Here is a 461,373-nt window from a genome sequence, read left to right as displayed (position 1 = left end):
CAGATATACTGAAACTATTGTTAATCGGTCAAGCCGATTGTTTAATTACATTATCTTATTCCATTTTGTAGATGGTTAACTTGCTGGTTAATTTCTAGAGACTGGCTTGTAATCGCTCCAGTGTTCCTGAAATATCCTCTAGAGAGCTATCTGAAATCATTAAATAAAGGTCTAGCAAGAGAGTTATGCGATTATCTGTGTTACATTCTTCCAACGCCATTCTTATAAGTTCCTGATGTCTAATCAAATCATTTAATGTGTCCATTGCCCTTAGTAACTCAGAAACTCTTTGCTCTCGTTTTTTGGATGGTGCTGAAACAATATTCTCAACGTTTTCCCTTAAGATATCAGTGGATAACATAATACAAATCCATCCTGTAGTTTTTTTTGAACTGGTTGAACTTACCTCTGAACCGCTGAACCAATGAACTGATAATAGTTTTGGGTAAAAAACTCTCGGTTCATACGGTTCAGCTTTCTCTAAATTGTCTAGAAAATGTCTATTTTTGATGTATTAACCTCCTGAACCGGACTAAATCATGGTCAAAGCATTGTGGTGTAATCGGTTCAGCGTTTATTTCTCGGTTCAGGATTCTTGCCTCCATAAAAATGAAATTTCCTGAAATGAAATAAGGTCTTTTCTGAAACGCTGAAACGGTATAGATAGAAAGACTTGTAGCCTCTAAAAATTGTTCATTTCGCCATTTCAAATGTTTCAAAACCACTCATTTCGGAACTAAATTTAGTGCGAAATGTGAAACGACTAAAAATAGTCAAAGCTGTGTGGTGCAATGTTTTCAGGCTTTAAGTTTATTTCGATACGTTTCCCTCCTAAGTAATTTGTCAATTGTCAATTGTCAATTGTCAGTTGTTTTAAAACCCCATCCCTCTCGCTGGTTTTGATGGGTGGCAGTGCCATCGCTGTGATTGCTCCGTAGTTACTGGTGTGTCCTGCAAGGTGGCAGGAGGGAGCGCGTCAACATTGCTACTTTTGGTAACTTGTGACATTATTATCATATAGAGGATATTGCAATATGTCAATATTCTCTATATGATATTGTATAGAACTATTTGGTATCGTATAGAGGAAAGTAATGAAGGTGATAAATGAAAAAAGCCAAGCACAGAGAGAACGGGGAACTCAAAAAGAGTGTGGGTATCGTCCTGACAGAGACTGCGTTGGCGGGGTTAGACTCTCTAGCAGCAACAGCGAATGTCAGCCGATCACATCTAATAGAGATGATCGGACGGGGGGAACTTCCGGTGGCGATGCTATCACCGCAATCACTGGGGGAATCCTAGAGCAACTGATTCTAGAGTCAAAGGAAGAACTGACTAACTCTGAAGCTAGAGTTAACCAGTTGCACGACCGAATTAAATTACTTGAGTCCTTGAAAGCTTCCTTGGATATATAACCATCGTCATTAATTTGGCGGTGGGTTTTTATTTGGGAAAAGATATATCCAAAATATATTTTCCCTACGACTGTAAAAGATAGGCTCAACCCACCATCATCCACCATAACCTTACACAGCAAGGGTTTCATCTACCATACAATCCACCATACAATCCACCATGCAATCCACCATCACTCACCACCTTTGATATCTATGTCTAAAATTCAAACCTTTTTTGGCATCCCTTGTTAGCTCCAAACACACCACTCAACTCAGGTAAAGGTATAATATGACTACACGCAAAAAAAATGGGGAAGCGACAACTTCACCCACAACAAAAAATATAAAATCTACTACTATTGTAGCAGAAAAAGATGCGAAAAGCCTTACTGACAGCCAAATAGACACTTCCAAAACTGTCAATTTACAGAACAAATTTACCAGTTTTGAAGAATTTAAATCATTTGCCAAGGATTTATTTATTAACGGTAGTGGCATAGACCCAGAACTATTTGCTGATATTGAGTTTCATGAATCCATTGAGTGGACAGACGGCATGGACGCTGAAGCTCCCATTCATGACGAATTGGGATGGTACTTCACCCGGTTCGGATACCAAGTTAAAGAACCTATCTATGCTGCATTCCTCAGAAATGAGGATGGTAGTTTGTGGCAGGTAATGGTTAGCCTTTGGGATGAAGACCGTCAACGCCCCTACAGATATTTAGCCCCAAAGGGAAATGGCGATCGCGCATTCACGCCACCTGTCCCCGAACCAATTAGAAAGAAAGTTGCTTCTAGATCCGGTATGAATGTGCCGATGGAAGGTAGTTTTTGGGACTGGGTGAGAGAAGCTAAAATCCCTAGAATCATTACAGAAGGTGGCAAGAAGGCACTAGCCGCACTTTCTCAGGGTTACGTTACCATCGGACTCTATGGTTGTCGGTGCGGTGCGGGTAAATCCAAAGATGAAGATGGAATTAACTTAGAGCCAAGCCTTACCCCTGACTTAGAACGGTTGGCAGTAGAAAACTCAATTTGGCTACTGGCCATGGACAGAGACGACTCGCACAAAGCCAAAATATCAGTCACCAAGGGTAAGAAACGTTTGACCCTAGCATTGAAAGCTGCTAACCCATCTTATGTAGAGGATATTTTCTGGAGAACTGAACAAGGTAAAGGAATTGATGACTTAATAGTAAATTCAGGAACAGGAGCATTTGACCGGGCTTACTCTGATGCCATTGCCCGACTGGAGAAAACCTTTAAATCAGGAACACCTCAAAACGACGAACCAGAGAAGCATAAGAATCCACCACCGGATCAAATGGCCAAAGAAATCGCTGAAGATTATCGCCACATGATCGCCTTCAACGATGAAACTAAATCATGGATGAGATATGAAGCTGATGCCAATGGTGTATGGTCCCCAGAATCTAATGAGTATATGGAGGCTGTAATTTACAAAATCTTGGGAGAGAAAGGTGCGTACAATTTTGGGGCTGATTATGTTAGCAACATTTTAAAATTACTTCGCCATGAATTAATTGAACGTCGGTGGAATGAAGTTGATTCCCGTGAATTTTTACCATTTGAGAATGGGGTACTCGAAATCGCCAATGGGAAGTTACATAAACACGCCCCAGGGTTTAGACTTACTTGGAGTTTACCAAGGTCTTATTCTGAGATTGCTGGTAGTTGGAATAATATTAATAATTTCCTGGAACACCTATCAGACGGTAATCGTGATGTCAAAGAATTATTAATTTGTTACTGCAATGCCGTCATCAAAGGTCGTTATGATTTACAGAAATTCATGCACTTGATTGGACTTGGTGGAACAGGTAAAGGAACATTTACCCGACTTGTAACTGAATTAATCGGTGAACAAAATACCCTGGTAACTAATTTGCCAATTTGGTGTACAAACCAGTTTGAAGGTGCTAACGCCTTCGGTAAACGTTTGGTGATCTTCCCAGAAGAAGATCCGTTTAAAGGTTCAATTGGTAGATTTTTAAGTCTGACAGGTGGTGACAAAGTTAGGGCTGAAGAAAAACGTAAAAAATCTTTCAACTTTGACTACAAGGGCATGACCTTGGTTTGCTCCAACTTCCCAATTTTTAGCGGTGGCAGTAGCAGCCGTGCCAAACGTCGGACAATTACAGTTCCCTGTAACAAACGAGTTGTAGAAACCCAACGCCGTGAATTATCTAAGGTATTTGAACCTGAGCTATCAGCATTCACTAATTACCTGCTCTCTATCCCAGATACTCATGTAACCGCAGTTCTCAGAGGTGATAAAGAGATTGTCACCTGTACCTTGGAGTTCTGGGATAACCAGATGAAAGGCGATTCAGTCAGCAGTTGGATTAACGACTGCATCATCTATGACCCTACAGCCTTAACTCCAATAGGTAATGACAGAAACGAAGGTAACAACGGCACACCATACACTTTGTTTGGTTCTTACATTCGTCATTGTCAGAACTCCGGTGGTTCACCAAAATCTAGTAGAACCTTCTCCCCCGATCTAATTGAAACTTGTCAGACAATTTTAAACTGGCCTGTTCAGAAAGAAATAAATATGAGAGGTAGTTTTATCAGGGGTTTGCGGCTTCGTGTCGTCGGAGTTGACCAGGACATTCCGACCTATGATCACTGGCTCAATCAGAGAATATCAGCAGGTGATATTCAAGATGATATTCAAGTGGTGGTAGATAATGGTGGATTGCATGGTGGGTTGCATGGTGGGTTGCATGGTGGGTCAAAACCCTTGCCAGACAAGGAAGATGGTGGAAGTGGTGGGTCAACCCTATCCTTTACGGCTGGGGAAAAAGATATTTTAGATATATATGTCGAACCACCAGTCGTACCAATATCAGAAATACCAGCAAGTAGTACAGAAGTAGTACCCCACGCTAATCTCCCAATTGATCAACAATTCCCCCTTGGTGCTTGGGTGGGAGCGATGGATGTAGCTGGGGTTGTCGTTGACCACGTTGAACCGGACTCTGTGGAATTGGCTGATCGTGCCGGCAACATCATCGGGCTTTACCATCGCTCAGTCTGTGAGATGAGGAAGCCAGTAATAGATTCCATCCCGAAACCAGTAATAGAAATAGTTGCTGGATGCCCACACTTTCAAGAAGGCGGGGTTTACTACAGTGCCAAGGTTGGGGAAAAATTCAAAATCAAAAAAATCCTGACGACCAAAGATGAGTTGGTTGGTATTCTGCCTGGTGTTGACAAACGAGAAATATCGATCGAAATGCTTCATGTAGTTTGCTTGAAAGAATCACCAAAGACGACTTTTAATGTTGGCGATACCGTTGAAATCCTAAATTCTAAGACAAAAAGTACTGGAGTCGTAGAGAGAATTGACGGGTACGTGTGGGTGAGGCAACCTAAAAAGAATGTTGCTTGTAGCCACTATTCTCACCGCTTAAGAAAGGTGGGTTAGTGAGCAGTAAAACTTACTTCTGGGCATCAGATTAGAAAGATATGATCAGCCCAACACCTCAATCACCTGCTTTCTAGCCAGTGCCTGTTTCAACAACTCAACCTCAGCCCTTAACCGCGCATTCTCTTCCCTCAAAGCATCAATATCATCTTGCCTATCAACAGCCATGCCGATAACTTTCTTCCGATTCTCCAAACTAAACCACTTCTGATAAACTTCAGTGTGAATTTCTACCGAATGCCCCAAATTATCAGCAGCCGCTTTGATAGGAACTCCCATAATATGCGCTCTAATTGCCCAAGCATGGCGTAAATCGTAGGGAGTAAAGGGAATATTTACCCGTCTAAACCATGAGGAACAATTAACTCTAATAGTATTGATGTCAATAAAACTGGTTTTACCATCTACCTGGCTGTTTAAGAGTTTCAAAAACTCAGGATTCTTTAAATCAAATAGTTGAACCCAATCAGGATGCAGGGGTAAAGCTTCCCTGTATCCCGTCTTTGTATCTGGATGTACCTTCCAGGTGTTGTCTTTGTTTTCAGGACTTAGCCACCAATCAATATTTGGGCTTACAAACAATTCTCTTGGTCGTAAACCATAGGTAGCAAGCATTCCATAAACCCACTGCCACATCTTCCAACTTTCTAGGCAACTTCGCTTGATGGTTCCCTTCCTAGAAACTGAATAGTTATAAAAATGCTGAAAAAACTTAACCACATCCTCATCACTGGGAATATCCCTAGATTGAGGCTGTGGTTTTTTAATTTTGATATTATCTAAACTAAATGTAGTTAAATTTAGAGTATTTTTCAGAACCTTCAAAGTTTTAATAGCATTCTGTTTGGCATATTCATTCTGCAAATTCGCTATTACTAAATCTACAGAATCCTGGTTTAGCAGAAGCTCTAGCCCTACATAACGCTTCAAATACCCCAGGTAATAAGAGAAAGTATGTTGACTCTTTTCTGTTGACTTATGAGTTTTAAAATATTCAGTTTCAAAAGTCTCCAGAACTTCTCCAACAGTTTTTACCCCATCTTTAACTCTGGTTAATTTCCCTAAATATTTATCAGTCCATTCAAATTGTTTTCGAGCAATTAACTTACCTAATTCCTGTGCCTCCTCCTCAGCCGTCTTGACCCCATCCAAACTAGCGGGGATACCAAGAGAAATTTTGTACTGTTTGTAACCCGTTCCGTTACGGTCAATATCTCCGGGCTTGGTTGGAAGGGATGCTTGCAGTTGGATAGAGTCCTTTGCGACTACCAAACCCACCTTCACCTTCCCTGCCTTGAGTCGAGCCTTAGCATCCGCTAGAGCCTTCTGAAATTTCTTATCTAAATGTTGTTGAGTTGCTGCCATCTGCCTTTGGATACCTAAATAACTACCATCGGTAGATGCAGGTGGCGTAAAACCATCAAAAATACCCTGATCAGAGATTTCCATCGTGTCTTAAATTTGGCTTAAAATTTAATCCATTTTCCGTTCTCTGAGAACACTGTTCAAGTTGAGCAAAGTTCGGAGGGGACTAAATCGTGGGTTACGCCTTATTTATCTCATATTTTAGACAGGGTATACCATAAGCTTCTTCCATGTGACGGCTGATGTAGTTCATCGAGCGGTAACAGTGGATGAGGTTCATCTTCACGTTGGGGGTCATCAACATTTCGTTGATTGTACCATCACCAGACCATTGAGCAACAACGCGCAAACCGATTTCTTCTAATAAGATGCGGCTCGCCCAAGCATCACCACCGATGTTGTAGTCACCAATGACGGCTACATCATAAGGAGTGCCTTCAAACTTCAATGTACCGTCTTTCTTACCTTGATCTGCTCTGGGGAATACCCAGTCACGAATCATGTCGTTAGCAATGTGGTGTCCTAAAGACTGAGACACACCACGGAAACCTTCGCAACGTACAGGAATAACTGGCTTACCGATAGTTTTGGATGTCTTCTTAGCTACTGCTTCGATGTCATCCCCAATTAGACCGATAGGACATTCAGATTGAATAGAAACACCACGGTTAAGTGGGAATAATACGTCTAATTCTTCAATTAACTTGGTGAGTTTCTTGTCTCCACCGAACACGATGTCGCGTTCTTGGAAGTCAGAGGTGAAGTGCATGGTACCAAAGGTGTCAATACCTGTTGTACCAATGTAGTAGTTACGACGACCAGACCAAGACCAGTAACCGCAACCTACGGGACCGTGGCTGATGTGGATCATGTCCTTAATAGGACCCCAAACCACACCTTTAGAACCTGCGTAAGCACAACCACGAGCAGTCATTACACCAGGAAGGGATTTGATGTTAGATTTAACACCACAATCAGCCTTACCTTCTTCAAATACGTTTAAGTGCTTTTCGCGCTTTTTAGCAGCTTTTTCGGGGTAAGCTTTCAGAACTTCTTTAACTAGTTCTTTTCTTTGTTCAACGATCTTCTTGTCATCTGGAGGAGTCATATTCTGTCTCTCTTGCTCCTAAGGAACGGGGGATAGGGTTGGGGACTTAATGTCCCCGGTGGGGAATGGAGGGAAAGGAAGGTAAAAAGGAAATTATGTAGTGTTTTCCTTTTTCCTGTTCCTAAATTATCAATTACTACTTGGTAGCACCTGCGGGCTTACCAATGATTTCAGCGTGCTTGGTGTCATCATCAAGAATACCGAATTCAATCAACAATGCTTCCAATTCATCCATTTCAATTGGTGTGGGGATGGTGAGGTTCTTGTTGTTGATGATCTTCTTAGCCAATGCACGGTATTCATTACCCTGATCGCTATCAGGTGCGTACTCGTTAACAGTCATCCGACGCAATTCTGCGTGTTGAACGATGTTGTCGCGGGGTACGAAGTGAATCATTTGAGTGTTCAAACGTTCAGCCAAGGTTTCGATCAATTCGATTTCACGGTCAACCTTACGGCTGTTACAGATCAAACCACCTAAACGTACACCACCGGAGTGAGCATATTTAAGAACACCACGAGCGATGTTGTTTGCAGCGTACATCGCCATCATTTCACCTGATGTAACGATGTAGATTTCTTGTGCTTTACCTTCACGGGGAAGAGTAATAATATAATGTCAAAAGCCGGAAAATGTTTATTTTCTACAATGTTTGCCGTAATCATTGTTTTGAGTAAACAGTTTTTTTATTAGGGTAAATCTAGGGTATGGACAGAACACAGGAAGCATTTGCCGATTTTCACCAAACAGCTATTACCGATGGGGGATATTTAGGCAGAATGCAAGCAGTAGAAAATCAAGAAAATCATCTAACGGCAAAACTGACAACAGAATTAAAAGCAATTAATGCTAGACTAAGAGCCGCAAGGGTGAGTGTTTCTGTCAGAAAATCTGGTAATTCATTACAGTTGAGAACTACCTTACCTATTAAACCAGGTGATATTGATAAAAACGGTATCGGCACAAAGCAATATGATATTTCTTTGGGGATACCATTTAGTTTTGATGGGTTAAATACTGCGGAAGAGGAAGCGAATGAGTTAGGAAAATTGATTGCCAGAAAACAATTTATCTGGACTGACAAATATTTAGGTAAAACTAGATTTAAAGCTAAATTCATCACAATTGGAGAGTTGATTTCTGAGTTTGAACAAAACTATTTCCAAACTAGAAAACGCACTCTTAAAAGTAACAATACATTTAATAGTTATTTCTATATTGCTAAAACACATTTGCCAAAAGATAAATTAGCCATCAATGCCAATTTTATTGATGCTGTAAAATTTTGTTCATCATCGGATAGTGTGAAAAATGAATTAATTAAGGTGATTAGGGTTTTGTGTAAATGTTCTGGTTTGGAAGTTCCAGAATTGAGTAATTTAAAAATCAAGGCTATTTCTCAACGCAAACGTGATATACCGACTGATGCAGAGATAGAACAAGAATATCTGAAGTTTGAAAATTATGCTATTAATCGTTCTAGTAAGTTGATAACGAGAGAAGATAGAAATAATTGGAAACTTTGGCGTTGGGTATATGGGATGTTGGCAACTTATGGATTAAGACCAATTGAAATTTTTGTCAATCCTGATTTAAATTGGTGGTTATCATCAGAAAATGTGATGAATACATGGCGGGTAAATGAAGAGTGTAAAACTGGACAAAGGGAAGCTTTACCCTTGTATCCGCGTTGGGTAGAAACTTTTAATTTAACAACAGATACAGAAGCAATTGAATTATTAAAGGCAAAAATTAAAGATAAAGTTACGAGTAGAGAAATTAACTCTGCGCGACATGGTACAGATAGATGGTTTAGATTTGTGGGGATTCCTTTTCAACCCTATGATTTACGTCATGGTTGGGCAATTAGAGCGCATTTAATGGGGATTCCTATTAAAGCTGCTGCTGATAATTTAGGTCATTCTGTGAATATGCACACATCTATTTATCAAAAGTGGTTTAGTTTAGAAAATCGCAAGGTTGCAATTGAGGAAGCGATTAAGAAAAAATCGAAGGTGGAAGATTTACAGGATATGGTGATTAGATTAGAACAGGAAAATGAGAGGTTGAGAATTGAGAATGAAAGATTGAGGTTACAGATAGGAAATCAAGAATTAATGAGAATGATTAATTAAATAACTGTTGTAGTTGTTGAAAAACTAATTCACCTTCAACTACTTCTCCTTGACGAAGTTGCTCTGTTCCTTCAGCAATTTTTCGCCTTAATTCAATTAGTTGCTTTTCTTTCTCTTCATGTTGCTCTAAAAGTTGAAAAGCCACAGATAATAACTCATGAATGCTTTTATATTTACCTTCTTGTAGTTTTTTAAGAAGGTATTTTTCTTGATCTGGCTTGACTGGAATTTGCATCTTTATCTCCTTATCTTTGAATTGATAAAAATTCTCGAAATTATCTCCTCAACGTTAATTTTAGCATTAAATCACCTACTTTGACCCACTAAATACAATCGCACTAACAACCCACAACATCGGAAATGCGATCAGATCGCTTTATTATTTATTTTCTTCTTGGATGTACCTCAAAAGCTAAATCTGCACGATAAAAACACACATCAAACTCTGCAAAAAAATGTCATGTGTCCAAGTATTACGGGTGCTTCTCTAGATTCTGTCCAAGCAAATGCAAGCAAAACAGGCGAAAATTCAGCAATGGTAGCTGATAAAATTAATCCCCGTGCGTGGAAATGAGCTAAATTCCCGGCTAACTGAATTGGAACTTTTTGCTGTTCCCAAATTGCTCCCAATTGCAGACCTATTTCATAGGGTAATACATTAACGCTTGCACCTGTATCTAGCAAAGCCATAACTTCAATAGAACGGTTTTTGTGAGTCAATGTTAATGGTAAATAAGGCATATTGCTAGAAACACCAGAAGTATTACTTCGCTCAATAAAGGGAAATTTTCTACTCTCAAGCATAGCCTTCTTCCTTTGCTGCTGTTAGCATATCAGATAATGTTTGAGCCGCTTCATGGGCATCATAAGGAGACCAGACAACGGCTTCAGTAGATGCTAATTGTTCCAGCAGCAAGTTTTCTTGTTCTTGATTATCAGTTGATTCTAAATTACATCCTTCTTCTTTTGCTACGGCTAATAATAGAAAATGAATGAGACGCAATTTGTCTTGGTGAGATAGCTGACTAACAGTGGGTAGTAATTCATTTAGAGGCATATCGCAAGTTATGGCAAAATTGGATAATAATCCTAAGATAACAGCATTCTCATCCCTCCCCATAACCTACAATACCGGAAATGCGATTCCTACGGAGCGCTTGCGCTATCGCATCCCCACAACGCACATATCCCAAATGCGATTCCTACGGAGCGCTTCGCTATCGCAAACCTCACCGCAGGTATCACACCTCCACAAACTACAACACCAAAAGAATAACGATTAAATGAACCGCGAAGACGCGAAGGACGCGAAGAAAGAAGATTAGTATTCTTTGACTGGGAAGGGAGTATCAATGACATAGCCAAAATGCGATCGCTCTCATAACCCACAACATCGGAAATGCGATCGCTCTTAATAACCCACATGGAAATCTGGATCTCACTCTGTGAAAAAATTTATACTTTAAATTAAAGGTTCTATTTTTACAACCTGAACCAAATATTCTAATGGGTTATTAAATATTAATATATGTTCCAAATCTTCTGCCGATATTGAAATTTTGTGCTTTGCTTTTCCTTCGATATCGTCATAAATAATATGAATATCTTTTATTAAAAATAAATATTTCTCTAGCGCCTTTCAAAACAGATAAACGACGCATTATTTCAATCGTAGCTTTCAACAACTCATCACGTGTGAGTTTTAATTGATTATTCCCATATTGACAAATAATCCATTCATTCTCTACCTTTGTGCTATGGTGTTGAGCGAAGTTTCTCCATTGATTGAGTTTAAGTTCCCAGGGTTGAGGAACAATAAGATTATGCGTACCGATTTCTTTTTCAATATTCAAGATCACATTTCCCAAAGTCATCTTCCTAACATCTCTTAATGCTTTCTGTCCTTTTATATTTTGTAAAATACATAAAAACTCTCTAAGAAAAGGCTGTATTGTTGCTTCAATTAATGAGCCTATATTTCTAAAGCATTCAAATTGAAATTCATCAAGGTTAAGGTCTTGTGGCTCTTGCGTCTCTTTTATGGAGAATTAATACTAAAGTGCCAGTTTAATAAACTACGTAATCTGAAATTGCTAAAGTTACGAAATCCATATCCAAGTCTTTTGATTAATTTGAGTTTATTATTAATTCCTTCTACAGTACCACTAGTAGTTCTGCCGTCAAAATAACCTACAACTTCACCAAACCACCTAATCATTGTTCCTATACTTTTGGGAAAATAAGAAAGTCCATCGTGCATCCAATCTAATAAATTCATTATGCTTTCGCCCCAAGACTTAGTGGATTCAAATATGTCTCGAAATTCTTCTTTTAGGGCGTGCATTTTTGCCAGAATAGGGGAAACTTTTTGAACATTATTTAATCTTTCTTTTTGTTGTTCATTTAAAGAATCTTCATTTTTATTAAGCTATATTTGCTTTTATTTAATCCTGCTAATATTCGGTCTCGCTCTGATTTATTATCTAAAGACATGGCGGCTCTCTTTTCAGATTTACGCATAGCATCTAATTCATCATTTACTTGTTTCATTACATGAAATCTATCAGCAGTTATATTCGCATTTGGCATTAATTCTTCTACTAAACTTTTATAAGGAGACCAAAGATCCATACTCACTTCAACTATTTGTTCAAGTACCTGAGATCCCCATTTGACAATAACTTCACGTATTTCTTCTATTCTTCTTGACTTCACCAACTCAATGGGTTTACGAGTATCTAAATCTACTAATACTGCTAAATAACTTCCTTGACCTTTCACCAAAGCAATCTCATCTATGCCTAACCTTTTCACCTGATTTAAATTAATGTTTAATATTTGTGATACTTGTGCCTTTAACATTGATTCAACTTCTTCATCGCTTAAGTCATTTCTTTCGGCAACACTATGAATATTACTGTCTAATACTTGTGCAACTATATCTATGGCTAGTCTTTTAGTATATCCTTTACTTTTATCTACAAAATTTAGCTTTTCACTGAAGACCTTTTTGCACTTGTTACATTTGAATTGACGGCGATTTATTCTTAACAATACTGGTTTTTCACTCCAAGATAAATCGTGAATTAGCCGCCAATGATTTTGATGTATACTATAGGTGGTTTTTTCACAGTCTGGACAAGTAGAATAGTTGACAGCTTTCTCTATTGTTATAATTATTCCTGCCCCAACAAGTTCTTGAAAATCTAACACTTTCATCTCTGGGAGATTGAGGATTTGATCTACGCTAAATTTCATAACTATCCCTAAAACTTTTGTATTTGATAATTATGATTGTAATCCTATGCTTATTCCCATATATCAAAAAGTTTGCAAACCTTTACAGGGATAGAGTTTTCAACTTTAATAATTTAAATTTATCGGCATTAAATTTTAATACTTTTAGTTTTCTCCATAAAAGAGATGCAAGAGCCGGTCTTGTTTACCAACCTCAAGTTTAACTTGATTTGAGTAATTAGATTGTCCTACTGTTATATCATAATTCCAGTAAGCAATAACTGCAAATGTATTATGCTTATCAATCTCTCTGGCTTTGTTATAACTAGCTAAGACAAAATTAAAAATATCTTTCCATTCAGATTGGGAAGAAATTATATTAATATTGATAGCTTCAAGTGCTAACGCAGTCATAGCATATTGCTCTAGTTTTTCCCTGCTTTCAATATAAGGAGATAATAAATTAATTATTGACTTCTTTATTTGCTCAGAGCTATATCCCATTGCATATAACTTTTTGTAAATATCGAATTGACTTGTCTGAGCAATATATTTCTTCCTCATAGTTTTTCAGTATGCTATTAGTATCCTAATCATCATTTATACTGTATTAAAGCATTTACATTGGTTGTCAGCCCTAATACAGAAGATGAATACATTATATCATTTCAAATTTGGTGACATAAATAACCATTATATTCTAAATTTTGGATAATCACTTCAAAAAGTTAAGCAAAATCACAATTATCAATTAATTATAAACCATCAATCAGTAACCCATTTATCAAAAATCATGTATCTCTCTTGACAGCAGGTACAAAATAGGGTAAACAAAAGAATAAACCCTAACAAAAACCCCATTTATCTAAAATTTCCCAGGGCAAAAATAGGGCATAAAAAATCAAAATTCTCAAACAATAGTATTAACAAAAACCCTAGATAAAACAGCTTACTCTTCACGGATAGGCATAGCAAAACCACCACATACAACGTCACCTAATACGTCGTAAGATACGAAATCTAAGTCTGTGTAAGCACCGTTTTCTTCTAGGAAGTTAATAGCGGTGATAATACCACGACCAGCACAACCTACACCGGGTTCTGGACCACCAGATTCAACGCACTTAACACCACGGAAACCGGTCAACATGACTTCGTGGAGTTCTAAATCTTCAACTGCACCTCTTTCAGCAGCCAAGGAAAGAACGGTGGTTTGAGCCTTGGAGTGAAGCATCAAACGGGTAGAGTCAGCTTTAGGGTCGCAACCTACGATCATGATGCGTTGACCCATTTCAGCCATTGCTGCGAGGGTGTTTTGAGAGGTGGTAGATTTACCGATACCGCCCTTGCCGTAGAAAGCTATTTGTCTAATATTTGCGTCGGTACTCATTGTTCGTTTTTTCCTAGAATTTGTTGGTTGATTGGGGTGTTTGTCTTTCGTCTTTTGGTTCTCACGCCTATTTATCTACGGCAGTGAGCGTGTGTAGAACGTCGCTATGGTGGCGATCGCTCTACAGAAAATTTGGTTGTGTACATGGTGTTTATTGGGTTGTAAGAATTACTGGTTTTTTCATGGGCGCGGAGAACCTGCCCCTACACTGCTTCGACTATGATTTCTTTGTTGATGCGATCGCGTAATCTCGCTTCAATCGCAACTTTCAAAGTGGCTGTGCTGCTGGAACATGAACCGCAAGCACCTTTGAGAATAACTTGTACTTTATTGCCTTCTATATCGTAGAGTTCTACATCTCCACCGTCGGCAATTAATACGGGTCTGACTTCTTCATCTAATACTTTTTGAATCAGGGCAATTCTTTGAACATTAGTTAATGGTCTTTGTTGCCCCTCATTAAACATTGAACTAGCAATTTCTGTAGTAGCTTTCACGCCGTTGGTGTTGAGAGTTTGTTTGGCGGTTTCCTGCTTTACTTCTCTTATTATATCATCAATTTTCGTTAAACAGGAACCGCATCCGCCACCAGCTTTTACATAATTTGTTACTTGCTCTGCACTGAGGAGATTATTTTGTGCAATAGCCTTTCTAATCTTAGTATCAGTGATACCAAAACAGCTACAAATTAGTACTCCTTCGTCATCATCATCATGGGCAGCTAAAGGAATGCCTCGATAATTATAGATAGCAGCTTCTAGAGCTTCTTGTCCCATAACTGAGCAGTGCATTTTCGCTTCTGGTAAACCGCCCAGGTAATCGGCTATATCTTTATTAGATACCTTTAGGGCTTCATCTAATGTCAAACCCTTTACCATTTCGGTTAAAGCACTGGAAGATGCGATCGCACTGGTACAACCAAAGGTTTGAAACCGAGCATCGAGAATCTTATCAGATGCAACTTCAACTTTTAAATGCAATCTCAAAGCATCACCGCAAGCAATACTACCTATCTCTCCAGTTGCAACTTTAACTCCAGCTTCACCTGTTTCTTCAATTGCACCCTGGTTTTTAGGATCGTAAAACAATTCTAATACTTTATCTGTGTAGTCCCACATAGTTGATTTTGGATTTTGGATTTTAGATTTTGGATTATAAGAAATAATTGAGCGTTGGGTAGGGGTTTAGCAATGCTAAACCCTGACAAGATTTAGGAGACTTTTACACTAATGTACGGGCGAAGCATTCGGGCGATCAATTATCCGTTTTTCCGAAAGGCTATTTTCCGAATGCTTCGCCCCTACGGATTGTTGTTGTAACCAACCCGCATTATCATTTTTGAAGGGAGATAAAGCGCGGAGACGTTCAACAATTTCTGGCATGACTGCGATAACTTGATCAATTTCAGCTTCGGTAGTGTAGCGGCAAAGACTGAAACGAATCGAACCATGTAAAGTGGTGTAGGGTAAACCCATCGCTCTTAAAACATGGGAAGGTTCTAGAGAACCAGAAGTACAAGCAGAACCAGAAGAAGCACAAATACCGTATTTATTTAAGGAGAGCAAAATTGCTTCACCTTCAATATATTTGAAACCAATATTTGTGGTGTTTGGTAATCTATGACTAGGATCACCGTTGACTTCACAGTCGGGAATTTTAGCAAGGAGGGCTTTTTCCAATCTATCGCGCAATCGGCTTTCTCTCTTGGTTGCCTCTTCTAAATTTAGCATTTCCAGTTCCGCAGCTTTGCCCAGAGCAATAATTCCGGGAACGTTCTCTGTCCCTGCTCTGCGTCCCCGTTCTTGGTGTCCACCAAGGAGAAAAGGACGGAACCGAACTCCACGACGCACATATAGAACACCGATGCCTTTGGGTGCGTGGATTTTGTGACCAGATATAGTTAACATATCTATGGTGCTGGTCTTCATGTTCAAGGGTATTTTACCTACCGCTTGAACTGCATCGACATGGAAGATAGCGCCGTATTCCTTAACTCTAGCACCAATCTCTTCAATTGGAAAGATAGTGCCGGTTTCATTATTGGCATACATCACGCTCACCAAAGCGGTGTTACCTGTCAGGGAAGCTTCCAGTTCATCTAAATCTAACTGTCCCTTCGCATTTACTGACAAATAGGTAACAGTATAACCTTGGGTTTCTAACTGTTTGCAGACATTCAAAACTGCGGGATGTTCTACCTGAGTTGTGATAATGTGGCGTTTTTCTGGTTGAGCTAATAATGCACCACGAATAGCAGCATTATCTCCCTCAGTTCCACAACTGGTAAAGATGATTTCTGATTCTTCTGCTCCTAATAAAGCTGCAATTTGTTCTCTGGCTATTTTGACACCTTTACCAAGTTGTCCACCAAAACTGTGCATACTAGAAGGATTGCCGTAATAATCCGTCAGATAAGGCAGCATCGCCTCTAAAACTGCTGGATCTACTTTGGTGGTAGCATTGTTATCGAGATAGATGCAATTCTTTTGCATTTTAGTCATTAAGTTATTAGTTATTACTTATTGGGAATAGGTAATGGGTAATTGGTAATTGGTAAAAACTTACTTCTTTTCTGTCACCCTTCGGGTTCGCCAGTCGCTCATGGGGGAAACCCCCAAGACTGCGCTGGCTCACCTGTCACCTATTACCCGTCACCTAAACCACTACTTGATGCTTTTGCAACTGTTCGGAGAACTTTTGGGAATAAGTATTCCGCCAACGTTCCCAGTAATCTTGTTTATTTGTCAACTTTGCTAAAACGCGATTGTAATTAGCAAACCAACCTTCCCAATAATCGCTTGGTTGTTTAACGCAACCATGAGCAGTGGGACAACCAGCTTTACATTGAGGTACGGTGTAAATACTGTCAATACAGTTTGTGCAAAGTTCAGAGTCAATCCAGTGAATACCGTCAACTACTTTAATTGCACCGGTGGGACAAACAGACAAACAAAGCTTGCAGGAAATACACTGGCTAGTAATTTTGTAAGCCATAATTATTTGCCTTTGTGTGAATTGGTGATTAGTGATTGGGTACTGGGTACTGGGTATTGGGAAAAGTTTCTTTCCTAGTCCCCAGTCCCTAGTCCCCAGTCCCTATTCCCCAGTCGCTACATATTGCTCGTAAAACTCTAGAGCAACTTTTTCAATTACGTCGTAAGCTTCAACAGTTTGTATCCCGGCTGCTTCTAGTTTTTCTTTAGGACAGTTGCCGATTTTGGATACCAAGACCGCTTTACAATCTGCGATCGCTTTCATTATATTGTCTGCGGTAGCTTCTTCGCTGTATCCACCTTGACAATATTGGTCAATCTTGCGATGACTGACAAAGCGCACTTCGTTACCATCAACTTCATACACTTGAAATTCTTTAGCGTGTCCGAAGTGTTGGTTAACTAATCCACCACCTTTTGTTGCTACTGCAACTAAGATTTTGGGTTTGTTTTGTAGAGATTTGCCATTGTTACTCTCTACAGCAGTTGCTTTTGCTTTATCTTTAGCTGCTTTAATTTCTTCTCTAAATTTCTCAATACCTTCGTGAACTTCTTGGCGTGTTTCCAAGTTATATTCTGGGGCCATTTCCAAGAATTTATCTTTGGTGAATTCTTGGCTGCGGTCTTCTCCTAATAATCCTACCGCATCTGCTCGGCACTGACGACAGTGACGCATCATTTTCATGTTACCAGAACAGTTGTCTTGGACTTCCTTCAGTTCTTTACCTGTGGGTCCCCGTTGACCTGTTAAACCAAAGTGTGTACCATGTTCCGGTGCAGAAATCAGCGGCATGATGTTGTGTAAGAATGCACCTCTCTCACGAATAGCTTTGTTAACTTCTACTAAATGTTTGTCATTAACTCCAGGAATCATCACGGAATTAACTTTGCACAAGATATCAGCTTCTTTGAGAGCTTGCAAACCTTCCAACTGCTTTTCTAGGAGAATTTTTGCTCCTTCCACGCCTCTATAACGCTTACGTTTGTAATGAACCCAAGAATAGATTTGTGCGCCTATTTCTGGGTCGATAGTGTTAAGGGTGATAGTAACGTGATCTATATTTAATTGTTTGATGCGATCAACATATTCTGTTAACATCAAACCGTTCGTAGATAAGCACAGTTTAATATCTGGTGCTTTATCTGCAATTAATTCAAAAGTACGGAAAGTTTTTTCTGGATTAGCCAAAGGATCACCAGGCCCCGCAACTCCCAAAACTGTCATTTGGGGAATTTTACCCGCAATTACCAACACTTTATGTGCGGCTTCTTCAGGTGTGAGCAACTCACTTACCACTCCAGGGCGACTTTCGTTAGCACAGTCATACTTGCGGTTACAATAGTTGCATTGAATATTACAAGCTGGTGCAACTGCAACGTGCATCCGGGCATAGTGATGATGAGCTTCTTCACTATAGCAAGGATGTTTGGCTATGCGTTCTATAAGTTTTTCGTCCATTTCTGGAGTTGTGGTGCTGTCGCAACCGCAACCAGCAGATTTAGCTGGGGTGATAATGGATTCCTGATTGGAGGAGGTGAGAATGTTTGTAGCAGGTAGTGTCATTGAATTTCGCAAGTTCGGTGGACTAGAGAGCCACTGTGGGAGATGCTTTTACTACTGCCAATGCCTATGAACCGAAGTCGCGTCTTACTCACTTGCCCACAGGTGTTAACCTGGTATTGATACCAATTTTAGATAAGTAGGATGATTTATATTTCTGGAAATAGCCTATTAATCAAGGCTTTTTATCCAAAATCGTTCGACTGAGCGCAGTCGAAGTCCAAATTCCTAATCTAAAATTGATACAAGGGTGGGCAGACAATGCTTGGGGTTCGGCTGGTGTGTGTCAACGTTTGGGTCTGGGGTAGACTTTGTGTGTACAGCCGCGACTTCCATTCACTCTAGGCATGGTGCTATCTCATCCCTCCACTCACTTTTGGCTTCTAACTTTGTTAAGGAGCGTTAAGTGATTGGCGATAAATGATTTATAGCAGCCGTTTCTAGATAGGTGCTGGGGCTGTCTAGGATAGGATTTATTGGATATATTATGTTTGTACTCAGATCTAGAAACCCCAATCTTTGCTAGGGTTACAAAAATTAAATAAAATTTTTTCGGGTACAGGTTCTAGTGTTTTTCAGTTGGGGTACGAGTATTTTTCGAGTGGGGTTCAGGATTTCTTTGTACTCAGTCAAAACCCAATACCTGCAAGGGATTGAGTAATAATTTAGTTTAATTTGGGCTACATTACCCATGTACTCAAACTATCCTCAAATCCTGCTAAAAGCGTTAGTTTGCAAGGGATTTGAAGTGTAAATCTGGAGTAGAAACCGTTGTCATAGTCCAGATATTTGCCAATCTATATTCTGTATCCAACATATCATTTTTTTGGAGATAAAAATGCAGTTCATATTCTTTTAATTTTTCAATGATCAATGATGTTAATTGCACTTCTAACCTATGTTGAATGAGCATTTTAGCTTCAATACAATAATAACTCTTAATGCAGATTATTTGCAATAAATTTAGTTTTTTAAGCCAGTTTTCCTTGGTTTCACGTTCTTAAAGCTATTCGGGAATGATAAATAATCTCAAATCAAAGAATAGGGAATAGGAAAAAAATTAATCGTTCTGAACTTTTGGCATCGCTACACTATATATATGGCGAACAAGTCAAACAGGGGGAAATGTCATGAAAGCTGTTGTTATCCGTCGCTATGGTTCTGCTGAAGTGTTGCAGTATGAAGAGGTGGAACAGCCGAAAATAAAACCTGAGCAGTTACTGGTAAAGGTTCATGCTAGTAGTGTTAATCCCATTGATTGGAAAATCCGCCAGGGAATGTTGAGTTTATTGACGGGAAACAATTTCCCAATGATTCTGGGGTTTGATGTGGCTGGGGAAGTGGTAGAAGTTGGTTCACAAGTGACGCGCTTCCAAGTAGGAGATGCTATTTATGGCAGTACTAGTTTTCCTGGAGGTGCTTATGCAGAATTTGCAGCTATCCCGGAAAATTTTGCGGCTCCCAAACCCACAAATATGAGTTATGAGGAAGCAGCTACTGTACCTTTAGCGGCGCTAACGGCTCTACAAGCCCTGCAAGACTTGGGAAATATCAAATTAGGTCAAACGGTATTGATTAATGGGGCTTCGGGCGGTGTGGGCATTTTTGCGGTGCAAATTGCTAAGACGTTGGGGGCTGAGGTGACAGGTGTTTGCAGTACCAGAAATTTGGATTTGGTGAAATCTTTGAATGCAGATTTAGTGATTGACTATACGCAACAGGATTTTACAGAAGGTAATGTGCAGTACGATATTATTTTTGATGCAGTTGCCAAACGAGCATTTTCTAATTGCAGAAAAGTTTTAAAGCCAAATGGGGTTTTTATTTCCACGTTACCTAACCCGGAAATGATTTTGCAGAGTTTTTTAACAATGTTTATGCCGGGACAAAAGGTAAAATTTGTGTTGGAAAGACCGAATAGCAAGGATTTGGTTTATTTAAAAGATTTGATTGAAGGGGGTAAAATGCGGACTTTGATTGATAGCACCTATCCTTTACAAGATTTAGCAAAAGCTCATCGGTATAGTGAAGGAGGGCGTGCGGTGGGAAAAATTGCGATTCTTACGGAGCGCATTGCGATCGCAACGCTTACTTGAGGCATCGGTGTGAGAACTTCCACATCAACACCAGATCATGTTTAAATCTGTGACAAAATAATCTCATTGTCCTAGAAGCAATACTATTTACCACTTTCAATTATTTTGAAAGTTTTTTTTGCAATGTAAGGAATCAAAACTGAAGACAACATCTTGTATATCTAAAGCTGTGATTAGCTCTTGCACAACGAGTATTTCACTTTTATGCTGATTTTCAAATTTTTCCATTCCGACAATTAGCCCTTTTTTGCCAGCAAATACTTGTTGCGGCTTGCAAACATAGCAATAAAGTATGAATTTACCAGCAATTTTATTTACTACGTCAAAGTTAGGGAATTACCTTATGTACATTTTTAAGCTGAAACAGCAAGAAGCCTTCCCCGTCATTCTCTTTGTTTGGAAAAAGTATTGATAATGTTCTAATAATTTTTACTTTTTGTTCTCTTAACCAAACTGAGTAAGCCTACTAGATAGGATACTCACCAATTATTTTGATGTGATTTCTTAAAATCGCAGGGAAAATTTGAATTATGGCACTTACAGCAGGAAATATCGCTTTTGTTGGGTTTAACGCGGATGGTAATGACAATATTGCTTTTGTGGCGTTAGTTGATATTAATCCTAACGAAGTAATTATTTTTGAGGATAACGAGTGGAACGGTACTGCTTGGGTTGATACAAACGAAGGTGCTTTTAGCTGGACATCTAACGTTTTAATCCCCGCAGGAACAATCGTCCGCATTGATAACATTGGTTCTGGAGATATCGCTGCCAGCACAGGAACAGTTACCCAACCCGTAGCAGAACGAGGCACTAATAGAGGACTCAGCGCCAGTAGCGAAGTGCTTTATGCCTATCAGGGAGATGCAGCTTCACCCACATTTATGACTGCGATTGCCAATAGCGGATTTAGTACTACAAATGGTCTACTAACGAATACAGGCTTAACAGCCGGGGTAAATGCTTTAGATTTATCATCACTAGCTGCTGGTGGCGCGGATGTTGCAGTTTTCAATGGCGCTCGCACAAACCAAGCTAACTTCGCAGCTTATTTACCGATTATCAATAATCCTAGCAATTGGATTGCTCAAGATGGTGCCGGTGATCAGAGCATTGATACCATTGCCCCAGATGTACCTTTTAGTGATACAGCATTTACATTAGGTGCTGCATCAATTGTAGGGATTACGCTTTCCCAATCTGGTGGCACGACCAATGTCACAGAAGGTGGCGCAACTGACAGCTATACGATTGTCTTAAATAGCCAACCAACAGCAGATGTGATCATCACCCTGAATGGTGATTCACAAGTGACAACTAGCTCCAATTCCCTCACTTTTACGACTGCTAATTGGAATGTCGGGCAGACAGTGACAGTTTCGGCAGTTGATGATGCAATTCTAGAAGATTCTCATCTGGGGACAATCTCCCATAGCGTGACGAGTGTCGATGCTAACTACAATGGATTAGCGATCGCTAACGTTACTGCCAACATCACCGATAATGACTCAACTGGTGCTTCAGGTATCACCATTCAAATCACCGAGTATCTTTACTCTGGGGGCAATGGTGAATTTGTTGAATTGACAAATCTGAGCGACAGTCCCGTAGATTTAACAGGTTGGAGTTACTCTGACAGCAATCGTACCCCTGGTACATTCTCTCTCAGTGGCTTCGGTACGGTAGAAGCTGGTGAATCAGTCATCTTTACTGAAACTGCTGACACTGCTGCATTCCGCACAGCCTGGGGTTTAGATGCAACAGTTAAAGTGATTGGAGATTCTTCACCAGGACTAGGACGCGGTGATGAAATCAATATCTATGACAATAATAACCAACTTGTAGATCGCCTCACCTATGACGATCAAGCGATTGGAGGGGTGCGAACCCAAAACGTGAGCGGCTGGACAGAAATAGATAATCTAGGTATCAATGACGCAACAAAATGGAAACTCTCCACCATTGCTGATGCTCAAAGTTCCGTGTTATCCACTGCTAATGATATTGGTAATCCTGGGCGTTATGTAATTGGAGTTGTACCGACTGTCATCCTCACTCAAACTGGAAGCAACACATCTGTAGCAGAAAACGGTGTAACTGATACTTATACTCTCGCTTTAACTACTACTCCCACAGCCGCAGTCAATATCAATATTACCGTCTCCGATCAACAGACTCTGCTCAGTACAGATGGGATTAACTTCTTTTCTACCCTTGTCCTTAACCTGACTGATACTACACCCCAGACAATTACCGTCCAGGCAGTAGATGATGGCATTTTTGAAACTAAACCCCATAATGGTGCGATCGCTCATAGTATTTCCAGTGCTGATCCTATTTACAACAGTCTGACGATTCCCTCCCTCGCAGTCAGCATCACCGACAACGATACTGCACCAAATTCACCTGCAATCAGAATTACAGAATATCAAGACGGTGGGAATGGCAGTGAATTTTTTGAAATTACCAACATTGGCGATACTGCTATTGATCTAAATGGTTGGAGTTACGACGATGATTCCCGCATTGCTGGTACAGTTTCTTTAAGTGCTTTTGGCATGGTTGGTGCTGGTGAATCGGTAATTGTCACTGAAAATAATGCTGACAATTTCCGCAATGATTGGGGTCTATCGTCATCTGTAAAAGTGATTGGAGAACTCACGGTTAACTTAGGCCGGGAAGATGAAATCAATATTTTTGATAACACCAACCAACTGATTGATAGCCTTTCCTATGGAGATAGTACCAAATTTCCAGGAACATCACGAGCTAATGGTGTCAGTGCTTGGACTGCGGCGGCTAATCTCGGTACAAATGATATCACCACATGGACACTTTCAACGGTGGGAGATAATTTAAATTCCTTTAATTCTCTAAGTGGTGGTATTGGCAACCCTGGAAGTTATAGCAGTGCCGCAGTTCCAAGTCCCGCAGTTTTGCTGAGTCAGTCTGGTGGTAGCACGGCGGTAACAGAAGGAGGAGCAACTGATACTTATACAGTCGTATTGAGAAGTCAGCCAACAGCGGATGTAGCGATCGCAATTAATGCAGATTCACAACTGCTGGTGAGTAGCAGTACTCTGACTTTCACCTCTGCGAATTGGAATATTGCCCAAACCGTTACCGTTACGGCGGTTGATGATGCGTTATTTGAAGGCAGTCACACAGGAGCAATTTCCCATACTGCGATTAGTGCAGATATTAATTACAACGGCATTACAGTTCCCAGTATCGCCACAGTCAATATTACTGATAACGATACGGCGGTAGGTGCAGTCCCAACAATTACAGAAAATACTGCTTCACCTTTTATTAATCTCGCCGCTACAGGATCAGGATTTTTGAGTGGTGCAATTAACGATCCTACCGATCCAGCCAGGATACTGGGTATTGACTTAGCGATCGCTGATGCTGATACACCAGTGGAAAATCTCACAGTCACCGTTAGCAGCAGCAACCAATCAGTTGTAGCGAATGCCAATTTAAACTTGACAGGCAGCGGCGGCACACGCAATTTGAAAATTAATCCGACTGACGTTGGATTTGCAGACATCACCATATCAGTGACGGATGGCAACAATCTTGTTGAATACATCATCAACTATGCCGCTTCTGCTGCCTCAGTTGTCCCTACCAGCACCCGCTTTCACTATGGTACAAGTGACGCTTCCACAGCGATCGCTATTGATGCTCAATATATGCTGGTGGCTGACGATGAAGACCAAGTAATTCGCTTATATGATCGCACTCAATCAGGATCACCAATCACCAGTTTTGACTTCTCCAGTTCCCCTGGCCTTGGTTCGGAAGTAGACCTAGAAGGTTCAGTACAGATTGGTAATACCATTTACTGGATTGGTTCTCATGGTAACAACTCTAGCAACAATGACGCTCCTAATCGCGAACGGATTTTTGCCACTACAGTTGCTGGAACAGGTATTAATACAACTCTCGATTTTGCCGGATCTTACAGATTTCTCGAAGATGATTTAATTGCTTGGGACAATGCTAATGGTCATGGACTCGGTGCGGGTTTCCTGGGTTTAGAGGCAAGTGCAGCAGGAGGTGTTTCTGTCAGTTCTAGCAATGGTTTTAATATTGAAGGTTTAACCGCTAGTCCTGATGGGAACAGTGTTTATATTGCTTTCCGCACACCACTAGAACCCACCAGCGATCGCACCCAAGCCTTAATTGTACCAGTTACTAATTTCTCCTCAATTCTTGATAATACAGGCGGTACAGCAGGTTCAGCCACCTTTGGCGCACCCATACAACTAGATTTAGGTGGTCGTGGTATTCGCAGCATCGAACGCAACACTACAGGGGAGTATGTGATTATCGCCGGAGCGGTGGGAGCAGCAACCGACAGCGCCCCCAATGATTTCCGTCTCTATACATGGACTGGCAATGTTGCAGATGCACCAGTATTGAGAACAGCAGATTTAACTTCTCTGAATACCAATGGTAGCTTTGAAGGAATTGTCACTGTTCCTGACAACCTCACAGGCAGTACCAAGATTCAACTTCTAGTAGATAATGGTGATACTTTCTGGTACAACAACAGTGTTGCATCTAAAGACTTAGATCAAGACAATTTCCAGAAGTTCCGCACTGAAGAAGTTACCCTTGATGCCATCAAAATTCATACTATTCAAGGAGCAGGTCATATATCGTCTTTGGTTGGGCAAGTTGTCACAGATATACCGGGTATTGTTACCGCAGTTGACTCCAATGGGTTCTATCTCCAAGATCCCAATCCTGATAACGATATTGCCACTTCGGAAGGTATTTTCGTCTTTACTGGTAGCACTCCTACAGTCAGCGTTGGCGATGCCATCACTGTTACAGGTACAGTCAGCGAATTTACCCCCGGTGGAGCTAGTACGGGCAATCTTTCCACTACCCAAATTGGTGGCAACCCCACAATCACCATCCTATCTAGTGATAATGTTCTGCCTAGTGCCGTGATCATTGGTGCGGGCGGACGAGTGCCTCCATCTCAAGTTATTGACGACGATGGACTCACATCTTTTGACCCTATCACTGATGGTATTGATTTTTACGAGTCTCTCGAAGGAATGCGGGTAACAGCCAAAAATCTACTTGCTGTTAGTCCTACCAACAGTTTTGGGGAAATCTACACTGTTGTTGATAATGGCACAGGTGCAACTGGTTTGAGTCAGCGTGGCACAATCAACATTGCACCTAATGACTTTAACCCCGAACGCATCCAGATTGATGAAGATAATGGTGTGTTTGACTTTGCCTTCCCGAATGTCAATGTCGGCGATAGGTTGGGTGATGTTACTGGTGTTGTCGGTTATAACTTTGGCAACTTTGAGGTAATTCCCACGGAAGATTTTGTTAGTAATATTCAATTTGCTAATCTGCAACCTGAAGTTACCACTCTTAATCAGGGTAGTGATACCCTAGCGATCGCTACCTACAATGTTCTCAATCTCGATCCCAATGATGCTGATGGTGATCTGGATATTGCTGATGGTCGCTTTAATGCGATCGCTAGTCAAATTGTCAATAATCTCAAAAGTCCTGACATCATTGGTTTACAAGAGATTCAAGATAATAGTGGCAGTACCAATGATGGTGTAACTAGTGCCAGCCTCACCTTACAAACTTTAATTGATGCGATCGCTGCCGCAGGTGGTCCCACTTACAAATTCATTGACAACACCTTCATTACCAATAATAACAGTGGTGGACAGCCCGGTGCAAACATCCGTAACGCTTTCCTCTACAATGACAGCCGCGTTGATTTAGTAGATGGTTCTGTTCAAACTGTTCCCTCTTCTTCCTTTGCTGCTTTCACTGACACTCGACTGCCTCTAATTGCCAACTTCGCTTTTAATGGTGAAGAGATAACCGTTATTAACAATCACTTTTCATCTAAAGGTGGTAGCAGTCCACTTTTTGGTAGGAATCAGCCCTCCGTTGGTGGTGAATCTGGTGGAAATGGACAAGAAAATAACGCCATTAATGGTTCTTTAGACCAGCGTCGCGCCCAAGCTGAAGCGGTAAATAATTTTGTAGATGGGATTTTGGCAACTAATCCTAATTCTAATGTTGTTGTGGTCGGTGATTTGAACGAATTTGAGTTTATCTCACCTTTGAATATTCTCGCAGGTGGGAATAGCTCTGTCCTTACCAACCTCACCAATACTTTGCCAGAAAATGAACGGTATACCTACAACTTTGATGGTAATTCTCAATCTCTTGACCATATTTTGGTGAGTAATAATTTGGGTGCAACTGCCCAAGTTGACATTGTTCATGTTAATAGTGAGTTTGTGGACAATGCTCAACGGGCAAGTGACCATGATCCAATTTTAGTAACGCTAACAATAACTCAGAACATTTCCACATTACCTGCCGTTGGTACACCTGGTAATGATGATATCTTCCCGGTTCAAAGTAGCAGCTTTGATGGTGTACAAGATATTCTATTTACCGGAGCAGGAAATGATACCGTAGACCTCCAACTTGGCACGTTAGCTAATGCAGGAAATAACCGCATTAATCTAGGCAGTGCCGATGATATTATCTACGTCAATCGCCAAGATAGAGCTTTCGGTAGCGATGGTAATGATGAATTTGATGCTACTGATGCTAAAGGTGGAAATCGGATGTCTGGTGGTGAGGGAAATGATATTTTCTATCTGGGTAGCAATGACCGCGCTTTAGGTGGTAACGGTGATGATAGCTTCTTTGTTCAAGAAGGTGGTGGTAACTTGCTTTCTGGTGGCGCTGGTGCTGACCAATTCTGGATTGTTAATGCTCAACTACCACAAGTTGCTAATACCATTGTTGACTTCCAAGTTGGTGTTGATGTTATTGGTATTGGTGGTGCTGTTAGCTTAGGTATTACTACATCGACACTTCAGTTAAATCAAGTAAATGCTGACACCCACATTAACTTTAACAATCAAACTCTCGCTGTTCTCACTGGCATTCAATCTGTGAGCTTGAATTTGACTGACTCTAACCAGTTCGTATTGGTGTAAGGCGTTAAAAATTGTCGTTATGACAAGGCAAGAGGGAAGATGTTTTTGGACAACGGTACTTTTCTTTGCATAATGCAAGTTTTTTTACGCCTTTCTGCTTAATTCAAGAGTTACTGGAAATAATTGGTAGTTTCGTTTCTGGAACTATCAATTATCCATAATTCCTGAAACGAATTATCAACAACTAGTCTAAACTCCAGTTAGTATAACAGAATAGATAAATTGTTCCCCCAAACAGGCAAAAATATGCATTTATTCTCATATTTGGAGAGTTATGGTAATTGATATTTTTGTGCTATACGATATATCATTTTTGAATATCGGCTCAATAAGTAGGGGCAAGAGAAGTAAGGATAAAAATAAGATTGAACGAATTGATAAATTACGGTATTTTGGCTTAAGTGACGAGCAAATTGCAGAGGTGTTAGAGTTACCTTTGGAGATTGTTAAAAAAGTGGAATCGGACGTTATTTAATAAATCATCGTTGCTGAGTCATTGCCATCACGGTTGCAACAGTCAATTCTGAGATATTGCCAAGGGTGGGGAGTGTATCATTATTGGCATAAACGAGTGGTAACTCTTTATTTTCCCAAACCCAGATTTGCTTTCGCTGAATATCAATGAGCCAAGCAATCTGTGTCCCGTTACTCAAGCAGTGCAGGATTTTGTGTTGTATATCTAAGGTGCTTTGGTCGGGGGAGCGAATTTCAATTAACCAGTCCGGTGAACCTTGTAGCGGTCCATCTTCATCAGAAAAACGATTGCTCTTAACAACCGCAATATCAGGTACGGGAGACATGGGAGGTACGATACACCGGAGTTCTTGGATAGCTTCATAGGCTGTAGTTTGGCTGTTGATGGCGTTAACAAGGTTACGTTGGAGGCGGGAATGAAACAGTGTTGGCATGGGTTTTTGCTGGGCTTGTCCCTGTATAAACTCCCAGGCAGGAGAGGCTTCAATATTGGGTTGCCCAAGAAAATTGTCTAATGGGTTGATGAGGGTAGGAGATTGCATAGTTGCCTCAGCATTACGAAAAAAGACGTTATCTATAAATACCTTCGACTGTTTTTAGCATAAGTCTTGTGGTCTTAACCATTTTTTCAATTATACCTGTATTTGGATTATTGATACCCTGGAGTGGTTTAACTCTACCCCTGTTAAGGTGTACTTTCAGTTGCATGGTTAGCAGTACCAGGACTTACGTAAAACAAAACGGGAGTAGGGGTAATTCATGAATTACCCTTACGCAAGAATTAGGTTTTGAGTTCAATCTTGCGTAAGTCCTAAGCACGTCATTGATATGGTTGGGATAATAACCGATATCTTCCCACTTATAATTCAGAAATATAACTCTTTTCTATGAAATCTATGTCAAATCCAACCGTGAGATGGAAATTTTGGTGGCGTTGGGTATTAGCTACCACTATTGGCATTTTTCTTGGCTTTTTATTAGGCTTTTTTTCTAGCTTGCTGGGGATAAACTCTCCTTTATCTGGAATTTCAGGTTTTTGGGGTGGTGCATTGGGTGGTTTGTGTGTGGGTATTGCCCAAAAGTTAGTTTTACGCAAGAAAGTTTCTGCTAAATGGATATTAGCTACAATGTTCGGTTTCAGCATGGGCTGTGGGATAGGAGGGTTAATACTTGTGACTACTTCTAATGCCATTATGAGTCCAATTTTGGGTATAGTCAGTGGCATTATTTCCCTTAGTTTTGCCCAAGCGCTAGTTATGAAATGGCCGAGAGAAAAGACTCTTAACTGGCTTATTGCCACTACTATAGGTGTCATAGTAGGCGCAGTTATAGGTGCATTGGCCTGTATTCTGGCGGCTGTTACTGCTGAGAAGATATTTAAAGGCGGTTTAGAGACACTGATTCCAATTTTATTTTCGGCTACAGTGGCAGGTAGCATGGTGAGTGGATTCATCTACGGTGGCATTAGTGGTTTATTTTTGATTAAATTATTACCAAATCCTCAAACATGAAAACAGCTAAAATGATGATTACCACCGTTGAGCGTCGTTATAGTTTAGATGAATATCGCGCTATTGAAGAAAAAGCAGAAGGACGTAGCGAATATGGTGATGGAAAAATTGTACCCATGCCAGGAGGAACACTCAATTTGAGCTAATTAACAGCGATTTGCGGTTATGAATTCCTGAACATAAACGAGGGGTATATCCTGATGTGATGGTTTTTAATGGTGAACCGCAACTAAATGATAATCGTAAGGATGAGGTTTTAAATCCTATCTTAATAGTAGAAGTATTATCTCCTTCCACAGCAGATTATGACCGCCAAAATAAATTTAGGATGTATCGTTCAATTCCTAGTTTTTGTGAATATTTATTAGTAGAGCAAGATGAAGTTTTTATAGAGAAATATAGTAAGCAAGATCAAGGTTGGTTGTTGAGTGATTTTAATGATTTGGAAAAATCTATTTTTTTAGAGTCTGTGGGTGTGGAATTACCAATCAAGGAAATTTATCGCGGTGTTAGTTTTGGGTAAACAGTTTTGGAAAAATGGGTAGAACTTATGTTAATTTTAAAAAAAGTTTAATCAAGATAGCGCAGTAAATTTACTGTACATATAAATCTAGTGGTGTTAAAATCTAGATTTTCTAAGTTCACGATGATGAAATCAAAAATTTATATTGAAACCAGTATTCCTAGCTTCTACCATGAGATTCGCACTGAACCCGATATGATAGCGCGTCGAGAATGGACTCGTTTTTGGTGGAATAACGTAAGGCAACAATATGATGTTTTTACAAGTATTGCAGTTTTAGATGAACTGAATAAAGGCAATTTTCCTAATAAAGAAGAAGTCATTGAACTTATAAATGATATTCCTTTGATAGATATTGAACCAGAAATTGCTGAAATTGTGCAAACCTACATTCAAAATCAGGTTATGCCTAGTGATCCTTTAGGCGATGCCCTCCATCTTGCCATAGCATCCTATCATAAATGTGATTTTCTGTTAACTTGGAATTGTCGTCACTTAGCTAATGCTAACAAATTTGGGCATATTAGACGAGTTAATGTTATGCTAGGCTTATATGTTCCTGCACTAGTAACACCTTTAGAATTAATGAATCATGATTACTCTTGATGATTCGGTACTTCAAAAAATTCGAGAAATTCGTCATCAAATATCTCAAAATAATCAGCATGACCCACAGAAATTAATTAAGTATTATCTAGAATTACAAGAACAATATAAACAAAAAAAAGAGAATTTAACCAGTCAATAAATTAGTGATTGTTTAATAATCATCGATGCAGGATTACGTTCCCGATACCAGCGATAGGTTTGCGAAGTCTGGTTTTCAGCAATTGGATTAATCTCAACTTGAAATGTCCTATTTCTGTTGCATTTCTTGGATAAAATCCGCAATAGGACGAGTTTGACCACTGTTGAGTTCTTCAAAACCCTGCTGAATACCAGCAATAGTTTCTAAATGCTCAATTAATTGGCGTATCTTGGTAGGATCGATTTTACCGGAATCGAGAAAAGTGATGAGAACCTGGGTGCTATTGTTCACATCTTTGGGGGGTTCAGTAAATTCAATTTGCCCGTTTCGATAAATACCTTCGACTGTTTTTAGCATAAGTCTTGTGGTGTTAATCATTTTTTCAATTATATCACTGTATATTTAGGGAATAGGATGTCTGAGTTCTGCTTCTTGGAAATGAGTGAGATAAATAATTCAGAATTATTTAAAATTGAGTATCTCATCTATCAAATATTCAGCATATAAAGATGAGGAAATTATTTTTCAGCAAGCATTTTAAGAGTATCCAATTTCTATCATGTGGAAAAATTCCCACACTACTTCATCAGCAATGAACATTAAATAATTACTTGTTAAAATTTTTGGAAATAGCCAGTAATTCTTTTCCTTGCACTTCTATCGTAGAAGAACCTTTTCTGATAAATGCTCTATTTCCAACAAAAGATACTTCATTTTGTCTAGGAACGGTAATCCTAACAACAGAATACTGTTTTTTATATAATACTATATCGAAGTTTGCTAAGACTTGAGTTTTAAGTGGTTCTGTAAGTTCTGAATTCAAGACTGCATTTGTTAATACTTTTACATAATCCTCTAGAGATTGATTGAATATTCTAGCCTCTCTATCAATCCCTACAATATATCATTCTATTAAGTTCAATAGCTTTTATGTTATCTAAATTCTCAATTCTATTAACATCACTTTCTTTGTCAGCTACACCTATAAAAATATACCCTTCTGAGTCAGAACCTAAATTAGCAATTCCACAAATTGTGTCAATCAATCTCTGAAGTAAGTCCTTGTTTAATTTCCTATTTTCTGATAAGTCCAATAATCCTTGTTTACATTCATATTTTGTTGTTTCAATGTAAGAACGTCGTATAGAATTTTCTAACTCTACTGTTAGTTCAACACCATGTCCAAGAGTTGACCTATCTGGTTTAACAAAATAGTCTCTAATTCTACCTTTTGTGCTATCTATATTAGTTTTTCTATCTCTTGTTGTTGCATAGCGTTTACTCAAATTTAGATTTCTTTGAAGATTCATCAGAGATTTTATAATTGATGTTGTATCACTAGGTAAAAGTTCTTGATTTATTGTTAAATCAAAAAAAGCCATAAATATAGTATAAAATGCTTGAGGGATTGGATTATTGCTACCAGGATTAACAATATTTAATAAACATTTAGTTTCTGAACTATACGATTCAATCGTTTCTCTGATAATAGAAAAGTTTTTGATGATATTGTCTTGTAATTTTTCGGCTGTATAGAGTGCTAACGAATTTTCTATAGTTTCAAAATATCTACTTTCTCTATCATAAAGATTATCTAAATTTTCACGACTTCTTGCTAGAGGTTCACTTAATAAAATAGATGCAGCAATATCCGCAATCATATCTTCATCTTCACTATCCCGCAATTTAGATATTGTTAGGATGCCTTGCTTACACCATAAAGTATCTTCAGCTTTAATTCCATAACCTTGATATGATGGACGAGAATCAATACTAATTTCTGGCATTTCATAGAGATTAAGTATTTTTTGTGAATCATCCCCTCTTAATTTCATAGCGATTGTACGAACTACTTCTGCAAATGCTGTAGTAATACCCGCTTGTCGCTTTTCTTGATTACTTAAATGTTTTCCGTTGGAGTTAATTCTCCCAAAAACTTCTGTAATATCTTCTTCTTCCATTGCGGTATAAATAGTAACTGCGAGTTGATAATCTAAAATATTGGAACACTCTCTTGGGGAAAGAAGGTTATTATTATCATTTACTGTTTCAAAACTAGAATGATCAGCTAATTGCTTTGCAAAAGAAAATTCTTTTACATCAAAATATTTTTCTTCAAAACTAAATGAATTCTCAATAAAACTACATATTGCATTAAGCCTTTGTATTCCATCTATAACTTCATATTTACCACTTCCATGTATTTTGGGTCTTTCCGCAAGTAAAATGAGAGGAATAGGATATCCTTTAAGAATGCTTCCTATTAATCTACTCTTCTCTTCAACTGTCCAAACTAACTTTCGTTGATATTTACGATTTACTAATAAATTGCCTGAGCGATAAGAACGATAAGCTTCAGTTATGCTCATTCCACGTGGTACGATACTCAAGTTAATCTCCTCTCAAAAATTTATACAGCTTAATTGTAACCAGGATTAATACTCTGCGCGAACAGTAAACTGATCGCTTCCAAAGCTATTATCATACAGCAAATAACTACGATAATATAGACTTGTTTGTGTATTAATTTAATTAGCTTACATTAGATTTATTCTGTAGGGTTGCTATAGTTTTTCCGTATATTTAAGAGATGTTAAGAAAATGCTCCTACATAGTACATAGTAATCTCAGCAATTTTTTACTAGGCAAAAATTAATATCGCTGTTTTGGAAATAAGAGGAGAGCTATCACTCTTTGCCTGTTACTATGTATGAAATAAAAAAGGGGTAATTCCAGAAAATCCAGAATTACCCCAATTTAAAATCTTAAATTCCCACTACTAGCTATTAAGCAAAAGCAGCAGTTCTAACATCGTTATTTGTCAGAATTTCTTGCAATTCATCAGCGTCTACGGTTTCTTTATCAACCAGCATTTGCGCGATTTGATCTAAAATGTGGCGATTATTCACCAACACTTCTTTAGCGCGAATATAAGCTGTATCGACTAATTTGCGGACTTCTTCATCAATTGCGGCTGCGGTTTCTTCTGAGAAGTCACGTTCAGACATGATATCTCGACCGAGGAACATATTGCCTTGTTGACGACCTAAAGCAACAGGACCCAAGCGATCGCTCATCCCAAATCGAGTTATCATCTGTTTAGCAACTCTGGCTACCTGTTGCAAGTCGTTGGAAGCACCTGTGGTAACTTCATCTTCACCAAAGATAATCTCTTCAGCTAAACGACCACCTAAAGCCACAGCCATCTGATTTTCCAGATAAGCACGGCTATATAAACCTGTATCCATGCGGTCTTCGCTAGGAGTAAACCAAGTCAAACCACCAGCACGACCACGGGGAATGATGCTAATCTTCTGTACAGGGTCATAGTCAGGCATCAACGCACCAACTAAAGCATGACCAGCTTCGTGATATGCAACCAAGGTTTTACGCTTTTCGCTCATTACCCGGTCTTTCTTCTCTGGCCCAGCTAATACGCGGTCGATGGCATCATTGATTTCATCCATCGAAATTTCGGTTAAGTTGCGACGTGCTGCTAAAATTGCGGCTTCGTTCAACAAGTTAGATAAATCTGCACCAGTGAAACCAGGGGTACGACGAGCGATTTTATCCAAGTCCACATCTTTAGATAAGGTTTTACCCCGTGCGTGAACCTTGAGAATTTCGCTGCGTCCAGCGTAGTCAGGACGGTCTACGACCACTTGACGGTCAAAACGACCGGGACGCAATAAAGCTGCATCTAGTACGTCAGGACGGTTGGTAGCAGCAATGATGATGATGCCTGTGTTACCTTCAAAACCATCCATTTCAGTGAGCAACTGGTTCAGGGTTTGTTCCCGTTCGTCGTTACCACCACCTAAACCAGCACCCCGTTGACGACCTACTGCGTCAATTTCATCAATGAAGACGATACAGGGAGCGTTGGTTTTAGCTTGTTCAAATAAATCGCGGACGCGGGAAGCACCCACACCAACGAACATTTCCACAAATTCGGAACCGGAGATTGAGAAGAAGGGTACACCAGCTTCCCCAGCTACAGCACGAGCGAGGAGGGTTTTACCTGTACCAGGAGGGCCAACTAAAAGTACACCTTTAGGAATTTTTGCACCAACTGCGGTAAAGCGATCGGCATTTTTCAAAAAGTCTACAACTTCGTTTAATTCCAACTTGGCTTGGTCAATACCCGCTACATCACCAAATGTAACTTGGGTTTGGGGTTCCATTTGCACTCTGGCTTTAGATTTACCAAAGTTCATTGCTTGGCTACCTGGTCCACTTTGAGCGCGACGGAGTAAGAAAAATAAACCAACCAGAAGTAATACAGGGAAAAATAAGCTGCTTAGTGCTTTAAACCAAAATCCTTCGTCGGTTTGAGGTAATACAGCAATATCAACGCCTTTAGCTGTCAGAGTATTAATTAAATCTGGGTCGTTAACTAAAGTGACGCGCTTTTTATTAAGGTCGTATTTAGGTGTAACCATTGCTGTAGAACGGTCTGAACTGAGACTGACCTTTTCTACTCTGCCTTTGTCAACTTCTTGAATAAATTCACTGTAGCGCCATGTTTCTACTTGAGGGGGTTGGTTGTCAAAAAACGCAGTCCCTAAAGCAATTACAACAATAAAAAGCAGTGCATACAGCCCCGCATTTCTCCATCTTTTATTCACAGAGGTCTATTCTCCTGTATATTTTGTCTGTTTCGTTTTTAGCAGGCGTTCTGCGCGATAGCATCACGGCCCTAAAATCAGAGAGAGCTTTATTAGAATTATGTTAACTTATCTTAACGTATACCAAAAAGGTGTTCGTGTCATGATACAAATAATCCTTTAAGTTCCAAGAAGCATTTATGGTGGGGATTATATTGTAGCGAGCCTGTAGACTGTTGTACGGTATGGATGGGAATTATCTCAACAACGCTATTAGTGTAAGCGATCGCTTCTAATTTTTTGACTAGCTCCGGTGTCCAAGGTGTTTGCTGGACGGTGATTTGGCGATTTTTTAGCTGAGTGATGATGTGCGATCGCTCTATTCCTGACAAAATTCCCACTTCTAAAGGCGGTGTCCACCAACAGCCATCACACCACCCCCAAAGATTGCCAGTACTGGTTTCTAGCCAATTTCCCAAAGCATCTGTTAAAATCGCTTCTTCGGCTTGTAAAGATTGCACACTATTTTTTGCTAACCAAGCACTCAAATAATTTCCGGTTTTATGCTTGGGGAGAGAACGAGCAAATTCCGGTTCAGCAAGAGCAGATAATATACCATTATTTTGCTTTTCTGTCAACTCAGGTGGTAATAATCTACCAATTATCCATTCTCTTCCATCAGGAAAGATAGTAATTCTAAGAACAGGAAAATCTTTCAAGAGGATTTCTGCACCTTGACGCACAAAATTCCAATCAGGTTCTTTCCAACCAAAACTGTGTAAACTCAATCTCAGTCGGGAACAATGTGCTTCCCAGTTAGTTAAACTATGATCAAGGGAATTATCATACACTCGCAAAGTTGTAAAAACCGTCGCCCCATAAAGTAACCCCGGATCATTAATATCCAATTCCAGCGTTTGCGATTCGATTAATTTACCACAATACCAATACATAAAGAGGGAATAGGAAGCAGGAAGCAGGAAGCAGGGGAAGAAGACTTTACTACTTATCACCAGTTCCCAATTAAGAATTACGAATTACAAATTATTTTAATCTTTAGCAGGGAGAGTAACAGCAGGTACTCCATCATCATTAATTGTTACCTTGCCTCCCAATTTTTCTATTTCTTGAATTGCTCTATTGCGAGTTTTTTCATCAACATTATTTTGTAAAACCATTGTCCATGTAGCAATTCTAGCAAACTTACTGTCAGGATTATTTTGGAGAAATTCAGCAGTTTTTCCCGAAATAAAAGCTGCATTTTTACTTTCATCATCAGTAAAATTACTAGCCCAACTAGCAGCTTTTGAAAAAGATTCTTTTGCAGCTTGAGAGTCACCTAAAAATAATAACTCATCAGTTCCTTTATAGCGCCAGACATAATAAGATTTCTGAGGTATTTGAGGAGATAGAGATTTTAAACCTTTCTCCATTAAGGTAATAGACCTTTCTGGCATACCAGCATATAAAGAAGTACTGACAGAAAGACCTAGATAAGCGGCTAAAAATCTTGGGTCACGTTTGAGAATAACTTCAAAATATTCTGGACTTAAACTATAACCAATTTTATCTCTAGCTTCATTGTCTCCAAAGTATTGCAAAAAATCTATATATGCCCAATCAGCAATAACGTTGTCGTAACTAAAGCTGGGCATTTGTTTGAGTAAATTCAGACGCAGATTTTCTTTTTGCTGGTCTTTTTCTAGGGTTTCTATAGATGCAGTTTGTTTACTAATTAAGAGTTTTTGGAGTCTAGGAAATTGACTCAAGCTAATTCCTAAAATACACAAACAGGCTACCAAAGGCGTAGTAATAGCTTCACGAGATAAAAGCATATTCAGACATTTAAAATCACAATTGTTATTTTTGCAGTATTTGCCAACATTGTTGAGCGATCGCCCAATTTTCTTGAGTGTGTATCACTAATACTCGTACAGTTGAATCAGAAGCAGCAATATCTATATCAATTGGCTGTTGTTGGTTTTTTTCAAGATCTATTTTCAGTCCCAAAAATTCCCAAGCATCACAAGCTGCTTGACGAATTTCCGAAGAGTTTTCACCAACTCCAGCGGTAAACACCAAAGCATCTAATCCCCCTAGACTAGCCAGCATAGCACCGATACCAGCCCGCAAATGATGTATATAGATATCCCATGCTAATTGAGCGCGATCATTACCTTGAGCGATCGCTTCCATGACTTGAGGTAAATCACTGGAAACACCCGAAATCCCCCTTAAACCAGAAGCTTTATTTAAAACATAATCTAATCTTTCTACTGAGTAATCAGATTGCCGTAGCAGATAAATCAAAATCCCTGGATCAATTGAACCACAACGGCTACCCATCATCAAGCCATCAAGAGGCGTAAACCCCATAGTTGTATCAATACTACGCCCGTTTTTAATTGCGGCCAAAGAGCAACCATTACCTAAATGGCAGGTAATTAACCGCAGTGACGTTAAATCTCGTCCCAGAATTTGCGCTGCACGACTAGCACAATACTGATGACTAATACCATGAAAACCATAGCGACGGATACCTTGTTCCACCCATTCATAGGGGCCAGGATAAATTGCAGCAGCATCAGGTAAAGTGCTATGGAATCCAGTATCAAATACTGCCACTTGGGTAACATTTCCCAAACTCTCCTCAATGGCTTCTATACCATCCAAAGCGGCTGGATTATGTGCTGGAGCAAGGGTATAAAGACAACCTATCTCTTTTTTGACATCTTCAGTAATTACCACACTATCACGGTAACTCTGTCCACCATGAACCACCCGATGTCCTACCACATCAATTTCCGACAAATTACCAACTACCTTAGTAGCACCGTGACTGAGAGTATACAACATATAAGCAACGTGCGCCTGTCGTGAGTCTCCATAAATAGATTCACGCAATACCTCACCCGTCCCTGTTTTCACCTCAATTTCTGCCACTCCCTGGTCTTCAGTCCAGTTCACTTTTCCTTCCCACAGGGGTTGGAGTGCTTGGTTAGGTAGAGTTTCATCGGGGATATCATACACATAACCTTTTTGGCTGCTAGAACCGGCATTGAGTACTAGTATTTTCATAGAGTAATAAGAAACTTCACCTAGTCTAATGATTTCATGATCCTACAATCACTAATAAAAGTTTTCCACTGGGTAGGAAAAATTTATCTTCAAAAACTTTACATTACCATGATAATTTATAAAAATTAGCCCCCTTTTACTGAGTTAAGGGGGTTGATAGGTGAAATTCTAAATCTCCAACTTCACACCCTGAATTGAATAATCTAACAACTCCATTGGGTGCATTACCGAAATTTTCTGATCTGGTAAATATTTACTAATTTGCAATGTACAACCAGGATTTGCAGAAGCAATTAACTCAGCACCTGTATTTAATAAATTTTGTACTTTTTGCTTACCTAGTTCTTCAGCAACTTCCGGTTGCAGCATATTATAAACCCCGGCACTACCACAACATAAAGCCGCGTCTATTGGTTCTCTTAAAGTCACACCCGGAATTTTTCTTAATAACTGACGGGGTTGAACACTAATCTTTTGTCCATGTAATAAATGACAAGCATCTTGATAAACCAAAGTTAAATTCTTATCAGTTAGAGGTGAAAGTTTAGCAGTTAAACCCACATTAATTAAAAATTCTTGTGCATCTTTAACTTTTGCTGCAAATGCTTTTGCTTTTTCTGCATACTCTGGATCATCAGCTAAAATGTGACCATATTCTTTTAAAGTATGACCACAACCAGCAGCATTGATAATGATAAAATCCACATGAGTATCAGCAAAACTATCAATCATTTGTCTTGCTAAAACCTTCGCTTGTTCAGTTTGTCCTTGGTGTTCAGGAAGCGCAGCACAACAACCTTGAGATTTAGGAATAATTACTTCACAACCATTTGCAGTTAAAACCCTCACCGTTGCTTCATTGACAGGAGAGAAAAACAGACGTTGCACACATCCCAAAATTACCCCAACGCGATATCTTTTTTCACCTTGAGCCGGAATCACATCCGGTAAATTATCCTGAAAAGATTTGAGACTAATTTGTGGTAAAATAGATTCCATTGCTGCTAACCGAGGAGATATAGCTTTAATTAACCCAGTAGCTTGCAATAACTTAGAAATTCCCAACTTTTGATAAACCAATAAGGGAAAAAGTAAAATTCTTAAAAGATCAGGATTGGGAAACAGAGAAAAAATCAATTGACGCACTAACTTATCAGGTAAACTGCGGTTATAATTCCTCTCAACCTGATGCCGAGTTGCCGAAATCAACTTATCATACTGCACACCAGAGGGACAAGTTGACACACAAGCCAGACAACCCAAACAAGAATCAAAATGTTCCACAGTTGCGGTATTTAAAGCAATTTCACCTTCATTAATAGCATCCATTAAATAAATGCGTCCCCTTGGTGAATCCATCTCCTTACCTAAAATCCGATAACTAGGACAAGTAGAGAGACAAAACCCACAATGAACACAACTATCAATCAACTTTGGATCAGGAGGATGAATTTCATCAAACCCCTTTAAATTCTTAATACTAGCAACATTATTAACAGCACCATCTGAAACTTGCATTTCTTTTTCCCCTCTTAACTTCGCGTTCTTCGCGTCTTCGTGGTTCATTCTCTTAAATCTTAAATCCCACCAACAAACCTACCAGGACTTAAAATATAATTACCATCAAACTGTTCCTTAATACCTCGCATCAATTGTAAAGCATTCCCAGTGTAACCCCACACATCTAACCTTTCTTTTATTGCCACAGGTGCAGCTAAAACACTTGAAAAGCCATAATTAGATTGACATAACTGACGCAATGACAAAACTTGATTTTGACTTTCCAACCTTACCAAACCCAAACCACTACTAAGGTGAATCAAACCTATTTCTATTTGATTAACAACCTCAACTGCTTTAGTTGGTAATATTCCTATTTTGCAACTAATTAGAGAATTTGTAACATCAGCATGGATTTGTTCTGGTAATCGTTGCCATAGATCAGCTTCATTTTCTGTTGAATAAATTGATCCATCTAAACCCAATTTTTGCCCGATTGCTAAAAGTCGATTTGACTGTTCTTTCACACTTTCGCTAATACTTTGAAAACGGGTAATTAACCCTAATCCTGTACCTAAACCTAAATTAGAAACTAACTTATTTGATAGTAAGTCTGCTTGAGTTGGTGTTAACTCAGAACCTTGCAGAATTGTCGCAGCTTGGGATATAGCTTCAGCTTTACCAGTTAATATCACTGTTGCCGATGTTTCCGGTAGTGGATAAACTCGAAAAGTGACTTGGCTGATAATTCCTAAAGTACCGTAAGCACCGGTGAACAATTTCATCAAGTCGTAACCGGCAACATTTTTTACTACCCTTCCCCCAGCTTTGGCAATTTGTCCATCTGCACGGATAAAAGTTATACCTAAGAGTTGGTCACGCACACCTCCATAACGTTGACGCAGAGAACCTGTATCAGCAGTTGCGACGATACCGCCAATGGTAGCTGATGTGGGTGTGGCAGGGTCTAGGGCTAAGGTTTGGCGAGATTTTGCTAAAATTTCCTGAAGATGGGCAAATTTCATCCCTGCTTCGACGGTGACAGTTAAATCACCAACAGCGTGTTCTATAAGTTGGTTTATGTGTTTCGTACTAACGACAATATCAATATTTTTAGCCAAACCACCCCAGTTGATTTTACTCGCACTACCACAGGGAAGAACACGCCATTTATTACGGTTAGCAGTGGCTATGACAGCGGCTAATTCTGCTTGGGTGTGGGGATAAACGATACAACTGGGATGGCTTTTAGAGTCTATCGCTTGCTGGATGCGTTGTTGCTGAATGGGTTCGAGATTTTCCCAAGGTAAGACAGCGTTTTCTGTGTTGATAATAGATGCTAGGGTAGATGCGTAGACACTTTGTGTCTTTTCGTTAGACATCGCATTCATCAGTTTATTTTTTATATCCTTACTTATTAATGTAATGGTTATAGCGGTTCTCGGTTGAGTGAGATACAAGAACCCCACCCCCAACCCCCTCCCCGCAAGCGATGAGGGGGCTATGATGTATTGCATTCAAATGCATACCGCTATATTTTGACTCAAAATGCACAAGCTGACTTTTCTCATTTCTCATTTCCTCGTTCCTAGTCTCTGACTAGGAATGCTATCATAGAGGCTCCGCCTCATCCCTCACAAATCAACTCAATCTGCAATAAACTGGGTAATTCCATATAATTTCGATAAGAGAACTCCACAAAAAAGATGATCCAATCTTGTGGGATGGGCATCTTGCCCGTCCTTGTATTATTAGCGGGCTTTTCGGCCCGCACCACAAGAAATTTTGGGATATTTTTTTAATTGGAGAACTCTAACTAGAATAACGGCAATGAGATGGTTCATCTTTCTTTAGATAAGTTTGCAGCATCAGCGATAAGATGAAGATGATTCTCTACGAAGATTTTGATTTATATTGGTATTTAGGTGGAGGCAGAGCCTCTAAATTGCATTCCCAGTCAGAGACTGGGAACGAGAGGATGGGAGGGGTGCATCTAATCTAAATCTGGTTCTACACCAAGCGATCGCAGTTGGGCTATTAATCTTTCTGTTTTTTGTCTTTCTTGTTCTAATTTTTGTCTTTCTTCTTCTGCCTTTAGCCTTTCTTGTTCTGCTGGAGTTAACACCCAATTACCATCTTTATCATACCAACGTAACCAAGGCATATTTACATTTTTATAACTGCCTTGCCAGACTCCTAAACCTAATTCTATTTCGGGAATCCAAAAACGGAAATCTGATAAATTTACTTCAGCATAACGAGCGCCGGTTAACTGAAACATTCTAAATTCAGATTGATAACGGTCAAAGATGGCGTAATAGGGTACTCTTAAAATTTGTTCGTAAACTTCCCATTTACCAGGAGGTTTTTCTACATCTCGCAATGTTTGACCTAAATCTTCTTTTTCTGTTCCTGGTGAGAGTAATTCAACTACAATATAAGGATTAACTGCTTCTTGCCAAACTACATAACTTAACCGCAAATCTCTGTTGTCATAAAGAGAGGGAACACCTAAAACGGCAAACCAATCAGGGCGTTTATACCAAAGTGGGTGACGAGAATCATAATAAAGATTCATATCACTGACTGTAAATATTTGGTCGCTAGGATAGTTAGGCGGACGGAATGTTTCTGCTAATAATTGTGGTTGCAATAAATGAAATTGATCTGGCAAACCAGGTTCCTCCGGGTCTTCGCTAGGAAGATCATACATTGTCGGTAATGTTTCTTTAGGGGAAAGTGGCGGATCTGTTTGATACATTCTTGACAATCCTAAAGATATAATTTCTATTTCTATTATGTAGTAATATGATTCGGTTTAGAAAATGGTAGCAACTGTCTTGAATATTCGGTTTTGTGGGGAGGAAGATTTGTTTATTGAAAATTTACAAGAATCAAATCTTCCTAATCGTGAATTGACCCATCAGGCATTGTAGCTCCTTTGAGATTGGCTCCTCTGAGGATAGCTCTTGTAAGGATGGCTCCTCTGAGGATGGCTCCTCTGAGGATGACTTCTTCGAGGATGGCTTCTTCGAGGATGGCTTTTATAAGGTAAGCTCTTGTAAGGTTTGCTCCTGTGAGGTCGGCTTCTGTGAGGTCGGCTCTTGTAAGGTTAGTTCCTGTGAGGTTGGCTCCTGTGAGGTCGGCTCTTATTAGGTAAGCTTTTTCAAAGTTGGCTCCAGTGAGGATGGCTTCTGAGAGGATTGCTCCTGTGAAGTTGGCTCCTGTGAAGTTGGCTTTTGCTTTTGTGAGGTCGGCTCCTGCAAGTATGGCTTCTTCAAAGTTAGCTCCTATGAGGATGGCTTCTGTGAGAATTGCTCTTGTGAAGTTGGCTTCTGCGAGATCGGCTCTTGTGAAGATGGCTCCTTCAAAGTTAGCTCCTATAAGGATGGCTCTTTTGAGGTTGGCTTCTGCAAGTATGGCTCTTTTGAAGTTAGCCTCTGTAAGGTTAGCTTTGCTGATATTAATATTACTTAAATCAAGTCTCTTATTTTCTGGATCTTTGTGTTCGCGTCGTCCAATTACAGTAAGGCATTCTTGAATATCAAGACAAAGTTTTGGTAATTTTTCTATGTCTTCTTGATCCTGTAACTGATCTTCTTTTTTAACAGGTGCATTCTCACGTATAAAAGCTGTAAGAACTTCCATTACTGTCCGATGGTCTTTTTCTGAATCTTTAGCAATTCTTTCTAATGTATAAATCCCTCCTAAACGAACTTCAATTTTTTCGCTTGCAAGCTGTTCTATAGCTTTAGAAAAACGTTCTGTAATTTGCTTATCTTCTGCTATTTTTAAGTTTTTAAGTGCAATTTCAGCATTTTTATTGGCAGCTTTAGCACTTTCATTAGCAGCTTTAGCACTTTCTTCCATAGCATACGCTCGCTTGGCTGCAAAGAAAATATTGATAAGTCCTACAATGCCACCAAAAATTAATCCAGCAGTTGTTAAGACTTTAATCACATATTCATATTTTTTTTCTAATAACTGTGTCCATTCCCCAGTAGTTAAAATAATGGATATTACATAAATGACAATTGCAATAAATATAAACCCAATAAATAAAGCCCAAAATATGATTCGATTGTTTTGAATGTTTATATCATCGTTAGACATAGTATTAATTTTATTCCCTAAATACACAATTTCTCGTTCCCAGTCTCCGACTGGGAATGCTATGATGAGGCTCTGCCTCAATATCTCACAAATCAATCAAATCCACTTCTAATAAACTCGGTAATCCCATATAATTCCGATAACTAGAATAACGCCAATGAGCCGGATCATCAACATAACCACGTCGCACCGGATTATTGTGCATATACTCTAATTTTTGCCTCAACATTTCCTCATCTAAAATCGCTTGGGGATGAAAACCTTCTTGCCACAGTTGATACTCTTGTTTGATCTTATGTTTTATTTTATAAAACTCCAGTTGACCAAGTATATATTCAGCTTTATTTTTATGAAGTAAATCAATAATAGAACGAGCTGTAAATGATTTAAAATTACCTATTTCTTTAGATAAATTTGTAGCCGCAGCGATAAGATGAAGATGATTTTCCATGATGACGTAACCATACAATGTCATACGCTGCTGTCGTTGCAGAAATTTGAGGGAATCTATGATAATTTGCACAAGTTCAGTTTGTCCAAATAATGGCATCCAATTGACTATTGTGCTGGTTATGAAATGTGGTTGAGTTCCTAATACATGATAGCGGCTGCGTCCCATTAGATGATTTGGTTTGGTAGATGTGGTGTTTTGATTTTAATATGGGAGGCAGACGTTATACATCGTATCATCAACGATAATTAGTAAATATGAGATACATGAATTGATTTCGAGTTTTTGAGAGGCAGAGCCTCTTGATGGCATTCCCAGTCTCCGACTGGGAACGAGGGATAACTAAACACTTAGGGGTTGTCTAGTTTTGACAGGTTGATAATTTCCATTACTGTCAATTGCGACAGATGAAATATTTTCTTTTCCTGTAATCAATCTCGCGCCACGATTGCGGGTAAAATAATTCCAAATCCATTGAATCATGACTACTAATTTGTTATCAAATTCAATCAGGAAGTAGATATGAACGAATAACCAGAAAAACCACGCGAAGAAACCTTTAAGTTTGATGAAACCTAAGTCAACAACTGCGGCGTGTTGCCCAATCATTGCTAAACTTCCTCTATCCACATAGTTAAATTGTGGTAATGTTTCACCTTTAAGGCGTTTCTGAATTAGTTTAGCTACATATTCGCCTTCTTGCATGGCGACTGGTGCAACACCAGGTAAGGGTTTATTATTTTGATGGGCAAAATTCGCTAAGTCACCAACTACGAAGATGTTGGGATGTCCTTTAATACTCAGGTCTGGTTCAACGATAACACGCCCGGCGCGATCGCTCTCCGCCCCAGTTCGTTCTGTCAAAACTTTCCCCATAGCCGAGGCTTTCACACCCGCAGCCCATAATACTGTTTTTGCAGCTATCTCTTTAACATCTTCACCTTGTTTGATAGTCACAATATCATCAGCAATATTTGTCACCAGGGTTTTTGTCTGGACATTTACACCTAATTGTGTTAAGGAAGTTTCCGCTTCTTGGGATAATTCTGGGGCAAAAGGTGGGAGAATGCGATCCATACCTTCTAAAAGAAGGATTCGCGCTTCTGAAGTGTCAATGTTGCGGAAATCTTCTTTCAGAGTTTTGGTTGCCAATTCTGCGATCGCACCAGCTAATTCTACACCGGTTGGGCCACCACCTACAATCACAAAAGTCAACCAGGCCTGACGCTGTACCGGATCACTTTCCTTTTCTGCGGCTTCAAACGCCATAAAAATCCTGTGACGCATTGCAATAGCATCTTCCACCGTTTTCAAACCGGGTGCAAATTCTTCCCAGTCATCTTTCCCAAAATAAGAATGCTTCGCACCTGTAGCCACAATTAAAGTATCATAGCGTACTGCTTCACCACTAACAATTACCTGTTTTGCATCAGGATTAATATCATCAACTTCACCCAACAGCACTTTTGTATTTTTACTCTTGCTGAGAACAGAACGTAACGGTGAAGAAATATCTGCGGGAGACAAAGCACCTGTAGCGACTTGATACAGAAGTGGTTGAAATAGATGAAAATTGCGTTTATCAATCAGCGTCACGTTGACATTTGCTTTTTTCAGTGATTTGGCGGCATAAAGTCCACCAAAACCACCACCAACGATAACTACCTCATGTGGTGGGTTATTTTCATGTGCATCAACCATAAGAAATGTTTCCTTGCGTTAAAACAGGTGCTGTAACTATTTTTAACAAAAATGTAACAAATTTGTCACATTTTTTTCTGTTTATCTTGAACTTATTAAAAAAAAATAAAAGTATTCATGATTTCCACATAAAAGTGGTTTTTTATAATTATTACTGTACCTAAAGATAAGTTGAATTAATACAAGCTCACTTAGAGTAAGATGTCATAAAATATACGTATTATATCTCTTGGACAAGATTCTCGCCGGGAGTATTTATTTTGGTAACACAATTTGGGGTAAAATCAAAAGTCTGCCTATTTTATAACTATGCTTGCGGACAGGAGATGCTTCTATGGCGCGGATGTACTATGATGAAGATGCCAATTTAGACCTTTTGGCTGGAAAAACGATTGCTATTATTGGTTATGGTTCACAAGGTCATGCCCACGCCCTTAATTTAAAAGATAGTGGTGTAAATGTAATTGTAGGATTATATCCCGGTAGTAAGTCAACAGCAAAAGCTGAAGCTGCTGGTTTGACTGTAAAAAATGTGGCTGATGCTGCTAAAGCTGCCGATTTCATCATGATTTTATTACCTGATGAAGTGCAGAAAACAATTTACAAAAACGAGATTGAACCAAATTTAGAAGCAGGAAATGTTTTAGCCTTTGCACATGGCTTTAATATTCACTTTGCACAAGTTGTTCCCCCTGCTGATGTTGATGTAGTCATGGTTGCGCCTAAAGGGCCAGGACACTTAGTGCGTCGGACTTACGAACAAGGACAAGGTGTACCCGCTTTATTTGCAGTATATCAAGATGCTACAGGCAAAGCACGCGATCGCGCAATGGCTTATGCTAGAGGTATTGGTGGTACACGCGCCGGTATCCTAGAAACCACATTCCGCGAAGAAACCGAAACCGATTTGTTTGGTGAACAAGCAGTATTGTGTGGCGGTTTAAGCGCTTTAATCAAAGCCGGTTTTGAAACCCTAGTTGAAGCAGGTTATCAACCAGAACTAGCATATTTTGAATGTCTGCACGAAGTCAAATTAATCGTTGACTTAGTTGTAGAAGGTGGTTTAGCCACCATGCGCGATAGTATTTCTAATACCGCTGAGTATGGCGATTATACCCGTGGGCCAAGAGTCGTTACTGCTGACACCAAAGCAGAAATGAAGAAAATCTTGAGCGAAATTCAATCTGGACAATTTGCGCGGGAATTCGTATTAGAAAACCAAGCAGGTAAACCAGGTTTCACAGCTATGCGTCGTCAAGAAGCAGAACATCCCATTGAGGAAGTTGGTAGAGATTTGCGTGCCATGTTTAGCTGGTTAAAGAAAGCGTAGTCCAATTTTGGATTTTGGATTTGAGAGACGGAAATTTCGTGTCTCTCAAATTTGATTTTTGCAAAAATTAAAATATTGTATCTATAACAGGGAATGCCTACCTTATTGTATTTTTTAAACTGACAAAATCACATCTTCAATAATTATGTAGAAGTTTTTTCGGTTCTTGTATTTGGTTTTTTATATCTGTATAATCAAATTAAGGTCGAAAACGGAAACTAGGAAAAACAAGAATTTTGCACTACTTGAAGAAATTAGTCAAATTTTGTATGGAGGGAATATTATATGTTAACAACCATTGAAGGAATTTATAAAAACGGTAAAATTGAACTGGCTGAAACACCAGATGGAATTAGTGAAAGTCCAGTATTTGTGACTTTCTTAGCTACAAAACCCACCACTTGGCCAGAAATAATTCTGCAATATCAAGGGACAGAAGAAAGTATCATTTTTGAGTCATATCGAGACGAGCTATTACTACCAAAGGAAGTAGAATTTTAATCATGGGATATCTACTTGATACTTGTGTAGTTAGTGATTTTGTTAAGGGAGAAGAAAGCACCCTCAAGAAATTAAAATCTATCTCTCCTGTGGATATTTTCATTTCATCTTTAACAGTTATGGAATTGAAATATGGATTAGCAATTAATCCACAACGCGCCGTTAAAATCCAACCGTTAATTGAAACATTCTTAAATTCAATTACAATTTTAACTTTTGGCTCCAAAGAAGCGGAGCAATCTGCCGAAATCAGAAGTATTTTGAAAATATCAGGCTCGCCTATAGGTGCTTATGATGTACTTATCGCAGCAACAGCAATAACTCATAATCACATTGTCGTTACATCTAATGTGAGAGAATTTCAAAGAGTACCCAATTTGCAAATTGAGAATTGGCGTTCCGTTTCTTGAATTGCAATTATCTTTCCTGGCTCGTTGCTTCTATTCATCATCACCAAAATCAGGTTCAATGCCAAGAGTGCGTAATTGTGCTGCTAATCTTTCTGCGCGTCTTCTTTCTCGCTCTACTTGTTTTCTTTCCCGTTCTTCCGGTGTAAGAACCCAATTACCCGAAGCATCATACCAGCGTAACCATTGTCGTTCAATGCCTTCATAGACACCTGGCCACAGTCCTAAACCTAATTCAATATCATTTAGCCACACACGAAATTGATTTATTTCCAATTCAGAATAACTACTTCCCTGTAATTGAAATGCTCTTAACTGGTCATTGTAGCGATCAAAAACTATATAATAAGGTACTCTTAAAACTCGTTCGTAGACTTCCCACTTAGTTGGAGGTTGACTAGCATCTCGTAACGTTTTCCCTAAATCTTCTTTTTCAGTTCCTGGTGAAATGAATTCTACCACCACAAAGGGATTAACGCCTTCTTGCCAAACCACATAACTCAGACGCAGTTCTTTTTGTGCATACAACCTTGGTACATCAACGACAGCGAACCAGTCAGGACGTTTATACCATAATGGATGATGGACATCGTAGTAAAGATTTAAGTCTGTGGCGATAAATACCTGATTTTCGGGGAAGTTAGGCGGACAAAAAGTTTCCCGTAATAACTGAGGTTGCAAAAGGTGAAATTCATCTGGCAAACCGGGTTCCTCTGGGTTTTCACTAGGTAAATCATACATTGTCGGGAGGAATTCCTTGGCAGAACGCGGCGGGTCTGTTTGATACATAACTATGGCGTAGGTGACAGGGAATAGAGAATAATTATTAGTATTTTATCAAAATTGCCATCAATAAATTCTTACCTGACCAAATATTTGCTTACAAAGATGGAGTTAAACATATTGATTTACTGTTTTTTGATCAAACCGTTTAATTTAGCAGCCGTTTCCTCTGGTTTTCCAGACGCAGGAAAAACTAAAACACTCTTAACTTCTGGGTTATCTAATAATGCTTGTAAACGATGAAATTGTGGCTCACTAATAGCAATACCATGATAATTTTTGACATAATTTAATTCTTCTTGGAAATTAGCATCGTTATAAACCTGAATAAAGACTCTATCCACATTCCATTTTTCCCAATCAGCCGCAAAATATCGTTTAGCCCAATAAGGGTTATGATGACAAATATCAAAACTAACAGACGAATTAGCTTTTTTCATGCCCGTAATCATTTGCTGCACAAAAGTAGTTAACTTAGCAGTACGATCTACTTTCCCTGGCAATTCCGCATGATAACCTAAATAATCATCCCATTGTACAGCATCAATTTTTGGATACCGCTGCACAAATTCTACTAAGATATTTTTAAAGAAATTCGCAACTTCAGGAATTTCTACATCTAACACATAATGTTCTATAGCAGGATAGGTTTTATCTACACCAGGAACAACCCATTTTTTCTCAATTGCTAAATCAAAAATAGGGCTATTTTTATCTATTTTGATACCTTTCTCAAAATAAGCGTGAACTTGCATTCCTTGTTTATGTGCTTCATCAATTAACCAATCTAACCATTGATCTTGAAACAGATTTGGACAACTTTTATAACCAAGATTTTGCTGCATCACCTTACTGTTGTACATCGTACAACCATTACCCCAAACACCATGAATAATCGTATTAAATCCTTGAGAGCGATAGTTACGCACTCTTTCACGAATTGTTTTTTCATCAGCATTATTAGTAATTTGGTAGCGACTTAAATAAATGCCTCTAATTGCTTTTTTCTCCCAAGAGTTTGCAGGTAATGGTGTTGTTTTGGGGATGGTTGTTTTAATAGGAGTTGGTTGATTATTAGGAGTAATTTTAGCAATGCTTGGTACAGCAGGAGAAGGAATTTTTGTAGAATTTGCTTTAGGTATTGGTGCAATAATTGGTGTCGAAGTTGCTGTAATGGTTGGTGTAGAATTGAAGATAGAAGTCGTAATTTGTTGCCCTTGAGAAACAAATTTACTCACATCTATATTGTTTCTTTGAGTAAATAACCAATAACAACCTCCCAAAAAAATTACTATCACAGAAATGGGAATATTGGCACATCCACAGCCACTTGGTTCTTGTTTATTTTTCGACATAATATGATTATTACCTGAGAATCTTAATCTATAGACAATTTTGAATCTATGAGAATAAGATACAACTTGGATTTTGTACTTTACGGTTAATGGTTGCAAAATCTTCACTCAACTTTACATAAAAAGCAACCAATTTATAGCAATTTCCAAGCTCATGAAATACACCCCACCTGCGCTGTCGCGCACCCTCCCCTTGGTAAGGGGAAGGTTGGGGAGGGGTAATTTTGTATCTAACTAGAGTGGGAAAGGCTATATATTATCTACCACCATATTTTCCAAATCAGGTTTATATTTTTTTCTTTCCTCTCTATCAACTCAGAAATCAACATTCAGAAATTGGCGTATTCTCATAACTACATATTGAACACTTCGTTGATCTGTATATTGTGGATTAATCGGAATTTCTTTACCATCTTTGAAAACAATCACAGCCTGATAAATCCTAGAATATTTAACTTGCTTATCTTGAATATAAAACCGGATAATCTCTTCTAGCGGATATTCAGTAGTTGTATTACCACGCAAGCCTTTACGTTCTATGAAAACCTTATTGATACTTTTATAAAAAGTGCAGATGCTTAAAGATGATGTTGCTAAAAAACCACCGATTCCTGTGATTAGCAAAGCAAATAAACTTATATAAAAGAGATATATACGTCGATTTTGTGTGACTATAAAAAAACTTTCCCCAGAGTTGATAAAACTATTAAGTTTAAAAATAAACTCCTCATTGTCTTGATAACTAATATTAGGTAGTAGAGAAAATTCTCCAAACCTACTCACAACAATAGTTTGATAGCTTTTACTTCCCTTGCTACCAAGTATTGTCTTGACGTATGCTTGTTGAGGATCAAATAGCTTGATTATTTTCCTACTTCCCAGCAAAGTAAACCGTTCCAATTCGCAGTTAATTTCTGGAGGTGCGGAACGAGTACAGGAAAGACGGAGGGAAGTAAAATCGAAAAATATCAAATAAATCCAAAAACTCAAACCACCTATAAAAAATAAGCCTCCTAATAACCAGTTGGTAACAGGTCGGTGTTTGATAACTAATCTAGTGTGGGTTTCCTCTACAACTTTCATCAGTGCTTGTGTATAGAATACATAACCTATAAGTAGAGTATTCCCTTTATTCTCCTATCTATACCAGTCCTAAATGATTTGTAAAAAATTAATTTTCCCTCAGCGTAACCCACCATTATTCTTTAAGTTGATAGTGCGTTACAGACTTTAGCCCTAATACACCCTAAAAATTGAAGATTTTTTATTTGTAAGTCCCTTCTTTGAGGTAGCTCAAAGACAGTATGATAAAATTCTGGCAGATTGGGGATAGAACAACTTCAGAGGTCAGACAAATGACCAAGACTATCCTTAATTTCTCAACTGCTTCAGGACACCAAGTTTTAGCAGCAGCAGGTAAAAAATATCTGCGTCCCGGTGGACGTATAGCCACAGAAAAATTATGCCAATGGGCTAATTTTCAGCCAGGTGAGACAGTTTTAGAATTAGCTTCTAGCTTTGGTTATAGTGCTATTTCTCTGGTTCAACGCTACCATGTAAAGGTAGTAGGAATAGAAAAAAACCCCGAAAGTGTAGCTAGTGCGCGTGCTAATATCCGTGCTGCTGGCTTAGAAAATGAAATTGAAATTATTGAAGGTGATATTTTCCACCTGGATAAAATACCAGGAAAGTTTAATTACGTTTTCGCGGAAGCAATTCTAACAATGCAGTCCCCACCGGGGAAAGCCAAGCTGTTAACAGAAATTCACAACAAACTAAAACCGGGAGGTAAATTTCTCTCCCATGAATTATTAGCTAATGACAAAGAAGCAGAAATTCATGCAGAATTAGCGCAGGTAATTAAAGTTAATTCTACACCTCTTTCAACAACTAACTGGATTCAGGTTTTTACTCAAGCAGGGTTACAAGTACGGAAACATGAAATCGGTGCTATGAGTTTACTGAATTTGTGGCAAATGTTGCAAGATGAAGGCATTTTCAAAACTATGCAGATTTTTTGGAATATTTTAACGAAGCCAAATATCAGAAAACGGGTTTTAGAAATGCGCCATGTTTTCCAGAAATATCAGCAAGAACTAGGCTACATAATTCTCTGTGCTGTTGCTGAATAATATTTAGACACTTTGGAAGTTTGGACTTTTTATGATTACTACTGTTACCCAATTACAAGAACAGATTGAATATCCCAGTTCGGGAGTTTTAAGCAAGGTGTTAGTCAAAGATACAGCTTGTCAATATACCCTCTTTTGTTTAGCGGCTAACACTGAAATTTCTGAACATACCTCTACACGCAATGCTACTGTCAATGTTTTGGAAGGTAGAGGGTTACTAACTTTATCAGGGGAAGAAATTAAATTAGAACCCGGAGTTTTTGTTTTTATGCCTGCTAATGCACCTCATGCTTTACAGGCTGCATCTAATCTATCATTTCTGCTGACACTTTCTGAAAAAGCAGCAGATATTAATTAATTATTTTTGGAGATTCGCAAAATGTCATCACTAATTTCAACCTTCACCCAAAATTTAGCTTTTTCTGAACCGGAAATAGAAGTAATACTTTCGACACCGTTAAATGCGGTGCTAAATTCACCGGAATTAAAACAAGAATTAGACAGTTTAGATGTTAACTTGCTTAGAGAAACTTTACCCACCGCAGGACAGGTATTAGCTGAAAATTTACCGCCTTTTTATAATTGGCTAAAAAATGAGTTAGGAGTTAAGCGTGTTCCTGATAGCCCAGATCATACGACAAAATGGGTAATTAACTTTCTCCATAATCAAGAAAGTATCAATCACCTTGTTGAGTTACATCGTCCAGTTCCACACGCTGCTTTAGAACAGGCTGTTCCTCATTTGGTTGGTTTATTTGATGGTGTGGAAGATGTTGAAGTACGTAAGGAATGGGAAAAAGCTGTTGCTGCGCTTTGTTTGGTTTTAGTTGTTGATGCCCGTGAACAAGAAAAACTTGCGAAGGTGTGTTGATTGTTGTGGTGGAAAATGTCCACCCAGCCCTTTTAAGGTGACTCGAAAAATCTTTTTTTTCCTCTCTACGCGATTTGTATCTCTGTGGTTGAAAAGTCATTTATCTAACCGCAGAGGCGCAGAGAACGCAGAGGTATGAGGTGAAAGAGGGATTTTTTCTAACATTTTTAACTACTTTGAAAGGGCTATTAATGCCCATTTTACTCGATGTTTCCATCTGCAATATCGTCTAATTTGTGAATATCAATTATTGTAATTTCTCCACCTCGATGATAGGATATTATGGAGTTGATACTTTTGATTAATCGCACACATTCTTCATAGGTGATGCCAATACTCCGCGCCATGCGATAATAAGATAATTTTTCTTTTAATTTTTCACCTTTTGGTGTTGTTTGGGTTCCTGATGTAGTTGCAAAATATTGAATTAATCTGGCTAGTCGAATAATTGCCCTTTCGGAAACTAAGCCGTGAACTGTTTCATGTAATTGCTGAATGCGATTATTGAAAACGACTAACATTCGCAAAGCAATATCAGGCTTTTGTTGAATTGCTGTTAATAAAGCATTTCGTTCGACGGTGAGAATTTCACAATCAGTTTCAGCGGTTACAGTGGCTGGAGAAATGCCATTACCTAATAATGCTGGTGCGGCGAAAATTTCCCCAGTTCCTAAGTTGCGAAGTATTGTTTCTTTACCTGTGGTTGCTGTTTTGCTAACTTTAATTACTCCACTGGCAACAGCATATAATTTAGTGGGTAAAGAATCGCCTTCATGAAAAATTATCTCGCTTTTTCCATAACTTTGCACCAAGGTATAAGGTTGCAGACTGATTCTATCTGCTATTTCTAAGTCTGCAAGTACTTTAATTTGGGCAATTTGTGCTAAGGAAGCTGGCATTATAGGGCAAATACGGGACGATACTGAATCCAAGGGTTAGCTGTTTCTAATTGCGCTGCGAGACTAATTAGAGTAGATTCAGCGGCAGGTTTACCGATTAATTGTACACTTATGGGTAAGTTATTGCTATCAAAACCGACAGGAATTGCGATCGCAGGTAATCCAGTGGCATTGGCTACAGGACAAGGTGCAACCCAGTTAACAATATTTTCAAATGTCTGTTCTGGGTTCAAATTTGCCCATTCACCTACACGAATCGGTGAGTGCAGATAAACTGGTAAAACCAATATATCTACAGTATCAAAAAACGCGACTATTTGCCGTGAAACTACTTGCATGACGGCAAGTGATTGTAAATATTCACCCACAGAACCGCTTCTAGCTAATAACCAACGATTTACGGGTTGTAAAGCTTCTGCGGGAATTCCTGAAGCCGCTATTCCAGATTGCCAGACTATTTGAAATGGTTGTACTAAACCGCTGAAATCTGGACATTTTTCTTCTATTTGATGTCCAAATTGTTCTAGTAATTGAACTGTTTTCAAAACCCCTTGTTTACAGTTATCATCAGCTTCTCCAAAGGGACGAAGACTGGCACTAAAAGCAATTTTTAAAGTACTGGTTTTTGTTTGAGTTGCAGCGAGAAATGAGGGTTCTGGATCTGGCAACCAATAAGGATCACCGATAAAATAGCCAGATATTACATCTAGCATAGCGGCTGCATCGGCTACTGTGCGGGCTATAGGGCCATTTACGGCTATTCCTCCCAAGCGATCGCCTACAGGTGCTTGTGTCACTCTTCCCCGTGCTGGTTTGATGCCTACTACACCACAACAAGCCGCAGGGCCACGAATTGAACCACCACCATCAGAACCTTGTGCGATCGCACTTAATCCCGCTGCGACTGAAGAAGCTGCACCACCACTAGAACCACCAGGGGTATACTCCAAATTCCAAGGGTTTCTAGCTGCGGGAAATCCCGTAGGTTCACTGTAAGGAAAAGAACCTAATTCTGAGGTTGCAGTTTTACCAAGAATCGTAAACCCAGCTTGTTTAATTTTGATCACTACGCCATCATCGTGGTTAGCGATCTTATTCTTTAAAGCCGGATTTCCGTAACTACAGGGAACACCAACTACAGCATTGAGGTCTTTAATAGAAATCGGTACACCGAAAAATGGCGGTAGTTCTGAGGTGGTTGTGAGTAATTCTGTTTTCGCTTTAGCATCAGCAATAGCTAAATCTGCCGTTACCGTAAAATAACTTCCCAATTGGGGATTTAAGCGAGAAATCCGTTCTAAATATATTTCTACCAACTCCAGGGGTGAAACTTCCCGATGACGGATTAATTGCGCTAAATCTAAAGCCGGTGTAAACGCTAAATCAATTTCATTCATTGTTGTTTTTTAAACTGTAATTTTCATACATCTATCAAAATTTATACATTCTGGCTATTTCAAAATTAGGCATTGCTGAACTGAAGTATGAAATTGAAAAATCAATGATTTCAAACTCTTACTCTCTGCGACTCTGCGCCTCTGCGTGAAACAAAATCATACTCTTAATCAGCAACGCCCAAAATTATAAACATTAAAATTTTAATCGTACTTCTACTTTTTAGCAAGTTATCATTTAGAGATGCTTGTATCTAGAGACACAAACTTGATCCAATATTTATTGAAAATAAAATAAAAATGCGATCGCTACACTAATCATAGGTATCGCATTTTCCATTAATTCAAATTGCCAACATTAAACCAGTGATCTATCTGTCAAAATCTCATAACCACTATCTGTAACTAACACCGTATGCTCAAATTGAGCAGATAGCGCATTATCAACAGTTACAGCCGTCCATCTATCAGATAAAATCCGGGTAAATCTAGAACCAGCATTCAAAATTGGTTCAATAGCCAAAGTCATCCCTGATCGCAATTTCACATTAGGAATATCACGAGTTCTGTAATTAAATACCGCAGGTTCTTCATGTAAATTTCGACCTACACCATGTCCAGTAAACTCTTCCACTACACAAAAGCCATTAGCTTTTACATGGTCTTCAATAGCACCTGCAATTTCAGTTAGATGTACACCAGCTTTTACCTGTTCAATACCTTTAAATAAAGCTTCTTCCGCGACGAGAATTAGTTTAGCAGCGGCTGGAGTCACTTCACCTACAGCAATTGTAATACAGGAATCCCCGTGAAACCCCTGGTAATAAGCACCTGTATCTACTTTTAATACATCTCCAGTGCGAATCACTTTTTTATGACTGGGAATGCCATGCACAACCTCATTGTTAATACTAGAGCAAATTGAAGCCGGAAAGCCGTGATAACCTTTAAAACTAGGAGTTGCACCCATTTCCCGGATGCGTTTTTCCGCATGAGCATCCAAATCAGCCGTAGTCATTCCTGGCTGGACTAGCTCAGAAATTTCTTTGAGTACAGTTGCCACAATTTTAGCTGATTGCCGCATAATTTCAACTTCACGCGGCGATTTAATTTCAATACCTCGGCGTTGTTTTTTTTCGGGTTTTGGCAGGGTTGGTTGAGAAAGCAAGTTACTGAAAATGTTCATGGGAAAATTAATAATTGCTGGTGCTTGACTACCTAAGTGTTAATTAGTTGTCTAGCTTAGTTGAGAAAAATATCTATACCTAACTTAACTTATTTTGCGTCTCTGGATAAGTAGGCGTGATTGAGGATTGAGAAGAAGTTAAAGGTTAATCAACAGATATTGTTTTCATTCCTAGTGAGTTGGATATCACACAGTTGGATTACTCCAAACCAATAAGTTTTTTAAATATGGATTTTATGAAAATTGTGCAGTATGAGTTTTTTGGCAATAACTTACCTGTATTCTCAATATTATTGACAACAATATCAATAATTTGACGAATTTAGGTTTTTTCAGCAATTGATATTGACCTATACATTTTTTCTGGTATTATACCTGTATACTCAAAAAGCATTCCTGTAATAAATTTTTTCAGAAAGGCTGTTTGTCTGCTCAATTCAGAATCAATATTTACAGGATAAACAGGATTTGTAAATCCTAGAAAATCCTGATTTAGACAGTTATTAATTAACCACAATTTCTCCAATCATCCCTGCTTCGGTGTGTCCAGCAATGGTACAGCGTAAACCATATTTTCCCGGTTTGAGAGGAACAAATACCCATTCTGCTTTTGCATCAGGTTTTAGTTCTAATTCGTGGATAGCACCTTTAATTTCTACATTACCAGCTTCGACTTTTTGTGTCCAAATCGCATCAGCAAAGTCTTTACTCGTAAAATAATGCTTCTCAGGGCTAGGATTATTCAAGTAGAGGTTGTAGCGGTTACCAGCCTGTAATTCTAGATGATTTGGCTCAAACTTGAGTTCACCAGCGGCATTACCCAAACTGACTCTAATTTCTGTAGCTGGTTGTTTGAGTATATCACCAGATAAATTTGCTGCTCTTGCTGGAGTTACACCTATGAAGCTAAGACAAACTAGGAATGTCAATAAACAAAAGACTGGATATAGATGTTTGGAAATTTTTGTCAGTAAACTACTCATTTCTCACCTTGTCTATCAGTAACACCTATTACCATTATCCATTATCTGAGCATATTTCTTATCACCAGTCCCCAATCATATCAAGTTCGGAAATTAGTTGTAATAAAACTAGTTTATTTGATAATTGCTTTTCCCAATTACCCATTACCAGTTCAAACAGATATGACAAGTATTCAAATGAACATTATCTATATTTTGCCATTATTGCCGGGCCAGCTGTGACAACGACAATGTTATCAGGATTGAGTAACTCACGCGCTGCTTGATTAACTTCAGTAAGATTGACTTTCTGGATTTTTTGGACAAAAGAACGCAATTCTATCTCATCTAGTCCATAAACCTCATTCATCAAAATTCTATCTGTTAATTCCTCTGGTTTTGCTAGGGAAATATTATAGTTACTAATCAGGGTGCGTTGGGCAGTTTCTACTTCTAGTTTGGTTACACCTTGCTGATGCAGTTGTTTTAATAGTTGACGGGTTCTTGCGATCGCTTTATAAGTATATTCTGGACTGGTTTGCATTTCAATCAAAAACGTACCAATGTTCCTTCCCGCTTGGAAGTTGCTATAAATCCCGTAAGTTAAACCCAAGCGATCGCGCACTTCTGCTCCCAGTCTACTAGATAATGTATCCCCTCCCAAAATTTGGTTTAACACTAAAGCTTGATAAAAGCGAGGATCTTGGCGTTTAATACCTGTATAACCCATATAAGTCACAGCTTGGGATTTACCAGGCAGAACAGAATTAAGATTTACCCCCTTATCTGTCATCACTACTGTAGGATATTTTAATATTGGTGGTTTTCCTTTAACTTGCCAATCACCCATTTGAGTTTCTAAAAGCGATCGCACTTTCTCAAAATCAAAATCACCCACCAATGTTAATACTGTAGTATCTGGACGATAATGTTTTTGCTTAAAAGCAATCACATCACCTCTATTAATATTTTGTATACTTTCTTGTGTCGGAAAATTATGCAAAGGATGATTATACGGATAAATAGATTGAATTAATTTCCTATTAGCAACCTCGTCAGCATCATTCAAATCTGCATTTAAACCATTTAAAGCTTGTTGACGACTTAGCTCTAACTCGTTGACAGGAAAAGTACTATTTTTGACAACATCCGTCATCGTCTCCAGCAAAACAGGCAAATCTTCCCTTAAACTCTTACCCTGAATCCGCACACCCTCACGCTGCGCTGTAAAATTCAAACTCGCACCCCGTACCTCTAAAGTTTTAGCAATAGTCAGTGTATCCTTGGTTGTAGTCCCATTCATCAAATTATCTGCCACCAAAGAAGCTAATCCCGCTTTATCATCTGCATCAAATTCCTTACCAGCTTTGATATAACCACTCAAACTCACTGTTGGACTACTTTGATCAGGTAAGAGTAACACCCGCAAACCATTGGTCAATGTCACCTTTTGTGGTAAATTTCGGTTTGAATTATTAGTAACAGCGATCGTACTTGGTAGATATTTCATCACCTCAGATGCAGCTACAGAAACCCCCGCAGAAAAATTTTCTGAAGTTGCTGTTGAGGATGATTGAGTATCCCTATTCACATCTTTTTGGCTCGGTTCAAAAAAACCAACTACCTGCGCTTCTGGTTTGAGATATTTATTGATTACAGATATAATATCATTCGGCTTTACCTGGCGGACATTTTCTAAATACCGTTCTGTATAGCAATAATCACCACCAACTAGCTGATCATTAGCAAACTGCATAGCTTGGCTATTGATATCACGACCATTCAAAATCACAGAAGCTACTAATTGAGTTTTTGCCCGTTCAACCTGCTCTGATGTTACGCCAGTTTTTACCAGTTTCTCTAGCGAACTCTTTAAAATCGCATTAATTTTTTGTAAATCCTGATTTGGTGCCGCAGTCACTACCAAATCATACCATCCCGACTGCCGCAAACTAGCAACATGAGCCGAAACATCAATAGCTAAACCTGATTTAACTAAAACTTCATATAAATAAGAATTTTTTCCCGATGTTAAAACATAATCCATTACCCCTAAAACTGGCACATCTGGGTGATTTAAATCTGGAAGTGGATAAATTACTTGTAAAAGCTTCTCAACACCTGGTTCTTTTAACCAAATTGGAGAGGCAGAAATTTGGGGAGTCGGAGATTTGGTGATTTGGGGAGATTTTTGACTTTGGGGAATTTTGCCAAAAATACTTTTTACTACTTCTAGGGTTGGTGCAGTTGGGAAATCTCCGACTATTACCAGTATAGCAGTATCAGGATTATAAAATTGCTGATAGTATTCTCGCAGTTGCTCAACCGTTAATTTTTCTACATCAGCTTTAGTCCCACCCGTAGCTAAACCATAAGCATGATTAGGAAACACCGACTTCATGACAGCACGCTTGAGACGGTATTTTGGACTATTTTCATAACCTTGCAACTCAGAAATTACTACCCGCTTTTCACTAATTAGTTGCTGGTTATCAATAAGCAAATTTTGCATCCTGTCTGCTTCCAGTTCTAGCAGCGCTTGGAGTTTATCACTTTCGGCTGTATTGTAATATGCAGTTTGTTCGTAACTGGTAAAAGCATTGGAATCACTACCCAAAGCGCTAAACAACTGTCCAAATTGCAGAGGACGGGTTTTTGTGCCTTTAAACATCATATGCTCTAACTGGTGAGCAATACCATTCATTCCCGGTGCATCATTAACTGAGCCAACTTTATACCACATCTGCACAGTTACAACTGGTGCATTATGTACTTCTTTAGTCAATACCGTTAAACCATTTTCTAGCACAGTCTGCATGACATTTTTTGTCAATGTCAGATTATTTGTTTTTGTGTCTACGAATATTTGCTGAGAATGTTCCCAGGTGGCACTCACTAATTTTTGGCTATCTGAAACAGTATGTTTCAAAGAAAATGTGGCAATTAGCGATAAAATGAACAGTATTAAGGGAATACGATAACGATAAAATCCAGAAATCACAAACATATATTTATTTAGCCATAAGTAAATAAGACTACATTCTTTTTACCTATACATCTTTCGTTTAATCTTTCTGGAAAATTTTCAGAACAAAGATTATGGCGATAGCTTGCGTGACGACATAGGAGTCATAGGACAAGCTGCGCTATCAGGAGTAAGGAAAAATATTCCCATTACCTGTTATCCATTACCAGTTACCCATTACCAGACTAACCAAGTTTGTCCAAAAACCGAATAAACTCTAAAGGTAAGCCATCAGCATCAGCGATGAAAGCGACTTCTAAAATGCGATCGCCTATTTGCTGTTGAGTTGGTTCTAACAGGATTTGCAGGGGTTGCAACTCACTTACCATAGCTATTCGTAATTTTAAACTTTCCAACCAACTGTGTAAATCTGGTGCAATCTCAGTTAGATCAAAGGAAAGATGATAATAGCCCACATAATGCTCATCTGCAAAAGCATCAGGGGCTGGTTTAGGCTGGGGAATTTGGATTAATTCAATACGGCTATCCAATCCTTCCAGCCAACAAGCTAGAGTATAACCTGTAGTGAAGCGATCGCCAACTGTAAATCCTAACTGCTCATAAAAAGCGATCGCTAAATGAATATTCGCAGTCCGAATAGAAGCATGATGCATAATCAGTAATGAGTGCTGAGTAACGAGTAACGAGTAATAGAAATTACTTTATTAGAGTTCTGAACCAAGTAATACTCCTCGTAAACAAGTACATGAAGACCTATGACTAAGAGTAACTAACTACTAATTATTATCATTCAGAACTTCACACTCGGTACTTGGTACTCAGTACTCGGTACTCCACGCTCGATACGCCCTACTCAAACAGTCTAAAATAAGGATAACGCACAGGCACACCAGGCTCCTTATCTAAATCAAAATTAATCACTTCCCAGCAAGGTTCCTTAGCAGGATCGGGGCCAAACTCTACTGGTAAGCCATACAAACGAGCCGGAGTAGCTTCTGGTTGTCCAGAACGCCAAGGACTACTGCGTTCCAAATATCCACTCATTAGCTCCTGATAGCGTTGGGCAATAATCACCCTTGTAGCTCTATATCCTTGAGTATATAGCTTATCTAACGCTTCGTGAATTTCAAAGCGAATCCCATCAGGATGAGTGTGTTGTCGATACCATTCACCATCCCACCTACGCCAATGACGACCAGATTGGAGATGAACCAACTCGCCTGTTTTTGGATTCGCTTCGAACGCACCATGACGCGTACACAGATAGGTATCAGTTAGCGTCAGCGCGGGAATAGACTGGCGACAGTGAGGACACTGTATTTCAGGGCCAAATATCGGGTACTGCAAGCCTGGATTCATCATGAAGTGCATACAATCATAATTTTGTCTTCACCAGCACCAGTGGGTTTGATTTTACAGCTTGGTTCACCACTTTGAGTTACTTGCTCGTCACTGCACACCAAAAGGGTTGCAACCAGAGCATTTCTCAGTAGTAGAACGCCGCAGAAACAAAGCTAAAACTCTCAGTCAAGGATATGAGCTTTTTGATTTTTAACTTTTGATTTCAGCGCCATACTACTAGTGCCTTCCTTCGCGTACAAAGCAAACGGCTGTGATATCCTGGTTGTGCAACCAGCCTCAAAGGTTGGAGTTTTTCCAGTCTTCCTGGGTACCATATCAATATTCTATCGTGTCTACTGTTTCCTACTGGACATCTCCCGATTTTTCTCAAGCTGCCTTTATCGCAACCAACGCCGTTGTTGTCGGCTCAGTCAACATCGCAGCAGGGGTAAGCATTTGGTATGGAGCAGTGGTTAGGGGGGATGTAGAACGCATTGAAATTGGCGAATGCACAAACATTCAGGATGGAGCCATCCTACATGGTGATCCTGGTTGTCCGACAATCTTAGAAGATCATGTTACCGTAGGACATCGTGCTGTGGTACATTCTGCCCACATTGAACGTGGGAGCTTAATTGGCATTGGTGCAATAATTTTAGGTGGAGTCAGAGTTGGTACAGGTAGCATCATTGGTGCTGGTGCAGTAGTCACCAAAGATATACCTCCCTTTTCTCTAGTAGTAGGCATTCCAGCTAAAGTAGCGCGTCAACTCACAGAAACCGAAGCCGCAGACCTCATCGAACACGCCGAAAAATACCACAAATTAGCCCTAGTACACGCCGGTAAAGGCACAGATATTGGTTTTAGATAGGTGAGAGAGAAGGCAGGGAGCAGAGAGCAGGGAGAGAAAATTCTTACTCAGGACTCTGTACTCGGTACTCGGTACTCAGCAACTTAATGATTCTTTACAATTAAGCTTGGAAAAATACCCCACTTCGGCTAAAAATAAAAATTGAGAGCTGTTGATAAAACTTTAATTTCTACTTAACAGAAGGATTCTAGATATGGACATGGATATGCGTGTAGTAATCGTTTTAGCACCAATCGCTATTGCTGCTGGTTGGGCAGTGTTTAACATCGGTGCAGCAGCTTTAAGACAAGTACAAAACTTCTTGAACAAAGAAGCATAATTAGGTAATGGGTAAGGGGTAATGGTTAATGGGTGATAGTTCTTTGCTCATCTCCCAGTTCCCAGTCCCCAATTCCCAATCCCCAGTCCCCGTGAATATAGATTTCTTACTCCAACCCTTTCAACACTTTGGTGTCAATCTGGGACTTTCGCGCATTGTCAAGTTATTAGACAATCTCGGTAATCCTCATCACCAAGTCCCTATAATTCATATTGCTGGCACTAATGGTAAAGGTTCTGTTTGTGCCTATCTTTCCTCTGTACTTACTGAAGCTGGTTATCGGACAGGACGCTACACTTCACCCCATTTAGTAGATTGGACTGAACGCATTTGTATAAATGAACAGCCAATTGATACAGATGATTTTTGTCAATTAATTCTAGAAGTCAAAGCTGCTATTGACTCTGAAGAAGAATCACCAACTCATTTTGAAGTAATTACCGCAGCCGCTTGGTTATATTTTGCACGACAAAAAGTTGATATAGCTGTGATAGAAGTGGGACTAGGAGGGCGTTTGGATGCAACTAACGTCTGTTCTCAGCCTTTGGTGACAATAATTACTTCTATCAGTAGGGAACACTGGCAGCAATTAGGCCCCACTGTTGCTGATATTGCCAGAGAAAAAGCAGGTATCATTAAACCTGGATGTCCTGTAGTGGTTGCTCCATTGCCACCAGATGCTGAAAAAGTGGTGCGAACGCTCGCCATAGAGTTACAATGCCCTGTAATCACGCCTCAACCTGGATTTCCCCTAGCTACAGATTGGGCAGAATATCAAAAAATTCAAACTCCAGAACTAATAAAATATCCCTTACCCCTAAAAGGACAAATTCAATTAACTAATTCAGCTTTGGCTTTAGCCGCTTTGGAAATTTTGCAACAAAAAGGGTGGCAAATTTCGGAAACAGCCATAGTCAACGGAATGGGAAAAACTAAATGGCCAGGCCGAATGCAATGGATAACCTGGAAAAACGATCATCAAAATTATCAACTATTAATTGATGGCGCACATAACCCAGCCGCAGCAGAGGTTTTACGCAATTATGTAGATACTTTTGATGTCAAAAACATAACCTGGGTTATGGGAATGTTAGCGACTAAAGATCATGCTGATATTTTCCAAGAACTACTCAAAAGAGGAGATAAATTATATTTAGTGCCAGTCCCAGATAGTAATTCAGCAAATCTTGACAACTTAACAAATTTAGCTCATGAAATTTGCCCAGAATTAAGTTATTGCAGCACCTATCCAGATGTATTCTCGGCGCTAGATGCTGCTTTTACCTCTACAGATAACTTAGTAGTTCTATGCGGTTCCCTCTATCTCATCGGTCATTTTCTAGGTAATTCATAATTACGAATTACGAATTACCGATTATCCCACTGTTGCGCCGCATCTTCTACAGCTTGATCCACTGTTTTTTCCCCTAACATCGCCGCTTGTAAATTTTCGTAAATAGTTTTTTGCAAAAATTTAAAATCTTTTATTTTCGGAGTTAACACCTCAGCTTTTGCCATCTGTTGAGCGCTGAGAAAACGCCCCTTTTCTACAGTTGAAGCATTAGCAGGAGCATCCTTAAAATAACTGTCACCCAGTGCTTTAACCGTTGATGGTAAGACATTAGCAGCTTTAGCAAATTCTAGTTGATTTTCATCATTAGTCACAAACAAGGCAAATTTAACCGCTGCATCTGGATTTTTTGTAGCGCGGGGAATAACTATATTCATAACAGCTACATTTTTTTTGCCTGTATCTCCTGTAATTTGTGGTGCGATCGCAGAAGCTTGAGCAATTTTTGGTGCATTATTAGATATCGTCTTCAGAAACTCAGGTCCAGAAGCTAACAGTGCTGTTTCTCCAGATTGGTATAAATCAACAGCATGACGATGTCCTTGTGTCAATGACTCTTTAGGTAGTAATCCTTTTTTATATAAATCTACCCAATATTGAAAAGCAGCTTTTCCTTGTGGGGTATTAAAACCTGCTTTACCCTCAGCATTTACTAAAGTGACTCCCATTTGGACAAATGATTCCAACACTTCACCAGAATCTTGGGGTACAAAAGTTGCAAAAAATGCGTATTTACCCGTTTTATCTTTAATTTGTTGCGCCGCTTGCCCTAATTCTGCATAAGTTGCCGGAGCTTTGTTGATACCTGCTTGTTTTAATAAATCAGTGTTATAAATAGTTAACCTTGTGGTGAGATACCAAGGAATCCCAAAACTCTTGCCATTGAGGGTACTAGCTTGCCAAATATTAGGCAAATAGGAGGAACGAACTTCACTTGACACTTTGGCATCCAAATCTAACCAGGCATTTCGTCCTGCAAGTTGGGAAGCAAAATCTGGATTAAGGTTGACAACATCAGGTGGCGTTTTTGCGGAGACAGCTGTTAAAATCTTGTTCTCCATCGCCGACCAAGGTACATCCACCCATTTTACTTTGATACTAGGGTTTTGCGATTCAAAGCTCGAAATTAGGTTTTGAAAGTAGTCTGTAAATTGTGGTTGGAGTTGCATCGTCCAAAACTCAATGGTTGCTGCTTCTGAAGCAACTGGTTTTGTACTTGAGCTAAAGTTACCTGTGCTGCAACTTACAACCCAACTGGTAAGTAAGCCCAGCAGCGCCCAAACAGTCAGTTGTTTGAATTTTCGTGATTGAATCATCGTGGTAATATTTTTACGTTTGAAAGGTGTGCAAAACTTATGCAGAAATGTCGAGATTATAGGCTATATAGATTACTTGGTACTAAGTTTGCTTGGAACCAGATTTAAATTTTTCATTTAGTAGTCTAGTGGGTAAAACTGTGGTGAACGTTTTCAGTAAACTCAGTAATCTCCTTGGTAAATCTAATAAAGGAATTGGCATTGAGCTTGCACCAGAACGAATGAACATAGTTCAGTTACGTAAGCAGCGCCAAGGCTTAAAACTAGAATCCTTGACAACGATACCAGTACCAGAGGGGTTAATTAGCGACGGACAAATTAACGATTCGCCAAGGATGGCAGAACTAATCCAGCAGGCATTGGCTGAAAGCAAAATTAAAGCTTCCCGCGTTGCCACTTGTATCCCAGGAAGAGACGCTATTGTGCGTGTCATTCCCGTGCCGGCAGAGTTGGATGATAAAGAATTGCGGGAAATGGTGCTCAACCATGAAGCCGCATTGTATCTGCCCTATCCACGAGAGGAAGCTGATGTAGATTATCAGAAACTGGGGTACTTTGTAGATGAGGATGGAATTGAAAAAGTACAGGTACTTTTGGTAGCAACTCGCAAGGAAGTGACAAATACCTATATTAATACTTTTGCTGAAGCAGGATTAAAGATTGATGTTTTAGAAATTAACAGCTTTGCTCTCATTCGGACTATTCGTGATCAGTTGAGGCTATTCGGTCCCCAAGAAGCAGCAGTATTAGTTGATATTGAGTTTGATAGCACTGAAATTGCCATCATTATCAATGGCGTACCGCAATTTTCGCGTACCGTACCTATAGGTACATATCAATTGCAAGCGGCTTTATCAAGGGCAATGAATTTACCCACATCACGAGATATGGATATGTTGATGGGTATGACTATTCCCGCTAATCCTATGGATTTGGGCAGAACTGGGACTACAGGTATTAATCCTGGTATGGGTCCGATGTTGAAAGTATTGGGAGAATTATCGGATGAATTGCGCCGATCTATAGATTTTTATATCAATCAGAGTGAAGGTTTAGAAGTAGCGCAAATTCTCCTAGCGGGTACAGGAGGAGGACTCCAACAGCTAGATGAGTTTTTTACTCAACGATTAGGTTTTCCAACTACCCAAATAGATCCAATCAGAGATTTGTCTTTGGAAGTAGAAGCCGAAAAATATCCATTGGTACAACGCCCTGGTTTAGGGATAGTACTTGGTTTAGGAATGCGGGAGGCATAACAACGTGTACAGTTTAGATATTAACTTTCTTAAAGACCGATCGCCTGTTGAAATCAATACGGAAAAACCCGTCAGACAGCCAATTAATTTGGGCGATTTAATGCCCGTATATTTGGGAGTCGGTGTGGGTTTATGTTTCCCAGCTTTGGTATTTGGTGGTTTGTTGTTTTTACAAGCCAAAACAGATGAATTAACCCAGGCAATCCAAAAACTAGATCAGGAAAATAAGGAGTTAGACGGTAGAATAGCCAACATTAAGAAAGTCCAGGATGAAACTACAAATATTAAAGTGCAAACACAAGCTTTAGTGACTGTGTTTGATCAAATTCGTCCTTGGTCTGCCATGTTGCAAGATTTGCGCGATCGCATTCCCGCGAATGTGCAGATTGAAAATATCAAGCAAACTCCCGGTATTATCCAAGCACAGGATAAAACACCTAGCAATCCCGCTGGAAGCCTAGAAATTACCGGTTTTGCTCGCTCTTTTAATGATGTCAACGATTTTGTATTGAGTCTCGGACAATCTAAGTTCTTAGATGCCTCAAACAGCAAAATTAGTACAGCAGAGTTAATTAATGCACCTTCACAAACAGGTGCGATTCAACCTGAAGGTCAAGGTCAGGAGAAAATTAAACCAATTCAAGTGGTGAAGTACACCATTAAAGCTGGTCTAAGTAATGTACCAGCATCTGAATTAATTCGTGAATTAGAGCAAAAAGGCACAGTCGGACTAGTGACTAGGCTTCGTAGCATCCAAAAAACAGGAGCCATTACCAAATGACACTGAGTGATGATTTAAGTTTTTCACAACACGCTAACAATTATGATGATGCCCCATCATCCTATCCCGTTGCTTTTGGTATTACTTTCACACCACCAATTATTGGTGGAGTAGTCGGAGTCATGGGGGTTCTCGCTGCTGGTTATATGATACTGAACATGGTTATGCCTGCATGGGACACCTATCAGCAGAAACAAGCAGAAAGTAACACACTCCAAGGACAAGTTGACCAAAAGAGACTTCAAGCCAAACAAATTGACAATGTATTAGCAGATTTAGCCCAAGCCAAGGAGCAACAAATCCAAGTCTTAGCGTTATTTGCTAATGAAAAAAGTTTAGACACATTGTTGATGGATACCAATCGCTTGGTCGAGTCTAGCAATGGTCAAGGCGCTGGAAATAACGTCAGAGCCAAACTTAAAAAGTTTGTACCATCTGAAGAAAAAGCACAAATAATTACTGATAGCAGTCTTGGAGAAAAAGTCAACAATAAACTCAAAAGCAGCATTATCAAAGTTGATATTGAAGGCACTTTTGAGCAAACGCAATCAATTATGCGTAATATTGAACGTTTACAGCCTTTATTGCTAGTCAAAAACTATAACTCTAAATTAGTGCCACCAGAAGCAGAAACTGTAGATGGAAAACAGAAAATAGTTCAAACTGGCCCAGCTAAACTGGGTACTTCTTTTGAATTGGAGGCATTAATGCCATTAACAGCAGAAGAAGCCGCAGAAGCAACAGCAGAAGCAACAGCAAAAGCGGCCCCACCTAAACCCTAACCATCCAAATTACTGAGTGCTGATTTGTAGAAATGCAAATTTAATGCACGAAAGGTTACTTCCAAATGGTTAGTTAACAAGTAGACATACAGACTGGTTTTTATTTAATGTGAGGAATGAACTGTGAAACAGGTTCATAGTAATGCTTTAATTTCAAGTGTGACTGCTTGTGTAGTCTTAGCAGCGCAGCCAGTTTTGGCTCAGACAACTCAAATTACTGAAGTGCAACTAAATCCTGCTGATGGAGGAATTAGTGTTATTTTAAAGACTTCCTCTGGTGATAAGCCTCAGGTTTTTACCACCAAGAGGGATAAAGCCCTAGTCGCAGATATTATTAATACGCAATTGCGTTTACCTCAAGGTAAAAGTTTCCGACAAGAAAATCCAGCACCGGGAATCGCATCGGTTGAGGTTAATCAGTTAGATGCTAATAGTGTGCGGGTGACAGTAACTGGTAGTAATAATGCCCCCACTGGTAAGCCCTTAGTCCGACAAAATAACGGTTTGACTCTTGGCTTTACACCCAGCACAGACGCAACTGCATCAGCACCCACAACACCAAATACAGAAATATCATCATCAGCGACTCCATCTGAACCTGGTAAAAAGATAGAGGTGCTAGTACCTAACCCAGAAGTATCTATTGACGGACAACCTGCAAAAGCAGCCGGTCCTAATCAACCTTATAACCAAGCTCCTCCTTTCTTACCTAGAGCAGTTGCCCCACCAGTTGGAGATATTACTCAATCTAACACTGATACTTCTCCAACCGTGATTGATTTAGGCACTCAAGAACGAGTTCCGCGTCTAGTGTTGCGAGATGCACCAGTTAGAGAAGTTTTGTCACTTCTGGCTCGTGCGGCTGGTCTTAACCTAGCTTTTGTTGGTAGTGAAGGTGCAGGATCCGCAGGTACTACAGCAAGTAGTAGCCAATCTATTTCCCTAGATATAGAAAATGAACCTGTGCAAGATGTCTTTAACTACGTTCTACGCTTGAGTGGTTTAGAAGCAAACCGCAGTGGCAGAACAATTTTTGTCGGTACTAAACTGCCTAATTCCACCCGTGATATTGTGATGCGGAGTTTGCGACTAAATCAGGTAACTGTAGGAGTCGCGTTGAACTTTTTAGTGAGTATGGGTGCAGAAAGTGCTGTCAGCCGTGAAAGACAAGTTACTAATGTGAGTGCTGTGCCTGTAGGTACTGGAGTAGCACCCATTACCCAAACTCAGACGACTACAGAAACTAAAGTAGAAACTCAACGCATTAATTATACAGACTCAACGCCTTTATTGAGGGGGTTACAAGCACTAGGAGACGAGCGCACAAATGCTGTTACTTTGATTGGTTCTCCTAAACTAGTGGAGATGGCAACAACTCAATTAACTCAACTTGATATCCGCCGTCGTCAAGCAGTGGTTAATGTCAAGATTATTGATGTTAACTTATCAGGCGCTCAAGACTACAACACTAGCTTCTCTTTTGGGATTGGCAATAACTATTTTTCAATTGATGGTGGTGCAGCCAGTTTCAATTTTGGCGGTTCTAGACCAGCTACTAGTACTGAAGTTGCAAACAGTGTGACTAGTACACCAACCATCACTAATCCAATTACAGGAACGCCTTTTTTAAGCCCCACTGAGTCTACAGAAATAACTAGTGTTACACAAAACACAACCATAATTAACCAATCTGCACAAACACGAATTATACAAGGACAAACAGTTCCTCCAGGTGGCATTATCACCTTAGCTGGATCTGGTTTAACAACACCTCAGGCTATTTCGCCGGCATCGTCAAACGCATTATCAACAGGTATAACAGATATTACCCAACCGACGGATAACATTATCACTATAAACGCAGATGGAACTACAAGTGTATCTCAAGGTACTACGGGTACGGTAACAAATGCGCTCACTTCTCTATACCAGTTCCCCAAGAGACTTCTTGCTAGTTTGCAAGCTCAAGTAACAAGCGGCAATGCCAAGATTTTGACTGATCCAAGCCTGATTGTGCAAGAAGGTTCAACGGCTAACGTTAAACTAACGCAGGAAGTGGTAGGTAATATCACGAACACAACAACTAGTGGTAATAACATATCTACCCAAACGGTGACAGCAGAGAAAACAGACGTAGGTTTAACCCTTGCTGTCAAGATTGATAGAATTGATGACAATGGTTTTGTTTCTCTATCAGTAGCTCCTGTTGTTAAAGCACCTCAATCTTCTGCTGTGATCAATGTTGGGGGTAATAGCCAGACAATCTTCTTGGTATCTGAGCGATCTCTCAATTCTGGCACAATTCGTCTGCGAGATGGTCAAACGCTGATTCTTTCTGGTATTATTCAAGATCAAGACCGGACAAGTATCACCAAGGTTCCTATCTTAGGTGATATTCCCTTCATTGGTTCGCTGTTTAGACAAACAAACAGAACCAATGAACGCAGAGAGGTCATTGTTTTGCTGACACCACAGGTGATGGATGACTCTGAGCGTTCTGCTTATGGTTATAACTACACTCCTAGTCCACAGGTACGTCAAGTTCTGGAACGTCGTGGTTTGCAGGTTCCTGGTAGACCGTAGGCTGTGCAGATACCCGATTTCTTGGGTGAAGTCGGGTATCGCTCTCTAACTAGACCCAATTTTCTAAAGAGAATTCTCTTACCTGACGCATACGCTCAAAATCACTATCACAGGACACAATAATCAGTGAATGACGCAATGCTATAGCAGCTATCCATAAATCATTCTCACTAATACCAATTTCTGTTAGTTTAGTAGTCTGACGTTTACGCTTGTCTTGAGATCCAAATTGTTTAATAATTTCTGACTTGAAATCTCCATAAATTTCAGCCGTTTGGTTATCAATAGAATAGACATCTATAAAGATGATCCAATTTCACCAAATCAAAGCGACTTTTCTTCCCCCTGCTCCCTGTCCCCCTGCCGTCACAACGACGGGATATTTTTTTAGTTGGAAGTCTCTTAACATTTTAAGACCAGGAAAAAATAACTTTTATTCAGAATAGTATAATACGATAACTGTTTACATTCGTATATACAAATGTCATTTTTTTGTTATAATGGAAAGTGTAAATAGCTTTGATTGGGATGAAGGTAACTCGGCAAAATGCTGGAATCGCGTTTCTCAAGAAGAAATTGAGTATTTATTTCATCAAAACGATATTCTGATTACACCAGATATCAGGCATTCTGAAGATGAAGATAGATATCTTGCTATAGGAGTTTCCTGTAAAGGAAGGCACATTTTTGTAGCCTTTACCTTTCGCAATCAGCAAGAACAAAGACTGATTAGACCAATCAGTGCTAGATATATGCACGAAAAAGAGGTACGTTCCTATGAAGAAAACTTTCCCAAGAGTCAAAACGGATGAAGAAATAGAAGCACTCTTAGAAGACGATTTATCAGAGTACCTTCATTCTGGAAATTTTCAGCCTGTAACTTTTGAATTTCAGCCTAAAAACAAAAGTGTCAATGTCAGAATTTCCGAAGAAATGCTAGAAGCGGTTAAGAAGATTTCAAAAAAAGAGGGTATCCCCTATCAACGCTACATTAGACGAGCAATAGAAAGATCATTGGGTGCTGAATAATATTTGCTAATCCCCAGTACCCAGTTCCCACTAAGTATATATTCCTAAAAATGATGTGTTTCCAGGGCAACAATGAGGCAAAAAACACAAAAAATCCTGAAATCTATATAAATTAATGCTTTCATCTGTTCACTTCGGGCTACAACGGCTTAGAATGATTCATTGAAAAGTCGAGCCAATCTGATTTACAGCGGTTTTGAGTGTAAATACTCTTAAGGGACGATTTTTGTAATTCTGCAAACAGAGATTACTGTAAAGATGCGACAAATTACATCTTCCAAAAATCTCAGTAAACATTAAGGAGTTTGATATGAACAAGGGCGAATTAGTTGATGCAGTGGCTGAAAAGGCAAGTGTTACCAAAAAACAAGCGGATGCTGTCTTAAGCGCCGCTTTGGAAACAATTATTGAGGCTGTTTCCTCCGGTGATAAGGTAACTTTAGTAGGATTTGGTTCTTTTGAATCACGGGAACGCAAAGCTCGTGAAGGTCGTAACCCCAAAACCAATGAGAAAATGGAAATTCCTGCTACCAAGGTTCCTGCTTTCTCTGCTGGGAAGATGTTTAGAGAAAGAGTAGCACCCCCAAAAGAGTAGGTTCTGTTCTAGGAAATCTTTTTTTGATGCCACAACAAGCACACGGGGGGAATTTAGCTTGGGCAGCAGCACTGGCTGGCTGTCCCCCTGATGCTATTGTGGATTTTTCTGCCAGTATTAGCCCGTTGGGACCACCAGACAGCGTTATTGCTGCGATTGTGTCCCAACTTGGTAATCTGAGGCATTATCCAGACCCAGAATATAGTGAATTGAGACTAGCTCTGGGTCATTTCCATCAAGTTCCTTCTGAGTGGATTCTGCCTGGTAACGGTTCTGCGGAATTACTTACGTTAATAGGTAGGGAACTAGCGCAATTGGCGGCAACGATGTTAATTACTCCAGCATTTGGCGATTATTACCGCACTCTGACGGCTTATAACGCTAAAGTGCTGGAGTTTCCTGTTGATTTGAAAATAGGGAACAGGAGGGAAAAGGTAGAATCAAGAATGTTATTCTCCCCATCTCCCAATTGCGGTTTATTGCTGAATAACCCCCATAATCCAACAGGAAAGCTATTTTCACGGGCTTCTATTTTGCCTTACCTGGAAGAGTTTGCTTTGGTGGTGGTGGATGAGGCATTTATGGATTTTCTGCCTCCTGATGAAGAACAAAGCCTGATTGGGTTGGTGCAGGAATATGAAAATTTGGTGATTTTACGATCGCTCACAAAATTTTATAGTTTGCCTGGACTCAGGTTAGGATATGCGATCGCTCACCCCCACCGTCTTGCTAAATGGCAATCATGGCGAGATCCCTGGCCTGTCAATACTTTAGCCGCATCTGCTGCGATCGCCGCACTCCAAGATACGGAATTTCAACAACACACCTGGAAATGGCTACCACAGGCACGAAATCAACTCTTTCAAGGTCTAGCCTCAATGACCGGATTACAACCCTTAGAAGGTGCTGTTAACTACTTATTGGTGGAGTCTCAACAATCTACCTCCCAGTTACAAAAAAAATTACTCCAGCAGTACCAGATTTTAATTCGTGATTGTCTTAGTTTTAAAGAATTAGGCGATCGCTATTTCCGCATATCCATCCGTTCTGAAGCTGATAACCAACGCTTACTAACAGCCCTTGAATCAGTAATTCGTAATTCGTAATTCGTAATTCGTAATTAAAAATCAGGGCTTTTCCTATTTCCTATTCCCTATTCCCTATTCCCTATTCCCTATTCCCTATGAATATTGATTATGATCTCGTAATTATTGGCGGTACTATTGCCGGATACAAAGCTGCTTTAGCTGCAACTCAACTACACGCTAAAGTTGCCTTGATACAGCCTCAAATCAACTATGAGTTAAATTATCATTACGCACTGAGCGAATTGGGTAAAGCGGCGAATCTTAGCATTCTTGATTCACAGGTGAATACAACACCAGATATTTACTCAGACGGCACTAACGGTACTGCAGTACTAGCCAGAAAATTACAGCTAGGAATGCCTCAGGCCAACCACACACAAGCTTATAAAGAAACAATATTATATGCCCATGCGATCGCAGCAAACCTGACACAAATTAATTCTCTGACCAATTTAGCCGCCCAAGGAGTTGATGTCATCCTTGGTAATGGTCAATTTCAATCTTCTCCCCAACTAAGTTTTGCGATTAATGAGCGACTATTACGCGCTCGTACCTATTTACTCGCTTGTGGCTCACATCCCAAAATTCCCAACATTGAAGGATTACAAACCACAGGTTATTTAACCTTAGCTAATATTTGGCAATCATTAGAAAAACCAAACCCACCAAAAAATTGGGTAATTCTTGGTGGTTTACCCCAAAGCATTGAAATTGCCCAAACTTTAAAAAGGTTAGGTTGCCGCACGACACTGATACTAAATCATCCCTATATTTTTTCTCTTCTCGACCCTGAAATAGCCCAATTATTGATAGCAAAATTAGAAAGTGATGGAGTACGCGTCCTCACCGAAACAGTAGTAACTCAAATTCGGCAAATTGAAGATAAAAAATGGATTCAAGCAGGAGATAAAGCCATTGAAACTGATGAAATTTTAGTCGCAACTGGACAACAGCCAAATTTAGAATTTCTTAATTTAGCAGCAGTAGGTGTGAAATGGAATCAACATCGTTTAATAGTCAGTCAAAAACTACAAACTACAAACCCACGCATTTTCGCTTGTGGTGATGTTATCGGTGGTTATGATATTGCCAATATTGCCAATTATGAAGCTAATATTGCTCTGAAGAATGCTCTATTTTTTCCTAGAAACTCAGTTAATTATCGTTGTATTCCTTGGGTAATATCTTCGCAACCAATGGTGGCACAAATAGGTTTAACACAAGTGCAAGCTCAACGCCAATATGGTCAAAATCAGGTTTTAGTTTTCAAGCAATATTTTAAAACATTAACAGCCGCCCAATTCAGGGGAGAAATTACAGGTATTTGTAAATTAATTGTCCGCGAAAATGGGGAAATTTTAGGTGCTTCTATATTGGGAGAAGAAGCAGGAGAATTAATTAATTTAATTGCTTTGGCAATGTCACAAAATATCAAAGTTAAGCATTTGGCAAATTTAGCTCCTTTTTATCCCAGTTTCTCAGAAATTTTGATAGAAACGGCACAGCAATGGAGTAAGCAACGGTTAAATAAAAACCATGCTTTAGAAGAATTTTTGCAAAGTTTCTTTCATTTTCGTCGTGATTGGAATTTTTAACGTGTAAATTCAAAATAATTTGTAAACAGTGCGAGAAGCAGCAGAAAGTTACCAGAAATTAAATATGCGTTATCCAGAAACTTTGTAGAGACATTACATGGGTAGGCATTATCATCTCTACATTCTTTTTTAGAGATGTCTAATGAGTGAATTTCAAATCATGTCTTGATTCTTGGGAAGTCACCAACCCAACATTACCGGGAGGAGGGACAAGCCCTTTCTTAATGGCTTTTAGTTAAATAATTTACTATATCAAACCTAAACATCTGCTAGTTCTGCGAAGTTCGCTTGGAAGATTTTGCTTTTGGAATAAAGTAAAACCATGACGTATATAAAATCTGAATGATTCAGGAGTAGGAAATACATAAATTGGTCTAACTCCTCTGCGTGCAAGGTTTTGCACTAAACAAGACCCCAACCCAAGGCGGCGATAATCCGGCTTAACATATAAAGAAATCAACAACGAATAACTACCTTTGTTAGACTGTATAGCATAAGCTACTAAACGATTACTATGTTCTATTAGCAAAATTATTGAGCTATCTTGTCTATTAAAAATACTTGCTATTTGTAAAAAGGAAATTATTAATACTGAACCGCTTACTATAAGTGGTATTAATACTAGGGTTATCCAAAAGTCTTGAAAACTAATAGAACAATTTCCGATAATAATACACATAGCAGAAAAAATTAAAAAAATACCTGTTGTCATAAATAGAGTAAAAATAATTAGAATTTTAAAATCATTAAACCTCAAGAGAATAATTTGATATATTGCAGTAAGGTCGATATTACGGGCTTGGCGAATAGTATAATCTGGTGGTAAGAATGAAGCTCTAGTCATTTTTATAGTCTCTACTTGTCATTATGCCAACCTCTGAGCTAATTTCAATACGTTGCATAGTTTACACCTGCATCACACCCTATACAAGCCCCGCTGCTACTAAAGGCACGCTCAAGTTATCAGTACCACTAGGAGAAATTCCTTCTACTAAAGTGGCACAAGCACCACTAAGAACAGACGCTAAAATTGCCTTATTTATACTCACCAGAGTTGCTAAAGGGCTAAATAATGAACCAGGAAGTAGCCACAGCACCAAAAATATTACAGTTGTACTCACCAAAAACATGACTGCTGAACCTTCCCAAGAACGGATAGAATTTCCTACTTGGTACTGATGTTTTCCAAAACGCCTACCAATTAACGCTGCTAGTGCATCTCCCCAAGTCATAGACATCGCCCCAACTACAGCAATGGGAACGTTATCAATGAGGCCATTTGGTCGCCATAGTAAGGTAATAGAAATGGCAAAATATACAGTACCTGGTGAACTATCTTCTCTATCCATTGCACTAATGAATCGGTAACGGTACAAAAGATAATTGATACCAATAAAGGTAGCAAAGGGAATTATTCCTATTTGCCAGTTTTTGAATAAAAGTAAAATAGCAAAAACCCACATTCCTCCACCCACATGAATGATTTTGCGGGTGATATTCTGTTTGATACTAAAAAATCTATGTAATCCTTCACCAAAGAGAAGCAGACTAATGGCGTAGATATAGGAAGTAAATAATCCTATTAAGTCTTGGTTTGTGATAAATTCAAAGTTCATTATTAGAATTTTGAGTTGTTATTTTGTTTTTCACTATTGCGCTTTATACCTTTTTCTGTTAAGGAAACGCTACCCACACCTTGGAGAATACCACGTCCAATCAAACCTAAACCACGACCAACTATTTTGGTGAGTACAAAAACAATACCACTACCTGCAAAGCTGACTAGAGATTGTATTCGAGGTGTGATCGCATCACGAAATTCTAGCAACAATGTCATGACTAAGGGAATACCAGAAAGCTTTTCTAATTCTTGGTTACGAGGTGCATAAGTTGATATTTTAGCAATGCCACGAGGTGCAAATATAAATAGTTCATAACGACTTTCAAATATTGCTTGCGGCTCATTTACATAATTATTTAATCTGTATTTCCAAGATAAATTGTTTCTAAAGCGTTCAATTTCTCTTGTAGAAATCAATTGACGATCATAAAAATTTTGTTTAATTGTTTCTACATCAGCTAAAAAATTTAGCAATGGTTGGACTACACCATTAGCAATCTGAATTAACAAATTCTCTAAAATGATAGATGCTTGGGAATTTGCTGGTTCACTACCTGCTGTATAAGATGTGTTATCGACATACAAATCAGTTTGCCATAGTAGATAAGAAAACAACTCTTCAACCAAGGGAATTTTATTAAGAATTTCAGTTTCTACACCTGCTGCATTATTCAATAAAAAACTAACTATCTCTATATTTGTATCGCCTACACGTATTTGTGAATATTTACCATAAAAATCGGTAACTGCTGATTGCCATAAATTATTTAATATCTTATTTTTTAAATCAGGGAATTGCTTAATTTTGATTTGCGAATTATTTAGCTCATCTAACTGTTGCGACACTTTTTGTAAGATAAGATAAAGTAATTCTCTTTTTTTATCTTCCCGAAAAATATCAATTTCTAAAGGTGTATCTGTGATATTTTGTAAAGAAAACTGAAGTTTATGAATACAAGATGCAAATAATGTAGATTGTAGTGCTTTTGAACTCAGCAAAGGTGGTACAAAAGTTTGCATTTGTTGTGATTCTGGTTTACTAATAGCACTGCTCAGAAATGGAATCGGTGAGGGTTGAGGTGCTTGTATTGGTTGCCTTTCTTGCGGTGCAGATAATAAGTTATTAACCAGCCAGCGAGCAGCTAAAAGTTCTCGGCGATGTCCAGCGAGAATAGCTTGATCTAATATTGGTAGTCCGGGTATTTTTAGTTGTGCTGTGACTGCGGTAAGAGTTGTGTTAATGTGGCTAATCCCTGATAAACGGACATTATTCCGCAGCCTAGCAAAAGGTAAATGAGGTGATGAGGAATTTATTATTTTTGTTTTTTCTAACCAATAGTAACCATCATTTACTATTTCTTGGATGATGGGAACTAATTCAGAAATGGATATACCTTTGTGGCAATAGCCGTTTATACCTGTATTTTTTGCGGCTAACAGCAGTTCTGATGTAGAAATAGAACTCAGCAGCAAAATAGGTATATGGGGATATAAAGCTTTGAGTTGTCTACAGAATTGTAAGCCTATCTGCTGAGATTTGGGAGAAATTCCATTTCCTAACTCTAGGACTATGAAGTTTACTAGGCTGGCATCGGTCGCAGTAATTTCTGCTAAAACCTGCAAGGCTGCGGTATCTGTGGAAACATCAGCTACTATTTGGAGGTGGGAAATTGTTTCTAGAGCTACCCTTAATCCTAGACGAAATATGGGATCTGGGTCAATTAACAACAATCTTAAAGGGCGATCGCTCATAATCGAGTCAAATACACATAGACTTTCCAGCCATTATTTGTCAGTTGCAAAGGCAGGAGGCAGAAGACAAGAATTTTTGCTGTTAGCGTAGCGTGACTTAAGCCATACTCCTTTGATCATTAATCATTTAATTTTCAATTTATTTCTCCCCTTCTTATCTATCATTTATCATCCATCACCTGTGTTTCTTCTGGGTTGCGGTGGCCAAAAAAATTAATAGTGTAGCTAGTAATCTTCACTCCTGTTCGTAGCTCAACTTGGTTGATCAACTCTGCTGGTAGTTCTATATACACATCGAGAATTTGATTTGTATCTATACAGTTGACGTGACTGTGGACATCACTAATATTACCGTATAAACGCCCGTCGCAATGTTCAATACACTCGATAATACCCTGACTGGATAACGCTTCTAAATTTTGATAAACAGAAGTGTGTCCGATCTCTTTACCTTGTTGGTTCAAGCGATCGTAAATCTCTCTAGCAGAAAGATGTTCATTAGCTTGCCATAAAAGCTCTAGGATAAAACGTCGCTGACGGCTGACACGCATACCTAGCAATTGACACCGATCTATAGCATCTTCTAATGAACGAATTGGTTGTGTAGAAATAGCTTGTTTTTGCATATTTCAGTTTTAACTATCGGGATAGTTTTCCTTTTCAATAACGATTGTTGATTTTTTCTGCCAGGATAGGAAACACAACATTGTTTGCTTATGCCTGTGTTTTTGCTGTTAAGAGCCTAAGTAAACATAGGTTTAAGCAAGTTTTAGCTGTTAATTGACAGTTGCTATGTCAAATCCTAAGTCTAAAACAAAGTCATTACAACTTTAGCTTACAAATGCCGTAAATGTCCAGGTGAGGGCAGGTGTATTTTTTGTACTGGTAAATCAAATGATCAATTGTTTATGAGTAACAATTAGTAGATCAAAAAGTTATGATGGTGCAAGAATATCTTTGACGGCAACTTTAGTTGCGGCCGACTTATCCGCATATCTAAAACTAGGGAGCTTGCGTCTCTTTTTCCGGTCAAGTGCTAAAAACTGGTACAGTGGATTCTCGATTCCACTGTTGAACAATAAAGTAAGCAGCAATCAGTCAATGACAATCACAATCGCCCTTAATAACGACTTCATTAATAATCTGGATTTGTCACCTGCATTAACGGTAATTGAACCACTGCTGCAAGAGGAGTCCATTACATCTCACGAACAGCAGTTATGTTTTGAGATTAACTATACACGGGATGCCAATGATCCAAGGGAGCTTTCAGAAATACCAGAGGTACGGTTGTGGTTTGTGCGTCTTGATGCCAAGTATCCGTGGCTGCCATTTTTACTGGACTGGAAAGCGGGAGAATTTGTCCGTTACACTGCCATGCTAGTACCCCATCAGTTTAGTTCTAAAGAAGGGATACAGTATAATCCTGAAGCCTTAGAAATCTTTTTGATGCACAAGATCTTTATTTTGAGTGATTGGCTAAAACAGCAAAGTATCCCCACTCAATTCCGGCTCAAGTCTTTAGCGCAAATCCTGGGTTATGAATTAGAAGATACTTTTTTTGACATGATTGAAAAAAGCAGGTTGTAATAGTCCGAAATTTTCTGTAGGAACAATTCATGAATTGTCCCTACGCTTTTTCAACCACCCCAGATTTTTTCTAAAACGATCGCAGGTGGTATATCCCCTGTTTTGCCAGTGGGGGATTTAATCGCTAGGAACTTATCACTTTTTGGTAACAACTTCCCTGGATCTGTTGAGCCAAGTAGGGTGATAGTATAGGTTTGGACAGCTACACTTAGTTGTAGTGGCGCACTTTCAATAGAAAGCATTAAACTTGCACCGCCAATTATGGCAGTTAATTTGCCAATATCATCAGGGGACGTTATTTTGATATCTGGACAAGATTCTTGAAGTGAGCGCACAAATTGCTCATCATTAGCCTCTTTAATCACCATCACTGGTAAATGAGGCTGTTTATTTTGACAATCTTGAATAATTTGTTGCCAACTGGCTACAGGATAACTTGTATCTGAACAATTGCCAGAACCACCGGATATCAGGATGTAACCTGTTTCGTGTACCCCTAAGCGTTTTTGTTCTTGTTGCGCCCATTCCAGATCTGATTTGGGTACATTTACTGCTAAATCTGGGCAAGGTGTGTTGATACCCAAAGGTTGCAATAGGTTATGATACATTGCAGCTACATATTGAGATGTGTTTACAGGTACAGAATTAGTGAGAAAACCTGCACCTTTGCCTTTGTAGCCAATGCGTGTGGGAATTCCCGTCAACCAAAGTAACAAACCCACAAACCAGCTTGGTTCAACAGTAATGGCGATATCATATTCGCGATCGCGCATCATACCTACCAAGTTACCCCAATCTGCTAGACTGTTGCGATCTTTGTAATCAAAGCTTAATACCTCGTGAACTGATTTGCTCACTCGGTAGGCAGCCTTTGACCGGGGTTCGACAATGACATCTATTTGAGCGTGGGGATAGTTACGCTTTAGATCATCTAAGGTGGCAAAAAAGAGAATTTGATCGCCAATTCCACCAGGTACAAGGGCTACTACACGCATAATATTTATTGACGCTTACTCGCTCCTTATTTTAGGCGAATATAGGTAATGGGTAATTGGTAATTCGTAATTCATAATTTGTACTTGTAATTAAATTTTCCCCAATGCCCAATACCTAAGTTAAACATCGAGGAATATTGTGTATTTATTAATTCCTGCCGCAGGTAGTGGCAAAAGAATGGGTGCTGACCAGAATAAACTTTTTCTACAGGTGCGATCGCAATCAATTATTGCCTGGACTTTGCTGGCCGCACAAGCAGCAAGTTCTATTAGTTGGATCGGAATTATTTCCCAACCTCATGACTGGGAAGACTTCAAAGCAATTATGGCTGATTTAAAGTTAACTAAACCAATAGAATTAATTGCTGGTGGCTCGACCCGGCAAGAGTCAGTTTACAATGGCTTGCAGGCATTACCAGCAGATGCTCAACAAGTATTAATTCATGATGGTGCTAGGTGTTTAGCTACACCTGATTTACTGAATGCCTGCGCTGAAGCTATTCGCCATTATCGCGGGTTAATTGCCGCTGTACCTGTGAAAGACACAATTAAAATTGTTGATGAAAGTGGCATAATTCAAAGTACACCAGACCGAAGCCAACTCTGGGCGGCTCAAACTCCCCAAGGTTTTGATGTGGAGTTGTTAAAACAATGTCATGCTGAGGGTGTCCGTCAAGGGTGGGAAGTCACGGATGATGCGGCTTTATTTGAAAAATGTGGTATTGAAGTACATATAGTTCTAGGAGAGGAGACAAATTTAAAAATTACCACTCCCCAAGATTTAGCGATCGCAGAATTTATCCTCACTAATAGGTGATTGATGATTGGAAAGATAGCGGAGAGTATTGTTCTTCCTTCTGACTCCTGAACTCCTGCCTCCTGCCTCCTGCCTCCGAACTCCGAACTCCTGCCTCATAATGTCCAAAAAAAATATACCTATAGCGATCAAAATAGAAGCAATTCTTTATTTAAAGGGTAAACCCTTGTCTTTGAGTGAGATTGCCGAGTATGCCGGGTGCGATCGCGCTACAGCCGAAGAAGGGATAATTGAACTCATGGATGATTATGCCCGTCGAGATAGCGCCTTAGAAGTCGTAGAAAACCCAAATGGTTACAGTTTACAAGTCCGGTCAGATTTTCATGATTTAGTACAAACTTTGATACCTGTAGAATTAGGTGTAGGAGCTTTAAGGACTTTAGCTGCGATCGCTCTCAACAGTCCCATTCTCCAAAGCGACTTGATTGAACTCCGAGGTTCAGGAGTATATCAACACGTTCCTGAACTAGTGGAATTAGGTTTTGTTCGCAAACGCCGAGACAGCGATTCTCGTTCGTATTCATTACAAATCACACCGAAATTTCACCAATATTTTCAAATCGATCAACTCCCCCAAATCTTCCCCACAACCGCAAAAGAACAACAACTAGAACTAGAGTTAGAAGTACTGAATAACGAGTGACGAGTACCGAGTACCGAGTACCGAGTTTCGCTAACTTGATAACTCAATAGGTTTTTCAGCAAACCATAATTGACATACTCCCCTGACTCCGAACTCCGAACTCCTGACTCCTAATCCCTGCGAAAAATGCGTTAGGCTTGTACTATGGTTTAAAGTAGAATTAGCAACTAAGCTAAAAGAAATTGCCAATGGTGTTTGATCCTGACTTTTTGAATGACAACTCTGAGCAACACCCTAATCAGCTTTTGAACGATCACTTCGGGGAAAACCCTAATCAGTTACTCAAGTATTTACAGCATCAATCTCCCGAAGTCTTAGCCCGTGTAGCCCAGTCTGTAAGCCCGGAAATTAAACAAATCATTTCCCAAAACGTCCAAGGACTAGTGGGAATGCTCCCAGCAGAAAGTTTTAATGTCCAAATTACTACAGACCGGGATAACTTAGCGGGGCTGTTAGCATCAGCAATGATGACGGGGTATTTTTTGCGTCAGATGGAACAAAGGATGCAATTAGAGCATTTGTCTAACCAATAGTCAATGGTACAGACGTTATAAAACGCGTTTGTACTACTTACTATTTTTGAGGATAAGTTCCTGATATGACTTTAAAAGTTTGAGTTTTGCCCTTGCGGTTGACTTCAATTTCGAGAACGTCACCGACTGTACTAGAATCAACTATCTTCTGGACTTGGGCTGCAATTTTCACTGGTTTACCGTTGATTCTTTGAATCACATCTCCGGGGAGTAGTCCTCCTTGCTGTGCTGGTGAATTTTCCAGAACTTTCTTAATCGCAATCCCAACATCTGGTTGAATGTTAAGTTTATCTTCCTTATTTAACTGCTGTTTTTTGGTAGGGGAAAGGTCTACCATTTCAATGCCTAAAAAAGGGTGATCTGCTCGTCCTTTGGTAAATAGCTCTTTAGCAATACGAGCAGCAGTTTCAATGGGTATAGCAAAACCGAGTCCTTGGGCATCAGCGCGAATAGCCGTATTAACGCCGATTACCTCACCCTGAGCATTTAAGAGGGGTCCACCGGAATTACCAGGGTTAATGGCTGCATCAGTTTGGATAAAGCTAACGCGTTTATCAGGAACACCAACTTGAGCGCTGGTGCGATCTGTGGCGCTGATAATGCCAATAGTGACAGTATTATCTAAACCTAAAGGATTGCCAATAGCGATCGCCCATTGACCAGGAATTAAGTTTTGTGAATTACCTAACTTAACTATAGGCAACTTATCAGCCGGAATTTTGACCACGGCTACATCTGTCACAGCATCAACTCCCACCACCTTACCCTCAAAAGTCCGACCGTCTTTAAGGGTAACTAGTACTGTATCTGTATCTGCTACTACGTGAGCATTAGTCAATAATTCTCCATTTTCGCTCAAAATAAAACCTGAACCTGTACCACGTTCAATTCGTTCTTGGGGAATTGGTTCTTCATCCTCCCCGAAAAAACGACGAAACAGAGGATTTTTCAAAGCTTCAGAAATCGGATTTGCCACTTTGCGAGTCGCATTAATTCGTACAACCGCAGGCCCTACTTTCTGTACAGCAGCAGCAATAAAATTTACATTATCACCTCCAGCAGAATTCTCTAAGCCTTGAATAGGATAAGGAGTAATAGATTCTGGAGGTGAAGCCACAGTGATATTTTTTAACTCTCGAAAAGAGTGATTGTATCGTAGGAAATATCGACTACCCAAAACACCTGCACCACCGCTAATCACCACCAAACTCAGATAAACGGCCAGTTGCTTCACAGATAACTTCATATTAATTAATTAAGAATAATTAAGCTGACAGAAAAACAGTTACTAATTTCTAAGTGTAGTCAAGCAATTGATAACTGAGAAGATGAATTTAGATCATTTTGACTACACAATTGGGGATCATCTCCAGTCAAGCAAAAAAATTACCCCATCTTTACAATTACCCAACTAAAATCTAGAATTAGCGATCTCTGGATTTGTTGACATGAGTTTTCCCTTTCGTTCCATGTTTCTCTGTAGCTTAGTTAGCACTTTCGGACTAATCTCCACATTCCTACAACCGGAAAGTGCCAATGCAGCCAGTTGTCAAACTCCTGCCCTATCTCGTATCCAACGCCATCAAGTTACTCGTGGCGAAACTGTGGAGAGCATAGCACAGGGTTACAAGCTGATGCCAGCAACAATCATCAATATGAATCCATCAATAAACAACGGTACAGTCACAGCTGGTACTCAACTTCAAATTCCGCCCTTCAATGGAACTGTCGTAGAAGTACCTCGTGAGCAAACTTGGCGACAAGTCGCCGCTAGGTACAAAGTCCGTCCAGATACATTGTTTGAGATTAATGGTTGCCAACAAAACCCTAGAGTTGTTTTTGTGCCAGTTGTTCCTGGAGTAATAGCATCACCTAATCGTATTATTGCTGCTTCTCCTACACAAACTGCACCATCTGCAACAATAGCAGGTTATCCCTTACCGAATGGGACAACTGTAGCCTTAGCTTATGGTTGGCAAATAGAACCGATTTCAGGTAAAGTTTTTTTTCATAGTGGTGTCGATTTAGTAGCACCAGTGGGTACGACCGTGGAAGCGATCGCACCAGGCATTGTAGTATTTGCTAAAGATCAAGGTAGTTATGGCAAGTTAGTAATAATTAACCACATTGGCGGCTATCAAAGCCGTTACGCCCAACTTGAGACAATAAACGTTACTTTGGGTCAAATGATTAAAGCAGGTGAAACAATTGGAACTGTAGGCACTACAGGAACACCAACTTCTAGAGAACCTCATCTACATTTTGAAATTCGTTTTAATGGTTCCCTGGGTTGGGAAGCAAAAGATCCCAAAGCTTATTTCACAAAATGAGGGTAATTCGTAATTCGCAATTCGTAAGAATTTATTACCAATTACCAATTACCAATTGTTCCGTTGATTTAATAATGTGCATTCCCGCTTCAGCAAATCTGGCAAATGTTGCATTAGCTGATTCTGTATAGTCAACTATTCCCGGAACCACAACAGGAGAAGTGCAATCTTCAAGTAGATAAATTTTATTTGTTAGGGTGCTATCTACCCCTTTAATTTCTGTTAATAGATCATCAATTGTCCAAGCAACACAATGACTTTTAGCTTGTCCACCGATAATCACCGCATCAAATTCTAAAAGTTGTTTGATTAAATTTGTATTTTTTTTAGCAATTGGCTTTTCGTCAAAACCTACTAAAACTTCTGGACGTAAAATAGAATAATTTTCAGTTAAAGGATTTTCACCTTTTAACTCAAATTGGGTTTGGCTTTGACGGGCGATACTATGAAAAAATATCGCTTCTTCCACCGATGAAACCAAAGCATGACCAATTCCCCCTAACATGGAATGATAAGGCCAAACTGTTAATGGGTATTTCCCGTTTTGGCTAAGTTGTTTTACATAATGAAAAGCCTGTTTTTTTAATAGTTCATAATCCCCATTAGTGACACTATTAGCAACTGCTGGGTTAACTTGCCAAATTCCTTTTTCTATATCTGCGGGTGTAATGTTAGTTGATGCTGGTGTTGGGTGTTCCCCATCTGCATTTATCCAAAAAATAGGATGAAATATTTGCATCGCTGAGTGAGTATCCAGGGTAGGAACAATTTTTGTAATTACCCCTAAATTGCGATACATAAATTCACACAATCTTTTATTATCATCAACTGCACCAGTTCCAGTTTGTCCACCTACATATAATTCAAAATCAGGAATACAAAATGTATTTTGGACATCTATTAATAATAGACAAATGCGAGTTTTATCTGTAGATGCTGGTGAGATATTTTGTTGTTTTGCAAATGTTTCCGCTTCAGCAGCACGTTGTTGGTAAGGTACACGCCATACTTCGCCGACTTTTGCAGGGTTGAAGTGTGCGGGAATAGGGAGTTGGATTCGGGTAGTCATAAGTGTATTAAAACTTGGTAACAGATAGGTTTTGGTAGTGGAAAACCGCAATAGCCAATGTTAAGAAAAGTAACCTGATACTTGATAATTTTAATTCTGTCAGGTATTCTGATGAGACCTTAGTAAGTATAGTTTAATGCTTTTGCTGTGTTAACGCTACTAATTGACAAGTATGAAAAAGAACTTCAAATTTTAGAAGAATCTACCAAAGTATCACCTAAAGAAATTTTACAAGTTTTTTTGGTGCGCGATCGCATCCAGAAACTATTAAATGACAAAACAGATGTTCCAGCAGACATTCTGTTGAAATTATTTGAATTGGATGAACACTTAAAAAAACAAGCAGATAAAATTAGTCAAACTGCACAATTAGATACATGGCGTAATAGTCTAGAAATACCTATTCATCATTGGTGGTGGTTTTTAAAATCGGAAATTCATCGTTTTGATAAACTTGATTGGTTATGTAATTCGTTAACAGTTACTTGTTTGACTGTTTCCATGAGTTTAGTAGTTGATATTTCCACACGATTTTTAGGTGGAGGAATAGCGGTTGGTAGTGTGTTTGCCACAATTTTTCCTAGTATTTTAACTCTATTAACTGCGGGTGGAGTTTTAACAGAAACAGGAAAAATAGCGATTGAAAAACTGTTGTTAAAAGTGAAAATTAAACCCTATTTTTGGGCAGAAACAAAACTAGGAATTTCAGGAATACTTTTATTTGGATTAATTGGGTTTAAATTTTATCTACCTATAATAGCGGAAGAACATAATAAAAAAGGTTTGGAAAGCTATAGAAATCATAACTGGGATAACGCAGTTTCTCACTATGAGAAAGCTATTAGTCTTGATTCAGAGAATGCTCAAGCTCACAGAAATTTGGGACTTATTTATGAACAACTACAAGATAAAGAAAAAGCCAAGAGCGAATATAAATTAGCAATCCAGGGTAACTTACCAATGGCATATAGTAGCCTCGCAAGATTATATCTTTTGGAGAAAAAACCCACTGAAGCAGTTTCATTACTTTATATATTTTGGAATTTGCAGCCAAAAGTTAATGGAAACCCTCAAAAAGATGATGATATTTTACGCTACAATCTACATAAAAATTTTGGTTGGGCTAGATTTCAGCAAAACCGATATGAGGAGGCAAAAACATTACTAGAAAAGGCTATTTCTTATCATGAAAAAATTCCTGATGATGATGACAGAAAGGATGGTGCAGCGGATTGCTTAATGGCTCAGGTTTTAGAAAAATTAAAAGAGATGGAAACATCCAAAAAATATTGGGATTCATGTCTAGATGCTAATAATCGTCTACCAGAGGTAGATGGATGGAAAGTGATCGCTCGTGAACGCACAACAAACAAAGGAGAAAACTAATGGCTAAAATTACTGTAATCAATAACACTGTAGAGTTTAAAAATAAAAATAGTAACACTTGGATAAAAATAGCAAAAGGCAGTTCTCAACAAATTGTAAGAGGAGATAGCATTAGAAAAACAACAGCATCTGGTAGTATTTCTGTTGTTTGTAATAATGGAGTATCAGGGCAAGATTTGTTTACAGTTAATCAATCATTTAGATTATCAGATATATGTCCAATTAATCCTCCACAGTCAACACCAAATAATGCTATCCCTGTGATTATTACCCCCCGTAGTACTTTCCTAATCTCTAATCAACCAATTATACGCTGGAATAATGCTATTGGTGCTACCAGCTACACTATTCAATTAATTGACCAAGACGCAAATGAAATATGGAAAAAAGATGTCAATAGTAGTGATGTTTGTCAAGGGGGTATTTGTGAAACTCACTATTCAGGCAATTCTTTAGAAACAAATCAAATTTACAAGTTAATCATTAATACTAATACGGGACGATCTACTCAGGAAATCGCTGTTCCAAATATGGGTTTTCAAGTCATAGATGCTGCTAGAGTATCAGAAATTAATCAGAAAATTGAGGACACTAAAAGTCTAGGATTATCAAATACAGAACAGGCATTAAAAATATCTGAAATCTATGAACAAGATAACTTAATTGCCGAAGCAATTTTAATTTTAGAAAACTTAAGCGACACTGACAAAACTTCTGATATTTACTGTAAATTAGGTCAATTTTATTATTACTACCTTGACTTAACAAGCGAGGGTGAAGAACTATTACAAACTGCGATAGATAAAGCATCAGACGAAAAACAATTAGCTGTAGCACAGTTAGAACTAGCAGAGGTTAAAATTATTTTTGGTCAAAAAGCTGAAGCTAAAACTTTATTAGAACAGTCTTTGAATAACTATACACTATTGGCAGAACAAGATGATATTGATTACGTGAATCAAAAAATTCAACAATTATCGCCATAGATTGATAGGATAATAAAAAATAAAATGCTTCATCTTGCGGATAAATTTCTATAAATTAACAAATTGACGCAAGATGGAGTTTGATAAATCAAAATCTAGTAAATTAAATAAATTAAAGTTTATGGCTAATAAAAACAAAATAAATAATCATATACAACAAGCAAAATATCTAATAGAATTAGCAGAAAAATCAGCATCCCAATCTCAAATATCGACAGCAATTAATTATTATAAACAAGCTATTGATATTGTCGAATCAATAAATTTTATCTTTCAAAAAATAGAAGATGTAGAAACTTTTTATCAAACCTGGGCTATTTATTATGAAAAATTAATCATATTACTTTGGTATAAAAAATGTTACAGAGAAGCATTTAATTTTATTGAAAGAAGAAAAGCTAGAATTTTAATTGATAGACTTGCTAATAATCTTGAAAAAATACAATTTAGTGACCATGTGAGTAGTGATGTTTTCAATCAAGAAGAAGAGTTAAAAAATAAAATATTGGAATTCCGGAAAATTAATAGGAGTGAAGATAAATTTTCTCAATTAGAACAGGAATGTAAAAAACTATTAAATGAACTAGAAAAAAAAGATATAGAAATAGCTTCTTTGTTTCAAGTTAGAACTTTACGCACGATTTGTATTCAACAATATTTAGATCACAATACTACTTTACTAGAATATTTTGTCACTAAAAATTTTACTTTAGCTTTTGTAATCACCCGTTATAAATTTCGAGTATTTAAGTTGAGTATTACTAAAAAAGAAATTGCTAAAAAAATAACCGCTTTTAGAGAGTTTTTAAATACAAATATTCATCATCCTCAAGAACTACAAGAACTTTATAAATGCTTAATTCAACCTATAAAAGACCAACTAGCAACAACTAAACTAATTATTGTTCCCCATAATATTCTCCATCATTTACCATTTGCAGCCTTGACTAATGGTGATGAATATTTAGTTGAAAAATACACTTTAGTCAATCTTCCTAGTGCTAATGTTTTGCGATTTTTACCAAGTAAGCGTGTTCCCAGAGATAAACCTACACTTTTTGCATTAGGAAATCCTAAAAATACCTTATCAAGTAACAATAAAAATTTACCATCTGCAAAGGATGAGGTGGAAAAAATTTCTACATTTTATAAAGAAAGTACCTATTATGTTGAAGAAAATGCTACTGAAAGTAAATTTTGGGAGGAAGCTCCTAAAAAATCAATTTTACACATTTCTGCTCATGGAGAATTTCAACCAAATAAACCTTTAGAAAGTTGTATTTATTTAGCTAAAGATGAAGAATATTCTGAAATTTATAAAGATGGTAAATTACAAGTTTATGAAGTCTATAAATTAGATTTAAGTCATACAGATTTAGTAGTTTTGAGTGCTTGTCAAACTTATATTGGTAATACCTATGAAGTGGGAAATGGAGACGAAGTAATTGGGCTAAATTGGGCGTTTATTTATGCAGGTAGTCCTACAGTCGTTGCAAGTTTATGGAATGTACCTAGTATCAAAACTTCCAAATTAATGGTGACTTTTCATGAAAATTTACATCAAGGAATGACTAAGGCAGAAGCATTCCAGAAAGCTCAAATACAAGTACTGAAGAGCCAAGACCCCAAAAAAAAGTTACACCCTTATTATTGGGCGGGTTTCATTTTAACAGGAGACGGATAAATAAAAACCTTTTTGGAGTGCGATCGCACTCCGAAAAGGTTTAGCTGAGAATTACAATCTTGCTTTATAATTTATATCTCAGTACTGAATTGCGTTATTTAATTAAATTAATACATTATCTAAAATAATATTTATGAAAATACACCATATCCTGTCATTATTGCTTAGTGCTGTAATACTGACAACTTACTCCCTGCCTTCAACTTTAGCTCAAACCCCCAGATCCGATTGTCCCACCTTGGAAGAGTCCACTTTACCATCTCGCCAAGACCAGAAGGTTCGTTCCAAAATTAACAAAAAATTTAATGCCCAAGGGCAGGCAGGAGCTTATAATCTCGTCGTAATTGGTCGCTACGGTATGGCCGCTTGGTTTAATAAATCCAAAAGTACAGCAACACCAATGGCTGTCTTAATTGATGGTAATCAAGTGCAAGCCTATATCCTTAACCCCTATTCAATCAATCGGTTACTGGCATTAGGATATCCTCGCCGAACAGCAGAATGTCTGCAACAGTTATCAGGTGAAGCAGGAATTTGACACTCACCGTAGACGTTGCTAGTTTCCTAATTTTTTCACCAATCCATCACCCAAAACAGCCCCAACTGTGGCAATCTGAGAAGCAGAACCCCTTGCAATCTGATATTTTAGCTACAGAAAATCTACCTGTCTAGATTATGCAAACTCTGCCAACTCTCGAAACTATCAATACTACATCCACTGAACCAGCCTTTGATACAACCATCAAACGCCGCAAAACTCGTCCTGTAAAAGTGGGAGATGTCACCATTGGGGGAGGCTACCCCGTCGTGGTGCAATCCATGATTAATGAAGACACCCTAGATATTGACGGTTCCGTTGCTGGTATTCGTCGTCTCCATGAAATAGGCTGCGAAATTGTCCGCGTCACAGTACCCAGCCTCGGACACGCGAAAGCATTGGCGGAAATTAAACAGAAATTAATTAAAACCTACCGTGATGTACCAATTGTTGCCGATGTGCATCACAACGGTATGAAAATAGCCTTGGAAGTCGCCAAACATATTGAAAAAGTGCGAATTAATCCAGGTTTATATGTATTTGAAAAACCAAATACCAGCCGCACCGAATATACTAAAGCGGAATTTGACGAAATTGGCGAAAAAATCAGTGAAACCTTAGCACCTCTCGTAGTTTCCTTACGAGATCAAGGTAAATCAATGCGAATTGGTGTAAATCACGGTTCTCTAGCTGAAAGAATGCTATTTACCTACGGTGACACCCCCGAAGGCATGGTGGAATCAGCCATAGAATTTATTCGCATTTGTGAATCTTTGGACTTTCACAACTTGGTAATTTCCATGAAAGCCTCACGAGTTCCTGTGATGGTAGCAGCCTATCGGTTAATGGCCAAGCGCATGGATGATTTAGGGATGGATTATCCTTTACACCTGGGCGTAACAGAAGCAGGTGATGGAGAATATGGCAGAATTAAATCTACCGCCGGAATTGCCACCTTATTAGCTGATGGTATCGGTGATACAATTCGCGTCTCCTTAACAGAAGCACCAGAAAAAGAGATTCCCGTTTGTTATAGCATTCTGCAAGCTTTAGGTTTGCGGAAAACAATGGTTGAGTACGTCGCTTGTCCTTCCTGTGGACGGACTTTGTTTAACCTAGAAGAAGTGCTACACACAGTCAGAGAAGCCACCAAACACCTAACAGGCTTAGATATTGCCGTAATGGGTTGTATTGTTAATGGCCCTGGAGAAATGGCAGATGCTGACTATGGCTATGTCGGCAAAACTCCCGGTTACATTTCTTTATATCGCGGCAGAGAAGAAATTAAAAAAGTTCCAGAAGCCCAAGGTGTAGAAGAGTTAATCAACCTCATTAAAGCTGATGGACGTTGGGTAGAACCGTAGTTTGTATAATTTTTACTCCTTTCCCTGTGTTGAATTATTTGATTTTTTTCTAACCGCAAAGTACACAAAGGAAGAAAGTTAGTAATTTTGTGGGGGGAAGGGGTAAATGGATATTTTGCAGGGAAGGTGTCACCAGGTAAACCAGTTTTTTGAATTGCTTGTTTTCTGCTTTTGAAATAGACTGAATCTAAACAGTCAAGAAAAGTAGATAAAGTGTTTTAGACCAAAAAGGAATAAAATTAGTAATCTTTTAGTGGAGATGTCTAATCAGCACTTTTGCAAGAGGTCTGGTGATTTGAGACGATATCCTAGACCGTGCATGGTTTCAATAAAATCTTCTGGTGCGCCGACTGCTTTGAGTTTTTGGCGTACACTTCTAAGATGAACTTTAACGGTATGTTCGTCGGGGGATGTTTCGCTTGTCCACAGATTTTCAATAATCACACTGCGACTGAGAACTCGCCGACCATTTCTTAATAGTAATTCTACAAGACTGTATTCTTTTGGTGTTAAGTGTAGCAAGTTATTTCTATAACTCACTTCGTAGGTGCTAGGGTTAAGTTGTAAATCTCCCCATTGCAATATAGGCGTGGAGTTTGTGTTACCTCGACGTAATAAAGCCCGAATCCGCGCAAATAATTCACCTAAGTCAACAGGTTTAATGATGTAGTCATCTGCTCCAGCATCTAAGCCATTAATCTTATTGCTGATAGTATCACAGGCTGTAATCATCAGAATCGGCATTTGATAACCGTGCGATCGCCACCGATGACACAGAGTAATACCATCTATTTCCGGTAACATCAGATCCAACAGCAGTAAATCATAGTTTAAGGCTTTGGTGCAATCCCAAGCGGCTTCTCCATCTGTGGCAATGTCAACAACATAAAGCTGGTCTGTTAGTGCCTCTGCCAGAGTTTCCGCTAAACGAATATCGTCTTCAACTAAAAGAATTTTCATCAGAGAAGTAGATGAGTAGAAAGCAAATCTTAGTCATAACTTTACAGGAAAAGGTCTGGGTTTATTAACGGGTAAATTGGGGTATTTTAGCTACAAAAGCGGCAAAAAGCTGAATTTTTGCGATAAGAAATACAAAATACTTCTTCTAAATTTGCAATACTTCTTTACACATTCAATTGCGAATTGTAACGATTTTAGTTTTTCTACTAATCTTTCCGATTTATTTACAATTTCCTTACCTATTTATTTACACCAGACCCCTTAATCTTCAATCAAGGTGGGTAAAGGAAATGTCTACTTTCCAAAACCTAAAAATTTAGGAGAAATTGAAGATGCTTGATGCTTTTTCTAGAGTAGTTGAACAAAGCGATCGCCAAGGGGCATATTTGAGCGACGATCAAATTAATGCTCTCTCTGCGATCGTTGCAGATGGCAACAAACGCTTAGATGTTGTTAACCGTTTGACCAGCAACGCTTCCGCAATTACAGCTAATGCTTATCGGGCATTAGTAGCTGAACAACCCAACGTATTTGGTCCTGGCGGCGCTTGTTTCCACCACCGTAACCAAGCAGCTTGTATTCGTGACTTAGGCTTCATTTTACGTTATGTTACCTATTCCATAGCTACTGGAGATTCCAGCATTATGGATGATCGTTGTTTGAACGGTTTGCGAGAAACCTATCAAGCATTGGGAACACCTGGTGCTACCGTTGCTTCTGGCATTGGCAAAATGAAAGATGCAGCGATCGCTATTGCTAACAATAACGATGGTATTACCCGTGGTGATTGCAGCAACTTAATGTCTGAAGTAGCTAGTTACTTTGATCGTGCAGCGGCAGCAGTTGTTTAATTTTGAATTGAATTTTCATTTGATTACTTAATACATTTCCGGGAGAAATTTAACTATGAAGACCCCTCTAACCGAGGCTATTGCTGCTGCTGACTCTCGTGGCGCATACTTAGGCAACACCGAAATGCAAGCTATTTTTGGTCGTATGAGCCGCGCTCAAGCTGGATTGAATGCTGCCAAAGCTTTTAACCAAAACGGTCAAAAATGGTCTGAAGCTGCTGCTAACCACGTTTACCAAAAATTTCCCTACACCACCCAAATGAAGGGTTCTCAATACGCTTCCACCCCAGAAGGTAAATCAAAGTGTGTTCGTGACATCAGCCACTACCTCCGCACCATCAGCTATTGCTGTGTGGTTGGTGGCACAGGACCATTAGATGAGTATGTCGTAGCAGGCGTAAAAGAATTTAATGCTGCTTTGGGCTTATCCCCCAGTTGGTATGTAGCTGCATTAGAATTTGTCCGCGACAACAACGGCTTATCTGGTGACGTAGCTGGAGAAGCAAATATTTACCTCAACTATGCTATCAACGCATTGAGCTAAAAACTTACAAGTTAAACGAGTAAGGGGAAAGGGAAAAAATACTTTCTTTTCCCCTTATTTGATCATAAGGAGTTAAAACCATGACCCTTTCAATGGAACAGAGGTTAGGCATCAGTGCGGTTTTAGACACAAAAATCGAACTGCGTCCTAACTACAGCGAAGACGAATTACAGCAAGTTCTCAAATCTGCTTACGAACATATATTTGGACGCGAACGAGTTTATATTGGTGGAACTTTTGCTAGTGCAGAAGCATTGCTGAGAAATGGACAAATTAGTGTGCGCCAATTTGTGCGGACATTAGCAAAATCCGAATTTTACAAAGAGCGCTTCTTTTATAGCAATTCCCAAATTCGTTTCATTGAACTGAATTATAAGCATTTGTTAGGACGCGCTCCCTACGATCAGTCAGAAATTGCTTATCATGTGGATATCTATGCTGCTGAAGGTTATGATGCAGAAATAGATTCTTATATTGATAGCCAAGAGTATAATAATACCTTTGGTGATTCCACAGTTCCCTACTTCCGGGGATTCAAGTCAATTCCTGGCATGAAACAAGTAGGATTCAACCGCCTATTTACACTGTATCGGGGTGATGGTAACAGCGACAATGCTGGAACAAAAAGCCCCCGCTTACGGCAACAATTGGCAATGAATTTGCCTAATGTCATTGTTCCTCCCAGCACATCTATCAGATTTATATCTGATATTGGTTTTGGACAATTAAAGAGTTCTCCCACACGCGGAGACAACCGGATGTATGTGATGGAAGTTATCGCTGGTGGAGTTGGTACTAAAGTAGCTGTTCGTCGTAGCCGACAGTTGTACAACGTACCTTTTGATCAACTTTCCCAGAAGTATCAACAAATTCACAAACAAGGCGGCAAAATTATCAGCGTCAGACCTGTATAAAAGTAGTTGGTGATTAATTGAATTACCAATTATAAATCTGATACAAAAGAATGTAGAGACGTTCCATGGAACGTCTCTACAAATATTCTGAATAACCCATATTAAAATTTGGAAGTTGTGTATTAGATCAACAGGACAAATCAATCATCTTCACATTCATCCTGTTCATCCTTTAATCCTATAAATCCTGTTCGCATAGCGTGGCGTTAGCCATATCTGACATGATTACTACTTCTCCAACTGAACCAATTCTCTCTCCTGACACTGCGATTTCTTCCCTAGACGCAGAGGATAATCAAATTAGATATTATGCTGCTTGGTGGTTAGGAAAACATCAAATTCAATCAGCTTGTGCAGCCCTTTGTCAACAACTCCAAGATGTGCGTTATCGGACAGTCCAAGGTGGCTATCCCTTACGTCGTCAAGTTGCTCGCGCTTTAGGACAACTCAAAAATATTGAAGCAGTACCAGCCCTCATCAATGCCCTAAACTGTGATGAAGATGAGCAATTTCGGGAAGTTGTCATTGAGGCATTGGGAAAAATTGGTGATACTAGAGCCAATTCTCCCCTCTTACAACTTTTACAATCTGGCACATCTCAATCCTACGAAGCCTTAATAGAAGCCCTGGGAGAATTGCGAGTAATAGAAGCACATCCACTTGTTGAGCCATTTTTAAAACATTCCTCCGAAAGAGTCCAATGTGCTGCGGCACGTTATCTTTATCTCATTACCCAAAAAACAGAATATCTCGAACGAATTATTCAAAATCTTAATCACAAAAATTCCTATTTACGTTGGGCTGCGGCCTTTGATTTAGGAGCAATTGGTCATATAGAAGCAGCAGAAGCAATTGTGCAAGCAAAAATTGGTAATAGCCTCAAACTATTAAACCTAAAACGGATTTTAGAAACAGTATTAGAAAGCGATATATCAGAAATAAAAAAACAACAATCAACGCAAACCCTATTTCAAATCATCGATCAACTATTAATCCAACTTTAATAACTCTTCTTCCTCTCTCTGCGACTCTGCGCCTCTGCGTGAGAAAAAAATTAATTTACCTAAAATCATCAATTATGAACACAAAAGTAGAATCTCTAATTACGGATTATCAAACTTGCACAGACCAGAATGAACAAGCAAAAATTATCAGCATTCTCGCTAATATTGGCGATGATCTCGCTTTAGATTTATTAGTAGATGTAGTAGGTGTAGAAGTTGCCAATCATTGCCAAGGAAATGTACGGCGAGTGGCGGCTAGGGGCTTGGAAAAGATGGTGATTTCCACCACGGATTCTGAAAAAAGACAAAGAGGAATTGATAAGCTGTCCTGGGCTTTATTAAATGCTGAAGATTGGGCGTTGCGTTATGCGGCTGCGGTTTCTTTGGGAGCAGTTGGGACAGTGGAAATAAATACGATCCTTCATCAAGCCATGACACAAGAATCAGACCGAGTTGTTAAGGAACGGATTCGGATGATTTTGAATAATTGTCTGATAGCGTAGCATGGCGTAAGCCATATCAGGATATCCAGAATTAAAGGATTTACAGGATGAAAACAGGAATTTCATCACGAATTATCAATTTTCTACAAATGTTCATTATTATTTACTAAAAAATCTCACCATGACTATTCCTTTAAAAAGCTACGCCCTCTCCAGTCAAAACCAACGAGTTAAAGGATTTGAAATCCCAGGAGACGAACAACCCAAACTTTACACTACTGAAGGAACTCCTTCCACGGTAGAAATGAATGAGTTAATTTGGGCTGCTTATCGTCAGATTTTTAACGAACAACAAATTCTGGTTAGTAACCGTTTATTGACTCTAGAATCTCAGTTAAAACACAAAAGTATTACCGTTAGAGATTTTATTCGCGGATTGGTAATGTCTGAAACATTCCGTTTACGCAACTATGACACAAACAACAATTACCGATTTGTAGAAATGTGTGTACAGCGTCTTCTGGGGCGGAAAGTTTACAATCAACAAGAAACAATTGCTTGGTCTATAATCTTAGGTACTAAAGGGTTACAGGGTTTCATTGATGCGCTGCTCAATAGTGAAGAGTATCAAATCAGTTTTGGTGATAACACTGTTCCCTATCAACGTCGGCGGATTATTTCTCAGCGTCATCTAGGAGATTTACCTTTTAGCCAATTTCCTCGCTATGATCAATACCATCGTCAGCAATTAGAGAAACTGGGCTATTTCAAAGCTAAAGCTCCTTTAGTATATTGGTGGAAATGGCAACGAGATCCCTATCCCAAGGTTTACCAAGCGATTTCATCAGCTACTTGGTTCGCAGGAATTACCCTGATAGCACTTGGGACTGTTGTAGTAATTCTGTCCTATTACGGTCTAATTTCTTTGTAATATCAAGTTAATTTAAGATCAATTCTATTAACAGCCTGAGAATGAATTTTCAGGCTAAATTTATTTTTTATCAAGAAGATCACGCAATAAGATTACATCTTAGTAAATAGTGAAATTCATTAAAGTATTTTACGAGATTTGCGAACTGACAAGTCAGCGCTTGCGCTATCGCACTAAATAGGCTTTACTCATATCTTGCACCTTAAAATAGTAATGTCAATTCCATGACTAAGTGCTAAGGGTCGAAGTCGTTCAATGTCAAGTAATAACAAAGACAGGACTAAATGAGGAAGAAAAGTAGAGAGTGCAAGAAAAGCAGCTTTACCCCAGTCCAAAGAATCAGATAAGGAAGATGAAATATATGCCCAATATGCTAATAAATAGGCAGTCATAGACAAGATTAACCAACGATAAACCCCTAAAAGAGTGCCTTGTCCAAACTTGTCTAAACCAAAGCGATGTTTAGCAGTTTTGAACCAACCTCAAGAAAGCCAACGGCGTTTACCCCACCAAGAAATAGTGCTAGCTTTAATGGGTTTTGTAGAGATAACATATCTTTTGACAAACTGACCATTCTCGCGTTTAAAATAATACCAAGAAAGGGTAACAGGAAAATCTAATCCAACGAGTTGAACTTGTCTTCCTCGACGATGTAAAAGTTTAACAGGAGTGCCATTAATTAATTTACGATTACAACCAATACCAAGGACAGCATGATATTTAAGTTTACGAATACCGTTGATAAAATCTTTAGTGCCAAAGGCTGTATCAGCTAGAATTTTCACCTCGAATTTTTGGTAAAATCTTTTGGTAAATTACGTACCATTCGTAGTGCCATCTGAGCAGGACTGGGTACCTTTACCTCTCCAGACGCGAAAATTCCAGGGTATACGCCATTTTCCAACTACCAAATATAAGATTACTATATGGAAACCTCGCCTACCATTGTAGACACTTATTAAGTTATTTAAACCTTTGAATTTACCACATTTTTCTAAAGTTGTGAGGTCAATAATCACTTGTAAAAATGCTTTTCGCCCTAATGGACAGTGACTATTAATTTGTTCAAGCGCCTGCTGGCGGAGATGATAAATGAGTTTACGAGTAGACCAATTACTAATATTCAAAAATCGACTTAATGCACTTTCGGATTTGGCTTTACTGTAATGTGGTAAAGGTTTTCCATCTGCGGCTAGAAATAATCCTAGCATTGCTTCCAAATTATCTCTTTGATAACGAGTAGGCATCAATGCTAGAATGGTGTACATTAGGTTATGGGCGTGGGCAAGAATGATTTCCATATTTCTTGCTGATTAATGTTTTCTACGCCCTTTTCTCTCATTTTTCATAAAAAATACAAGTGTTTCTGTGCAGATGACATTATTTCTCTTTTCATATATGTCATTTGTAAATATACTGGGAGTAAATGTAGTTTATTATTTCAGTATATAAATTGTAGGTATGATTTTTAGATGTTTCTTTTGTTCTCTTATTTTCGGTTAATACTGAGGTTTTCGGTCAGGTGCAAGATGTGAGTTTAGCTTTATACCATACCATTTAGATTTCCATCCACCTAACTCAATATTTATATAACCGATATCAAAATCCTTCCCTTTTTTTGGCAAATACTCTCGTTTTTTTAGCCATGAAATAGTTTCATCTAGAGATTTTGATGACTCCAGCTTTCTCATTAGATGACCAGATTTAATAATAGGAACTTCTGAGTTTTGTACATCAAAGTGACCAATCCAGTTTTTTGAGACAACGATAGTCATTAATTCATAATCAGGTTCAATATGTAGGACTTGTTCAATGAGTTTTTTATTACAGCTTTTGTAATCATTTGCTATCTTTATGGCTTGCTCAATACCTTTTGAAAGTTCTTTTGATCGATTATCGCATTCTCTAATTTCGGCTGGCTCAATAAACCATTTCAATTCCATAACAAGGCATAGCCTTTTTTGTCTATCAATTATCGCTAAATCAACATCTGTTGTTTCTATTACTCCGTATTTACAATCAAAGCCCAAAGATATAGCGAGCTTAATAAACTCATCTCTAAGAATTGATTCTTTGTTTTTAACAAGCTTTGAGTAGGTTTTCTGCTCTGATTCTATTTGGTTTAAGAGAACGCATAAGTTTCTCTCTGCATCTATGTTTAGCCAAATAAATGGTGAGATGGCGTAATGACCGTTATGCAAGTCTATAAGAGGTTGTGTAGCAATATCGGGATCACGAATTCCTGCATTACCAAAAGTAATTTTATCATAAATATTTTGAACAGTAATTTTAGGCTGTTTGCTATATTTAGTAATATGACTAATTAACTCTTGTTTTCGGACAACCCAAACTGAAGAGCTATAGCCTAAGCTTTGTATCCCTTTGTCAACAGCCATTTCTCTAGCAAGATACCAAGCTAATGAAAGAGCCTGTGTAGTTATAAATATCGACTTGAATTGTGAAATTGTAAAATCTGAAAATTGCCATTCTTCAGGCAGATTATATCTGCTTAAAGTTACTTCTTTCAATAGATACATTAAATCTGAAACTAGCTTGGAACTAAAGTTTACGGTGAATGTTTTAGTATTGAATTTCGTATTGTAAATTATTTCCTGAATGACTTTGTTTAGATCAATCCTCTTGTTTGAATCATTCCCAGTCTTTATCACTAATCTATTGTATGCTTCATACTCCGGTTCTAGGGTAGTCAAATCAGTTGTAAATAATTCACTTCCAATTACATTAATTTGAATCTTTTTCCTGTGTAATAGTGGAAAGATTAAACAAAAATTCCAATATTCTTTAGATTTTTTTATCCACTCTTGAGCAAGATCATAATCTTCATTGATGAGTTGTCTATTTAATTTTGCAGAATTATTACTAGCTTCCCTAAGACAAACTTGTAGAGGGTATGACAACCAGTTAATTAGATTATCAACATAAGCATATAATTGCTCATCAGGAAGTGGTTGTATTTTTCTTATCTTTAAATGATGATCCTCAACTACCGATAGTAAAGTCCATACGGCTTGTGTGTAGCCAATTTCTTTGAGTTTATTAGAGCCAAAGTCAGAATCTATTTCTTGCTCAATTTTTTTTATTAGCTCGTCACGTTCATTCATTTGATTATGTTGGTAGGTAACTATATAATTTTAAAACATCCCCTAACAATTCTCCAGCCAAGTTATCCTATTCCTAAAACCATTCCCCATGTTCAATCCATTAGGTGTTGCAATTGGATTATTTATCATCACCCTGTTCACAACTTACTACCTCCTACAACGACAAATAACTCAACGACAACGAGCAGAAAAGATTATCCGACAACAAACTGATAGAGAACGTTTAGTTAGTCAAATAGCTCATCAGATTCGCAAATCCCTGAATTTAGACGAAGTGCTAGTCACCACAGTAGCAGAGGTAAAACAGTTTCTCCAAACTGACAGAGTATTGATTTATCGAATTTGGGAAGATGGTACTGGTTGTGCAATAACGGAAACTGTATCAGAAAATTATCCTTGCATTCTTGGAGAAACATTTCCAGAGGAAGTATTTCCCAGGGAGTATCATCATGCTTATACTCAAGGAAAAACTCGCGCTGTTACCAATATAGATCAAAGTGATGTAGAATCTTGTTTAGCAGATTTTGTAAAACAGTTTGGTGTAAAAGCTAAATTAGTAGTACCAATATTACAAGAATTGCGAGATATTCCCACTAACTCTCAACCTTATCTTTGGGGTTTGTTGATTGCTCATCAATGTAGTGATATTCGTGAATGGCAACCTTGGGAAATTGAATTAATGGTACAATTAGCCAATCAAGTTGCGATCGCAATTCAACAGTCAGAATTTTATGAACAATTACAAGAACTGAATATTGAACTAGAAAACCGAGTCCAACAACGCACAGAAGAACTAGCTCAAACTAACATTTCCTTACGAGCAGAAATTATTGAACGTCAACGCACTGAAGCCGCACTTCGTCACACAAATCAAACTCTTGAATCTTTGATTGCTGCTTCACCCCGTGCTATTTTTACCGTAGATTTAGATAACAATATTAAAATTTGGAATCCTGCGGCCGCAAGAATGTTTGGTTGGACAGAAACAGAAATTTTAGATCAACCTAACCCAATCATTTCCATAGAATTAGAAGAATATCAAAAAATTAGAGAAAGCATCATTCAAGGTATCACTCTTCCTCGTTTAGAAGTCCGTCAACCCAAAAAAGACGGTACATTGATAGATATTGTTTTTTCTGCTGCTCCTCTCCGCAACAGTAATGGAGTAATTAATGGTATAGTCGCAGTAGTTGCAGATATCACAGAACAAAAACGTCAAGCTGAACAAGTGCGGTTACTTCAATCTGTGGTTGTTAATACTAATGACGCTGTTTTGATTACAGAATTTCAACCCATAGATGAACCTGGACCACGCATTTTATATATCAATCAAGCTTTTACACGCATGACTGGTTATAGTTCCGAAGATGTGTTAGGTAAAACTCCTCGTATCCTCCAAGGTCCAAAAACAGATCGGGTTGCTTTAGATCAAGTGAAAAACGCTCTTTCTCGTTGGGAAACTGTTACAGTTGAAGTCATTAACTATCGCAAAGATGGTTCTGAATTTTGGGTAGAATTTAGTGTAGTTCCTGTGGCAGATAAAACAGGATACTATACTCATTGGATAGCAGTACAAAGAGATATTACAGAACGCAAAAGAATTGAACAAGCATTACAGCGTAGTGAAGAAAGATTCCGTTCATTGATTGAAAATGCTTTAGATGTTATCACTATTTTAGATACAGAAGGGACGATTCAATATATTAGTCCATCTGTAGAAAAAGTTTTAGGCTATCAATCTGCTAATTTGATTGGTCAGAATTTTTTTGCCCTTATTAATCCTGATGATTTTGTCACTACTTGTCATCACATTACCAATGCAATTAAAAATCCTGATGTTGCTTTACCAGTTGAATTTCGCTATTGTCATCAGGATGGATCTTGGCGAACTTTAGAAGCTATTAGTCAGAGATTTGTTGATAATTCAGAACTAACACAAATCTTTGTTAATTGTCGTGATATTACCGAAAGAAAAAGATTAGAAGAGGTGAGAGTAGCATTGGAAAAAGAAAAAGAATTAAGCACTATGAAAACTCGTTTTTTCTCAATGGCCTCCCATGAATTTCGGACACCATTAAGTGTTGCTTTAGCTGCTGCTCAATTATTAGAAAATTCTCCTTATGCTTGGCAAGATGACCAAAAAAGAGTTCGCAATTTACGCCGCATTCAAGATTCTGTCAAAAATATGGTGCAGCTTCTTGATGATATCTTAACCATCAATCGAGCCGAAACTGGTAACTTAGAATTTAATCCCAAATATCTGGATTTAGAACAATTTTGTCGTCAGTTTGTTGAAGAAATACGTCTGAGTGATGCCTCTAGACATATACTAACTTTTATTTGTGAAGGAAGTTCGGAAAAAGCATATTTAGATGAAAAGTTATTGCGTTCAATATTAGGAAATCTCTTGTCAAATGCTATTAAATACTCACCAGAAAATACTCAAGTTGATTCTTATCTCATCTTTGAGGAAAGGGAGGTAATAATTAAAATTTGTGATCAAGGAATTGGCATTCCCACAAATGACCAAAATGAATTATTTGAACCATTTCATCGAGGTAAGAATGTTCGTAATATTCCCGGTACAGGCTTAGGTTTGATGGTCGTAAAAAAATGTATTGATTTACATCAAGGCAGTTTAAGTATTATTAGTGCATCTGGTCATGGTACAACCGTCACCGTTATATTGCCCTTAGTAACGTAAGTTGCTAGTAATTGAAGAGAACAGGGATTGGGGAAGCAGGGGAAGAATTACTAATCGTCAATCCCCAATTCCCAATCCCTGTGTTAGATTGGGCATACTGACTATAAATTTTCCCTCTGACACAGCTGTCATTATGGTGATTACAAAGAGTAGGCTTGTTTTAGGTGCTACGGCAGTGACGCTTTCTACAATTGCGGTTACTGGTCTTGGTATTCATTCTCGTGGTCAGGCTTTATTTAAAGCAAGTCCCAAGGAATTGATAGATGAAGTTTGGCAGATTGTTCATCGCCAATATGTAGATGGCACTTTTAATCAGGTAGATTGGCAGGCTGTTCGTAAGGAATATTTAAGCAAGTCCTACACTAATCAAGAGGAAGCTTATAAGTCCATCCGGGAAATGCTTCAAAAGCTAGAAGACCCTTACACCCGGTTTATGAACCCAGAAGAGTTCAAGAGTATGCAAGTTGATACTTCTGGAGAACTCACAGGTATTGGTATTACTATCAGCCAAGATGAAAAAACTAAGCAATTGGTTGTGATTGCCCCAATTGAAGATACACCTGCTTTCAAAGCAGGAATTCTGGCTAAAGATTTGATTCTGGAAATTGATGGCAAAAGTACTAAAGGAATGGACACTAACCAGGCTGTATCCTTGATTCGTGGTGAACCAGGAAAGCCCGTTAGGCTAACAATTCAGCGTAAGGGCCAGAAAAAACAGTTTAATATCACACGAGCGCGAATTGAAATCCATCCAGTTAAGTTTTCTGAGAAGCAAACACCAGCAGGTAATCTTGGCTACATTCGCCTAAATCAATTTAGTGCCAATGCTGGTAAAGAAATGAGAGAAGCAATTACTAAGTTAGAAGCTAAAAAAGTGTCTGGCTATGTTTTGGATCTGCGTGGAAACCCAGGTGGTTTATTATTCTCCAGTGTAGACATTGCCCGGATGTGGTTAGACAGGGGAATCATTGTTTCTACAATTGACCGTCAAGGTGAGCAAGAACGGGAAATAGCTAGGGGTCGTGCTTTGACAACTAAACCATTGGTGGTTTTAGTGGATAAGGGTTCAGCTAGTGCTAGTGAAATTCTCTCCGGTGCTTTGCAGGATAATAAACGTGCTGTAGTTGTGGGTACGCAAACCTTTGGTAAGGGTTTGGTGCAGTCTGTGCGGCCTTTAGAAGATGGTTCAGGATTAGCGGTAACAATTGCTAAATATCACACCCCTAGCGGTAAAGATATTAACAAGCATGGTATTGATCCAGATGTGGTCATAGATTTAACCGATGCCCAAAAAGAAAATTTATGGTTACGAGAACGGGATAAATTAGCTACTTTAGAAGATCCTCAATTTGCCAAAGCGGTAGAAATTTTGGGTAAAAAAGCTGCTCAAAATCCTACGACAATGAATAATAATTAAATCCAAAATCTAAATTCAGATATAAATTAAACGGGTTGGCATTTTCCAACCCTAATTAATTTTACACCCCTAACCAGAGCTTACCCTTCTGAACTAAAACTCCCCCAATTTTTGATAATTTCTAGGTTATTTTCCTCAAATTGCTGACCGGAGATTATTTTTCATTTTTCAGATTTGTGCTTGACAGTATAGCGGTTATCGGTGAGGTACAAAAACCCCACCCCCAACCCCCTCTCCGCAAGCGATGCTACGGTGTACACACAAGTCTTAAAATTTATACTAGTACTTGGTTTTGTCATCTAGCTTGAGGTGGTGCGATCGCTCTGGATGCCTGTTATTGCGATCTCGTTAGCGTCTCGTAGAGAGGAGGAACGACGAAGCAATCGCAAAAACCACGGGATGATGTGATTACTTCGCTCCGCTCGTAATGACAATTCAAGGTGTCTATAACGCCTAAAACCCTCGCAGATAGTACTTGTGTGTACACCGTAGGCAAGCGATGAGGGGGCTATGATGTAGCTCATGTGATGAGGAAACGCTATATACCAAGTTTGTGTATTTTGTTCAGTCATCTGAAAATTTTGATTTGTAGTTGACTTACTATAAATGCAAGATAATAATGCAATTATTACATTAATCAATTGAATTGGTTACATAAATAACAGATGATAGGAAAGACATTGTTTGTTACTGCTATCACCCACTACAGAACACACAAAGTAGTGGGTTTTATCTTTTCTTCAGGATTTTAATTGATGTCAGACTCCATTCATTCACAACGAATGTCATGTCAGAGTATTTGTAAAGACTGTGCTTTTTTTATGCAGATGGAATGTACTCACCCTGATGAATTTGAGATTAATTGTGTTGCTGTGGTTTTCTGTAATTCCTTTACTCCATCTGTAGAAATTGACAGTCCTTGCGTGACTTTCGGTAATGACGATTAATATTCATTAGGTTTTGCACTCTAAACGCAAAAATCTAAAAAGATTTTACGGTTTTGTTGTTCCTGAATCTGGCTGGATTAAAATAGGCATTCCTCCTTTTTCCGAACCAAGAACTACAATTTTAGAATTATTAGACTGAGCAAGTTTTTCTGTGGCTTCAATTGCGCGTAATTGCAACACTTGATTAGTAAGTCCACCAGAAATAATTTTTTGAGAATCAGCTACACCTTTGGCTTCAATTCGCTTCCTTTCAGCTTCTTGACGCTCTTTTTCTAAGACAAATTTCATTTGCTCATTTTCTTGTTCTGCTTTGAGTTTTTCTTGAATTGCTGTTTGCAAAGTATCCGGCATTTTGATATTTCTCAAAAGTGCTTGGTCAACAATAAAACCTAAAGATGTTATCTGGGGGGTAAGTTTTTGGTCAATTTTTTGAACTATTTCTTGGCGTTGTGTTGAGTAAATTGCACTAGCTGGATAGTTTGCTGTAATAGCACGGACGGTAGAACGAAATCTGGAAATTATTAATTCTTTTTCGTCAATTCCAATTGTTTTATATACTAGCGCTGCTTTCTGGGGGTCAAGTCTGTATTGAAGACTAACATCAAGATTTAAACTCAAACCTTCTTGAGATGTTGTGTCTATGTTTTCCTTGATATCTTTAAGGCGAGTGGAAAAATTCAGGACTTTGGCAAAGGGGTTAACTAAGTGGACACCGGAATCAAGGGTGTTATCAGAAACTTTACCAAAGAAGTTGACAATACCGACATTACCCGGTGGAACAATCACCAAAAGTCTAGAAATTGAAGCTAGTAAGGCAATACTACCAATCAATATGGTAATTCCACGGACTGCAATCTGAGTCTTGGTGCTGGTGATTTTGCTGCTTTGGAGATATATGAGACTTGCTATGAGACTGGTGAGGAGGGAGAATATAAAGCCCATAAGATTATCCTGTGTTGTTAAGATGTTGTATATACTTAACATACAAGTATAATCTTGGGTTTAAGGTTTGGTCATGAATAGGTGATTAATTTAAATTCGGGTTATTTTTGTATTGGTCAACTGGAAAACGGGTTCGTTAAATTATAGATGGGAATTCAAGACTGAGTTTTATGTCTATAATAGTGTATTGTATAAAAAAATAAATAGTAATATAATAATGTACGATCAACTACTTGTATGTTTGGGTGATGGAGATAACATAGGGGATACTATTTTATTAATTTATTTTCCGATACGCGGCAAATAAAGATGAAAGTTTAAATCAAGATTATTTACCAAAACAACATTGATCTTTCTTTGCGTCTTTGCGCCTTTGCGTGAGATAAAAAACGGAAGGTAGAACCTTCCTGATAGCATTCCCAGTCAGAGACTGGGAACGAGGTTGAACTATTTCCGCTATTATTACCATTAGTGAGAATGCGTTGAGCCAGTTTTTCTGGGACTTCTTGGAGATGATCTTCTAATGGAAAGAACCAACGCCTAAAGTGAGCGATCGCAATTCTACAATAAAATTCTGCATTTCCGCTTGGGGTAAATATGCAGCCACATTATCCCAACCCGGACAATCATGTCTACCTTCATAGCTCAAAGTCTTTCCCCGTCTACCACTTAGCAATTGCAACACCTTAGAGGTAAACTCATTGGAAGTAGTCACAATATTTTTTATCTAGTAAATGTAAGGATTTAGGATACAAAATGTTTGATACGGGAGGAACTCTTAACAGTCAGGGGGAGAATTTTTCTTCTTCCTTCTTGGTTCCGTCTGACTCCCGACTCCCAACTTCCTACTAGTAAATTTATGACATTACCATTAAAACAATATCCTTTCATTGGAATTGTCACTTTGCTGGTACTAAATGTAAATATTAGTCCAGTTATTTCAACTTCTCCCTCTGTCAACTCAACTCAATTGAATATAAAACCTCTCTCCTACAAGAATAGAGGCTTTAACCCGGATTTCCCTGCTTGGGGGGTTAGGTCTTTTTTAGCTCAAACTACTCGTCAAGCGGCGTTAGATTGGTTAAATCAAGGCTTACAGGCGATTCAAGGGGGAAATATGCAAGATGCGATTACCGCTTTTCGTCAAGCAATTCAATCAGATTCGACGTTAGCACCAGCGCATTATAATTTGGGTTTAGCGCTGCGACAAGCGGGACAACTGCAACCAGCAGCAGATGCATTTTATCAAGCGACTCAAGCAGATCCTCAATTTGCTCCGGCTTTTGCTAATTTAGGAGGTGCGTTGTTAGAAGGGAATAATTTACAGTTAGCGGCTGATTATTTACAAAGATCGCTACAGATAGACCCGCAACTGGGCTTTGCCCATTATAACTTGGGATTGGTGAAAGAATTGCAAAAAGACTGGGAGAGTGCGATCGCATCTTTTAAAAAAGCTATGACATATAGTCAAAATTCCCCAGAACCAGCCTATCATTTAGGGATGTCTTATTTGCAACAAGGTAAAGTTCAATTAGCAAAGGAAGCCTTTAGCAAAGCAATAGCCATAAATCCCCGATATGCAGAGGCTCATTACAATCTTGGCTCAATTTGGTTTAATCAGGGCAAATTTAACGAAGCATTAGCTGCTTTTAGAAAATCAGCAGAAGTTAACGCCAATTATGCTGATGCTTATTATGGTGCAGGATTAGTTTTTATACAATTAAAGCAATATTCAGAAGCTGTAAAAGTATTCCAATATGCCAGAGATTTATATAAAACTCAGAATAATTCCCAATGGGCAATAAATGCCGAAAAATTGTTAATCCAGACACAAAACTTAAATAACAAACCACGCTGAGGCGTAAACCATTAATTTTACGTAAAAATAAGATAATTGGGTTAACTGGCTGGTGTGGTCTGAATCCCAATAGGAATGAAAATGTATACGCAGAAACGCTTCAAGAGTCGATTTTTATTTTTTGACCGCTGGTTAGATCGTCATGCAATTGTTCGTAACATGGAGGCCTTCCAAGACTTAATTGTCATTTTCCTTTGTTTATCCTTGTTTGCAGTCATGTTAGTGCAATTGTGGGGAATATTTATTTCTCTAGGCCAGTCACTAGACTACAAACAAGTAACCGCTAAAATGTTATTTGTGTTGATTTTAGTTGAGTTATTTCGACTACTCATGGTTTACTTACAAGAGCATAGTATTGCTGTTGGTGTAGCAGTCGAAGTAACAATTGTTTCTGTTCTCCGAGAAGTAGTTGTTCACGGTGCGCTAGAAATTTCTGGAATACAGACAGCAGCAATTTGTGGCTTATTGTTGATTTTGGGTGGACTATTATTAGTGTGTGCGAAAACACCACACATGGATTGCATGAGTGCTAACACAAAATTTTGTCCGATTGTGCATCAAGGACGGAGAGAACAAGAAAATGAACTAGAATTTTCATATTCACGAACCTGTGACGGCAATCAACCTTCTGCATAAATAAGCCGACAGACATCATTCTTTGGCTAGATAAACCAAGCCATAAAAGTAGCAAGTGGGAATTATAAATGCTTGAGGCTGCACTAGCAGCCTTGATACTTTTCCCTCAGCTTTTGGGTAGATGAATGACTCCTTTAAAGTGGGTATAAATTAATCATAAAGTTTAAAAAGGGTAAATCTATGACTACTGGTAACGGGCAATCTCAACTACCAATTAGTAATTTAGAGTACGATTTTATTACCGTACTTCACAATAAGGCTGAAGCGGTACAAGCTTACGAACGTTATATCCAAGATGCACAAGAAGCTAATTCTCAGCCTTGTGTAGAACTGTTTCAAAAATTGCGTCAGTCAGAAATTGAAGAAGCAAAAGAAATTCGTCATCATCTACAACAAGTGATGACACAAGGAAAAATGTAAAATTGAAATTTGTATGGTGCGTTATGCTGTCGCTAATGCACCATTAGCATTTTTGAATATATCTTTTAAGCTAATTGTTCATTCTCTTCTAGAAAACAGGGATTTAGATGGGTATAAATCCTGTATTAGTCTTTGTAAAACCTGTTTCAAAACCATCGCAGTCCAATCAATATCTGCTGCTGTTGTCTGTTTTCCTAAAGTTAATCTAATTCCTCCCAAAGCTGCTGTTTGAGAATAACCCATTGCTAATAAAATCGGACTGGGACTTAATTTTCCACTATGACAAGCAGAACCTGCACTAATCCCAATTCCTGCTAAATTTAACTGACGTACCAATGTTTTACCGCTGAGTTTTTCACCGTCTGCATATTCTAGAGAAAAACTGACATGATGGGGTAAACGGTTAATTTTGTCACCTGTGGGAATTAAACCGGGAACATCTGCTAAATTAGTGAACAAGCGATCGCGCAATTCTATCAATCTTACCCTTTCTGTCTCTAACTCTTTTGCCGCTAATTCCGCAGCCACTCCAAACCCTGCAATAGCTGGTGTTGCTTGTGTCCCTGAACGCAGTCCGTTTTCCTGGCCACCACCACCCACCACAGGTCTGATATTCACACCTGGACGCACATATAAAGCACCTGCACCCAAAGGGCCATATAATTTATGACTAGATAAACTCAATAAATCAACAGGTAAAGTTTCCACATCTAAAGGTAAACGTCCTGCAACTTGCACCGCGTCTGTATGGAACAAAGCACCATGTGTTTTGGCAATTTTCCCCAATTCCTCAATAGGTTGAACAGTTCCCACTTCGCTTTGTCCATAAATCACAGATACCAAAACGGTGTTTCGTCGCAAAGCTGCTTTTAAATCTTCGGGGTTAACTCTTCCTGTGCTATCTACCCCCAAGTGGGTAACTTTCCAACCCCACATTTTTAACATTTGCACCGTTTCCGCAACAGCCGAATGTTCCACGCTAGAAATAATTATATGTTGGGGAACCGCATAATTCCGCACAATACCCATAATTGCTAAGTTGTCTGCTTCTGTTCCCCCAGAAGTGAAAATAATTGATTCGGGGACAGCGTTAATTAAACCTGCAACTTGCATTCTTGCGGTTTCCACAACCAAAGCTGCACGGTTGCCCCATTCGTGTAAACTAGAAGGATTACCCCATTCTTGAGTTAAGACTGCTTGCATTTTAGCGATCGCTTCTGGACGAGTAGGGGTAGTAGCACTGTAATCTAAATATACTTGCATAAAATCAATAGTTGAGTAAGATAACACACTGGTAAAATATTGCCGAAATCGTCAAGTGTGAGTATTTTTATGTATATAGGGAATTTTTGGCTTTTTTGGTGCATTCATGTTTCTACACACAGCAGATTGTAGATCAATCAGTTACAAAATCTCTATTCAAAACCAGACATCAATCCCGACTTCTGAAGTCTTACCTTCGACATACACCTTTTGGGGAATAATAAATACATTAACCCTAAATCTACTTTTAGCAGATTACCGTGTCTATTTTCCCTCACCAAAGATATTTATCTTATATCTTTTTATTACTATTTACCCTCATTGGTTGTCAAAAAGTCCAGTCTTCAAATCAGCTTTTAGCACCATTACCCCAAGATCCCTTAATTCAAGTTTACTTCAACCATTCTCAATCGTCCCAATATCGAGAAACCTATCGACAACAAACCCGCTTAGGTGATGATTTAGAAAAACAGATTGTAGATGTTATATCCCAAGCAAAATCTACAATAGATGTAGCAGTACAAGAATTGCGTTTACCTAAAATTGCCCAAGCACTAGCAGAAAAACAAAAAACTGGGGTGAAAGTGAGGATAATTTTAGAAAATAACTATTCTCGTCCTTGGAGTAGTTTAACCGCAAATGAAATCCAGACACTAGATAAAAGGGAAAAAGAACGATATCACGAATTTCGTAAATTTGTTGATATCAACCAAGATAATCAAATCACATCAGCAGAAATTAATCAACGTGATGCCTTAGCAATTATCCAAAATGCCCAAATTCCTTGGATAGATGATACCGCTGATGGTTCTAAAGGCAGCAGTTTGATGCATCATAAATTTGTAATTGTAGATAATCGCTTTGTTGTGATTACTTCAGCTAATTTTACTTTTAGTGATACTTCTGGGGATTTAACAAATTTTACTAGTTTAGGTAATAATAATAATTTATTAAAAATTGATAGTCCTGAATTAGCAACCTTATTTACCCAAGAGTTTAACATCATGTGGGGTGATGGCGCAGGAGGAAAACCAGATAGTAAATTTGGAGTTAAAAAGCTTGTCCGTTTACCCAAAGAAATCACTTTAACTAATACTAAAATTACCGTACATTTTTCCCCTACATCCTCAAGAGAAATTTGGAGTAACACTAGCAATGGGTTAATTGCTAAAACATTAGATACAGCCACAAAATCTGTTGACATGGCATTATTTGTATTTTCTGATCAAAAACTTGCCAATATATTAGAAAATCGCCATGCAGAAAATGTAGAAATTCGTGCTTTAATTGAACCCCAATTTGCCTATCGTCCCTATAGTGAAGCTTTAGATATGATGGGTTTATCTTTAAGTGATAACTGCAAATATGAACTTGATAACCGTCCTTGGAGAAATTCTATTTCTACAGTTGGAGTGCCAATTTTAGCCAAAGGCGACTTACTACATCATAAATTCTCACTAATAGATAAAAAAACCGTAATCACAGGTTCACATAATTGGTCAGAGGCTGCTAATAGCGGTAATGATGAAACTTTAGTAGTAATTGAAAATCCCACGGTTGCAGAGCATTATCAACGCGAATTTGACCGTCTTTACACCAAAATGAAACCTGGTTTACCACCCAATATTCAAGCCAAAATTGATGCACAAGTAAAAAATTGCCCTCAAATTCAAACTCCTTCATCTCTTGAAAAATTAGGCACTACAACAGTCAATCTCAACACGGCAAACCAGGAAGAATTAGAAACCCTGCCAGGAGTGGGTAAAAAATTAGCCCAAAGGATAATTATTGCCCGTCAAAAACAAAAATTTACATCTTTACAAGATATAGAAAAAATACCCGGCGTTAGTGCTAAAACCTCAGAAAAATGGCAAGGACGTGTAACCTGGTAATCTAAGAGAATGTTTAAAAAGTAGCCATTTTTCGGCACTTTCGGTAATGCTAAATTTGAAACCTTTATTTAACAACTGCTTTAGCGATTTATTAAAATTACACAATGTTCAAATCTTTATCACATAAGAATTTGACAATTAGAAAATTATTTTTGTGATTCCCAGAATGATGGAAGAGGGGTAGAGGGGCTAAATTTCTCAAAGTCCCCCTTAACAAGGGGGATTTAGAGGAATCGGATAACGTTTAGATCATGTCTAGAGATGTGTGTACACCGTAGGCAAGCGATGAGGGGGCTATGATGTATTTCATTCACAATGCATACCGCTATATCTACTTCTAGAATGAGGCAAAATAATCACTAAATTACTAACATAAACCAAACTTAGAAAATTGGAGTTAGGTTTATGCCTTATAGCAAAATAGATGAATTACCTCAAGACATTCAATCACGACTACCAGAACACGCACAACAGATTTTTGTAGCTGCTTTCAATGCTTCTCAAAGTAATGGCATGAGTGAAGACGGTGCTTTAGAAGTAGCTTGGAATAGTGTTAATAATGAATATGAACCAGACAGAGAGGGTAACTGGCATAGAAAACCAGAAGACCCCGCTATACATCATAAAGCTGTTATGTCTGGTGGTAATTAGGGTTACTGATAGCGTAAGCCATAAAAGTCTTCTCGTCGAGGCAGGCAAAAGGCAAGAGTTTGGACTATCAGTATGACACTTTTAACCCGTTTTTAGTATAACTGCTCCCCATCAAAACGCAGAGGTACGTGGAGGTTTCCTTCAGCTATCTATTATAGCCTTTCCCATTCTAGTAAGATACAAAATTACCCCTCCCCAACCCTCCCCTTGGTAAGGGGAGGGTGCGCGACAGCGCGGGTGGGGTGTATTTCATGAGATTGGGAATTGCTATATGTTTGTGTTATTTATTCAGATCAAGGGCTGCTTTCATTGATTCACTCAGAGATGTACTAGGACGGCCTATCAACTGGCTTAGGGTTCGGCTGGCATCAAATAATCCTCCTTTTGCCGCTCCTGTCTCAGATTCTGCTAACATTACAGCAATAGGCTCAGGTAAACCCGCATTTTTTAAGACATAAATATACTGATCTTCAGAGATATTCTGATAAATGATTTGCTTGCCAGACTGCTGACTGAGTTCGGCGGCAAATTCGCTCAAGGTATACGCTACATCACCAGCGAATTCGTAGACTTTACTTGCTTGATCATTGGCTAATAAAACAGTGGCTGCGGCTACGGCATAATCAGCGCGAGTTGCGGAGGCTATTTTGCCTTCTCCAGCACAGCCGATGACTGCACCATATTGTAAAGCGATCGCAATACTATCCGTATAATTTTCGGTATACCAACCGTTGCGTAATATTAGATAAGGCACACCAGATTCTTTCAGGGCAGCTTCGGTCTGTTGATGTTCTGCTGCTAGAGGTAAAGGGCTACTATCTGCGTGTAAAAGACTGGTATAAGCCAGTAATTTAACTCCGGCTTTTTTACAGGCGTTGATGACGTTTGTGTGCTGAGGTACGCGACTACCAATTTCACTGGAGGAGATGAGCAACACTTTTTCTGCGCCAGCGAAAGCCATATCCAAGGTCTGAGGTTGGGTATAATCAATCTGTCGCACCTGCACGCCCAAACTAGCAAAATCTGACACTTTTTCTGGGTTCCGAACCGCAGCGACTAATTCATGGGCAGGAACTGATTTTAATAGTTCTTGCAATACTAATCTGCCTAATTGACCCGATGCCGCAGTGATGACAATCATATTTTTTACCTCGTTAATTTTTTGATGTCGGTAAACCTAATATAATTTCATTACTAACTTTTGGTAAGTACTAACAAAAAAGTAAGTATATGAGTAATAGCAATAATGATTTAAATACTTTGACACAACGCTTTGAAAGGGGGGATCTTTTCGCCCAGCCATGTCCTTCACGAGAAATTTTGAAACACGTTTGCAGTAGATGGGGCGTACTGATTCTGATTGCGCTACGCCAAGGAACCCACAGATTTAGCGAATTGAGACGAAAAATAGGGGGAGTCAGTGAGAAAATGCTGGCTCAAAGTCTACAATCACTGACAGAAGATGGTTTTGTGTTGCGTGTATCCCACAATGTGGTTCCACCTTTTGTTGAGTACAGCCTGACTCCGACAGGAGAAGAAGTTGCTCATCACGTCGCCGCTTTAGCAGACTGGATTGAACTCAATACACTACGGGTGTTGGATGCAAGAAAGTAGAGTTATTCCCTAGTTGACAATTTTCTAGGCAAAACTATACACATATAGGCAGATATGTACAAGATTTTAAAGTGATATTTCCTCATACAGCAGGAGTCAGGAGTAAAACTGGCTTGGTGTCTAGGTTTCAATTTTGATTCTGTATCTCATTAATCTGCAATCTGCTGTATTTTAGTTTAGATAAACATGGATATTGTCGATAAAATTGAAGTAGTTGCTGAATTTAGACCAACATCAAAATAGTTAAAACTTAGGTTAGATTAACTACAAGGTATGCTAATTATCAAAGACGAAATTAAACTTCGTCCCATGGAAGATCAGAAACAAGACTATTTGTTAATGGAAAAATGGCGTTCCGATGAGGAAGTATTGAAATTTTATGGTGGGAGAGATGATTTTTATGATTTCAAAAAAGTTGTACAAACATATAAACCTAGAATTTTGGGAAAAGAACCTTTATTTCCCTGTATTTTTTCTTATCAAAATATAGAAATTGGTTATTTACAATATTATGCTCTCAATCAATTACCATTACATATTAAAGAAATGTATTCTCTAGAAAAAACAGAAGATGTGTATGGAATTGATTTATTTATTGGTGAAACTCAATATTGGAATCAGGGAATTGGGACAAAAGTGCTTTCAGCCGTGATAAATTATATTTTTACTGAACTGCAAGCTGTAAAAATTGTTATTGATGCCAATATCAATAATCTCCGTGCTATTCGCTGCTATGAAAAATGTGGATTTGTGAAAATTAAGCTGTTACCATATCATGAACTTTATGAGGGCAAATATCAGGATTGCTGGCTGATGGCAATAGACTGCAATAAATCATTACACTAATATTATAATGCCTTGCTGAGATTTAGCTTCTTATAAAAACCATGACTGAACCAACTACAAGAATTTGTATACTAGGTGGTGGCTTTGGTGGACTGTACACCGCCCTCCGTTTAAGCCAGTTACCGTGGGAATCTACACCCAAACCTGAGATTATCTTAGTCGATCAGAGCGATCGCTTTCTCTTCTCTCCCTTCCTTTACGAACTCCTCACCGGCGAACTACAAACCTGGGAAATTGCCCCACCATACCAAGAACTACTACAAAACACAGGTGTACGTTTTCACCAAGCAACTGTTTCCGAAATTGACATCGACAAACAAAGGATACAGTTACAAGATAGCCCAGGAATTTCCTATGACCGCTTAGTCCTAGCATTAGGTGGCGAAACCCCCCTAGATCTAGTTCCAGGTGCAGCAACCCACGCTTACCCCTTCCGTACCATCACAGATGCTTATCGCCTAGAAGAACACCTCAGAGTTTTAAAAGAATTAGATACCGACAAAATTCGTGTCGCCATAGTCGGTGCAGGTTACAGTGGCGTAGAATTAGCTTGTAAACTTGCAGATAGAATTGGCGAAAAAGGACGTTTTCGCCTCATTGAAATCAGCGATCAAATTTTGCGAACTTCACCAGAATTTAACCGCGAAGCCGCAAAAAAAGCTCTAGATGCCAGAAGCGTCTTTATAGATTTAGAAACCAAAGTAGTATCAATTGGAGAAAAAACCATCTCCCTAGAATATAAAAATCAAGTAGACGAAATTCCTGTAGATTTGGTAATTTGGACAGTAGGTACAAGAGTAGCCCCAGTGGTAAAAACCCTGCACCTCAAGCAAAACCAGCGTGGACAAATCACCACCACCCCAACCCTACAAGTTCTAGAACATCCAGAAATTTTCGCCTTAGGAGATTTAGCAGACTGTATTGATGCCGAAGGAAAGCAAGTACCGGCTACAGCACAAGTCGCCTTTCAACAAGCTGATTATACCGCTTGGAATATCTGGGCATCTTTAACAAATCGCCCTTTACTTCCCTTCCGCTATCAACAGTTAGGAGAAATGATGGCATTAGGAATAGACAACGCCACCCTCACCGGTTTAGGCATCAAACTAGATGGTTCTCTCGCATACGTAGCCCGTCGTCTAGCTTATCTATATCGTTTACCAACTTTAGATCATCAACTCAAAGTCGGCTTCAACTGGCTAGTACGTCCAATTATCGAAACCCTTTCTCAGTAAAATAGGTGACAGATGACAGATAGACTGAGATTTTGTTATCTGTTTCCTATTCCTCATGCCAAAAATCATCAAAATTCTGGAATCAAATTACCTGACAATGGCAAACTAAAAATAATAACAAATCTGTTTTGAACAAAAATCACACCTCCTCAAAGGTAAAATTCCTGTATGACGCTGGTGTAGGGGAAAAGAGCATTCTTGAATTATGAAAAAACCGAAAGTTATTTTTTTAGATGCTGTAGGTACACTCTTTGGTGTCAAAGGCAGTGTAGGCATAATTTATAGTCAAATAGCCCAAGACTTTGGCGTTGTGGTTTCCCCCGAAACCTTGAATAAACAATTTTTTAAAAGCTTCAAAGCCTCACCACCACCCATATTTCTCGATACAGATATTAAAGATATTCCCCAACGAGAATTTGATTGGTGGCGGGTAATTGCCCTCAATACCTTTGAAGGCGCAGGTGTTCTCCAAGAATTTACCGATTTTTCAGCTTTTTTTAGCGAACTCTATATCCACTTTGGTACTGCTGAACCTTGGTTTGTTTATCCAGATGTGCCTCTAGCTTTGGTAAATTGGCGACGGTTAGGAGTTGAATTGGGTGTGTTGTCTAATTTCGATTCCCGTCTGTACTCTGTATTGCAAAGCTTGGGACTAAAAGACTATTTCCAATCTATTACCATTTCCACCCAAGTCCGTACAGCTAAACCAGACCCGCAAATTTTTGATATCGCCTTGCAAAATCATGACTGTTCACCAGAGGAGGCATGGCACATTGGCGATAGTATTATAGACGACTATCATGGTGCTAGAAGCGCTGGTATGAGGGGTATTTGGATTAACCGCCAGTAGGAGATAAAACAACCTTAAATTCTGGAATCTTTGTCAGATACGAGAAAGTAGGGGTGTATTGCAATAAGCCCCTACTTTTTCCAAACTAAGTTGAAAATTCAAGCTGCAAAATCCCAAATAATACTCTTAAGTTCGGATAATTACTGCTAATCAACAAAGGACGGGCAGGAGGCCCATTCCACAAGATTGGATAATTTATTTTCTGGTGTTCTCTTACCAGCCCAAATAGACATAATTAAGTATAACAAATAAATATCATACTAGTGTATATACTAATATCGTACTATGATCATATATAGTTGGTGTGAATTTTCTTTACTAGATAGGCACAAATTAAAAGTTATAAATGTTACGCTAGGCTCTAAATGATTTAGTAATTGGATAAGCCTAATCAAATGAAAAAACACTTATCACAAATTTGGCATCAGTTTCAGCAATCTTTTTCTGTAGAAAAAAATCTCAATACAACAATAGAAACTGGTCAAGCAGTTATAGAAGCAACAGCAGGGATTCAAAAGCAAGGTGTTAGTTTAGAAACTTTAAAATCTGTACTGCAAAATTCATCTTCATTATTAGATGTTTTTTGTTTACCTTTAGCACAAATTATAGATTCGGAATTTTCTTTCCTGTCTTTGGGTATTGCTTTACTGAAGTTTTACGGTGACATATCTCCAGGAAATCTGACTTTAGAAGACTGTGTATCTATAATCAGTCAAGCAGCTTATTTAGAAAGTACCAAAGAAATTTTATCTTTATATCCGGCAATAACTGAGGATACTAATGCTGATAATTTGCCAGAAGTTAGCAAAAAACTTATAAATATTCATCGTCTTGAATTAGATGATCAAAGTGCTACAGATACAATTTTCTGTTTTCATGAATCCCAATTAGCAACAGCATTCAATCAAATATTATCAGCACGATTAATAGCACCAGATGTTACCAAATACCTAGCTAATCTTTTGACAAAGAGAATTGCTGCTAATACTCAGCGGTACATGATTCAAGCTTTTATTAATTTAGGTGCTGTAATTGAAAATATAATTCACATAGATTTGATATATTGGCAGCAAGCACAAGCAAATATTCACAGTATTGATGAATACTTGGATAAATATATTACTTCTCCAGCTTTAGAAACAGTTTTTCAACAAGGCTACTCTATTCAAGATATTTATATTCCTCTCCAGGCTAAATCTCAAAATCTAAATTCTGACATTTTGGATTTAGAAACATGGACTAAAGGAATGCTTCTCAATCCTAATAAATTATCGCAATTAATTTTAATTCAAGGACAAACAGGAAGAGGCAAAAGCACATTTGCTCGAATATTTGCCAATTGGGTAAAAACACATCTTTATCCTCTTTGGACACCAATCTTGATTGATTTAAAAAATCTTAATACCATTTCCATGGAATTAGAGGATACCTTGAAATCAGCTTTGCCATTTAATTTTAGTCAAGCTGATAATTGGTTACAAAATACAAATTATCGCTTTTTCTTTATTCTAGATGGCTTAGATGAATTAAATTCTGATATAGTCACTCAACTAAATTTATCACAATTCATGCAACAACTTGGCACATTTCAGCAGAAATGTAAAAGTAATGCTTTAATGGGTCATCGGGTGTTAATCACTAGTCATAACAATGCTTTAAAAACTATTTCTAATCTACCGGAAAATTTAGAGCAGGTAGAAATAATTGCTCTGAATGAAACCCTACAAGAAAAATGGTTACAAAAATGGGCAGCATTACCAGTAAATCAAGGTAAAAATACAGATTTTCAGCAATTTTTACAACCCAAAAAACTCCCATCTTCATTACAAATATTAGCCCATGAACCGCTTTTACTGCATTTATTAGCAGCGATGTATAGAGATAGTCAGTTAACTGTTGATCAATTAGAGCGAGCAAAACAAAAAACAGCTAAAACTTTTATTTATCATAAAGCTATTAATTGGTTGATTACTCCATATTTACATCATAATGACTTAAATTCACAAAAAGTAATAGCTTTTAAAGCTATTCTCACAGCAGCGGCAAATTGTGTTGTGCAGTCGGGAGGTAATTTTACCTCAATGTTAATGTTAGAAACATATTTACAAGAGGATCAAAAAACTCAAGATATAATTGCACAACAGGATAGTCAATTCCTAAAAACAAGTTTAGTTGCTTGTGGTGTTTTTGCAAATGATAGTCGGTTTGAATTTTTTCATGGAAGTTTTAGAGATTTTCTGTTTGCGGAAAGGTTCAAAGAGATACTGATAGCTTGGACTCAGAAAATAGAAGATACTCAAGAACCAGTTGTTAGTGAGACCGATATGAATTGGCAAATTTATGATTTGCTGGGTTTTGGTAAAATCACAAGTGAAATTATTGAATTTTTGGTGCAATTGCTGATAGAAGTTCCCAATTTTGATTGGGTGATGCTGTTTCAACGTTTAGAGAATTTTTACAATAACTGGTGTCAAAAACAATTCATCAATGATTCAGAAAATAACTTACCTCAAATCAAACTACAACAATTACAAAAGTATGGAATTCATCACTTAGACCAAACTCAGGTAGATGTCTATACTGGTTTGAATTTGATGATTTTTTTGTTGGAGTTACACCGCTATGCTCAAGGGCATGATGTACTCAAGGAAAATATTATCTTTTATCCATCTGGTCAACCGCAGAGTGATGTTGATACTACCCAATTACGGGATATTATTAACTACAGTAATTGCTTGTCAGGAGAGAATTTTAATCAAATAGTTGGGTCATTTCTGAGTGGTACTAATTTGAGGGGTGCTGACCTTTCTGAGGTTGATTTCGGTGGTGCTAATCTTTCTCATGCAGACCTCAGTCGTGCTAACCTCAATTGTGCTAATTTTAGCCGGACTAACTGTAGTGGTGCATACATGATTAGTGCTAATTTCAGCGAAGCATTGTTTAACCATGCAAATTTGCATGAAGCAAACTTTATTCGTGCTAATTTAACTGGTGCTGACTTGAGTAGTGCTGACCTCAATTACGCAGACTTGAGCCTTGCAGATCTGAGTGGTGCTAATCTCAGCGGTGCTAATCTAGAAGATGCTAATTTCAGTGGTGCTAAGTTGAGCAATGGCTTATTAGGTGATATTTGTTGGGATGAAAAGACAAGTTGGAAAAATGTGGAAGGTTTAGAAATAGCGAAAAATCTGCCAGTAGAGTTAAAGCAGCAATTGAAGATATTTTAGTGCTGATTCCTGATTAATTACTAATTACGAATGGTTCGTAAGCGATCGCATCCTTCCATTTTAGCTTGATAAAGTGCCTGATCTGCTTCTGCAATTATAGCCGCAGGGGAAGATATCTGATCAGGAATGATACAGGCAACGCCCATGCTGAGAGTGATGTAATCGCTGTCAGCAAACTTTGTGTGGGTAATTTTTAATGCTTTTACTTCGGTGCGAATGCGTTCTACTATTTGCACAGCCCCTTGTGCAGAGGTGTTTGGTAGTACAATTACAAATTCTTCACCGCCATAACCAGCGACTACGTCCCGAAGGAGTTTGTCAAATTTAACTTCACTTGTAAATAAACGAATGTTAGTTTATTATAGGAACTATGAGGCACAAAGACGATAAAAAAAATCAAGCCATCTGTGATGCGGCAATCGAACTGATTACTGCCAACGGTTTTGCCGACACTTCGATGTCAAAAATTGCCAAAACCGCGAATGTTTCGCCAGCGACAATATATGTCTATTTTGAAAACAAAGAAAACCTTCTCAATAGAATATATTTGTTGGTGAAGCAGGAAATGAGTGCAGAAATGTTGAAAGGTGTCAACCAAAACCTATCGGTGGAGAAAGCCTTTAAAATGATCTGGAATAATTACTATCAATACGCGATTAAAAATCCGGTCAGATTTGCTTTTACGGAGCAGTTTGCTAATTCCCCGATGGTTGATCGCATTTGCAAAGATGAAGGTTTGAGCTATTTTAAGCCACTGATAGATTTGTTCAATCGCGGTAAAGAGGAAAAAGTTTTTAAGGATATTTCTCTGGAAATTTTTACCGCTTTTACCTTTGTGCCTCTAACTGGATTGATAAAAGAGCATTTTAGTGGTGCTTTGATTTTGGACGAAAAAATGTTGGAAACCATCTATAAGATTGGGTGGGATGCAATAACAAATTAATTCTTTTTTTGAGACTTAATTAAACGAATATTCGATTAATCAAGAGGAAATAAAATGAAAACTGAACAATGGAACGCAGAAAATATTCCGAGCCAAAAAGGAAGAGTAGCAATTGTCACTGGTTCGAGCAGCGGTATCGGTTATGAAACAGCGAGGGTCTTAGCTAATAAACAAGCGTCTGTAATTATTGCGGTTCGCAATTTGGACAAAGGCAACAAAGCACTAGCAAAAATTATTCAACAGAATAAAGATGCCGACGTAAAGGTGATGGAACTTGATTTGGCGAATTTAGCATCAGTTAAAAATTTCGCTGAAAACTTTCAGAAAAATTATTGGCATCTGGATTTACTGATTAATAATGCGGGTGTGATGATTCCCCCGTATTCAAAAACGACGGACGGTTTTGAATTGCAGTTCGGCACTAATCATCTCGGACATTTTGCTTTAACGGGACAGCTTCTAGAACTTTTGATTAGCACCGAAGGCTCACGAATCGTTAATGTTTCGAGTGGCGCACATAGTATGGGCAAGATAGATTTCGATGATTTGAATTGGGAGCAGAGAAGTTATGCTAAATGGAAAGCCTACGGCGACAGCAAACTTGCCAATCTCTATTTTACCTACGAACTCGACCGAAAACTCAAAGATAAAGGTATTGACACACTTGTAACCGCCTCGCATCCGGGCTGGACAGCAACCGAATTGCAAAGAACTGCGGGTGGCATTGTGCAATATCTTAACGGTATCCTTGCTCAAGACATCACGATGGGCGCATTACCAACTTTGCGGGCGACAACCGAAGCAGGCTTAAAAGGCGCGGAATATTTCGGTCCCAATGGGTTTATGGAAATGCGCGGCTACCCAATAAAAGTCGAATCAAACGAGTTATCCAAAGACCAAGCGATCGCTAAAATACTATGGGAAGTATCGGAAAAACTAACCGATGTGAAATTTGAATTTAATAAAAAGGTGCAAAGCGCGGGCAAATAAGAAAACCCTGCTAGTAGTGAGCTAGGGTTTTTCTGTATACTGTCTGGAATGTCGCTGGACGGAAAATCCTAGTAGTCTGTCAAGCTAAAAATTGTAAGTTTGAGGGAAATATAGAGAGCTTATTAACTATAAACCTCATCCACAAATAGAAATTTGACAGACCACCAGTAATGAAGGTAGCGTTTGCGAAGCTCTCCGCAGGAATTGCCCTGAATTGATTGTGCTACTACCTCACCACTACCATCTTCGTGAAATTGGTAGATTTTTACACGGTTTATCCTGAGAAATGTGCGAATTTCCGCTGCTGTGGTTGCTAGTATTTCTGGCAACTCTAGAGATTGAGAAATGCGATCGGTGATGTAACTGAGCAGGTTGCCTTGATACACTTGTCGGAAAAAATTATGTCAGAAATTAAAAATACAGCTAAAGCAGCACTGGAAGAAACGGAACGAAGAACAGAGATCGCAGCTTTGGTGCAACTTCTAGAGACATCCCAGGATAATGACACCCTTATGCAGGCGGCTCAAAGCTTAGGGGAGATAGGTATTAGCAATGAAAAAGCGATCGCAGCTTTGGTGCAACTCCTCAAGACATCCCAGGATAATGATACCCGTATGGAGGCAGCTCAAAGCATAGGGAATATAGACCCTGGCAATGAAAAAGCGATCTCCGCTTTGGTGCAACTTCTAGAGACATCCCAGGATAATGATACCCGTATGCAGGTGGCTGAAAGCTTAGGGCATATAGGCGGCACTGGCAATGAAAAAGCGATCTCCGCTTTGGTGCAACTCCTCAAGACATCCCAGAATGAGTACACCCATAGGCGGGCGGCTCAAAGCTTAGGGGAGATAGGTATTGGCAATGAAAAAGCGATCGCAGCTTTGGTGCAACTTCTAGAGACATCCCAGGATAATGACACCCTTATGGAGGCGGCTGATAGCTTAGGGGAGATAGGCACTGGTAATGAAATAGCGATCACAGCTTTGGTGGAATTCCTAAAGACATCCCAGGATAATGACACCCGTTGCCTGGCGGCTCAAAGCTTAGGGAATATAGACCCTGGCAATGAAAAAGCGATCACAGCTTTGGTGGAATTCCTAAAGACATCCCAGGATAATGATACCCGTAGGCAGGCGGCTCAAAGCTTAGAGAAGATAGGCACTGGCAATGAAAAAGCGATCACAGCTTTGGTGGAATTCCTAAAGACAACTCAGGATGAGGGTACCCATTGGCTGGCGGCTCGAAGCTTAGGGGAGATAGGTATTGGCAATGAAAAAGCGATCTTCGCTTTGGTGCAACTCCTAGAGACATCCCAGGATAATGACACCCGTTGCCTGGCGGCTCAAAGCTTAGGGAATATAGACCCTGGCAATGAAAAAGCGATCGCAGTTTTGGTGCAACTTCTAGAGACATCCCAGGATGATGACACCCTTATGGAGGCGGCTTATAGATTAGGGAATATAGGCGCTGGCAATGAAAAAGCGATCACAGCTTTGGTGCAACTCCTCAAGACCGCCCAGGATGAGTACATCCATAGGCGGGCGGCTCAAAGCATAGGGATTATAGACCCTGGCAATGAAAAAGCGATCGCAGTTTTGGTGCAACTTCTAGAGACATCCCAGGATAATGACACCTGTTGCCTGGTGACTGAAAGCTTAGGGCATATAGGCGGCACTGGCAATGAAAAAGCGATCTCCGCTTTGGTGCAACTCCTAGAGACATCCCAGGATAATGTACATCCTTAGCCAGGCGGCTGAAAGCTTAGAGAAGATAGGCACTGGCAATGAAAAAGCGATCTCCGCTTTGGTGCAACTCCTAGAGACATCTCAGGATGAGAGTACCCGTAGGCACGCGGCTCAAAGCATAGGGAATATAGGCACTGGTAATGAAAAAGCGATCTCCGCTTTGGTGGAATTCCTCAAGACATCCCAGGATGTTTGCAACCGTAGGCACGCGGCTGATTGCTTAGGGAATATAAGCACTGGCAATGAAAAAGCGATTGCAGCTTTGGTGGAATTCCTCAAGACAACCCAGGATGAGGGTACCCATTGGCTGGCGGCTCGAAGCTTAGGGAGATAGGTATTGGCAATGAAAAAGCGATCTCCGCTTTGGTGCAACTCCTAGAGACATCCCAGGATAAGGGTACCCGTAGGCAGGCGGCTCGAAGCTTAGGGAATATAGGCACTGGTAATGAAAAAGCGATCTCCGCTTTGGTGCAACTTCTAGAGACATCCCAGGATAATGACACCCGTAGGCAGGCGGCTGAAAGCTTAGGGGAGATAGGTATTGGCAACGAAAAAGCGATCTCCGCTTTGGTGCAACTTCTAGAGACATCCCAGGATAATGACACCCGTAGGCAGGCGGCTGAAAGCTTAGGGAAGATAGGTATTGGCAATGAAAAAGCGATCTCCGCTTTGGTGCAACTCCTAGAGACATTCCCGGATAATGACACCCGTAGGCAGGCGGCTGAAAGCTTAGGGGAGATAGGTATTGGCAATGAAAAAGCGATCTCCGCTTTGGTGCAACTCCTCAAGACATCCCAGGATGATGACACCCTTAGGCAGGCGGCTGAAAGCTTAGGGAAGATAGGTATTGGCAATGAAAATGCTTTGAAACGCTCCACACATTGACCTGAGTACAGGTACAGTGTGTCGCAGTAATGGTTATATAATCCCTCACCATAAGGGAAAAAAACGAGCGCGGAGGGATTTGAACCCCCGACCCACAGGACCGGAACCTGTTGCTCTATCCACTGAGCCACGCGCCCTCATACAATTTCTAGTATAACACATTTTTTGAATTACAAGTAATTTGCTGGGTCAACTGGTGAACCATTGCGGCGAACTTCAAAATGTAAATGAGGCCCTGTCGATAAACCTGTGGAACCAACAGAAGCGATCGCTTGTCCTTGTTGCACAGATTGCCCTTCTGTCACATATAACTCGCTGCTATGTCCGTAAAGTGTGGTGAGACTTTTACCATGATCGATAATCACAGCTTTGCCATATCCACCATACCAACCTGCAAAAATCACTATTCCTGAATCTGCGGCTCTAATGGTACTACCGTAACTAGCAGCAAAATCCAAACCTGCATGAAAGCGTCGATAACCAAGCACCGGGTGAATTCTCCAACCAAAGGCACTGCTAGTGGGTGCGTCACTAGGAAATGCAAAGATACCTGTACCACGAATCCAACTTTTACTATTGGTTTTTGCTTGTGCTGCTTCCCTGGCTATTTGTTCAGCGATCTTTTGTTGAATTAAAACTGTCAAATTTTGGGAATCTTGTTCTAGCTGATTTTGCGCTGCTGCCAAAGCCAAGCGATCGCTATTTAAGCGTTGAATTAATTCCGTTTGTGATTGTGCCTGAGTTTGATAATCGGCTTTTTGACCTAATAATTGTTCTCTAATCAAAGCAATCTGGTTTTTTTGCCCTTCTACTTCGGTTCTTTGGGTAATTAACAGCTTTGCTTGTGCTGCCAGTTTAGCCAAAATTCGCTGATCTGCTCGATAAACTAGTTTCAACTGATAACGACGACTGATAAAATCGGTGATATTTGTACTTTGCAGTAAAACAGCTAATCCTTGAGAAGCTGAAGAACGCTGAAGATACCGCAATCTTGCCACTGTTGCTACTTGTCGTTCTTGATAAACAAGTTCTGCTGTCAGTAAATCAGCTTCTAACTGTTGTAAGAGTTCCGTTGCCGATTTTAACCTGGCTTCGCTCTCTTGAATATAGCTATTAGTAGTTTGCAGATTTTGATTTAAACCAGTTAGGTGTTTTTGCGCTTCGGTTTGCAGATTGGTTAAGCGATCGCTCTCCTTCACTACATTCTCACGTTCCTGCTGAATTTGCTGCTGCTGTTGTTTCAAATTATCAATAGAAGATGTCCCATATACTGGTAGCAATACTAAAAAGCTGAACAAAATACAGCACAATGTCCCAAACCACCACCCAAATCCGATTTTTCCCAAAAATGCCGTGTTCATGCCGTTATATTCAGCCAAAGAGGTGCAAGCACAACAGTATTATGCCCAAATTTTGCGAAAATTTAACACCCATCGGCTCAGATGCTGACTACCAATAAAGTTTTATAGTTTTATGAAGACACGACAAGGAATTCTCTTGCTAACTTTGCTTATACCAGGCTTTCTAGTATTAGCAATATCACTGTATTATTTTGGTACAGATTATGCTGCACTAATCAAAGCTGAAACTTATGTGACACAATTGGCAGAAGCCGAAAATACAAATCAAAGAAAGTTAGATCATGCCTATCATCGAGCTTTAGCTCATCGTATTAACGTTTTTGCAGATGCTACCTGGGGATTATTAGGATGTTTGATTGCATCTGTAGGTATTCATGGTTTAGTCACATTGAAGGAGAAAGATTGAAGAAGGAGTCAGGAGTCAGGAGTCAGAATTAATTAGGGCTTGCTGAACGCGAAGAGCGTGCCGTTAGGCATATAAACCAAAAACCTAGATATATCAACATTTTCAGGCTGATAAAGTTGGATAAGGTGCAATAAATAAGCGATGAAAGCATCAAAAACCGTTCATTTACCCAGATTTGAGAATATTCTGATCTCCTTCTAATTCTTCCTCCTTGCCCTGAGCGAAGCCGAAGGGCTGACTCCTGACTCCTGAATTCTCACATTTAAACGGCTAAATTTTCGGTTTTCCAACTGGCTAAATCTGCCAAAGAGCGATCGCGATAACGTCCATATTTTTCCGGTTTACTCTTGATTCTCACACCCAAATCAGGCACAATGCCAAAATTAGGAGCCATCGGTTGAAAATGCTTAGGTGCAGCGGATCTAATAAACTCAAATAAAGCTCCCATCATCGTTGTGACAGGCAAAATTAAAGGTTCTTTTCCTAAAGCCAACCGTGCCGCATTTGTTCCCGCTAACCAACCTCCCGCAGACGCAGCAGTATAACCTTCTGTACCTATTAATTGTCCCGCTGCTAATAAAGTTGGACGTTCTTTAAATTGCAAACTTGCAGACATCAACTGTGGTGCATTTAAAAAAGTATTACGGTGCATAACTCCTAATCTGACAAACTCGGCTTTTTCCAAACCAGGAATCATTTGAAAAACTCGTTTTTGTTCACCCCAACGCAGATTAGTTTGAAAACCCACCATATTCCAAAGTTGACCGGCTTTATCTTCTTGTCGCAGTTGAATTACCGCATAGTTACGTTCTCCCGTGCGAGGATCTGATAAACCTACAGGTTTTAGGGGGCCATAACGCATGGTATCTTCCCCTCTTCGTGCCATTTCTTCAATTGGTAAACAAGCTTCAAAAAATTTTGCTGTTTCCTTTTCAAAGTCTTTTAATTCAGTTTGTTCCGCTTGACGTAATTCTTCCCAAAAATGTAAATACTGCTCTTTATTCATAGGACAATTCAGATATGCTGCCTCACCTTTGTCATAGCGAGAAGCCATAAAAGCAATATCTTTATTAATAGAATCTCCTAAAATAATCGGACTGGCAGCATCAAAGAAGTTGAGATATTCCATCCCGGTAAACCGCTGTAAATCTGCGGATAAATCAGGACTGGTTAAAGGGCCACTAGCTAAAACTACAATACCTTCGGGAATTGCTGTCACTTCTCCCCGGCGAAAATCAATTAAAGGATGATTTGCTAAGGTTTGGGTCAAATCTTCCCCAAATTGTCCTCTGTCTACTGCTAAAGCCCCACCAGCGGGGACTGCGTGTTCATCTGCCTTGGCAATGACAATAGAACCAAGTTGACGTAATTCTTCGTGTAATAATCCTGCCGCGCGATCGCTTGCCATAGCGCCAAAGGAGTTACTACAGACCAATTCTGCCAAATTTTCCGTATGATGGGCAGGGCTGAACCGTTTAGGGCGCATCTCATGAAGAATCACAGGAACGCCGGCTTGGGCTATTTGCCATGCTGCTTCTGTTCCCGCCAGTCCACCGCCAATTACTTGTATTGGTTGTTTTGTCATAGTGATTTTTTTAATTATTGCTTTGGATATAATAACAATTAATAATAGGTTACAATGATCGATGCTGAATCCTCAAGTTGTGAAATTCATCAATTGTGGTATTTGTGACTATGAATATTAGCCTTTAACCAGAACAGGAACAGTTAATTCAAGCCAAATTGCAAAGTGGTAAATATGAAAATGCCTATCAAGTCATTGTAGCTGCTTTGCAGTTGTTAGACGAAAGAGATAAAAATTATGAACAATGGTTAGAAGAAACCCATCAAAAAGTAGCTGTGGGTATTGAACAAGCTAATAGGGGACAATTGACTGATGGTGAAGTTGCTTTTGCAAGATTGCGAGAAAAACTCGCCCAAAAAGGTGAATCTTTACAATGAGTAATTACAGTTTAACAGATGAAGCAATTCAAGATATCAATGAAATTTGTGATGATTTATCAAATTTCAACTTAGGTTCTGCAACTGAATTTTTAAATTCAATAGAAAATAAATGTCAAACTTTAGCACAATTTCCTAACATAGGTCGTAGTTATGCTGAACTATCACCAGAATTGCGAGGAATATCTGTAAATCCTTATATTATTTTCTATCGGTTGATACAAAGATGATGTAGAAATTATTCGAGTAGTTAATGGATATCGTAATCTTGAATCTTTGTTTTCTTAATCCGGGATTTAATGATTTGGTAAACTATATCCTCGCCAACGAAGTAAAACAGCGGCTTGAGCTTTACGCAACATAAAAAGATCAGCTTCGTGTCTGAGAGATATTAAATTTAATCTTTCTATTTCTGTCAATGTACCACTAGAATTTTTCTCTAGTAATAAAATATTATATTCTTCCATATCTCTTGCTGTTTTCTGACTATGGAAAATTTGACAGAGAGTATTATCATCTAACTTATCTAAAGCCGCCAGTTCGACTTGAAACTCTTCTGGTACATCATCCCATGCTGGTGGACTACCGACTTGTAAAGCATGAAGCATAACTTCCTCTAAAGGACGCTGAGTAGCATGGGCGGTATTGACTAACCGTTGATAGATAATTTCGGGTATTTGCAGTGTAACCGTTTCATCAGCCATACTTAGGGCTTTGCGTCCAGTTTGACACTAATGCTGCCATCCTACTGAAGCTATTCACTTATTTAATTTTTGGTTGAAATACTGAGAAACATACAGCGGCTACTATGTTTGATGCCATGAGTTCACCGTATATTTCTTAACTACTTATCATAAATTGGTTTAGTAGCAAATGTCAATAGCCTTTTTTGAAAATAGCACAATTAACTTAGTTAGCAGCTTCCTTAGAGAAATCGGGGATTTTGTTATTCACGAATTTTTAGTAAGTGTATAAGGATATACACGGTGTGCGAAAAGTTTGATGCCATGAGTTCACCGTGTATTCTTAAAAACTTAAAGTTTTTCCATACTTATCTATGCTAAATACTTTACCAAATCCCGAAAGCCTTGCTATATAAGGATTTTAGGTAAATTCATTGGTTGATTTAACATTATTGGGCATCATAAATAATGAAACCCTCTATTTATAAGGGTTGTGGGATAAATAAACCCATATTTGGCATAACAGGTACTGAAGAACCGAACTTAAGTTTTAAGTGACATGTATACAGTCGGAATAATAGTCAGCAAATTGTAATCAACGATGCCACAGATGGAAATCATCAAAACTAGTGATACACTTCGTTCTGCGATTTACCTTTGTGACGGGTTGGATCGAAAAATGCTGTATGGTTCCCCTTTCAGGTTTCCAATCCGTTTTAAGCCTTATACCATTTTTATATGAAGCTGCACAGAATAATTCTTGCATTGACAAGGTTTTCAGACTCCTAATTATATGGAACTTCATATTATATTGGTATTACTTGTCTCTACAAGTTGGCTTGATATACATACTTTATATACTAAATAGTTAGGTAGCAAATGTCAATACCTGTTTTTTATAATGAAAAAGTTCAGATCCTCAAGTTCTTAGAGAAGTCGGGAATCTGGTTGAATTTGCTAAATCAATTTTTCTAATCCAGCAGCCATAATCTCACCTAAATTATCAGCAAGAATAGATAAACCCGGTTTAAGTTGCCAATCTCTAACTTTTTTAGCTGAAAGAAACCCATGTGCAGAGGCATTTCTGAAAATTCTAGCAAGTTGTACCGCTTCTTCCCAAGAAGAAATAGAATTAGATTGAACAATCCAATGTTTAATGAGTTGTTTATCCTTGGGACTTATTACTCCCAGGAATTCAGCAATTGCATCTTCATCTTTTGCAAGCCATTTATCAAGATTCTCTTTTTTCTTAGGATTTGGTGAAATCAGTGGATTATAGTTTGGGAGATTAGACTGTTTTATAAATGTCATAATAATGTTTGATTTCAACACTCCCTCAAAACTATTCATCAATGCTTTAGTAGTAATTTCAAATCCAATATAAGCGATTACAAGTCGCCATTGGACTCCCCGTAATTTATCATATACTGTAAGTTTTTCACCTCCAATAGAAGGTTCATTCCAATTAATCGCTTCTTCTGTAAGACGTACTCCTCTAATTACACATTTAAGAACTTTATCAATATGCTCTGGAGTATCAGGATGATTAGGGTTAAAATGTAATAATTTTTGATGTATCTCACTACATTTAGGATTATATTTCCAAGAATTGTCAGGTTTTAAAACGTTATCCCATAGAATTTTTGAGATATTTGTCAAATTATCTTGATTATGTGTAGATGTGTCTGTCATTTTTGTTAATTGGCTTGCCAAAGAGAGACTATCTAAATCAAATAAAGATGGAGTTTTAATAAACCAAATTTATATATTGAATACAGGTATTAATAGCTAACAAATAAATCATTCTTCAATATCCCAAACTCTTCGATCACAATCAAATAAATTTTCTCTAACCAAAACTTCTCCTTCCCATTTTCCAGCAGTTTTCTCAAAAAAATCAGCAGCATATCCTAATTCTTCTGGTGTCGGTATTTTTTCTTCAGAAACATCACTAATAATAATTACTAATTCTTGATTAGCTAAATATTGAGGAAGTTGTAACAATAATTTGCCATCTGCATCAACTTTTGATTTGATTTTTAATTTCATAAAATCATCTCCTAAATATCTCTAATCATTATACTCTTATTTTAAATAAGAATCAATTTCACTCTAACAACCAAGCAAACAACTCTCCAACAGTTAATTGTAAATCACTAGCAAAAGATGGCACAAGAATTAACATATCTAATTCATCAAATACTTCTATTTGTTGATTTGGACGATAAACAAAAATAGTCCTTTCACTTGGGTCAATTAACCAACCCATTTGAGTACCATATTTTAAACAATGCAAAATATTTTTAGTTACCTTTGTCTGATTTTGATCAGGTGATAAAATTTCAATTGTCCAATCTGGAGAAATTGCAAATGTGTTAGAAACTTCTCCATTTTCATCACGGGGAATTCTATTCCACACAAACACTGCAATATCAGGTACTATGGAACGTCCACCAAAGGTACAAGGCAATTCAGGAAATGCACGAGCGATTTTTTGAGGTTTTACGACAAAATTAATTGCAGGTACAAGTTCACCTTGAACTATACTATGTTTTCCCTGTGGCATCGGTTTTTGAATAATTTGACCATCAATGTACTCACTAGCAGGTTTAGTTTCTGGTAGTTGCAGAAACTCATCTAATGTGAGAGTTTTTTTTTATTGCTTGTACCATTTTTACTTTTTTCTATAATTGGAAATCTGAGCAAAAAATTGTAATCTTTCTATTTAAATAAATGACCCACAATACAACTAAATCCAGGCAATAAAGGCGATATTAACTCATCATTAGCAAACAGAGTTTCTACTAATACTAAAATTGCCCTTTCTCTTCGATAAACTTCTATTTGTTGTAACTTCCAATTCATTATCCAATATTCCTGCACACCTCTAGAAGCATAAAGCTTTAATTTCACTTCTTTATCTCGGCGTTCATTTTCCACACCAAAAGAAAGAACTTCAATTACTAATTCTGGCGCACCTGTTAAATGTCCATTATCATCTAATAAAGTCGCTAATCTTTCATTACTTGCCCAAACTACATCAGGAATGACATTATCAGCATCAGTAAAAATAATACCTGGAGCAGTTACAGCTTCTCCTAAACCTGTCGATAATGACCAACTATCGAGTAAGTTAGCAATTCTAGTACAAGCTTTCTGATGTTTCCAATGTGGCGCTCTTGTCACAAATAATTCTCCATTAATTATCTCATAACGGTTGCCGTTATCTGGCAAGAGTTCAAGGTCTGAGCTTGTCCAGCGTACTCCCTCATATATCTGGGTCATACGGACTCCTGTAGTGGTGATAATTATATTATAGAATTTGTAGCAATATTGTTGTTATTCCAAGTTGAAAAATTTTAGATATTAAAAATTGCTTTGTTATGGGTAGGTAAAATACCTACCCTACAAATTAAATCTCTAAGCGCAAAGAGCTAAAATCTTCTCAACAACTTGCGGGTTAACATCTTTATTTTCCCCCAAAGCTGTCATTCCATGCTTTTCTAAATTCTCGATCACTGCGGGAATGGTTTCTACTCCCACACCATAGTCAGATAAATGAGTGTGAACACCAACTGATTCAAAGAAATCACGAGTTTTAGTAATTGCTGCATCTATCCGTTCATCTTCTGAACCACCGACAATTTCCCAAACTCTATCTGCATATTGTAAAAGTTTTTGTGATTTGCGATCGCGTCTAATAGTCAACGTACTAGGTAACACAACCGCCAAAGTTTGAGCATGATCCATACCATGCAACGCTGTCAACTCATGACCAATCATGTGAGTTGTCCAATCTTGAGGTACACCAGCAGCAATTAATCCGTTTAACGCCATTGTCGCAGACCAGACTAAATTTGCTCGTGCATCATAATCTGTAGGATTTGCTAAGGTTTTTGGCCCCTCCTTAATCAGGGTTTTTAAGATTGACTCAGCCATGCGGTCTTGTAATGGTGCATTCACCGGATAGGTTAAATACTGTTCCATCACATGAGTAAAAGCATCAACAATACCATTGCTAATTTGCCGAGGAGGGAGAGAAAAAGTTGTTTCTGGGTCAAGAACCGAAAATTTAGGAAACACTAGGGGACTGCTGAAAAATAACTTTTCTTGAGTTTCCCACTTGGTAACAACAGAACTTGTATTCATCTCTGAACCAGTTGCGGGTAAAGTCAAAACTACCCCCATAGGTAAAGCCGCAGTTATCGGTGCGCCTTTTGCTAAAATATCCCAAGGTTCGCCCACAAAAGGAACAGCAGCAGCTATAAATTTAGTCCCGTCAGCAACTGAACCACCACCCACGGCTAACAAAAAATCAATACCTTCTTTGCGTATTAATTCCACTGCTTTCATCAAAGTTTCCAGATGAGGGTTGGGTTCAATACCACCAAACTCAAATACATTCCTTCCAGCTAATGCCGATTTTACTTGGTCATAAACGCCATTGGCTTTAATGCTACCACCGCCATAGGTGATGAGAATTTTAGCATCTGCGGGAATTTCTGAAGCGATATTAGCAATTTGGCCTTTCCCAAATAGGATTTTAACTGGATTGTAAAAAACGAAATTTTCCATGATTAGTCACACAAGGTAATTAAATTTCACCTTGAGTATTCTAATCAGATTAGTAATTTTTCGCCTGTACCTAAAGAATACTATTTCAAAAAACAGATATCCGATTTATTGACTAATAGGGGGATGCGTAGATGGCGTTTTTTATAAATCTAAATAAATAGGGTTTGCTGATAGCGTAGTGTGGCGTAAGTCAGATACCCATTTCTCAATTCAATTGTGAGCATCAATTTGATTCCAAAAAATGGGTACTTTACTCCTGACTCCTGACTTCTGACCCCTGATTCCTGCTATAATTTACCTAACCAACACACTTAGTTGTGTTCAATTCCATCGCATCAGAAATAAAACAAGTCCCACCAAATTTATTTAAAATCTTTTTAATTTGTACCTCCACCAGCGGCAATTTTTCAGGAGCAAAGAAAGCAATAATATAAATGTTATCTAGCAAGGTCATTGCTAAATCATCACTGTCTGTTCCTCCTCTACCTTTACCGGCAACATTCTTAATAACCGTATGTTCAGGAACACCAGCTTTTTCTAAAGCTTCCAAAATCTTGCTGACTTCAACGTAATTAGCAAAAATTTCTAGCCGTTTAACTAACTCCATAATCTCAACTCCAAAAGATATTAATTGCGTATAAATAAAAGGGTATGCCAATGATGATGTTAAAAGGAAATGTCACAGCTAAAGCAGTAGAAACGTATAGACTAGGATTAGCTTCTGGAACGGTTAGCCGCATAGCTGCTGGAACTGCAATGTAAGAAGCACTAGCACACAACACGGAAAATAAGAGAGCATCTCCTTGGGGCATACCGATTAGTTTAGCAATAATTAAACCAATTCCAGCATTAACGATTGGTATGAGTATGGCAAATAAAATTAAGAAAACGCCTGTTTTTTGCAAATCTTTGATTCTTTTTGCCGCTAGAAGTCCCATATCTAATAAGAAAAAGGTGAGGACTCCGTAAAACATATCTTGTGTAAACGGTTTTAATGTCGTCCAACCATGTTCCCCTGTGAGTAAACCCATAATTAGGCTACCAACAAGGAGAAATACGGAACTATTTAGAAATGCTTCTTGCAATACTTCCGACCAATTAAACTCTCTGTCACTTTGATCAGCAGTAAATAATTTTACTAATATCAAACCAACGACTATAGCCGGAGATTCCATCAAAGCCAGGGCTGCAACCATATAACCATCAAAGCTGATACCCAGTTGAGTCAGAAAAGAACTAGCCGTGATAAAGGTTACGGCACTAATTGAACCATAGGTAGCTGCGATCGCAGCAGCGTTGTAAGAGTCCAGTTTTATCTTGAGAATAAAAAAAGTATAAATTGGAACAAGGCAAGCCATTAGAATCGCTGCCAGCATAGTGAAAATCACTTCCTGGCTAATGCCGCTTTTTACCAGTTCCACACCACCCTTAAACCCAATCGCAAATAGCAAATACAGGGAAAACAGCTTAGGAATAGGTGCTGGAATTTCCAAATCTGACTTTAGGAAAACTGCCAACATCCCCATAAAAAAAGCTAACACAGGTGGATTCAAGATGTTGGATACAATCAAGCTCACATCCATTCCCACCACTCCTATAATTTTGTCATTAAGATTCCTTTATAAGTTTGACACGAGAGTGGCAACTAAGTAGGTTGGCGTTAAAAATTATCGTTGGGATCAGGCCGGGGGCAGGGATAAAAAGGGTTTTAGACTTGTTTACTTTTCTTTACACAGTTTGGTTTTATTCTGCTCACCTATTTATAACAGCGTATAAAAAACCAATTTGATTTATAAGCAGTTCGCTTTTAAGCGCAAACCAATTTACCTACAGGCTGCCATAGTACAAGATGTCAACTAAGAAAGTTCATTAACAAATGAAGATATAGTTGCCACAAATGCAGCAGTTGATTCATATGGTAAAACATTGCGTCCGCTAATTTTCATGCCTCGACCTTGAGGTAGACAAGCCAGATAATCTGCCAAACGTTCATCAGGCGTTTCCTTTTTACCTTCCTTACTAATAGCTGATGCTGTATCTCCTAAAACAACTAATGTCGGTTGTCGAAGAGAGGCAATATCACCACTATAATCCCGTTGCCAAAACCTAGCTAAAAAAGAAAATACAGCATAGCGACCACCCATATTTTTAGCATCTGCTATTAAAGTATCTAACCATTCTTCGTCTACAGCTTCGCTAGATGCAAACAATTTCTCAGTTGAGAAAGAAACTAAAAATTTGCGTGTACGTGCATAGCGGAAAAAAGCATTCCCTAGAGGTGAATTAAAGATAATCCAAAGCAGATTTTGTTGCCATTTGGGTGCATTTTTAGTAGTTACACTCCAAGCTGTTGGACCAGAAAGTATAAGTCCTTTAATTAGATTTGGCTCTAATTTAATTAATTCAATAGCTACTGTTGATAAAGCACCTTGTGCTATTATAATCACAGGTTTTTGTACTACTGTATGTAAAAAATGTTGTAATTGTTTTGCCCAATCAATTGGTTTATAAGCCAGAGGAGGCATATCACTTTCACCACATCCCAATAAATCAGGATTATAAATGATATTTTGATGATTGGTTTGATACCATTCATGGCAAAATCGCTGCCAAAATTGCCTTGATAATCCTACCCCAATAGGATGAATTAAAAGTAAAGGAGTACCGTCAGCAGATGAATCTATGGGTTGATGTACTTCATAAGCACAGCGATAATTCTGCCAATCATAAAACTTGGGAGGAGATGCTGTAATCCCCGATGTATTGGCTATGGTAAAAGGTTGCATAATCCTAAATTCAGTATTTCTGGCTAAAAAGTTATTTGAGGATGAATTAACTTGTATCCCGCGTCTTTTATCTTTTGATTAGACACCCACGTATTATAGGGGCGGTTACTCTTGTTTGTTGCATCCCATATTACATTAGGTAAATTATGTTTTGTTAGCACATTATCAATTAGTTCTCGACTGGTGAGATGTGAATCATCTACTAGATTATAAATACCTTGTAAACGCTGGTTACGTGCAAATTCTATAGCACCAACAATATCGTCTCGGTGAATCCAATTTGTGATTTCTTCACCATTACCGGAACGATTTGTACCAGCTACTCGGCCAAATATTTTCACCAATTCTCTACCAGGCCCATAAATCCCTCCCAAACGTAAGATACAAACACGGAGGTTTTCATTCTCTGCTGATAGTAAAACATCTTCGGTTTTGCGAAGAATTTGAGCATTTAGATTAGGTGGTGCTGGTGGTGTTTCTTCATCTACCCAAACACCATTTCTATCTCCGTATACTGAATAACTTCCTGTATATATCAACTGGCGAATATTGGGAGAATGCCGTAGTACAGAAACTAAGGTTTTGGCTGTTTGCAGATAAGTTTCTTCATAGGTATTTCCACTTTTTGCACCTAGACTTAATATGACGATATCTTGATTTTTTAATACTGAGTTTAGAGATTCTAAATCATTCCCTTGGGTGACTATAACTTTTTGGGCTACAGCCTTTAAATCAGATACACGCTCAGGAGTAGTTGTGGTTGCAGTGATGATAAAATTTTTATTTTCCTGCCAATATTGAGAAACTGCATAACCAACATAACCACAACCAATTATTGCTATATTCATGACGATCTAAACAAAAAAATAAATTACTTTCCAGATTACATTTGCAAAAAGCGATATTACAAGAGTTTATAACTAAATGATTGTCGCTATTTTCCAGTTTAAATTTAAAAATTCAAACTTAAGTAGTCTGTTTGGAAAATTTTAGACACCCATAAATTAGCTTCTCTCAGAATATTTTCATATTTCTGTTACGTAGGATACCTTTTTTGGGAAATTTCTGTTCTCAGGAATATTACGAAGTTTCCCATATTGCAGGTACATAAACTTAGTTATTTATGTTCTTGATACAGCAGTTTGTGTAGTTAGGAGGTACAACATCTAAATTCAAACCTATACACAAAGCCAGTTTTACTCCTGACTCCTGACTCCTGACTCCTGAATTCTGCTGTAACTAGGATTGAGATCAAGCATGAATTACGCCATCTGGCATAATAGCCCCAGCTAAGTTAGCACCAATTAGTTTTACCAGTAGACGCTCACCTGAGCGAATTCTAGCACCTGTCAAGTCTGCACCCCGCAAGTCTGCACCGCTGAGATCCGCACCAATCAAATTAGCCGAGCGTAAATTTGCTTCTCTCATATCTGCTAACAACAAGTTAGCTCTAAACAAATTAGCCTCCGATAAATCCGCACCCCTAAGATTAACTTTGTGCATAAAAGTATCACTGAGATTAGAACCGCTTAAATTTGCATAGCTTAGGTTTCTACCAGATAAATCTCTGTTACTTAAATTAGCGCGACTAAAATCTTTTCCACTCAAGTCTGGATTTTGATTGGGTTGTTGATAGTTTGTTTGTGGTTGTTGATAGTAAGTAGAGGATGGTTTTTTTTGTTGGGTTGGTCTAGAATTTGCAGTTTGAGACTTATCGTTTAAAGAACGTAATTTTTCACGAGCTTCATTAAAGGCTTTGAGTTTGTCTTGAGCTTTTTGTTGTAACCGGTGGTTGTCTTTAGGGAGGCGATCAGGATGCCAAACAAACACTAAATCTTTGTAAGCCTGGTTGATCTCTTCTAGTGTTGCTCCAGGTTCTAATTCTAAGATTCTGTAGTATCGCTCCAGTTCGCTCATATGATGTGTTGATGGAAAATCAAATAATAATTAAATTAATTATGAGTGATGTCGCTATATGTTGAGTATAACGATTCATTGAGTTGGCTTCTGCTATACTTTTACTCAAGTAGACAAAGAGCAGATGGTAACATGAAATCCTTGCATTTTTAGCCGATGAAGTGTCAAATGGCAATGACTACGGCTACCAAATGTATCACAATATAGATATGAAAATTTACCTTGTTGCACTATTTCTCAAACGATTGATGGCTCGAAAATATGCCCCAATCGGAATCTGGTAAACTTCAATAAAAATCCAAACTATAATTGATAAATGTAACAAAAATGTGAGTAATGTCCAGATATATGGTAGCCACGAGAGAGGTACATCAGGATTTGGAGGAAAATAATAAGCTGCTAGGCCAATTAAGGTAGTTGGTAAAATGACAAAAGCCATTGCTGCTAACACGTAACCCCAACCTAATTCAACACCTTCTAGTTGGGCTTCTGTCCACTTAAAGCCATTCCAATGCCAAACTAGCGGAGGTTGTCTAGAAGGCATCTTGATTTGCTGTATTTCCAAGTTGACTGTAAAAATTTCTTGGCAAAAGTTACAAGACATTGCTTCCATTAATGGCATGGGAGAAATTCTACCGACTCTACAAACAGGACATGGGTAATCTTCTTGAAAATTTAAAGATGTGGATAAAGTTTTAGAACTAGGCATGATTAAATTACTACTTCTAACAAAATTGATTTTATTCATCATAAATCAACTAAAAATCATAAATTGTCAGATTTTTCACTATTCTTTTGATTGAGTTTTTTATGGAAAACTTCTCGGTGAACTTCAATTACTAGCATTAGGGAATTTAGATACAAGATAAAGAGCTTTCTGTCAGGGTTTTACAAGGTATTTCAATCCAAAATTCTGCACCTTTTCCTTCTTGGGATATATATTTCAATATTCCACCATGTTTATCAACTACAATTTGATAACTAATAGATAATCCCAGACCTTGCCCTCTCCCTACAGGCTTAGTTGTAAAAAATGGATCAAATATTTGTTTACTAATAGATTCAGGTATACCTATTCCATTATCTGCAATTCTGATGATAGCAAAACCTGGTTCAACATACTTGGTCTGAATGTTAATTTTGAGTTCATTCTTTTTTTCAGGTTGCATAACAAATGCCTCCTCTAGAGAATCAATAGCATTACTAAGTAAATGCATAAAAACTTGGTTTAGGTGTGCTGGATAGCATTCTACTAATGGAAGTTCACCGTATTCTTTAATAACTTCTATTTTCGGAAAATGTCCCTTTGCTTCCACTCTATGCTGTAAAAATAATAATGTGCTATCAATACCCGTGGTTATATTTACTGATTTTTTTTCAGATTCGTCTATCCGACAAAAGTTCCGCAGCGACAGCACAATTTCACGAATGCGCTGAGTACCAACTTTCATAGAGTTAAGGATTTTAAATAAATCTTCATTCAAAAAACCAAAATCAATAGCATCGGTTTTATGCTGAATTTGAGAACTGGGATGGGGATAATTTTCTTGATACAGACTTAATAAATCTAATAAATCTCGGACGTTATCATCTACGTGTTTGAGATTGCCATAAATAAAGTTAGCAGGGTTATTAATTTCATGGGCAATACCTGTAATTAAGGGAACTAAACTAGACATTTTTTCAGCATGAATCAGTTGCATTTGAGTTTTTCTTAACTTATTTACAGTACTAGAAAGCTCTTGATTACTGATGCGTAGTTCATCTTCAATTATTTGACGCTGGACAATATTTTTTTCTAACTGCATTAAATTGATTCTCAGTTCCATTTGTGTGAGAACTTGACGACCTAATCTTTTTAGTGCTGCAATTTGTTCTGGACTCAGAATGTGCGGTTTTTGGTCAATAGCGCACAAAGTTCCCAAAGCCAAACCATCAGATGTTACTAGAGGTGTACCTGCATAAAACCGAATATTAGGGTCTTCTGTCACTAATGGATTATCATAAAACCGCCCATCTTCTAGGGCATTTGGTACTATTAATATTTCCTCTGGTTGGAGAATAGCATGGGCGCAAAATGATATATTTTTAGGAGTTTCTGTTACTTCTAAACCAATCTTTGATTTAAACCATTGTCGATGCTCATCTATTAAGCTGATCAAGGCAATGGGAGTTTTACAAATATATGCGGCTAAAGCAGTTAAATCATCAAAGCCTTGTTCTTCAGCGGTATCAAGAATTTGGTATTTTTCTAGTGCTTTTAGCCTCTCTGGTTCATTGGATGGTAATGGAGCTACTTTCATTGAGTGAATATAATAATCTTGGTTCTTACAGCAGAATTCAGGTGTCAGGTGTCAGGTGTCAGGAGTAAAACTGATGTAATTACACAATGCTGAGTTAAACTTGCAAGCAAGTTAATGCAAAATATTAATTGGCGGATCTTCGGTTTGGGCATTACTCACAATGGAACACTGGCAATTTCTGATACAGAAACAGGGCGATCGCGCTTGGCAACCCCTAGAATCGCCTACTTTGCAAATTTTAGCAGGTAAATACAGAGTTTTGGCTCGTTCACATCTTTTCAATAAAGATGTAGAAGTGCGGGTAACTCACTCCTCAATCCAGGAAGTTCCACCTAAACGGCGAATTTTTAAACGCTTACGTCGCACTAATGCAGATGGACTGATGGCTGTAATTCCCTTTACTGAACTGAAACCGGGAATTTGGGAGTTACGATGTTCAGCCGACTTAATGACAGATATGCTTGGTAAATCCTGGCAATATAGTCTGTTGATCAAAGTCTCTCCACAAGAAGACAGTAACCAAGCAAATCTAGATAGTGGTGATGAGTTTGACAATGAACTTGAGGTATTACTCACTCAAGAAGATCAAACCGAAGAAGATATAATTATTAATCAGCCTGTCAGCCCAGTTTGGTTCAAAGGTGAGACAGCAGAACAACTTTTACAAAGTTTAATAGATTTAGCTTTACCCAACTCGGAATCCTTGGAGGAAGACCAAACATCTGAGGATTGGCGGCCAATATCCCCACCATCACCACTAAAATTATCTCTGGAAAGGGACACTTATATTACTGCTTGGGGAAAAACTCTGACAGTGAATGGGGATGTGGAACTGGCTCAAACGGGTGATCTGGAAGATGAAATATTATCAATAACTAGTCTTAATCAGCTACAGTTATTGATCGAATTGCGATCGCCCTCAGAATCACAAGTCTTAACTCAAGTCAGACAACCCTTAACAAATAAAATTCTGCCTTTTACATTCAGCACCATCATTAATATTCCCACTGAGTGTGAATCAAAGTTGATTTTGGCAGATATTAGTTTATACGGCGCAGTTACAGATGGTGGAGAAGTCATATTCTTAGCCAACCACGCTTTCACAATTACAGCAGATGTCACAGAATTACTGACAATTTCTTTACCAAAATCAAGTCCACCAGACTTGCCATCTGCAAGCACCGAAATACAAACTCAAGCTGAAACAAAGCCAGAACCACCGGTTAGCGTTGGCTTGGAACTTTTCAATCTCGTCAAAACTCCCAAGTTAGCTCAGTTTCATAGTTTAAAATCATCTGCTAACAAACAGCTGCCACCCAGAATTAAACCAGTAATTGTGTTAGGTGGTTTGTCGCCAGAATTACCGAATTTGCCTCGAATTCACAAAAATTTAATGGCAGAATCCCTCGAATCTGAAGGTACTATCAAGACACCGCCTCAAATATCCCCAATTAATCTGGAAAAGTTGGTGATTAAACAGGTTAAAACTACTTTGCCTTTTTTGAAAAGGTTAAAACCAACTCCAGTTCAGGAAGAAGAACCTCAAGTCCATTCGTCAGATATCTCAGAAACTCAATTATCTGAAGTTGAAAATACACCAGAATTTCGGCTCAATAATGCAGAATATGAGGATGAATCTGCTGAATTTAGAGAAAATACTCTTGCTTTTTCTAGTGAGGAATTAATCACAGCGAACACTCCAGAAACATCTCCCCTGATTCAAAAATGGATGCATAGCCAAGGGTATTTAGCTGAAAGTATCAATTTGGAAGCCGCAGAAGATGATACTAATGAGTTGAATGAGCAGCCACTTTTAATTCTGAATATAGATGCACAGGAAGATGATATTGAGGAAAATCTGGCTATAAATACTAGTGAACCAGAAGAAATAGTGCAGCCAATACAGATTCTGCCTGCTGTGTTGTCCCAAGAAATAGTTTTAGATGATACATATATTAGTTTGAGCCATGAGGATAACAGTCAGTTATCTGCCCAACCAGATCCACCACTAGTAGATTTATCGAGTTCTCTTCCAGAATCTTTACCAACACCCCAACTGTTTTTACCAAATGGTGAATTGCTGGCGGGAACGTCAATCAAAGTGCGTTTAGAATTGTCTGCGGTGTCGTCTGCTGTGGTGGTTAAGTTGTGGGTTGAAGATTATCAAACTCGCGGTTTACTAGACGGGCCTCATCTGCTCAAAGATTTGCGACCTACCCCTTGGGGAAATTGGGAAGCGATAACTCAATTAATTGTGCCTTTCGGCTGTGTAGAAATCCGTGTAGGAGCGATCGCACTCGATCTGAATACTCAACAGGAAAGTGGTAAAGTCACCGTCGTTAAAACAGTTATTCCCCCCGATTTGCCAAATATAGAACTAGATGACTTACTGGGACTGTAAATGGCTGTGTTAAAAATCTTGATAATTTGCAGAAACAGGAGGAATTTTGCAGTAAGCTCCTAAGTGAATTGTAGTGTGACTTCAGAGGACTTTTTACTATGTCAAGTTCATTTTTGCCCTCTATCCTGGCCTATTCTTCATTCTTGCCTTCTATTTTCGTACCTCTGACTGGTCTAGTTTTACCAGCAGTAGTCTTCGCATTTTTCTTTTCATATATTGAAAGTGAAGATATCTCCTAATTAGGAACTGGGGATTGGGGACTGGGGAAATAGGGAAGTCATTTTTCCAATTACCCATTACCAATTACCCATTACTAATTTATACTTGAAAAACCGCCTATCTCAATGAGAAGGGCGGTTTTTTGATGTCGGTTTTTAACCAAAAATTCGGTTAAGGTTCACATTAGAGTGAAGAACCGATTCCGGCGTAGGCTCCATAAAAGAAAATACCTACAACAGTAATGACACCTAAACCTGCGATCGTAGCGACGACCCACAGGGGAATTCTTCCACTTCCTGACACAGTTTTCTCCTCCCTTACAAAAGTCAACAGAATTTAGCAGCCACAGATCCAGTTAGTTAAAGAAGTAACTGGAAAACAGAATTCCTAGAACGAAAATCAATAGCAGTCCTAGATACAGAGAGGTACGGTTTAATTCAACCGGTTGTTGATTAGGATTAGGGGATCTTTCCATAAGTTGCTCCTAGCGTTGAATAAACTGCATTGCGGCGATCGCTCCCAAGAAGAAGACAGTTGGCACACCTAGGGTGTGAACTGCAAGCCATCTGACCGTAAAAATTGGATAGGTAACTGGTTGATTGATGTTATTGCCGCTAGTCATGATTTCAAATTACTTTCCGATAAATGTTTCTACTTGCTTTTTAGCTTCATAACGGTCGCTAACGATTGGCACTTCTTGCCGTACCTGTGTGAAATAATCGTTGGGACGGGGTGTGCCAAACACATCATAAGCCAGTCCAGTGCTGACAAATAACCAACCAGCAACGAATAAAGCTGGAATGGTGATGCTGTGGATTACCCAGTAACGAATGCTGGTGATAATATCCGAAAACGGACGTTCTCCGGTGGTACCTGACATTTAGATCACTACCTTCTCAAAAACTACTATTGAGTTTATTATCCTACAAAGTTTAAAAAGAGTTACAACTTGCAACGTTCTTCTCAGAAATCTCTTCGGACTGAGTGCTGAGTACCGAGTACCGAGTGCTGAGGAATCTGAGAATATTGCCTTTTTTACTCATTACTCGCTACTCAATACTATTTAAGCTGCATTGGGGTTGTATTTGAGCAAAACACCGTGATCACCGATCACAAAGCCTTGTTCAGGATTGAAAAACACAATCTTATACAAGTTACCTGCAACTCCTTCTACTTCGCGGTCTTTTTCCCAGGTTTTGCCACTATCGGTACTGCGTAGTAGATTACCGCTACCACCACCAATCCAAATTTCAGTGGGTGTGCGATATGCCAAATCTAGTAAACCCCAGCTAGTGGTTAACTCTGGATATTGTACATCTAGCCATTCATCTGGTTTAGTCAAATCACTAAATTGAACTTGACCACCTCGTGCTAATAACCATAATTGGCCATTATCAGCAAAGCCCATATTTTCTACTCGTCTAGAACTGAGACGGTTATGGGGTTCCCAAGCTGCTTGTCCTGGTTCCCAGACTGAGTAAAAACTGCCTTTAGCCGAAACAGCAATATACTTACCATCAGGCGATCGCTCTAAGTTACGCACCACACCAACGGCTGCTTCAACTTGAGCTTTCCAGTTTTTACCACCATCTGTAGTTTGATAGATAGCACCGACATCAGTAGCCATTTCTGCTGTATTTTCAGCCAAGGCTGCGATCGTGATTGGGCTACCTGGTAACTTTTCGGTTAAAGGAATACGTGACCAAGACTTGCCTTCATCCGTAGTATGTAGCAACAGCGAAGGCTCTCCGGCAATCCAGCCTTCATTACCACTAAAACTGACTGAGTTAAAGCGATACCTTTCATCATCCAGTTCCAGTTTGAGCGGCTGCCAAGTATCTCCACCATTATTAGTTTCCAATAAAGTGGCACTACTACCGACTAAATAACCATGCTGGGGATTACCAGTAAAGCCAATATCCAACAGTTTCGCTTCTGTTGGCACATTAATAACTTGCCAGGGATTATTGCTGATTGAGGGAACTTTGCTACATCCTATACAGGCGAGGACTACCATGAATGCGGCAAATATTCGTTGCCAACTTCTCACAATTGAATGCATCAGTATTTCTTAGTGTTTTCTAAATTTTTGTAGGATGTCTATAAAAACCGGGTCTTATTGTAAGCCGTAAAGACTAATAAAAAACAAGAATCCAAGCGCCAAAGCACCGAAAATCAAAATGTTCTTTTGGGTTGGTGTCAGTGTATTAACGCCTAAACCGTAACCTAAATTTTCTTTGAAACCAGATGCTGTACCCGCAGGCCCAATGTTAGCGAAAGCTACCTTTTTGGCATTACAAACTGGACAGCGCCAATTTGTAGGTAGTTCTGCAAACAGTATGCCAGCGGTAATATCATTTTTGTCGTCTCCTTTTTCCGGTTCATAAACGTAACCGCAAGAGCGACACTCGTATCTATCTAACACTGGAGTTTCAATAGCTTCTTCAGCTTGTTCGCTCATGGCTATAGCCTCCCAGAGGGAAATCTTAAATATACGTTACAAATTATGACATATTTGTTAGGCTTTTCTCTCGCCTACTAATTTGATATGTCTACTCTCATTCACGATCGCGTTGAAGCAGCACCTAAAGCGATAACAAACAAGATAAAATCACCTTGATCTTCAATGATGAACTGGGGTGGGATGATGGAATTGTTGCGATCGCTCACTATTTCCGATTTAGAACCGTTTATAGCTGAACCGACACAGCTTAATGGTCAATCTATTGCCTTACAACTAGCAGTGGCCAGTTATTCCCCAACCCCACGCCCCTTGCTAGAAGTCTTAGTTAATAGTCCCCATGCGATCGTTTCCGAAGCCGCACAATTGCACATCAACTGGGCAGGAGAAATCAGTGAAGATGGGCAGAATGCCGTTGAGGAAGTCTTAGAATCGCGCTATTTGGGGCAAAATGACAAATTAGCAGTCGAACTACTCAAAATCGCCCCTGTTCCCCCCTGCTTCCTCAGCGAGTGGGTTCCTAACCGATATCTCATTCAAGCCCTCAGCAACCCTTATTTACCGCCACGATATCACTTCAAGTTGCTGGAACGGTTAGCAAAAGAACCTAGCCTAGAACCACGTTTACAAGTCGCAGAAGATCCTCAAACCCCGTTGACGTTATTAGAATCCTTAGCGGGAGATTTGGAGTTAGCTATTCGTCTCTCTGTGTCATATAATCCCAGTTGTCCGCCGGAGTTAGTGCGCTTAGTACAAGAACAGCATGAGATAGCGAGTGATTTCGATACTGATGCAGAACAGTTAGCAAATTTAGCACAAAGTCGTTGGGATTGCATACGTTTAGCGGTAGCAAAAAATCCCTCAACTTCTCAAGAAACCCTGTTGACTTTGGCAGCGGATAAAGTCTTGAAAATTCGGTTGGCTGTGGCGAAAAATTCCGTTACTTCAGCCAAGATTTTGGCAGTATTAGCAGCATCTGATCAGGAGATTCAATCTGTGGTGGCGGCACATGAAAATGTTACTGAAGAGATTTTACATTGTTTGTTTACGACACAACAGGGAATTATTAAAAATCGTGCTAATTTACCAGTAAGTATTTTAGAGCGGGTTTTTAATCAAGTAGAAACAAGCAAGAATCATCGTGATTTATTTTTCCGGCAACCGAATACACCCACTTGGATTTTAGAACGATTTGCAGATGTAGATGTGGAAGCTATGAGACAAGAAAAAGCTGCACGTCGTCCTCATAAACCAGAATTAATAGAGACATGGACGGCAGAGGCTTTAGACTTTCTGGTAGATATTGCGAAGCATCCCCAAGTTTCTGAAGAGATTTTAGAAAAGTTCGCACAGTATCCTAATGAAAATGTGCGGTTGGCTGTGGCTCAAAATACTAAAGCAACTGAAAAACGGAGATTGCAATTATTATTAGTAGATTTAGTTATTAATTCAAGCCGTCGTATTAAAGTTAAGATTGCAGAAGATGCTAACACTCCGATCGCAATTTTGGAACAATTAGCAGCAGGAGTATTATTTTCGTTCCGCCAAAAAATTTTAGAAATCAGTCAACCCATTCCCAATTTTTCTCTTCCTCTTCTTGATACGTTTCTTGATAAATTTATTGAATTTTGCAACCGCTATTACTCGCCAGAGCAAATTCTATATTGGCTCAGAGACGAGGAAGGGAGACGAGTTCCGATCTTACGAGATTGGGATGAATTAATCAATACTCTTGATGAACAACAAAAGCAGCAAGTTACAGCAATTGGTGGCGCAATACTACCTGCAATTGGTTTAAATGGCGATGTTCATTTTCTAGATCGTATATGGCTTAAAGGTAGTCCTTTTGATACAGAAGCAAAAATTTCGCCTAATTATCTGCTTTATGGTTTGCTATTAACCATAGGAATATCAGATAGTAGTGATTGGTCAGAAGCAGTTGTTGTTGCTTTGCTTGGTAATCCTTCTGTACCTAATGATTTGCGCGATCGCATCTGGCAAAAATACAGAAAAGAACCGGATCGTTACAATCGCCATTCTGATGATGCTTCACTGCGATTAGCGCTTGGTTATAATTCAGCGATTTCTGAACTAAAGCGACATGAATACATACAGCAAGCATTTTATTCTGAGCAGGGATACGGGGGAGCTATTGCTAAACATCCCGATACACCAGCAGTGATTTTAGAACAGATTGCTCAAAAAGGAGTCGGCGGATTACAGGAAATTGTTAAAAATCCCAATGCACCTGTTCATCTTCTTGAGCAAGCTGTTGAGAAAATCGAAAATTCTTATGGACTGTCTCACACCTTAATTGATGTTGCTCAAAATCCAAATACACCTATTGTTTTGTTAAAACAACTGGCTTTAACTAAAGGTAACAATGGAGTCGCTGAAGCTGTTCTAAAAAATCTTCATCTTGATCAATTAACTAAATATCAAATTCAACTAGAACTACAAAAAAGAGAAGAAACTTCACAAGCAAACCAACTTCTTGCCAATCGTCCTCACAGTTCCTATGCTTTAGCCCAAGTTCTTGAAACCGGAGATCAAAAAGCTAAAATTATCGCAGCCGGTAGCAAGAAGACTCCAATTACTATCCTTGAACAACTAGCAAAAGATAGTGATGCTACCATTCGTCAAGTTGTCTGTCAAAATCCTAACTTACCGCTTCCTATTCTCTTGAATCTCACTCAAGATGAGAATTTGAATGTGCGCTTGATTTTGGTGCGTAATCGTTCCAGTCAAATAGAAATTTTAAAACGATTAGCTCACGATGAATCAGAATTAGTTAGAGCAGAAATTGCAGGAAATAAAAACACTCCCGTAGAAATATTAACTCAACTCGCTCAAGATTCGAGCAGAAGAGTGTGGGAGAAACTAACTGGAAATCAGAATACACCTGTAGAAGTTCTCGAATTTTTAGGAGTAGAAAAGAAACTTGCTAATGCTTACAATCGTAAAACTCCAGGAAATGCCTTAGCAGCAGTAGTAGAGGACACTTTAAAAAGAGATAGTCGTACACAAGGGAAAGTGTTCGAGTATTTGCTCAGAAATCTGGAAGGCTCTCAAATGCCCGCCAGTACCCTCGAAAAATTATCAACAAACACAACTTCATGGATTAGATCGAACGTTGCCCATCATCGTAATACTCCATTGTCTGCATTAGAAAAAATGATAGATGATACTTATGAACCTGTTCTTTGGGGTATAGCCAGAAATCCTAATAGCTCACCACAATTGCTAGAGAAGTTGCTAAATAAACATGATGAAGAAGTTACTGGTGCAATGGTAGAAAGAAATGAGATCCCTGTTAATTTAATGGCAAGGTTGTTAGAAAATAAGTCCCAATATGTTCGTGAAGTTATAGCATTAAGTCACAATCTCCCTCCAGAATTGATGGCAAAAATAATTGCTACAGAACCAGAAGAACCTGTCTTAATTTCTCTTGCTCGTAACCCAAATCTAACATTAGAACTATTAACTCAATTTATCCAGCATTCTAATGCAAATGTGCGTATTGCTTTAGTCCGCCATCCCAACTTAACCGCAGCACATTGGCAACAATTAGCCCAAGATAGAGCATTACCAATCCGTGAAGCGGTTGCTGCTAGTGGGAATGTGCCGGCTCAGGTTTTAGAGCTTTTATCAACTGATGAAAAAGTAGAAGTGCGGCTGAAAGTAGCAAGAAATTCTCGGACTCCAGAAAGTGCATTAGTAGCTTTAACGCGAGATGAAGATTTAACCGTTCGTACTGCGGTGGCGACTAATCCTAACTTACCATCGCCTCAACTCGAACAACTTGCCCGTGATGAAAAAGTAGAAGTGCGTCGTGCTGTAGCTAAAAATCCTCACACCCCGGCTGCGCTGCGTGCTTCTTTGGAAGATTTAGTCAGTAACCCAACTGTACGCCAAACCCCAACCATTCCCACACTACGCGGTTTGAGCCGCATCTATAACCCCCAAACGGATGATTTAGAGACAGTATTATCGGAGTATGTAGAGTCCGATGTTCCTTTTGTGCGTTTGGTGGCATTGTTGCACCCTTTAACTGCTGCTGAAGTTTTGCAAAAGGGAGCGCAGTCAGTTTCTTGGCTGGAACGTTACGCAGTGGCTGATAATCCCGCGACACCAACAGAAATTAAACAACAGCTTACCGAAGATAGCAATCAAATTGTCAGAGCAGTGGCTAGAGCAAGTTTAAATTAATGATAAAAGGAGAAATAAATGAAACCTGAAACTGAGCAACGACTAGGGACGCTGGAAGTCCTTTTGGAAGAAGAAATACGCTATTCTCTTCCATGTCATGAAGATAGTGCAACTTTACAACCCTATGCTTGGGATGCAACTATAAAAGGTCAATTCACGCCCTTAAATCTAATCAAATCTGAAGGTTGGATCATAGAAACTGACCCAGAAGTTGCTTGTGAAAATTGGTTGTGGACAGAACAGAATGGTTTAGCATCGAGTCTTATTTATGTTTACCATAAAGATCCAGAAAAATTCCTACTAGATGAACCTAGTAAAAATAAAAGATATCAACAATATTTTAAGTTACTACGTTTATTAGCAGAGAGAATTAAGGATTTACAGGCTTTTTCTTTCAGCTATAACTCTCATTATTCCCTATCCGTTGTTGTGGGGAGAGTTCCTGATAGTAAACGCTGGATTTGTCTTTCTTCCACTGTTCCCCAAGAAACACCTAAATTTATTAATGAACTTATTCACTGTTCGCCATACAAAGAAGAAAAACAATTTAATTTAGAATTAGAAAAATTGTCAAAGATTGAGAGGAAAATTAATAACATTATTAAAGAGTTAGGCAATATCAGAATATATGGCTACTATGATGGTGGATATCATCATATTCATCATCATAGTATAGTTTTGGCATCAGGAGATAGTCAAGAAGAAGCAATTAAGAATGCTTTGTTAAAAGCTGGCTTAGTTGAAATTTATAAAGTTAAAAAATTTATGATTCAAGGAAATAGAGGTTGGGGCTTTTCTGTTCATGATAGAGATTTTGATAAAGATAATGTTAACAACTTAATCAAATTCCTACATACTATGTTTCCTAAATTGTTACTTTATCGCTTTTGTTTTTGGGATTACGAACATCTTTATATTTTAGGAGAAACAGACAATTCCCAACAGGATACTTCCGCTTCCTGCGTCGGAGTTGCTATTCACAGTCAGTTTACCTACAATCCTTAACTCTACCTTCTACAAGCAATTTTGATATAAGAGGAAGAATATAAAATGAACCCTGAAACAGAACAGACAATTGGAACTTTAGAGCTTTTAGTAGAACAACTACCCTATATTCGTTTACCAGGACATGAAGATGGCAATTATATTTATCCTTTTGTATGGGAGAGAAATACCCAAGGAGATTTTAATGTCTTGAATCTTTGTTTGTTTAAAAATTGGTTCAAATTGACTGATGCTGATGTGATCATAACAAGGTTGAAAGAGCTAAAGTATGCCAAGTGTTTTAATGATTTTTCTTTGAATCAAGAGCAAATTAAAGCTTGGGAAAATAAGATAGAGTTATTATGGCAAGTTATTTCTAATAATTTAGATAATCTAGAATCTTATCTTTTTACTGTAAGTTATTGGGATGAAGTTGACGTTCCTGTTCCTGGGATTATAGTTGGACAAACAAAAGATAAAAATTGGGTGGCGATCGCACCAACAGTTTATGTAGAAACAAATATTCCCCAAGAGGTGATTTCTCGCTCTTCTATTGATAAAACCTCAGTACCGGAGTTTTCAGAATTTGATAGTTCTAATCTAGAAACACAACTTAAAAAATGTGTTGAAGATTTAGGTTACATTTCTATGAGTGGTGATTTTGGTGGCGGTTACGGTTATTCATATACACATCAAATTGTTTATTCTCTAGCTACAAGTAAGGAGTTAGCGATGGAGCAGATTTTGCAAAAAGCAAGAATGCTAGAGATTGGTAAATTCAACGGTTTTTATAAAGATCGCGGATACTTTAATGAAAGGTTTCACAATTATGATCTTAATGAAGTTCACCAAAAATATAATCAAGTAAATCAAATGAATCAATTTTTTGAACAGAAGTTTGATCAATCTTTTATGTATCGCATTAGTTCTTGGACAGAAGAAAATATTTATATTGTTGGTGAGAGTAATGATGGAGACTATGTAGGACTTTATATCAAGAGTTCCTTTGTGTATAATCCTTGATTACTTCAGGGTATTTTATATTTTAGGAGAGACAGATGATTCCCAATAGGATAGTTCCCATTCACAGTTAATTTACTAGAACAAGCCCTTTCCAAGTGACTAACGGAAATACGTCATTTCATTACTATCATCTTGAATCTGCCGCTCATATTTTGGGTTTTTTGAAGATTGAAACAACCAATCTTCGTTCCAAATTTCAACACCCTAGCCAATATCTGATTCAAGCCCTCAGCAACCCCTATTTACTATTATGGACGGATCATTGCATCAACTAGGTGACGCAATCATTGATGCTACAAAGCAGCCTCCTTGTAATCGTTATCGCATTATTAATATATTGGGTGAAGGAAATAGCGGTATCACCTATGCAGCAGAAGACATAACGCAGCCTGGTGTGATCGTAGCAATAAAAGTTATCTCTTTTCAGCAAACACAAGACTGGAAAGTGTTGGAGTTATTTGAGCGCGAGGCTAAGGTACTAGAAAAACTCCAGCATCGAGGAATACCACGTTATCTCAATTATTTTCAGATCGATACTCAAAGCGATCGCCGATTTTACATTGTGCAAGAATTGGCGAAAGGGCAATCTTTCGCTGCATGGATAGAGCAGGGATGGCGTACTAATGAAATAGGCATCAAGCAAATTGCTCGGCAAATATTAGCGATTCTGGTTTATCTGCAACGGTTAGATCCGCAAGTGATTCATCGTGATATTAAACCGCAAAATATCATTCGTCATGAAGATGGCTCACTGTATTTAGTAGACTTTGGTGCAGTGCGAGATACTTACTACAGTACCTTCATGCGAGGTAGTACAGTTGTTGGGACTTATGGTTACATGGCTCCTGAACAGTTTCTTGGACAAGCAGTAACAGCAACAGACTTGTACGGATTGGGAGCAACACTACTATTTTTATTGACTCATCGATCGCCAGCAGAATTACCCCAGGACGGGTTATCTATAAATTTCCGCGATCATGTTCAAGTTTCCGATGCTTTTGCCGATTGGTTAGAGAAACTTTTAGAACCTGATGCTAAGGATCGCTTTCCTTCAGCTGAAGCAGCTTTATTAGCCTTAAGACAGCCAGCAAAAGTAGTTCAAGAAACAAGCCAACTCTCGTCCCAGACGGCTGTAATCGCCTTAATTATCGGCACATTTGCGGCAATTGGGCTAGGTAATGCTTTTAAATGGAAAGTCTGGAGTAGTTTTGGTCTAGCACCGCGCGATATTTGTGAAAATATCGGTATTGTCCAAAACTATCTTCAGCAAGGCGGAAACCCTAATCTTCGCATCAAGTATCGCCGCCAAGTGTTGAGTTGGCGTGGGGGTAGTCAATGGCCTTTATTATTTTGTGTCTATCCCCTTGCAAGTGCAGAACTACTGCTTCAGTATGGAGCTGATCCCAATACTGTAGAGTCAGGTGAACCAATTTTATATAAAGCAGCATTTGAGAACAACATTGATTTCATGAAATTGCTATTGAAATACGGTGCAAATCCCAATGGCAAACTTTATACAAAAAACACTAATGGACACTTGTACAAGGAAGAACCGATACTGAATCAAGTCATTTTGAACGGTCAACAGGAAGTTGCCGAATTTTTGATTAACAATGGTGCTGATATCAACGCCAAAGACAGCAATGGCAATACAGCATTAGATATAGCAACCATGCGTTATGAAGTCAAAATTGCTCTCATGCTCTTAGAAAAAGGTGCGATCGCTAACCGTGAGTCTGATTCTGAGCGCCTTCGTGATTGGCAGCAAGAACTCAACAACCGAAATAATAAATAGGGAGCAAGTATGAACACGTTACACAATTGCGGTGATGTGATTGCAGGACGCTATCAGATTCGCCATGTTTTAGGACATGGTGGGATGGGTATTACTTATGCGGCTTTTGATTTGCAAACTAATCAACTTGTGGCGATCAAAGTGCTTTCCCTACATCGCATCAAAGATTGGAAAGTGCTGGAATTATTTGAACGAGAAGCGAAAATTCTTGCTAATCTCAACCATCCGGGAATTCCACAATATTTGAATTACTTTGAAATAGAAACAGATGGCGATCGCGCTTTCTATCTGGTGCAAGAACTAGCCGTAGGACAATCTCTGTTTGAGCTAGTTAATCAAGACTGGAAACCAAGCGTTGATCAAGTCCAGGCGATCGCTGCTCAAGTGCTAGAAATTCTCGTGTATTTGCAGCAGTTAACTCCACCCGTAATTCATCGTGATATTAAACCACAAAATCTTATCCGTCAGGAGAATGGGCAGATTTTTCTGGTAGATTTTGGGGCAGTTCAAGATACCTATCACAATACTGTAACTGGTGGCAGTACAGTAGTGGGAACCTTTGGCTATATGGCTCCCGAACAATTTCGCGGACAGGCAGTGTTATCTACTGATTTGTATGGACTGGGAACAACGTTGTTATTTTTGCTCACAGGTAAATCAAGCGCAGATTTACCACACCATCAACTTACCATTGACTTTCATAGTGTTGTCCAATTGCCCAAACGCTTTGCTGCTTGGTTAGAGCGAATGATTGAACCAATCAGTACAGTAAGATTCCCTTCAGCTTCAGAGGCATTAGTTGTTTTGCAAGGAAAGCAACCACTCCCGCCGCGTGCAACTACCTACAAAAAACCCAAACAAAGCAAAATTCAATTAATCACCACAACTGACAAAATGATCGTTGATATTCCTTCCTCACTCCTCAATAGTCCTCAGAGTTTGTGGTTAGGTTTATCACCGATGTTTGGATGTGTCTTTATCTTTTGGATTGTTAATGCTTTTATTGTTGAGGTGCTAGAAACCCAAATATGATTTTTACTTTGGAGGGGAGCTAATATTCCGCCTTGTTGTTTTGATCGGCTTTGTCCCCTTAGCTTTAGGTATTTACCTTAATGCGGCTCAAAGTTTGCTATTTAGCAGTGCCTTTCGTACTCGGATTGAGATTCAGCCTTGCTGGAGGATTCAAAAGATATACTCTTTAGGATTTTTTACTTTGCAACTACTACCAATTAGAAGAAATGCAAAACTCCAGGCCAGCTTGATTCCTATGCAGCACCAGTTTTTTATAGTGAAAAACCTCAACTCGTTTTTTACTTTAGCGATCGCCTCAACAAATATCAAGCTTGGACTGTTTTTGAGTGATCACGAGAAAGCATGGTTAGTGAATGAAATTAACGCTTTTGCAGAGCGCCATAATTATAATTGACAATGACAGTATCAGAGGATGGGGCTAATTATCCCTCTTCTATTAATTTCCAAAAATATTTGTAATTTCTAAATTCCAGAGCTTTTTACTGCGTCGGAATTGCTATTCAAAGTCAATGTACCTACAATCCTTAATACTGATTTCGACTTGCTTCCCATCCCAGAATCATCGTTTTACGTTCTAATCCCCACCGATAACCGCCCATTTCACCAGATTCTCGAATTACCCGATGACAGGGAATTAAGTAAGCAACTGGATTACTCCCTAGTGCGTTACCTACGGCTCTAGCAGCACTTGGACGACCCATTGATGCGGCTAAACCTTGATAGGTGGTAATCCCTCCCCAGGGAAGTCTCAGTAGCGATCGCCAAACTTGAATCTGGAAGTTAGTCCCTTTCACGTTCAGAACTAAAGGAATACTATTTTCTGCAACTGGCTGGAAAATGCGATCGCTAGTTTCTCTTGTTACTTGCTGATCATGAATGATTTCCGCATTTTTCCATTCTGTACGCAGGTTATTTTCAGCAGTTTCTTCATCCCCTGCATTGAGGAAATGAAGATTGCAGATGCCACGCGCTGTTGTAGCAATGAGACAATCACCAAAAGGGGTTTCATGAATTCCATAGCAAATCTTCAACCCAGCACCCCCAGACTTAAATTCACCAGGTGACATGGCTTCTAGCGTCACAAATAGGTCGTGTAAACGTCCTGGACTTGATAACCCCACATCCATCGTCAGATTTAAAAGGCTCTTAGTCTCAGTAATTTTTGATTTTGCGTACTCAACCGTGAGATATTGCCAGAAACGCTTGGGACTGATTCCTGCCCATTTTGTAAATAATCGCTGAAAGTGATACTCGCTCAGATGTACGTGTTGGGCGACAGTTTCCAAGTCAGGCTGGTGCAGATAATTTTTTTGCATAAATGCGATCGCTCTCGCAATGCATTCATAGGTTTCTCTATTGTAACTATTAGTAGCTTCTATCAAGGAATTCATATTGTTAATATATTCTACCCATTCCTCAATTTAGGGACTTACGGCGCTTCAATACCACCCATTTCTTGCTATTCATAGAAACTGTATGAGCATTTTTAGACAAATTGCCAATTACAGCAGATTGCAGATCAATGGGTACAGAATCTAAATTGAAACCTAAGCACCAAGCCAGTTTTACTCCTGACTCCTGACTCCTGACTCCTGAATTCTGCTGTAAATCAACACCCTACCCTCAGTGTGTCTAATTCCACGATTTCAGAAAGCCTGGAAAGATATAATAATGTAAGAGAAAATCATCCATTTCAATTGCACCATCAGCGGTAGATATCCATTGTGTTTGTCCTTAGCGGTTACGAATACCTTCTAGGCTTCTTCCTCCTTTGTAGCCTAGTACCAGCCCTGGCGCTCTCAGCGTCCAAGCTTCTCAGACCTAGTAGTTTCAGCCCAGAACGGCGCACCACTTATGAATCCGGCATGGAACCCATTGGCGGAGCCTGGATTCAATTCAACATTCGCTACTATATGTTTGCGCTGGTTTTTGTAGTTTTTGACGTGGAAACTGTATTTTTGTATCCTTGGGCAGTTGCTTTCCACCGTTTAGGTTTATTGGCGTTTATTGAAGCGTTAGTTTTTATCGCGATTCTCGTAATCGCCTTAGTTTACGCATGGCGTAAAGGAGCTTTGGAATGGTCTTAGATTCTAACATAATCACCCAGGACAAAGAGCGCATCATCAACCCGGTTGAGCGTCCTACAGTTACTCAAGAACTGTCAGAAAACGTGATTTTAACCACGGTTGATGACCTCTACAATTGGGCGCGACTTTCTAGTTTGTGGCCTTTGCTGTTTGGTACAGCTTGCTGCTTCATTGAATTTGCAGCTTTAATTGGCTCTCGATTTGACTTTGACCGTTTTGGTCTAATTCCCCGTTCTAGCCCCCGGCAAGCTGATTTAATTATCACTGCTGGTACAATTACCATGAAGATGGCTCCTCAATTGGTGCGTCTTTATGAACAAATGCCCGAACCCAAGTATGTAATTGCTATGGGTGCTTGTACAATTACTGGCGGAATGTTCAGCGTTGACTCTCCTAGTGCTGTGCGCGGAGTTGATAAGCTGATTCCGGTGGATGTGTATTTACCTGGTTGTCCTCCCCGTCCTGAAGCGATTATTGATGCAATTATTAAGTTGCGGAAAAAAATTGCTAATGATTCCATGCAAGAACGGGGTCAAATTAAACAAACTCACCGTTACTACAGCACGACTCATAACTTGAAACCAGTACCAGAAATTTTAACTGGTAAGTATATGCAGTCAGATACCCGCTTTACTCCACCGAAGGAATTGACGGAAGCAATGGGTATGCCCATACCACCTGCGCTACTGACAACAAAAACAAAGGAGGCGGAAAAGCGTGGCTGAAGAAGAATCTAAATTAGTTCCTGCGGCTGAAGAAGCTATAGTTCCAGCAGGTGAGGTTTCCCAGTGGTTGACAGAAAATGGTTTTGACCATGAATCTTTAGCCCCAGATGTGAATGGGGTGGAGATTATTAAGGTAGCACCTGATTTTTTGCTTCCTACCGCTACAGCTTTGTACGCCTACGGGTTTAATTATCTCCAGTTTCAAGGAGGTATTGACTTGGGGCCAGGACAAGATTTAGTCAGTGTCTATCATTTGGTAAAAGTAAGTGATAATGCTGATAAGCCTACTGAAGTCCGAGTGAAAGTGTTCTTACCTAGAGAAAATCCCTCTGTGCCTTCGGTGTACTGGATTTGGAAGACTGCGGACTGGCAAGAGCGTGAGTCTTACGATATGCTTGGCATTATCTATGAAGGTCATCCTAATTTGAAGCGGATTTTGATGCCGGAAGATTGGGTAGGTTGGCCTTTGCGTAAGGATTACATCTCGCCTGATTTCTATGAGTTGCAAGATGCTTATTAGCTAGTGCTGAGTTTTAATCTGTGATTTACCCCTTTCCGGTGGCGGAGAGGGGTATTGTTTTTAACGCAGAGGAACGCGGAGGTAAGCGCAGAGGTTCGCGGAGGAGTAAATACTGCTTTTGTGGTGAGAGAATCGAAATATTGATCATTAACTTGAGAGACTTTATAAACTATGGCTGAATTACCCAAAACCCTAGAAGATGCGATCGCACAATCCCGTGAAGCTGTAAAATCGGCTTTAGCTGATGGTATGACTCGCATTCAAGTTGATTTTCTGTTTCCCGAACTCAAATTTATGCCCATTGCAGAACAGTTTATACCTCTGTTCGCTGAATATGAATCCCGGCTGAAAATCTTTTTTGCAGATGCTGGTGCAGCTGCTTTAGCCCGTCGAGATTGGGCAGATTCACCATTTAAAGTTGAAGATATCGGTACAGGTAGAACTGCATCTTTAGAAACTAAAATTCAGCCAGAAGATGAAATTTTTCTCTTTATCGCTCCCACTTCTGTAGAAGTGCCACAATTAGAAAAACTCTGTGAAATCATAGGCACACGTCCATTTATTTTATTAAACCCCCGGTTAGAAGATTCCGGTGTGGTAGGTATCGGTTATGCGGCTAGAGAAACTCGCAGACGTTTTATTAGCACCATTGAATCTTGTTATTATTTGCGTCCCGTTGATGATGAATCTGCCCTTTTTCGCTGCTACCCTGGAGATTGGGAAGTATGGCTAGAAACCAACGACGAATATCAAAAAATTGCTGAATTACCTAAACGTCCCTCTGGTGATGAAATAGATGTAATTCTCATGAAAGGACAAACGCAAACTACCACCGACGGAACACCCGCAAAAAAACCCAGTGTATTCAAGAGTTTGCAACGGTTTATTAAGGCGTTGAGTAGTTAAATTCAGTGGAAATAGTAGAGATGTTTCATAAAACGTCTCTACTGCAAAAGGTGTATTTAATGTTATGGGATTTATACTATAAACAGGAGAAATAGGCAGTATGTCTGGCAATGGGTTCTTGTCAATTATTATGCTATTTAATACAAAAATTCAAGACGAAAAACCCAGTTAATGGACAAAACACCAATTACTCTTTATAGACAAGGTAATTCTAATTCCCCCAGAATGGATAATGTTCGCCCTGATAAGGATATTGCTTGCTATGATCAAGATGGTCAAGTGTGGATTAGGACTACTTTAGCAGATGGTAAATCACCAGGAGGAATATCAACATTTGCTAATCCAGGCTATGGTAAAAATTGGTGGCAGTTAGAAGCAGGAACAGAAATACCAGAACAAATAGAATTAGTTAATGACTATGATCATCATTGGCTGTGGAAACCCATTAAGAATATGCCATTGGAGGATTATAAAGCAGCATTGCAAAAGATAGGCACATACTTCTCTAAAGTTAATGAGTAATAGTTACAGTCATCACTGGAAGGAATTACCTATGAATTTATCTTTCAAAGACATGAAATTTATGATCGAAGCTGTTGATAATTTGATTGAAAAATACCAACAAAGAATCAATGAAATTGAAGACTTAGATGAATATGAAGATGAAGTTTCTGATTTAGGAAATGATATCATGTTTTTATCATCACTTCGCAAAAAAATAGATGAAAGTTTAAACAATAGTCTTACTCCGCAAGCAAATACTTCCAGTTTCAGAGAATTGTTCAACAGTAGTTTAAAAAATACAAAAGTCAAAGTAATAACCATTACTTCCACTTTGACAAATTTTTTAGCAGCAGGAGAAAAAAATCCATAAAAATCACCGGAATATCCACCCCAAAAACCCCAGAACCAACAACAAAGGCATCAACCAATCACCCCAACGCACATATAAAGTCTGCGTCTGACGACGATAAATAGTTTCTGCGTGGGTTTCGTAAGTGTTATATCCCGATTTCCACAAAGTTCTGCCATGAGGATCAACAAAAGCCGAATATCCTGTATTTGTTGCCCTGACAGCCCATCTATCGGTTTCTATTGCCCGCATGATATCCTGGGCATGATGTTGGTCTGACATAGCAGACGTGTAATGGGCATCATTAGAAGAACTGAGGATAAATTGCCCACCATTAAAAGCTTGACGACGAAAAATTTCTGGAAAGGCTGATTCATAACAAATCCCTACAATTGCCCTGCCAAAGGGAGTATCAAAAACTTGATTTGGTAAACCATGAACTTGATGTTCATCTAATGGTGATAAACGTTGCACAAGCGCCCCTAAAATTTGTTCAAAAGGAATATATTCTCCCAAAGGAACTAATTTAGATTTATCGTAACGGCTGGTAACTTCTCCATTCCCAACAACGGTAAATAAACTATTTGTATAGCTTTTACCTCGTTTTCCAAAAGCACCTATCCAAGCAACCACACCTTTTTCTCGTATTGCTGCAACCAAAGGTGTATTACTGAAATTGCTTTCATATGTAGGTAACGCACCTTCTGGGGTGAGAACTCCGTCAACACCCTGATTTGCTAATTCTAAATATCCCTCAGTATAACCTGTAATCGCACGATTAAATCCCTCAGGAAGTAATTTAATTTTATTAGGAATATTACCTTGAATAACACCGATTTTTAAATTTGTATCTACAGTTTGAGTGAGAGGTTGAGTATAAAAAATAAAGCCGATCATATGAGAAATTATAAATATTGTAATCGCCAAGATTAAGTAAAAATTAACTCTTCTTTCTTCCTCTGCGCCTCTGCGTGACGGACACTTTGCACAAGTCGGGAGACCCGCCCATGCAAGTGTCCTCCTCTGCGTGCAAAAATAAATCCAAGCTTCCGCAACCAACCCATTAACAGCCACAATCACAGCCGTGACAGTGCTAGTACCAGACAATTGACCCAAATGTAAAATTAGCAGATTGTGTGGTGACTGAGTATAAGCCAGAGAACTCCACCACAAAGGACTTGCACTCCAAAGACTTTCTAAGGCGCACCATAAAGCCGTACCAACCAATACACGCAACCACGGTTTTTGTAGTTCTAACCGCACCATCAAAGCTGCCCAAAGAGAGACTAATATTCCTCCCCAGAGGCTAATAAATGACCAACAAAAAAAAGTGATTGCTAAACCTGGTAAGGGGGGAACACCCAACCAATCCATAGGATAGATGCCGGTGATCCAGGATAGGGCAAATCCATGATATGCGATCGCCCAAATAAAGGCAGGGGGCAGGGGGCAGGGGGCAGGAGGACTTGTGTTTTTAGTATATTTAACAACTATTACCCAGAGGGGTGCAAGGGCAACCCAGGCGAAAACCCAAGCACCGACGGGGGCGACTGTCACCCCCATCAACAGCCCGCTGATCAAGGATAAAGTGTAAAGGTGGAAGGATGAAAACAGCTTTTTTTCCAAGGACTTCATACTTTATCTTTTATCGTTATTCAGCTGCTTCTAACTCATCATTTTCGCCATTTTCGGCAGTTTCGCCAGTTTCGCCAATTTCAGCAGTTTCACCCGTATCTGCTGGAACAATCGCTACTCCGGTAATAGCATCATCTTCGTCTAAGCGCTGCACTCTCACCCCAGTAGCTGAACGTGATTGTACGGAAATGGCATTCACAGCTTGACGAATAATGATGCCGCGATTTGTTACCATCATGATTTCTTCGTCGTTGTTGACAATATGCAAAGTTGCTAATTTGTCTTTGGTTTTGCGGTTTTTGAATTTGGTGGCCATTAAACCTTGACCGGCACGATTTTGGAGTCGGAATTGTCCAACTGGGACGCGCTTTCCATATCCTCCCATCGTAATTACTAACACCCAAGGGCCAGTACTGTTGTTGGGTACTTCTGCGGTTTCTTCGGTTTCAATGATTTCTTCGGTTTCGGTAATTATTTCTTCGGTTTCGATGATTTCCTCGATTTCCGCTTCTGTTTCTGTATTCAAAGTTTCGAGAACTGCGGCCGGAAGAATATCCATTCCCACTAATTCATCGCCTTTTTTGAGTTTCATGGATTTTACGCCACGAGTCGCCCTACCGAGGGGACGCAGTTGTTCTTGGGTGCAGCGGAAGTGAATAGCCATGCCGTTACGGGAACCAATAATGACGCTATCTTCTACTTTTGCCCTCCGTACCCAGCGTAGTTGGTCGCCTTCTTCTAAGGATATGGCAATTAAACCGTTGGCGCGAATGTGACTAAATGCGGCCAATGAGGTTTTTTTGATGTTACCGCCTTTGGTGAGCATGACTAAATATTCATCGTCTCTAAATTCGTCTACAGGAACGATAGAGGTGATTTTTTCTTCTTTGGGGATGGGTAACATCTGGACGATGGGTGTACCGCGACTGGTACGAGAACCAAGGGGGATTTGATAGGTTCTCATTGAGTAGACGACACCGCGATCGCTAAAAAATAGTACGCTATCGTGGTCGCAGCAAGTGAAAAAATGCTCAATGGTGTCATCTTCTTTGACTTTAGCCCCGGCTTTGCCTCTGGTAGCACGGCTTTGGGCTTCAAAGGTACTCACGGGCATCCGTTTGATGTAGCCTTGTTTGGTGATCAGAATCAGGACTTTTTCATTAGCGATGAGGTCAAGATCATCTAGATCACCTTCACCGTGGGTAATGAGTGTGCGTCGGGGTGTAGCGAAGCTAGTTTTGATTTGACTAATTTCGGTTTCAATAATTTCTAACACCCGTTCCCTTCTGTCCAAAATATCCTGCAAGTCGGCAATGACGTTTTGTAATTCTTCGTGTTCCAGACGAATTTTATCGGCTTCTAAGGCTGTTAATCGTCGCAATTGCATTTGCAAAATTGCATCTGCTTGTACTTCTGAAAGTCCATAGGTTGTGATTAACTCCCCTTTGGCTGTGGGTGCATCTGGTGCATGGCGAATTAAGATAATAATTGCATCTAAATGTGATAAGGCAATTAATAAACCTTGTAAAAGATGATCTCGTTCTTCCGCTTTTCGTAGTTGGTAACGAGTACGTCTGTTAATGGTTTCAATGCGGAAATCGAGGAAGACTGTTAAGAAGTCTTTGATGGTGAGGATTTGGGGTTCACCATTCACCAATGCCAACATATTCGCGCCAAAGTTGGCTTGCAGTGGGGTTTGTTTGTAAAGGTTATTTAAAACAACACGGGGATAAGCATCGCGTTTTAATTCTATGACGATTCGCATCCCATCGCGATCGCTCTCATCCCGAATATCAGAAATTCCATCAATGCGCTTATCGTTCACCAACTCGGCAATTTTTTCAATCAATGCCGCTTTGTTGGTTTGGTAAGGCAATTCTGTGATGATAATTGCTTCTTTCTCTGGCCTACCCCGTTGTTCAATAGTTTCAATATTGGCAACGCCGCGCATGGTAATAGAACCGCGCCCAGTGGTGTAAGCTTCTTTAATTGCTGCTGTTCCTAAAACCAGCGCCCCGGTTGGGAAGTCCGGCCCGTGGATGTACTGCATCAACTGAACTGGGGTGATTTCTGGATTGTGAATTAGTGCCACTAATCCATCAATCACTTCTCCTAAGTTGTGAGGAGGAATGTTTGTGGCCATTCCCACCGCAATCCCAGAAGAACCATTGAGTAGTAGTTGGGGGATACGTGAGGGTAAAACTGTCGGTTCTTGTTGGGAACCGTCAAAGTTATCGGCAAAATCTACTGTTTCCGATTCAATATCTTGCAATAATGCCGCGCTGGTTAGACCTTGCAAACGACATTCTGTGTACCGCATTGCCGCCGGCGGGTCATTATCTACCGAACCAAAGTTACCATGTCCGTTGATTAAAGGCGATCGCATCGAAAAATCCTGCGCCATCCGCACCAACGCATCATACACAGCCGTGTCACCGTGGGGGTGAAATTTACCTAAAACTTCCCCCACCACACGGGCGCTTTTCCGAAAAGGGCGATCTGGTAGCAAACCCAACTCGTGCATGGCGTAGAGAATGCGTCGATGCACAGGTTTTAGACCATCCCTAGCATCTGGCAGCGCCCGACCTACAATTACGCTCATGGCGTATTCCAGATAGGATCGCGACATTTCATTTCGCAAATCCGTCGGGATAATCCTCTCCTGTGAGGTTGTCATAAACTACAAAACTCCAAAAAATGCAGGTTTTAGCCTTTGTACTTGACAAAATACAAAATTATGTCAAATTAGTCTTGAATAATTGTCATATCTTGCTATAATTTTAACATATATCTATCCTGCTTTGTGGACAAAGTAGCTCTACAAAAATCTAATCCAATAGAAACTTAAAATTAAAATCTTCTATCAGATGTTCAAGGCAAATTGAGAAGTTAGAATACAAGAGTTTAAATTAATACTTTGATATTTTTTATTGATACATTAACTCGGATTTATTTATTCTGAAAGCTAATATTATTAGCCAAAAATAACCGCCGGAAATTAATAATATTAGGATTTACAGCGCATTGCAGATCAATGAAGTAAAGAATCTAAATTCAAAGCCAGACACCAAGCCAGTTTTACTCCGAACTCCGAACACTGAACTCCTGAATTTTGTGCTAATTTTTACCTATCTAGTAAATGACTATAGGTTCCTGCTTGCGATCGTAATTCTTCATGACTGCCCCGTTGTACCACCTTTCCTCTATCTAACACAATAATTTCATCACAGTCCCTAATCGTGCTAAGACGATGGGCAACAATAATACAAGATACACCGCGACGACGAATATTGCGATCGATAATTAGTTCCGTTTCCGCATCCAAAGAACTTGTAGCTTCATCCATCACCAAAATTACCGGATTCCTGACTAAAGCCCTAGCAATTTCTAAACGTTGGCGTTGTCCTCCACTAATATTCAAACCACCCTCACTTAATTGAGCATTGTATCCCCCTGGTAAAGACATAATCAAACTATGAATTTCCGCATCCTGACAAGCTTTTATAACATCAACATCTGATATAGTTTCATCCCAAAGAGTCAAATTATCTCTAACTGTTCCCTCAAACAAAAAGATATCCTGTTCCACCATTGCCAATGAATTTGCTAATACCAAACGTGGAATTTGTTGACGAGGAATACCATCAAACAAAATTTCCCCCGACCAAGGAACATAAAGCCCTGTAAGCAGTTTGCTAATTGTAGACTTACCAGAACCACTCCCACCCACCAATGCCACTCTTTGTCCTGACTTGACAATCAAGCTAAAATTTTCAACTAAAGGCGCTTCTAAATGATTGTAGCCAAAAGTAAGGTTACGTAACTCAACCTGTCCCTCTAATAAAGAAATATCATCATTTTTAATCACTAACTCTCTAGTAACTTCAGGATCAATAGCATTACTAAAAACATCATCCAGACGTTCCAAATCAGCCTCTAAAAGTTGCAAATTAGCACCAAAATTAACCAGGTTATTAACCGGTTGTAGAAAACTAGTTACCAAACTTTGATAAGCAATTAACATTCCCATACTCATGCTACCTTCCATCACTCGCACACCTCCTACTACTAAAATGATAGTAGTTGCAACATAGCTGAAAATTGTTGGTAACAGATTTAAATATAAACTTTGTAAATCTAGTTTTTGTTGGGCATTATGAAATTTAGTATAATATCCGGCAAACTTAGCAAATAAACTTGATTCTAAGCCAGATGATTTCACCGTTTCTATATTTTGAATCCCACTAGTAGCAAAACCATAAAGTTGATCTCGTTCTTGACTTACCTTTAAGTTTGCATCTACCCGAAATCTTTTCACTATCTGTAAAGTTAAAAGATTAAGTACAGCAAAGCTGATAGTCATAATCGTTAACACTTGATCATAAATGAGCATCATCGCCGCATAAAATACTAACATCAATGTATCAATGATTGTCGTGCTGATATTATTTAAACCATTGACTACATTTTTATTCAAATTCACACGATAACTAATATCACCAGTGAATCGTTGAGCATAAAAATTGATAGGTAAACGCAGAATATGCCAGATAAACTTACCTGTCATCACCATTGATAACTTAATAGTTAATCGCCGCAAATATAGTAATTGCAACTGCCTTATTAATATTTGGAGTATGGCGGTAATTACTATAGCCAACAATAAAGGTTTTAGCCATTCTTCTCGCCCTTGAATGAGAATTTCATCTGTAAAAAATTGTGCAATTGCAGGTAATGCTAACCGAGTTAACGTCAGCATAATTCCCGCTAAAATGGATAACAGTAAAGCATCATAGGAACTTTTTAGCCGGGAGTATAAAGCCAAAAAAGTATTGCGCTTTTCTCCAGCTTTTTTAAAATCTTCTCCTGGTTCTATTACTAGTACAATACCCGTATAAGCTTCATTAAATTCCTGCTTAGATACCTGGCATCTACCACTAGCTGGATCATTAAGATAAACCCAATTGAGGCTAAATCCTTCTACTACTAAAAAATGGTTAAAATTCCAAAATACAATATAAGGAAATTGAACTTTTTCTAAAGATTCTAGACCTTTTTTATAACCTTTTGCTTGCATTCCATAACGTCGGGCAGCTTTGAGGATATTTGCAGCTTTACTACCATCTCTAGATACCCCACATTCTTGACGTAGTTCTGCCAAAGGGACAATGCGCTGATAATAAGCAAGAATAATACCCAGTGCGGCTGCACCACATTCAGTTGCTTCCATTTGCAGCACTGTTGGCGTTTTTACTCTCTTTCTCGAATATTTAATGAGTTGCCGTAAACTCTGTAAGGGATTAATTAATGCCACTCCATTCCCTCAAAAATGGTAAAATAAATGTGATAGGTTGTCTTTGTTCTAAAATAATATTGACTTTAGTAGTTGTTCCCGAAGATAACTTTAAGTTTGTTGGCCCAGTTGAAGAAGACCATTCATAATTGCTAAAATTAGTAAAGTTTGGTTTTAACTCAGCCCAGACTTCTATTTGTGGTTCTTGAGATTTCGTAACTATACTTTCTACTAATTCAGTATTACCAAGAACATTCACCGCACCTTGTTTAGTCACTGGAAAAGGTGAAACAGAGATAACTTTACCAACAATACCCCCAAATTGTTCTCGCTTCACACTAGTAGGGGTAATTTGAATTTCCATTCCAGGTTTAATTTTTTTACCATCTCCCACAGAAAAATATGTGACTCCTACTAATTTTTCAGACGCTGCTGCTTTTATTTCTAGAGAACCAATGCTAGTTCCAGTATTAACTACTTGTCCATTAGTGGTAGTGAGTTCAAGAATACATCCAGTATGAGGACTTTTAATAGTGCTGTTGTTTTTGATTTTTTGTGTCAGGGTGTCAATTTCTTGTTTGTTTTGTAAAATTTGATTTTTTCTGTTAATTACGTCGGTGAGATTTTGTTGTTTTAGAGTTTTTTCTTTTGTGGTTATTTCTTGTAACTTAACTTGTATTTCAGATAGATTATTAACATTATCAATATATTGTTTTTCCGTTGCCGTTATGTCTACATCTAATTGCTTTAACTGTGCTTTAATATTAGATATATTTTGTAGATTTTGTCGATATTGTTGATCAGATTCTAATACTCCATCTTTGGAAATTGCCCCCTTTGTAAATAGTTCTTTCCTTTTCTCTAGTCTCTCCCGAAATACCGGAACTAAAGCTTCTGTATCCTGGAGATTTTGCTGCAAACTTACTTGTCGCTGTTGAATAGCACTATTAGTTTGATTTTTGAGAATAGGACTTATGATTTGATTATCTCGCAGCCGTTGTTGTAAACTTTCCCTTTGTTGTTGTAATGCTAATTTTTCTAGCTGATTTTTTTGCAATTCGAGATTAGTAGCTTCAATATCTTGTTGTTGTAATATCTCTAATTTAGTTTTTTCCTGTTGTAGCTGTTGTTTAAGATCAATCGGGTTAATGAAGGCTATTATTTCTTCTGGTTGTTCAATTTCATTGCTATTATTCTTCTTTAAACAATCACCAACTTTTACATTTAACTGTTTTATTTGTCCAGAAATGGGGGATTGTATGTCTACTATTTGACGAGGATAAATTAATACTCCTTTGCCACTAACTGAGATAGGAATTCTACCTAAAAACATCCAGATAATAATTAGTGAAAATAATGTACATAATACAGATAAATGTAGCCAATCTTGAGGTTTGATAATATGAATTAGTAGATCTAATTGCTCAGGAGAAGATAAATGATCTAGTGCTTGTTTTCGGAATAGATTTTTATCATTAGTCATTTTTTTAGCTATGCAGTTATCATAGATGAGCGTTTATCAGCCAGATTATAAACTGTTATCCTAATAACTATTTCTGACTTGTTTTAATAGCCAATTAAATCTGGTTGCAGCTAATGCTGTATTTTCCAAAGTATCTAAATTTAGTTCATCTTCATCTTCCATATTTTCAGAAACAGCTTGACTTTGAATATATGCTACCTTACGATAACCTCTGCTAATCATTCTTTCCCTTAATCTATCTGTGATCACTACTGTAATTGCCCGATAAAAACGGGAAGCAAATCCCATATCATTATCTAGTTTGCTTCTCAATTTCTGCTGAGGAATTGTCCATAAGAGTGATATTGCTGATGCTTTTACTGTGGCAGAAGCTTTCCCTGTCTCAACAAAAGACATTTCTCCTACTATTTCTCCTTGTGGTAATTGAGCTACTTCTTTAATAATTTTTACTTCATTTTCGATGATCTCTAAAAACACTGATAATTTGCCTTCCAGAAGGATATAAAGTGACTCTACTGTTTCTCCTTGTTGAAGTAATACTGTCCCTGGTGAATATTGCAACAATTTTCCTGTAGCAATTATCCAATCAATATCAATATCATCTAAGATTCCAAATACAAATAAGACTTTTCTCAGAGGAGGATTAGATAATACTTTGCGGCTAACTAAAAGGAATGTAATTTTCCGCATTCTTTCAGCAAGCAAAATGCAAAGACTTTGATAAAAACGGGATGCAAAACCTAAATCATAATTTAGTTTAGATGATAATTGTTGCCAAGATAAAGATAAAACCACTGAATTTTCAAATGACTTGACTGTAGCTGATGTTGGTAGTTTATCTAAAAAAGAAATTTCCCCGACTATCTCTCCTGTTGTTATCCTAGCAATTTCCTGATCAGGATTTTCCCTATCTGCCTCAGACTGCTGGGAGACAAAGACTGACAAAGTTCCATCTAAAATAATAAACAGATTATGGATATAACTTCCTTCTTCAATTAAGATATCACCAATAGCTAGTTCCCTTTTTATGCCTTGATCTAAAATCCATTGAATATCTTGCTCTTGCAAAACACCAAAAGGAGAAAGTTTTGGTTTCATAAGTTGAAATTTTATGGTTGAGAACTAAAGAATGAATAGTATTTAAAATTATCAATAATCTTCAAATTCTAGCATGGTGCCAGAATTGTTTTGATATCAGGATTGAGAACAAGAAATTGCAGGAAGTATAGGACTAATAGACAGAGTATTCACTGCCTTCGCAACCAGATGAACTTGACCCTGATCATCAATCACCCATCCTTGTGCTTCCAAAATCTCTTTTTGAGGAATGATACTAACATCAACAGGTTGAATATCTCTATTATTGCTCTGACTGGGTACTAAATCTACTAAGTCAACTAGTGCTGTTGTACCTGTAAATAAATCGCTGGGACTAGTTGGAAATCCGCCCTTGCCAGTAATAGTAAATTGATTCTTTTGAAGTGCAAATTTTCTACTAGTTACACATCTCTGATCAACCTGATTGGCGGTGTCAAGCACATTAGTAGATAATGTAACTAGTCCTTGGGAGGGATCAATATTTAGGGTATTGATGGTTACTTGACCATTCAAGCCAAACTGAGAACTAGCTGTAATATCGCTAAACTCGGTGTTTTGGAGATTAAAATCTATGCCAAAAATCCCTTGTGTTGTGATGTTAATGTTACCGCCATTGCCTTTGTCAGCGTTGGCAATGATATCACTATTTTCTGAAGATAACGCTACAACAAATCCATCTTTAGCATCAATGGTAATATTCCCACCGTTAGCTAAACCAGAAGCTTGTGCAGAAATTAGACTTTGATTCCGCATCAGCAATAAATTTTGCAGAGATAGGGTAATATTCGCACCTTCTCCACTTTTACTAGCGCTGGTATTGGCTGTTAATTTACCTTGATTCAGAAACAATTTATCTGCTGTTACTGTTAAGTTACCTGCCTGTCCAAAAAGATTACTGACTGTGATAGTTGCTCCATCTATGACGCTTAATTCCTTTGTATTTACATCCAAGTTACCACCAATACCAGGATTATTTTCAGCTACGCTGTTAGCAAACAAGCCAGTAATTTTATTATCACCGATCAGTTCAATTGATTCCTTTGCGGTGATAGATAAATCACCAGCTTTACCTGATGTGCTTGTGTATGTTGTGATTGCTCCTCCTCCTTGAATTATTAATCGTTTTGTATTAATGGTCAAATTTCCACCAATTCCATTCCCGGCACTGGCATTTGAAAAGATACCTGCACCATTTCTGGGATCTGGGTTAGAACCAATCACTTCTATAGACTCTGATGTATTGATAGTTATATCTCCTGCCCTACCATTCCCTGTGGTGGTAGTAGATATTACCCCACCATCTTGAATAATTAGTCTTTGGGTTTCTAGGATGATGTTGCCCGCATTATTGGCAGATACAGTCTGATTGTATAAGCCACTACCTAAATTATTACTGGCTCTAACTCCAATTAGTTTGATGGAGTCAGATGTTTTGACAAATAAATTAGGTGTATTTAGGGGGTTAACATTACGGGCAGAAATAAAAGAACCATCACTAATGGTTAAATTCCTACCCTGAATGACAGCAACATTAACAGTTTGACCGTTAGAAGTTGAGTTCTGATTATACCTAGCCCGGATAGCACTGCCTTGAGTTAAATGAATGTCTTTAAAGTTTTGTACTTCTTGATAACCTAATTCCCAACCTAAAGTCAGTGGGTTAAGACTGACGAAGCTGTTATGACTGACACTTCCTAACTCAATTCTGCCTTCAATATTTGCGGCACTACCTTCAAAGGTGATATCACCACCAACTAAAGCAAATGTATTTCCTGAATTGATTGTAAGACCAGGCTTACTCAGATTGGTGATGCTGCCAGAACTGGTGCCAAATTGTAAGCCTTGAGGAACATTAACACTCAATAAAGGCTTGGCATCAGGATGAGTGGCATTAAACTGGATACCATGATCAAAGTTGATACTATTAGCCGTGCTGCCGACAAAAGAGCCTTTGATATCTAATCTGGCATTTTGACCAAAGATGATGCCGTTGGGATTAATCATAAACAAGTCAGCATTACCTAATACGCCTAAAGTTCCCAAAATTTGAGATGAGTTAGAACCTGTAACTCTTGTGATAATCCTGGCAATACCAGCGGGTTGAGAGAAGTAAACACCTCTTTCTTGCTCAACATTGAATTCTTGGAAACTATGAAAAAGGTTAGTACCACGAGCTGCACCGCCATCAATGCGGTCAATATTCATCCCATTAATATGTAGAGTTGGGGTGATGACTGAGTTTTCAGTCGCCAAGCTGGTGTCAGGGGTAAGTTGTGCTGAAGTTTTTTGTGTTGATAAGCAAGTCAAAGTTAAAAAACATAAAACAGCCGGAACTATCCAACCCTTTTTATTATAAGGTAGGGGGGACTTAGAAGTCAGAATTTTGATAAATTCAAACATCAATAGATTCGCTGTTGTTAACAAAGTTATTACAGGTAATAGATAAAAAATTTATTTTACCAGGGTGTAGTCAGGATTTTTTCTGCTACACCCCAAGGTCAAAAAATCAATGATTGGTGAAAGTTTGTTAGATTTGCCAATAAATATCAGTGAATTAATTAGATTTAATTCATTATTAGGCGATATTTAATTCAATTAGAGACGTTATTTGGGATGATGGGATCGTCCCATTCCCATTGACCACCGGCAATTTTTTCTAACTGCTCATCACTTAATTCCAAGTCTTCTTGCTCTTGTTCTATATCTGTTGCTTCAGATGGTTGAGATATTTCTAAATTAGACTTTGGCTCAATTGTGTTAGACATGATTATTTGCTCTCCCAGTTAATTTTATTGATTTATATTTGTCAACTCTATCTCTAGGTTCATATTTTGCCAGATTATCTCTCTGTCATGAGACACAGTATTTTTGCTTAAGAGCAAAATTTTTATATGTCTGTGTATAGATAGCATACTATGAGGGAATCAGAATTCTCACCCATAAACATAAACCTTCATCATATCTTTAAATACCGGAGCTTTGTAGAATACGTTTATGAGTAGACTAGTCCAACAGCATTAAAACCAGCTTGATCATGCTTTTTTTGAATTTATTACAACCTGCAAGTGGCTGTATATTTAATTAATTGTTCTGGTTTAGTCTAGTTGTCGGGCAACGAGTTTAGTAAATAGTCCTGGTTGTTGCATCAGTTCTGTAAATGAACCAACCTGGACAATTTGACCGGCTTCCATAACGTAGATGCGGTCTGCATGACGAATAGTGCTGAGACGATGGGCAATGACTATTCTGGTGACATTCAATTGATTTAAATTTTTGGTGACGATCGCTTGAGTATGATTATCTAAAAAACTGGTAGCTTCGTCCATGAGGACGATTTTCGGTTGAAAGACGAGAGATCGCGCAATCATTAACCTCTGCAATTGCCCACCGGAAATATTACTACCACCTTCGCTAATTAAAGTATGTATTCCCATCGGCATGGCTTCGATATCTGCGGTTAAACCTGCCATCCTCACTGCTGTCCAAGCTTGTTCCATAGTCACAAATGATCCGGTGGTGATATTGTCAAATATCGACCCTTGCATGACTTTGCTATTTTGCAGCACTACCCCCAATTGTCGCCGGACTGCGGAGAGGTTTAACAGGGCTAAATCTTGATCATCATAGGATATCGTTCCCTTAAAGGGGGTTTCAAATCCTAAAAGTAAGCGCAATAGTGTTGATTTGCCACTTCCTGAAGGGCCAACGATGGCAATAAATTCTCCTGGTTCAGCATTAATAGTGACATCATTCAATATCAACTGTCCATCCTGACGGTAGCGGAAACTCACATTTTTTAATGTTACACGTCCCTGTAAAGGTTCTGGTTCGACTTGATCAGATGCAGATTCTAATTCCCCTTGTAAAATTGATGCTGCCCGTTGCCACAAAGGTATAATGTGGACTATACCCACTAAGGTATTGCTGAGAGAAGTTACCCCGGTGAAAAATGTTCCAAATGCAGCGTTAAAACCTAAAAATGTGCCTAATGTCAAATTCCCTTCACCTATTAAACTGCTTTGCATGGTTGTAAACCCAAACCAATAAAGTAGCAGGTAACTAACTGGTAAAAGTAGGTCATTAAATATGGAAACTATGTGATTGATGCGGATAATTTCATTGCTAAACTGGATCTGCTGATTGTAACTTTTTGCCCAAATAGTAAATGCTCTTGTTTCTGCGGCTGCAACTCGTATTTTAGCAACTCCGTTTAGCATTTGTACCACTAGACCCTGAATGCGACCAATCAATGCTTCTTGTTGGCGTTCTTGGGCTAATAATATTAAGCTAGAGAAGATTGTAAAACTGATACCTACTAGGGCAACTATAACTCCGACTAAAGCTAGTTGGGGGCTATAAATAAACATTAGTCCCAGGTTTAATAGGGCAAATACTCCATTTAAAAGAGTGCGTTGAATTGCACCGCTAATCATGCTGTAGATTTGGCTGACGGACATGATTCGCAATAGCATATCGCCACTACTAAACTGACGAATAAATAAGGGTTTCAATCTCAGTAATCTATCCCAAACTGCTGTTTGTATTTGACTACCAGTTCCTTCTGCTATTCTTTGGGAGATTAAACCTTGGGATAGGTTTAATATAGTTCTACCAAAGCTGACAGCTAATAATCCTACAGTTAGTTGGATGAGGAGAAAGCGATCGCTGTTGGGAATGGCTGTATCAATCAGAATGGCTGTAGCCTGGGGCGTAATCATGCTCAATAATGTCCCCACTATCCCCACGGCTATAAGTACAAAAACGTCTTTTTCAAATCCTTTGATGCCAAATTTCAGCACATCTGTTATTTTTGTGACTACCGATGGTAAAGGTCGGTAAAACATATAAGCCTCTGGTGCTAAAGTTGTGGCTATATGTTCAGAAACCAAGGTGTGAGTATGTAGTTCTGGATCAAATAAGAAGTAGCGATCGCCTTGACTTTTGTCAATTAGCACTGCTACTGGACGATTTTCGGCTTGGGTAAACGCCAATAACGGCCCATTGTCTTTTCGCCACCAGTCTCCTGCTAATATGACTTTACGGGTGCGAATTTGGGTAGCTTGTGCGATCGCTTCTACTATATCTTTGTTTTGACGCTGACTTTTCTCTGATAATTTGGGGGAAACAATCATAATTCCCATCGCTTTACCAACAGCCCCAGCCGCAACTAATAATGGTGTTGCTTTTTTTTCAAATCTATGTCGTGGCTGTGTCAAATTAGAGGCTAAATTAGAAAGTGCTGCCTGAATATTTTCATGATTAAGTTGTTGCTGATTTTGTAAATTCTGCACTTTTAATTCTATCTCTCTCAACGAGACTTGATAAAAATAGTTATGAAGATAATTATAAAAATCAGTTAGCCCAGTCAGTAATTGTTCATAATTTAAATTCCCAGTAATTTTAATTTTAACCTCAATTTGTGTAATGGGTTTTAACCAAGTTCCAGAAGTAATTGGAAACCATTTTTTCTCACCTAAAGAGAAATCTTTTCTACCCATCCATAAAGCATCACCCTCACAAATCTGCACCCAAATCACTGATTGATGTGCAGCTTGTAAAAATTCTCCAGGTGATAAAGAAAGTTGTTTTAAATCTTTTTTGACCGCAACTTTCACATTGGGTTTTGATTCTCCTATCACCAGTTGATTTAAATTACTGAGCCAGTTTTCTATTAACTTCATAAATAGCGGAGTTTCTGCTGTATTCTCCTCTATCCCTGCAATCATATTGCTCAATTCTAATAATTCAAGTTCTGTATCTTCCAAAGCTATGGCTATAATACCGCGTTGAGTATTAGTTTCTGGTTCATACCATAATCTAGATCCAAATACAGCTTCTCCCTGGCTAACACAGAAAAGGTAACGGCGATTTCCTATAGGTTTTTCTGCCTCAACCTTAGTACTAAAAAGTGCCAAAGAACCTGATTTTACTAACCATACTTTTTCAATGGTATCTAGGAGAAGTGCTTTGTTTCCTTTAATTTGATGTATTTTAATCATAAATATTCAACTAAGTCAAAAATTATTTTATGTTACTAAGTCTTTTAGCTGATGAATTTTTAGATCACAATTAAGCCTATAGATAGGTAAATTTAACAATCAGATTGTTTAGGCTAGGTTGGTAAAGTTGTAAAAAAATTCATGAATCAAGAAACAGTTCCCAATCAAGCCGAAAAGCTGAAACCTGAAGAAGAAGTATCACAATTAAGTCCAGAGTTACTGGACAAAATTAAACATCCACCAAAAATGGATGATGTTATCCGAGAACAATCAGCAACCGAAAAACGCGGAAATCCAGCTTTAGTTCCTGATATGGTAGATGAACCCGACAATGACATGACCGGTTTGAGTAAAGATTAGTCAGGTTAGAATTAGATTCAGTGTTTTGACTTTTCTAGTCCATGCTACCAGTCATATATTCTGATGAATTTCTAGAACACCAAACCGGACGCTATCATCCCGAAAAACCGGAACGATTAATAGCTATTGTTAACGCTTTGAAAAGTGCCAGCTTCGCAGAAAAAATAGAATGGCTATCTCCTACCCTCAAATTAGGGTTGATGTCTTGGATAGAAACTGCCCATACTGCAACATACATTAGCAAACTACAAGCGATTGCTTCCAGTGGTGGTGGTTATTTAGATGGAGACACCCCCATTTCTCCCCGTAGCTATGATGTGGCTTTATTAGCGGTTAGCGCTTGGTTAGAAGGGGTAGATGTGGTTTTAGCAAAAGAAAATCCCGCTTTTGTATTAGCGCGTCCACCGGGACATCATGCCGAAAGTGATGCAGGAATGGGATTTTGCTTATTTTCTAATGCGGCTATTGCTGCTTTATATGCTTTACAACAACCTGGAGTTAACCGCGTCGCTATCTTAGACTGGGATGTACATCATGGGAATGGTACTCAAGCAATCGTGGAGACTCACTCACAAATTGCATATTGTTCTCTACATCAATACCCAGCTTATCCCGGTACTGGGAAAGCTTCCGAAAAAGGTTTACATCAAAATGTTCTCAATTTACCTTTACCCCCTGGTAGTGATATTAATGTCTATCAACCCCTGTGGAAAAGTTTGATTTTACCTTTTTTGAATAAGTTTCAGCCAGATTTACTGATTATTAGTGCTGGTTATGATGCCTTGGCAGATGATCCTTTAGCAAGTGTCAATTTGCAACCTGAAGATTTTGGTTTATTCACAGAATATTGTTTAGGTGTAACTCGCAAAATCTTATTTGGGTTGGAAGGTGGCTATGATTTATCATCATTATCAAAATCAGTGGTTGCCACTATTGAACGCTGTTTAGGCTAGTGCTGTATTTTTAGTATAAATATACTTGAGAAGGTAATAAGTTGCGTTTTTACATCTATGATATGCCCTTTAAGCAAAAGCTCAAATTGTGGTCTTGCGAAGTATATCTGCTGATTTGTGGATTCTATACTCAAGTATATTTAAGATTCTGCCACTCAAATTAATATGCTTGTATTTTAGATAAATTTGCCCTCCTAGCTTTTCTACAATCCTGCGGCTGGAAGCATTTTCACTATCTACAGGATATCTCAGATACTTGTAATCTAAGTTATCATCAGCCCATTGTTTCAAGGATCTAATTGCTTCTGTAGCATAGCCTTGATTATGTGCTGATTTTTTTAACCAAATTCCAGTTTGGGGCGATTTACTATTAATTTTATGTATGCCACTACAACCTAAAAATTCTTGAGAATCTTTCTTTAAAATCACAACTATTAAATCCTCTCCTTTTTGCATTTCTAGTAAAGATTCATTAATGAAAAATTCAGTATCTTCAATTTCTCTAGGTGGGGCAGCATATAAATAAGTTGTAATTTCAGGAGTGAATTCTCGAAAAATATCTTCTTTATATTTGAGTGATATCGGCTGTAATAATAGGCGATTGGTGGATATTGCCAAATGTAAATATTCCATGATCTTCCTCTCGGTAGATGTAATCAATGACACGGAATTATAAAAGTGTTTACGGTTCTTAGGAGTGACGCTATTTTTACTTATAGTATTTTTCTGTATTGTCTCTCACCAAATCAGGGCTAAATTTATCAAATCTTTAGCGATAAAAATTTGTCATGATCTCCTGAAAGAGCTAAAGTTTTGTTAAGATGCTATAGCTGGGGATTAATCAGCAAGATCAATCCATCTGGATGCTGAGACATTAATAGTACTAGCGACCGCTTAAAGTTCTGAAGGTGAACAAATGACCACCTATATGTTTTTTGACGATGCCCTCCGAATGTTGGCCAATGCCTATTTGATCTCAGCAATTCTTTTAATTGCAGCTTCGAGTATAGGTTTGGCAGTGATTGAGACGATTGAAAAAACAGGAGAACACTAAGTTCACTTTCTAGGTGTGTTTCAGCGACCAAAAAATTCTCTGTGCGTGTTCCCTTCGTGTTAATCATGGGAACAGCAAGCCCTACAAGTCTCACAGCGTTGCAGGTTTACCTGGAAGTGGTCAACCGCGCAGGTAACTGTACCGCTATCGGGACGGTTATTGATAAGCTGTTAAGCACCTAAATTTGATAATCCTAAAATGTTTAAATCTTGTGGGGTGGGCATCTTGCCCGCCAGACTTATACAAATTAAATGCACAACAGCTTAGTAGGGGGAAGAAAAAACAAGCTTGATTTTTTCTTTATTGATGACGAATCAGGGGTATGACTCTACACAGGAAATTGGCTGACTAAACGCCATTGATGAAGAGCAGGAAAAATATTTTTTACAGTACATAATTACTATTATTCGGAAATATATTTTTTTAATAAAGAAGACCGCTGTATCTTTTCTGTGTTTTCTCGGATAAATATTCCTTAATGAAGTTTTGTAACTGCGATCGCATCCAGACATTTAGGAATGTGTGCTGGTTGGGCTGATAAAACTGTAATTGAAGACAAAAACAATATCTGTTTTGGGTCTCGTAGAGACAGTATCGCCTATTGTTAGGAAGCAGAGAGGTGCGATCGCTATAATAAAAACATAAATCTCAGCGATTAACTGTAATGACTATCAAAGAATTGCTCTTACAAGAAATTGACAACACCCCCAACGAAATCCTAGAAGATCTACTGAGTTTCTTGCAATCACTGAAAACCCCCCCAAAACAGACCCCAAGCACATATCGAGAACTCTTAGAGCGAATTGATTACCTAGAAACAATAGTAGGTATTCGTAAAGGACTGGATGAATTTGAGCAGGGTGAAGGAATTCCTGCCAATCAAGCCTTGGCAACCCTACAACACAAATTTAACATTCCACCTCGCTCATGAATTACCAAGTTATTATTCAACCTACTGCTTTTCAAGAAATCGAAACAGCCTATCGTTGGATGTGTGATAACCTCAGTCCTGAAATAGCAAACAATTGGTATTATGAACTTCAAGATACTATAGAATCACTACAAAAATTTCCTAATCGCTGTACCATAGCACCAGAGGCAAAAGTAATTGGTAGTGAAATTCGACAACTCTGGATTGGAAAACAAAGAAAATATCGAGTTTTGTTTGTAGTCGAAGAAGACGTTGTAGCAATTCTTCATGTGCGTCATAGTCACCAATCTTATTTAGGTAAAGAGTCTGAATAATTTTTGTCAGCGATTTTTGAGGATTAAGGTTTATTTCTTGTATTTTTTACACCTGGAATTACCCTGAAGCTATTGATTTATCAAGCTTTTATGTTTATATGGCTGACTCCACGCTATCAGCAAGTCCTAATTATGAATTACTAATTACTAATTGACCATAAGGATTGTAGGATTTGGTAAGAGACTTCCAAATAAAAAATATCCCAAAATTTCTTGTGGTGCAGGCAAGATGTCTGCTAAATAATACAAGGACGGGCAGGATGCCCATCCCACAAGATTGGATAGCGAAGCGCTGCTGCAAGCAGTTCATCTTTTTTGTGGAGTTCTCTAATTAACTTTTATTGATGATTGAGTATGTCTGTATCGGCCACTTTATCCCAACTGGTTGAAGTTCTTTTAGCAAATCCTGTTAACGTATCTGTATCTGCTTTAGCTCAATTGGGCATTGGTATGCAAACAGATACCAGAATTTTGCAACCTGGTGAAGTATTTATGGCTTTACGAGGGGAAAAATTTGATGGACATGATTTTGTGGAGATTGCGATCGCTAAAGGTGCGATCGCAGCTATTGTAGATTACGACTATAAAAATCCTGGATTCCCGGTTTTGCAGGTGAAAGACACCCTCAAGGCATATCAGCAAATTGCTAGATGGTGGCGTGATTCCTTTGCTATACCGGTGATTGGGGTAACAGGTTCGGTGGGTAAAACCACAACCAAGGAAATAATCGCCGCAGTTTTAGCCACTCAGGGAAGAGTTCACAAAACCTATGGGAATTTCAATAACGAAATTGGTGTCCCAAAAACCTTGTTAGAACTCGGTGCAGAAGATGATTTTGCTGTGATAGAAATGGCAATGCGGGGAAGGGGACAAATTGCCGAACTAACGCAAATCGCTAAACCAACTATTGGAGTAATTACCAATGTGGGAACGGCACATATTGAGTTACTCGGTTCAGAATTAGCCATAGCTGAGGCGAAATGTGAATTATTAGCAGAAATGCCTGGTGATAGTGTGGCGATTCTCAATCATGATAGTCCCTTATTAATGGAGACAGCGGCGAGATTTTGGCAGGGGAAGGTGATTAGTTATGGCTTTTCTGGTGGGGATATTCAAGGGAAGTTAATTGATAACGAAGTGGTAGAAGTGGCAGGAATGCGTTTACCTTTACCGTTGCCTGGTCGTCATAATGCTATTAATTTTTTAGCAGCTTTAGCAGTAGCTAAGGTATTAGAAATAGATTGGAAATCTCTACAAAATGGCGTAGTTGTGAATATGCCTGATGGGCGATCGCAACGATTTACCTTACCTAATGATATTTTGATTTTAGATGAAACCTATAATGCTGCCCCAGAAGCCATGTTAGCGGCGTTGCAGTTATTGGCAGATACCCCTGGAAAGCGGAAAATAGCTGTTTTGGGGGCAATGAAGGAATTAGGGGCAAGATCCCCACAACTGCATCAACAAGTTGGCGAAATGGTGCAGAATTTGCAGTTAGATGGTTTGCTAGTTTTGGTTGATGGAGAAGATGCGGAAAACATCGCTAAAAGTGCTGTTGGTATACCTTCTGAGTGTTTTCTCACCCATACCGATTTGGTAGCGAGATTAAAGAATTATATGCAGGAGGGCGATCGCTTATTATTTAAAGCAGCCCATTCCGTCGGATTAGATCGGGTTGTCAATGAGTTACGGGTAGAATTACTTACTTGAAACGAATTTATGCGCCTTTCAGAATACCAAGTATTTACGCAAAAATGTTTAGCTATTTTAGAATACGATTGCAGAAGGCAAAAGGAGTAAATCATGCATGGGATTCAACCCTTCCTGATTTGAAGCCGCTGAAACTCTTTTTTAGTGGGGGTCTTAAACCCTTGCTCCGTAATGGTTCGCAGCTGCTGACGTTAAGGGTCTGTTTCCCCCTGCCCCCCGTTCCTTCCCCTAACGAAGGGTCGGGCATTTAAATTTGATAAATTGCCTTTCTTTCTTTCTATTTTATTTACTTTGTTGGTGTTTCTTGTTCTTTAAATATATTGCTTTAGTTTTTCAATTGGCACACCGCCACTGGAAATCTAAAATTATCTGCTGTGGCGGTTTTGAATAGGACTCTAAAAATATTTCCACTCTTCTGTTTTTCTATGGATTTTTCTGGGCAATATTCGAGACAATTTAATGCATTTTTTCCGGCTAGAACTGGTGTTTCCTTTCCTGAACTAATTATTTTCCCTAGTTCCAGGACAAACATTGAATCGTGGACTAGTTCATCAAGGATGGCAAAACTATTATTTGTGCTTGGTATATAGCAATTCTCAAGCTCATGAAATACACCCCACCCGCCCTTACCAAGGGGAGGGTTGGGGAGGGGTAATTTTGTATCTAACTAGAGTAGGAAAGGCTATAACAATCCGCTTGTCATTTTAAATCCTCAAGTAAAACTCACCATGAATCTGACTAAAAATATTTACGATTCGCCCTCATTCCTTTCTACAAACTCTAGTAAACCTTCACGTAGCCTGTTAGCTAAGGTAATTGTAGGTGGTACTACTTTATTTGTAGTTTTAGGCGCTTATTTCAGCTATCAGACCGTGCGAAGTATCATGTTAGCCAATCTCAAGAATCAAGTGCTGTCAGAAGTGACGCAGAGCCGAGATGAGATTGATCACTGGTTGGCAATTCTCAAAGTTAAAGTGGAGATGTTGGCAAACACAGATATCGTGCGCTCAGTGGATTGGTCGGTCGCCAGTAAATATTTAATAGCAGAAGACCAGCGAATTGAAGATTTTTCACTCTTTGGTTTAACCACACCAGATGGATGGCGAGAGAGTACAGTCCCCAACAGTAAGCGAGCAAATGTTACAGATCGTCGCTGGTTCCAAAGGTCAATAGCAGGGTATGTCCATGTCGGTGATCCGATGGTTGCTAGAGCAAATGGCATGTCATCAGTACCAATTTCAGTTCCTATCCGCAGAGATGGAAATCCATCAAGTTCGCCCATCGGTGTAGTGCATGGTAGCGTTTCCGTTAATCGCATCAAGTATGTCACAGAGACACTCAAATACGGCAACAATAGCTATGCTTTTACACTCAACTCCGCCGGTCAAGCGATCGTTCATCCCAACCCCGACTTCATGACCACAATTGAAAAGCCGGGGCTGAAATTGGTTGAGTCCGCAGATCGAGGTTTAGCTGCGATCGCTCGAAAGATGGTAAATAAGCAACAGGGGATCGAATTAGTCAACATTGACAAAACCATCAAATATGTGGCCTTTATCCCCCTCAAAGAAGCTAACTGGTCAGTAGCACTGGTCATTCCCCGTGAAAATATTGAATCTCAACTCAAACTCCTAGATATCATCGCTTTAGCAATCTTAGCTTTGGCGGGAACACTAATTGGAGTGTTGGTCTATTTCCAATCTGCGGAACAAACCCAACTCAAAAAATCAAAAGCCTTAGCAGATGCAGCCAAGGAAATTGCTGATAGCGCCAACAATGCCAAGAGTGAATTTCTCGCCAACATGAGTCACGAACTTCGCACACCGTTGAATGGGATTCTCGGCTATGCCCAAATTCTGGGACGATCCAAAGTCTTGCCCGACAAAGAACTTCAGGGAGTCCACATCATCCACCAATGTGGCTATCATCTGCTCACACTGATCAATGATATTTTGGATCTCTCCAAAATCGAAGCCCGTAAACTGGAACTTGTCTCTCAAGCTTTCCACTTGCCGTCTTTCCTGCAAAGCGTTGTGGAAATTTGCCATATTCGGGCGCAGCACAAAGGCATTGAGTTTCACTATGAACCTGAGGACGATTTACCGAACGGTGTCAACGCCGATGAAAAACGGCTGCGCCAAGTATTGATTAACCTTCTCGGTAACGCCATTAAGTTTACCGATCGCGGTAGTGTTACCTTTCGTGTTCAACGAACTGGGTTGGAGTCCAATGGCACTGTGCAACTGTGCATTACCATTGTCGATACTGGTGTAGGGATTGCGCCAGCAGATATCAACAAACTCTTCCAAACATTTGAACAAGTAGGGGAGCAGAAGCGCAAAGTGGAAGGGACAGGGCTAGGATTAGCCATTAGCCAACAGCTTGTACAGTTAATGGGTGGCAAAATTCAGGTCAAAAGTCAGTTTGGAGTGGGTAGCGAATTCTCCTTTGAGATTATCCTGCCCTTAGCAAATGACTGGAGTCAACAGCAGACCGCATCTGTGGGTAATATTATTGGCTACGAAGGCTCACAACGTCATATTTTGATCGTAGATGATCGCTGGGAAAATCGCGCTGTCTTACTGAATCTGCTAGAGCCTCTAGGGTTCATGATCACCGAAGCCGAACATGGACAAGCTGGTTTAGACCAAATCCAGCAACATCTCCCGGATCTAGTGATTACTGACTTAGTTATGCCTGTTATGGATGGGTTTGAGATGCTGCGCCGAATTCGGGAACAGGAAGAACTGCAATCACTCAAAGTGCTTGTATCTTCTGCCTCCGTTGCTCAAATCGATCAACAAATGAGTATTGATGCGGGTGGTGATGATTTCCTTGCTAAACCAGTGCAAGTAAATGATTTATTCGGACTGTTGGAAAAACATCTCCAACTGACTTGGAAAACTGAAGTCATCCCCGATCAATCCCTAGATCAGCCGCAACCACAAGAACTAATTCCACCACCCCTCGCCGACCTCCAGGCTTGGTTAGAACTCGCGCAAGAGGGGCGATTGAAGAAGCTGATCGCCGCAGCAGAACAGCTGGCGCAAGAGAGCGATCGCTACCAACCTTTCACTCAGAAGATTATCCAACTGGCAAAACAATTCCAAAGCCAACAACTAGAAAAATTCATTCAGGAGTATCTCTCCTGACCGAAAAATTGATTAACCATCTGCTGCTGCAATTTTATTCATGTTCACATTTATAAAATGATGTATACACCGCCAATATCTACCATTACAGGTTTAGTTTTAATTGTTGATGATACGCCTAGCAATCTAGAGGTAATTTCGGATACCCTGAGCGATGCAGGCTTTGATGTGGCTATAGCCATTAGTGGCGATCGCGCACTACAACAGGTCGAACGCTACCTCCCCGACTTGATTTTATTAGATGTCATGATGCCTGGCATTGATGGATTTGAAACTTGCCGAAGGTTGAAAGCTAATGACCGTAGCTGCCATATTCCCATCATTTTTATGACTGCCCTTTCTGATAGTGAAAGCAAAGTTAAGGCATTGGAACTAGGCGCGGTAGATTATATAGTCAAACCCTTCTATGAAAAAGAAGTTCTGGCACGAGTTAGTACCCATTTACAACTGTCTCACCTCACCCGAACCCTCTCCGCCCAAGTTGCCCAAAAAGCAGCAGAACTAGAAGCCTCCCAACTGCAACTGATTCAAAAAGAAAAAATGTCAGCCCTCGGTAATCTAGTCGCTGGGGTTGCCCATGAAATCAATAATCCCATCGGTGCAATTGTTGGCAATGTCGATGCGGTGCAGGATTATATTCATGACTTGTTAGGTATTATCGATCTCTACAATCGGAAATTCCCTCAACCCGATGCAGAAATAGAAGATGAACTAAAAGCCGTTGACCTAGATTACATTCGAGAAGATTTACCAAAACTAATTCGTGCCATGAAAGATGGAGGCGATCGCATCATCTCTATCAGCCAAAGTCTGCGGATTTTTTCTCGTGCTGACAATAATACCAAACAATCTTTCAATCTGCATGATGGTATTGATAGTACCGTATTAATTTTACGCCATCGTCTCAAAGCTAATGAACACCGTCCCGCCATCGAAGTCGTCACCGACTATGGCCAAATTCCAGAAATTGTTTGTTTCCCCGGACAGATCAATCAGGTATTTATGAATATTCTAGCAAATGCTATTGATGCCCTAGAGGAGTCCAATTCTGGATGCAGTTTTGCCGAAATTCAAGCTCGTCCCAATCGGATTAATATTGACACGAAAGTAGAGGGAAATTGGGTAAAAATTGCGATCATTGACAATGGACTCGGTATGTCTGAAGGAGTGAAAACATCTATATTCGACCATTTATATACTACCAAAGCCGTTGGTAAAGGTACAGGATTGGGGTTGGCGATTGCTAAACAAATTATTGAACAAACTCACGCTGGCAAGTTGAGTTGCTATTCTGTTGTCGATAAAGGTACTGAGTTTGTGATTCATCTGCCACTATATACAGACAAATTTTGATTTTTAAAATGTTCAGCAAGTGTACTTTTACCAAAGCCAGCCATACCAACAATAGTTAATACTTCTATTTTTTTGCCATACTCTTTTTTGTTAAGAAGAAATTTGGATAAATTTCATGATAAAATTACAATAACTCTTCCTTTACTAAAGTTGCTAATTTAATTGCAGCACCACCTTCACCTCTCACATTGCGTAATTTATCTCGCATAGCCTGCAATTTTTCGGGATTTTCTAAAAAGTCTAAAACCATTTTTCCAACTTCTTGCGGTTTAAGTTTTCCCAAAAGTTCTGGTACTATTTCTTCCTGCGCCCAAATATTTGGCCAGGATAATAAACCTATGCGTTTGAGAAAAAACCAATTAATCAATTTAGCAAAATTTGTACCCACCCCTGGTAAATTAGCCAACAACCCCGGTAAACCATCCCAAGAACGCATAGAATCCATTTGTTGAGTTGGTAATAAAACAATCATTGGCACGCCTAAAGCACCAAGTTCAGCCGTGTTTGCACCAACTGTGGTTAAGCAAATAGAACATTGAGATAATAAATCATAAGCTGGGTTTTCCTGCCACAATTCGACAATTAAACCTGTCTCTGTGTTTAATATTGGCTGACCTTGTTCGGGAATAATTAAAGTTGTACTATTAGTACCAAAAATTTCCATAAAAGGGTTTTTCTGAGGGTTTGCAAAACTAGCTAAAGTTTGTAAATCCAAAGTTGGCGCAACAGGAATCACAAACTTAGTTTCAGGTCTTTTGGTATGAATATATTCAGCAATAGCTAAAGTTAAAGGTACACCTTGGGTTAATTTTGCAGCTTTTGAACCTGGTAAAATCCCAATCATTTCAATTTTAGATTCTTGATTTTGGATTTTGGATTTGAGGTGATCTTGTGCCGCTGCTTCTAACATCAAATCACCGACAACGGTAAATTTATGAGCATATTTGGGGGAAACCTTTTCTGCAACTTTTGCTGTCATTACCCCAAAATGGTCAATTAAATTGTGCCAACGGGCTTCCCATTCAGCGTAAACTACTGTTTTATAACCCAGTTTTTTACCAATGATTATGGGGAAAATTTGATCACCACCGAGAAATACCACTACACCCTTACTTCTCCAGTCCCAATTTTCTGCGGTTTTTCCCCAAAGTAGAAATTGCCAAAAATGTGATGCGGCTTGGACTCTATCAACTTCTGGGTAAGAAAGTGCGATCGCTCTCTCTTTTCCACTAGCATGGGGACAAGGTGATAAAATTACAGAAATTCTGACAACATCACGATCATCACCTAGTTGTTCTCTTAACGCTTTCACTACCGGACGCACCCAGGTTGTTACTTCTCCTGGGCCATTGGAGAGAATAAGTATGTCTATTGGTATGTTCATCTTGATGATAATTATGACCTTTGTGTTGGCTATATAATTGGTTCTTATGTTTATAATAATGCAGGGGTAGAAATTCACCAAACAAGCAAAGGTATGATTGGTGGTGCTACTTATTTATGATTAGTAATTTGTTAGGAGTGAATTAACAACAGAAATGGAATCTGAAAATTTCTAAATATAAGGAGATAGTATGACTAAACAAAAAATCCTTCAAGAAGGACAATCTTACACTTTTCGCTCATATTTTTAACTGCCTTATGACCCAGAAGAAATATTAGCAGAATTAGGTTATTTATTTGCTAAACAATCTCTAAATTTACCTCATACACCCAACCCTTTAGAAAAAATTAGCGCACTCAAACATAAAATTACATCCTTTTTACCATTGGTAAGTTTAAACAATGAAACTGCTAGAAGGGAAACCTTAGTTTCACCTTTATTGTTAGAAGTAATCACTCATTGTCAATGTCAGTTAAAAATTGAATATGCAGTTAATGTAAATAATTGGTTAAAAGGGAATTTAGATTATTTATTGCGTTCTCACCAAAGCTTACTAGTAATTGTAGCCAAGAATGATGATTTAACGAGAGGATTTACTCAACTTGCAGTGGAATTAATTGCTTTATCGGAAATTGAAGAAAATAAAGCTGTATTTTATGGTTCGGTTACTACCGGAGAAATTTGGCGGTTTGGTAAACTAGATCGTCAACAAAAACAAATTACCCAAGATATGACCCTTTTTAGAATACCTAATGATATAGAAGAAATAGATCATATATTAATTGGAATTTTGGAAACTGAATAATTATCAATTTAGTAATTCAAAAGGTTCAAAGTTGGGGTAAAAAATTGGGAGAGAGTAGTAGATACTTTTCAATCATTTTGGAATCTATTAAAGATGTATGAACACATTATCAGGATATCCAGATTAATAACGTTCATGAATTGATTTGCATTCCCAAAACATTCCAGGACCAACGGTCAAAATTTGTTCATTAGGCATCAACAATTCCCAATAAGCAAGCCCAGAATCATCCTCTAAATCCGGTTTTAAAACCAGTTGGTAATTACCTTCAAAGGATAAAATTAGTTTAAAATTCTTATTAGTATCAATTACAAAATCAGTTAGTTTTTTGTTTTCCAATAGAAGACGCAACCTTCTTTTTGTAACAACACCTATAGGATGTTTGAAATATGAATTAAAGAGCATGGGATGTACTTTTCTTAAATAAACAGGTGTTGCTCTGGTGCTAAGTTGCCAAGTTCCTTTGCGTAAATGTCTTAATTTAGGATGATTATAGGGAATCATTTCACCAAAATGTAACCGTAGTTCATCACCATAACTAAATGTAATTTGATGGCAAGTTTCACCAATAATTGGTTGAATAATTTGATTCAGATTTGCTATTGAATTAGCAAGAGATGTCTTAGGAGTCATAATTAATATCCTCTAAAAATTCTTTAGCTTTTTGACGGAGTTCGGGATAAGTAAAATCACCTCTATCGTTTAAAGTTCCACCATAACCATTTCTTTTTTCTTCCTCTATAAATTCACCAAAATCATATCTTAATTCGTCTGACATCCGAAATTCTCTAGCAATTGCATCAACCTGTTTAAGATCATCTTTTTTACCCATAAATATAGAGAAACCCTGATTTTATATTTTAACATCAAAATATCATAATTTGTCAGAATCAGGATTTCTAGGATTTAATGATTTTCAGAATGGGAATATTATATATAGGATATTTATTATTTTTAATCTTCATTCCATTCAGGATCTTGATCATCACAGTTCAAATTATCTTGCTTTGCCTTAATACGGTCGTATATAGAAATAACCGTAGTTTCCGATACTTCTTTTCCAAATAAATCTATAGCTATCCTTTGGGCTATCTCTAGAGTATCATTTACATAAACAGAAGCCTCTACAATATCTGACGGTACATTATCAGAGTGTAAACTTAAAAAATCATCAAATTTATTAGACATTTTATGACTGTTACTGATTTTTTTGACTGAAAATATTGTGAATTTGTCAACAGTTATTTGTTAACTGTTGACAATATATATTACTCAGCACCCTCAATAGGTGCAAAACCTTGACGCTGAATGTTTTCTGTCACCGTTTTTGGTTCTAGGAATTGCAAAAGATAATCAGGCCCTCCAGCTTTAGAACCTACACCAGAAAGCTTAAACCCACCAAAAGGTTGACGGGCGACAATTGCCCCGGTAATATTCCTGTTAATGTATAAATTCCCAACTTCAAAATCTGCTTGCGCTTGTTCAATGTGGGAAGGTGTACGAGAATAAAGTCCACCAGTTAAAGCGTAATTTGTTCCGTTAGCAACTTCCAAAGCTTCTGCAAAATCTTTAACTCGAATTACCGCTAACACAGGGCCGAAGATTTCCTGTTGTGCGATTATCCCATTTGCAGGTACTTCCGAAAAAATCACGGGACCGATAAAATAACCTTGAGTTGGTACGGGTAACTCCAAAGCGACTTTTGCTTCTTCTTTTCCTTTTTGAATGTACTCCAAAATGCGATCGCGTGAATTAGCATCAATCACAGGGCCAACTTGGGTACTTGGTAATTCCGTTTCCCCGATATTCAAAGATTTCGTCGCTTCTACCAACCTTTCGACAAAAGCATCATAAATCGGTTCGAGAACAATTACCCGTGAACAAGCAGAACATTTTTGACCACTATAACCAAAAGCCGATTGCACAACTCCGACAACAGCCTGGTCTAAATCAGCACTTTCATCCACAATAATTGCGTTTTTCCCACCCATCTCCGCAATTACCTTTTTCATGTGCTTTTGACCAGGTTTGAGAATTGCAGCTTCTGCGTAAATTCTACACCCTACTTCTTGAGAACCAGTAAAAGCAATTACATGGGTGTCAGGATGATTGACCAAATAAGCACCGACTTGAGAACCCTTACCGGGGACGTATTGAAAAACACCTTTTGGTATTCCGGCTTCAATTAAAATTTCTGTAAATTTAGCAGTAATTACAGAAGAAGTTTCCGCAGGTTTGAGCAAAGTGCAGTTTCCTGAAACCAAAGCAGCAACAGTCATCCCGCAAGCAATAGCCAAAGGGAAATTCCAGGGAGAAATCACAACAGCTATGCCTTTAGGCTGGTAAATATAACGATTATTTTCTCCCGAAACGTCATAAATTACACCTTTATCAAGCTGTTCCATTTCATCAGCGTAATAAAGACAAAAATCAATCGCTTCCGAAACTTCCGCGTCTGCTTCCTTAACAGGTTTTCCTACTTCTAAAACTATCCAAGCAGAAAGTTCAGCGCGTCTTTCCTCCATTAACTCCCCAGCTTTCCGCAAAATATCAGCACGTTGTTTAACTGGGGTTTTCTTCCAAGCAGGAAAAGCAGCTTTAGCAAATTTCATTGCTTCCTCAGCTTGTTCAACGCTGAGAAGTCCGATTTTTCCCACAACTTGACTGAAATTAGAAGGATTAAGAGAATCAACAAAGGTGGTTGTATTTACATATTCCCCATTAATCAAAGGTAAATAAGTTTTACCAAGTTGCTGACGGACATTTTTAAAAGCTTGATTTGACTTTCTTCTTTTTTCCTCTTCAGCAAAATCCGTATCTGCTACACCGAAGAACCCCTCCTCAGTCCCCCCCGCAAGCGAGGGTGAAGCTGGAATTGGTGCAGCTAGTAGTTCTTCAACGGGACGATTTTCTAAGTTTTGGCGTAAAAAGGAGCTATTTGCGGTATTTTCCAATAATCGCCGGATTAAATAAGCCATTCCGGGGAGAAGTTCACCATAGGGACAATAAACCCGCACACGATAACCTTTATCTACCAAAGCTTTGGCTATTTTATCACCCATGCCGTAAAGCACTTGCATTTCAAACCGACGACGAGGGACTTGGAGAGTTTCTGCTATGGCTATGGCGCGAGATTGCGATCGCACATTATGACTTCCTATGGCAGAATACACATACTCATGATTTTCTAGCAATATCTGCGTAATTGTCTCAAAATTCGCATCTGTAGCCGCTTTATCATTATAAACAGGTTGCGGCCAATGCTTTTGAGCAGCTTTGATAGTTTCCTGATCCCAATAAGCACCTTTAACCAAACGAACAGTTAGAGGATAACCCCGTTGTTTTAACCAAGCAATAATATCTCTAGCATCTTGTTCACTATCGCGCAGATATGCCTGAATAGTCATGCCAATATCAGTACGTTGGCGAAATTCCTCTTCTAGCAAAAGTTTTTTGAGAATATTGAAAGTAATATCCTTATACGCATACTGTTCCATATCAAAATGGACGGCTGCACCCAACTCTTTTGCCCGACGTAGTAAAATACGAATGCGATCGCTCACCCGTTCCTCACTACCTTGAGCATCCAAAGGATCAAACTGAGAATAAAACGCCGTTAACTTCACAGAAACCTGAACTTTCGGAATATTCTCACCCTCAGCTTCATCAATAGCCGGAATTTTCGTCCATTTTTGCGAAGCCTCCACCAATTGCTGCATCAACTCCAAGTATCTTTCTAAATAAGACTGCGCTTCTGTTTCCGTAATTACCGCTTCACCAAGTAAATCAATAGTGAAAGCCATCTTTTCCTTTCGCAGTCTCTCAACAGTTTTAATGACTTGTTTAATATTTTCCCCAGAAATATACTTATGTGCCAGAGTTTCCACAGCAGTTCCCACAGTTGTCGCTGCTACCTGTCCCGGCATAGAATCAGGATTAGCAAAATTGAGCATCCCTTTCAAAGCTGCGGGTAATTCTACAGACTCATCTCCCAAATATTCTTGTAAATGAGACGCAATTTCTGATTTACTATGTAAAGCGGGTAAAGTATCAATAAAGCGAAAAAGCTGCACCCGTAACCCAGGATTACTCATAGCCCAGTCGAGTAATTTATCATCCCAACGCATTTGATCCCGTAAAGCAGCCAAAAAAGAGCGATTTTCTTGGGTAGCTGCAAGAACTTGTTTAGCAATTTCTTGGGTTTTTGCTTCGTAAGTGCTGTTTTGTATTTGTAATACCACTGAAATTGAACTCCTTAATTTAAGATTATCTATGGAAGCCTGTGATAGGGAACAGGGTGCAGGGGGCAAGGGGCAGGGTGCAGGGTGCAGAAGAAAAATATATACTTTCCCAATCACCAATTACCAATCACCAATCACCAATCACCAATCACCAATTACCCATTCCCTATTGTGACGTTTTCATCATTTAGTAGCCACAAAGGTCACATTTTTGTGGAGAATCTCTAATCATCGTGTAAAAATGTATTACAGTGCTGCCCCTAAAGTAGCCAACCCCAGTTTACAAACCTTCTTGAAGTAGTAGTTTTAGATGTGGTTGTATTGAATGTCTGGAAAAACTTGGCCTTAGCATCTTTAGGGATAGCTACAATCTGCTTGGTAGGTTGCACAAAAAAGCCGACAGATCAACAATTGGAAGTATGGCGTAAAGAAGCAGTTACGCGCAATAGGCAAATTCTGGCAGATAACGACAAAAACAATCAGCAGCGTCAGTGGAATTTAGTTATTCAGGGTGAAACAACGACTGGTAAACCTGTAACCCTAAATTGGCAGCAGATACAAGATTTAGCTCAAGCCAATGTCAATACAGTTGATGCAAATAACATCGTTAACCCAAGTCAGGTATTTAATTTTCGTGGCATAGCTATAAACACACTGTTACAAAAGTTTGGTATTCAACCAGGAGTAACTGAAGTAACTTTTGTCTCTTACGACGCTTATCAAGTCACAATCAAAATAGAAGACTTGCTGACTTACCCAATCATTTTAGCACTTACCAGAAATAATCAACAAATTCAGCGTAGTCAAGGAGGCCCGATTTATTTAGTCTTTCCTTATACCCAGCATCAGGAACTCAAACAAAAATATGATGAAGGTATGTGGGCATTTTACGTCACCGATATCATAGTTGGTACAGAAAAAGCCCTAGTGCGAGTGGGTCAGCGTGAATTTAATTTAGCAGATCTTGACAAATTACCTCAAGTTACCCTGACACAAAAAGTTGGTTATCGAGTCTGGTGGCCAAGTAACAAGGTTCAAATACAGGGTGTCAGAGTGCGCGATGTTTTGTCCTTAGCTGGTGTTAACTTAACCCCAAAGGGATCTGTGGTTATAAGTGGTAAACCAGCAGTTTACCGTAAAACAACAGAAGCAATAAATTTAACCGCTGAAGAAGTCCGCAACTGTGATATTCTCTTAGCTACCAGATGGGATAACGACAAAAAACCAATTTCATCGAAAATGGGTGGCCCAGTGACTCTAGCTTTCGGTAATAACTGTCAAGCAGAAACCAAGCAACTCAAATGGGTGACTTTTGTAGAAGAGTTGACTGTAAAGCCATGAAATTTTTCGCCTTACGTTCTTCAATTCGTACCCAGATCATGGCTTCTACCACCCTCCTGATTCTGGCTTTGATTGGTGCGATCGTTACGGTTTGGGCAAAAAGTGAAAGTACTCTTTACCACCAAGAAAAATTAAATGATGCTAAAATTCTATCTAAGGTATTAAGTTCTACCTATGCCAACGAGGTATCGGAGGAAAACTGGAGTCAAATTCGTTTAAATATAGATTTGCTGTTGAGAGAAAATGAAGATTTTCTCTATGCCTTAGTATCTGATTCCAATCAAAAAAATCAGATTGCTGCGTCTTCTCCTGACGAATTTCAAAACAATTATATCCCTGATATTGTATCCCTCAGTGTCACCAATGCTGCCATAAATTCCTCCGAAAAAACTCACGTTGTTGAAACATTTATTCTCCGAGATATTTATTTTGCTGATAAATTACGGGCTAAACGTGGTGAAAAAGTGATGGAGGTATCATCAGATATTCAAACACTATCTGGTAGAAAACTTGGCAAATTAAGAATAGGTATATCCTTACGAAAAGTCAATCTTGCTGTTACCAATGCAGTCAATCAGGCTTTGGTAGTAGGTTTTGCTGGACTAAACATAGGCTGGATATGTGCGTATTTCTTAGCACAGCATTTAAGTGATCCGGTACGCCGTTTACAAATTAGTGTTGCTAAAATCGCAGGTGGAGATTTACAACATCGCGCAGATATTCATTCTCGTGCAGATGAAATTGGCGCTTTGGCAACTTCAGTAAATGAAATGTCTGCTGCATTGCAGATATCATTTAACAAGTTGAAAAAAACTTTAGATTCTTTTGAGAGATTTGTTCCCAATAAGTTTATCTCAGTTATTGCTCCCCAAGGCATAGAAAACATTGAAGTAGGTGCAGCTTCAACAAGGAGAATGACGATTTTATTCTGTGATATTCGCGGTTATACCTCAATGTCTGAAGCAATGGAACCTATAGAAATCTTTAGGTTTTTGAATGACTATTTGGCTTGTATGGGAAAAGCCATAGATGAAGCAGGGGGATTTATTGATAAATATATTGGTGATGCTATTATGGCGCTATTTGACGATGGAAATACAGACTGCGCTTTACACGCCGCAATTTTAATGCAACAAGCTTTAGATAAGTTTAATGATGAGCGAAGTATGCAAACAGGAAAAACTGGTTTACCAAGAATTAGTGTTGGCATTGGTATTCATCGTGGTACAGTAGTTATGGGTACAGTAGGCTTTACTTCCCGCATAGATTCTACTGTTATCGGTGATGCAGTTAATGTTGCCTCCCGAATTGAGGGGCTAACTAAGCAATATGGATGTAATATTCTCATCACCGAGTCAGTAGTGAGAAACTTATCTTGTCCTGAATCTTTTTCTCTGAGACTAATAGATAAATCAGTGAAAGTCAAAGGCAAAGATGAAGCAATATCTATTTATGAAGTAAAAGCATAATTTGGTAAAAATTCGGGAGTCAGGAGTATCATTATTTACATAATTTTAAATTCGTAATTAAACGCACAAGAAACTAAAATTTTATGGATAGTACAAAACTAGCAAAATATCTAGAAGCCACAGGGGGCATTTCTAAACCTTGGTTATTGGTTCAATTAAGGCTACAAAAACTAAAAGAACGGCGAGATACAATATCAACACAGGTTTATGAGCAAGAATTAGCCGATATTCTCCAAGATTTGATGAATTTGGGCGAATGGTGGCTCGGAATTGAAGATCAGGTATTTTAGGGAATAGGTGACAGGTGACAGGTGACAGGGTAAATGATGGAGATGAGGAAGTGAATAACCCAATTACCAATTACCAATAACTCTTAGTCCAAATCGAAAAAAGTCTTGATCTGTAGGTTGAGTTGTTCGCGTCAGCGTTGCGGAGCAATGGGACGTATCCCTGCGGGACACTGCGTGAACACGTAGTGTGCCGGAGGTATAACCCAACAAATGCGTCGGGTTGCGCTGTCGCTTAACCCAACCTACAAAAAATGGACAAGGTATTGAGTAATACTTCCTTTTTTTCTAGTTTCTTATTGCTTTTTCTCCTGAACTCCTGAACTCCTGAACTCCTTCTTCTATTAGTGCCTAAATTGTGTCATGATGATAGTCTATGTGTGTCGCAGATTGAGAACGGTGTAATTAGGCATGGATTATCGGGATGCAGGCGTTGATGTTGAAGCGGGTAGAGCTTTTGTAGATCAAATTCGTAATTTGGTTCATAGCACCTTTAGACCGGAAGTAATTGGGGGATTAGGTGGCTTTGGTGGCTGTTTTCAACTCCCTACAGGTTACAAGGAACCCGTTTTGGTGTCTGGGACAGATGGTGTCGGTACAAAGCTAAAAATAGCCCAAATTCTCAACCGCCATGATACCGTAGGGATTGATTTGGTGGGGATGTGTGTGAATGATGTGCTGACATCGGGAGCCGAACCACTGTTTTTTTTAGATTATGTAGCAACGGGTAAGCTAGACAAAGAGCAGTTAACTCAGGTGGTAGCGGGGATAGCTACTGGTTGTAAATTGGCGGGTTCTGCTTTGTTGGGCGGCGAAACAGCCGAAATGCCAGGTTTTTACCAAGTTGGTGAATATGACTTGGCTGGTTTCTGTGTGGGAATTGTAGAAAAAAGCCGGATGCTAGATGGTTCTCAAGTGCAAGTTGGGGATGTGGCTATAGGTTTAGCTAGTACTGGGGTTCATAGTAATGGTTTGAGTTTGGTCAGAAAAATTGTCAGCAATGGGGGCTTTTCTTGGAATGACAACCCAGATTTATTCAATGGGGAAACTATCGGTGGGACTTTCCTCACACCTACCCGAATTTATGTTAAACCTGTTTTAGCGGCGTTGAAAGCTGGGTTAGAAGTTCACGCTATGGCTCACATCACTGGTGGGGGTTTGCCGGAAAATTTACCTAGATGTCTGGGAACAGGACAAGCAATCAAAATTAATCCCAATAGTTGGACTATTCCCTCTATGTTTCAGTGGTTAGCTGAGGCTGGCTCTGTAAGCGATGAAGCTATGTATAATACATTTAATATGGGGATTGGATTTGTGGTGATACTACCACCTCACCAAGTGGAACAAGCAATTAACCATTTTCAATCGCAGGATATTCCCGCTTATGCAATTGGTGAAGTTGTGACTGGTACAGGGGAATTGGTAATGGGTGATTGGTAATGGGTGATTGGTCATTACCAGCCTAAACAGATATAACAGGTATCTAAAACGAATAGAATATCAGTATTTATCAAAACTTACGCAAATTTTTAGACTGTCTTTATAGAAGTAATCAAAAATACTCATGACCATGAGCGTTGAGATTTGCTAACGTAGTCTTAACAAATCTCAAAAATTAATTACTGTAGCAGATAAAGTAGCTGCCGACACTAGTGTATATTGATTTTTCATTTATTCAGTGTGGCGTGTTGGTTTCTTAAAAAATTGCATATTGTTGTTCAGAGGGGGTTATGGTTGTAAATTTTGTCCAGACTACTGCTTCCACAGAACTTTTAAGACAAGTATTCCAGAGCATTGATGCCGAAAGTTGTCCTAGTTTATTTAATTTTCATATGCACACGGTCAACTCGGATGGCAGATTGCAGCCAAGTGGATTGATGGAGCAAGCGATCGCAATTGGGCTAAAAGGATTAGCGATTACTGACCATCATACTATTGCTGGCTATCAAGCCGCACAGGCTTGGTTAGAAGATTGGAAGTGGGGTCATCCCGATGCACATACTCCTCATCTGTGGAGTGGTGTAGAAATCAATGCCAATTTGTTGGATATAGAAGTTCACATTTTGGCTTATGCTTTTGATCCAGAAAGCTCTAGTCTCAATCCTTATTTGCAAAAAAAAGCAACTACAGGTAAACAATATCAAGCAGCTAATGTGATATCTGCTATTCATGATGCTGGTGGACTAGCTGTACTTGCTCATCCAGCCAGGTACAAGCGATCGCACTTTGACTTGATTCCCGCTGCTGTGGAAGATGGAATTGACGGTGTTGAAGCTTTCTATGCTTACAACAATCCCACTCCTTGGAAACCCAGTCCTGTTGTATCAGAAGAAGTGCAACTTTTAGCTGAAGAATTTGGGTTATTTAATACCTGTGGTACTGATACTCATGGTTTAAATTTGCTGCAACGTTTGTAAAGCTGAACTAATGTTTTTTATACTCCTGGTTAATTTAGCCAGGGGGTAATTACTACCCATGATTGTGCTAACGCTGATGAAATTCAACTTGTTTTTCTAAGATTTTGACATCATATTTCCCAAAAAAATCATGTCCCAGCAGCCCAATCATCGCTTTGGGTGCGATCGCAACTCTGGCATTATTAACAACAGCACCACTAACAGCAATTGTTGAGATATTACCAGTTTTGAACTCAACTATACTACCATCGGCAATACTCGCTTTTACAGTTCCTGAAGGTTGAATTTTCAGGGCTGTAGCCATTCCTTGAGTAATCAAAATACCACTCGCACCAGTATCAACAACCATTTCAAAGACTTGATTACCGTTAAAATTAACATCTATAATTGGAGTCTGTCCGCTACGACGCTTAATTGGAACTCGAAAAACCTTGGGAGTTGATGGTGGTGATGTCATCCCGCAGAGTTGTCCAAGACTAACAGTTTTACCCGATGATGTCACCATAAAACAACCACCAGGATCATTGGCTTTGGCTACAGATGTTACTGTTAAAAACATCATCCCAGATACAGCAGCAATCCCTATCCTTTGCACAGCTTTCATTATTTGTAGTTGCCCTAAATTGCTCGAAAATCCTCTAAATCTAGAATAATCGAAAATATTGATTATACATACAGCAAAATCTCTTAATTTTAGTAAAAATTCAGAAAATCACCGAGCTATGATTAAGCGTGGCACTGGAATTTTCTCTTAATTCTCAGTCATTAGCATTTTTGCTAACTTCTACAGCTTGCTCTAAAATTTCCGCAGGATCTAAACTGCCTTTAGGTAAGTACACTAATTCTCGTAAAGGTGTCACCATTGGGTCATCTTATTGGCCCTTGGCGTTCCCGAAGGGTAGACCACTAAATCGTAGATTTAGTGGGGGGTTTTAAACCCGGTTATTCATCCGCAGTACGCAATAGTTTTATCCTGATTATCTTGGTGGTTTTATTTGTGGCTGCAATTTACTATGGAATTATTAATCCATAGGAGATTTATGGGGTTTAGATAAACTAGATAGTGAATATTTTTCCGGAAAAATCTCCACAATGGGTTGAATTTAGTTTTTTTTCATTTATCTGAAAATAGCTGTATTTTTCAGATAAATGAAACAATCTGTATCTCAAAATTAAACCGGGTGTATTGAAAAGAATAAGTTTCTTTAACTTTAATTTCATTCCTAAGCGCGATATACAAAATTACCCCTCCCCAATCCTCTTCTTACCAAAGGGAGGATGCGCGATAGCGCGGGTGGGTTATATTTCATGAGCTTGGGAATTGCTATATTAGGAATTCCTCTGACATTTTTGTAATTTTCCTCCTCTAATCACAAGGGAATAGAGGTTTTTTTGCAGGAAAATCATATTTTTTATTTCTTCTTGCTTTGGTAATTTCTGAATTTATTTTTTATGAAGCTGGGGATATATTTATTTATCTTCCTGGGTAGAGGTGGAAATCACAGTCAGTATTTATAATTAGAAACTAATACGGAATCCAAAATTAAGGATTAAGAACCCAATACTCAAGATTATTATTACAGGTTTTGGTTAAATCTGGAAACCAACCATTAATTTTGGAGGTGACTTGTTGATTTTTTTTGGCAACTCACTAGTCCTATTTGTAATACATTGAATTAAAATTTATGCCCAGTGAAAAAGCTCAACGTAAAAAGAACGGTGCTAGTCGTATTGCGTCTTCAAAGCTGAGTGAAACCAAGCAATCTGAGCTAGGTGTATCATCATTGAATTTATCCTCATTAAATAAACATCGTCACACAACAGAAACTATCACAGATACGGCGGATATAGTCTGTTTATCTCACTTGCGATGGCATTTCGTTTATCAAAGACCGCAACATCTTCTCAGTCGCTGTGTTAAGGGAAAGCGGGTATTTTTTATTGAAGAACCAATTTTTAATCAGGAAAATTTGCGGCAATTGGAAATTAGCCAAGATGCCAGCGGAGTTGTGGTTGTTGTTCCCCATTTACCAGAAGGTTTAAGTGAAGAATCTGTCAACGCAAATTTGCAAATTCTAATTGATGGTTTTTTGGCAGAACATAACATCCACAAGTATATTTGTTGGTATTATACACCAATGGCGATCGCATTTACACGGCACTGGCAACCCCAGGCTGTAGTATATGATTGCATGGATGAATTATCTGGATTCCAAGGAGCGCCACCAACTTTAAAAAATTACGAAGCTGAATTATTTCGTCGTGCAGACTTAGTTTTTACGGGGGGACAAAGCCTTTACGAAAATAAAGTTAACCAGCATCCAAATGTCTATGCTTTTCCTAGTAGTGTAGATATAACCCATTTTGGAGAAGCCAGAAACCTGGAGACAGAACCAGCAGATCAAGCGCATATTCCCCATCCCCGTCTGGGCTTCTTTGGTGTAATTGATGAACGGATGGATATTGAACTGCTTCAAGGTATTGCTGATGCGCGTCCTGACTGGCATTTAGTCATGGTTGGCCCGGTTGTAAAAATTGATCCAGCAATGCTGCCACAATCCGAGAATATCCATTATCTCGGTGTTAAAACCTATCAACAGCTACCTGAATATTTAGCAGGATGGGATTTAGCAATGTTGCCATTTGCCCGCAATGAAGCAACACGCTTTATTAGTCCCACTAAAACTCCTGAATATCTTGCAGCCGGCAAACCTGTGGTATCTACCAGTATTCGGGACGTGGTGCGTCCCTATGGAGAATCAAAACTGGTACGCATTGCAGACACAGTTTCTGATTTCATCACCGCTGCTGAAAAAGCAATGCAGGAAGATACTCCAAAATCGGGGTGGTTGAGTCGAGTAGATGCCTTTTTAGAGCAGATTTCTTGGGATCGGACTTGGGCATCAATGATAAAATTGATCGATTCGGCGATCGCTACCAGCACTCCGCGAAGCGCAATCGCTACCCGTGATGCAGAGGAGAAAAATAATCTTGGTGCGATCGCTAAAAAACAAGCACCGAATATCATTACTAGAGACTTTGTTTTTGATTACCTGATTGTTGGTGCAGGCTTTTCTGGTAGCGTCATTGCTGAACGTTTGGCAACTCAGTTAGGAAAGAAAGTGCTGGTTGTCGATAAGCGTAATCACATTGGGGGAAATGCCTACGATCATTACAATGATCATGGTATTCTCGTCCATAAATACGGCCCCCACATTTTTCACACCAATTCCCGCGAAATCTTTGAATACCTCTCACGCTTTACTCAGTGGCGTTCTTATGAACATCGTGTCCTGGCTAGTGTAGATGGTCAATTAGTTCCCATACCTATTAACCTTGACACCATCAACACGCTCTATGGTATGGATCTTAATTCTTTTGAGGTCGAAGATTTTTTCAAAGCACTGGCTGAACCAAAAGAATATATTTACACATCAGAAGATGTAGTGGTCAGCAAAGTCGGACGAGTATTATATGAAAAATTCTTTCGCGGTTACACGCGCAAGCAATGGGGACTTGATCCCTCAGAACTTGATAAATCAGTAATTGCTCGTATTCCCACACGCAACAACCGCGACAATCGTTATTTTACTGATACTTACCAATCGATGCCATTGCATGGCTTTACCCGGTTGTTTGAGAATATGTTAAATCACCCAAATATTAAGGTGATGCTCAATACTGATTACCAGGAAATTGAAAAAGCCATTCCTTGTCGGGAAATGGTTTACACAGGCCCTGTGGACGATTTCTTTGATTACCGCTATGGAAAGTTACCTTATCGTTCTCTTGATTTTCAGCACGAAACCCATAACATCCCAGTATTTCAGCCTGTACCAGTGATCAACTATCCCAATGAACACCTTTATACTCGTGTTACAGAGTTTAAATATCTGACTGGTCAGGAACACGCTAAAACTAGCATCGTTTACGAATTTCCCAAAGCTGAGGGCGACCCTTATTACCCTGTACCACGTCCTGAGAATCAAGAGATTTACAAGAAATACAAGGCGTTAGCAGATGCCACACCGGAGGTATATTTTGTGGGACGGTTGGCAACCTACAAGTATTACAACATGGATCAATGTGTAGGGCAAGCGCTGTCTGTCTACAAGCAAATCGCCGTCAAGGTTTGAGTTGTGAATGACATAATATGACACCAATATATAACGTCTCTGCATTCTCGCGTTTGCCTGTTGTTTCGACAGAAAACATCGTTTTAAGTGGCAAATTATGACTTCTATTTTCAACTCGAAACTCAAAACCCAATTTCCTTTAGAAATTTGGGCTGGTGTGGAGTGTACAGTCAATCGTGTGGGTGAGGAGTATTTTGACCAATTAGAGCGCAACGGTCATGCAGGGCGTTTGGATGATCTAGAGTTATTTGCCCAACTGAGTATCAGGAGAATACGCTACCCCGTGCTGTGGGAAAAAGTAGCACCCAATGGATTAGAAAATGCTGATTGGTCATGGACAGATGAGCGGTTGAGGAGATTACGGGAACTTGGTATTAGTCCGATTGTGGGATTAGTACATCATGGCAGTGGACCGCGTAACACTAGTTTGGTAGATCCAGAATTTCCCCAGAAATTAGCTGAGTTTGCCCGTGCGGTAGCAGAGCGCTATCCTTGGGTAACGCATTACACTCCTATAAATGAACCTTTGACGACTGCACGATTTAGTGGAATGTATGGTCATTGGTATCCTCACGGACGGGATAATTTAACTTTTGCTCGTGCTTTGTTGGGGGAATGTTGTGCGATCGCTCTTTCCATGAAGGCAATTCGAGAAGTTAACCCCAATGCACAACTGGTGCAAACAGAAGATTTGGGTAAAACTTACAGTACAGCAAAGCTAGTATATCAATCAGGACTGGAAAACGAACGTCGGTGGTTGAGCTTTGATTTATTGTGTGGTTACGTTACTCCAACTCATCCCATGTGGGGTTACTTATGCTACTGTGGCATCAGCGCGGCGGAACTGGAAGAAGCTTGCCAAAATACTTGTTGTCCACCTGACATTATCGGCATTAACCATTACCTTACGAGCGATCGCTTTTTGGATGAGCATACAGAAAATTATCCAGCTTGGACACATGGTGGAAATGGTCGGGATAAATATGCAGATGTTGAAGCTGTGAGAGTTTGTGCTGAAGGTGTGACAGATCCATACACACTGCTTAAAGAAACATGGGAACGTTATCGACTGCCTCTTGCTGTGACGGAAGTTCACCTTAGTTGCACCCGTGAGGAGCAATTGCGGTGGTTTTATGAGGTGTGGAATGCTGCACAGAAATTACAAAATGAAAGTGTAGATATTCGTGCTGTCACGGCTTGGGCGCTTTTAGGTAGCTACGATTGGAATAGTTTAGTAACTCGCTCAGTCGGCTACTATGAATCAGGTGTATTTGATTTGCGTTCTCCTCAACCAAGAGAAACTGCGATCGCTAAATTAATTCGTGATTTAGCTACTGGTAATCAACCCAATCATCCATTACTTGATACACCAGGATGGTGGCATCGACCAGAGCGTTTGGTCTACCCAACCGTTAGTTGTGAGCATAGCAGAGGGGCAGAGGGGCGGAGGAGAATTTGATTCTAACGTCTCCCCTGCTTCTCCTCGCCCTCTAGTCATAGTCGGAGCTAGAGGAACATTAGGCAAAGCTTTTGCTCGGTTGTGTGAAGTGCGGGGTATCATATACCGCCTACTGACCCGACAAGAAATGGATATTACCAATTCGGACTCAGTCCATGCTGTGCTGTCCGAGTTGCAGCCCTGGGCAGTTGTTAACGCTGCTGGATATGTGCGAGTAGACGATGCGGAGCGAGAACCCCAGATTTGCCTAAAAATCAACGCTGAAGGGGCAGAGATATTAGCTACTGCTTGCGCTCAACATCAGGCAGCCTTGTTAATGTTTTCTTCTGATTTAGTCTTCAATGGTGCTGTAAATAACCCTTATGTAGAAACTGATACCGTTGCTCCGCTCAATGTCTATGGTTGCAGCAAAGTTTTGGCAGAAAAGCTGGTCTTGACGGCTTATCCGGCATCGCTAGTGATTCGCACCAGTGCATTCTTCGGCCCGTGGGATGACTACAACTTTGTTACGATTGCCTTACGTCAACTCAGTGCTGGAAATACTTTTATTGCTGCTGAGGATACCATAGTTTCACCTACATACATACCCGATCTTGTCCATACTAGTCTCGATTTATTAATTGATGGCGAAAGTGGTTTGTGGCACTTAACTAACAAAAGTGCGTCCGCAGGCATCACCTGGGCTGACTTAGCAAGGGTAGCGGCAAAACAAGCTGGTGTCAGCGTCAGCAATTTGATTACTCTGCCTATGCAAGAAATTGGTTTAGCTGCTCCCCGTCCGACTTATAGCGTTCTTGGTAGCGATCGCGGTGAATTAATGCCTTGTCTTGATAGCGCCATTTCGCGCTATATGGATAATAGAGGCTAGTAAATTCATCTTCATACTCTCTAAATCCCCAGTCCCTAATTATGTCAACAATTTTAGTCACAGGGGGAGCAGGATATATTGGCTCCCATGCAGTATTAGCTCTTAAAAACGCAGGTTATGACGTTATTATTCTAGATAATCTGTCAAATGGGCATCGAGAAATTGTAGAACAGGCTTTGCAAGTAAAACTAATTGTTGGTGATATGAGCGATCGCTCTCTTCTCGACAGCATCTTTTCTACACATAACATAGCGGCAGTAATGCACTTTGCTGCTTACATTGCTGTAGGTGAATCTGTTACTGACCCAGCCAAATATTACCGTAATAATGTTGTCGGTACTTTGACGCTGCTAGAAGCAATGTTGGCTGCATCCATTAATAAATTTATCTTTTCTTCTACCTGCGCTCTTTATGGTGTCCCTCAGTTTATTCCTCTGACCGAAGACCATCCTCAAAACCCCATTAGTCCCTATGCAACTAGCAAGTGGATGGTAGAAAGAATTTTGTCAGATTTTGATACCGCCTATAATCTCAAATCTGTAAGCTTCCGCTATTTTAACGCCGCAGGTGCTGACCCCAATGGATTGCTGGGTGAAGACCACATCCCCGAAACTCACCTCATCCCACTAGTATTACTGACTGCTTTAGGCAAGAGGGAATCCATATTTATTTTCGGCACAGATTATCCTACTCCAGATGGTACTTGTATCCGAGATTATATTCATATCAATGACTTGGCACAAGCTCATATTTTGGGTTTGCAATATTTACTAGATGAGGGAGAAAGTGAGGTATTTAATCTAGGAAATGGCCATGGTTTTTCAGTCAGAGAAGTGATAGAAACTGCCAAGCAAGTAACAGGTAAAGAAATCAAAATTATAGAGCGCGAACGCCGACCAGGCGACCCACCAATTTTAGTTGGTAGTAGTGATAAAGTACGTACAAAATTGGGTTGGCATCCTCAACACCCAAAATTGAATGAAATTATTACCCACGCTTGGCAATGGCATCAACAGCGACATCAGTAAATAGGTAGGCGTTAAAAAATGTCGTTGGTACTACGGTTGTTTCAGTACCAAGATTATTCGCTAGTAATAGTCTGCGTTGTCCAGGTAGGGCCTTGGCAACGTGGCCCTTCTGGTGTCCAGATCAGTTTATCTAAACAAATTTGTCGTTTATCCATATTATTCGTCCAAGCATGGTAGACAATATATTCAGTGTTACTGTCTGGAGCCAGAACTATAGAGTTATGTCCCGGCCCTCTGACAAAATCAGGAACAGACTTTAGCACCCGTGGCCCGGTTTCGTTACCAGCATCAGAATAAAGCCCCATGACATTGTCAGCAACTCCATAATCTACACCATAGTTTTCAGTTTCCCAGCGTCCACCACTATAAAAACAGTAGTATTTACCTTCATGCTTACGAACACAGGGGCCTTCTAACGTATGCCAATCATAGAATTCACCATACATCAACCGATTGGTTAAAAACCGTTGCCAAGGCGATCGCGCACGCAAGACAATTTTCTCAACACCAGCCAGCTTTGTCATGTTTTCGAGTCGGTCTACAGCGATAGCAGTTCCAGCCTGCACACCTCCCTCTGTATCTAGAAAATCGCGGGCATAAAACAAATACCACTGTCCATCCTCATCGCGGAACGGATGAGGATCAATCGCAAAAGAGCAGGTATTCAGATCTGTAAGTGGTTCATCAACATCCTCATAAAGACCCATTGGACTATCACTTTGGGCAACCCGCAATTGATGATTTTTGTCCTCATGTCCCACCGAATAATAGAGGTAAAACTTACCATCACAGTAAGCAACTTCTGGAGCCCAAAAATTATTTCCCAAAGCAGGATCTGGACGCGGTAGTGCGTTACCAACATAATCCCAATTCACAAAATCGGAGGATCGTAACAGAGGAAAAATTCGCTGTTGGTTAGTAGATTCAGATATTCCATCTACTATTCCTGCTGCCTCTGCTGCACCAGTTCCAATTGCATAGTATACCCCCAGGTGTTGCCAAACAAAAGGGTCAGCAAAATAGCCTTTGTAGACTGGATTGATATAAGTTAGCATTTTGATCAAACTCGTAAGTTAAGAGAAATGATTTTTGAAAAATTTTAAGTAATGTAGGTTGGGTTGACGCAAGGAAACCCAACATTATCAATTTTTCTTAGGTTAACTCAGCCTACTTTTTTAACTGAACCTTATTGATTTAAAAACCCTTGAATCTTTAATTGTGTAATCAACTTTTTTGTTGGGTTGCGCTATCGCTTAACCCAACCTACTTTTTTAACTGAACTTTATTGATTTAAAAACCCTTGTTTTCCGTTTTCTTAGTATTTGAAATTTATGTAAGTTTCAACTTTTTCTGTTGGTAGTTGTTCCACGACTTCACACCGCAACATTTGTTGTAACTCTTCCGGTAGGCTTTCATAATAGTCTCGTTGCAGAGTCAAATCTACCTTTGGGGTGTGTACCCAGTGCATAGCATAGCCCATCACTACCATAGGTCTTGGCTCGTTTGTCTGATTTGGTGAACCTCGGTGTAGTGCTAAAGGCGATCGCACAATTACATCACCAGGCTGCATATAGAAAGATTCCATCGGAATTTCACCTGTGGCAATCTTTTTTAGTCCCACCTCACGTGGTAAAACATGAGTGCCACGCGCCATTTGAAATGGTCCATTCTCTGATGTTACTTCCACAAGTGGGAAGTTAACTGCTAGAGCATAGAGTGGGGTTACTATCTCGTCACAGAACAGAGGACGAAAATCTCTATGTATTTCCTGATAATCTGAACCCTGAAACGGCACATCAACACCTAACTGAACCATCACGTATTCTTGGAAAAATACCCGCTTCAGGATACCCATAATCACCGGGTTGGCGAAAACATTTGGATTAGCAAATGGCCTAACCCAAGGCAATGTAAGATAGTAGCGGGAAATTTCACGGGGAGCTAACCCACCTGGTTGATTTTGACGTTCTGCAAATAAATTTTTAAAAGCTTCTGCCCACTCCTTAATCAATTTTTTATCAAAAAGACCGCGAATCATACAAATTCCGTCTCTATTCAATTCTTCTGCCAATTTATCTACATCATTAGCAGTATGGTGAGTTGCTGCGTCTATATTTTGAAGCATATGTTTTGTTTTCTCCAATTACTGATGATTAGAGTTAGATTTATCTCATCTGCCAACAATATATTTTTATCACTGTTAATCGATGCCGATAATATCGCACTATCCCTAAAAATTGCCTGTTAATTTTTGTTTGGCGGCAGTTATCAAATTTTGAATGGTGAATCGGTATGGTGTGAAAGTGAAAATTTAACTCATTTTTTTATAGCTTAAATGGTAAAGATAAAAAAAGTTTTATTATAGCAATTCCCAAGCTCATGAAATACACCCCACCCGCGCTGTCGCGCACCCTCCCCTTACCAAGGGGAGGGGTAATTTTGTATCTTACTAGAGTGGGAAAGGCTATAATGGTATTCATCCCTCAACCGCGTGGCGTTAGCCATCGTATCCCCATCCTGCAAGATTGGATAATATATTTTCTAGCGTTCCTTAATACTTGTTATTTCATCTATCGCTACTACATTATACTTAGTGATAAAAATATTGCATTAACCTAGCCTAAAAGCTAAGTAGAATAGTATTTTACATCCTTATTAATAAAACCTTAATAGCCGGATTTGTGAACACATAATTAATGTTTTCAGGTTAAAAAAGGAGAATCAAATCATTTTTGGCTACTTTACTCAAAATTCCCAGTTGGCAATAACTGTTGCATTAGTTTTTGAGAAAGTTTAATATAATACAATTTTGAAATAAAGGCATATCTAATGACACTTAGTTTTTCGATATACTCTATAGTTAGTAGCCAAAATTCCAACTAAAATTTTCACGGGATTGGATAAATATTTAGTTTATTTGTGCCATAATGTCACGAACCAGGATGTCAATAAATAAAATATTCTCAGACCGCCGACACTAAGAGTGATGGAGGCCATTTCAAATTGCCAGTTAAGGTTAATCTCATGGGAGTAAATAATACTGTATTGAGGCTAGAAAGGATAATTCAGTTCATAATTCCTGTAATTTCTGTAAATAGACTCAATACAGAACATAGAAATAACTACACGATTAGAAACCGACAAACAGTAGATTAGATGAATATTAAGGCCTGCTGACTCCTGCCTTATGCTTTCTAAATTTTAAAACTAGGTTGTTTTCAACCAAAAATAGGAAAATACTTTGTTATTTTGCAGTTAGGGAAGAGATTTTAGATGAAAGCATTAACTATCGGAAATCCTGAAGTTAAATTAACCTCTCAGGTTGATAATAAGCAAATTTTTAGTTTCAGAGAAACAACTCATCCGCGGCCGCAATTACAGCGATGCTCCACAGGCGTAGATACGCTAACTCACTGTCAAAGTCTGGACGGGCAATGGAAGTTCGCATTTGATGATGAAGGAAAATGCGCCCAACCCGGCGACCTTAAGCAATGGACTCATGATATAGAAGTTCCCTTTGCTCCTGAATCTATCAAAAGTGGGATTGGTGATACTGGATTTCATGCCAACTGTTGGTATGAGAGAGAATTTGAGACACCACCGGGAGAAGGAAGATTACTACTGCATTTTGGGGCTGTAGATTATCGGGCGCGGGTTTGGGTAAACGACCAATATCTGGCTGAACATGAAGGCGGACATACCCCTTTCAACATTGATATTACTCACGTTTTGAATGAAAGCGGCACAACCAAGGTAACAGTATGGGCGCAAGATGATCCTCACGACTTAGCAAAACCCCGTGGTAAGCAAGATTGGCAGTTAGAACCCCACAGTATTTGGTATCCACGCACTACTGGTATTTGGCAGACTGTGTGGGTTGAGCGTGTAGGGACAACATATATAGATCACATTTGCTGGACTCCTGACTTTGATCGGTGGGAAATTGGCTGTTTTGCGGCGCTGGCAGGGGATGTACCTGTTTCCGGTATTCAAATGAAGGTGAAATTGAGCGTTGGCGATAGGGTACTTGCAAATGATACCTATGAAGTGTTCGATGGGGAAGTTCGCCGTCGGATTACCCTCGCTGACCCTGGTATTGATGACTACCGCAATGAGTTACTCTGGAGTCCAGAAAGACCAACTTTGATTGATGCAGAAATTCAGTTGGTGTATAACAACCAGGTGTTAGATGCGGTTAAATCCTATACTGCATTGCGGACTGTGAGTATTCAGCGCGATCGCTTTATGCTCAATGGTCGTCCCTATTATTTACGGCTGGTTCTTGACCAAGGTTACTGGCCGGAGTCCCTGATGACCGCCCCCGATGAGGATGCATTACGGCGTGATGTGGAACTAGCTAAAGCTATGGGTTTCAATGGAGTTCGCAAACACCAAAAAATTGAAGATCCACGATTTTTATATTGGGCAGATGTTTTAGGCTTGTTAGTATGGGAAGAGATGCCCAGTGCCTATCGCTTTACCCAAAAAGCCGTAGAACGTATGACCCATGAGTGGACTGAGGTAATCAATCGTGATATTAACCATCCGTGTATTGTGGCATGGGTTCCCTTTAATGAGTCCTGGGGAGTCCCGAATTTAGTTGAAACTGCTGCCCATAGAAACTATGTTTTGGCAATGTATTATCTGACCAAAACCCTTGATCCTTCTCGTCCGGTGATTGGTAACGATGGCTGGGAAAGCATAAATACAGATATTCTGGCTATTCATGACTACGACACTCAACCCCAGCAGTTGATTCATCGCTATGGGCCGGAAGTTAAATTAACAGATTTGTTTGAGCGTAAGCGTCCTGGTGGACGGATTCTCACCCTGGACAACTATCCACACCAAGGACAACCGATCATGCTGACAGAGTTTGGTGGTATTGCTTATGCACCTGCTACCCAGCCTGAAGCAGATAAAGCCTGGGGATATGAGCGTTGCTGGAATATCTCCGAGCTAGAGATGAAGTATGCTGCTCTGCTCGAAACTGTGAATAATATCGAGATATTCAGTGGCCTCTGTTACACCCAATTCACAGATACATTCCAAGAAGCTAACGGTTTATTGTACGGCGATCGCACTCCGAAATTTCCCATTGCAGCGATCCGTGCTGCTACTCTTTCAGGACAAGGACTATGTACTCCCACAGCTTGTTAAAGCCCGATGGACGGCAGATGACTTTGTATAGTCGTTGCCCAATTTCTGAAAAGATTACAGCCACTAGCCCCAGTGATGAGCCAGTGCGGGCAAATCCCCACCTGCGTTGGCATCCCCTCCGGGGTGAATGGGTAGCTTATGCTAGTCATCGTCAAGGGCGGACTTTTTTACCACCACCAGAATATAACCCCCTTGCCCCTAGCCGCAACCCTAATTTCCCCACTGAAATACCTGTTGGTAAGTATGATGTGGCAGTATTTGAGAACCGTTTTCCCTCGATGGTAACGACGGCCAAAAATCCGCCTGATTGCATTGTGGAAACCTTACCTGCAAATGGGGCTTGTGAGGTGGTGGTGTTTACCCAAGATGCCCGTGCTTCCCTGTCGTCCTTGACACTGGAACACTTGGATTTAATTTTGCAAGTTTGGGGCGATCGCACTGAGGTTTTGGGTAAAAATCCCCAAATTCAATATGTACTACCGTTTGAAAATAAAGGTGTGGAAGTTGGTGTGACTTTACACCATCCACATGGACAAATTTACGCTTATCCGTTTATTCCACCTGTGCCAGCACAGATGTTAGAACAACAGCAACGGTATTATCTGGAACATCAACGTGGGTTGTTAGCAGATTTGATTGAGAAAGAAATTGCTGATCATCAACGGATAATTTATGAAGATGAAGATGCGATCGCATTCGTTCCGGTCTGTGCGCGTTACCCTTATGAGGTTTGGGTAGCACCAAAACAACCAGTGGCTACTTTCTCAGATTTAAGCTTAGAACAACGTTGGGGAATTGCTAAAGCCTTAAAAACAGTCACTCTCAAATATGACGGCTTGTGGAATCGTCCTTTCCCTTATTTAATGTCTTGGTTTCAAGCCCCAACGGATGGTTTACCGCATCCTGAAGCACATTTACACGCTCAGTTTTATCCACCATACCGCACGAGCGATCGCTTGAAGTATTTGGCAGGAACCGAACTGGCAGCCGGGATGTTTGCCAACGACGCTTTACCAGAGGAGAAAGCGAAGGAATTGCAAGCAGTGAATGTAAATCTAAGAATGCCAATTTCGGCATAAGAGGAAAATGCAATAGACATCGACCGAAATTAAATATGGGTTTTCCAGAACCCTTGTAGAGACGTTCCATGGAACTTCTCTACAATCCTTAACTGTTGAATTCAATATAGTCCTAACCCCAAGCCTATTAATCAGGAATTTTCATGCGATCGCAAAAACCTAAAAATAAGCTGATTTTTCCCCTTCTCTTGCTAGTCAACAAATAACCAATGGCAGAATACAGAATGTGTCGCCAGCTAGATGGATAATCATGACTTTCAATACACACTAAAAAAAAGCAGGTTAACTCAAAATAAATTCCTGAATTGATAAATTAGCTCCATAAAAAAATTTATCTTGCAATGTTGGATAAGGTTGACAAACTTTGCATAACTGTAATGAAACCCAATCAAAACTTAGAGTCAGGAGATAGATTTGTGATTGTCAACGCGACACAAAATGGTTGGAAAATAATTTATCACCGCGCTCATGCTTTACTAGCGGCTCAACTAGCAGGACAATGGCGACGAAAAGATGTTCCAGTCCGGTTTTATGAAACCCTGGCTGCAATTTCCCATCACGATGACCTAGAAAAAGAGTGGGAAGAGGAAAATCTGACTGAAGCAGGTGCGCCACGGGATTTCACCCTTCATTCAAATGATGATGCAGAGAGCGGTCTCCAGAAAGTAGCTGATCTGGCAAAGAACGCCCTCTATCGGGGAAGGTGGGTAGCTCTATTAATTTCCATGCACATCAGCCGTTTACATGAGCCACGAAGAGGTAAGTCTGCAAAAATAGACAGATTTCTGGATGAGCAACTTCAAAATCAGCAACGTTGGCGAGAGGAACTGGGTATTGAAAAATCGGAAGTTGATGCAGCTTATGCATTTATGCAATGGTGCGATCGCCTTTCTCTCATCCTCTGTCAACAAGAACTACCTGCCGATGAGCGGTTTTTGGAAATTAGCAAGGGTCCTTCAGGTCAGCGATATGACATCATGCAACGCCGTGATCAGTTAGTTACTGTCAAACCTTGGCCCTTTGAAGAAGAACAATTTACAGTCAACATCGAAGCTTGTGAAATATTCCAGGCAAAGTTTGAAACCAATGCCGAACTGAGTCAAGCACTTCAGGAAGCTCCTATCAATATACTGGAGTGGACATTTGTTAAGAGCTAGATGCAAGCAGCTTTATTGCCAGTTCAAAGGGAACTCTTAACAGAAAAACTCATGTTTAAAAACATGACACTGTTTTTTGACTGAGATTTAAACTCAGAACTAAAGTTTCTTATTTGTTCCCTGTTCCCTTTTTTGTAAGAAACACTGGTATTTATGCTGAAGAAAAAAACTTTTTCTATAGTGTTAAATATCTACAGGTATAGTATCAGAAAACCTCAGTTCACAACCTCAGATAGACGCATACAGACATAGAGAAACTTGATAATTATCTCTATCTATCTGTATCTTTTATATGAATGAAGAAGTCTCTGCCAAGCTGGAACTAATGAGGCAAACCCTAGCTGAAACTGGGGTACAGGCTATACGTTTACGTGGTACAGATTGGTTCGCTTGGGCAACTGCGGGCGCTTCTCACACTGTTTTACTAACTGCGGAAACTGGCGTAGCAGAAGTATTAGTAACTTCTGAAGGTGCGTGGATATTAACTGATGAAATTGAAGCGCAACGCCTGAAAGATGAAGAATTACCACCAAATTTTCAAGTATACATCAGTTCTTGGGCTGAGGCTGCTAATCGTGAAACTTTTGTCTGTGAGGTTACAAATGGGGGAAAAGTTCTCAGTGATAAACCTATTCCAGTTATAGAGCAGCCATTACCAGCATCTTTACAAAACCGGAAACGGGTACTGATGCCAAGGGAGTTAGAGCGATATCGCCAAATAGGACTAAAAGCCAGCCAAGCGATGACAGAGGTACTCACAGCCGCAGAACCTACTTGGACAGAATATCAGTTAGCTGGTGCAGGTGCAGAAGCATTATGGGCAAGGGGACTGCATCCAGCAGTAACACTGGTAGCAGGAGAAAGACGTTTACCCTTATACCGTCATGCCACACCCACAGGAGAAGAAATTGGACGGCAAGCAATGCTGGTATTTTGCGCTAGAGGTTATGGTTTGTATGCCAATTTGACGAGATTTGTGAGTTTTGGCAACCTTTCAAATGAGAATGCCGAATTGCATCGTCATGTGCGGGAAATTGAAGCTTTTATTTTAAACTTATCTCAACCCGGAACTGCCCTCGACGCAATTTATCGCTCCCTAGATCAAGCTTATGGAAAACATGGATTTCCCCATGCTATCCGTGAACATCATCAGGGAGGAATTACAGGATATTTAGCTAGAGAAATTGTTGCCACTCCAACTACTACCGATACTTTAGCCGCAGGAATGGCTGTCGCTTGGAACCCAAGTTTAGCCGGGGCAAAGGTGGAAGATACTTTTGTAATTCTTGAGGATGGGAAATTAGAAAATTTGACTTTTGACTCGAATTTTCCCAGTGTAGAAGTAGGAGGGCGATCGCGTCCTGTGCCTTTAGTTAAATAAACATAACCGGGAATTCCCGCAAATTTCAGGTATACACTTAATTCTTCCTTTGCCCCTTTGCGACTTTGCGCGAAACAAAAAGATTATGAATTTTGAAGAAATATTCAATACAATACCCGAAACAGAAGCAAGTGCGCCAGGCAGGGTAAATCTACTTGGTGAACATACCGATTATAACGATGGTTTTGTGCTGCCAACTGCTATTCCTCAAAGCACAACAGTATTACTGGGTATGAGTAGAGATAATGCACACCATTTTTATTCAGAAAATTTAAATGAGCAAGTCACTATATTAGATACGCACCATTCGCCATCTGGATTTGCCAGCTATATTTATGGCTGTATTGAAGTATTAAAAACCGCAGGGTACACAATACCATCTCTGTTAGTATATGTAAAATCATCTGTGCCTATAGGTTCGGGTTTATCTAGCAGTGCGGCTTTAGAAGTGGCAACATTGAGAGCAATACGTCAACTTTTTGATCTTCCTCTCAATGATGTGGAAATTGCTCAACTCGCTCAACAAGCAGAAATTCACTATGCTGGTGTGCAATGCGGCATTATGGATCAAATGGCTGCTAGTTTGGCGGATAGCAAACATATTTTATTTTTAGATACTCGTACCCTAGAACGCTATCTCGTGCCTTTTCCACCTGGAGCAGAGATTATAGTTATAGATAGCGGTGTGCCGCGTACACTTGCCACTAGTGGTTATAATCAGCGTCGTGCGGAATGTGAAGAGGCAGCGCATTTGTTAGGAGTGAAAGCCCTGCGAGATATTACTGACACCAAGACTATAGAAACATTATCTAAACCGTTATGCGATCGCGCCCGTCATGTAGTAACAGAAAATAATCGCGTTTTAGAAGCTTTACAGGCAGTTACACCTGAGCGATTTGGAGAGTTGATGAATGCTTCCCATGCCAGTTTACGGGATGATTACGAAGTTTCTGTACCTGCGCTGGATACTTTGGTAGAAATTTTGCAGAACACAGTAGGAGTATTTGGTGCAAGGCTAACAGGAGCAGGTTTTGGCGGAGCTTGCGTGGCTTTAGTTTCATCAGGTAAAGGAAGAGATATTGCCACAAAAGTAGTTGAAAAATACAAATATACAGGTTACAACGGCAAAATTTTAGTACCTATAATGTTCATGTAGCGATTATATCTGGTTATCCCTGCTGAGGCTGAAATCGACGATGTTTAAACTGAAATTGTTAAAATCTAATTCAGAATGTGCCTGATATCTTAGATGGATGGTACAAAATATGGTACAAGAGATAGACTTGTAAAATTAAGCACTGTGATATTCTCAAATCATGAAAGCATCTGCCCAGTTCGACTTTGAAGACGAAAAATTTAACGCCCCTCCTTCCCAAGTGCTTCCCTGGGGTTTGATGATCAATCCTCGCTATGGTACGGATGGTTTACAAAGCTATGGTTTAGCAATTAGCCGGGATAATGCCCAATCTGTTGGTTTTCAACCTGATGAAAATTGGCAACAGGTAGAGCATGAATTTAGTTCGGGAATGGAAACTGTTTTTATTAGCACTACTCCTAGATTAGTAATTGTGCGTCGCGGGCCATTATCTGTTAAAGACAGAGAAACTGGCATGAAATTGGGTACTTTTAAAGATAATTATGATGCTTTTTTAGCTGATAAAGTTAAATTTAAAACTTTTACTCGCCATCTCATTTTTTTAGTGGGTGAAGATAAAAAGTTTCTACACGAATCACCTCTGCAATTAACTCTTAGTGGTTCAGCAGGAGCTAGTTTTGGTAAAAGTTATTCTGAATATCAACAAGGTAGACCAATCGGTGGTTTTGTCGCAGAATTAGAAAAGGCTTATGCCGCCTTCCAGAAGAAACCTGTAACTCCAAAGGGTCCTTTATTCCATGCCCATGGAATTTTTTGCCCAATTATTGAATGTGAAGAAAGAGGGATTGAGCCAAATACGGCTTTGGTGGCTTCAACTGTGGATTACAAACATCCCACGGTTTCAACTTTAACAGATTATATGATTGCCTCAGATTCTCCTGAGTCGGCAATTATTTGTAAGGCTTTTGAAGAACACAAGGATTTTGGTAAGGAAGTTATTAAACCAGAAGTTTCTAAGGTGGAAATGGCTGGTGTTACCAATTCTTATGTGTATGCAGATGATGATGAATTTGGTTATCCACCATATTAGGGACTCTTAAGAGGAAAAGGAGCGGGGTGCAGGGTGCAGGGGGAATAATATTTATAGTGGTTCTCGATTGGGTGAGATACAAGAACCCCACCCCCAACCCCCTCATCGCTTGCGGGGAGGGGGCTATGATGTATTTCATTCAAATGCATACCGCTATATCTTTTTCCTGACTCCTGACTCCTGACTCCTGAACTCCTACTTCTTATTATTTAAGTAGTAAATAATACAGTGAACCGTTGCCGCCTGTAATGCCGGCGCGATCGCCTGCTAGTTGACCAGTTCCCATGAAATAATCTACTCTTCCTGGCCCTTTAATCGCACTGCCTGTATCTTGATCTAAGACAAAACGACTAACTCTCCGAGGCTGCAATCTTCCTCCACCAGCAGGATAAGGAAATGAGTTGTTAATCAATGCCAGTGCGCCAGGTGGCATGAGAGACTTATCTGTGGCTATGGAACGCTCTGCTGTTACAGGTACACTAATGCTGCCTGTAGCTGCTGCACCGTTAGTTTCTTGAAAGAAAACAAATCTTTCCCAGCGTGGTAAATAATTATTTAACTCCCTGGGATTTTGACGGAAATAACTCAGTAACTTGGGCATGGTTAAGCCGCTAAGTGGCAATTTACCATCTTTAGCTAGTTCTCCCCCGATACTAGTCCAAGGATAATCTGTTCCTCCGGCAAAGCCTACAGAGGTTCTTCTACCATTGGTTAATTTAATTTGGGCAGAACCTTGGATATGGATCATGTATGCATCCATGCGATCGCGGAACCAAAGCATCTCTAAGCCACGTAATTTGCTTTTATTCCCCAATAAACCATCTTTACCTTCCAAATCAACTCGTTTTGGATGAGGTTTAGCCCATTCTTTAAAGTTTGCCGGTGCTTTATACAAGGGATATTTATATGTTGAAGTTCTCACCCGGCTGGCGGTATACTCCGGCTCGTAATAAGCTGTAAATTTAACAGTACCTTTGCCATCGTTGCCTACAGACTGATAGAAAACAAACTCCCGTCGGACAGCGGCTTGTAGTTCGGCTGCTGACTTGGAACTAACAACAAGTTGCCGGAAGCGTAACAAACTCCGACGGACACGATCTAGGGTAATCTCTTTAATTGGATAATTTTGATAAGTAGCGATCGCTTTACTCGTTCCCAAGTAACGCAAACTATGATCAATGGAAGTTAACAGTGCTTGCCTATCTCCTTGTTGACCCCAAAGTTGCTCATCCCAACCCAAGCAACCTTGGGTGTTACAAGCGTTTTCCACGTTCACAGGTTGGAGTGCTGGTAAGACTTCTGGAGTAGTCGGTATTGGTATCGGCAGTGTAGTCGGAACTTGAGCAACAACTGACCAAAGTGGATTTACAAGGGCAATTCCCAGACTCAAAGACAGCAAAGCAAAGGTTTTTCTCATCATCTTTCAATACTAGAGCTAAAAATCGGTTCTACCCGAATGCCAACAATGCGGGATGGACGCACCACCATATATTCGCCTTGAATATTTTTAATCGGTACGCTAATAAAATCATTAGAAGCTGACTTTGGCACAAGCTCCCCACTATACCACTTCTGAAACTCTTGAATCGTAGGAAAACGCACTTCTTCCCGATGTCCGCTATCCAAAAGAAGGAAAACGGCATATTCGTTTGGAGTTCTAGGCATAAATTCACATCATTTTAAATACATCCAACCTATTGTTAACCACGTCGGCCCCCTATGAAAAGGGTAAGCACACGGGAAAAGTATCAGATGTACCAAAATCATCAGAGTTCAGAACTTTTACTTTCGCCTCACGACGCTTACTTCCCCGGAAGTGGTTCCCAAAAAGTTGGAGATTGGGGAAAGGGGGCAGGGGGGCAGAGGAGCAGAGGAGCAGGGGAAAGATAAATAAATACTCTCCCCATTATTTAGTCTCTAAAATAATTTAAACCGTGCTAACTGGGTTTCAATGGCTCCTGTGAGGATTTTATTTAGTTCGGGACTGTCTTGAAATTGTAAAATTTGCTGCACGGGTAAATCAAAGGGAAATTGCCCTTCTAATTCTGGGCGTTGCATTTGTGCTAATAAAATTTGTTCAGCCCGCTTAGTTGCGATCGCATAACCAATTTCTACGCAGACATTGGGACTAGGAATTAGTTGATGAGTTTCTTTGCTATCAATGCTTGTTATGGCTGTGGTGTCGGCAATAAATAATAAACTCTTACGAATTTTCCGCATCATGGTGCGGTTCAGCCGCAGAGGTGCATTGCTAGGACGGGATGATTCTATTAATGTTAAGGGCAAACGCGAGCGCAAGTTTAAAGTTTTCAAGCTTTCTTGCAGTTCTTCTCTAAGCAAATCACTCGCTGCGGCATACTCCGTTTGATAGCAGAAAAAAATCGTTGGTTCTAACTGAGCTAACAACGCTTGTTTTGTAAAATATATTTCATGGCTAATCAAATCAATGTTAGCTACACAATAACCACCGCTACCCTCAATATAAAATTCAGTGTTTTCACCTTCCAAATAGCGCCTAAACCAAGTTGAAGCTTTAACTTCATCACTCTCTTCCAAAAAATCCGCACGTAGTCCAGTTTTGAGTAAGCTTTTTTTACTCAAGCGAATGTCTGGGGGACGTTTTTCCAATTCTGTAATTGGCTCATAATCTTGTAGATACCACGCTCTGAGCGCAATAATTGACATAAGGCGCTATTTTTAAGTGTCTGTTGCTATTCAATTGTAGTACAAACTTACGCCTAACGCTGGGGACTGATACTGTTTCACTTTAAAGTTAATACACATAGGGAGCAGGGGAGCAGGGGAGCAGGGGAGCAGGGGAGTAGGGGAGCAGTGGGGAAAGAATTAAACACCAATGATTTGTATCAGGCTTTTCGTGAAATGGTGTGAGAAGATAGGATTGAAGCTCTCTGGGCTAAAGCCACTTTTTTCTTGCCTATTCTCTGTTACACACAACAACACCCAACATCTATTAACTTGGTGTTTCCCTCTTCTTATTGTTTGATTCTATCTTGGGATGTAGTAAGTTTCATCACTTTAATAAACAATGAAAAGCACATACATTGCCCACTGATTTTAATCTTTTGAGGGAATATCAGCGTTCGCGTTGGGTGTTGTGTTGTTTTGACGAGACAGATAGGAATTTAACAGCGGTTTTGACCTCTTTTTACTTTTCAACTCTAGCTGTTTGATCTGCCAGGGAAGCTAGTTCCTTTTGCTTCTATATTTAGAGTAGCACCTGTAGATAGAGGTGCTAATTTTCTTCATTAAACTTTACTTTTTTAGCAAATATATTATTGATTAAATTAAGATGAACTACCATCTTCTTTCTCCTGACTCCTGACTCCTGACTCCTGACTCCTGACTCCTGACTCCGAACTCCGAACTCCGAATTCCTTGCCCTAATTAACTATTTTTTTCTCTTGTTAATTTCAGGGGAATTTCAATCCAGAATTCTGTACCTTTTCCTGGTGCTGAGATACATTCCATTAGTCCACCATGTTTTTCAACAACAATTTGGTAACTAATTGCTAATCCTAGTCCTGTACCCTTGCCTACAGGCTTTGTTGTAAAAAATGGATCAAATATCCGCTTTTTAACTTCTTCACTCATGCCTGGGCCATTATCTGCAATGCTAATTAACAGATAGGAATTTTGTGCTGAGACTCTGGTAGAAATCCGAATAGCGGGTAAAAGTTTAATATCGGCGGATTTTGAACTTTCCTCTATTTGATCAGTTAAGACATCAATAGCATTGTTAATAACATTCATAAATACCTGATTCATTTGTCCGGCATAGCATTCTACCTTTGGTAAGTCACCATAATCTTTCATGACTTCAATACCAGGAAAATGACTATGTGGTTTGAGCCGATGTTGCAAAATTAGTAAGGTGTTATCAATGCCTTCGTGTAAGTCAACTCGCTTGTTTTCAGCTTCATCAAGACGGGAAAAGTTGCGTAATGATAGGACTATTGAACGGATGCGATCTGAACCTAGTTTCATTGATGACATGATTTTTGGTAGGTCTTGAATCACAAAGTTAAAGTCTATGGTTTGCATAGTTTCACAAATCTCAGCTATAGGGTCAGGATAGTGGGATTGGTAGAGTTGTAAAAGTTTGAGTATGTCTTCTGTGTAATTACTGGCATGACAAAGGTTGCCGTAGATAAAGTTGACAGGGTTGTTGATTTCGTGGGCTATACCTGCAACTAACTGTCCTAAACCGGACATTTTTTCTGTTTGAATTAGTTTAGATTGGGTTTCTTGGAGTTGATGCAATGTATGCTCTAGTTGTGCAGCTTTAGCGATCGCTTCGGCTTCGGCGCTACAGCTTTGTTGGTAGAGTTGGGCTTGCTGAATTGCGATCGCAGCTTGGTCTGCTAACTGTTGTAACAAATCAATTTCTGCATCTTGCCAATTTCGTGGTGATTCACAATGATGGGCAACTAATAAACCCCAAAGTTGGGTTTCCATTTTGATAGGTACAATTAAATTGGCTTGGATTTGCATACTTTCCAAGAATTCTCGATGGCAAGTGCTTAATACATCTGTAAATATATTGTCAATTGCTCTCACTCTGCCCCGTAAGTAAAGACGGGCATACTCTTCAGGAAAGCATTCTGATGGTAGCTTCATGCCCAAAACCGATGGCCAATTACCATTAACTTCTTCGACTATTACCTCACCATTACCTTCATTCAGTAATTGATAAATCAATACTCGGTCAGAATTGAGTAGAGGACGAACTTCTTGGACGATGGTTTGTAGGATTTTATTCAAGTCCAAAGTTCTACGAATTTGGTCTGTAACTTGCTTGAGAGCTTTAGTCAGCAGCAGAGTTTTTTCTATTTCAGCTGTTTGTTCCTGTACTCTCACTTCTAGGTTAGTATTCAGCAACTGTATTTGTTGGTATGTTTGTTGCTGCTGAATTGCCATGGCAAAGTTATGAGACAAAGCTTTTCCCAGGGCTATTTCTTCCGGTTTCCATGCAGGTGCTTGACCTTTTTTTTCTTCTCGCCAAAGTTCAAAGGAAAGACGTGGTAATTCTTGATGCTTATTAGGATCTAATCTTCCTGCCCAGAGAACTTCACTATCTAATTCTGGGCGAAAAATGCTTAATACACCAATGAAATTTTCGCGGTAGTGGAGGGGAATGATCATTAGTCCCCGAATCCGAGTGGACTTAAAGGCTAGAGCTAAAATTCTGAAATCAGGTTGTTTATAAAGGTCAGAAATTGGCCAAATTTGACCGGGTTTGTACTCAGATATCCAGTTTTGCCAAACAGGATGTTGTTCAATGGCAATATTTTCTAGTTCATAAGTTAGTTGTGGTTGTTCACCATAGGTATATATTTCTTGACTCTGTTGAATATAAAGCCTGCCACCAATACCATTAAAGGATGTAATTGTTGCTTCTAGTGCTTCTTGTAGTTGGATTGTGGGTAGTTGATGTAATAGGGTTGTGACTTGATTAATGATGGCTTCTTGCTTCTGCTTGGCTCTAGCTTCGCTGAGGAGGTTACTTTGGGAAATAGCGATCGCAACTTGATCGGCAACTTGGGTGACTACTTTGAGTTCTTGTTTTAAAATCGTTCGCGTTTGACTGTCGTGGGATACTAGCAATCCCCACAGTTTTGGTTGTGTCGATTGTCCTGTGGGGTCGTATTCTAAAATTGGGACTGCAAAGGAAGATTTTACACCCATGGTCTTTAAATATTGAAGATGACATGGGTCTGCTTGTCGATAGTGAATATTTTCTGTAGGTAATGGTTTACCGTTTTTTGCTGACTTTAGCGGTGATAACCCAATTGTTCCCGCAGTTACATCTACTATTGAGCGTTGTCTTGTTAACAAGAACATCTCTTTGGCTGATGCTGGAATGTCATTGGCAGGAAAATGAAGTCCTAATAATGATGGTAGGCAATTGTTATGAATAGATTCAGCAATGACTTCACCGCTACCATCAGTATCAAACCGATATATCTTGACTCGATCTGTTCGCAAGAATAAACGCACTTCTGTAACAGTTGAAGTTAAAATTTCTTGGAGATCCAGCGATCGCCGAATCTGCTTAATCATTTTGTGCAATAAATTTTCTTGCTGTAAACCATCTGGCTGATCTTCACTAAAAGTCATTACTAATATTTGCCTTCTCAAAAATATTTTTTTTAATTTTCCCCTGATGTCAAGTTATGGCTTTATCTAACAGAATTCAGGAGTCAGAAGTCAGAATGAATTTTGTCCGACTGGCAGATGAATAATCGGGTTTAAGACCCCCACTAAATTGAAAATTTGGTGGTTTACCCTTCGGGAACGCCAAGGGCAAACAATCAGTGGAGGATTTAGACTCGCCACTGGTTGCATTCTGACGGATGTATTCTTCTTCGACTTAATCTATATAGTATAACTAAGAAATTTCAAATCTAAATTTTCCGGAAATTTTCCGTAATATCACTTAAATTATTCAGGCTTTTGAAGTAATTGTTGTAATAAGCTTATAAATATTTAAACAGCAAGGTTAATGCTATTGCTATAAACTGCAACCCCATGACAATTGTAAATCTTTTTACTTATAAATTGGTGATCACTGGCAAAGACAATAATTGACGGATTTCTTCACGTACACTCATGAGAATTATCCCTAGATGATTTTGACCAGTTTTATTTGCACCACAGCCCCAAAAATAATCTGTGGGTGAATTTTCGACCAAAATTTCATCACCTGTTACCAAAAGAACTTTGCGAATTTCTGGATGAGTTGTAAACTTTTTTCGTACAGCTGATCGCATCACCTCAATTTTGACTATTTCCCAGTCTGGACGAAGTTTGCGAGTGCTGCAACGCCCCAAGGCAGCCGCTTCTTCAGGGGTAGCAGATGCATGGATTAATGGTATAATAACCTCATCTGTACTGCCAACAAACTTTTGTGCTTGATAGTAATGCTCAACTGTTGGCCAGTGACTACCCTGCACTTCGATAGGGTGAGGAGAGAAGTTAGAAAAACAGCCGTATGGCTGCCAAACCTTGTAAAAGTAAATGGTCATATTAAAAGCAACCTTAGCAACTGGGAAGCGTCCCAATAGCGATCATCGCACAACTACTGCTATTGCTGATCTATCTATCAGGGTATGAAAGGTTGCTGTTAAATGCCAGAAACGGGTAGATCAGCCCATTCCTAATATATTACTGGTAAATTTGCGTAGCTTTGAGCATATGATAAGTAATAATTAACTGTGTAAGTGCGAGGGGATAACTTTGCAAAGTTTCCCCTGTTGTGCCGGCGATTTTTCCTAGTTCTGGATTAATTTCGCGATCGCATATATTTTTTAAGTAAGGCATATCCGAACACATAATATGCTCTATCTTGGTCACCTGTTCCAAAGTAGCGTGACCATCAACTTCTAATACATCTACCGGTTTACCCATATCTCTGTCTAGTCCCAGACGCACCGCTGATTGAGAATTACCATTACCAGCATCAAGAATCTGGGTAAAATCGGGATGGGGAATAGATGGACGTAGTACCAACCGTACATTTAAATGACCATTGCTTCCATCTTCATTTTCGTTAGCAGGATAAAAACTCACCACAATATCCGACCATTGACGCTGAGGACGGATAAATGCTTCTGAATCGGGTTCCCGTTTTTCTAGTTCTGCTAATACCTGTTCTGCGGTATAACCGCGCTTTTGTGTATCTCGCTTAACTTTCCAATCAGCACGGAGTGATTCAGGCGGAGCAAGGTAAACTTTTACATCATAAGCATCACGAGCAGCACGGGTAGAATAACCCAATAAGCCCTCAATAATTACGAATTTATTCGGTTTGATATATTGTGGTGCTTCAAATGTCCCTGTTTTGTGACTGTAAACTGGTTTGAGAATGGGCTGTCCTGTGCGTAGCAACGATAGATGCTGCTGCATAATATCTAAATAGTTGCAGTCAGGATGGATAGCAGTTATTCCAATTTCTGCCCGTTGTTGGCGATCGTAACGATGGTAGTCATCTGTACAGATGAGGGTAACATTCTCTGGGCCAAGTACCTGAGCAATTCCTCTAGTTAGTGTCGTTTTACCTGCTGCGCTGTCACCAACAATACCAAGAATAATCGGACGGCTCATTATATTCCCCTCTCACAACAGCTAGTTTAGTAATTGAATTTCCACAGATTAGATTTTATTTTAGAAGGGAAGTTGACAATTAATTCATGCTGGGACTATGGCTGAAACATCTCTACACAATCGTAAGGAGTCAGGAGTCAGAATGCTTATGAAATCAAAAATAGAGAAAAGTGATATTTTATCAAAATCATCAAATTTGACTAAAAAAGCCTTTATTCTCATGACTTGAACTATTCTTTATCCTGAATACTTACACACAATCAAAGAAGTATGGTTTATTATGATGTTCGTATACTTAATCTTATTTATTGGGTCTGGTAATTGGTAAGAGTAAAGATCAATTAGAATACTGAAGCGGTTTGAGTTTTCACAGCAGAATTAATCAAGCAGATAAATTATGGTAAAACAAACAATTGGCTTAGGACAACATTTGTATGATTATTTACTATCAGTCTCCGTGCGAGAACCGGAAGTTTTAACTCAACTGCGTCAAGAAACTGCCCAATTGCCAATGGCTATCATGCAGATTTCGCCGGAACAGGGACAGTTGATGGCGTTGTTGGTGAAGATTTTAGGAGCTAAAAAGACTTTAGATATAGGTGTATTTACGGGCTATAGTTCTTTGGTGGTGGCTTTAGCTTTGCCAACAGATGGTAAAATTGTCGCCTGTGATGTGAGTGAAGAATATACAAGCATTGGTCGGCGTTATTGGCAACAAGCAGGAATTGCAGATAAAATTGATTTGCGGATTGCTCCAGCTTTGGAAACTTTAGATCAATTGCTTGCAGCAGGGGAGGGGGAAACCTTCGATTTTGCCTTTATTGATGCTGATAAGGGTAACTATGAGAACTATTATGAGCGATCGCTCCAATTAATTCGACCAGGTGGACTAATTGCTGTTGATAATGTCCTGTGGTCTGGCAAGGTTGCAGATCCCGAAGTGCAGGATAATCAAACTAAGAAGATTCGCGCTTTTAATCAAAAGTTACATCAAGATTCGCGGGTTGATCTTAGTTTAGTACCTATCGCTGATGGTTTGACTTTGGCTAGGAAGATTTAAAATAATTCGTAATTCGTAATTCGTAATTCGTAATTCGTAATTCGTAATTCGTAATTCGTAATTCGTAATTCGTAATTCGTAATTCGTAATTGGGTTATTTTCTCAAGTCACCAATCACTTTCCCAACCTATAGTGTTTCCATTTTTGTTGTTGTCGTCTTCTTTTTTCGTCGGTCATGTTATCAAAACAGTAGGGGCAAGAAATACCTTGTTCGTATTTTGGTGAGGTTTTATCGTCTTCCGCAATGGGATGACCACAACAGAAGCATAATTCATAAGTTCCTTCTTCTAAGCCTTGACGGATTGCAATTCTGTCATCAAAAAGGAAGCATTCTCCTTCCCATAAACTTTGTTCGCTGGGGATTTCTTCTAAATATTTGAGAATGCCGCCTTTAAGGTGATAGACTTCTGCAAAGCCTTGGGAAAGTAAATAAGATGAGGCTTTTTCGCAGCGAATGCCACCAGTACAAAATAAGGCAACTTTTTTGTGTTTGTTGGGGTCAAGTTGTTTACTTACATATTCTGGAAATTCTCGGAATATTTGCGTTTGCGGATTTTCTGCTCTTTTAAATGTACCGATTTTCACTTCATAATCATTGCGGGTATCAATTACTGTTACTTCTGGGTCAGAAATCAAATCATTCCACTGCTGAGGACTGATGTAAGTTCCAACTTTTTCATTGGGGTCAACTTCTGGTAATCCTAAAGTTACAATTTCTCTTTTTAACCGCACTTTCATTTTTTCAAAAGGTGGGGTGTCGGTGTAAGATTCTTTATGTTCTAAATCTTCTAAACGCGGGTCTGTACGGAGAAACGCCAAAACGGCATCAATTGCTTGACGTGAACCAGCAATAGTACCATTAATGCCTTCCTGGGCAAGTAAAATTGTTCCCTTAATGCCTTGTTCCTGACAAAAAGACAGTACAGATGCTTGCATTTCGACAACATCAGGTAAACTCACAAATTTATACAGTGCGGCAACAACTAAAATATTTTTTTCTATCATCCCTTTCGTAAAAAATAATTTTAGGATAATTATGTCAAAAGTTAAAATTTTCTACTTTTTGTATTTTAACAAATTGAAAACCCCTCTCCAAACCTCTCTCTGTTCACGAGGAGAGGCTTTGAAACCCTAATTTTTCTGTGGAAACTAAGTGTATTTCTACCTCTCTCCGTGTCAGACAGACGTTGGTATGAGGTTTATCGAACTGACGTTAAGTTTATAAATCTCTATTTGTGAATTAGAAATTAAAGATCGCATTGACAGTAGACTCAATTTACGAATTACGAATTACGAATTACAAATTACGAATTACGGCGAAAAACTAGTGACAGGTTATTTGCTGGCATTTGGTAAGTTTTGTGCAAGGTCAAATTTTGGGCATTAGCGGCTGCAACAACATCCTCTAAGTTACGCACTCCCCATTCTGGGTTTTGTGCTTGTAATGACTCATCAAAAGCCTCGTTACTAGGTGCTGTATGTTTGCCGTTTTGTTTGTATGGGCCATACAAGTAAAGGATACCACCTGATGGCAGAATCCGCCCAGCACCAGCCATGAGTCCTAAACCGGCTGACCAGGGGGAAATATGAATCATGTTAATGTTGACAATGGCGACAATTGGAGAATTTGGTAATTTTTCTTTTTCCACTGGCCAAATTGGTTGACTAGCATCAAGTTCCAAAGGTGGGTAAAGATTATCACTTTTGAATTCTTCTGCCCAAGCCTTAATACTGTCGCGTAATATGGGGTTAGGGTCAGAAGGTAGCCATTGACGGGGTTTGAGGCTAGGGGCAAAAAAAACAGCGTGTTCTCCTGTGCCACTGGCGATTTCCAAAATAGTGCCACTTGCAGGTAATACTTGTAAAAGCACCTCTAAGATGGCCTCGCGGTTGCGTTGGGTTGCTGGTGCAAATTGTTTTTGGTCTGGTGATGTGTTCATCTAAATTCCTGAAAGGTGTCAAAATCAAGTAAAGTCCTATTCGTCGCCACATCTGCGGGAGAAAAAATTGCCTAAATCAATTCATTCCACCCAACCACCACTCAAATTCATTTCCCCACGTTTTAACCCCTTGATACTCAAGATTACTTCTTGGGTTCTTCCGTTCATTCTCCAGGTGAGAACTAGACCTTGGCTACCAGCTGGTATTGTGAAGATTGAAGCCAAAAATGCTGAAGTATTAGCCAAATTATACCAAGAATTTCAAGCAGGGAAAATTCGTTTTATCATCGCATTTCGTCACCCTGAAGTAGAAGATCCTCTCTCTATGTTTTATCTACTATCACGCATAGTTCCCAAGGTAGGGCGTGAAAAAGGGATTTCTCTACAATACCCAGTACACAGTCATTTTATGTATGAACGGGGAATGACGCTATGGGCAGGAAAATGGTTAGGTTGGTTGTTTTCTGGGCTTGGTGGTGTACCTGTTCGCAGAGGGAGACGAGTAGACAGAAATTCTATTCAAATAGCGCGGGATTTATTGGCTAATGCTAAATTTCCGATTGCGATCGCACCAGAAGGAGGTACAAATGGTCATAGTAGCATTGTTAGCCCTCTAGAACCAGGTGCAGCACAGTTGGGTTTTTGGTGTGTGGAAGATTTACAAAAAGCTAATCGGGAAGAAAAGGTTTTTATTATCCCCATTGGTATTAAATATAGTTACGTTAATCCACCTTGGCAAAAAATAGATTGGCTGTTATCTAAATTAGAAATTGATAGCGGTTTACCAATTCCAGAAATTAATTACACTGGAAATCAACTAGAAGAATTATTATATCAACGTCTTTGTCGTTTGGCTGCATATCTAATCGCGGAAATGGAAGAATTTTATCGCCGTTTCTATCATCGAGATTTACCAGAAATTATACCAGAAGAAACAGCGACTAGCAATGAAATCTTAATTACTAGATTACACCGTTTAATGGATACAGCTTTACAAATTACAGAACAATATTTTAATGTTCAAGCCCAGGGTAACTTATATTGATAGATGTCGTCGTCTAGAAGAAGCGGGTTGGAATTACATTTATCGGGATGATATTGCCGATATTGGAAGTTTACCACCTCTCAAACGTGGTTTAGCTGACTGGGTAGCAGAAGAAGCAGATTTGAGAATGCAACACATGAGAATTGCAGAGAGTTTTGTCGCGGTGACTGCTAATTATATTCTAGAAAAACCGACTGCGGAAAGGTTTGCAGAAACGGCATTATTAATGTTTGATATGTTGTCTCGTATTCAAGAATCTACTTTACCAGGAAGACCACGTTTAGGTTTGAAACAGGCAATGATTATTGTTGGTGAACCAATTTCTATAAGTGAACGGTGGGAGAGTTGCCAGGGAAATAAACAAGCGTTGCGAACAGGTGTTAGTGATTTAACCAAAGATTTACAAATTGAGTTGGAGGAATTAATTAAGGATTGAAAAGTATATCATAGCCCCCTCCACGAAATAGCGGGGTGGGGTTCTTATATCTCACTCATCTGCAAAAAATAACTTATTCCCTGAATTCAAATTAGCACTCTCAGCCTACAAGTGCTAATTTATGAATAAATTTTAAAACCTGTATTTGAGGTTGTAATTCTACATTTTTATAGTTATAGTTGAATGTAGTAGAGCAATATTACCGAAGTAATTTCTTCCTTAAACTCAGATTTCTGTGCCATTAAACAACACGTTTGGAGGTCTGGAATGACATATTCTTTTGACATTGTAGGGGTATCTCCAGTTTTGTACTTTTTCAATCATCAACAGCAGAGTTGGGAAAAAAACCAACCGGAAGGTGTTGAATATTTGGGAACCCAGACTTGTACGCTAGATGCATTTCTAGAGTCTGTGGAATCGGTTCCACCCATTGGGAGTTGGAATTTAGATCAAGTACTAGACACGGTAATTCAATTTTGGGTGAACAATGCAGAAAGTATTCAATATTGGCAAGCAAGGTTAAAAGATGCGGGAAGAGATAATTTACTAGTAGCTAGAGTTGCAGATATCAAAGCTTTACAAGCTGAATTTGAATCTCTGCTAGGTAGAAATTGGTGAATTTATTCCATTTTGGATTTTAGATTTTAGCTGGGGAATTTCTCTGTGTGTCTGAGTTCTGTTGCCATTATTTTTTAAATTGGTGAACTTAGTCATTTTCCAAAGCTTTGAGAACTTTTAAATATACGTCTTCTACTTTTTTGGCTTGTGTTGCACCACTGGCAGCATAATGAGATAATCCAGGAGAGCCATTTACTTCAAGCAGTGTGTAATCTACTATTGGCTGTGTGATGTCGCTAGTAATTATATCCACACCTGCTAATCTTAGTCCCATGTCTTTGGTAATATTGATTGATAATTTTTGAAATTCAGCATGGATAGTTTCAGTATAATCTACTGATTCACCACCACTCGATAAATTAGCATTATCTAAGAGATATACAATAGTATTTTTGGGGATAATACTTTCCAAACTTAAATTCTGTTTTTGTAATTTTTGATGAATTCGGAAATCATTAAAATCAATAATTTTTTTTCTCCCATGCTGGATAAATTTTTCTTGCTTGTGGCGCATAAGTTGGAGAATATTAGATTTACCATTACCTGTGATAGATAAAGGAATTCTTTGATAAGCTGCCATGATTTCATTATCTAATACCACTATTCTATAGTCATTACCGCTATAAAATCTTTCTACAATTAATCCTGAGTTATTTGCAAGAATCTTCTCTGCTACTTCGTAGTATTCTGCTTGATTATCAACTTTGGTTACTAATATTCCTTGACTGAGATTCAGAGGCTTGACAATTAATGGAAATCCCAGTTTATTAGCATAATTAAAACCATCATCAATATTTCTAGGGTTAGATAATTTATTGCATATTTGAGCATTAAAAAATGTTTGTCCCTCTGGAACTCGATATCCAAATTGCCTGAGAAAAAAGTTAGAGTATGCTTTATCTTTAGCTAAATGTGCTGAACCAAAGCCGTTAATATTTAATTTGTTAGAACTAAAACATGATTTTTTTCCATTTTTAAATGTAATATGTCCAACTAATTCATATTCTGGTTCTACTAAGATTACTGCTTCTATTTGAGATGCTACTTTTTGCAGTATTGATGTTAGTAATGCCATTTTCGTTTACCAAATTTATGGGTACGTAGTTATTTTACCCAATTCAGTCTTATTTGCATAAGTCTTGGTAGATAAAATACAAAATTATGGTGACTTATACTGAATAAACTAGGAAGGTATATTTTTTTTAGTTCTAAAAGTTACAAATTTAAATTGATAAAAGCTACTGGTATATTACTGATTTTTTTCTAATCTGCTCTACAAATAATACCAATACTGAGATTTTTTTCACATTTTAATTCAGATTGCCAGAGTCTGTAATCTTTGTTAGTGGAGTTAACTTAGTTTGTGTATCGTGACAACTCTATAAGCTTCATTCCTCTCAGTTTTGTTGCTTAATATGAGTCATGTTGTTGCACTAAGTATTGACAATCCAAGAATTATGTAATAACAAGGTGGCATCATCAATTAAAGGCGCTAGTATTATCCCCCCTAAGAGACACACTAACGCCAGTCACTAAATTTCATACGGATAATATAATCATGCCACAAAACACAGATTACAAAGATACCAAATCAGAAAATCAGGCAATTACTTACAGAAATCGGCTGAATGGTTGGGCTATAGCTCGTATGGTAGCAGATCAGCAACGGGTGATTGTGGCGAGATTCCGTAGCCGTTCAGATGCAGATGGTTATATTCGGCACTTGCGCGAGCTGACACCTACTGCTTCTTTTGAGATTGTTTTTGATTCTCAACGTGACGAAGTTGTAATTTAGACTTTTAGTTATGGATACTGTTGACGAATTCAAAAATGGTTGATGTTTAGAACCTGAAGTCGGATAATAAGGCTTCTAGACTTTTTTGAGATTCGTCAACGGTGTTTCATTAGTAGTAATTTCACTGTGTTAGTAAACGGGAAGCGACTTTCTCCAATACTTTGAGTCCTTGTAAGGAACCGCTAATCAATCGAGTAGCTGCTAAGGGTTGACGGATGAATGCCCAGGTTAGGGGTAACGGTTGGAGAGAACCATCGGCTGCGATCGCTGATGTGAGGTTAGGTATATCATGGAGAGAATCGTCGCTGACGACTCGCAGCATGGCTACTGATACCCCAAGGGGCTGGAAAAACTCTAGTACGGCTAATCCTTCCATATCGACAACATCAACACCAAATTTTTGATGTAAATTACGTTTTTCTTCAGCAGACGAAATCATGCGATCGCTTGTTAGTCCCTTCACAAAATATACTTTACCCTCAATTTGGCGATGTATCTCTCTGGAGTAGGTAAAATCGCACTTTTGTATATTTTCTTGATCAACACAATCTCGATAAAAAACAACATCACCAACTCTGTGACGCTGATTTAAACTCCCACATAAACCCATCAGTAGCACTCGCTGATTTAAATGTTGGCAATTTAAAGCTAAAAATTGACGTAGTGGTTGCACACCCATCGGAATTGCTATCACCTGGGGTTGAGAAGCCTTAACACGACTCAAACCGCGACAAACGGCTTGGTATTCTGCTCCTTGAGGTACTAAAATTGTGTGAATCAGGTGCATATTTTCAATTATCGGGAACAAGGTAAATCTATATCCGATGCTATTTAATTTTTTAAAACCCCCTAAATCTGTTATTTCAGGTGTGGAAATAAAGCCTAGTTGGTGTGTAGGATGGGGCAGGTTAGGAAGTTTAACAGAAGATGTAATTTGGCAAGATGAGCAATTTGCAGTTATTTCTGCACCAGCACACTTGGCAATTAGTCCGACAAAAAGATTTGTGGTAGTTGGGGATGTGTGGCTAAGTAACCGGGGTGAATTACTGCGAAAATTGGGAATAGAGATTAATGATCATTGCACTAATCAACAACTGGTGGCACAACTGTGGGAAAAATACGGTTCTCAGTGCTTAACCCTATTAGTGGGGATGTTTGGGCTAGTAATTTGGGATTGTGAACAACAGATATTGTGGTTAGGGCGCGATCGCATCGGTAGCCAAACACTATATTACACCACCACTGGTTTAACTCGCTGGATAGCCCCAAAATTAATAACTCTAAACCCTTTTCACTCTAATGATTTAGATTTAGTAGCATTGCGAGATTACCTTTGTTGCGCTTTCGTCCCCGGAGAAAGAACACTTTGGCAAAACGTCAGAGAAATGCGTCCCGGAACCTTAATGCAAATGCCAACAGAGCGAATTTATCATTATTGGCAACTACAAGAACAGATTACAGATAGCAATCAACCTTTAGAATGGTATAGTACAAAACTGCGTTCTTTACTTGAGCAAGTTGTACAAGAATATTTACCACAAAATGAACCTATAGGAATATTCTTATCCGGTGGTTTAGATTCAAGTAGCATTACAGCATTAGCCGCAAAACTTCATACTGCACCAGTTCATACTTATTCAATTTATTTTGGTACAGAAACTGCAAATGAATTAGAATTTTCTAATTTAGTTGCTCAACATTGCCAAACTCAACACCACATTTTAGAAATCACCTTCCGGGATATGTGGGAACGTCTACCAGAAACAATGGCTTACTTAGACGATCCTATCGGTGATCCTTTAACAGTCCCAAACCTATTATTAGGAAGAATGGCAAGGGAAAATGTACAAATTACCCTCAATGGAGAAGGTGGAGATCCTTGCTTTGGTGGCCCTAAAAATCAGCCCATGTTAATTAATAGTTTATATGGTTCTGTTAATAAGCAAGATTCTTTGCAAGCATATTTATTTTCTTTCCAAAAATGTGCATTAGATTTATCACAACTTTTAAAACCAAAAATTTGGCAAAGTCTTAAAAATGAACCATCTATATTTTCTGCTGACTTAAATTCCAATGCCAATTATTTGAATAGATTAATGGCATTAAATATTAAATTTAAAGGTGCAGATCAGATTTTAACAAAAGTCAATAACTTAACTCAAGCCGCAGATTTACAAGGATTTTCACCATTATTTGATCAGCGAATAGTAGAATTAAGTATGCAAATTCCCCCTGAATACAAACTTTCAGGAGTAGAAGAAAAAGCCGTACTCAAAAAAGCAGTTAGCGATATTTTACCAGATACCATTATTCATCGTCCTAAAAGTGGCATGATGGTTCCCGTACAACTAGGATTTAAAAAATATTGGCAACGGGAAGCTAGGACATTGTTGTTAAATAGAAATAGTGCGATTTCACCTTATATTAATCGTGATATTTTGAGTAACTGGTTAGATTTCAAAGGAGACGTTTGGGGAAGATATGGTGTTAAACTATGGTTATTGGTAAGTTTAGAAATTTGGTTACAGGTAAATAAATCCGTATTCAAAAAATAGGCAACCATATCACCAGTTTCTTTTCATTAAAGTCATATTTTATAAAATCATCAAAAAAGAAGTAGGGGATCTTAACTACAAGATAAACCAGACCCCTGACTTCTATTAATTAAGTCCTAATTAAAGGTTTACTCTAGCTAAACAAGAAATTAGCACCAAACAAATTGACATTGACATCACTAGCTGTAAAACCAGTAGTAGAATACAAAGTCATTAATAATTGACCTGTAGCAGTACCAGAAATACCATCACTAACACGCATTTCTGTATTAGAACCGATAGTGATCACATCAATATTAGTAATGCCAGTAAATTGTAAGCGATCACCACCCACATCTAAACCACCACGCACAAACTGATAGACTTTATCAACCCCATCACCGAAGCCATAATTAACAATATCTGTAACTCCATCATTTAAACCCAGATTGAGGGTGTCATTACCTTTACCTCCGGTGAATTGGTCTGCACCTGTTAATCCTGTCAACGTATCATTACCTAAATCACCAATGAGAATATTGTCCCCACTATTACCTGTAATGGTATTGTTGAGAGCATTTCCAGTACCATTGATAGCAGTCGTACCCTGTAATGTGAGTTTTTCGACATTACTAACTAAGGTATAGCTGACAGTGCTATAAACAGTATCTGTACCCTCATTCAGTAACTCAGTAACAATATCCCCAGAATCATCAACATAGTAGATATCATTACCTACACCACCAATCAATGCATCTGCACCTGTTCCACCGTTCAAGGTATCGTTTCCAACTCCATCAATGAGAGTATTATCAACACTATTACCTGTAATAGTATTGTTCAGTTCATTTCCGGTTCCATTGATAGCAGTTGTACCCTGTAAGATGAGTTTTTCCACATTACCAGTTAATGTGTAGCTGATAGTGCTGTAAACCGTATCAGTACCTTCATTTAGTAATTCAGTAACAGTATCCCCTGCATTATCAACATAATAGACATCATTACCTAAGCCACCAATCAATGTATCTGCACCTGTTCCACCACTGAGAATATTAGCTGCAATATTACCTATTATGCTATTGTTGAGCGCATTTCCAGTGCCATTAATAGCAGTTGTACCTTGCAAGATGAGGTTTTCGAGATTAGCACCTAATGTATATTTGATAGTGCTATAAACCGTATCTGTTCCCTCATTTACTAATTCAGTAACGATATCTCCGACATTATCAACATAATAGACATCATTACCTAAACTACCAATTGATGTATCTGCACCTGCACCACCGTTAAAGGTATCATTTCCAGATCCACCTTTAATATAATTATTGAGGCTATTTCCGGTAAAATTCACACTACCGACAAAACTATTGAAATCAAAAACTTCAAAGTTTAATACGGTAGTCCCAGTTATATTTAACAATTGATTTGTGAAATTATTTAAATCAATTGTTAGACCATCAGTTACAGATCCTCCACTAACAATTAAGGTATCTGTGCCAGCATTACCATTGATTGTGTCATTTTGTTGTAAGTTATCAAAGGTACTATTAATACTATCATTGCCTCCAACTGCATCAATGATATCTTTTTCATCTGTAGTGTTAAAGCTTTCATTAGCAGATGTACCGTTAATAACGGTATCAAGGTTATTAATAGTAATAGAAAAGCCTTGATCAAAAAATAATCCTTGTGAGTCAGTGGTACGAATGATGAGGTTATAACTGGGTGTGTTTTCGTAGTTCAAAGCACCATTGACTAATAACTGATTCCCGACAATTTGAAACTGGCTGTAAGTAGTTTCTAAGGAGTTATCAGGTAAGACAAATTGATAGGTGTGAGCATCACCTAAATCAGCATCACTAGTACTCAGATTACCAATTAATGTTCCCACTGCTGAATTTTCATCAACATTGCTATTACTAATAGTCAGATTAGTTGGTGCATCGTTAACATTAGTAATACCAATGGTTAATTGTTTTTCTGAGAATAATCCACCTTGATCTGTGGTACGTACCCGAATACTATAACTATTCTGACTTTCATAATCAAAAATAGCATTAGATTTGAGTTGATTACCACTAATAGTAAAGAGAGCATTATCTGTTGATCCTGTACCAGCGACCAAACTGTAAGTAAAGGTATTACTTGCATCGGGATCAGTAGTATTTAAAGCCCCGATAACTGTACCAGTTGCCTGATTTTCCGCAACGTTGCTATTACTAATAGTCAGGTTTGTAGGGGTTTCATTAACATTGCTAATGTTAATTATTAACTGTTTTTCGTAGAATAAACCACCTTGATCCGTGGTACGTACTCGAATACGATAACTATTCTGTCCTTCGTAATTAAAGCCGGCATTAGATTTAAGTTGATTACCACTGATACTAAAAAGCCCGTTATCTACTGAACCTGAACCGCTAACCAAGCTATAGGTAAAAGTATTACCAATATCGGGGTCAGTAGTGGTAAAATAACTGATAATTGTACCAACAGCTTGATTTTCAGCAATTATGCTATAGCTGAGATTAAGGCTGATAGGTGTTTGATTGGTAGTAGAGCTACTACCGCCAAAATAGCGCACTAGGGCAATATCGTCATTAGCACCATTCGAGGTATAGCCCCCAACGACAATATTACCATCTGCCTGTAATGCTAAAGTTTTGCCGTAGTCGAATCCGTTACCATTGATATTAGTAGTAACAATGCCATCGCCGTCAAAGCTCGTATCAATAGTACCATCAATGTTATATCGGATTGCTAGTAGGTCACTGTTAGCAGCAGCGATATTGTAGACAGTACCCGCTAGGATAATCTTGCCACTTGATTGTATTGCTAGGTTAAGTGAAGAGTAAGTATTACTGTAAGCGTAGTTGATATTGGGTTGTGTAGTAACAATCCCATCACCACCACCAAAGCTAGTGTCTAAAGTACCATTAGAATTGTAGCGGACTAGGGCAATTTGCAGACCACTAAAATCTGTCCAACCAGCGACTAAAATTTTTCCATCTGCCTGAACGGCAACACTTCTAGGATTCTCAAAACCACCTAGATTAGTAATGACTTCTCCAAAATTGCCAAAACTATTATCGATAGTGCCATCTTGCTTGATTCGTTTCAGAACAATGTCATTGCTATAGCTGCGACTGACAACCAAAATCTTATTGTCGCTTTGCAGGGCAATATAATTACTGATTTCGGTACTGGGCAAATTAGTGAAGACTCTGCCAGTGCCACCGCCAAAAGTATTATCAATTACTCCAGTGGCAAGATAGCGAGTTAACAACACCTGACCGTTGCTCTCACCTGCTACCAAAATCTTGCCATCTGTTTGTACAATCAAGTTTCTGGCATATTCATTACCGCCAAAATCAAACACTGCTTTGCCAAAATTACCAAAGCTAGAGTCGATACTACCATTGGAGTTGTAGCGTTCCAAACGTATATCTTGGTTGCTACCGTTGCCATTACCGCTCAAGACCAGGATTTTGCCATCAGACTGAACTGTTACTGCACTAACGACGAAGCCGCCTCCAATATAGGGAACTGAGCCATTTCCACCAAAGCTAGTATCAACAGTACCATCAAGATTGTAGCGAATTAAGGTATTACCACTAGAGGTACTTGCCAAGACTACTAACTTACCATCAGATTGTACTGCTAGACTCTCAGCGCGTTCATAAAAGCCAAAATCAGTTGTTACCTTGCCATCGCCACTAAAACTAGAATCTAGTTGTCCAGGTGCGCCACCAGTACTACCACCAGCACCCAAGTAACGCACTATGGCAATATGATCACCAGTACCATTGTTGTTATTAGTGCTGCCAGCTACCACAATATTGTTATCTGCTTGCACTAATAGACTGGTAGCTCTTTCATAAGTGTTATTACCTAAGTTACTAAGAACGATGCCATTACTATTAAAACTGTTATCCAGGCTACCATCTGAGTTATACCGCACTAAGGCAAAATCGGTATTGTTCCCATTGTATGCAGTAGTCCCGATCAGAATTTTGCCACCCGATTGAAATGCCAAACTGACATTGTTGGGGCCAGAAGTCCCGTAGTAGTTATTGAGATTAAGTGGGGTAAGAACGATGCCGTCACCACCACCAAAGGTAGTGTCCAATGCACCATTGGCGTTGTAACGGACTACGCCAATTTGCTGTTGTCCACCGCTGTCAGTCAAAGTGGCGACGACAATTTTGCCATCGGCTTGCACAGCTACGTTGGCTTTGTTATGAAATCCACCGAGATTAGTGTTGACTTTTCCGTAGTTACCAAAATTGGTATCAAGACTACCATCTGCGTTGAGGCGACTGAGAGAAATATCGTAGCTATAAGTGTAACTATTGTAACCGTTACTAACTACGACAATTTTGCCATCGGTTTGCATGGCAATATAATTTGTAACATCACCGTTAGATAGAATACTTGTAACTTTACCAAAGTTACCAAAGGTAGTGTCAATTACTCCACTGCTGAGATAGCGAGTAATTATGACTTGACTGTTACTATCTCCAGCTACAAGAATTTTGCCATCTGACTGTATGATTAAGGTCTTGGCATTTTCGTAACTACCAAAATCTATGCTTGCTTTACCGTAGCTACCAAAATTATTGTCGTAGCTGCCATCAGCGTTGTACCGCGTCAGCACCATATCATAGTTGCTACCGTTGTCATTATTGCTCAAGACGAGAATTTTACCGTCTGACTGTAGCTTCACACTGACGGCATTGCCTAAGCCTGTTCCTGTGTAAACTCTGCCTGTTCCAAAACCAAAGCTATTGTCAATAGTGCCATCTGTATTATAACGGATTAAACTATCACCATAGGTAGATATATGTGCTAATACAACTAGCTTGCCGTCTGACTGCATGGTGATGCTTCTGGCTTCTTCATATCCACCAAAATCTGTAGTAACGATACCATCGCTACTAAAGCTAGTATCTAGCTGTCCGCCGCCATTGATACTACCTGATAAATAACGCACAACAGCAATATTGTCGCCGTTGTAGCTAGAGGTACTACCAACTACGACAATATTACCGTCTGCTTGCAATGCCAAAGCTGTTGCTCTGTCGTAACTATTGTTATTTAAGTCATTGTTAGCAATACCATCGCCATCAAAGCTAGTGTCAAGTGTGCCATCGGGTTTGTAGCGAACTACGACGATATTATCGTTACTGTTGGTATATGTGTTTGTAGCAACTACAATCCTACCGCTTGTATCTACTGCCAAGCTCAGATTGTTCATGCCATAACTGTAAGAATTTATTGGGGTGGTAACTATACCATCACCACCACCGAAAGATGTGTCTAATGTGCCATTTATGTTGTAGCGAACTACCCCAATTTGTGTTTGACCACCCATGTCAGTCAAAGCCGCGACGACAATTTTGCCATCTGCTTGTATAGCTACGTTGACCTTACTTTCATAACCACCCAAATTGGTAATAACTGGTGCGTAGTTGCCAAAGCTATAATCTACAGTGCCATCTGAGTTGAAGCGTGTTAGATAAATATCATTGTTTCCGCTGGAACTATTGTAGCTGTTGCTGACTGCGACGATTTTGCCATCGGCTTGTAGGGCAATATAATTTGTAACTTCACCATTGGGGAAATAAGTATTAAGTTTACCAGCGTTACCGAAGCTAGTGTCAATTACTCCACTGCTGAGATAGCGAGTGATGACGACTTGACCGTTACTATCTCCAGCGACAAGAATTTTGCCATCTGGTTGTACGATTAAGGTCTTAGCATTTTCATAACCACCAAAATCTATAGTTACTTTACCAAAGTTACCAAAGGGGTTTGGGCTACCATCAGTGTTGTAGCGCGTCACCACCATATCTTGGTTGCCACCGTTGTAATTATTGCTCAAGACGAGAATTTTACCGTCTGGCTGTAGCTTCACACTGACGGCATTGCCTAAGCCTGTTACTGTATAAACTTTACCCGTTCCGAAACCAAAAGTATTGTCTATTGTGCCATCTGGGTTGTAGCGGATTAAAATATCTCCTCCAGATGTCTGTGCTAGTACCAATAGCTTACCATCTGACTGAACTGTTACGCTTCTAGCTTGTTCGTAACCGCCAAAATCTGTAGTAACGATGCCATCGCCGCCACCAAAGCTGGGGTCTAGTTGTCCATCTGCTAGTACACCTTGATAATTTGCCATTACCTCTGGCTCAAAAGCTAACTGAATCGCCATTGGTTCAGTGGTTTTTTCTAGTTTCCAGTTTCCTCCTAGTGCTGCATTTCCAGTGCGAGTAGTAGATGCAGCGATTTTTGCGCCTGTGGTTTGGTGTAGTTTGGTGATAAATTCTTCACCAGCATCTCCAGCAGCTACATTACAGCCATAAATGAGGATAGATACTGGTTTCCAAGTTTGCAGTTTTGCAGCGTAGTTATTGAAGTTATCTAAATTGAGTTGACTATTACCTAAATATAAACATCCTGGAGAACCGTGGGAAACAATATGAAGTGTGGTGATTCTCTGGAACTGTTCTAAAATTTCTGTGATTTGCTGAATTCCGTCTTTTTCTGGGTTAAGAGCGATTGCTGTTATTTCCTCTTTAACGCCTGATAACAAAACCGCAGAGTCTTGTAGACCAGAATCAATTATAACTAGAGATTGGCTGTCATCGTTAGCATTGATCAAGGCGATCGCTTGGGAATCAAGTAGATGAGACGGCATCATGGAAGTTCTGTATAGGAAATGACTTTTAATCAGAATTATCTTGCTTATACACAGATAACAACATCAGTACATTTGCTAGTACATACTTGTATGTCCTCCTAAAAGCCTTAGTATTAATACTGAAAATCAAGAAAAGAACACTGATAAAATAGCCTGGATTGTATATAGCAATATATTTTATTCAACCAAAACTTTCCACCATATAAATATCATTTCCTGAATCACCAATTAAAATCATACTACTATCATCACTTTCTAAATTGAGACTTCCAGAAATACCACTTCGCAGCACTTTAATCAACATTTGCGGAGTGAAAGATTCCAACTCTACAAAATTACCGGCATCTAACCAAGCTAACTCTTCTTTAGATAAACTTTGACGAACCTCCAAAGGTAATTCTGTCGATTTTTTAGCTAAATTCTGCACAAACATTCCCCGCTTATTAGCAAGAATCTGACGTGGTAATAATCCCACATCAATAATTTTCACATCGCTGTTCAGAAACCAACTCTCACTAGTGCGGAGACGATGCACTAAACTCACACCTTTAGGACTACAATCATGGAGAGCAAAAACTTGTAAATCAGGGTTACGTCTTAGCATTTCCATTGTCGTGTTAAAAATGCTTTGAGGATAACCATTAATGCTGAGAATGGCACAATTATTTTCAAAGTGGAAGTTATTAGCGATTAATAATTGAGCAATAGTAGCACTATCACAAACAATTAACCTATCAAAACTGTAAACTGTAACATCTGGGTTAATAGCTACAGGTGTAATTTTCTCTTGTGGTACAGGTAAAACTTTATCAAGTGTACCATTAATTTGTTGCCATCTTTCTAACCAACTATCTAAATATGATTGAGTAATTAAAAATTCTTGTGGTAAATTTCCTACTTTCCCTAATTGTCTAGTTCCTAAGAATATTGACAACATTCCTAAAATTACAACAATAAAAAAGACAATAAAAGAATTAAATATAAACAAACTAGACGATATTCCTGCTACTAAAATTAGTATACCTATGAATTGTAATGATCTAGAACTTGCGTTACGACTAGCACTAGTTAATTTACTAGACTTAGTGTTATTAAATAAATAAAAAATTGTACCTGTTTGATAAAGTAAGTTAGCAGCTAGAAAAGAATTTGGTAAAAAAGCACTCGTCATTCCTCCAACAAAGCCAGTTATCCAAATATTTGAAAACAAATACATGGGGATAAATGAACTTGTTTTAAATCCTTTTTTACGGATACGATTATCTAAAAAATATAAAAATTGTTTGGGTGTAAAATATAAAGTGTTATTAGCAGAAATATCAGCTAATATTTTCGCAAACATAGGATCTGTAATTTTCACAGTTCCCATGCTTGTTGGTTCAAAAGCAAAAGGATGATTACATTGTTTACATCTTCCTTGCTTTGCTGTTCTGTCTTTGAGGTTATTATCAGTTCCGCAGTTAATACATTTCATGGTTTTGGTTATGGGGTAATAATTTGATTAGTCAGTAAAATGCTGTAATCTTCCCGCTTTCTAATTAAGCGATGTGTACTATTTTCTAATAAAACCTCCGCAGGTTTAGGACGATGTAAAAAATGTGAAGACATAGCATAACCATAAGCACCGACATCTAAAATAGCGATCATATCTCCAATTTCTAAAGCGGGAAGTTGACAATTTTTTCCTAAATAATCTCGTGAATAAGTTGTATTTCCACAAACATCAGTTATGTAAATTTCGGAAGTTGAATTTTCCCAAGTAACAATTTCCCGATAACCACCATGTACAGAAGGTACAGAAAGATTAGCAATAGTAGAATCAACACCAATAATTTGTTTTTCCCCTTGCCATTTCACAGATACAACCTTAGCTAACATAGTGGCACAACCAGCTATAGCAGCGCGTCCAGGTTCAATAATCAAATTAATATTTTCATCTAAATTGCCAATTCTCCTACTTAACTCATCTCCAAAAATTTCCCAATTAAAAGCCGCACCTTGACGATGATATGGATAACCAAAACCACCACCAAAATCTAAATATTGCCAATCTGGTAATTTTTTCGCAGTTTCTAAAATATTATCAATAACAACCGTAAAAGCATCTGTTGCATTAGTTCCCGTTCCCCGATAAAAATGTAAACCCGAAACTTTTAAACCTGCTGCATTAGTAATAGCAACAGCTTGGGAAAATTCCTCAGTACGCACACCAATACGACTATCTTCCAAAACATTCAAACGTAAACCAATCAGTAACTCCTCTTTCTCTCCGCGTCTCTGCGTCTCTGCGTGAGACAAAAAAACCTCACACAACAAACGTAACTGAGAAATACTATCTAAATTGAGAGTAGTCACACCCCAATCTAAAACCTGGGACATTTCCTCACGGTTTAAATTACTGCCACTATAAACAATATCACGAGGATGAAAACCCGCATTTAAACCCAAATAAATATCTCCTGGGGTATTAGCATGAAGTCCCCAACCAGCATTTTTAAATATCTTCAATAATGCAATATTGCCATTGGTTACACTGGCGAAATGAAACCTAGTGTGGGGATAATTAATAGCTTTAGTAATATGTAAAATAGTTTGACGTAAAATATCGCCATTATAAACATACAAAGGAGAACCGTAAATTTCCAATAACTCCTGAGCAAGGTTGAGTTCTAAATTTGGAATTGCTTGTAATTTTTCCATAACCAGCTAGGTAAGATAAATGGATGATTCCAAGACTTTGTACCTAATTTTTCACCAAAAACGTGATCACGCCAAAGTTGCCACATTACTAGTAACCAAAGACTCTCACCTACACGTCGTCCTTGAATTGCTCCTCCTAATTGTCCTGTAACAATTTGTGATGCAATGTCAGGGTAAAAAATATTTTCTGCCTTTAGTATACCTGGATTTAGCCAATTACCGATGTCATGCCAAAAATCATTTACACACCAGGAAGTTAAGGGAACACCCATACCCCGCTTTTGTCTCCAAACGATTTCCGGTGGTAGCCAATTTTCTACTGCACGTTTCAGGATATATTTTTCACAAGCACCGTGTAAACAGAGTTCACCGGATAGCTGAAAAGTCCATTCTGCTAAAATTAAATCACAAAAGAGCGATCGCACTCCCAACCCATGAGCAAACCCCAACGCAGTCGCACGAGGATGGATATTCTGCGCTCCTTTTAACATCAAACTGGCACGACGGAGGCGATGCAGTAAAGAAGGGCAAAAATGACTATCCAGAGCATCCAAAAGCCATTCCTGAGCATCTAAACCCTGAATCTGTGCATATACATCTGGCTGATAAACCTTCCCTTCATACCCCCAAAAACGGTGAAAAGTGCGGAGATATTGTTGAATAAAACCTTCTGTTTTATTGGGATGTTCCCCTTGATAAATACCCGCAGCAATCAGAGGCTTATTAGTCCAACCAGCAAATAATTGATCACCACCCTCACCATTAAAAATTACCTGAGTTTCCTGACTAGCAACTTGATTGAGGAGATATAAAGGAACAGTCACCCCATCACCAAAAGGTAAATCTAAAGCTTTAATAGTAGGAACAAGAGCATTTTTAATATTCTTGGGACTTGCCTCTACCTTAACTAAAGGAATATTGAGAAATTCTGCAACTTTTTCCGCATAAGGATATTCAGAAATACCAAACTTCCCAAAATCTAAAGTGTAAGCGCGAACCTTCACCCCAGCCTGTACCAACAAAGCCGCGACAACCGCAGAATCTAAACCCCCAGAAAGAAAAACCCCCACAGGTTCATCTGGTAAATCAGCAACTTGCTTTTCTGCCGAACTTTTCAATAAAACTTGTAATTGAGAAACTGCGGTATTTTCATCCTGAATATCCTCCTGTGATTCACACCATTGATAAATATTGCGAAATTGAGGAGAACCCACATCTTCCCAAACTACCTCAGTACCCGCAGCTACAGAAAACACCTCATTAACAGGAGTCAGAGGATTAGGAACATAAGAAAAACAACCATAACCATATAAACCCGAAATACTAACTTCCGGTTTTTCAATAACTTCTAAAAGTAATTGTAACTGAGAAGCAAACCAAATCACCCCACCTTGCCGAGTCCAAAATAAAGAAACCTTTCCAAAAGGTTCCCTACCCAAAATTAACCTATCTTCTTCTAACCTTACCCAAACATCAAGATGATCAAAAACCCCAGCCGCAGAAATACCCGCAATAGCATCTTCCAATAACGAAGCTACAGACTCACACCCAACATAAACAACATCCCAAACAAACTTTCCCTCCTCACCTTCTTTCTTTGCGCCTTTGCGCCTTTGCGTGAGCCTTTCTTGCCCATAACCCCAATACCCAATAAAATGATAGGAAAACATAACTATTGAACCGCAAATGTTTCATCGCTAATCTTCCTACCTTCGAGAAACATTTCCACCTTCCAGTCACCAACAGGTGCAGCAGAATTAATAGTATAACGACAGTAAGTATCCCAAGGAGAAGTTTTAACCTCACGGGTTTGATATTTATTTTGCTTAACAATTAGACCACTGGGGTCAATCCAATTACAAGCAAGAGATAGCTTTTTACCTATAGGTGCATCTTTCAAAGCCACACGATAAAAAACTTCTGGATTAGTTTGCCGAGAGATAGTTTGAAGATTAGCATTATCAGCTAAAGTAATACGGTCTTGTTGTGCAGAAACATTAGTTAATAAAGAAGTTTGCTGTTGATTAAAAAATATTGTTGATGCGATAATTGCTATAACAACCGCAACCACCCCAGAAATAATCAACTTATTTCGACGTTGCTGCACCTCTAAAGCTTGACGACGACGTAATTGAATCAAAGCTTCATCTAATAACTCTGGTGCTAAATTCAAATCTTGTAAAATTTCCCTAACTTGCTGTTGGTCAAGTTCTGCTTCTCGACGTAATTGCAGTCCTTGAACTTCAGCAATGATTTTATTTAATTGTTCTTGAGTAAGTCGCTGGTTCATGGGTGATATCACATTGAAATAAATTACCTATACTAACCCTAGTATGTTTGATAATTGCTCTTACCAATTACCAATTACCATTCAAAAGGTCTAGTTTTCACTTAACATCACACCTGGTCAACAGAAAACCTGCAAACCTGTTGTCATATTAATGTAAAAACCAGACCCAGTAGGAGATGTCACGTAATTAGACTATGAATCTTAGCGTCTACCACGATAAGGAACTGCATTCATGTAATCAATGTCAAATGCAGACAGTTTTTGTGCGTAGTTACCCTTAGCAGATACTGACGCAGCCAAATCTGCAAATTTGCGAGGATCGCCTTCTGCCATGCGCTTTTCTTTCGCCTTGCGGGTGTAGTATTTCTCCACAGTAAAGCGCCAGTCGGTTCTGACTGTACCTGCTGTTTCTTGGAAGTCTACACCATAGCGAGGAGTCACCAAGTTGTAGGGGCGACCTACTCCGCGCTTACGTTGGTAAGGTACAGTATTATCACCAAAGCTGTTGCTGTACTCTTCACTGTCTAGCAAAGCATCAACAAAGCCGCTAAATCCCTTAGTCCCAATCACAATAGACCAAGCAATTTCTTCTTCTTTGTTGTAAGCACAACGACCCAATAAGCGCTTGAGGGTGATGTCTACTAAACGGTAGTTGTTGTTAACAGAAACAACTAAACGATAGAAAGCCTCAGATTGGGCTAAACCCCGAATGAAGTCCCGGACTGAGAGAGAGCCATTTTTCAGTTGAGATTCTAGAGTTCCTTGACGGTTAAACTTGAGAATTTCATGTTCGCTGAAAACTTGGCGATAACTTGCCCAAATGATGCTTTGAATGTCAGTGTAAGAACTAACATCTTCTAAGCGATAGATATATGGAGTATCTTCATTTGTGTCAGCAACGCCGAAGCTGCTAACCCGGTGGTTTTGACTGCTGGGTTTGTATTGAAGTAATGGCAGTGCCATGCTGCGTCTTTCCTCTTGTTAATAAATTCGACTTTGAAAACGGAAACAGGATTGATTACTCAACTTCCTCATTCACGCTTTAACTATTTTCCCGCATTAGGTAACACACCTATTTACCAGATTTAGCGCAGAGGGAAACTGGCACTAGGACTGATAGAAACAGGAATACCTTGGGGTACTGTTTCCCTAGTGGTATCGGGAATTTTAATGTTAGCTGTGCTAACGGGTGTATAGGTAACAGTTCTGATACTAACGGAAGAAGCCATTTTCATGAAGTCACTAATACTACCGGGCTTATACCGTGCCTCTTCCAGTTTGTCACGCCAGTAGTTAGCGTAGCGTGGTGTTACCAAATTAAATGGTCTATCTTTATAACGTCGGCGTTGGTAGGGAACTATATTTTCACCAAAGCTGCTTTGATACTCTTCAGAATCTAGCAAAGCATCAACAAAACCATTACCAACCGACGGTAGCAATTTTGATTGACCAAGCGATTTCTTCATCTTTGTTGTAAGGCGCACGACCTAACAACCGCTTTAGTCCCAGTTCTACTAAGCGATAGTTGGAGTTAGTCTGAATTACCAAACTTTGGAAAGCTTCAGATTTAGCCAAACCTCGGATAAAGTCGCGCACGGTGATAGCTTTGTTCTTCACCTGCGATTCTAAATTAATCTGGCGGTAGAATTTCAGAATCACGTGTTCGCTGAACAACTGCCGATAAGCGGCCCAAATTAATTCTTCGACTTCACCACCCGCAGCAGAGTCTTCTATGCGGTAAATTTTGGGGGTGTCTTCGTTGGGAACTTCGTAACCAGAAACTCGCTGGTTCTGAGAACTGGGTTTATATTCTAGTAAAGGTATTGCCATATTTCAGGATTTTTGTGATTTGTGAGTTGTCAGTTCTAATTCATCTGGTTGCCAGGTATGTAGCGATAAGGCAAGGCAACTGCAACTGGTTTAATAGTTGGTTGTTCTGTACCTATTTCGCGGGTGGTGTTGGGAATCTCCATTGTGGTGATTTGAGAACTAACTGAGGCCATTATGCGCTGATAGTTACGTTCTGTGGTGATAATTTTCCCTGCCATGGCAAAGAAGTTAGCAGGAATTGCCTTCCGAATATCTTCTGTGGTTAGAGTTCCTGATGTACGGGTGCTGTAGAAGGAACGACCAGCCATTCCCCGGATGTTTTGGGTATCACGCCAATATTCATTGTATCGCGGATTAACCAGGTTAAAAGGTCTAGAACCGTAACGGCGACGTTGGAAAGGTACGATGTCATCACCAAAATTTTCCAAGTATTCGCTAGAGTCTAACAAGGCATCAATGAAACCATGTAAACCTTTGGTAGCAATAACAATAGACCAAGCAATTTCTTCGTCTTTGTTGTAAGCAGCCCTTCCTAAAAACCGCTTTAAGGTGATGTCAACTAAGCGATAGTTGGAGTTTGTGTCTGCTACTTGGGTGCGATACACATCTGATTTACCCAAACCCCGGATAAAATCGCGGACGTTAATTGCCCGATTCCGTAGTTGCGATTCTAAAAAGCTTTGACGATAGCTTTCTAAAATTAGGTGTTCGCTAAAAATCTGCCGATATCCTGCCCAGATAATGGCATCAATGTCTGCATCTGAGGTAGCAGTATTTAAGCGATAAATGGTTGGTGTATCTTCGTTGGGTACTTCGTAGCCATCTACCCGCTGATTTTGGGAGGAGGGTGAATATTCTAACAGTGGTATTGACATCTTTACTTTTACCTTTTTTTATGCTATAAAAAGCAACTTATTGACTATAAGCCAACTGAACGCGGGCGCGAACTGCCTTTTCAACATCAGTAGCCAGCATTTCTTGGAGTCTAGTCATGATTGACTGTCGTACTTCGGCAATTTTTGCTAAAGCTTGTAAACCGACAACGGCAGCATAACGAATTGACCAGTCTGTATCTTGGGAAATGAATAGCAGTGTATCTAAGGCGCGGTTGATAGCGGTGAGATTTTCGGGAAAATCTAACTTATGCCAGTGTAAGTTGCCGAGTCCCTTAGCGGCCGCACGGCGCACACTGGGGGAAAAGTCAGTGGCTGCAACTGTGATTAATACGTCTATTGCACGGGGATCTGCGATCGCTGCTAATGTGCGAATCGAATAAGCCCGTGCGCCATAGTTATAATCATCTATTTGATCGAGTAATTGGGGTACTGCTATTTCTCCCAATTCGGTTAATCCATCTGCTGCTACTACTGCGGCTGTTGGGTTGTTGTAACCGAAAACGGCAATTAAGGTGGAAATTGCGGCTGGATCTTTAGCTGCTGCCAAATTTTTAACTGCTGTCACCATTTGGGCTGGTGTTTCTGCCAAAGTGACAGCACGAATTAGTTCCTCAGTCATTGCTCAACCATCAATGATTAATAGTCAATAGTCATTGGTTGTTAATCATTTAAATAATGACTAATAACTAATGACTAATGACTATAAGAGTGAATCCATCAGGTTCATTACCCGGACTGCCTCATTAGAAACAGTCAAAGAATCTAACTTTTCTAGAAGTTGATGCTCTAACAATCCTTTGAGGGCTATGAGTTTGAAGCTATTTTCTGCTTTAGCCTGGGCGATCGCTTCTGCTGCTGCTAAATACCCAATTGCCCCTAAGTCACCCAAAACAACGCGACGCAACTTTAAATCACCTTCGTCCAACATTTTCACCAATAGCTCACCATAACTAGTGTCTTGTGTGAGTTGATACATGGCTCTAGCTGCGGAGCATTGTACTCGTGGGACTGAATGCTTTAAAAAAGGCTTAATTAGGTCGATAGCTTCAATTGCACAAAGCTCTCCCAAGGCTTCTAACACCGCTTCATAAGGCTGGGTGAGATGAGGACGACCAGGTACTTGCACGGCTTGGGCAACACCCCCATCTAGTAATTCAATCAGTGTTGGTATTGCTGTTGTGTCGCGCAACATTTCCAGAGATTGGGCTGCTGCTTCACGCACATAAAAATCAGAGCATTCCAAGCATTTAATTAGTGCTGGTACGGCTTTGGAGTTACCCAATTTACCGAGCGCCCTGGCTGCATTGCGTCGTAAGGGATAACCTCCAAGTTCTGTTTTGTCGGCTTCATCCTCTAACGCTGCTATTAGTGCGTCTACAGCTTCTGGCTGACTGACTCGAAACTTACCCAGCCACCAAGCAGCATAATAGCGGAGACTTAAATCTGATGATTGCAGATTAGCGATTGCTAGCTCTGGTGTTAGCTGTGGCCCGTGTTCGGCAGAATATTTTTCTGCACTGGGTTCTATCATTGCCAGGGCGTTTAGTTTTCCTCTGCTGAAGTTAGCGGCTCAATCTTGACGATTCTGCCACCTAGACGGGTAATCCGCTGCATTTCTTCGTTCATGCGTCCGTAGGGTACGGTAATAAATACGCTACCACTACTACGGATGTTAAATTGATTCTTGTCGGTTTCTTGATTTTGTCGCAAGCCTATAACTTCGTAACGAAATACCCGGCTTGCAGATGAAGAAACGCTACCAGCGCCAAGTGTGGTTTGACCGAACATGACTTCTAAATCTCCTCTTGATGAGTTTTGCTGATCAACAGCAATTTACCTTACGTTGATATGACGCTGACGATTTTGCCACCTAGACGGTGAATTTGCTGCATTTTGTCTAGCAGTCTTTCGTAAGGTACAATATATACTGTGCTGCTTCGTCGCACGCTGGGGTAGCCTAGACCGCGAATGCCTGCTACTTCAACTCGGTAAGTGCGATCTGATTGCCCTACTGCATTACCTAAATTTTGCTTAGGAGCATTATCCGCAGATGCACGGAAACTCCAGTTATTGTTGCTGCCAGAAGGACCAACAACTGAGGAAGAGGTATTACTAGCCAATTCCCGCGCTAACCGAGATTTAGAGCCTTCAACTTGAGCAGTATCGCTGTTGGCATAACCACGGTATAAACGGAACATCCGGGTAAAACCAGCAGCACTTTGTCCAGCTTGAAAATCAAACCCGCGATAGTAGGGAACTACATTCTCGCCGAAGCTATTTTGATACTCCTGAGAATCAATGTAGGAGTCAATTTCAGCGTCGTAACCTTGGTTAATATATAAGTCTAGGTGATAAGTCACTTCTGACTCATTGTATGGTGCGCGACCCAACAAATGTTTGTAGTTGAGTTCGATCAACCGGGTTTGAAAACTGTTATAGAAAAATTTTGCTTTGTAGAGTTCTGATTTGGCAACGCTCCGCACGAACTCACGCACTGTAAAATTGCGATCGCGCAATAGTGACTCTGCGCTGACCAGGCGATCTGATGCCAAGATATAGTCGTTTCCTAAGACTTGCCGATAAACAGCTTGGATCACCAATTCGACTTCTTCTCGGCTGGCGTTGGGGCGCAGTTCAACTCGACGTGCCTCGCTAAAAGGCTCTGTTCCCAGCCTAGATGCTGCTGTTGTAATTGCCATTTTTTTTCCCCTATTTATTTACACTACGGTTTTTATCACCGAGTGCTGTCTGAATAAAGCTTGTTATTTATACCTACATAAAACTATGCCCGGGGCGAGATCCAACTGCTAGGTGATCCAGTGCGGTCTTGGGTACTTGCCCACGAACCACTGGCTAACCCCGTAGGGTTGATTCCATCCAGCATTTGCATCCCTCTCCGGGCATGACGCTATCTAGCTTAGAGCGTTGATTGCGTAGTCAATGTAGGTGTTAGCTTCGTTAGCAGCTTGACCGCTCAAGCCATGATTGCCCTTGATGTACTTCAGAGCTTCTACGTACCAGCTGGGAGACAAATCAAACGCGCTGTTGATTTCAGACAAGCCAGCAATCAAGAATTCATCCAAAGGACCTGTACCACCAGCAACTAGGCTATAGGTAATGATGCGTAGGTAGTGACCAACGTCACGAGCGCACTTGGACTTACCACGGCTATCAGATGCAAATTGAGAGCCTGGTGTAGAGGTGGTGTAAGGGAATTTTTGGTATACAGCACTGGTTGCGCCATCAACCAATTTTTGAGCGTTAGCTGTCAAACCACGAGCAGCTTCCATACTAGCAACGGCACGTACAAAACGACCGTTAACAGCTTGTAATTCGGTGTTGCTCAGGAAACGTCCTTGGGTATCAGCAGCTGCGATCGCTTCGGTAATTGGTGTTTTCATGTTTTCTTATCTCCTTAATTGTTTCTTAGCTTTTTTTTACTTGGAGAAAATCTCCAACTTTTAGCCGTATCGGCTATTTGAAGTTATTACGCAACAGCCGCAGCAGCGCGATCAAAATAGCTAGCCAATTCAGAAACTAAAGAGCTGCAATCACCCTTGGTGATACCGTTAGGATCGTTAACGATGGAGATTGCTGCATCTTTCATTTTGCCAACACCCTTAGCTACTGAAGCACCGGGAGTACCCAAAGCTTGGTAGGTTTCGCGCAAACCGTTCAAGCAACGATCATCTAAAACACTAGCGTCACCAGCCAATGCTGCATAGGTAACATAGCGTAAGATGATTTCCATGTCGCGCAAGCAAGCAGCCATGCGACGGTTGGTGTAAGCGTTACCACCAGGAGCGATCAAGTTAGGTTCGTCTTCAAACAAAGAACGAGCTGCGTTGGTAACAATATCTTTAGCGTTGCTGGTGATGCGGTTAACTGTATCCAAACGCTTGCTGCCTGCGTTAACAACTGCGGTTAAAGCATCTAGTTGTTCGGTGCTGAGGAATTCGCCTCTAGCATCAGCTTGAGAAACAACCTTGGAAAATACATCTAATGTCATGGACTCTAAATCTCCTAATTACTTAGTTGAGAGATGTTTTGATTAAAACTGCGGATGTTTTATCAATTTAGAAACGGCTGACAACGAACTGCAATTAAACTGTCTCTCAACTTGGGTTCTCATTTCCTTGGCAATGATGATGAGCCATAAATATGAGAATCAGAGTGAATTTTATGAGAAACACGCAAATCTAATGAACTAGTTGCATCGTTTAACTTTGGTCTGTTGTTTAACCCCTTCAGCTTATGTTTATACAATGCTATAGATCCATTATTTGTTACAAATTATGAATAAATAAGTTGAGGGAATAAGAAAAGCCCCAACTCCTTCACATACAAGGAGTCTGACTGAGAAAAGTCTAATATTTTCGTTACAAAACTTCATAAAACCCGTTAATAATAGAAAATTTTCAGGGGTTAAGAATGTTTTAATAATTCCAAAAATCCATAGCAGAACTAACTTTGACGGATTTTTACAGTTTTCCCGCTTTTAGTAGTTTTTGTTACAGAACGTAAAATTTACATTTCTAAATTTTTTCAAAATTATTTATGAGTCTCTTTAAACTTCCCCCCTGGGGGGATTTAGGAGTTAGGAGTTAGGAGTTCGGAGTTCGGAGTCAGGAGTCAGGAGTCAGGAGTCAGGAGTCAGGAGTCAGGAGTAAATTTAATTGTTTCTCCTGAACTCAATACTCGGTACTCAGTTTCCTAATCCCTAGTCATCTACGGCGCAAAACCTGGAGCAAAGTTGTAAATGTATGGGGAAGATCTGCGGTTACTTGAATGGCAACTCCAGAAATGGGATGTTGTAACTTGAGTTGCCAAGCGTGTAATGCTTGACCGGGCAAATTTACCCCTATGGAACGACCAGAACCATAAACTGAGTCACCGACAATAGGATGACCAAGCTTGGCGCTATGGACACGAATTTGATGAGTACGTCCTGTTTCTAGTTGGAAGTGGATTAACGTGTAGTTGCCGAGGCGTTCTCGGACTTGCCAATGGGTGATTGCTGATCTTCCCCCTTCTTCAATGGGAATAATTGCCATTTTTTTACGGTCTTGGGGATTGCGACCAATGGGTAGGTCAATAATCCCATTTTCCGTTTTTGGGACACCGTAAATCACGCCCAAATACTCTCTCTTGGCAGTTTTTGCTTGCAGTTGTGCCTGTAGGCTTTGATAAGCAATATCTGTTTTAGCGATCGCGATCGCACCCGTAGTATCCTTATCCAGTCTGTGAACAATTCCCGGTCGTTGTACACCACCAATTCCCGGTAAATTGGGACAATGTGCTAATAAAGCATTGACTAAAGTTCCATCAGGATGACCAGGTGCGGGATGAACTACCAAACCTGCGGGTTTATTGAGAATTAGTAACTGGTCGTCTTCGTAGAGAATGTCTAAGGGGATATCTTCTGCTACCAATTTCAAAGGTTGCGCTGCGGGAATTTCTAAGGAAATGCGATCGCCTGCATTGAGATGAATCTTTTTGGAAGTGCAAATCTTGTTATTAACCTGCACATGACCTTGTTCAATTAACTGTTGCACACGAGAACGTGATACATCTGGCAATTCTTCAGACAAATAGCGATCCAGGCGTTCACTTTTTTCTTCGACTAGGAAATTAATGGCGGTCATCCGATTTTGGATTTTGGATTTTGGATTGACCCACGGTTAAATCCGGGGGTTTGTAGCATCAAGAAATTATTGATCACAATTGGTTCATTTTAAACAGTTAGGTGTGAAAATTTAGGAGACAGCAGGCAAAAGATAAATACTCCTCATGCTGCCCCTGGCTGAATTGTGTAATTATTGCATTACCCATAAACATCCTGATAGTTAATTATCAAAGCTGAAAAGAATAAAACAAACACGGGATTAGACCGGAATCGGTTGGTGAGAAAATAGTACGTACTATTTTTACGATACTTTGTACTGTAGTAATTATAGCGTTTCCTAGTCTAATGAGGTACAAATTATCTGCGTTTATCTGTGTTTAATTCTTACTTCTTGCACCTCACTTGAAGGGGAATTGCTATATCTGTGATAGCGTGTAATTCCATTTTGATTTTTGGATTGTGAAATATTTACTTGTCATAAATTTGAGTTTGATAGTTGTCACCATTGTTTTTTAAAATTGGTGTAATCACGAGTAACTTTAATCAGAAACAATCTGATGATGTAAAAAATACTTGGTAACATATATTCATCGGGAAAAAATTATTTTTACTATTGACTTCAATTTTTTATAATTGGTTTAAAATACTTTTTTATTTTTCTGACAAATCTATAGTAACCTGAATTTAGTAAGTAATTATTGAGCATCTACGATTTATCTAAAAATGGCTATTTTTTAGATATTTACCGTCCTCCTCAAACCTAACTGCAAAATAGCCCTAAACCGTAACTCCATAACAATGAAGATAGTTTGTGTCTATGTAACTGTAGCAGTTATTGATGTTGTAGAAAATTTTCTCCCCTAGATCAGCAAGAAAAGCTGTGTGATTTTAAACAACTGCGAGAAAGTAAGAGATTTAAAATCTTAGATGAGCCGGGTTAGCGAAAATACAGAAAGTCAGCCTGATTTTTGGCATACTCTTTTCTGGGTTTTTCAGCCTTTGACATTTAGGAGTGGGGTGTGGGGTGTTGGGTATTGTGTATCTAGAGTAGAGGCTTGCTATACTCACCACAATGTAAACCGCTATCTTGATCTGGCAGTACGTCCAAAAAGACCGGTGTGAATCCCCAACGGGTGATTCACAAATTCTAATTTGCAAATTTTTATTTGATGTTAAAGCCGTGCTAATGAAAACGCTTCCTATAAGTAGATACAGATTTTTCCAAAAGCTTCAGCCCCTATCCCTCTTAAAAAAAATCACCAGTAAGTCTGTTACTGGCTGTCTACAAGTATTTAGCACTTCCGGGGCTTGGTCAATATATGTACAAGAGGGTAAGCTGATTTATGCCTGCTACTCAGAGCAAATGTTTGAGCCGCTATATAGAAACTTACAGAGGTTAAGTCAAAACAATTCCACTCTTCCTAGAGAGATTAACGAGCAGTTGCAGACAATATTTGAAAAGGGTGTTGAAAATCAAACAATACCGAATCCAGATTATTTAGCTATTTGCTGGCTAGTTAATGAGAAATATCTTAGCCCCTTACAAGCGGCAATGCTGATTGAGCAATTGTCTTTAGAGTTTCTAGATTCATTTTTGAAAATAGAAGAAGGAAGTTATGAGTTTATCCCTGAAAGTTTTCTGGATGATTTACCCAAGTTTTGCCATTTGAATTTACGCTTATTAGTCGAAAAGTGTGAAGCAGGTGTAAAAGTATCTCCAGAGCAGTTTTGGCAGTATAATCAGCCAAAAACAAGTTCAACGATTGAAGTACAATTACCTCCAATCGGTAACAGACTAGTAACTGCGGACAGACATAAGCCAAGTTATGCACGACCTACTGGCAAAAAGAATTACACTATTTTTTGTGTAGATGATAACCCTGTAGTTCTAAATACTATTAGAGGTTTTTTAGATGAACAAATATTTTCTGTAATGGGTGTTACAGATTCTTTAAAAGCTTTAGTAGAAATTTTCCGCGTCAAACCAGATATGATTTTGTTGGATGCGTCTATGCCGAATTTAGATGGATATGAAATATGTGGGTTATTGCGGAAACAGGCATCTTTTAGAAATACACCTGTGATTATGGTGACAGAAAAACCTAGCTTAGTAGATAGAGCTAAAGCCAAGCTAGTGAGAGCTTCTGGTTGTATGACTAAGCCTGTTAATCAAGGCGATTTACTGAGAATCATTTTTCAGCACATGGTTTAATATTTGCTCGATTGAGACTACTGTGGACGACACCCAGACAGTATACTGTGCATCTTCACGACCGATCCAATTACTGCTATCGCTGGGGCGCTAAATCCAGTCTCTTCTACTTGCTTGACGATTGTACCTAACTGACCAATTAATTCTTCTTGTTCTGGACGAGTACCCCATCGTACCAAACCAATTGGTGTCTCTCCACTTAATCCAGCCATGCTCAACTGTTCCACGATATAAGGTAGATTGTGGATACCCATATAAATCACGATTGTTTCTGAGCCTTGCGCGATCGCTTGCCAGTTGACTTTCGGTCGATATTTACCCGCAGACTCGTGACCCGTTACAAATGTCACTGATGAACTATACAGACGATGAGTAAGCGGAATACCAGCATAAGCCGCCGCCGCAATTCCGGCTGTGATCCCTGGCACAACCTCCACATCAATTCCCGCTTCTAGCAATTCTGCCATTTCTTCGCCACCACGCCCAAATATAAAGGGATCTCCACCTTTCAAGCGCACGACGATGGCATGATCCTGAGCTTTTTCAATTAATAAATGATTGGTTTCTTCCTGCAATAGTGAATGTCTCCCCATCCGCTTACCTGCGTTAATTTGCTCGGCTTGGGGATTAATCATGGCCAAAACTGCCGGACTGACTAAGGCATCATATATAACTACATCTGCACATTCCAACAGACCTTTGCCTTTGAGGGTCATGAGTCCGGGATCTCCGGGGCCTGCACCTATTAAATAAACTTTACCCAAAAACTTTTTCCCCTTCTGTTGCTAAATCCCAAATTAAATCAGCTAGTTCTGTACTTACTCCTAGAGGCTGTGCCAATTTGAATGCTACTCTAGGGAATTGTAATTTTAACTCTTCTACTGCCAGTGCGATCGCATCTGTTATGCCACCAGTGAATAAAAAGTATGGCAAAATTGCAATTTGCTTATGACCAGCAGCAACTAATTCTTTTACCCTTAATTCTAAACTAGGAGCTACAGCCCAATAAGCAGCTACTGCTCCCAAATTCATGGCTATAGTTTCTACTGGCTGTTGAGAACCAGAACGACGGCTACCATGAGCTAACAAAATCGCTGCTTCTACTTTTATAGTAGCCATTGTTTGAGTGAACAATTTTTCTAAATCCGGGTGATTACCTAAATATGGTTTCAGGTCAATGATGATATCTTGACCAAGTGCTTTTTGAGCCAGTGCCACTTCTGCGGGAATATCTGTCATCACATGAACTCCCGGTACTAGAAACAAGGGGACAATTTTTAGGCATTTACACCCCAAAGCCAAAGCCGTTTTAGCAAAATCTTGAATTTGCTGATGTAACGGTTGGATATTTAACTCCAAAGTCGCTATACCTACCAAATTTTCACCATTTGCTAACTTCTGACTAATCAGCTTTGCCAGTTGCCGCATAGCAATCTCTGGACGTGGGTCACGACTACCGTGAGACAATAAAAGATAGGCAGAAGGCATAGGCTAAGGTACAAACTCAGTATTGTATATTAAGTAAATAACACTTAAGCATCATTTTTTCCAATTCCTCCAAGTAGAGATGCGATCGCTCCTTCAATTCGTTGCCATCCGCTTGGTGAACTGAAATCAATTCCTAAAAATGTGTCGTTAACTTTGCTTCGTAAAACTAAATAAACAATTCCCGCAATCAAAACTGCACTGATAGCAGGGATATCTTGATCTGGGGGGAAGGAATACTTCTGCTTCAGAAATTTTAAACTCTCAATCGCTACCTGATCTCGCACTGTTGCTAACTCATGGGTTAACTCATTACCTTCAAGCAATTCCCAGCGGATAATTTCTTGGGTGATAGGTCGTTCTTGCAAGTCATATAGAAAGCGCGTCAGCAACAAAACCATCGCATCAGCCAGTGATTTATCATCAAAAACAGTTTCATCTGCAATTAATTCTGCAACTGTAATCCAGTAGTTGCCTTCCTTGCCAAAGGTTTGTAGCAGCGAGGGAAGATTTTCAAAATATCTATAAATCAAAACCTTATCAACCCCGGCTTCACGAGCGATCGCATTTACCCCTAGTTGCTCAAAGCCTGATTCTGCCAAAAGTTTACCAACCGCAGCCAGAATTCGTGCTTTCGTCTCTTCTTTATCTCGCGCCATAAATCCTTCTCATTTACTTGTCACCAATTGGTGACTATGATAATATGTCACTGATCGGTGACTTAAAAAACTGAAAATGCAAAAAATTGTCTTTGAGTTAGAGGTGTATTCTTTCCACATTGATTTTATTGGTCATGTTAACAACATTGTTTATATTCAGTGGATGGAAATTGGACGGACAAAACTACTCGAAGCCGTTGAGATGCCAACACAGAAAATCTTTCAGCAAGGGTTTGCTCCGGTTTTAGTTCAAACCAACATCACCTACAAATTACCGCTCTATTTGGGCGAACGTGTACAAGTAGAAATGTGGATTTCTGAACTGAAAAATGCTTCTGCTATTATGCAGTTTTGTTTTTATAACGAACAGAAAATATTAGCCGCAGAGGGATGGCAAAAAGGATTATTTGTGGATAGACAAACAATGCGTCCAAGGCGATTAAGTCCAAACGAACGGTCTTTGTTTTTACCTTATGTGCATTTCCCGGTAGGCGATAATTTAATAGTTGAAATGTTGTAAAAAGATAATTATTATTTCTTTTACTCACTCAAATTCAGCCAACTTAAGCATCATAAAGTTGGTGTGCAGTTAAACCTATTCAATTTAAGAAAACCTGATTATGAATCTTGAACTCAAACATCAGAATTTATTGAAAATTCTGCTAATTGCCAGCGTTATTTCTACAGCTATTCATTTCACTGATAATTATCTATTCATCAAGCAATATCCTCAACCAGCCTGGATTACAGCCTCTTCAATTTATCAATCTTGGCTTATTCTCACAGCCATAGGAATTACTGGGTATTGGTTGTACAAATATCGCAAGTATTGGCTCTCTTATGCTTGTCTGTTGGTCTACTCATTCACAGGTCTAGCAAGCCCAGGACATTATCTTTATGGGACTATGTCGCAATTCTCAGCCAAGATGCATCTGTTTATTTGGACTGATGGGTTGACTAGTTTAGCGATATTAGGATTTATTTTCTGGTCAGCATTAATCCTCAAAAAGTGGCAGCAAGAACCTAGCCCCACTGATAATATCTAATTTTAATACCAATTACCCATTACCTAACAGCTTTGTAGCCAAAGTATTCATATGTTTCCACAATTGAGTACCACCAACCCAATTATGTGAAGGTAAACGTCCTTTAGGTGCTGACGACATAAAAAATAAGTTATGAGTAGGAGAGTTAGATTTCATCAAATTCCAACCCACAGCACTGCAAAACTGGCTGTAATCTCTGCCACAATTTTCATAAATTTGGATCTGCACAGTGAAACCAAAATGACCTTGACTATATTTTGTCCATAATTGGTCAATTATCCGTAAGTCTTCATCAGGTAAGTTTTCTAAATCACTTTTAAATAAATAGCTGTTCACGGGCTTAGATAAAGATTTACACATTACCACCCAAGTCTCTTCATCTGCTTGTTGCCATTGTTTGGCCATTAGTAAGTCACGTAAACGCTTATAATCAACTCCTGTGGCTGAATTTAGGGTATTAACTGGCTGTTGTTTCACTGGTTTTACTTCTACGTTGATTGCAGCTAAAACTTCTGTAGCCGAGTGATAACGTTGGGAAAGGGCATTTTGGAGGAGTTTATCAAGAATTGCGCTCAAACGGTCGGAAATACGATCGCCATTTGGTAGATAATTTTGCCATATCCAGCGATCGCTTGTCACGTCAAACAACTCAAAGGGAGAAACACCAGTTAACAAGTAAATGCAACTCACACCCAAACTGTAAAGATCACTAGCAGGTAAAGCTTTACCCCGCATTTGTTCAGGAGCCATATATTCGGCACTACCCACTGTAGTACCAGTATTTACCAAAGCTGTAGCAGTAATTTGTTTAGCAACTCCAAAGTCAATTAACACTATATTTCCAGGTACAGAGTTGTCGGTGCGATTTGCTGCCTTGATATTACTAGCTGGTAAGATTTTCCTTGGCTGTTGTGGAAGAGACAGAGATTCCAGTCCACCAATAGTCATGGTAGAACCTTTATTTAATAATGCAGCGTTAGTAATTGGTTGAGGATCTTCAAATTCATTCCCAGCTATCGGAATATATCTCCGCATGATATTAGCTGGTTTAATATCCCGATGAATCACCCGTCGAGCATGAATAAATTGCAGTACAGGTAATAAATCTTTAAGCAATTGCCAAATATCAACTTCACCAAATACACCTTGTTCTTGCAATTCCTGCGCTAAAGTCCGCCCCACAATTAATTCCTGCACCAAATACAACTGGCTGTCTTGTTCAAAATGTGCCAATAATCGGGGAATTTGGGGATGTTGCAATTCATCTAAACGCACCGCTTCCTGATGAAATAATTGCACAACCTTTGTAAAAATAGCCCGATTGGGATCTGAAAAATAAAGTTGTTTGATTACACACCTGGGTTTTGAAGGCAAATGATCATCTACAGCCAAAAACGTTCTGCCAAATCCACCACTGCCAATAGGATAAAGCGCACGATAACGTTCTTTGAGTAATAATGGCTTACCACATTTGAGACAAAATCGACTAGTATCTAGATTTTGCGGATACAGACAAGCAGTACAAAAACTCATTACAAGTCATTAGTCATTGGTCATTGGTCATTGGTCATTAGTTACTTTCTTATCTGTCACCTGTCACCTGTCACCTCATTGCTGTTCAGCCTTATAAGTATAAAAGTTGTCCAACGCTCCTACAGTTTCAAATTTATAGTTAGGTAATAAATTATCAAGCTTAAGTTCAGTACTGTAAACACTAAAAACAATATAATTTTGCCTTTTTGTTGTACTGGCAATAATATCTCGCATTTGTGGGTTAACTGACTCAATTAATTTATCGCAATTAAATTGTATGAGATTTTGCAAGAAATTCGGTGTTTTTTTGCAAACATCCGTTTTTAAGTAGGTTGTCAGCCGTTGCACCGCATACTCTTCATACTCAGCCTGTTGAGGATTTGTCTTGGCCATCGTCACTCCCAAGACGGCGATTCCTGCCGCTCCTACAGATGTAATAATAGTCCAGACTTTCATATACTCTCGATTGTGATGTGGTCTTTATACTATTAAAGATTACAAAGAAATCAACTCAATTTCTGGCAAAAAATATTGACCACTTTTGCGAATGCGTGCTATACTCAATTAGTGGATGGCGAGCGTAGCCAAGTGGTTAAGGCAGTGGTTTGTGGTACCACCATTCCGCGGGTTCAAGTCCCGTCGTTCGCCCTTAAATATCTAAAATGCTATACAGCAAATAGATTTATTACTTAAAAATGGAAGCTGATGCACTTAATTAATCAGCTTCCATTTTTGCTGTTATTGAACGCACATTAAGCCTTAGAAAATTCCTAAAAGAAAGATGAAACTTAGCCCACAGAAGATAAGAAACGTGATGATCATCATGTTGCCTATACTGTGGTCAGGAGATGTTAAATTTTGTGTATTGTCAGCCATAAGTTATAGCAATTCCCAAACTCATGAAATACACCCCACCCGCGCTGTCGCGCACCCTCCCCTTACCAAGGGGAGGGGTAATTTTGTATCTAAGAGAACTCCACAAAAAAGATGATCCAATCTTGTGGGATGGGCATCTTGCCCGTCCTTGTATTATTAGCGGGCAAGATGCCCGCACCACAAGAAATTTTGGGGTATTTTTTTAATTGGAGAACTCTAACTAGAGTGGGAAAGGCTATATCGACCAGATATTAATGACTTAATGCTGAAATTATAACCAAGAGAAATTAAAAATTTAGTAGAAAATATCAAAAATTAATTTTAATTTATTTAAGTTAAAAATAGCTATTAGGGAACACCAAAAAATAAATTACCCAAACAAAAACCGTAGGGTGGGTTAGCGACAGCGTAACCCACCATTATCGTTGAATTTATGGTGGGTCAGAAGCTATAAATCATAAGAGGTAGAACTCTGAGTTATATTGTTGAAAATCGCTACCAGACCTCTATCAAAAGTTAGAAAAAAGGTACTTCTGCTATTAGATACCAAAATAGTGTGATATAGATAATTTAGTTCAATTAGGACTTACGCACAATACAACGAAAGTAGTGGTATTTCATGAATTACCGCTACGGAATAATCAGTTTTTCGGTTACATCTTGCGTAAGTTCTGTCAATATCAACACGTTCTATTTATTTACTAAACCTTCAATACTCAGAAAATATCTTGAGACGTGTTGGTCTACTTTGCAAAAAAATATTATTTTGTGTTTGTCATGTCTGAATTACTCCAAACATTACTAGACAATGAAGAAAAAGTTGATTTACGTTCATTCATTAGTGACTTACGCCAGCAAGATAAGAAATACTGGCTCAGGAATGATATAATTAATGTCTATGGTGATTACTGTTCCAAATACTCTAAATCTGAGCAGTTCTGCACTGCCTCAAATTTAGGAAACCTAATTTACTATACACAGGAGATTATTCAAGAAGAATCAAGCTTCTGTTTTATAATTCGGCCGAAGATTGCGAGTCAGGAAGTTTATCGGCTGACGGAAGAATTGGATGTGATCCCAATGACGGTACAGGAATTGTTAGATCTGCGCGATCGCTTCGTCAACCAATTTCATCCCCAAGATGGTGATCTGTTAGAACTTGATTTTGGCCCGTTTTATGACTATTCCCCAGTCATTCGCGACCCAAAGAATATTGGTAAAGGGGTACAATTTCTCAACCGTTATCTATCCAGTAAACTGTTTCAAGACCCGAAACAATGGCTAGAAACCCTATTTAATTTTTTGCGCTTGCACCATTACAACGGTGTGCAGTTATTAATCAACGATCGCATTCAATCACAGCAACAACTTTCTGTACAAATCAAGAAAGCCATAGCTTTAGTGAGGGATCGCCCTAAAAATGAACCCTACGAACAATTCCGGTTTCAATTGCAGATGATTGGTTTTGAACCTGGTTGGGGGAACACAGCCGAACGTGTACATGATACCCTAGATATTCTCGATGAACTAATTGACTCTCCTGATCCTCAAACTCTCGAAGGTTTCATCTCTCGTCTGCCGATTATTTTTAAAATAGTTTTAGTTTCTGCTCATGGTTGGTTTGGACAAGAGGGAGTTTTAGGTCGTCCCGATACTGGAGGACAGGTAGTTTATGTCCTTGATCAAGCTAAAAGTCTAGAAAAGCAGCTGCAAGAAGATGCAATGTTAGCTGGTTTAGAAGGCTTAAATGTCCAACCAAAAGTAATTATTCTCACCCGCTTAATTCCTAATAGCGATGGTACTCTGTGTAACCAAAGGCTAGAAAAAGTACATGGCTCAGAAAATGCCTGGATTTTGCGTGTACCCTTGCGGGAATTTAACCCCAACATGACTCAAAACTGGATTTCCCGATTTGAGTTTTGGCCTTATTTAGAAACCTTTGCTATTGACTCAGAAAGAGAACTATTAGCAGAATTACAAGGTAGACCTGATTTAATTGTTGGTAACTATTCTGATGGTAACTTAGTGGCGTTTTTATTAGCCCGACGGATGAAAGTTACCCAGTGTAATATTGCCCATGCGTTGGAAAAATCTAAATATCTGTTTAGTAACCTATACTGGCAAGATTTGGATGATAAATATCATTTTTCCTTACAATTTACTGCTGACTTAATCGCTATGAACGCGGCTAACTTTGTTGTCAGCAGCACCTATCAAGAAATTGTTGGTACAACGGATAGCATCGGACAGTATGAGTCTTACAAATGTTTCACTATGCCAGATTTATATCATGTTGTTAATGGCATAGAATTATTTAGCCCGAAATTTAATGTTGTACCACCGGGGGTAAATGAGAATTACTATTTCCCCTATACCAGGAATCATGACAGAGTAGAAAGTGATAGGTTAAGGCTAGAAGAAATTCTCTTTATTCTAGAAGATCCGTCCCAAATCTTTGGTAAACTCGACGATCCTAACAAGCGTCCCCTATTTTCAATGGCACGTCTTGACCGAATCAAAAATTTAACTGGTTTAGCAGAATGTTTTGGTAGAAGTCCAGAATTACAAGAGCATTGCAACTTAATTTTAGTCGCAGGTAAATTGCGTGTAGAAGAATCGGGGGATAATGAAGAACGAGACGAAATTATCAGGCTTTATCACATAATTGACGAATATAACCTCCACGGCAAAATACGCTGGCTAGGTGTGCGCTTAACCAAAAGCGATTCTGGGGAAATTTACCGCGTTATTGCTGAACACCAAGGAATATTTGTGCAACCTGCTTTATTTGAAGCATTTGGGTTGACAATTTTGGAAGCAATGATTTCGGGATTACCAACTTTTGCTACCCAATTTGGTGGACCACAGGAAATTATTCAGGATCAGGTGAATGGGTTTTACATTAACCCCACAAATTTAGAAGAAACAGCCGCTAAAATTCTGGAGTTTGTGAGTAAGTGTGATCATAATCCTAATTATTGGTCGGAAATTTCTCAGCACGCAATAGAGCGAGTTTATAGTACCTATACTTGGAAGATTCACACTACCAAGCTGCTATCATTGGCACGGATTTATGGCTTCTGGAATTTTAGCTCCAAGGAGAATCGTGAAGATTTATTGCGCTATCTAGAGGCTTTATTCTATCTAATTTATAAACCCAGGGCGCAGAACTTATTAGAACAGCATAAATATCGCTAAGTTCTTCTGGGACAGGTATCTTGCCCGTCCCAACCCTTAAATTGACAACTCCCACCAAGTTCTTTGACCGACTATACCATCTACTAATAAACTGCGCTGATTCTGAAAGGCTTTGATAGCTGCCTCTGTCAGAGGCCCAAATATGCCATCAATTCGGATACCATAGCCGTTGGATACTAACAACCGCTGCATAATTCTTACAGATATACCTGAGCTACCAAAACGTAAAGTTGGCATAGGTTGCCTATTATATCCTTGATATCGTGCTAATATCTGCTCTTTGGTAGGGAGATCCTGGGCATCGGCTAAGTTTAAAGATATTGATGACAGGTGCTTTTGTCGGATTTGCTTTAATATTTTGTCTCGCTTGATGGCGATCGCGGAAATTTTAGATTTCTCTCTTCCATCTGTTTCTATAAATTCAGGTGGAGTGATTTGAGAAGTTGAAACTAACGGAGATAATTGACTAATGCTTGACTTCTGCACGCCATTTTCGATCCGAAATGGTCGTTGCTCCGGCAAATGGGGCAAATTTGGTTGAGTTGTGCTTAAAACGCCCGTCATTAGCAGGCCAATTTCAGTCATCGTAGTTCATCTCATATCTTGCACCTATAAGGATAAACCAGGAGTAGACAAACAATAAGGTAAAACTATGACTATCAATAAATAAATTCGTAAGAATTCAGGAGTCAGGAGTCAGGAGTCAGAATGCTTATGAAATGAAGATATAGAGAGAAGCAAGATTTTATCAAAATCATTAAATTTGACTCGAAAAGTCTTTATTCTCCTGACTTGGAGTATTCTCTATCCTAAATACTTACAGAAATTCTTTTACGTAAAAATCTGCCTTAAATAAATTACGAGTTATTTTAAGTTTGTTTGTGTCCAAAGCAATAGCAGGCATCGCTCTGGACACTGGATTGATCTAACCCATAGTGTCAACAACCGGATGGAAATAGAAAGCAAAACCCAAAACCGTATAGGCAGCTAAGAGTAAAGTTCCTTCCAACCAATTAGACTTACCATCAGAACTAATGCTGTTAGCAATTAATACCGATACTGCCACTGCCACCAATTCAAAGGGATTGAAATCTAAATCCATCGGCTGACCTAATAACCGCCCAGCAATTACTAAAACAGGGGCTACAAATAGGGCAATCTGCATACTAGATCCTACAGCTACAGATAGAGAAAGATCCATCTTATCTTTCATTGCTACGGTGACGGCTGTAGCGTGTTCTGCGGCATTACCGACAATAGGCAATAAAATCACCCCTGTAAATAGTGATGTTAAACCTAACTTGGATGTGGCTACTTCTAAAGTATCAACTAGCAATTCTGACTCTAGGGCTACTAGCAGGGTACATACTAGTAATACACCAGTCCAAAGCCAAAGATTTGGTTTTTCTTCAACGATTTCCTCTATTGTTGCATCTGTATCTGCTGCTTCTATCTCTATCTCTGCTACACCCACGTCATATAAATAGGCATGGGTTTTCATAGAAAATAGCAGTGTTAAGCCATAAACCAGAATTAAGACGACAGCAACGGCAAGGGAAAGATTCTGCACTGTTCTTTCGTTAATGCCAACAGAAGTATAGTTCATCGCTGTTGGTAATAAAATGGCAATCACTGCCAAATTCATTGATGAAGCATTCACCCGTGCTACAACTGATTGAAATGTTTGCTCTTTGTAGCGTAGTCCACCCAAAAGCATGGAAAAACCCATGACTAAGAGTAAATTACTAATAATCGAGCCTGTGATGCTGGCTTTAACAACATCTATTAGCCCGGCATTGAGGGCAACTAAAGCAATAATCAGTTCTGTAGCGTTACCAAAGGTGGCGTTTAATAACCCTCCTAATGATGGCCCCACAACTACGGCAATTTCTTCTGTGGCTGTACCCATCCAAGCTGCTAAGGGGAGAATTGCTAGTCCAGCGGTAATGAAAACTATTAAGTCTCCCCATTCCAGAAAGTGAGCGGTTAAAGAGATTGGTATAAACAGTAACAAAATTGCAAAAATGATGTTTTTAGCTGACATTTTTGATCTCGAATTTTGGGTATCAGATGCCTATGATACTCTCAACTGTCCGTGAAGCTATTCAGAAATTTCACTGTTTGTCACATGGCAGCAGAGATATAAAATAAGATGGCGATTTAATTAGTAGTTGCAATCTTTTGTTGTAAAACTATGACTTCACGCCAGGATTTCATCACTAAGCATAGGTTTTAATGGATTAAAAGAGTATTAGTTTTCTTGGCTGATTGGCGTTGCTAGTGATAAAATTCACAGTATGTATCTTGATTCTATAATTGATGCTCTTTTGCATTTGGGGACATGACTGCGCGATAATGCAGATTTCCCGTCAGATTAAGACTATTTTGCCGAAATTTCGATTCACCTTGATTTCAATGATGTTGTTTATACCGGATTTTGTGAAAAAATAACCGTAAAAATGTTCCTATAACTATACTTTCGCTACAAATACAATTTTACTTGGGATACAAATATCATGACTTCTGCTGCTGAAACGCCAGTTAGCTCCGGCTCAAAATTGCAATCAAACCAAGATTTTCAACATACCCTAAATAACGATCCCCTGACACAATCTCAGGGTGTATATGTAACTGTACATGGTCATTTTTACCAGCCACCAAGAGAAAATCCTTATTTAGATGCAATCGAACGCCAACCCAGTGCTGCACCTTTTCATGATTGGAATGAACGCATTCATTGGGAATGCTATCGCCCCAATGCCTTTGCCAGAGTGTTAAATGACCGCAACGAATTGGTGGGGATCGTCAATAATTATGAATACATGAGCTTTAATATCGGGCCAACGCTGATGTCGTGGTTGGAACGTTACGATATGGAAGTTTATGAGCGAATTTTGGAGGCTGATGCGAAGAGTAGTCAAAGATTGCATGGTCATGGAAATGCGATCGCTCAAGTATACAATCACATCATCATGCCTCTGGCCAATGAACGAGATAAACATACCCAAATTCGCTGGGGTAAAGAAGATTTCAAATCCAGATTTGGCCGTGATCCCGAAGGTATCTGGTTGGCTGAAACTGCTGTAGATTATGCCACTCTACAAGCTTTAGTAGACGAGGATATTCGCTTTATTGTCCTCGCACCATCCCAAGCCCAACGCTGTCGCCCCCTAGGAACACAAGACGATTCCCAACCTCAATGGCATGAAGTAGGTGGTAGTCAAATTGATCCCACCCGTCCCTATCGTTGTTATTTAAAACCTTCCCTGAGTATTGCCTCTTCTCCTCTGAGTTCAACTAATGTGACTAACTCAGATAAAACAGAAGGTTTACCTTATATTGATATCTTCTTCTACGATGGCCCGATTTCGCGGGATATGGGTTTTAGTGATGTGGTTTATAATTCCCATCACTTTGCAGGTAGGGTTGGTGCAGCAGTACGCGGGGATCATCGTCCAGCCCAGTTAATCTCTGTAGCGACTGATGGAGAAACCTTTGGACATCACAAAAAAGGAACTGAGAAAACCTTAGCTTATGCCTTTATTGACGAGTTTCCTCGTCACGGTTGGACGGTAACAAACTTTGCTCACTATTTGAGTTTAAATCCTCCTAGTTGGGAAGTGGAATTAAAGTCAATTACAGCTTGGAGTTGCGCCCACGGTGTAGACAGATGGCAGGATGATTGTGGTTGTGGTGGAGAAGGGGGTGTATGGCATCAACAATGGCGAAGACCGTTGCGGAATGCTTTAAACTGGCTACGGGATCAGTTAATTGAAGTCTATGAGGAATGTGGCAGCAAATTATTTCGTGATCCCTGGTTAGCGAGGGATGAATATATTCAAGTTTTGCGCGATCGCTCTCCGGCCAATGTTACTCGTTTTCTCTCCCAACATCAAACCCACAAACTGACAGCCACAGAACAAATAGATGCTTTGCGTTTATTGGAAATGCAGCGTCATGCTTTGTTCATGTTCACCAGTTGCGGCTGGTTTTTTGAAGAAATATCCCGCCCTGAAGGAACGCAAATTCTCCGTTATGCCTCCCGTGCTTTAGAATTAGCCGGAGATGTCGCTGGTATACAGTTAGAAAAAGGTTTCCTCAAACATTTGGGTTTAGCCCCTAGTAATGTTGAACAGTTTAAGCATGGTGCAGAAATTTATCGTCAGTTGGTGCTAACTGCCCAAATCGGGTTTAAACAAGTTGCGTCCCATTACGCCATTACTTCCCTATTTAATAATCACAACAATGCACCTGCGGTACAGAATGGGGATGAACACCTCAAAGCTTACCAAAAGCGCGTTTATTGCTATACCGCCCATGAACTAGATTATCAAATGCAGCGTATGGGCGCGTTAAGTATGGCAGTAGGACAATTAAAACTAGTGTCAGAAATTACTTGGGAAAGTGAAAATTTAGTATTTGCGGTTCTGCATTTAGGCGGTTGGGATTTTCATTGCTGCATTCAACCATTTACAGGCAGACGTGATTACACACACTTGAAAGAAAAGTTATTTGCATCTTTACAACGAGCAAGCGCGGCTCACGCTATTTTAGTGATGACGCAACTTTTAGGGGATGAAGCCTTTAGTTTACAAAATTTATTTGCCGAAGAACGCCACCGGATTATGCGGCTGTTAAGTCAGGAAACACTGACAAGACTCGACCAATTGTATACCCAAGCATACCGTGAAAATTACGGTGTGATTATGGCGTTTCATCGGGATGAGTTAGAAGTTCCCCAAGAATTGCAGGTAGCAGCGGAGATTGCTTTAAGTTATCGCTGTATGATGACCTTGAAATCTCTGGATCAAGATATTGCTGAACCGCAATTAAGTTGGAATCACATATTAGAATTAGAAGCGATCGCCACCGAAGCTAAAAATCTGCGTTGTCAGCTAAATATACCGGAAGGTAAGCAGATATTAGAACAGTTAATTGTGCGTTCTCTGGGACAACTTCTGCACGATGCGAATGGTTCTTTTGGTACAGATATCCAGCGTTTAGAAAAACTCATTGATGTAGGATATCAGCTAAATCTAGGGATTTCTTTAGAAAAATCCCAAGAACTCTACTTTAGCTGTTTGCATCATCACATAATCCCCCTGTGTCTTAGCAACTTTAACAATCCAGCAGAAGCTAATCAGTGTAGTCAATTGTTAAAATTAGGGCAAAAATTAGCAGTAGATGTCAGCATGATTTTGAAAAAGTTGGCTTAGGACGTAAAGAGTCACTGAGATGGGAATGATATCAAAACATAAATTCTTCCCATCTCTTTTAACCGTAATTAAATCGACAACAACTAAAATCTCTATCCATTGCACAACCACACGTACAAATGTGCGTCCTTGTTGATAGAGATTTTTTGGCAATTTCACCACAAATATAGCGTTATTGGCTTGTATACTAAAAACGGTTGGGAACTTTACTTTTAAACGCAGAGGTTCGCTGAGGTAAACGCAGAGTTTTTATTGAAGTTTTTCCTTTGAATTTTGTTATCTATAAAGTCGAGATATTAGCCGTTTTTAGTATAAGTTCAGGTTTCACCTGTTTGCAGTATATATTGAAATTAACCGCCTCAGTGGCTTTTTTGAAACTTTTCCCAAGTATTCAAGCCAAACACAAAAATAAATCCCCTTGCACCCTTACCTCTTTCTCAAACTTCCCAGTATTGTTTGTAATTTTTGCAACTACACTCTATTTAGCTGAGACTTACTCAAGTGTCACAATCAATGCAAGATTTCAGGGTGCGTCAAACTTCATAATTTGGTAACAATCAACGGATTTTTGGCATCTGAGACACCCTATTAGTATACTAGTTGCGTAAGTTTTGTAACTGATACAGCACTTTGCAGGTAAGGGTTGAATATTGCCATTTTTTTCTAATTAGGATTTAAATACTTAAGGATAAATACTGTGGCGTTTTTAACCACACAAGAATAAACTGTATTATTTATTGTTACCCGTTTCAGTGAAGAGTTTCTTCCCCTAACTGAATAATTTATTCTGCACAACTACTTATTTATGTTTTCCTTGTTTAAACCTTTACAATCAATTGATCTGAGACTAAAAGTTTTAACATTAATAAGTATTTTAACTATTGTGATAACTTTATTATTTATCAATGCCAGTTTTAATCAAGATTATTCAAAAATTAGTAGTAATAATATAGCCAAAACGACAAATATTAATCAGGTAGATTCTAGAGGAAAATTTAAAGTTGTTTATACTGCTTTACAGCGAAAGCATTCTATAGACAGACAACAGAGATTGCAAAAATATCAGTCATTTGAAAAATTAGCTAAAAAATTGAATGCAGTTTTAATCATTCCTAATGATGTCAAAATTATTTTGGGTGATTGTGGTGCTGTGAATGCCTATTATAAACCTTCTGAACATAGTATTACTATTTGTTATGAATTAATAGACAGGTTCACAGATGTATTTATGAACCACTATCAGTCAAAGAGACTAAATATCAATCTATCCGAAGTAGTTAATAAAGTTAATCGTCGGGTTGCAGGTACGACTATTTTTACTTTTTTTCATGAATTAGGACATACCTTGATCGATGAATTAGATTTACCTGTAACTGGCAAAGAAGAAGATACCGTTGATGAATTTTCTACAATTTTTTTGTCAGAATGGGGACAAGAATATGCAGCTTTGGCATCTGCTATCCAGTTTGGATTATCTGGAAATCGGGAAATAGAAATTGTTAGTAAAGATTTATCTTTTTGGGATGAGCATTCTTTAAATTACCAAAGATTTTATAATATTATCTGTTTGGTATATGGTAAAAATCCACAAGTATATGATGTTTTAGTAAAAAAAATAGGTATCCCTGCTCAAAGACAAACTACGTGCCGAATAGATTACAATAGGAAACTGAAAGCTTGGCGGACTTTACTAAGCCCTCATTTAAGAGCAGGTATGAATTTATTGTAAATTTAATTTAGAGCAGAAAACAGGGTTGAGAATCTCTTGATACAGTGGATTGCAGATCAATGAGGTACAGAATCTAAATTCAAAGCCAGTTGTACTCCTAACTCCTGACTCCTGACTCCTGACTCCTGACTCCGAACTCCGAACTCCGAACTCCGAACTCCGAACTCCGAACTCCTAACTCCTGACTCCTGACTCCGAACTCCGAACTCCGAACTCCGAACTCCTGAATTTTAGAATTACTTCTAATTCGTAATTAATGAGTTAATTACGAATTAGAAATTAATCAAAAATCTAAACTTGTCCAGTCTGGTTGACGATAATAGTGTGTCATGTTGTCAAATTTCCGCAATTCAACTCTATTGATTGAAATTTCTGGGAAATTTAACAACCATTGTTGATTTAACTCAGACAACATAGTACTGAGTTTTGTGCGGTCTAATTCTGTGGGAATTTCCCCAAAATAGCCTAATGTAATATGGGCTGTAAAGTTATAATGCTGCTCAATTCCCAAGCCCATTAATTTACGATTTTGATAAATTAGTCGGCGGAGTTGAATAATCTCCTCATAGCTGCGCTCATCTTTGGGTATTAGACAAACACCGACAGCCCTTGGCATCAGGATCAGTCCCAGCAGTTGCCAAGAAATGGGATTATTTGCCTTTGTCATGGATTCTTGATACTGTTGAAACAAGTCACCTAGACAAGAGTTCAGTTCTTCGGCAAATTGGGGATTTTTTTCAGTGGCATGAATGAAGGCATGATCCCAGATGAGGTCAGCTATGGTCACGTGAAAGCTGGCCGGAGGCACAGGTACAATCAAATCGCAGTTGAGTGGTAATTCTAAAAGCGATCGCTGATAAGACTCTATTTGGCTGTAAAAAGCAGCATTTTCTGTATCTTCTGCCGCAGGTGGAGCAATCAGCGTATAGCCAGGAAAAGGTGCTGGTTCTCTAATTCCAGAATTTAGCTGAAATTTAGAAGATTCCTGGATATGCTGAACTTGCGATTTGTAAGCTTCTGGTAGCGTCATGCGGGCTACCCGATTTAAATAGGTTTGGTAGTTGTCGTCCAATCTTCATTGCCTCGCGATCTCTTGATAGATTGTAGGGAAAATTAGACCATTTTGGGTTTTTGATTTTGGTCGTGTTCGGGGGGGGTTTATTTATGCCTATCTATGTTTACTGGGGTGAGGATGATTTTGCGATGGAAAAAGCGGTGGCTGTTTTGCGCGATCGCATTCTTGATCCCCTCTGGACTAGTTTTAATTATACCGCCTTCCCCCCAGATCAACCCGATGCCATCATTCAGGCTTTAAATCAAGTCATGACACCCACTTTTGGCGCAGGTGGGCGCTTAGTTTGGTTAATCAATACCACTCTGTGTCAACAGTGTCCAGAGAATGTGCTAGGGGAATTACAACGCACTTTAGCCGTAATTCCTGAAGATTCGTTTTTATTGCTTACCAGCCGAAACAAGCCTGATGAACGCCTCAAAGCTACAAAATTTTTGAAACAATTCGCTAAGGAGTTTCGGGAATTTCCCCTCATTCCCCCTTGGAAAACGGAATTATTGGTACAAGCTGTCAATCAAGCGGCTCAAACTGTGGGTGTGAAACTCACTTCCCAAACTGCGGAACTGTTAGCGGAATCTATAGGTAATGATACAAGGCTTCTCTACACAGAAATGGAGAAATTGCGGCTTTTCACTGAAGGTAGCAACAAACCTTTAGACGTAAAAACAGTAACTCAGCTAGTCAGAAATACCACTCAAAATACCTTACAATTAGCAGCAGCGATTAGAATCGGAGATACAGCTAAAGCTTTAGGGATTGTTGCTGATTTGATGAATGCCTCTGAACCTGGGTTGCGGATAGTTGCAACTTTAATTGGTCAGTTTCGTACTTGGCTATGGGTAAAGATTATGATGGAAGGTGGAGAGCGAAATCCTCAAGCGATCGCAAAAGCTGCCGAAATTGCTAACCCAAAACGCATCTATTTTTTACAACAAGAAGTTAATTCTCTTTCTGTACAGCAATTAATCTCATCTTTGCCCCTACTACTGGAATTAGAAGTTAGCCTTAAACAAGGAGCCTCAGAAACCTCAATACTCCAAACTAAAGTTATCGAACTTTGTCAAGTATGTCAGAGAAGGTAATTCATAATTCTCTTCCTCCTCCGGTCAAAATCTAGCTAATTTCGAGTTTACTGGAACTTCTTCTTCCTAAAATAATTCAAATCCACTATCATACCTCTAACATATACTCTGTGTCATCTATCGTATGCAGGAAAATTACTTTGTCCTTTTCCGAACAAAAATCAGGCAAGTACTGTCTCAGTCCTTGGTATTTGCAACTCTGACTACTGCTGGTGTAATAATTAGCACTTTTGGCTTAGATGCCAAAGCTGATGCTCAAGCCTTGACAGTTAACAATACAGAAGTCACCAAGTATGCCGAATCTGTATTAGCAATGGAACCAAAACGGCAGCAAGCCTTTGAGGAGATTAAAAAACTAATTGGTGGAAAAGAAATTCCCACAATTGTTTGCAACGAACCCAACAGTATGAACTCCCTACCCAACAAGGCCAAGGATATAGCAGTTAATTATTGCAACGATTCTCAAAAAATTGTTGAAGAAAATGGCTTAAAGATTGACCGCTTCAATAAAATTACTGTAGAACTCCAAACTAACAGTGCTTTAAAACAACAGGTATATAATACTCTACTACGTTTACAGAAGGTTTCTAATCCTAAGTCGGGTGCTTCTGCTCCTTAAAGCAGCATAAATATCCCGATACCATTTATTTATGAGGATGCGCTTTATTCACCGATGTAGAGACGTTATATAGCGTTTACCACTAAGCGTGATATACAAAATTACCCCTCCCCAACCCTCCCCTTACCAAGGGGAAGGTGCGCGATCTCGCGGGTGGGGTGTATTTTATGAGCTTGGGAATTGCCATATAGAACGTCTCTACTGTATTGATTTGGCGCTATCAGAACAAGTCAAACTCAGAACAGAAAGAAGGCAATATCGCTATCGTTAACTACCCTATCTGTTTGGGTCTTTCTTTTCCTTTTTGTCCTTGGCATCTTTTTTAGGCTTTTTAGTTTCTTTATTACTTTTATGTTCTTTTGACATCAGTTTTATCCAATGAGGTTAACTTAAGTATGTGGGTGCAAAAAACATAACTATATTAAGAAGCTAAAAGGTAAGGAGAAAAGAGAAAAACCTTTACTCTTTAACCTTTTCCCTACAAAACTTAAAATAGTTCCGTTTAATGCCACCGATTTACTTAATTGAAGCATAAACAAACTATCATGAAAAATGATTTTGAATGCTCTAAAACCGTTGACCTATGCCAATATGCACTCGGCTATCTCCTTGGTCATTAATTCCATAATCTGCCCGAATTAAGCCCAAAGGTGAGTCAACCCGCACCCCTGCACCATAACCAAAACCATTTCCAGGCTTATTCCGCACACCGGCAGGATCTCCTATAACGGTGTCACCAGAACCTAAATCTGAAGCAAAATCTGCAAAAAGTACACCCCCAGCAATGGGGAAGATGGGAAAGCGATATTCGGCAGAAGCTAACACATAACTGCGCCCACTAGCCACTTTACCAGCATCATAACCACGCACCGAATTAGAACCACCCAAATTGAAGGTTTCATAAGGTGGTAAATCACCGATTACAGTTCCAGCTTGCAGATTTAAAGCAAATACTTGTGGCTTGTTGCTGTTAAACAAGTTAACTGGCATAAACTGGCTGTAATTGCCCCGGAGACGATTCATAGAAATCTGACCTTGACCAACAGGAACAGATTGTTCGGTGGTGAAACTGAGGAGAGAACCTTGAGTTGGCTTATTAGGGTTATCGCGTTCGTCTTTGGTGGCTGTGAAAGATACGGTAGTTAAGTCGTCAATTCCATTACCACTAAAAGATAGTTGGTTGTTATTGGCATCTTTTGGGGTAATATTACCTTCTCGGTCGCGGATAGAAACACGAGTATAATTAAGACCTAAAGAAGCATCCCAACCATCAACTTCTTGCTGAATACTCACTCCACCACCAATCCTGCCTTCCCTTACTTTGTCACCATTTTCTAGCTTGATAGTATCGTCGAAAGTATCGGAAAGTTCCCTTCTACGGAATGTTTTGATGTTGTAGCCAAAGCGATCAGGAGTAGTTGCCCGATAGGGACTGTTAAAATTAGTATTAAACAGTACATCCTGTCTATTAACTTCAATATTTGCGGCTAATGTATCATTGACACCGCCAACATTTTGATCTTTATAGCTAACAATGACTGATATTCCATCATCAGCATTGTAACCACCACCCAAGTTAACCGATCGCGCCCCCACTTCTTGGAGTTCGTAGATTAAATCAGCTTTGCTTGCATCCCCTTCAAAAGCAACATTGACGGTTTTAAATAAGCCCAATTTATATAAACTTTGTACATCTTGCTGGGCTAATTTGTCTTGAAAGACTTGACCTGGTTGCAACTTGAGTTGCTGTCTGAGAAACTCAGTTTGAGTACGTCCCTTGACTGGATTGCCTTTACTATCAACCTTTTCTCCCTCTTCAGTCAAAAAGCGAAATTTAACATCAGCTACCAAACCTTCAGCCACATTAACTGTGAGAACACCTTGGGGGCTGGGTTTAATTGATAGTACTCTACCTAAGGTATAACCATTTTCTGTATACCACTGATTAATTTTTTGGACTATTTGCTGGAGTTGGGCTGGACTAATATCTTTACCAATCTGACTTTGAAAACTTTCTAAGGCTACTTTATAATTAAGAACCTTTGCACCAGATAGTTGTAAGGCTTGTACGACTACTGGCTTGACTTGATACACTACATTCAAGCCAGCGGATGTACTGCTACTGTTGACATTGGCACTTGCAAATAAACCAGTATCTAAAATTGCTGTTACATCTTTTTGGAGTTGGGTTTGACTGGTATTCCCACCTGTTTGGGTTTTAATAACTTTGCGAATTATTTGCTCTAATTCTGGATTAGCACCAACTATCTGGACATTGGTGGCAATAACTACTAAATTGTTATCTGTAGTAAAGTTGTTATTGATATTGTTCGGTACAACCACAGGCTGAGAGCTAAATTCTATGGCATAAGTAGTTTCTGGAGATGCTACCGTTTCTACCTGTGCTGTTTGAGTTTCCACAAATGGGACAACGATAACATCACTTGTTGCGTTTGCTTCCTCCTGATTTGTGGTTTGAGCCGGTACAGCATTTGCTTTTTGTGTGATATTACTAGCAACTAAAGTAGCTAAGGTAAAAATTGCCGCAGAAGAAACTCGCATAATTAATATTGATTAATTTAATTAACTGGTAGTTAGTTGCAGTCAGGGCAAGTACTGGGGATAACGCTAATTTCCAGCTTTTAGCCGATTTGTATCCCTATGCCAGTAAATCAAGAGACTGTTAATTGTAATTTTTTGTTTCTTGTCAATTATTTCTAATACCCAAAACAAATTTAATGAGTATTTATATCTAGACAATCTAGAGATTTTTTTACCAGATGATATTTAGGTTGATTTAGTGCGATCGACAATACTTATTATCAGATTTTATGATCACAAATTGCAATACTCTGCAAATATTACTAATCTAAGGGACTTCCAAATAAAAAAATGTACAAAAATTTCTTGTGGTGCGGGACGAAAAGCCCGCAAATTATCAAGGATGCCCGTTCCACAAGATTGGATAATTTATTTTCTGGTGTTCCCTTAAAATCCAAAATCTAAAATTCTATGAGTGATTTATCCCAATTACCTTTAGTTGCGAATTCGTCAGATACTGCTTCTCGGTTGCAGTTACTAGTTTTAAGCAATGGTCACGGTGAAGATATTATTGCTGTTCGTATTTTACAAGAATTGCAACGGCTATCTTCACCACCAGACATCTTTGCTTTACCGATAGTTGGTGAAGGACGTGCTTACCAACAGTTGAATGTGCCTTGTATTGGTTCAGTGCAGAGTATGCCTTCTGGTGGTTTTATTTACATGGATAGCCGGCAATTGATGCGTGATGTCCGTGGTGGGTTGGTGCAACTGACTTGGACTCAAATACAAGCTATTCGTCGTTGGGTAAGTTCTCAAACTAAATTAGGTCATAAAAAGGCTATTTTAGCGGTGGGAGATATTGTCCCGCTGTTGTTTGCTGCTGTCAGTGGTGCTAATTATGCTTTTGTGGGGACGGCAAAATCTGAATATTATGTGCGGGATGAGGTGGGTTTATTACCCAGGAAGTCTAAGTCGGCTCGTTGGGAAAATTTTTCTGGTTCCATTTACCATCCTTGGGAAAGGTTTTTGATGAGTCGTCGTCGTTGTTGTGCGGTGTTTCCTAGAGATTCGCTGACGACGCAAATATTAAAAAAGTGGTCAATTCCAGCTTTTGATTTGGGAAATCCGATGATGGATAGTTTGGAATCGACTTTGAGAACTCCAAGATTTTATGGTGCTGATGTTGAACAACAAGAAATTATTCGTCCTTTGATGGTGACTTTGCTGCCTGGTTCTCGTGCGACTGAGGCTTATGCTAACTGGGAGATAATCATGATTGCTGTATCTGCTATAATAGCTGGTTGGCAGGAGCGAGATTTGGTATTTTTAGGTGCGATCGCTCCTGGTCTAGATAGCAATATTTTATCTCAAACTTTGCAAATCCACGGCTGGCAAAGATCTACAGTCTCTCCTGTGCAGCTTTCTGACCCTGATTTTATAACCTTTAAACAAAAAAATGCTTATTTAATTCTCACTCAAGCCGCTTATAATGACTGTTTACATTTAGGAGATTTAGCGATCGCCATGGCAGGAACAGCAACAGAACAATTTATTGGTTTAGGTAAACCTGCGATCGCTATTCCGGGTCAAGGCCCTCAATATAACCCTGCTTTTGCTGAAGCGCAGAGTCGTCTTTTAGGAGTATCTTTGACTGTGGTCAAACAACCAGCAGCAGTTCTCCAAGTAGTGCAATCCCTATTCAAAAATCCCGACCTGATCCAAGCAATTGCCGAAAATGGAGTTCAACGCATGGGACAACCTGGTGCAGCGAAACGGATTGCCGAGTGTTTACAAGACCGATTAGGATAAATAATTTTAACCAACCAACCCAGAACGCAAAGCCCGAACAGCAGCTTGGGTACGGTCATCCGCACACAGTTTATTCAAAATATTGCGAACGTGAGTTTTGACTGTTCCCACTGTGATGTAAAGCTTTTCCGCAATTTGCCCATTACTACAACCAGCCACAATCAACTCTAAAATTTCTAATTCCCGTTGAGTTAAAGGGTAGGTTTCCAACACCTGTTCATATTCTGTCGCCAACGCCTCGATTTTTACAGTCTTTGGTTTATCAGAGGCAAGACTCTCTCCAGGTATGCCCAAACGCATCTTCTTGAGTACCACATTAGCGATCGCTGGATCAATCCAAGAATTACCAGCATGAGTCGCTTGTATAGCCTCAGTCAATTTATTAATACTTGTTTCCTTCATATAATAAGAATCTGCCCCTGCTGCAAAAGCCGCTAGAACCGCATCTTCTGTATGATCCATTGTCAAAATCAAAATTTTTGTATTCGTTTGTCCAGTTTCGGCTTGATAACGCTTAAACTTGCGGGTTAGTTCAATCCCGTCCATATCCGGTAAACCAATATCTACCACCGCTACATCTGGTTTAGTCGTTTCCAAAAGTTTTAGACCTTGCGTAGCATTTGCTGCTTCCCCAATAACTCTTAATCCGCTGTGTGACTGCAATGCAGCCCTTAGTCCCATGCGGGTTAAATCATGATCCTCGATTAAAAGAATGCTAATTTCACTCATCTTTACACCTAACTAGAATATCTGACTGCTTATTTAAAGTTAAAACTTTTTGTAAGTATTTGATCTTATTTCTCCAAACCAAACATAGATGATATCTAGTTTCACTTGCATCCCTCAATAGAAATAATAAAGTTGATTTATTTTATGTTGGGTGGAAGTAAAAATCTAGCTACGGATATATAGCTATTATTTTTTAAAACATGAAATATGGAAACTAATGTAAAATTATCTAGCCTTTTTGTCATGACTAAACCATAAATTATCAATTTTTAAGTTCATAATCAAATAATGCAACAACTGATTGAGGGTAACTTAATCTCGCTAAAAACTAGCATAGCACACTAAAGCATAATTATATTTTCTTAAGAAAATCTCAGATTACGCTGCTAGTAGCAAACCATAGTCAAAAAGGAATCAAAGTTATTTAAATAAACTAGGTAAAACTCAAGATGAACATAGAGCTTACTTTTGAGCCAACTTTAAATTTTAGAACTCCGACTCTCAAAATATGCACTGAAAACTAGTTAATATTCAGAGGGAACTCTTAACAGAAAAAACTCATGTTTAAAAACATGACCTTGAAATAATGACACTGTTTTTTTCGCTGCTCGTCATCTTGTAAAAACATCTTTTTTTTGATTGAGCTTTAAACTCAGAACCAAAGTTTCTTATCTGTTCCCTGTTACCTTTTTTGTAAATGAGTCAAACAATTTTGGATTTGAGACTTTGTTGAGACACTTCCCTACGGAAAGCTACGCGAAATGATTTTAGATTTTGAGTTGACACCATAGATAAATCTGGACGCTTTTACCATCAATGAATCATTGGGCAACACTCACTAATCAATACAGAGAAATTTTTTAGTGGGTAAAACTGCTCAAGCTTCTGGTACACAATGTTTATATGCAACTCTCACTAATGGCTGAGGTCGGTGAATCATCTACTCATTTACAATTGTGTTGAGATGGATAAAGTATTTTATTTTACTTTATATCGACCTTGCCTAATTTAGAAGAGAACTATTTTCATCTAGATAATGGAAAAATGGAGGACGATAAATTGAGTTTCATGAACATCAATTAGATAATGTGTAAAATCCCTGAATTACTCTATATCTATATCTGATGATACACAAAAATTTTGAATTCTGTAGTTACATAGTTCTCACATGGAAATGCTGTACATCAATATTCTTGAACAGCGAAAATAAAAACTGATGGAAGAGACGCTGAAAATTTTGGTTGTAGATGATGATGAAGTAGATCGCATGGCAGTTCGGTTAGCCCTGACAAAAGCAGGTGTTTACATGAAATTGTGTGAGGTCAGTGATAGTAATAACGCACTCTCTGCCCTCAAAAATACTAACTTCGACTGCGTGTTTCTAGATGATCGCCTACCAGACCAAGATAGTTTAATTTTAATTAACAAACTACGCTCTTCAGAAATCAAAGTTCCTTTAGTCATCCTCACTGCTCCAGAAGATGAAAAAATTGCTATTGAATTAATGGCAGCAGGTGCTACAGACTATATTCTTAAATCCAAACTATCTTCGGTAAATTTGGCACAGATTTTACGGAGTGCGATCCGATTATACAACGCACAAATCAAAGCAGATTTGGCATATCAGAAGTTAAAAGAAAGTCATGAACAACTAATTAATCAAAACCAAGAATTAGAGAAACAACGACAACAAATTCAGGCACAAAATTTAAAACTTTTAGAAGCATCCCGGCTAAAATCACAATTTTTAGCAACCATATCCCATGAATTACGAACGCCAATGAATGCTATCATTGGTTTTTCCCAAATCCTGTTACGTCCCAAATTTGGTCAACTTACTCATCAGCAAGCGGATATGGTGGAACGTATTCTCAATAATGGTAAGCATTTGTTAATGCTGCTCAATGAAGTATTAGATTTTTCTAAACTGGAATCTGGCAGATTAGAGCTAAAACCCGAAATATTTGACTTCTCAAAAATAGTTAATAATACCGTATTGGAAATACGTTCTTTAGCTGAAGCTAAAAAGTTATCTTTGCTCGTAGAAATACACTTAGAAAATACTTTAGTGTTTAATGATCCAATCCGAGTACATCAGATTTTAATTAACCTACTTTCCAATGCAGTTAAATTTACCGAATATGGAGGTATTTGGATAGAAATCAGAGAAATTAAGGAGAAAAATCAGATCACAATTACTATCCGAGATACAGGAATTGGCATTTCTCCTCAAGATTTTCAACATATTTTTGAAGCATTTCGGCAAATAGATCAAGGTATTAGTCGTAAATATCCTGGTACAGGTTTGGGTCTAGCAATTATTAACTCATTAGTACAAATGATGGGAGGGAAAATATTTCTAGAAAGTCAATTAGGAGTAGGTTCAATATTTAAAATTGAATTACCTCGTCAAATAACATCAACACCTAGTTATCACCCAGGAGATAATTATAGTTTAAGTTTAAGTAGTGGTGATGGTTTTTTTTATTCTGCTCAAAATCCACCCGAATTTCCACCATCTCAATCTAGCAAAGCTGTGATGGGTTATCCTCACTTAACAATGTAGATTAATTGAGATTTGTTTCAAAAAAGTTGATAAATTATGTCTGTTGTCAAGAGTGATAAAGTTAACCGTATCCTCGCCGTTGATGATACTAGAGATAACCTAATTTTAGTGCAAACAATTTTAGAAAGCGAAGGCTATGAAATTGACTTAGTATCAGATGGTGCAACTGCTTTACAAAAAATATTACAATCTCCACCTGATCTGATTCTGCTAGATGTCATGATGCCAGGGATGGATGGTTATGAAGTCACACGTAGAATCCGTCATCATGCCGATCTCAGCTATATTCCCATATTGTTGATTACAGCATTTCACGAATCTAGCGTAGTGGAAGGATTAGATGCTGGTGCTGATGACTTTATTCGTAAACCATTTGATACAGATGAACTACTAGCCAGAGTGCGATCGCTCTTGCGACTTAAACACAGCATTGACGAACAACAAAAAATGACACGTCAGCGAGAAGATTTTGTCTCTCGTCTGACTCATGATTTACGTACACCTCTAGTAGCAGCTGATCGAATGCTGGACTTGTTTCAACAGGAAACTTTTTGTAAGATATCTCCAGAAATGAAACAAGCCATTTCTGTCATGATTCGCAGTAACCAAAATTTAATGCAAATGGTCAACACCTTACTAGAAGTTTATCGCTTTGAGGCAGGTAAAAAAACCTTAAATTTGGAAAAATGCAACTTACAGGAAATAGCTGAAGAAGTAATCAGTGAACTAACTCCCCTTGCTAATGAAAAAAAATTGACTCTCAAATTAGATACTCATCAATTAAACCAGCTAGGTAATTATGCTGGAATTATTATTGGTGATAGACTAGAACTACGACGAGTGTTGAATAACTTAATCGCTAATGCCATCAAGTTTACAGATACAGGTGGTGTCGAAATCCGCATTTTGGAAACCTTATCCACCAAGACCAAGCAAAGTGGAATCTTAATTGAAGTTGCAGACACAGGTTATGGAATTTCCCCTGAAGATCAAGCAACAGTTTTTGAAAGATTTCGTCAAGGTAGAAACAAAAGATCCGGTAGTGGCTTAGGACTGCATCTATCACAACGAATTGTAGAAGCTCACGGTGGCAAAATAGAACTTTCCTCAGAATTAAGTAAAGGTAGTATATTCACAGTGAGACTACCTAAAGAAAATTGATTGCATTATACCTAATTTTCCTGACATACTTCAAACTCCAAATAAGGCTCGATTTTGTCATCCAGCAAACGACAAATGATCGCCTCTAAATCCTCAAGCAGATAGGGTTTGCTAATATAATCATTAAAACCTGCTCTGAGGATACGCTCTTGGTGTTCCCGACCAGCTAAAGCTGTAACTGCAACTACTGGAATATTGCAAGTTAGAGGCTCGCGTTTTAGATATCGAGCAACATCTAGGCCGTTAAGACTAGGTAACAAAATATCTAACAAAATCAAGTCTGGCTGATACTCTTTTGCTACTAATAGTGTAGTAGAACTGTCAGATTGACAAATAAATCTGCATCCCAGTAACTCTAGAGCATAACTAAGTAAAAGTAGACTATCATCATGATCCTCGACGACCAAAATCAAAGGTGGCTGAGAGCTTTGCTTCTTTTCATCACTCATGAATGAATGTGTCAGATACATCTCTTCTCCAGAAAATTAAATTGGGATTTATCATCTTTCTAATAAAAACAATAATCCCGCGAGCCATAAGAGACTAGCTTATTCAGGATTAGCTAGTGTATTGCTGGCGCTCAGTTGATAATATTTCCCTGCATAAAAAAGGAAAAAAACTCAATCTGAATAGCTTTAGCAGACACACCTTGATTATATGCAAGATTGCAGAATATTTTCCTAATAGTTTTACAATAACTTTATATATATAAATTAGATAGTTATTTATATTAGTATTACTAATAACTACTTGGTAAGTAATATTTCAAAAATAACAACTTGTTTTACAGTATACAAATCAGTATGAAAATACACTACCAAATAGATATATCAGAAATTTTACTAGCCTTTTCACAGCAGCCTACAATATCCATTAATATATCTTGATGACTGCAATAAAGCTGTTTACCAATTTTTCCTAAATTTAAAGAAATTGATTAATAAATAGTCCCTTATTAAGGTTTTTAGGTCAGTGAAATACAGTTTTTCATTATCAATTATGTAGGAGTTGTCTCTCTTCACCCCTCATCGTATTGCATCCAACAGCAAACCGCTATAGCAATGAATATACATTAATCAGTTGGTAAAAAATTTAGCTAATCCTCACTGAAACGTAAATATTTTTAGCATAATACTTGACATAGTAGTGTATATGTATTGTATGTAGTATCTAAATGGGTGCTACGCTAATTATTTAACTCTTTTCCTAGTTAATTTGGGTAATTTCCCATCTTAATAGCTTTTAAGTTATGTAAACTTATGTAATATTATTTTTATTTTCCAAAATTGAGAAAAATTATTTAACCTTAGCACTTGTGTCCCCTAACAGTTACAGGTACTAAAAACTTGGAGATTAGCTTAAAAGTAAAATACGTGTAATAATTTACCAGTAGAGTTTATTGGCAGTAATACCAATTTTATATAAAGTTGCGCCAAACAAATCCTGTAGATACGATAAAACTTTTCCATCATCTCCTGCATAATTACCAAATAACTCAACCATCACTAAATTGCATCAAATATGGATTTTGATTATTTCAGAAGTAATGACGACAGTAATTCCAAGAATAACAATCGGCAAAACTTACTCTCTAATGGTTGGCGGCCATTTCAACGTGACTTTGATTGGGGGTATTTCCAGCAAATTATATTTCAGGATACCCATGAATTAACCCAAAAAACTATTAATCTAGCAAGTTATTATGCAGATGCATTAGCAAGAAAAGATTATGCTTGGTGGGCAAATATATTAAATTTAGCTTCAGACTATACTCGTGGTGAATTGCAAAAATATTGGAATTTTATTACACCTGATGCAATAACGCCTGACCATCGCTACAAGGATGTTTTAACTACAGAAACACCCATTGTCCAATTTGTGAGTCGTAATAGTATCCCCATTGATTATGTTTTGAATCTCTTGCAAGAAATTACCGTTTTGAGGGTTTTACGTTTATTAGAAAGTCCTGATATTATTACCCAATATTACTCGGAGAGAGATTTCTATTTTCCCACAGAAAAATTTGTTAATTGGGAACGACTAGATGTAATCAATACTGTTTATGCTTACTGGTCTAAATACGATGTTTGGTTACAGATTGATCCTTATGATCGTGGACGAAGACAATATACTTTAATGTCCCAAAATCTAGCACCTTTAATTAATAAGGCGACTTATGATTTAGCGGTGATGTTGAGTGGATATCAAAGTCGTGTTGGGAAAGTTCATAATCAATTTCCCATTCGTACATTTCCCCAAAAAATTCAAGACTTTAGTGACTCAGTTCAACAAGCAATTATCAATCAGAACCAATTAGCCGTTGTAGTACATGGAGAACCAGGAACAGGCAAAACAGCATGGACACAATCAGTAGCCAAGGAAATTTTAGTACCTTTAGGCTATGTAATTTTTATTTTGGATCATGATGCCATTACTAATTTTGTTCCTCCAAGTTACTTAGAAAGGATTTGTATAATCATCAACGAAGCTGATAATTTAGCTCAAGATAGAGCTTCAGAAGTAGCACAGTATAATAACAAAACTGAGCATATTTTGGCATTGTTAGATGGCACTTTATACCAAAGTGTAATTGATGAATCTGGTGTACAAATTAAGCAGCGGTTGGTTGTATTAATGACTTGTAACACCACAGAAAGATTAGATCCAGCCATGTTGCGTAAAGGACGAGTAGATTTAATGTATGAGTTTACACAGCGGTTTGTTTAAAAGAAATCAATTGAAAAAGAGAGGAAACAAATTCGATCAGTTACCGTCACATTGTTTAGTCAGAATGTAAGTAATGCTACATAAGTTAATGTACATATTCCCAGGAGTTAAAACTGAATGTTGTTAAATCGTATTTCTGTGATGACACTGTTGATGTTGACTTTAGGTAGTTCTGCGGTATTTGCCCAGCCTAATCCCACTCCTACATCAACTCCTATTCCCACACCTACTAAAAAGCCTGCTCCCAATTTGGAGTATCCAGGGGGATTACCCAAAGACTTGAATTTAACGCCTAAGCAACTGGAGCAAGTTAGAGAAATTCGCAGAAACAATCCGGTTAGAGAACGTATACAAAAAAAGAGAGAAGAACTGCGTCAAGCACAACAGGAATTTTTGAAACTCATGGCGGGTAATGCTAGTAAGCAGGATGTAAATACTAAATATCGTCAAATCAATAATCTCAGAGAGCAAATAGCTAATGCAGAGTATCAAGATGATCTAGAGATTAGGGAAATTTTAAACTCAACACAACGTCAGAAATGGGTTGAACATATACAAAAACGTTTTCCTGCTCCTCCAAATCCCTCAACACAACCAAAATAAGGCTATGACCTTAATAAGCAATAAATATTGGGTGTTGTCGCTGTTGCTGTTATTAGGAAGCGTTATTCCTAGTGATGCTGCCGCTAAAACTGTAAATTCCCAAGTGCTACATATCATCAACCGTTTGAGCTTTGGCCCTGCACCTGGCGATATTAAAAAAGTAGAATCTATGGGGGTACAGGGCTACATTCGACAGCAACTCTCACCTGATTCCATTTCTGAACCAGAAAGTTTGACTCGTCAACTTTCACAAATGAAAACCCTGAATCTAAATCCGATGCAACGTTTGCAATATGCTGCAAATATTTCTGCGGTGATAACATCAGGGCAGGAAAAAAAGCCGGCTTCAATGAAGCAATCTGGTCAGATTGTCCAGGAAACAATTCAATCTAGATTGTTAAGGGCTACTAGCAGTAACCGCCAACTTCAAGAAGTGATGGTGGACTTTTGGTATAACCATTTTAATGTGGATGCTGCTAAAGGACGTAATCGCATTTGGGTGGGTGCTTATGAACAAGAAGCAATTCGTCCTCATGTATTAGGAAGGTTTCGGGATTTATTAGGAGCAACAGCACGCCATCCGGCTATGCTACTTTATTTAGATAATGCCAAAAATAAAGTTTCTAATCGTCCAGATGCTAAGGGGAAAATTGGAGGTTTAAATGAAAATTATGCCCGTGAGTTGATGGAATTACACACCTTGGGAGTAGATGGAGGTTATACTCAACAAGATGTGATTGCCTTAGCACGAATTTTGAGTGGTTGGGGGATTGTTAATAATCCTAATCAAGATAATAGTGATGGATTTGAATTTAATTCCAAACATCATGATTTTAGTGACAAAGTTTTTTTAGGTTACAAAATTAAAGGAAGTGGTAAAGCTGAGGGAGAAGAAGCTTTAGATATTTTGGCTCGCAGTCCGGCTACTGCTCGTCATATAAGTTACAAATTAGCTCAGTATTTTGTTAATGATAACCCTCCAGAAACTTTGGTCAAAAAACTAGCACAGCGATATCTTGCGACTGATGGTAATATTCGTGAGGTACTAAATACCTTGTTCCAAAGTTCTGAATTTTGGGATGAGAAAAATTTTAATAGCAAGTTTAAAACACCCTATCAGTACGCAATTTCTGTAGTTAGGGCAACTGGGATGGAGCTAAAAAATACCAGACCAATCCAGGAATTGTTCGGTCAGTTAGCTATGCCTCTTTATCAGTGTCCAACTCCAGACGGCTATAAAAATACTAAAGAAGCTTGGTTAAATCCTGATGCGATGACTCGACGGCTGAGTTTTGCCACTGCGATTGCTAATGATAGTTTACAAATATCCAGCTTACCGCCGCAAAAGAACCCAAATAAGGTAAAAGCACCAAAACCTAGAAAAACTATCCCATCTGTGGGCGATGCTAAGTTATCCATATTTAAACCAAGACGACAAATGAAGCCAGGTAAAGTCAAAGCTTCCCAAGCCAGAAAAGCTACTAAATCTATACCTGTGGACTATGAACAACTGATGAATACATTGGGTAATTCTTTTTCTCCTCAAACTCAAAAAGCGATCGCATCAAGTCCACCAGAAATTCGTAGTGGTTTAATTTTAGGGAGTCCAGAATTTATGCAGCGCTAGTTTAGTACCGAGTACCAAGTACTGAGTAACGAGTAACGAGTACTCAGTAAGAATTTTCTTGATCTCTTGTCTTTCATCTATTTCCTAGCTTATGAACAGACGTGATTTTCTCATCCAAGCCGGGCTATTTTCCACTTCACTTATTACCACTATTGGTAGTAATACTTGGGTTGCTCATTCAGCTACTGCCAACAGCAACGCAAAACGCTTAATTGTCATATTTCTCAGAGGAGGAGTAGATGGTTTAAATATCGTCGTTCCCTATACAGAAACGGCTTATTATCAAGCCAGACCAAAAATTGCCATTCCCCAACCTGGTAAAGAAGGGGGAGTGATAGATTTAGATGGTCGCTTTGGATTACATCCTGTATTATCTCCGTTAATACCTTTTTGGGAAAAAGGCAATTTAGCATTTGTTCATGCTTGCGGTTTAACTAACTCAACTCGTTCTCACTTTGATGCTCAAAAATATATGGAAAGTGGAACTCCTGGTAACAAAGGGACTAGAGATGGTTGGATGAATCGTTTACTGGGAGTGATAGCGAAAAAAACTCCTGTGCAAGCTGTAACGGTGGGTACAAAACACACCTTGGATTTTGTATGGTCAGATGCCCATTGCTAATTTACCATCAGGGGCAAATCCTAAAAAACGGCTGCTGATAGACCGTCCTCAAGTAGCAACAGCATTTGATCAACTCTACAGTGGAAACGATAGCCTCAGTCAAACCTATCGTCAAGGCAGAATGGCGCGTGAAGCGATTATGAAAGACTTGGATCAGGAAATGACCATGGCCAACAATGGAGCGCCCTTACCTGATGGTTTCTCTAGGGATGCGAGCAGATTAGCACAACTAATGGTGAGAGACTCCAGAATTGAATTAGGATTTATGGCTTTAGGTGGTTGGGATACTCATGCTAATCAAGGTAGCACCCAAGGAACATTAGCTCAGAATTTGGGCAAATTGGGAAAAGGTTTAGCCACTTTAGCTCAAGGTTTGGGCAATGTTTATCAAAATACTACTATTGTTGTCATGTCTGAATTTGGTCGCACTGTGCGGCAAAATAATAACGGTGGTACAGATCATGGACATGGTAACGTCGTTTGGGTTTTGGGTGGTAATGTTAAAGGTGGCAAAGTTTATGGAGAATGGCCTGGTTTATCACCATCTCAATGGTATGAGAAAAGAGATTTAGCGATCGCAACCGATTTTCGTGATGTCATTTCTACCCTGTTGCAACATCATCTTCATCTCAACACCAGCCAACTCAATCAAATCTTACCTAATTACACCCCTACTCAAAAAATTGTATTGCTTTAACGCTGCGCGGAAATCCCTATTGTCAATGTAATTGGACGAAAATCTCAGTTTAAGCACTCCCCTGTATTCAATCAAAGGTTTTTGCTAAACTTGTTTACATAAGTTAATATGATTTTCTCTCTTTAGGATAGATATCTAAGCAAAAACCCTATGAAGACAGTTCTAAAATCAGAACAAAAGCAAATTACTAGATTATTTTCTCATCTGGATTTTGATGGCGATAAATTCAATCATCAACCAGGTAGTGTACTAGGAAGTACTGCGCTGATTGCCGGAACCACTGTAGGGGCTGGAATTCTGGCTCTACCTGCCGTAACATTACCATCAGGTGTTTTACCATCTACAACTCTACTAATTGCAGTTTGGCTGTACACACTATTTTCAGGGTTGTTAATTGCAGAAGTTACTTTGAACGTCATGCGGTTAGAGGGTATTCCCAATTTAGGTTTTTTAGCAATTGTAGAAAAGACCCTTGGTAAAGTGGGTGCGAGAGTTGCTGGTACTACATATTTGTTTATGCACTATGCACTTTTAGTGGCATATATCAGCAAAGGTGGAGATATTTTAGCATCAGCATTAACCAAAATAGCCAGGTTAGAACATCTGTTACCCAACTGGGTAGGAACAACAACTTTTACCCTATTATTTGGCAGTATTCTTTATCTAGGAAAAGAAAGGTTTATTCAAAAATTAAATAATGCTTTTGTAGCCATAGTTATTATTTCTTTTGTATGCCTATTGTGGTTAGGAGCAGGACAAGTAAAAAGCACTCAATTCCTATTTCAAAATTGGCATACTCTTGGTAGTGCTATCTCAGTGATGTGTGTAGCCCTGTTTTATCATAATATTGTCCCAGTAGTTGTGACGCAACTAGAAGGAGATATACCCAAAATACGTCAATCAATTATTATTGGTTCGGCAATTCCATTAATGATGTTCTTAGCTTGGAATGCCGTAATTTTAGGAAGTATTAATCCTGATATATTGCAGAATAATGCCGATAATAGCAGTGTTTTTGACCCATTACAAATTCTCAGAACAGGTAACGCAGGAGAATTAATAGGATTATTAATAACTGTTTTTTCAGAATTTGCTATTATTACATCATTTATCGGTTTTGTTTACGGGTTAATAGATTTTTTCCAAGATATTTCTCGAATTAGAAAAACTGAACTTTCTCGATTACCTCTTTACTCAATCGTTCTGTTTCCACCCATGAGTTTAGGAACAGTAAACCCTACTATCTTTTTTGCTGCGCTAGATTATACAGGAATTTTTAGTATTTCAGTTTTAGGTGGAATTATTCCGGCAATTATGAGTTGGCAACAAAGGGAACAACATAAATTAGCAAATGGTATTTACCAATCGCTTATACCTGGTGGTAAAATTACATTAACTGTGATGATTGCTATTGCATTAGCCTTAATCATCAAACAAATTTTATCAATTTAAATAGATGAATACAAAATCTACCTTGCAGTTCACAAAAGGAGCAATTCTGCGTTTAAGCCTTTTGTTTATGGCAATGATCGGGTTTGTTTTGTGGTTACAGCAGTCTGGTTCACTGGAAAATCCACAACTTTTAGAAACTCTTTACCGTCAGGGAAATTACATTGAAGCGGTATTATGGAGTTTATTTTCATTGGGGTTTATGATATATAGTTATAAACGAAATTGCCTCATTGCTAAACATAAAAATCAAATTACATCTGTAATTTTCCTATTGTTTGGGTTATCGGATATCATCGAAGTCCAAACTGGAGGCTGGTGGAAACCTTGGTGGCTGTTGCTCTGGAAATCAAGTTGTGTTATTGGCTTTATAGTTTGTTTTTGGGATTATTTAAAAATTCAGCATTCAAAAAATCATTAAATTATCTTTAATTATTAAAAATGACCAACTCTCGCTTAGTAAAAATTAGCAAATTCCTGAGTAAACAGCTACGCCATACACCAGAAAAAATTGGACTTAAATTAGCTCTTGGTGGTTGGGTTGTTGTTGATGAATTACTAACGGCTTGTACTAAATATAAATTTCCTACTAAATATTTGAATTTCACAGATATAGAACTTACGTATTGACAGAAAAAAGCAGATATTGAGTATGAGTTTCAGTCTCTTGTAGGGTGCGTTAAACTCAATAATTTGGCACAATTAACAGATTTTCTATATTTGACGCACTTTACTAATATACTATTTCAAAAGCCTGCAATCACCATTATCGTTGATTCATATCATGTCTAATTTGTATAGTGCGTAAGTCCTAAGATATTAAAGAACTAATTTTTTATTCTTTTGAAGTCTCCATTTATGAATTCAGCATTATTTTAAGTACCTCTTTTGATAGAAGTAGTTAGTACCTAAAATTAATAATCTATTTACAGGACTTAAACTGATTAAATTATGAACATTATTGCTTGGATAATTCTAGGACTTATTGCTGGAGCGATCGCTAAAGCTATTTATCCTGGTCGTCAAGGTGGAGGAATTTTAGCAACCATGGTTTTAGGGATGGTTGGCGCTTTTATTGGTGGAACTTTAGTAACTCTTTTAGAAACAGGAACATTTCAATTTACAGCGGCAACTTTGAGTATTCCTGGTATAATTGTGGCTATTATTGGCGCAATAGTTGCCATTTTTTTGTGGGGTTTATTTACTGGGCGTACTAGTTATTAGGTGGAATATTGCTAAAGCCAATATGATATAAAATAACCTTTAGTCAGTGATGAAAAGGTAATGAGTTTTACCCCACTACCTGTTACTAATTCTTTAATTGCCAGAAATTAAACTCTAACTTTTTCTTTGGACAAAATACCATTTTCGTCTTCATCAAATTGTAGATGAACCGCATCCCAACCGGCTTGTTCAGATGTAAATTCGTCGCTGGTTTCATTCAGTATGGCATTATATCGCTGAATGAATACTTGCTGCGCTTCTGGTGATAGATGAGCGCGAACTTCAGGAGATAAATCTTCTGGGCTGTTACATGGGCCAGGACAAGCATGAGCCAGAGTTTTATCACTTGTGTGAATTTCTTCAGCACCAGCACTTTCTAATAGCAATTGAAATTCACCTGTGCGATCGCTCGGAATTTCTGCCATTAATAAAAATTCTCCAGCCTGTAAGCGGGTTTGGTAAATTGCTGCTTTCTCTTCTGGCATTCCCATAGCCGTGAAAACTGACACTAAACCAGCACCTGCACTACCTGCGATCGCACCACTCGCAGCCCCCAATAACACAGCACCAATTGGCCCTGCTGCCACAATCGGTCCTACAAAGGGAATAAATAACACACCTACACCCGTCAGCAAGCTCAAGAAGGAACCAAACAAAGAACCAAATACTGCTCCTGTTCTCAAACCCCCTAGAATCACATCCCGCTTAGTAATAAAACCAGAAATTCGCGTTTCTGACTGGAAATTTCTACCCATTACCGAAATAAGATCTTTCGGTATACCTCTATCTAGTAAACGGCGAATTACATCATCAACTTGTTTCTGCTCTTTTAATACAGCCGAGATAGTGCGCTCTGCTTGATATCCTTCTGACACTTGTATTCTCCCTTTAATTGTTGTTGACAATCCTTGATTACACACCAACTGGAATTTTAGTTTTTGCTTCTTCTTGTCTATCTGGTTCTAATGACTCCCCTTGAATAAATGAGCGCAGCATCCAAGCCATCTCCTCATGTTCTTCCATTAATTCAGTCAAAAAATCAGCAGAACCCTGATCATGAAACTCTTCACTACACCGATCTACATGACTTCTTAAATTGCGAATAACCTGCTCATGATCTTCCAATAATCGAGTTACCATCCCTGTTGCTGTGGGAATTTCACCACTATATTCTTTGAGAGTAGCAATCTTGATAAATCCTTCCATTGTGCCAGTTGGATAACCTCCTAACTTACGAATCCTTTCAGCTAATGCATCAATATTTTCAGTCAGTGATTCGTATTGTTCATCCCAAAGCTCATGCAAAGTGCGGAACTGCGGACCAACAACATCCCAGTGATACTTTTTAGTTTTTACTACTAGGACATAAGAATCTGCTAAATCTTGATTCAACAAATTCATCACACCGTAACGTTGTTCTTCCGTTAAGCCAATGTTAATTTTATTCATTAATTTCTTTGTCTATTAGTACTTAAATATAAGTTCTCATAATATCAACATAATCCACATCAATCAATGGGGATATTAATGTTTATTCCCTTCTATTTCTTTAGAAAGACTCTGATTTTTACCTAACTAAATAACTAAAAATATAACCCCAAGAAATAGGGTCAATAATAATGTGTGCATTGACCCTAAACCCTGAATAATATTTACTTATTACCGCCTGTAACTTTTTCCAAAAAACCTTCTACTTCCTGTTCTACTGAAGTTGCATTTTGTGAATTTCCGGGAGTTTTCATTTTGTCAATATCAGCATCTCCCTGAACTTCATTCAGCCCTCTCTTTGTCTTTTCTTGCGTTTCTTTCAGTCCTATCGGTGGAGATTTGGCCGCCTCATCCGTTTGACGTTGAGTTTCCAATAGTTGTGTTGTTCCTTCCGTCGCTTCACTTTGATAACTACTGATAGCTAAAGCAGGAGAAGCACTAAATAAGAATATGAAGGCACAGGCAAAAGCCATGAATATAAATTTGGATGCTAACTGCAATCTAGATATAGCAAAATCAAGAATCTTCATTTGATATTTTCGCGCTTTGTATTTCTATTACAGATTAATAAAAATAACCAGTTATTTCATCAATCTTCAGATATAATTTGCCTTAATCATGAATTAGATAAAATCACTCTTTAGATATAAAAAATGGTGTTTTCTATGTTCCGATTATTTTTATCTTCAAATGACTGGTTCCGATACACTAATTACCGTTTTAATGTTCATTTTAGCGATTAGATGACGGGATTAAGCTTACACACGGTCATCATCAAGCGATCGCACCAAAACGGTAAAAGCCTTGCCAGAAATCATCACCAGACTCAAACAGCAAGGCTACCGATTTGTCACACTTCCCCAATTGCTGGAAATGCAACGATCAAGGTGAAATCAACATTCAGCACTTTTGACAGCCGCATCAGCTTGAGCATCATTCCAAAGTTTGTTTAAAAAAAACTCAGTGCGATCGCTCATTGTCGTCACAAACACACCCACAGCATCATCTTCACCATCTGATAACCAAGAACCCCGCAAAGTGACTTCCAGATACTCAGCATCACAGGTAGACAGCGCGATGATTTCACCATCATTTCGTTGCACCTCAATCTTCAGCCTTTCTACTCCCGGTAAATCAACAGGAAGCAAAAAGGAAGCCGTGCTAGGTTCAAAATGTAGAGGTTGACCAATGCGTAGTGCCAAAATTACTCTTTGCGTCACCCATTCTTCTAGTGACAGAGTAAGACACTCTAAATTAAAGCTCCCTTCAGTGTAAATTAATTTCAGCATTCCTTATGCTCTCCTGTTATTCCAGGTTTGCTTGTATATCTATCCAGAACTGTTCAGCAAAATAAACCGCTGGGTGGACTGGTGCTTTTGGTTTGGTACGCAATTGCATTCCAGTTTCTGCGATCGCTTTATCGCCTTTACGAGAATTACATCTTTCACAGGCTGTAACTACGTTACTCCAAGAATGAGAACCACCTTTAGAACGCGGAATCACATGATCTAACGTCAGACGTTTATTAGTACCGCAATATTGACAACTGTGATGATCTCGTCGTAGTACTTCCCGCCGATTTACTGGAGGAACTTTCCACATCCTCTCAGCCGCAGCGATCTTCAACCGGATGTGCTTTGGTACAGATAACACTAAACTAGGTGAGTGAACTAACCATCCCTCTTCTGAGGAAAAGTCCAGTGGTTCAGCTTTATTCGTTACTAACAACACAATCGCTCGTTTAATATTGACCCGACACAGTGGTAAATAATTTTGAGAAAACACCACCACGGATTGCTCTAAAACTTGTATGGCGCTCGTCACAGCCCGACTCCTTATTAAAAAACCCCCGCTTCTGATCTGGTTGAAGCGGGGGTTAGAAATTGACCTGATATTTTTCTGGTCTTATTGCGGTACAGCATTTGTTCGCTTGTACCTCCCGCTTCTAGTATCTATTTGTGGTTTACTAATCAGCCCATCAAAACTGATATATCTAAAATCATTATTACCCTCTGTGTTCTGCCTTTGATGCTGGCTACCATCGGCCATAAATAGATACTCCACTCCCACAGCAGCAAATTCCCAACTGGCTTGACAATTGGCGAGATATGAGGAGATAGAGATGGGGTAAAAGGATTTCACAGAAAATTTCACCTATTGAACATTTCTTTAAACATACTACACTTGTATTACTATCCTGTCTATACCCATAAGGAGAAAAAATCATGCATACCATCGCACGCACCTCAACCACTGACATGGAAGTTACCAGCATCCGCTTGGAGCGCGAACTTAAAGATAAACTCAAGGAGATAGCTGGTAATCAAGGATATCAAGCCCTCATCCGAGATATCCTCTGGAATTATGTCCAGCAAAAATCAGGTGAATGGAAACCCAGATTTTCCCGTGCTGATATTCGAGCTAGTATATCGGCTACAGCCCAGCAAGAAGAGCGCTGTGTACTCACAGGCTCATTAATTCAAGCTCAACAGCCTATGTTATTAGCCCTAACTAAAAATGGCGATATGGTTCCTCTAAGTGTCGAGAGTCTGGCTGAGTAACGAGTGCGGAGGAAAACTTTCTACTGGTCAATGATTTCTGCCAGCCTACACCAATCCTGATACAGCAGATTGTAGATTAATGAGACTTCCGTGAGCGTCAGGGTTCGACTGACTTGTACTGTGCTTTGCCGTAAGTCCTGCGGACAAGGGAAGTAGCGCTCATGCCAAAATCCGATAGCGTGGCGTTAGCCATAGGGCTGACTCCGTTTGACTGAGGCTCACGGCAAAGCCTGAATTCTGTTGTATTTCAGTAAATGCAGCCTAGTTTTCCTAAAAGTAACTAGGTTGCGTTTTAAATTTGGTTTTGATTTATTTTTTTGGATCTGGCAACAGGTTTAGATAAATCAACTCGATAAACCCAGAATCACCAAAATTGTATTTCGTGGACTGTCACTAACATACCCAGTATTAACTCGGATACCAACTATGATATTTTTTGTGTAATTATAGAGAAATTACGGTTTATGTAAAGTTACAGACACGATATCCTAATCCTGAGGCTCTAAACTGATTCAACCTCAAAATGCTGATATATTAAGTGGCTCTTAGAATATGGGCAAAAAATTGATGCCTAATTATTACTAAAGGTAGAGAAGACTTGCCTTGCAGCCTCTTAGCAGTTTTTCAGTTATGAACCTGAATTCACTGCTTTATCCGCTAAGACCTAGATTGATACGGCTGTTAAAAAGACAGTAACTGAAATATAAATAATAAGATTTAACGGAAAATCTTTATAAATGACTCAGGATTCATCAGATTGTTAGCATTTTTGTATCGGATGATCATCCACTAGTGTACCAGTAATGAAAAAGCGTTTATTGTCATTCCCACAATACGTAAATGATGTAGAAAAACTACAAGAATACCCCGCCAAGCTGATGCAGCAACAGGAAAAAACAGGTCATGCTTTGGTGCAGGATATTAATCATATCATTGCCAATAGCGCAAATCCATCCTTGATGCTGCAAGAAATTGCTCACTTGCTGGGATTAGCATTTAAAGTAGATTGCTGCTGTCTGTTAGCTGTCACAGGTGATGAATCGGCTGAAATATCCACAGCTAATTGGTGTAGCGAAGAATATCTGGAATTATCACACTGCGACGAAATATTATCAATGGAACAGTTGATGATGAGTTCACCAGTTGTACAATGTGCTTCTGAACCATTGACTATTGATGATATTTCCATAAGTCAAAAAAATCTAGTAATTGGGTGTCAATCTTTATCAGTCCCGATTAAATCGGTGTTAGCAATTCCCACGCGATTTAATGAGCAACAGAATGGTATAATTATCCTGATAAAATTCCAACCTTATGATTGGAATGAATCAGAAAAACAATTACTAAAGGTAGTAGCGTTATCTTGTGCGATCGCTTTAGCTCAAATATCACAAATACATCTGCTCTCAACTCAAAAGCAGTATCTGCAAAAGACTAGCCAGCATCAAAGTTTAATTAAGCAATTAACTATACTAAGCCTTAGCAACTTGGAGTTTAATCAAATGCTCCAATTGGTGATTTCATCAACTGCTGAATCTTTAGAAGCAGATCGAGGTTTATTGATTTTATTGAAATACGCAGATCCAATGTTTAGGAATCGTCCAAAAAATCAAATTCCTAAAGCCAAAGCTACGGTAGTTGGCGAATGGAGTAAGACTAATAGCGTTTCTGCCACTGCTGTAGAAAAATTAGAGCAGTCTTTTTGGTTATCAGATTGTAGTTTATGCCAGCGTGTATTTGTAGAATCGGGGAAACCGATTATGATTGATAATTTTACAGAACCAAAAGATGATCGGCAACCAAATCAATTATTTGCCATTGAGGAGTTTCCTACCACACTGTTAATGCCATTGGAAAATCAAGGCAAAGTTTTAGGTTTTGTGGTTTTACAGCAAGAAACTGCTCGCAATTGGCAACCTGCGGAATTGAATTTGGTGGAAATGGTCTGCGCTCAATTGAGTAATGCCATAATTCAGTCGCAGACACTACGACAAGTCCAAAATTTGGTAGATGAACGAACAGAGCAACTGAAGCGGAGTTTGGAAGTACAGGCAAAATTATATGAAAAAACAAAGCAATATGTTGAGCAGTTACAACAATTAAATGAACTCAAAGATGAATTTGTGAGCAACATTAGCGATCGCTTGCGTTATCCCCTGACAAATATGCGAATGTCTATTCGTAACCTACGCTTGCCAGGAATTTCAGCAGATCGTCAATCTCGATATCTAGATATTCTAGAATCCGAATGTACCAAGGAAATTAACTTGATTAATGACCTACTGACACTCCAAAAACTTGAATCTCATAAAGAAGCACCACAATTTGAAAGTATAGATTTAAATACTAAGATTAATGAGTTTGTCACTGGTGTTGAAAAACAACTGACGGAGAAGGAATTAACTATCACCGTAGATTTACCCAAGGAGTCATTAACGCTCCAAACCGAAATTGAGAGTTTTGAGCGCATTTTGCAAGAACTTTTCACTAATGTCAGTAAATATTCAGAACGTGATACTGTTGTCCATTTACAAGTTAGTCACAAAGTCGAGGAAGAAGTTGATCAAGTTATTATTAAAGTGACTAATACAGGGCGTGGCATTTCACAAGAAGAAGCAGCCTACATCTTTGACAAGTTCCGTCGTGGTAAAGGACGTTGGATACCAGGTACAGGCTTGGGATTAGCCCTGGTAAAATCTCTAGTACAGCATTTGCAGGGTGCTATCGCTATTGAGAGTACTCCCATTACAGACTCCCCTCTCAGCGAAATTTGTTTTACCCTCACTCTACCTCAGTTTTCCCCACCAACTTAACCATATTCCCAACGGTAATTACAAAAAAATACAATGGGATTTTGACCGACAATAATGGGACACTTTAGCCAGCTACTTTTTACTCAATTTTTCTATTTTCTCGATAACTGCTAATTTCATTAGGGATTTAACTAATAAATATAGACAAAAACCACATACACAAAAAATAGCAATCGCCCAATTATTATACTTAGCAATCGTCAAAATTAATCCTGTCAACATACTAAATCCTGTTAAACAAGCATAAATTAAGGTTTTGACTGCTAGATAAATTCGTCTTAATATGCGATCGCTTTCAACATTTTTAACTCTTAATTGTAACTCTCCTCTTTCAACTCTTTCTTCTAATTTTTTAACTAAAACTTCAGTTTTATTCGGTTTTGTCAGTTGATATTGAAGAAAATCCCTTGCTTGTCTGCTTAATTGGGCGATAGAATTTCCTTTACCTTTTGTAGTTGCCAGGCTTTTGACAAATGATTGGGATGATGCTGTAGGATTGTATTTAGGATCTAAAGTCCTAGCAATACCATCTAATGTAGTTAAAGCTTTTAAAATAAATGTCATTTGAGCAGGTAGGCGAAATGGCTGCTGTTCAAACATTTCATAAAGTTCACTTTTTAACTCGCCTAATGCCCTAATATCTAAGGGTTTATCGGTGAACTTATCTAATAAAAATGTGATTAATCTTCTCACTGGAGTCATATCTGGGATAGGTTCAAGTAATCCCATACTCATGAGAGTAGTTACTACTTCATCACTATCCTTTTTTAACACAGCAAAAAAGGTTTTAATCATCTGATCTTTATCCAAAGTTCTGATTTCTGCCATCATGCCAAAATCATAGAATATGATACTACCATCTGGATTGACTGCCATATTCCCTGGATGAGGATCAACTTGGAAAAATCCATCTTGTAATAACTGTTTTAAATAACAACAAATACCCGTTTCATTGACCTTATTAATATTAATTCCACAAGCTTCTAAAGCGGCTTTATCATTTATTTTAATTCCTGGTCTATATTCTAAAGTTAATATCTTAGTTGTGGTATACTGCCAATATACTTTAGGCACAATAACACGCGGATATCCATAAAAATTCTCTCTAAATCTATCAGAATTTTTGCCTTCTTGAATATAATCAATTTCTTGAAACAACAAATTAAAAAATTCATCATAAATTGCTTCTAAATTATATTTTTTAACCTGAACAAAATATTTATTGCCAAACTTAATTAACTGTAATAATATCTTAAAATCCAACTTAAATAAAGTCTCTAAACCCGGACGTTGTACTTTGATAACAACCTCTTCGTTAGTGTATAATTTAGCTCTATGCACTTGACCTAAACTAGCAGCAGCCAAAGGATTCAATTCAAATTCTTGATAGATAAATTGTAAAGGTTTACCTAATTCTAACTCAATCATAGCGATCGCTTCTTGACTACTAAAAGCCGGAACTTGATCCTGTAAAGTTCCTAAAGCTTCCACATACTCTAAAGGTAATAAATCAGCACGAGTTGATAAAGTTTGACCAATTTTAATAAAAGTGGGGCCTAAATTAATTAAAGTATTAACCAACCACGTAGCCCGGTTTTTTTTATGTTCTAAAGAATCTTGGGGAAAAATACCATCCCACCAAAGAAATAACATAAATTTCCCCGCAGCCATAAAAATGTCGATTTTTCGAGATAAAGCCGAATATCTAGTTTTTTGCCAACGAAATTTTTGAGCTTTTGCTATCATAAATATCAACAAAAATAGTAAGCATTCAAGGGGTGTCAAGAAAACGAAAAACAACCCCAAAAAATAAATTCATAAAAATAGTGATTGACGCGCTTTATGTTCCATGTCGCTTAATTTATCAGATTTTGAGGGTAATTTTTGGCTCTTTCTTTACTACCCGCCTTAAATGCTTACACTGACAATGCCAATATCCATTATTTAACACTGCTTCACCAAAAATTTACGGCTCCTGCGTTTGTTTTATGGTACAGCATTATACTTCGCAAGGCCACAATTTGAGCTTTTGCTTAAAGGCGATATAGCAATTCCCAAGCTCATGAAATACACCCCACCCGCGCTGTCGCGCACCCTCCCCTTGCCAAGGGGAGGGTTGGGGAGAGGTAATTTTGTATCTAACTAGAGTGGGAAAGGCGATATAATGGATGTAAGAATGCAATCTATTACCTTCTCAAGTACAAAATCAAAGGTCTATAAGAAATCTCAAAACTCCAAAACCTATGATTGCTAAGGATTATAGCCTATAATCGAGTTTGATTTGTGATTAAACTCCATAAAATCAGGACTTACGCAAGATGTTACCGAAAACCTGATTCTTTCGTTGTGTTATGCGTAAGCCCTAAAAATGTAAGCAAGAACTAAACTTACTCTTATGGCGATTAGTCAACGTGCAAACGAATTAAGCATTGTGTATATCTATAGTTTAGAAAAAATTAGTTGTTAGGCAAAAAAGAAATCAACTAAACCCCTTCTACCTTTCTAATCTATACATACATTTAAAGTACCCCCAGGGGAATTCGAATCCCCGTTACCTCCGTGAAAGGGAGGTGTCCTAGGCCTCTAGACGATGGGGGCATTGGACTCAGACTTTTTATAAAGTAACGGATTTTTCAGAGATTGTCAACAAATTTGGCAAAAAATTTTGGACAGCATCTAAATCAGTAATAAATTGAAGGAGTCAGGAGGCTATCTTAGAGGGAGATTCAAACGCCACCTCTGAGATTGTGGAGAGGGACTTAAACCTTAAACCCAAATGGTCGTGGCAAAAAGGCTTTATTCTATTAAAAATTTTTCCTTCTGCCTTCTGCCTCGCCCGAAGGCTGTTAAACAGAGCCTATTTGGTCGCCAACTAGCTAAAAAAGATGTACCATAGAGGACTAAGCACAAAAGAATCTCTTAATTTCTTAACGATGGGTGTGCTGTTGTACCCTGTAAAGTGAGTATTTATGATTCTTTACAAAGGATTTTGAAATCAATCTCTCAAAATCTACAACATGGAAGCATCTTTTGAAATTACCTTACAGATGGTGTTCACAGTCATTGCAGGCATTAGCGCCCAAGTAATGGCTGCATACCTCAAGCTGCCTAGCATCGTCTTATTACTTCTGTTAGGCATCCTATTAGGCGCTGATGGGATAGGACTATTACATCCGCACGTACTAGGAACTGGACTAGAAGTTATCGTCTCTCTAGCAACGGCAATTATCTTATTTGAGGGTGGACTCAAATTGGATTTGCGGGAGTTGAGCAGAGTTTCAGTCAGTTTGCAATTACTAGTCACCTTGGGAACGCTAATAACTCTCCTAGGTGGGAGTATGGCAGCTCACTGGCTGGGAGAATTTCCTTGGAATATAGCTTTTCTCTATGCTTCCATAGTCGTTGTTACAGGACCCACAGTTGTTGGTCCCCTACTCAAACAAATTAACGTAGATAGACAAGTGGCAACGCTGCTGGAAGGTGAAGGGGTTTTAATCGACCCAGTGGGAGCTATTCTTGCCTACGTTGTCCTGGATACTATTTTAAATGGTGATGCTGACCCTATTAACGCCATTATTGGTTTACTAATGCGTTTATGTGTGGGCGCTGCCATTGGGGGCGTTGGCGGCTACCTGATGAGTTGGATTTTTAAACGCGCTAATTTTCTCTCTTTTGAACTGAAAAACTTAGTAGTTCTAGCCGTACTGTGGGGTTTATTTACCCTAGCGCAAACTGTGAGGAGTGAGTCAGGAATTATGACTACAGTTGTTGCTGGTGCAGTATTTGCCAACTCATCAGTTCCTGAAGAACGGCTGTTGAAAAGCTTTAAAAATCAGCTGACAATTCTCAGCGTTTCTGTACTGTTTATCCTGCTAGCTGCTGATCTATCTATTGCCAGTGTATTGGCTTTGGGTTGGGGTAGTTTATTTACTGTTTTGGTATTAATGTTCGTTGTTCGCCCCATTAATATTCTGTTATGTACTTGGAACAGTAATCTTAATTGGCGACAGAAACTGTTTTTAAGTTGGGTTGCACCTAGAGGAATCGTTTCTGCCTCTGTGGCTTCTTTATTCGCTATTTCCTTGACCCAGCGAGGTGTTAATGGTGGTGATGCGATTAAAGCCTTGGTGTTCTTGACAATTATGATGACAGTTTTTTGTCAAGGGTTAACGGCTGGCTGGTTAGTTAAGTGGTTGCGAATCACTTCTAAGGATGCAACTGGGGCGCTGATAGTTGGTTGTAATCCTTTGAGTTTGTTAATTGCCCGATTTTTTCAAGAACGGGGAGAAAGTGTGATCATGATTGATACTGACTCCCAATATTTTGCTCAAGCTGAAGCTCAAAATTTGCGGGTAATTGCTAGTAGTGCGCTAGATGCAACAGTTTTAGAAGAAGCCGGAATTGCTTCTATGGGAACTTTTTTGGCGATGACTAATAATGGTGAGGTGAATTTTGTTTTAGCACAACGGGCTGCTGAGGAATTTAGTCCGCCTCGTGTTTTAGCAGTTTTTCCCCGTGATCCTCACAGTTCTAATTCAAATAGTAAGGTTGATCAGGCTTTTATATCCGATTTACCGATTAAAACTTGGCATGAGTATTTGAGCGATGGCAGGGTGAAATTGGGGACTACGACTTTAAATGAGGAGGAATTCGCTAGTCAGCAGGAGCATATACAGGAAAAGATTCGCAATGGGCTGTTAGTACCTTTGTTAATAGAACGGGAAGGTCGTCTACAGGTGATGTCCGCAAATCAAGATTGGGAAATTGGCGATCGCATTATCTACTTGTTACACGATTCTCGACCGAACCTGTTAAAACGCTTATCTGGTGCGAGTCAGTCTACACCCCTGTCTTTGGAAAAGTTAGCGGAGGTAGAAGAATTACCCACCGCTAAGTTGTCTCAACTTTCTGCTAGTGAGGTATCTGCTAATGAACTATCTAGTAATTGAAGTCCGCTGTGATCTTGAGACATTTCCCACTCTTGCCATAACAAGGCAGACAGATGTACTACAGCCAAAATGATGGTTGTAGTCCCAATTACGTAGCTGTGCAGGCTATAAAGATGTTGCACTGTTAGAGTGTTAATCGCCCCTCCACCAACTAAAATGTCTCGTAGTTGTCCACCAATGAAAGGAATTGATTCAATTGTGCCTAGCTCAATTTGAAATCTCCAGTATCCTAATTGATCCCAGCCAATCAGCATGGCTGTCCAGTTTAAACCAATGGCACTTAATGTCAAGAAAATTCCACTGATCCAAGCAGTCAGCCAACTCTGACGAAATTGCCGACCTAAAAACATGACGACGAGATTAATGAGTGCGATCGCAATAACAGCATTACCAGCAATTTCATGAGTTGTATAAAATAACCAGCCGTAGGGTACTTGTGTCTTAATCATCTGCACTGAATGATAAGCACCGCCTGCTGTTGGTTCGTAGTAAAAAGACAGTAAAACTCCCGTTGAGGTGTAAATGAGGCTCACAGTCAAAATTACGACAGATAAGATTGTCGCCAGTCGCCGCAAAAACCGATCAAATAAGGTAATTTGCATGGACAAACCTCTATATTTAATTAATTGTGTATTTATATAACAATTATAATCAATATTTTAATGAAACTTTAAATTATAATTAATTTAGGCAAAAAAGTAAAAACTTCAGATCACTTGAACCTTCCTGTTTTGAATGCCAATAATAAGAAGTTATTATTTGGTTAGAGGAACCCATCTCTGAAAGATGGCAATATAATCGAAAAAGATAAAATAGCTAGTAAAGCACGGCAGAAACGGCTCTGTAGTTAGCAAGAGACAAAAAATAGATTTGATCAGCGCTACAGTCTTCTATCTTCTGCCTTCTTAGACTAGTCAAATGCAACTGAGCCGAGTGAACGATAACAGCTATGTCTTACGTCTCCCTACTGAAAAATATACCAGAAATATTAAGTCAACCAACTGGGATAGCAGCTATAGCCTCTCTTGGCATCCATGGTGCTATTGCCTTGATTGTTCCCTTAATGCCTGTTGACTCTAAATCTACAAAAACTGATTCATCTCAAGCGCAAGCGGTCGGATTAATGGAATTGAGTCCATCTGACCAAAGTCGGTTGCCACAAAATATCGATCCATCTCAAGTTGCATTACAAACCCCGCAATTGCCGCTACAACAGCAACTGCCTCCGGCAAACTTGAGCAGTCAATCAACAATAATGCCACCCTTGGAGCCTCCTTTATCTAGCCAGCAAGTACTGCCACCCATCCCTCAATCATCTGCCAACTATAATCTTTCTTACTTACCTAGAAGGCAACCCGTCCAGAGATTTGCTAGAAACGATTTTCGGACGCAAATTTCTAATTTTCGAGTTCCTAAAAGTACATTTTCTCCCTCAGCCTCTCCTTTTGTTGATGACCTAGATGCCAAAATTAAAGAAACTCAAGCACTGAATATCAATAGGTTGCCACAAGTTCAGGCAGATAGTAAATTTGCAGAACCGCTAAATAACCCATCTCCTGACCCGATTGATATTGGCGCTGGAACAACAGCATCGGGAATTTCTCAACCACAACAAATACAGTTGGGAGATAATGGAGTTCAAATTGCTGCAAATTCCCCGTCTTACCTGGCTGCTGAACAATCTTTACAAGGTAGAGGTGAATTAGCATCAGCACCAAGAGGCTTAATGCCATCCCCAGAAACTACAACGAGGCAACAATCAGAACGGACTAACTTCAATCAGTCTGATTCACAAGTCCAAAAAAGGGAAGAGTTGTTGGCTAACCTCAACTCTTACAATGCCCTCAGAAAAACGATTCAGCAAGAATATCCCAACGTTAAAGAACAAGCAGTCATTCGTGAAACTATCTCGACAGACCAACGAGGTATGGAAGGTACTGTCGTGGGTCGCTTGGTGATAGCTCCTGATGGTAAGGTTTTAGATATCAAGTTTCAAGATCGGTCAGTATCTCCTCAACTGCAATCGAAAACTAGAGAATTTTTTAGCGCTAATCCACCTAAAGTTTTCAAGCAGACTAGTTCTTATCCGTTCCAATTACGGTTTCAGAAAAATAACGATAGCAATAATACTCAGGAAACAACTGTAAAACTCCAGCCTTCACAGAATCAAGATTCTCAACCAGAAATCAGAAAAAATCAGTCGAATGCTCAATCTGTGGTAATTCCCAACCCTTCACCGGTATCCGTTGGGGAAAATCAGCCTACAGTCTCTACGCAATCTACTCAAAAACTGATCCAAAATTTACGTCAAATTAAGGAAGAAAGACAAGAAAAGTCAAATAAAGAACAATAAAATTATGGTGGTAAGGCTGCCGCTATAAACGCGAGTAGCCTTTGTATTACTTAAATTCCGCGGTTATAGGATCATTCATGGCTGAACACTCAGTCTACTCGTTGTTCCAGCCTTTTTCAGCTTTTTGGAAAACATAAGCTGCTGTTTCTATCATTTCTTGATCGCTCAACTTGTTTTTGAAGCTGGGCATAGCCCCTTTTCCGTTTTGTATTTGGTGGATAATAGCCTGGATAGGTTCAGTATCATAATTTTTTAAGTATTTTGCTAATGCTTCCTTTTCTAAAGTTTTGTGTTCGACCAGAATGTTATTGCCTCCAATATGGCAAGAAGCACAGTTAGCGTTAAAGATTTCTCTCCCTTTAAATGTTTCTGTTGCTGAGGCTGGATAAATAATTATTGAGTTAAAAAGGACGATGCTTGCGGCAAGCCAAGCGATCGCTAAAAATAAAATTAGTAACCGTATTTTCAAGAAACTTTCCTCGCACCAGTATTCTGCCACCGCACAACTGTTGCTAGTAAATATATCTAGGGCTAATAGCAGCCTCAAATATTTAGTTACATCTCCAGTTATTAGCTATTACGTATAATATAATACGAAATTCCCTTGGTTGAAAATTTGCAAAAAATTAGCGGTAACTAGCTTATCCCTCCATAATTACCTGGGGATACAACTTGTTACCGCTTCTTATCAAGAGTTTGTGCCACTTATAAGCGAAACAAAATTATCTGATGTTCAGGCAGAAATTTGTTTAGCCTTCAACAATGATTTTACCAGCCATACCAGCACCACGGTGAGGAGTGCAATAGAAATTGTATTCACCAGCAGGTGCATCTGCGGCAAAAGTTGTTGTTACTTTCTGTCCAGGATTCAACAGCAATTTATTGTGAGATAGGGATGCAGCTAAAGCTTTATCTTGAGCAGGGGTTTTTGGCAGGATCAAAAACAACATTATGGGGAGCAAGTTTGTTGTTAACCCATTCAATTGTGTCACCTGGTTTAACTGTCAATTTACTAGGTTGAAATTGTAACAATCCTTTGTCACTACCCAATTTGACTTGATATGTTTCAGCAGATGCAGTGGGAGCAAAAACAGCAAAGCTGCTTACAACTAAAATAACGGTCAATACAGCTAGAGTTAAGCGTCTCCAACTGGCTGCAATTAATTTCATGGCTTTCTCCTGAGATATAGTTTTATTTTCCTGTTCCCATTTTAAATACAATCAACACCAAATATGACAATCTGTCATAGATGAATTTTTTTTAAGCCAAAAGACAAAGTTCCCAGTCCTGCTTCCAGAGAACAAATTCAAGCAAAAACCGAAATCATCTGTAATTAAATGATGAAGGTTGTGCTTAAATGCACTCAAGTATCACGGCTGGGAACTTAGATTTTTTATACTCAGGGCAATGTTATTGCCCTACTTCACTTGTGACGGAGGCTAACCAGGAGAGATTTAGTAATAAATTTTACCACCGCCCCATCTTGTCCCAACAACTTTTGGTTGAATGAGAATGTGACCTGCGATCGCTTTTAAGTCATCATCGGTCAGGTTTCTCATTTCTGTAAAGATATCAGCGCTCTTAATACTGGGATGTATTTCAGAAATTTCTTCTTCACCGTCGTAGGTTGTAGGATTTTTCATGTAGTCTACTAACCCTGCAATGTTGTCACGTTTTGGTGTAGCCCCTGCCAAAGCTTGTGGTTCTAATCCCACGTTTTGGTTAGTCTTAGTTACGCCCCCAGCATGACATTGAGCGCAAGTATCATTAAATAAGCGTTTACCTTTTTCCAGTTCTTTGACGCTGATGACAACAGTACTGCCTTGTTCATTCAATGGCACTGTGCGGATCGCTTTATCCACTTCCACCGCTGTTGCACTACCGACAAGCATCTGAAAAGTTAGCAAAACAGTAATTACAACAACGCCAATTAGTCTTCTAAACATATTGCCCCTCTCAGTTTTTAATGCTCAACACAACTAAGACCCTAATAGTTCCAAAAGCATAGATATTTATCTGATGCTAAAAGTTTGCCGGGTATAAAACCGACGGGGAGAACTAGAACACCCCTAATCCCTGAACTAAAAGCTATCGGGATTACTTTACGTAAAATGTTCTCGCTATCATTAACATCAGCATGAATCAGTTTACCATTAGCTGCTCTATGCTGTTGCTGAACTGAGTTTCTCCATAAGTAAGAATAGGGTCAAGAGCGGGTATGAGAATGGGGACATTTTATTTTTTGATATAAATCTTTATAAATAAATTTACATTTTGTAAAGTTAACCTTTCCCTCCTGTAAAAGTTACGCCTTGAATAAAGTAGCGGTTGAAAAAGGCATAAATTCCCAAAGCTGGTAGGGTGAATATGATTGAAGCTGCCATAATGTAATTCCAATAGCTGATATATTGACCTTTAAAGCTATTCAACCCTAAGGGTAGGGTAAACATCTCTGGGTCAAATAAAATCACTAGAGGTAGTATAAAATTATTCCAACTGCCCATAAATACAAAAACAGCCTGTGCTGCTAGTGCTGGTTTTGCTAGGGGTAAAACAATATCTCGAAAAATCTCCCAGGTGTTGAAACCATCTAATTGGGCTGCTTCTTCTAATTCTTGAGGAAAATTAACGAAAAACTGCCGCATCATAAAGATAAAGGTGGCGTTTACCATACTGGGTACAATCATGCCTTGGTAAGAATTGAGCCAACCCAACGCCTTTAAAATCAAAAATGTGGGAATTAGGGTAATTTGTGCGGGTACTGCTAGTACAGCTAAAATCAGGAAGAACCAAAAACGTTTACCGACGAATCGCAGTCTAGCTAAGGCATAACCAGCCATTGAATTGAGAATTAAGTTTAAAAGCGTGACGCTAAGTGCGATCGCAATACTGTTGAATAACCAGCGGAAAAATAGCGGTTCTTGGAAAAAGATTTGCTTGTAGTTATCGAGAGTAAAATTTTTGGGGATGAAATTTGGCTCACCACTGATGATTTCTGACAGCGGTTTGAAGGATGCAGAAAGCGCCCAGAGGAAGGGAATCAGGGTAATTAAGGCATAAATTGTCAAAAAGACGTATAAGAGGAGTTTAAGACAGAGAGAGCCAGAGATACGAGTCAAATCCTGTCACCTCCAAAGACTTTCCGTTGAATTAGAGTGATAGTAATGATGACTGCTGCGAGTAAAAATGCGATCGCAGCGGCATATCCCAATTGTAAATTTCTAAATACGGCTTGATAAATTAGCAATACCACTGTCAAAGTTGCATTATTAGGGCCACCAGTCCCACCAGAGAAAATATAAGATTGGTCAAATAGTTGAAAAGTGCCAATTATTCCCACTGTCACCACAAAAAACGTCACAGGTTGCAGCCAGGGAAGAGTAATGTAAACAAATCTTTCCCACCAATTTGCACCATCTAATTCTGCTGCTTCATAAAGTGTTTTGGGAATATCCTGTAAAGCTGCTAAATAAATCACCATATAAAAAGGCGCAGTTGACCAAATGTTCATCATCATGATGCCTTTGAGGGCAACTGCTGGATCTCCTAACCAGTTATACTTAGGCAATCCGATCAAGGCGAGAAAATCATTTAGTAATCCATCAGTGTTATAAATCCACATAAAGATGAGTGTTAGCACCGCAGAAGATGTAACTGTAGGTAAAAAATAAAGAATCCGCCACCAGCTTTTACCACGAATACCAGAATTTAAAGTTACGGCTAAAATTAAAGCTAAAATAGTTTGACTGGGTACGACAATAGCAACATATTGTGCTGTATTTTTTAAAGCAATCCAAACCTGTTCATCTTCTAGCAACCGGGTAAAATTGCGAAAACCAATAAATTTATAATCAATACCGCCTAAAAGTTGAACTTTGTGGAGAGAAAGAAAGACAGCGTAGAGAATTGGTAAAACTACAAAAGTGCCTAAAACGAGAATTGTAGGCATCATAAAAAGATACCCTGTTAGGTTTTCTGTAATTTTCCAGCGTGGGTTTCTGTGTTGTCTGTTAATTGGAAACACAAATAAACCTCGACAATCTTCTATAATTTTACAAATGTTATCTCGTTTATCTCGTTCCCAGTCTCTGACTGGGAATGCCTTCTGCGAGGTTCTACCTCCTATCTAAAAGTCGTCTTCAGTATATTTACACAATAACAGAAGGCAGAGCCTTAAAAATTATATTCCCAGGTAGAACCTGGGAACGAGAGAAAGGCTTTTTTATAGTTATAAATATCAGACTTAATTGGTGATATTTTAGTAATTAAATTTATTGTAAATCTTCTATCCAACACAAATAGCTAAACAGCTTATCGTTAGACAGCGCATTATAAAATCTTTCATCAGCCGTTACCATTTGACAATCGTTATTCACAGCTAAAGCTAGATATAAACAATCATAAACAGCTTGTTGAACTCTTACGGCGATTTCTAAAGCCATTGGCATTAAAGAAGAAGATAAGCAAATTTGCAAAGGTAATCCTAAAAGTGATTCCAAATCATTTTGAGCATCATCTAAGGTCATTTCTCCCCGACGTACACGCTTCCAGAAAATATTTGCAATTTCTGGGAAAAAGAAATCAGGAACTAATAATTGGTAATTTGGTTTATTTAAACGTAATGCTGCTTGCGAATGGATTTCCGGTAACACCCATTTAATACCCACATTAGCATCTACCACAAATTTATTCAACGGTTTCTGTCCTCACGCAAAAGTTCAACACTGTCACTAAAAGTTTTACCTAAATGACGTTGACGTGCAGCATCTATTTTTGCCCATGCTTGTGCTTGAGAAGATTCTTGATTGACTAATTTATCCTCTACAAAATTTTCTAATATTGCCTTGACTTCATCTTCTAAACTGCGGTTATGGCTTTGAGCTAAAACCTGTATTTTTTCTAATACAGAAGGATTAATATTTCCTATTACAACCTGAGTCGTCATATTGCCTCATTATGGCTACAGAACAATTTACAACAAACTGCATTATATACACAATAACATAAGGCCGAGCCTTCAAAACTGCATTCCCTGGTAGAACTTGGGAACAAGAGATAGTATAATTAGGTATAATTTTATGTATAATTTAGTCAAAAATAGCGAATGGTTCTCATCCGACCTAGAATAACTGATTTCCACGACATCACAGCAACCCAAACACAGTTAGATTTTGCCATAGCATTTCTAGATGAAGATATTCCCCTCTATGTTGACCCTTTTCTTTTATGGAAGTCTCCCTCATTACAAGACCAGGCACTTCATACCACTCTCATTAATGCCTTTAACCACCTAAATTTTCTTGTTCAGAAAGGCAAAACAGATGAAGCTCGAAACAACCTAATTCTTGCGTCTGAGTGCCAAGAAGTGGGACTTGGTTTGTCAAAAAACCGAAAAGGTGTCAGGATTAGTGCTAATAAAGCAGATGAGATTATCTCTATATTCCAAAAAATTCCAGAGTATGGGAAATTTGGCTTCGTTCACTTTGAGGAAATACAGTTTTATGTAGATGGAATCTCAAAAGATCGTATTAGTGACATCTCCTGTAATTTTATCAAGTCATTTTTAATAGACTATACCATACAACAATGTGAAGAAGTAGGAATACCACTAGATAAAACTAATGTTTCTTCATTATATGAATACCGTAAAAACGCATTTCTTCTAGATGAAGAAATCGCATTACCTGTTCATCCCGTAACCAAACAACCTTTAATTTTTGTCCCTAAGAGATGGCTAAAATTCTCTCCCTGGATAAACTTTGAGGACTACTTTAAAGAATATTGCCCTCGTGATGAAATTTTTAACCCTGGTGAACCAGAGGAACGTGTTAAAGTTTTAAACTTCAACAGAGAGAATTATGGCGTTGTGCAGGAATATATCAAGGTAAAAGAACGAACTCAAGAAGACTGTAAAAATGATCCTCTCTTTAAACAGATACCTGTTCTTTCCGCCAAACGGAAATTAACTGAAATACAAAAACTGCCTACGGGAAAAGAAGACCAGGCAGACATTCAGTACGAAAATAATATCTGTCAACTTCTTGCATCCCTTCTCTATCCAAATCTTGATTTTGCAGTCGATCAAAGTCGTACAGATTCTGGAAGACTGATTAGAGACCTTATATTCTACAATAATCGGTCAATAGATTTTCTTGAAGAAATTTATCAAGACTATGGTAATAGACAACTTGTATTTGAATTAAAAAATGTGAAGGCAGTTGAGCGTGAACATATTAACCAACTTAACAGATATCTTGATTCTGGACTTGGTAAATTTGGTATTCTTGTTACAAGAAATCCTCTTTCTAAAGCGATGTTTAGCAATACTGTTGATTTATGGTCTGGTCAAAGACGATGTATCATCACGCTTACAGATGAGGATATCTCATTAATGGTTAATGTCTTCGATGGTAAGCAGCGATCACCAATTGATGTCCTCAAAAAGAAGTATGTGGAATTCCGTCGATCATGTCCTTCATAAAAGGTGAAATATATGAAGCGTAAAGATGTTGATGAGTTTGAAAAAATATCTGGTCAGATGCAAGGATTTTACGATGAGCTTTCGGTTTTATCTAAAAAATCTCCCAATGATGGAGTTAATAAGTTTAAACTCAACTTTGTTAATAAATTATTGAATGATTCAAATGAATTCCTTGGAGAGAAATATCGACCTTTTGAAGATTTTGATATAGATGATGTACCAATAAACAGTGATGTAGTATTCATCCTTTCTCAGTATCTACAATGCTTTGAAAAATTGCGTGCAGATAATGTAAAATACAAGTCTACAAATTGGTATTGGGTAATAGATGCAGAAGAACATGAACCTGGAGATGAATCAGGCAAAGTTTACATTGAAACAATTCGTCCAAAACGCTTAAGAGAATAAATCCTTATGGTTAAAAAAGATCAAAAACAGACGAGTCATGAAAAAGTTGAACTGTACAAAGTCATAATTCTTTTGCTGGAGGCTATGCAAGAAGAGTTTCAGGAACTTACTAAGAAAAAGCCAGAAGCGGTGCTAAATAAGAGTAAAGTAAAAATTGTCAATCGACTTTTAGAAAGCTGTCGTAAAGTGCTTGATTTGGAGGCATCACTTGAATATCTTGATCTCATGGATGAAGATGATATTCCTCAGAATAGCGATGTAGCACTTATGTTATCTCAGTATGTAGCTGCTATGAGACAATTTAAATCTACTTATTATGTTCATGATGGTAAAGAGTATCGTTGGTTTATTGATCAATAAAACTGTTACTCAACCTAAATTTGGTAGTAGAAGAATAAAAATGTAGGTTGGGTTGCGCTTTGCTTAAACCAACACAATCATCAATATTGTATTTAAATGTTGGGTTTCCTTCCTCAACCCAACCTACTATTCCATCATTTTAATCTGCTGATTAGCGTTATTCTGCGCCCTCAACATCGCCTGATTTAATGGCTGTTCCCCCAACAAAGCACTCAAAAACTGATTATCAAAATTATTCACAATTGCTGCTGGATACTCCCCTACTTGCCAAGGAGTAGCGTAATTAACTCCCGCTACTAAAGCAGATCTTAAAGGATCTTGATCGTAACCCAATTTTGACGCTACAGATTTACGAGTTGGTAAAGCGAAACCTGTTCTTGTCCACTTTGTCATTCCTTCTTTGCCGGTGAGGTAAGAAATTAATTCCCAAGCTGCTTTTTTATGCTTTGTTTGTTTATTCATTACATAGGCAACAGTATAAACCATTGTGCCTTTTTTATTATTAATTTTTGGGACTTCTGCTGTTGCAAAATCTATCTGCGGGAAGGTTTCTTGAAGGTAAGGAATAGCCCAGTTACCTTCTATCACCATTGATACTTTACCTTGACCAAACATATCACTACCAGAACTAGCACCAACATCAGAAGAAAGGGCTGAAGTTTGTTTTTTTCGATATTGCTCTATTACCAAATTTAAACCTTTTAAGGCTGCTTCATTAGCAAAAGCTGCATAACCATTTTTATCAATTAATTTTCCACCAAAAGCTTTAATTTTATAAGCCTGACGTGCTAATTCTGGACTTTCTCCAAAGCCATATTTATTAACTTTTCCTGTTAATCTCTGAGAATAGCGGCGTAATTCATCCCAAGTCGTTGGGGGACTTTTTAAACCTGAGTGATTGAAAGCTTTTTTGTTATAAAATAAGGCTAATGTGGAATAGTCTTTAGGAAGACCGTAAATATGATTTTGGTATTTAAATATATTCAGTAAATTCTTTTCAAAGTCAGCTAAATCAAATTCAGGTTTAATGTAACTATCTAGAGGTTCTAAAACATTTTGATTCATCAAAAAAGGAGCTTCTAACGCATCTAGATAAAATACATCTGGTGCGGCTTCTCCGATTAAACGGGTTTTAATTACATCCATGTATTGATCAGAAATTACTTCATATTTAACTTTGATAGTTGGATGTTTGGCTTCAAAGTTTTGTAATACCTGTTTAAGGAGTTTTTGTTCTACAGGGGAACCGCCCCAACCACTGAGTTTAATGGTGACTGATGATGTACTGGTTGGTGGTAGAAGGTGACAACTAATAAAAATAGTTGCTGTTACTAATGCCCAAAAATATAACCATTTACGTTTGTTCACAGACAGATAAAAGTTTTTCTTTATTTTCTTACATCTGCTGTAACTCAGGACTGATATTTAACTAATCTAAATTTTTGTTGAGAAATAGTAGATAAAATAACAAATAATTGTCATTTACTAAATTTGTGCTATGTTGCGACATCTGTAGATGATAACTTATGGACTCTGTTCAAGTTGAAACGGTTGCATCTTTAAATCTGGAAATTCCTCAGATTGAGTCATTAACAACAGTCCTATCTTCTCAATCTCAACCTAGCTTTCGTTTTCCTAAAAATGCTATTCGTACCAGTTTGCAGGCATCTACTTTAGATGCTATTTTTGCAGCGATTTTTTCTATTACTACTGGGGGGATTTTACTTGGTAACTTTTTGGTAGAGTTGGACGCTAGTCCAGTTATTTTTGGAATGCTTTCCTCGATTCCCATGCTGGTAAATCTGATTCAGCCGTTGGGTGCTTATATTTCAGAACGCACTACTAGCCGTTTTCAGTATTCTGCGCTTGTTTATGGGATTTCTCGGCTATTGTGGCTGATTTTAGTAATAGGTATTATCGGTACAAGTTGGGGAGTTATAAATTCTCAGCAGTTGGTGATATTAACTCTGTTAATCGTTTTTTTTAGTCATCTTTCAGGTGGGCTAGGAAGCGCATCTTGGATGAGTTGGTTAGCAATAATTGTTCCCCGACGTTTGCGTGGGAGATATTTTGGAATCCGCAATAGTGCTACCAGTTTGACTAATTTGTTGTGTGTTCCTTTAGCTGGGTTAGCTGTTTCCCATTGGTATGGGGGAACTCTCCAAGGTTATGGGGTGATTTTGTTTGTAGGGATTTTGTTTGGGTTAGTTAGTTTGGGATGTCAGTATTTCAAAATTGATGTTAATCCCCAATTACAAAATACTTGTATAGTTAATTCTTCGGTAAGCAGCAAGATCGAATTGGGTGAAATAACTATTAGTGATACGGTATCAGTTCCTCAAAAGCAATGGGACGATAAAATTTGGCAAAACTCTAATTTTTGGATATTTATACTGTATTTCAGTTTATGGATGTTGGCTTTTAATCTCTGCGCCCCTTTTGTTAATCTTTATTTGCTAGAAACTTTAAATATAGATGTGGGTTGGGTAACGGTTTATAGTAGTTTGCAAGCGGGGGCAAATTTGCTGATGTTTGTGCTGTGGGGTAAGTTAGCAGATAAGGTGGGAAATCGCCCAATCTTGATATTTGTGGGGATTATTGTGGCTGTTACGCCTTTGCTGTGGTTCGGAATTAGTAATAGTAATTTAGATGTTTGGTTGTGGCTACCACTATTACATATTTTTGTGGGTGGTACTGGGGCGGGGGTGGATTTATGTAATAACAATATGCAAATTGGGATTACACCTGTTAGGAATCAGTCTATCTATTTTGCGATCGCAGCTGCTATTGCTGGAGTCACTGGTGCATTAGGGACAACGATTGGCGGTTTTATCGCCCAATCTCCGCATTTTGGCGGTTTATTAGGCTTATTTGCCCTCTCTACTATATTCAGACTAGCAGCATTAATACCGCTGATTTTTGTTAAAGAACAGGGAAGAGGTGACAGGTGACAGGTGACAGGTGACAGGTGACAGATGGAAAAAGGCAAAAGAAACATAAATATTACTCCTCTGCCCCCTGCCCCCTGCTCCCTGCTCCCCTGCCTCTTCCCCAACCTACTCCGCAACAGTAGAAGTCAAACTCATGGTTTCCCACAGAACCATATTGGGTGCAGTTGGTATTGGCTGGTGTAAAGCAATTAGCTGTGTCAAAGTGTTCTTTAATTGGGTACGGGGGACGATATCATCCACAAACCCATGCTTGAGTAAATCTTCAGCGGTTTGGAAATCTTCGGGTAGTTTTTCTCTCAAGGTTTGTTCAATGACTCGTCTACCAGCAAAACCGATTGTGGCTTTTGGTTCAGCAATGATGATATCACCCAACATGGCAAAACTGGCTGTAACGCCTCCTGTGGTGGGATTAGTTAAAATGGGAATGTATAATAAACGGGCATCTTGATGGCGTTGTAAAGCTGCGGATATTTTGGCCATTTGCATTAAGGAGAGCATTCCTTCTTGCATTCTCGCACCGCCGGATGTGCAGATGATAACTACAGGATAGCGGCGTTGTGTGGCTTGTTCAATCATGCGGGTGAGTTTTTCACCGACAACGGAACCCATGCTACCACCCATAAAGCGGAAGTCCATGACTCCCAAAGCGATGGGTAAACCGTTAATTTGACCTATACCTGTTTTGACTGCATCTATTAAACCAATTTTTTCTTGGGTTTCCCGCAAGCGATCGCTATAAAGTTTGCGATCGCGGAATTGTAAGGGATCTGTCGGTCGCAAATGCTCATCTAAAGGTTTCCAGGTATTTGCATCAATCAATTGACGGATACGTTCATCGCTATCTATCCGATTATGATGACCACAGTCCACACAAACCATTTGATTGGCTTTCAGGTCTTTTGCATAACTTAAAACACCACATTTAGGGCATTTATGCCACAAACCATCAGCAATTTCCCTTTCTTGGCGTTCTAAGCTGGTAGATCCTGATTTCCGCCGATTTGCAAACCAATCAAATAAAGACTTTAAACCGCGTGATTCTTCGTTGTTTGCCATTTTTATCTTATTTAAGTAGGTACTAGGTCACAAACAGGTCAATCAATTTAGAATTTTAGATTTGAGATTGACCTTACCCGCTTTTCAGGTGGGTGTAAAAAATTGTTTGACTACATCATCAAAATTGCCCTTTTTAGCAAGTCAAACCCGATGGGAGCCTATTTTAGCTTGTCAGTTTAATAACAATGATTTTGCCAATAATTAAGTCTATTACTGCCGTCTTAGTGGACTTTATTATATCAAGGTATTGGCAAAGCCTTAAGAATCAAAATCCCCAATTAGAATACCTTTTTATCCCCAATAATCAGGATTTTGCTAGTTGACTAGCAGTCAGAATGTATGCCATTAGTTGTATTATTCAACTGCATATTTGGGGAGCGTAATACTAGTCATAAGCTAATATTACCAAAATATAAAGAGCAAATGGGGTAATGAAGGTTACATTCATATTGTTTTCAAGATACAGGAAGAAACAAACGCAGGTAATGCGACAAAATAGTTTCACCGCTGAAAACAGCAATTACCGCTCCCATAGCTAAGAAAGGCCCAAAAGGCATCTTTTGTCCTATTTTATGACGTGACAGCATAATTGCGCCTCCACCTACTAAAACTCCCAAGGTGCAAGCCATAAAACCAGCTATTAATAAATACTTCCAACCTAACCAAGCTCCCATCATGGCTGCTAATTTGGCATCACCTGCACCCATAACAGCTTGACCATAGGCTAGGGAACCAAGAATTGAGATACCATCAAACAACCATAAACCCATGACTGCACCGAATATACCAAGCATTAAGTAGTTTCCCACCCCTACCCAGCTATTTGTTGATAGAAAACCAACACCCATTTGAAAGATTAAGCCCAATATCAACCCGGATTGAGTCAGTGGGTTAGGTAAGGTCATTGTATCCCAATCTACAAGGGATAGTGCCAATAACCAACTACAAAAAGCCCAATAACCGATGGTTAAAATTGAAAATTGAAAAACCCAAAATACGATTAAAAATATGATGCCTGTTATCCCCTCGACTAAGGGATAACGGCGAGAAATCTTGCTTTTACAATATCGGCATCGCCCTTTTAACCACAACCAACCCAAGACCGGTACGTTATCGTAAGATTTGAGCTTGTTTAAGCAATGAGGGCAACGAGAAGGTGGCCAAAGTACTGATAATCCAGCGGGTAGACGATAAACTACAACATTGATAAAGCTACCAATTGATGCACCTAAAGCAAAGACAATGATACTCGCAGGGACGAAGATCAAAATGTCCATATAGTATTTTGTTCATGAGTTATTAGTCAGTGGTTAAACCGTCCATTTTGAAACCTGGAGTTTTTAAGTAGAGTATATTATTCAGTTCTGGGTTGAGTTCTGAGCTTTACCCTAATTCCCAAAAAACTATGGCTTTCAAGTTATAACCGGTTTAGTTTCTCCCCCTATTCCCTATTCTCTATTATTAGTACATATACGATTCTATCTGATTCAATGGTATAAAACATTCTTGTGGCAATAGTACTGGATGTTGAGTAAAAATCACCTTACCCCGATGAGTTACTAGACTAATTGCTACTCCTGAAGGTTGCCCAACAATTTCGGGATGTACTTCACAGTAGGTATAGTAGATGTATCCAGCGGCTTTAATAATGGTGGGATCAACCAAAGGCATCTGGTTTTTTGGGGCGGGAAAATTCGCCTGTCCTTGTTGTGCAACGTACACTATTGGTGTTTATGTGATTTATAGATTTGCTTCTAGTTTATCCGAAACTTCCCGCAAAGAATGTTAAAATCCTCAACGTTAAATGAGGAAATTATTTTGCTTCTAGGATTTGAATCAATGCATTGCCCATAGCGCGACAACCCAAAAGATTCATGCCTTCAGACATAATATCTCCTGTGCGATCGCCTTGTTGTAAAACTTGTAACACTCCATTTTCAATCAAATCCGCCGCTTCTGGTTGATTTAAGGCATAACGTAACATCATCGCTGCACTCAAAATCTGTGCTAAAGGGTTAGCTTTATCAAGTCCAGCAATATCTGGGGCTGAACCATGAACGGGTTCATAGACACCAGGGCCAGAAGCACCCAAACTCGCAGAAGGCAACATCCCAATACTACCAGTGAGCATAGCCGCCGCATCAGAAAGAATATCACCAAATAAATTCCCTGTCACAATTGTGTCAAATTGTTTGGGAGCGCGTACTAACTGCATTGCTGCATTATCAACATATAAATGAGATAGTTCAATATCTGGATATTCTGCGGAAAGTTTAGTGATACATTCTCGCCACAGTTGAGACACTTCTAATACATTAGCTTTATCTACCGAACAGAGTTTTCCTCCCCGTTTCCGTGCTGTTTCAAAAGCTACTTTGCCAATTCTGTCAATTTCTGATTCGGTGTAAACCATCGTATTTACACCACGTTTCTCACCTGTTTCTGTAGCAAAAATGCCCTTAGGCTTACCAAAATAAATCCCACCGGTGAGTTCCCGCACCACCATAATATCTACGCCTTCCACTACTTCCCGTTTTAAGGTGGAAGCATCAATTAACTGGGGTAAAATTTTCGCAGGACGCAAATTTGCAAAAAGTTCTAAACCTGCACGTAGTCCTAATAAACCTGCTTCTGGGCGTAAATGAGAGGGTAGAGAATCCCATTTGTAACCACCAATAGCAGCAAGTAAGACGGCATCGCTATCGCGGCACATATCCAAGGTAGCAGATGGTAGGGGTTCACCTGTTGCGTCAATTGCAGCACCACCAATCAAAGCTGTTTGAAATTCAAACCGAATATCAAAATGTTGTCCGACGACTTTCAGCACGTCTACCGCTACGGCCATAATTTCGGGGCCAATGCCATCACCGGGAAGTAGTGTAATACGGTAGTTCTGAGTCATAGCTAAATTTGATGATGTAAAAATTGAGGTGGACTAAATATCATACCTAGAAATCGTACCAAGATAATTTTTCTTTTGCTTAATATTGGAATAATTAAGAAATATTGCCAATTTTAAACAAAGTTCTGTTAAAAAATTAAAAAAATATATCTATACGCCTTTTTACTCTAATTAGCTGTATTTTGATTGTGTTAAATACATAAACAACAGAATAATTTATGGATTTCCAGCAGATTGGCAAAGTGGCTGCCGAACTGTTAACTACAGTTGGACTCAAAGTTGTCGGTGCAATTCTTCTCTGGATAATTGGCCAAAAATTAATTGAGTTTGGGATAAAAGGATTAAGACGTGTATTCAGAAGCCAAAGCGTTGAGCCAACACTCATTAGCTATCTGTTAAATATCATTGCCATAACATTAAGAATTGTTTTGGTTGTGGCAATTCTTGGCTTTTTTGGTGTAGAAACAACCTCCTTTGCTGCATTACTGGCTGCGGTTGGTATTGCTATTGGTGCTGCATGGGGAGGATTGTTAGCAAACTTTGCCGCAGGTGCATTTTTAATTATTTTCCAACCCTTCAAAGTTGGCGATTTTATTACAGCAGGAGGTGTAACAGGAACAGTTGTGGAAATTGGACTTTTTACAACTACTTTAAACACACCAGATAATGTGATGACGATTGTGGCAAATAACAAAATATTTGCTGATAATATCCAGAATTATTCCGCTAATCCTTACCGTCGTGTTGATCTATTGGCTCAACTAGCTCATGATGTTGATCATAATCAAGCGATCGCACTGTTGAAAACCAGAATCAGCCAAATCCCTAACGTGCTTACAGATCCAGCACCAGATATAGAAATTCTCACCTTTAACTTGGCTGGCCCCGTTCTAGCAGTACGTCCATATTGCAATAATGATCACTACTGGCAAGTGTATTTCGACACTAATAAAATCATCCGTGAAAGCTTTGGTGAAGCTGGTTATCCAGTTCCCGAACAGCGTTATACAGTCAATGGTTCATCTCCAAATGGAGGAAACCTTTTGATCTCCATGCCATCAGAAATAGGTTAATAAAACCCGATACTAAAATATAAAATCAATAATTTCATCTCAAAATTTAAGTGATGAAACTTAACAGTAGGTGAGGCAAATGCCTTACCTGTTTTATTTAGATACAGCGGATTGCAGATCAACGAGGCACAGAATCTAAATTCAAAGCCATACACCAAGCCAGTTTTACTTCTTCTTCCTTCTTCCTTCTTCCTAACTCCTAACTCCTAACTCCTGCTGTATGTGTAGTTTTCATCAAGCCCGTTTCCATTTCCGAAACCATTCTGATAACCGCTGTAGAGAAAGGTTAGCTTAACTGTTAAACACAAGCCGCATCTCAGCCGTGATGGTAAAAGAAATAGCAATTAGTACCCGTGGATTAACTAAGCAATTTGAACGACACGTTGCAGTGAACGATGTTGACTTAGAAATTCAGATGGGCGAAGTTTACGGATTAATTGGCCCCAATGGTGCAGGTAAAACAACTTTAATTAGAATGTTAGCCGCAGCAGAAGAACCAACTACAGGAGAGATTTATATTAATGGTGTTCCCTTACTTCGTGATCAAAGCAACTCCAACCTCAAGCGTCACCTGGGTTATTTACCTGATGACTACCCACTCTATGAAGATTTAACAGTTTGGGATTATCTAGATTATTTTGCTCGTTTATATCGCTTGCGGGAACCACGTCGCACACAACGTCTACACGAAGTTTTAGAACTCATCCAACTTGGTAATAAGCGTAACAGCATAATTTCTACCCTCTCACGGGGGATGAAACAGCGTTTAAGTTTAGCCCGCACCATAATCCACGAACCAATTTTACTACTTCTAGACGAACCGGTTTCTGGTCTTGATCCCATTGCGAGAATGCAGTTTCGGGAAATTATCAAAGCTTTGCGAGAAGCGGGAATGACAATATTAATTTCTTCCCATGTTCTTAGCGACTTAGCGGAGTTGTGTACCTCCGTGGGCATCATGGAACTAGGATTTCTGGTAGAAAGTGCCTCACTACAACAACTTTATCAACGTTTAGCCCGACAGCAGATTTTAATATCAACTTTGGGCAACATAGATGCATTGGTGAGTGAACTTAAAAATTATCCCTTGGTGGAAGAGTGGGAAGTAATACCTAGTAAAAATAGTGTGCGGGTGAATTTTTCGGGAACACAGGAAGATGGCGCTGAATTATTGCGATCGCTTATCAGTACAGGTATACCCTTAACTGACTTTCACTGCACCCAAGAAGACCTAGAAACTATTTTCCTTAAATTAGGTCATAAACAAGCATCCTAATTAGTTAATAATTCTCAGTTTTAAATTTTGGAGATTTTTTCTATGATGCTCAATTTTATAGACAGAGTAGGTGAATGGAATCCCCAACTATTCCGAGAACTGAAAGGACGATTTAAACCTTTTAATGTCCTAATTGCTGTTGCATCATCCTTCCTACTGCAACTTATAGTTTTTCTATTTCAATTACGAGAATTTCCCGATGACAAATACTCTCTCAGGGCAAATTATTGTACTTTGAAACAAGGATATCAAAACCAAGAACAACAACTTTTCCATCAGCAAGAAATACTTTACCAAAAAATAGCTAACTATCGACAAATTAAATTATCAGACAATACCATAATTCCAAAATTGGAAGCAGAGGTTAAGCAAGTTGGAACACAAATAACTAACTTGCAGAATTATTTATCCCAGAATATTTGTCCCCCCGATCAAATTAACTGGCAATTGTGGTGGAGAGATCATTGGGAATACTTCTTTTTAACATTTAGTGTCATCTTTGTTTTTACACTATTAGTCGCTGGGACTTATTCACTAATTAGCGACTTAGCCAAAGAAGAACAACGTGGAACACTGAATTTTATTCGCCTCAGTCCACAGTCAGAAACTACTATTTTGACTGGAAAAATTCTCGGAGTACCAAGCTTAATTTATCTCTTTGTCTTGACAGCAATTCCTCTACATTTCTGGGCTGGACATTCTGCTAAAATTGCCTCTAGTTATATTGTCAGTTACTACACAATTCTGGCTGCTAGTAGCATTTTCTTTTACAGTGCTGCACTTCTATTTGGTTTAGTTAGTCGCTGGTTTAGCAGCTTTCAACCTTGGTTAGGTAGCGGTGCTATTCTCCTGTTCTTATTTCTGACAATGACATTAGCATCGTCTTACACTAATATCAATAATCCTTTGGCTTGGTTTCGATTGTTCAGCCCTTGGGAGATTACGGCTTATCTGTTTCCTAACTTGTTTCGTGTATATAACGGTTCTGCAATGGAAAATTTGCAGATTTTCTATGTACCAATTGGAAAAAGTTTAGTTAGCTTAGTTGGAATTCATTTAATCAATTATGGAATTTGCACCTACGGTATTTGGCAAGCAATGAAACGCTGCTTCCGTAATCCCAATGCCACTATCTTAAGCAAGGGACAAAGTTATTTATTTATAGCTTTTTCTCAGTTCATGTTTGTCGGATTAGCAATGCAAGACATTGAAAGAAGCAAACAAGATGCTGAGATGATTGCTGTAATAGCATTTCTCAACTTAGCTTTAGTTCTTTGCTTAATTGCTATTCTCTCACCTCATCGGCAAACTGTCCAAGATTGGGCAAGGTATCGACACCAAAATCATAGAAATAAATCTTTATGGCAAGATTTATTTTCAGGCGAAAAAAGCCCTGCATTAATGGCAATAGCAATTAACTTAGTAATTGCTACTATACCTTTGATGGGTTGGATTTCACTCTTACCAGAAGATTTATCCACTAGCAATTTTGGGAAGCTTAAAGCAATTTTAGCTGTCGCTTTATCTGTTAGTTTAATGATGATTTGCGCTACTATTGCTCAGTTAATGTTACTGATGAAAAATCCCAAGCGCCATATCTTTGCAATTGGTACTGTGGCTGTAGTAATGTTTTTACCACCCATTATTTTCCAATTTCTTGGTATCTACGCTTCCAAAAATCCAACTATTTGGCTATTTTCTACCTTTCCTTGGGCAGCCATAGAATACTCTGAAGCTACGACAATTTTCATGGCATTACTAGCTGAATTTACTGTTCTAGCTTTGTTAAACTTCCAATTAACAAGACAAGTGAATGTTTTAGGTGAATCGGCAACCAAGGCATTATTAGCAGGAAGGTCATAATGCACGATTAAAAGTAAAATATTACCAACCTACAACCGTCGGTACAAGTGTTTATCGGCGGTTAAATTTTGTAATAAAATTAATATGGAGAACATAAAAATGCATCATTATTTCTTGCTATGAAAATCCCGTACAAGGCTAAATTTAACATCTCATACTTCACCAAATTTTAAGAATTACGAATCGACAAAATTAATCCCGTCTTAAATCTTCCTCAAAAGCTTATTCCTACTCACCTATAGATGCCATCGCCAGATTAAAAGGAAAAATAAGGAAAAATTCAGTTAGTCGAATTTTGTATCCAATAAATTTGCATATTGAAATGAGGTTATACCAACGCTATTAATTTCTTTGATGACTTGAGTAAAACACAACAAACTCATTCCAACCATAATTAAGGCCAGAATTATATAAAATATTCCCAGTAGGAAATTTCCCGAACTTAAATAAATGGCTGACAAACTACTAATTAAAAACGCTAATCCATAATTATTGATTGACCCAACCATAGCGATCGCAATATTGGTCAGGGTATTTCCCATAATTTTTCCCAAAAAACCTGGAGATGGGGAACCAAGTATAAAACAGATAGCCGCAGAAACTATTGCAGCTATTGCTGCGGATGCGATCGCTAATTGAGGATTGTTATCTGTGCTGCTACCACCGTAATAAAAACCCAATAATGCTGCTGATGCGGCACCTGAGATAATTTTCATCAATCGTTGCCAAATTAAGCTATTTTGGAGAAAGCTTGCGATCGCGCTACTCAATCCGGCTACTACCAAGCTGACAAATAAAGCGATTTTAAACGACCAAGTAATATCCTCTGGTGTCTTCTCAACAACAGCAAAACTCATTGCCGTGATGGCTATAAAACTAGCGATCGCAACGAATACAGTAACTACCATCAATATTATTGTCAACTTCGGACTGCGACCAATTTTGGCACCTAAAAAATTAGCATTTTGTAACTGCGCGTGACTGAAGTTACAACCTCGAATATCTGCACCTCGAAAATCTGCACCCTGTAGTTCGAGTCCTTGAAAGGAACGGTTTTGTAAGTTGCAATTGACAAAGTTACGGTTTTGTTGATTCATAAAGTTGGCTCAAACAAATTTTTCACACATCAATTAAATTTATCAGGAGGTCACATTTCCTTATGCCTTTTACGATAAAATGATTAAATAGGAAAAAAGATCAAAAAAATCAGAATTTACGCATTGATACTAAATACAAAATATGTGTGTCTAAAAAACATATTTATCATATGGGTTTAATGCACGATCGAAGAATGATTTATAAGAGCCTAAAATCTTCTATTTTCCTGGATCAATATCATGATTAATTTGTATAAGTAGAACGGCGCAAAAAACCGAAATATGTAACGGAAAGTAAAATTGCCCAAAAATCTTTTCCCTTCTGCCCTCTACCTCCTACCTTGTCATAATGACAATTTTCAACACCGACCTACTTAGTGCATAAGTCTTAAGAATAATGCTGATCATAGCTAATTTACGTAGATATTTAAATAGGTATTTAAATCAATATTCGCAACAACAAAAATACTTGACCCTTGCTGGAGGCATTTTACTTGTTTCCCCATTAATTTATTATAATTGGTTGCATTTTCTTCGCCCCAATCTCATTGATGAAAAACGAGAGCTATTCAAAGGTGTTATTTATCAGCGTTATACCAAATCAACTCCACGCTCCTTATTAATTCATATTGTTACCATCGATCTGACAACACCGAAAATCAAGCCTTTTGTTACACCAGGAATCGAACTTGGAGATCGTGAAACAATTGCCCAAACAGTTCCAGAATTTTTAACTAAGTATAAATTACAAATAGCGATAAATGGTAGCTATTTTCATCCATTTAGAGAAATTACACCTTGGGATTTCTATCCCCACAGTAGTGAGCAGACTTTTGTACTGGGGCAATTAATTTCCAATGGTAAAATCTATTCTGAACCAGAGAAAAATTGGCATATTTTATGTTTTGACCGCAATAATCGAGTGCAAATTACTGGAAGTATAAATTGCCCTTCGGGTACGGTTCATGGGATAGCAGGTGAAGAGATATTAATATTTCAAAATCAAGTCAAAAATAGTTTTTATCTGCAAAAATATGCGTCGAGTAAGAAAGAACCAAAAGAAAAAGACTTGAAAATAGATAAACCCTATCCCCGTGCTGCTGTTGGTATAGATAAAGAAGGAAAAAAATTATGGTTGGTATTAGTTGATGGAAAACAACCCTTGTATAGCGAAGGGATGACTAAAGCCGAATTGACAAAATTATTTGTGGATTTGGGTGTTTACAGCGCTCTCAATTTAGATGGAGGAGGTTCCACAACTCTGGCTATTTCCACTACCAATAGCAAAAATAACGGTGTGAAATTATTAAACGCAGTCATCCACACTAAATTACCAATGCGCGATCGCCCTGTCGCCAATCATTTAGGTTTTTATGCTGAAAATTTACCCTAAAAATTGCTAGGAGAAAGTCTAATGATTGTCCTTTTTTTGGATTTACACTTTCTAGTATTTGACTACGAACTTTTTTTCTATACTTTCTAAATCTATTAACCAACTCTTATCTGCTTGTTCATACAGTAATAGTAATGTTGACAATTCTGTTACATAGACTTTGATTCTTGCTTGATTTTTTAAAACAATCGTTTTTAACTAACTGGTAATGTGTTGAATGTGGGTTAAAATTATTTAGGACTTACGCAAATGTCACAGTCAACGTATCTTTAGGGTATGTCAAATTCCAAAATTTGGTAACAATCAACCAATTTTTAGCATCTGACTTACCTGACTAAATATGCCAGTTGCCTAAGTTCTATTATTGATGGATATAACCCTAATAAATTCATGAAAAATTCGCTAAAACTACCTCAAAAGTTAATGCTGCTAGGTGCAGGAGAACTAGGCAAAGAATTTGTGATTGCTGCACAACGTTTAGGTAATTATATCATTGCAGTTGACCGCTATGCAAATGCTCCCGCTATGCAGGTTGCTGATTGTGCAGAAGTTATTTCTATGCTTAGTGGTGAGGATTTAGAAACTGTTGTTAACAAACATCAGCCTGATTTTATTATTCCCGAAATTGAAGCAATTAGAACTGAAAAATTACAGGAATTTGAGCAACGGAGAATTACAGTAATTCCTACTGCTGCGGCGACTAATTACACGATGAATCGTGATAGAATTAGAGAATTAGCGCATCAAGAATTAGGCATTAGAACAGCTAAATATGGTTATGCAATAACTTTAGAAGAATTAATTGCCATTTCTGATCAAATTGGCTTTCCCAATGTTGTTAAACCTGTGATGTCATCTTCGGGAAAAGGTCAATCTGTGGTACAAAATAGAATAGAAGTTGAGAAAGCTTGGAATTATGCTATTTCTAATTCTCGTGGTGATAGTCAAAAAGTAATTGTAGAGGAGTTTATTAACTTTGAAATCGAGATTACTTTACTCACAATTAAACAGTGGGATGCACCAACAATTTTCTGTTCTCCTATTGGACACCGCCAAGAAAGAGGCGATTATCAAGAATCTTGGCAACCAGCAGCTATTTCTGAAGATAAAATATTAGCATCTCAAGAGATAGCAAAAAAAGTTACTGATGCCTTGGGTGGTGCGGGAATTTTTGGAGTTGAATTTTTTATTACTAAAGACGAAGTAATTTTTTCTGAACTTTCTCCCAGACCTCATGATACAGGGATGGTAACATTAATTTCCCAAAATTTGAATGAATTTGAATTACATCTGCGGGCAATTCTAGGCTTACCTATTCCCCACATTGAACAATTAGGTTTTTCGGCAAGTGCAGTCATTTTAGCTGCTGAAAAATCAGATTCTATTGCTTTTACTGGTGTTGCTGAAGCATTAGCAGAAAAAGATGTAGATATTAAGCTATTTGGTAAACCTACTGCTCATCCCTATCGACGCATGGGTGTGGCTTTGGCGAAAGGCGCTGATGAGAAAGAAGCGAGGGAAAAGGCAACAAAGGCAGCTAATAAAGTTAAATTAGTTTAACAATCCTCGAAACTCACCCCCAACCCCCTCTATGAACGGAGAGGGGGCTACTATTTTTTTCTTCAACAAATGTAAACAGTCAGAAAATATCTACGAATTTGTCAATTCTATCTAGTAAAACTGTGATCAGAATCAAGTGAAGCAACAGGGATTTGTTGATTTAGATAGTCATAAACTAATCGAGAAACTTCACGAATAAATTCTCTACCTCTCACATCTTTATAAGGACGTTTGACAAAAATTGCAGCTAGATAATGTTTACCATTAGGCATTGTCACGAATCCAGCATTACCAATCAGAAAGCCAATGTCGCCAGTTTTGTGAGCGATAATAGCACCTTTTCCCAAACCTGCTGGAAGCAATGTACGAGTTTTGGTATGGCGTAAAATATCTAAAGCTTGTTCTTTGCTTTGGCTAGAAACTAATTTGTCATTTACTAACAAAGCTAATGCACGCGCCATGTCTTGAGAACTGGTGGTATTAGTTCCTTTAAAGTCGCCTAAAAGATGACGAATAACTGTATTTTTCAGCCCCCAACTACGGAAACGCCCATTGAGTTTTGCTGCTCCACCTAAGCGATCAATAATCATATTGGTGGCGGTGTTGTCACTAATGACGATCATTTTGGTGATGGTTTCCAAAGCGGTATATTTTTTACCAACTCGCTCATATTGCATCACTCCTGAGCCATTTGTGACTAAATCACGCCGCATGGTTAGTTTGTCATCTAAACTAACTCTACCTGCGTCTAATTCTTGAAAAAAGGCCAGCAGAATAGGCAGTTTAATGGTGCTGGCAGCTGGAAAAACGCGATCGCCCCCGATATCTAAATAATCACCATTATCCAAATCCAAAAAGAACATCCCCGTTTGCAGAAAACTGTAACGATTCATTAACGCTTTAATCTGCGGTTCTAAACCCTTCATAGGCGAATGTAAGGGAACCACGCCAGCAAACAGCTTACTCTCAGAAAGATTTGGCGAAGCCTTAATTTCTGGGGTATTTAGCCTCGTGATAGGTTTAGGTAAACGTACAGAAAGATTAGCTGATTTTTTAACAGTAGGGGAAACCTGAATTTGAGGACGATTTAGCCTGCTTAAATTTTGTTTGATGGGCTTGGGTAACTGCACAGACCAATTATTAACTGATTCTTGTTGCAGTTTGACCTGTGCAGGGTCGAAAGTATAACCAGGTGCTAAGGTAACTACTATGCGAGTATTCCCTGGGTTAACTTGTGCTATTTTTACTTCTCTAATTATTACCCCCACCCTTTGACTAACTGGAGAATATCCCAGAGTAACTCCTGGTAAGTCAATAACTAAACGATTAGGGTTAGCAAGCTGTACTTGCGGTTGTACCTGTTCATCTGTGGAGAACTTGAGATGATTACGGTTACTGTCAAAATACCAACTAGCAATAGTGGCTGCTTTGACGGTTGAACCAAATAGGAAAACACTTAAAAAACTGGATAAAAGCCAGCTTGCTTGGAAAAGATTGGTTTTGTGTGTGAGTTGCATGAGTGAGGAGTTATCGAAAAGAGAACGAAAAGCAATTGCTCGCTATTAAAACACAATCTGGAAAATTTGCATGACTCATACGCCAAAAATTCAAAGTCCCAAATCGACAGCAATGCGATGAGCGCAAGCAAACCCAGAAAACGCCACCGCATTCAAACCCTGACCAGGAAAGGTACTATCCCCCACACAATACAGCCCAGGAATAGCTGTACGATTAAAAGGCATTCCCAACAACCCCCATAACTTACGCCTGGGTATAGGGCCATAAGTTCCATCTATGCGACCTAAAAAACGACGGTTGGTCAGCGGTGTCCCTACCTCTAGATAATCTAACCCAGCGTCTAAACCAGGAAAAATCTTTTCTAGTCGTTCAATAATTCTTCCTGCTGCTTGTTCTTTTTTGTTTTCATATTCACTTGGCGTAAGTCCTTGCCAGTCAGCTATCCAGTGCGGTGTAAAAGCATGGATAATGTGGTATCCTTTGGGGGCTAAATCTGGGTCAAGTAGTGTGGGAATAGAAACGAAAATTGTTCCTTCAGCCAACTCCATTTTTTGCCAATCTTCTAGCAAAATGTGATGACACTCTGTAGCAGCCTGTAAAACTGACGCTTTCACCCCCAGATGTAAGCTTAAAAAACTGGGTGATTTTTGATATTTTTGTTGCCAATTTTTCTCATTAGTTGGTATTTTCTCTGACGGTAGTAATTTTTCAAAAGTATCCCAACGAGTAGCATTAGATACAATACGTTTTCCGTGATAAACTTTACCATTAGCTAATTGGACACCTACAGCTTGCCCTTGTTCAGTAAGAATTTTTGTCACCTTAGCTTGGTATTGAATTTTACCTCCAGTTTTTTCTAAACCCTCGACTAATTTTTGGGCAATTTTTCCTACTCCACCTTTAGGATAGTTCACTCCTCCATAGTGTCGATCAGAAAATACCATGCCAGCATTAATCATTGGTGTCATTGCGGCTGGAACTACTGACCAGCAATAACACTCTATATCAATAAATTTTAATAACAGCGGATCTTGAATATAACGCTTTGCTAAATCTCCTACATTCAAGGGTAAATACTTAGCTAAACCCAGACAGGCTAAAGGATGTTGTAAGAATACTCGCAGTAAATATCCTGGTTCTTCTAATGACAGTAATTCAAAGCTATTCAGATAATTAAAAACTTTTTGGCACTCGTCATAAAAGTGCCGAATCCCTTTTTTTTCATGGGGAAAATAAGATGTCAGATTTTGTAAAAATTTTTCATAATTTTGGTCAACTTTAATATCTAAATTGTTAGGTAGATGATAATGAATCTGTACAGGATCTGCTATTGATTCTAAGCTAACATTCACGGATTCTAAAGCGCGGGTAAGTAAGTTGGTTGTGCCTTTTTTCCCTAAACCAAAAATCATTGATGCACCAACATCAAATGTATATCCTTGGTGTTGAAAATAACCAGCGCTACCTCCGGGAATGAGATAACTTTCCAGTACCAGGACTTTAGCTCCTTTTGCTGCTAATTGTGTGGCTGTTACTAAACCACCAATTCCAGAACCAATAACAATGACATCAAATAATTTGTAATTCATAATTTGTGATTCGTAATAGAGCCTATGGCAGAATTTATGAATGTAATTCATAATACCGCTACGCGAATGTAGGCAATTTAATAAAGCCTACAGCAGGATATATGGACTTAATTTAAATGTATTTTACCTTACTGACATTTTATTGGATAATACGCAAATAAAAATTACATTCCCCAAAATAATCAAAAAAAAGAGGGACAAACCTGCTGCTGCTGGCTATCCCGTCTGCCGATCCTTTAAAGAGAGGAGAACACTAGATAATAATATAGCTTTGATTGAGAATATATGTCAACTACTAATGCAAAAATATCTCAATTATCTGAATGAACCTGACTATCACCCAACCAAAGTTGGGATCAGCCACTCACTGGAGAGAGTATGATGTTGTATCAGTTCCCATATAAATCAAAGGCTGTCCATTTCTTGCTATGACACAACAATTGCTTGTTTATGTCCCACCTCATCCGCTAATCAAGCACTGGTTGGCAGTAGCTCGTGATGTGGCTACGCCTCCAGTATTATTTCGTGCTGCTATCACTGAGTTGGGACGATGGTTAACTTATGAAGCGGCTAGAGATTGGTTGCCGACTCTAGAGACAACTGTAGAGAGTCCATTGGCTCCTTGTCCAGCAACGTTAATTGATCCACAAGTACCTGTGGCAGTTGTGCCAATTCTCCGGGCTGGTTTAGGCTTACTAGAGGGAGCGCAGACATTGTTGCCTTTGGCAAAAATTTACCATTTGGGTTTAGTGCGAAATGAGGAAACTTTAGAACCCTCTTGTTATCTCAATAAACTGCCAGAAAAATTTGACTCGGAAACACGGGTGTTAATTACCGATCCGATGTTAGCAACAGGAGGGTCTATAATGGCAGCAATGGCAGAATTGACTAAAAGAGGTGTTGAACCAGCGTTGACAAGGATTGTTTGCGTTGTGGCAGCACCACCAGCTTTGCAAAAGTTGAGTGCTGATTATCCTGGTTTAACAGTTTACAGCGCGACTATTGATGGGGTGGTGAATGATAAGGGATATATTGTACCGGGATTGGGGGATGCAGGCGATCGCATTTTTGGGACTTAGGCCAGGATGCAGTTAAAGCATGAAAATAGCTTAAATACTTTGAAACTTGCAGATTGAAGGCGGTAAAAATATGAGTCAAAAAGATGGTTTTGCCAGCGGGTTTTTATTGGGGACTCTTGTTGGTGGAGTAGTTGGTGGTGTGTTGGGTGCGGTGCTAGCCTCTCGACGGGATGCACAATTGCCAGCAGATGAGGAGATAGGACTATCTGATAGTTCCATCCCTGGAAATAAAATAGCAGCCAAAAGACGGCAAATGAGATCCGCAGCGAATGAGGGTTTAGAAATGGAAACCGCACGGCGATCGCTAGAAGATAAAATTGCTCAACTGAATGCCACAATTGATGATGTGCGAAACCAGTTGGGAAATGTCAACGGCACTTCATCCCGGCCTGTTGAAGGTTCCGTCTCTCAAGACTCTTGAAAAGCTTCTGTAACATAGCGCAATCAGGAATTCTCCTCAATATAGACGCTATTTGCAGACTCAATGCCATTGACTCAATTAAAATCAATCATAAGACCGTTATTGTCATTTAGCAGGAAACTAACCCATCTATGTATTTACTGGTTAACACATTAGCTACCTTTATTACCATCTATAGCTCTTTGCTAATTATCAGGGTTTTATTGACCTGGTTCCCGCAAATTAACTGGTATAACCAACCATTTGCTGCTTTGAGCCAGATAACTGATCCTTATTTGAATCTGTTCCGTTCAATTATTCCCCCATTAGGTGGTATGGATTTTTCTCCCATGGTAGCGATTATACTACTCCAAGTTCTAGGTAGTGGATTGCAAGGTTTTATGTAATCGCTGATTGGCAATCGTTCCAAATTCAAACCAAAAATGTTAGGTCTGGGCTAACTAGCCCAGATTTACAGCAAGAGTCAGGAGTCAGGAGTAAAACTGGCTTTGTGTATAGGTTTAAATTTAGATTTTGTACCTCCTAACTACGCAAACTGCTGTATTAGCGTCTGACTTGTCCGCTAAAACCAGTAGCTTTAAACTGCTTCAACTGTAATGGAGTTGGCTGATTTGCAGGTACAGAAATTCTGAACTCAAAATCACTGATGCCTGGGGGAACTTCGGCAATTGAACCGATACGGGTGCGATTTTGCATAACCGAATCATTGTTGGCATCATAAATGCGTCCAAAAATATCTGCATCGTAAACTGTTTTGTAAGTACTATTTTCTGCTTTACCTGTGACAATAAAGCAACTTGCGGCTGCTGAACCGCTACTAATAACAGCACCTTTTGCTAGTTCTGCTGGACAATCTTGATAGGAGATATCAAATAGTCTAATTTGTGTCAGCGCTACAGCCGGGGGAGTAAACACCCAGGACAGAAAAACAATTAGACCAGAAAGGAAGATAAGGGTGAGCGATCGCAACCGCATAAAACACACCATCACTTTATTAAAAGATTATACTGAACTTTTAACCTCAGCTTACCTGAATTTTACGGTTAAGGAATTGGAAACTTATATTTAAGATTGTCATAATTGAAAAGATAGACCTTCAATTGCTAGTATCCTATGACGACCGATGAGATTGAAGCAGCCTTGCGAACAGCTTTCAAACGTTGTGATGCAGCCAGCTGTCCTCTCACTGATATGCAGAAACAAATATTACTGCAAATAGTCGAGCAAATTCAGAGAAACTCAACCTTTCCGGTATCAGATATTGCCAATCCCTTAGATGAACTGACTCCAGAGGAGTTAGAAGCATTTTTACAGTTCGTAAAAGCAGAAGAAGAACAAAACCGCACTTGGAAGGTGCAGTTGCTCAATGATTGGTTGTTGGCACAAGATTCGGGAAAAGTGCAATTTATCCGCCAACGCTATGGCTTGCAGTGGTTGAATCGGGTTGAATCATACCATTTTGACAAATATTCTTATTTTGAAGAAGCACTACAGTTAAAAATAGGCGATCGCATAGAAGTTTCCAATGCACTGTGGGAATGGATATCAGAAGATGACTCCTCTCAGCGGGAATGGTTTCCTTGCATGGTCATCAAAGTTGATGAAATCCGTGATGGTGATGATAGCTTTACCAGTTGCCTCATTCGCTTCTTTAATGGCACTGAGTATGAAATTCAAGGCATCTTTGAATGGAATCGCTATAATTGGCGTTGGCCGCAGAAGTAGAATAAATAACTGATACTTTTGTAAGCGGTTGGTAATTTTGTTATTCAAAAATATATTTCTTTCTATATAGATAAATGACACAGATTGTATATCTTATGAGGGAAGCTTCCACCTATTTTTTTAGATAAATTGGGTAGGTAATCATCAAAAAAGGCAACCTAAATGAGCTTAGAAGAACGGGCTAAAGCCACAGCTAAAAATCTTGAAGGTAAAGCCCAAGAAGCAGCAGGAAATGTTACCGGTGATCCAAAAGATAAAGCTGAAGGTAAAGCGAAACAGGCAGAAAGTCAAGTACGTCACGCTGCCGAAGATGTAAAAGATCATGTCAAGGAAAAACTTGATTAGATAGACTCAAAATTCGTAGTTGCATAAGAAAACAACTACGAATAAAAATTACTCAATGAGGAGGTAAATATGATTATGCTTCAGCAGATAAGGCAACTTTTGATGCCTTTCATCTTAATTTTAGTATTAACTTTAACTACCGCCTGCGGTGGAGGAACAGTCACAGAAGCTGACCGCACAACCACACCATCAGCTATTGGTAGAGATGTAACCTATACAGAATTAGAGCGTGGTAACACCCCAGGAGGTCAGACTTTTGGTCAGTGGGTAGTGCAGACTTCTAAAGGATTAGTTCAAGATGCTTATGTACGAGATAATAACAAACTAGGTGTGGTTATTTCTCCTCAAGTCCAACCAAATGAAATAAAGCCATTAGCAAAATCTTTAGCGCAAGGCTTTCATAAGAACTTTCCTAATCAAGATGTAAAAGTCTTGATCTATGCTCCTGATAAAAAACTCATTTTGACTGCTGACTATGATACCCAGAGCAACCAAGTCAAGTATAGCTAAAAAAATTAATTAAAACTTGCTAACAAAAGGAGATATATCAAGTGGCAAATAGTGAACAATATAGACGTGAAGTTCTAAAAGATTTAGCACAAGGAAATGTTGAATCTTTAGATAATATTCCAGTCGATACGACAAATGAATATCAAAGCTTTGATGATTTCGCACAGAGAACAACAACAGACCAACGTCGGCAATTATTTAATCAGTCTTCACACCCCGAACGTATCCCTCCCAGCGAAATAGAGCCAGAATTGCAAAAAGCCATTTCTCAAATTAAACCCAATGAACGGGATGATGTTGCTAGGGCCTTTTTCAAACAGTTAAAAGAACGAGGACTGGAAGATAAACGTTTAGAACAACAATTAAATCTTTCTACTCACCACTCTAACCGCATGACTGCTGATGATGTCAGTAAACTTGCATCTTTCGCATATCACAACCATCCTGATGTTTTTCGTGAGGTGTTAGCGGAACAACCAGGAATTATGAAGTTTCTTAGTAATCCTATTGTTGCTGGAATTATCGGTATTGCAGCAGCTAAATGGTTGGGAAGTCGGAAGTAATAGGTTTTGAAATCTGCTTTGTATGGGAACAATAAAATAAAAAATGTAGGGGTAAAGCGCAGTGCTAAACCCCTACATTTTTGTCACACTACTAAAAAATAGAATGATTTATAGCCTTTCCCACTCTAGTTAGATACAAAATTACCCCTCCCCAACCCTCCCCTTGGTAAGGGGAGGGTGCGCGACAGCGTGGGTGGGGTGTATTTCATGAGCTTGGGAATTGCTATATTTTTTGGTAGTCCCTAATATATATCTGGTGAAAATTAGTTTTTGTAGAGACGTTCAATGGAACATCTCTACATTTTTTGTCAGAGATATCTAATGGTGATGATGATGGTGAGTTATTGCTAACTCACGATTAACTTCCGTACCTTCTGCTTCCATCAATTTGGCAATATGAGCATTTGCCCATTCAGCAGCCATTTCTAAAAATTGAGGATGATCATTCACACAAGCCATTTGTAAATAATCAACACCAGAATACTGTTTTTCTAAATCATGAATGATGTGATGAACATCTAACAGCGTTTCATGGTTTTCTGTGGCAAAGCCAATAGGCATGAAAATAATCACCTTTGCACCCAATAAAATTAGGTTTTGGGCTGCTTGGGTGGCATTTGGCTGAGTCCATTCAATTAGCGGCGTGTCGTGGTTGAGCCAACCTACAGAAATTAAAGGATAACTGTTAATTAACTCATTTCTGACCAATTCGTACAGCGCTTGACTTTCATCAATTCCTGATGTGAATCCTTTGGCTTTGTGAGGACAACCGTGATTCATCAACACAATACCAATTTGGGAAGGTAGATAAGCTGATGCTAGATTAGCTTGAATTTTCTCTTCTACCAAATGCGCCAATAAATGAATATATTCCGGTTCGTTGTAAAATGAAGGAATATATCTTTGTGCTTTTACCCAGTGTTCATCACCATCAGCTAATTCAACCAGAGCATTGTTAACTTGCTCAATGGCAATACCACTGGTAAAAATGGAATCTACTACCAAGAGTGGGTAAATGAGAATTTTGCTAAAGCCTTGCTTTTTGATTTCGGCTAAAACTTGATTTGGCAAAAAAGGAGCGCAAAAGTTAAAGGCTTTGAAAACTTGGACACCACTACCCCATTTGTGTTGTAGTTCGTGTTCAATACCAGCGCGTTGCTGTTCAAAGATGGCATTGTGTGGGGAGATAAAATCGTGGTGAGTGTGTCCCCATTCATGACGATCAAATAATGCTAACAGTTTTGCTAGGGGGGGATAAATCCAGGTGGGAACAGGCGCGAATTTTGCTGTAAGTAGATTTAAAGCTTGTTCGTTATAGTTAGCAAAATCTTCGTAGCTTTCGACTTCGCCATAGCCCATGAGTAATACGGCTACGCGGTCTTGGCTGGATAGATGCTCGTGGGTATGTTGCAGTTTTTCTGGAGTTGCAACCACAATTAAATCCTCAATATAACCAAAATGGAGATAGCGAACTAGCAAAATACTAGATCGTTCATCTTATTCGTAGCATAATATCCCATCCAGGGGGATAGGATAAACATAAACATAAAAATATACATCTAAGGGCATAATATGCTTACTCCCACATACAGGAGTTTGTATATTTGTTTGCCAGATACTGATGTAACTAAAACTGTATTGAGTGCGGAATGCTGTTACTTAGCAGGTTGATTGTTAGCGAATTAGCGGGTCTGACGCACCCAGCAATTCTCATTTTGAAAAAAATAAAGTATTAACCCTGATTTTGGAATTCAAAATGTAGTACAAGATCAATACCTTGTCCAAATTGGAAAAAACCTTGATTTGTAGGTTGGGTTGAAGCATGAAACCCAACAAATGCGTTGGGTTGCGCTGTCGCTTAACCCAACCTACCGAAAATGGACAAGGTATTGAAGATAACTAGTATTTAGTCATCGCCTCTGGCTAAAAAAACAGTCGGCTTGAAAATAAGTATAAATACTCAATAAACTAGAGGGATTACCTGACAACGAACGGGGGAAATCCAGTTCATCATTCAGGTTTTAGAATAGGGAATTGAAGCGAATTTTTAATCATAGTCCCGGACTTTAAGTTTTGATATTCCTACGGAAGTTGAATAAATAATTTGGCTTGAGTATAGTCATTGGCAATAAAAATAGTTAAAATGCCAAACTCGCCCAATTCCATAGAAAAAGGATAAAAGTTTGGCTGAAATCTAGGCAGTAAGTAATAGCCTTGCTGGGGAGCAAGCTGTAAGAGTAATAACCATTCTTTTGAATCAAATTCCTCACGTGGGTTTGTTGGCTGATTGATGTAAAGTGGTTGACCGCCTATTTTATTCCCTGCAAATTCAGGTCTGGAGAAATTATATCCTAGCTCAATATCAAGCTCATCATATCTATTGTAGTGAGCGCTCGGAGGCGTTGCTATTTCAGATTTGATCGGACTCAATAATATTTCATATTCTTTATAATTTTCTTTGCTGTTTTCATCAAATTCATAAATAGATAATCCAGTAGCATCTGATATATATTCCACTTCTTCAGTTTTGTAAATCATTTCTGGAGTTTGAATGACTACTGCCATAGCTTCTGCATATAAAGGTTCGGCATCTCCCCAGATGAATACGTAAACCATTACTCCATTACTATTCGGAAAAATTGAGTCTTCTAGGGCAATTTGCCCCATAAATAACATTTTTTCTCCGGTTTCAAAGGCAAGAGGCCAAGTCGGTTCGTTTATCCAAACAGGTTGCCCACCAAATTTAGTAATAGGCTCTGTGATGGGAGTTTGAGTTTCTGCGATCGTGAAGGTACGTCTAAATAGTGTAGTCATAATATTTTGCAGATTTTTTCTATTTAATTTGTATTTAATTTGTATTTAATTTATCGAAAAAATTTTTCTCCCTGTTGTTGCTTCAAAGATTTGTACATACTCAGTACCTGCTTCTTTTCCTTCTAAAATAATTTTGTCTTCATCTAGGATCAAGTATATTTTATTCCAGTAATTTGACTGATCAACATAGTGCTTGGTTATTTCGTGTTGCCATAATAGCACTTGCTGTTTGAAATCGTAGGCATAAAGAGTGGCTCCAGAAGCAGTTGGATCATAATAAACAATCCATAAAATAGGTACAGGCTCTGAGGCATTAGACCAAATCCGCTTTAGAAAGAAACCTATCTTTTGTTTCAAAACCTTGTTAGACAAGGCTCTAAAAAAATCACCATAACCTGATTTTTTATGATATAAAATCCCCTCAATTTTTATTTCTTTATAATAATTTTGCCTGACTGAGGGCAGGGGCAAATTATATTTTTCAGCACCATAATTCACTTGAAAACTATTTTGAGTTTTATTCAATTCTAACAGTCCTATATCATTCGCCTGATCATCTATCAAAACAGAACAAACATTATGAGGCAACTCAAGTAAAATATTTGATATTTCACTTGTTTGAATATCCATAGTGAATAATTCATATCGACAAATATCACCTTTGAACACCCAATAATATATGGTTTTGTCATTATGCATCAAATATTGTATATCAGCTTGATCATCAACTTGAGTTACTAGTGATTTTTGCCAAATTAGATTCAAATCCTCGTCAAAACAACGTAGTCTATAATGAATAGACCAATCATCTTCCCAAACAATTACTTTGTCTTGAGTGGTAATTAAATAATAACTGTAAAGTAATTTGCCTAAAGGTATTGATAGACTCTCTTTAGACTGGTGATTTTTATATAAAGAGACCCCAGATTCAGGAGTAGAGTTATTTTCTCCTGACAAATTAAATTGATGCTGCTTAGTAACAGAGACACTTTTGAGGTCTTTTCGTCTGAATACAAAGGCAAACTGACTTTGTTTTTTGAAGTCTTCTAGTTCGTCAGGGGTTGCATTTTCCACTAGTTCTAGCTTTTTCAAGTCAATGTAGTGGGTGCCTAATTTATTTTCAAAAAGATATTGCATACTACTCTAGGATTTTTCAAGCGATTGCATTCCCCTATTCCCAAAAAGCGATCACCCACACATTATTATAACTCTTGTTGTTGCGCCTAATTTTATTATCACTACATATTTACCACTACCAAAATTAGCTCTAAACTCCAATTAATAGCGAATTGACAAAAGCTCTCCAATCATCAAATAAACAGCAACACCTACGGTAAGCTACTACTAACGCGCGATGGCGTTCCACCATCGCCACCGTTAAGTGGCAGTAAACAACACTAAAACCCTTTTGCCCCCTACCCTATCATGTAGACATCAATACCCCACTTTTTTATTGACTACTAACAGATGCTTGGGTAAGTTCTATATAAAATGAAAATTAAATGAGCATAATTATTATTTGCCCTGGGATTCATGAACCAGAATTAACCGAAAACTTTATTACAGGGCTATTAAGTTCAGCAACGGATATAGCAATCAAAGAAAATAATTTAGAGATACTGGTTTATCCTGGGCAGGGTATTTTAACCTTATCAGCATTTCATATTTTGCAGTTTTTGAGCGATGCCTACGAAGTCCTGAGTGCGAGTCAGCGATCGCATGATAAGTTAAAATGCCCTGTGATATTCATCAGCTATAGTGCGGGAGTGGTTGGTGCCATTATTGCGGCGACAAAGTGGCAAATGCTGGGCGGTACAGTCAAAGCTTTTATTGCCATAGATGGATGGGGAATGCCACTATGGGGTAATTTCCCAATTCATAGGATGAGTCATGATTACTTCACCCATTGGAGTTCTGCTATTTTAGGTGGTGGGGAAGATAATTTCTACGCTGAACCACCCGTTAACCATTTATCAATGTGGCACTCCCCTCAAACAGTACAAGGCAAATGGGTAGACCGGTCACTAGGTTTGTCTTTACCCCAAAATTACCTAAATGCTGCTGAATTTTTGCATTTGTTGCTAAAACGTTATGAAGAAAAGAGTCTGGAGAATAAATTTAGCAACCAGAAGTGAGAATTAGCAAGGACAATAGAGATAAATCAATATTTTTGCTGATCCTGCTGCCCTTTGCTTCATCTACCATAGTTCATATTCCTACATATAGTTAATGTTTCCCACTGAACCTACTGCTGTTAATCACGGCTTTGGCACACTGTTAAAAAACAGGGGTTTTATGCTCCTGTGGATTGGACAACTAGTTTCCCAGTTGGCAGATAAGGTATTTTTTGTCTTGATGATTGCCTTGCTGGAAAACTACCCACCGCCACCGGGGTTAGCGGAAAACTCGATGTACTCAACTTTGATGGTGGCATTTACAATTCCAGCGATTTTGTTCGGTTCTGCTGGTGGTATCCTTGTTGACCGCTTTCCCAAAAAATTGGTGATGGTTGGCTCGGATGTGGTACGGGGATTTTTAACATTACTGATTCCCTTTTTGCCCAGAGAATTCCTGATTTTGTTAATTCTCACTTTTGCCATTTCTTGTGTGACACAGTTTTTTGCACCAGCGGAGCAAGCCGCAATTCCCCAGTTGGTAGAACGAGAGAATTTAATGGCTGCCAATGCCCTATTTAGCACTACCATGATGGGTGCTTTAATTGTCGGTTTTGCTGTAGGTGAACCAATATTGAGTTTGGCCAAAAGCTATCTAGGAAAAGATTTTGGCCAGGAAATTGTTGTTGGTGCATTATATTTACTATCTGCGGCAATTATGCAGCCTATCAATTTTAAAGAACATCAACCAATTGAGGGGCATTTGGCAGGAACTCATGTTTGGAATGAATTTACAGATAGTTTGCGCTATATCAAGAAAAACCGTCTAGTTTTGAATGCGATGCTGCAATTGATGACCTTGTATTGCGTATTTGCAGCTTTAACAGTATTAACAATTAGATTAGCCGCAGAGTTTGGCTTAAAGGAAAAACAGTTTGGTTTCTTCTTGGCTGCTGCTGGAGTAGGTATGGTGATGGGAGCAGGTATTTTGGGTCATTGGAGTGATAAGCTACATCACAAACCTCTACCCTTGATTGGATTTTTGATGATGGCTTTGGTTTTAGGTGTGGTTACTTTTACCCACAGCCTGATTCTAGCACTGGGACTTTGTGCATTGTTGGGTATAGGTGCTTCTCTGATTGGCGTACCGATGCAAACTTTGATTCAACAGCAAACACCACCGACTATGCACGGTAAGGTTTTTGGCTTTCAAAACCATGTTGTGAATATTGCTCTTTCTCTGCCTTTAGCGATCGCTGGTCCATTAACTGATATCTTAGGACTGCGAGTGGTACTAATGATGATGAGTTTTGTAGTGGCGCTGATTGGTGTTTGGGCTTGGAAAAATACTCGCCGAGTCTTGCAAGATGTGATTTAAAGATTGTAGAATCATAATCCGGTCTTATGCTCGCAGATGGAGATTATCTCAGCATTTTCTGGAATTTCTAAATTAGAATGAAATTTTAAATACAGAATTTAAGCGTTAATTTTAGCTATATTTTGAGGTTAACCGTGCGCTCGCCTTCTCAAATCAGTCTCCCACAATCGGAAAATCACAAGCAGTCTTCTATCTCTAACTCGTCAGTTGTCACCCCAAAACGGGCATCTGGCGGTTTTGCTTTGTTAGATAGTCTCGTCCGTCATGGTGTTGAGTATATTTTTGGTTATCCCGGTGGAGCAATTTTACCGATTTATGACGACCTATATAAAGTAGAAGAAACTGGCCGTGTTAAACATATTCTCGTTAGACACGAACAAGGCGCTTCCCATGCCGCTGATGGTTATGCCCGTGCTACTGGTAAGGTGGGAATATGTTTTGGTACTTCTGGACCAGGAGCAACGAACCTAGTCACAGGTATTGCTACAGCCTACATGGATTCTATTCCCATGATTGTGGTGACAGGACAAGTCCCCAGGGCTTCCATTGGTACAGATGCTTTCCAAGAAACAGATATCTACGGGATTACTTTGCCTATTGTTAAGCATTCTTATGTAGTGCGTGACCCCAAAGATATGGCGCGAATTGTGGCAGAAGCTTTCCACATTGCCAGTACTGGTAGACCGGGGCCTGTTTTGATCGATGTCCCCAAAGATGTGGCTTTAGAAGAATTTGATTATGTGCCGGTAGAACCAGGTACGGTGAAGTTACCTGGTTATCGTCCCACTGTTAAGGGCAATCCCCGCCAAATTAATGGGGCGATTCAGTTAATTAGAGAAAGTCGCCGTCCGTTGTTGTATGTTGGTGGCGGTGCGATCGCATCTAATGCCCACGAAGAAGTCAAACAACTGGCAGAATTATTTAATATCCCCGTCACTACCACTTTGATGGGTATCGGTGCATTTGATGAACACCATCCCCTCTCCTTGGGAATGTTGGGAATGCACGGAACCGCTTACGCTAACTTTGCGGTGACAGATTGCGATTTGCTGATTTGTGTCGGTGCTAGATTTGATGACCGGGTGACAGGTAAGTTAGATGAATTTGCCTCCCATGCGAAGGTTATTCACATCGACATTGACCCGGCTGAAGTAGGTAAAAACCGTGTGCCTGAAGTGCCTATTGTTGGTGATGTTAAGCACGTTCTCACGGATTTGTTACGCCGATGTCAAAACTCAACTCACAAAATTCCACCTCATCAAAATCAAGAATGGTTAAATGTAATTAACCGTTGGAAACAAGATTATCCTTTGGTTGTCCCTCATTATCCTGACAGCATTTCCCCCCAAGAGGTAATTGTCGAAATTGGTAGTCAAGCCCCCCATGCTTTCTACACTACAGATGTGGGACAACATCAAATGTGGGCAGCGCAATTCCTCAAAAATGGCCCCAGACGTTGGATTTCTAGCGCAGGTTTAGGAACCATGGGTTTTGGTGTCCCTGCGGCTATGGGTGTAAAAGTGGCATTCCCTGATGAAGAAGTTATTTGTATCAGTGGTGATGCTAGTTTCCAAATGTGTTTACAGGAATTGGGAACCCTTGCACAATATGGCATAAATGTCAAAACTGTGATTTTAAATAATGGCTGGCAAGGAATGGTGCGTCAGTGGCAACAGGCCTTTTATGGTGAGCGTTATTCCTGCTCAAATATGGAAGTAGGAATGCCAGATATTGAATTTTTGGCTAAAGCTTATGGGATCAAGGGGATGGTGATTAGCGATCGCGCTCAATTATCCGATAAGATCGCAGAAATGCTGGCGCACAACGGCCCGGTAATCGTTAATGTCCATGTCACCAGAGATGAAAACTGTTATCCAATGGTAGCCCCTGGCAAAAGTAACGCCCAGATGTTCGGTTTACCTAAGCCCACACCCACAACCACCGTTGAGCCAGTTTATTGCAGCCACTGCGGGACTAAAAACCCCCCCAGCCATAATTTCTGCGCTGAATGTGGAAATAAATTGTAGATTCTGAACTTCAGTAGGGGCGTATTGCAATGCGCCCTTTTGTTGACATATTTACATTTTTGTGATAGTAGAAATTTTCACCAAATTAATTAATAAAATATTACCTTGGTGTTAAAAAATTATCCCTGTAGGTTAGTTGTATGAAAAAAAGTAACAGTCTCTGTGATTTTCTGCAATGATTTGGGAATCTTAGAAATTAGCTCAATCCAAAGGATCATCATGTCTAAAAGTCAGTTGCTCAACAGCCCCAGTAGCACTGCTGTGAAGCTAGAACCAGAAGTAGCACTTGCCATCATTGGACTCTTTTCAGCCGCTGCTGATGGTGAAGGGATTATTTCCACCGAAGAATATCCATTACCGGAAATGTTTGATGGTATTGGAATGTTTGAAGATTACGCGGAGAAAGACTTTGACAAGTTGACAGCAAAAGTCAACACAGTGATTAAAGAAACAGAAGTAGCAAATCTCATTGCTGGTGCGATCGCATCTTTACCAGATAAGGATTACCGTGAAATTGCATACGTCACTGCGCTCTTAGTCGTAGGTATGGATGAAGACACACTCGACGCAGAGCAAGAGTATCTCTTTGAACTTCAGGAAATATTGAAGATTTCCGATGAGCGAGCAGAAGAACTGATAGATGAAGTCTTCGAGGAATATGAAGACGAAGAAGAAGAAGAGGAGGAATAATAAGAATATCTTTCTAAATTTCTAGTATTATCAACTTTCAGCAAGTTATTTGCTTTGTCATTGTCAGCTAAATAAGTTGATATAGCTCATGGGTAGCATTTTTTAGGCTATCATGGGCTTTTTGCGTGTATGGCAATGTTATAAATTTAACCAGCTAAATACTTCTTGAACAGTTATATCTAATTCAATCCCTGTCAGAACTGGTAAGCGATCGCTATTTTTAAGTTCCCTAACTCGGCGATCGCTATCTACTACTAAAATACTCTCATCTTCAGGATCAAGCAACCAACCAAACTCAGTACCATACTCAGCACAGTGTAATAATTTGGCTAGGACTTGTTTATATCTCTGATCGGGAGACAGAATTTCAATAGCCCAATCTGGATGGATTTCAAAACGATTGGCGATGCGTCCTGATGGCAACCGAGGGATTCGTTCCCAACGAAATACGGCTATATCTGGAACGATCGCTAACCCACCAAAAACACAGCGTAGTTCTGGAAAAGCTTTGGCAATTTTTTGAGGTTTAGTAATTTGATTAATAGTTTCGCATAGATCGATCTGAAGTTGGCTATGCTCCCCTTGAGGCATTGGTTTCTGTGTGATTTGTCCATGAATAAATTCAGAAGCAGGTTCTGTTTCTGGCAATTGCAAAAATTCTGCGATAGTTGTGGGTTTAATTGCTGCAATAGTCATAGCTTTATGCCTTCTCAAACCTCTTTAATTTTAACAGCGCCTAGGTTGCGCTGTACGCGATCGCACTCCAATTCTCTTTATGGTTAAAAGCGATCGCCCTAATATCTGGCTTGAGGCTTTTTACTTCTTCACCAAAATATATGCGGTAGCATAGGAGGGTAATTGCTGAATATGCTGCCAAAAATCTTTTTTATTCTCAAAAATACCCGCTAAAAAATCGAGTTGTCCAAGATTGGGTAAAAACGCTCCACCTGTATCTGCAATTACTCCCATTTGTAGACGTTTTGTGCCACCTTGATTATACTCCATCACAATCACCCGGCCTAAACCAATATTCAGGACATCACCAGCAAAAGTAACGCCTGGTTTGATTGATATTTTAGCATTTATATTGTGTCCATAACCTTTGATTGCATCAACTTTTCTAAAATACCAATAACGCTTTTGCGATGTGGCTTTTAAGCCTCTCACATAAGATATGCCATTGTTTCTATCCACGTTAAAAAAGTCTTTTGAACCATCTATAAAATTAATAAGAATTGTTCCCTGCATCAAAGCTTCTTCTAAACCTTCGCGGGTTAAATATGCTAGAGGCTCAACTTTACCAAATTCTTTACCCCCAGGTTCATAAATACCTTTTAAAACATCCTGCTTGCTATATTTAGTATAGAAATTATCAGCAGCATAATTTTCTTTTAAACTATAAATTGGTGTATTATATTTAGCTGTTTTTGTCCGAGAGCCAGGATGAGTAAAAACAGCATATTTTGTAATTCTCAGTTGTTTTTGTTTGGGTTGTTCAGGATTATAAGCTGACCATTTGATCACTCGAAAATTAGCATTAATAAAATTCGGATCTTCTAAACGAGTGGCGCGATTATTACTAATATCCTCCTGTAAAACTACAATCATAAAATCCAAGGTTTTGATAATATCTTCGACTGTAACTCCTTGGCTTAATAATAATCCATTGCGAGAAATATCTGGGTCTGCTTTAGCATAATCTTGGTAATATTTTCTCGTATTAGTGAGAACCGTTAATAAATCTGCTTGATTAAAATTAATTTTTGTAGTTGGTAACTTTGCTGGTTTTAAAACGTGCTTACCATTTACACTATATTTATATTTTTTCCATTCATCAATCACAGAATAGAATATAGATGTAGCTTGGGTATTTTGAGTAATATTTAACTCAGATATGGGCTGATTAGTTAAATAATTCAGTGGCGTTTCATTCAGAGGAGATTGAGTTTTAATATTTTTCTCAGACTGGATTATGCTTAAGTTAGATGTATTAATTTGCTGAGGTTCTGGCTGTGCATATAAATGTTGATGAGCCAAACTAACTACTAAGAAACTAGCAATACCTGCTGTGATTTGGAATTTACGATTGCAGAAGATACTCATAAGCTTAAAAAGAAGTAAATTTCTAAATTGATCTGGGTGCTGAAGGTAATGCTTAATAGTGCATTATACATTTGTATTTTTAATTACTTTTGTCGGTAGCCGTAAAAGTAATCACCAACACTAATTAGTAGCAGATAACTTGAGAATTTGCACTAAATCTTTCTCTGGATTCATGAAAAATTGTTGATATCTGGATAAAATTGCTATAGAGTTTCCACATCATATGTTAAAATAATTTAACCGCAGGGAATACGGAGAAATATAAAATATATTATATTCACGAAATATCATTCATCCATTTCTTTCAATGTAGCTAATGCTGAAGGAGATAAGCGACTAAGATAACGGAATATCCAGTATTTAAATATAGTATTTAAAATTACTGGAAATGTAGCAATAAATAGAAAAATTCCGCTTCTAGTTGCGGATAAACCCAAATGTTTGGCTATTCCTTCCAGAAGGATTTCCCACCCATGTGGTGAGTGAAAACCAACGAACATATCTGTCAGCAAAATAATCAAAAAAGCCTTAGCACTGTCACTTAACCCGTAGACAATTTCATCTATAAAAGATTGAAAAAATATAATATTTTTTTTATTGAAAGCAACAACTATAGCAAAGGAAATTAGTGATATTAAATCAGCAAAGACATTACTAATAGCACTGCTGCTTTGATTGCGAAAATCTTTTGCTACCTCCAAGGCTTTATTTTTAACCTGTGCTGTAATGTTTTCTGGTGAAATTTCTGGTGTTTGTTGCAGTAGAGTTTTCATTTTTAATAAATTTTCAAAATTCTTTAATTCATGGAGTGCTTTTTCCTCCATTTCCGAATTCATAAAAATTTGAACTGTATTTTCACCTCTAACGTGTTCTACTAAAGGAATTACTAATAGTTGCTTAGAAAAATGATGAGTTAATAGCGGTACAATAATCAGCATTAATAAAAATTTGATTGATCTTCTCGTCCTATTTCTAGAAATCCGATAGTTTCTGACAAATTCTGCTTCTGCTTTTGGTGTAAATTCGTTAGTTATTTTACTAACTGTTTTACCAATTGATCTCGGTAATACACCAGTTTTTTGAGATGTAAATGGTGCTTTAATAATATCTATATCAGATGAATTTGTATCGGGTTCAACTGTTTGAAGATTAATTTGTAATATTGAAGTATTTATTTCATTGTGTGCGATATACTTGCATATGACTTCATCAATAAACTTAAGCTTTTCTAATAATTCTGTATCTGTAGTATTGACTAATTTACTTCCTAATTGAAATTCTGCTAATCTCACTTTAATAATAGCTAAATTTCTATTCAGATTTCCCTGCCAGAAAGCCATCACATTTTCGGTATAATTCTCTGATTCGGGAGCAATTTTTTTGCCATTAAACTGGTTAACTTCAATATTTTGAATCGCTTGAGCAGCTTGATAAGCTTCTAAGATAGCTCTTTCTGGAGTATTGAAAAACCAGCGATTAAAAAAACGCCAGTATTCTGTAGTTTTTTGGCGAATTAATCTTACATTTTGGATAAAATATGACTCTTTCATCGCAGATATTTTAAGATATGAACAAACTTTTATTTTAAATTATTATTGGCAATAGTTAGGAGCTAATTGCAGATTTTTTAACTATGGCAATATACAGCAGATTGCAAGTGGGTGTTGTATAAATGCAGGATGATTTATATCACGCAGAGGCGCAGAGACGGGGAGAGGATAAGGAGTTGCTGTGTTTTTAGATATTATTACTCTATGCTTTATTGCCAACCTTGCATTTCAACTAATTCCATACACAAACTATTAATTTGCTCTAAATCAGGTTTATGAGGTAGAGTTGATTGTTCATAAAAAATATCCATTTGAGCAACTAAATTCTCAGCCATTTTCATTAATTGATCATAGGTATAATCTCCTCTGAGAATAGCTTTTAAATCATCAACATCACCAGCTATTTTTCTATCTACAATTACTTCTCCTTGCTGTAATATTTCCAAGCCACTGCGTAGTAATCTAATACAGTGCATCCCATGTTTTAAGTCATAACCAGAATTTTTCTCCATTTCTGCCCTAGCCGGATTTCTATTTTCCTGCCAAGATAGATAAGCTTTCCATTCTCTTAAGGCGATTTGATAACTTTGACTTTTTTGCAGTAGCCGAATAAAGTCTTTGCGGCTATTGGTTAAATTTTGTGTATATTCTAAAGCTGCATCGGTTAAGGTATATTGTTTCAATAAACCTTTAAAATCAACATCGGCTGTCAGTAATTTATATAATTGTTCAGATTCTTCTAGAAATTCAATTTTTCCTTTAATTAAGATATAAAGATATTCCAAAAAAGCATTTAGCTCATCTTTGCTTAGTGGGGTTTCATCTTCTATGCCAAAATCAGAGGGGATGGGTTTTTTGGCTGGTGGATTTAACAACCACTTGCGATGGGTTTCCATTTTTTTTATTTGGGCAAAAGCATAACCAGAATAAGTATGTTTAACTTTTTTACTTAAAAATATTTGCCTGTTTTTAATTAAATACTCACCAATTTTTGTGATCATAGGATAGGTGGGCAACCAGAGCAATTCTAAAACATTGGGATTTGCTCCTGCGAGTAAATGCAAAACTTTTCTAAGTTCATAAATTACTGTATCTTGATTGCCATCTATAAACGGAAAAATGCCTGGTTCATCCCAACCTGTATCTTTTTGCTCTATACTATCAAATCCTAAATAGTAACGCTTAGGGGCAATAAATACTCCTCGATAGTCATAATCTGAATCAGGACGATTTAAGCCATAGCCGTGACTACCAGCCAAACCTACAAAAATAGTTCTTTGTTCAACTTCTATTCTTTTCATAAACCTCATGGGTAAGTTTCGGTACGGCATCTATTTAAGAGACTTCCAAATAAAAAGTATGCCATTGTTTGGAAAGCAGGGTGCAGGGAGAGGAAAAAGTAGTTTTGATTGGAGTGAAATTGCGTAATTTATTTTGTGGAGTTCTCTAAGATTGTATTTTTTACTTAAATATTGTTGATATAGTGCCTCTACGGTTTATCTTAACCGAATCAGATTCTATAATAGAAGCTAAAAAAAATCTGAGCAACTCTAGCGGCTGCTCAGATGTGTAAAATTTTTTTCTGTCTGTGTCTGTGCTAACTACACAGGCAAACTTCACGATTCCGGTGATAAGGTCAAATTTTGCAGACAAAATTTCTTAATTATTAATTTACTTGACTTAATGGTATTGATTACAGTAAAATATTAGATTGTCTGTCTAATTCCTGCTCGGATCAGGTAGACATTCTTAAAAAGCTGGCAAAAGCGATAAAAAGCTAAAAACATTGTCTCTACAGGAGATAAAAGCCAGCTACCTGTACGGCAACTTCAAGGACAACTCGATGACTTACGCAATTATTGAAACTGGTGGCAAACAGATTAAAGTCGAAGCGGGTCGATTTTACGATATTGAGCTGCTGAGTGTCGAACCAGATGAAAAAGTTACAATAGACGCAGTATTACTGGTGCAGCACGAAGGGGAAGTCTCTATTGGGCAGCCACTAGTAGCAGGTGCAACTGTAGAGGGGACGGTTATGCGGCACTTTAGAGGTCGTAAAGTCCTGGTCTATAAAATGAAGCCGAAGAAGAAAACCCGCAAAAAACGTGGACATCGCCAGGAAATCACCAGACTTTTGATTAACTCCATTAACCTCAACGGTGCGGTTTTGGTGTATGAAGAAGCACCAACCACTGCGGAAACTCCCAATATTGTGGACAGCGCTCCTGTTGAAGAAGCTGTTGCTGCTGAATAATAAACAGAAGTAAATAAATTAAGAGGAAATTATGGCTCATAAGAAGGGAACTGGTAGTACACGTAACGGTCGTGATTCTAATGCTCAACGTCTGGGCGTAAAACGCTTTGGTGGTCAAGTTGTACGTGCGGGCAATATTCTTATCCGTCAGCGCGGTACTAAAATTCACCCTGGTAATAATGTCGGTATCGGCAACGATGATACTCTGTTTGCTTTAGTTGATGGTGTAGTTACCTTTGAAAGAAAGGGCAAAACCCGGAAAAAAGTGAGTGTTTATCCAGTTGTTGCTGTTGAAGCATTAGCAAGTTAAGTATTAGAGACTTCCAAATAAAAAAATATCCCAAAATTTCTTGTGGTGCAGACCGAAAGCCTGCTAATAATACAAGGACGGGCAGGATGCCCATCCCTCAAGATTGGATCATCTTTTTTGTGGAGTTCTCTTAGTTACTTAGTCATTAGTCAATGGTCATTAGTCAATAATTGATGATCATTGACAAAAACTGCGAAATTTAGAATTTTAGGTTTTTAAACTTGAAAGTATCAAGGGAATACCAAAAAATAAATTACCTACAAATTAGAGATGTTTGTCCAGGTGATTACCGAAATTAATTAAAAATTAAATAATTCAAGCTAGAGCATCTTTTTCTTTGGGAGGGGTACACTTGGAGAGAGCCAGGGCGGTTAACCTGAAAGTCATTATGCTTGAGTCTTTTTTATCCCGCGCAGCCCTAATTTTTCTCTCCGGTAGTCTAGCTGTTGCGACTGTTGCCTGTAGTGAAAACAAACAGATAACGGCGACCGATGGTGATAAGCAATCTGGGCCTATTGGTAATTTGGCAGCTGTACAGCCGCCTACCAGGAAGCCAATGCTGTTGCCAGCCGTCCCAAAACCACAGCAAACAAAAGATTCAGTGACTGAACCAAGTGCTTTAGAATTGGCGCTGGATAAGGCTACGGGAGGGTTAAATATTAGTAAATCTGCTCAATCTTCAGATGATTGGAATTTGGTGGCGAGTCAGTTTCAGGATGCGATCGCTCTTTTGAAACAGGTACGACAAGACAGCCCCAATTTTCCCTTCGCGCAAAGACAAATTGCCGAATATCAACGTCAGGTTCAATTAGCCAGACAGAAAGCCAATCCTAACAGCGTCGCATCTCCAGTTATACCCAGGCAAAAGGTAGTTGTTGTTGTTCCCCAACCAAAACCCAAATTACAACGTTACTCAACTCCCCTCCCCTCTAGACAAGTGCAACCGCTACCACCACCCCAGCCGATTTTCCCTTCATCGGAACTCCTCGCCCAAAATAACGAGGTATTTGTAGCACCTATTAAGCGGCGACTTGGTGGCACACCCATTGTAGAAGTTACCTTTAATGGTAGACAGCGATTTGAGATGATCGTAGATACAGGGGCAAGTGGGACTGTAATCACTCAACAGGTAGCAAACGCTTTGGGTGTAGTACCAGTGGGGAAAGCTAGGGCTAATACCGTCAGTTCCAAATCTGTGGAATTTCCGGTTGGTTATCTGGATTCGATGGAAGTTGGGGGGGTAATGGTGAATAAAGTTCCAGTTGCGATCGCTGGTGTGGAACTAGAGACAGGACTCCTAGGACATGACTTTTTTGGCAACTACGACGTTACTATCAAACGCAATGTCGTCGAATTCCGTCCCCAACAACACTCAGAAATTAATCGTGCAGGAATTCAACTAACTGTGCCAACTTTTTCCAGGGGCTACCGCTTTGTAAAATTTCCCTAGCTAAACTCACACCTTGAGCATGGTTCAGCAGCGGAACTGCACCAGCCACTTGTAGAGCTAAGGAAGCATTTAACGCCACTGCATCCTGTTGTGCTTGAGTTCCCTTTCCTTGCAATACGTCCTTGAGAATTTGAGCATTCTCTTGGACATCTCCACCCTTCAAGGCTGCTATTGGCGCAGGTTTGATACCTATTTCTTGGGGATTGACAGTAGTTAACTGTACTTTACCATTTGATAATACTGCCAAATCAGTAATATCCCCTAACCCCGCTTCATCTAATTTTTCTCGTCCATGCAGTACAATTGCCGTTTGTGTTCCCAATTGGTTTAATGCTTGAGCGATCGTTTCTATCAGTTGGGAATCAAACACCCCAATCACTTGTCCAGTAGGGCGCAAGGGATTTACCAAAGGGCCAAGTAAATTAAACACAGTCCGCACCTTCAAACTTCTCCGCAACGGTGCAACTGCTTTCATTGCTGGATGCCAACCAGGGGCAAATAAAAAGGTGATTCCCACCTCTTTTACTGCTGCTTGCACCTTATCACCAGCAGCATTCAAATTAACACCCAATGCTTCTAAAACATCAGCGCTTCCCGTCAAACTAGAGGCAGAACGACTACCGTGTTTAGCAACGGGTACACCAGCAGCAGCAGCCACAAAAGCCACTGCTGTAGAAATATTAAAAGTTGATGCCCCATCTCCACCAGTCCCACAGGTATCAATTAAAGTGCCGAGTACCGAGTGCTGAGTACTGGTTACAGCAGATAGAGATTTTAATACTTCAGCCATTCCTGTTAATTCTTCAGCAGAAACGCCTTTGAAGTGCAATGCTGTTAAAATTGCTCCTGATAACTCTGGGGGAATCGCTTCATTTATCCATCCTTGCATCAACCCTGCTGCTTGAGTACGGGATAATGATTGTCGGTCTAATAATTGTTGCAGCAAAACAGACCAATTTATAGGAACTGAGGAAGTAGTCATGACTTAGGTTTTCAGTTGATCGAACTGGGAGTTATCCTACCGAAAAATGGGTAGCTTTCGATTCCGATCAAGATTTTTGTTTTGTGCGATCGCTATATTAACCCCACAATCTTCTCCCTGCTTTTCCATTTAATCTCTCATGGGTATCTGCTAACAAAGCTGGAATATCTAAATTTTCAGGACATTTAGGCAAACAATCACCGCATTCTGTACAACGATTACCCTTCATTCCTGGAAACCAATGACCGGCATTTTCAAACATTCCATAACGATATTTGCCATAATCGCTCATATCATAAGCTACAGCTAAATTTCTCAATCTGAGAATTTCAGGAATATTGATATTTTCTGGACAAGGTAAACAATCATAACACTGACTACATTTATCAGTATTTAAAACCATTCTTTGTTGAGTTGCTAATTTTTCAAAAACATTAATTTCTGCTGATGTTAACTCACTAATATCATCAGCAAATTCTAAAGGTGGAATTAATTCTTCTGGAGTTGCCGCACCTAAACTCAAGGTTGTAATGCGGTTGTCACTCAATAAAAATCTATAGTTTAATTCTAAAGGTGTAAATGGCTGACAGAGTTCTTTTAAAGTTGAAGGTGGTGTATAAAGTCTTCCTCCTTTATCTGCTGGAGAAATAATAAAAACACCCATATCTTTTTTTGTAGCTAAATCAATAGCAGCAGCGTTGCGTTGGAAAAAATAATAATAATGTAAATTAATAAATTCAAACAAATCTGTATGAATTGCTGCCAAAATTATATCTAATGAAGCGTGAGTAGAAAAACCAACGTGTTTCACTCTGCCATCATTTACTGCTGCTTTTACAGCTTGCATACAGCCGTTTTTCGCTTGTACCCATTCTAGATGTTCTTGGGTATTTAAACCGTGGATACCCAAACAATCAAGATAATCTAAATTCAAGCGTTGTAATGATTCATCAATATACTGACGCATGGTATTAGCGTCGGGAGTGGGGGGAATTTTGGTAGTGATATATAGTTGGTTTCTGGGTACTGATAAACCAGCTTTGATCGCTGCACCTAAATACTCCTCGCTTTTACCGTAGCCTCTAGCTGTTTCAATGTGATTAATTCCCAAAAATAAAGCTTTTTCAATGGTTTTTTGAGCATTTTCGACGTTATCCAAATAACGCATTGTTCCCAAAGAAAAAACCGAGATGTGTAAATTAGTTTTACCAAAGCGTCGATATTGCATAAATTGAGGGAATAGGGAAGAGGGAACAGGGAATAGACGAGAGGTAAAAGTTGATTATTTTTTCCTAGTTCCCATTCCCCTAACTATTTATTAACTGTCACTATTATCAAATCGTTTAATCAAATCTTCAGGACGAAGATTGGAAATGAATTCGCGGAAAGCTTGCTGTTCAGCTTCATCAGCATCTCGGTCAACGGGGATAGAGGCATCAGCTACTACCTCTTCCATAACCCAGATAGGAGTATTTGTACGGAGGGCAATTGCGATCGCATCGCTAGGACGAGCATCAATTTCTTTTTTGACCTCACCTTGCTGCACAATCAAAGCAGCGTAAAAAGTATCTTTTTGCAAAGAATGAATAATCACTTTTTCTAAGGTCATATTCCAGACTTCCAAAATATTCACAATTAGGTCATGGGTTAGGGGTCTAGGTGGTTTTTGATGCTCCATAGCACCCATAATAGCCCTGGCCTGTTCTTGACCTATATAAATTGGTAAAGCCCGACGATCTGAGCCATCTTTCAGTAATACAATCGGGCTGCGGGTTATGGCATCTAATGCTATACCAGCGACTTTCATTTCAATCATTGGCTAACCCTCAAAAATTCTTTAAGTGCTTGAGTGCTATGTGGAAAATAATACCCTTGATTGGGTTTTTCTGAAACCGAAGTAAACATAGGGCTTTTCTTCTCTATAATTGCTTCTATTAAACTCCGAACTTGTAGTGAACACCAGAGTAAGCCAAATTGCTCTCCCAAAAGAATTATCGTCTTACCCAAGTATGCCTTGAGATTGATGTGAATGTGTTAATGTTCATCTACCAAAAAAAGATGCCAGAAATTATATTCAATAGTTTTTACATTTTTTGGCAGAATTATGAGTTAATTTCCGCCAAAATTAAGCAATCAATAGAATTAGTTTGGCAGAAAAACCGTGTTTACAGGATTAATTCAAGGATTAGGTACAATCAAACCCTTAGAGAACGATTTTTGGCAGATTACTTTTGTCAGCAACTCAGATACAATTTTGGCTGATTTGACTTATGGCGATAGTGTAGCGGTAGATGGCATATGTCTGACAGTCGAAGAAATTTTAAAAGATGGCTTTATTGCCACTGCTTCACCAGAAACCCTAGTTCGCACAACTTTAGGTAGAGAAGAAACCCAAGCCAGATATGTCAACATAGAAACTTCGCTGCGAGTGGGGGGTAAAGTCGGCGGTCATTTCGTGATGGGTCATGTAGACGGGATTGGTGAATTAATCTCGGCAGCACAAACAGCTAGTTCTTGGGAAATGACCTTTGTGGCATCCACTGAGTGCGATCGCTATATCGTCCCCAAAGGTAGCATCGCTGTCAATGGCATCAGCCTCACCATAGCTGCTTACCAACCCCAACAGTCCCAATTTACAGTAGCAGTGATTCCTGTAACCTATGCCGAAACTAATCTCAACTATTTAGTTCCTGGCAGTTATGTAAATCTGGAAGGAGATATCCTCGGTAAATACGTTGAAAAATTCCTCTCTCAGGGTCAAAAACACCATCAAGAGGATGTTACACCCGCATTTTTAGCAGAACACGGGTATTTATAGGAGTCAGGAGTCAGGAGTCAGGAGTTCAGGAGTTAGGAGTTTAGAAGTTCAGGAGTTCAGAAGTTTATTTTCCCTATCTCCCTGCCCTCTGCCCCCTGCCCCCTGCTCCTCTGCCCCTACCCCCCTGCCTCCTATTGAGGAACTTGCGCTGTGCGTGTGTTTTGCAACAAGTTGTTGAGACCAGCTTGTAATTGTACACCTGGGTCAACAGCAACCCAACCATTTTGGGTCATGTGGCGGACTTCAAAGTGCAGGTGAGGGCCTGTAGAGTTGCCAGTGCTACCAACCCGGCCAATTACAGTTCCTGGTTCTACCCATTGACCGGGAGTAACGAAGATTTCTGACATATGACCGTAGAGACTTTGTTGAGCAGAAGTGTGATTAATGGTTACTGCTAAACCATAACCACCCATCCAGTTAGCAGTCTCAACTTGACCTTTAGCAGCTGCTAAAATTGGTGTTCCTGTGGGCGCACCTATGTCTGTACCAGCGTGGAAACGTCTATCCCCTGTAATTGGATGAACGCGCCAGCCAAACAAAGAAGTAATGGGCGCAGGAACAGACAAGGGGAACATCATCCCAGAACCGCCACGATAGGCAAGGGTACTATTGTAAGAAACCTGAGGTAAAACCGATGCCAGTGCAAAGTCATAAGAGACAGTGCTGGGGCGGGGTGCAAGCTTACCTTCAGCCATTGGTGCGGGTAGAGTCCCAAAGCTGGGGGCAATGGGAGTAGCGCTTACGGTTGTACTACTACTAAATTCACTGGGCTGAGGAATAAACCGATTAGGACGATATGCAGTCTTTGTATGAGTGCTAGTACTACTTTTGGGAGTCACCCAATTTTTATTATTCACAGCACTAGCAACAGTCCGAACTATACTCTCAGTTTTTTGGCTAGATTCAGTGGCTACTCGCTGGGCGGTGGGCGCTTTTTCTAAACTAGCGGTTTCACTTTTTTTGATCCAATTGGGTGCTGATTTTTTAGGAGAATCAGCTACGCGGGGAGTGTCAGTTGCTTTCTTACCGCAAGCACCGGCAGCAATTTCTCTCTGTGAAAAAACTGCTCGACAGCCACCAGCGCGTTCTGTAACGACTACAGAACTGGGTGCTTCATAGTTACCAGTTGCAGTACCGTTGTAATCTGTAGGATCAATGTAGGAGTTATTGTAATCCTTGTTTTTTCTCGCCGTTGTGCCGTTATTTGCTGGTTTAGCAACTTCTACGGCTTTTTCGGGTGCTGAGTTTGAGTTGGCAGGAATCTGAGGTTTTTCAGCCTGTGATCTTTCAACTTTGGGTTTAGAGGTTCTCACGGTGACTGTCGGTTCAGAACTTTCAACTTTGGGTTTAGAAGTTCTAATGATGACTGCTGGTTGAGAATTTTCTACTTTAGGTTGAGCAATTCTAACGGGTTTTGTTGGTTGGGAAACATTTTCCTGGGTGAGTTTTTTTCTGAGTCTAACTCGGCGTTCTGCAAAATCGGGTTGTGAATGTACTTCTGATACAGGGGTATCTTTCTTTACGGGTTCTGCAACTGTGATTGGTTGAGAACTTTCAATAGTTGGAACGATGTTATCTACTGATGTTTCTGTTTGAGCAAGAACGAAGCCACTACTAAGGAGGCTAACGCTGCCTAAAAAACAGAGACTCCGTGCTGATAATTTAGACGCAAAGCGTCGTTTTGTTAAATCTTGAGTCCGCAAATAATCCAAGCGGTTATGGGCAGATTTATGGCGCTGCGTCATTTGTTCTCTCAGTTGTGTGTAATTTAAGTCTAAAAAAATTAAACAGAAGTTTTGCAATAACCCAAGCTAATTGTACCGGGTTCGACAGAAATTTCTGGTGTTATCAATTCCTGCGTATTATATACAGCCATTTTTAAGCGGAGATTTCCTTGGGGTGTTACCCCTACTACAGTGCCTAAAAGATTATTCACATACACTTCATCACCCATGTTTGTAAGTAATTCAACATAACGAGACAAAAGTATGTTTATTCCTTCGATGGTAAGACACTCTAGACCGGATTCTATTCCCAGTAAAACTGTGGAGGCGAGAATTTCTAGAGAAGGAATGGGTCTAAAATTCTGGGAACCTTGCCACAATTCTAAATTGATGCCTGTTTGGGGTACTGGGTTAGCCCAGTTAATGCCAACACCAATTACAGCTTGGGTAATTTGTCCTTTGTGGATTTTTGTCTCCGTTAAAATGCCGCCTAGTTTGCGACCATCTAATACTAAATCATTCGGCCATTTTATCCCCACTCTCACATCACACTTTTGTAATTGGGCTGCAATTCCCCAGGCGGTAGCCAAAGTTAATTGGTAGCTTTCAGTAGCTTCTAGTTTAGGAGTAATGGCAACCGAGAGATATAGACCGCCAGAAGGAGATAGCCACTGTCTTCCCCATTGTCCCTTACCAGCGGTTTGTTGAGTGGCTATAACTACACATCCTGGTTTTGCTCCTTGCTTGAGCAGGTTCCACGCAGTTTGATTAGTTGAGGTTAAGCTGTCAAAAATATGTAGAGAAAATGGTAAATATGAATGTTCTCGCTCTGCTTTCAGAGTATTTACCAGAAGTTGCTGATTAAATTCCACAGCTGTTCCCATAAATCCCGTTGTTCACGTTAGCATTGATTGGCAGTTTTTAATTTTTTGTTTAGGTGAGGTTAAAGATGCACACTTGGCACTGGCACAATTGGGAAGGTCTACCTTACCTCACTTGTAATTTGTTAGAACCTTGGCCTCACGGTTTTTTTACCCAGCAATTTTGGCCTCGTCCGCCACATGAGTTAACACAAGTGCTGCAACCGCAGGCTTTAGCTTATCGTTTACAACAGGTACATGGCAATACTGTTTTAACCCCTCAAGAGGTGGATGAACAGTTACAAAATAGTGATGATCTGGCTTTGGCAGATGGTTTAATTAGTGATCAAGCTTTACAAGCCATTTGGGTAGCGAGTGCTGATTGTACACCTGTGTTGATTGGGGATGTTAAAATTGGACAGGTAGCGGCTTTACACGCTGGTTGGCGGGGTACAGCGGCGAAGATTGTCCCCCAAGCGATCGCTCGTATGCAATCCCAAGGCAGCGAATTAGCAGATTTGCGAATTGCTATGGGGCCAGCGATTGCGGGCGAAGTTTACCAAGTTTCCGTGGAAGTGGCTGCGGAAATTGGCTGCACTATTTTACCACATAATGATCAGCAAAACATTGTTGCTGCTTTACACAATTTACCTGATTCACCTTTATTGGCAGATCCAGAACCAGGCAAGGTGCGTTTAGATGTGCGTCGAATTAATGCTTTACAGTTGGAGCAATTGGGGATTAGTGGAGAACAAATTGCGATCGCTCCCTATTGTACCTATCAAACCCCAGAACATTTCTTTTCTTACCGTCGGGAAAAAGAAAAAAAGGTGCAATGGTCAGGAATTGTCAGTTTGCCGGCATCTGCTATCTACATTGATTGATACAGCAGAAGTCAGGAGTCAGGAGTCAGGAGTCAGGAGTCAGGAGTAAAACTGGCTTGGTGTCTGGCTTTGAATTTAGATTCTGTACCTCATTGATTTGCAATCCGCTGTATATTACCGTAATAATTGTCATGAGAGTTAGAGTCTGGAACTTAAACAAACTTCAAGCAATGGCTTTTAAACAAGAAGCCCATATTTGCAGTCAATGAAAATTAACTTTCTTGAAAAGCTAAAAATTGAGCATCATTTATTCTTCCTGCTTGGTGCAGAGTGGTGACAATTTCCGAAATAGTTAAAACAGAATGAGCGCAATAACCATTTTGGCTTAACCTGTCTTTTACTCCTTGTTCATGGTCAATAAATACAACAATATCATTAATCTTTAATCCCGCAGATCTTAACTTTTCTGCACCTTCCATTACGCTTTTACCACTGATGAGAATATCATCAACTACCGCAACCGTTTCACCAGGATAGAAATTACCTTCAATAACCTTTCGGGTTCCATGTGCTTTTACTTCTTTCCGAGGAAAAATCATCGGACAATGAAGACGCAAAGATAAACCAGTTGCTGTCGGTAAAGAACCATAAGGAATTCCGGCTAATCTATCAAAAGTGAGATTTTTTAAAATTTCTTCATAAGCACTAAGCACTTGATTAAAAACTTGAGGATTAGAAATAATTTTCCGTAAATCAATGTAATAAGGAAAAGTCGCGCCTGAAGCCTGAACAAATTCCCCAAACATAATGCAGCCAATATCATAAAGTTGTAAAATCAAATCTTGATGCGGCTGTTTATCTTTTACCGAAATATCAGGCAACCACACCTCACAAGTAGAAGCATCATGGATAATTTCACTTCTAAATTGATTAATTTCCGTGCGTAATAATTGAATTTGTTGAGATAAATCAGCATTACCCAACATATCTTGAGGAACCGGAATTAGTAAACCATCACCATTACCATTTAACCCTGCGGCTAAAATCTTTTTCAGATTACCTTCCTCAGCCCAAATACTACGCGCAATAATAATTCTTTCGGGAGCAATTAACCGAATAGATTTGAGAATATCAGCATCTGTGGTTCCTACTTCCAAGCCTAATTGTTCTGGTGTTCCCCAGGTTTTTGATTCCTGTACTACCTGCAAATAAAAGGGTGATTTTTGATGAGGAAATTGCTGTAAAATTGCTGCACCTGGGTTAGAAGTACAACACAAAATAAATACCGCTTGATCAGGATAAACTAAAAATGGTGCGACATGATCCTGTCCAGTATAGGGACTAAGAGTAATAGCATCTACCCGCCATTCTGTAAATACAGTTCTGGCAAAAATACTACTTGTATTTAAATCACTGTGTTTAGCATCTAAAATAATAGGAATGTGGTTAGGGATAGATGCTAAAGTTTTGAATAAAAGTTCTAACCCAGGAACACCCAAAGCTTCATAAAATCCCAAAGTTGGTTTATAAGCACAGATAAAATCAGCCGTTTCTGCAATTATAAATTGCAACCAATTTTCTAAACCTGCAATAATATCTGATGATTGATAACGCGCAGGTATCATTTCTGGATTTGGATCAAGTCCTACAAATAGTAAGCTTTGATTTTGGGAAATATTCGTATTTAATTTATCAAAAAAGTTCATGTTTATCTAAATTTCCAAATTAAATGCTATTAATAAATACAGCAAAATACAGGAATCAGAAGTGTGGCATAGCCTTGTGATAAAACTTATAGCGGTATGCATTTGAATGAAATAAATCATAGCCCCCTCATCGCTTGCGGTGAACCAGCGCTGTAGGCGGGTTTCCCACTGTAGGCGACTGGTGTTCGCGTAGCGTGCCGGAGGCATCATCCGAAGGAGGAGGGGGTTGGGGGTGGGGTTCTTGTATCTCACTCAACCGAGAACCGCTATAGTACATAATGTACCTGCAATTTGCTGTATTTACAATCCTGCAAACCATTCATAACCTTGATCTTCCCAGTAACCTTTAAAAGCTGATAAATAGCGAGTCAGTGTAATTCGCGTTACCCATTTACTCTGTTTATAACCGAGTTTAATTGGCGAAGCTAGACGCAAAGGTGCGCCATTTTCTACAGGCAATTTTTCACCATTTTTTTGATAAGCTAATAAAGTCTGAGGGTGTGTAGCTGAAGCTATATCCCAACTTTCATAATAACCATCTGCTGATTCAAAAAAAGCATACTTAACATTTGCCTGAGGTTGGGCTAGGGCAATAATATCACGTAAGCGTATACCTCCCCATTGTACGATCGCGGCCCACCCTTCTACACAAACATGACGAATAATCATGGAAGTGAGAGGTAAAGCCTGAATTTCCGCCATACTAAGGCTGAGGGGATGATTTACATCACCATCAATAATTAAACGAAATTTATCTTGATCAATAATTGGTGTATTGCGAAAACTATTAATTATTAAAGCTTCTGGTTCAATAAGATTAGCAGAAAATTCTGGTACAAGTTTTTGGGGTTGAAAAATCAATTCTTCAACCTTCTGGTTCAGAGGTTCAGAAAGCTTACCAACTAAATCTTCAAATGCAGGTGTACCACAGCTACCAAGAAATAAGCTCATACTAGAAATTCCAGAAATCTGTAAGAATTTCCGCCGTGTTAATTGAGGTTGAATTAGATGAATTAAGTCTTTATTTTTATCAGAATTCATGGTTTCATTACTAATGATATAATTTACCAAAACATAGATTCAGTCAACTTTTCTCCTCCTGCTTTCCGTCCTAAAACCCAGTGGATAATTACAAATATTACCACCAGTGGCACAGATGCAAAATGGACAATTCTTAATGCTTGCCAATCACCAAAACTATCGACTATCCAAGGAAATTGAGCAGGTTTATACATCCCAATTCCTGTAAATATTGCGAGGAGTAATATAGGAATAATAGCGGTATAGGCGATACGATGCCAAGCATAAATGAGACGTTGAGGATTTTGAGTTTTTTGTAATGCTTTGATGTCATTAACTCCTACAAAGCGATGTCGCCAACGTCGAGTTATGAAAATGTAAATTCCATAACCTAAAAGATTAAGAGAAAATAGCCACATAGCAGCAAAATGCCAGTGTCTACCTCCTGCTAACCAAGCGCCTAAAGTAAAAAGAGGTGGAATATGTAAACCTGCACGTCCACCAAAAACGGGGTTAGCGTTGTAAATTTGTAGTCCACTAGTCAGCATGAGGAAAAGACTAATGATATTCAGAGAGTGAAATATCTTAGCAGCTATAGCTTGGGTTGGTAACTTGCGAGGTTTGGTAGGAGAATTCATATAATTTGTTTGTTGTTAGCTAATTCCTGTTAAAACTAATTATTTATTGGATCTAATTGATTAAAAAAGAGCTTTAAAATTATACCAGCTTTTCTAACTGAACTGAAATTTTAAATTTCTACCCATTCTGCCTGTGCTTGGAAATTACGAATTATATTTTGTAACTAAGATTATACGAAAAACTGGAGCGGAAACTCTGCAAAAAAAAACTGGCAGCTTTTAAAAACTGCCAGGATTAGAAAATGATAGTAAAGACGTTCCGGCGGAACGTCTCTACAAGGGTTTCAATCTACGCACATTTAATTACCGGAGATGTATATTAAATTAATTATTGTGTGAGGTAATTATACCAATCTTCCAAACCCACACCAGTAGTAGCGGAAAGCTGGAAAATGTGCATTTGCGGATTTACCTGTTTTGCATATTCAATACATCGTTGCACATCAAAATTCACATAGGGTAACAAATCAATTTTCGTGAGAATCATTACTTGACTAGCGCGGAACATATGGGGATATTTAATTGGTTTATCCTCACCTTCTGTCACCGATAAAATTACAACCTTAGCCTGTTCTCCTAAATCAAATAAAGCCGGACAAACCAAATTTCCGACATTTTCAATCATCACTACAGAGTCCAATGGTGGGTTGAGTTGTTGCAAACCCCTTTCTATCATTGATGCATCTAAATGACAGCCTGTTCCTGTATTGATTTGTACAACTTTACAGCCTGTTGATTTGATTTTTTCTGCATCATTTGTAGTTTCTTGGTCGCCTTCAATGACACTAATAGTTAATTTATTTTTTAAATCATTAATAGTGCGAGTTAATAAAGTAGTTTTTCCTGCACCTGGAGAACTCATTAAATTTAAAGCAAGAATATTTCTACCTTTAAACCAACCTCGATTTTGGGCAGCTAATAAGTTATTTTTACCTAAAATTTCTTGTTCTAAAGATATTGTTGTATTATGAACCTGGGCATGGATATTTGCAGGTTGTTCATGTTGATGTGTATGAGTTATTACAGTTCCGTCTGGTAGAGTATGGGTATGATGTTCAGGTTCTAAATTAGTAATTTTTGCTTCTTTATCATCAGAACAGCCACAAGTTATACACATAATTCCTCTACTTCAATTTCTTTAATTTTTAATTCTTCACCATTTATTATCTCTATTTGTAGACTACCACATTCACAAATCCCAAATGGTTTATCTACATAAAAGGTTTTACCGCATTGGCGACATTTAGCCATGCCTGGTATTTCTAATATTTCTAATATTGCACCTTCTATTATTGTATCTTTAGCACAAATATCAAAACAAAATTTAATCGCATCTGGCATAATTGCGGAGAGTTGACCAATTTCTAGTAATACTCTTTGGACTTTTTTACCTTGGGCGTTTTCTCTAACTATGGCGATGATGTTTTGGGTTATTCCTAGTTCATGCATGGGTTTGATTTTTTAACGAACCGTAGAGACGCAGAGGGCGCAGAGAGAAGAAAAATTAGATATTTTTAACAGATTCTTGGGAGTTGGTCGCCTACTAGCATATCAACTATTCTTTCTGCACCAAAGGCGGTTTTTAATAGAACTATTCCTGGTGGTGTGGGGATAATTTCACCAATTATAGCTGCTTGTTTTCCGGCTGGGTGAGTTTTCATTGCTGATAAAATTGCGTCTGCTTTTTCTTGGGGTGCTACTATTACTAGTTTTCCTTCGTTGGCTAAATATAAGGGATCTAAACCAAGTATTTCACACACTCCATTTACTTGTTCTCTAATGGGTATGGAGTTTTCATTCAGGCAAATTCCGACGTTTGCGGTGAGGGCAAATTCATTTAATACTGTGGCTAAACCTCCTCTAGTTGCATCTCTCATGGCGTGAATATTTGGACAAGTCTTGAGAATAGTGGCGACTAAATCATGTAATGCTTGACAGTCACTTTCTATATCACAATCTAATGCCAATTCTCCTCTAGCAATTAAAATTGCTGTGCCATGATTTCCTATTTCGCCGTTAACAATAATAATATCTCCGGGTTGAATATTACGGGCAGAAATATCAATACCTGTAGGAATGATACCAATTCCCGCAGTGTTAATAAATAGTTTATCAGCACAACCACGATTAACAACTTTGGTGTCACCAGTGACAATTTGTACTCCTGCTTTTTGCGCTGCTGTTTGCATACTTCTAGCAACACGACGCAATGTTTCTACTGGTAAACCTTCTTCTAAAATTACACTACAGGTAAGATATAAAGGTTTTGCACCGCTTACGGCTAAATCATTGATAGTGCCATTGATTGCTAATTCTCCTATGTCAGAACCAGGAAAAAATAAAGGGTCTACAACATAAGAGTCTGTAGTAAAAGCAAGTCTATCTCCATGTTGTAAAAGATTGGCTAAATTAAAAGTAGCTTGGTCTTCTAATTGGGAAAGAATGGGATTATCAAAGCTTTTAACAAATACATCATCTATTAAATCACGCATGGCTTTACCACCACTACCATGTGCGAGATTAATATGGGTATCTCTGACTTTACCTTGACGACGACGGACTGATTCTATTTTTGCAAAGAGAGGATTTGGCGATTCTTGATTGTTATAAATTGTCATTTTTAACTTTTTGTTAATTACTTCTAAAAAATAAATTATTTTCTTTTTTTTGCGTCTTTACTCCTTTGCGTGAAATATTATTATATATTGATATAGCTGTAATTGGTGCGTTACGCTACCGCTAACGCACCCTACAAATTATCTACCTGTTTCTTCGTGTCTACCAGTGTGTTTATCTGAATGTAAAACGCCACCAACTGCCCAATTATCTCTTTCAAATTCATCAATATGAACGGTTATCCATTCAGGTTTAGTTCCTAAAGCAGAAACTAAAGCATCAGTCACAGCTTGGACTAATTTCCGCTTTTTTTCTATCGAGTGACCTTTACCAATTTGGACAGTAACAAATGGCATATAAACTTTCCTCGAATTTTACAAATATCTAGCCCAGAGGAACACTGCAAGTAGGGAGAGGGTCTTGAATTAAGCTAACTTTCGTTTTTCTAGCAATGGTAGAAAGTCGCCCATATTTATAATATGCTGCACAAGCACCTTCGGAAGAAACCATGCAAGTTCCAATTGGTGTTTCGGGTGTGCAAGCTGTTCCGAATACTTTACATTGCCAAGGTTTTAAAACTCCTTTGAGAATTTCTCCACATTGACAAGCTTTATGGTCAGCTACTTTTAAGTTAGGAATGGGAAATTTAACTTCAGCATCAAATTGGGCATATTCATTTTGAATTTTTAACCCGGAATTGGGTATTTCACCTAAGCCTCGCCATTCAAAGGTTTCGCGGACAGCAAAAACTTGATTCATGGCTTTTAATGCGTTTTTATTTCCGGCTGGTTCTACTAAGCGATTATATTGATTTTCAACTTGACAACGATTTTCTACTATTTGTTTTAATAGCATCCAAATTGATTGGAAGATGTCTAATAGTTCAAAACCAGAAATGACGATTGGTTTATGATATTTTTGAGAGATAAATTCATAGGGTTCAGTACCTATTACCATGCTGACATGACCAGGGCCAACAAATCCATCAAGTTGTAAGTCGGGGTTATCTAATAATGCTTGCAGGGCTGGGATAACGAGAACATGATTGGAAAACATACTAAAATTAGTTATGTTTTCGGCTGCTGCTTGGAGGATGGTAAAAGCGGTACTTGGTGCGGTAGTTTCAAAGCCTAAACCAAAGAAGACTATCTCTTTATTTGGGTTTTCTTGGGCGATTTTGAGGCTATCGAGGGGGGAGTACACCATGCGGATGTCGGCACCCTGTGCTTTGGCCTGTAGCAGGCTGGTGGTGGAACCAGGAACACGCATGGCATCGCCAAAGGTTGTGAAAATAATGTGAGGATTTTGGCTAAGTGCGATCGCATCATCTATTCTACCTTTAGGCATAACGCAGACTGGACACCCAGGCCCATGAATGAGTTCGATGTTATCGGGTAATATTTCTTCGATTCCATATTTAAAAATAGAATGGGTATGTCCACCACATACTTCCATTATTTTGATGTGTTTATCTATTTTTTGACTGAGTTTGGCTATTTCTTGTTGTAAGGCTTGGGCTTTTTCTGGGTTGCGAAATTCGTCTACGTATTTCATATCAATTTTTAATAAACCGCAAAGGCGCGTTCGCGAAGCGTCTCGAAGAGAAGTACGCGAAGGAAGAAGGAAGAAGAAGGGGAGAATTTAACTACTAATTACTGTTTGGGCTGCTGCTATTTCTTGTAATAGTTGTAATGTTTCTGCGGCTTCTTGTTCGTTAATTCGGTTCATGGCAAAGCCGACGTGAACTAATACCCAGTCTCCTATACAAGCTTCTGGTGGGTGTTGTTCGTCTACGATACAAGCTATGTTTATTTGGCGTTTTACTCCTCCGATATTGACTATGGCTAGTTTATGTTCGGGGTTGGTTATTTCTGTTATTTGTCCGGGTATTCCTAAACACATTTTGATTTTCCTTTTTTGAAGATTTATCTCACGCAGAGGCGCAGAGACAACAGAGGTTTTTATGTTATTTGTTTTAAGTATTTAGCGGCAGCTATAACAGCTTGTCCTAGTGATAATCCGCCATCGTTTGCAGGTACTATGCTATGAGTGAGGACGTTTATTTCTAATTTTTCTAATTGCATTTTTACCTGTTTTAATAAAATTCGATTTTGAAATACTCCCCCTGTTAATGCTACTTGGTCAAATTCATGTTCTTGTCTAATTTGTTTAATCATTTTTACCACTGCAATAGCTAAACTTTTATGAAATTTAGCGGCTATTTCTGATGAGGAGATGTGCTGGTTTATATCATTGAGTATTTCTCGCCATGTTGAAGATGTATCTATATAATAGATATTATCTGATTTTTCAAATTTAAAGGTATAGTTTAGAGTTTCTTCATCATTGTTTAATATGTTAACATCAGCTATTGCTTCCATTTCTATGGCTGCTTGTCCTTCATAGCTAGATTCTTCTCGACAAATACCTATTGCAGCCGCAACTGCATCAAATAATCTTCCTACTGATGATGTTAAGGGTGAGTTAATACCTTTTTCTATAATTTGGTTAAGTAGTTTAGGGTTTTTATTTTCTAGAAATTTTATTATTTCTAAATTCCCATATTTTTGTTTGATTTGTTCCCATGTATATGCTGATATCAATTGGGCATAGGTGTTACGCCAAGGTTGATAAATTGCTTGTTGACTACCAATCATGGCTACTGATTTAAATGTGGCTAGTCTTTGAAATTGGCCATAGTCTGCTAATAAAAATTCTCCCCCCCAAAGTTTACCATCTTCACCATACCCTAAGCCATCAAATGCTATTCCTAAAACTGGTTTTGCATCTAAAGGAATATTATTTTCTGCCATACAAGCTGCTACATGGGCATGATGATGTTGAATTTGAGCAAGTGGAATTTGGTTAGCCGTTGCTAGTTCTTGACCTAATTTTGCAGATAGGTATTCTGGATGTTTATCAATAGCAATTATTTCAGGTTTATGTGCAAATAGATTTAAATATAAATTCAATGTTTCTTGATAAGCATTAAAAGCAGCAGCATTTTCTAAATCGCCTAAATGCTGTGAAAGTATGGCTTCATTTGATCGCAATAAGCAAAATGTATTTTTTAACTCGCTACCCATTGCTAAAATTAGTGGTACGTTTTCAAATCCTGGAGGTAAAATAATTGCTGCTGGTGCATATCCCCTCGCACGTCTTAGGGTTTGAATTTTATTATCAATAACTCTCACAACAGAATCATCGACTCTGTTAACAATGTCTCGATTATGTAAAATAAAATAATCGGCTATTTTAGATAATTTATCTTTTGCATCTTCATTATTTATACATTGTGGTTCATCAGAAATATTCCCGCTAGTTAATACTATGGGTACTTTCATCCTTCTGAGAATTAAATGATGTAATGGCGTATAAGGTAGCATAAACCCAAGCTTATTTTGTCCTGGTGCTATAGAAAATGGTAATTTTTGATTATCTTTAATATTTAGTAAAACAATAGGTGCGGCTGGACTTGTTAATAATTCTTTTTCCAAATCATTAATATAACAATATTCAGAAATAATATTAATATCTCTCGCCATTAATGCAAAAGGTTTATGATAACGTTGCTTACGGTTTCTAAGTTTTTGAACTGCATTTTCTAAAGTTGCATCACAAGCTAAATGAAACCCACCTAAACCCTTAATAGCGACAATTTCACCCTTTTGTAATAAAGTGCAAACAGCATCCACATCATCTAACATAGAGAACATATCAGAAATGATAGGTTTCCCGTCAGCCCTTTCTAACCATGCACGAGGTCCACAAACATGACAGGCTATAGGTTGGGCATGAAAACGACGATTTTCCACATTTTGATATTCCCTTTCACACTCTCCACACATAGGGAACTTCACCATACTAGTGTTATTTCTATCATAAGGAATAGCGCGAATAATACTCAAACGTGGGCCACAATGAGTACAGTTTGTAAACGGATAACGGAAATAACGACTAAAAGGGTCAAGAATCTCCTTTTGACATTGAAAACAAGTTGCAGCGTCAGGAGAAATTTCAGTTTTCACCACACTATTAACACTACCAGAAATCACAAAATCATCAAAATCAAATTCACCTAAATAAGGACTTCTAATTACCTCCTTAATTCTCCCCAAAGGAGGACATTCTTGATATAGCTTTTCTACAAAATCCGTTATTACTTCCTCACTACCATAAACACGAATTAAAACACCTTCACCATCATTACAAACATTACCCTTTAACCCACAAACCTTAGCCAAACGATAAACAGTAGGACGAAAACCCACACCTTGAACAGTACCACAAACCCTAATTTCTTCTATTCTCATCTTTCCTCCTCTGTGACTCTGCGCCTCTGCGTGAGATAATCAAAACCTCCAAATCAAAACGCGATTATTTCCAGAATCAGAAATTACCGCAATCTCACCACAAACTTTAATTCCATAACACCAATTTAAACTTTGTCTTGTGGGAAGTCCAAAATTACGATTTTCGCTTTTACTTGTAAACTTATCTTGTCCCACCACACTATCAGCATCTGCACCCTGTAATAATAGAATAGATTCTCTTTTCTTCCATCCTAGCAAACGAGAATTAGCCGTATCTGCAACTATTAACCAATCTCCTGCTACATCTACCCCATAAGGCATACTTAAACTACTACCACTAGGGAAATATACCCCTTGATTCAATTCCACAAAATTGAAGTTTTTTTGTCCTAAAACCACCGCACAAGAGGCATTATTTTCTGTTGGTATTCCTTCCCAAATCATCACTCGGTTATTACCTGCATCAGTGACAACTAAATTATCTCCCCAAAGGGTGATATCATGACACCAACGCATACTAGAAGCAGTGGGAGAAGCACCTCCATTTTCATTGCGAGATATCATGTCTGGTTGTCCCAAAACTATATCCGCAGGTTGACCATTTTCTGTGGGTAAATTATTCCAAATTAATAAACGTCGATTTCCGGTATCGGCTACAAATAGCTGACCTTGGTGATAGAAAACCCCATAAGGCCAATGCAGGGTATTAGCCGCAGTTTGTTGACTTCCTCGGTTTGGTTCGTTATCAGTAAAGTTAGCTTGTCCTAATACTAAATCTGCGGGAACATTGCTATCTTCTGGGACATCATACCAAATTAAAATGCGATGGTTCCAAGCATCTGCAACTGCTAAACCATTACCACATTTACAAATTATTGTCGGAACGCTAAAAGTTGCTTTTCCTGGTGTATTTTTGGCGTTTTGTCCTTCATGATAAAAATCAGGTTGTCCTATTACCCAGTCAGCAGGTTGATGATCTTGTGTGGGTAAATTTCGCCAACCTAATAAACGATGATGTCCTGTATCTGATACCCATAACGGACCAGTTGGTGATAATAAACAAGCTGCACGGGGGCCAAACATTGTTGTTGGTGTAGGTGCAAGAGGAATTACTAATTGTTCTGGTGTGGTGATATTTCCTAGTATTACTTCTGCACCTTGGAGTAAAATTGGGGATTTGAAATTATTAATAATCATTTTAAAAAAGATAGGATTATTTAACGCAATACGGTTTAGTATCAAGACATTGTTGGGTTGCGCTGTCGCTTAACCCAACCTGCAATTTTTCTCTTACCTGAACTGTATTGTTATTTAATACAGAAATAAAAATTTATTTTTGGTTAGAGTTTGGTACTTTGATATAAACTTTATCACCTTTAATTTTTACTGGATATGAATGGAGAGATATATCAGGTGTAGTTAAACATTTTCCTGTTTTTAAATCATATTGAAATTCATGTGCTGAACAGGTGATAATCCCTTTCTCTACCTTTCCTTTATCTAAAGGATAACCTAAGTGACTACAAGAGTTACGATAACAAGTAATATTTTCACCTTGACGATTTAGGATTAAGTCTTGATTAGCAATACGAACTGATAAAACACTAGATTTATTAATTTGGTCTACAGTTGCAACTCTCACCCAATAAAAATCTGTAGGTAAGGGGAACGGACTATTGAAATTGGTTTCAGTTACATTAGGACTACTATTAACGGCAATTACTTTGGTAATTTCTGGACAATGTTTTTTAATTGCTTCTTCCACTCCTTGGGTTAAGGTTAAGGTTGAAGATGGGCAACTACTACAACTACCAATTAATTTAACTTCAACTGTATCTGGTGGTTTAATGGCTACTAATTCGATATCTCCATTATGGCTTTGTAAGCCTGGACGCACTTCTGCAAGGGCTGTTTGAATTCGTTCTGCAAGTGGAGGTTTTACTAGTTCATGATACAGCAAAACTGCATACACAATTTCATCGGATACGGCATCGCGTAAGCCTGACATATTATTTTGTTTTAGGCTTTTGATTAAATTTGTTAAAGCTGCTTTATGTAAGGCTTCAATTGATCTTTTAAGTCCTACTGCTACACATCTTTGGCTTTCGTCCCATTCGGCAATAATAGCCTCAAAGCGGTTAATGTCTTCTACTAGTTCTTCAAGTTGATTCATTGGTTATTTTTTATCACTGATTTAACGGATTTAATGATTTCACGGAATTAAGGATTCTCTATCACTGTTTTAACAATAAAATAACGTGAGTTCGATAAATTAAAAACCCCTCTCCAAACCTCTCCCCGTTCACGAGGAGAGGCTTTGAAACCCTAATTCCGTGGGAAATAAGTGCATTTCTACCTCTCTCCGTGTCAGACAGGTGTTGGTATGAGGTTCATCGAACTGACGTTAAAATAAATTTGGTTCTTTGGTACTTACTATGCTAAATTAACCCATAAAATTTAAAAATCCTTGCCATATAAGGATTATAGGTTAATCCATCGGTTGATTCAACATAAATTGCCATCAAAAATAGTAAAGCCCTTTATTTATAAGGGTTTTGGGGAAAATAAACTCATATTTGGCATAACAAGTAATGAAGAGCCATAAATTTTCTATATAATGCTTATATTATTCAATCCCATAGATAAATAAATCTGTAGGAATTGATAGTTTTAAAATTAAAACTTTGAATTTCCCACAGGAAAGACTTATTTCATTTTGAAGTCTTTGAGAAGAAAGGGGGTAATTATACCTGTTATTAAGCTAGACACAGTTATAGGTATACATAGAGGAATTTCTGCCTGTGCTAATAAGACTAATATGAGTGTACCTATGGTACTAGCAATGATGATTTGACCTAGAAAATTTATGGGGTCACGTAATAGTTTACCTTTGAAAAATAATTTAATGGAAAACCAGCTAAGTTCTAACATAAATCCTCCTAATAATTAGCTAAAAAGTGCAGTACTAATAATCCTAAAATGAGTACGGGAATCACGCCAGCAGGTGCAAATAAACTGCCAATAGTGGCAGCAAATTTATATCCTAAATCTTTACCAGCTAAAATCATGCCGCTAATAGCACCACCAATCATTGAGATGAATACAGCAATGATTAACCAAGCGAATGCGGTAGTCAGATTGATATCTGTATTTAAACTATGTAAAAATTCTCTGAGGGGTAAATTGTTGATCATGTCTGTCATGTTTGCTATCCTTTTACTGTACAAGTGTGGCTTGTATTTCTGATGCTATTTCTTGTAGGGTTGTAGCAATTATTTCTGCTTGTTCTAGCTGTTGATGTTCTGTAAATATTTGCCAAGCTTGTTGATAATAGCTTTGGGCTTGTAAGAGGTTTTGCTGATTACCTAATTCTGGCTTTTCGGGGTTGTCGGGTAAGTTGAAGAGAGCGTTAGCTTTGTTAGAAATTGTGTTAGCATATTCTACGGGTGTATCGTGAGAATTACGCACTTTTAAAGCTTCGTTATAAGCTAAAATAGCCCGTAAGTTGTTTTCTACAGGATGAGAACTCACTAAATATTGCAAAGCATTACCTAAGTTGTTTTGCAACATTGCATATTCTCTGGGGTGGTCAATGAGGTTAATATGCTTGAGGGCGACTTCAAAGGACTGGACAGCAAGACCTTGACGCAGATATTCCCGTTCTGATGCCATTGGCATAGAAAGATATGCGATCGCTATATTGTTATATAAAATAGCGTATTCTTGTGGGTATTCTTGCCACGTAAACACCCGCAAAGCCTCATGATAAGCTTGGATGCTGTCGGTTATCCGTGCTAAATTATAGGGAACTAGCGACTGTAAAACTAACCCCAAATTCATCTGCACTTCTGCCACTTCCACCGGCGCAGCTAACTGTTGTAAAATCGGTAAAGCTTCCTCATAGCCTATTTTCGCTTGCTGTAGCAGTTCCGTTCCCGTATCAGGAATCATCTGTAAAGTCCCCGACATTCCCACTTGGGCGCGGGCTTTAAGCAGCGGATAATTGTTACCACACATATCATAGGCGCGATAAAATAAACCCACTGCATTTCGCAAGTCTTGGGCAATTTTCGGCTTTTTTTGAAAGCCTTGCGCCATTGAAATCAGCATTTGAATTTTTTCTTCTTCTGTAGCTGATTCCGAAGCAATGGCTATAATAGCCGCTTTGACGGCTGAATCTGTAATACTAGGGTTCATAATCGGCGTACTTTAGCCAGTTGGGGAATTGAATTATCAACGCCCACACACATAGATGCGGGGCTAGAAACTAAGCCGATTTACGCAGGTTTTGAGTCAACAGATTCCCCAATTTCAGACCATTTTCACCAATTAGAAAGGTGAAAAACAGAGAAGCTAAAATTTCAATTAACGAGTATTTTTACCCAAAAATATCAATGTATGCTTCCTTATTTACCCAATTCAATCTTCATCACTATAAAGTACTTTATTGATAAAATTCTAGAGGGAAATTACCAAGATTAAGATGAGTTTTAATTAATTTAAAGTTTTCCTAACTGTTTTTGGTATCACTAGTTTACCAATTAGGGATGAATTGGATATTTTATAGACTTAATTATATATATTTTCCTTGATTATATCATCAAACAACAACTATTCTCTCTATAAAGTATTTAATATATTGCATAAGACTTTATAAAAATCTGTTCTTTATATCCAATGAATTGAAAAATAACAATTATTTCATCTTACCAGAAAATAAATTTTTATTTAAGCATATTGAATTTAATTTAAAAATCTCTAAAATGAAAGTTATCAATATTGATAAGTAGGTTATATCAATTTTGTATGATAACTTGCTTGATGTAGCTATGAAGGCGCTAAATACGGAATGAAAAATGAACCGCGAAGACGCGAAGGACGCGAAGAAATGAAGAAGTAAGTAAGAGGGTTTGGTGAAGTTTCAATAAGAAATAGTAAGAGAAGAAGTTCATGAAGAGAGAGAAAAAACTGTGCAAATGGAACTTCTTCAATTTCTTGAATTGTGCATGGTAAACAATAGAAAAATACATCGCCGATGACTAACGTACTCTGGCTACAAGGTGGTGCTTGTTCAGGAAACACCATGTCATTTCTCAATGCTGAAGAACCAACAGTTTGTGATTTAATTGCTGACTTTGGGATTAATATTCTTTGGCATCCTTCTTTGGGAGTGGAACTAGGCACAAACTTACAAACCCTGCTTTGGGAATGTGTTTTAGGTAAAACTCCTCTCGATATTTTGGTATTTGAAGGTAGTGTAGTTAATGCACCTAATGGTACAGGTGAATGGAATAGATTTGCAGACCGTCCCATGAAAGATTGGTTAACAGATTTAGCCAAAACTGCTAAATTTATTGTTGCCGTGGGAGACTGTGCAACTTGGGGCGGAATTCCTGCCATGTCACCCAACCCCAGCGACTCAAAAGGACTGCAATTTCTCAAACGAGAAGAAGGCGGTTTTTTAGGTAAAGATTTCGTCAGTCAAGCCGGTTTACCTGTAATTAATATTCCTGGTTGTCCAGCACACCCTGATTGGATAACGCAGATATTAGTAGCGATCGCCACAGGTCGCATTTCTGATATAGTTCTCGATGAACTTCACCGTCCCCAAACCTTCTTCAACACCTTTACCCAAACAGGTTGTACCCGCAACATTCACTTTGCTTACAAAGCCACAACCGCCGAATTTGGACAACGTAAAGGCTGTTTATTCTACGACTTAGGTTGTCGTGGCCCCATGACTCACTCCTCCTGTAACCGCATTCTCTGGAACCGCGTCTCCTCCAAAACCCGCGCTGGAATGCCCTGTTTAGGTTGCACAGAACCCGAATTTCCCTTTTTCGACCTCAAACCCGGAACAGTCTTTAAAACTCAAACCGTCATGGGAGTTCCCAAAGAAATACCCCCCGGAGTCAACCACAAAGATTATGCAGTCCTCACAGTTGTTGCAAAAAACGCAGCACCAAAATGGGCAGACGAAGACTTTTTTACAGTTTAGATAATAGGACTGGAGATTAGAAAAGTAAAATTCTCCTGTTCTTCTTCCTCTTGAACTCCTGAACTTCTGAACTCCTATTCCCTATCATTATGCCAATTCAAACCTTAGATATTTCCCCCGTCGGTAGAGTCGAGGGAGATTTAGATGTCCGTGTCGAAATTGATAATGGATATGTTACAAATGCTTGGACTCACGCTGAACTTTTTCGCGGCTTTGAAATAATTTTACGCGGAAAAGATCCCCAAGCTGGATTAATTGTTACACCTCGGATTTGTGGAATTTGTGGCGGTTCTCACCTCAGTTCTGCATCTTGGGCATTAGATACAGCTTGGGGAACAGAAGTTCCTCGTAATGCAATATTGGCGAGAAACTTAGGTCAAATTGTCGAAACAATCCAAAGCATTCCTCGCTATTTTTACGGATTGTTTGCAATTGATTTAACTAATAAAAATTATCGCCGTAGTCACTTTTATGATGAAGCTTGTCGGCGCTTTGCTGCCTTCACAGGTAAATCTTATGAAATTGGGATTACAATTTCTGGTAAACCTGTCGAAATTTACGCTTTATTAGGTGGACAATGGCCGCACAGCAGTTATATGGAAATAAATTAAGGAATTGCTTATATAGTCAGGATTTCCCAAGACAGGGGCAATTATTCCCTGGATTTTCCTTAAAATAGACGATAAACTCACCGTTAGCTACATCAGAAGCGGAGATAGCAAGCAGTAAAGTCATTTATTTTTCTATGATTTGGTTTTCTCAGGCGTTACCTAATTTTTCCCTAACCCCAGATTAACGTAAGTTGCTAATTAGGGAAAATGTCAGAATCAGGATGTCCAGGATTAAAGGATTTACAGGATTAAAACAGAAAATTACTCACCAATGACCCATTACCAGCCTCAACTAGATAACTAGCAACTTGAGTTATTAGCGATTCCTACGGAGCGCTTCGCTATCGCATAACTATGATAAATTTTTAGTAAGCAAAGAATAATCCAATCTACCTATCCTCTTTTAATCCTCTTCCCCATTATGAATTTCAAACGATGGCAGGAACTCAAACAAATCCTCACTGAAGAAAAAGATTTGTCTAACATCTGGTTATATTATATGGATCATTTTGCAGATAATCCTAAATTTATCGACTTGGGTCAACGTGTCCAGAATCAATATATAGATGCAGTTGTCAAAAAAACCTGTCAACAACTATTTGGTGAAAACGTTAAAATTACCGATTCTCTCCTCATCCATATTCCCCGACAGCAATTTTTTCATGGCCCCTTCCAAGCAAGCAGACGAATTGGTGGTGTGATTTTCTTTGAGGATATCAAAGTTGGTTTAATGGCTGTTTCCGCACAGTTTCCCCCAACTAGTGAGGTGAAATATTCCCGGTTTACCGAAGTAATGGATCTATCCCCACCAACAGGTCATGATTTAAATTGAAGGGTTATTAGCTGTTATGCATTACCTTGATGCTTCACAAAAGGTACTAAATGCATCATGAAATCGCGTTTACCTATTGGTACTCCTGCCATACGCAGGATATTGTACGCCGTTGTTATATGAAAATAAAAGTTGGGTATGAGAAAATCATCTACATAGGAAAGTCCAGATAATTCTGCGTATAGCCCTTGTCCAAGATCGAGGCGATTGAGTTCTGACAACTTAGAATCAGCAACATTGATACTTGCCAACAATTCCTTAGTCGATGAAATATGACCACGCGCTTCAACTAAAGATGTGACATTGGGGTTCAAGTTGTTTGCCGGCTGTCCTAAGCACCACAATGCAAAGTTACGGGGCTGATTGCAAACAAATACAATTTGTGTGCTGAAAGGAAACATATCGGGTGCAATGCGACGCTGTAATAAAGATTCTACATCATCGGCGAAATGACTCTCTGCTACCTCTAACAGATGACTCAACGTATCCAGTCTAGAACTGAATATATTTTGTAGTGCTATAATTTTCTGATTTTCCATATAATTTTAGTAACACGACATTTTGTTTATATTGAAGTATAAGCCAGGATTTTATCAATATAAATACGCAAATGGTAATATCTGCGGTTAAATAATTACATAGGGCTTGCTGAAAAAGTCTTCTGGTTAGGGCTAGGAGTCAGAAGTCAGGAGTCAGGAGTCAGGAGGAAGAATTAGAAGGAGATCAGAATATTCTCAAATCTGGGTAAATGAACGGTTTTTGATGATTTCATCGCTTATTTCTTGCACCTTCTCCTACTTTTTTCAGCCTGAAACTGTTGATATATCTAGGTTTTTGGTTTATTCAGCAAACCCTACATACTTGTTTGAGTATAGAAGTATTTATTTGTTTGGAAATTGTGCGATTGCGAAGCGCTGCTTAGGAATCGCTTTTTTAAAGGTGTTTAACGTTCTATCTGAGTGGCTGCAAGTAACTATTGTGACATCTTGCTGGTGTCGTAATAGTTACTTGCAGCCGGATTGTTAGACTTAAGGAAGTAAGCAGCCTTGCCAAATACTTTAGGATATAAAGCATCTCAAAGATTACTCGGTTTAGCTCTCCTTATCTTGACCGTCCTCCCTATAACTTATAGTCTTGGCCGGATCGACTGATGGTAAATTGGACGGTGGCGGTGGTGGTGGCGGAGACTGCTGCTGGTTCTCATTCTTTGACTTATCTGACATTTAAGAAGCTCCAGTAATGACTAACATCAAACTTACTTACGAATATACTTTAAATTCAATTAAAGCAGCCAGTGAAAGTATTGATAAGCTTAATACAAAGCTCACAGTGATTCTGACTCTTAGCGGTATCCTCATTAATTTCGGAAAGGATTTGCCTGCTTATTCTACTTATATCAAATGCCATACGGATAAATATCCTTGTATTACCTGTTATCTACTCCAACTAATCGCATATATTCTTATATCTATTTCTATCGTAACAAGCTTGTGGGGATTGCTACCTACTAAAGCTGGGAAAATCGTGTTACCAGAGCAACTACTTACAGATGAATGGAATAAAGCAGAAGAGGAAAACTATATGACCGCTCTAATTCGGTATTTGGAGAAGGAAACACTTCTAGAACTCAACGAATTGCGAAGTAAGAAAGGAAAGAGATTGAACTATACAATAATGGCAATGGGAGGAGCTGTATTGCTGTTAGGTTTGGACAAAATTCTAGGAGCTTCAGTTCCAGTATTAGAGAATTTCTGTAGGAATCTTTAAACCTGAATGCGGGAGTCAGTCTAACTATTTATTTAGACGGAAATTTTCTGTCTATCACACCAACCTATCCAAACAAATAAAGCGTTACAGATACTTTGGTCATGATATCAAAAACTATAGACACAATGATTCTGTATATATACCGGATACTTAAACAAACAACAATCCTCAATTAGCCCTTCCTGCCATCCTCAACTGCAAAATCGTCTAAACTTAAAGTGTTCGCTAACTGCTAAAATCATGATGTCTCGCTGGTTTAATATTGCCGGTCCTTGTAACCCTGAAAAGCACTACACCATCTCAGCCACAAGTCGTCTCCCTGACTTATCAATGCTAATTGAACAAGAAAGTTATTTCGTGGTTCATGCACCGCGACAAACGGGGAAAACAACAGCAATGTTAGCCCTAGCACAGCAACTTACCGCCACAGGACGTTATGCAGCAGTAATGGTATCAGCAGAAGTAGGAAGTGCATTTAATCATGACCCAGGTGCGGCAGAATTAGCGATTTTGGGAGCTTGGCAAAATACAATTGAGGATAACTTACCCCCAGAACTACAACCCCCAACTTGGGTTTATAATGCGCCTGGGCAGAGAATTGGCGAAAATTTAAGAGCTTGGTCACGAGCAATCAAGCGTCCGTTAGTATTATTTATAGATGAAATTGATTCCCTACAAGACCAAACTCTAATTTCAATTTTACGTCAATTACGAGATGGTTTTCCTAATCGTCCAGAAAATTTTCCTTCCTCCGTGGGATTAATCGGTTTACGAGATGTGCGAGATTATAAAGTAGCATCAGGTGGTAGTGACAGATTAAACACATCTAGTCCTTTTAATATTAAGGTTAGTTCTATTACTCTGCGAAATTTTAATGCTGAAGAAGTGGCAGAATTATATCAACAACATACAGAAGAAACAGGACAAATTTTCACACCGGAAGCCACAGAAACAGCCTTTGATTTAACCCAAGGACAACCTTGGTTAGTGAATGCTTTGGCTAAAGAAATTGTGGAAAAAATGGTTAAAGATAGAAATATTGCTATTACAAAAGAACATATTTTACAGGCAAAGGAAATATTAATTGCTCGTCAAGATACTCATCTGGATAGTTTAGCTGAACGCTTACGAGAACCAAGAATAAAAGCAATTATCGAGCCGATGTTAGCAGGTTTGGAATTGGGGGATATACCCAACGATGATATTCAATTTGTGATTGATTTGGGTTTATGTAAAATGCACCCCTACGGTGGATTAACCATTGCTAATCCCATTTATCGGGAAGTTTTACCCAGAGTGTTAACGGTGACACCAATGGCTTCTTTACCAATGATTGCACCAACTTGGCTAACTCCGGAAGGTGAATTAAATATAGATGCGTTACTTGCAGCATTTCTCAAGTTTTGGCGACAGCACGGAGAACCGTTGTTAGGTAGCACTGGCTACCATGAAATCGCTCCCCACATCGTATTAATGGCTTTTTTACATCGTGTTATTAATGGTGGTGGAATCTTAGAAAGGGAATATGCAATTGGTAGTGACAGAATGGATTTATGTCTGCGTTACAAAGATGTAACGTTAGGTATTGAGTTAAAGGTCTGGCGGGAAAAAAAGCGTGACCCCCAAACTGAGGGTATTGAACAATTAGAATCCTATTTAGGGCGTTTGGGGTTGGATTTTGGTTGGTTATTTGTGTTTGATAGGCGGAAAAATGCCCTACCAATGGAAGAACGTTTATCAACGGAGGTGGTGGCGACGGAAAATCAACGTAGAATTACTGTGATTCGGGCATAAGTATTTTGGGCGTTGCTGAATTGAGGTATAAAATTCCCAAGTTGAACCTTTAAAACTCTTACCTTTGCGTCTTCCCTGCGGGACGCTACGCGAATGCGCCTTTGCGTGAGACTAAAATTCTGAGTTATGGTTTTTTCAAACGCTCCGGCACTATGTCAATCTCTGTTACCGAATAAGGTTTACCATTCAAACACTTACGTAATTCATCCCTTACCTTTAGCCCACTATGCCACATGGTCTTAGCAACAGACTTACCATCTATTTTGACATCAAAGTTCTGGACATCTTCTATCCCCGCTAAAGCTGCATCAATTGTCGGTACAGCAAAAGCAATTACCCCAAATGGCATATTTGGCATTGTGTAATTGAATGCCTTGACAGTAGCAGGGGGGTCATTGTTTTGAATCAAAGTAACCGTGATTGTTTGTATCGTTTTAGGTTTAGGAATACTTTCGGTTGCAAATGTCAGCAAAGCAAACTTCTCATTGCCAGTTGGCCCCAACAAATTGATCATGACTGGAGCGTCTTTAGCTTCTGGATCCATTGATGCCTTGAAAAAGGATGCAACACAAGAGCCACCTGATTTTACCCCCTCTAACCTTGAAGTAGGAAAAAGCCTCCAACTGCCCGATAGATATTTCAGATACTTTGGATCTTGCAATAATTGAGCTTGCTGTTGCAAATTGAGTAGGGCAGAAGCGGCTTGAAACTGTAGAGCTGCAAACTGAGGGTCGTAATAACGAGAAGGCGAATTATCCCTCCCTTGATTTTCTGGCTCCTCTTGATAATTCGGGTCTCTGTCACAAAGAAGAACAGATGCGACACCATTCCCAGCTTCGGTACTCCCAACCACTATTTCTCCCGGTCCAGCGCCACCGCAAGCATATTCAGCTTTTGCTTTCGGGGCAAGGAAAGTCATGATGACGACAAGAGAAAAACTAACTGGCAAACCTTTGCAGAACAAGTCTTTAGATAAATTCATCTTTGAAATTTCAAGCTGAGGTTAATGTGAATTTTTTAAGCCGTTGCCGTTACCAAGAATTCAATCTGCATAACGCTTGAATTGATCGGCTAGGCTAACGCCTAGCTTACCGCAGGTATCGCTCCCAACTCAAAACTAAAATATCATATTTGTCCAGTCCAATGATTTGTTATGACCCTTCTCAATGGGGCTGGAAGTCTAGTCTGGGGGTAAATTTATTTTGCCGTTATTATAGTTCTCCCACAATTCAAATCCCATTTTGAACCTTTGTTTAGATGTATCCATATATGCTTGAACTTCAGACTTCAACAACTTTTTCATCACAGGTTGCTTTGATAAATTTAACAGTTCCTTTAATTCATCTTCCGAAAAATCGGCTTCCAGTTTTGCTGCATAGGCATCTTTGAAGTGTCTCCACCCAATTTCTCGGACAAACATCTTCCTAAACCTTTTATAAAGCTTAAAATCGTCGCCCTTACCAATTAGCGTGCCTATCAAGTGGTCGAAATGGGTATCATATCTTTGTGCGATTCCTGTCTCTAGTAGTACCTGGGTTGCTAATTTATACTTGGAGGTTTCTCTGGCAAATGTTTTGGATTGGTATTCAACTACAGGGGGTTGTTGAGAATGCGCTACATATACCGTAAAGAAGGTCAAGCAGACAACCAGTAACAATCCGAGAAACCTTGAAAATTGTAACTTTACTTTTAACATGAGAATTTAAGTACCTAAAGTTCGATATACAATTATTACAGGTGAATTGCCAAAAGCTATGATAATTTCTACGTTTAAATACTGAATAAGTCCACCAGTTTTTGTAACTGTTGAACGCTTGCTGGAGGCTGGACTTTGCCCATCGCTTTTCGCAAAGATTGTCTAGTACAGTCGAGAGTCCCTTTTCTGACGATTCGGATGTTAGTCTGCTCCAGCCGGGTTGTTTGCTGGGATTAGCTCTGATGAGAAATAGCTTTGTAGGTAGTGTAAAGAGAGCCGTTTCGTTTCTGCCACCAGACGCTGCCGATACAGTGGCTCTTGACTAAGCGATAACCATAGTAAAGTGCCGATCGCTTTAACCAGCACAAAGGCGATCGCTTCATAATCCGCGTGTTCTAATCTGGCATCGCGGTTGGCTAAGGAACTCGCTAAATCCTGAATCAATTTGGCATCGGTTGCCTCATCAATTTCGTCCAATTCGCGTATCGTTCCTTGAACTTCCATGAAAATGGCATAGTAGCTGGGGTTGTCAGTAAAGAAGCGATCAGTAGTGTCAATCAACTGGTTCACGTAATCAGCCAAAGGGAGTGTGACCGTCTCAGCCTTATCAATAAAGACCAACTCTTGATGCAGCATTTCTGCATAGCGAAGAGATAAAGCTTGTAAAATTGCGGTCTTGTCTGGAAAAAACTGATAAAGCGATCCGATGGGAACCTGGGCTTGAGCCGCGATCGCGTTGGTCGTCGTAGCGGCGTAACCTTGGCTGGCAAACAGTCCTTCCGCCACATCTAAAATGCGGTTGACGCGCTCCTGACTGCGGGCTTGTCGCGGCTTGCGGCGCATTCCACCTGCGGGTGATGAACTTTCAGACATGGACGCTCTCCCTAACTTTCAGAAATACATGAGATTTACTCACATTTTGTTTGACAAAACATGAGGGCTACTCATATAATAAAAACGTGAGTGTTACTCATATAATAACTCGGTTTGTCCCAGAGAGCTATGTTATGCACCAAAATCTGCTGCTCACTCCGAAAGCTGTCTCTGCTTGTGCCACGCCCGCTCAGTGTCTTATGCGATGTGGCTACCTTAGATTCCGTTTTGTGCGCTATCAGTGTTCTCGCTGGTTCGTGTTGGCGATCGCCCGGATTGATTTTGTCAGTGTTTATGGGTTGCTTAATGACCTGCTCTGGTAGAAGTTTCTGACTGTGTTTGATGGTTTGCAATTTATCAACGGTTGAGTTTTTTGGAGTGATTCCTTATGCAACTGCTCAATTCTGCTACGTCTAATGCTTCTGTTAACACTAATCTGCAAAAACAGACGCAAAATCCAATTGTTCAAGGCTTGATGTCAATCCTGTCAAAGCTGCTGATCGTTAAGTCATCGTTATCGATGCTATTTGGAGACAATAGCCTGGAAACAGTCGGCGAACTGACCTACGGTTTGTTGGCAACCACCGCTTACGATTTAGTAGCTCAACACTTAAACCAAGATATAGCTTGCGCTACCCTGATCCGCGATCGCTACATTCCCCCTGCCCACGACTTGGAATATTTACTCACCTTACCCTCCAATTCTCTGGGGTACATCTACGCCGCGCAGATAAAGAAAATGGGCTTCGATCCTAATCTTCATGCTGGAATGACTGCGAAATCAGATGCCGAATACGTCGAGCTACGACTGAGCCAAACTCACGATCTCTGGCATATTGTGACCGGATTTGACACCTCTTTAAACAGCGAAATTGGCTTACAGGCGTTCCATTTACCCCAGTTTCCCTATCCACTGGGAACTATGTTGGTTGCGATTAGTTTGATATCCACCACCTTGCAGGAACCAGAAATGCTACCTAAATTGTTGGAGGCGATCGCCCAAGGATTTCAAATGGGTAAAACTGCAAAGCCTCTCTTTGCCCAGAAGTGGGAAGAGGGTTGGGAAAAGCCCCTGACCCAATGGCAGGAGGAGTTGAACATTCAGCCAATTCGGAACTAGGCAACAGAGTCACTGGATGGGCAAGTTACGCAATGATTTCTAGGGTTTATAGCTGCGCCCATCGCAGATATCGCACTGAAGTAAGGTTGGTGGATAAAAGAGAACCTGTTGGGTTTTATACTTCAATCCAACTTACAAGATTAGCGATCGCAGTTAATCACAGCTTCCCCATTAACCCCATCCAAACTGAGAGATGCCATTTGCAGAAAGTTCTGTGCTAATCGTTCAAGACGTACAGAAAGGCGATAGCTTCGCTCTCTTCGAGACGCTTCGCGAACGCCGTAGGTATCGCACCGAAAAGCAATTTGTTCTACAGTCCAGTTATTCATTCGCACTGAAAGAATATGAATTTTGATGACTGATTGTTGCGTTTAGATGTCTATTGAATCGACCACGATTTATCGACCGACAGTAAACCAGTCAGTCCATTTAGGATTCGCAACTCTAGGATCATAGTAGGCACTTCTGATGTACCCGTCATTCCCTTTAGTAAAAAGAGTTACACCACCTTTTGTCGCGCTGATGGCGCTAACATTCCGAGTTGTGGGTACGGAACCCCCTAGAGAGAACCAATTAGACCATTTGGCGTTAGCAATACGTGGATCGTAGTAAGCACTCCATACGCTGTTGTCTACTCCTACCGTGAATAATGATACGCCCCCTTCAATACTACTAACAGGACTAACGTTGGTATTAAGACGGACTTGCCCACCCAAAGAGAACCAACCAGACCATTTAGGATTCGCAACGCGGGGGTCATAATACGCGCTCCATACAGCACTGTCTATACTAACCGTAAATAGGGATATTCCACCCCGTGTAGTACTAACAGGACTAACGTTAGTATTAGGACGGACTAGCCCACCTAAAGAGAACCAATCAGACCATTTAGGATTCGCAACGCGGGGATCATAATATGCGCTCCATACAGCACTATCTAAACCGATCACAAATAAGGATATTCCACCTTCTACACTGCTAATTGCTTTGACATCAGCATCTGAACGGACTTTGCCACCTAGAGAAAACCAGCCATTCCACTTGGGATTCGCAACACGAGGGTCATAATATGCGCTCCATACGGCATTATCACTCCCCACAATAAATAAAGAGACACCACCTTCTGTGGCACTGACAGCAGCAATTTTTGAGCCGGGACGGACTTTTCCACCTAGAGAAAACCAACCCGTCCATTTAGGATTAGCAACACGCGGATCGTAATATGCGCTCCAAACTGCTCCGTCCGTCCCAACAGTGAATAGTGTTGAACCCCCTCTAGTAGGGCTTACTGCGGTGACATAGTTAGATTTAGTCGCATTCGTCGGACTCAAGCGAAAACTTCCTGTCCATTGAGGATTCGCAACACGTGGGTCGTAATAGGCACTCCAAATATTGCCTTCTTCTCCGACTGTAAATACTGTCGAAGCACCTTCTACTGGACTAATTGCCGATACATCGGATTGAATATTAGCAACTGAATTAGGATTACGCCCATAGAGTTGGACTAACCCTTCAATATCACGGTCACTCAGATTACCATCCCCATTCCAGGCAGGATTACAGTAATTCATAATTGAACGTAAATCATAGGGAGTGATTTTCCAATCACCAGAACCGCCACCGCCAGCATCATCTGAGCATTTTGCATCAGGATTATCATCACGGGTATGCTCATGGTCAAAGCCTAGTGCATGTCCAAATTCATGAGATGCAATAACTTTAGTACAAAATTCACGTTCAGTACTGGAAGGAATTCGATTAGGATTGCTGAAACCAGTCGGTTGCGCTCCACCATCTTGGCACGAGGATTGCCAACTGGCATAGGTAATGTTCAAAACCATTCCATTTGTCTTGCCGTCTAATTCATCTCCTAGCCCTTTGGTATGAGGTCTAACGTCAGCAAGTTGAATCCTGATTCCCTTGCTATTATTCTGACAGTCGCCCCAGTTAATAAATCTAGCACTGCTTTCTTTTTCCCAGGTTTGTGCGATCGCATCTCGCACCCATTGTTTTTCAACATTGTTACCACCCGTTTCCCAGCAGACAGAGATTTGTCTTGCACTCCAAAGGTTGCTCCGTTCAACAATTAGGGGTTGCTCGATCTTGCCAATATCTTGGGCGCGACCGGCTAAGGGGAAAATCAGAGTACTGATTGCCGATGAAGAAAACAGGAACAATGCTGATATTTGCTTTAGTTTTTTGCTAGTCAATAAAGGAAGTGAGGTTGTCATTGAGAAACGAGTCAATGTTTTCATAGGATGCTTTCTTATTCTATTTGAGTAAAGTAGGGATGCTGTCGCATGAATGCAGGGAAGGGCTATAGGAGGTGGGCGAAGTACTGGGATTTAATGGCGGATGGTTCATGGAAAAAAGAAGTAGAACCCTCTTAACATTTATCACGGTTCCACAGTCGGCATAATTATTTATTATACGGAAAATTTCCGTATGACACTTTTACATACAACCTTATAGTGAGCATTACAGGCAAGTCTTGTCAAAATTATGCAGAATTTTTCTAGATAATATCCCTATTGGCGTGTTATGCAGAATTTTTCCGTATATTCCTTTGTATGACCTAAATTGTCTGCTGCGGCTTTTATTGGTATTCCCTGAAGATGCGCTCTAATTGCACAAGCATGGCGTAAATCATAAGGTTGAAAGTCAATTCCCACCCTTCTAAACCATCTGTATATATCTCTCCGCTACTCCATTCAGCCTACAGTAATGAGCGATAGCGAAGCACTCCGTAGGAATCGCAATTAATAATAGTTCAGGTAATAGTTCAGGAAACACAAGAAAATGGATTTTGAGCGATCGCAAAGCGCGACATAGAAATCACTTTTATCAAAGATGTTTAACAGTGAATGTCCAGTTTTAGTCAACCCGCTTGGGGCGAATTTCAAACTCAGAACGCGCACGGAAGAAGCAGACATCAAACTCAAAGAAGAAATTAGCCTGTCCCAAGATCTAAGGCACATTGGTTGCTTGTGTCCAGGCAAATGCCAGGTTAATAGTTGGGAATGAACCGACTTGAGCATCAACAACAACTGCGCGGGCTTCAAATTGAGCCAAATTTCCTGCTAATATAACCGAGAGTGTCTCATTCTCCCAGATAAAACCTAGTTGCTTTCCTATTTCGTAGGGCAAAACATTCACACTTGCGCCTGTGTCCAATAAGCCTTCAACCTTCAAGGAATGACCGTTATAACCGAGGGTCAAAGGCAGATGGGGCATTCTATCCACCATGCCCAGGCTACTGTCAATAATTTTGTAGGGAAATCTTTGAGCGTCAACCATTCTTTTCTTGTTGCTTTGTCGCCAGAAGATTCATCAAAATATTGGCAGCCTCAGAGCAATTGTAGGGCGACCAGACTGGATACTCTTGATTTGCAACAAAGAAGTTTGCATCTTCTTCTTTTACCAGTTCTGTGGCGAGAAACTGCATCAGCCGAAGCTTATCAATTTTGGGCAATGTCTGGATTTGTGACATGAGTTCAACCAATGGCATTTGAGAATCTCCTCGTTTGAGGGTTGGTGAAAGGATACGATCGCTATCTCATGTTAACCTAGTGATGCCTTGGGCGATAGCGAAGCGCTCCGTAGGAATCGCAGTTAATCCCAGTTAAGGAAGCACAAGATAATGGATTTTGAGCGAACTGACAAGTCAGCGCTTGCGCTATCGCATTTCCCCAATATTAGCGATCGCACTATCCTAATATTTTTTTAACCTCATTGAGTACCTCATCTAAAAAAGGAGCATCTGATTTAATCACATTATTCTCACTGCCATCATGTTTATGATGAGGAAAAGTAGGGAGATTTAATTTTCGATGATGTTCAGTATTGTCATAACGAAAAATTAGGTTATTTTCTGAATTCATATATTGATAACTATACATTTTTCGATCTATGGAGACTTCAACATAGACAAATTCTCGTAAATGCAGCAAAGAATTATCTTGAAAATCAATTTTTCCTCTGATCAAGCCTTCATATATTCCTCTTTTTTCACTTTCAATCTTGAATATTTTGACAATTTCTGAAGATTCAATTAAAAGCTGAATCTGCTGAAAATAATCTTCAATTAACAAAAACAATCTCCTCTATAGACTCTTTCATTTGTTGTAAATGTGTCAACATTCGAGATTCGCCAATCCATTCATCAAAATCAAAATTATGGGATAATTCATCATTATTAAAACGGTTTATAAATTCCTTTGTTGATAATTGATACTTGGTTTCCAATTCTATAATTCGTTCTTCTGTTCTTTTTATTCCTGCTATTACACTTTGTAATCTTTCTGATAAAGCACTTTCAATAATTCGTCTGAGGGAATCTGGATCTTTTGATCTTAGTTTGAGTTCAGCCATTATTTTTTCTCTTCCGATACCGTGCAGTCTAAAAGATGTTCTTGGGGTGAGTAGTTGTTATTCCTTTTTTTATTTTATCACTTGATAATCAAGACAGTAACTACAACATCAGCGATCTGCTTGCAGCAGCGCTTCGCTATCGCACTAAAGTCCCAAACAATAGCGAACTACGGTTTCTATGTCCTGCATTTTAGCATCTGAGAGTTTACCAGAGGGCTGGCTAGGAAAACGCTTTAAATCAAGTGAACGAATTTGAAAGCAAAGAAATACTGTCTCTATTGACAATCCAGTTTCTTCAGGTGAACACCTCACATTTGTTGGGTAGTTTTTGGTGATATTTGTTCCTTTTGTACCAACAACTACTGTAACGACTAATGGTAATTGATTGATAGCATCTACAGAAAGCACTAAAACAGGACGCTCTCCTGCTTGTTCTCTACCTTGAACTGGATTAAGATTGACGAAGTAAATTTCAGATCGCTGAACGCTCACAACCTTTCTATTCCATCCAGTTCAGAGATTTCAAACTCAGCATTAATTAGACCTATCTCTCTTTGGATCTCTGGATCGTTTGCCATATCAGTTAAGCTTGTCTCAATCAAAGTCCGCATTTTTAATGTATCAATTAGTTTAGGGTTGTTTAGGCTTATTGGTTGGAATATCTCCTGATCACCGTCTACCTGATCAATCAACTCAGGTAATAAGACAATAACCTTAACACGACTGCCGTAAGGCAATGTTAATGCTTGGTCTAAATTAATCTGCCCATTTGTGTTTACTGTCCCTGCTAACTCAACAGCTTTCATAAAGCCTCCTTTGTTTTTTACATCAGTTAATCAAGTCCCCATATTTCTATTTAAGTTAAATTTCCTCCTGGTTGATCAAGAAAATGGAAATTGAGCGCCAATATTAGCGATCGCATTTAATAATAGTTAAGGAAGTACAAGGAAATGGATATTGAGCGAACTGACAAGTCAGCGCTTGCGCTATCGCATTAACCAATATTAGCGATCGCAGTTAAGGAAGTACAAGGAAATGGATACTGAGCGATCGCCAAGCGCGACCTAGTAATCGCCGATCTTGTTAGGCGATGCACCGTATCTGAATCAGCTATTATAAAATATAAACTTTGATTTTTAAACCCATGCGAGTAATTAGTCGGAGGAGTTTACGAGAATTTTGGGAAAAACACTCAACAGCTAAAAATAGCTTATTATTATGGTATGACAGAATAACTAAGTCTTCCATTGAGAACTTTGCTCAATTACGTCAACTATTTCCCTCTGCTGATTTAGTTGGTAACTTCACCGTTTTTAATATTAGTGGTAATAATTATCGGTTAATTACTTACATTGACTATCAGGCACAAATCATTTTTATTCGTGATGTTTTAATCCACGCAGACTATGATAAGGAGAATTGGAAAAATGATGAATGGTTTAACAATCCCTAGCCCTTATTACCTCAGTTTAATTACAGAATTTGCACCTCGTCCTATTACAAATGATCTTGAATTAAGTATCACTCAACAAAGAATTAATACAATATTAGATCAAAAAAATCTTAGCCAAGATGATCGAGATTATATAAATGTATTAGGAATGTTAGTTTATGACTATGAAGAAAAAAATGAACAATTCCCTAAATTAACTGATGGAGAATTATTACAAACATTAATGGAAGACTATAATTTAGAAATACGAGATTTTTTAGGGATTTTTGAGCAAGAACAAACAATATTAGACATATTAGACGGAAAACGTCAACTCAATTCTCAAGAAACCTTCAAATTGCGATCGCTGATATTGTAAACTAGAAATATTGCGAACTGCTTGCAGCAGCGCTTCGCTATCGCGCAAGACAAGATAATAAAATTTGAGCGATCGCTTACCCATGAGATCGCAGTTAATCACAGTTAAAGAATCACAAGAAAGTGGATTTTGAGCGAACTGACAAGTCAGCGCTTGCGCTATCGCACTTAAACCAGAACTAGCGATAGCTTCGCTCGCCGTAGGCATCGCACTTCATAGTAGTTCAGGAAGCACAAGAATATGGAAATTGAGCGAACTGCTTGCAGCAGCGCTTGCGCTATCGCACTTCTCAAAGATGTTTAACGGTGAAATTATCAGGTGCATTACATTCATTCCATTAATGCACCCTACAAGATTGGCTGGACTGCTGGTTAAAGCTTACCAATGAGCTTGTCATATTCTGCGTGAGTTCCGATCCAAAACCAAGAAATACCGCTTTCTACCTCAACTCCTAAAGCCCGATAGTCTAATCCTGCTCGAACTGACCAGTATTTTTTACCAATCTTCTTGAAGTGTAATGATGGATGAGATGGATCAGCTTTCAAAAGTTCGTAACACTGATCTGCTGTTTCCTGAACTTGAGGGGGCAAATCATCATAGCACTTCCAAAATCTTCTCGTTGTGTAGTGCATCAGAGTTCTCGGCAATGTCCCGCTTTAAACTCAGCGATCGCTTCTTCTGCTAAAGCCTCCAGTTTGCCGTCTGCGATGTCTTGTTCTAGCTGCTCGTCCCAATGTTGGTAATCTATGTCTAATATCCATTGCCGAAGTCGCTGAAATTGTTCTGGTGGAAGCGTTAGAATAGCTGCTTCAATTTGTTCAATGGTTGACATATCGGATTATAGTTTTTTGACTTCAATCACATTATAACTTTGCATGGAGGAGCAAAATTACTTGCCCTCTCATAATCACACTATAAGGAACTGCGTTCAAGTAATAAGGTACGTTAAATTCCATTAACGCACCCCACAAGATCGGCAATCGCAGCTATCGCACTAAGTCATAAAAATTCATGAAAGAGGTTATTGAACGGTTCTGTATTTTTCCAACGATAGGTGTTAAAGTCCCGATAATCAACCGATAAAATTTGTCCATGACCTAATTCTTCTGCCAGGATAACGAGAGAGGCATCAGCTAAATCCATCGGTAAATCTTTATATTTTTCCATCAGTTCTTCAATACGCTGGCAATGATGTTGTTTGAGATCAAAGATTTGTAGCTTTCCTGTAGAAATTTTATTAATAAAGATTTTTGGAGCATCTACTCCTACTCTTTTTTGTAATAAATAGCAAGTTTCTGTAACGACACACCAGGTTGTAATAAATTGCTGATTAGCTAAATCTTGAAATCGTTTTTTGACGGTCTAAGTAGTTTTTATAGTTTTTAGAGAGGTCTGTTTCAGCTTCTATGCAACCGATAAAGTCTGACCAGTCTTGCAAGGAATTTTCTGAAGATTCGTGTTGATTCTGAAGGTAGCGTTTTTTCAGGACTTCTACGAGTTCGACTATGATTTGTTGTGCATCGGGAGGAAGAGACGCAATATCTTGTTGAATTGTATCTAAGTTCATAATCTGATTTTGCTGTTTCCCTGATTATACTTTAGCAAAAAACGATCGCACTAACTCAATATTAGCGAACTGACAAGTCAGTGCTTACCCATGAGATCGCAGTTAATCCCAGTTAAGGAAGCACTCCGCAGGAATCGCTTTTCTCCAAGATATTTAATAACCTCTTGGTGGTTGGTGTATATTTAGATCGTTATGCTGCTGATGATCGATCGCTTGTTGCGGGAATTTTGAGATGTACCAATGCTTTCTGCAAGACACTGGGCTTGACACTCAACCAAATTTGATGGCGATCATCTTCAGTATACCCAACAACAACAGCCCCAATAGGTGAACCAATATCTGGATACATTTCTGGAGTCATATCTCCACTATCAACAAAATCAGTAATCTGAACAAGACCCTTCACTACTTCATCATCTAAACTAACAAAAATCCCAAATGGTGCATGATATTCGACAGTACCGTGAATCAGTTCACCTAACCGATATTTAGATTTGATTTTTTGCCAAAATTGATTGCTCATATCGCTACCTTGGTTTTAAGACTCTTGGATATTGGTTGAGAATAGGAAACAAGTCATGAGGAACTGGTAATTCTAATTGTTTTGTGCCTTGATAGGTGTTTTTCCAGGGGTTTGAAATATTGTTCATAGATTTCTGAGTCTATTGTAACTTCTAAAATCCCATCTTTGTAATACCGATGATACTCTTCAGCTAGACTCCTACTATTCGGTGCTGCAAAATAGCATTTGCCGTCAGCAGTTGGAGGATGGTAGGGAAAATCATCAGGATGAAATCCTCGTTCTACAAGATTTTGCCCTTTGCCTTTTTGAGTGGCTTTATAAATTGTAATAGCGTTTATCGTATTCAAACAAAAGAGACTTTATTAAGTAGAAATTTTCTTACAATTCTAATAATATAGAGCAATTTTCACAACTATTCAAAATTTTTTATCAGCAGCGATCGCTTACCCATGAGATCGCAATTAATCACAGTTAATAAAGCACAAAAAAATGGATTTTGTGCGATCGCATTAATCACAGTTAAGGAAGCACAAGACAATGGATTTTGTGCGATCGCTTACCCATAAGATCGCAGTTAATCACAGTTAAAGAATCACAAGACAATGGATCGCAGTTAATCCCAGTTAAGGAAGCGCAAGACAATGGATTTTGAGCGAACTGACAAGTCAGCGCTTGCGCTATCGCATTAACCCAATGTTAGCGATCGCAGTTAATAGTAGTTAAGGAAGCACAAGATAATGGATTTTGAGCGAACTGACAAGTCAGCGCTTGCGCTATCGCACTTAAACCACAACTAGCGATCACTTACCCATGAGATCGCGCTTAATCACAGTTAAGGAAGGACAACATAATGGATTTTGAGCGATCTCTATCACGAACCACCAACTTCAACTACTGCTCCCGGAACAATTGTATTTAAAACTTTACGAGCATCTGGCAACAAAGGAAGTAAATCAGCAAGTTTATTACTCTGCGCTACAAGAACAACAACTGCCACTCCCGCTTGCTGTAAGTTTTGCTGATAGCGTAAATTTTGATCTGTAGTGAGCAGAATCGTGAAGCCCTCTTGACTCATGAGTTGTAGTAATTCACCGTTCTTTTTTCCTGACCATCCCATCTCCACAACTGTTTTGATGTCATATTCGGCAAGTTGACGCTTTAAGGGACGTGGAGCGCATTCATCAAGCAGGATTCGCATAAGCTGTTAGCATTTCCTTTGCTAATTCAAGAGCCGCGATCGCTTGTTTATGTGTAACACTAGGAAAGTGGTCTAGAAATACGTCTAATGAATCGCCAGCTTCAAGGTAGTCAAGCAAGGTTTTTATTGGTACACGAGTTCCCACAAAAACAGGTGTTCCCCCTAGAATATCAGGGTCACTATGAATAATAGGTGATGTTAATGCCATAACAAATTCAGTTAAATAACTGTGATTTCTAAATTATAATTATATCTGTATTTTCAAGTTCAATCATGATCAAGGAAGTACAACAAAATAGAAATTGAGCGATCGCTTACCCATAAGATTGCAGTTAATCACAGTTAAAGAATCACAAGACAATGGATCGCAGTTAATCCCAGTTAAGGAAGCGCAAGACAATGGATTTTGAGCGATCGCACTAACCCAATATCAGCGATCGCATTAATCGCAGTTAAAGAAGTACAAAAAAGGAAGTTGAGCGATCGCTTACCCATGAGATCGCAGTTAATCCCAGTTAACGAAGCACAAGAAAATGGATTTTGAGCGATTCCTACGGAGTGCTTCGCTATCGCACTACAAGATCAGCGATCGCACTCTGGCAGGGCAGGATCAACATTCTCCAGAAGCATCTCTGGCTTTTTCAATTCACCTGATGAACAGACTCCCCTACCAAATCCAATACCTCCTGGCTGGTCAGGACCAAGAACATAATCCTTCAATCGTAAACACTCAGTATAAGCTTCTGCTTCACTAGAAGAATACAGGGTTTTTTGCCAGGCTCTGGTTCTACCATCGGCTTTAAAGACGTTGCAGCAGTATGCTTGTTTTGGTGGTGGCGGCGGTGGTTCCACTGTATCAGTTGCCCATGCTGCACTTCCATCCCGCCTGTAGAGAACAACGGTTTCCATCATTTTGCATAACAAGCGATGTGACATCTTGCCCATCTGTTCCAGATCCCCATAATGCTCCGCCAGGTACTCGTCCACGAGGTCCATACAGAACAAAATTTCCATCACTTTGCAGAACTGCTAAAGTTCCACCCTGCCCATCTGTTCCAGTTGCCCATGTTGCTCCGCCAGGTACTCGACCTTCAAGTCCGTATAGTACTAAATTTCCATCACTTTGTAGAACAAGCTGATAACGCCCATTGTCAGATACTATTCGCTGCTCAACTCCAAGGCTTTGTTCTGTTTTTAAGCTAGATGACACTGCATACTCCTCCATTTGTACTTGAAAACTGCAAAATTCCGTTAGTACTACTTACATAGCCACAATTCTCTTCATCTAATGCAAATACAGATCAAGATGAAAGCTAACTATTTATTATACGGGAAGTTTCCGCCTATCACGGCAAACTATCCAGTCAAATAAAGCATTACAGGTAATTTAGTCATAATATCAAGAACTTTTCCGTATATCGTCAATATCCGCTTATTATACAGAAAATTTCCAGATAACTACCTAAATCTGGGTGGATAGCAATAAATTTTCTGGCTATTATCCTTCTCCGGGTAATAGACGGAATAATTCGGTATATCTACGCGATTTTGCACGTAAGTACGAGTTTTTCAGTATATTTATCGCTGATATCCAGAAATTTTCCGTATAACATCCTAATTAGGAGATTAGACAGAATTTTCAGGATGTTTTTACCGTGGTGGAAAAGCTATTTGCAGTGATCTGGATTGTTAGACATTTTTCGAGAATTTAAACCTTTCCACCTCCAACCTTAACCTTTCATTCTCCATCCTTAACGCCAAAATTTCATTTTTCTGCAACTCAATTAACGACTTTTGACTAATTACCTCACCAAAGGCTTTTTTCCGATTTTCAATCCCAAACCATCTTTGATATGTTTTTGTATGTTCATCAACAGTATGACCTAAATTATCTGCTGCGGCTTTAATCGGTATTCCCTGAAGATGCGCTCGAATTGCACAACCATGACGCAAATCATAGGGTTGAAACTCAATTCCCACCTTTCTAAACCATCTGGATATATCTCTCCGCATCCAATTAATATTTTGTACAGATGCAATTTTTGCCACCTTTTGTTCTAAAATCTTTAATGGTTTGGGATTATGTAAATCAAATAACTCTATCCATTCAGGTACGAAAGGAATAACTTCTCGATATCCAGTTTTGGTATTTTTATTCACCTTCCAAGTATGGTCTATATTTTGGGGAGACATCCACCAATTAATATCTGGTTGGACAAATAATTCCCTTGGTCTTAACCCAAAGGTCGCCAACATTCCATATACCCAACGCCACATTTCCCAAGTGTCTATTTCATCACTAATGTTTGTATTTTTGCGGTTGAGGGCGAATTTTTCAAAGAGGTCAAAAGCAGATATGATTTTTTCATCATCAGGTATTTCTCGATAAGCAGGAGTGACATGATCTCGTTTGACATCGAGTTGAAATCCTAAATTAAAGGTTTTAATCAAAACAGAAGTTACAGCTATTAGTTCATTTTTTTTATTACCCTGAAATGAATTAATAACTTCTTCAAAATTTTCTTTTGTGGCTAAATGGGTGAGAGTTAAGTTTCTTTTAATGACAGATATATAATTAGCAAAAGTATTTTGACTGGTGATAGTTTTCTGACGGGTTTGATAATATTTTTCATCAAATGTATCTAATAATTCCCCAATTGTTTTGATCTCTTGCTTCTCTCTCGATTTAATTCCTAAATACTTCTCATTCCACTCGAAAGTATGACGAGCAATTAATTTACCCAACTCATAACTTTCCTCAATGGCAGTTTTTAATCCCTCTAAATTTGCGGGTATTCCTAGAGATAAATCATACTGCTTTTTTGTCTTACCTAAACTGTAATCTCCTGGTTTTAATGGTAGGGTAGCTCGTAATTGGAGAGAATTGCCAGTTTGTTTAATGGTAACTCTTATTCTCTCCCTTTTTAAATTAGTATTAGCTTCGACTAACTTCTGTTCAAAAACTGCTTGATACTGTAATTCCGTTGCTTTTATTTTCGCCATTGTTCCCCTATAGCTACCATCTGTGGTGTTCTGCGGCTCAAAGTCTGCAAACATATCTGCGAACCAGTCCCTTGAGTCTGCATTTGCATATTCCTGTGTAGATGTGGAATATGTCTCCTCGCAATTACCCTGATTTTGTCCGCTCATTCCCTAAATATTCCCTTATTTATAAACTGAAATGGTGAAAATAAAATGTTCTTACCGAGCAAAATTACCTGATAAAATAAGTTACTCAGGAACATTTACAGCATATCACCTGTTGTCATTGCAGTTATATGGTGCCTGGTGGTGTGATGTGCGCCCCCACTTTAACTGACATTACCCGCGCCTGGGCAATTCTTGAATATTTCCGCACCAATTGGTTAGAACCAGTTTGGTTAGGTTGTTCTTTAGAAAGATATGAAGAAATTCAATCTTATGAAGATTTCCAAAAGTGGTTAAATGAAGATATCAAACACCGAGAATCTGATTTAGGTTTATACTGGCGCATGGGTTTGGATATCGGTTTGGATAGATATGGTGCTGGTGTGGGTAAATATGTGACTTGGGGTTATATTCCCCATGAGGATAAATATAATAAACCCACTATTGAGGGACGTAACGCTGCTGTAATTATGAAAAGTGGTGTTTACGATAGCTTCAGTGATACTCATGCTTTGATGGATCAATCTTTTGCCCGTGAGAATTTAACCCATTCTTGGTATGATGAGGGTACGGAAGATTGGCATCCGAGCGATCGCACTACAAACCCTATTGCCAACAATAATAAAGACTTTGAAGGTGCATATTCCTGGTCTAGTGCAGTCCTTCACCAAGATTTAGGACGCTTAGAAGCTGGCCCCTTAGCCCGTCAATTAGTCGCAGGTGGCACACATGGCGAATCTTGGCAACACTACGACCCCTTTATTCTCGACACCTTCAAAAAAATGGGTGGTGCAAGTGTTCACGTCCGCCAACTAGCACGAGTTCATGAACTTGTTAAATTATATCGTCAGGCCGAACGCTGTTTACGGGAATTTAAATTAAATGACCCCTGGTATATCAAACCCCAAGAAAAAGACGGTAAAGGTTGGGGTGCAACGGAAGCGGCTAGAGGTGCATTGTGTCACTGGGTAGAAATTGAAAAAGGCAAAATTAAACAATACCAAGTTATTGCCCCCGGTACTTGGAATATTGGCCCCCGTGACGGTGCAGGACAACGCGGCCCCATTGAACAAGCGTTAATAGGAACACCTATTCAAGACCCTACAGACCCTGTAGAAGTAGGTCATGTAGCCCGTTCTTTTGATTCTTGTTTGGTGTGTACTGTTCACGCCCATGATGCCAAAACTGGGGAAGAATTAGCCCGTTTCCGCACGGCTTAATTTATGTTTTGAGTTATGTTTTGTGGGGTGGGTTTTTCCCACCTTATTTAACTTTTATTGTCAGAATTCAGGTGAGGCGATAAAATCCCTGACTTCTTTTGTTTATTGTGTCCATAAATAATAAATTTATCTGGTGAAGTCGGAGATCTGGAGAATAGAGAATAGGAATAGACCTATGATTCAAATGAGTAACAATAGCGATCGCGCCCCTGACGTTTAGCATTGTACAGTGCTTTATCGGCTGAAGTGATAAGTGTATCTGGCTTGATGTCACAAGTGGGTATTAAAGAAGCAATACCTAAACTAAGTGTAACGATGTCCTTGACATCAGACTTTGCATGGGGAATGGCCTGATCGTGAATTGCTTGTTGAATACTTTGTGCTACTTTAATCGCTTCTACTAAGTCAGTATTGGGGAGAAGTACTGAAAATTCTTCTCCTCCATAACGCGCTACTAGATCAGCAGGACGATTAACTATCTTTTGCACTGTTTGCGCTATTCTGATGAGGCAATCATCGCCTCCAAAATGACCATAATAGTCGTTGTAAAGTTTGAATTTATCAACGTCAAATAAAATTAGTGACAAGGGTTGTCGTTCTCGTTTAAGGCGGTTCCATTCCGCTTGGAGTCGTCCGTCGAAGCAACGACGGTTAGCTACCTGAGTCAAGCTATCTAAATTTACCAATTTTTCTAGTTTCTGATTTGCATCTTCTGCTTTTTCTTTAGCAATGATTAACTCTGCTGTTCTCTCCTGTACCCGTTGTTCCAAAGTTTCCAAAGATGTTTGTAATTGCAGTGCCATATTATTAAAAGATTTTGCCAGTTGACCTATTTCATCTTTTGAGTTCATTTCGACGCGGATATCTAAATTACCTGCGGTAAATTGGAAAACTATATTAGTAAGGTAAATTATTGGCTTTGTTATCAGTTGCCCAATAGCAAAAGCGATAATTGTTACTACTGAAGCGATCAATGCAAATAGAAACATTGCATCATGGATTTGCTTTTCTACAGGTGCTAGGGCAATACTAATGGGCTGTGCAAACAAGACAGACCAAGGCTTATATTTTAAATGAGCAATCGTAATCAAATTAACCTGATTACCTGTTCCTGACAACGATGTAATTAAATATGATTGTTTACCATCCAATGCTTGTTTAAGTTTAAACTCATTAGTTGCCAATTCTTTAACAGGAGAATTAGGCAAACGTTCTGCTTTTTGTAATCGAGTTACAATATCCAAAGGTAGAGGTACAATTGATTTAAAAAGCAATTGTGGTGCAGTGCTATGTGCCAGATAAATATTATTTTCATCTAAAAGAATAGCAAAAGATTTTGCCCCAGCCCGTTCAGTTTGTCGAGTTACTAACTGCTGAACAACAGTCGCATTGTATGAAACACGCAATACACCCAATATATCTCCTTTGGCATTGCGAACCGGACTGCTAAAAAAGAAGGTAAGAAGATCAGGAATTGTCGATGACTGCTTCATGCTAGAAACAAAGGATAACCCAGTTTGCAGGGGTTCTTTAAAATAATCTTGACCAGATTCATCTTTGCTAACGTTCGGTGTATATGTATCCAATACATTTTTCCCATTTAAATTGAGCAAAGCATAGGAGAGAACATTGACCATATCTTTGCGACTGAGACGGATTAATGTTTCTGTCGCCAGTTGCATTTCGGGGCTGTCATCTCGCTGTTTTGGAGTGAGGCTGAGGTAGCGTGCAAAACCTGGTAAAATCGCCTCTACGCGCACGGAATTGAGATTTCCATCAATAAAAGCATCTATTCTGTTAGCAGTTTCGTTAGCCGCCATAGATAGGGCTTGTCGAGCGTTGTCAGCTAGTGCTTTTTCAGTAGTCTGTTTGTTGATAAATGTCAATAACAGTAACGGAATCAAAGCAACAATGAGAAACGAGACGATCAACTTTGTACGGATGCTACCCAAAAGGGAATGCTGCATGGCTGTAAACTAATCTGGTGGCTTTAAAAAGTCAGAATTGAACAAACTTTTTAGCTCAGGAATGCGCGTCACGTTTCCAGTGCGAATAAAAAAGTCTGCATATATCTTGGCATTTTTGTAGATGGAGTTAGGGTTGCTAGATTGAAAGAATTTTTGGTTTTCATCTAAATCAGTTAGGTTTACTCCCTCCAGAGAGATTGTATTACTAGGAATTTTTAAGACTTTGCTGACGATCGCATTTCCTTCCTGAATATTTGCTTTCCAGTAGTTTACTGCTTGCAGCCATCCTCGTACGAATGCACGAACATCTTCGGGGCGATCGCGGATTATCTCACCACGAAAGACAATCATATCTAAAATCAAGTAAGGGGTTTGTTTGCTGGTAAATAGGATATGTCCCCCTGATTTCATAGCTTCAGAAAGATGGGGTTGCCAAGTATGTCCGGCTTGAATAGTATTATTTTTCAGACGCTGGGGAATTTCTGAAGCCTCTAATTTAACCAAGTTCACATCATCGCTGGTTAAGTTGGCAGTTTTCAACATTTCAGTTACAAAAACTTCGCTAAAACCGCCTAGATTTGTACCCAGTTTTTTCCCTTTCAAGTCAGCAACGGTTCTAATTTGTGATTGGGCGACTACTACATCTGCTCCTGTTGATTCATCTACAACCATCACGCTTTGTATATCTGGAATTGTGGCACTCAAGATGATAAAACTTCCCAAAGAAGATATAGCACCATCATACTTACCCGCACTGAAATTTCCTTGTTCCAATTGGATGTATGGTTTATGAATTAGTTCTACATCTACCCCTTGGGCTTTGAAGAATCCTTTTTCTTGAGCAATGATACCTGGATACTCCCCAACAAAAAATCCAAATGGTATTTTCAAGGGAGGGCGTTTAAATTCGGTCGGTGTCCAAACATGACAAGCAAATAGCAAACAGGCACTAATGAAACAAATACTGAGGTATTTGAGTAGTTTCAACATAGAATATTTGATATTTTCTAATTAGGGTTTGCTGATAGCGTAGCTTTTCACCAGATGTCTAATCAGAAGATTCCCCATCTCTGCGTCCGAGTTCATAAATTCCTGCACCCATACAGGCAAGTATGCCGGTGCTAATTCCCCAGCTATCGCCTAAACTGATTTCCAGACCCCAGTTACATAAAGCACCAAAGATGAAAAAAGGCATAATGCTAAACAGTGAGGCGTAAAAGGCATTTTGCGATTCTCTGGCTTTGCGTGTTTTTTCAAATTCCGTTTGACTAGTATACAGCGATCGCTCGGCAAAGTTAAACCATCTGTTTAATTGCTCAATTACCCATTCCCTAGTTGATGCCAAAGCCAGATATAGAGCCAAAGACCATAAACAAGCTCCTGCGATCGCAATTTTATCCAACTCAAACCGGAAAGGCAATATATCAAACATGGCACGGCTTATTTCTGCAACGTCTCATTTTAGCTGTAATTCGCTGCTAAATCGACCTGTTGGGAAATTTTTTATCTCCAGGCTGGTAGAATCTCGTCGGATTGATGATTTTGTCATAACTTAGGCATATACTCAAAAAGTAGTATTTCGTGAATTATAAAGAGAGTTTTTCTTTTGTCTGTGAATCCCAATACAAGTTTCTTTGGCACTTTAACTGAACAAGAGTATATTGTTGACAGAGAACAGCTAGAAATGATCAAGAAACACATCAGCAGATTTCCTCTTTACTTACCCAATATAAAAATGATTGATAGGCTTCAAAAAGCGTTAGACTCAGGACAAAAAATTTCTGATGCTGATGCTAGTTTCTACTTTCATGAATTAAAAGAAGCTGAACTTATGGAAAAAGGTTATGATTGGGGTACGGCTCACCCTATGGCTATAGCTCATTATGGTGTATCACAATACAGCTTCTATCATCCAGAAGTAATTAAGGCTTACCCAGAAGATTTCAATAGAAATTGGAGAAAAGCTTGGGGGATTGATTAATGCTAAAAGTATTAAATTTAGGTTTGTCGGGAAAAGCTCGTATTTGGACTGACGAAGGATTTTCTTTCCCTGGGGATTTTCCACCTGTTTTTTATCCTGTAGTAAATGAAAGGATAGAAATCATAGACGAGAATGCCAAAATTAGTTCATTTTTTACAAGAGAAGTCATGATTGAGATATTAGCACCTCTAGGAGCTAGATTTTTATATGGCTGCTTAGGTGCTATATTCGAGCCAAATGATTCTGGCAAGTTAGTTTTAAAAGTTGCTGTTTCAACTGAAGTTGAACGGGAAGTTAAATCTTCTCTGGCATCATCATTAGATATCGTTAGAGTTGGAATACCAGAAGAATATGCAAATAGCGTTTTTGAAGGCTCAAAATTAAAACTTCAAGAACCAGGAGTTAGCAAAATAATTGGCTCTGGTGAAATTTCTTTTAAATGGGGTACTTTTGGAGAACTAGGCTCTTCCAGAGCATTTTTTCGGGATCTGTCCTATACAGTTATTGAAGTTATGGTGCGAGATAAAGTCAGAGCTAATGATAATATCAACCCACTATTTAAAAAAGTTCTTGAACAATCTTTGTAAAAGCAGTCAAAATAATTCGTAATTCGTAATTCGTAATTCGTAATTATTTGGTCAATAGTCTATACAATATAAACTATTGACATTTAATAATTACCTAACGAGATACAGCTAATTTTTGATCTGTCACCTGAATCTGTGTATTTTCTTCTACAATCTGGCGGAATAAATCCCCATCAATTGTTTCCTGTTCTGCTAATAAATCAACTAAACGCTCTAACACTGGGCGGTTTTCTTGTAACAGTTCTTTCGCTTTGATATAGCCACTATTAACAATTTCCCGGACTTGAGTATCAATCTTAGCGGCAATTTCTTCAGAATATTCTGATTTATTCCCCCAGTCACGTCCCAAAAATACTTCCTGATTTGGACTTTCCAAGGACAATGGACCCAAATCAGACATCCCAAACCGCGTTACCATTTGTCGTGCCATGCTTGTGACTTGTTGTAAGTCATTTCCTGCACCTGTTGTTACTTCAGCTTTACCAAAAACAATTTCTTCCGCAGCCCGACCACCTAAAGCAGCTATAATCCGCGCTAGGATTTGGGAACGGGAAATTAAACCTTGTTCTTCATTGGGTGTAAACCAAGTTAAACCTAAGGCTTGTCCTCTGGGGATGAGAGTAACTTTTTGTACTGGGTCATGGTCTTTGATTAAAGTACCTACTAAGGCGTGTCCAACTTCATGGTAAGCAATTAAACGCTTGTTTTTGCTATCTACTAAAGCTGCACCTTCCATTCCAGCCACAACTCGATCTACTGCATCATCTATTTCTGAGATAGTGATGGTTTCTTTGCGCCTTCTAGCGGTGAGAATCGCGGCTTCGTTGAGGAGGTTGGCTAAATCTGCGCCGGTGAATCCAGGAGTGCGACGTGCGATCGCATCTAAGGATACACTAGGATCTAATTTCTTGTTTTTAGCATGGACTTGCAATATCTCCAAACGTCCTTTAATGTCGGGCGCATCAACAGTTATTTGTCTATCAAAACGACCGGGACGCAATAACGCCGAATCCAATACATCAGGACGGTTGGTAGCAGCAATAATAATGATGCCTGTATTGCCTTCAAAACCATCCATTTCGGTTAATAGCTGGTTGAGGGTTTGTTCTCTTTCATCATTTCCACCACCGATACCTGCACCTCGTTGACGACCTACTGCGTCGATTTCATCAATAAAGATGATACAAGGAGCATTGTCTTTAGCTTTCTTGAACAAGTCGCGGACACGGGAAGCACCCACACCCACAAACATTTCTACAAACTCAGAACCAGATATAGAAAAGAATGGTACACCAGCTTCACCTGCGATCGCTTTTGCTAGTAAAGTTTTACCAGTACCAGGAGGGCCAATTAACAGCACACCCTTGGGAATCCGAGCGCCAACAGCAGTAAATCTTTCTGGCTGTTTGAGGAAAGTCACAACTTCTTGCAGTTCTTCTTTCGCTTCTTCCACACCAGCCACTTCATCAAATTTCACCCCAGTTTTCGCTTCCATTTGGAAACGAGCGCGGGATTTACCGAAATTCATCGCTTGGTTAGAAGCATTAGAAGAACGACGCAGGAATAACAGCATTAAAGCTACCAGTGGTAAAATCCACATCAGATTAATCAACAACCCTACAGCAGCCCTACTATTAGCAGAGGAAACCTCACCAAAATCAACGTTTTTTTCCTTGAGTCTATTAATTAACTCAGAGTTTTGATCTAAAAGTCGCACTGGTATTGGTGGTGCATCTGGTTTTTGATCTGCCAGATAAACTCTAGCTATTTGCTCAGTTTCATCCAATTCTACTTTTCTAACTTGCCCTTGCTCGGTTTTTTGGAGCAATTCTCCATAAGTTAAGGAATTACGCTCTGCTTTTTGTGCCAAAACGGGATTCATCCCCAAAATTCCTGGCATCATAATCATAGTAGCTGCTAAAGCCCCAGTCCAAATACTGCGCTTTGTCGGTCGCTGTTTCCTCAATGTCTTTTTCCCAAAATTTGTCATAATATTTACCCTTTTATTCTTTGGCATAAGCTGATATCTAGTTTTATGCCTATTCTTCTAGCAGAAATTGCAATAACTGGAAATTACGGTTTTATTATCTAGTTTAACTTCCAGACAAAAACATTCCCAGGTTTTTACCACGGATGTTACAGCAGAAGTCAGGAGTCAGGAGTCAGGAGTACAACTGGCTTTGTGTATAGGTTTGAATTTAGATGTTGTACCTCCTAACTACACAAACTGCTGTATGTCAATACTGCAAACTTTCAACTTGCTTTGGGTAAAGGTCAAAGGTTTTTTCCTTCCCCGCAAAACCCGACCCTTGGATCTGCCCCATGTCCTGACATCAGTTCCAATTATAGGTTTTTATCTGAAATATAGGGATATTAATGATTTCCCCAGTTTGCGCTAGGGATTAACATAAATTTTTCCCGGTAATTAAAATTTGACATATTACGCAATCAATCGCTACTATAATCATAGTCGTAATGACTCCGACTTTTAAGAAATTCTGGTTTTAGTGGGTGAACTATGGTAAAAATTGTTGGTATTGGTGGTAGTTTAAGACCCGGATCTTATACCCAGTTAGGCTTACAAGTAGCAGCACAACGAGTAGCAGCTTTAGGTGCAGAAGTAGAAATTCTTGATTTAACGCAAATGCACTTACCTTTTTGCACTGGTGCCAAAGAGTATCCAGATTACCCAGACGTGCAGAAGTTACGCGATACCGTTTTTAATGCTGATGGTTTAATCTTGGCAACACCAGAATATCATGGTAGTGTTAGTGGCGTTATTAAAAATACTTTGGATTTAATGAGTTTTGATCAGCTATCTGGTAAGGTAGCTGGTTTGATTAGTATATTGGGTGGCCAAGTAAACAGCAACGCTTTAAACGACCTCAGAATCATCCTCCGCTGGGTTCACTGTCAATCAATTATTGAGCAGATAGCTATTGGTCAAGCCTGGGGTGCATTTAGTCCAGAGGGTAAACTACTGGATGAAAAATTATCTCAACGATTTGATCAATTTGCTCAAAGTTTGGTTGATAATACTCGCAAATTGCGGGAAGTTAATTAAAAACGAGAGTGATTAGACATCAAGCGAATTTAATAGAACTTATGCACGAAGTAATCAAAAACCTGATTCTTTCGTAGGGGTAATTCATGAATTACCCCCACTTTCGTGATGTTTTGCGTAAGTCCTGTTTAAATATGCATTTTCTATAATCCTCGTAGAGATGTTCTATGGAATGTCTCTACGGTATTTATCTGGCGCAACTTTACACACAATTGGCATAAATCAACCTAGAAAAACAAAATCCACCCACACATAAAAGTGTCAGGTGGACTTGTTCTTTTCTTAAAATGGAGCTTATGGGAGTCGAACCCATGTCCAAATTGGGTATTAACCCACCGCTCGTTCACAGGTTTAGCCTTTCTGACCCTCAAGGCGGGAATCGTTCATTATCCCGAACGTAGGATGCTCTGATTTAATCTTAGCCTTCAAGCCAACCAGAGAACGCTTGTTGGAGCATCCGTTGGGGGTTAGGTCTTTAATCCTTAACGGAGTCAAATTAAAGACGCTCGAACCTGAAAGAGGTTTCTTAGGCTGCTACTAGAGCTTCCCGACGAGCAAATTTTACGATATTGTTCGCATTTACTTTTTTTTCGAGTCTTTGATTTCCGAGAGGTGACTCGCTCTCGACCTGAATCACAGAGAAGCGTTCGCCAACCTGTCGAAACCGTTAAAGCCCCATGTGCTTCACATCTTCTATTATAGTACGCAATTTTGCAAGTTGACAAAAAAAGGTATAGCTATTTTATTTTGGGAATAAATTAAAGTTAGAGATAGATAGTTTACAGGTATAGTAATACGCCATGACTAGCCAAAGTCTGATGCAACAGCAAGAAATTGTCCATTTATCAGGGATTAGTTGGCATACATATGAGAGTTTGCTAAATGAACTCAGTACCACTAGCCGTTTTCGCTTAACTTATTATCGGGGTAATTTAGAAATAATGGCTCCTTCCCCTGAACACGAAACTAGCAGTTCAAAAGATCGTTTTGCGGTTTATGCAGAAATGGGTGTGCCAGAAATTTGGCGATATGATGGTAATGTATTTACTATTAATATTTTAGAAGATGGTAAATATATAGTTGTTGATGAAAGTTTAGCTTTTCCTAATTTACCTTTAACAGAAATTTCCAATTTCTTGAAAAATTCTGGTAGTAAAAAATATTTGGAATTAGTGAGAGAATTTAGAGATTGGGTGAGAAGTCAAATTCAATAATGATCAATTAAAAAAAAATCAAACATCAACTTAGGTGAAATTTATTTAGTGACTAAATTATGACTAAACCAAAAATTCTCCAAGAAGAACGCGAATATACATTTCGTTCATATTTTGAAATGACCTATCCACCCGAAGAAATTTTAGCAGAATTAGGCTATAAATTAGTTAGATCAAGATTGTCACTTCCAAAAAGTGAAAAACATCTAGATCACTTATTAGAATTACAAAATCGCCTTGAACGCACATTAACACGAGTAACTTTAACTAGTGAAACAGCCAGAAGAGAAACTTTAGTAGCACCGATTTTAATAGAAGTTGCTACATATTATTGTGATTGTCAGTTAAGAATAGAATACCCACTAGTTGTTAGTAAATGGTTAAAAGGTAATCTGGATTATTTACTACGTGCAGAACATAATTTGTTAGTTATAGAAGCAAAAAACGACGATTTAACTAGAGGATTTACTCAACTTGCTACAGAATTAATTGCTTTTTCTCAAATAGAAGAACAAGAATTTCACTATGGGGCTGTAACAACAGGTGATGTGTGGCGTTTTGGAATATTAGATGTGGAAGCAAAACAAATCACTGAAGATATTACTATTTATTCGCTACCTGATGATTTAGAAGGTTTGATGAGAGTTTTAGTGGGAATTATAGAAAATAATTCAATCCAATCAAAATTAAATAAAGATTAAATATTAGAAGCTGTTTGAAAAGTCCTTCTTGGTGTAGCAAAACATTTCAGATCCTCCTAAATCCCCCTTCAAAAGGGGGACTTTGATTCTAGTTCCCCCCTTAAAAAGGCTACGGTGTACACACAAGTCCTATTTAAGATTAAATCGGCGGTTAGAAACCGCAACTACACAGGCAAAACCAGTATTGTTTCTTAGTGATTTATAATCGCCAGGGCTTGTTTTAGGTAATCAGATCACTTGTGTGTACACGGTAGCTTAAAAAGGGGGGTTAGGGGGGATCAACAAGTGTCTAATTAGTTTAGAAGAAACTCTGAATAATTATTTTTTAACTAATTGAATTGGATAAAAATAAAAATTTATTTTGAGTATGAATTTTTTTTGCAACATTATAAAGAAATGTTTTATTTTATGGTGAAATTGTCCCAGACAATGATACTAATCAGGTTCATGACCTTGCATAGCATATTGTATATACACTAATTCAAGTTCTGTAACCTATTTTTATAATTCTCAGACTCTTAAGTATTTAATTCATGAAATTAGCCGATATTCTCAAAGATTCAAATTACAGACTCTCTCAATTTACTGCTGAAGAAATTGCACAGCTAGAACAGTCAATTATCCTCAAGTCTACCAAAAGTGGCGAAACACCCTACACCGTTTGTTTAGTTCGCAAAAAGGAGATTAAACTTACACCAGAGGAAGCAATTCGACAACTATATCTGCGGGTTTTAACAGAACGTTTTTACTATCCCCTTAATCGGATTCAAGTAGAGTATGGGGTAAATTTTGGGCGCGAGGTGAAACGGGCTGATATTGTCGTCATGGACAAAGATCGGTTAAATACAGTCTATATGCTGGTGGAGGTAAAAAAACCGAAACTCAAGGACGGTAAAGAACAATTACGATCTTATTGTCACGCTACAGGTGCGCCTATTGCTATTTGGACAAATGGCGATCAAATTTCTTATTACCAGCGAAAAGATCCTAACTATTTTGAAGAACTTTCCGGTTTACCTAATGCTAATCAAACTTTAGCTGATATTCTGCAAATTAAGTTCACACTAGAAGATTTGATTGCTAATGACAAATTAATAAAACAGAATAAATCTCTCAAAACCATAGTCGAAGAAATGGAAGATGAGGTATTAGCAAATGCTGGGGTAGATGTATTTGAGGAACTGTTTAAGCTAATTTTTACTAAACTCTATGATGAGTGGTATTCTGGTCAAGGAAACCGCCGTACAACTCGGATGATGGAGTTTCGCAATACAGGACAAACAGAAGCCGCACTCAAAACAAAAATTCAAGATTTATTTGATAAGGCTAAGAAAAAGTGGGAAGGAGTTTTTAGTGAAGATGCGAAAATTAGCCTCTCTCCTTCTCATCTTTCAATTTGTATTTCTTCTTTAGAAGATGTAAAGCTATTTAACTCTAATTTGGATGTAGTTGATGAAGCTTTTGAATATTTGATTAATAAAAGTAGTAAGGGAGAAAAAGGACAATTTTTCACCCCTCGTTATGTAATTGATATGTGTGTCAAGATGCTAAATCCTCAAGAGGATGAATACATGATTGATACGGCTGCGGGTTCTTCGGGGTTTCCAGTGCATACAATTTTTCATGTGTGGCGGCAAATTTTGGAGGATGAAGGTTTATCAGCAAGTCATTTGTTTTCACTGGAAGAGAAGCCACCACGATGTAGAGAATATGTGCAAGAACAAGTATTTGCAATTGACTTTGATGAAAAAGCGGTAAGGGTAGCGCGGACGTTGAATTTGATTGCTGGAGATGGTGAAACAAATGTTTTGCATTTGAATACCCTGGATTATGAAATGTGGGATGAAATAACAGGACAGGAGGAGTGGGATGATATTTATAATGCTGGATTCAAACGTTTAAAACGGCAACGACCAAAAGATAGTAAAGACTATCGAGAATTTCAGTTTGATGTGTTGATGGCAAATCCTCCTTTTGCTGGAGATATTAAAGAAACTCGCATTATTAACCATTATGATTTAGCTAAAAAGGCTAATGGTAAATGGGAAACTAAAGTCGGGAGAGATATTTTATTTATTGAACGCAATCTGGATTTTTTAAAGCCTGGGGGCAGAATGGCAATTGTTTTACCTCAAGGACGTTTTAATAATTCTTCTGATAAAAATATCCGTGATTTTATTGCGGAACGTTGCCGAATTTTGGCAGTAGTTGGGTTACATGGAAATACTTTTAAACCCCATACGGGAACTAAAACTTCGGTATTGTTGGTGCAAAAATGGAATGATGATCCAAAAGTAGGCGCGTTATGTCCTCGCCAGGATGATTACAATATCTTTTTTGCCACGATGCAAAAATCAGGTAAGGATAATTCGGGTGAAAAAATTTATGTTAAAAAGTCTGATAGTTCGGGTGAATATTTGTTAGATGATCACGGTCATTTGATTATTGATCATGATTTATTTAATCATGAAGGAAAGACGCAAGATGGTATTGCTGAGGCGTTTATTGAGTTTGCAAAAAAGGAGAATTTCAGTTTTTTTAAGTTAAGCCCATCTGTTGCGCCGTTTAATGCTGTGAAGTATCAGAAGTTAATGGATGGGCTAGAAGCGGTTGAATTAAGTTTAAGTGAAGCTTTGAAAGAAAATATTTCTTTTAGAGTGGATAGTGATTTCTTCAAAAAACAATATTTGCACGAATATCATCAAAGAAAGAAATTTAAAAATATCATTCTTGGCGATATTGCATTCATCACTGATGGTCAGCATGGTTATCATGAAGTAGATGAAACATCAAATATTTCTCATATAACGGCTAAAAATACAAAAAACTGGTTTACAGATAAAATTGGCGCAGATGGATTAGCTAAATGGGTAGATGACAAAAATAAACGATCTTCTCTTCACGAGAATGATATTCTCCTCGCTAATCGTGGGACAGTAGGATGTTGCTCTATTGTCAAAAATGATATTTTACCAGCGAATATAGACCAAGATATTGCCAGAATAGAGCTTAATCTAAATACCTCAATCATTCCAGAATATCTCTTAACTTACTTAAATTCAAAGATTGGTTATGATTGGGTTATTAGAAATTCTTCTGGCATGGTTCAGCAAGGATTACCATTAAATAAAGTCAGATTAATACCTATACCTCTTTTAAATAACAAATTTCAATTCAAAATAAAATCATTGATTGACATTTCTTTGAAAGAGAAAAAATCTTCAAAAGATTTCTATGAACAAGCTGAGGATTTACTGTTATCAGAACTGAACTTAAAAGACTGGCAACCCACTAAAGAAACTATTGCTATCAAGAGTTTTAAAGAGTCTTTTTTGTCTTCTGGTCGCCTTGATGCTGAGTATTACCAACCAAAATATGATGAACTGACTGAAAGACTCAAGGAGAAAGTTGAATTAACTAGACTTGGTGATTTACTTAACCTTAATCAACGAGGAAAACAACCCATATATATTGAATCTGAAGATGACAATAAGTTGGGTTTACCTGTTGTTAATTCTAAGTACGTTCGAGAAGGTAAAGTAATTCTGACAGATAATCGCTATGCTTATTTTCCAGAAACTGATAATCCACTCATAATTCATACTGATGATGTTTTAATTAATGGTACAGGTGTCGGTACAATTGGACGCTGTGCGCCTTATCTTTATCAACAACCAGCTTTACCAGATAATCACGTAACTATTCTCAGAACTGATTTACTTGACTCGGTTTATCTGTCTATTTACCTCAATAGTATTATTGGAAAGCTACAGGTTGAAAAACATTTTAAAGGTTCATCAGGACAAATTGAATTATACCCTAATGAAATTAGTCAATTTTTAGTTTGGAATGCGCCTGAATCAGTACAGAAAAAAATTAGAACCAAAGTTGAAGAATCTCACCAAAAGCGTGAACAATCCAAACAACTACTAGAAATTGCTAAAATAGGAGTAGAAAAAGCGATAGAAACCGATGAAGTAACAGCTACAGATTGGATAAATCAACAATTGGAAATATTAGGAATTGATATCAACAATGGAGGAGAAAATAAAAATTAATGCTGATGTCATTTATAATAGAATCATAGCCTAGTAGTAGAGGTGAAACTATGACCATTGAACAAGCAGTTTTAGAAAACCTGCGAGAATTACCAACCGATAAACAACAAGAAGTTTTAGATTTTATTCAATTTCTCAAACATAAATTACCACCAAAAAACCCACGTCCTAGTTTTTACGGGTTATGGAGTGACTTGGATATAAATATTACAGAACAAGATATTACAGAAATTCGCCAAGAAATGTGGGCTAAATTTCCCAGGGATATTGAATTATGAAAGCTATTGTATTAGATACTCATGCTATTATTTGGTATTTTCTAAAATCTCCAAAATTATCAAATGCAGCATTAACAGCAATTGATCAAGCAGATTCAATTTATATACCTTCTATTTCGATTATTGAAATTATTTACTTACAGGAAAAAGGCAAAATACCAGAAACAGCATTACAAAAATTAATTGAAATTTTAGCAAATAGTAATACTGGATGGTCTGTAATCGCCCTAAATTTAGAAGTTGCTCAAACAATTACACAAATTCCCAGGAATATTGTTCCAGAAATGGTAGATCGGATTATTACTGCTACGGCCTTTTATTTGAATTTACCTTTGGTAACTTGTGATTCCAAAATTAACTTGTTTAATATCCAAATAATTTGGTAATTAATTCAGTTAATAATAAAAGTATTTATTATTATTGATGAGGGTGGAAAATGACATTACAAGAAATTATTAAATCTCTGGATGATTTATCTGTAGAAGATAAAACTTCTCTGCTTAATGTACTTGAGTCTCAGTTGTCAAAAATAAAGGAACAAGTAGAAGAAAAACCGTTACAGAATAAGGGAGATAGTTTTTGGCAAGGGGTTTTAAGGTTTAGAGAAACAATTGAAAGAGAAGGTATTGAATTTACAGATGAAGATTTTGCAAATCTTAGAGATCGTAGTCCAGGACGCGAGATTGATTTATGACAGTTCGCTTTTTACTAGACTCTAATATTATCTCAGAACCGAGTCGGCCAATTCCCAATACTCAGGTTTTAGATCAATTAAATCGCTATCGTTCAGAAGTAGCAGTAGCAAGTCTTGTTGTTCATGAAATCCTTTATGGCTGTTGGCGTTTACCACTTTCTAAACGCAAGGATTCTTTATGGAAATACATTCAAGATTCTGTATTAGATTTGCCTGTGTTGGATTATGATCTCAATGCTGCAAAATGGCACGCGCAGGAAAGGGATAGATTATCAAAAATTGGTAAAACACCTGCTTTTATTGATGGACAAATTGCGAGTATTGCCTTCTGCAACGACTTGATCTTAGTAACAAATAATGTGGCAGATTTTCATGATTTTGAGGATCTGGTAATTGAAAATTGGTTTACTATCAGTTAATTGAGTTGAGGGAAATTATGATAAAATTAGATAATATTTGCATTCATAAATTGTTCCATAATTATTAAATTTGTTGTTAAAGATAGAGCATAAATTTAAATTTAATTATTATTAATAACTGATAATAATTGATGATTGGCTCTGGTTCATTTAACAATTACCCATTACCAATCACCTATTACCAAATTAAGTTAAAGCCTCTGCACCACCCACAACTTCTAGGAGTTCCTGGGTAATGGCTGCTTGACGGGCTTTGTTGTAAGACAATGACAAGCTTTTGATTAATTCACCGGCGTTTTCACTGGCGTTACTCATTGCTGTCATCCGTGCTGCTAATTCACTAGCTGCTGATTCTTGGAGCGATCGCAATAACTGATTACTCAGATACAATGGCAACAAAGAATCAAGAATTTGTACAGGGTCTTGCTCGAAAATCATATCACGAGGCAAAACACGGGCTTGGCTGACCATTTTCTCCCGTTCTACTTGGAATTGACCACCACGGGTAGTTAAGCGGAAGATTTCGTCATCTGCTGCTTCTAAACCTTGGGTATCAAAAGGGAGTAAGGTTTGCACGACGGGACGAGAGCTAACCAAAGATACAAATTTGGTATAAACTAGCTCAATTCTGTCTACTTTTTCTGAGAGAAACAAAGAAAGTAGTTCGTCTGCAATATTGGTAGCTTCTGCTGCGGTGGGAATTTGTTCTAAACCGCTGTAGGTACCATCAATAGGCTGATTGCGACGTTGGAAGTATTGAGTGGCTTTGCGTCCAACAGTTACAAATCTGTAGTCTACACCTTCTGCCTTCAGTTCCTTGGCGCGATTTTCTGCCCTGCGGATAACATTACTATTGTAACCACCGCACAAACCACGGTCGCCAGTAATAACCAACAAACCGACTGATTTAACTTCGCGTTTTTTCAGTAGTGGTAGATCTACATCTTCAAACCGTAGACGGGTTTGTAAGCCAAATAAGACTTGAGCCAAGCGGTCAGCAAAGGGACGGGTAGCAATTACCTGTTCTTGGGCGCGACGTACTCTAGCCGCAGCAACCAGCCGCATGGCTTCTGTGATTTTTTTGGTGTTTTTGACCGACTGAATGCGATCGCGTATTGCTTTGAGATTAGCCATAATATTCTACAAGAATTCAGAATTGAGAACTCAGGATTCAGAAGGCAGGAATAGTCTTACTTCTGACTCCTGACTCCTGACTCCTTGATTACGCTGCTGCTTGGAAGGTCTTCTTGAACTCGGTTAACGCTGCCTTCAAGGCTGTTTCTTCTTCGTCACCTAGTACTTTCTTGCTTTGTACTGCTTGGAAATATGCAGTGTTCACTGTCTTCAAATAATCACGTAAACCTTTAGCAAAAACGGTTACTTTGTTAACAGCAATGTCATCCAAATAACCATTAATACCAGCGTAAAGAATTGCTACTTGTTCTGCTACAGAAAGTGGGTCGTTTTGGGGCTGCTTGAGAAGTTCCCGTAAGCGGACACCGCGTGCTAATTGATCTTGGGTGGCTTTATCTAAGTCAGAAGCAAATTGTGCGAAAGCTTGCAAGTCATCAAACTGCGCTAATTCCAACTTAATCTTACCGGCAACTTTTTTCATTGCCTTGGTTTGTGCCGCAGAACCTACACGGGATACTGAAATACCGGGGTTTACAGCGGGACGGATACCAGAGTTGAACAAGTCAGAAGACAAGAAAATCTGACCGTCGGTGATAGAAATTACGTTGGTAGGAATGTATGCGGATACGTCACCTGCTTGGGTTTCGATAATTGGTAAGGCGGTCATGCTGCCTTTACCCAATTCATCGCTCAATTTAGCGGCACGTTCTAACAAGCGAGAGTGGATGTAGAATACGTCTCCGGGATATGCTTCCCGTCCTGGTGGACGACGTAGTAGCAAGGACATTTGGCGATAAGCCTGGGCTTGCTTAGAAAGGTCATCGTAAATTACTAAGGTTGCTTTGCCTTTGTACATAAAGTACTCAGCAATTGTTGCGCCTGTGTAGGGAGCAAGGTATTGTAAGGTGGCTGGGTCACTGGCGTTAGCGGCTACAACTACGGTGTAGTCCATTGCGCCTTTTTGTTGTAATGTTTGAACTACGTTAGCAACGGTGGAAGCTTTTTGACCGATGGCAACATAAACGCAAACGACATCTTCACCTTTTTGGTTGATGATGGTGTCAATAGCGATCGCTGTTTTACCAGTTTGACGGTCACCAATGATCAATTCCCGTTGACCACGACCGATGGGAATCATCGAGTCAATAGCGGTGATCCCGGTTTGCATTGGTTCGTGTACAGACTTCCGGGCAATAATCCCAGGTGCTGGGGATTCAATCAAACGGGTTTCAGAGGTTTTTAAATCACCTTTACCATCAATGGGGCGACCCAAAGCATCGACAACGCGACCAACTAAGGCTTCACCTACAGGAACCTGAGCAATTCTACCAGTAGCAGTTACAGAGCTACCTTCTTGAATTTCCCGGCCTTCACCCATTAATACCGCACCAACGTTATCTTCTTCTAAGTTTTGGGCGATACCAATTGTGCCATCTTCAAATTCTAATAGTTCCCCAGCCATAGCTTTTTCCAAGCCATAGATACGGGCAATACCGTCACCAACTTGGAGAACAGTACCAACGTTAGCAACTTTAACCTCTTGGTCGTATTGCTCGATTTGTTGTTGGATAATGTTACTGATTTCGTCAGGTCTAATGGAAATGCTCATTATGTCTGTGCTTTTAGTTTTCTTTCGAGACGGAAGAAGTTAATGGTGATTGGTGATTGGTAAAATCTTACCCAGTCCCCAATTTAGTTACTGTTTAAGCTTAGGGAAAGGCGACGTAGTTGACCGCGCAAACTAGCATCAATTACCTGAGAACCCACTTTGATAATCACACCACCAATCAACTCGTTATCTATCTTGGTTTCCAGTTCTACCTGGCGAGCATTGGTGATAGCGATTACTTTTTCTGTAATTGCTTGCTGTTGAGCTTCTGTCAAAGCTACCGCAGAAGTAACTTCTGCTAATACAGTTTGATTTAGCTGGCGCAACAGTACCAAATACTGCTGCAAAATTGCTTCCAAGCAAGAAATACGTCGTCTGTCAACTAACAGCAACAAAAAATTACGTAGGTAAGGGCTAACGCCTTCCCCAAGTACTTGTTTGAGCAGATTCTTCTTGTTTTCAGCCTGAGTAAAGGGGTTGCTCAAATAGCTTTCTAGCTCTTTGCTGCCTGCCAATAAGCCGAGGAAAGTACGCGCATCTGTACCAAAATCTTCTGTTAAGTTTTTGGATTGCGCTAGCGACAACAGTGCCTGGGCGTAGGGCTGGGCTATTTCGGCTGTTGCTGCATTACTTCTCATACATTTCCTCCCAATTGTGCGATGCTGCGTTCAATTAAAACTTGTTGAGCATCGTCAGCAATTCCGCTCTTTAGTTGGGCTTCGACTTTTTGCAGTGCTTGAGCAACTACTTTTTGACGTAATTGAGCGATCGCTCTATCTAGTTCTGCACTCAAGTCAGCCGCCCCTGCTTCCTGCATACGGTCAATATCTATAGCAGCTTGTGCCAAGATAGCTTCTTTAGCAGCTTGGGCATTTTCTTGGGCTGATTTTTTAATTCTTTCAGCTTCTGCGGTAGCTCGATCTAGGTTTTGCTGCGCCTCTTTAAGTTTTTCGGCTGCATCCTTAGCTCTTTGCTCTGCACTCTTAATTGCTGTTTCAATATTGTCTCGACGAGTTTTGAGGATATTACCTACAACTTTCCGCCCAAAGACAAACAGCACAGTAATAATAATGGCCAGGTTAATCAGGTTAGTGTCTAAAATATTTGTGTTTAGACTAAACCCTCCTTCTGCCAATTCACCTCCGATGGCGCTAGATTCGGCCATCAACAGTAAAAAAGTCCCCATGATTTTCTATCCACAACTGCGCTGCCAAAAATTTTTGTCAGTTGTCAGTTATCAGTTGTCTTACTTAACGACTAATGACTAATGACTAATGACCAATAACTATTTTGTGAGTTAGCGCTGGTTAACTAAATCGGCTCCTAAAAGCTTTTCTAGCATTTGGCGACTGAGAGCATCAACTTGTGTTTCCAAGGAAGCTAAAGCTTGTTGTTTTTGCTGCTCAATTTCTCCAGCGGCTTGTTCTCGTTGTGCCTGGGCTTCCTGTTGCGCTGCGGCCATTTTCTGACCAGCGATTTTTTGAGCTTCGGCTTGAGCTTCAGCAACTATTGTTTGTGCTTGCCGTCTAGCTCCTGCTAGATCCTGCTCATATTGCTGTGCCAATTTTTCTGTTTTCGACAAACGTTCTTGGGCTTCTAATTGATTGCTACGGATGTATTCATTCCGTCCATCAATGGCATTTCCCAAGGGCTTGTAAAGAGTTGCGTTCAATATTAGGGCTAAGATTAGAAACTGGATTGCCATCAAAGGCAGGGTAGCATCTAGATCAAACAAACCCCCTTCTTTGGCAACTTCTTCTACAGCCAATAAGGTGATCCAGTGTGTCATGTTTGCTTATTCCTATCTACTATTTTAGTGCTGAGTCCTGAGTACTGAGTACTGAGTCCTGAGTTACTAGTTTTGAGTTATCTTTGTTAAACTCCCAACTCTTAACTTGTTTTTACTCAGCACTCGTTACTCAGCACTCATGACTGATTATGCGAAGGGGTTAGCAAACAGTAGTACTAGAGCAACTACTAGACCATAGATGGTTAACGCTTCCATGAATGCCAAGCTCAACAGCAATGTACCGCGAATTTTGCCTTCAGCTTCTGGCTGACGAGCAATACCTTCAACAGCTTGTCCTGCTGCGTTACCTTGACCAATACCAGGGCCGATTGCAGCCAAACCAACAGCAAGAGCAGCAGCTAAAACGGAAGCAGCAGAAACTAATGGATCCATGATATTTTTTCCTTTCTTTACTGAGTCGAATGGGTCTTGTAGTTGTCGTTTGTCAGTTTCGGGTTGACTGTTGACCGTTTACTGTTCACTGTTGACTATTTTCTGTCAACTGTCACTAGTTTTCTGTCAACTGTCACCTGAACGTGACTATTTTCTGAAGGACTTAATGATGTCCTTCATGCTCTTCACCACCATGATGATCTTCCATCGCTTCACCGATGTAAGCAGCAGCTAAGGTGGCAAAAATTAGTGCTTGAATGGCGCTGGTAAATAGTCCCAAGGCCATTACTGGTAAAGGTACGAACAAGGGTACTAGCAGCACTAGCACTCCTACCACCAGTTCATCAGCTAAAATGTTACCGAATAAACGGAAGCTTAGGGACAGGGGTTTGGTGAAATCTTCAATAATTTTGAATGGCAACATAAACGAAACTGGTTGCACGTAGTTGCCAAAATACCCTAAACCCTTTTTGCTGAACCCAGCATAAAAATACGCTAAGGATGTCAACAAAGCTAAGGCAACCGTTGTGTTGATGTCGCTTGTTGGTGCGGTTAGCTCACCTTCTGGCAGATGAATTAGCTTAAAAGGAACTAGCGCCCCTGACCAATTTGACACAAAAATGAACAAAAACAAAGTGCCGACAAATGGCACCCAAGGGCGATATTCTTTTTCGCCAATCTGGTTTTTAGCCAAATCTCGAATGAATTCCAGGGCATACTCCATCAGGTTCTGTAGCCCACTGGGAATTCTTTTGATGTTACTGCTTGCCAAGACGGAAACCAGTACTAGCACACCAATAACAAACCATGAAGTGAGAAACACCTGGCCATGTAGCTTTAAGTTACCTATTTGCCAGTACAGATGTTTTCCCACTTCCAATTCGGCAAGTGGAACAGAGTAGAAATTCAGAAAATTCAGCATTTTCTTTCCAATTCAATCATTTCTCCAATATTACCTGGAGAGGAGGAGCCTTGTTAAGGTTGCCGCAGTTTTGGTAATTCAGTGCGGTCTTGGGGTTTCCCCCAGGAGCTACTGCGAACCCAGAGGGTGATTTAGCTCGGTCTTGGGGGGTTTTCCCCAGGATCTGCTGCCAACCCAGAGGGTGAGTCAGAGATAAACGCCACCCTAACTACGTAGATGATGAGCGTGGCTTTGTAGGTGAGAAATCCCAAAAAGATGGGCAGTATTTGCAGTTGATCCAACCGCGAGGCTAGTAGAATCATTCCTACTAATAAAGCTAACCGAGTTTTACTCAGTGATTGTTTCTCTCTGCCCAAACGCTCAACATCTTTTGCCAACATCCTCAAGTAAAGCACACCTGCACACGCTCCTAATAAATAATTCAGGGCGATGTTTACTGAATAGGCAATCCATACAGAGATGAAAATAACCCCTGTCAGAACAAGTGTGATTACTAACAACTCCTGATAGAGTTGATAGAAGTCTTGCATGGAAGAGTCTACTGGTTCTGTGTTTTCAAAACCAGGTTGAGCATCTTGTTGGGTTGTCGGAGTCGGTGCAATTGATTCTTCTGACAAGCTCACAGGACTTGAAACCAGTAAAGCGGAATATGATGACTGCACATTCAGTCAGCTGAATCATATCACGATCCGGTAACAATACTTTAGGAAAAAACAATTAACTTCTTGGCATTGGTCATTGGCAACAGAATTACTTATTACTGATTTCTTTCATGAAGCGGGGGTTAGTAAGAGTAGTTGTTGTTTGATGAGATGTCTGACTCCGTTTAAGTCTAGCTCGATTTGGGCTAAAATGTCAGCCACTGTGGCATGACTATCACATTTTTGCATAAATTCAAACTCGGCTGGTGACAAGTTAACAATTTGGTAATCATAATTAAATAAACATTGACTAGGGAAACCATCTATGCAAGGGTTAAGTTCGGGGGTTGCTGCTAATAATGTGTTATCTGCTGACCAGTCGGTTTTGCTTAGGGGGGGACGACTGAGAAAAAATTCGTAATGGGTGACTTCTGGGTTTAGTAATTCTATCAGGCGATAACGCTCTCTTTGGCTCAATTTTTCTGCTCGTTCAATTAAATTTGGTGCTTTTTCTAGAAGCTTTTCTAATTGCCAAAATCCAGGATTAGAGAAACCCACAAATTCTAACCCGGAAGCATCAATTAATTTAAATAGTGTATCAATGTTGTAATCAGTTTCCTGGGGATGTACATACATATCCGCAAAACATTCATCCCGCTGATTTTCCATTGCCCAACGTTCTGTTTCACGTTTAACAATTCTATTATTTTCTGGTAGGGAAGCAAATATTTGTCTTCCAACTTGAACTCCATCGCGGTAGTCGCCTTTTTTGTTACCTTGGAGGAGTGCGATCGCTTTTTGCATGAGTTGAATTTCCCAGCGTCCCAATTCCCCATACACAAAAATGTGCATCAAACCACCAGGTGCGAGTTTTTTCGCTAAAGCTTGGATACCGCGAATCGGATCTGGTAAGTGATGTAATACACCGACACTATTAATTAAATCAAATTCTCCTGGTAGCTGTTCCACATCATACAAACTCAGATGATGGAATTCTACACGGTCAGCACCAGAACTTTGACAGCGTTTTTTAGCAACTTCTAATGTACCAGCACTTAAATCAATACCGACTACCTGCGCGTGGGGGTTGAGATGTACTAAATATTCCGTCCCCACACCTGAACCACAACCAGCATCTAAAATGCGGATATCCTGCCTTTGTGGTTTTCTCCCCGTGCAGAAGTTGTAAGCGGCTAACCAATTCCAACGCCAATTATAACCAGGGGGTGGTTCATCAAGTATCGGTTCTGGGGGGAATGGATAGGTATCGTAGAGTTTCGCAACAGCAGCACTTACGGTTTGGGAGTCGGACATGATCAGGATTAACGCAGCACTTCTGAGTTTAGCGGATGGGGGGTATTAGGGCAAAGATTGATTAGAGAAATTCTCTATATTCGTAAGGGTTTAGCAATGCTAGACCCTGTTTATAGCTATTGATTACGTAATAATCGTAATAATACTACTGTTAAGCTATGTATTAACAAATAAAATCTAATTTATACATTTTGCATCTAATGGTGACGGTACTATTAGGATTTGGGAATTATCATAGTCTGGATCAGAATTGACAAAATTTGAAGATTAACAGGATGTTATTAACAATAATCTATTGTATCATCCTGTTAATCCTTTAATCCTGAGTATCCTGATTCAGATATTTTCCTACTAATAAATATATGAATAACATTCTCAATACTTTACCAATAAACATTAAACAAAACATCCATAAAACAGTGGGACAAATAGCTGCACAACCAGAAACAAAAGTTTTTTTATCTTGATGGTAAAAAAATAATAGCAAACAAACATTTTTAAATTCAGCCAAGGAATACTGGGAAGCTAATAATATTCCTCTTAAGTTTTTAGTTATTAACAAATAGGTAAAGTTACATTTTCACTATTTGTAGATTATTTGTTGTGGTTGTCTGAATCAGGATAACCAGGATTTTAGGATGTACAGGATTGCAATTTGTAGATTTTCTGTGAATATTTAATGATTATAAATTATGATTTAGAGAAAAATATATTTTCTATTATTTACAACATATATTTCCTAAAAAACATCCTGTTAATCCTCTAATCCTGGATATCCTGATTCAGACAATTTACTTATTACCCGACTTCCTTTATAATCAAAATACTAAATAATAGAAATAGCTAAACAGGAGTAAATAGATTATTAATAATCAACCTCAACTGCTTCCAGGAGAAGGAATTGTAGGCACTTATGGAGACTTAATCAAACAGGGACATAGAGGTGATAACCTCAAACCTCATCATATACCTGCGGATGCTTTTATGAAAGCCAAAGTTCCAGGTTATACAACAGATCAAGGATATGCCATTATGATGGAACATTTATCACCAGGAAAAGGAGGTCGTCATCGGCAAACAATGTCTTACGGTAAACGCCCTAATTTAAACCTATCGTCCAGAGAAGCATTAGCACAAGAAATTTGGGATGTACGTTGTATTTATCGTCGTCAAGGTTTGTATAATAGATAAATCAGGGAAAGTTTGCAAACATTAATCAGACAGAATAAATCTACTTGGCCATGGATTTTTGAGAAATAAGGGACAAAACAATGAATCAAAATAATTTATTGGCAACCTTGCAAGAAAATCGCTTAATGCAAAACAGAAGAACAAGTTACAAATTTTGAAAATGCTTTAGCTGAAATAGCTGAAAATCCTGATGAAAATAATTTATCTGCCTATCATCTAATTTTAGATGATCAATGTCAACAGCCAGAAGTGATGTTTAGCTTAATTCATTTTCTGGAATCTTTTGATATGGAAAAACAAATTACAGCATTTATTAATGTTGTGCCTCAATTAATGATAACTGCACCTGAATGGACAAGAATTATTCACAATCGGATTTTAAATGATGTATCAGCGTGTGGAGTTTATCGTCACGGTTTAGAATTAATAAAGCGTAAAAACCCTCATCATTTTATCTATGATCTGTTAGAAGAAAGTGTTATTAATCAAATAAATTATCATATAGAAGAACCTCGTGGTATTTCGGTAGCAGAACGTCCTCCTTTGACAAGACTACAAGTAAATGAGGTCAAGAAATAAAATGCTAAAAATATTGTGTTTTGAGATTCATTCTATGATCTCATTGTCATGTTTAGAAGTACCATATAAATAGTGATCATGTTGACTTGACCAATCACTTGGTGCTTCAATAGTTCCTGTTAATGCCTCTAGCACATCCCAAGCATTACCTTCATCTTCTATATATTCTATTGCTTCAGTAAAAAAAGGATTATCCTTGTGCATTCCTGCAAATTTTATCCAAGGATGTTCTATTTTCGGTGCTTCAATTTCTAAAGTTACTATTTCTGGTTTTCTGGCTTGAAAAAGTTGAATTAGATTATTTAATGCTTCTTCTTTAGTCGCACCCAAACCTTGAAATTCTGGTAAGCTTAACAATGTAGCTTTGACAGTGCCATCTTCTTGATTTTCAATCAACACATCATAAGTTAACTTGGGTGCAATTGTGGAAAGAGCATTTTTAATAGCTAATATCATGATATTTTTACTCTTATTAAGTCCAAATTAGTTATAACATTAATCACAAACTAGACAATCAATAATTGGATACAACTATAAAAGCGATTGCACGTTCATACTTTGCATAGTTTTGTCTTTTTTCTACATTGAATTAATTGTATTTAATTCTATTCTCAATAAAATATAGATTCCTTCTATAAAAAAGTTGGAAAGATGAATATTAAATCGTATTTACACGGATTTTTCTCTTACAATCAGAATTAATGCTGATATATTCTCGCTTAATCGGTGAGTCTATATTAAAAAATATTAAATTGTAATACTTTTGCTACAAAATATGATGGTCATTATGTAGGGTCATGATACAAAAAATCAACATTCCACAGATCGTCTAGAGTATGTACTTGTTCCGACGGGCAGATTTAGATTACAGATTCGACATACTTCTTAATAAAGCAACAGCGTAAACGCAAAACGTTCTAATCTAAAAATTGACTTAGTTAATTTACTGGCAGTTTTGTAGGCAGTACTCTTAACGCATAAACACGCAAGAGCGTCAAGCCTCAAAGCAACCCAGACTTAACACATAGACTTATTGATAGGAGTTTTAGAAATCCAATGAGTGTTAAGGCAAGTGGTGGAAGCTCCGTTGCGCGTCCGCAACTATATCAAACCTTACCAGTAGCTACCATTTCCCAAGCGGAACAACAAGACCGCTTTTTGGGAAAAGGGGAACTTAGTGAACTGGGAAGTTATTTTGCATCTGGTGCAAAGCGTTTAGAAATTGCCCAGATTCTCACAGAGAATTCTGAGATTATTGTATCTCGTGCTGCTAACCGGATTTTTGTCGGCGGTTCGCCAATGGCTTTTTTAGAAAAGCCCCAAGAGCGAGAAATGGCAATGGCTGGTGGTGGTAGTAATGTCCAAGAGGGCATGATGCTAGGAACTGTCACCTACGTTGAAAGTCGTGGCGGGTTTCTAGAAAACTTGCGCTCAATTTTTAACACATCTGCTGGGGGACCTGTACCAGCCGGCTTTAGACCAATTAACGTTGCTCGTTACGGCCCTAGCAACATGGGCAAGAGCTTACGGGATTTATCCTGGTTCTTGCGTTATGCTACCTATGCGATTGTCGCTGGCGACCCCAATATCATCTCTGTGAATACCAGAGGGTTACGGGAAATTATTGAAAATGCCTGTTCTGGTGAAGCAACCATCGTCGCTTTGCAGGAGATTAAAGCAGCTTCCCTGTCTTACTTCCGCAAAGATCCTGTGGCGACGGAGATTGTGACTCAGTACATGGATGTGTTGCTGACAGAATTCCAAGCACCCACACCTTCCACAAAAGTCCGTCAACGTCCTTCAAGCGACCAACAAGGTTTACAACTGCCGCAAATTTATTTTAATGCAGCAGAACGTCGTCCTAAATACGCGATGAAGCCTGGTTTGTCTTCTAGTGAAAAGACAGAAGTGATCAAAGCAGCATACCGTCAAATTTTTGAGCGCGATATTACCCGTGCTTATAGCTTGTCGATATCTGATTTGGAATCTAAGGTCAAAAATGGCGATATCTCTATGAAGGAGTTTGTTCGTCGTTTAGCCAAATCTCCCCTTTACCAAAAACAGTTTTATCAGCCTTTTATTAACAGCCGGGTAATTGAATTAGCTTTCCGTCACATTTTAGGACGGGGGCCAAGCAGCCGGGAAGAAGTGCAAAAATACTTTTCCATTGTTTCCAAAGGTGGTTTACCAGCTTTAGTAAATGCCTTGGTAGACTCTGATGAATACAGCGATTACTTTGGTGAAGAAACAGTCCCCTACATTCGGGGTCTGGGTCAAGAAGCCCAAGAGTGTCGTAACTGGGGACCACAGCAAGACCTATTTAACTACAGTGCGCCTTTCCGTAAAGTTCCTCAATTCATCACTACCTTTGCTGCTTACGAACAGCCGTTACCTGACCAACATCCTTACGGTTCTGGTAATGACCCCTTGGAAATTCAGTTTGGGGCGATTTTCCCGAAAGAAACTCGCAACCCCAGCAGCAGTCCTGCGCCTTTTGGTAAGGATACCCGCCGGATTTTGATTCACCAAGGGCCTGGTATTAATAACCAACTTAGCAATCCTAAAGCACGGGGTGTAGCTCCTAGTAGTTTGGGTGCTAAGGTGTTCAAATTAGACCAACTTCCTGGAACTATTGGCAAAAAAGCTGCTAAGGGTGCAAGTGTTAAGTTCTCAGAAAGTTCTACCCAAGCGGTAATTAAAGCTACTTATCTACAAGTTTTTGGTCGTGATGTTTACGAAGGTCAACGCCTCAAACTTGCAGAAATTAAGCTGGAAAATGGTGACATTACTGTCCGCGAGTTTGTGCGGATGTTGGCTAAGTCGGATTTATTCCGCAAGATGTACTGGACTTCGCTTTATGTTTGTAAAGCGGTTGAGTATATTCACCGTCGCTTGCTTGGTCGTCCTACCTACGGTCGTCAAGAAAACAACAAGTATTTTGACATCTGCGCCAAGAAAGGTTTCTATGCCTTGGTAGATGCCATTATTGATACCGTTGAATATAGTGAAGCTTTCGGTGAAGATACAGTTCCTTACGAACGCTATCTAACTCCTGCGGGTGTGTCTTTGCGTCAATTGCGCGTGGGTACAATTCGTGAGGATTTGGCGAATGTTGAGAAGGAAGTAACTCCTCGTTTTGTGGAATTGGGTGAAGTCACAGAAATGCGGACTGAGCCAGATATTGAGTTCCGCATGAACCAAGGTGTTAGCAAGCAACGTGAGCAAACGAAGGTCTTCAAGCTAACAGCGGTTAAGAATGACAAGGTTGCTGCTGAAACCGTGATTAGCGGTGCTTACCGTCAGATTTTTGAACGCGATATTGCGCCTTATATTTCTAAGAACGAATTTACGGTTTTAGAAAGTAAGTTGGTAAACGGTGAAATTACTGTTAAGGAATTTATTCAAGGTTTGGGTTATTCTAACCTGTACTTGAAGGAGTTCTACACACCTTACCCCAACACGAAAGTAATTGAGTTGGGTACTAAGCATTTCTTGGGTCGCGCCCCTGTTAATCAGGCGGAAATCCGTAAATATAACCAGATTTTAGCTACTCAAGGTATTCGTGCCTTTATTAGCGAGATGGTGGATAGTGCTGAGTATCGGCAGGTGTTTGGTGAGGATACTGTTCCTTATCGTCGTTTCCCAACCTTACCAGCGGCTAACTTCCCCAATACGGAGAAGCTTTACAACCAGCTAACCAAGCAAAATGATGATTTGGTTGTACCTAGCTTTGAAACTGTGAAGCCTCGGATTAAGACTGAGAATACGCCAATGTTAGCGAATGCGATCGCAGATTTGGCGGCTCAAGCTAAACAAATGGACAAGAGTAAGCCCTTGTTCATTGAGTTGGGTCGTTCATTCAATGACGGTCGTGGTCAGTCTGTAGAAGTTGGTGTGGGTACAAGTCGCCGCAAACCAGCCCGCATTTACCGCGCTACCACTGGTACAAATTCCCCAGAAACCAATCAGGTCATTAATGCTATTTACTGTCAGGTCATGGACGTATTTAGCGGTCAAGTTCCTGATTATTTCCGTCGCAGTGAATTAGATAGCAAACTGCGTAACGGTGAAATTACCGTGCGTGAATTTGTTCTCGAACTAGCTAGTTCAGAAATCTATCGCAAGCGGTTCTACACACCCTATCCCAACACCAAGGTGATTGAATTCCTATTCCGTCACCTATTGGGTCGCGCACCAGCTACACAAGGCGAAATCCGTCAGTACAACAAGTTGCTGGCTGATAGTGGCTTGAGAGCGGCTGTAGAAGCAATGGTGAATAGCCCTGAGTATGCTCGGTACTTTGGTGAAGATGTTGTACCTTACAATCGCTACCCATCTTTACCAGCAGGTAACTACCTGGGTAGTGTACAGGCAGAAACTGACTTGGTGAAACAATCCTGGTCTAGTCTGTCTCCTGCTGTTTTAACAGGCCGTCCTAGTAACAGGTAGGTAATTGGTAATAGGTGATGGGTAATAGGTAATGGGAAAAATTTAATTTCCACCTCTTGCCCTTTGCTTATTGCCTTTTACCCATTTTCAGACCCTCACAAAAAGAGCAAATCTGAAAATTAATATTACAAAGTGTTAAGAGCAGTAATAAATGCTCAACATAATGCCGGACAATGTTTTCCGGAAGGTAAGTGAGTTTTCCACCTTATTTAATTGCATTCAGTCAATCTGACTAGCAATGTATTTGAGATGCAAAGCTATTATCGACCAACTGAAGTCATACCTGCTTTTAAGACACACGGTAAATACTCGCTAGAAGTGGGTAAAGTCATCGGACTCCCCGTAAAGCAAGAATCTCCGTCTCTGTAGAGCTAGGCAATGTCCGCAGTTTAATTAAATTCTGGTTTCATTAGTTTTGGAGGAATCCATTAATGAGTATCGTCACGAAAGCTATCGTGAATGCTGATGCAGAAGCTCGCTACCTCAGCCCCGGTGAATTAGATCGCATCAAGAGCTTTGTTGCTGGTGGTGCAAGCCGTCTTCGCATCGCTCAAGTATTGACCGAAAACCGCGAACGCATTGTTAAGCAAGCTGGCGACCAACTGTTCCAAAAACGTCCTGATGTTGTTTCCCCCGGTGGTAACGCTTACGGTCAAGAAATGACAGCTACTTGCCTGCGTGACCTTGACTACTACTTGCGTCTTGTTACCTACGGAATCGTTTCTGGTGATGTTACCCCCATCGAAGAAATCGGTATCGTTGGTGTACGTGAAATGTACAAATCTTTGGGTACTCCCATTGATGCTGTTGCTGGTGGCGTTGCCGCTATGAAGAACGTTGCTGCTACTTTGTTGTCTGCTGAAGACTCTAGTGAAGCTGGTTCTTACTTCGACTACGTTGTTGGTGCAATGCAGTAGGTTGAAGCTGTTTACCTGCTGAAACTGAAATATTGCAATTTAGAAATAAGGAAATAACAACAATGCAAGACGCAATTACCTCTGTAATTAATTCTTCTGACGTTCAAGGTAAATACCTTGACACCGCTGCTCTAGAAAAGCTAAAAGGCTACTTCGCTACTGGTGAACTGCGCGTTCGTGCAGCGACAACCATCAGCGCTAATGCTGCTGCGATCGTAAAAGAAGCTGTAGCTAAGTCCTTGTTGTACTCTGATATCACCCGTCCCGGTGGTAATATGTACACCACCCGTCGTTACGCAGCTTGTATCCGTGACTTGGATTACTACTTGCGTTACTCTACCTACGCTATGTTGGCTGGCGATCCTTCCATCCTTGACGAGCGTGTATTGAATGGTTTGAAAGAAACCTACAATTCCTTGGGTGTACCCGTAGGCGCTACCGTTCAAGCTATCCAAGCAATGAAGGAAGTAACCGCTAGTTTGGTTGGTCCTGACGCTGGTAAAGAAATGGGCGTTTACTTCGACTATATCTCCTCTGGCTTGAGCTAGGAGTTAGGTTTGCACTTAATAATTTAGGTGCGGCTTTATTAAGGTCTGGAAATCAATTGTGAGTGCTAGAAAGTTCTATTGCTTATTAATTGTGAGTATTAACTGTCTGGTATTGACGTTTGATTTCCAGCCTTGGAAAGAATAATTTAAGATTTGCACTCCAAATTTTGAGATAAAAAGTTTCTGCAAACGATACAGGAGATTTGAAAAATATGGCTCGTTTATTTAAAATTACCGCTTGTGTTCCTAGCCTAACTCGTACTCGCACCCAACGCGAATTACAAAACACATACTTCACTAAGCTAGTTCCTTATGAAAATTGGTTCCGTGAACAACAACGGATTCAAAAAATGGGTGGCACAATTGTTAAGGTAGAATTGGCAACTGGTAAGCAAGGTACTAATGCTGGTTTATCTTAATTCCTATAAATCAGATATTATTTTATTTCGATTTTGTCAGGGGTCAGTAATGACCTCTTTTTTTTGATTACATTTATTTTACCTGTCAAGGAAGCGATCGCTCTTAATTTTTCTGAATTTCAAATTAGGCGATCGCATCATGAGTGTTACAATCACCTTATAGTTGAATCATTCCCAAATTAACATGATCAACCTAGAGCAACCACAATCTGACGTATTTAGTAACCTTAAAGTCACACTTCTGATAGAACCACTCACATCTGGACAAATTGCCGCATCTATTAAAGAATTTCCCGACTGTCGAGTACAAGCAGAAACAAGAGAATCTGCTATTGCTCAAATTCAAGCCACATTTTTAGAACGATTAAAAAATATAGAAGCGATTTCATGGCAAGTACCACTTCAAATATCAGAACCAGCTTGGATGAAATTTGCCGGTATCTTTCAAGATGATATAGATTTTACAGCCATTACAGAATCAATTCGTGCAGAACGCACTACAGATGATGACTCAGAAATTGATTCTTCCTATTACCTATAGAAGTTGGAGATGGTTGATTTATATATTCTCGATACAGATTGTGTTTCACTAATTCTTTATAAATCATCCCCAACTGATTGCTAACACAGCACAACATCAGGTAGCGATAACAATTATAACTGTTCAAGAACTATTTAATGGTTGGGTTAACAGGATTAACGATCCTTCCCAAATAAATAATCTTCCTCAACTCTATTCAAAATTTTGGACTACTGTAAAATATCTCCAAACTATGGAAATATTGGACTTTACACCAGAAGCGGATCATTGTCTCAAACAATTATTAAAAGATAATCCACCCCTACGAAAAAATCGTCTCCAAAAAGATATTCGGATTGGAGCTATCGCTTTATCTATTGGTGCTACAGTTGTTACCCGTAATCAAAAAGATTTTACTCAAATTCCAGGACTCAAAATCGAAGATTGGACGCTGTAAAATATAATTTAACTTCTGATCAAAAGTAAAATACAGGACTTACGCAACTGGCATATTGGTAGGGTGCGTCAGACCTGACAAATCCTGCAAATAAACAGATATTTGATATTTGACGCACCATAAAATAGGTGTTTGGTGTGACACTTGCGTAAGTCCTAAAATAAATGGGTGAATTTATTCTGATATTGATAATTTCATTCGTGCTTTCTATCCCCATAGGTGGAATTGTTTATTTAATAAAGTTTAGGGTGCAGAAGGTAGGATAAACAGGGATAATTAAGATACAATTTGCAGTGTGTTAGGCTCAGGGATAGATTCACCTTCTGCTTCCCAAGCTTCTAGGTACATTTCGATTACTTCTTCCCCATTTTTAATTGCTTCTTCACGAGTTTTACCGTGAGTACAAGGCATAATCACAAGATGGCTAAATTCGGGAATTGTAACTAAGAAAAGCTGATCCTCGTCTGACCATTGAACAATCATACTGTATTGATTCATGAATCCGGATCTTCCCGTAATTCTTCTAATTAGAAATTTTAACTTTTTCTCGGAAATCAGTCGTAAACCATTCTTTAACTATATCAACTGTGATGGCTTTTTTAGAATCAGCAGAATGAACTAACTCATCATTTGTTCTACCCTGTGGATACCATAATGATATATACATTCCTTCTTGTACAAGAGCATCAATAAGAGGTTTAAAATCTAGATCACCCGTTAATAAAGTTGCTTCGTGCATATTTTGCCGAAAGGAATGCGTTAGCATATCTACAGCGATCATAATATCAACTTGCTTTTGTTCTTGTCCTCTTTTTTTATCTCTAAATCGAGCAGTTCCTTCATAAACATGAAATCCATCCAATGACTTCAGGTGGTTAAATAGATCAATTTTGGGTTGAACTCGATTGTTGTAATTCTCTTGATTCTCTTCTGATTTTTGGGCAGGTAAACAATCATAATAGAAGACTTTAGTAAAGCCTTTTCCTAATGTTTGATAGTCAATTTCTATTTTAATTTCTCCAAAAAAATCTTTAGATAGCGTTGCTAGAAGTGATTCTAGACAACCACCATCAATAAATAAATATCGAACCTTTTTGAGACCATCGTAAGTTGGAGATAGATTATATATAGGCATGATTAAAATTATACAACATATAAAAATACTGGTTATATTTAATGATAGCAAATTAGTAAAACTGTTACTATAAACTCATATATTGTGAGCGATCGCTTACATATCTCAATATCCTTAGGCAAAATACTCGTATATAATAGTTACATCCAAAATATTAACATCGGTAAATTTATCTTGCTAAAGTCTTGACAACAATCACCTATTACCAATAAATTTAACAACCTAACTTAACAACGACTATCTTTTTTCGTTAGTATTAATACTCCGCGCTGACTCATCTAACTGCTATGCTCAATCCCAATCTGGATGAAATCCAGTTGACTAAAGACGACTATGAACGCTACTCTCGCCACTTAATTTTGCCAGAAGTGGGGATAGAGGGGCAAAAACGCCTCAAGGCGGCTAGTGTATTATGTATCGGTACGGGTGGACTAGGTTCACCACTGCTGTTATATCTGGCCGCAGCAGGTATTGGCCGCATTGGTATTGTTGATTTCGATATTGTTGATACTTCTAACCTACAACGCCAAGTAATTCACGGCACATCCTGGGTGGGTAAACCCAAAATCGAATCAGCAAAAAACCGTATTCATGAAATCAACCCCCATTGTCAAGTTGATTTATATGAGACTCGCTTGAGTTCAGAAAATGCCCTTGATATCATTAAGCCTTACGATATCGTAGTGGATGGAACTGACAACTTCCCCACCCGGTATTTAGTTAACGACGCTTGCGTATTATTGGATAAACCCAACGTTTACGGGTCAATTTTCCGCTTTGAAGGACAAGCAACCGTATTTAATTACGAAGGTGGCCCCAACTATCGTGACTTGTATCCAGAACCACCACCACCAGGAATGGTTCCCTCTTGTGCAGAAGGTGGTGTGTTGGGAATTTTACCGGGAATGATTGGGATTATTCAAGCTACGGAAACCGTCAAAATTATTCTTGGTAACGGTAACACTCTCAGTGGTAGGTTGGTGCTTTACAATGCCTTGGATATGAAATTCCGGGAATTGAAACTGCGTCCTAACCCCATTCGTCCAGTAATTGAAAAGTTAATAGATTACGAACAATTCTGTGGTATTCCTCAAGCACAAGCAGAAGAAGCGAAACAGCAGATGGAAATGCAAGAAATGACTGTTCAGGAATTGAAGGCGTTACTAGATAGTGGTGCGAAAGATTTTGTCCTGCTAGATGTCCGTAACCCTCATGAGTATGAAATTGCCAAAATTCCCGGTTCGGTTTTGATACCCTTACCAGATATTGAAAACGGTGAAGGTGTGGCTAAGGTGAAAGAAATTCTCAATGGACACCGCTTAATTGCTCATTGTAAAATGGGCGGACGTTCGGCTAAAGCCCTGGGTATTCTGAAAGAAGCAGGTATTGCGGGAACGAATGTTAAGGGTGGTATTAATGCTTGGAGTCAAGAAGTAGATTCTTCGGTTCCTCAGTATTAAATAACAGAGAATAGGGAACAGGGAACAGGGAAAGATAAAATACTGTCACCTGTGACCTTTTCTCCCCTATATCAAAATTATGAATACCTCGAAATCTCCACCAAGTGTCTTATGGGTACAAGTTTGGGCTTTAGCAGGCTTGCAGGGAGCTATTACTTTAGCTTGGTTGGTATATAATGCCTATTTGCCTAAACTTTTGATTCAGTTTGGGTTTCCCGCGTCTTTCGCAGTTGGGATATTAGTTGTAGAAAATGCCTTGGCTGTGGTGATGGAACCACTGATGGGGGGACTCTCGGATCAAGCTAAATTCAAAATAGGAAGTCGTTTTCCTTTTATTGCTGTTGGTGTGATTTTAGCATCGGCTTTGTTTATTGCTATACCATGTATTGTGACTTTTGTGCCACCAATTGAGGTGATACGCGGCATTTTACCTTTGGTTTTGATAGCTTGGGCTTTAGCAATGACGGTTTTTCGTTCTCCTGCTATTTCTTTGTTGGGAAGATATGCAGTTCCATCTGAGTTACCTTTAGCTGTCAGTTTTGTAACTCTAGCGGGGGGAATAGTTGGGGCTTTTAGGGGAATTGCTAATAACTTTATTCTCAGTCTAAGTCCGATTTTTGCTTTTACGATCGCATCTTTTGTTCTCTTGGCTGCTGCCTTTGCGTTACGCTTTTTTAACCCCCCAGAAATTCCAGTAACTCAAGAAAAAGCTGAAATATCAATCATACTGATTCAAAAATTAAGCTTAATTCTAGGAACCGGATTTAGTGTAGCGTGGGGTTCTCGCTTACTTATGGATGCTTTAGGCAAAGTTCTCAAAACCCAATTCAACACTAATGATATTAGTTTATTCATGTTGGGGATTGGATTAGCGATCGCACTTGTGGCTTTACCTGCGGGATTCTTTGCTACTAAAATTGGCAATATTCAAGCAATGCTCTCTGGTATCGTGGCGACTGTTGTAGCAATGCTGGGATTAGTATATATGGGCGCACAGATTCCCACTATATTTTTTATAGTATCTGGATTTAGTTTAATTGTCAATGGTGCAATTCCTTTTATTTTAGAGCTAGTGCCGCAGCGTTGGGCTGGGTTAGGAATTGGTATATATTTTGGTGGGTTCTCTTTGGCGATGAGTATATTTGGGTTTATATTTGCTCCAGGAATTACGCCTGTAATAGCTGCGATTAATGGTGCATTGGCGTTCTTAGTAGCTGGTGCGTGTATCTTTTTGACGCAGAAAGAATAACGTTTTTTCTCAATTTTGGAGTGCCAAGACCTAATCGGATAGCGATCGCGTTAGGATGTTCTCAGCCTTTTGGCATTAAAAATACTATTCCCACATTTTTCGGTTAAGATAGTATATCTGTTCTACTTAAACTCCCACCGCAAGAATTCTTAAATTCTATATTTAGAGGCTCTAATGGCAACCAACACCAATACCAACACCGATACTTCTGGCAAGCAAAAAGCGCTGACTATGGTACTCAACCAAATTGAGCGCAGTTTTGGCAAAGGGGCAATCATGCGCTTGGGTGATGCTACCCGGATGCGTGTGGAGACTATTTCCACCGGGGCGCTGACTTTGGATTTAGCCTTGGGTGGTGGTTTACCCAAAGGGCGGGTAATTGAGATTTATGGGCCAGAAAGTTCTGGTAAAACTACAGTAGCACTCCATGCGATCGCAGAAGTGCAGAAAGAAGGTGGTATCGCAGCCTTTGTTGATGCCGAACACGCCCTAGACCCCACCTACGCCGCCGCATTAGGCGTAGATATTAATAATTTACTCGTTTCCCAACCTGACACAGGTGAAGCCGGTTTAGAAATTGTTGATCAACTTGTGCGTTCAGCCGCAGTTGATATTGTCGTTATTGACTCCGTAGCCGCATTAGTCCCCCGCGCCGAAATAGAAGGCGATATGGGCGATATCCACGTTGGTTTACAAGCTCGTTTAATGAGCCAAGCTTTACGAAAAATTACCGGAAATATTGGTAAATCAGGTTGCACAGTCATTTTTATCAACCAGTTACGGCAAAAAATTGGTGTTACTTACGGTAGCCCAGAAACCACAACTGGCGGTAACGCCCTGAAATTTTACGCCTCGGTACGTTTAGATATTCGCCGTATTCAAACCTTGAAAAAAGGTACAGATGAATTTGGTAATCGCGTTAAAGTTAAAGTTGCTAAAAACAAAGTAGCACCACCTTTTAGAATCGCCGAATTTGACATTATTTTTGGCAAGGGAGTTTCTACATTAGGTTGCTTAGTTGACCTAGCAGAAGAAACTGGCATTTTATTACGTAAAGGTGCTTGGTACAGCTACAATGGCGACAACATTTCCCAAGGTCGAGACAACGCTATCAAGTATTTAGAAGAAAAGCAGGAATTTGCTGAGAAAATTAAAGAACTGGTGCTAGAAAAACTAGATAAAGGGGCTATAGTTTCGGCTAACTCTGCTGTTTCTAAATTACATGGAGATGAAGAAGAGGAAGAGGAAGAAATTGAATTAGAAGAATAAAAACCTGAAAATTAAAAGAAGTCTGAATAAATTCTACAACTCAGACTTCTTTTTTATATAGGTTTTTTACCTGTTTTCGTTGGCTAAAACTCTACCGTTTCAAACTCAAAAGCTGCAATAAGATGCTCATCAACATAAACCTCTATTTTATGTTTACCAAGAGGATCTCCTGGAGCTATTTTCCAAAAATTTTCAATTACACCATTGCTAGAAATTTGTGTACGTTTTGTGATAGCTGTTGTTCCATCTACGGAGATAGAAAAATTATCATCTTCTTGTGTAGCCCATGTTTCTGGTGCTTTGGGTAAACGCAAAACTTCACGCCATTTTACTTTACCCCGGTAATTTTTAAGTTTAATCTGCCAACCATAGGCATCACCTTTTTTGAGTGGTACTTTAGTGGTGGGAAAAAAATTAACTTTACCCTTAGCATCAACTATTCTGACCCCAAACTCAGATTTATTGACAGTAATTTTTTGACTATTAATTAACTGAGAAGTTTCTAGGGGCGCTTCTGCTAAAACGCTATTAATTTTTTGTAAATTTGTAGCCAAGAAGCCAAATATCAACCAAAAAGAAGTTAGTAAAAGTCTAACAGCAGAAATTTTCATACGCATCTTTTGTCAAAGATTAGTTAGTACTTAATTCCATCACTTTTAGCTCTATTCCGGGTTGAGATTTAAAAATCATCAACATTAACCTTACAAGTTTCTATACTATAGAGCATTTAATTATAGCAATTCCCAAGCTCATGAAATACACCCCACCCGCGCTGTCGCGCACCCTCCCCTTACCAAGGGGAGGGTTGGGGAGGGGTAATTTTGTATCTAACTAGAGTGGGAAAGGCTATAAAATAGCAAAAATAGAAAATAGGATACAATAATTTTGCATCCTACTTTCAAAATGTATTGCTGAAATTTATTCAGCTTTTTAGTCTTCGTCAAGCGCAGGGAAAAGTTCTTCAAACCGCCACAAACTATTTTTATTTTCAATGAACCAAATACGAGTTTCGGTGGTTAACTTACTCCACACGACTTCAGGCGGAAGGTGAGGAGAAGAATACTGATATTCTTGACCAAGTTCTTTGAGATTATCCGCTACATCAACAGGAATACCAAAGTTTTCCCAGTCAATTTCTACATTTCTTCCAGAAAGTCCCGCAGCAGGATCAAAAACCAACTGTGCAGTTCTAATTAAGTCTGCGAAGTGTTGCGCTTTGAGTCCGATGATATCCTGGATTTCGAGTGATTTATTAGGCTCTGAAGGCATTATAACTGAAGTGATGAAGATAGATGGTGAATTGAATCTACCGCCAGAGATTATCCCAATAAATTTAGTTTAGCGCAGAAATTCAAGGTCGATCAATCAGATTAAAAGCTTCTAAGGTAAAACTTGTAAAACCAGAAGCATCATATTTGCGGATACCACGTAGCAATAAACTTTATATTCATTTTCCGCTACTAACTTGCCTGCAATAATCTCAAATTCGGTTATTCAGTTTCAACCAAAACTGTCACTGCTGCCACTGCTATTAACATTTCGTCATTTTTATCGTTGAGTGCAGGAATTGCTAATCCGTCCACTACCATTCCTCCGGCCTCTACAGTGAGGGTTTTGCGACCAAAGGGGAGTACGGCTAATACCTCTGCTTCCCGTACCTGTTCGGGGTAAGGAACTGCGACTTTGACTTCTACAATCATATCGTTAGGATCTTTTAGCCCTGCTACTTCCATAATACCAAGCAATGCATTATGAGCGATCGCATTTCTAACCGCTCTCGCTGCTGCTACCGTCGGTTCCTGTCCATGCTGGTCTACACCCATACCCATTTCGATAATAAAGCGTTTCAGTGCCATAAACTAAGAAGTATTTACATCCAAATTAGTAAACTCTCGTCGGTTATCTTCCCAAACCATCCATCAGTTTAAAGCCAATCAAGACTCACACAACTGACTTGCTTTGTTAGGATGCATCAGACTTTATATATCCTGCAAATAAACAGATATTTGATATCTGACGCACCATAAGTATAGATGTTTGGTGTGACAATTGCATAAGTCCTACCAATGACTGAAATGCTTATAGCAATTCCCAATCTCATGAAATACACCCCACCCGCGCTGTCGCGCACCCTCCCCTTACCAAGGCTACCGTGTACACACAAGTGGTTAACTCATAGGTTTCAGGTTTTTTAGCCCCTGAAATGCCTGATATTTTGCGAAACTCAAACCTCCATCTCTCTATAAAATTGGGATTTAGAGTGGCAAAACCAAGCGTTAGGTATGATTTCAAGACTTGTGTGTACACCGTAGCTTACCAAGGGGAGGGTTGGGGAGGGGTAATTTTGTATCTAACTAGAGTGGGAAAGGCTATATACAAAACCTGACGAGAGTATAATATATGATTCTATTTGTTATTTGAATAGTAAAGGTATTACCAGGAATCTTAATTAAGAGAGTGGTTTATCCTTAATGCTAGTGACACAAAAATTAATATGAGAGCGGATAGCCTTTTCATAAACGCCAGTCTGTGCTGTGCGTACTCCTATATGTTGATAGATCAAGTTAATTTCTGGAAATTCACACCAATACATCAGAAAAACATCTTTAGATGGAGTAGTAATTTCATAATTATTCTCTTGTCTTTTCTTTTTGAGTTTACAATTATTTAGTTTCAGTTTTTGTCTAAATAATTGTTCAAATTCTGGAATTAAACTTGCAGTAGTTTCCATAGTTTATACACGTTTACATACGTGGTTAGATAAACACCATTTTGTGATATTGCTAAGTGTGACACTTGAGCGACATATCATAGGATTAGTATATCAGCTATAGTCAATTTTACAATTTGGGCTTCTTTTTTTTTCTACTCAGAGTTCGCCAAGAGAATACATGACAACAATAGAATACCTGTTCAAATTCTGCTATTTTTTTGCTAAATCTCTGTTTTACACGTTCTTTTATCTACCATTCTGAGGGTCAATTTTTTTGGGCAATTTCTTAAGAAATCTTTAAGATTAACATTGTTAAATTTTCCTTAAGTTTGAAAACTTTGTTGTTGTAATTGTTCAGCCTACATACTCCATGAGCATCAACCGTCGTCAATTTCTCACCACATTGGGATTAACTACCATAGCCACCCACATTGCCCCAGTTATCGCCGAAATTCAGACTTCACCAAACATTATTATCAAACCACCACATCTAAAAATAGGTGATACCGTAGGATTAATAGCCCCCGCTGGTATTATCGAACCCAAAGACATCGAAACCGCACAACAAGCTTTGAGCAAGTTAGGGCTGAAAGTAATAACAGGCGCACATATTTTAGATCGTCATGGCTATTTAGCCGGAAAAGATAGCGATCGCGCCCAAGACATTCATACCATGTTTGCAGACAATTCTGTAAAAGCAATTATGGCCATGCGTGGCGGTTGGGGCTGTAATCGTATTTTACCTTTACTTAATTATCCCCTCATTCGTAAAAATCCTAAAATAATTATAGGTTACAGCGATATTACTTCTTTATTATTAGCTATTAATGCTCGCAGTCGATTAATTACATTTCATGGCGCAGTTGCCACTTCCACATGGAATCAATTTACAATTGATTATTTTAAAAATATCTTATTTGATGGAGAAAAATTAATCATGCAAAATACCCCCACTAATGAGGGGAAAATAGCAATAATTAACCAAGGAAAAGCAAGAGGTAAACTTATTGGTGGTAATTTGTCAATTCTAGCTGCAATGGTGGGTTCACCTTATTTACCATCATGGCATAAAAGCATTTTATTTCTAGAAGATATAGGTGAAGATATTTATCGCATAGACAGAATGCTAACACAATTAAAAAATGCTGGTATTCTCAATCAAATTTCTGGTTTTATTTTTGGACAATGCACAAATTGTCAACCAGGAGATGAACCATCATTTACATTAATCCAAATATTAAAACATCATATTCAACCTTTAGGTATTCCCGCTTGGTATGGTTCTATGATTGGTCATATTAAAGACAAATTTACAGTACCTATAGGTTTGGAAGTAGAAATAGACACTGATAATGGCACAATTAAAATGTTAGAAGCTGCTGTAACTTAATTCATATTGCAACTGAGGAAGTTGAATAATGCTAAAAATTTTTGCAGATAGAGGTGGGACATTTACAGATATTGTTGCTATTACCAATAACCAGACAATCATAGACAGACTCTCAAAATATACCAAACGGTTTTTAATTGTCCCTTTGCCCAACCATCAATGGGTGATAGTCTATAAATTACTGTCAGAAAATCCTGAACAATATCAAGATGCAGTGATCCAGGGAATTCGGGATATTATCGGGCTATCTGCTAATGAACCCATTCCTGATCAAACAATAAAAATAATCAAAATGGGGACAACAGTAGCTACCAATGCGCTGTTAGAAAGGCATGGAGATAGAGTCGTCTTGATTATTACTAAAGGCTTTAAAGATGCGCTGAGAATTGGCTACCAAAACCGTCCTAATATCTTTGCTCGAAATATAATTTTACCAACAATGCTTTATGAACAAGTAATTGAAGTAAATGAAAGATATGATGCAAAAGGTAATGAATTAATCTTTGTAAATATTGAGCAAGTTAAAACAGATTTACAGGCAGTTTATAATACAGAAATTAGGAGTTGTGCCATTGTCTTCATGCATAGCGATCGCTATCCCCACCATGAACAACAAATAGCCCAAATTGCCGAAGAAATCGGATTTACGCAAATTTCTGTATCTCATCAAGTTAGTCCATTAATGAAACTCGTAAATCGAGGAGATACAACAGTTGTCGATGCCTATTTAACTCCTATTCTCCGTCGCTATGTTAACCAAGTAACTAGTCACTTACCCAATGTCAGATTAATGTTTATGAAATCTGATGGAGGATTAACCGACGCGGCAAACTTTCAAGGTAAAGATAGTATTTTAAGTGGTCCTGCTGGTGGTATTGTCGGTGCAGTGCAAACTAGTAAAAGAGCAGGTTTTCATTTAGTTATTACCTTTGATATGGGAGGAACAAGTACAGATGTTGCCCATTTTAAAGGGGAATATGAAAGACAATTAGATTCAGAAATTGCAGGTACGCGGATGCGAGTTCCCGTCTTAGCAATTAACACAATTGCTGCCGGTGGTGGTTCAATTTTATTCTTTGATGGTTCTAGTTATCGTGTTGGGCCAGAATCTGCTGGTTCAAATCCAGGGCCTGCTTGTTATCGACGTGGTGGACAATTAACAGTCACAGATGCTAATGTCATATTAGGAAAAATTCAGCCTCAATATTTTCCCGCAGTTTTTGGTACTGAAGGTAAATTACCCCTAGATCAAGAAATTGTCATACAGAAATTTATTCAACTAGCAGAAAATATTACATCTGTCACAGGAAACTATCGAACTCCTGAACAAGTAGCATCTGGCTTTATTACGATTGCTGTTAAAAATATGGCCAATGCTATTAAAAAAATTAGCCTCCAACGTGGTTATGATGTTAGTCAATATGTGCTTTGTTGTTTTGGTGGAGCAGGAGGACAAGTTGCTTGTTTAATTGCTGATACTTTAGGGATAAAAAAGATATTTCTTCACCCTTTTGCTGGTGTTCTCTCTGCTTATGGAATGGGTTTAGCTGATGTGAGAACAACCAAAGTTACAGGAGTAGAACAACCTTTACATCAAACATTAATTCCTCAATTACAGCAATTAATGGCATCTTTGGAAACCCAAGCCAGAAGTGAATTAACTCAGGAAGAAAATGATTTAGAAGAAGTAGTTAAAAAAGTTAATTTAAAATATGAAGAAACCAACTCTATTTTAACCGTTGATTTCGCCTCAGATGTGGCATTAATGCAACGAAATTTTGAAATTGAACATAAATCACGTTATGGTTTTATTCAAACAGAAAAAACCTTAATTATAGAATCTGTTTCAGTAGAAGTAATTCAAAAAATGGATACTCCTGAAGAAGCATTAATTATTCGTAAACGCCTTGCAGAAGAACTTCCACAACCCATGAAAACAGTCCAGATGTTTACCGATGAAAAATGGCATGATACGCCAGTTTATCGTCGGGAAGATTTACAACCAGGAGATTGTATAAATGGTACTGCAATCATTGTTGAAAAAATTAGCACAATTGTAGTTGAAGCTAACTGGAAAGCAAAATTAACCGAACGTAATTATTTGATTTTAGAACGTGTTTTCTAGTGATATTTATAGCGCCTGTAATTAATGCTAAAATAAACAAATAACTACTTGGTATCATATCATGATGATTACTCAAGAATTAGTAGATGAACAAAACATCTCTGAAGATGTGATTTTTCCTCCCAGTGATTTATATAGTGATGAACCTCCCGTGGAAACAGAACTACATTTAGAGCAAATTATGCTCTTAATTAAATGTCTTAAATGGTTGTGGAAAGATAGAAATGATTTCTATGCAGCAGGAAATTTGAGCATTTACTATAGTCCTAACCAGAAAAAAACAGAAAAGTTTCGTGGTCCTGATTTTTTTGTAGTTTTAGGAACTGAACGCAAAACGCGTAAAAGTTGGGTGGTATGGGAAGAAAATGGTAAATATCCTCATGTAATTGTAGAAATTCTCTCACCAACAACAGCGAAGACTGATAGGGAATCTAAAAAAGAACTTTATCAAGAAACTTTTCGCACACCGGAATACTTTTGGTTTGATCCCTATACATTAGAATTTGTAGGTTTTCAGTTAATAAATGGAAAATATCAACCTGTAAAAGCTAACGAAAAAGGACATTTATGGAGTGAACAACTATACTTATATTTGGGGATTCATCAAGGTTTATTACGTTATTTCACACCAGAAGGAAATTTAGTACCTACACCTGAAGAAACCGCAGACAATGAAACTCAAAGAGCAGAAAAAGAAGCTCAAAGAGCAGAACGTTTAGCAGCAAAATTGCGGGAATTAAATATTGACCCAGATACCATTTAAAAAATAACTGCAAGTGTAGGTTGGTTCTTACTGCTCAAAACAACCTACACAGTTTATGTTGAAGTTAATTAATTTAGGTTTAGGTACAAAAAATGTACACAACTTCTCAAGCAGATCCTGTACGTTTAGAAATATTCAAAAATCTCTATCAATTTATCGCCGAAGAAATGGGAATTGTTCTGCAAAACACAGCGACATCAGTGAATATTAAAGAACGGCTAGATTTTTCCTGTGCTATTTTTGATGCTTCTGGTCTATTAGTTGCAAATGCTCCCCATATTCCCGTACATTTAGGCTCAATGAGCGAAAGTGTTCGCTGTTTAATTAATGATCAAGGGGATACAATCAAACCGGGAAATGTCTATCTATCAAATAACCCCTACAACGGTGGTACTCATTTACCTGATGTCACAGCCATTACCCCTGTTTTTCTGGAGAGTAGGGAAAATATTCCCAGTCTCCTATTTTTTGTTGCTTCCCGTGGACACCAAGCTGATATAGGTGGTATTACTCCCGGTTCTATGCCTCCTCACAGTACTACAGTGGCAGAAGAAGGAATTATTTTTGATAATTTTCTCTTGGTTGCACAGGGAGCTTTTCAAGAAGCAGCAGTGAGAGATTTTCTGCAAAATCATCCTTATCCTAGCCGTAATCCTGACCAAAATATTGCCGATTTTAAAGCACAAATTGCTGCTAATGAAAGGGGAGTAGAAGAACTTGGGAAAATGGTCAGACAATATGGACTAGAAACAGTTAAAGCTTATATGCAGTTTGTTCAAGATAATGCTGAGGAATCAGTGAGACGAGCGATTGATGTTCTCAAAGATGGTTCATTTATTTATGAGATGGATAGCGGGGCTAAAATTCAAGTTAAAGTAATAATTGACGGAGAAAATCGCAGTGCCAAGATTGATTTTACTGGCACATCTGCACAATTAAATAGTAATTTCAATGCTCCCAAAGCTGTCACTCAAGCAGCAGTTTTATATGTTTTTCGGACTTTAGTAGATGATAATATTCCCCTCAATGCAGGTTGTCTGAAACCATTAGAAATTATTATTCCTGAAGGTTGTATGTTGAACCCAATTTATCCAGCAGCAGTAGTCGCAGGAAATGTAGAAACTTCTCAAACTATTGTTGATGCTTTATATGGTGCTTTGGGTGTGATGGCTGCTTCCCAAGGGACAATGAATAATTTTACTTTTGGTAATCAAAAATATCAATATTATGAAACTATTTGCGGTGGTTCTGGAGCAGGAGCTAATTTTGATGGTACTGATGCAGTTCATACCCACATGACTAACTCTCGCTTGACAGATCCTGAAGTTTTAGAAACCCGTTATCCTGTACAAGTAGAAAGCTTTAGTTTACGTCCCCATAGTGGGGGGAAAGGAAAATATTCGGGGGGTAATGGGGTTATCCGTCGTATTAAATTTTTAGAACCTATGACGGCTAATATTCTCTCTAGTCATCGCTTGCTTCCTCCCTTTGGCTTAAATGGTGGAGAAACGGGACAATTAGGACGCAATTGGGTACAACGTCAAAATGGAACTGAAGAAGATTTAGGCAGTACCGCAACTGTAGAAATGCAACCTGGGGATATTTTTGTGATTGAAACTCCTGGTGGTGGAGGATTTGGAGCAAATATTCTCACTCCTCCTTCTTAAAACTTACGGTTAATTAGAAGAATATTGAGTATTAACTGAGGTTCGATGATGCTGTGGTTCGGTATTTAGTGCTAAAAGGCAATGTGTAGCTTTTTTATGCTTATGATTTGTAGCCATATTAACTTTAGTTCCATCACGATGCTAAACAAATAAGCACAAGCGCTACAAAAGCAAAATTTTTAGAGTTTGGGTGGATAAAAGATACATTCAGTCTTGGTGGAGATTATGACTTCTGGCTGTCCAAAGAGACTAAATATGAATATCTAAGGGGGTTTTATGCTGATACTTGGGGGACTAACGACTGGTGCATTTAAGTAAATCAGACTACAAATTAGATTTCGCCACTTAATGGTTTGATTGGGTAATATTTGACTGATTTATGAAAATCTCTAGATTTTTTATACTACGTCTACTAAGATTTTTACTGTTGGGCTTTGTCTTATTAACTACCATAACGATTGAGTCATTTTTAACTCGTGTCAGTTAATAAAGTGTCACTCTCCACACTAGCTATTTGGTTTTAAAAGAGATATTCTTAATGAATGCAAGGAGTGATACCACTTCACCTTATGTTTGTTACAGGTTATCCTGGCAGTGCTTCCCCTAATAGCAATGTTGCGGATTCCAAATGTTGCATTACACAGTGATATGGTATAAAGTTATACGGGGGAGCGCTTGAGTAAGCAAAAAGGACTCAGGCGCTTTTTCGTGTATAAAGAAGCAAACGTTATTTTTCTGGTATTAATTTGTTGGTTTTCGTTAGCACTGTTAGAGATAGGAAAATACAGGGTTTAGTTAGCCAAACTCGTTTGATCAGTTTTTGAACTTTTTTTATTGATTGGGTATGGTAGCTTTATTTTTGCTGTGCTGTGCTAGAGATAATAGAAACTGGCTATTTTTGTAGCTAAGTCAGAAATAGAATTTACCTTTATTGCGATCGCTCTGGGAATACATATGGATGCTGAAGATATTAAACGACGCTATGTCGCAGGAGAGAGATATTTTCCATCTGCTCAGTTAAATAGAGTCAAGTTGATTGATGCCTATTTACCAGGAATCAATTTGTGGGGAGCAGATTTAAGTGAAGCTAATCTCGCTAGAGCTAAATTGTGGGGAGCAGATTTGAGCAGGGCTAATTTGGCTAAGGCTAATCTGACTAGGGCTAATTTGTGTGGTGTTAATCTATGTGAGGCAAATCTCCGGGGCGCTACACTGCACTATACTAAGTTATACGGTGCGAATTTAACGGGTGCTTGTTATGACGAAAGCACACGCTTTGCGAGAGGGTTTGATCCGGTTATTCATAATATGCGGCAGTTTTAAGTTACTGGGTAGGAAGGGCTAATTATTATTTTTAAACTAAACGGGTTAGTCTAAAAATGTGTGTTTGAGCATAAATAGTAATTTCGTATTACTTTTTATATATTTTTACAAATAAGTTTTGTTTTGGTCTTAAACTCACATCCCTGCCATATCTTTTTTCTCGTTATCTCGTTCCCAGTCTCTGACTGGGAATGCTATCCAAAGGCTCTGCCTAAAGCCTTCACTAAAGCATAGGGATTATGTGAAATTGCAATTTGAGTTGGTGGTGGAGGATGATGAAAGCCCTAATTGCGTCAAGGGGAAAAATCGCTCAAACCCGGTCTGTGTAAGGTGCGCGGATGATTGCCTAACAGGAATAGCTCCTAACCCTTGTATAAATAGAGATTCAGGCATTTTTTTGGCCACTTCAAATTTTACACCTATCCATCCGCGCATTTGGGGCAAAAAATTAGTACATAATGGCGTAAATAAGCCATCCATTTGAAAACTCTAAAAACCTGACGTAATTGTAATTACGAATTATGTTAGCGATAGCCTGCCATAGGTTCTATTACAAATTACGAATTTTCTTCTGGTGTTGGTCTGGGGAAAGTTTCTCCGGCTAAGTAAGCGGGAAAATGCTTTTGAAAATATAACCAAGAAGTCATATCTTCACCTTCTAAGAAGGCGTTGGGTGCTTGCTTGTATAAAGGAACGCGGGTATTGATTTCTTCTTGCAGTAGTGGTGGTAACTCTGTAAAACCGCCTACTTTGCTGCCAGTAGCACTGTAGATGAGATAACCAGGGCGTGTACCCATTTTCATCCAAGGCAACCATTGACCAATTCTATCCCAACTGAGTTGTAGTTCGGTGACGGAAGTTAATTCTGAGTTAACTAAGTCTGCGCTGGGAACTGTGATTTTAAACAGTTCTGCGGCTTGATAAATTGGTGATGGACAGTATTCAATAAACTGAGGATCTTCTGCTAGGGGGTTGGGATAATGGGGAAAGATATCAAAGATAAAGGTCGTGTTTTCTGCTTCTACTTGGACGGGAAGTTTGCCTTTAAACTTGCCTTGTACGGGACTGTTGGCAACGTGCATTACTGATACTGTTTCGCCTGTCCAAGGGTTTTCCCATTTGTGTAAAATTTCATCTGTCTCTGGGTGGAGATAATAAGTTAGTTCTCTGGAGGTAAAATCCCAGCGTCCTTCAGCGGTGAGAATACAGCGACTTACGCTCATGCCGATGATTTTAAATAATAGTTGCCGCTTTTCGCCAGGGACAAAGCTATATATTTTACCTGTCCAAACAAGGAAAGTAGATTCGTTAGAGTCTAGGGAAGAACGGGTCTTTACCCATTGTTGAGCATCAATTTCTTGGTTGTAGGCTACCATTTGCTGTTTCCTGATTTCACGACTAAATTAATTTTTTTCCACCAAAGTCCAGAAATAGCCATCTGGGGCAATAAAAGAAAAACTCTGTTCTCCAAATTCGTTACTGACTATATTAGTAAATTTTTGTACGTTACTTGCTCTTATCTTGTCAAAATAAGTTTGTATTCCTTGCACTCGGTAGGTGTAAAGGCACATTCCTAAGCTTCCTGGTTGGGCTGCTTCAAAGTTTGATTTTAGGTTGATGTGTTCTGGAAAGCGAATAATGTAGAGTCTGCCGCTACGTGCTTCCATTAGGTTGGTTTGGGAGGAACGGGGGTCATCAAAGGCTGTAACTATAAATTTTTCTCCAGGGTTAAGGTCAAATAATTCTCGACCGGCTAGGGAAGATTCATAACTGGTTTCTACGTCATCGCGTACACGTAATAAACCCAAAATGTCTTCATAAAAGCGTAGGGTTTCTTTGCTGTCATCTTGAATAACTAAGCCTAGATGGGTGATTTGGCTGGTGCTAAAGGCTGCATGATGATTGATTTTGCCGTAATGGGGCATGACGTAGCCAAAGCGTTGAAATAGCACTTGTCGAGTTAGGGGTTGCAGTAGGAGCATTTCACGTACTCCAATGGCAGGATCTATAAAAGGATGGCTTTTTTGGTCTTTGTTGTAAATGACTTCCCAGTAAGGGTATGAGTATCTGATTGTTTTATCAGTAATTTTGGCATTTTCGGCATGATTTAAGATACCTAGTAAGTCGGCGGTTAAGGTGGTAGTCCAGCGATTACCTTTAACTTTCATGGAACTGATGCCCAATCCTTGATTTGTGGGATTTTGCCAAGTCATGAGCCGAATTAAACCATGATCTGCGTCTTGATGGTAAAGACGGATTACTTTTAAGGGGGAATTTACCCAATATAGTTGATGGGCTGCTTCTGCGGTTAGTTCTCCTATTTGCCCGATGCGATAGCCGAATTGTTGCCAATATTGAAGTGCTGGAATTGCGTCGGGAACACCAATGCAGACTTCATAGATACCTTGAATTGCGGTAGTTATTTTTTGATTCATGGGAAGTTTGGAATAATTCGTAATAGTGCTTACAGTCGCGCTAGAGATACGTAATTACCATTCAGTCAGGATTGCAGATTTTTTTACTGGGTGGCTTAGTTGCGCTGCTCTGTACTTATGAATATCAAGTACTGTAGTTTCTCTGGAGGTAGATTAGGAGTTTTATGCTTGTTGAGAGATGTAGCCAATTCTAAAATCCCAATTTGGTATAAATTAGTATTTTGAATGGTGTTTTCAGCCAGGATACTCTATTGTACTGTGTGAGCTATGCTAAATCATGAGCGATCGCTGACTACCTATGATTCTGCCTTGTTAAATAGAATAGTCTCTCAGGTTTGCCAAGTCATTATTACTATTCAAAAACAGCAGCCAGAATTATTGCTTGAAAAGTATAGAAAAGTTCAGTGGGAAAATAATTCTAATCAATCGGCTTTGAGTGCCAAATTCTTGGATTTATTAAGCCAAACTCAAAGCTGGGAGGAATTACTACAAAAGTTGCAATTATATCTCAGAGCAATTTTTGTTGCTGAAGCTTTAAATTCACCAATATTATCACAATTAATTGCTAATGTTCGCCAATTTAATCCGATTATCTCTGAATTAAATGGCTCATTCAATACTATATTCACTCCGGCTCTACAATCAGTAGGAATTGCTGTTTTACTTTTAGATGCTGAGAATTTACAAATTAATACTAATACAGAAAAATTTTTGGCTACTGTTTGTAATAGTCCGATTCAGGTAAAAATTGCTTTTGCTAATTGGGGTAATCGAGGAAAGTTAGATATAGAATTACATGAACGTGGCTATGATTTAATTCATGTTCCTGCTGGCAGAGATAATGCAGATGGTAAAATGATTGCTTTTGGTTCTTCAATTCATGAGCGCTACCCAAATGCTAAGGAAGTTTTGGTTTGCTCATCAGATAAGGTCATGACTAATTTATGCAATAATTTACAGCAACATGGTCTAATAGTATATCAAGTTAGTCAACATGGAGAAAATATTAATTTATTTAATAATTCTACAGGTGAGACTAAAATTTATGGAATTAAACCCCTACCAGAAATCCCATCTATTAGTCAGTTTATTGGGCAAATCAAAAATTTAATTCAAGATGAGCAGAAGTTAAATGCAAGTTATTGGATTAAACTTTCTCAACTTTCTAAGTTGTATAAAATTAAGTATCAATTTAATATTAGCCATATTGTTTCTCATTATTTACCTGGTAAAAGATCAAGAGATATATTTGTCAACTATCCTGCTGATTTTGTGATTCATCAAATTGATGATGCTTCAGAGTTATATGTAACTGTTTTTGATCACAATCAAGTTCAAGTAGAAGATGGTCGCAAATCTGAACTAGCTCAAGATAATCGGCTACAATCTTTAACTGGCATTACTTCTAAGCAAGATTTAGAAAAGGCGTTGAATATTATTCTCGATGAATTAATAGAAAAATCTATTCAGGATTATTTTGATATTAGTATTTTGGCGAGTAAGTTTAAACAAAAATATGGTAAGACGATTACGAGGCAAATTCAAGAGTTACAGCTAAGTGGTACTTTTATCAAGTTTTTACAGTCTTGTAATAATTTTCATCTTCAACAAAAAGATAAGAAATGGGAAATCGGTAAAGTTAGTGTTGTTACCCTTTCATCTAGTTCATTTTCTCATATCGATTCTGCATTTGATCTAGAACAGGTAATTAAGATGATTCTGGCAGAGTTAACCCAAGATTCTAAAAGCAATTTTGTGGATATTGGTATTTTAGGCGTTAAATTTAATGAAAAATATAATAAACCAATAACTAAACAAATGAAGGAATTAAAAATTAGTGGTAGTTTTATCAAATTTTTGCAATCTTGCAGTTCTTTCCAAATCCAGCAAAAAGGTAATAAATGTATGGTGTCGCTTTCTGGAATTAGTAAATAGTTTTAAGGAGAACCCCTCCGCGCAAACGATTCTTTAACAGCAATTAGGGAGAATTGATCCAGTCGTAAGAAGAACCCCACCCCCAACCCCCTCCTCCTTCGGATGATGCCTCCGGCTCCCGTAAGGGACACCAGTCGCCTACGGTGGGAAACCCGCCTACAGCGCTGGTTCACCGCAAGCGAGGAGGGGGCTATGTATAATAGATATATTGTGTAAAGAAATGTAAATATTGTGATGCTGGATAAAGTTATTGTTGTTGTTGGTGCTACTGGTGGGATTGGTTCTGCGTTAAGTCATCAACTTGCACCTACTGGGGCTAAGTTGGTACTAGCTGCTAGAGATGCGGCGAGTTTAGCAACATTGGCAAATGAGTTACCAGGGGAGGTGTTGTCAGTTCCTACTGATATTACTCAACCTGAACAAGTGGACGCATTGATACAAAAGGCTGTAGATAAATTTGGTCAAGTTGACGTTTTGGTGAATGCGGCTGGAGCGGGTGTTCTTAAGCCCTACAATAGTATCGAACCGGCAGATTTAGACAAAATGCTGGATTTGAATTTAAAAGGCTGTTTTTATACGAGTCAGGCTGCTGCCCAAGAGATGCAAAAACGTAAATCTGGTCATATCTGTAATGTGGTAGGAATTTTGGGTAAGCATTCGATGGCTATGGCTGCGGCTTATTCTGCTTCTAAGTTTGGTGTTGTGGGCTTCAGTAAGTGTATGGCGGAGGAGTTGAAACGTTTTGGTGTGAAGTTCACTTTATTCTATTTTGGTGGGGTAGATTCTCCTTTTTGGGATCAGGTGAGTTTGAAGGTGGATAGGAAAAAAATGCTGAGTTGTCAAACTGCTGCTAATGCTATTTTTTATGCGCTATCTGCTGAACCGGAAGCTGTACCGATGGAAATTAATATTCAACCTGATAGTCATTTATTTTTCTAGATTCAGAATTATTGCTGAGGACGTAAGCGTAAATTGAGCATATGAGGCAAAATTTACTTATATGTTAGCTGTTGCTCTGGATTTTCAGAAATTATGCTCCAAATTGATCACGTTCACTTCTATGTAGAAGATGCCCAAGGGTGGCGAGATTGGTTTGTCAATTATCTGGGGTTTAAAGCAGTAGCGAGTTCGATGTTTCCTACCCCTGTTAATCAGGGAAAATTGTTTCACACTTGTACGGAAGTTGTGAAAAATGGCAATGTCTACTTTTTGCTGTCTTCACCTTTGTTACCGACTAGTCCTGTGGCTGAGTTTTTTCGTCATCATCCTGCTGGTGTGGCAGATGTGGCTTTTGCTGTTGCAGATGTGGAAGCGGTGACGGCTAGAGCGATCGCTCAAGGTGCTAAACTTTTGCAACCTGTCCAGCATGATGTATCGATCAAATACGCCAAAATTGCCGCTTGGGGTGGGTTAACCCACACTTTGATTGAAAGAAAAGGAGATGGGGAAATGGGGGATGATAATACATCACCCCATACTTTTACGGCTATAGATCATGTTGTTTTGAATGTGGCTGTTGGTGATTTAGAGGCTGCTGTCAGTTGGTATCAAAATATTTTGGATTTTCGACCCCAACAAAGTTTTAAAATTCAAACTAATCGCTCTGCTTTGCACAGTCAGGTGATGATTTCTTCTAATGGGAGGGTACAGTTACCAATTAATGAGCCGGCATCGCCTAATTCGCAAATTCAGGAGTTTCTGGAAGTTAATCGGGGGGCGGGCATTCAACATATTGCTTTACGTACTTCTGATCTTGTCAGTGCGATCGCTCAATTTCGCAAAACTGGTTTATCTTTCCTTTCTGTTCCTACAACTTATTACTCACAACTACAGCAGCGTCTAGATTTTCCTTTATCAGCCGAGGAACTGCAAGCGATCGCTCAACAAGAAATATTGGTTGATTGTCAAAAAAATGCTCCTCTAGGGGCGTTACTGCTGCAAATTTTTACTCAGCCGATTTTTGGCAAACCAACTTTTTTCTTTGAGTTTATTGAACGTCGTTCTCAAGCTGCTGGTTTTGGTGAAGGTAATTTTCGCGCTTTATTTGAAGCTATTGAAAGCGAACAAGTTAAACGCGGATTTGGTAGGTGATGGGGAGGAGGGAGTAGGGGAGTAGAATTTTTCCCTATTACCTATTACTGAGATAATCTAAAAAAATTAACATAATTTGCTAATGCTGAGATTAATTACTGATTTTGATGGCCCAATTATGGATGTTTCCGAGAGGTACTATCGTGTTTATCAATTATGTTTGCAGGAAACGCGATATCCTGATCAAGCGGTGACGGAGCTTTCTAAAGCAGAATTTTGGGAACTCAAGCGATCGCACACAGCCGAAAAATATATTGCCTTAAAATCTGGTTTAGATGAACAACAGTCCCAAAAATTTACCCAAATCCGCAAACAAACAGTACATACAGAGCCTTATTTTCAGTATGATAGCCTCGTCCCTGGTGCAATAGAAGCCCTTACCAAAGTTCAACAAGCAGGGATTGATTTGGTTGTGATGACCATGCGCCGAGTGAAGGAACTGGACTATGCTATTAATAAATACGATTTAAGCAAGTTTTTCCCAGAAAATCGCCGTTATTGCCTCAGTAACGACTATGTGAAAACCCGCGACATTGAAGATAAACCCCTGTTAATGGCTAGAGCTTTAGCAGAACTTCCCCCCGCTGCTGATACTTGGATGGTGGGGGATACAGAAGCAGATATCACCGCAGCGAAGACACATGGCATTAAGGTAATAGGTGTAGAAAGTGGAATCCGCGATCGTACCCAACTAGAACTTTACCAACCGGACTTAATTGTTAAAGATTTGAGCGCCACTTTAAACATTATCAAAAAGTAAGGTGGTTTGGCGCAAAAGATGATCCTTTGCGCCCAGTAAAAATGTTAATATTTTTTAATTTCCTTGCACCCATCAAAATAATTTATAGCCTTTCCCACTCTAGTTAGATACAAAATTACCCCTCCCCAACCCTCCCCTTGGTAAGGGGAATTGCTATATTGTTCACCCACCTTCAATAACTTTTTTAAGCTGAAATCCAGTTTTCTAATTTTAGCTCGGAAATTCGGCTATAATGACGAGTGTTGTTAGTTACTAAAATATAGTTTCTAGTTATTGCAATACTAGCAATTAATAAATCGAAATCTGCTACTGGTTGTCCTGTTTTTCTAAGTTCTGCTTTTAATTCTCCAAACTTTTTGACAGCATTATTATCTAAATGTATAACTTCAATATCTTGAATGAATTTTTCTGCACGAGTTAAATTTTCTGCTACTTTTTGAGAATTGTAAGCACCAAAATACAATTCAGCAACGGTGATGTTGCAAATAGAAATTTGCTCCCATCCTATTTGTTGAATTTTATCTCTGACGAAATTAATATTTTTAATCCAGTAAATGCAGGTGTCAGTATCTAATAAATAAATCATAAGCTAATATCGTAGTTAGAAATAGTTCGGCTATCATAAATCTCTTTGACTATTTCTTCTGCTGTGCGTTCATCTTCCCAAGCACCATATTTTTCTATAAATGTGTCTAGTGGATGTGGTTTTTGTTTTTGGGTAGATGAGAAAGTTGTCTCAATTTCTATCTGTTGATTTTCTGGTTGTGGATAACGTTTTTTGAGTAGTTGAATAAAATCTAGTAGTAAGATTTGTGCTTCTTCTGGTAAGGTGTCAATATCTCTAAATATTTCGGCAATTTTTATTACCATCATTAACTCCTAAATTGAGTAAAATTTTTCGGTATAATCCTATTATAAACTACGCACCAAAGATCCCCGACTTCTTTTAACAATTTTTCTATCATATCAATAATCAATATGATTGAAAATCAAGTAAATGATTCAGTTATAAATCTCTCTTTGGTGTCCAACTCTATCAATAAAAATAATTCTTTTTTCTGCGTCAAATTCATAAATTACTCGATAATCTCCAACTCTCAGTTTATAAAAATCTGATAAGTCAGCAGTGAGGGGTTGGGGTGTAATTTGGTCGAAATTTTCAGCTAATCAATTAATTTTATTAACTATTGTTTGACAAACCGATTTTATCAATTTTTCTAGGTCTGCTAGTGCTTCTGGTTCATACTCAACTAGGTAATTCATCTTTTTTCTAAACCTAGTCTTTGCATTACTTCTGCTGTGAAAATACCTCTAACACCTGTTTCTCTGCGTTTCTGAATTGCTAATAGTTCTTGTTTGAAATTCTCTTTGATGCTTTGATTTGTATCTGGGTCTGTTAGCAGTTTTTCTATGGTTTATCTAACTGTTTCTCGAATGAGGGTTTTTAGTTCGTAAATGGTGAGATTATTAACTTGCATACTGGTGATTTTGTGAAAAGGCTTGTTTACTAATTTTAGCCTATCGGTAGGAGATTTGATTTAGTTCGGGTGATAATTGTTAGGTGAGGTGAATGTTTCCAGGTGTATCTGTGATAGTTCTATTGTCATCTCTTATTTACATGATAGTTGGTGATAGTTGAGTGAGATGATGTGAACAGATACAGGATTTTTGGGTTGTAATAAGTGCGTTATTAGGTGAATAGAAATTCTATATCCAGTTAGGTTAATTAATAGCAACAGAAGACTGAATAAGTGATAACAAGAAAAATTTGATTTCTTGTATTAATGGATGTTGTTGCAATATCTTAATTTCATCATCATTTAGATTTCTCAGTATTTTGTCATTGAGCGACGCTTTGTTATCTAAGACGGTTATCTAAAAATTCTTTAGGTTTGCTTTGAGCTAATTGCCATTCTAAATCATTGAATTGACGTTTTGCTATTTTTTCAATTAATGATTTATCTTGTAAAAATATGGATTCTATTTCTGGAACTGCTAGAGAAACTTGAAAAGGAATACCAGATGATGCTTGATTTAATACATAATTAATTAAATCTTTTTTTTCAAATATTTGCGATTCGTTATTTGTATCTGCATCTATGACAAGAGCAACTGGTGTTTTTCGAGTAGCAAGCAGTGAAGTAGCTAAAGAACGCGCTCGGTAAGAGCTTCCACCAGCTATAAATTGAATATCTTGAGTTAGATTTTTTGGTAATAATTTCTGTAAAATTTCTATGTCCTTATCACCTTCTGTGAGAATGTATGCTAGTTCCATGAAAAACCTCCTTTACAGTGTTGTAATTATTAAATTATAATGTCGTAATTGGGTATACCTTTATGAACACAAACGCGATATTTTTTGATGAGAAATTTACATATAGATTTATTTTTTAATGAATATTCAATTTCTTCTCCTCCCCACAATAGAATGGTTTGAGGTGCTACAAATCCAGTTAATGTTACTGTAGCTTCTGTAAATCCACTACGACTAAAAACACTACCAATAGCTGTTGCTGGTCTTCGCAATAATTGATTTCTGAGTTTGGCTATGGGTTCAATATTAACTTCCTCGCTGGTATCTTTACATTCTATCAGACAAGCTAGGCTATCTGCATAGACTACGCCATCAATTTGTTCTACTATTTTACCTTGAATTTTAACGGTTTCTGGCCAAGCTATGTCAGCACCATCAAGTTGAAATGCACGTAATATCAAATATTCTAATGCTTTACCTGCATCCCAAAAATTTGAGGTCTTTTTTGTTTTAATTTCTGACCATAATTTGATTAAATCATCCCAGTTATAAGTAGTAATTCTTGCTTGATATTCTGCATCTGTGGTCATGATTCTATTTCAAGTATATTAATTTGTTGACGATTTAATATTATACTATTAGCACGTAAGCTATTTATTCTAGGATTTGATTTAGTGCGGGTGATAATTCTCAGGTGAGGTGAATGTTTGCAGGTGTATCTATGATGGTTCTATTGTCTTCTCTTATTTACATGATATTTAGTGATGGTTGGGTGAGATAATGTGAACAGATACAGGGTTTTTGGGTTGTAATTTAGTGTTATTAATATTGTTGGATTTCCCTGTGTCAACCCAACCTACTAACTAATTTAAACCTACAAAATCTAAATACTTATTTCTTCGTAATTTAAAATTATTTTAATGACAATATTTTCAAATTCTTGATTAATTTCTGCGATTTTTGGTAAATCCTTCTCTGGCAATTTTCTAAACTTATGAACTATTAAACTTCTAACAGCGTACAAAGCTAAAGCCAAGCTATCTTTTTTCTCACTATTAAATGCTACAAGTAAGTCATTACAATAAAGAAGTAGATTGGTTTTAGTATTTCCATCAAAATGTTTTTCTAAAGCAGCTATTAATTTAGATATTCTTTCTTTTTCACTAGAAATAGATGCTATTGATTCCTTAAGTTCATATATATTTTTATCTGTATTGTTCTGGAAATTATTGATTATATCTGAAAAACTTTTTTCAAAAATTATCTCTATAATTAGTTCAATTACTTGGTAAAGAAGATAAAACCGAACCAAAGGATGTTCCTCTGTTCTTAACAAACTTTTGAAAAGTCTATGTAGATAAACTTCTCCTTGTAAATAGGATGAATTTCTCTGAAGTATTAATCTAGTATCGCCAGGAGATTGAAAATTAGCTCTACTATTAATTTCTTTAAAATTATCAATAGGTTGACAGTAGTAATAACTATATGAATATAAAGAAGTAAGGTAATTATCAATATGAAAATTATCAAGTTTTTTAATTTGAGTATTAGATAAAACTAATATTATTATATCATCTCCGTAAAATTCTGTTAATCTATAAGTGTCTGTAGTCTGGAGATATGGAGTAAAAGTTTCGTACTGTTCTCGATTTATCAGTAATTTGAGAAATGCAACATATGCATATTTTAAAAAATGAGAATTACCTACATATTTATGTTCATTAGATACAAGAGATTGAATAGGAAACATCCAACCAATTCTCTCATTAATGTCTTTTTCATAAGCCTGAAAAATGTTATTTTCACTATTTAAAATCCATGACTTAAATATGAACAATGAGTAATCTTCAGGTTTATAATCATTGTAGGGAGTTAAAACATAATCAATATAGACCTTAGTGCCACTTGAATCAGAAAGCTCAAAGTGATATTCATCATCATTAAAAGTTGATTTAACTTCTGTTAACAAATATGTTGTATTTGAAACTTCATCTATAATTTTGAGAGACATATAAAAACTTTACTCATTTAATTTGTATCTTTTGTAACTAGATTCTATTGATTCATCTATTAATAAAAATGAGTCACTTGCAGAGCTAAATAATTCTCTAAACAAGTAATAAAAATACATTCTTTGAGAGTTGCCTATTTTTTTGGCAGTTTTACTGATTTCATCTAATTTTCTAATTAACTCGTCAAGAAAGTTGTAGTCATCTTTGCTAGGTTTAATATCTGCAATACCTCTATTTATATCATCAAATGAATTAATGAGATTTTTATCTTTCAAAAAACCTACGGCAGCACCAAAACCTGTCATTACTTGTGATTTAGAAAATATTTTATCTACGCTAGAACCAAACGGCTTACCCGATAATATGATTTCTTCATTATTAAAATTCCAATCACCTGCTAATTCATGTATTTTTTTAACCAAATTATTATATGTTATGAGGTAATTTTGAAATAGATCATTATCTTGATTTTCTAGAGCAAGCTTTTCTAAACTTTTTATACTTTCAAGCAAGTCTCTTCTATCCAAACTAGACTCATCCCTAAGAATATAAGAAGTGAAACCATCTATTACATCATTAAATCTGTATTCGCCAATTTGATGCGGAGTTTCTTCCTCAACTTCTCTAAGTAATCTTATTCCTCCAGGAATATTTTCATCGAGATAATTTGAATAAAGTATTTCTATTTGATGCCTCACCGACATAGGTGATTGACCCGTATTAAGTGTCAGCATTCTGTACAATATACCTATTTTGTTAAGACCTAAATAAATTTCAAATCTTAACTTATGATCATAAAAATTTCTTTTATTTTCATCATTTTCAAAATCCAACTCTTTTTCTACATCGAGTAAAGTGTATGTTCTTTGTAATCCATCAAGAATGATTAATTTATTTTTATGGTTATTTATATAATTGAGAGATTCATTATCATCTTCATAATTAATTTCTATATTTTCATTACCGAGTGCTAAAACTAGGGGAGGTATAGTACATCCTACTTTTAAATCTTTCTTGAGTAGGTTATATATTGACGAATATGATCTTAATCTTTTTCTTTGAAAAGGATTATTTTGAAGAATAATTTTAGCTATTTCTAAATATTCAGAAATAGAAATTTCTGTCAGAATATTGTATGCTTTTATTCTGTTATCGAAGATTTGAGAAAGTATTTTCATGAAAATTAACAGCAATAAATTTTATAATCTTATAATAGTCTTAAATTAATGGATCAAGACAAAACTAAATGTAAAGAAAAATAAAGTAAAATTCTTTACTATACACTCAACCGCAAATGTACACTCTAAAAATATAAGATATTGCGTACATCTGCGGCTTAAAAATCCTTAATGCACCAACTCAATAGCCCGCTTAGTCAACGCTTCCGCAGTCAAACCATTAAACGCCATCAACTCACCGGCACTAGCCGTAGTTTCCCCACGCTTCCAGGCGAAAGAATCACGTTTAGAATTACTGCGTAACATGATCGGTTCTAACATCGCCGCAGCCCCACCTGTCACACCAATTAAGGCATCTCCACCAAACAATTG

The 461,373-nt window shown here is 38.8% G+C and carries 428 protein-coding genes, 3 tRNA genes, 1 other RNA gene and 16 pseudogenes (1 of these 448 only partly in view); 201 read left to right on the top strand and 247 right to left on the bottom strand.

The genetic code is table 11. From position 1 onward, the window contains the following. Positions 1-94 precede the first annotated feature (94 nt). The gene (locus ACOWPH_RS04765; protein ID WP_015214281.1) at positions 95-361 is read right to left on the bottom strand and encodes a hypothetical protein; all 267 of its coding nucleotides are present in this window, start codon (positions 359-361) and stop codon (positions 95-97) included. A 733-nt stretch (positions 362-1,094) separates the two neighbouring features. On the opposite strand from ACOWPH_RS04765, the gene ACOWPH_RS04760 reads away from it, so the two are divergent. Together ACOWPH_RS04760 and ACOWPH_RS04755 are read left to right on the top strand one after the other, a co-directional pair. Continuing rightward, positions 1,095-1,415 (top strand): hypothetical protein, encoded by a 321-nt coding sequence (locus ACOWPH_RS04760; protein ID WP_015214280.1) that lies wholly within the window; start codon positions 1,095-1,097, stop codon positions 1,413-1,415. Between the two features lie 271 nt (positions 1,416-1,686). Further along, a complete protein-coding gene (locus ACOWPH_RS04755; protein WP_096713152.1) occupies positions 1,687-4,857 on the top strand; it encodes a DUF3854 domain-containing protein in 3,171 nt (1,056 codons plus the stop codon). 45 nt (positions 4,858-4,902) lie between these two features. On the opposite strand, the gene ACOWPH_RS04750 is transcribed toward ACOWPH_RS04755, so the two are convergent. The 3 genes and pseudogenes from ACOWPH_RS04750 to nifH form a co-directional block, all read right to left on the bottom strand. Further along, complete coding sequence (locus ACOWPH_RS04750) at positions 4,903-6,306, bottom strand: site-specific integrase (RefSeq protein ID WP_015214237.1); 1,404 nt, start codon at positions 6,304-6,306, stop codon at positions 4,903-4,905. Between the two features lie 112 nt (positions 6,307-6,418). Next, a pseudogene (locus tag ACOWPH_RS04745) lies at positions 6,419-7,330 on the bottom strand (nitrogenase component 1); the annotation flags it as partial. A gap of 136 nt (positions 7,331-7,466) precedes the next feature. Then, positions 7,467-7,928 (bottom strand): annotated as a pseudogene (gene nifH / locus ACOWPH_RS04740) (nitrogenase reductase); the annotation flags it as partial. A gap of 110 nt (positions 7,929-8,038) precedes the next feature. Between nifH and ACOWPH_RS04735 the strand changes: the two are divergent. Beyond that, the gene (locus ACOWPH_RS04735; RefSeq protein WP_015214235.1) at positions 8,039-9,466 is read left to right on the top strand and encodes a phage integrase XisA; all 1,428 of its coding nucleotides are present in this window, start codon (positions 8,039-8,041) and stop codon (positions 9,464-9,466) included. Here the strand turns inward: ACOWPH_RS04735 and ACOWPH_RS04730 are convergent. The 13 genes and pseudogenes from ACOWPH_RS04730 to ACOWPH_RS04670 all read right to left on the bottom strand — a co-directional run bounded on the left by ACOWPH_RS04730 (position 9,459) and on the right by ACOWPH_RS04670 (position 19,560). Further along, the gene (locus ACOWPH_RS04730) at positions 9,459-9,701 is read right to left on the bottom strand and encodes a type II toxin-antitoxin system ParD family antitoxin (protein WP_015214234.1); all 243 of its coding nucleotides are present in this window, start codon (positions 9,699-9,701) and stop codon (positions 9,459-9,461) included. The two genes, ACOWPH_RS04735 and ACOWPH_RS04730, sit on opposite strands and share 8 nt — an antisense overlap. 148 nt (positions 9,702-9,849) lie before the next feature. Next, a pseudogene (locus ACOWPH_RS04725) lies at positions 9,850-10,270 on the bottom strand (retroviral-like aspartic protease). Continuing rightward, a complete protein-coding gene (locus ACOWPH_RS04720; RefSeq protein WP_015214232.1) occupies positions 10,263-10,586 on the bottom strand; it encodes a hypothetical protein in 324 nt (107 codons plus the stop codon). Before ACOWPH_RS04720 ends, ACOWPH_RS04725 begins: the two are co-directional and overlap by 8 nt. A gap of 26 nt (positions 10,587-10,612) precedes the next feature. After that, positions 10,613-10,891 carry a hypothetical protein gene (locus tag ACOWPH_RS04715; protein ID WP_015214231.1) on the bottom strand — a complete coding sequence of 93 codons (279 nt, stop codon included), beginning with the start codon at positions 10,889-10,891 and terminating at the stop codon, positions 10,613-10,615. Positions 10,892-11,052: 161 nt separating this feature from the next. Further along, entirely contained in the window at positions 11,053-11,319 is a 267-nt protein-coding gene (locus ACOWPH_RS04710) for a hypothetical protein (RefSeq protein ID WP_150111003.1), read from the bottom strand. A gap of 185 nt (positions 11,320-11,504) precedes the next feature. Further along, a pseudogene (locus ACOWPH_RS04705) lies at positions 11,505-12,724 on the bottom strand (ISL3 family transposase). A gap of 144 nt (positions 12,725-12,868) precedes the next feature. Further along, the gene (locus ACOWPH_RS04700; protein WP_015214230.1) at positions 12,869-13,267 is read right to left on the bottom strand and encodes a hypothetical protein; all 399 of its coding nucleotides are present in this window, start codon (positions 13,265-13,267) and stop codon (positions 12,869-12,871) included. Positions 13,268-13,658: 391 nt separating this feature from the next. Further along, positions 13,659-14,093 (bottom strand): annotated as a pseudogene (locus ACOWPH_RS04695) (AAA family ATPase); the annotation flags it as partial. Positions 14,094-14,296: 203 nt separating this feature from the next. Beyond that, positions 14,297-15,211: a Fe-S cluster assembly protein NifU gene (gene nifU, locus ACOWPH_RS04690; RefSeq protein ID WP_015214229.1), complete on the bottom strand. Its 915-nt coding sequence runs from the start codon at positions 15,209-15,211 to the stop codon at positions 14,297-14,299. Positions 15,212-15,319: 108 nt separating this feature from the next. Continuing rightward, on the bottom strand, positions 15,320-16,585 hold the full coding sequence (nifS, locus tag ACOWPH_RS04685; protein ID WP_042465921.1) for a cysteine desulfurase NifS: 1,266 nt from the start codon (positions 16,583-16,585) through the stop codon (positions 15,320-15,322). 163 nt (positions 16,586-16,748) lie between these two features. Continuing rightward, on the bottom strand, positions 16,749-17,087 hold the full coding sequence (locus ACOWPH_RS04680) for a DUF362 domain-containing protein (RefSeq protein ID WP_015214227.1): 339 nt from the start codon (positions 17,085-17,087) through the stop codon (positions 16,749-16,751). A gap of 102 nt (positions 17,088-17,189) precedes the next feature. Further along, positions 17,190-18,650 carry a nitrogenase cofactor biosynthesis protein NifB gene (nifB, locus tag ACOWPH_RS04675; RefSeq protein ID WP_015214226.1) on the bottom strand — a complete coding sequence of 487 codons (1,461 nt, stop codon included), beginning with the start codon at positions 18,648-18,650 and terminating at the stop codon, positions 17,190-17,192. A 724-nt stretch (positions 18,651-19,374) separates the two neighbouring features. After that, entirely contained in the window at positions 19,375-19,560 is a 186-nt protein-coding gene (locus tag ACOWPH_RS04670; RefSeq protein ID WP_015214225.1) for a hypothetical protein, read from the bottom strand. Positions 19,561-19,777: 217 nt separating this feature from the next. Here ACOWPH_RS04670 and ACOWPH_RS04665 point away from each other — a divergent pair, with 217 nt between their 5' ends. From ACOWPH_RS04665 to ACOWPH_RS04655, 3 genes are all read left to right on the top strand, one after another. Next, entirely contained in the window at positions 19,778-20,743 is a 966-nt protein-coding gene (locus ACOWPH_RS04665; protein WP_015214224.1) for an NAD(P)-dependent alcohol dehydrogenase, read from the top strand. Positions 20,744-21,273: 530 nt separating this feature from the next. After that, positions 21,274-27,762 carry a lamin tail domain-containing protein gene (locus tag ACOWPH_RS04660; RefSeq protein ID WP_015214223.1) on the top strand — a complete coding sequence of 2,163 codons (6,489 nt, stop codon included), beginning with the start codon at positions 21,274-21,276 and terminating at the stop codon, positions 27,760-27,762. Between the two features lie 274 nt (positions 27,763-28,036). Next, positions 28,037-28,237 carry a hypothetical protein gene (locus ACOWPH_RS04655; RefSeq protein ID WP_042464834.1) on the top strand — a complete coding sequence of 67 codons (201 nt, stop codon included), beginning with the start codon at positions 28,037-28,039 and terminating at the stop codon, positions 28,235-28,237. Between the two features lie 4 nt (positions 28,238-28,241). Here the strand turns inward: ACOWPH_RS04655 and ACOWPH_RS04650 are convergent, their stop codons facing one another. After that, positions 28,242-28,778: a Uma2 family endonuclease gene (locus ACOWPH_RS04650; protein ID WP_015214222.1), complete on the bottom strand. Its 537-nt coding sequence runs from the start codon at positions 28,776-28,778 to the stop codon at positions 28,242-28,244. Between the two features lie 354 nt (positions 28,779-29,132). Between ACOWPH_RS04650 and ACOWPH_RS04645 the strand changes: the two genes are divergently transcribed. From ACOWPH_RS04645 to ACOWPH_RS04630, 4 genes and pseudogenes are all read left to right on the top strand, one after another. Further along, positions 29,133-29,747 carry a hypothetical protein gene (locus ACOWPH_RS04645; RefSeq protein ID WP_150111002.1) on the top strand — a complete coding sequence of 205 codons (615 nt, stop codon included), beginning with the start codon at positions 29,133-29,135 and terminating at the stop codon, positions 29,745-29,747. A gap of 14 nt (positions 29,748-29,761) precedes the next feature. Further along, a pseudogene (locus tag ACOWPH_RS04640) lies at positions 29,762-30,270 on the top strand (Uma2 family endonuclease). A 123-nt stretch (positions 30,271-30,393) separates the two neighbouring features. Continuing rightward, positions 30,394-30,876 carry a type II toxin-antitoxin system VapC family toxin gene (locus tag ACOWPH_RS04635; RefSeq protein WP_150111001.1) on the top strand — a complete coding sequence of 161 codons (483 nt, stop codon included), beginning with the start codon at positions 30,394-30,396 and terminating at the stop codon, positions 30,874-30,876. Beyond that, complete coding sequence (locus ACOWPH_RS04630; RefSeq protein ID WP_015214219.1) at positions 30,863-31,018, top strand: hypothetical protein; 156 nt, start codon at positions 30,863-30,865, stop codon at positions 31,016-31,018. The genes ACOWPH_RS04635 and ACOWPH_RS04630 overlap by 14 nt, the downstream gene beginning before the upstream one ends. A 108-nt stretch (positions 31,019-31,126) precedes the next feature. Here ACOWPH_RS04630 and ACOWPH_RS04625 read toward each other — a convergent pair whose 3' ends face one another. The 13 genes from ACOWPH_RS04625 to ACOWPH_RS04565 form a co-directional block, all read right to left on the bottom strand. Next, complete coding sequence (locus ACOWPH_RS04625) at positions 31,127-31,375, bottom strand: hypothetical protein (RefSeq protein ID WP_015214218.1); 249 nt, start codon at positions 31,373-31,375, stop codon at positions 31,127-31,129. 250 nt (positions 31,376-31,625) lie between these two features. Next, positions 31,626-31,841, bottom strand: a complete 216-nt coding sequence (locus ACOWPH_RS04620) for a hypothetical protein (protein WP_422665683.1) — start codon at positions 31,839-31,841, stop codon at positions 31,626-31,628. A 64-nt stretch (positions 31,842-31,905) separates the two neighbouring features. Next, a complete protein-coding gene (locus tag ACOWPH_RS04615; RefSeq protein ID WP_422665682.1) occupies positions 31,906-33,387 on the bottom strand; it encodes a DUF262 domain-containing protein in 1,482 nt (493 codons plus the stop codon). A 417-nt stretch (positions 33,388-33,804) separates the two neighbouring features. Further along, on the bottom strand, positions 33,805-35,646 hold the full coding sequence (gene ftsH3 / locus ACOWPH_RS04610; protein WP_015214216.1) for an ATP-dependent zinc metalloprotease FtsH3: 1,842 nt from the start codon (positions 35,644-35,646) through the stop codon (positions 33,805-33,807). A 140-nt stretch (positions 35,647-35,786) separates the two neighbouring features. Beyond that, entirely contained in the window at positions 35,787-36,578 is a 792-nt protein-coding gene (locus ACOWPH_RS04605; protein WP_015214215.1) for an aminotransferase class IV, read from the bottom strand. A gap of 96 nt (positions 36,579-36,674) precedes the next feature. Then, positions 36,675-37,460 carry a hypothetical protein gene (locus ACOWPH_RS04600; protein ID WP_015214214.1) on the bottom strand — a complete coding sequence of 262 codons (786 nt, stop codon included), beginning with the start codon at positions 37,458-37,460 and terminating at the stop codon, positions 36,675-36,677. A gap of 25 nt (positions 37,461-37,485) precedes the next feature. Beyond that, on the bottom strand, positions 37,486-38,703 hold the full coding sequence (locus ACOWPH_RS04595) for an acetate kinase (RefSeq protein ID WP_015214213.1): 1,218 nt from the start codon (positions 38,701-38,703) through the stop codon (positions 37,486-37,488). Between the two features lie 168 nt (positions 38,704-38,871). After that, complete coding sequence (locus ACOWPH_RS04590) at positions 38,872-40,221, bottom strand: (Fe-S)-binding protein (protein ID WP_015214212.1); 1,350 nt, start codon at positions 40,219-40,221, stop codon at positions 38,872-38,874. A 59-nt stretch (positions 40,222-40,280) separates the two neighbouring features. Further along, the gene (locus tag ACOWPH_RS04585) at positions 40,281-41,594 is read right to left on the bottom strand and encodes an FAD-binding oxidoreductase (protein ID WP_042464831.1); all 1,314 of its coding nucleotides are present in this window, start codon (positions 41,592-41,594) and stop codon (positions 40,281-40,283) included. 602 nt (positions 41,595-42,196) lie between these two features. Continuing rightward, complete coding sequence (locus tag ACOWPH_RS04580) at positions 42,197-42,964, bottom strand: Uma2 family endonuclease (protein WP_015214210.1); 768 nt, start codon at positions 42,962-42,964, stop codon at positions 42,197-42,199. Between the two features lie 143 nt (positions 42,965-43,107). Next, positions 43,108-44,316 (bottom strand): pentapeptide repeat-containing protein, encoded by a 1,209-nt coding sequence (locus ACOWPH_RS04575; RefSeq protein ID WP_422665681.1) that lies wholly within the window; start codon positions 44,314-44,316, stop codon positions 43,108-43,110. Positions 44,317-44,401: 85 nt separating this feature from the next. Then, positions 44,402-44,935, bottom strand: coding sequence for an REP-associated tyrosine transposase (locus ACOWPH_RS04570; RefSeq protein WP_015214208.1), 534 nt, complete (start codon positions 44,933-44,935; stop codon positions 44,402-44,404). 174 nt (positions 44,936-45,109) lie between these two features. After that, complete coding sequence (locus ACOWPH_RS04565) at positions 45,110-46,468, bottom strand: NAD(P)/FAD-dependent oxidoreductase (protein WP_015214207.1); 1,359 nt, start codon at positions 46,466-46,468, stop codon at positions 45,110-45,112. Positions 46,469-46,802: 334 nt separating this feature from the next. Here ACOWPH_RS04565 and ilvC point away from each other — a divergent pair, with 334 nt between their 5' ends. The 3 genes from ilvC to ACOWPH_RS04550 all read left to right on the top strand — a co-directional run bounded on the left by ilvC (position 46,803) and on the right by ACOWPH_RS04550 (position 48,709). Next, entirely contained in the window at positions 46,803-47,798 is a 996-nt protein-coding gene (gene ilvC / locus ACOWPH_RS04560) for a ketol-acid reductoisomerase (protein ID WP_015214206.1), read from the top strand. A gap of 285 nt (positions 47,799-48,083) precedes the next feature. Further along, entirely contained in the window at positions 48,084-48,299 is a 216-nt protein-coding gene (locus ACOWPH_RS04555; RefSeq protein ID WP_015214205.1) for a hypothetical protein, read from the top strand. A 2-nt stretch (positions 48,300-48,301) separates the two neighbouring features. Then, positions 48,302-48,709, top strand: a complete 408-nt coding sequence (locus ACOWPH_RS04550; protein WP_015214204.1) for a type II toxin-antitoxin system VapC family toxin — start codon at positions 48,302-48,304, stop codon at positions 48,707-48,709. 30 nt (positions 48,710-48,739) lie between these two features. Here the strand turns inward: ACOWPH_RS04550 and ACOWPH_RS04545 are convergent, their stop codons facing one another. From ACOWPH_RS04545 to ACOWPH_RS04535, 3 genes are all read right to left on the bottom strand, one after another. Next, positions 48,740-49,495, bottom strand: coding sequence for a Uma2 family endonuclease (locus tag ACOWPH_RS04545; protein ID WP_015214203.1), 756 nt, complete (start codon positions 49,493-49,495; stop codon positions 48,740-48,742). A gap of 119 nt (positions 49,496-49,614) precedes the next feature. Then, positions 49,615-50,844: a family 10 glycosylhydrolase gene (locus ACOWPH_RS04540; protein WP_015214202.1), complete on the bottom strand. Its 1,230-nt coding sequence runs from the start codon at positions 50,842-50,844 to the stop codon at positions 49,615-49,617. 315 nt (positions 50,845-51,159) lie between these two features. Next, on the bottom strand, positions 51,160-51,927 hold the full coding sequence (locus ACOWPH_RS04535) for a hypothetical protein (protein WP_015214201.1): 768 nt from the start codon (positions 51,925-51,927) through the stop codon (positions 51,160-51,162). Between the two features lie 272 nt (positions 51,928-52,199). Between ACOWPH_RS04535 and ACOWPH_RS04530 the strand changes: the two genes are divergently transcribed. Genes ACOWPH_RS04530 through ACOWPH_RS04520 form a run of 3 tightly spaced genes read left to right on the top strand, consistent with a single transcriptional unit; the run spans position 52,200 to position 53,847 of the window. After that, positions 52,200-52,976 carry an SAM-dependent methyltransferase gene (locus ACOWPH_RS04530; protein WP_015214200.1) on the top strand — a complete coding sequence of 259 codons (777 nt, stop codon included), beginning with the start codon at positions 52,200-52,202 and terminating at the stop codon, positions 52,974-52,976. Positions 52,977-53,007: 31 nt separating this feature from the next. After that, a complete protein-coding gene (locus tag ACOWPH_RS04525; protein ID WP_015214199.1) occupies positions 53,008-53,334 on the top strand; it encodes a cupin domain-containing protein in 327 nt (108 codons plus the stop codon). A gap of 21 nt (positions 53,335-53,355) precedes the next feature. Continuing rightward, positions 53,356-53,847: a hypothetical protein gene (locus ACOWPH_RS04520; protein ID WP_015214198.1), complete on the top strand. Its 492-nt coding sequence runs from the start codon at positions 53,356-53,358 to the stop codon at positions 53,845-53,847. A 200-nt stretch (positions 53,848-54,047) separates the two neighbouring features. Here the strand turns inward: ACOWPH_RS04520 and ACOWPH_RS04515 are convergent, their stop codons facing one another. The 7 genes from ACOWPH_RS04515 to ACOWPH_RS04485 form a co-directional block, all read right to left on the bottom strand. Next, positions 54,048-54,746 carry a Crp/Fnr family transcriptional regulator gene (locus ACOWPH_RS04515; protein ID WP_015214197.1) on the bottom strand — a complete coding sequence of 233 codons (699 nt, stop codon included), beginning with the start codon at positions 54,744-54,746 and terminating at the stop codon, positions 54,048-54,050. Continuing rightward, the gene (locus ACOWPH_RS04510) at positions 54,746-56,143 is read right to left on the bottom strand and encodes an amidase (RefSeq protein WP_015214196.1); all 1,398 of its coding nucleotides are present in this window, start codon (positions 56,141-56,143) and stop codon (positions 54,746-54,748) included. The genes ACOWPH_RS04515 and ACOWPH_RS04510 overlap by 1 nt, the downstream gene beginning before the upstream one ends. Positions 56,144-56,498: 355 nt before the next feature. Continuing rightward, a complete protein-coding gene (map, locus tag ACOWPH_RS04505) occupies positions 56,499-57,326 on the bottom strand; it encodes a type I methionyl aminopeptidase (protein WP_015214195.1) in 828 nt (275 codons plus the stop codon). A 503-nt stretch (positions 57,327-57,829) separates the two neighbouring features. Further along, the gene (locus tag ACOWPH_RS04500; protein WP_015214194.1) at positions 57,830-58,309 is read right to left on the bottom strand and encodes a cupredoxin domain-containing protein; all 480 of its coding nucleotides are present in this window, start codon (positions 58,307-58,309) and stop codon (positions 57,830-57,832) included. A 184-nt stretch (positions 58,310-58,493) separates the two neighbouring features. Next, entirely contained in the window at positions 58,494-61,295 is a 2,802-nt protein-coding gene (locus ACOWPH_RS04495; protein WP_015214193.1) for a M16 family metallopeptidase, read from the bottom strand. Between the two features lie 203 nt (positions 61,296-61,498). After that, on the bottom strand, positions 61,499-61,927 hold the full coding sequence (locus tag ACOWPH_RS04490) for a VOC family protein (protein ID WP_015214192.1): 429 nt from the start codon (positions 61,925-61,927) through the stop codon (positions 61,499-61,501). Between the two features lie 196 nt (positions 61,928-62,123). Then, positions 62,124-62,636, bottom strand: coding sequence for a TIGR02652 family protein (locus ACOWPH_RS04485; protein WP_015214191.1), 513 nt, complete (start codon positions 62,634-62,636; stop codon positions 62,124-62,126). Positions 62,637-62,964: 328 nt separating this feature from the next. On the opposite strand from ACOWPH_RS04485, the gene ACOWPH_RS04480 reads away from it, so the two are divergent. The 3 genes from ACOWPH_RS04480 to ACOWPH_RS04470 all read left to right on the top strand — a co-directional run bounded on the left by ACOWPH_RS04480 (position 62,965) and on the right by ACOWPH_RS04470 (position 65,159). Next, positions 62,965-63,486 carry a gamma carbonic anhydrase family protein gene (locus ACOWPH_RS04480; protein WP_015214190.1) on the top strand — a complete coding sequence of 174 codons (522 nt, stop codon included), beginning with the start codon at positions 62,965-62,967 and terminating at the stop codon, positions 63,484-63,486. Between the two features lie 193 nt (positions 63,487-63,679). Beyond that, positions 63,680-63,805 carry a photosystem II protein Y gene (locus tag ACOWPH_RS04475; RefSeq protein WP_015214189.1) on the top strand — a complete coding sequence of 42 codons (126 nt, stop codon included), beginning with the start codon at positions 63,680-63,682 and terminating at the stop codon, positions 63,803-63,805. Positions 63,806-63,896: 91 nt separating this feature from the next. After that, positions 63,897-65,159 (top strand): bifunctional folylpolyglutamate synthase/dihydrofolate synthase, encoded by a 1,263-nt coding sequence (locus ACOWPH_RS04470; RefSeq protein ID WP_042465912.1) that lies wholly within the window; start codon positions 63,897-63,899, stop codon positions 65,157-65,159. A 14-nt stretch (positions 65,160-65,173) separates the two neighbouring features. On the opposite strand, the gene ACOWPH_RS04465 is transcribed toward ACOWPH_RS04470, so the two are convergent. Beyond that, a complete protein-coding gene (locus ACOWPH_RS04465) occupies positions 65,174-66,472 on the bottom strand; it encodes an ABC transporter substrate-binding protein (RefSeq protein WP_015214187.1) in 1,299 nt (432 codons plus the stop codon). A gap of 140 nt (positions 66,473-66,612) precedes the next feature. Between ACOWPH_RS04465 and pilM the strand changes: the two genes are divergently transcribed. From pilM to ACOWPH_RS04445, 4 genes are all read left to right on the top strand, one after another. Next, complete coding sequence (gene pilM, locus ACOWPH_RS04460) at positions 66,613-67,728, top strand: type IV pilus assembly protein PilM (protein WP_042465910.1); 1,116 nt, start codon at positions 66,613-66,615, stop codon at positions 67,726-67,728. A 4-nt stretch (positions 67,729-67,732) separates the two neighbouring features. After that, positions 67,733-68,509: a PilN domain-containing protein gene (locus ACOWPH_RS04455; RefSeq protein WP_015214185.1), complete on the top strand. Its 777-nt coding sequence runs from the start codon at positions 67,733-67,735 to the stop codon at positions 68,507-68,509. Further along, entirely contained in the window at positions 68,506-69,291 is a 786-nt protein-coding gene (locus ACOWPH_RS04450; protein WP_015214184.1) for a pilus assembly protein PilO, read from the top strand. Before ACOWPH_RS04455 ends, ACOWPH_RS04450 begins: the two co-directional genes overlap by 4 nt. Positions 69,292-69,414: 123 nt before the next feature. After that, positions 69,415-71,874, top strand: coding sequence for a type IV pilus secretin family protein (locus ACOWPH_RS04445; RefSeq protein WP_015214183.1), 2,460 nt, complete (start codon positions 69,415-69,417; stop codon positions 71,872-71,874). A gap of 49 nt (positions 71,875-71,923) precedes the next feature. Here the strand turns inward: ACOWPH_RS04445 and ACOWPH_RS04440 are convergent, their stop codons facing one another. Then, entirely contained in the window at positions 71,924-72,112 is a 189-nt protein-coding gene (locus ACOWPH_RS04440; RefSeq protein ID WP_280514236.1) for a PIN domain-containing protein, read from the bottom strand. 262 nt (positions 72,113-72,374) lie between these two features. Here ACOWPH_RS04440 and ACOWPH_RS04435 point away from each other — a divergent pair, with 262 nt between their 5' ends. The 5 genes from ACOWPH_RS04435 (at position 72,375) to ACOWPH_RS04415 (ending at position 76,181) form a co-directional block, all read left to right on the top strand. Then, positions 72,375-72,686: a BrnT family toxin gene (locus ACOWPH_RS04435; RefSeq protein ID WP_015214182.1), complete on the top strand. Its 312-nt coding sequence runs from the start codon at positions 72,375-72,377 to the stop codon at positions 72,684-72,686. After that, positions 72,652-72,903 (top strand): CopG family antitoxin, encoded by a 252-nt coding sequence (locus tag ACOWPH_RS04430; RefSeq protein WP_015214181.1) that lies wholly within the window; start codon positions 72,652-72,654, stop codon positions 72,901-72,903. Before ACOWPH_RS04435 ends, ACOWPH_RS04430 begins: the two co-directional genes overlap by 35 nt. Before the next feature lie 310 nt (positions 72,904-73,213). After that, positions 73,214-73,498: an HU family DNA-binding protein gene (locus ACOWPH_RS04425; protein ID WP_015214180.1), complete on the top strand. Its 285-nt coding sequence runs from the start codon at positions 73,214-73,216 to the stop codon at positions 73,496-73,498. Between the two features lie 26 nt (positions 73,499-73,524). Next, on the top strand, positions 73,525-74,604 hold the full coding sequence (cobD, locus tag ACOWPH_RS04420) for a threonine-phosphate decarboxylase CobD (RefSeq protein ID WP_015214179.1): 1,080 nt from the start codon (positions 73,525-73,527) through the stop codon (positions 74,602-74,604). Positions 74,605-74,681: 77 nt separating this feature from the next. Next, positions 74,682-76,181, top strand: coding sequence for a dihydrolipoyl dehydrogenase family protein (locus ACOWPH_RS04415; RefSeq protein ID WP_015214178.1), 1,500 nt, complete (start codon positions 74,682-74,684; stop codon positions 76,179-76,181). Between the two features lie 247 nt (positions 76,182-76,428). Here ACOWPH_RS04415 and ACOWPH_RS04410 read toward each other — a convergent pair whose 3' ends face one another. The 4 genes from ACOWPH_RS04410 to ACOWPH_RS04395 form a co-directional block, all read right to left on the bottom strand. Next, complete coding sequence (locus ACOWPH_RS04410) at positions 76,429-77,025, bottom strand: GNAT family N-acetyltransferase (protein ID WP_015214177.1); 597 nt, start codon at positions 77,023-77,025, stop codon at positions 76,429-76,431. A gap of 79 nt (positions 77,026-77,104) precedes the next feature. Then, positions 77,105-77,797 (bottom strand): diacylglycerol/polyprenol kinase family protein, encoded by a 693-nt coding sequence (locus tag ACOWPH_RS04405; RefSeq protein ID WP_015214176.1) that lies wholly within the window; start codon positions 77,795-77,797, stop codon positions 77,105-77,107. Between the two features lie 2 nt (positions 77,798-77,799). After that, positions 77,800-79,554: a DUF3685 domain-containing protein gene (locus ACOWPH_RS04400; protein WP_015214175.1), complete on the bottom strand. Its 1,755-nt coding sequence runs from the start codon at positions 79,552-79,554 to the stop codon at positions 77,800-77,802. Between the two features lie 161 nt (positions 79,555-79,715). After that, a complete protein-coding gene (locus tag ACOWPH_RS04395) occupies positions 79,716-80,180 on the bottom strand; it encodes a Fur family transcriptional regulator (protein WP_015214174.1) in 465 nt (154 codons plus the stop codon). Positions 80,181-80,655: 475 nt separating this feature from the next. On the opposite strand from ACOWPH_RS04395, the gene ACOWPH_RS04390 reads away from it, so the two are divergent. Then, the gene (locus ACOWPH_RS04390) at positions 80,656-81,144 is read left to right on the top strand and encodes a CRR6 family NdhI maturation factor (RefSeq protein WP_015214173.1); all 489 of its coding nucleotides are present in this window, start codon (positions 80,656-80,658) and stop codon (positions 81,142-81,144) included. A gap of 50 nt (positions 81,145-81,194) precedes the next feature. Here ACOWPH_RS04390 and ACOWPH_RS04385 read toward each other — a convergent pair whose 3' ends face one another. Next, positions 81,195-82,139 carry a glycosyltransferase family 9 protein gene (locus ACOWPH_RS04385; protein ID WP_015214172.1) on the bottom strand — a complete coding sequence of 315 codons (945 nt, stop codon included), beginning with the start codon at positions 82,137-82,139 and terminating at the stop codon, positions 81,195-81,197. A gap of 139 nt (positions 82,140-82,278) precedes the next feature. Between ACOWPH_RS04385 and ispD the strand changes: the two genes are divergently transcribed. From ispD to ACOWPH_RS04370, 3 genes are all read left to right on the top strand, one after another. After that, positions 82,279-82,956 carry a 2-C-methyl-D-erythritol 4-phosphate cytidylyltransferase gene (ispD, locus tag ACOWPH_RS04380; RefSeq protein WP_015214171.1) on the top strand — a complete coding sequence of 226 codons (678 nt, stop codon included), beginning with the start codon at positions 82,279-82,281 and terminating at the stop codon, positions 82,954-82,956. 100 nt (positions 82,957-83,056) lie between these two features. Continuing rightward, on the top strand, positions 83,057-83,599 hold the full coding sequence (scpB, locus tag ACOWPH_RS04375; RefSeq protein ID WP_015214170.1) for an SMC-Scp complex subunit ScpB: 543 nt from the start codon (positions 83,057-83,059) through the stop codon (positions 83,597-83,599). Positions 83,600-83,787: 188 nt separating this feature from the next. Then, entirely contained in the window at positions 83,788-84,132 is a 345-nt protein-coding gene (locus tag ACOWPH_RS04370) for a DUF760 domain-containing protein (RefSeq protein ID WP_015214169.1), read from the top strand. A gap of 40 nt (positions 84,133-84,172) precedes the next feature. Here ACOWPH_RS04370 and ACOWPH_RS04365 read toward each other — a convergent pair whose 3' ends face one another. Further along, complete coding sequence (locus ACOWPH_RS04365; RefSeq protein WP_015214168.1) at positions 84,173-85,378, bottom strand: HhoA/HhoB/HtrA family serine endopeptidase; 1,206 nt, start codon at positions 85,376-85,378, stop codon at positions 84,173-84,175. A 202-nt stretch (positions 85,379-85,580) separates the two neighbouring features. Here ACOWPH_RS04365 and ACOWPH_RS04360 point away from each other — a divergent pair, with 202 nt between their 5' ends. Further along, positions 85,581-86,462: a LysM peptidoglycan-binding domain-containing M23 family metallopeptidase gene (locus tag ACOWPH_RS04360; RefSeq protein WP_015214167.1), complete on the top strand. Its 882-nt coding sequence runs from the start codon at positions 85,581-85,583 to the stop codon at positions 86,460-86,462. Between the two features lie 34 nt (positions 86,463-86,496). Here ACOWPH_RS04360 and ACOWPH_RS04355 read toward each other — a convergent pair whose 3' ends face one another. After that, on the bottom strand, positions 86,497-87,531 hold the full coding sequence (locus ACOWPH_RS04355) for a hypothetical protein (protein ID WP_015214166.1): 1,035 nt from the start codon (positions 87,529-87,531) through the stop codon (positions 86,497-86,499). Positions 87,532-87,678: 147 nt separating this feature from the next. On the opposite strand from ACOWPH_RS04355, the gene ACOWPH_RS04350 reads away from it, so the two are divergent. The 5 genes from ACOWPH_RS04350 (at position 87,679) to ispG (ending at position 93,489) form a co-directional block, all read left to right on the top strand. Beyond that, positions 87,679-88,917, top strand: coding sequence for a tetratricopeptide repeat protein (locus tag ACOWPH_RS04350; RefSeq protein ID WP_015214165.1), 1,239 nt, complete (start codon positions 87,679-87,681; stop codon positions 88,915-88,917). After that, complete coding sequence (locus ACOWPH_RS04345; protein ID WP_015214164.1) at positions 88,917-89,903, top strand: tetratricopeptide repeat protein; 987 nt, start codon at positions 88,917-88,919, stop codon at positions 89,901-89,903. The genes ACOWPH_RS04350 and ACOWPH_RS04345 overlap by 1 nt, the downstream gene beginning before the upstream one ends. Positions 89,904-89,976: 73 nt before the next feature. Beyond that, on the top strand, positions 89,977-91,587 hold the full coding sequence (locus ACOWPH_RS04340) for a CHAT domain-containing protein (RefSeq protein WP_015214163.1): 1,611 nt from the start codon (positions 89,977-89,979) through the stop codon (positions 91,585-91,587). A 133-nt stretch (positions 91,588-91,720) separates the two neighbouring features. Continuing rightward, positions 91,721-92,125, top strand: a complete 405-nt coding sequence (locus ACOWPH_RS04335; protein ID WP_015214162.1) for a hypothetical protein — start codon at positions 91,721-91,723, stop codon at positions 92,123-92,125. A gap of 137 nt (positions 92,126-92,262) precedes the next feature. Then, the gene (gene ispG / locus ACOWPH_RS04330; RefSeq protein WP_015214161.1) at positions 92,263-93,489 is read left to right on the top strand and encodes a (E)-4-hydroxy-3-methylbut-2-enyl-diphosphate synthase; all 1,227 of its coding nucleotides are present in this window, start codon (positions 92,263-92,265) and stop codon (positions 93,487-93,489) included. A gap of 267 nt (positions 93,490-93,756) precedes the next feature. On the opposite strand, the gene ACOWPH_RS04325 is transcribed toward ispG, so the two are convergent. Further along, the gene (locus ACOWPH_RS04325; RefSeq protein WP_015214160.1) at positions 93,757-94,449 is read right to left on the bottom strand and encodes a response regulator transcription factor; all 693 of its coding nucleotides are present in this window, start codon (positions 94,447-94,449) and stop codon (positions 93,757-93,759) included. 332 nt (positions 94,450-94,781) lie between these two features. On the opposite strand from ACOWPH_RS04325, the gene ACOWPH_RS04320 reads away from it, so the two are divergent. From ACOWPH_RS04320 to ACOWPH_RS04295, 6 genes are all read left to right on the top strand, one after another. Next, complete coding sequence (locus ACOWPH_RS04320) at positions 94,782-95,300, top strand: phycocyanin (RefSeq protein ID WP_015214159.1); 519 nt, start codon at positions 94,782-94,784, stop codon at positions 95,298-95,300. A gap of 55 nt (positions 95,301-95,355) precedes the next feature. Then, positions 95,356-95,844 carry a phycocyanin gene (locus ACOWPH_RS04315; protein WP_015214158.1) on the top strand — a complete coding sequence of 163 codons (489 nt, stop codon included), beginning with the start codon at positions 95,356-95,358 and terminating at the stop codon, positions 95,842-95,844. Between the two features lie 80 nt (positions 95,845-95,924). Then, on the top strand, positions 95,925-96,758 hold the full coding sequence (locus tag ACOWPH_RS04310) for a phycobilisome linker polypeptide (RefSeq protein ID WP_015214157.1): 834 nt from the start codon (positions 95,925-95,927) through the stop codon (positions 96,756-96,758). A gap of 221 nt (positions 96,759-96,979) precedes the next feature. Further along, positions 96,980-97,762 carry a HEAT repeat domain-containing protein gene (locus ACOWPH_RS04305; RefSeq protein ID WP_015214156.1) on the top strand — a complete coding sequence of 261 codons (783 nt, stop codon included), beginning with the start codon at positions 96,980-96,982 and terminating at the stop codon, positions 97,760-97,762. A gap of 74 nt (positions 97,763-97,836) precedes the next feature. Next, positions 97,837-98,265, top strand: coding sequence for a HEAT repeat domain-containing protein (locus ACOWPH_RS04300; RefSeq protein WP_150111000.1), 429 nt, complete (start codon positions 97,837-97,839; stop codon positions 98,263-98,265). A 121-nt stretch (positions 98,266-98,386) separates the two neighbouring features. Then, positions 98,387-99,136 carry a phycobilisome rod-core linker polypeptide gene (locus tag ACOWPH_RS04295; protein WP_015214154.1) on the top strand — a complete coding sequence of 250 codons (750 nt, stop codon included), beginning with the start codon at positions 98,387-98,389 and terminating at the stop codon, positions 99,134-99,136. A gap of 482 nt (positions 99,137-99,618) precedes the next feature. Here ACOWPH_RS04295 and ACOWPH_RS04290 read toward each other — a convergent pair whose 3' ends face one another. From ACOWPH_RS04290 to ACOWPH_RS04280, 3 genes are all read right to left on the bottom strand, one after another. Further along, entirely contained in the window at positions 99,619-99,921 is a 303-nt protein-coding gene (locus ACOWPH_RS04290; protein ID WP_422665679.1) for a hypothetical protein, read from the bottom strand. Between the two features lie 30 nt (positions 99,922-99,951). Next, positions 99,952-100,437 (bottom strand): hypothetical protein, encoded by a 486-nt coding sequence (locus tag ACOWPH_RS04285; RefSeq protein WP_422665678.1) that lies wholly within the window; start codon positions 100,435-100,437, stop codon positions 99,952-99,954. Positions 100,438-100,635: 198 nt separating this feature from the next. Continuing rightward, complete coding sequence (locus ACOWPH_RS04280) at positions 100,636-102,258, bottom strand: hypothetical protein (RefSeq protein WP_015214153.1); 1,623 nt, start codon at positions 102,256-102,258, stop codon at positions 100,636-100,638. A gap of 88 nt (positions 102,259-102,346) precedes the next feature. On the opposite strand from ACOWPH_RS04280, the gene ACOWPH_RS04275 reads away from it, so the two are divergent. The 3 genes from ACOWPH_RS04275 to ACOWPH_RS04265 all read left to right on the top strand — a co-directional run bounded on the left by ACOWPH_RS04275 (position 102,347) and on the right by ACOWPH_RS04265 (position 107,326). Then, complete coding sequence (locus tag ACOWPH_RS04275) at positions 102,347-104,962, top strand: PAS domain S-box protein (RefSeq protein WP_015214152.1); 2,616 nt, start codon at positions 102,347-102,349, stop codon at positions 104,960-104,962. Positions 104,963-105,095: 133 nt separating this feature from the next. Next, positions 105,096-106,379, top strand: coding sequence for a carboxyl-terminal processing protease CtpC (gene ctpC / locus ACOWPH_RS04270; RefSeq protein ID WP_015214151.1), 1,284 nt, complete (start codon positions 105,096-105,098; stop codon positions 106,377-106,379). Positions 106,380-107,134: 755 nt separating this feature from the next. Further along, positions 107,135-107,326 (top strand): hypothetical protein, encoded by a 192-nt coding sequence (locus ACOWPH_RS04265; RefSeq protein ID WP_015214150.1) that lies wholly within the window; start codon positions 107,135-107,137, stop codon positions 107,324-107,326. A 45-nt stretch (positions 107,327-107,371) separates the two neighbouring features. On the opposite strand, the gene ACOWPH_RS04260 is transcribed toward ACOWPH_RS04265, so the two are convergent. Together ACOWPH_RS04260 and ACOWPH_RS04255 are read right to left on the bottom strand one after the other, a co-directional pair. Further along, a complete protein-coding gene (locus tag ACOWPH_RS04260; RefSeq protein ID WP_015214149.1) occupies positions 107,372-108,268 on the bottom strand; it encodes a prohibitin family protein in 897 nt (298 codons plus the stop codon). Positions 108,269-108,711: 443 nt separating this feature from the next. Further along, positions 108,712-108,983 (bottom strand): annotated as a pseudogene (locus ACOWPH_RS04255) (elongation factor G); the annotation flags it as partial. A gap of 144 nt (positions 108,984-109,127) precedes the next feature. Between ACOWPH_RS04255 and ACOWPH_RS04250 the strand changes: the two are divergent. The 3 genes from ACOWPH_RS04250 to ACOWPH_RS04240 all read left to right on the top strand — a co-directional run bounded on the left by ACOWPH_RS04250 (position 109,128) and on the right by ACOWPH_RS04240 (position 111,182). Next, positions 109,128-110,126 carry a tetratricopeptide repeat protein gene (locus ACOWPH_RS04250; RefSeq protein ID WP_042464826.1) on the top strand — a complete coding sequence of 333 codons (999 nt, stop codon included), beginning with the start codon at positions 109,128-109,130 and terminating at the stop codon, positions 110,124-110,126. An 81-nt stretch (positions 110,127-110,207) separates the two neighbouring features. After that, the gene (locus ACOWPH_RS04245; RefSeq protein WP_015214147.1) at positions 110,208-110,762 is read left to right on the top strand and encodes a phosphate-starvation-inducible PsiE family protein; all 555 of its coding nucleotides are present in this window, start codon (positions 110,208-110,210) and stop codon (positions 110,760-110,762) included. Positions 110,763-110,942: 180 nt separating this feature from the next. Next, positions 110,943-111,182, top strand: a complete 240-nt coding sequence (locus tag ACOWPH_RS04240; RefSeq protein ID WP_015214146.1) for a hypothetical protein — start codon at positions 110,943-110,945, stop codon at positions 111,180-111,182. A 78-nt stretch (positions 111,183-111,260) separates the two neighbouring features. On the opposite strand, the gene ACOWPH_RS04235 is transcribed toward ACOWPH_RS04240, so the two are convergent. Next, a complete protein-coding gene (locus ACOWPH_RS04235) occupies positions 111,261-112,445 on the bottom strand; it encodes a cysteine desulfurase family protein (protein ID WP_015214145.1) in 1,185 nt (394 codons plus the stop codon). A 260-nt stretch (positions 112,446-112,705) separates the two neighbouring features. Between ACOWPH_RS04235 and ACOWPH_RS04230 the strand changes: the two genes are divergently transcribed. Further along, complete coding sequence (locus ACOWPH_RS04230) at positions 112,706-114,337, top strand: DUF655 domain-containing protein (RefSeq protein ID WP_015214144.1); 1,632 nt, start codon at positions 112,706-112,708, stop codon at positions 114,335-114,337. Between the two features lie 405 nt (positions 114,338-114,742). After that, positions 114,743-114,988, top strand: coding sequence for a ChaB family protein (locus ACOWPH_RS04225; RefSeq protein WP_015214143.1), 246 nt, complete (start codon positions 114,743-114,745; stop codon positions 114,986-114,988). Between the two features lie 280 nt (positions 114,989-115,268). On the opposite strand, the gene ACOWPH_RS04220 is transcribed toward ACOWPH_RS04225, so the two are convergent. Beyond that, positions 115,269-116,129 (bottom strand): SDR family oxidoreductase, encoded by an 861-nt coding sequence (locus tag ACOWPH_RS04220; protein ID WP_015214142.1) that lies wholly within the window; start codon positions 116,127-116,129, stop codon positions 115,269-115,271. An 89-nt stretch (positions 116,130-116,218) separates the two neighbouring features. On the opposite strand from ACOWPH_RS04220, the gene ACOWPH_RS04215 reads away from it, so the two are divergent. The 5 genes from ACOWPH_RS04215 to ACOWPH_RS04195 all read left to right on the top strand — a co-directional run bounded on the left by ACOWPH_RS04215 (position 116,219) and on the right by ACOWPH_RS04195 (position 122,760). Continuing rightward, positions 116,219-116,602 (top strand): winged helix-turn-helix transcriptional regulator, encoded by a 384-nt coding sequence (locus tag ACOWPH_RS04215; RefSeq protein WP_015214141.1) that lies wholly within the window; start codon positions 116,219-116,221, stop codon positions 116,600-116,602. A gap of 273 nt (positions 116,603-116,875) precedes the next feature. Then, complete coding sequence (locus ACOWPH_RS04210; RefSeq protein ID WP_015214140.1) at positions 116,876-117,448, top strand: GNAT family N-acetyltransferase; 573 nt, start codon at positions 116,876-116,878, stop codon at positions 117,446-117,448. A gap of 41 nt (positions 117,449-117,489) precedes the next feature. Further along, entirely contained in the window at positions 117,490-118,683 is a 1,194-nt protein-coding gene (locus ACOWPH_RS04205) for an NAD(P)/FAD-dependent oxidoreductase (RefSeq protein WP_015214139.1), read from the top strand. 205 nt (positions 118,684-118,888) lie between these two features. Continuing rightward, entirely contained in the window at positions 118,889-119,533 is a 645-nt protein-coding gene (locus ACOWPH_RS04200) for an HAD-IA family hydrolase (RefSeq protein WP_015214138.1), read from the top strand. Positions 119,534-119,928: 395 nt separating this feature from the next. Further along, positions 119,929-122,760: an NACHT domain-containing protein gene (locus ACOWPH_RS04195; RefSeq protein WP_015214137.1), complete on the top strand. Its 2,832-nt coding sequence runs from the start codon at positions 119,929-119,931 to the stop codon at positions 122,758-122,760. 20 nt (positions 122,761-122,780) lie between these two features. On the opposite strand, the gene ACOWPH_RS04190 is transcribed toward ACOWPH_RS04195, so the two are convergent. After that, complete coding sequence (locus ACOWPH_RS04190; RefSeq protein ID WP_081593675.1) at positions 122,781-123,110, bottom strand: diguanylate cyclase; 330 nt, start codon at positions 123,108-123,110, stop codon at positions 122,781-122,783. A 20-nt stretch (positions 123,111-123,130) separates the two neighbouring features. Between ACOWPH_RS04190 and ACOWPH_RS04185 the strand changes: the two genes are divergently transcribed. Together ACOWPH_RS04185 and ACOWPH_RS04180 are read left to right on the top strand one after the other, a co-directional pair. Then, positions 123,131-123,703, top strand: a complete 573-nt coding sequence (locus tag ACOWPH_RS04185) for a TetR/AcrR family transcriptional regulator (RefSeq protein ID WP_015214136.1) — start codon at positions 123,131-123,133, stop codon at positions 123,701-123,703. Positions 123,704-123,757: 54 nt separating this feature from the next. After that, on the top strand, positions 123,758-124,693 hold the full coding sequence (locus ACOWPH_RS04180) for an SDR family NAD(P)-dependent oxidoreductase (RefSeq protein WP_015214135.1): 936 nt from the start codon (positions 123,758-123,760) through the stop codon (positions 124,691-124,693). 122 nt (positions 124,694-124,815) lie between these two features. Here the strand turns inward: ACOWPH_RS04180 and ACOWPH_RS04175 are convergent, their stop codons facing one another. Beyond that, a complete protein-coding gene (locus ACOWPH_RS04175) occupies positions 124,816-125,079 on the bottom strand; it encodes a hypothetical protein (RefSeq protein ID WP_015214134.1) in 264 nt (87 codons plus the stop codon). Positions 125,080-125,094: 15 nt separating this feature from the next. Between ACOWPH_RS04175 and ACOWPH_RS04170 the strand changes: the two genes are divergently transcribed. Genes ACOWPH_RS04170 through ACOWPH_RS04160 form a run of 3 tightly spaced genes read left to right on the top strand, consistent with a single transcriptional unit; the run spans position 125,095 to position 127,323 of the window. Further along, positions 125,095-126,438 carry a HEAT repeat domain-containing protein gene (locus ACOWPH_RS04170; RefSeq protein ID WP_422665676.1) on the top strand — a complete coding sequence of 448 codons (1,344 nt, stop codon included), beginning with the start codon at positions 125,095-125,097 and terminating at the stop codon, positions 126,436-126,438. After that, the gene (locus ACOWPH_RS04165; protein WP_422665675.1) at positions 126,425-126,772 is read left to right on the top strand and encodes a HEAT repeat domain-containing protein; all 348 of its coding nucleotides are present in this window, start codon (positions 126,425-126,427) and stop codon (positions 126,770-126,772) included. Before ACOWPH_RS04170 ends, ACOWPH_RS04165 begins: the two co-directional genes overlap by 14 nt. Then, on the top strand, positions 126,742-127,323 hold the full coding sequence (locus ACOWPH_RS04160) for a HEAT repeat domain-containing protein (RefSeq protein ID WP_422665674.1): 582 nt from the start codon (positions 126,742-126,744) through the stop codon (positions 127,321-127,323). Before ACOWPH_RS04165 ends, ACOWPH_RS04160 begins: the two co-directional genes overlap by 31 nt. A 64-nt stretch (positions 127,324-127,387) precedes the next feature. On the opposite strand, the gene ACOWPH_RS04155 is transcribed toward ACOWPH_RS04160, so the two are convergent. Both ACOWPH_RS04155 and ACOWPH_RS04150 read right to left on the bottom strand, forming a co-directional pair. Next, positions 127,388-127,460, bottom strand: a tRNA-Arg gene (locus ACOWPH_RS04155). A gap of 33 nt (positions 127,461-127,493) precedes the next feature. Further along, positions 127,494-128,684 (bottom strand): murein hydrolase activator EnvC family protein, encoded by a 1,191-nt coding sequence (locus ACOWPH_RS04150; protein ID WP_015214132.1) that lies wholly within the window; start codon positions 128,682-128,684, stop codon positions 127,494-127,496. Positions 128,685-128,796: 112 nt separating this feature from the next. Here ACOWPH_RS04150 and ACOWPH_RS04145 point away from each other — a divergent pair, with 112 nt between their 5' ends. Continuing rightward, entirely contained in the window at positions 128,797-129,090 is a 294-nt protein-coding gene (locus ACOWPH_RS04145; protein WP_015214131.1) for a hypothetical protein, read from the top strand. 262 nt (positions 129,091-129,352) lie between these two features. Here ACOWPH_RS04145 and trmFO read toward each other — a convergent pair whose 3' ends face one another. Then, a complete protein-coding gene (gene trmFO, locus ACOWPH_RS04140; RefSeq protein ID WP_015214130.1) occupies positions 129,353-130,675 on the bottom strand; it encodes an FADH(2)-oxidizing methylenetetrahydrofolate--tRNA-(uracil(54)-C(5))-methyltransferase TrmFO in 1,323 nt (440 codons plus the stop codon). Between the two features lie 146 nt (positions 130,676-130,821). On the opposite strand from trmFO, the gene ACOWPH_RS04135 reads away from it, so the two are divergent. Next, positions 130,822-131,052, top strand: coding sequence for a ribbon-helix-helix domain-containing protein (locus ACOWPH_RS04135; RefSeq protein WP_280514235.1), 231 nt, complete (start codon positions 130,822-130,824; stop codon positions 131,050-131,052). Continuing rightward, positions 131,049-131,282, top strand: coding sequence for a type II toxin-antitoxin system RelE/ParE family toxin (locus tag ACOWPH_RS04130; RefSeq protein ID WP_015214129.1), 234 nt, complete (start codon positions 131,049-131,051; stop codon positions 131,280-131,282). The genes ACOWPH_RS04135 and ACOWPH_RS04130 overlap by 4 nt, the downstream gene beginning before the upstream one ends. Before the next feature lie 66 nt (positions 131,283-131,348). On the opposite strand, the gene ACOWPH_RS04125 is transcribed toward ACOWPH_RS04130, so the two are convergent. The 13 genes from ACOWPH_RS04125 to ACOWPH_RS04065 all read right to left on the bottom strand — a co-directional run bounded on the left by ACOWPH_RS04125 (position 131,349) and on the right by ACOWPH_RS04065 (position 143,316). Next, entirely contained in the window at positions 131,349-131,756 is a 408-nt protein-coding gene (locus ACOWPH_RS04125) for a hypothetical protein (RefSeq protein WP_015214128.1), read from the bottom strand. Positions 131,757-132,692: 936 nt separating this feature from the next. Continuing rightward, on the bottom strand, positions 132,693-133,427 hold the full coding sequence (locus tag ACOWPH_RS04120) for a hypothetical protein (RefSeq protein WP_015214127.1): 735 nt from the start codon (positions 133,425-133,427) through the stop codon (positions 132,693-132,695). Between the two features lie 108 nt (positions 133,428-133,535). Next, complete coding sequence (locus tag ACOWPH_RS04115) at positions 133,536-133,784, bottom strand: hypothetical protein (protein ID WP_015214126.1); 249 nt, start codon at positions 133,782-133,784, stop codon at positions 133,536-133,538. Positions 133,785-133,842: 58 nt separating this feature from the next. Next, entirely contained in the window at positions 133,843-134,364 is a 522-nt protein-coding gene (locus tag ACOWPH_RS04110) for a Uma2 family endonuclease (RefSeq protein WP_042464816.1), read from the bottom strand. Positions 134,365-134,456: 92 nt separating this feature from the next. Further along, complete coding sequence (locus ACOWPH_RS04105; RefSeq protein WP_015214125.1) at positions 134,457-135,020, bottom strand: Uma2 family endonuclease; 564 nt, start codon at positions 135,018-135,020, stop codon at positions 134,457-134,459. Positions 135,021-135,155: 135 nt separating this feature from the next. Then, positions 135,156-136,310, bottom strand: a complete 1,155-nt coding sequence (locus ACOWPH_RS04100) for an iron-containing alcohol dehydrogenase (protein ID WP_015214124.1) — start codon at positions 136,308-136,310, stop codon at positions 135,156-135,158. Positions 136,311-136,608: 298 nt separating this feature from the next. Continuing rightward, positions 136,609-136,917 (bottom strand): P-II family nitrogen regulator, encoded by a 309-nt coding sequence (locus tag ACOWPH_RS04095; RefSeq protein ID WP_015214123.1) that lies wholly within the window; start codon positions 136,915-136,917, stop codon positions 136,609-136,611. 4 nt (positions 136,918-136,921) lie between these two features. Continuing rightward, positions 136,922-137,893 (bottom strand): sodium-dependent bicarbonate transport family permease, encoded by a 972-nt coding sequence (locus tag ACOWPH_RS04090; protein WP_015214122.1) that lies wholly within the window; start codon positions 137,891-137,893, stop codon positions 136,922-136,924. A gap of 273 nt (positions 137,894-138,166) precedes the next feature. Continuing rightward, positions 138,167-139,096, bottom strand: a complete 930-nt coding sequence (locus tag ACOWPH_RS04085) for an alpha/beta fold hydrolase (protein WP_015214121.1) — start codon at positions 139,094-139,096, stop codon at positions 138,167-138,169. Between the two features lie 23 nt (positions 139,097-139,119). Continuing rightward, the gene (locus ACOWPH_RS04080; RefSeq protein WP_015214120.1) at positions 139,120-139,944 is read right to left on the bottom strand and encodes an SDR family oxidoreductase; all 825 of its coding nucleotides are present in this window, start codon (positions 139,942-139,944) and stop codon (positions 139,120-139,122) included. A 403-nt stretch (positions 139,945-140,347) separates the two neighbouring features. Continuing rightward, positions 140,348-141,013 carry a pentapeptide repeat-containing protein gene (locus tag ACOWPH_RS04075; RefSeq protein ID WP_015214119.1) on the bottom strand — a complete coding sequence of 222 codons (666 nt, stop codon included), beginning with the start codon at positions 141,011-141,013 and terminating at the stop codon, positions 140,348-140,350. Positions 141,014-141,230: 217 nt separating this feature from the next. Next, positions 141,231-141,722 (bottom strand): hypothetical protein, encoded by a 492-nt coding sequence (locus ACOWPH_RS04070; protein WP_042465903.1) that lies wholly within the window; start codon positions 141,720-141,722, stop codon positions 141,231-141,233. A 145-nt stretch (positions 141,723-141,867) separates the two neighbouring features. Further along, the gene (locus ACOWPH_RS04065; RefSeq protein WP_015214117.1) at positions 141,868-143,316 is read right to left on the bottom strand and encodes a sensor histidine kinase; all 1,449 of its coding nucleotides are present in this window, start codon (positions 143,314-143,316) and stop codon (positions 141,868-141,870) included. A gap of 160 nt (positions 143,317-143,476) precedes the next feature. On the opposite strand from ACOWPH_RS04065, the gene ACOWPH_RS04060 reads away from it, so the two are divergent. Together ACOWPH_RS04060 and psaI are read left to right on the top strand one after the other, a co-directional pair. Continuing rightward, positions 143,477-145,717 (top strand): hypothetical protein, encoded by a 2,241-nt coding sequence (locus tag ACOWPH_RS04060; protein WP_015214116.1) that lies wholly within the window; start codon positions 143,477-143,479, stop codon positions 145,715-145,717. A gap of 98 nt (positions 145,718-145,815) precedes the next feature. Then, positions 145,816-145,956 carry a photosystem I reaction center subunit VIII gene (psaI, locus tag ACOWPH_RS04055; protein ID WP_081593674.1) on the top strand — a complete coding sequence of 47 codons (141 nt, stop codon included), beginning with the start codon at positions 145,816-145,818 and terminating at the stop codon, positions 145,954-145,956. Between the two features lie 163 nt (positions 145,957-146,119). Here psaI and ACOWPH_RS04050 read toward each other — a convergent pair whose 3' ends face one another. The 6 genes from ACOWPH_RS04050 to ACOWPH_RS04025 form a co-directional block, all read right to left on the bottom strand. Beyond that, positions 146,120-146,239, bottom strand: a complete 120-nt coding sequence (locus ACOWPH_RS04050) for a photosystem II reaction center protein J (RefSeq protein WP_013190555.1) — start codon at positions 146,237-146,239, stop codon at positions 146,120-146,122. Between the two features lie 52 nt (positions 146,240-146,291). Next, positions 146,292-146,411 carry a photosystem II reaction center protein L gene (locus ACOWPH_RS04045; RefSeq protein ID WP_081462709.1) on the bottom strand — a complete coding sequence of 40 codons (120 nt, stop codon included), beginning with the start codon at positions 146,409-146,411 and terminating at the stop codon, positions 146,292-146,294. Positions 146,412-146,420: 9 nt separating this feature from the next. Continuing rightward, complete coding sequence (psbF, locus tag ACOWPH_RS04040; protein ID WP_015115279.1) at positions 146,421-146,558, bottom strand: cytochrome b559 subunit beta; 138 nt, start codon at positions 146,556-146,558, stop codon at positions 146,421-146,423. A gap of 9 nt (positions 146,559-146,567) precedes the next feature. Then, the gene (gene psbE, locus ACOWPH_RS04035) at positions 146,568-146,816 is read right to left on the bottom strand and encodes a cytochrome b559 subunit alpha (RefSeq protein WP_015214115.1); all 249 of its coding nucleotides are present in this window, start codon (positions 146,814-146,816) and stop codon (positions 146,568-146,570) included. 183 nt (positions 146,817-146,999) lie between these two features. Further along, positions 147,000-147,998 carry a photosynthesis system II assembly factor Ycf48 gene (locus ACOWPH_RS04030; RefSeq protein WP_015214114.1) on the bottom strand — a complete coding sequence of 333 codons (999 nt, stop codon included), beginning with the start codon at positions 147,996-147,998 and terminating at the stop codon, positions 147,000-147,002. A gap of 54 nt (positions 147,999-148,052) precedes the next feature. Next, entirely contained in the window at positions 148,053-148,397 is a 345-nt protein-coding gene (locus tag ACOWPH_RS04025) for a rubredoxin (protein WP_015214113.1), read from the bottom strand. Positions 148,398-148,562: 165 nt separating this feature from the next. Here ACOWPH_RS04025 and ACOWPH_RS04020 point away from each other — a divergent pair, with 165 nt between their 5' ends. The 6 genes from ACOWPH_RS04020 (at position 148,563) to ACOWPH_RS03995 (ending at position 157,834) form a co-directional block, all read left to right on the top strand. Further along, a complete protein-coding gene (locus ACOWPH_RS04020) occupies positions 148,563-152,606 on the top strand; it encodes a leucine rich repeat variant-containing protein (protein ID WP_015214112.1) in 4,044 nt (1,347 codons plus the stop codon). Positions 152,607-152,624: 18 nt separating this feature from the next. Then, positions 152,625-153,611 carry a hypothetical protein gene (locus ACOWPH_RS04015; protein ID WP_015214111.1) on the top strand — a complete coding sequence of 329 codons (987 nt, stop codon included), beginning with the start codon at positions 152,625-152,627 and terminating at the stop codon, positions 153,609-153,611. A gap of 45 nt (positions 153,612-153,656) precedes the next feature. Next, positions 153,657-154,613, top strand: a complete 957-nt coding sequence (locus tag ACOWPH_RS04010) for a nuclease A inhibitor family protein (RefSeq protein WP_015214110.1) — start codon at positions 153,657-153,659, stop codon at positions 154,611-154,613. A gap of 250 nt (positions 154,614-154,863) precedes the next feature. Beyond that, the gene (locus ACOWPH_RS04005) at positions 154,864-156,408 is read left to right on the top strand and encodes a protein kinase domain-containing protein (protein ID WP_015214109.1); all 1,545 of its coding nucleotides are present in this window, start codon (positions 154,864-154,866) and stop codon (positions 156,406-156,408) included. 9 nt (positions 156,409-156,417) lie between these two features. Continuing rightward, complete coding sequence (locus tag ACOWPH_RS04000; protein ID WP_422665673.1) at positions 156,418-157,440, top strand: serine/threonine protein kinase; 1,023 nt, start codon at positions 156,418-156,420, stop codon at positions 157,438-157,440. A 181-nt stretch (positions 157,441-157,621) separates the two neighbouring features. Next, complete coding sequence (locus ACOWPH_RS03995; RefSeq protein WP_422665672.1) at positions 157,622-157,834, top strand: hypothetical protein; 213 nt, start codon at positions 157,622-157,624, stop codon at positions 157,832-157,834. Positions 157,835-157,964: 130 nt separating this feature from the next. Here ACOWPH_RS03995 and ACOWPH_RS03990 read toward each other — a convergent pair whose 3' ends face one another. Further along, a complete protein-coding gene (locus tag ACOWPH_RS03990; RefSeq protein WP_015214107.1) occupies positions 157,965-158,831 on the bottom strand; it encodes a methylated-DNA--[protein]-cysteine S-methyltransferase in 867 nt (288 codons plus the stop codon). A 333-nt stretch (positions 158,832-159,164) separates the two neighbouring features. On the opposite strand from ACOWPH_RS03990, the gene ndhC reads away from it, so the two are divergent. From ndhC to ACOWPH_RS03960, 6 genes are all read left to right on the top strand, one after another. Then, positions 159,165-159,527, top strand: a complete 363-nt coding sequence (gene ndhC / locus ACOWPH_RS03985; protein WP_015214106.1) for a photosynthetic/respiratory NAD(P)H-quinone oxidoreductase subunit C — start codon at positions 159,165-159,167, stop codon at positions 159,525-159,527. Further along, positions 159,518-160,252 (top strand): photosynthetic/respiratory NAD(P)H-quinone oxidoreductase subunit K, encoded by a 735-nt coding sequence (ndhK, locus tag ACOWPH_RS03980; protein ID WP_015214105.1) that lies wholly within the window; start codon positions 159,518-159,520, stop codon positions 160,250-160,252. Before ndhC ends, ndhK begins: the two co-directional genes overlap by 10 nt. Next, entirely contained in the window at positions 160,245-160,772 is a 528-nt protein-coding gene (locus tag ACOWPH_RS03975) for an NAD(P)H-quinone oxidoreductase subunit J (RefSeq protein ID WP_015214104.1), read from the top strand. Before ndhK ends, ACOWPH_RS03975 begins: the two co-directional genes overlap by 8 nt. A gap of 171 nt (positions 160,773-160,943) precedes the next feature. Beyond that, a complete protein-coding gene (locus tag ACOWPH_RS03970) occupies positions 160,944-161,678 on the top strand; it encodes a DUF1995 family protein (protein ID WP_015214103.1) in 735 nt (244 codons plus the stop codon). 171 nt (positions 161,679-161,849) lie between these two features. After that, on the top strand, positions 161,850-162,200 hold the full coding sequence (locus tag ACOWPH_RS03965; RefSeq protein ID WP_015214102.1) for a hypothetical protein: 351 nt from the start codon (positions 161,850-161,852) through the stop codon (positions 162,198-162,200). A 31-nt stretch (positions 162,201-162,231) separates the two neighbouring features. Continuing rightward, complete coding sequence (locus ACOWPH_RS03960) at positions 162,232-162,552, top strand: hypothetical protein (protein WP_015214101.1); 321 nt, start codon at positions 162,232-162,234, stop codon at positions 162,550-162,552. Positions 162,553-162,555: 3 nt separating this feature from the next. On the opposite strand, the gene lnt is transcribed toward ACOWPH_RS03960, so the two are convergent. The 8 genes from lnt to ACOWPH_RS03920 form a co-directional block, all read right to left on the bottom strand. Then, positions 162,556-164,094, bottom strand: coding sequence for an apolipoprotein N-acyltransferase (gene lnt / locus ACOWPH_RS03955; RefSeq protein ID WP_015214100.1), 1,539 nt, complete (start codon positions 164,092-164,094; stop codon positions 162,556-162,558). Positions 164,095-164,182: 88 nt separating this feature from the next. Next, positions 164,183-166,843, bottom strand: a complete 2,661-nt coding sequence (gene gyrA / locus ACOWPH_RS03950; protein WP_015214099.1) for a DNA gyrase subunit A — start codon at positions 166,841-166,843, stop codon at positions 164,183-164,185. 447 nt (positions 166,844-167,290) lie between these two features. Further along, on the bottom strand, positions 167,291-169,480 hold the full coding sequence (locus ACOWPH_RS03945) for an NHLP family bacteriocin export ABC transporter peptidase/permease/ATPase subunit (protein WP_015214098.1): 2,190 nt from the start codon (positions 169,478-169,480) through the stop codon (positions 167,291-167,293). After that, complete coding sequence (locus tag ACOWPH_RS03940) at positions 169,467-170,942, bottom strand: NHLP bacteriocin system secretion protein (protein WP_015214097.1); 1,476 nt, start codon at positions 170,940-170,942, stop codon at positions 169,467-169,469. Before ACOWPH_RS03940 ends, ACOWPH_RS03945 begins: the two co-directional genes overlap by 14 nt. Before the next feature lie 60 nt (positions 170,943-171,002). Further along, positions 171,003-172,040: a cyclic nucleotide-binding domain-containing protein gene (locus ACOWPH_RS03935; protein WP_015214096.1), complete on the bottom strand. Its 1,038-nt coding sequence runs from the start codon at positions 172,038-172,040 to the stop codon at positions 171,003-171,005. 96 nt (positions 172,041-172,136) lie between these two features. After that, positions 172,137-174,440 carry a filamentous hemagglutinin N-terminal domain-containing protein gene (locus ACOWPH_RS03930; RefSeq protein ID WP_015214095.1) on the bottom strand — a complete coding sequence of 768 codons (2,304 nt, stop codon included), beginning with the start codon at positions 174,438-174,440 and terminating at the stop codon, positions 172,137-172,139. A 191-nt stretch (positions 174,441-174,631) separates the two neighbouring features. After that, positions 174,632-174,805, bottom strand: a complete 174-nt coding sequence (locus ACOWPH_RS03925; protein ID WP_015214094.1) for a hypothetical protein — start codon at positions 174,803-174,805, stop codon at positions 174,632-174,634. A 330-nt stretch (positions 174,806-175,135) separates the two neighbouring features. Further along, a complete protein-coding gene (locus tag ACOWPH_RS03920; RefSeq protein ID WP_015214093.1) occupies positions 175,136-178,039 on the bottom strand; it encodes an NHLP bacteriocin export ABC transporter permease/ATPase subunit in 2,904 nt (967 codons plus the stop codon). Between the two features lie 141 nt (positions 178,040-178,180). Here ACOWPH_RS03920 and ACOWPH_RS03915 point away from each other — a divergent pair, with 141 nt between their 5' ends. Continuing rightward, positions 178,181-178,399, top strand: coding sequence for a hypothetical protein (locus tag ACOWPH_RS03915; protein ID WP_015214092.1), 219 nt, complete (start codon positions 178,181-178,183; stop codon positions 178,397-178,399). 41 nt (positions 178,400-178,440) lie between these two features. Beyond that, entirely contained in the window at positions 178,441-179,352 is a 912-nt protein-coding gene (locus tag ACOWPH_RS03910) for a histone deacetylase family protein (protein ID WP_015214091.1), read from the top strand. An 81-nt stretch (positions 179,353-179,433) separates the two neighbouring features. Here the strand turns inward: ACOWPH_RS03910 and ACOWPH_RS03905 are convergent, their stop codons facing one another. After that, the gene (locus ACOWPH_RS03905; RefSeq protein ID WP_015214090.1) at positions 179,434-179,985 is read right to left on the bottom strand and encodes a GNAT family N-acetyltransferase; all 552 of its coding nucleotides are present in this window, start codon (positions 179,983-179,985) and stop codon (positions 179,434-179,436) included. Between the two features lie 283 nt (positions 179,986-180,268). On the opposite strand from ACOWPH_RS03905, the gene ACOWPH_RS03900 reads away from it, so the two are divergent. From ACOWPH_RS03900 to ACOWPH_RS03875, 6 genes are all read left to right on the top strand, one after another. Beyond that, the gene (locus tag ACOWPH_RS03900) at positions 180,269-180,406 is read left to right on the top strand and encodes a hypothetical protein (RefSeq protein WP_015214089.1); all 138 of its coding nucleotides are present in this window, start codon (positions 180,269-180,271) and stop codon (positions 180,404-180,406) included. 664 nt (positions 180,407-181,070) lie between these two features. Continuing rightward, entirely contained in the window at positions 181,071-181,337 is a 267-nt protein-coding gene (locus ACOWPH_RS03895) for a hypothetical protein (protein ID WP_015214088.1), read from the top strand. Then, positions 181,334-181,651 (top strand): type II toxin-antitoxin system RelE/ParE family toxin, encoded by a 318-nt coding sequence (locus ACOWPH_RS03890; protein WP_015214087.1) that lies wholly within the window; start codon positions 181,334-181,336, stop codon positions 181,649-181,651. The genes ACOWPH_RS03895 and ACOWPH_RS03890 overlap by 4 nt, the downstream gene beginning before the upstream one ends. 354 nt (positions 181,652-182,005) lie before the next feature. After that, complete coding sequence (locus ACOWPH_RS03885) at positions 182,006-183,361, top strand: UDP-N-acetylmuramoyl-tripeptide--D-alanyl-D-alanine ligase (protein WP_015214086.1); 1,356 nt, start codon at positions 182,006-182,008, stop codon at positions 183,359-183,361. A gap of 728 nt (positions 183,362-184,089) precedes the next feature. Beyond that, entirely contained in the window at positions 184,090-186,513 is a 2,424-nt protein-coding gene (locus tag ACOWPH_RS03880; protein ID WP_015214085.1) for a hybrid sensor histidine kinase/response regulator, read from the top strand. 57 nt (positions 186,514-186,570) lie between these two features. Further along, positions 186,571-187,866 (top strand): sensor histidine kinase, encoded by a 1,296-nt coding sequence (locus tag ACOWPH_RS03875; RefSeq protein WP_015214084.1) that lies wholly within the window; start codon positions 186,571-186,573, stop codon positions 187,864-187,866. Here the strand turns inward: ACOWPH_RS03875 and ACOWPH_RS03870 are convergent. Together ACOWPH_RS03870 and ACOWPH_RS03865 are read right to left on the bottom strand one after the other, a co-directional pair. Further along, positions 187,836-187,934 (bottom strand): ATP/GTP-binding protein, encoded by a 99-nt coding sequence (locus tag ACOWPH_RS03870; RefSeq protein ID WP_150111085.1) that lies wholly within the window; start codon positions 187,932-187,934, stop codon positions 187,836-187,838. The two genes, ACOWPH_RS03875 and ACOWPH_RS03870, sit on opposite strands and share 31 nt — an antisense overlap. A gap of 56 nt (positions 187,935-187,990) precedes the next feature. Next, complete coding sequence (locus ACOWPH_RS03865; RefSeq protein WP_015214083.1) at positions 187,991-189,250, bottom strand: hypothetical protein; 1,260 nt, start codon at positions 189,248-189,250, stop codon at positions 187,991-187,993. 385 nt (positions 189,251-189,635) lie between these two features. On the opposite strand from ACOWPH_RS03865, the gene ACOWPH_RS03860 reads away from it, so the two are divergent. After that, entirely contained in the window at positions 189,636-190,055 is a 420-nt protein-coding gene (locus ACOWPH_RS03860; protein ID WP_311381358.1) for a hypothetical protein, read from the top strand. Positions 190,056-190,178: 123 nt separating this feature from the next. Here ACOWPH_RS03860 and ACOWPH_RS03855 read toward each other — a convergent pair whose 3' ends face one another. From ACOWPH_RS03855 to pruA, 4 genes are all read right to left on the bottom strand, one after another. Beyond that, entirely contained in the window at positions 190,179-190,688 is a 510-nt protein-coding gene (locus tag ACOWPH_RS03855) for a hypothetical protein (RefSeq protein WP_015214082.1), read from the bottom strand. After that, positions 190,678-190,887 (bottom strand): hypothetical protein, encoded by a 210-nt coding sequence (locus ACOWPH_RS03850; RefSeq protein WP_015214081.1) that lies wholly within the window; start codon positions 190,885-190,887, stop codon positions 190,678-190,680. The genes ACOWPH_RS03855 and ACOWPH_RS03850 overlap by 11 nt, the downstream gene beginning before the upstream one ends. Positions 190,888-191,009: 122 nt before the next feature. Further along, the gene (locus ACOWPH_RS03845; protein ID WP_015214080.1) at positions 191,010-191,243 is read right to left on the bottom strand and encodes a hypothetical protein; all 234 of its coding nucleotides are present in this window, start codon (positions 191,241-191,243) and stop codon (positions 191,010-191,012) included. 80 nt (positions 191,244-191,323) lie between these two features. Then, on the bottom strand, positions 191,324-194,296 hold the full coding sequence (gene pruA / locus ACOWPH_RS03840; RefSeq protein WP_015214079.1) for an L-glutamate gamma-semialdehyde dehydrogenase: 2,973 nt from the start codon (positions 194,294-194,296) through the stop codon (positions 191,324-191,326). A 312-nt stretch (positions 194,297-194,608) separates the two neighbouring features. On the opposite strand from pruA, the gene ACOWPH_RS03835 reads away from it, so the two are divergent. The 5 genes from ACOWPH_RS03835 to ACOWPH_RS03815 all read left to right on the top strand — a co-directional run bounded on the left by ACOWPH_RS03835 (position 194,609) and on the right by ACOWPH_RS03815 (position 199,810). Next, positions 194,609-195,637, top strand: coding sequence for a molybdopterin-dependent oxidoreductase (locus ACOWPH_RS03835; RefSeq protein WP_015214078.1), 1,029 nt, complete (start codon positions 194,609-194,611; stop codon positions 195,635-195,637). Then, positions 195,634-197,106, top strand: coding sequence for an adenylate/guanylate cyclase domain-containing protein (locus ACOWPH_RS03830; RefSeq protein ID WP_015214077.1), 1,473 nt, complete (start codon positions 195,634-195,636; stop codon positions 197,104-197,106). The genes ACOWPH_RS03835 and ACOWPH_RS03830 overlap by 4 nt, the downstream gene beginning before the upstream one ends. Positions 197,107-197,189: 83 nt before the next feature. Next, positions 197,190-197,396 carry a hypothetical protein gene (locus ACOWPH_RS03825; RefSeq protein ID WP_015214076.1) on the top strand — a complete coding sequence of 69 codons (207 nt, stop codon included), beginning with the start codon at positions 197,190-197,192 and terminating at the stop codon, positions 197,394-197,396. A 408-nt stretch (positions 197,397-197,804) separates the two neighbouring features. Next, complete coding sequence (gene purM, locus ACOWPH_RS03820) at positions 197,805-198,833, top strand: phosphoribosylformylglycinamidine cyclo-ligase (protein WP_015214075.1); 1,029 nt, start codon at positions 197,805-197,807, stop codon at positions 198,831-198,833. Between the two features lie 290 nt (positions 198,834-199,123). Beyond that, entirely contained in the window at positions 199,124-199,810 is a 687-nt protein-coding gene (locus tag ACOWPH_RS03815; RefSeq protein ID WP_015214074.1) for a PHP domain-containing protein, read from the top strand. Positions 199,811-199,877: 67 nt separating this feature from the next. Here ACOWPH_RS03815 and ACOWPH_RS03810 read toward each other — a convergent pair whose 3' ends face one another. Continuing rightward, entirely contained in the window at positions 199,878-200,414 is a 537-nt protein-coding gene (locus tag ACOWPH_RS03810) for a retropepsin-like aspartic protease family protein (protein ID WP_015214073.1), read from the bottom strand. Positions 200,415-200,568: 154 nt separating this feature from the next. Continuing rightward, positions 200,569-200,682, bottom strand: a pseudogene (locus tag ACOWPH_RS03805) (NAD(P)H-quinone oxidoreductase subunit I); the annotation flags it as partial. Positions 200,683-201,495: 813 nt separating this feature from the next. Here ACOWPH_RS03805 and glf point away from each other — a divergent pair. From glf to galE, 4 genes are all read left to right on the top strand, one after another. Continuing rightward, on the top strand, positions 201,496-203,946 hold the full coding sequence (glf, locus tag ACOWPH_RS03800) for a UDP-galactopyranose mutase (protein WP_015214072.1): 2,451 nt from the start codon (positions 201,496-201,498) through the stop codon (positions 203,944-203,946). Between the two features lie 97 nt (positions 203,947-204,043). Further along, a complete protein-coding gene (locus tag ACOWPH_RS03795) occupies positions 204,044-205,405 on the top strand; it encodes a family 1 glycosylhydrolase (protein WP_015214071.1) in 1,362 nt (453 codons plus the stop codon). Beyond that, positions 205,365-206,273, top strand: coding sequence for an SDR family oxidoreductase (locus tag ACOWPH_RS03790; protein WP_015214070.1), 909 nt, complete (start codon positions 205,365-205,367; stop codon positions 206,271-206,273). Before ACOWPH_RS03795 ends, ACOWPH_RS03790 begins: the two co-directional genes overlap by 41 nt. A 41-nt stretch (positions 206,274-206,314) precedes the next feature. Further along, positions 206,315-207,301 (top strand): UDP-glucose 4-epimerase GalE, encoded by a 987-nt coding sequence (gene galE / locus ACOWPH_RS03785; RefSeq protein ID WP_015214069.1) that lies wholly within the window; start codon positions 206,315-206,317, stop codon positions 207,299-207,301. Between the two features lie 53 nt (positions 207,302-207,354). On the opposite strand, the gene ACOWPH_RS03780 is transcribed toward galE, so the two are convergent. Together ACOWPH_RS03780 and ACOWPH_RS03775 are read right to left on the bottom strand one after the other, a co-directional pair. Then, positions 207,355-208,356: a glycoside hydrolase family 43 protein gene (locus ACOWPH_RS03780; protein ID WP_015214068.1), complete on the bottom strand. Its 1,002-nt coding sequence runs from the start codon at positions 208,354-208,356 to the stop codon at positions 207,355-207,357. Between the two features lie 260 nt (positions 208,357-208,616). Next, entirely contained in the window at positions 208,617-209,426 is an 810-nt protein-coding gene (locus tag ACOWPH_RS03775) for a phytanoyl-CoA dioxygenase family protein (protein ID WP_015214067.1), read from the bottom strand. A gap of 1,148 nt (positions 209,427-210,574) precedes the next feature. On the opposite strand from ACOWPH_RS03775, the gene ACOWPH_RS03770 reads away from it, so the two are divergent. From ACOWPH_RS03770 to ACOWPH_RS03745, 6 genes are all read left to right on the top strand, one after another. Next, positions 210,575-212,461, top strand: coding sequence for a glycoside hydrolase family 2 protein (locus tag ACOWPH_RS03770; protein ID WP_015214066.1), 1,887 nt, complete (start codon positions 210,575-210,577; stop codon positions 212,459-212,461). Next, positions 212,440-213,540 (top strand): galactose-1-phosphate uridylyltransferase, encoded by a 1,101-nt coding sequence (gene galT, locus ACOWPH_RS03765; RefSeq protein ID WP_015214065.1) that lies wholly within the window; start codon positions 212,440-212,442, stop codon positions 213,538-213,540. Before ACOWPH_RS03770 ends, galT begins: the two co-directional genes overlap by 22 nt. 416 nt (positions 213,541-213,956) lie before the next feature. Then, positions 213,957-214,697, top strand: coding sequence for a DUF3891 family protein (locus ACOWPH_RS03760; RefSeq protein ID WP_042465889.1), 741 nt, complete (start codon positions 213,957-213,959; stop codon positions 214,695-214,697). Positions 214,698-214,989: 292 nt separating this feature from the next. Then, on the top strand, positions 214,990-216,078 hold the full coding sequence (locus tag ACOWPH_RS03755) for a M24 family metallopeptidase (RefSeq protein ID WP_015214063.1): 1,089 nt from the start codon (positions 214,990-214,992) through the stop codon (positions 216,076-216,078). An 85-nt stretch (positions 216,079-216,163) separates the two neighbouring features. Then, the gene (gene galK / locus ACOWPH_RS03750) at positions 216,164-217,234 is read left to right on the top strand and encodes a galactokinase (RefSeq protein WP_015214062.1); all 1,071 of its coding nucleotides are present in this window, start codon (positions 216,164-216,166) and stop codon (positions 217,232-217,234) included. A gap of 160 nt (positions 217,235-217,394) precedes the next feature. Then, a complete protein-coding gene (locus tag ACOWPH_RS03745) occupies positions 217,395-218,264 on the top strand; it encodes a DUF5895 domain-containing protein (protein WP_015214061.1) in 870 nt (289 codons plus the stop codon). Between the two features lie 205 nt (positions 218,265-218,469). On the opposite strand, the gene ACOWPH_RS03740 is transcribed toward ACOWPH_RS03745, so the two are convergent. From ACOWPH_RS03740 to ACOWPH_RS03715, 6 genes are all read right to left on the bottom strand, one after another. Beyond that, positions 218,470-219,681, bottom strand: coding sequence for a murein transglycosylase A (locus ACOWPH_RS03740; protein ID WP_042464802.1), 1,212 nt, complete (start codon positions 219,679-219,681; stop codon positions 218,470-218,472). Beyond that, the gene (locus tag ACOWPH_RS03735; RefSeq protein WP_015214059.1) at positions 219,681-219,929 is read right to left on the bottom strand and encodes a hypothetical protein; all 249 of its coding nucleotides are present in this window, start codon (positions 219,927-219,929) and stop codon (positions 219,681-219,683) included. The genes ACOWPH_RS03740 and ACOWPH_RS03735 overlap by 1 nt, the downstream gene beginning before the upstream one ends. Before the next feature lie 252 nt (positions 219,930-220,181). Further along, positions 220,182-220,949, bottom strand: coding sequence for a hypothetical protein (locus tag ACOWPH_RS03730; RefSeq protein WP_015214058.1), 768 nt, complete (start codon positions 220,947-220,949; stop codon positions 220,182-220,184). Positions 220,950-221,669: 720 nt separating this feature from the next. Continuing rightward, entirely contained in the window at positions 221,670-224,402 is a 2,733-nt protein-coding gene (locus ACOWPH_RS03725) for a GAF domain-containing protein (RefSeq protein ID WP_015214057.1), read from the bottom strand. A gap of 434 nt (positions 224,403-224,836) precedes the next feature. After that, on the bottom strand, positions 224,837-225,310 hold the full coding sequence (locus tag ACOWPH_RS03720) for an NADAR family protein (protein ID WP_015214056.1): 474 nt from the start codon (positions 225,308-225,310) through the stop codon (positions 224,837-224,839). A 139-nt stretch (positions 225,311-225,449) separates the two neighbouring features. Next, positions 225,450-226,388 (bottom strand): phosphoribulokinase, encoded by a 939-nt coding sequence (locus ACOWPH_RS03715; protein ID WP_015214055.1) that lies wholly within the window; start codon positions 226,386-226,388, stop codon positions 225,450-225,452. A gap of 397 nt (positions 226,389-226,785) precedes the next feature. Between ACOWPH_RS03715 and ACOWPH_RS03710 the strand changes: the two genes are divergently transcribed. Then, complete coding sequence (locus tag ACOWPH_RS03710) at positions 226,786-227,448, top strand: class I SAM-dependent methyltransferase (protein ID WP_015214054.1); 663 nt, start codon at positions 226,786-226,788, stop codon at positions 227,446-227,448. 114 nt (positions 227,449-227,562) lie between these two features. Here ACOWPH_RS03710 and ACOWPH_RS03705 read toward each other — a convergent pair whose 3' ends face one another. Both ACOWPH_RS03705 and ACOWPH_RS03700 read right to left on the bottom strand, forming a co-directional pair. Then, positions 227,563-228,453, bottom strand: a complete 891-nt coding sequence (locus tag ACOWPH_RS03705) for a rhodanese-related sulfurtransferase (protein WP_015214053.1) — start codon at positions 228,451-228,453, stop codon at positions 227,563-227,565. 299 nt (positions 228,454-228,752) lie between these two features. Next, positions 228,753-229,388 (bottom strand): class I SAM-dependent methyltransferase, encoded by a 636-nt coding sequence (locus ACOWPH_RS03700; protein ID WP_015214052.1) that lies wholly within the window; start codon positions 229,386-229,388, stop codon positions 228,753-228,755. A 67-nt stretch (positions 229,389-229,455) separates the two neighbouring features. On the opposite strand from ACOWPH_RS03700, the pseudogene ACOWPH_RS03695 reads away from it, so the two are divergent. Beyond that, positions 229,456-230,869 (top strand): annotated as a pseudogene (locus ACOWPH_RS03695) (lysophospholipid acyltransferase family protein). 267 nt (positions 230,870-231,136) lie between these two features. Continuing rightward, complete coding sequence (locus ACOWPH_RS03690) at positions 231,137-231,487, top strand: hypothetical protein (RefSeq protein WP_015214050.1); 351 nt, start codon at positions 231,137-231,139, stop codon at positions 231,485-231,487. An 88-nt stretch (positions 231,488-231,575) separates the two neighbouring features. Here ACOWPH_RS03690 and ACOWPH_RS03685 read toward each other — a convergent pair whose 3' ends face one another. Next, positions 231,576-232,562, bottom strand: a complete 987-nt coding sequence (locus tag ACOWPH_RS03685; RefSeq protein ID WP_015214049.1) for a hypothetical protein — start codon at positions 232,560-232,562, stop codon at positions 231,576-231,578. Positions 232,563-233,045: 483 nt separating this feature from the next. Between ACOWPH_RS03685 and ACOWPH_RS03680 the strand changes: the two genes are divergently transcribed. Then, entirely contained in the window at positions 233,046-233,282 is a 237-nt protein-coding gene (locus tag ACOWPH_RS03680; protein ID WP_015214048.1) for a hypothetical protein, read from the top strand. 121 nt (positions 233,283-233,403) lie between these two features. Here ACOWPH_RS03680 and ACOWPH_RS03675 read toward each other — a convergent pair whose 3' ends face one another. Beyond that, positions 233,404-234,069 carry a purine or other phosphorylase family 1 gene (locus tag ACOWPH_RS03675; RefSeq protein ID WP_015214047.1) on the bottom strand — a complete coding sequence of 222 codons (666 nt, stop codon included), beginning with the start codon at positions 234,067-234,069 and terminating at the stop codon, positions 233,404-233,406. Between the two features lie 37 nt (positions 234,070-234,106). Between ACOWPH_RS03675 and ACOWPH_RS03670 the strand changes: the two genes are divergently transcribed. Further along, positions 234,107-235,837, top strand: a complete 1,731-nt coding sequence (locus ACOWPH_RS03670; protein WP_015214046.1) for an asparagine synthetase B family protein — start codon at positions 234,107-234,109, stop codon at positions 235,835-235,837. A 133-nt stretch (positions 235,838-235,970) separates the two neighbouring features. Here ACOWPH_RS03670 and ACOWPH_RS03665 read toward each other — a convergent pair whose 3' ends face one another. The 15 genes and pseudogenes from ACOWPH_RS03665 to ACOWPH_RS03595 all read right to left on the bottom strand — a co-directional run bounded on the left by ACOWPH_RS03665 (position 235,971) and on the right by ACOWPH_RS03595 (position 255,877). Beyond that, positions 235,971-242,516 (bottom strand): DUF4347 domain-containing protein, encoded by a 6,546-nt coding sequence (locus ACOWPH_RS03665; protein WP_015214045.1) that lies wholly within the window; start codon positions 242,514-242,516, stop codon positions 235,971-235,973. 181 nt (positions 242,517-242,697) lie between these two features. After that, positions 242,698-243,990, bottom strand: a complete 1,293-nt coding sequence (locus ACOWPH_RS03660; RefSeq protein WP_015214044.1) for a hypothetical protein — start codon at positions 243,988-243,990, stop codon at positions 242,698-242,700. An 8-nt stretch (positions 243,991-243,998) separates the two neighbouring features. After that, positions 243,999-245,216 (bottom strand): diaminopimelate decarboxylase family protein, encoded by a 1,218-nt coding sequence (locus tag ACOWPH_RS03655; RefSeq protein ID WP_015214043.1) that lies wholly within the window; start codon positions 245,214-245,216, stop codon positions 243,999-244,001. Continuing rightward, complete coding sequence (locus ACOWPH_RS03650) at positions 245,186-246,886, bottom strand: asparagine synthetase B family protein (RefSeq protein ID WP_015214042.1); 1,701 nt, start codon at positions 246,884-246,886, stop codon at positions 245,186-245,188. The genes ACOWPH_RS03655 and ACOWPH_RS03650 overlap by 31 nt, the downstream gene beginning before the upstream one ends. 2 nt (positions 246,887-246,888) lie before the next feature. Next, positions 246,889-247,506, bottom strand: coding sequence for a hypothetical protein (locus ACOWPH_RS03645; protein ID WP_015214041.1), 618 nt, complete (start codon positions 247,504-247,506; stop codon positions 246,889-246,891). Positions 247,507-247,707: 201 nt separating this feature from the next. Further along, positions 247,708-248,469, bottom strand: coding sequence for a phycobilisome rod-core linker polypeptide (locus ACOWPH_RS03640; protein ID WP_015214040.1), 762 nt, complete (start codon positions 248,467-248,469; stop codon positions 247,708-247,710). 122 nt (positions 248,470-248,591) lie between these two features. Then, positions 248,592-249,336: pseudogene (locus tag ACOWPH_RS03635) on the bottom strand (phycobilisome rod-core linker polypeptide). Positions 249,337-249,371: 35 nt separating this feature from the next. Then, entirely contained in the window at positions 249,372-250,211 is an 840-nt protein-coding gene (locus ACOWPH_RS03630; RefSeq protein ID WP_015214038.1) for a phycobilisome rod-core linker polypeptide, read from the bottom strand. 37 nt (positions 250,212-250,248) lie between these two features. Continuing rightward, positions 250,249-250,851, bottom strand: a complete 603-nt coding sequence (locus ACOWPH_RS03625) for a HEAT repeat domain-containing protein (protein WP_015214037.1) — start codon at positions 250,849-250,851, stop codon at positions 250,249-250,251. An 81-nt stretch (positions 250,852-250,932) separates the two neighbouring features. Beyond that, on the bottom strand, positions 250,933-251,763 hold the full coding sequence (locus ACOWPH_RS03620) for a HEAT repeat domain-containing protein (RefSeq protein WP_015214036.1): 831 nt from the start codon (positions 251,761-251,763) through the stop codon (positions 250,933-250,935). Between the two features lie 11 nt (positions 251,764-251,774). Beyond that, the gene (locus ACOWPH_RS03615; RefSeq protein WP_015214035.1) at positions 251,775-252,020 is read right to left on the bottom strand and encodes a phycobilisome linker polypeptide; all 246 of its coding nucleotides are present in this window, start codon (positions 252,018-252,020) and stop codon (positions 251,775-251,777) included. Between the two features lie 50 nt (positions 252,021-252,070). Next, on the bottom strand, positions 252,071-252,931 hold the full coding sequence (locus ACOWPH_RS03610) for a phycobilisome linker polypeptide (protein ID WP_015214034.1): 861 nt from the start codon (positions 252,929-252,931) through the stop codon (positions 252,071-252,073). Positions 252,932-253,144: 213 nt separating this feature from the next. Then, positions 253,145-253,633, bottom strand: a complete 489-nt coding sequence (cpcA, locus tag ACOWPH_RS03605; RefSeq protein WP_015214033.1) for a phycocyanin subunit alpha — start codon at positions 253,631-253,633, stop codon at positions 253,145-253,147. An 86-nt stretch (positions 253,634-253,719) separates the two neighbouring features. Further along, on the bottom strand, positions 253,720-254,241 hold the full coding sequence (locus ACOWPH_RS03600; RefSeq protein WP_015214032.1) for a phycocyanin subunit beta: 522 nt from the start codon (positions 254,239-254,241) through the stop codon (positions 253,720-253,722). A 715-nt stretch (positions 254,242-254,956) separates the two neighbouring features. Then, positions 254,957-255,877, bottom strand: a complete 921-nt coding sequence (locus ACOWPH_RS03595) for an RluA family pseudouridine synthase (RefSeq protein WP_015214031.1) — start codon at positions 255,875-255,877, stop codon at positions 254,957-254,959. 1,167 nt (positions 255,878-257,044) lie between these two features. On the opposite strand from ACOWPH_RS03595, the gene ACOWPH_RS03590 reads away from it, so the two are divergent. Further along, on the top strand, positions 257,045-258,070 hold the full coding sequence (locus tag ACOWPH_RS03590) for a response regulator (protein ID WP_015214030.1): 1,026 nt from the start codon (positions 257,045-257,047) through the stop codon (positions 258,068-258,070). 17 nt (positions 258,071-258,087) lie between these two features. Here the strand turns inward: ACOWPH_RS03590 and cobA are convergent, their stop codons facing one another. The 3 genes from cobA to ACOWPH_RS03575 are packed head-to-tail and all read right to left on the bottom strand — an operon-like array spanning position 258,088 to position 260,214. After that, positions 258,088-258,834, bottom strand: coding sequence for a uroporphyrinogen-III C-methyltransferase (gene cobA / locus ACOWPH_RS03585; RefSeq protein WP_015214029.1), 747 nt, complete (start codon positions 258,832-258,834; stop codon positions 258,088-258,090). Beyond that, positions 258,827-259,558 (bottom strand): sirohydrochlorin chelatase, encoded by a 732-nt coding sequence (locus ACOWPH_RS03580; protein ID WP_015214028.1) that lies wholly within the window; start codon positions 259,556-259,558, stop codon positions 258,827-258,829. The genes cobA and ACOWPH_RS03580 overlap by 8 nt, the downstream gene beginning before the upstream one ends. Positions 259,559-259,602: 44 nt before the next feature. Next, positions 259,603-260,214, bottom strand: a complete 612-nt coding sequence (locus ACOWPH_RS03575) for a TetR/AcrR family transcriptional regulator (protein ID WP_015214027.1) — start codon at positions 260,212-260,214, stop codon at positions 259,603-259,605. Between the two features lie 76 nt (positions 260,215-260,290). On the opposite strand from ACOWPH_RS03575, the gene ACOWPH_RS03570 reads away from it, so the two are divergent. Both ACOWPH_RS03570 and ACOWPH_RS03565 read left to right on the top strand, forming a co-directional pair. Further along, positions 260,291-260,734, top strand: a complete 444-nt coding sequence (locus ACOWPH_RS03570; RefSeq protein WP_015214026.1) for an acyl-CoA thioesterase — start codon at positions 260,291-260,293, stop codon at positions 260,732-260,734. A gap of 100 nt (positions 260,735-260,834) precedes the next feature. Further along, the gene (locus tag ACOWPH_RS03565) at positions 260,835-261,260 is read left to right on the top strand and encodes a hypothetical protein (RefSeq protein WP_015214025.1); all 426 of its coding nucleotides are present in this window, start codon (positions 260,835-260,837) and stop codon (positions 261,258-261,260) included. A 12-nt stretch (positions 261,261-261,272) separates the two neighbouring features. Here the strand turns inward: ACOWPH_RS03565 and ACOWPH_RS03560 are convergent, their stop codons facing one another. After that, positions 261,273-262,793 carry a serine/threonine-protein kinase gene (locus ACOWPH_RS03560; RefSeq protein WP_015214024.1) on the bottom strand — a complete coding sequence of 507 codons (1,521 nt, stop codon included), beginning with the start codon at positions 262,791-262,793 and terminating at the stop codon, positions 261,273-261,275. A gap of 75 nt (positions 262,794-262,868) precedes the next feature. After that, positions 262,869-263,249, bottom strand: a complete 381-nt coding sequence (locus tag ACOWPH_RS03555) for a DUF4359 domain-containing protein (protein ID WP_015214023.1) — start codon at positions 263,247-263,249, stop codon at positions 262,869-262,871. 118 nt (positions 263,250-263,367) lie between these two features. Between ACOWPH_RS03555 and ACOWPH_RS03550 the strand changes: the two genes are divergently transcribed. The 3 genes from ACOWPH_RS03550 (at position 263,368) to ACOWPH_RS03540 (ending at position 266,867) form a co-directional block, all read left to right on the top strand. Then, positions 263,368-263,441, top strand: a tRNA-His gene (locus tag ACOWPH_RS03550). 251 nt (positions 263,442-263,692) lie between these two features. Then, on the top strand, positions 263,693-263,875 hold the full coding sequence (locus ACOWPH_RS03545) for a hypothetical protein (protein ID WP_096713154.1): 183 nt from the start codon (positions 263,693-263,695) through the stop codon (positions 263,873-263,875). A gap of 571 nt (positions 263,876-264,446) precedes the next feature. Then, on the top strand, positions 264,447-266,867 hold the full coding sequence (locus ACOWPH_RS03540; RefSeq protein ID WP_015214022.1) for a sucrose synthase: 2,421 nt from the start codon (positions 264,447-264,449) through the stop codon (positions 266,865-266,867). A gap of 36 nt (positions 266,868-266,903) precedes the next feature. On the opposite strand, the gene ACOWPH_RS03535 is transcribed toward ACOWPH_RS03540, so the two are convergent. Both ACOWPH_RS03535 and cax read right to left on the bottom strand, forming a co-directional pair. After that, on the bottom strand, positions 266,904-267,452 hold the full coding sequence (locus ACOWPH_RS03535; RefSeq protein ID WP_015214021.1) for a peptidoglycan-binding domain-containing protein: 549 nt from the start codon (positions 267,450-267,452) through the stop codon (positions 266,904-266,906). A gap of 340 nt (positions 267,453-267,792) precedes the next feature. Beyond that, complete coding sequence (gene cax, locus ACOWPH_RS03530) at positions 267,793-268,911, bottom strand: calcium/proton exchanger (RefSeq protein ID WP_015214020.1); 1,119 nt, start codon at positions 268,909-268,911, stop codon at positions 267,793-267,795. 472 nt (positions 268,912-269,383) lie between these two features. Here cax and ACOWPH_RS03525 point away from each other — a divergent pair, with 472 nt between their 5' ends. Continuing rightward, positions 269,384-272,083, top strand: coding sequence for a DUF3536 domain-containing protein (locus ACOWPH_RS03525; protein WP_015214019.1), 2,700 nt, complete (start codon positions 269,384-269,386; stop codon positions 272,081-272,083). Between the two features lie 814 nt (positions 272,084-272,897). After that, positions 272,898-273,812, top strand: coding sequence for a DUF4344 domain-containing metallopeptidase (locus ACOWPH_RS03520; protein WP_422665670.1), 915 nt, complete (start codon positions 272,898-272,900; stop codon positions 273,810-273,812). A gap of 283 nt (positions 273,813-274,095) precedes the next feature. Here the strand turns inward: ACOWPH_RS03520 and ACOWPH_RS03515 are convergent, their stop codons facing one another. Beyond that, positions 274,096-274,884 carry a DUF1868 domain-containing protein gene (locus ACOWPH_RS03515; RefSeq protein ID WP_042464791.1) on the bottom strand — a complete coding sequence of 263 codons (789 nt, stop codon included), beginning with the start codon at positions 274,882-274,884 and terminating at the stop codon, positions 274,096-274,098. Positions 274,885-274,976: 92 nt separating this feature from the next. Here ACOWPH_RS03515 and holA point away from each other — a divergent pair, with 92 nt between their 5' ends. From holA to ACOWPH_RS03500, 3 genes are all read left to right on the top strand, one after another. Further along, a complete protein-coding gene (gene holA, locus ACOWPH_RS03510; protein WP_015214016.1) occupies positions 274,977-275,966 on the top strand; it encodes a DNA polymerase III subunit delta in 990 nt (329 codons plus the stop codon). A 124-nt stretch (positions 275,967-276,090) separates the two neighbouring features. Continuing rightward, on the top strand, positions 276,091-276,585 hold the full coding sequence (locus tag ACOWPH_RS03505; protein ID WP_015214015.1) for a DUF4168 domain-containing protein: 495 nt from the start codon (positions 276,091-276,093) through the stop codon (positions 276,583-276,585). Positions 276,586-276,673: 88 nt separating this feature from the next. Beyond that, a complete protein-coding gene (locus ACOWPH_RS03500; protein ID WP_150110999.1) occupies positions 276,674-276,856 on the top strand; it encodes a hypothetical protein in 183 nt (60 codons plus the stop codon). 296 nt (positions 276,857-277,152) lie between these two features. Here the strand turns inward: ACOWPH_RS03500 and ACOWPH_RS03495 are convergent, their stop codons facing one another. After that, the gene (locus tag ACOWPH_RS03495; RefSeq protein WP_015214014.1) at positions 277,153-279,147 is read right to left on the bottom strand and encodes a BamA/TamA family outer membrane protein; all 1,995 of its coding nucleotides are present in this window, start codon (positions 279,145-279,147) and stop codon (positions 277,153-277,155) included. A gap of 450 nt (positions 279,148-279,597) precedes the next feature. Here ACOWPH_RS03495 and ACOWPH_RS03490 point away from each other — a divergent pair, with 450 nt between their 5' ends. Continuing rightward, a complete protein-coding gene (locus ACOWPH_RS03490; protein WP_015214013.1) occupies positions 279,598-280,938 on the top strand; it encodes a lipid-A-disaccharide synthase-related protein in 1,341 nt (446 codons plus the stop codon). 6 nt (positions 280,939-280,944) lie between these two features. Here ACOWPH_RS03490 and ACOWPH_RS03485 read toward each other — a convergent pair whose 3' ends face one another. Next, the gene (locus tag ACOWPH_RS03485) at positions 280,945-281,667 is read right to left on the bottom strand and encodes a response regulator transcription factor (protein WP_015214012.1); all 723 of its coding nucleotides are present in this window, start codon (positions 281,665-281,667) and stop codon (positions 280,945-280,947) included. A gap of 1,216 nt (positions 281,668-282,883) precedes the next feature. Between ACOWPH_RS03485 and ACOWPH_RS03480 the strand changes: the two genes are divergently transcribed. Both ACOWPH_RS03480 and ACOWPH_RS03475 read left to right on the top strand, forming a co-directional pair. After that, entirely contained in the window at positions 282,884-284,233 is a 1,350-nt protein-coding gene (locus ACOWPH_RS03480) for a hybrid sensor histidine kinase/response regulator (RefSeq protein WP_015214011.1), read from the top strand. A 36-nt stretch (positions 284,234-284,269) separates the two neighbouring features. After that, positions 284,270-285,394: a hybrid sensor histidine kinase/response regulator gene (locus tag ACOWPH_RS03475; protein WP_015214010.1), complete on the top strand. Its 1,125-nt coding sequence runs from the start codon at positions 284,270-284,272 to the stop codon at positions 285,392-285,394. 11 nt (positions 285,395-285,405) lie between these two features. Here the strand turns inward: ACOWPH_RS03475 and ACOWPH_RS03470 are convergent, their stop codons facing one another. Beyond that, positions 285,406-285,864: a response regulator gene (locus ACOWPH_RS03470; RefSeq protein WP_015214009.1), complete on the bottom strand. Its 459-nt coding sequence runs from the start codon at positions 285,862-285,864 to the stop codon at positions 285,406-285,408. 1,051 nt (positions 285,865-286,915) lie between these two features. Here ACOWPH_RS03470 and ACOWPH_RS03465 point away from each other — a divergent pair. The 9 genes from ACOWPH_RS03465 to ACOWPH_RS03425 all read left to right on the top strand — a co-directional run bounded on the left by ACOWPH_RS03465 (position 286,916) and on the right by ACOWPH_RS03425 (position 294,343). Continuing rightward, positions 286,916-288,121: an AAA family ATPase gene (locus ACOWPH_RS03465; RefSeq protein WP_015214008.1), complete on the top strand. Its 1,206-nt coding sequence runs from the start codon at positions 286,916-286,918 to the stop codon at positions 288,119-288,121. A 117-nt stretch (positions 288,122-288,238) separates the two neighbouring features. Next, on the top strand, positions 288,239-288,724 hold the full coding sequence (locus ACOWPH_RS03460; protein ID WP_096713155.1) for a Spy/CpxP family protein refolding chaperone: 486 nt from the start codon (positions 288,239-288,241) through the stop codon (positions 288,722-288,724). Positions 288,725-288,728: 4 nt separating this feature from the next. After that, positions 288,729-290,351, top strand: coding sequence for a DUF1800 domain-containing protein (locus tag ACOWPH_RS03455; RefSeq protein WP_096713156.1), 1,623 nt, complete (start codon positions 288,729-288,731; stop codon positions 290,349-290,351). A gap of 91 nt (positions 290,352-290,442) precedes the next feature. After that, positions 290,443-290,973, top strand: a complete 531-nt coding sequence (locus tag ACOWPH_RS03450; protein ID WP_422665669.1) for a DUF1501 domain-containing protein — start codon at positions 290,443-290,445, stop codon at positions 290,971-290,973. Next, positions 290,960-291,670, top strand: coding sequence for a DUF1501 domain-containing protein (locus ACOWPH_RS03445; RefSeq protein ID WP_422665668.1), 711 nt, complete (start codon positions 290,960-290,962; stop codon positions 291,668-291,670). Before ACOWPH_RS03450 ends, ACOWPH_RS03445 begins: the two co-directional genes overlap by 14 nt. A gap of 150 nt (positions 291,671-291,820) precedes the next feature. Beyond that, a complete protein-coding gene (locus tag ACOWPH_RS03440; protein WP_096713158.1) occupies positions 291,821-293,122 on the top strand; it encodes an amino acid permease in 1,302 nt (433 codons plus the stop codon). 4 nt (positions 293,123-293,126) lie between these two features. After that, positions 293,127-293,540 (top strand): hypothetical protein, encoded by a 414-nt coding sequence (locus ACOWPH_RS03435; protein WP_096713159.1) that lies wholly within the window; start codon positions 293,127-293,129, stop codon positions 293,538-293,540. Positions 293,541-293,560: 20 nt separating this feature from the next. Continuing rightward, positions 293,561-293,749: an RNA 2'-phosphotransferase gene (locus ACOWPH_RS03430; RefSeq protein WP_096713160.1), complete on the top strand. Its 189-nt coding sequence runs from the start codon at positions 293,561-293,563 to the stop codon at positions 293,747-293,749. A 321-nt stretch (positions 293,750-294,070) separates the two neighbouring features. Next, complete coding sequence (locus ACOWPH_RS03425; RefSeq protein WP_096713161.1) at positions 294,071-294,343, top strand: GlsB/YeaQ/YmgE family stress response membrane protein; 273 nt, start codon at positions 294,071-294,073, stop codon at positions 294,341-294,343. 107 nt (positions 294,344-294,450) lie between these two features. On the opposite strand, the gene ACOWPH_RS03420 is transcribed toward ACOWPH_RS03425, so the two are convergent. From ACOWPH_RS03420 to ACOWPH_RS03410, 3 genes are all read right to left on the bottom strand, one after another. Next, positions 294,451-295,218, bottom strand: a complete 768-nt coding sequence (locus ACOWPH_RS03420; RefSeq protein WP_096713189.1) for a ChaB family protein — start codon at positions 295,216-295,218, stop codon at positions 294,451-294,453. Between the two features lie 37 nt (positions 295,219-295,255). After that, a complete protein-coding gene (locus ACOWPH_RS03415; RefSeq protein ID WP_096713162.1) occupies positions 295,256-295,792 on the bottom strand; it encodes a Dps family protein in 537 nt (178 codons plus the stop codon). 203 nt (positions 295,793-295,995) lie between these two features. Continuing rightward, positions 295,996-296,361 (bottom strand): hypothetical protein, encoded by a 366-nt coding sequence (locus ACOWPH_RS03410; RefSeq protein ID WP_096713163.1) that lies wholly within the window; start codon positions 296,359-296,361, stop codon positions 295,996-295,998. Positions 296,362-296,611: 250 nt separating this feature from the next. On the opposite strand from ACOWPH_RS03410, the pseudogene ACOWPH_RS03405 reads away from it, so the two are divergent. After that, positions 296,612-296,722: pseudogene (locus ACOWPH_RS03405) on the top strand (polysaccharide deacetylase family protein); the annotation flags it as partial. Between the two features lie 2 nt (positions 296,723-296,724). Here ACOWPH_RS03405 and ACOWPH_RS03400 read toward each other — a convergent pair. The 3 genes from ACOWPH_RS03400 to ACOWPH_RS03390 all read right to left on the bottom strand — a co-directional run bounded on the left by ACOWPH_RS03400 (position 296,725) and on the right by ACOWPH_RS03390 (position 297,973). Then, complete coding sequence (locus ACOWPH_RS03400) at positions 296,725-297,120, bottom strand: alr0857 family protein (RefSeq protein ID WP_096713164.1); 396 nt, start codon at positions 297,118-297,120, stop codon at positions 296,725-296,727. A 16-nt stretch (positions 297,121-297,136) separates the two neighbouring features. Further along, positions 297,137-297,655, bottom strand: coding sequence for an HNH endonuclease (locus tag ACOWPH_RS03395; RefSeq protein ID WP_096713165.1), 519 nt, complete (start codon positions 297,653-297,655; stop codon positions 297,137-297,139). Positions 297,656-297,736: 81 nt separating this feature from the next. Further along, positions 297,737-297,973: a hypothetical protein gene (locus ACOWPH_RS03390; RefSeq protein WP_250855131.1), complete on the bottom strand. Its 237-nt coding sequence runs from the start codon at positions 297,971-297,973 to the stop codon at positions 297,737-297,739. Between the two features lie 83 nt (positions 297,974-298,056). Here ACOWPH_RS03390 and ACOWPH_RS03385 point away from each other — a divergent pair, with 83 nt between their 5' ends. After that, on the top strand, positions 298,057-298,392 hold the full coding sequence (locus tag ACOWPH_RS03385) for a hypothetical protein (protein WP_096713167.1): 336 nt from the start codon (positions 298,057-298,059) through the stop codon (positions 298,390-298,392). Between the two features lie 803 nt (positions 298,393-299,195). Beyond that, positions 299,196-301,205, top strand: coding sequence for a GAF domain-containing protein (locus ACOWPH_RS03380; protein ID WP_015214006.1), 2,010 nt, complete (start codon positions 299,196-299,198; stop codon positions 301,203-301,205). Positions 301,206-301,277: 72 nt separating this feature from the next. Here the strand turns inward: ACOWPH_RS03380 and ACOWPH_RS03375 are convergent, their stop codons facing one another. Further along, complete coding sequence (locus ACOWPH_RS03375) at positions 301,278-302,951, bottom strand: ABC1 kinase family protein (RefSeq protein ID WP_015214005.1); 1,674 nt, start codon at positions 302,949-302,951, stop codon at positions 301,278-301,280. Between the two features lie 779 nt (positions 302,952-303,730). Continuing rightward, positions 303,731-303,803, bottom strand: a tRNA-Glu gene (locus ACOWPH_RS03370). A 419-nt stretch (positions 303,804-304,222) separates the two neighbouring features. On the opposite strand from ACOWPH_RS03370, the gene ACOWPH_RS03365 reads away from it, so the two are divergent. Then, complete coding sequence (locus ACOWPH_RS03365) at positions 304,223-306,154, top strand: cation:proton antiporter (RefSeq protein ID WP_015214004.1); 1,932 nt, start codon at positions 304,223-304,225, stop codon at positions 306,152-306,154. On the opposite strand, the gene ACOWPH_RS03360 is transcribed toward ACOWPH_RS03365, so the two are convergent. Then, on the bottom strand, positions 306,106-306,756 hold the full coding sequence (locus ACOWPH_RS03360) for a cytochrome b N-terminal domain-containing protein (protein ID WP_015214003.1): 651 nt from the start codon (positions 306,754-306,756) through the stop codon (positions 306,106-306,108). The two genes, ACOWPH_RS03365 and ACOWPH_RS03360, sit on opposite strands and share 49 nt — an antisense overlap. Positions 306,757-307,103: 347 nt before the next feature. Here ACOWPH_RS03360 and ACOWPH_RS03355 point away from each other — a divergent pair, with 347 nt between their 5' ends. Next, positions 307,104-308,507, top strand: a complete 1,404-nt coding sequence (locus tag ACOWPH_RS03355; protein ID WP_015214002.1) for a hypothetical protein — start codon at positions 307,104-307,106, stop codon at positions 308,505-308,507. Positions 308,508-308,601: 94 nt separating this feature from the next. Here the strand turns inward: ACOWPH_RS03355 and petJ are convergent, their stop codons facing one another. From petJ to ACOWPH_RS03320, 7 genes and pseudogenes are all read right to left on the bottom strand, one after another. Next, positions 308,602-308,976 carry a cytochrome c6 PetJ gene (gene petJ, locus ACOWPH_RS03350; RefSeq protein WP_042464787.1) on the bottom strand — a complete coding sequence of 125 codons (375 nt, stop codon included), beginning with the start codon at positions 308,974-308,976 and terminating at the stop codon, positions 308,602-308,604. Positions 308,977-309,256: 280 nt separating this feature from the next. Further along, positions 309,257-309,677, bottom strand: a pseudogene (gene petE, locus ACOWPH_RS03345) (plastocyanin). Between the two features lie 285 nt (positions 309,678-309,962). Then, positions 309,963-310,454 carry a photosystem II cytochrome c-550 gene (psbV, locus tag ACOWPH_RS03340; RefSeq protein WP_015213999.1) on the bottom strand — a complete coding sequence of 164 codons (492 nt, stop codon included), beginning with the start codon at positions 310,452-310,454 and terminating at the stop codon, positions 309,963-309,965. Between the two features lie 336 nt (positions 310,455-310,790). After that, positions 310,791-311,627 carry a carbohydrate ABC transporter permease gene (locus tag ACOWPH_RS03335; protein ID WP_015213998.1) on the bottom strand — a complete coding sequence of 279 codons (837 nt, stop codon included), beginning with the start codon at positions 311,625-311,627 and terminating at the stop codon, positions 310,791-310,793. Then, positions 311,624-312,460 (bottom strand): carbohydrate ABC transporter permease, encoded by an 837-nt coding sequence (locus ACOWPH_RS03330; protein ID WP_081593672.1) that lies wholly within the window; start codon positions 312,458-312,460, stop codon positions 311,624-311,626. The genes ACOWPH_RS03335 and ACOWPH_RS03330 overlap by 4 nt, the downstream gene beginning before the upstream one ends. Before the next feature lie 319 nt (positions 312,461-312,779). After that, the gene (locus ACOWPH_RS03325; protein ID WP_015213996.1) at positions 312,780-313,202 is read right to left on the bottom strand and encodes a type II toxin-antitoxin system VapC family toxin; all 423 of its coding nucleotides are present in this window, start codon (positions 313,200-313,202) and stop codon (positions 312,780-312,782) included. Further along, a complete protein-coding gene (locus ACOWPH_RS03320) occupies positions 313,199-313,453 on the bottom strand; it encodes a FitA-like ribbon-helix-helix domain-containing protein (RefSeq protein ID WP_015213995.1) in 255 nt (84 codons plus the stop codon). Before ACOWPH_RS03320 ends, ACOWPH_RS03325 begins: the two co-directional genes overlap by 4 nt. A gap of 159 nt (positions 313,454-313,612) precedes the next feature. On the opposite strand from ACOWPH_RS03320, the gene ACOWPH_RS03315 reads away from it, so the two are divergent. The 3 genes from ACOWPH_RS03315 to ACOWPH_RS03305 are packed head-to-tail and all read left to right on the top strand — an operon-like array spanning position 313,613 to position 315,757. Further along, positions 313,613-314,989: a hypothetical protein gene (locus ACOWPH_RS03315; protein WP_015213994.1), complete on the top strand. Its 1,377-nt coding sequence runs from the start codon at positions 313,613-313,615 to the stop codon at positions 314,987-314,989. A gap of 12 nt (positions 314,990-315,001) precedes the next feature. After that, positions 315,002-315,397 carry a hypothetical protein gene (locus tag ACOWPH_RS03310; RefSeq protein ID WP_015213993.1) on the top strand — a complete coding sequence of 132 codons (396 nt, stop codon included), beginning with the start codon at positions 315,002-315,004 and terminating at the stop codon, positions 315,395-315,397. Positions 315,398-315,403: 6 nt separating this feature from the next. Next, a complete protein-coding gene (locus ACOWPH_RS03305) occupies positions 315,404-315,757 on the top strand; it encodes a hypothetical protein (RefSeq protein ID WP_015213992.1) in 354 nt (117 codons plus the stop codon). A 126-nt stretch (positions 315,758-315,883) separates the two neighbouring features. On the opposite strand, the gene ACOWPH_RS03300 is transcribed toward ACOWPH_RS03305, so the two are convergent. Then, complete coding sequence (locus ACOWPH_RS03300; RefSeq protein ID WP_015213991.1) at positions 315,884-317,125, bottom strand: ABC transporter substrate-binding protein; 1,242 nt, start codon at positions 317,123-317,125, stop codon at positions 315,884-315,886. A gap of 158 nt (positions 317,126-317,283) precedes the next feature. On the opposite strand from ACOWPH_RS03300, the gene ACOWPH_RS03295 reads away from it, so the two are divergent. Next, positions 317,284-318,708, top strand: a complete 1,425-nt coding sequence (locus tag ACOWPH_RS03295; protein ID WP_015213990.1) for an MFS transporter — start codon at positions 317,284-317,286, stop codon at positions 318,706-318,708. 105 nt (positions 318,709-318,813) lie between these two features. Here ACOWPH_RS03295 and accD read toward each other — a convergent pair whose 3' ends face one another. The 4 genes from accD to leuB all read right to left on the bottom strand — a co-directional run bounded on the left by accD (position 318,814) and on the right by leuB (position 322,666). Next, a complete protein-coding gene (gene accD / locus ACOWPH_RS03290; RefSeq protein WP_015213989.1) occupies positions 318,814-319,764 on the bottom strand; it encodes an acetyl-CoA carboxylase, carboxyltransferase subunit beta in 951 nt (316 codons plus the stop codon). 455 nt (positions 319,765-320,219) lie between these two features. Further along, on the bottom strand, positions 320,220-321,041 hold the full coding sequence (locus ACOWPH_RS03285) for a prepilin peptidase (RefSeq protein WP_015213988.1): 822 nt from the start codon (positions 321,039-321,041) through the stop codon (positions 320,220-320,222). A gap of 184 nt (positions 321,042-321,225) precedes the next feature. After that, positions 321,226-321,486 (bottom strand): hypothetical protein, encoded by a 261-nt coding sequence (locus ACOWPH_RS03280; RefSeq protein ID WP_015213987.1) that lies wholly within the window; start codon positions 321,484-321,486, stop codon positions 321,226-321,228. Positions 321,487-321,577: 91 nt separating this feature from the next. Continuing rightward, a complete protein-coding gene (gene leuB, locus ACOWPH_RS03275; RefSeq protein WP_015213986.1) occupies positions 321,578-322,666 on the bottom strand; it encodes a 3-isopropylmalate dehydrogenase in 1,089 nt (362 codons plus the stop codon). Between the two features lie 218 nt (positions 322,667-322,884). Between leuB and ACOWPH_RS03270 the strand changes: the two genes are divergently transcribed. The 3 genes from ACOWPH_RS03270 (at position 322,885) to ACOWPH_RS03260 (ending at position 326,878) form a co-directional block, all read left to right on the top strand. Then, complete coding sequence (locus ACOWPH_RS03270) at positions 322,885-323,739, top strand: mechanosensitive ion channel family protein (protein WP_015213985.1); 855 nt, start codon at positions 322,885-322,887, stop codon at positions 323,737-323,739. A 325-nt stretch (positions 323,740-324,064) separates the two neighbouring features. Continuing rightward, positions 324,065-325,015: an ABC transporter ATP-binding protein gene (locus tag ACOWPH_RS03265; protein ID WP_015213984.1), complete on the top strand. Its 951-nt coding sequence runs from the start codon at positions 324,065-324,067 to the stop codon at positions 325,013-325,015. A gap of 42 nt (positions 325,016-325,057) precedes the next feature. Further along, positions 325,058-326,878: an ABC transporter permease subunit gene (locus tag ACOWPH_RS03260; protein ID WP_015213983.1), complete on the top strand. Its 1,821-nt coding sequence runs from the start codon at positions 325,058-325,060 to the stop codon at positions 326,876-326,878. Positions 326,879-327,162: 284 nt separating this feature from the next. Here ACOWPH_RS03260 and ACOWPH_RS03255 read toward each other — a convergent pair whose 3' ends face one another. Next, on the bottom strand, positions 327,163-327,975 hold the full coding sequence (locus ACOWPH_RS03255; protein WP_015213982.1) for a pentapeptide repeat-containing protein: 813 nt from the start codon (positions 327,973-327,975) through the stop codon (positions 327,163-327,165). Positions 327,976-328,372: 397 nt separating this feature from the next. On the opposite strand from ACOWPH_RS03255, the gene ACOWPH_RS03250 reads away from it, so the two are divergent. Beyond that, positions 328,373-329,368, top strand: a complete 996-nt coding sequence (locus ACOWPH_RS03250; protein WP_015213981.1) for a phosphodiester glycosidase family protein — start codon at positions 328,373-328,375, stop codon at positions 329,366-329,368. A gap of 34 nt (positions 329,369-329,402) precedes the next feature. Here ACOWPH_RS03250 and ACOWPH_RS03245 read toward each other — a convergent pair. Then, a pseudogene (locus tag ACOWPH_RS03245) lies at positions 329,403-329,557 on the bottom strand (ISKra4 family transposase); the annotation flags it as partial. Between the two features lie 201 nt (positions 329,558-329,758). Here ACOWPH_RS03245 and purT point away from each other — a divergent pair. Continuing rightward, positions 329,759-330,928: a formate-dependent phosphoribosylglycinamide formyltransferase gene (gene purT / locus ACOWPH_RS03240; RefSeq protein ID WP_015213980.1), complete on the top strand. Its 1,170-nt coding sequence runs from the start codon at positions 329,759-329,761 to the stop codon at positions 330,926-330,928. A gap of 107 nt (positions 330,929-331,035) precedes the next feature. On the opposite strand, the gene ACOWPH_RS03235 is transcribed toward purT, so the two are convergent. Both ACOWPH_RS03235 and crtH read right to left on the bottom strand, forming a co-directional pair. Continuing rightward, a complete protein-coding gene (locus tag ACOWPH_RS03235) occupies positions 331,036-332,445 on the bottom strand; it encodes a serine hydrolase (protein WP_015213979.1) in 1,410 nt (469 codons plus the stop codon). 90 nt (positions 332,446-332,535) lie between these two features. Next, positions 332,536-334,086 (bottom strand): carotenoid isomerase, encoded by a 1,551-nt coding sequence (gene crtH, locus ACOWPH_RS03230; protein WP_277882415.1) that lies wholly within the window; start codon positions 334,084-334,086, stop codon positions 332,536-332,538. Positions 334,087-334,463: 377 nt separating this feature from the next. Here crtH and upp point away from each other — a divergent pair, with 377 nt between their 5' ends. The 3 genes from upp to ACOWPH_RS03215 all read left to right on the top strand — a co-directional run bounded on the left by upp (position 334,464) and on the right by ACOWPH_RS03215 (position 335,921). After that, positions 334,464-335,114, top strand: a complete 651-nt coding sequence (gene upp, locus ACOWPH_RS03225; RefSeq protein WP_015213977.1) for a uracil phosphoribosyltransferase — start codon at positions 334,464-334,466, stop codon at positions 335,112-335,114. A gap of 70 nt (positions 335,115-335,184) precedes the next feature. Continuing rightward, positions 335,185-335,535, top strand: coding sequence for a hypothetical protein (locus ACOWPH_RS03220; protein WP_015213976.1), 351 nt, complete (start codon positions 335,185-335,187; stop codon positions 335,533-335,535). 131 nt (positions 335,536-335,666) lie between these two features. Continuing rightward, the gene (locus ACOWPH_RS03215; RefSeq protein WP_015213975.1) at positions 335,667-335,921 is read left to right on the top strand and encodes a YggT family protein; all 255 of its coding nucleotides are present in this window, start codon (positions 335,667-335,669) and stop codon (positions 335,919-335,921) included. Positions 335,922-336,078: 157 nt separating this feature from the next. On the opposite strand, the gene ACOWPH_RS03210 is transcribed toward ACOWPH_RS03215, so the two are convergent. Further along, the gene (locus ACOWPH_RS03210; RefSeq protein ID WP_015213974.1) at positions 336,079-336,510 is read right to left on the bottom strand and encodes a hypothetical protein; all 432 of its coding nucleotides are present in this window, start codon (positions 336,508-336,510) and stop codon (positions 336,079-336,081) included. 138 nt (positions 336,511-336,648) lie between these two features. Between ACOWPH_RS03210 and ACOWPH_RS03205 the strand changes: the two genes are divergently transcribed. The 4 genes from ACOWPH_RS03205 to ACOWPH_RS03190 all read left to right on the top strand — a co-directional run bounded on the left by ACOWPH_RS03205 (position 336,649) and on the right by ACOWPH_RS03190 (position 338,678). After that, a complete protein-coding gene (locus tag ACOWPH_RS03205; RefSeq protein WP_015213973.1) occupies positions 336,649-337,260 on the top strand; it encodes a hypothetical protein in 612 nt (203 codons plus the stop codon). A gap of 162 nt (positions 337,261-337,422) precedes the next feature. Continuing rightward, positions 337,423-337,605: a CsbD family protein gene (locus ACOWPH_RS03200; RefSeq protein WP_015213972.1), complete on the top strand. Its 183-nt coding sequence runs from the start codon at positions 337,423-337,425 to the stop codon at positions 337,603-337,605. A 69-nt stretch (positions 337,606-337,674) separates the two neighbouring features. Further along, on the top strand, positions 337,675-338,115 hold the full coding sequence (locus tag ACOWPH_RS03195) for a hypothetical protein (protein ID WP_015213971.1): 441 nt from the start codon (positions 337,675-337,677) through the stop codon (positions 338,113-338,115). Positions 338,116-338,156: 41 nt separating this feature from the next. After that, positions 338,157-338,678 (top strand): hypothetical protein, encoded by a 522-nt coding sequence (locus tag ACOWPH_RS03190; RefSeq protein ID WP_015213970.1) that lies wholly within the window; start codon positions 338,157-338,159, stop codon positions 338,676-338,678. A gap of 318 nt (positions 338,679-338,996) precedes the next feature. Here ACOWPH_RS03190 and ACOWPH_RS03185 read toward each other — a convergent pair whose 3' ends face one another. From ACOWPH_RS03185 to ACOWPH_RS03175, 3 genes are all read right to left on the bottom strand, one after another. Then, positions 338,997-340,112: a ferrochelatase gene (locus ACOWPH_RS03185; RefSeq protein ID WP_015213969.1), complete on the bottom strand. Its 1,116-nt coding sequence runs from the start codon at positions 340,110-340,112 to the stop codon at positions 338,997-338,999. A gap of 648 nt (positions 340,113-340,760) precedes the next feature. Further along, positions 340,761-341,492, bottom strand: a complete 732-nt coding sequence (locus ACOWPH_RS03180; protein ID WP_015213968.1) for a DUF1963 domain-containing protein — start codon at positions 341,490-341,492, stop codon at positions 340,761-340,763. A gap of 45 nt (positions 341,493-341,537) precedes the next feature. Continuing rightward, positions 341,538-342,629: a hypothetical protein gene (locus ACOWPH_RS03175; protein WP_015213967.1), complete on the bottom strand. Its 1,092-nt coding sequence runs from the start codon at positions 342,627-342,629 to the stop codon at positions 341,538-341,540. A gap of 365 nt (positions 342,630-342,994) precedes the next feature. Here ACOWPH_RS03175 and ACOWPH_RS03170 point away from each other — a divergent pair, with 365 nt between their 5' ends. The 4 genes from ACOWPH_RS03170 to ACOWPH_RS03155 all read left to right on the top strand — a co-directional run bounded on the left by ACOWPH_RS03170 (position 342,995) and on the right by ACOWPH_RS03155 (position 347,701). Beyond that, entirely contained in the window at positions 342,995-343,627 is a 633-nt protein-coding gene (locus ACOWPH_RS03170; RefSeq protein WP_015213966.1) for a hypothetical protein, read from the top strand. 94 nt (positions 343,628-343,721) lie between these two features. After that, positions 343,722-344,984: an MFS transporter gene (locus ACOWPH_RS03165; protein WP_015213965.1), complete on the top strand. Its 1,263-nt coding sequence runs from the start codon at positions 343,722-343,724 to the stop codon at positions 344,982-344,984. Between the two features lie 134 nt (positions 344,985-345,118). Then, positions 345,119-347,011: a biosynthetic-type acetolactate synthase large subunit gene (gene ilvB / locus ACOWPH_RS03160; RefSeq protein ID WP_015213964.1), complete on the top strand. Its 1,893-nt coding sequence runs from the start codon at positions 345,119-345,121 to the stop codon at positions 347,009-347,011. A gap of 219 nt (positions 347,012-347,230) precedes the next feature. Continuing rightward, the gene (locus tag ACOWPH_RS03155; protein ID WP_015213963.1) at positions 347,231-347,701 is read left to right on the top strand and encodes a hypothetical protein; all 471 of its coding nucleotides are present in this window, start codon (positions 347,231-347,233) and stop codon (positions 347,699-347,701) included. A gap of 138 nt (positions 347,702-347,839) precedes the next feature. On the opposite strand, the gene ACOWPH_RS03150 is transcribed toward ACOWPH_RS03155, so the two are convergent. The 4 genes from ACOWPH_RS03150 to ACOWPH_RS03135 form a co-directional block, all read right to left on the bottom strand. Next, a complete protein-coding gene (locus tag ACOWPH_RS03150; protein ID WP_015213962.1) occupies positions 347,840-348,397 on the bottom strand; it encodes a Uma2 family endonuclease in 558 nt (185 codons plus the stop codon). A gap of 120 nt (positions 348,398-348,517) precedes the next feature. Beyond that, positions 348,518-349,804 (bottom strand): hypothetical protein, encoded by a 1,287-nt coding sequence (locus ACOWPH_RS03145; protein WP_015213961.1) that lies wholly within the window; start codon positions 349,802-349,804, stop codon positions 348,518-348,520. 287 nt (positions 349,805-350,091) lie between these two features. Beyond that, a complete protein-coding gene (locus ACOWPH_RS03140) occupies positions 350,092-351,354 on the bottom strand; it encodes a proton extrusion protein PcxA (protein ID WP_015213960.1) in 1,263 nt (420 codons plus the stop codon). Between the two features lie 209 nt (positions 351,355-351,563). Next, positions 351,564-352,655 (bottom strand): nucleotidyltransferase domain-containing protein, encoded by a 1,092-nt coding sequence (locus ACOWPH_RS03135; RefSeq protein ID WP_015213959.1) that lies wholly within the window; start codon positions 352,653-352,655, stop codon positions 351,564-351,566. A gap of 542 nt (positions 352,656-353,197) precedes the next feature. Between ACOWPH_RS03135 and rplU the strand changes: the two genes are divergently transcribed. The 3 genes from rplU (at position 353,198) to ACOWPH_RS03120 (ending at position 355,368) form a co-directional block, all read left to right on the top strand. Continuing rightward, positions 353,198-353,608 (top strand): 50S ribosomal protein L21, encoded by a 411-nt coding sequence (gene rplU, locus ACOWPH_RS03130; RefSeq protein WP_015213958.1) that lies wholly within the window; start codon positions 353,198-353,200, stop codon positions 353,606-353,608. A 31-nt stretch (positions 353,609-353,639) separates the two neighbouring features. Next, on the top strand, positions 353,640-353,918 hold the full coding sequence (gene rpmA, locus ACOWPH_RS03125) for a 50S ribosomal protein L27 (protein WP_015213957.1): 279 nt from the start codon (positions 353,640-353,642) through the stop codon (positions 353,916-353,918). Between the two features lie 388 nt (positions 353,919-354,306). Then, positions 354,307-355,368: a retropepsin-like aspartic protease family protein gene (locus ACOWPH_RS03120; RefSeq protein ID WP_042464781.1), complete on the top strand. Its 1,062-nt coding sequence runs from the start codon at positions 354,307-354,309 to the stop codon at positions 355,366-355,368. On the opposite strand, the gene trpD is transcribed toward ACOWPH_RS03120, so the two are convergent. From trpD to ACOWPH_RS03105, 3 genes are all read right to left on the bottom strand, one after another. Then, a complete protein-coding gene (gene trpD, locus ACOWPH_RS03115) occupies positions 355,298-356,350 on the bottom strand; it encodes an anthranilate phosphoribosyltransferase (RefSeq protein ID WP_015213955.1) in 1,053 nt (350 codons plus the stop codon). The two genes, ACOWPH_RS03120 and trpD, sit on opposite strands and share 71 nt — an antisense overlap. A 97-nt stretch (positions 356,351-356,447) precedes the next feature. Next, the gene (locus ACOWPH_RS03110) at positions 356,448-357,578 is read right to left on the bottom strand and encodes an aldo/keto reductase (RefSeq protein ID WP_015213954.1); all 1,131 of its coding nucleotides are present in this window, start codon (positions 357,576-357,578) and stop codon (positions 356,448-356,450) included. A 90-nt stretch (positions 357,579-357,668) separates the two neighbouring features. Further along, positions 357,669-358,166, bottom strand: a complete 498-nt coding sequence (locus ACOWPH_RS03105; RefSeq protein ID WP_015213953.1) for a bifunctional nuclease family protein — start codon at positions 358,164-358,166, stop codon at positions 357,669-357,671. A 345-nt stretch (positions 358,167-358,511) separates the two neighbouring features. On the opposite strand from ACOWPH_RS03105, the gene ACOWPH_RS03100 reads away from it, so the two are divergent. After that, positions 358,512-359,168 carry a riboflavin synthase gene (locus tag ACOWPH_RS03100; RefSeq protein ID WP_015213952.1) on the top strand — a complete coding sequence of 219 codons (657 nt, stop codon included), beginning with the start codon at positions 358,512-358,514 and terminating at the stop codon, positions 359,166-359,168. Positions 359,169-359,299: 131 nt separating this feature from the next. Here ACOWPH_RS03100 and ACOWPH_RS03095 read toward each other — a convergent pair whose 3' ends face one another. Further along, complete coding sequence (locus tag ACOWPH_RS03095; protein ID WP_015213951.1) at positions 359,300-360,913, bottom strand: M23 family metallopeptidase; 1,614 nt, start codon at positions 360,911-360,913, stop codon at positions 359,300-359,302. A 38-nt stretch (positions 360,914-360,951) separates the two neighbouring features. After that, on the bottom strand, positions 360,952-361,776 hold the full coding sequence (locus tag ACOWPH_RS03090) for a biotin--[acetyl-CoA-carboxylase] ligase (protein WP_015213950.1): 825 nt from the start codon (positions 361,774-361,776) through the stop codon (positions 360,952-360,954). A 65-nt stretch (positions 361,777-361,841) separates the two neighbouring features. Here ACOWPH_RS03090 and pgeF point away from each other — a divergent pair, with 65 nt between their 5' ends. After that, positions 361,842-362,636: a peptidoglycan editing factor PgeF gene (gene pgeF, locus ACOWPH_RS03085; RefSeq protein ID WP_015213949.1), complete on the top strand. Its 795-nt coding sequence runs from the start codon at positions 361,842-361,844 to the stop codon at positions 362,634-362,636. Between the two features lie 212 nt (positions 362,637-362,848). Here pgeF and ACOWPH_RS03080 read toward each other — a convergent pair whose 3' ends face one another. The 15 genes from ACOWPH_RS03080 to ACOWPH_RS03010 form a co-directional block, all read right to left on the bottom strand. Then, on the bottom strand, positions 362,849-364,282 hold the full coding sequence (locus tag ACOWPH_RS03080; RefSeq protein ID WP_015213948.1) for a bifunctional orotidine-5'-phosphate decarboxylase/orotate phosphoribosyltransferase: 1,434 nt from the start codon (positions 364,280-364,282) through the stop codon (positions 362,849-362,851). 300 nt (positions 364,283-364,582) lie between these two features. After that, positions 364,583-365,323: a molybdopterin-dependent oxidoreductase gene (locus ACOWPH_RS03075; protein WP_015213946.1), complete on the bottom strand. Its 741-nt coding sequence runs from the start codon at positions 365,321-365,323 to the stop codon at positions 364,583-364,585. A 23-nt stretch (positions 365,324-365,346) separates the two neighbouring features. After that, positions 365,347-365,940, bottom strand: coding sequence for a cytochrome b/b6 domain-containing protein (locus ACOWPH_RS03070; protein ID WP_015213945.1), 594 nt, complete (start codon positions 365,938-365,940; stop codon positions 365,347-365,349). 328 nt (positions 365,941-366,268) lie between these two features. Further along, positions 366,269-367,057 (bottom strand): hydrogenase nickel incorporation protein HypB, encoded by a 789-nt coding sequence (hypB, locus tag ACOWPH_RS03065; protein ID WP_015213944.1) that lies wholly within the window; start codon positions 367,055-367,057, stop codon positions 366,269-366,271. Next, positions 367,048-367,389 carry a hydrogenase maturation nickel metallochaperone HypA gene (gene hypA, locus ACOWPH_RS03060; RefSeq protein WP_015213943.1) on the bottom strand — a complete coding sequence of 114 codons (342 nt, stop codon included), beginning with the start codon at positions 367,387-367,389 and terminating at the stop codon, positions 367,048-367,050. The genes hypB and hypA overlap by 10 nt, the downstream gene beginning before the upstream one ends. 65 nt (positions 367,390-367,454) lie before the next feature. Further along, positions 367,455-368,558, bottom strand: coding sequence for a hydrogenase expression/formation protein HypE (hypE, locus tag ACOWPH_RS03055; protein WP_015213942.1), 1,104 nt, complete (start codon positions 368,556-368,558; stop codon positions 367,455-367,457). A gap of 138 nt (positions 368,559-368,696) precedes the next feature. After that, positions 368,697-368,912 carry a tautomerase family protein gene (locus ACOWPH_RS03050; RefSeq protein WP_015213941.1) on the bottom strand — a complete coding sequence of 72 codons (216 nt, stop codon included), beginning with the start codon at positions 368,910-368,912 and terminating at the stop codon, positions 368,697-368,699. A 28-nt stretch (positions 368,913-368,940) separates the two neighbouring features. Beyond that, positions 368,941-370,110, bottom strand: coding sequence for a hydrogenase formation protein HypD (gene hypD / locus ACOWPH_RS03045; protein WP_015213940.1), 1,170 nt, complete (start codon positions 370,108-370,110; stop codon positions 368,941-368,943). Positions 370,111-370,197: 87 nt separating this feature from the next. Beyond that, positions 370,198-370,458 carry a HypC/HybG/HupF family hydrogenase formation chaperone gene (locus tag ACOWPH_RS03040; protein WP_015213939.1) on the bottom strand — a complete coding sequence of 87 codons (261 nt, stop codon included), beginning with the start codon at positions 370,456-370,458 and terminating at the stop codon, positions 370,198-370,200. Positions 370,459-370,517: 59 nt separating this feature from the next. Next, on the bottom strand, positions 370,518-372,869 hold the full coding sequence (hypF, locus tag ACOWPH_RS03035) for a carbamoyltransferase HypF (protein WP_015213938.1): 2,352 nt from the start codon (positions 372,867-372,869) through the stop codon (positions 370,518-370,520). 39 nt (positions 372,870-372,908) lie between these two features. Beyond that, a complete protein-coding gene (locus tag ACOWPH_RS03030) occupies positions 372,909-374,066 on the bottom strand; it encodes an NHL repeat containing protein (protein ID WP_015213937.1) in 1,158 nt (385 codons plus the stop codon). Between the two features lie 133 nt (positions 374,067-374,199). Then, positions 374,200-375,042: a NifU family protein gene (locus ACOWPH_RS03025; RefSeq protein WP_015213936.1), complete on the bottom strand. Its 843-nt coding sequence runs from the start codon at positions 375,040-375,042 to the stop codon at positions 374,200-374,202. A gap of 533 nt (positions 375,043-375,575) precedes the next feature. Further along, positions 375,576-375,800 carry a hypothetical protein gene (locus ACOWPH_RS03020; protein WP_015213935.1) on the bottom strand — a complete coding sequence of 75 codons (225 nt, stop codon included), beginning with the start codon at positions 375,798-375,800 and terminating at the stop codon, positions 375,576-375,578. An 8-nt stretch (positions 375,801-375,808) separates the two neighbouring features. Further along, complete coding sequence (locus ACOWPH_RS03015) at positions 375,809-376,072, bottom strand: hypothetical protein (RefSeq protein ID WP_015213934.1); 264 nt, start codon at positions 376,070-376,072, stop codon at positions 375,809-375,811. A 13-nt stretch (positions 376,073-376,085) separates the two neighbouring features. Beyond that, positions 376,086-377,066, bottom strand: a complete 981-nt coding sequence (locus ACOWPH_RS03010) for a hypothetical protein (RefSeq protein ID WP_015213933.1) — start codon at positions 377,064-377,066, stop codon at positions 376,086-376,088. Positions 377,067-377,904: 838 nt separating this feature from the next. On the opposite strand from ACOWPH_RS03010, the gene ACOWPH_RS03005 reads away from it, so the two are divergent. From ACOWPH_RS03005 to ACOWPH_RS02995, 3 genes and pseudogenes are all read left to right on the top strand, one after another. Continuing rightward, positions 377,905-378,867 (top strand): hydrogenase small subunit, encoded by a 963-nt coding sequence (locus tag ACOWPH_RS03005; RefSeq protein ID WP_015213932.1) that lies wholly within the window; start codon positions 377,905-377,907, stop codon positions 378,865-378,867. 89 nt (positions 378,868-378,956) lie between these two features. Further along, positions 378,957-379,466: pseudogene (locus ACOWPH_RS03000) on the top strand (nickel-dependent hydrogenase large subunit); the annotation flags it as partial. Positions 379,467-379,899: 433 nt separating this feature from the next. Then, positions 379,900-380,310 carry a hypothetical protein gene (locus ACOWPH_RS02995; RefSeq protein ID WP_015213930.1) on the top strand — a complete coding sequence of 137 codons (411 nt, stop codon included), beginning with the start codon at positions 379,900-379,902 and terminating at the stop codon, positions 380,308-380,310. Between the two features lie 14 nt (positions 380,311-380,324). Here the strand turns inward: ACOWPH_RS02995 and ACOWPH_RS02990 are convergent, their stop codons facing one another. Beyond that, positions 380,325-380,849, bottom strand: coding sequence for a DUF1993 domain-containing protein (locus tag ACOWPH_RS02990; protein ID WP_015213929.1), 525 nt, complete (start codon positions 380,847-380,849; stop codon positions 380,325-380,327). A 700-nt stretch (positions 380,850-381,549) separates the two neighbouring features. On the opposite strand from ACOWPH_RS02990, the gene ACOWPH_RS02985 reads away from it, so the two are divergent. Both ACOWPH_RS02985 and ACOWPH_RS02980 read left to right on the top strand, forming a co-directional pair. Further along, positions 381,550-382,077, top strand: a complete 528-nt coding sequence (locus tag ACOWPH_RS02985; protein ID WP_015213928.1) for a hypothetical protein — start codon at positions 381,550-381,552, stop codon at positions 382,075-382,077. Between the two features lie 243 nt (positions 382,078-382,320). Next, complete coding sequence (locus ACOWPH_RS02980) at positions 382,321-383,871, top strand: ATP-binding protein (RefSeq protein WP_015213927.1); 1,551 nt, start codon at positions 382,321-382,323, stop codon at positions 383,869-383,871. Between the two features lie 124 nt (positions 383,872-383,995). On the opposite strand, the gene ACOWPH_RS02975 is transcribed toward ACOWPH_RS02980, so the two are convergent. From ACOWPH_RS02975 to ACOWPH_RS02965, 3 genes are all read right to left on the bottom strand, one after another. Continuing rightward, positions 383,996-384,853, bottom strand: coding sequence for a hypothetical protein (locus ACOWPH_RS02975; protein WP_015213926.1), 858 nt, complete (start codon positions 384,851-384,853; stop codon positions 383,996-383,998). 198 nt (positions 384,854-385,051) lie between these two features. Continuing rightward, positions 385,052-385,567 (bottom strand): DUF2059 domain-containing protein, encoded by a 516-nt coding sequence (locus ACOWPH_RS02970; RefSeq protein WP_015213925.1) that lies wholly within the window; start codon positions 385,565-385,567, stop codon positions 385,052-385,054. A 201-nt stretch (positions 385,568-385,768) separates the two neighbouring features. Continuing rightward, positions 385,769-386,440: a TetR/AcrR family transcriptional regulator gene (locus ACOWPH_RS02965; RefSeq protein WP_015213924.1), complete on the bottom strand. Its 672-nt coding sequence runs from the start codon at positions 386,438-386,440 to the stop codon at positions 385,769-385,771. 388 nt (positions 386,441-386,828) lie between these two features. Between ACOWPH_RS02965 and ACOWPH_RS02960 the strand changes: the two genes are divergently transcribed. Then, entirely contained in the window at positions 386,829-387,560 is a 732-nt protein-coding gene (locus ACOWPH_RS02960; RefSeq protein ID WP_015213923.1) for a Coq4 family protein, read from the top strand. Positions 387,561-387,700: 140 nt separating this feature from the next. Here the strand turns inward: ACOWPH_RS02960 and ACOWPH_RS02955 are convergent, their stop codons facing one another. The 9 genes and pseudogenes from ACOWPH_RS02955 to ACOWPH_RS02915 form a co-directional block, all read right to left on the bottom strand. Beyond that, entirely contained in the window at positions 387,701-387,889 is a 189-nt protein-coding gene (locus ACOWPH_RS02955; protein ID WP_015213922.1) for a hypothetical protein, read from the bottom strand. Between the two features lie 69 nt (positions 387,890-387,958). Next, the gene (locus ACOWPH_RS02950; protein WP_150110998.1) at positions 387,959-389,815 is read right to left on the bottom strand and encodes a hypothetical protein; all 1,857 of its coding nucleotides are present in this window, start codon (positions 389,813-389,815) and stop codon (positions 387,959-387,961) included. A 291-nt stretch (positions 389,816-390,106) separates the two neighbouring features. Next, positions 390,107-390,262, bottom strand: a pseudogene (locus ACOWPH_RS02945) (site-specific integrase); the annotation flags it as partial. Between the two features lie 265 nt (positions 390,263-390,527). Then, positions 390,528-390,857 carry an aspartyl protease family protein gene (locus ACOWPH_RS02940; protein WP_171815785.1) on the bottom strand — a complete coding sequence of 110 codons (330 nt, stop codon included), beginning with the start codon at positions 390,855-390,857 and terminating at the stop codon, positions 390,528-390,530. Then, the gene (locus ACOWPH_RS02935) at positions 390,850-391,068 is read right to left on the bottom strand and encodes a hypothetical protein (protein WP_015213920.1); all 219 of its coding nucleotides are present in this window, start codon (positions 391,066-391,068) and stop codon (positions 390,850-390,852) included. Before ACOWPH_RS02935 ends, ACOWPH_RS02940 begins: the two co-directional genes overlap by 8 nt. 199 nt (positions 391,069-391,267) lie before the next feature. Then, positions 391,268-391,651 carry a toxin-antitoxin system TumE family protein gene (locus ACOWPH_RS02930; RefSeq protein ID WP_015213919.1) on the bottom strand — a complete coding sequence of 128 codons (384 nt, stop codon included), beginning with the start codon at positions 391,649-391,651 and terminating at the stop codon, positions 391,268-391,270. Then, complete coding sequence (locus ACOWPH_RS02925; RefSeq protein WP_015213918.1) at positions 391,641-391,931, bottom strand: hypothetical protein; 291 nt, start codon at positions 391,929-391,931, stop codon at positions 391,641-391,643. The genes ACOWPH_RS02930 and ACOWPH_RS02925 overlap by 11 nt, the downstream gene beginning before the upstream one ends. Before the next feature lie 144 nt (positions 391,932-392,075). Beyond that, positions 392,076-392,423, bottom strand: a complete 348-nt coding sequence (locus ACOWPH_RS02920; RefSeq protein ID WP_015213917.1) for a type II toxin-antitoxin system PemK/MazF family toxin — start codon at positions 392,421-392,423, stop codon at positions 392,076-392,078. Continuing rightward, positions 392,420-392,737 carry a hypothetical protein gene (locus ACOWPH_RS02915; RefSeq protein WP_015213916.1) on the bottom strand — a complete coding sequence of 106 codons (318 nt, stop codon included), beginning with the start codon at positions 392,735-392,737 and terminating at the stop codon, positions 392,420-392,422. The genes ACOWPH_RS02920 and ACOWPH_RS02915 overlap by 4 nt, the downstream gene beginning before the upstream one ends. A 338-nt stretch (positions 392,738-393,075) precedes the next feature. On the opposite strand from ACOWPH_RS02915, the gene ACOWPH_RS02910 reads away from it, so the two are divergent. Then, positions 393,076-393,384: a type II toxin-antitoxin system HigB family toxin gene (locus tag ACOWPH_RS02910; protein WP_015213915.1), complete on the top strand. Its 309-nt coding sequence runs from the start codon at positions 393,076-393,078 to the stop codon at positions 393,382-393,384. Then, positions 393,359-393,742, top strand: coding sequence for a helix-turn-helix domain-containing protein (locus tag ACOWPH_RS02905; protein ID WP_015213914.1), 384 nt, complete (start codon positions 393,359-393,361; stop codon positions 393,740-393,742). Before ACOWPH_RS02910 ends, ACOWPH_RS02905 begins: the two co-directional genes overlap by 26 nt. Here the strand turns inward: ACOWPH_RS02905 and ACOWPH_RS02900 are convergent. The 9 genes from ACOWPH_RS02900 to ACOWPH_RS02860 all read right to left on the bottom strand — a co-directional run bounded on the left by ACOWPH_RS02900 (position 393,680) and on the right by ACOWPH_RS02860 (position 397,238). Beyond that, complete coding sequence (locus ACOWPH_RS02900) at positions 393,680-393,949, bottom strand: hypothetical protein (RefSeq protein ID WP_015213913.1); 270 nt, start codon at positions 393,947-393,949, stop codon at positions 393,680-393,682. The genes ACOWPH_RS02905 and ACOWPH_RS02900 overlap by 63 nt on opposite strands. Before the next feature lie 164 nt (positions 393,950-394,113). Beyond that, a complete protein-coding gene (locus ACOWPH_RS02895; protein WP_015213912.1) occupies positions 394,114-394,374 on the bottom strand; it encodes a hypothetical protein in 261 nt (86 codons plus the stop codon). Further along, positions 394,374-394,574 (bottom strand): hypothetical protein, encoded by a 201-nt coding sequence (locus ACOWPH_RS02890; RefSeq protein ID WP_015213911.1) that lies wholly within the window; start codon positions 394,572-394,574, stop codon positions 394,374-394,376. Before ACOWPH_RS02890 ends, ACOWPH_RS02895 begins: the two co-directional genes overlap by 1 nt. Positions 394,575-394,741: 167 nt before the next feature. After that, positions 394,742-394,909, bottom strand: a complete 168-nt coding sequence (locus ACOWPH_RS02885; RefSeq protein WP_242043201.1) for a hypothetical protein — start codon at positions 394,907-394,909, stop codon at positions 394,742-394,744. A gap of 163 nt (positions 394,910-395,072) precedes the next feature. Beyond that, on the bottom strand, positions 395,073-395,309 hold the full coding sequence (locus tag ACOWPH_RS02880) for a hypothetical protein (protein ID WP_015213910.1): 237 nt from the start codon (positions 395,307-395,309) through the stop codon (positions 395,073-395,075). Between the two features lie 190 nt (positions 395,310-395,499). Further along, positions 395,500-395,832, bottom strand: coding sequence for a S1 RNA-binding domain protein (locus ACOWPH_RS02875; RefSeq protein ID WP_015213909.1), 333 nt, complete (start codon positions 395,830-395,832; stop codon positions 395,500-395,502). Positions 395,833-395,885: 53 nt separating this feature from the next. After that, complete coding sequence (locus tag ACOWPH_RS02870) at positions 395,886-396,179, bottom strand: hypothetical protein (RefSeq protein WP_422665667.1); 294 nt, start codon at positions 396,177-396,179, stop codon at positions 395,886-395,888. Positions 396,180-396,703: 524 nt separating this feature from the next. After that, positions 396,704-397,030 carry a DUF5615 family PIN-like protein gene (locus ACOWPH_RS02865; protein WP_015213906.1) on the bottom strand — a complete coding sequence of 109 codons (327 nt, stop codon included), beginning with the start codon at positions 397,028-397,030 and terminating at the stop codon, positions 396,704-396,706. Continuing rightward, complete coding sequence (locus tag ACOWPH_RS02860) at positions 397,014-397,238, bottom strand: DUF433 domain-containing protein (RefSeq protein WP_015213905.1); 225 nt, start codon at positions 397,236-397,238, stop codon at positions 397,014-397,016. The genes ACOWPH_RS02865 and ACOWPH_RS02860 overlap by 17 nt, the downstream gene beginning before the upstream one ends. Before the next feature lie 198 nt (positions 397,239-397,436). On the opposite strand from ACOWPH_RS02860, the gene ACOWPH_RS02855 reads away from it, so the two are divergent. Beyond that, positions 397,437-397,574 (top strand): hypothetical protein, encoded by a 138-nt coding sequence (locus ACOWPH_RS02855; RefSeq protein WP_190645509.1) that lies wholly within the window; start codon positions 397,437-397,439, stop codon positions 397,572-397,574. A 38-nt stretch (positions 397,575-397,612) separates the two neighbouring features. Here the strand turns inward: ACOWPH_RS02855 and ACOWPH_RS02850 are convergent, their stop codons facing one another. From ACOWPH_RS02850 to ACOWPH_RS02840, 3 genes are all read right to left on the bottom strand, one after another. Next, complete coding sequence (locus ACOWPH_RS02850) at positions 397,613-397,882, bottom strand: hypothetical protein (RefSeq protein WP_422665666.1); 270 nt, start codon at positions 397,880-397,882, stop codon at positions 397,613-397,615. A 4-nt stretch (positions 397,883-397,886) separates the two neighbouring features. Continuing rightward, positions 397,887-398,240: a hypothetical protein gene (locus ACOWPH_RS02845; RefSeq protein ID WP_422665665.1), complete on the bottom strand. Its 354-nt coding sequence runs from the start codon at positions 398,238-398,240 to the stop codon at positions 397,887-397,889. Between the two features lie 479 nt (positions 398,241-398,719). Then, entirely contained in the window at positions 398,720-400,180 is a 1,461-nt protein-coding gene (locus ACOWPH_RS02840) for a site-specific integrase (protein ID WP_015213903.1), read from the bottom strand. Positions 400,181-400,296: 116 nt separating this feature from the next. Here ACOWPH_RS02840 and ACOWPH_RS02835 point away from each other — a divergent pair. Then, positions 400,297-401,397 (top strand): annotated as a pseudogene (locus ACOWPH_RS02835) (nickel-dependent hydrogenase large subunit); the annotation flags it as partial. 173 nt (positions 401,398-401,570) lie between these two features. Here the strand turns inward: ACOWPH_RS02835 and ACOWPH_RS02830 are convergent. Genes ACOWPH_RS02830 through ACOWPH_RS02820 form a run of 3 tightly spaced genes read right to left on the bottom strand, consistent with a single transcriptional unit; the run spans position 401,571 to position 404,796 of the window. Continuing rightward, positions 401,571-403,364: a diguanylate cyclase domain-containing protein gene (locus ACOWPH_RS02830; protein WP_015213902.1), complete on the bottom strand. Its 1,794-nt coding sequence runs from the start codon at positions 403,362-403,364 to the stop codon at positions 401,571-401,573. Between the two features lie 9 nt (positions 403,365-403,373). Continuing rightward, on the bottom strand, positions 403,374-404,354 hold the full coding sequence (locus tag ACOWPH_RS02825; RefSeq protein WP_015213901.1) for an ABC transporter substrate-binding protein: 981 nt from the start codon (positions 404,352-404,354) through the stop codon (positions 403,374-403,376). Between the two features lie 58 nt (positions 404,355-404,412). Beyond that, positions 404,413-404,796: a hypothetical protein gene (locus tag ACOWPH_RS02820; protein WP_015213900.1), complete on the bottom strand. Its 384-nt coding sequence runs from the start codon at positions 404,794-404,796 to the stop codon at positions 404,413-404,415. Between the two features lie 174 nt (positions 404,797-404,970). Between ACOWPH_RS02820 and ACOWPH_RS02815 the strand changes: the two genes are divergently transcribed. Continuing rightward, positions 404,971-405,345 carry a hypothetical protein gene (locus tag ACOWPH_RS02815; RefSeq protein WP_242043200.1) on the top strand — a complete coding sequence of 125 codons (375 nt, stop codon included), beginning with the start codon at positions 404,971-404,973 and terminating at the stop codon, positions 405,343-405,345. Further along, complete coding sequence (locus tag ACOWPH_RS02810; RefSeq protein WP_015213898.1) at positions 405,345-405,932, top strand: hypothetical protein; 588 nt, start codon at positions 405,345-405,347, stop codon at positions 405,930-405,932. Before ACOWPH_RS02815 ends, ACOWPH_RS02810 begins: the two co-directional genes overlap by 1 nt. Before the next feature lie 94 nt (positions 405,933-406,026). Here ACOWPH_RS02810 and ftsH read toward each other — a convergent pair whose 3' ends face one another. Then, entirely contained in the window at positions 406,027-407,922 is a 1,896-nt protein-coding gene (gene ftsH, locus ACOWPH_RS02805; RefSeq protein ID WP_015213897.1) for an ATP-dependent zinc metalloprotease FtsH, read from the bottom strand. 528 nt (positions 407,923-408,450) lie between these two features. Between ftsH and ACOWPH_RS02800 the strand changes: the two genes are divergently transcribed. Further along, positions 408,451-408,996, top strand: coding sequence for an NADPH-dependent FMN reductase (locus tag ACOWPH_RS02800; protein ID WP_015213896.1), 546 nt, complete (start codon positions 408,451-408,453; stop codon positions 408,994-408,996). 285 nt (positions 408,997-409,281) lie between these two features. On the opposite strand, the gene ssrA is transcribed toward ACOWPH_RS02800, so the two are convergent. Continuing rightward, positions 409,282-409,673, bottom strand: a transfer-messenger RNA (tmRNA) gene (gene ssrA / locus ACOWPH_RS02795). Between the two features lie 123 nt (positions 409,674-409,796). On the opposite strand from ssrA, the gene ACOWPH_RS02790 reads away from it, so the two are divergent. The 7 genes from ACOWPH_RS02790 (at position 409,797) to ACOWPH_RS02760 (ending at position 416,360) form a co-directional block, all read left to right on the top strand. Continuing rightward, positions 409,797-410,210 carry a hypothetical protein gene (locus tag ACOWPH_RS02790; RefSeq protein ID WP_015213895.1) on the top strand — a complete coding sequence of 138 codons (414 nt, stop codon included), beginning with the start codon at positions 409,797-409,799 and terminating at the stop codon, positions 410,208-410,210. A 59-nt stretch (positions 410,211-410,269) separates the two neighbouring features. Further along, positions 410,270-410,911, top strand: coding sequence for a hypothetical protein (locus ACOWPH_RS02785; protein ID WP_015213894.1), 642 nt, complete (start codon positions 410,270-410,272; stop codon positions 410,909-410,911). A 533-nt stretch (positions 410,912-411,444) separates the two neighbouring features. Continuing rightward, entirely contained in the window at positions 411,445-414,969 is a 3,525-nt protein-coding gene (locus tag ACOWPH_RS02780; protein ID WP_015213893.1) for an N-6 DNA methylase, read from the top strand. A 50-nt stretch (positions 414,970-415,019) separates the two neighbouring features. After that, entirely contained in the window at positions 415,020-415,247 is a 228-nt protein-coding gene (locus tag ACOWPH_RS02775; RefSeq protein ID WP_015213892.1) for a DUF2281 domain-containing protein, read from the top strand. Next, the gene (locus ACOWPH_RS02770) at positions 415,244-415,633 is read left to right on the top strand and encodes a type II toxin-antitoxin system VapC family toxin (RefSeq protein WP_015213891.1); all 390 of its coding nucleotides are present in this window, start codon (positions 415,244-415,246) and stop codon (positions 415,631-415,633) included. The genes ACOWPH_RS02775 and ACOWPH_RS02770 overlap by 4 nt, the downstream gene beginning before the upstream one ends. 50 nt (positions 415,634-415,683) lie before the next feature. After that, positions 415,684-415,941: a hypothetical protein gene (locus ACOWPH_RS02765; RefSeq protein WP_015213890.1), complete on the top strand. Its 258-nt coding sequence runs from the start codon at positions 415,684-415,686 to the stop codon at positions 415,939-415,941. Next, positions 415,938-416,360, top strand: coding sequence for a type II toxin-antitoxin system VapC family toxin (locus tag ACOWPH_RS02760; RefSeq protein WP_015213889.1), 423 nt, complete (start codon positions 415,938-415,940; stop codon positions 416,358-416,360). Before ACOWPH_RS02765 ends, ACOWPH_RS02760 begins: the two co-directional genes overlap by 4 nt. Before the next feature lie 186 nt (positions 416,361-416,546). Here ACOWPH_RS02760 and ACOWPH_RS02755 read toward each other — a convergent pair whose 3' ends face one another. From ACOWPH_RS02755 to ACOWPH_RS02715, 9 genes are all read right to left on the bottom strand, one after another. Beyond that, a complete protein-coding gene (locus ACOWPH_RS02755; protein ID WP_015213888.1) occupies positions 416,547-417,494 on the bottom strand; it encodes a F0F1 ATP synthase subunit gamma in 948 nt (315 codons plus the stop codon). 88 nt (positions 417,495-417,582) lie between these two features. Continuing rightward, positions 417,583-419,103: a F0F1 ATP synthase subunit alpha gene (gene atpA, locus ACOWPH_RS02750; RefSeq protein ID WP_015213887.1), complete on the bottom strand. Its 1,521-nt coding sequence runs from the start codon at positions 419,101-419,103 to the stop codon at positions 417,583-417,585. A gap of 83 nt (positions 419,104-419,186) precedes the next feature. Continuing rightward, positions 419,187-419,741 carry an ATP synthase F1 subunit delta gene (gene atpH, locus ACOWPH_RS02745; protein WP_015213886.1) on the bottom strand — a complete coding sequence of 185 codons (555 nt, stop codon included), beginning with the start codon at positions 419,739-419,741 and terminating at the stop codon, positions 419,187-419,189. Next, positions 419,738-420,289, bottom strand: a complete 552-nt coding sequence (locus ACOWPH_RS02740) for a F0F1 ATP synthase subunit B (RefSeq protein WP_015213885.1) — start codon at positions 420,287-420,289, stop codon at positions 419,738-419,740. Before ACOWPH_RS02740 ends, atpH begins: the two co-directional genes overlap by 4 nt. A gap of 111 nt (positions 420,290-420,400) precedes the next feature. Then, positions 420,401-420,892 carry a F0F1 ATP synthase subunit B' gene (locus tag ACOWPH_RS02735; protein ID WP_015213884.1) on the bottom strand — a complete coding sequence of 164 codons (492 nt, stop codon included), beginning with the start codon at positions 420,890-420,892 and terminating at the stop codon, positions 420,401-420,403. Between the two features lie 147 nt (positions 420,893-421,039). Then, positions 421,040-421,285 (bottom strand): ATP synthase F0 subunit C, encoded by a 246-nt coding sequence (gene atpE / locus ACOWPH_RS02730; RefSeq protein WP_010994186.1) that lies wholly within the window; start codon positions 421,283-421,285, stop codon positions 421,040-421,042. Between the two features lie 163 nt (positions 421,286-421,448). Beyond that, the gene (atpB, locus tag ACOWPH_RS02725) at positions 421,449-422,207 is read right to left on the bottom strand and encodes a F0F1 ATP synthase subunit A (protein WP_015213883.1); all 759 of its coding nucleotides are present in this window, start codon (positions 422,205-422,207) and stop codon (positions 421,449-421,451) included. A 131-nt stretch (positions 422,208-422,338) separates the two neighbouring features. After that, the gene (locus ACOWPH_RS02720; RefSeq protein WP_096713169.1) at positions 422,339-422,830 is read right to left on the bottom strand and encodes an ATP synthase subunit I; all 492 of its coding nucleotides are present in this window, start codon (positions 422,828-422,830) and stop codon (positions 422,339-422,341) included. Positions 422,831-422,977: 147 nt separating this feature from the next. After that, positions 422,978-424,162, bottom strand: coding sequence for a class I SAM-dependent methyltransferase (locus ACOWPH_RS02715; RefSeq protein ID WP_015213881.1), 1,185 nt, complete (start codon positions 424,160-424,162; stop codon positions 422,978-422,980). A gap of 984 nt (positions 424,163-425,146) precedes the next feature. Between ACOWPH_RS02715 and ACOWPH_RS02710 the strand changes: the two genes are divergently transcribed. Both ACOWPH_RS02710 and ACOWPH_RS02705 read left to right on the top strand, forming a co-directional pair. Next, positions 425,147-425,353, top strand: coding sequence for a hypothetical protein (locus tag ACOWPH_RS02710; protein WP_242043199.1), 207 nt, complete (start codon positions 425,147-425,149; stop codon positions 425,351-425,353). Positions 425,354-425,527: 174 nt separating this feature from the next. Beyond that, positions 425,528-425,932, top strand: a complete 405-nt coding sequence (locus tag ACOWPH_RS02705) for an Imm30 family immunity protein (protein ID WP_244887754.1) — start codon at positions 425,528-425,530, stop codon at positions 425,930-425,932. Positions 425,933-425,959: 27 nt separating this feature from the next. Here the strand turns inward: ACOWPH_RS02705 and ACOWPH_RS02700 are convergent, their stop codons facing one another. Then, positions 425,960-426,388, bottom strand: a complete 429-nt coding sequence (locus tag ACOWPH_RS02700; protein WP_015213879.1) for a hypothetical protein — start codon at positions 426,386-426,388, stop codon at positions 425,960-425,962. Positions 426,389-426,988: 600 nt separating this feature from the next. Here ACOWPH_RS02700 and ACOWPH_RS02695 point away from each other — a divergent pair. The 6 genes from ACOWPH_RS02695 to ACOWPH_RS02670 all read left to right on the top strand — a co-directional run bounded on the left by ACOWPH_RS02695 (position 426,989) and on the right by ACOWPH_RS02670 (position 433,242). Continuing rightward, entirely contained in the window at positions 426,989-430,381 is a 3,393-nt protein-coding gene (locus ACOWPH_RS02695) for a phycobilisome rod-core linker polypeptide (protein ID WP_015213878.1), read from the top strand. A 431-nt stretch (positions 430,382-430,812) separates the two neighbouring features. Continuing rightward, positions 430,813-431,298 (top strand): allophycocyanin subunit alpha, encoded by a 486-nt coding sequence (gene apcA / locus ACOWPH_RS02690; RefSeq protein WP_015213877.1) that lies wholly within the window; start codon positions 430,813-430,815, stop codon positions 431,296-431,298. Positions 431,299-431,360: 62 nt separating this feature from the next. Beyond that, positions 431,361-431,846: an allophycocyanin subunit beta gene (gene apcB / locus ACOWPH_RS02685; RefSeq protein ID WP_015213876.1), complete on the top strand. Its 486-nt coding sequence runs from the start codon at positions 431,361-431,363 to the stop codon at positions 431,844-431,846. 212 nt (positions 431,847-432,058) lie between these two features. Then, a complete protein-coding gene (locus ACOWPH_RS02680) occupies positions 432,059-432,265 on the top strand; it encodes a phycobilisome linker polypeptide (protein WP_015213875.1) in 207 nt (68 codons plus the stop codon). 184 nt (positions 432,266-432,449) lie between these two features. Next, positions 432,450-432,806, top strand: a complete 357-nt coding sequence (locus tag ACOWPH_RS02675; RefSeq protein ID WP_015213874.1) for a hypothetical protein — start codon at positions 432,450-432,452, stop codon at positions 432,804-432,806. 232 nt (positions 432,807-433,038) lie between these two features. Next, a complete protein-coding gene (locus tag ACOWPH_RS02670; RefSeq protein ID WP_242043198.1) occupies positions 433,039-433,242 on the top strand; it encodes a type II toxin-antitoxin system VapC family toxin in 204 nt (67 codons plus the stop codon). Positions 433,243-433,518: 276 nt separating this feature from the next. On the opposite strand, the gene ACOWPH_RS02665 is transcribed toward ACOWPH_RS02670, so the two are convergent. Further along, entirely contained in the window at positions 433,519-433,740 is a 222-nt protein-coding gene (locus tag ACOWPH_RS02665) for a type II toxin-antitoxin system HicB family antitoxin (protein WP_015213873.1), read from the bottom strand. 25 nt (positions 433,741-433,765) lie between these two features. Next, entirely contained in the window at positions 433,766-434,377 is a 612-nt protein-coding gene (locus ACOWPH_RS02660) for an NYN domain-containing protein (RefSeq protein WP_015213872.1), read from the bottom strand. A 287-nt stretch (positions 434,378-434,664) separates the two neighbouring features. On the opposite strand from ACOWPH_RS02660, the gene moeB reads away from it, so the two are divergent. From moeB to recA, 3 genes are all read left to right on the top strand, one after another. After that, entirely contained in the window at positions 434,665-435,837 is a 1,173-nt protein-coding gene (gene moeB / locus ACOWPH_RS02655) for a molybdopterin-synthase adenylyltransferase MoeB (protein WP_015213871.1), read from the top strand. Between the two features lie 79 nt (positions 435,838-435,916). Continuing rightward, a complete protein-coding gene (locus ACOWPH_RS02650) occupies positions 435,917-437,086 on the top strand; it encodes an MFS transporter (protein ID WP_015213870.1) in 1,170 nt (389 codons plus the stop codon). A 174-nt stretch (positions 437,087-437,260) separates the two neighbouring features. Beyond that, positions 437,261-438,355, top strand: a complete 1,095-nt coding sequence (gene recA / locus ACOWPH_RS02645) for a recombinase RecA (RefSeq protein ID WP_015213869.1) — start codon at positions 437,261-437,263, stop codon at positions 438,353-438,355. Between the two features lie 83 nt (positions 438,356-438,438). Here recA and ACOWPH_RS02640 read toward each other — a convergent pair whose 3' ends face one another. The 4 genes from ACOWPH_RS02640 to ACOWPH_RS02625 form a co-directional block, all read right to left on the bottom strand. Further along, positions 438,439-438,966 (bottom strand): hypothetical protein, encoded by a 528-nt coding sequence (locus ACOWPH_RS02640; protein WP_042464772.1) that lies wholly within the window; start codon positions 438,964-438,966, stop codon positions 438,439-438,441. 319 nt (positions 438,967-439,285) lie between these two features. After that, complete coding sequence (locus ACOWPH_RS02635; protein WP_015213867.1) at positions 439,286-439,624, bottom strand: hypothetical protein; 339 nt, start codon at positions 439,622-439,624, stop codon at positions 439,286-439,288. A 221-nt stretch (positions 439,625-439,845) separates the two neighbouring features. Beyond that, positions 439,846-440,211, bottom strand: coding sequence for a Lin0512 family protein (locus ACOWPH_RS02630; protein ID WP_015213866.1), 366 nt, complete (start codon positions 440,209-440,211; stop codon positions 439,846-439,848). Positions 440,212-440,804: 593 nt separating this feature from the next. Next, positions 440,805-441,086 carry a hypothetical protein gene (locus tag ACOWPH_RS02625; RefSeq protein WP_015213865.1) on the bottom strand — a complete coding sequence of 94 codons (282 nt, stop codon included), beginning with the start codon at positions 441,084-441,086 and terminating at the stop codon, positions 440,805-440,807. 352 nt (positions 441,087-441,438) lie between these two features. Here ACOWPH_RS02625 and ACOWPH_RS02620 point away from each other — a divergent pair, with 352 nt between their 5' ends. The 5 genes from ACOWPH_RS02620 (at position 441,439) to ACOWPH_RS02600 (ending at position 448,336) form a co-directional block, all read left to right on the top strand. Then, a complete protein-coding gene (locus tag ACOWPH_RS02620; RefSeq protein WP_015213864.1) occupies positions 441,439-442,458 on the top strand; it encodes a S66 peptidase family protein in 1,020 nt (339 codons plus the stop codon). A gap of 28 nt (positions 442,459-442,486) precedes the next feature. After that, entirely contained in the window at positions 442,487-444,583 is a 2,097-nt protein-coding gene (locus tag ACOWPH_RS02615) for a hydantoinase/oxoprolinase family protein (protein WP_015213863.1), read from the top strand. Between the two features lie 61 nt (positions 444,584-444,644). Continuing rightward, positions 444,645-445,346: a Uma2 family endonuclease gene (locus ACOWPH_RS02610; RefSeq protein ID WP_015213862.1), complete on the top strand. Its 702-nt coding sequence runs from the start codon at positions 444,645-444,647 to the stop codon at positions 445,344-445,346. 92 nt (positions 445,347-445,438) lie between these two features. Continuing rightward, positions 445,439-447,013 carry an oxoprolinase family protein gene (locus ACOWPH_RS02605; protein ID WP_015213861.1) on the top strand — a complete coding sequence of 525 codons (1,575 nt, stop codon included), beginning with the start codon at positions 445,439-445,441 and terminating at the stop codon, positions 447,011-447,013. 954 nt (positions 447,014-447,967) lie between these two features. Beyond that, on the top strand, positions 447,968-448,336 hold the full coding sequence (locus ACOWPH_RS02600) for a pentapeptide repeat-containing protein (protein WP_015213860.1): 369 nt from the start codon (positions 447,968-447,970) through the stop codon (positions 448,334-448,336). A gap of 557 nt (positions 448,337-448,893) precedes the next feature. Here the strand turns inward: ACOWPH_RS02600 and ACOWPH_RS02595 are convergent. Together ACOWPH_RS02595 and ACOWPH_RS02590 are read right to left on the bottom strand one after the other, a co-directional pair. Further along, a complete protein-coding gene (locus ACOWPH_RS02595; protein WP_015213859.1) occupies positions 448,894-449,712 on the bottom strand; it encodes a DUF1838 domain-containing protein in 819 nt (272 codons plus the stop codon). Positions 449,713-449,739: 27 nt separating this feature from the next. Beyond that, complete coding sequence (locus ACOWPH_RS02590; RefSeq protein ID WP_015213858.1) at positions 449,740-450,771, bottom strand: VOC family protein; 1,032 nt, start codon at positions 450,769-450,771, stop codon at positions 449,740-449,742. A 267-nt stretch (positions 450,772-451,038) separates the two neighbouring features. On the opposite strand from ACOWPH_RS02590, the gene ACOWPH_RS02585 reads away from it, so the two are divergent. From ACOWPH_RS02585 to ACOWPH_RS02570, 4 genes are all read left to right on the top strand, one after another. After that, on the top strand, positions 451,039-452,706 hold the full coding sequence (locus tag ACOWPH_RS02585; protein WP_015213857.1) for an NYN domain-containing protein: 1,668 nt from the start codon (positions 451,039-451,041) through the stop codon (positions 452,704-452,706). A 234-nt stretch (positions 452,707-452,940) separates the two neighbouring features. Continuing rightward, on the top strand, positions 452,941-453,645 hold the full coding sequence (locus ACOWPH_RS02580; RefSeq protein WP_015213856.1) for an SDR family oxidoreductase: 705 nt from the start codon (positions 452,941-452,943) through the stop codon (positions 453,643-453,645). A 93-nt stretch (positions 453,646-453,738) separates the two neighbouring features. After that, positions 453,739-454,797, top strand: a complete 1,059-nt coding sequence (gene hppD / locus ACOWPH_RS02575) for a 4-hydroxyphenylpyruvate dioxygenase (RefSeq protein ID WP_015213855.1) — start codon at positions 453,739-453,741, stop codon at positions 454,795-454,797. A gap of 82 nt (positions 454,798-454,879) precedes the next feature. Further along, positions 454,880-455,557 carry an HAD family hydrolase gene (locus ACOWPH_RS02570; RefSeq protein ID WP_015213854.1) on the top strand — a complete coding sequence of 226 codons (678 nt, stop codon included), beginning with the start codon at positions 454,880-454,882 and terminating at the stop codon, positions 455,555-455,557. 184 nt (positions 455,558-455,741) lie between these two features. Here the strand turns inward: ACOWPH_RS02570 and ACOWPH_RS02565 are convergent, their stop codons facing one another. The 8 genes from ACOWPH_RS02565 to ACOWPH_RS02530 form a co-directional block, all read right to left on the bottom strand. Beyond that, positions 455,742-456,143 (bottom strand): type II toxin-antitoxin system VapC family toxin, encoded by a 402-nt coding sequence (locus tag ACOWPH_RS02565; RefSeq protein ID WP_015213853.1) that lies wholly within the window; start codon positions 456,141-456,143, stop codon positions 455,742-455,744. Beyond that, complete coding sequence (locus tag ACOWPH_RS02560) at positions 456,140-456,427, bottom strand: hypothetical protein (protein ID WP_015213852.1); 288 nt, start codon at positions 456,425-456,427, stop codon at positions 456,140-456,142. The genes ACOWPH_RS02565 and ACOWPH_RS02560 overlap by 4 nt, the downstream gene beginning before the upstream one ends. Before the next feature lie 132 nt (positions 456,428-456,559). Further along, complete coding sequence (locus ACOWPH_RS02555; protein WP_280514234.1) at positions 456,560-456,703, bottom strand: type II toxin-antitoxin system RelE family toxin; 144 nt, start codon at positions 456,701-456,703, stop codon at positions 456,560-456,562. A gap of 712 nt (positions 456,704-457,415) precedes the next feature. Further along, positions 457,416-457,832, bottom strand: coding sequence for a hypothetical protein (locus tag ACOWPH_RS02550; RefSeq protein WP_422665664.1), 417 nt, complete (start codon positions 457,830-457,832; stop codon positions 457,416-457,418). A 29-nt stretch (positions 457,833-457,861) separates the two neighbouring features. Further along, positions 457,862-458,401 (bottom strand): restriction endonuclease, encoded by a 540-nt coding sequence (locus ACOWPH_RS02545; protein ID WP_015213850.1) that lies wholly within the window; start codon positions 458,399-458,401, stop codon positions 457,862-457,864. 293 nt (positions 458,402-458,694) lie between these two features. Continuing rightward, on the bottom strand, positions 458,695-459,822 hold the full coding sequence (locus tag ACOWPH_RS02540; RefSeq protein ID WP_015213849.1) for a hypothetical protein: 1,128 nt from the start codon (positions 459,820-459,822) through the stop codon (positions 458,695-458,697). Between the two features lie 9 nt (positions 459,823-459,831). Then, the gene (locus ACOWPH_RS02535) at positions 459,832-461,001 is read right to left on the bottom strand and encodes a hypothetical protein (protein WP_015213848.1); all 1,170 of its coding nucleotides are present in this window, start codon (positions 460,999-461,001) and stop codon (positions 459,832-459,834) included. Between the two features lie 168 nt (positions 461,002-461,169). Further along, positions 461,170-461,373 carry the end of a hypothetical protein gene (locus ACOWPH_RS02530; protein WP_015213847.1) on the bottom strand. It continues 2,010 nt past the right edge of the window, so only the last 204 of its 2,214 coding nucleotides appear in the window; its start codon lies beyond the right edge, outside the window; its stop codon occupies positions 461,170-461,172.

The sequence above is a fragment of the Anabaena sp. PCC 7938 genome (genome assembly GCF_049315035.1).
GTDB lineage: Bacteria > Cyanobacteriota > Cyanobacteriia > Cyanobacteriales > Nostocaceae > Anabaena > Anabaena cylindrica.
The sequence above is the reverse complement of the archived record's forward strand: the minus strand, read 5'-3'. Positions and strand labels throughout refer to the sequence as shown.

Coding starts and splice junctions, on each gene's coding strand:
- ACOWPH_RS04765 (WP_015214281.1), bottom strand. CDS start 361: ATGTTATCCACTGATATCTTAAGGGAAAACGTTGAGAATATTGTTTCA.
- ACOWPH_RS04760 (WP_015214280.1), top strand. CDS start 1,095: ATGAAGGTGATAAATGAAAAAAGCCAAGCACAGAGAGAACGGGGAACT.
- ACOWPH_RS04755 (WP_096713152.1), top strand. CDS start 1,687: ATGACTACACGCAAAAAAAATGGGGAAGCGACAACTTCACCCACAACA.
- ACOWPH_RS04750 (WP_015214237.1), bottom strand. CDS start 6,306: ATGGAAATCTCTGATCAGGGTATTTTTGATGGTTTTACGCCACCTGCA.
- ACOWPH_RS04735 (WP_015214235.1), top strand. CDS start 8,039: ATGGACAGAACACAGGAAGCATTTGCCGATTTTCACCAAACAGCTATT.
- ACOWPH_RS04730 (WP_015214234.1), bottom strand. CDS start 9,701: ATGCAAATTCCAGTCAAGCCAGATCAAGAAAAATACCTTCTTAAAAAA.
- ACOWPH_RS04720 (WP_015214232.1), bottom strand. CDS start 10,586: ATGGGGAGGGATGAGAATGCTGTTATCTTAGGATTATTATCCAATTTT.
- ACOWPH_RS04715 (WP_015214231.1), bottom strand. CDS start 10,891: ATGTGGGTTATTAAGAGCGATCGCATTTCCGATGTTGTGGGTTATGAG.
- ACOWPH_RS04700 (WP_015214230.1), bottom strand. CDS start 13,267: ATGAGGAAGAAATATATTGCTCAGACAAGTCAATTCGATATTTACAAA.
- nifU (WP_015214229.1), bottom strand. CDS start 15,211: ATGTGGGACTACACAGATAAAGTATTAGAATTGTTTTACGATCCTAAA.
- nifS (WP_042465921.1), bottom strand. CDS start 16,585: ATGCAAAAGAATTGCATCTATCTCGATAACAATGCTACCACCAAAGTA.
- ACOWPH_RS04680 (WP_015214227.1), bottom strand. CDS start 17,087: ATGGCTTACAAAATTACTAGCCAGTGTATTTCCTGCAAGCTTTGTTTG.
- nifB (WP_015214226.1), bottom strand. CDS start 18,650: ATGACACTACCTGCTACAAACATTCTCACCTCCTCCAATCAGGAATCC.
- ACOWPH_RS04670 (WP_015214225.1), bottom strand. CDS start 19,560: ATGCTCATTCAACATAGGTTAGAAGTGCAATTAACATCATTGATCATT.
- ACOWPH_RS04665 (WP_015214224.1), top strand. CDS start 19,778: ATGAAAGCTGTTGTTATCCGTCGCTATGGTTCTGCTGAAGTGTTGCAG.
- ACOWPH_RS04660 (WP_015214223.1), top strand. CDS start 21,274: ATGGCACTTACAGCAGGAAATATCGCTTTTGTTGGGTTTAACGCGGAT.
- ACOWPH_RS04655 (WP_042464834.1), top strand. CDS start 28,037: ATGGTAATTGATATTTTTGTGCTATACGATATATCATTTTTGAATATC.
- ACOWPH_RS04650 (WP_015214222.1), bottom strand. CDS start 28,778: ATGCAATCTCCTACCCTCATCAACCCATTAGACAATTTTCTTGGGCAA.
- ACOWPH_RS04645 (WP_150111002.1), top strand. CDS start 29,133: ATGTCAAATCCAACCGTGAGATGGAAATTTTGGTGGCGTTGGGTATTA.
- ACOWPH_RS04635 (WP_150111001.1), top strand. CDS start 30,394: ATGATGAAATCAAAAATTTATATTGAAACCAGTATTCCTAGCTTCTAC.
- ACOWPH_RS04630 (WP_015214219.1), top strand. CDS start 30,863: ATGATTACTCTTGATGATTCGGTACTTCAAAAAATTCGAGAAATTCGT.
- ACOWPH_RS04625 (WP_015214218.1), bottom strand. CDS start 31,375: ATGCTAAAAACAGTCGAAGGTATTTATCGAAACGGGCAAATTGAATTT.
- ACOWPH_RS04615 (WP_422665682.1), bottom strand. CDS start 33,387: ATGAGCATAACTGAAGCTTATCGTTCTTATCGCTCAGGCAATTTATTA.
- ACOWPH_RS04605 (WP_015214215.1), bottom strand. CDS start 36,578: ATGTATTGGTATTGTGGTAAATTAATCGAATCGCAAACGCTGGAATTG.
- ACOWPH_RS04600 (WP_015214214.1), bottom strand. CDS start 37,460: ATGCTTTTATCTCGTGAAGCTATTACTACGCCTTTGGTAGCCTGTTTG.
- ACOWPH_RS04595 (WP_015214213.1), bottom strand. CDS start 38,703: ATGAAAATACTAGTACTCAATGCCGGTTCTAGCAGCCAAAAAGGTTAT.
- ACOWPH_RS04590 (WP_015214212.1), bottom strand. CDS start 40,221: ATGCAAGTTTCAGATGGTGCTGTTAATAATGTTGCTAGTATTAAGAAT.
- ACOWPH_RS04585 (WP_042464831.1), bottom strand. CDS start 41,594: ATGAATGCGATGTCTAACGAAAAGACACAAAGTGTCTACGCATCTACC.
- ACOWPH_RS04580 (WP_015214210.1), bottom strand. CDS start 42,964: ATGTATCAAACAGATCCGCCACTTTCCCCTAAAGAAACATTACCGACA.
- ACOWPH_RS04575 (WP_422665681.1), bottom strand. CDS start 44,316: ATGTCTAACGATGATATAAACATTCAAAACAATCGAATCATATTTTGG.
- ACOWPH_RS04570 (WP_015214208.1), bottom strand. CDS start 44,935: ATGGGACGCAGCCGCTATCATGTATTAGGAACTCAACCACATTTCATA.
- ACOWPH_RS04565 (WP_015214207.1), bottom strand. CDS start 46,468: ATGGTTGATGCACATGAAAATAACCCACCACATGAGGTAGTTATCGTT.
- ilvC (WP_015214206.1), top strand. CDS start 46,803: ATGGCGCGGATGTACTATGATGAAGATGCCAATTTAGACCTTTTGGCT.
- ACOWPH_RS04555 (WP_015214205.1), top strand. CDS start 48,084: ATGTTAACAACCATTGAAGGAATTTATAAAAACGGTAAAATTGAACTG.
- ACOWPH_RS04550 (WP_015214204.1), top strand. CDS start 48,302: ATGGGATATCTACTTGATACTTGTGTAGTTAGTGATTTTGTTAAGGGA.
- ACOWPH_RS04545 (WP_015214203.1), bottom strand. CDS start 49,495: ATGTATCAAACAGACCCGCCGCGTTCTGCCAAGGAATTCCTCCCGACA.
- ACOWPH_RS04540 (WP_015214202.1), bottom strand. CDS start 50,844: ATGTCGAAAAATAAACAAGAACCAAGTGGCTGTGGATGTGCCAATATT.
- ACOWPH_RS04535 (WP_015214201.1), bottom strand. CDS start 51,927: ATGAAAGTTGTAGAGGAAACCCACACTAGATTAGTTATCAAACACCGA.
- ACOWPH_RS04530 (WP_015214200.1), top strand. CDS start 52,200: ATGACCAAGACTATCCTTAATTTCTCAACTGCTTCAGGACACCAAGTT.
- ACOWPH_RS04525 (WP_015214199.1), top strand. CDS start 53,008: ATGATTACTACTGTTACCCAATTACAAGAACAGATTGAATATCCCAGT.
- ACOWPH_RS04520 (WP_015214198.1), top strand. CDS start 53,356: ATGTCATCACTAATTTCAACCTTCACCCAAAATTTAGCTTTTTCTGAA.
- ACOWPH_RS04515 (WP_015214197.1), bottom strand. CDS start 54,746: ATGCCAGCTTCCTTAGCACAAATTGCCCAAATTAAAGTACTTGCAGAC.
- ACOWPH_RS04510 (WP_015214196.1), bottom strand. CDS start 56,143: ATGAATGAAATTGATTTAGCGTTTACACCGGCTTTAGATTTAGCGCAA.
- map (WP_015214195.1), bottom strand. CDS start 57,326: ATGAACATTTTCAGTAACTTGCTTTCTCAACCAACCCTGCCAAAACCC.
- ACOWPH_RS04500 (WP_015214194.1), bottom strand. CDS start 58,309: ATGAGTAGTTTACTGACAAAAATTTCCAAACATCTATATCCAGTCTTT.
- ACOWPH_RS04495 (WP_015214193.1), bottom strand. CDS start 61,295: ATGTTTGTGATTTCTGGATTTTATCGTTATCGTATTCCCTTAATACTG.
- ACOWPH_RS04490 (WP_015214192.1), bottom strand. CDS start 61,927: ATGCATCATGCTTCTATTCGGACTGCGAATATTCATTTAGCGATCGCT.
- ACOWPH_RS04485 (WP_015214191.1), bottom strand. CDS start 62,636: ATGATGAATCCAGGCTTGCAGTACCCGATATTTGGCCCTGAAATACAG.
- ACOWPH_RS04475 (WP_015214189.1), top strand. CDS start 63,680: ATGGACATGGATATGCGTGTAGTAATCGTTTTAGCACCAATCGCTATT.
- ACOWPH_RS04465 (WP_015214187.1), bottom strand. CDS start 66,472: ATGATTCAATCACGAAAATTCAAACAACTGACTGTTTGGGCGCTGCTG.
- ACOWPH_RS04450 (WP_015214184.1), top strand. CDS start 68,506: ATGACACTGAGTGATGATTTAAGTTTTTCACAACACGCTAACAATTAT.
- ACOWPH_RS04435 (WP_015214182.1), top strand. CDS start 72,375: ATGGAAAGTGTAAATAGCTTTGATTGGGATGAAGGTAACTCGGCAAAA.
- ACOWPH_RS04430 (WP_015214181.1), top strand. CDS start 72,652: ATGAAGAAAACTTTCCCAAGAGTCAAAACGGATGAAGAAATAGAAGCA.
- ACOWPH_RS04425 (WP_015214180.1), top strand. CDS start 73,214: ATGAACAAGGGCGAATTAGTTGATGCAGTGGCTGAAAAGGCAAGTGTT.
- cobD (WP_015214179.1), top strand. CDS start 73,525: ATGCCACAACAAGCACACGGGGGGAATTTAGCTTGGGCAGCAGCACTG.
- ACOWPH_RS04415 (WP_015214178.1), top strand. CDS start 74,682: ATGAATATTGATTATGATCTCGTAATTATTGGCGGTACTATTGCCGGA.
- ACOWPH_RS04410 (WP_015214177.1), bottom strand. CDS start 77,025: ATGACTAGAGCTTCATTCTTACCACCAGATTATACTATTCGCCAAGCC.
- ACOWPH_RS04405 (WP_015214176.1), bottom strand. CDS start 77,797: ATGAACTTTGAATTTATCACAAACCAAGACTTAATAGGATTATTTACT.
- ACOWPH_RS04400 (WP_015214175.1), bottom strand. CDS start 79,554: ATGAGCGATCGCCCTTTAAGATTGTTGTTAATTGACCCAGATCCCATA.
- ACOWPH_RS04395 (WP_015214174.1), bottom strand. CDS start 80,180: ATGCAAAAACAAGCTATTTCTACACAACCAATTCGTTCATTAGAAGAT.
- ACOWPH_RS04390 (WP_015214173.1), top strand. CDS start 80,656: ATGACAATCACAATCGCCCTTAATAACGACTTCATTAATAATCTGGAT.
- ACOWPH_RS04385 (WP_015214172.1), bottom strand. CDS start 82,139: ATGCGTGTAGTAGCCCTTGTACCTGGTGGAATTGGCGATCAAATTCTC.
- scpB (WP_015214170.1), top strand. CDS start 83,057: ATGTCCAAAAAAAATATACCTATAGCGATCAAAATAGAAGCAATTCTT.
- ACOWPH_RS04370 (WP_015214169.1), top strand. CDS start 83,788: ATGGTGTTTGATCCTGACTTTTTGAATGACAACTCTGAGCAACACCCT.
- ACOWPH_RS04365 (WP_015214168.1), bottom strand. CDS start 85,378: ATGAAGTTATCTGTGAAGCAACTGGCCGTTTATCTGAGTTTGGTGGTG.
- ACOWPH_RS04360 (WP_015214167.1), top strand. CDS start 85,581: ATGAGTTTTCCCTTTCGTTCCATGTTTCTCTGTAGCTTAGTTAGCACT.
- ACOWPH_RS04355 (WP_015214166.1), bottom strand. CDS start 87,531: ATGACTACCCGAATCCAACTCCCTATTCCCGCACACTTCAACCCTGCA.
- ACOWPH_RS04345 (WP_015214164.1), top strand. CDS start 88,917: ATGGCTAAAATTACTGTAATCAATAACACTGTAGAGTTTAAAAATAAA.
- ACOWPH_RS04340 (WP_015214163.1), top strand. CDS start 89,977: ATGGAGTTTGATAAATCAAAATCTAGTAAATTAAATAAATTAAAGTTT.
- ACOWPH_RS04335 (WP_015214162.1), top strand. CDS start 91,721: ATGAAAATACACCATATCCTGTCATTATTGCTTAGTGCTGTAATACTG.
- ispG (WP_015214161.1), top strand. CDS start 92,263: ATGCAAACTCTGCCAACTCTCGAAACTATCAATACTACATCCACTGAA.
- ACOWPH_RS04325 (WP_015214160.1), bottom strand. CDS start 94,449: ATGAAAATTCTTTTAGTTGAAGACGATATTCGTTTAGCGGAAACTCTG.
- ACOWPH_RS04320 (WP_015214159.1), top strand. CDS start 94,782: ATGCTTGATGCTTTTTCTAGAGTAGTTGAACAAAGCGATCGCCAAGGG.
- ACOWPH_RS04315 (WP_015214158.1), top strand. CDS start 95,356: ATGAAGACCCCTCTAACCGAGGCTATTGCTGCTGCTGACTCTCGTGGC.
- ACOWPH_RS04310 (WP_015214157.1), top strand. CDS start 95,925: ATGACCCTTTCAATGGAACAGAGGTTAGGCATCAGTGCGGTTTTAGAC.
- ACOWPH_RS04305 (WP_015214156.1), top strand. CDS start 96,980: ATGATTACTACTTCTCCAACTGAACCAATTCTCTCTCCTGACACTGCG.
- ACOWPH_RS04300 (WP_150111000.1), top strand. CDS start 97,837: ATGAACACAAAAGTAGAATCTCTAATTACGGATTATCAAACTTGCACA.
- ACOWPH_RS04295 (WP_015214154.1), top strand. CDS start 98,387: ATGACTATTCCTTTAAAAAGCTACGCCCTCTCCAGTCAAAACCAACGA.
- ACOWPH_RS04285 (WP_422665678.1), bottom strand. CDS start 100,437: ATGGAAATCATTCTTGCCCACGCCCATAACCTAATGTACACCATTCTA.
- ACOWPH_RS04280 (WP_015214153.1), bottom strand. CDS start 102,258: ATGAATGAACGTGACGAGCTAATAAAAAAAATTGAGCAAGAAATAGAT.
- ACOWPH_RS04275 (WP_015214152.1), top strand. CDS start 102,347: ATGTTCAATCCATTAGGTGTTGCAATTGGATTATTTATCATCACCCTG.
- ctpC (WP_015214151.1), top strand. CDS start 105,096: ATGGTGATTACAAAGAGTAGGCTTGTTTTAGGTGCTACGGCAGTGACG.
- ACOWPH_RS04265 (WP_015214150.1), top strand. CDS start 107,135: ATGTCAGACTCCATTCATTCACAACGAATGTCATGTCAGAGTATTTGT.
- ACOWPH_RS04260 (WP_015214149.1), bottom strand. CDS start 108,268: ATGGGCTTTATATTCTCCCTCCTCACCAGTCTCATAGCAAGTCTCATA.
- ACOWPH_RS04250 (WP_042464826.1), top strand. CDS start 109,128: ATGACATTACCATTAAAACAATATCCTTTCATTGGAATTGTCACTTTG.
- ACOWPH_RS04245 (WP_015214147.1), top strand. CDS start 110,208: ATGTATACGCAGAAACGCTTCAAGAGTCGATTTTTATTTTTTGACCGC.
- ACOWPH_RS04240 (WP_015214146.1), top strand. CDS start 110,943: ATGACTACTGGTAACGGGCAATCTCAACTACCAATTAGTAATTTAGAG.
- ACOWPH_RS04235 (WP_015214145.1), bottom strand. CDS start 112,445: ATGCAAGTATATTTAGATTACAGTGCTACTACCCCTACTCGTCCAGAA.
- ACOWPH_RS04225 (WP_015214143.1), top strand. CDS start 114,743: ATGCCTTATAGCAAAATAGATGAATTACCTCAAGACATTCAATCACGA.
- ACOWPH_RS04220 (WP_015214142.1), bottom strand. CDS start 116,129: ATGATTGTCATCACTGCGGCATCGGGTCAATTAGGCAGATTAGTATTG.
- ACOWPH_RS04215 (WP_015214141.1), top strand. CDS start 116,219: ATGAGTAATAGCAATAATGATTTAAATACTTTGACACAACGCTTTGAA.
- ACOWPH_RS04210 (WP_015214140.1), top strand. CDS start 116,876: ATGCTAATTATCAAAGACGAAATTAAACTTCGTCCCATGGAAGATCAG.
- ACOWPH_RS04205 (WP_015214139.1), top strand. CDS start 117,490: ATGACTGAACCAACTACAAGAATTTGTATACTAGGTGGTGGCTTTGGT.
- ACOWPH_RS04200 (WP_015214138.1), top strand. CDS start 118,889: ATGAAAAAACCGAAAGTTATTTTTTTAGATGCTGTAGGTACACTCTTT.
- ACOWPH_RS04195 (WP_015214137.1), top strand. CDS start 119,929: ATGAAAAAACACTTATCACAAATTTGGCATCAGTTTCAGCAATCTTTT.
- ACOWPH_RS04185 (WP_015214136.1), top strand. CDS start 123,131: ATGAGGCACAAAGACGATAAAAAAAATCAAGCCATCTGTGATGCGGCA.
- ACOWPH_RS04180 (WP_015214135.1), top strand. CDS start 123,758: ATGAAAACTGAACAATGGAACGCAGAAAATATTCCGAGCCAAAAAGGA.
- ACOWPH_RS04170 (WP_422665676.1), top strand. CDS start 125,095: ATGTCAGAAATTAAAAATACAGCTAAAGCAGCACTGGAAGAAACGGAA.
- ACOWPH_RS04165 (WP_422665675.1), top strand. CDS start 126,425: ATGTACATCCTTAGCCAGGCGGCTGAAAGCTTAGAGAAGATAGGCACT.
- ACOWPH_RS04150 (WP_015214132.1), bottom strand. CDS start 128,684: ATGAACACGGCATTTTTGGGAAAAATCGGATTTGGGTGGTGGTTTGGG.
- ACOWPH_RS04145 (WP_015214131.1), top strand. CDS start 128,797: ATGAAGACACGACAAGGAATTCTCTTGCTAACTTTGCTTATACCAGGC.
- trmFO (WP_015214130.1), bottom strand. CDS start 130,675: ATGACAAAACAACCAATACAAGTAATTGGCGGTGGACTGGCGGGAACA.
- ACOWPH_RS04130 (WP_015214129.1), top strand. CDS start 131,049: ATGAGTAATTACAGTTTAACAGATGAAGCAATTCAAGATATCAATGAA.
- ACOWPH_RS04125 (WP_015214128.1), bottom strand. CDS start 131,756: ATGGCTGATGAAACGGTTACACTGCAAATACCCGAAATTATCTATCAA.
- ACOWPH_RS04120 (WP_015214127.1), bottom strand. CDS start 133,427: ATGACAGACACATCTACACATAATCAAGATAATTTGACAAATATCTCA.
- ACOWPH_RS04115 (WP_015214126.1), bottom strand. CDS start 133,784: ATGAAATTAAAAATCAAATCAAAAGTTGATGCAGATGGCAAATTATTG.
- ACOWPH_RS04105 (WP_015214125.1), bottom strand. CDS start 135,020: ATGACCCAGATATATGAGGGAGTACGCTGGACAAGCTCAGACCTTGAA.
- ACOWPH_RS04100 (WP_015214124.1), bottom strand. CDS start 136,310: ATGGAAAATTTCGTTTTTTACAATCCAGTTAAAATCCTATTTGGGAAA.
- ACOWPH_RS04095 (WP_015214123.1), bottom strand. CDS start 136,917: ATGGAGTTAGTTAAACGGCTAGAAATTTTTGCTAATTACGTTGAAGTC.
- ACOWPH_RS04090 (WP_015214122.1), bottom strand. CDS start 137,893: ATGGATGTGAGCTTGATTGTATCCAACATCTTGAATCCACCTGTGTTA.
- ACOWPH_RS04085 (WP_015214121.1), bottom strand. CDS start 139,096: ATGCAACCTTTTACCATAGCCAATACATCGGGGATTACAGCATCTCCT.
- ACOWPH_RS04080 (WP_015214120.1), bottom strand. CDS start 139,944: ATGAATATAGCAATAATTGGTTGTGGTTATGTTGGTTATGCAGTTTCT.
- ACOWPH_RS04075 (WP_015214119.1), bottom strand. CDS start 141,013: ATGAGCGAACTGGAGCGATACTACAGAATCTTAGAATTAGAACCTGGA.
- ACOWPH_RS04070 (WP_042465903.1), bottom strand. CDS start 141,722: ATGCCTAGTTCTAAAACTTTATCCACATCTTTAAATTTTCAAGAAGAT.
- ACOWPH_RS04065 (WP_015214117.1), bottom strand. CDS start 143,316: ATGAAAGTAGCTCCATTACCATCCAATGAACCAGAGAGGCTAAAAGCA.
- ACOWPH_RS04060 (WP_015214116.1), top strand. CDS start 143,477: ATGGAACACTGGCAATTTCTGATACAGAAACAGGGCGATCGCGCTTGG.
- psaI (WP_081593674.1), top strand. CDS start 145,816: ATGTCAAGTTCATTTTTGCCCTCTATCCTGGCCTATTCTTCATTCTTG.
- ACOWPH_RS04045 (WP_081462709.1), bottom strand. CDS start 146,411: ATGGAAAGATCCCCTAATCCTAATCAACAACCGGTTGAATTAAACCGT.
- psbF (WP_015115279.1), bottom strand. CDS start 146,558: ATGACTAGCGGCAATAACATCAATCAACCAGTTACCTATCCAATTTTT.
- psbE (WP_015214115.1), bottom strand. CDS start 146,816: ATGTCAGGTACCACCGGAGAACGTCCGTTTTCGGATATTATCACCAGC.
- ACOWPH_RS04030 (WP_015214114.1), bottom strand. CDS start 147,998: ATGCATTCAATTGTGAGAAGTTGGCAACGAATATTTGCCGCATTCATG.
- ACOWPH_RS04025 (WP_015214113.1), bottom strand. CDS start 148,397: ATGAGCGAACAAGCTGAAGAAGCTATTGAAACTCCAGTGTTAGATAGA.
- ACOWPH_RS04020 (WP_015214112.1), top strand. CDS start 148,563: ATGATGAACTGGGGTGGGATGATGGAATTGTTGCGATCGCTCACTATT.
- ACOWPH_RS04015 (WP_015214111.1), top strand. CDS start 152,625: ATGAAACCTGAAACTGAGCAACGACTAGGGACGCTGGAAGTCCTTTTG.
- ACOWPH_RS04010 (WP_015214110.1), top strand. CDS start 153,657: ATGAACCCTGAAACAGAACAGACAATTGGAACTTTAGAGCTTTTAGTA.
- ACOWPH_RS04005 (WP_015214109.1), top strand. CDS start 154,864: ATGGACGGATCATTGCATCAACTAGGTGACGCAATCATTGATGCTACA.
- ACOWPH_RS04000 (WP_422665673.1), top strand. CDS start 156,418: ATGAACACGTTACACAATTGCGGTGATGTGATTGCAGGACGCTATCAG.
- ACOWPH_RS03990 (WP_015214107.1), bottom strand. CDS start 158,831: ATGAATTCCTTGATAGAAGCTACTAATAGTTACAATAGAGAAACCTAT.
- ndhK (WP_015214105.1), top strand. CDS start 159,518: ATGGTCTTAGATTCTAACATAATCACCCAGGACAAAGAGCGCATCATC.
- ACOWPH_RS03970 (WP_015214103.1), top strand. CDS start 160,944: ATGGCTGAATTACCCAAAACCCTAGAAGATGCGATCGCACAATCCCGT.
- ACOWPH_RS03965 (WP_015214102.1), top strand. CDS start 161,850: ATGGACAAAACACCAATTACTCTTTATAGACAAGGTAATTCTAATTCC.
- ACOWPH_RS03960 (WP_015214101.1), top strand. CDS start 162,232: ATGAATTTATCTTTCAAAGACATGAAATTTATGATCGAAGCTGTTGAT.
- lnt (WP_015214100.1), bottom strand. CDS start 164,094: ATGGGGGTGACAGTCGCCCCCGTCGGTGCTTGGGTTTTCGCCTGGGTT.
- gyrA (WP_015214099.1), bottom strand. CDS start 166,843: ATGACAACCTCACAGGAGAGGATTATCCCGACGGATTTGCGAAATGAA.
- ACOWPH_RS03940 (WP_015214097.1), bottom strand. CDS start 170,942: ATGACTAATGATAAAAATCTATTCCGAAAACAAGCACTAGATCATTTA.
- ACOWPH_RS03935 (WP_015214096.1), bottom strand. CDS start 172,040: ATGAAACCAAAACTTTCTCCTTTTGGTGTTTTGCAAGAGCAAGATATT.
- ACOWPH_RS03930 (WP_015214095.1), bottom strand. CDS start 174,440: ATGTTTGAATTTATCAAAATTCTGACTTCTAAGTCCCCCCTACCTTAT.
- ACOWPH_RS03925 (WP_015214094.1), bottom strand. CDS start 174,805: ATGTCTAACACAATTGAGCCAAAGTCTAATTTAGAAATATCTCAACCA.
- ACOWPH_RS03920 (WP_015214093.1), bottom strand. CDS start 178,039: ATGATTAAAATACATCAAATTAAAGGAAACAAAGCACTTCTCCTAGAT.
- ACOWPH_RS03915 (WP_015214092.1), top strand. CDS start 178,181: ATGAATCAAGAAACAGTTCCCAATCAAGCCGAAAAGCTGAAACCTGAA.
- ACOWPH_RS03910 (WP_015214091.1), top strand. CDS start 178,441: ATGCTACCAGTCATATATTCTGATGAATTTCTAGAACACCAAACCGGA.
- ACOWPH_RS03905 (WP_015214090.1), bottom strand. CDS start 179,985: ATGGAATATTTACATTTGGCAATATCCACCAATCGCCTATTATTACAG.
- ACOWPH_RS03900 (WP_015214089.1), top strand. CDS start 180,269: ATGACCACCTATATGTTTTTTGACGATGCCCTCCGAATGTTGGCCAAT.
- ACOWPH_RS03895 (WP_015214088.1), top strand. CDS start 181,071: ATGACTATCAAAGAATTGCTCTTACAAGAAATTGACAACACCCCCAAC.
- ACOWPH_RS03890 (WP_015214087.1), top strand. CDS start 181,334: ATGAATTACCAAGTTATTATTCAACCTACTGCTTTTCAAGAAATCGAA.
- ACOWPH_RS03885 (WP_015214086.1), top strand. CDS start 182,006: ATGTCTGTATCGGCCACTTTATCCCAACTGGTTGAAGTTCTTTTAGCA.
- ACOWPH_RS03880 (WP_015214085.1), top strand. CDS start 184,090: ATGAATCTGACTAAAAATATTTACGATTCGCCCTCATTCCTTTCTACA.
- ACOWPH_RS03875 (WP_015214084.1), top strand. CDS start 186,571: ATGATGTATACACCGCCAATATCTACCATTACAGGTTTAGTTTTAATT.
- ACOWPH_RS03865 (WP_015214083.1), bottom strand. CDS start 189,250: ATGAACATACCAATAGACATACTTATTCTCTCCAATGGCCCAGGAGAA.
- ACOWPH_RS03855 (WP_015214082.1), bottom strand. CDS start 190,688: ATGACTCCTAAGACATCTCTTGCTAATTCAATAGCAAATCTGAATCAA.
- ACOWPH_RS03850 (WP_015214081.1), bottom strand. CDS start 190,887: ATGGGTAAAAAAGATGATCTTAAACAGGTTGATGCAATTGCTAGAGAA.
- ACOWPH_RS03845 (WP_015214080.1), bottom strand. CDS start 191,243: ATGTCTAATAAATTTGATGATTTTTTAAGTTTACACTCTGATAATGTA.
- ACOWPH_RS03830 (WP_015214077.1), top strand. CDS start 195,634: ATGAAATTTTTCGCCTTACGTTCTTCAATTCGTACCCAGATCATGGCT.
- ACOWPH_RS03825 (WP_015214076.1), top strand. CDS start 197,190: ATGGATAGTACAAAACTAGCAAAATATCTAGAAGCCACAGGGGGCATT.
- purM (WP_015214075.1), top strand. CDS start 197,805: ATGGATTATCGGGATGCAGGCGTTGATGTTGAAGCGGGTAGAGCTTTT.
- ACOWPH_RS03815 (WP_015214074.1), top strand. CDS start 199,124: ATGGTTGTAAATTTTGTCCAGACTACTGCTTCCACAGAACTTTTAAGA.
- ACOWPH_RS03810 (WP_015214073.1), bottom strand. CDS start 200,414: ATGAAAGCTGTGCAAAGGATAGGGATTGCTGCTGTATCTGGGATGATG.
- glf (WP_015214072.1), top strand. CDS start 201,496: ATGCCCAGTGAAAAAGCTCAACGTAAAAAGAACGGTGCTAGTCGTATT.
- ACOWPH_RS03795 (WP_015214071.1), top strand. CDS start 204,044: ATGACTTCTATTTTCAACTCGAAACTCAAAACCCAATTTCCTTTAGAA.
- galE (WP_015214069.1), top strand. CDS start 206,315: ATGTCAACAATTTTAGTCACAGGGGGAGCAGGATATATTGGCTCCCAT.
- ACOWPH_RS03780 (WP_015214068.1), bottom strand. CDS start 208,356: ATGCTAACTTATATCAATCCAGTCTACAAAGGCTATTTTGCTGACCCT.
- ACOWPH_RS03775 (WP_015214067.1), bottom strand. CDS start 209,426: ATGCTTCAAAATATAGACGCAGCAACTCACCATACTGCTAATGATGTA.
- ACOWPH_RS03770 (WP_015214066.1), top strand. CDS start 210,575: ATGAAAGCATTAACTATCGGAAATCCTGAAGTTAAATTAACCTCTCAG.
- galT (WP_015214065.1), top strand. CDS start 212,440: ATGTACTCCCACAGCTTGTTAAAGCCCGATGGACGGCAGATGACTTTG.
- ACOWPH_RS03755 (WP_015214063.1), top strand. CDS start 214,990: ATGAATGAAGAAGTCTCTGCCAAGCTGGAACTAATGAGGCAAACCCTA.
- galK (WP_015214062.1), top strand. CDS start 216,164: ATGAATTTTGAAGAAATATTCAATACAATACCCGAAACAGAAGCAAGT.
- ACOWPH_RS03745 (WP_015214061.1), top strand. CDS start 217,395: ATGAAAGCATCTGCCCAGTTCGACTTTGAAGACGAAAAATTTAACGCC.
- ACOWPH_RS03740 (WP_042464802.1), bottom strand. CDS start 219,681: ATGAGAAAAACCTTTGCTTTGCTGTCTTTGAGTCTGGGAATTGCCCTT.
- ACOWPH_RS03735 (WP_015214059.1), bottom strand. CDS start 219,929: ATGCCTAGAACTCCAAACGAATATGCCGTTTTCCTTCTTTTGGATAGC.
- ACOWPH_RS03730 (WP_015214058.1), bottom strand. CDS start 220,949: ATGTCAATTATTGCGCTCAGAGCGTGGTATCTACAAGATTATGAGCCA.
- ACOWPH_RS03725 (WP_015214057.1), bottom strand. CDS start 224,402: ATGACTTTTAGTGAAGATCAGCCAGATGGTTTACAGCAAGAAAATTTA.
- ACOWPH_RS03720 (WP_015214056.1), bottom strand. CDS start 225,310: ATGACCATTTACTTTTACAAGGTTTGGCAGCCATACGGCTGTTTTTCT.
- ACOWPH_RS03715 (WP_015214055.1), bottom strand. CDS start 226,388: ATGAGCCGTCCGATTATTCTTGGTATTGTTGGTGACAGCGCAGCAGGT.
- ACOWPH_RS03710 (WP_015214054.1), top strand. CDS start 226,786: ATGGTAAAACAAACAATTGGCTTAGGACAACATTTGTATGATTATTTA.
- ACOWPH_RS03705 (WP_015214053.1), bottom strand. CDS start 228,453: ATGATAGAAAAAAATATTTTAGTTGTTGCCGCACTGTATAAATTTGTG.
- ACOWPH_RS03700 (WP_015214052.1), bottom strand. CDS start 229,388: ATGAACACATCACCAGACCAAAAACAATTTGCACCAGCAACCCAACGC.
- ACOWPH_RS03690 (WP_015214050.1), top strand. CDS start 231,137: ATGACATATTCTTTTGACATTGTAGGGGTATCTCCAGTTTTGTACTTT.
- ACOWPH_RS03685 (WP_015214049.1), bottom strand. CDS start 232,562: ATGGCATTACTAACATCAATACTGCAAAAAGTAGCATCTCAAATAGAA.
- ACOWPH_RS03680 (WP_015214048.1), top strand. CDS start 233,046: ATGCCACAAAACACAGATTACAAAGATACCAAATCAGAAAATCAGGCA.
- ACOWPH_RS03675 (WP_015214047.1), bottom strand. CDS start 234,069: ATGCACCTGATTCACACAATTTTAGTACCTCAAGGAGCAGAATACCAA.
- ACOWPH_RS03670 (WP_015214046.1), top strand. CDS start 234,107: ATGCTATTTAATTTTTTAAAACCCCCTAAATCTGTTATTTCAGGTGTG.
- ACOWPH_RS03665 (WP_015214045.1), bottom strand. CDS start 242,516: ATGATGCCGTCTCATCTACTTGATTCCCAAGCGATCGCCTTGATCAAT.
- ACOWPH_RS03660 (WP_015214044.1), bottom strand. CDS start 243,990: ATGAAATGTATTAACTGCGGAACTGATAATAACCTCAAAGACAGAACA.
- ACOWPH_RS03655 (WP_015214043.1), bottom strand. CDS start 245,216: ATGGAAAAATTACAAGCAATTCCAAATTTAGAACTCAACCTTGCTCAG.
- ACOWPH_RS03650 (WP_015214042.1), bottom strand. CDS start 246,886: ATGTTTTCCTATCATTTTATTGGGTATTGGGGTTATGGGCAAGAAAGG.
- ACOWPH_RS03645 (WP_015214041.1), bottom strand. CDS start 247,506: ATGAACCAGCGACTTACTCAAGAACAATTAAATAAAATCATTGCTGAA.
- ACOWPH_RS03640 (WP_015214040.1), bottom strand. CDS start 248,469: ATGGCACTGCCATTACTTCAATACAAACCCAGCAGTCAAAACCACCGG.
- ACOWPH_RS03630 (WP_015214038.1), bottom strand. CDS start 250,211: ATGTCAATACCACTGTTAGAATATTCACCCTCCTCCCAAAATCAGCGG.
- ACOWPH_RS03625 (WP_015214037.1), bottom strand. CDS start 250,851: ATGACTGAGGAACTAATTCGTGCTGTCACTTTGGCAGAAACACCAGCC.
- ACOWPH_RS03620 (WP_015214036.1), bottom strand. CDS start 251,763: ATGATAGAACCCAGTGCAGAAAAATATTCTGCCGAACACGGGCCACAG.
- ACOWPH_RS03615 (WP_015214035.1), bottom strand. CDS start 252,020: ATGTTCGGTCAAACCACACTTGGCGCTGGTAGCGTTTCTTCATCTGCA.
- ACOWPH_RS03610 (WP_015214034.1), bottom strand. CDS start 252,931: ATGGCAATTACAACAGCAGCATCTAGGCTGGGAACAGAGCCTTTTAGC.
- cpcA (WP_015214033.1), bottom strand. CDS start 253,633: ATGAAAACACCAATTACCGAAGCGATCGCAGCTGCTGATACCCAAGGA.
- ACOWPH_RS03600 (WP_015214032.1), bottom strand. CDS start 254,241: ATGACATTAGATGTATTTTCCAAGGTTGTTTCTCAAGCTGATGCTAGA.
- ACOWPH_RS03595 (WP_015214031.1), bottom strand. CDS start 255,877: ATGACCGCCATTAATTTCCTAGTCGAAGAAAAAAGTGAACGCCTGGAT.
- ACOWPH_RS03590 (WP_015214030.1), top strand. CDS start 257,045: ATGAAAACGCTTCCTATAAGTAGATACAGATTTTTCCAAAAGCTTCAG.
- ACOWPH_RS03580 (WP_015214028.1), bottom strand. CDS start 259,558: ATGCCTTCTGCCTATCTTTTATTGTCTCACGGTAGTCGTGACCCACGT.
- ACOWPH_RS03575 (WP_015214027.1), bottom strand. CDS start 260,214: ATGGCGCGAGATAAAGAAGAGACGAAAGCACGAATTCTGGCTGCGGTT.
- ACOWPH_RS03570 (WP_015214026.1), top strand. CDS start 260,291: ATGCAAAAAATTGTCTTTGAGTTAGAGGTGTATTCTTTCCACATTGAT.
- ACOWPH_RS03565 (WP_015214025.1), top strand. CDS start 260,835: ATGAATCTTGAACTCAAACATCAGAATTTATTGAAAATTCTGCTAATT.
- ACOWPH_RS03560 (WP_015214024.1), bottom strand. CDS start 262,793: ATGAGTTTTTGTACTGCTTGTCTGTATCCGCAAAATCTAGATACTAGT.
- ACOWPH_RS03555 (WP_015214023.1), bottom strand. CDS start 263,249: ATGAAAGTCTGGACTATTATTACATCTGTAGGAGCGGCAGGAATCGCC.
- ACOWPH_RS03545 (WP_096713154.1), top strand. CDS start 263,693: ATGAAATACACCCCACCCGCGCTGTCGCGCACCCTCCCCTTACCAAGG.
- ACOWPH_RS03540 (WP_015214022.1), top strand. CDS start 264,447: ATGTCTGAATTACTCCAAACATTACTAGACAATGAAGAAAAAGTTGAT.
- ACOWPH_RS03535 (WP_015214021.1), bottom strand. CDS start 267,452: ATGACTGAAATTGGCCTGCTAATGACGGGCGTTTTAAGCACAACTCAA.
- cax (WP_015214020.1), bottom strand. CDS start 268,911: ATGTCAGCTAAAAACATCATTTTTGCAATTTTGTTACTGTTTATACCA.
- ACOWPH_RS03525 (WP_015214019.1), top strand. CDS start 269,384: ATGACTTCTGCTGCTGAAACGCCAGTTAGCTCCGGCTCAAAATTGCAA.
- holA (WP_015214016.1), top strand. CDS start 274,977: ATGCCTATCTATGTTTACTGGGGTGAGGATGATTTTGCGATGGAAAAA.
- ACOWPH_RS03505 (WP_015214015.1), top strand. CDS start 276,091: ATGCAGGAAAATTACTTTGTCCTTTTCCGAACAAAAATCAGGCAAGTA.
- ACOWPH_RS03495 (WP_015214014.1), bottom strand. CDS start 279,147: ATGCGAGTTTCTTCTGCGGCAATTTTTACCTTAGCTACTTTAGTTGCT.
- ACOWPH_RS03490 (WP_015214013.1), top strand. CDS start 279,598: ATGAGTGATTTATCCCAATTACCTTTAGTTGCGAATTCGTCAGATACT.
- ACOWPH_RS03485 (WP_015214012.1), bottom strand. CDS start 281,667: ATGAGTGAAATTAGCATTCTTTTAATCGAGGATCATGATTTAACCCGC.
- ACOWPH_RS03480 (WP_015214011.1), top strand. CDS start 282,884: ATGGAAGAGACGCTGAAAATTTTGGTTGTAGATGATGATGAAGTAGAT.
- ACOWPH_RS03475 (WP_015214010.1), top strand. CDS start 284,270: ATGTCTGTTGTCAAGAGTGATAAAGTTAACCGTATCCTCGCCGTTGAT.
- ACOWPH_RS03470 (WP_015214009.1), bottom strand. CDS start 285,864: ATGTATCTGACACATTCATTCATGAGTGATGAAAAGAAGCAAAGCTCT.
- ACOWPH_RS03465 (WP_015214008.1), top strand. CDS start 286,916: ATGGATTTTGATTATTTCAGAAGTAATGACGACAGTAATTCCAAGAAT.
- ACOWPH_RS03460 (WP_096713155.1), top strand. CDS start 288,239: ATGTTGTTAAATCGTATTTCTGTGATGACACTGTTGATGTTGACTTTA.
- ACOWPH_RS03455 (WP_096713156.1), top strand. CDS start 288,729: ATGACCTTAATAAGCAATAAATATTGGGTGTTGTCGCTGTTGCTGTTA.
- ACOWPH_RS03450 (WP_422665669.1), top strand. CDS start 290,443: ATGAACAGACGTGATTTTCTCATCCAAGCCGGGCTATTTTCCACTTCA.
- ACOWPH_RS03445 (WP_422665668.1), top strand. CDS start 290,960: ATGCCCATTGCTAATTTACCATCAGGGGCAAATCCTAAAAAACGGCTG.
- ACOWPH_RS03440 (WP_096713158.1), top strand. CDS start 291,821: ATGAAGACAGTTCTAAAATCAGAACAAAAGCAAATTACTAGATTATTT.
- ACOWPH_RS03435 (WP_096713159.1), top strand. CDS start 293,127: ATGAATACAAAATCTACCTTGCAGTTCACAAAAGGAGCAATTCTGCGT.
- ACOWPH_RS03430 (WP_096713160.1), top strand. CDS start 293,561: ATGACCAACTCTCGCTTAGTAAAAATTAGCAAATTCCTGAGTAAACAG.
- ACOWPH_RS03425 (WP_096713161.1), top strand. CDS start 294,071: ATGAACATTATTGCTTGGATAATTCTAGGACTTATTGCTGGAGCGATC.
- ACOWPH_RS03415 (WP_096713162.1), bottom strand. CDS start 295,792: ATGAATAAAATTAACATTGGCTTAACGGAAGAACAACGTTACGGTGTG.
- ACOWPH_RS03410 (WP_096713163.1), bottom strand. CDS start 296,361: ATGAAGATTCTTGATTTTGCTATATCTAGATTGCAGTTAGCATCCAAA.
- ACOWPH_RS03400 (WP_096713164.1), bottom strand. CDS start 297,120: ATGCTGAAATTAATTTACACTGAAGGGAGCTTTAATTTAGAGTGTCTT.
- ACOWPH_RS03385 (WP_096713167.1), top strand. CDS start 298,057: ATGCATACCATCGCACGCACCTCAACCACTGACATGGAAGTTACCAGC.
- ACOWPH_RS03380 (WP_015214006.1), top strand. CDS start 299,196: ATGAAAAAGCGTTTATTGTCATTCCCACAATACGTAAATGATGTAGAA.
- ACOWPH_RS03375 (WP_015214005.1), bottom strand. CDS start 302,951: ATGATAGCAAAAGCTCAAAAATTTCGTTGGCAAAAAACTAGATATTCG.
- ACOWPH_RS03365 (WP_015214004.1), top strand. CDS start 304,223: ATGGAAGCATCTTTTGAAATTACCTTACAGATGGTGTTCACAGTCATT.
- ACOWPH_RS03360 (WP_015214003.1), bottom strand. CDS start 306,756: ATGCAAATTACCTTATTTGATCGGTTTTTGCGGCGACTGGCGACAATC.
- ACOWPH_RS03355 (WP_015214002.1), top strand. CDS start 307,104: ATGTCTTACGTCTCCCTACTGAAAAATATACCAGAAATATTAAGTCAA.
- psbV (WP_015213999.1), bottom strand. CDS start 310,454: ATGTTTAGAAGACTAATTGGCGTTGTTGTAATTACTGTTTTGCTAACT.
- ACOWPH_RS03330 (WP_081593672.1), bottom strand. CDS start 312,460: ATGATGCCTACAATTCTCGTTTTAGGCACTTTTGTAGTTTTACCAATT.
- ACOWPH_RS03320 (WP_015213995.1), bottom strand. CDS start 313,453: ATGACGACTCAGGTTGTAATAGGAAATATTAATCCTTCTGTATTAGAA.
- ACOWPH_RS03315 (WP_015213994.1), top strand. CDS start 313,613: ATGGTTCTCATCCGACCTAGAATAACTGATTTCCACGACATCACAGCA.
- ACOWPH_RS03310 (WP_015213993.1), top strand. CDS start 315,002: ATGAAGCGTAAAGATGTTGATGAGTTTGAAAAAATATCTGGTCAGATG.
- ACOWPH_RS03305 (WP_015213992.1), top strand. CDS start 315,404: ATGGTTAAAAAAGATCAAAAACAGACGAGTCATGAAAAAGTTGAACTG.
- ACOWPH_RS03295 (WP_015213990.1), top strand. CDS start 317,284: ATGGACTCTGTTCAAGTTGAAACGGTTGCATCTTTAAATCTGGAAATT.
- accD (WP_015213989.1), bottom strand. CDS start 319,764: ATGGCAAACAACGAAGAATCACGCGGTTTAAAGTCTTTATTTGATTGG.
- ACOWPH_RS03285 (WP_015213988.1), bottom strand. CDS start 321,041: ATGGACATTTTGATCTTCGTCCCTGCGAGTATCATTGTCTTTGCTTTA.
- leuB (WP_015213986.1), bottom strand. CDS start 322,666: ATGACTCAGAACTACCGTATTACACTACTTCCCGGTGATGGCATTGGC.
- ACOWPH_RS03270 (WP_015213985.1), top strand. CDS start 322,885: ATGGATTTCCAGCAGATTGGCAAAGTGGCTGCCGAACTGTTAACTACA.
- ACOWPH_RS03265 (WP_015213984.1), top strand. CDS start 324,065: ATGGTAAAAGAAATAGCAATTAGTACCCGTGGATTAACTAAGCAATTT.
- ACOWPH_RS03260 (WP_015213983.1), top strand. CDS start 325,058: ATGATGCTCAATTTTATAGACAGAGTAGGTGAATGGAATCCCCAACTA.
- ACOWPH_RS03255 (WP_015213982.1), bottom strand. CDS start 327,975: ATGAATCAACAAAACCGTAACTTTGTCAATTGCAACTTACAAAACCGT.
- ACOWPH_RS03250 (WP_015213981.1), top strand. CDS start 328,373: ATGCTGATCATAGCTAATTTACGTAGATATTTAAATAGGTATTTAAAT.
- purT (WP_015213980.1), top strand. CDS start 329,759: ATGAAAAATTCGCTAAAACTACCTCAAAAGTTAATGCTGCTAGGTGCA.
- ACOWPH_RS03235 (WP_015213979.1), bottom strand. CDS start 332,445: ATGCAACTCACACACAAAACCAATCTTTTCCAAGCAAGCTGGCTTTTA.
- crtH (WP_277882415.1), bottom strand. CDS start 334,086: ATGAATTACATTCATAAATTCTGCCATAGGCTCTATTACGAATCACAA.
- upp (WP_015213977.1), top strand. CDS start 334,464: ATGACACAACAATTGCTTGTTTATGTCCCACCTCATCCGCTAATCAAG.
- ACOWPH_RS03220 (WP_015213976.1), top strand. CDS start 335,185: ATGAGTCAAAAAGATGGTTTTGCCAGCGGGTTTTTATTGGGGACTCTT.
- ACOWPH_RS03215 (WP_015213975.1), top strand. CDS start 335,667: ATGTATTTACTGGTTAACACATTAGCTACCTTTATTACCATCTATAGC.
- ACOWPH_RS03210 (WP_015213974.1), bottom strand. CDS start 336,510: ATGCGGTTGCGATCGCTCACCCTTATCTTCCTTTCTGGTCTAATTGTT.
- ACOWPH_RS03205 (WP_015213973.1), top strand. CDS start 336,649: ATGACGACCGATGAGATTGAAGCAGCCTTGCGAACAGCTTTCAAACGT.
- ACOWPH_RS03200 (WP_015213972.1), top strand. CDS start 337,423: ATGAGCTTAGAAGAACGGGCTAAAGCCACAGCTAAAAATCTTGAAGGT.
- ACOWPH_RS03195 (WP_015213971.1), top strand. CDS start 337,675: ATGATTATGCTTCAGCAGATAAGGCAACTTTTGATGCCTTTCATCTTA.
- ACOWPH_RS03180 (WP_015213968.1), bottom strand. CDS start 341,492: ATGACTACACTATTTAGACGTACCTTCACGATCGCAGAAACTCAAACT.
- ACOWPH_RS03175 (WP_015213967.1), bottom strand. CDS start 342,629: ATGCAATATCTTTTTGAAAATAAATTAGGCACCCACTACATTGACTTG.
- ACOWPH_RS03170 (WP_015213966.1), top strand. CDS start 342,995: ATGAGCATAATTATTATTTGCCCTGGGATTCATGAACCAGAATTAACC.
- ACOWPH_RS03165 (WP_015213965.1), top strand. CDS start 343,722: ATGTTTCCCACTGAACCTACTGCTGTTAATCACGGCTTTGGCACACTG.
- ACOWPH_RS03155 (WP_015213963.1), top strand. CDS start 347,231: ATGTCTAAAAGTCAGTTGCTCAACAGCCCCAGTAGCACTGCTGTGAAG.
- ACOWPH_RS03150 (WP_015213962.1), bottom strand. CDS start 348,397: ATGACTATTGCAGCAATTAAACCCACAACTATCGCAGAATTTTTGCAA.
- ACOWPH_RS03145 (WP_015213961.1), bottom strand. CDS start 349,804: ATGAGTATCTTCTGCAATCGTAAATTCCAAATCACAGCAGGTATTGCT.
- ACOWPH_RS03140 (WP_015213960.1), bottom strand. CDS start 351,354: ATGAAAGAGTCATATTTTATCCAAAATGTAAGATTAATTCGCCAAAAA.
- ACOWPH_RS03135 (WP_015213959.1), bottom strand. CDS start 352,655: ATGAAAAGAATAGAAGTTGAACAAAGAACTATTTTTGTAGGTTTGGCT.
- rplU (WP_015213958.1), top strand. CDS start 353,198: ATGACTTACGCAATTATTGAAACTGGTGGCAAACAGATTAAAGTCGAA.
- rpmA (WP_015213957.1), top strand. CDS start 353,640: ATGGCTCATAAGAAGGGAACTGGTAGTACACGTAACGGTCGTGATTCT.
- ACOWPH_RS03120 (WP_042464781.1), top strand. CDS start 354,307: ATGCTTGAGTCTTTTTTATCCCGCGCAGCCCTAATTTTTCTCTCCGGT.
- trpD (WP_015213955.1), bottom strand. CDS start 356,350: ATGACTACTTCCTCAGTTCCTATAAATTGGTCTGTTTTGCTGCAACAA.
- ACOWPH_RS03110 (WP_015213954.1), bottom strand. CDS start 357,578: ATGCAATATCGACGCTTTGGTAAAACTAATTTACACATCTCGGTTTTT.
- ACOWPH_RS03105 (WP_015213953.1), bottom strand. CDS start 358,166: ATGATTGAAATGAAAGTCGCTGGTATAGCATTAGATGCCATAACCCGC.
- ACOWPH_RS03095 (WP_015213951.1), bottom strand. CDS start 360,913: ATGACGCAGCGCCATAAATCTGCCCATAACCGCTTGGATTATTTGCGG.
- ACOWPH_RS03090 (WP_015213950.1), bottom strand. CDS start 361,776: ATGGGAACAGCTGTGGAATTTAATCAGCAACTTCTGGTAAATACTCTG.
- pgeF (WP_015213949.1), top strand. CDS start 361,842: ATGCACACTTGGCACTGGCACAATTGGGAAGGTCTACCTTACCTCACT.
- ACOWPH_RS03080 (WP_015213948.1), bottom strand. CDS start 364,282: ATGAACTTTTTTGATAAATTAAATACGAATATTTCCCAAAATCAAAGC.
- ACOWPH_RS03075 (WP_015213946.1), bottom strand. CDS start 365,323: ATGAATTCTGATAAAAATAAAGACTTAATTCATCTAATTCAACCTCAA.
- ACOWPH_RS03070 (WP_015213945.1), bottom strand. CDS start 365,940: ATGAATTCTCCTACCAAACCTCGCAAGTTACCAACCCAAGCTATAGCT.
- hypB (WP_015213944.1), bottom strand. CDS start 367,057: ATGTGTATAACTTGTGGCTGTTCTGATGATAAAGAAGCAAAAATTACT.
- hypA (WP_015213943.1), bottom strand. CDS start 367,389: ATGCATGAACTAGGAATAACCCAAAACATCATCGCCATAGTTAGAGAA.
- hypE (WP_015213942.1), bottom strand. CDS start 368,558: ATGACAATTTATAACAATCAAGAATCGCCAAATCCTCTCTTTGCAAAA.
- ACOWPH_RS03050 (WP_015213941.1), bottom strand. CDS start 368,912: ATGCCATTTGTTACTGTCCAAATTGGTAAAGGTCACTCGATAGAAAAA.
- hypD (WP_015213940.1), bottom strand. CDS start 370,110: ATGAAATACGTAGACGAATTTCGCAACCCAGAAAAAGCCCAAGCCTTA.
- ACOWPH_RS03040 (WP_015213939.1), bottom strand. CDS start 370,458: ATGTGTTTAGGAATACCCGGACAAATAACAGAAATAACCAACCCCGAA.
- hypF (WP_015213938.1), bottom strand. CDS start 372,869: ATGAGAATAGAAGAAATTAGGGTTTGTGGTACTGTTCAAGGTGTGGGT.
- ACOWPH_RS03030 (WP_015213937.1), bottom strand. CDS start 374,066: ATGATTATTAATAATTTCAAATCCCCAATTTTACTCCAAGGTGCAGAA.
- ACOWPH_RS03025 (WP_015213936.1), bottom strand. CDS start 375,042: ATGAATCAACTTGAAGAACTAGTAGAAGACATTAACCGCTTTGAGGCT.
- ACOWPH_RS03020 (WP_015213935.1), bottom strand. CDS start 375,800: ATGTTAGAACTTAGCTGGTTTTCCATTAAATTATTTTTCAAAGGTAAA.
- ACOWPH_RS03015 (WP_015213934.1), bottom strand. CDS start 376,072: ATGACAGACATGATCAACAATTTACCCCTCAGAGAATTTTTACATAGT.
- ACOWPH_RS03010 (WP_015213933.1), bottom strand. CDS start 377,066: ATGAACCCTAGTATTACAGATTCAGCCGTCAAAGCGGCTATTATAGCC.
- ACOWPH_RS03005 (WP_015213932.1), top strand. CDS start 377,905: ATGACTAACGTACTCTGGCTACAAGGTGGTGCTTGTTCAGGAAACACC.
- ACOWPH_RS02995 (WP_015213930.1), top strand. CDS start 379,900: ATGAATTTCAAACGATGGCAGGAACTCAAACAAATCCTCACTGAAGAA.
- ACOWPH_RS02990 (WP_015213929.1), bottom strand. CDS start 380,849: ATGGAAAATCAGAAAATTATAGCACTACAAAATATATTCAGTTCTAGA.
- ACOWPH_RS02985 (WP_015213928.1), top strand. CDS start 381,550: ATGACTAACATCAAACTTACTTACGAATATACTTTAAATTCAATTAAA.
- ACOWPH_RS02980 (WP_015213927.1), top strand. CDS start 382,321: ATGTCTCGCTGGTTTAATATTGCCGGTCCTTGTAACCCTGAAAAGCAC.
- ACOWPH_RS02975 (WP_015213926.1), bottom strand. CDS start 384,853: ATGAATTTATCTAAAGACTTGTTCTGCAAAGGTTTGCCAGTTAGTTTT.
- ACOWPH_RS02970 (WP_015213925.1), bottom strand. CDS start 385,567: ATGTTAAAAGTAAAGTTACAATTTTCAAGGTTTCTCGGATTGTTACTG.
- ACOWPH_RS02965 (WP_015213924.1), bottom strand. CDS start 386,440: ATGTCTGAAAGTTCATCACCCGCAGGTGGAATGCGCCGCAAGCCGCGA.
- ACOWPH_RS02960 (WP_015213923.1), top strand. CDS start 386,829: ATGCAACTGCTCAATTCTGCTACGTCTAATGCTTCTGTTAACACTAAT.
- ACOWPH_RS02955 (WP_015213922.1), bottom strand. CDS start 387,889: ATGAATAACTGGACTGTAGAACAAATTGCTTTTCGGTGCGATACCTAC.
- ACOWPH_RS02950 (WP_150110998.1), bottom strand. CDS start 389,815: ATGAAAACATTGACTCGTTTCTCAATGACAACCTCACTTCCTTTATTG.
- ACOWPH_RS02940 (WP_171815785.1), bottom strand. CDS start 390,857: ATGGTTGACGCTCAAAGATTTCCCTACAAAATTATTGACAGTAGCCTG.
- ACOWPH_RS02935 (WP_015213920.1), bottom strand. CDS start 391,068: ATGCCATTGGTTGAACTCATGTCACAAATCCAGACATTGCCCAAAATT.
- ACOWPH_RS02925 (WP_015213918.1), bottom strand. CDS start 391,931: ATGGCTGAACTCAAACTAAGATCAAAAGATCCAGATTCCCTCAGACGA.
- ACOWPH_RS02915 (WP_015213916.1), bottom strand. CDS start 392,737: ATGAAAGCTGTTGAGTTAGCAGGGACAGTAAACACAAATGGGCAGATT.
- ACOWPH_RS02910 (WP_015213915.1), top strand. CDS start 393,076: ATGCGAGTAATTAGTCGGAGGAGTTTACGAGAATTTTGGGAAAAACAC.
- ACOWPH_RS02905 (WP_015213914.1), top strand. CDS start 393,359: ATGATGAATGGTTTAACAATCCCTAGCCCTTATTACCTCAGTTTAATT.
- ACOWPH_RS02900 (WP_015213913.1), bottom strand. CDS start 393,949: ATGCCTACGGCGAGCGAAGCTATCGCTAGTTCTGGTTTAAGTGCGATA.
- ACOWPH_RS02895 (WP_015213912.1), bottom strand. CDS start 394,374: ATGCACTACACAACGAGAAGATTTTGGAAGTGCTATGATGATTTGCCC.
- ACOWPH_RS02890 (WP_015213911.1), bottom strand. CDS start 394,574: ATGTCAACCATTGAACAAATTGAAGCAGCTATTCTAACGCTTCCACCA.
- ACOWPH_RS02885 (WP_242043201.1), bottom strand. CDS start 394,909: ATGGAAAAATATAAAGATTTACCGATGGATTTAGCTGATGCCTCTCTC.
- ACOWPH_RS02880 (WP_015213910.1), bottom strand. CDS start 395,309: ATGAACTTAGATACAATTCAACAAGATATTGCGTCTCTTCCTCCCGAT.
- ACOWPH_RS02875 (WP_015213909.1), bottom strand. CDS start 395,832: ATGAGCAATCAATTTTGGCAAAAAATCAAATCTAAATATCGGTTAGGT.
- ACOWPH_RS02865 (WP_015213906.1), bottom strand. CDS start 397,030: ATGCGAATCCTGCTTGATGAATGCGCTCCACGTCCCTTAAAGCGTCAA.
- ACOWPH_RS02860 (WP_015213905.1), bottom strand. CDS start 397,238: ATGGCATTAACATCACCTATTATTCATAGTGACCCTGATATTCTAGGG.
- ACOWPH_RS02840 (WP_015213903.1), bottom strand. CDS start 400,180: ATGAGCGGACAAAATCAGGGTAATTGCGAGGAGACATATTCCACATCT.
- ACOWPH_RS02830 (WP_015213902.1), bottom strand. CDS start 403,364: ATGCAGCATTCCCTTTTGGGTAGCATCCGTACAAAGTTGATCGTCTCG.
- ACOWPH_RS02825 (WP_015213901.1), bottom strand. CDS start 404,354: ATGTTGAAACTACTCAAATACCTCAGTATTTGTTTCATTAGTGCCTGT.
- ACOWPH_RS02820 (WP_015213900.1), bottom strand. CDS start 404,796: ATGTTTGATATATTGCCTTTCCGGTTTGAGTTGGATAAAATTGCGATC.
- ACOWPH_RS02810 (WP_015213898.1), top strand. CDS start 405,345: ATGCTAAAAGTATTAAATTTAGGTTTGTCGGGAAAAGCTCGTATTTGG.
- ftsH (WP_015213897.1), bottom strand. CDS start 407,922: ATGACAAATTTTGGGAAAAAGACATTGAGGAAACAGCGACCGACAAAG.
- ACOWPH_RS02800 (WP_015213896.1), top strand. CDS start 408,451: ATGGTAAAAATTGTTGGTATTGGTGGTAGTTTAAGACCCGGATCTTAT.
- ACOWPH_RS02790 (WP_015213895.1), top strand. CDS start 409,797: ATGACTAGCCAAAGTCTGATGCAACAGCAAGAAATTGTCCATTTATCA.
- ACOWPH_RS02785 (WP_015213894.1), top strand. CDS start 410,270: ATGACTAAACCAAAAATTCTCCAAGAAGAACGCGAATATACATTTCGT.
- ACOWPH_RS02780 (WP_015213893.1), top strand. CDS start 411,445: ATGAAATTAGCCGATATTCTCAAAGATTCAAATTACAGACTCTCTCAA.
- ACOWPH_RS02775 (WP_015213892.1), top strand. CDS start 415,020: ATGACCATTGAACAAGCAGTTTTAGAAAACCTGCGAGAATTACCAACC.
- ACOWPH_RS02770 (WP_015213891.1), top strand. CDS start 415,244: ATGAAAGCTATTGTATTAGATACTCATGCTATTATTTGGTATTTTCTA.
- ACOWPH_RS02765 (WP_015213890.1), top strand. CDS start 415,684: ATGACATTACAAGAAATTATTAAATCTCTGGATGATTTATCTGTAGAA.
- ACOWPH_RS02760 (WP_015213889.1), top strand. CDS start 415,938: ATGACAGTTCGCTTTTTACTAGACTCTAATATTATCTCAGAACCGAGT.
- ACOWPH_RS02755 (WP_015213888.1), bottom strand. CDS start 417,494: ATGGCTAATCTCAAAGCAATACGCGATCGCATTCAGTCGGTCAAAAAC.
- atpA (WP_015213887.1), bottom strand. CDS start 419,103: ATGAGCATTTCCATTAGACCTGACGAAATCAGTAACATTATCCAACAA.
- atpH (WP_015213886.1), bottom strand. CDS start 419,741: ATGAGAAGTAATGCAGCAACAGCCGAAATAGCCCAGCCCTACGCCCAG.
- ACOWPH_RS02740 (WP_015213885.1), bottom strand. CDS start 420,289: ATGGGGACTTTTTTACTGTTGATGGCCGAATCTAGCGCCATCGGAGGT.
- ACOWPH_RS02735 (WP_015213884.1), bottom strand. CDS start 420,892: ATGACACACTGGATCACCTTATTGGCTGTAGAAGAAGTTGCCAAAGAA.
- atpE (WP_010994186.1), bottom strand. CDS start 421,285: ATGGATCCATTAGTTTCTGCTGCTTCCGTTTTAGCTGCTGCTCTTGCT.
- atpB (WP_015213883.1), bottom strand. CDS start 422,207: ATGCTGAATTTTCTGAATTTCTACTCTGTTCCACTTGCCGAATTGGAA.
- ACOWPH_RS02715 (WP_015213881.1), bottom strand. CDS start 424,162: ATGTCCGACTCCCAAACCGTAAGTGCTGCTGTTGCGAAACTCTACGAT.
- ACOWPH_RS02710 (WP_242043199.1), top strand. CDS start 425,147: ATGAAAGCCAAAGTTCCAGGTTATACAACAGATCAAGGATATGCCATT.
- ACOWPH_RS02700 (WP_015213879.1), bottom strand. CDS start 426,388: ATGATATTAGCTATTAAAAATGCTCTTTCCACAATTGCACCCAAGTTA.
- ACOWPH_RS02695 (WP_015213878.1), top strand. CDS start 426,989: ATGAGTGTTAAGGCAAGTGGTGGAAGCTCCGTTGCGCGTCCGCAACTA.
- apcA (WP_015213877.1), top strand. CDS start 430,813: ATGAGTATCGTCACGAAAGCTATCGTGAATGCTGATGCAGAAGCTCGC.
- apcB (WP_015213876.1), top strand. CDS start 431,361: ATGCAAGACGCAATTACCTCTGTAATTAATTCTTCTGACGTTCAAGGT.
- ACOWPH_RS02680 (WP_015213875.1), top strand. CDS start 432,059: ATGGCTCGTTTATTTAAAATTACCGCTTGTGTTCCTAGCCTAACTCGT.
- ACOWPH_RS02675 (WP_015213874.1), top strand. CDS start 432,450: ATGATCAACCTAGAGCAACCACAATCTGACGTATTTAGTAACCTTAAA.
- ACOWPH_RS02670 (WP_242043198.1), top strand. CDS start 433,039: ATGGAAATATTGGACTTTACACCAGAAGCGGATCATTGTCTCAAACAA.
- ACOWPH_RS02665 (WP_015213873.1), bottom strand. CDS start 433,740: ATGAATCAATACAGTATGATTGTTCAATGGTCAGACGAGGATCAGCTT.
- ACOWPH_RS02660 (WP_015213872.1), bottom strand. CDS start 434,377: ATGCCTATATATAATCTATCTCCAACTTACGATGGTCTCAAAAAGGTT.
- moeB (WP_015213871.1), top strand. CDS start 434,665: ATGCTCAATCCCAATCTGGATGAAATCCAGTTGACTAAAGACGACTAT.
- ACOWPH_RS02650 (WP_015213870.1), top strand. CDS start 435,917: ATGAATACCTCGAAATCTCCACCAAGTGTCTTATGGGTACAAGTTTGG.
- recA (WP_015213869.1), top strand. CDS start 437,261: ATGGCAACCAACACCAATACCAACACCGATACTTCTGGCAAGCAAAAA.
- ACOWPH_RS02640 (WP_042464772.1), bottom strand. CDS start 438,966: ATGAAAATTTCTGCTGTTAGACTTTTACTAACTTCTTTTTGGTTGATA.
- ACOWPH_RS02635 (WP_015213867.1), bottom strand. CDS start 439,624: ATGCCTTCAGAGCCTAATAAATCACTCGAAATCCAGGATATCATCGGA.
- ACOWPH_RS02630 (WP_015213866.1), bottom strand. CDS start 440,211: ATGGCACTGAAACGCTTTATTATCGAAATGGGTATGGGTGTAGACCAG.
- ACOWPH_RS02625 (WP_015213865.1), bottom strand. CDS start 441,086: ATGGAAACTACTGCAAGTTTAATTCCAGAATTTGAACAATTATTTAGA.
- ACOWPH_RS02620 (WP_015213864.1), top strand. CDS start 441,439: ATGAGCATCAACCGTCGTCAATTTCTCACCACATTGGGATTAACTACC.
- ACOWPH_RS02615 (WP_015213863.1), top strand. CDS start 442,487: ATGCTAAAAATTTTTGCAGATAGAGGTGGGACATTTACAGATATTGTT.
- ACOWPH_RS02610 (WP_015213862.1), top strand. CDS start 444,645: ATGATGATTACTCAAGAATTAGTAGATGAACAAAACATCTCTGAAGAT.
- ACOWPH_RS02605 (WP_015213861.1), top strand. CDS start 445,439: ATGTACACAACTTCTCAAGCAGATCCTGTACGTTTAGAAATATTCAAA.
- ACOWPH_RS02600 (WP_015213860.1), top strand. CDS start 447,968: ATGGATGCTGAAGATATTAAACGACGCTATGTCGCAGGAGAGAGATAT.
- ACOWPH_RS02595 (WP_015213859.1), bottom strand. CDS start 449,712: ATGGTAGCCTACAACCAAGAAATTGATGCTCAACAATGGGTAAAGACC.
- ACOWPH_RS02590 (WP_015213858.1), bottom strand. CDS start 450,771: ATGAATCAAAAAATAACTACCGCAATTCAAGGTATCTATGAAGTCTGC.
- ACOWPH_RS02585 (WP_015213857.1), top strand. CDS start 451,039: ATGCTAAATCATGAGCGATCGCTGACTACCTATGATTCTGCCTTGTTA.
- ACOWPH_RS02580 (WP_015213856.1), top strand. CDS start 452,941: ATGCTGGATAAAGTTATTGTTGTTGTTGGTGCTACTGGTGGGATTGGT.
- hppD (WP_015213855.1), top strand. CDS start 453,739: ATGCTCCAAATTGATCACGTTCACTTCTATGTAGAAGATGCCCAAGGG.
- ACOWPH_RS02570 (WP_015213854.1), top strand. CDS start 454,880: ATGCTGAGATTAATTACTGATTTTGATGGCCCAATTATGGATGTTTCC.
- ACOWPH_RS02565 (WP_015213853.1), bottom strand. CDS start 456,143: ATGATTTATTTATTAGATACTGACACCTGCATTTACTGGATTAAAAAT.
- ACOWPH_RS02560 (WP_015213852.1), bottom strand. CDS start 456,427: ATGGTAATAAAAATTGCCGAAATATTTAGAGATATTGACACCTTACCA.
- ACOWPH_RS02550 (WP_422665664.1), bottom strand. CDS start 457,832: ATGGAACTAGCATACATTCTCACAGAAGGTGATAAGGACATAGAAATT.
- ACOWPH_RS02545 (WP_015213850.1), bottom strand. CDS start 458,401: ATGACCACAGATGCAGAATATCAAGCAAGAATTACTACTTATAACTGG.
- ACOWPH_RS02540 (WP_015213849.1), bottom strand. CDS start 459,822: ATGTCTCTCAAAATTATAGATGAAGTTTCAAATACAACATATTTGTTA.
- ACOWPH_RS02535 (WP_015213848.1), bottom strand. CDS start 461,001: ATGAAAATACTTTCTCAAATCTTCGATAACAGAATAAAAGCATACAAT.